458 protein-coding genes, 2 tRNA genes and 5 pseudogenes (2 of these 465 cut by a window edge) are annotated in these 445545 nt (G+C 63.5%); 212 read left to right on the top strand and 253 right to left on the bottom strand.

Translation table 11 applies throughout. The features are described 5' to 3' along the window. Positions 1-1236, top strand: partial view of an autotransporter outer membrane beta-barrel domain-containing protein gene (locus NLN62_RS40835; RefSeq protein ID WP_254112408.1) — the 3' portion only. 150 nt of this gene lie to the left of the window's left edge; 1236 of the gene's 1386 nt are visible here — the last part of the coding sequence; the start codon falls outside the window, past its left edge; the stop codon is at positions 1234-1236. A 9-nt stretch (positions 1237-1245) separates the two neighbouring features. Further along, complete coding sequence (locus NLN62_RS40840) at positions 1246-1560, top strand: hypothetical protein (RefSeq protein ID WP_254112409.1); 315 nt, start codon at positions 1246-1248, stop codon at positions 1558-1560. Here the strand turns inward: NLN62_RS40840 and NLN62_RS40845 are convergent. From NLN62_RS40845 to NLN62_RS40870, 6 genes are read right to left on the bottom strand one after another with little or no spacing between them, the layout of a single operon-like run. Continuing rightward, entirely contained in the window at positions 1557-2363 is an 807-nt protein-coding gene (locus NLN62_RS40845; protein WP_027523284.1) for an MBL fold metallo-hydrolase, read from the bottom strand. The genes NLN62_RS40840 and NLN62_RS40845 overlap by 4 nt on opposite strands. A 14-nt stretch (positions 2364-2377) precedes the next feature. Further along, a complete protein-coding gene (locus NLN62_RS40850; protein WP_027523285.1) occupies positions 2378-3154 on the bottom strand; it encodes a TatD family hydrolase in 777 nt (258 codons plus the stop codon). A 10-nt stretch (positions 3155-3164) separates the two neighbouring features. Further along, positions 3165-5162, bottom strand: a complete 1998-nt coding sequence (gene metG / locus NLN62_RS40855) for a methionine--tRNA ligase (protein ID WP_254112410.1) — start codon at positions 5160-5162, stop codon at positions 3165-3167. 41 nt (positions 5163-5203) lie between these two features. After that, positions 5204-6250, bottom strand: coding sequence for a DNA polymerase III subunit delta' (locus tag NLN62_RS40860; RefSeq protein ID WP_027523287.1), 1047 nt, complete (start codon positions 6248-6250; stop codon positions 5204-5206). After that, on the bottom strand, positions 6247-6933 hold the full coding sequence (gene tmk / locus NLN62_RS40865) for a dTMP kinase (RefSeq protein ID WP_254112411.1): 687 nt from the start codon (positions 6931-6933) through the stop codon (positions 6247-6249). Before tmk ends, NLN62_RS40860 begins: the two co-directional genes overlap by 4 nt. A 2-nt stretch (positions 6934-6935) precedes the next feature. Continuing rightward, positions 6936-8195 (bottom strand): D-alanyl-D-alanine carboxypeptidase family protein, encoded by a 1260-nt coding sequence (locus NLN62_RS40870; RefSeq protein WP_027523289.1) that lies wholly within the window; start codon positions 8193-8195, stop codon positions 6936-6938. 154 nt (positions 8196-8349) lie between these two features. Between NLN62_RS40870 and NLN62_RS40875 the strand changes: the two genes are divergently transcribed. Further along, positions 8350-9306: an alpha/beta fold hydrolase gene (locus tag NLN62_RS40875; protein ID WP_027523290.1), complete on the top strand. Its 957-nt coding sequence runs from the start codon at positions 8350-8352 to the stop codon at positions 9304-9306. On the opposite strand, the gene NLN62_RS40880 is transcribed toward NLN62_RS40875, so the two are convergent. Beyond that, on the bottom strand, positions 9300-10214 hold the full coding sequence (locus NLN62_RS40880; RefSeq protein ID WP_035662487.1) for a septal ring lytic transglycosylase RlpA family protein: 915 nt from the start codon (positions 10212-10214) through the stop codon (positions 9300-9302). The two genes, NLN62_RS40875 and NLN62_RS40880, sit on opposite strands and share 7 nt — an antisense overlap. Positions 10215-11078: 864 nt before the next feature. Between NLN62_RS40880 and NLN62_RS53090 the strand changes: the two genes are divergently transcribed. After that, a complete protein-coding gene (locus NLN62_RS53090) occupies positions 11079-11210 on the top strand; it encodes a hypothetical protein (RefSeq protein WP_256375276.1) in 132 nt (43 codons plus the stop codon). Positions 11211-11237: 27 nt separating this feature from the next. Here the strand turns inward: NLN62_RS53090 and NLN62_RS40885 are convergent, their stop codons facing one another. Beyond that, positions 11238-11504: a hypothetical protein gene (locus tag NLN62_RS40885; RefSeq protein ID WP_245288023.1), complete on the bottom strand. Its 267-nt coding sequence runs from the start codon at positions 11502-11504 to the stop codon at positions 11238-11240. Positions 11505-11662: 158 nt separating this feature from the next. Here NLN62_RS40885 and NLN62_RS40890 point away from each other — a divergent pair, with 158 nt between their 5' ends. Together NLN62_RS40890 and NLN62_RS40895 are read left to right on the top strand one after the other, a co-directional pair. Next, on the top strand, positions 11663-12241 hold the full coding sequence (locus NLN62_RS40890) for a TIGR00645 family protein (RefSeq protein ID WP_027523293.1): 579 nt from the start codon (positions 11663-11665) through the stop codon (positions 12239-12241). 16 nt (positions 12242-12257) lie between these two features. Then, positions 12258-12728: a GNAT family N-acetyltransferase gene (locus tag NLN62_RS40895; RefSeq protein ID WP_027523294.1), complete on the top strand. Its 471-nt coding sequence runs from the start codon at positions 12258-12260 to the stop codon at positions 12726-12728. Between the two features lie 34 nt (positions 12729-12762). Here the strand turns inward: NLN62_RS40895 and NLN62_RS40900 are convergent, their stop codons facing one another. Further along, positions 12763-13080, bottom strand: a complete 318-nt coding sequence (locus NLN62_RS40900) for a DUF1476 domain-containing protein (RefSeq protein WP_254112412.1) — start codon at positions 13078-13080, stop codon at positions 12763-12765. A gap of 235 nt (positions 13081-13315) precedes the next feature. On the opposite strand from NLN62_RS40900, the gene NLN62_RS40905 reads away from it, so the two are divergent. The 9 genes from NLN62_RS40905 (at position 13316) to NLN62_RS40945 (ending at position 20966) form a co-directional block, all read left to right on the top strand. After that, positions 13316-13540 carry a hypothetical protein gene (locus tag NLN62_RS40905; protein ID WP_027523296.1) on the top strand — a complete coding sequence of 75 codons (225 nt, stop codon included), beginning with the start codon at positions 13316-13318 and terminating at the stop codon, positions 13538-13540. Between the two features lie 286 nt (positions 13541-13826). After that, positions 13827-14105, top strand: coding sequence for a DUF3551 domain-containing protein (locus NLN62_RS40910; RefSeq protein WP_035662539.1), 279 nt, complete (start codon positions 13827-13829; stop codon positions 14103-14105). Between the two features lie 334 nt (positions 14106-14439). Then, the gene (locus NLN62_RS40915) at positions 14440-14607 is read left to right on the top strand and encodes a hypothetical protein (protein WP_198031764.1); all 168 of its coding nucleotides are present in this window, start codon (positions 14440-14442) and stop codon (positions 14605-14607) included. A 1010-nt stretch (positions 14608-15617) separates the two neighbouring features. Beyond that, on the top strand, positions 15618-15854 hold the full coding sequence (locus tag NLN62_RS40920; protein ID WP_254112413.1) for a hypothetical protein: 237 nt from the start codon (positions 15618-15620) through the stop codon (positions 15852-15854). Positions 15855-16199: 345 nt separating this feature from the next. Continuing rightward, positions 16200-16391 carry a hypothetical protein gene (locus NLN62_RS40925; protein ID WP_027523300.1) on the top strand — a complete coding sequence of 64 codons (192 nt, stop codon included), beginning with the start codon at positions 16200-16202 and terminating at the stop codon, positions 16389-16391. Between the two features lie 1596 nt (positions 16392-17987). Then, positions 17988-19526, top strand: a complete 1539-nt coding sequence (istA, locus tag NLN62_RS40930) for an IS21 family transposase (protein WP_254108352.1) — start codon at positions 17988-17990, stop codon at positions 19524-19526. Continuing rightward, positions 19516-20295, top strand: a complete 780-nt coding sequence (gene istB, locus NLN62_RS40935) for an IS21-like element helper ATPase IstB (protein WP_254108353.1) — start codon at positions 19516-19518, stop codon at positions 20293-20295. The genes istA and istB overlap by 11 nt, the downstream gene beginning before the upstream one ends. Then, the gene (locus tag NLN62_RS40940) at positions 20292-20513 is read left to right on the top strand and encodes a hypothetical protein (RefSeq protein WP_254108354.1); all 222 of its coding nucleotides are present in this window, start codon (positions 20292-20294) and stop codon (positions 20511-20513) included. Before istB ends, NLN62_RS40940 begins: the two co-directional genes overlap by 4 nt. Before the next feature lie 255 nt (positions 20514-20768). Next, the gene (locus NLN62_RS40945) at positions 20769-20966 is read left to right on the top strand and encodes a hypothetical protein (protein WP_254112414.1); all 198 of its coding nucleotides are present in this window, start codon (positions 20769-20771) and stop codon (positions 20964-20966) included. A gap of 115 nt (positions 20967-21081) precedes the next feature. Here NLN62_RS40945 and NLN62_RS40950 read toward each other — a convergent pair whose 3' ends face one another. Continuing rightward, positions 21082-21375, bottom strand: a complete 294-nt coding sequence (locus tag NLN62_RS40950) for a hypothetical protein (protein ID WP_254112415.1) — start codon at positions 21373-21375, stop codon at positions 21082-21084. Between the two features lie 421 nt (positions 21376-21796). Between NLN62_RS40950 and NLN62_RS40955 the strand changes: the two genes are divergently transcribed. From NLN62_RS40955 to NLN62_RS40965, 3 genes are all read left to right on the top strand, one after another. After that, positions 21797-22081: a hypothetical protein gene (locus tag NLN62_RS40955; RefSeq protein ID WP_051389763.1), complete on the top strand. Its 285-nt coding sequence runs from the start codon at positions 21797-21799 to the stop codon at positions 22079-22081. A gap of 407 nt (positions 22082-22488) precedes the next feature. After that, positions 22489-22971, top strand: coding sequence for a hypothetical protein (locus NLN62_RS40960; protein WP_254112416.1), 483 nt, complete (start codon positions 22489-22491; stop codon positions 22969-22971). Between the two features lie 962 nt (positions 22972-23933). Next, complete coding sequence (locus NLN62_RS40965; protein WP_051389764.1) at positions 23934-24521, top strand: hypothetical protein; 588 nt, start codon at positions 23934-23936, stop codon at positions 24519-24521. A gap of 197 nt (positions 24522-24718) precedes the next feature. Here the strand turns inward: NLN62_RS40965 and NLN62_RS40970 are convergent, their stop codons facing one another. Next, the gene (locus tag NLN62_RS40970) at positions 24719-24892 is read right to left on the bottom strand and encodes a hypothetical protein (RefSeq protein WP_254112417.1); all 174 of its coding nucleotides are present in this window, start codon (positions 24890-24892) and stop codon (positions 24719-24721) included. A gap of 304 nt (positions 24893-25196) precedes the next feature. Here NLN62_RS40970 and NLN62_RS40975 point away from each other — a divergent pair, with 304 nt between their 5' ends. Further along, a complete protein-coding gene (locus NLN62_RS40975) occupies positions 25197-25658 on the top strand; it encodes a hypothetical protein (protein ID WP_156944325.1) in 462 nt (153 codons plus the stop codon). A gap of 543 nt (positions 25659-26201) precedes the next feature. Then, a complete protein-coding gene (locus NLN62_RS53095) occupies positions 26202-26324 on the top strand; it encodes a hypothetical protein (protein WP_256375277.1) in 123 nt (40 codons plus the stop codon). Positions 26325-26341: 17 nt separating this feature from the next. On the opposite strand, the gene NLN62_RS40980 is transcribed toward NLN62_RS53095, so the two are convergent. From NLN62_RS40980 to NLN62_RS41025, 10 genes are all read right to left on the bottom strand, one after another. Beyond that, the gene (locus tag NLN62_RS40980) at positions 26342-27355 is read right to left on the bottom strand and encodes a formate dehydrogenase subunit gamma (RefSeq protein WP_254112418.1); all 1014 of its coding nucleotides are present in this window, start codon (positions 27353-27355) and stop codon (positions 26342-26344) included. A 43-nt stretch (positions 27356-27398) separates the two neighbouring features. Beyond that, positions 27399-27995: a formate dehydrogenase FDH3 subunit beta gene (gene fdh3B, locus NLN62_RS40985; protein WP_027523307.1), complete on the bottom strand. Its 597-nt coding sequence runs from the start codon at positions 27993-27995 to the stop codon at positions 27399-27401. Between the two features lie 12 nt (positions 27996-28007). Then, a complete protein-coding gene (locus NLN62_RS40990) occupies positions 28008-30950 on the bottom strand; it encodes a formate dehydrogenase subunit alpha (protein WP_254112419.1) in 2943 nt (980 codons plus the stop codon). A gap of 2 nt (positions 30951-30952) precedes the next feature. Further along, a complete protein-coding gene (locus NLN62_RS40995; protein ID WP_027523309.1) occupies positions 30953-31171 on the bottom strand; it encodes a twin-arginine translocation signal domain-containing protein in 219 nt (72 codons plus the stop codon). Between the two features lie 29 nt (positions 31172-31200). Further along, on the bottom strand, positions 31201-31980 hold the full coding sequence (locus tag NLN62_RS41000; protein WP_254112420.1) for a molecular chaperone TorD family protein: 780 nt from the start codon (positions 31978-31980) through the stop codon (positions 31201-31203). Between the two features lie 121 nt (positions 31981-32101). Next, the gene (locus NLN62_RS41005) at positions 32102-32728 is read right to left on the bottom strand and encodes a DUF3306 domain-containing protein (RefSeq protein WP_254113835.1); all 627 of its coding nucleotides are present in this window, start codon (positions 32726-32728) and stop codon (positions 32102-32104) included. Positions 32729-32757: 29 nt separating this feature from the next. Beyond that, the gene (locus NLN62_RS41010) at positions 32758-33273 is read right to left on the bottom strand and encodes a DUF3305 domain-containing protein (protein WP_254112421.1); all 516 of its coding nucleotides are present in this window, start codon (positions 33271-33273) and stop codon (positions 32758-32760) included. After that, positions 33270-34277, bottom strand: coding sequence for a DUF6352 family protein (locus NLN62_RS41015; RefSeq protein ID WP_254112422.1), 1008 nt, complete (start codon positions 34275-34277; stop codon positions 33270-33272). Before NLN62_RS41015 ends, NLN62_RS41010 begins: the two co-directional genes overlap by 4 nt. Further along, positions 34274-34813, bottom strand: a complete 540-nt coding sequence (locus tag NLN62_RS41020) for a DUF6505 family protein (protein ID WP_254113836.1) — start codon at positions 34811-34813, stop codon at positions 34274-34276. Before NLN62_RS41020 ends, NLN62_RS41015 begins: the two co-directional genes overlap by 4 nt. A gap of 8 nt (positions 34814-34821) precedes the next feature. Beyond that, positions 34822-35577, bottom strand: coding sequence for a biotin/lipoate--protein ligase family protein (locus tag NLN62_RS41025; RefSeq protein ID WP_254112423.1), 756 nt, complete (start codon positions 35575-35577; stop codon positions 34822-34824). A 149-nt stretch (positions 35578-35726) separates the two neighbouring features. Between NLN62_RS41025 and NLN62_RS41030 the strand changes: the two genes are divergently transcribed. Then, positions 35727-37697 (top strand): 4Fe-4S binding protein, encoded by a 1971-nt coding sequence (locus tag NLN62_RS41030; RefSeq protein ID WP_254112424.1) that lies wholly within the window; start codon positions 35727-35729, stop codon positions 37695-37697. A 300-nt stretch (positions 37698-37997) separates the two neighbouring features. On the opposite strand, the gene NLN62_RS41035 is transcribed toward NLN62_RS41030, so the two are convergent. Both NLN62_RS41035 and NLN62_RS41040 read right to left on the bottom strand, forming a co-directional pair. Then, on the bottom strand, positions 37998-39278 hold the full coding sequence (locus tag NLN62_RS41035; RefSeq protein ID WP_254112425.1) for a c-type cytochrome: 1281 nt from the start codon (positions 39276-39278) through the stop codon (positions 37998-38000). 568 nt (positions 39279-39846) lie between these two features. After that, positions 39847-40041, bottom strand: a complete 195-nt coding sequence (locus NLN62_RS41040) for a hypothetical protein (protein ID WP_254112426.1) — start codon at positions 40039-40041, stop codon at positions 39847-39849. Positions 40042-40654: 613 nt separating this feature from the next. Here NLN62_RS41040 and NLN62_RS41045 point away from each other — a divergent pair. The 5 genes and pseudogenes from NLN62_RS41045 (at position 40655) to NLN62_RS53745 (ending at position 44555) form a co-directional block, all read left to right on the top strand. Continuing rightward, entirely contained in the window at positions 40655-40972 is a 318-nt protein-coding gene (locus NLN62_RS41045) for a hypothetical protein (protein ID WP_254112427.1), read from the top strand. Positions 40973-41274: 302 nt separating this feature from the next. Continuing rightward, positions 41275-41757 (top strand): hypothetical protein, encoded by a 483-nt coding sequence (locus NLN62_RS41050; protein ID WP_254112428.1) that lies wholly within the window; start codon positions 41275-41277, stop codon positions 41755-41757. A 528-nt stretch (positions 41758-42285) separates the two neighbouring features. Beyond that, positions 42286-42453 (top strand): annotated as a pseudogene (locus NLN62_RS41055) (DNA ligase); the annotation flags it as partial. Between the two features lie 1471 nt (positions 42454-43924). Then, a complete protein-coding gene (locus NLN62_RS41060) occupies positions 43925-44125 on the top strand; it encodes a recombinase family protein (RefSeq protein WP_245288026.1) in 201 nt (66 codons plus the stop codon). Between the two features lie 361 nt (positions 44126-44486). Beyond that, entirely contained in the window at positions 44487-44555 is a 69-nt protein-coding gene (locus tag NLN62_RS53745; protein WP_371260490.1) for a hypothetical protein, read from the top strand. 221 nt (positions 44556-44776) lie between these two features. Here NLN62_RS53745 and NLN62_RS41065 read toward each other — a convergent pair whose 3' ends face one another. Next, positions 44777-45019: a hypothetical protein gene (locus NLN62_RS41065; RefSeq protein ID WP_156944328.1), complete on the bottom strand. Its 243-nt coding sequence runs from the start codon at positions 45017-45019 to the stop codon at positions 44777-44779. Positions 45020-45282: 263 nt separating this feature from the next. On the opposite strand from NLN62_RS41065, the gene NLN62_RS41070 reads away from it, so the two are divergent. From NLN62_RS41070 to NLN62_RS41080, 3 genes are all read left to right on the top strand, one after another. After that, entirely contained in the window at positions 45283-45492 is a 210-nt protein-coding gene (locus NLN62_RS41070) for a hypothetical protein (protein ID WP_254112429.1), read from the top strand. 104 nt (positions 45493-45596) lie between these two features. Then, the gene (locus NLN62_RS41075) at positions 45597-45824 is read left to right on the top strand and encodes a hypothetical protein (protein ID WP_027523325.1); all 228 of its coding nucleotides are present in this window, start codon (positions 45597-45599) and stop codon (positions 45822-45824) included. 342 nt (positions 45825-46166) lie between these two features. Next, positions 46167-46352, top strand: coding sequence for a hypothetical protein (locus tag NLN62_RS41080; protein WP_254112430.1), 186 nt, complete (start codon positions 46167-46169; stop codon positions 46350-46352). A 70-nt stretch (positions 46353-46422) separates the two neighbouring features. On the opposite strand, the gene NLN62_RS41085 is transcribed toward NLN62_RS41080, so the two are convergent. From NLN62_RS41085 to NLN62_RS41125, 9 genes are all read right to left on the bottom strand, one after another. Further along, positions 46423-46512, bottom strand: a tRNA-Ser gene (locus NLN62_RS41085). A 316-nt stretch (positions 46513-46828) separates the two neighbouring features. Then, on the bottom strand, positions 46829-47155 hold the full coding sequence (locus NLN62_RS41090; RefSeq protein ID WP_254113837.1) for a hypothetical protein: 327 nt from the start codon (positions 47153-47155) through the stop codon (positions 46829-46831). A 242-nt stretch (positions 47156-47397) separates the two neighbouring features. Continuing rightward, the gene (ilvD, locus tag NLN62_RS41095; RefSeq protein WP_027523356.1) at positions 47398-49248 is read right to left on the bottom strand and encodes a dihydroxy-acid dehydratase; all 1851 of its coding nucleotides are present in this window, start codon (positions 49246-49248) and stop codon (positions 47398-47400) included. Positions 49249-49409: 161 nt separating this feature from the next. Then, positions 49410-50270 (bottom strand): ABC transporter permease, encoded by an 861-nt coding sequence (locus tag NLN62_RS41100; RefSeq protein WP_254112431.1) that lies wholly within the window; start codon positions 50268-50270, stop codon positions 49410-49412. After that, positions 50267-51196 carry an ABC transporter permease gene (locus NLN62_RS41105; RefSeq protein WP_254112432.1) on the bottom strand — a complete coding sequence of 310 codons (930 nt, stop codon included), beginning with the start codon at positions 51194-51196 and terminating at the stop codon, positions 50267-50269. The genes NLN62_RS41100 and NLN62_RS41105 overlap by 4 nt, the downstream gene beginning before the upstream one ends. Then, positions 51196-52188: an ABC transporter ATP-binding protein gene (locus NLN62_RS41110; RefSeq protein ID WP_254112433.1), complete on the bottom strand. Its 993-nt coding sequence runs from the start codon at positions 52186-52188 to the stop codon at positions 51196-51198. The genes NLN62_RS41105 and NLN62_RS41110 overlap by 1 nt, the downstream gene beginning before the upstream one ends. After that, positions 52185-53168 carry an ABC transporter ATP-binding protein gene (locus NLN62_RS41115; protein ID WP_254112434.1) on the bottom strand — a complete coding sequence of 328 codons (984 nt, stop codon included), beginning with the start codon at positions 53166-53168 and terminating at the stop codon, positions 52185-52187. Before NLN62_RS41115 ends, NLN62_RS41110 begins: the two co-directional genes overlap by 4 nt. A gap of 3 nt (positions 53169-53171) precedes the next feature. Next, on the bottom strand, positions 53172-54809 hold the full coding sequence (locus NLN62_RS41120; RefSeq protein ID WP_254112435.1) for an ABC transporter substrate-binding protein: 1638 nt from the start codon (positions 54807-54809) through the stop codon (positions 53172-53174). Positions 54810-54839: 30 nt separating this feature from the next. Beyond that, a complete protein-coding gene (locus tag NLN62_RS41125; protein ID WP_254112436.1) occupies positions 54840-55661 on the bottom strand; it encodes a sugar phosphate isomerase/epimerase in 822 nt (273 codons plus the stop codon). Positions 55662-56484: 823 nt separating this feature from the next. Between NLN62_RS41125 and NLN62_RS41130 the strand changes: the two genes are divergently transcribed. Then, on the top strand, positions 56485-56772 hold the full coding sequence (locus NLN62_RS41130) for a hypothetical protein (protein ID WP_245288029.1): 288 nt from the start codon (positions 56485-56487) through the stop codon (positions 56770-56772). Positions 56773-56952: 180 nt separating this feature from the next. Here the strand turns inward: NLN62_RS41130 and NLN62_RS41135 are convergent, their stop codons facing one another. Both NLN62_RS41135 and NLN62_RS41140 read right to left on the bottom strand, forming a co-directional pair. After that, entirely contained in the window at positions 56953-57177 is a 225-nt protein-coding gene (locus tag NLN62_RS41135; RefSeq protein ID WP_027523363.1) for a hypothetical protein, read from the bottom strand. Positions 57178-57339: 162 nt separating this feature from the next. Next, complete coding sequence (locus NLN62_RS41140) at positions 57340-57708, bottom strand: nuclear transport factor 2 family protein (RefSeq protein WP_051389767.1); 369 nt, start codon at positions 57706-57708, stop codon at positions 57340-57342. A 758-nt stretch (positions 57709-58466) separates the two neighbouring features. On the opposite strand from NLN62_RS41140, the gene NLN62_RS41145 reads away from it, so the two are divergent. Then, positions 58467-58850: a universal stress protein gene (locus tag NLN62_RS41145; protein WP_027523364.1), complete on the top strand. Its 384-nt coding sequence runs from the start codon at positions 58467-58469 to the stop codon at positions 58848-58850. A 707-nt stretch (positions 58851-59557) separates the two neighbouring features. On the opposite strand, the gene NLN62_RS41150 is transcribed toward NLN62_RS41145, so the two are convergent. The 5 genes from NLN62_RS41150 to pncA form a co-directional block, all read right to left on the bottom strand. Next, the gene (locus NLN62_RS41150) at positions 59558-59944 is read right to left on the bottom strand and encodes a GrlR family regulatory protein (RefSeq protein ID WP_254112437.1); all 387 of its coding nucleotides are present in this window, start codon (positions 59942-59944) and stop codon (positions 59558-59560) included. 30 nt (positions 59945-59974) lie between these two features. Beyond that, positions 59975-62008, bottom strand: a complete 2034-nt coding sequence (locus tag NLN62_RS41155) for an NAD(+) synthase (protein ID WP_254112438.1) — start codon at positions 62006-62008, stop codon at positions 59975-59977. Positions 62009-62241: 233 nt separating this feature from the next. Beyond that, positions 62242-62949, bottom strand: a complete 708-nt coding sequence (locus tag NLN62_RS41160; RefSeq protein WP_027523367.1) for a cytochrome c — start codon at positions 62947-62949, stop codon at positions 62242-62244. An 84-nt stretch (positions 62950-63033) separates the two neighbouring features. Continuing rightward, positions 63034-64158 carry an alpha/beta fold hydrolase gene (locus NLN62_RS41165; protein WP_027523368.1) on the bottom strand — a complete coding sequence of 375 codons (1125 nt, stop codon included), beginning with the start codon at positions 64156-64158 and terminating at the stop codon, positions 63034-63036. A 2-nt stretch (positions 64159-64160) separates the two neighbouring features. Beyond that, positions 64161-64787 (bottom strand): bifunctional nicotinamidase/pyrazinamidase, encoded by a 627-nt coding sequence (pncA, locus tag NLN62_RS41170; RefSeq protein WP_254112439.1) that lies wholly within the window; start codon positions 64785-64787, stop codon positions 64161-64163. 213 nt (positions 64788-65000) lie between these two features. On the opposite strand from pncA, the gene glk reads away from it, so the two are divergent. Continuing rightward, positions 65001-65978: a glucokinase gene (gene glk, locus NLN62_RS41175; RefSeq protein ID WP_254113838.1), complete on the top strand. Its 978-nt coding sequence runs from the start codon at positions 65001-65003 to the stop codon at positions 65976-65978. Positions 65979-66077: 99 nt separating this feature from the next. Continuing rightward, entirely contained in the window at positions 66078-66317 is a 240-nt protein-coding gene (locus tag NLN62_RS41180; protein ID WP_254112440.1) for a hypothetical protein, read from the top strand. 11 nt (positions 66318-66328) lie between these two features. Here NLN62_RS41180 and NLN62_RS41185 read toward each other — a convergent pair whose 3' ends face one another. Then, positions 66329-66541 carry a hypothetical protein gene (locus NLN62_RS41185; RefSeq protein WP_027523372.1) on the bottom strand — a complete coding sequence of 71 codons (213 nt, stop codon included), beginning with the start codon at positions 66539-66541 and terminating at the stop codon, positions 66329-66331. Between the two features lie 232 nt (positions 66542-66773). On the opposite strand from NLN62_RS41185, the gene NLN62_RS41190 reads away from it, so the two are divergent. Beyond that, positions 66774-66977, top strand: a complete 204-nt coding sequence (locus NLN62_RS41190) for a hypothetical protein (RefSeq protein WP_027523373.1) — start codon at positions 66774-66776, stop codon at positions 66975-66977. Positions 66978-67133: 156 nt separating this feature from the next. Continuing rightward, the gene (locus tag NLN62_RS41195; RefSeq protein WP_198031769.1) at positions 67134-67289 is read left to right on the top strand and encodes a hypothetical protein; all 156 of its coding nucleotides are present in this window, start codon (positions 67134-67136) and stop codon (positions 67287-67289) included. A 109-nt stretch (positions 67290-67398) separates the two neighbouring features. Here the strand turns inward: NLN62_RS41195 and NLN62_RS41200 are convergent, their stop codons facing one another. From NLN62_RS41200 to NLN62_RS41215, 4 genes are all read right to left on the bottom strand, one after another. Then, positions 67399-68130, bottom strand: coding sequence for an adenylate/guanylate cyclase domain-containing protein (locus NLN62_RS41200; RefSeq protein ID WP_254112441.1), 732 nt, complete (start codon positions 68128-68130; stop codon positions 67399-67401). A gap of 84 nt (positions 68131-68214) precedes the next feature. Further along, on the bottom strand, positions 68215-68475 hold the full coding sequence (locus NLN62_RS41205; RefSeq protein ID WP_027523375.1) for a PilZ domain-containing protein: 261 nt from the start codon (positions 68473-68475) through the stop codon (positions 68215-68217). Positions 68476-68767: 292 nt separating this feature from the next. Next, entirely contained in the window at positions 68768-69169 is a 402-nt protein-coding gene (locus NLN62_RS41210; RefSeq protein ID WP_254112442.1) for a response regulator, read from the bottom strand. A 101-nt stretch (positions 69170-69270) separates the two neighbouring features. Then, entirely contained in the window at positions 69271-70047 is a 777-nt protein-coding gene (locus NLN62_RS41215; protein ID WP_035662515.1) for a Spy/CpxP family protein refolding chaperone, read from the bottom strand. 464 nt (positions 70048-70511) lie between these two features. On the opposite strand from NLN62_RS41215, the gene NLN62_RS41220 reads away from it, so the two are divergent. From NLN62_RS41220 to NLN62_RS41245, 6 genes are all read left to right on the top strand, one after another. Then, the gene (locus NLN62_RS41220; protein WP_254112443.1) at positions 70512-71852 is read left to right on the top strand and encodes an ABC transporter substrate-binding protein; all 1341 of its coding nucleotides are present in this window, start codon (positions 70512-70514) and stop codon (positions 71850-71852) included. Between the two features lie 163 nt (positions 71853-72015). Next, positions 72016-72954 carry a carbohydrate ABC transporter permease gene (locus NLN62_RS41225; RefSeq protein WP_027523379.1) on the top strand — a complete coding sequence of 313 codons (939 nt, stop codon included), beginning with the start codon at positions 72016-72018 and terminating at the stop codon, positions 72952-72954. Then, a complete protein-coding gene (locus NLN62_RS41230) occupies positions 72954-73865 on the top strand; it encodes a carbohydrate ABC transporter permease (protein WP_254112444.1) in 912 nt (303 codons plus the stop codon). The genes NLN62_RS41225 and NLN62_RS41230 overlap by 1 nt, the downstream gene beginning before the upstream one ends. A 20-nt stretch (positions 73866-73885) precedes the next feature. Continuing rightward, positions 73886-74986 carry an ABC transporter ATP-binding protein gene (locus tag NLN62_RS41235; RefSeq protein WP_027523381.1) on the top strand — a complete coding sequence of 367 codons (1101 nt, stop codon included), beginning with the start codon at positions 73886-73888 and terminating at the stop codon, positions 74984-74986. A 36-nt stretch (positions 74987-75022) separates the two neighbouring features. Further along, the gene (locus tag NLN62_RS41240) at positions 75023-76012 is read left to right on the top strand and encodes a hydroxyacid dehydrogenase (protein WP_254112445.1); all 990 of its coding nucleotides are present in this window, start codon (positions 75023-75025) and stop codon (positions 76010-76012) included. 173 nt (positions 76013-76185) lie between these two features. Further along, a complete protein-coding gene (locus tag NLN62_RS41245) occupies positions 76186-76608 on the top strand; it encodes a hypothetical protein (protein WP_027523383.1) in 423 nt (140 codons plus the stop codon). Between the two features lie 3 nt (positions 76609-76611). On the opposite strand, the gene NLN62_RS41250 is transcribed toward NLN62_RS41245, so the two are convergent. After that, positions 76612-77121, bottom strand: coding sequence for a DUF1993 family protein (locus NLN62_RS41250; RefSeq protein WP_256576057.1), 510 nt, complete (start codon positions 77119-77121; stop codon positions 76612-76614). Positions 77122-77212: 91 nt separating this feature from the next. On the opposite strand from NLN62_RS41250, the gene NLN62_RS41255 reads away from it, so the two are divergent. Both NLN62_RS41255 and NLN62_RS41260 read left to right on the top strand, forming a co-directional pair. Beyond that, positions 77213-77998, top strand: a complete 786-nt coding sequence (locus NLN62_RS41255; protein WP_027523385.1) for a transporter substrate-binding domain-containing protein — start codon at positions 77213-77215, stop codon at positions 77996-77998. Positions 77999-78347: 349 nt separating this feature from the next. Then, positions 78348-79235 carry a DUF2147 domain-containing protein gene (locus tag NLN62_RS41260; protein WP_254112446.1) on the top strand — a complete coding sequence of 296 codons (888 nt, stop codon included), beginning with the start codon at positions 78348-78350 and terminating at the stop codon, positions 79233-79235. 11 nt (positions 79236-79246) lie between these two features. Here the strand turns inward: NLN62_RS41260 and NLN62_RS41265 are convergent, their stop codons facing one another. Beyond that, a complete protein-coding gene (locus NLN62_RS41265; RefSeq protein ID WP_254112447.1) occupies positions 79247-80059 on the bottom strand; it encodes a class I SAM-dependent methyltransferase in 813 nt (270 codons plus the stop codon). Between the two features lie 358 nt (positions 80060-80417). On the opposite strand from NLN62_RS41265, the gene NLN62_RS41270 reads away from it, so the two are divergent. The 4 genes from NLN62_RS41270 to NLN62_RS41285 all read left to right on the top strand — a co-directional run bounded on the left by NLN62_RS41270 (position 80418) and on the right by NLN62_RS41285 (position 82670). Continuing rightward, complete coding sequence (locus NLN62_RS41270) at positions 80418-81578, top strand: TAXI family TRAP transporter solute-binding subunit (RefSeq protein ID WP_245288030.1); 1161 nt, start codon at positions 80418-80420, stop codon at positions 81576-81578. A 23-nt stretch (positions 81579-81601) separates the two neighbouring features. Then, a complete protein-coding gene (locus NLN62_RS41275; protein ID WP_254112448.1) occupies positions 81602-82198 on the top strand; it encodes a hypothetical protein in 597 nt (198 codons plus the stop codon). 64 nt (positions 82199-82262) lie between these two features. Next, a complete protein-coding gene (locus tag NLN62_RS41280; protein ID WP_254112449.1) occupies positions 82263-82421 on the top strand; it encodes a hypothetical protein in 159 nt (52 codons plus the stop codon). 63 nt (positions 82422-82484) lie between these two features. Continuing rightward, positions 82485-82670, top strand: a complete 186-nt coding sequence (locus tag NLN62_RS41285) for a hypothetical protein (protein ID WP_254112450.1) — start codon at positions 82485-82487, stop codon at positions 82668-82670. A gap of 88 nt (positions 82671-82758) precedes the next feature. Here the strand turns inward: NLN62_RS41285 and NLN62_RS41290 are convergent, their stop codons facing one another. Together NLN62_RS41290 and NLN62_RS41295 are read right to left on the bottom strand one after the other, a co-directional pair. Beyond that, positions 82759-83163: a cupin domain-containing protein gene (locus tag NLN62_RS41290; protein WP_027523391.1), complete on the bottom strand. Its 405-nt coding sequence runs from the start codon at positions 83161-83163 to the stop codon at positions 82759-82761. A 23-nt stretch (positions 83164-83186) separates the two neighbouring features. Then, a complete protein-coding gene (locus tag NLN62_RS41295; RefSeq protein ID WP_254112451.1) occupies positions 83187-83885 on the bottom strand; it encodes a ribonuclease activity regulator RraA in 699 nt (232 codons plus the stop codon). 235 nt (positions 83886-84120) lie between these two features. Here NLN62_RS41295 and pxpB point away from each other — a divergent pair, with 235 nt between their 5' ends. The 3 genes from pxpB to NLN62_RS41310 all read left to right on the top strand — a co-directional run bounded on the left by pxpB (position 84121) and on the right by NLN62_RS41310 (position 86822). Beyond that, complete coding sequence (gene pxpB / locus NLN62_RS41300) at positions 84121-84864, top strand: 5-oxoprolinase subunit PxpB (RefSeq protein ID WP_254112452.1); 744 nt, start codon at positions 84121-84123, stop codon at positions 84862-84864. Continuing rightward, on the top strand, positions 84861-85898 hold the full coding sequence (locus NLN62_RS41305) for a biotin-dependent carboxyltransferase family protein (RefSeq protein ID WP_254112453.1): 1038 nt from the start codon (positions 84861-84863) through the stop codon (positions 85896-85898). The genes pxpB and NLN62_RS41305 overlap by 4 nt, the downstream gene beginning before the upstream one ends. A gap of 153 nt (positions 85899-86051) precedes the next feature. After that, positions 86052-86822, top strand: a complete 771-nt coding sequence (locus NLN62_RS41310) for a LamB/YcsF family protein (protein WP_254112454.1) — start codon at positions 86052-86054, stop codon at positions 86820-86822. Positions 86823-86926: 104 nt separating this feature from the next. Here NLN62_RS41310 and NLN62_RS41315 read toward each other — a convergent pair whose 3' ends face one another. From NLN62_RS41315 to NLN62_RS41340, 6 genes are all read right to left on the bottom strand, one after another. Then, positions 86927-87079, bottom strand: coding sequence for a hypothetical protein (locus NLN62_RS41315; protein WP_167561251.1), 153 nt, complete (start codon positions 87077-87079; stop codon positions 86927-86929). A 187-nt stretch (positions 87080-87266) separates the two neighbouring features. Beyond that, on the bottom strand, positions 87267-88883 hold the full coding sequence (locus tag NLN62_RS41320; protein ID WP_254112455.1) for a sulfite reductase subunit alpha: 1617 nt from the start codon (positions 88881-88883) through the stop codon (positions 87267-87269). Continuing rightward, complete coding sequence (locus NLN62_RS41325; protein ID WP_027523397.1) at positions 88880-90682, bottom strand: NirA family protein; 1803 nt, start codon at positions 90680-90682, stop codon at positions 88880-88882. Before NLN62_RS41325 ends, NLN62_RS41320 begins: the two co-directional genes overlap by 4 nt. A 13-nt stretch (positions 90683-90695) precedes the next feature. Beyond that, entirely contained in the window at positions 90696-91526 is an 831-nt protein-coding gene (locus tag NLN62_RS41330) for a formate/nitrite transporter family protein (RefSeq protein WP_035662567.1), read from the bottom strand. 347 nt (positions 91527-91873) lie between these two features. Continuing rightward, positions 91874-93043: a CmpA/NrtA family ABC transporter substrate-binding protein gene (locus tag NLN62_RS41335; RefSeq protein WP_254112456.1), complete on the bottom strand. Its 1170-nt coding sequence runs from the start codon at positions 93041-93043 to the stop codon at positions 91874-91876. Next, positions 93040-93630 carry an ANTAR domain-containing response regulator gene (locus tag NLN62_RS41340; protein WP_027523399.1) on the bottom strand — a complete coding sequence of 197 codons (591 nt, stop codon included), beginning with the start codon at positions 93628-93630 and terminating at the stop codon, positions 93040-93042. Before NLN62_RS41340 ends, NLN62_RS41335 begins: the two co-directional genes overlap by 4 nt. Before the next feature lie 112 nt (positions 93631-93742). Between NLN62_RS41340 and rimO the strand changes: the two genes are divergently transcribed. Further along, on the top strand, positions 93743-95068 hold the full coding sequence (rimO, locus tag NLN62_RS41345) for a 30S ribosomal protein S12 methylthiotransferase RimO (protein WP_027523400.1): 1326 nt from the start codon (positions 93743-93745) through the stop codon (positions 95066-95068). A gap of 21 nt (positions 95069-95089) precedes the next feature. Here the strand turns inward: rimO and NLN62_RS41350 are convergent, their stop codons facing one another. Continuing rightward, a complete protein-coding gene (locus NLN62_RS41350) occupies positions 95090-96352 on the bottom strand; it encodes a methyl-accepting chemotaxis protein (RefSeq protein ID WP_254112457.1) in 1263 nt (420 codons plus the stop codon). 84 nt (positions 96353-96436) lie between these two features. After that, positions 96437-97387 carry a hypothetical protein gene (locus tag NLN62_RS41355; RefSeq protein ID WP_254112458.1) on the bottom strand — a complete coding sequence of 317 codons (951 nt, stop codon included), beginning with the start codon at positions 97385-97387 and terminating at the stop codon, positions 96437-96439. Positions 97388-97513: 126 nt separating this feature from the next. Here NLN62_RS41355 and NLN62_RS41360 point away from each other — a divergent pair, with 126 nt between their 5' ends. Together NLN62_RS41360 and NLN62_RS41365 are read left to right on the top strand one after the other, a co-directional pair. Further along, a complete protein-coding gene (locus NLN62_RS41360; RefSeq protein WP_051389768.1) occupies positions 97514-98575 on the top strand; it encodes a lipopolysaccharide assembly protein LapB in 1062 nt (353 codons plus the stop codon). Positions 98576-98958: 383 nt separating this feature from the next. Next, entirely contained in the window at positions 98959-100155 is a 1197-nt protein-coding gene (locus NLN62_RS41365; protein WP_254112459.1) for an acetylornithine transaminase, read from the top strand. A 60-nt stretch (positions 100156-100215) separates the two neighbouring features. On the opposite strand, the gene NLN62_RS41370 is transcribed toward NLN62_RS41365, so the two are convergent. The 3 genes from NLN62_RS41370 to pcsA form a co-directional block, all read right to left on the bottom strand. After that, a complete protein-coding gene (locus NLN62_RS41370) occupies positions 100216-101190 on the bottom strand; it encodes a quinone oxidoreductase (RefSeq protein ID WP_027523406.1) in 975 nt (324 codons plus the stop codon). Between the two features lie 89 nt (positions 101191-101279). Then, complete coding sequence (locus NLN62_RS41375; RefSeq protein ID WP_254112460.1) at positions 101280-102005, bottom strand: TerC family protein; 726 nt, start codon at positions 102003-102005, stop codon at positions 101280-101282. Then, entirely contained in the window at positions 102002-102727 is a 726-nt protein-coding gene (gene pcsA / locus NLN62_RS41380) for a phosphatidylcholine synthase (RefSeq protein ID WP_371933081.1), read from the bottom strand. Before pcsA ends, NLN62_RS41375 begins: the two co-directional genes overlap by 4 nt. A gap of 132 nt (positions 102728-102859) precedes the next feature. Here pcsA and NLN62_RS41385 point away from each other — a divergent pair, with 132 nt between their 5' ends. Continuing rightward, entirely contained in the window at positions 102860-104044 is a 1185-nt protein-coding gene (locus NLN62_RS41385; RefSeq protein WP_254112461.1) for a UbiH/UbiF family hydroxylase, read from the top strand. Positions 104045-104093: 49 nt separating this feature from the next. On the opposite strand, the gene NLN62_RS41390 is transcribed toward NLN62_RS41385, so the two are convergent. Continuing rightward, positions 104094-105047, bottom strand: coding sequence for an AEC family transporter (locus NLN62_RS41390; protein WP_027523410.1), 954 nt, complete (start codon positions 105045-105047; stop codon positions 104094-104096). A gap of 106 nt (positions 105048-105153) precedes the next feature. Between NLN62_RS41390 and hspQ the strand changes: the two genes are divergently transcribed. After that, positions 105154-105486 carry a heat shock protein HspQ gene (gene hspQ, locus NLN62_RS41395; protein WP_027523411.1) on the top strand — a complete coding sequence of 111 codons (333 nt, stop codon included), beginning with the start codon at positions 105154-105156 and terminating at the stop codon, positions 105484-105486. Between the two features lie 80 nt (positions 105487-105566). Here hspQ and NLN62_RS41400 read toward each other — a convergent pair whose 3' ends face one another. Continuing rightward, positions 105567-106400 carry an invasion associated locus B family protein gene (locus NLN62_RS41400; RefSeq protein WP_254112462.1) on the bottom strand — a complete coding sequence of 278 codons (834 nt, stop codon included), beginning with the start codon at positions 106398-106400 and terminating at the stop codon, positions 105567-105569. Between the two features lie 265 nt (positions 106401-106665). Between NLN62_RS41400 and NLN62_RS41405 the strand changes: the two genes are divergently transcribed. The 3 genes from NLN62_RS41405 (at position 106666) to NLN62_RS41415 (ending at position 111329) form a co-directional block, all read left to right on the top strand. Next, complete coding sequence (locus NLN62_RS41405; RefSeq protein ID WP_035662575.1) at positions 106666-108501, top strand: extracellular solute-binding protein; 1836 nt, start codon at positions 106666-106668, stop codon at positions 108499-108501. Between the two features lie 16 nt (positions 108502-108517). After that, positions 108518-110020, top strand: a complete 1503-nt coding sequence (locus NLN62_RS41410; protein WP_254112464.1) for a class I adenylate-forming enzyme family protein — start codon at positions 108518-108520, stop codon at positions 110018-110020. Positions 110021-110105: 85 nt separating this feature from the next. After that, entirely contained in the window at positions 110106-111329 is a 1224-nt protein-coding gene (locus NLN62_RS41415; protein WP_254112465.1) for a GGDEF domain-containing protein, read from the top strand. 155 nt (positions 111330-111484) lie between these two features. On the opposite strand, the gene mfd is transcribed toward NLN62_RS41415, so the two are convergent. Beyond that, on the bottom strand, positions 111485-115003 hold the full coding sequence (gene mfd, locus NLN62_RS41420; protein ID WP_254112466.1) for a transcription-repair coupling factor: 3519 nt from the start codon (positions 115001-115003) through the stop codon (positions 111485-111487). Next, a complete protein-coding gene (locus NLN62_RS41425) occupies positions 115000-115290 on the bottom strand; it encodes a succinate dehydrogenase assembly factor 2 (protein ID WP_027523417.1) in 291 nt (96 codons plus the stop codon). The genes mfd and NLN62_RS41425 overlap by 4 nt, the downstream gene beginning before the upstream one ends. 203 nt (positions 115291-115493) lie before the next feature. On the opposite strand from NLN62_RS41425, the gene recG reads away from it, so the two are divergent. Further along, positions 115494-117602: an ATP-dependent DNA helicase RecG gene (gene recG, locus NLN62_RS41430; RefSeq protein WP_254112467.1), complete on the top strand. Its 2109-nt coding sequence runs from the start codon at positions 115494-115496 to the stop codon at positions 117600-117602. Between the two features lie 288 nt (positions 117603-117890). Next, positions 117891-118238 carry a hypothetical protein gene (locus NLN62_RS41435; RefSeq protein ID WP_027523420.1) on the top strand — a complete coding sequence of 116 codons (348 nt, stop codon included), beginning with the start codon at positions 117891-117893 and terminating at the stop codon, positions 118236-118238. Between the two features lie 471 nt (positions 118239-118709). On the opposite strand, the gene NLN62_RS41440 is transcribed toward NLN62_RS41435, so the two are convergent. From NLN62_RS41440 to glmS, 3 genes are all read right to left on the bottom strand, one after another. After that, positions 118710-119564: an NAD(P)-dependent oxidoreductase gene (locus NLN62_RS41440; RefSeq protein WP_027523421.1), complete on the bottom strand. Its 855-nt coding sequence runs from the start codon at positions 119562-119564 to the stop codon at positions 118710-118712. 113 nt (positions 119565-119677) lie between these two features. After that, positions 119678-120457 (bottom strand): DUF502 domain-containing protein, encoded by a 780-nt coding sequence (locus tag NLN62_RS41445; protein ID WP_027523422.1) that lies wholly within the window; start codon positions 120455-120457, stop codon positions 119678-119680. Positions 120458-120557: 100 nt separating this feature from the next. Continuing rightward, complete coding sequence (gene glmS, locus NLN62_RS41450; RefSeq protein ID WP_254112468.1) at positions 120558-122384, bottom strand: glutamine--fructose-6-phosphate transaminase (isomerizing); 1827 nt, start codon at positions 122382-122384, stop codon at positions 120558-120560. A gap of 219 nt (positions 122385-122603) precedes the next feature. Between glmS and NLN62_RS41455 the strand changes: the two genes are divergently transcribed. Further along, the gene (locus NLN62_RS41455; RefSeq protein ID WP_027527968.1) at positions 122604-122822 is read left to right on the top strand and encodes a hypothetical protein; all 219 of its coding nucleotides are present in this window, start codon (positions 122604-122606) and stop codon (positions 122820-122822) included. 6 nt (positions 122823-122828) lie between these two features. Here the strand turns inward: NLN62_RS41455 and glmU are convergent, their stop codons facing one another. After that, complete coding sequence (glmU, locus tag NLN62_RS41460) at positions 122829-124184, bottom strand: bifunctional UDP-N-acetylglucosamine diphosphorylase/glucosamine-1-phosphate N-acetyltransferase GlmU (RefSeq protein WP_027527967.1); 1356 nt, start codon at positions 124182-124184, stop codon at positions 122829-122831. Between the two features lie 184 nt (positions 124185-124368). On the opposite strand from glmU, the gene NLN62_RS41465 reads away from it, so the two are divergent. Next, positions 124369-125781 (top strand): hypothetical protein, encoded by a 1413-nt coding sequence (locus NLN62_RS41465; RefSeq protein ID WP_254112469.1) that lies wholly within the window; start codon positions 124369-124371, stop codon positions 125779-125781. A 97-nt stretch (positions 125782-125878) separates the two neighbouring features. Next, positions 125879-126259 (top strand): hypothetical protein, encoded by a 381-nt coding sequence (locus tag NLN62_RS41470; RefSeq protein WP_254112470.1) that lies wholly within the window; start codon positions 125879-125881, stop codon positions 126257-126259. On the opposite strand, the gene NLN62_RS41475 is transcribed toward NLN62_RS41470, so the two are convergent. Continuing rightward, entirely contained in the window at positions 126219-127778 is a 1560-nt protein-coding gene (locus NLN62_RS41475; RefSeq protein ID WP_027527964.1) for a beta-1,6-glucan synthase, read from the bottom strand. The genes NLN62_RS41470 and NLN62_RS41475 overlap by 41 nt on opposite strands. Before the next feature lie 333 nt (positions 127779-128111). On the opposite strand from NLN62_RS41475, the gene NLN62_RS41480 reads away from it, so the two are divergent. The 5 genes from NLN62_RS41480 to NLN62_RS41500 all read left to right on the top strand — a co-directional run bounded on the left by NLN62_RS41480 (position 128112) and on the right by NLN62_RS41500 (position 133778). Beyond that, on the top strand, positions 128112-128690 hold the full coding sequence (locus tag NLN62_RS41480; protein ID WP_027527963.1) for a hypothetical protein: 579 nt from the start codon (positions 128112-128114) through the stop codon (positions 128688-128690). A gap of 230 nt (positions 128691-128920) precedes the next feature. Continuing rightward, entirely contained in the window at positions 128921-131584 is a 2664-nt protein-coding gene (locus tag NLN62_RS41485; protein WP_254112471.1) for a glycosyltransferase, read from the top strand. Between the two features lie 331 nt (positions 131585-131915). Beyond that, positions 131916-131991: transfer RNA gene (locus tag NLN62_RS41490), tRNA-Lys, on the top strand. Positions 131992-133071: 1080 nt separating this feature from the next. Beyond that, on the top strand, positions 133072-133344 hold the full coding sequence (locus tag NLN62_RS41495; protein WP_254112472.1) for a hypothetical protein: 273 nt from the start codon (positions 133072-133074) through the stop codon (positions 133342-133344). Positions 133345-133502: 158 nt separating this feature from the next. Next, positions 133503-133778: a ribbon-helix-helix domain-containing protein gene (locus tag NLN62_RS41500; RefSeq protein WP_254112473.1), complete on the top strand. Its 276-nt coding sequence runs from the start codon at positions 133503-133505 to the stop codon at positions 133776-133778. 156 nt (positions 133779-133934) lie between these two features. Here NLN62_RS41500 and NLN62_RS41505 read toward each other — a convergent pair whose 3' ends face one another. The 3 genes from NLN62_RS41505 to NLN62_RS53750 all read right to left on the bottom strand — a co-directional run bounded on the left by NLN62_RS41505 (position 133935) and on the right by NLN62_RS53750 (position 136587). After that, positions 133935-134243 (bottom strand): hypothetical protein, encoded by a 309-nt coding sequence (locus NLN62_RS41505; RefSeq protein ID WP_254112474.1) that lies wholly within the window; start codon positions 134241-134243, stop codon positions 133935-133937. Positions 134244-135170: 927 nt separating this feature from the next. Then, positions 135171-135356, bottom strand: a complete 186-nt coding sequence (locus NLN62_RS41510) for a hypothetical protein (protein ID WP_156944912.1) — start codon at positions 135354-135356, stop codon at positions 135171-135173. Positions 135357-136317: 961 nt separating this feature from the next. Then, positions 136318-136587: a cold-shock protein gene (locus tag NLN62_RS53750; protein WP_371933146.1), complete on the bottom strand. Its 270-nt coding sequence runs from the start codon at positions 136585-136587 to the stop codon at positions 136318-136320. Positions 136588-136611: 24 nt separating this feature from the next. Here NLN62_RS53750 and NLN62_RS41515 point away from each other — a divergent pair, with 24 nt between their 5' ends. Continuing rightward, on the top strand, positions 136612-136827 hold the full coding sequence (locus tag NLN62_RS41515; RefSeq protein WP_371933151.1) for a hypothetical protein: 216 nt from the start codon (positions 136612-136614) through the stop codon (positions 136825-136827). 2148 nt (positions 136828-138975) lie between these two features. On the opposite strand, the gene NLN62_RS41520 is transcribed toward NLN62_RS41515, so the two are convergent. The 4 genes from NLN62_RS41520 to NLN62_RS41535 form a co-directional block, all read right to left on the bottom strand. After that, positions 138976-139221: a hypothetical protein gene (locus tag NLN62_RS41520; protein WP_254112475.1), complete on the bottom strand. Its 246-nt coding sequence runs from the start codon at positions 139219-139221 to the stop codon at positions 138976-138978. 91 nt (positions 139222-139312) lie between these two features. Next, entirely contained in the window at positions 139313-139537 is a 225-nt protein-coding gene (locus NLN62_RS41525; RefSeq protein WP_254112476.1) for a hypothetical protein, read from the bottom strand. A 710-nt stretch (positions 139538-140247) separates the two neighbouring features. Further along, positions 140248-140643 (bottom strand): hypothetical protein, encoded by a 396-nt coding sequence (locus NLN62_RS41530; RefSeq protein ID WP_254112477.1) that lies wholly within the window; start codon positions 140641-140643, stop codon positions 140248-140250. Between the two features lie 19 nt (positions 140644-140662). Further along, positions 140663-140884, bottom strand: coding sequence for a hypothetical protein (locus NLN62_RS41535; RefSeq protein ID WP_027526951.1), 222 nt, complete (start codon positions 140882-140884; stop codon positions 140663-140665). A 642-nt stretch (positions 140885-141526) separates the two neighbouring features. Between NLN62_RS41535 and NLN62_RS41540 the strand changes: the two genes are divergently transcribed. The 3 genes from NLN62_RS41540 to NLN62_RS41550 all read left to right on the top strand — a co-directional run bounded on the left by NLN62_RS41540 (position 141527) and on the right by NLN62_RS41550 (position 143167). Continuing rightward, on the top strand, positions 141527-141772 hold the full coding sequence (locus NLN62_RS41540) for a hypothetical protein (protein ID WP_254112478.1): 246 nt from the start codon (positions 141527-141529) through the stop codon (positions 141770-141772). 489 nt (positions 141773-142261) lie between these two features. Further along, a complete protein-coding gene (locus NLN62_RS41545; RefSeq protein ID WP_084801728.1) occupies positions 142262-142531 on the top strand; it encodes a DUF3551 domain-containing protein in 270 nt (89 codons plus the stop codon). 207 nt (positions 142532-142738) lie between these two features. Beyond that, the gene (locus NLN62_RS41550) at positions 142739-143167 is read left to right on the top strand and encodes a GFA family protein (protein WP_027526949.1); all 429 of its coding nucleotides are present in this window, start codon (positions 142739-142741) and stop codon (positions 143165-143167) included. A 531-nt stretch (positions 143168-143698) separates the two neighbouring features. Here the strand turns inward: NLN62_RS41550 and NLN62_RS41555 are convergent. Together NLN62_RS41555 and NLN62_RS41560 are read right to left on the bottom strand one after the other, a co-directional pair. Next, a complete protein-coding gene (locus NLN62_RS41555) occupies positions 143699-144787 on the bottom strand; it encodes an AI-2E family transporter (protein WP_035664441.1) in 1089 nt (362 codons plus the stop codon). Positions 144788-144952: 165 nt separating this feature from the next. Continuing rightward, on the bottom strand, positions 144953-145336 hold the full coding sequence (locus NLN62_RS41560; protein ID WP_254112479.1) for a hypothetical protein: 384 nt from the start codon (positions 145334-145336) through the stop codon (positions 144953-144955). Positions 145337-145514: 178 nt separating this feature from the next. On the opposite strand from NLN62_RS41560, the gene NLN62_RS41565 reads away from it, so the two are divergent. From NLN62_RS41565 to NLN62_RS41585, 5 genes are all read left to right on the top strand, one after another. Further along, positions 145515-145739, top strand: a complete 225-nt coding sequence (locus NLN62_RS41565) for a hypothetical protein (protein ID WP_254112480.1) — start codon at positions 145515-145517, stop codon at positions 145737-145739. Positions 145740-145998: 259 nt separating this feature from the next. Further along, positions 145999-146757, top strand: a complete 759-nt coding sequence (locus NLN62_RS41570) for an outer membrane protein (protein WP_051390096.1) — start codon at positions 145999-146001, stop codon at positions 146755-146757. 112 nt (positions 146758-146869) lie between these two features. Continuing rightward, positions 146870-147043: a hypothetical protein gene (locus NLN62_RS41575; protein ID WP_371260550.1), complete on the top strand. Its 174-nt coding sequence runs from the start codon at positions 146870-146872 to the stop codon at positions 147041-147043. A 96-nt stretch (positions 147044-147139) separates the two neighbouring features. Further along, positions 147140-147289, top strand: a complete 150-nt coding sequence (locus NLN62_RS41580) for a hypothetical protein (RefSeq protein WP_254112481.1) — start codon at positions 147140-147142, stop codon at positions 147287-147289. Positions 147290-147380: 91 nt separating this feature from the next. Beyond that, positions 147381-147683: a hypothetical protein gene (locus NLN62_RS41585; protein ID WP_027526944.1), complete on the top strand. Its 303-nt coding sequence runs from the start codon at positions 147381-147383 to the stop codon at positions 147681-147683. Here the strand turns inward: NLN62_RS41585 and NLN62_RS41590 are convergent. Together NLN62_RS41590 and NLN62_RS41595 are read right to left on the bottom strand one after the other, a co-directional pair. Next, positions 147680-147928: a hypothetical protein gene (locus NLN62_RS41590; protein WP_254113841.1), complete on the bottom strand. Its 249-nt coding sequence runs from the start codon at positions 147926-147928 to the stop codon at positions 147680-147682. The two genes, NLN62_RS41585 and NLN62_RS41590, sit on opposite strands and share 4 nt — an antisense overlap. 506 nt (positions 147929-148434) lie before the next feature. Further along, positions 148435-148596, bottom strand: a complete 162-nt coding sequence (locus NLN62_RS41595) for a hypothetical protein (RefSeq protein WP_156944730.1) — start codon at positions 148594-148596, stop codon at positions 148435-148437. Positions 148597-148790: 194 nt separating this feature from the next. On the opposite strand from NLN62_RS41595, the gene NLN62_RS41600 reads away from it, so the two are divergent. The 5 genes from NLN62_RS41600 (at position 148791) to NLN62_RS41620 (ending at position 153125) form a co-directional block, all read left to right on the top strand. After that, the gene (locus tag NLN62_RS41600; protein ID WP_254112482.1) at positions 148791-149378 is read left to right on the top strand and encodes a formyltransferase family protein; all 588 of its coding nucleotides are present in this window, start codon (positions 148791-148793) and stop codon (positions 149376-149378) included. A 187-nt stretch (positions 149379-149565) separates the two neighbouring features. Next, complete coding sequence (locus NLN62_RS41605; protein WP_027526940.1) at positions 149566-149916, top strand: hypothetical protein; 351 nt, start codon at positions 149566-149568, stop codon at positions 149914-149916. Then, the gene (locus NLN62_RS41610) at positions 149861-150406 is read left to right on the top strand and encodes a hypothetical protein (RefSeq protein ID WP_027526939.1); all 546 of its coding nucleotides are present in this window, start codon (positions 149861-149863) and stop codon (positions 150404-150406) included. The genes NLN62_RS41605 and NLN62_RS41610 overlap by 56 nt, the downstream gene beginning before the upstream one ends. A gap of 220 nt (positions 150407-150626) precedes the next feature. Beyond that, the gene (locus NLN62_RS41615; RefSeq protein ID WP_254112483.1) at positions 150627-151538 is read left to right on the top strand and encodes a DMT family transporter; all 912 of its coding nucleotides are present in this window, start codon (positions 150627-150629) and stop codon (positions 151536-151538) included. Between the two features lie 156 nt (positions 151539-151694). Then, positions 151695-153125 carry a caspase family protein gene (locus tag NLN62_RS41620; protein WP_027526938.1) on the top strand — a complete coding sequence of 477 codons (1431 nt, stop codon included), beginning with the start codon at positions 151695-151697 and terminating at the stop codon, positions 153123-153125. Between the two features lie 57 nt (positions 153126-153182). Here NLN62_RS41620 and NLN62_RS41625 read toward each other — a convergent pair whose 3' ends face one another. Continuing rightward, entirely contained in the window at positions 153183-154142 is a 960-nt protein-coding gene (locus NLN62_RS41625) for a LysR family transcriptional regulator (RefSeq protein WP_256576059.1), read from the bottom strand. A gap of 125 nt (positions 154143-154267) precedes the next feature. On the opposite strand from NLN62_RS41625, the gene solA reads away from it, so the two are divergent. From solA to NLN62_RS41650, 5 genes are all read left to right on the top strand, one after another. Further along, the gene (solA, locus tag NLN62_RS41630) at positions 154268-155437 is read left to right on the top strand and encodes an N-methyl-L-tryptophan oxidase (RefSeq protein WP_254112485.1); all 1170 of its coding nucleotides are present in this window, start codon (positions 154268-154270) and stop codon (positions 155435-155437) included. Positions 155438-155507: 70 nt separating this feature from the next. Continuing rightward, complete coding sequence (locus tag NLN62_RS41635; RefSeq protein WP_254112486.1) at positions 155508-156320, top strand: transporter substrate-binding domain-containing protein; 813 nt, start codon at positions 155508-155510, stop codon at positions 156318-156320. 98 nt (positions 156321-156418) lie between these two features. Next, positions 156419-157162 (top strand): amino acid ABC transporter permease, encoded by a 744-nt coding sequence (locus NLN62_RS41640; RefSeq protein ID WP_254112487.1) that lies wholly within the window; start codon positions 156419-156421, stop codon positions 157160-157162. Between the two features lie 62 nt (positions 157163-157224). Further along, complete coding sequence (locus NLN62_RS41645; protein WP_371933147.1) at positions 157225-158001, top strand: amino acid ABC transporter permease; 777 nt, start codon at positions 157225-157227, stop codon at positions 157999-158001. Between the two features lie 11 nt (positions 158002-158012). Next, on the top strand, positions 158013-158765 hold the full coding sequence (locus tag NLN62_RS41650; RefSeq protein ID WP_254112489.1) for an amino acid ABC transporter ATP-binding protein: 753 nt from the start codon (positions 158013-158015) through the stop codon (positions 158763-158765). A 47-nt stretch (positions 158766-158812) separates the two neighbouring features. Here NLN62_RS41650 and NLN62_RS41655 read toward each other — a convergent pair whose 3' ends face one another. Together NLN62_RS41655 and cysK are read right to left on the bottom strand one after the other, a co-directional pair. Beyond that, complete coding sequence (locus NLN62_RS41655) at positions 158813-159052, bottom strand: BrnA antitoxin family protein (RefSeq protein WP_027526931.1); 240 nt, start codon at positions 159050-159052, stop codon at positions 158813-158815. Between the two features lie 3 nt (positions 159053-159055). Then, positions 159056-160033, bottom strand: coding sequence for a cysteine synthase A (gene cysK / locus NLN62_RS41660; RefSeq protein WP_254112490.1), 978 nt, complete (start codon positions 160031-160033; stop codon positions 159056-159058). Positions 160034-160253: 220 nt separating this feature from the next. Here cysK and NLN62_RS41665 point away from each other — a divergent pair, with 220 nt between their 5' ends. Further along, complete coding sequence (locus tag NLN62_RS41665) at positions 160254-160469, top strand: hypothetical protein (protein WP_254112491.1); 216 nt, start codon at positions 160254-160256, stop codon at positions 160467-160469. Positions 160470-160574: 105 nt separating this feature from the next. Here NLN62_RS41665 and tgt read toward each other — a convergent pair whose 3' ends face one another. Further along, positions 160575-161708 carry a tRNA guanosine(34) transglycosylase Tgt gene (tgt, locus tag NLN62_RS41670; RefSeq protein ID WP_254112492.1) on the bottom strand — a complete coding sequence of 378 codons (1134 nt, stop codon included), beginning with the start codon at positions 161706-161708 and terminating at the stop codon, positions 160575-160577. Positions 161709-161980: 272 nt separating this feature from the next. Between tgt and NLN62_RS41675 the strand changes: the two genes are divergently transcribed. The 3 genes from NLN62_RS41675 to NLN62_RS41685 all read left to right on the top strand — a co-directional run bounded on the left by NLN62_RS41675 (position 161981) and on the right by NLN62_RS41685 (position 164837). Beyond that, the gene (locus tag NLN62_RS41675) at positions 161981-163096 is read left to right on the top strand and encodes a patatin-like phospholipase family protein (protein ID WP_254112493.1); all 1116 of its coding nucleotides are present in this window, start codon (positions 161981-161983) and stop codon (positions 163094-163096) included. Between the two features lie 141 nt (positions 163097-163237). Next, positions 163238-163978 (top strand): TetR/AcrR family transcriptional regulator, encoded by a 741-nt coding sequence (locus NLN62_RS41680; RefSeq protein WP_027526926.1) that lies wholly within the window; start codon positions 163238-163240, stop codon positions 163976-163978. Between the two features lie 241 nt (positions 163979-164219). Beyond that, positions 164220-164837, top strand: coding sequence for a PepSY domain-containing protein (locus tag NLN62_RS41685; protein ID WP_254112494.1), 618 nt, complete (start codon positions 164220-164222; stop codon positions 164835-164837). Positions 164838-164855: 18 nt separating this feature from the next. On the opposite strand, the gene NLN62_RS41690 is transcribed toward NLN62_RS41685, so the two are convergent. Next, the gene (locus NLN62_RS41690; RefSeq protein WP_198031898.1) at positions 164856-165008 is read right to left on the bottom strand and encodes a hypothetical protein; all 153 of its coding nucleotides are present in this window, start codon (positions 165006-165008) and stop codon (positions 164856-164858) included. 108 nt (positions 165009-165116) lie between these two features. On the opposite strand from NLN62_RS41690, the gene NLN62_RS41695 reads away from it, so the two are divergent. Then, entirely contained in the window at positions 165117-166154 is a 1038-nt protein-coding gene (locus tag NLN62_RS41695; RefSeq protein WP_027526924.1) for an aspartate-semialdehyde dehydrogenase, read from the top strand. Between the two features lie 130 nt (positions 166155-166284). Here the strand turns inward: NLN62_RS41695 and queA are convergent, their stop codons facing one another. The 5 genes from queA to coaD form a co-directional block, all read right to left on the bottom strand. Continuing rightward, on the bottom strand, positions 166285-167358 hold the full coding sequence (gene queA, locus NLN62_RS41700) for a tRNA preQ1(34) S-adenosylmethionine ribosyltransferase-isomerase QueA (protein ID WP_254112495.1): 1074 nt from the start codon (positions 167356-167358) through the stop codon (positions 166285-166287). Between the two features lie 123 nt (positions 167359-167481). Next, entirely contained in the window at positions 167482-167946 is a 465-nt protein-coding gene (locus NLN62_RS41705) for a peptidylprolyl isomerase (RefSeq protein WP_027526922.1), read from the bottom strand. Next, positions 167943-168350, bottom strand: coding sequence for a hypothetical protein (locus NLN62_RS41710; RefSeq protein ID WP_027526921.1), 408 nt, complete (start codon positions 168348-168350; stop codon positions 167943-167945). Before NLN62_RS41710 ends, NLN62_RS41705 begins: the two co-directional genes overlap by 4 nt. 8 nt (positions 168351-168358) lie before the next feature. Then, a complete protein-coding gene (locus NLN62_RS41715; RefSeq protein ID WP_254112496.1) occupies positions 168359-168934 on the bottom strand; it encodes a peptidylprolyl isomerase in 576 nt (191 codons plus the stop codon). 36 nt (positions 168935-168970) lie between these two features. Then, a complete protein-coding gene (gene coaD / locus NLN62_RS41720; protein WP_027526919.1) occupies positions 168971-169468 on the bottom strand; it encodes a pantetheine-phosphate adenylyltransferase in 498 nt (165 codons plus the stop codon). A 249-nt stretch (positions 169469-169717) separates the two neighbouring features. Between coaD and NLN62_RS41725 the strand changes: the two genes are divergently transcribed. Together NLN62_RS41725 and NLN62_RS41730 are read left to right on the top strand one after the other, a co-directional pair. Then, positions 169718-169975 carry a hypothetical protein gene (locus tag NLN62_RS41725; RefSeq protein WP_027526918.1) on the top strand — a complete coding sequence of 86 codons (258 nt, stop codon included), beginning with the start codon at positions 169718-169720 and terminating at the stop codon, positions 169973-169975. A gap of 192 nt (positions 169976-170167) precedes the next feature. Beyond that, positions 170168-172021, top strand: coding sequence for a potassium transporter Kup (locus NLN62_RS41730; protein ID WP_027526917.1), 1854 nt, complete (start codon positions 170168-170170; stop codon positions 172019-172021). Positions 172022-172039: 18 nt separating this feature from the next. Here NLN62_RS41730 and NLN62_RS41735 read toward each other — a convergent pair whose 3' ends face one another. The 4 genes from NLN62_RS41735 to NLN62_RS41750 form a co-directional block, all read right to left on the bottom strand. Then, the gene (locus NLN62_RS41735) at positions 172040-172822 is read right to left on the bottom strand and encodes a hypothetical protein (RefSeq protein WP_254112497.1); all 783 of its coding nucleotides are present in this window, start codon (positions 172820-172822) and stop codon (positions 172040-172042) included. A 127-nt stretch (positions 172823-172949) separates the two neighbouring features. After that, the gene (gene gyrA, locus NLN62_RS41740) at positions 172950-175688 is read right to left on the bottom strand and encodes a DNA gyrase subunit A (protein WP_254112498.1); all 2739 of its coding nucleotides are present in this window, start codon (positions 175686-175688) and stop codon (positions 172950-172952) included. Between the two features lie 168 nt (positions 175689-175856). Beyond that, positions 175857-176255, bottom strand: a complete 399-nt coding sequence (locus NLN62_RS41745; protein ID WP_027526914.1) for a DUF2306 domain-containing protein — start codon at positions 176253-176255, stop codon at positions 175857-175859. A gap of 218 nt (positions 176256-176473) precedes the next feature. Next, positions 176474-176965: a single-stranded DNA-binding protein gene (locus NLN62_RS41750; RefSeq protein ID WP_254112499.1), complete on the bottom strand. Its 492-nt coding sequence runs from the start codon at positions 176963-176965 to the stop codon at positions 176474-176476. Positions 176966-177412: 447 nt separating this feature from the next. On the opposite strand from NLN62_RS41750, the gene NLN62_RS41755 reads away from it, so the two are divergent. The 6 genes from NLN62_RS41755 (at position 177413) to NLN62_RS41780 (ending at position 184444) form a co-directional block, all read left to right on the top strand. Further along, positions 177413-178183, top strand: a complete 771-nt coding sequence (locus NLN62_RS41755) for an outer membrane protein (RefSeq protein WP_027526912.1) — start codon at positions 177413-177415, stop codon at positions 178181-178183. A gap of 240 nt (positions 178184-178423) precedes the next feature. Next, a complete protein-coding gene (locus NLN62_RS41760) occupies positions 178424-179095 on the top strand; it encodes an outer membrane protein (protein WP_254112500.1) in 672 nt (223 codons plus the stop codon). Between the two features lie 264 nt (positions 179096-179359). Then, entirely contained in the window at positions 179360-182335 is a 2976-nt protein-coding gene (uvrA, locus tag NLN62_RS41765) for an excinuclease ABC subunit UvrA (RefSeq protein ID WP_254112501.1), read from the top strand. 9 nt (positions 182336-182344) lie between these two features. Then, positions 182345-182776, top strand: coding sequence for a hypothetical protein (locus NLN62_RS41770; protein ID WP_035664444.1), 432 nt, complete (start codon positions 182345-182347; stop codon positions 182774-182776). Between the two features lie 75 nt (positions 182777-182851). Further along, positions 182852-183508, top strand: coding sequence for an HAD-IA family hydrolase (locus tag NLN62_RS41775; protein ID WP_254112502.1), 657 nt, complete (start codon positions 182852-182854; stop codon positions 183506-183508). Positions 183509-183517: 9 nt separating this feature from the next. Then, positions 183518-184444, top strand: coding sequence for a nucleoside hydrolase (locus NLN62_RS41780; RefSeq protein WP_027526908.1), 927 nt, complete (start codon positions 183518-183520; stop codon positions 184442-184444). Positions 184445-184576: 132 nt separating this feature from the next. Here the strand turns inward: NLN62_RS41780 and NLN62_RS41785 are convergent, their stop codons facing one another. The 6 genes from NLN62_RS41785 to NLN62_RS41810 all read right to left on the bottom strand — a co-directional run bounded on the left by NLN62_RS41785 (position 184577) and on the right by NLN62_RS41810 (position 190210). Next, positions 184577-185530 carry a cytochrome D1 domain-containing protein gene (locus NLN62_RS41785; protein WP_254112503.1) on the bottom strand — a complete coding sequence of 318 codons (954 nt, stop codon included), beginning with the start codon at positions 185528-185530 and terminating at the stop codon, positions 184577-184579. A 2-nt stretch (positions 185531-185532) separates the two neighbouring features. Next, positions 185533-186084, bottom strand: a complete 552-nt coding sequence (locus tag NLN62_RS41790; protein WP_254112504.1) for an SRPBCC family protein — start codon at positions 186082-186084, stop codon at positions 185533-185535. Positions 186085-186227: 143 nt separating this feature from the next. Next, on the bottom strand, positions 186228-187016 hold the full coding sequence (locus tag NLN62_RS41795) for an AAA family ATPase (RefSeq protein WP_254112505.1): 789 nt from the start codon (positions 187014-187016) through the stop codon (positions 186228-186230). A gap of 113 nt (positions 187017-187129) precedes the next feature. Continuing rightward, positions 187130-187990: a PCC domain-containing protein gene (locus tag NLN62_RS41800; RefSeq protein WP_254112506.1), complete on the bottom strand. Its 861-nt coding sequence runs from the start codon at positions 187988-187990 to the stop codon at positions 187130-187132. Positions 187991-187999: 9 nt separating this feature from the next. Next, positions 188000-189604 (bottom strand): acyl-CoA synthetase, encoded by a 1605-nt coding sequence (locus NLN62_RS41805; protein ID WP_254112507.1) that lies wholly within the window; start codon positions 189602-189604, stop codon positions 188000-188002. 105 nt (positions 189605-189709) lie between these two features. Further along, positions 189710-190210, bottom strand: a complete 501-nt coding sequence (locus NLN62_RS41810) for a hypothetical protein (RefSeq protein WP_254112508.1) — start codon at positions 190208-190210, stop codon at positions 189710-189712. A gap of 92 nt (positions 190211-190302) precedes the next feature. Here NLN62_RS41810 and NLN62_RS41815 point away from each other — a divergent pair, with 92 nt between their 5' ends. From NLN62_RS41815 to NLN62_RS41825, 3 genes are all read left to right on the top strand, one after another. After that, positions 190303-190656, top strand: coding sequence for a hypothetical protein (locus tag NLN62_RS41815; protein ID WP_254113842.1), 354 nt, complete (start codon positions 190303-190305; stop codon positions 190654-190656). Between the two features lie 92 nt (positions 190657-190748). Beyond that, entirely contained in the window at positions 190749-191264 is a 516-nt protein-coding gene (locus NLN62_RS41820; protein WP_254112509.1) for a DUF3828 domain-containing protein, read from the top strand. 11 nt (positions 191265-191275) lie between these two features. Continuing rightward, a complete protein-coding gene (locus NLN62_RS41825; protein ID WP_254112510.1) occupies positions 191276-191551 on the top strand; it encodes a GNAT family N-acetyltransferase in 276 nt (91 codons plus the stop codon). A 48-nt stretch (positions 191552-191599) separates the two neighbouring features. On the opposite strand, the gene NLN62_RS41830 is transcribed toward NLN62_RS41825, so the two are convergent. Then, entirely contained in the window at positions 191600-191998 is a 399-nt protein-coding gene (locus NLN62_RS41830; RefSeq protein ID WP_254112511.1) for an SPW repeat protein, read from the bottom strand. Between the two features lie 325 nt (positions 191999-192323). Further along, complete coding sequence (locus NLN62_RS41835; RefSeq protein WP_027555008.1) at positions 192324-192746, bottom strand: hypothetical protein; 423 nt, start codon at positions 192744-192746, stop codon at positions 192324-192326. 182 nt (positions 192747-192928) lie between these two features. Between NLN62_RS41835 and NLN62_RS41840 the strand changes: the two genes are divergently transcribed. Then, positions 192929-193138, top strand: a complete 210-nt coding sequence (locus NLN62_RS41840) for a hypothetical protein (RefSeq protein WP_254112512.1) — start codon at positions 192929-192931, stop codon at positions 193136-193138. Positions 193139-193393: 255 nt separating this feature from the next. On the opposite strand, the gene NLN62_RS41845 is transcribed toward NLN62_RS41840, so the two are convergent. Further along, positions 193394-194341 carry a tetratricopeptide repeat protein gene (locus tag NLN62_RS41845; RefSeq protein ID WP_254112513.1) on the bottom strand — a complete coding sequence of 316 codons (948 nt, stop codon included), beginning with the start codon at positions 194339-194341 and terminating at the stop codon, positions 193394-193396. Positions 194342-194447: 106 nt separating this feature from the next. On the opposite strand from NLN62_RS41845, the gene NLN62_RS41850 reads away from it, so the two are divergent. Continuing rightward, entirely contained in the window at positions 194448-194723 is a 276-nt protein-coding gene (locus NLN62_RS41850) for a GNAT family N-acetyltransferase (protein ID WP_254112514.1), read from the top strand. A 77-nt stretch (positions 194724-194800) separates the two neighbouring features. Here NLN62_RS41850 and NLN62_RS41855 read toward each other — a convergent pair whose 3' ends face one another. Continuing rightward, positions 194801-195241: a DUF3597 domain-containing protein gene (locus NLN62_RS41855; RefSeq protein WP_027527350.1), complete on the bottom strand. Its 441-nt coding sequence runs from the start codon at positions 195239-195241 to the stop codon at positions 194801-194803. A gap of 338 nt (positions 195242-195579) precedes the next feature. On the opposite strand from NLN62_RS41855, the gene NLN62_RS41860 reads away from it, so the two are divergent. Together NLN62_RS41860 and NLN62_RS41865 are read left to right on the top strand one after the other, a co-directional pair. Continuing rightward, positions 195580-196482, top strand: coding sequence for a DUF2189 domain-containing protein (locus NLN62_RS41860; protein ID WP_027527351.1), 903 nt, complete (start codon positions 195580-195582; stop codon positions 196480-196482). A 181-nt stretch (positions 196483-196663) separates the two neighbouring features. Continuing rightward, positions 196664-197488 (top strand): lytic murein transglycosylase, encoded by an 825-nt coding sequence (locus tag NLN62_RS41865; RefSeq protein ID WP_254112515.1) that lies wholly within the window; start codon positions 196664-196666, stop codon positions 197486-197488. A gap of 60 nt (positions 197489-197548) precedes the next feature. Here the strand turns inward: NLN62_RS41865 and NLN62_RS41870 are convergent, their stop codons facing one another. Beyond that, positions 197549-197809 carry a hypothetical protein gene (locus tag NLN62_RS41870; protein ID WP_027527353.1) on the bottom strand — a complete coding sequence of 87 codons (261 nt, stop codon included), beginning with the start codon at positions 197807-197809 and terminating at the stop codon, positions 197549-197551. A 734-nt stretch (positions 197810-198543) separates the two neighbouring features. Here NLN62_RS41870 and NLN62_RS41875 point away from each other — a divergent pair. The 3 genes from NLN62_RS41875 to NLN62_RS41885 all read left to right on the top strand — a co-directional run bounded on the left by NLN62_RS41875 (position 198544) and on the right by NLN62_RS41885 (position 201349). Next, entirely contained in the window at positions 198544-198696 is a 153-nt protein-coding gene (locus NLN62_RS41875) for a DUF1127 domain-containing protein (RefSeq protein ID WP_084801802.1), read from the top strand. 123 nt (positions 198697-198819) lie between these two features. Further along, positions 198820-200247: a methylenetetrahydrofolate--tRNA-(uracil(54)-C(5))-methyltransferase (FADH(2)-oxidizing) TrmFO gene (gene trmFO / locus NLN62_RS41880; RefSeq protein WP_027527354.1), complete on the top strand. Its 1428-nt coding sequence runs from the start codon at positions 198820-198822 to the stop codon at positions 200245-200247. Positions 200248-200254: 7 nt separating this feature from the next. Continuing rightward, positions 200255-201349 carry a serine/threonine protein kinase gene (locus NLN62_RS41885; RefSeq protein WP_254112516.1) on the top strand — a complete coding sequence of 365 codons (1095 nt, stop codon included), beginning with the start codon at positions 200255-200257 and terminating at the stop codon, positions 201347-201349. Positions 201350-201356: 7 nt separating this feature from the next. Here NLN62_RS41885 and NLN62_RS41890 read toward each other — a convergent pair whose 3' ends face one another. From NLN62_RS41890 to yajC, 6 genes are read right to left on the bottom strand one after another with little or no spacing between them, the layout of a single operon-like run. Next, a complete protein-coding gene (locus tag NLN62_RS41890) occupies positions 201357-202622 on the bottom strand; it encodes a threonine ammonia-lyase (RefSeq protein ID WP_254112517.1) in 1266 nt (421 codons plus the stop codon). A 45-nt stretch (positions 202623-202667) separates the two neighbouring features. Beyond that, positions 202668-203525, bottom strand: a complete 858-nt coding sequence (locus NLN62_RS41895; RefSeq protein WP_254112518.1) for a phytoene/squalene synthase family protein — start codon at positions 203523-203525, stop codon at positions 202668-202670. Then, entirely contained in the window at positions 203522-203905 is a 384-nt protein-coding gene (locus tag NLN62_RS41900) for an Mth938-like domain-containing protein (RefSeq protein WP_027527358.1), read from the bottom strand. The genes NLN62_RS41895 and NLN62_RS41900 overlap by 4 nt, the downstream gene beginning before the upstream one ends. 60 nt (positions 203906-203965) lie before the next feature. After that, positions 203966-204985 carry a protein translocase subunit SecF gene (secF, locus tag NLN62_RS41905; protein WP_027527359.1) on the bottom strand — a complete coding sequence of 340 codons (1020 nt, stop codon included), beginning with the start codon at positions 204983-204985 and terminating at the stop codon, positions 203966-203968. Positions 204986-204995: 10 nt separating this feature from the next. Beyond that, positions 204996-206594: a protein translocase subunit SecD gene (gene secD / locus NLN62_RS41910; RefSeq protein WP_027527360.1), complete on the bottom strand. Its 1599-nt coding sequence runs from the start codon at positions 206592-206594 to the stop codon at positions 204996-204998. A gap of 46 nt (positions 206595-206640) precedes the next feature. Further along, the gene (gene yajC, locus NLN62_RS41915) at positions 206641-206994 is read right to left on the bottom strand and encodes a preprotein translocase subunit YajC (RefSeq protein ID WP_027527361.1); all 354 of its coding nucleotides are present in this window, start codon (positions 206992-206994) and stop codon (positions 206641-206643) included. A 182-nt stretch (positions 206995-207176) separates the two neighbouring features. On the opposite strand from yajC, the gene NLN62_RS41920 reads away from it, so the two are divergent. Continuing rightward, positions 207177-208148, top strand: coding sequence for an ATP-binding protein (locus NLN62_RS41920; RefSeq protein WP_027527362.1), 972 nt, complete (start codon positions 207177-207179; stop codon positions 208146-208148). Between the two features lie 203 nt (positions 208149-208351). Here the strand turns inward: NLN62_RS41920 and NLN62_RS41925 are convergent, their stop codons facing one another. Then, positions 208352-209755 carry a LysM peptidoglycan-binding domain-containing M23 family metallopeptidase gene (locus NLN62_RS41925; RefSeq protein WP_254112519.1) on the bottom strand — a complete coding sequence of 468 codons (1404 nt, stop codon included), beginning with the start codon at positions 209753-209755 and terminating at the stop codon, positions 208352-208354. Positions 209756-209864: 109 nt separating this feature from the next. Continuing rightward, complete coding sequence (locus NLN62_RS41930) at positions 209865-210515, bottom strand: protein-L-isoaspartate(D-aspartate) O-methyltransferase (RefSeq protein ID WP_027527364.1); 651 nt, start codon at positions 210513-210515, stop codon at positions 209865-209867. 251 nt (positions 210516-210766) lie between these two features. On the opposite strand from NLN62_RS41930, the gene NLN62_RS41935 reads away from it, so the two are divergent. After that, a complete protein-coding gene (locus tag NLN62_RS41935; protein WP_027527365.1) occupies positions 210767-211126 on the top strand; it encodes a response regulator in 360 nt (119 codons plus the stop codon). A gap of 174 nt (positions 211127-211300) precedes the next feature. Here the strand turns inward: NLN62_RS41935 and surE are convergent, their stop codons facing one another. From surE to NLN62_RS41995, 12 genes are all read right to left on the bottom strand, one after another. After that, positions 211301-212068, bottom strand: a complete 768-nt coding sequence (surE, locus tag NLN62_RS41940) for a 5'/3'-nucleotidase SurE (RefSeq protein ID WP_027527366.1) — start codon at positions 212066-212068, stop codon at positions 211301-211303. A gap of 127 nt (positions 212069-212195) precedes the next feature. Further along, positions 212196-212573 (bottom strand): hypothetical protein, encoded by a 378-nt coding sequence (locus tag NLN62_RS41945; RefSeq protein WP_027527367.1) that lies wholly within the window; start codon positions 212571-212573, stop codon positions 212196-212198. A gap of 102 nt (positions 212574-212675) precedes the next feature. After that, entirely contained in the window at positions 212676-214007 is a 1332-nt protein-coding gene (gene serS, locus NLN62_RS41950; protein WP_254112520.1) for a serine--tRNA ligase, read from the bottom strand. 194 nt (positions 214008-214201) lie between these two features. Continuing rightward, entirely contained in the window at positions 214202-215008 is an 807-nt protein-coding gene (tatC, locus tag NLN62_RS41955; protein WP_027527369.1) for a twin-arginine translocase subunit TatC, read from the bottom strand. Then, a complete protein-coding gene (gene tatB, locus NLN62_RS41960) occupies positions 215005-215565 on the bottom strand; it encodes a Sec-independent protein translocase protein TatB (RefSeq protein ID WP_027527370.1) in 561 nt (186 codons plus the stop codon). The genes tatC and tatB overlap by 4 nt, the downstream gene beginning before the upstream one ends. Before the next feature lie 83 nt (positions 215566-215648). Continuing rightward, positions 215649-215882, bottom strand: coding sequence for a twin-arginine translocase TatA/TatE family subunit (locus NLN62_RS41965; RefSeq protein WP_027527371.1), 234 nt, complete (start codon positions 215880-215882; stop codon positions 215649-215651). Between the two features lie 165 nt (positions 215883-216047). Beyond that, on the bottom strand, positions 216048-216791 hold the full coding sequence (gene scpB, locus NLN62_RS41970; RefSeq protein ID WP_027527372.1) for an SMC-Scp complex subunit ScpB: 744 nt from the start codon (positions 216789-216791) through the stop codon (positions 216048-216050). A 20-nt stretch (positions 216792-216811) separates the two neighbouring features. Then, positions 216812-217651: a ScpA family protein gene (locus NLN62_RS41975; RefSeq protein WP_027527373.1), complete on the bottom strand. Its 840-nt coding sequence runs from the start codon at positions 217649-217651 to the stop codon at positions 216812-216814. Next, positions 217648-218676 carry a beta-N-acetylhexosaminidase gene (nagZ, locus tag NLN62_RS41980; protein ID WP_254112521.1) on the bottom strand — a complete coding sequence of 343 codons (1029 nt, stop codon included), beginning with the start codon at positions 218674-218676 and terminating at the stop codon, positions 217648-217650. The genes NLN62_RS41975 and nagZ overlap by 4 nt, the downstream gene beginning before the upstream one ends. 52 nt (positions 218677-218728) lie before the next feature. Further along, the gene (locus NLN62_RS41985; protein ID WP_254113843.1) at positions 218729-220219 is read right to left on the bottom strand and encodes an SPOR domain-containing protein; all 1491 of its coding nucleotides are present in this window, start codon (positions 220217-220219) and stop codon (positions 218729-218731) included. 149 nt (positions 220220-220368) lie between these two features. Further along, entirely contained in the window at positions 220369-222159 is a 1791-nt protein-coding gene (gene argS / locus NLN62_RS41990; protein WP_254112522.1) for an arginine--tRNA ligase, read from the bottom strand. A 9-nt stretch (positions 222160-222168) separates the two neighbouring features. Beyond that, entirely contained in the window at positions 222169-223377 is a 1209-nt protein-coding gene (locus tag NLN62_RS41995; RefSeq protein ID WP_254112523.1) for a deoxyguanosinetriphosphate triphosphohydrolase, read from the bottom strand. Between the two features lie 109 nt (positions 223378-223486). On the opposite strand from NLN62_RS41995, the gene erpA reads away from it, so the two are divergent. Then, positions 223487-223816, top strand: a complete 330-nt coding sequence (gene erpA, locus NLN62_RS42000) for an iron-sulfur cluster insertion protein ErpA (RefSeq protein WP_254112524.1) — start codon at positions 223487-223489, stop codon at positions 223814-223816. Between the two features lie 663 nt (positions 223817-224479). Continuing rightward, a complete protein-coding gene (locus tag NLN62_RS42005; RefSeq protein ID WP_027527379.1) occupies positions 224480-225262 on the top strand; it encodes an alpha/beta fold hydrolase in 783 nt (260 codons plus the stop codon). Positions 225263-225695: 433 nt separating this feature from the next. Here the strand turns inward: NLN62_RS42005 and NLN62_RS42010 are convergent, their stop codons facing one another. The 3 genes from NLN62_RS42010 to NLN62_RS42020 form a co-directional block, all read right to left on the bottom strand. Further along, entirely contained in the window at positions 225696-226709 is a 1014-nt protein-coding gene (locus NLN62_RS42010; RefSeq protein WP_254107295.1) for an IS110 family transposase, read from the bottom strand. A 191-nt stretch (positions 226710-226900) separates the two neighbouring features. Further along, entirely contained in the window at positions 226901-227758 is an 858-nt protein-coding gene (locus tag NLN62_RS42015; RefSeq protein WP_254110468.1) for an IS3 family transposase, read from the bottom strand. After that, a complete protein-coding gene (locus NLN62_RS42020; protein WP_256576061.1) occupies positions 227755-228156 on the bottom strand; it encodes a helix-turn-helix domain-containing protein in 402 nt (133 codons plus the stop codon). Before NLN62_RS42020 ends, NLN62_RS42015 begins: the two co-directional genes overlap by 4 nt. A 551-nt stretch (positions 228157-228707) precedes the next feature. Between NLN62_RS42020 and NLN62_RS42025 the strand changes: the two genes are divergently transcribed. Further along, complete coding sequence (locus NLN62_RS42025; RefSeq protein WP_254112526.1) at positions 228708-229349, top strand: hypothetical protein; 642 nt, start codon at positions 228708-228710, stop codon at positions 229347-229349. Positions 229350-229384: 35 nt separating this feature from the next. Then, entirely contained in the window at positions 229385-230287 is a 903-nt protein-coding gene (locus tag NLN62_RS42030; RefSeq protein WP_254112527.1) for a hypothetical protein, read from the top strand. Between the two features lie 141 nt (positions 230288-230428). Here NLN62_RS42030 and NLN62_RS42035 read toward each other — a convergent pair whose 3' ends face one another. The 3 genes from NLN62_RS42035 to NLN62_RS42045 all read right to left on the bottom strand — a co-directional run bounded on the left by NLN62_RS42035 (position 230429) and on the right by NLN62_RS42045 (position 231703). Beyond that, on the bottom strand, positions 230429-230806 hold the full coding sequence (locus NLN62_RS42035) for a Rid family hydrolase (RefSeq protein ID WP_254112528.1): 378 nt from the start codon (positions 230804-230806) through the stop codon (positions 230429-230431). 48 nt (positions 230807-230854) lie between these two features. Next, positions 230855-231070 carry a carboxymuconolactone decarboxylase family protein gene (locus NLN62_RS42040; protein ID WP_254112529.1) on the bottom strand — a complete coding sequence of 72 codons (216 nt, stop codon included), beginning with the start codon at positions 231068-231070 and terminating at the stop codon, positions 230855-230857. 273 nt (positions 231071-231343) lie between these two features. Further along, complete coding sequence (locus NLN62_RS42045; protein ID WP_254112530.1) at positions 231344-231703, bottom strand: hypothetical protein; 360 nt, start codon at positions 231701-231703, stop codon at positions 231344-231346. A 238-nt stretch (positions 231704-231941) separates the two neighbouring features. Here NLN62_RS42045 and NLN62_RS42050 point away from each other — a divergent pair, with 238 nt between their 5' ends. After that, positions 231942-232181 carry a hypothetical protein gene (locus tag NLN62_RS42050; protein ID WP_027522679.1) on the top strand — a complete coding sequence of 80 codons (240 nt, stop codon included), beginning with the start codon at positions 231942-231944 and terminating at the stop codon, positions 232179-232181. Between the two features lie 210 nt (positions 232182-232391). Here the strand turns inward: NLN62_RS42050 and NLN62_RS42055 are convergent, their stop codons facing one another. Further along, positions 232392-234710, bottom strand: a complete 2319-nt coding sequence (locus NLN62_RS42055; RefSeq protein WP_254112531.1) for an ATP-binding protein — start codon at positions 234708-234710, stop codon at positions 232392-232394. Between the two features lie 147 nt (positions 234711-234857). On the opposite strand from NLN62_RS42055, the gene xth reads away from it, so the two are divergent. Continuing rightward, positions 234858-235655: an exodeoxyribonuclease III gene (gene xth / locus NLN62_RS42060; protein ID WP_035662109.1), complete on the top strand. Its 798-nt coding sequence runs from the start codon at positions 234858-234860 to the stop codon at positions 235653-235655. 9 nt (positions 235656-235664) lie between these two features. Here the strand turns inward: xth and NLN62_RS42065 are convergent, their stop codons facing one another. Then, a complete protein-coding gene (locus NLN62_RS42065) occupies positions 235665-236492 on the bottom strand; it encodes a tetratricopeptide repeat protein (protein ID WP_027522676.1) in 828 nt (275 codons plus the stop codon). Continuing rightward, positions 236479-238203 carry a dihydroxy-acid dehydratase gene (gene ilvD, locus NLN62_RS42070; protein ID WP_254112532.1) on the bottom strand — a complete coding sequence of 575 codons (1725 nt, stop codon included), beginning with the start codon at positions 238201-238203 and terminating at the stop codon, positions 236479-236481. The genes NLN62_RS42065 and ilvD (NLN62_RS42070) overlap by 14 nt, the downstream gene beginning before the upstream one ends. Positions 238204-238667: 464 nt before the next feature. Between ilvD (NLN62_RS42070) and NLN62_RS42075 the strand changes: the two genes are divergently transcribed. From NLN62_RS42075 to NLN62_RS42095, 5 genes are all read left to right on the top strand, one after another. Further along, on the top strand, positions 238668-239501 hold the full coding sequence (locus NLN62_RS42075) for a DUF418 domain-containing protein (protein WP_254112533.1): 834 nt from the start codon (positions 238668-238670) through the stop codon (positions 239499-239501). Continuing rightward, on the top strand, positions 239498-239818 hold the full coding sequence (locus tag NLN62_RS42080; RefSeq protein ID WP_254112534.1) for a DUF418 domain-containing protein: 321 nt from the start codon (positions 239498-239500) through the stop codon (positions 239816-239818). Before NLN62_RS42075 ends, NLN62_RS42080 begins: the two co-directional genes overlap by 4 nt. Positions 239819-240108: 290 nt before the next feature. Then, a complete protein-coding gene (locus NLN62_RS42085; RefSeq protein WP_254112535.1) occupies positions 240109-240351 on the top strand; it encodes a hypothetical protein in 243 nt (80 codons plus the stop codon). A 22-nt stretch (positions 240352-240373) separates the two neighbouring features. Further along, positions 240374-240718, top strand: coding sequence for a YciI family protein (locus NLN62_RS42090; RefSeq protein WP_027522672.1), 345 nt, complete (start codon positions 240374-240376; stop codon positions 240716-240718). After that, positions 240715-241953, top strand: coding sequence for an RNA polymerase sigma factor (locus NLN62_RS42095; protein ID WP_254112536.1), 1239 nt, complete (start codon positions 240715-240717; stop codon positions 241951-241953). The genes NLN62_RS42090 and NLN62_RS42095 overlap by 4 nt, the downstream gene beginning before the upstream one ends. Before the next feature lie 50 nt (positions 241954-242003). Here NLN62_RS42095 and NLN62_RS42100 read toward each other — a convergent pair whose 3' ends face one another. The 4 genes from NLN62_RS42100 to NLN62_RS42115 all read right to left on the bottom strand — a co-directional run bounded on the left by NLN62_RS42100 (position 242004) and on the right by NLN62_RS42115 (position 244754). Then, positions 242004-242216, bottom strand: a complete 213-nt coding sequence (locus NLN62_RS42100; protein ID WP_027522670.1) for a hypothetical protein — start codon at positions 242214-242216, stop codon at positions 242004-242006. A gap of 146 nt (positions 242217-242362) precedes the next feature. Next, the gene (locus NLN62_RS42105) at positions 242363-242539 is read right to left on the bottom strand and encodes a hypothetical protein (protein WP_198031739.1); all 177 of its coding nucleotides are present in this window, start codon (positions 242537-242539) and stop codon (positions 242363-242365) included. 196 nt (positions 242540-242735) lie between these two features. Beyond that, positions 242736-242927 (bottom strand): hypothetical protein, encoded by a 192-nt coding sequence (locus NLN62_RS42110; RefSeq protein ID WP_027522669.1) that lies wholly within the window; start codon positions 242925-242927, stop codon positions 242736-242738. Positions 242928-243017: 90 nt separating this feature from the next. Next, positions 243018-244754, bottom strand: coding sequence for an adenylate/guanylate cyclase domain-containing protein (locus NLN62_RS42115; RefSeq protein WP_254112537.1), 1737 nt, complete (start codon positions 244752-244754; stop codon positions 243018-243020). Positions 244755-245105: 351 nt separating this feature from the next. Here NLN62_RS42115 and NLN62_RS42120 point away from each other — a divergent pair, with 351 nt between their 5' ends. Further along, on the top strand, positions 245106-247304 hold the full coding sequence (locus NLN62_RS42120; protein ID WP_254112538.1) for a lytic transglycosylase domain-containing protein: 2199 nt from the start codon (positions 245106-245108) through the stop codon (positions 247302-247304). Positions 247305-247497: 193 nt separating this feature from the next. On the opposite strand, the gene NLN62_RS42125 is transcribed toward NLN62_RS42120, so the two are convergent. From NLN62_RS42125 to NLN62_RS42135, 3 genes are read right to left on the bottom strand one after another with little or no spacing between them, the layout of a single operon-like run. After that, a complete protein-coding gene (locus NLN62_RS42125) occupies positions 247498-247875 on the bottom strand; it encodes a hypothetical protein (protein WP_254112539.1) in 378 nt (125 codons plus the stop codon). Next, complete coding sequence (locus NLN62_RS42130; RefSeq protein ID WP_035662105.1) at positions 247872-248066, bottom strand: hypothetical protein; 195 nt, start codon at positions 248064-248066, stop codon at positions 247872-247874. The genes NLN62_RS42125 and NLN62_RS42130 overlap by 4 nt, the downstream gene beginning before the upstream one ends. Beyond that, positions 248063-248458: a hypothetical protein gene (locus tag NLN62_RS42135; protein WP_027522665.1), complete on the bottom strand. Its 396-nt coding sequence runs from the start codon at positions 248456-248458 to the stop codon at positions 248063-248065. Before NLN62_RS42135 ends, NLN62_RS42130 begins: the two co-directional genes overlap by 4 nt. 898 nt (positions 248459-249356) lie before the next feature. On the opposite strand from NLN62_RS42135, the gene NLN62_RS42140 reads away from it, so the two are divergent. The 3 genes from NLN62_RS42140 to NLN62_RS42150 all read left to right on the top strand — a co-directional run bounded on the left by NLN62_RS42140 (position 249357) and on the right by NLN62_RS42150 (position 252761). Further along, positions 249357-251624, top strand: coding sequence for a PAS domain S-box protein (locus NLN62_RS42140; RefSeq protein ID WP_254112540.1), 2268 nt, complete (start codon positions 249357-249359; stop codon positions 251622-251624). Then, entirely contained in the window at positions 251621-252292 is a 672-nt protein-coding gene (locus NLN62_RS42145) for a response regulator transcription factor (protein ID WP_027522663.1), read from the top strand. The genes NLN62_RS42140 and NLN62_RS42145 overlap by 4 nt, the downstream gene beginning before the upstream one ends. Before the next feature lie 82 nt (positions 252293-252374). Next, the gene (locus NLN62_RS42150) at positions 252375-252761 is read left to right on the top strand and encodes a response regulator transcription factor (RefSeq protein WP_027522662.1); all 387 of its coding nucleotides are present in this window, start codon (positions 252375-252377) and stop codon (positions 252759-252761) included. Between the two features lie 22 nt (positions 252762-252783). Here the strand turns inward: NLN62_RS42150 and NLN62_RS42155 are convergent, their stop codons facing one another. From NLN62_RS42155 to NLN62_RS42205, 11 genes are all read right to left on the bottom strand, one after another. Then, a complete protein-coding gene (locus tag NLN62_RS42155; RefSeq protein ID WP_254112541.1) occupies positions 252784-253755 on the bottom strand; it encodes a tripartite tricarboxylate transporter substrate binding protein BugD in 972 nt (323 codons plus the stop codon). A gap of 89 nt (positions 253756-253844) precedes the next feature. Then, a complete protein-coding gene (locus tag NLN62_RS42160; protein ID WP_027522660.1) occupies positions 253845-255086 on the bottom strand; it encodes a threonine synthase in 1242 nt (413 codons plus the stop codon). Positions 255087-255284: 198 nt separating this feature from the next. Next, positions 255285-256706: a dihydrolipoyl dehydrogenase gene (gene lpdA / locus NLN62_RS42165; protein ID WP_027522659.1), complete on the bottom strand. Its 1422-nt coding sequence runs from the start codon at positions 256704-256706 to the stop codon at positions 255285-255287. A gap of 142 nt (positions 256707-256848) precedes the next feature. Further along, positions 256849-258201, bottom strand: coding sequence for a pyruvate dehydrogenase complex dihydrolipoamide acetyltransferase (locus NLN62_RS42170; protein ID WP_027522658.1), 1353 nt, complete (start codon positions 258199-258201; stop codon positions 256849-256851). 66 nt (positions 258202-258267) lie between these two features. After that, entirely contained in the window at positions 258268-258468 is a 201-nt protein-coding gene (locus NLN62_RS42175; protein ID WP_254112543.1) for a hypothetical protein, read from the bottom strand. A 2-nt stretch (positions 258469-258470) separates the two neighbouring features. Next, positions 258471-258776, bottom strand: coding sequence for a DUF5076 domain-containing protein (locus tag NLN62_RS42180; protein WP_027522656.1), 306 nt, complete (start codon positions 258774-258776; stop codon positions 258471-258473). A gap of 3 nt (positions 258777-258779) precedes the next feature. After that, positions 258780-260165, bottom strand: coding sequence for a pyruvate dehydrogenase complex E1 component subunit beta (locus tag NLN62_RS42185; protein WP_027522655.1), 1386 nt, complete (start codon positions 260163-260165; stop codon positions 258780-258782). Positions 260166-260194: 29 nt separating this feature from the next. After that, the gene (gene pdhA / locus NLN62_RS42190) at positions 260195-261217 is read right to left on the bottom strand and encodes a pyruvate dehydrogenase (acetyl-transferring) E1 component subunit alpha (protein ID WP_027522654.1); all 1023 of its coding nucleotides are present in this window, start codon (positions 261215-261217) and stop codon (positions 260195-260197) included. Positions 261218-261386: 169 nt separating this feature from the next. Further along, entirely contained in the window at positions 261387-262784 is a 1398-nt protein-coding gene (locus NLN62_RS42195) for a glycerophosphodiester phosphodiesterase family protein (protein WP_027522653.1), read from the bottom strand. Positions 262785-262914: 130 nt separating this feature from the next. Then, the gene (gene adh / locus NLN62_RS42200) at positions 262915-264432 is read right to left on the bottom strand and encodes an aldehyde dehydrogenase (RefSeq protein ID WP_027522652.1); all 1518 of its coding nucleotides are present in this window, start codon (positions 264430-264432) and stop codon (positions 262915-262917) included. 291 nt (positions 264433-264723) lie between these two features. Beyond that, positions 264724-265683: a GAF domain-containing protein gene (locus tag NLN62_RS42205; protein ID WP_027522651.1), complete on the bottom strand. Its 960-nt coding sequence runs from the start codon at positions 265681-265683 to the stop codon at positions 264724-264726. A gap of 290 nt (positions 265684-265973) precedes the next feature. On the opposite strand from NLN62_RS42205, the gene NLN62_RS42210 reads away from it, so the two are divergent. Next, a complete protein-coding gene (locus NLN62_RS42210; RefSeq protein ID WP_254112545.1) occupies positions 265974-266987 on the top strand; it encodes an ABC transporter substrate-binding protein in 1014 nt (337 codons plus the stop codon). Here NLN62_RS42210 and NLN62_RS42215 read toward each other — a convergent pair. The 5 genes from NLN62_RS42215 to eno all read right to left on the bottom strand — a co-directional run bounded on the left by NLN62_RS42215 (position 266984) and on the right by eno (position 271820). Then, a complete protein-coding gene (locus tag NLN62_RS42215) occupies positions 266984-267301 on the bottom strand; it encodes a septum formation initiator family protein (protein ID WP_027522649.1) in 318 nt (105 codons plus the stop codon). The genes NLN62_RS42210 and NLN62_RS42215 overlap by 4 nt on opposite strands. Before the next feature lie 226 nt (positions 267302-267527). Continuing rightward, positions 267528-268079 (bottom strand): NADPH-dependent FMN reductase, encoded by a 552-nt coding sequence (locus NLN62_RS42220; protein ID WP_254112551.1) that lies wholly within the window; start codon positions 268077-268079, stop codon positions 267528-267530. A 182-nt stretch (positions 268080-268261) separates the two neighbouring features. Next, positions 268262-269257 (bottom strand): MBL fold metallo-hydrolase, encoded by a 996-nt coding sequence (locus NLN62_RS42225; protein WP_027522647.1) that lies wholly within the window; start codon positions 269255-269257, stop codon positions 268262-268264. A gap of 111 nt (positions 269258-269368) precedes the next feature. Further along, positions 269369-270508, bottom strand: coding sequence for a zinc-binding dehydrogenase (locus NLN62_RS42230; protein WP_254112553.1), 1140 nt, complete (start codon positions 270506-270508; stop codon positions 269369-269371). Between the two features lie 28 nt (positions 270509-270536). Then, the gene (gene eno, locus NLN62_RS42235; RefSeq protein WP_027522645.1) at positions 270537-271820 is read right to left on the bottom strand and encodes a phosphopyruvate hydratase; all 1284 of its coding nucleotides are present in this window, start codon (positions 271818-271820) and stop codon (positions 270537-270539) included. Positions 271821-271994: 174 nt separating this feature from the next. Between eno and NLN62_RS42240 the strand changes: the two genes are divergently transcribed. Then, positions 271995-272972, top strand: coding sequence for a lyase (locus NLN62_RS42240; RefSeq protein ID WP_027522644.1), 978 nt, complete (start codon positions 271995-271997; stop codon positions 272970-272972). Between the two features lie 126 nt (positions 272973-273098). Then, complete coding sequence (queF, locus tag NLN62_RS42245; protein ID WP_156944247.1) at positions 273099-273560, top strand: preQ(1) synthase; 462 nt, start codon at positions 273099-273101, stop codon at positions 273558-273560. Between the two features lie 8 nt (positions 273561-273568). Here the strand turns inward: queF and NLN62_RS42250 are convergent, their stop codons facing one another. From NLN62_RS42250 to tpiA, 7 genes are all read right to left on the bottom strand, one after another. Continuing rightward, positions 273569-273736 carry an RNA polymerase sigma factor region1.1 domain-containing protein gene (locus NLN62_RS42250; protein ID WP_035662099.1) on the bottom strand — a complete coding sequence of 56 codons (168 nt, stop codon included), beginning with the start codon at positions 273734-273736 and terminating at the stop codon, positions 273569-273571. A 58-nt stretch (positions 273737-273794) separates the two neighbouring features. Continuing rightward, positions 273795-275000: an MFS transporter gene (locus NLN62_RS42255; protein WP_027522642.1), complete on the bottom strand. Its 1206-nt coding sequence runs from the start codon at positions 274998-275000 to the stop codon at positions 273795-273797. After that, positions 275000-275863 (bottom strand): 3-deoxy-8-phosphooctulonate synthase, encoded by an 864-nt coding sequence (kdsA, locus tag NLN62_RS42260; protein WP_254112554.1) that lies wholly within the window; start codon positions 275861-275863, stop codon positions 275000-275002. Before kdsA ends, NLN62_RS42255 begins: the two co-directional genes overlap by 1 nt. 114 nt (positions 275864-275977) lie before the next feature. Then, positions 275978-276304 carry an NIPSNAP family protein gene (locus NLN62_RS42265; RefSeq protein ID WP_254112556.1) on the bottom strand — a complete coding sequence of 109 codons (327 nt, stop codon included), beginning with the start codon at positions 276302-276304 and terminating at the stop codon, positions 275978-275980. An 81-nt stretch (positions 276305-276385) separates the two neighbouring features. Beyond that, positions 276386-278017: a CTP synthase gene (locus NLN62_RS42270; protein ID WP_027522639.1), complete on the bottom strand. Its 1632-nt coding sequence runs from the start codon at positions 278015-278017 to the stop codon at positions 276386-276388. 166 nt (positions 278018-278183) lie between these two features. Next, positions 278184-278573, bottom strand: a complete 390-nt coding sequence (gene secG, locus NLN62_RS42275) for a preprotein translocase subunit SecG (RefSeq protein ID WP_027522638.1) — start codon at positions 278571-278573, stop codon at positions 278184-278186. 156 nt (positions 278574-278729) lie between these two features. Then, entirely contained in the window at positions 278730-279485 is a 756-nt protein-coding gene (tpiA, locus tag NLN62_RS42280; protein WP_027522637.1) for a triose-phosphate isomerase, read from the bottom strand. 211 nt (positions 279486-279696) lie between these two features. Here tpiA and NLN62_RS42285 point away from each other — a divergent pair, with 211 nt between their 5' ends. From NLN62_RS42285 to moaC, 4 genes are read left to right on the top strand one after another with little or no spacing between them, the layout of a single operon-like run. Beyond that, complete coding sequence (locus NLN62_RS42285) at positions 279697-281595, top strand: peptidylprolyl isomerase (RefSeq protein ID WP_254112558.1); 1899 nt, start codon at positions 279697-279699, stop codon at positions 281593-281595. 17 nt (positions 281596-281612) lie between these two features. Continuing rightward, positions 281613-282626, top strand: coding sequence for an anthranilate phosphoribosyltransferase (gene trpD, locus NLN62_RS42290; RefSeq protein WP_254112560.1), 1014 nt, complete (start codon positions 281613-281615; stop codon positions 282624-282626). A gap of 8 nt (positions 282627-282634) precedes the next feature. Continuing rightward, entirely contained in the window at positions 282635-283453 is an 819-nt protein-coding gene (gene trpC / locus NLN62_RS42295; protein WP_254112562.1) for an indole-3-glycerol phosphate synthase TrpC, read from the top strand. A 1-nt stretch (position 283454) separates the two neighbouring features. After that, a complete protein-coding gene (moaC, locus tag NLN62_RS42300) occupies positions 283455-283964 on the top strand; it encodes a cyclic pyranopterin monophosphate synthase MoaC (RefSeq protein ID WP_027522633.1) in 510 nt (169 codons plus the stop codon). A gap of 118 nt (positions 283965-284082) precedes the next feature. Here the strand turns inward: moaC and NLN62_RS42305 are convergent, their stop codons facing one another. Beyond that, positions 284083-284745 (bottom strand): CGNR zinc finger domain-containing protein, encoded by a 663-nt coding sequence (locus tag NLN62_RS42305; protein WP_254112564.1) that lies wholly within the window; start codon positions 284743-284745, stop codon positions 284083-284085. 27 nt (positions 284746-284772) lie between these two features. Between NLN62_RS42305 and NLN62_RS42310 the strand changes: the two genes are divergently transcribed. Then, the gene (locus tag NLN62_RS42310) at positions 284773-286029 is read left to right on the top strand and encodes an MFS transporter (protein WP_254112566.1); all 1257 of its coding nucleotides are present in this window, start codon (positions 284773-284775) and stop codon (positions 286027-286029) included. On the opposite strand, the gene NLN62_RS42315 is transcribed toward NLN62_RS42310, so the two are convergent. Then, positions 286010-286174 (bottom strand): Flp family type IVb pilin, encoded by a 165-nt coding sequence (locus NLN62_RS42315; protein ID WP_027522630.1) that lies wholly within the window; start codon positions 286172-286174, stop codon positions 286010-286012. The genes NLN62_RS42310 and NLN62_RS42315 overlap by 20 nt on opposite strands. Before the next feature lie 321 nt (positions 286175-286495). Here NLN62_RS42315 and NLN62_RS42320 point away from each other — a divergent pair, with 321 nt between their 5' ends. Next, positions 286496-289216 (top strand): EAL domain-containing protein, encoded by a 2721-nt coding sequence (locus NLN62_RS42320; RefSeq protein ID WP_051389707.1) that lies wholly within the window; start codon positions 286496-286498, stop codon positions 289214-289216. A gap of 135 nt (positions 289217-289351) precedes the next feature. On the opposite strand, the gene NLN62_RS42325 is transcribed toward NLN62_RS42320, so the two are convergent. Further along, the gene (locus tag NLN62_RS42325) at positions 289352-290692 is read right to left on the bottom strand and encodes a S41 family peptidase (protein WP_254112568.1); all 1341 of its coding nucleotides are present in this window, start codon (positions 290690-290692) and stop codon (positions 289352-289354) included. 294 nt (positions 290693-290986) lie between these two features. Here NLN62_RS42325 and NLN62_RS42330 point away from each other — a divergent pair, with 294 nt between their 5' ends. The 3 genes from NLN62_RS42330 to NLN62_RS42340 all read left to right on the top strand — a co-directional run bounded on the left by NLN62_RS42330 (position 290987) and on the right by NLN62_RS42340 (position 293131). Continuing rightward, on the top strand, positions 290987-292120 hold the full coding sequence (locus tag NLN62_RS42330; protein ID WP_027522627.1) for an alpha-hydroxy acid oxidase: 1134 nt from the start codon (positions 290987-290989) through the stop codon (positions 292118-292120). Between the two features lie 9 nt (positions 292121-292129). After that, on the top strand, positions 292130-292759 hold the full coding sequence (locus NLN62_RS42335) for an HAD family phosphatase (protein ID WP_027522626.1): 630 nt from the start codon (positions 292130-292132) through the stop codon (positions 292757-292759). A 174-nt stretch (positions 292760-292933) separates the two neighbouring features. Further along, positions 292934-293131 carry a hypothetical protein gene (locus tag NLN62_RS42340; protein ID WP_027522625.1) on the top strand — a complete coding sequence of 66 codons (198 nt, stop codon included), beginning with the start codon at positions 292934-292936 and terminating at the stop codon, positions 293129-293131. A 101-nt stretch (positions 293132-293232) separates the two neighbouring features. Here NLN62_RS42340 and NLN62_RS42345 read toward each other — a convergent pair whose 3' ends face one another. Beyond that, entirely contained in the window at positions 293233-293409 is a 177-nt protein-coding gene (locus tag NLN62_RS42345) for a hypothetical protein (protein WP_198031738.1), read from the bottom strand. A 226-nt stretch (positions 293410-293635) separates the two neighbouring features. On the opposite strand from NLN62_RS42345, the gene glp reads away from it, so the two are divergent. The 4 genes from glp to NLN62_RS42365 all read left to right on the top strand — a co-directional run bounded on the left by glp (position 293636) and on the right by NLN62_RS42365 (position 296747). Continuing rightward, on the top strand, positions 293636-294847 hold the full coding sequence (glp, locus tag NLN62_RS42350; RefSeq protein WP_254112570.1) for a gephyrin-like molybdotransferase Glp: 1212 nt from the start codon (positions 293636-293638) through the stop codon (positions 294845-294847). 175 nt (positions 294848-295022) lie between these two features. Beyond that, positions 295023-295721 carry a transcriptional repressor LexA gene (gene lexA, locus NLN62_RS42355; protein ID WP_027522623.1) on the top strand — a complete coding sequence of 233 codons (699 nt, stop codon included), beginning with the start codon at positions 295023-295025 and terminating at the stop codon, positions 295719-295721. Positions 295722-295888: 167 nt separating this feature from the next. Then, on the top strand, positions 295889-296095 hold the full coding sequence (locus NLN62_RS42360) for a hypothetical protein (RefSeq protein WP_027522622.1): 207 nt from the start codon (positions 295889-295891) through the stop codon (positions 296093-296095). A 214-nt stretch (positions 296096-296309) separates the two neighbouring features. Then, entirely contained in the window at positions 296310-296747 is a 438-nt protein-coding gene (locus NLN62_RS42365; protein WP_027522621.1) for a hypothetical protein, read from the top strand. Between the two features lie 8 nt (positions 296748-296755). On the opposite strand, the gene NLN62_RS42370 is transcribed toward NLN62_RS42365, so the two are convergent. Further along, positions 296756-299035, bottom strand: a complete 2280-nt coding sequence (locus NLN62_RS42370) for a ComEC/Rec2 family competence protein (protein WP_254112572.1) — start codon at positions 299033-299035, stop codon at positions 296756-296758. A gap of 93 nt (positions 299036-299128) precedes the next feature. Beyond that, complete coding sequence (locus tag NLN62_RS42375; RefSeq protein WP_027550707.1) at positions 299129-299362, bottom strand: DUF2171 domain-containing protein; 234 nt, start codon at positions 299360-299362, stop codon at positions 299129-299131. Positions 299363-299719: 357 nt separating this feature from the next. Here NLN62_RS42375 and NLN62_RS42380 point away from each other — a divergent pair, with 357 nt between their 5' ends. Next, positions 299720-301045 (top strand): MFS transporter, encoded by a 1326-nt coding sequence (locus NLN62_RS42380; protein WP_027522618.1) that lies wholly within the window; start codon positions 299720-299722, stop codon positions 301043-301045. A gap of 140 nt (positions 301046-301185) precedes the next feature. Here the strand turns inward: NLN62_RS42380 and NLN62_RS42385 are convergent, their stop codons facing one another. Then, on the bottom strand, positions 301186-301548 hold the full coding sequence (locus NLN62_RS42385; RefSeq protein WP_035662166.1) for an SPW repeat protein: 363 nt from the start codon (positions 301546-301548) through the stop codon (positions 301186-301188). 240 nt (positions 301549-301788) lie between these two features. On the opposite strand from NLN62_RS42385, the gene NLN62_RS42390 reads away from it, so the two are divergent. From NLN62_RS42390 to NLN62_RS42405, 4 genes are all read left to right on the top strand, one after another. Continuing rightward, positions 301789-301971, top strand: a complete 183-nt coding sequence (locus NLN62_RS42390; RefSeq protein WP_027522616.1) for a hypothetical protein — start codon at positions 301789-301791, stop codon at positions 301969-301971. A gap of 171 nt (positions 301972-302142) precedes the next feature. Next, positions 302143-303573, top strand: a complete 1431-nt coding sequence (gene glnA, locus NLN62_RS42395; protein ID WP_027522615.1) for a type I glutamate--ammonia ligase — start codon at positions 302143-302145, stop codon at positions 303571-303573. Positions 303574-303903: 330 nt separating this feature from the next. Beyond that, positions 303904-304389, top strand: coding sequence for an adenosine-specific kinase (locus NLN62_RS42400; RefSeq protein ID WP_254112573.1), 486 nt, complete (start codon positions 303904-303906; stop codon positions 304387-304389). 170 nt (positions 304390-304559) lie between these two features. Then, positions 304560-305039 carry a LysR substrate-binding domain-containing protein gene (locus NLN62_RS42405; RefSeq protein WP_256576098.1) on the top strand — a complete coding sequence of 160 codons (480 nt, stop codon included), beginning with the start codon at positions 304560-304562 and terminating at the stop codon, positions 305037-305039. A 50-nt stretch (positions 305040-305089) separates the two neighbouring features. Here the strand turns inward: NLN62_RS42405 and NLN62_RS42410 are convergent, their stop codons facing one another. Then, on the bottom strand, positions 305090-305950 hold the full coding sequence (locus NLN62_RS42410; protein WP_027522613.1) for a TerC family protein: 861 nt from the start codon (positions 305948-305950) through the stop codon (positions 305090-305092). Between the two features lie 15 nt (positions 305951-305965). Next, positions 305966-306388, bottom strand: a complete 423-nt coding sequence (gene ndk / locus NLN62_RS42415) for a nucleoside-diphosphate kinase (protein ID WP_027522612.1) — start codon at positions 306386-306388, stop codon at positions 305966-305968. A 294-nt stretch (positions 306389-306682) separates the two neighbouring features. Here ndk and NLN62_RS42420 point away from each other — a divergent pair, with 294 nt between their 5' ends. From NLN62_RS42420 to NLN62_RS42430, 3 genes are all read left to right on the top strand, one after another. Next, a complete protein-coding gene (locus NLN62_RS42420) occupies positions 306683-306934 on the top strand; it encodes a hypothetical protein (protein ID WP_027522611.1) in 252 nt (83 codons plus the stop codon). Positions 306935-307248: 314 nt separating this feature from the next. Next, positions 307249-307431 carry a hypothetical protein gene (locus NLN62_RS42425; protein WP_027522610.1) on the top strand — a complete coding sequence of 61 codons (183 nt, stop codon included), beginning with the start codon at positions 307249-307251 and terminating at the stop codon, positions 307429-307431. Between the two features lie 47 nt (positions 307432-307478). Then, positions 307479-309341: an ABC-F family ATP-binding cassette domain-containing protein gene (locus NLN62_RS42430; RefSeq protein ID WP_254112575.1), complete on the top strand. Its 1863-nt coding sequence runs from the start codon at positions 307479-307481 to the stop codon at positions 309339-309341. 158 nt (positions 309342-309499) lie between these two features. Here the strand turns inward: NLN62_RS42430 and NLN62_RS42435 are convergent, their stop codons facing one another. Together NLN62_RS42435 and NLN62_RS42440 are read right to left on the bottom strand one after the other, a co-directional pair. Further along, positions 309500-310873: an epoxide hydrolase family protein gene (locus NLN62_RS42435; protein ID WP_254112577.1), complete on the bottom strand. Its 1374-nt coding sequence runs from the start codon at positions 310871-310873 to the stop codon at positions 309500-309502. Then, positions 310870-311520 (bottom strand): isochorismatase family cysteine hydrolase, encoded by a 651-nt coding sequence (locus tag NLN62_RS42440; protein WP_027522607.1) that lies wholly within the window; start codon positions 311518-311520, stop codon positions 310870-310872. Before NLN62_RS42440 ends, NLN62_RS42435 begins: the two co-directional genes overlap by 4 nt. A 178-nt stretch (positions 311521-311698) precedes the next feature. Here NLN62_RS42440 and NLN62_RS42445 point away from each other — a divergent pair, with 178 nt between their 5' ends. Beyond that, complete coding sequence (locus NLN62_RS42445; RefSeq protein WP_254112579.1) at positions 311699-312196, top strand: helix-turn-helix domain-containing protein; 498 nt, start codon at positions 311699-311701, stop codon at positions 312194-312196. Between the two features lie 183 nt (positions 312197-312379). Here the strand turns inward: NLN62_RS42445 and NLN62_RS42450 are convergent, their stop codons facing one another. The 5 genes from NLN62_RS42450 to NLN62_RS42470 form a co-directional block, all read right to left on the bottom strand. Beyond that, positions 312380-312895 (bottom strand): hypothetical protein, encoded by a 516-nt coding sequence (locus NLN62_RS42450; RefSeq protein WP_254112581.1) that lies wholly within the window; start codon positions 312893-312895, stop codon positions 312380-312382. A gap of 29 nt (positions 312896-312924) precedes the next feature. Continuing rightward, positions 312925-314133, bottom strand: a complete 1209-nt coding sequence (locus NLN62_RS42455; protein ID WP_254112583.1) for a tetratricopeptide repeat protein — start codon at positions 314131-314133, stop codon at positions 312925-312927. A gap of 157 nt (positions 314134-314290) precedes the next feature. After that, on the bottom strand, positions 314291-315538 hold the full coding sequence (locus tag NLN62_RS42460; RefSeq protein WP_254113846.1) for a serine hydrolase: 1248 nt from the start codon (positions 315536-315538) through the stop codon (positions 314291-314293). A 157-nt stretch (positions 315539-315695) separates the two neighbouring features. Further along, the gene (locus tag NLN62_RS42465; protein ID WP_027522604.1) at positions 315696-316049 is read right to left on the bottom strand and encodes a hypothetical protein; all 354 of its coding nucleotides are present in this window, start codon (positions 316047-316049) and stop codon (positions 315696-315698) included. A 76-nt stretch (positions 316050-316125) separates the two neighbouring features. Beyond that, positions 316126-316482, bottom strand: coding sequence for a hypothetical protein (locus NLN62_RS42470; RefSeq protein WP_051389704.1), 357 nt, complete (start codon positions 316480-316482; stop codon positions 316126-316128). 440 nt (positions 316483-316922) lie between these two features. Here NLN62_RS42470 and NLN62_RS42475 point away from each other — a divergent pair, with 440 nt between their 5' ends. The 3 genes from NLN62_RS42475 (at position 316923) to NLN62_RS42485 (ending at position 319945) form a co-directional block, all read left to right on the top strand. Next, complete coding sequence (locus NLN62_RS42475) at positions 316923-318236, top strand: histidine kinase (RefSeq protein ID WP_198031737.1); 1314 nt, start codon at positions 316923-316925, stop codon at positions 318234-318236. Then, a complete protein-coding gene (locus tag NLN62_RS42480) occupies positions 318233-318916 on the top strand; it encodes a response regulator transcription factor (protein WP_027522603.1) in 684 nt (227 codons plus the stop codon). The genes NLN62_RS42475 and NLN62_RS42480 overlap by 4 nt, the downstream gene beginning before the upstream one ends. Positions 318917-319186: 270 nt before the next feature. After that, a complete protein-coding gene (locus tag NLN62_RS42485; RefSeq protein ID WP_027522602.1) occupies positions 319187-319945 on the top strand; it encodes a sulfite exporter TauE/SafE family protein in 759 nt (252 codons plus the stop codon). A 439-nt stretch (positions 319946-320384) separates the two neighbouring features. Here NLN62_RS42485 and NLN62_RS42490 read toward each other — a convergent pair whose 3' ends face one another. Beyond that, positions 320385-321392 (bottom strand): ABC transporter substrate-binding protein, encoded by a 1008-nt coding sequence (locus NLN62_RS42490; protein ID WP_254112585.1) that lies wholly within the window; start codon positions 321390-321392, stop codon positions 320385-320387. A gap of 209 nt (positions 321393-321601) precedes the next feature. Between NLN62_RS42490 and NLN62_RS42495 the strand changes: the two are divergent. Beyond that, positions 321602-321712, top strand: a pseudogene (locus tag NLN62_RS42495) (transposase); the annotation flags it as partial. 76 nt (positions 321713-321788) lie between these two features. Here NLN62_RS42495 and ampH read toward each other — a convergent pair. After that, positions 321789-322946, bottom strand: coding sequence for a D-alanyl-D-alanine-carboxypeptidase/endopeptidase AmpH (gene ampH / locus NLN62_RS42500; RefSeq protein WP_254112587.1), 1158 nt, complete (start codon positions 322944-322946; stop codon positions 321789-321791). Between the two features lie 150 nt (positions 322947-323096). Then, positions 323097-323573 (bottom strand): MarR family winged helix-turn-helix transcriptional regulator, encoded by a 477-nt coding sequence (locus NLN62_RS42505; protein ID WP_254112589.1) that lies wholly within the window; start codon positions 323571-323573, stop codon positions 323097-323099. A 97-nt stretch (positions 323574-323670) separates the two neighbouring features. Between NLN62_RS42505 and NLN62_RS42510 the strand changes: the two genes are divergently transcribed. Then, positions 323671-324039: an antibiotic biosynthesis monooxygenase gene (locus NLN62_RS42510; protein ID WP_254112591.1), complete on the top strand. Its 369-nt coding sequence runs from the start codon at positions 323671-323673 to the stop codon at positions 324037-324039. 229 nt (positions 324040-324268) lie between these two features. After that, positions 324269-324919 (top strand): glutathione S-transferase family protein, encoded by a 651-nt coding sequence (locus NLN62_RS42515; RefSeq protein ID WP_254112593.1) that lies wholly within the window; start codon positions 324269-324271, stop codon positions 324917-324919. 9 nt (positions 324920-324928) lie between these two features. On the opposite strand, the gene NLN62_RS42520 is transcribed toward NLN62_RS42515, so the two are convergent. From NLN62_RS42520 to NLN62_RS42530, 3 genes are all read right to left on the bottom strand, one after another. Further along, positions 324929-325423: a hypothetical protein gene (locus NLN62_RS42520; protein WP_198031742.1), complete on the bottom strand. Its 495-nt coding sequence runs from the start codon at positions 325421-325423 to the stop codon at positions 324929-324931. 169 nt (positions 325424-325592) lie between these two features. Next, positions 325593-326045 (bottom strand): DNA polymerase III subunit chi, encoded by a 453-nt coding sequence (locus NLN62_RS42525; protein ID WP_027522595.1) that lies wholly within the window; start codon positions 326043-326045, stop codon positions 325593-325595. Beyond that, entirely contained in the window at positions 326042-327544 is a 1503-nt protein-coding gene (locus NLN62_RS42530; protein WP_254112595.1) for a leucyl aminopeptidase, read from the bottom strand. Before NLN62_RS42530 ends, NLN62_RS42525 begins: the two co-directional genes overlap by 4 nt. A gap of 338 nt (positions 327545-327882) precedes the next feature. On the opposite strand from NLN62_RS42530, the gene lptF reads away from it, so the two are divergent. The 7 genes from lptF (at position 327883) to NLN62_RS42565 (ending at position 336658) form a co-directional block, all read left to right on the top strand. Further along, entirely contained in the window at positions 327883-329052 is a 1170-nt protein-coding gene (gene lptF, locus NLN62_RS42535) for an LPS export ABC transporter permease LptF (RefSeq protein WP_027522593.1), read from the top strand. Then, a complete protein-coding gene (gene lptG / locus NLN62_RS42540) occupies positions 329049-330146 on the top strand; it encodes an LPS export ABC transporter permease LptG (RefSeq protein ID WP_027522592.1) in 1098 nt (365 codons plus the stop codon). The genes lptF and lptG overlap by 4 nt, the downstream gene beginning before the upstream one ends. After that, on the top strand, positions 330146-332632 hold the full coding sequence (locus NLN62_RS42545) for an LPS-assembly protein LptD (RefSeq protein WP_027522591.1): 2487 nt from the start codon (positions 330146-330148) through the stop codon (positions 332630-332632). The genes lptG and NLN62_RS42545 overlap by 1 nt, the downstream gene beginning before the upstream one ends. A 56-nt stretch (positions 332633-332688) precedes the next feature. After that, a complete protein-coding gene (locus tag NLN62_RS42550) occupies positions 332689-333621 on the top strand; it encodes a SurA N-terminal domain-containing protein (protein ID WP_254112596.1) in 933 nt (310 codons plus the stop codon). Then, positions 333621-334622: a 4-hydroxythreonine-4-phosphate dehydrogenase PdxA gene (pdxA, locus tag NLN62_RS42555; protein ID WP_254112598.1), complete on the top strand. Its 1002-nt coding sequence runs from the start codon at positions 333621-333623 to the stop codon at positions 334620-334622. Before NLN62_RS42550 ends, pdxA begins: the two co-directional genes overlap by 1 nt. Further along, a complete protein-coding gene (gene rsmA, locus NLN62_RS42560) occupies positions 334619-335473 on the top strand; it encodes a 16S rRNA (adenine(1518)-N(6)/adenine(1519)-N(6))-dimethyltransferase RsmA (protein ID WP_254112600.1) in 855 nt (284 codons plus the stop codon). The genes pdxA and rsmA overlap by 4 nt, the downstream gene beginning before the upstream one ends. Before the next feature lie 126 nt (positions 335474-335599). Then, on the top strand, positions 335600-336658 hold the full coding sequence (locus NLN62_RS42565; protein WP_254112602.1) for an alcohol dehydrogenase: 1059 nt from the start codon (positions 335600-335602) through the stop codon (positions 336656-336658). A gap of 32 nt (positions 336659-336690) precedes the next feature. On the opposite strand, the gene NLN62_RS42570 is transcribed toward NLN62_RS42565, so the two are convergent. The 3 genes from NLN62_RS42570 to NLN62_RS42580 all read right to left on the bottom strand — a co-directional run bounded on the left by NLN62_RS42570 (position 336691) and on the right by NLN62_RS42580 (position 338257). Next, complete coding sequence (locus NLN62_RS42570; RefSeq protein WP_254112604.1) at positions 336691-337458, bottom strand: hypothetical protein; 768 nt, start codon at positions 337456-337458, stop codon at positions 336691-336693. Between the two features lie 141 nt (positions 337459-337599). Beyond that, positions 337600-337875, bottom strand: coding sequence for a hypothetical protein (locus NLN62_RS42575; RefSeq protein ID WP_254112606.1), 276 nt, complete (start codon positions 337873-337875; stop codon positions 337600-337602). A 118-nt stretch (positions 337876-337993) separates the two neighbouring features. Beyond that, complete coding sequence (locus NLN62_RS42580; RefSeq protein WP_027522585.1) at positions 337994-338257, bottom strand: GlsB/YeaQ/YmgE family stress response membrane protein; 264 nt, start codon at positions 338255-338257, stop codon at positions 337994-337996. Between the two features lie 154 nt (positions 338258-338411). Between NLN62_RS42580 and NLN62_RS42585 the strand changes: the two genes are divergently transcribed. Beyond that, positions 338412-339317 carry a transglutaminase family protein gene (locus NLN62_RS42585; RefSeq protein WP_027522584.1) on the top strand — a complete coding sequence of 302 codons (906 nt, stop codon included), beginning with the start codon at positions 338412-338414 and terminating at the stop codon, positions 339315-339317. A gap of 16 nt (positions 339318-339333) precedes the next feature. On the opposite strand, the gene NLN62_RS42590 is transcribed toward NLN62_RS42585, so the two are convergent. Further along, positions 339334-340581: a sensor histidine kinase gene (locus NLN62_RS42590; RefSeq protein ID WP_254112608.1), complete on the bottom strand. Its 1248-nt coding sequence runs from the start codon at positions 340579-340581 to the stop codon at positions 339334-339336. Positions 340582-340745: 164 nt separating this feature from the next. Next, positions 340746-341264, bottom strand: a complete 519-nt coding sequence (locus NLN62_RS42595) for a hypothetical protein (protein ID WP_027522582.1) — start codon at positions 341262-341264, stop codon at positions 340746-340748. 376 nt (positions 341265-341640) lie between these two features. On the opposite strand from NLN62_RS42595, the gene NLN62_RS42600 reads away from it, so the two are divergent. Beyond that, on the top strand, positions 341641-342984 hold the full coding sequence (locus NLN62_RS42600; protein WP_254112609.1) for a hypothetical protein: 1344 nt from the start codon (positions 341641-341643) through the stop codon (positions 342982-342984). Here NLN62_RS42600 and gmk read toward each other — a convergent pair. The 7 genes from gmk to fabD form a co-directional block, all read right to left on the bottom strand. Continuing rightward, the gene (gmk, locus tag NLN62_RS42605) at positions 342917-343576 is read right to left on the bottom strand and encodes a guanylate kinase (protein ID WP_254112611.1); all 660 of its coding nucleotides are present in this window, start codon (positions 343574-343576) and stop codon (positions 342917-342919) included. The two genes, NLN62_RS42600 and gmk, sit on opposite strands and share 68 nt — an antisense overlap. A 3-nt stretch (positions 343577-343579) precedes the next feature. Continuing rightward, a complete protein-coding gene (locus NLN62_RS42610; protein WP_254112613.1) occupies positions 343580-344467 on the bottom strand; it encodes a YicC/YloC family endoribonuclease in 888 nt (295 codons plus the stop codon). Between the two features lie 132 nt (positions 344468-344599). Then, the gene (gene mltG, locus NLN62_RS42615; protein WP_027522578.1) at positions 344600-345868 is read right to left on the bottom strand and encodes an endolytic transglycosylase MltG; all 1269 of its coding nucleotides are present in this window, start codon (positions 345866-345868) and stop codon (positions 344600-344602) included. A 113-nt stretch (positions 345869-345981) separates the two neighbouring features. Next, positions 345982-347247, bottom strand: a complete 1266-nt coding sequence (gene fabF, locus NLN62_RS42620; protein WP_254112620.1) for a beta-ketoacyl-ACP synthase II — start codon at positions 347245-347247, stop codon at positions 345982-345984. Between the two features lie 105 nt (positions 347248-347352). After that, positions 347353-347592 (bottom strand): acyl carrier protein, encoded by a 240-nt coding sequence (locus NLN62_RS42625; RefSeq protein WP_027522576.1) that lies wholly within the window; start codon positions 347590-347592, stop codon positions 347353-347355. A 310-nt stretch (positions 347593-347902) separates the two neighbouring features. Continuing rightward, entirely contained in the window at positions 347903-348640 is a 738-nt protein-coding gene (gene fabG / locus NLN62_RS42630; RefSeq protein WP_027522575.1) for a 3-oxoacyl-[acyl-carrier-protein] reductase, read from the bottom strand. 10 nt (positions 348641-348650) lie between these two features. Beyond that, positions 348651-349610 (bottom strand): ACP S-malonyltransferase, encoded by a 960-nt coding sequence (fabD, locus tag NLN62_RS42635; protein ID WP_254112622.1) that lies wholly within the window; start codon positions 349608-349610, stop codon positions 348651-348653. Positions 349611-349930: 320 nt separating this feature from the next. Between fabD and NLN62_RS42640 the strand changes: the two genes are divergently transcribed. Next, on the top strand, positions 349931-351184 hold the full coding sequence (locus NLN62_RS42640; protein WP_254112624.1) for a GGDEF domain-containing protein: 1254 nt from the start codon (positions 349931-349933) through the stop codon (positions 351182-351184). On the opposite strand, the gene NLN62_RS42645 is transcribed toward NLN62_RS42640, so the two are convergent. Continuing rightward, positions 351181-352206, bottom strand: coding sequence for a fatty acid desaturase family protein (locus tag NLN62_RS42645; protein ID WP_254112626.1), 1026 nt, complete (start codon positions 352204-352206; stop codon positions 351181-351183). The genes NLN62_RS42640 and NLN62_RS42645 overlap by 4 nt on opposite strands. Positions 352207-352209: 3 nt before the next feature. Beyond that, positions 352210-352914, bottom strand: a complete 705-nt coding sequence (locus NLN62_RS42650; RefSeq protein ID WP_254112628.1) for a TetR/AcrR family transcriptional regulator C-terminal domain-containing protein — start codon at positions 352912-352914, stop codon at positions 352210-352212. A gap of 495 nt (positions 352915-353409) precedes the next feature. Between NLN62_RS42650 and rpsF the strand changes: the two genes are divergently transcribed. The 4 genes from rpsF (at position 353410) to rplI (ending at position 355872) form a co-directional block, all read left to right on the top strand. Further along, positions 353410-353877, top strand: coding sequence for a 30S ribosomal protein S6 (gene rpsF, locus NLN62_RS42655; protein ID WP_027522571.1), 468 nt, complete (start codon positions 353410-353412; stop codon positions 353875-353877). A 5-nt stretch (positions 353878-353882) separates the two neighbouring features. Then, positions 353883-354122: a 30S ribosomal protein S18 gene (rpsR, locus tag NLN62_RS42660; RefSeq protein ID WP_007592020.1), complete on the top strand. Its 240-nt coding sequence runs from the start codon at positions 353883-353885 to the stop codon at positions 354120-354122. A 129-nt stretch (positions 354123-354251) separates the two neighbouring features. Continuing rightward, complete coding sequence (locus NLN62_RS42665) at positions 354252-355226, top strand: DUF2232 domain-containing protein (protein ID WP_027522570.1); 975 nt, start codon at positions 354252-354254, stop codon at positions 355224-355226. A 46-nt stretch (positions 355227-355272) separates the two neighbouring features. Then, on the top strand, positions 355273-355872 hold the full coding sequence (rplI, locus tag NLN62_RS42670) for a 50S ribosomal protein L9 (RefSeq protein ID WP_027522569.1): 600 nt from the start codon (positions 355273-355275) through the stop codon (positions 355870-355872). Positions 355873-355913: 41 nt separating this feature from the next. Here rplI and NLN62_RS42675 read toward each other — a convergent pair whose 3' ends face one another. From NLN62_RS42675 to NLN62_RS42685, 3 genes are all read right to left on the bottom strand, one after another. Beyond that, positions 355914-356762: an amidohydrolase family protein gene (locus tag NLN62_RS42675; protein WP_051389699.1), complete on the bottom strand. Its 849-nt coding sequence runs from the start codon at positions 356760-356762 to the stop codon at positions 355914-355916. Beyond that, positions 356759-357367 carry a TetR/AcrR family transcriptional regulator gene (locus tag NLN62_RS42680; protein ID WP_027522568.1) on the bottom strand — a complete coding sequence of 203 codons (609 nt, stop codon included), beginning with the start codon at positions 357365-357367 and terminating at the stop codon, positions 356759-356761. Before NLN62_RS42680 ends, NLN62_RS42675 begins: the two co-directional genes overlap by 4 nt. A 106-nt stretch (positions 357368-357473) precedes the next feature. After that, on the bottom strand, positions 357474-358529 hold the full coding sequence (locus tag NLN62_RS42685) for a hypothetical protein (RefSeq protein ID WP_027522567.1): 1056 nt from the start codon (positions 358527-358529) through the stop codon (positions 357474-357476). Positions 358530-358816: 287 nt separating this feature from the next. Here NLN62_RS42685 and NLN62_RS42690 point away from each other — a divergent pair, with 287 nt between their 5' ends. Then, positions 358817-360067 (top strand): cyclopropane-fatty-acyl-phospholipid synthase family protein, encoded by a 1251-nt coding sequence (locus NLN62_RS42690; RefSeq protein ID WP_027522566.1) that lies wholly within the window; start codon positions 358817-358819, stop codon positions 360065-360067. 15 nt (positions 360068-360082) lie between these two features. Here the strand turns inward: NLN62_RS42690 and NLN62_RS42695 are convergent, their stop codons facing one another. Beyond that, entirely contained in the window at positions 360083-360280 is a 198-nt protein-coding gene (locus tag NLN62_RS42695; protein ID WP_254112630.1) for a transcriptional regulator, read from the bottom strand. A 548-nt stretch (positions 360281-360828) separates the two neighbouring features. Between NLN62_RS42695 and NLN62_RS42700 the strand changes: the two genes are divergently transcribed. Then, positions 360829-362334, top strand: a complete 1506-nt coding sequence (locus tag NLN62_RS42700) for a replicative DNA helicase (RefSeq protein WP_027522563.1) — start codon at positions 360829-360831, stop codon at positions 362332-362334. Positions 362335-362500: 166 nt separating this feature from the next. Continuing rightward, positions 362501-363790 (top strand): alanine racemase, encoded by a 1290-nt coding sequence (gene alr / locus NLN62_RS42705; protein WP_254113847.1) that lies wholly within the window; start codon positions 362501-362503, stop codon positions 363788-363790. A gap of 173 nt (positions 363791-363963) precedes the next feature. Here the strand turns inward: alr and NLN62_RS42710 are convergent, their stop codons facing one another. Beyond that, complete coding sequence (locus NLN62_RS42710; protein WP_254112632.1) at positions 363964-364182, bottom strand: cysteine rich repeat-containing protein; 219 nt, start codon at positions 364180-364182, stop codon at positions 363964-363966. 38 nt (positions 364183-364220) lie between these two features. Here NLN62_RS42710 and NLN62_RS42715 point away from each other — a divergent pair, with 38 nt between their 5' ends. Both NLN62_RS42715 and NLN62_RS42720 read left to right on the top strand, forming a co-directional pair. Next, entirely contained in the window at positions 364221-364991 is a 771-nt protein-coding gene (locus NLN62_RS42715; protein WP_254112638.1) for an exodeoxyribonuclease III, read from the top strand. A 180-nt stretch (positions 364992-365171) separates the two neighbouring features. Beyond that, the gene (locus NLN62_RS42720) at positions 365172-365684 is read left to right on the top strand and encodes a hypothetical protein (RefSeq protein WP_254112640.1); all 513 of its coding nucleotides are present in this window, start codon (positions 365172-365174) and stop codon (positions 365682-365684) included. A gap of 69 nt (positions 365685-365753) precedes the next feature. On the opposite strand, the gene NLN62_RS42725 is transcribed toward NLN62_RS42720, so the two are convergent. Then, on the bottom strand, positions 365754-366122 hold the full coding sequence (locus NLN62_RS42725; protein ID WP_254112642.1) for a GFA family protein: 369 nt from the start codon (positions 366120-366122) through the stop codon (positions 365754-365756). Between the two features lie 293 nt (positions 366123-366415). Here NLN62_RS42725 and NLN62_RS42730 point away from each other — a divergent pair, with 293 nt between their 5' ends. The 6 genes from NLN62_RS42730 to NLN62_RS42755 all read left to right on the top strand — a co-directional run bounded on the left by NLN62_RS42730 (position 366416) and on the right by NLN62_RS42755 (position 373285). Continuing rightward, entirely contained in the window at positions 366416-367144 is a 729-nt protein-coding gene (locus tag NLN62_RS42730; protein ID WP_027522557.1) for a sulfite exporter TauE/SafE family protein, read from the top strand. Between the two features lie 18 nt (positions 367145-367162). Further along, positions 367163-368608: a DNA repair protein RadA gene (gene radA, locus NLN62_RS42735; RefSeq protein ID WP_254112650.1), complete on the top strand. Its 1446-nt coding sequence runs from the start codon at positions 367163-367165 to the stop codon at positions 368606-368608. A gap of 167 nt (positions 368609-368775) precedes the next feature. After that, entirely contained in the window at positions 368776-369405 is a 630-nt protein-coding gene (locus tag NLN62_RS42740; protein ID WP_027522555.1) for a CvpA family protein, read from the top strand. A gap of 31 nt (positions 369406-369436) precedes the next feature. After that, positions 369437-370948 (top strand): amidophosphoribosyltransferase, encoded by a 1512-nt coding sequence (gene purF / locus NLN62_RS42745; RefSeq protein WP_254113848.1) that lies wholly within the window; start codon positions 369437-369439, stop codon positions 370946-370948. Positions 370949-371107: 159 nt separating this feature from the next. Next, entirely contained in the window at positions 371108-371848 is a 741-nt protein-coding gene (locus tag NLN62_RS42750) for an SDR family NAD(P)-dependent oxidoreductase (RefSeq protein ID WP_254112652.1), read from the top strand. A gap of 210 nt (positions 371849-372058) precedes the next feature. After that, positions 372059-373285, top strand: coding sequence for an ABC transporter substrate-binding protein (locus NLN62_RS42755; protein ID WP_254112654.1), 1227 nt, complete (start codon positions 372059-372061; stop codon positions 373283-373285). 163 nt (positions 373286-373448) lie between these two features. On the opposite strand, the gene der is transcribed toward NLN62_RS42755, so the two are convergent. From der to NLN62_RS42790, 7 genes are all read right to left on the bottom strand, one after another. After that, a complete protein-coding gene (gene der / locus NLN62_RS42760) occupies positions 373449-374831 on the bottom strand; it encodes a ribosome biogenesis GTPase Der (RefSeq protein ID WP_254112656.1) in 1383 nt (460 codons plus the stop codon). Between the two features lie 50 nt (positions 374832-374881). Beyond that, positions 374882-375433, bottom strand: a complete 552-nt coding sequence (locus NLN62_RS42765; RefSeq protein ID WP_254112658.1) for a hypothetical protein — start codon at positions 375431-375433, stop codon at positions 374882-374884. 30 nt (positions 375434-375463) lie between these two features. Further along, on the bottom strand, positions 375464-376117 hold the full coding sequence (locus tag NLN62_RS42770) for a tetratricopeptide repeat protein (protein WP_027522549.1): 654 nt from the start codon (positions 376115-376117) through the stop codon (positions 375464-375466). 167 nt (positions 376118-376284) lie between these two features. After that, positions 376285-377880, bottom strand: coding sequence for a class I adenylate-forming enzyme family protein (locus tag NLN62_RS42775; protein ID WP_027522548.1), 1596 nt, complete (start codon positions 377878-377880; stop codon positions 376285-376287). Positions 377881-377952: 72 nt separating this feature from the next. Continuing rightward, a complete protein-coding gene (locus NLN62_RS42780) occupies positions 377953-378537 on the bottom strand; it encodes an NnrU family protein (protein WP_027522547.1) in 585 nt (194 codons plus the stop codon). Positions 378538-378614: 77 nt separating this feature from the next. Then, positions 378615-379202: a hypothetical protein gene (locus tag NLN62_RS42785; protein WP_027522546.1), complete on the bottom strand. Its 588-nt coding sequence runs from the start codon at positions 379200-379202 to the stop codon at positions 378615-378617. Between the two features lie 204 nt (positions 379203-379406). Further along, a complete protein-coding gene (locus NLN62_RS42790) occupies positions 379407-381026 on the bottom strand; it encodes a peptide chain release factor 3 (protein ID WP_254112660.1) in 1620 nt (539 codons plus the stop codon). Positions 381027-381200: 174 nt separating this feature from the next. Between NLN62_RS42790 and sugE the strand changes: the two genes are divergently transcribed. Next, on the top strand, positions 381201-381515 hold the full coding sequence (sugE, locus tag NLN62_RS42795) for a quaternary ammonium compound efflux SMR transporter SugE (RefSeq protein ID WP_027522544.1): 315 nt from the start codon (positions 381201-381203) through the stop codon (positions 381513-381515). Here sugE and NLN62_RS42800 read toward each other — a convergent pair. From NLN62_RS42800 to NLN62_RS42835, 8 genes are all read right to left on the bottom strand, one after another. Beyond that, on the bottom strand, positions 381508-382512 hold the full coding sequence (locus tag NLN62_RS42800) for an inorganic phosphate transporter (RefSeq protein WP_027522543.1): 1005 nt from the start codon (positions 382510-382512) through the stop codon (positions 381508-381510). The genes sugE and NLN62_RS42800 overlap by 8 nt on opposite strands. A 99-nt stretch (positions 382513-382611) precedes the next feature. After that, the gene (locus NLN62_RS42805; RefSeq protein ID WP_027522542.1) at positions 382612-383256 is read right to left on the bottom strand and encodes a DUF47 domain-containing protein; all 645 of its coding nucleotides are present in this window, start codon (positions 383254-383256) and stop codon (positions 382612-382614) included. Between the two features lie 155 nt (positions 383257-383411). Next, entirely contained in the window at positions 383412-384380 is a 969-nt protein-coding gene (locus tag NLN62_RS42810) for a branched-chain amino acid ABC transporter permease (protein ID WP_027522541.1), read from the bottom strand. Position 384381: 1 nt separating this feature from the next. Further along, positions 384382-385251, bottom strand: a complete 870-nt coding sequence (locus NLN62_RS42815; protein WP_027522540.1) for a branched-chain amino acid ABC transporter permease — start codon at positions 385249-385251, stop codon at positions 384382-384384. 73 nt (positions 385252-385324) lie between these two features. After that, positions 385325-386548 carry an ABC transporter substrate-binding protein gene (locus tag NLN62_RS42820; protein ID WP_027522539.1) on the bottom strand — a complete coding sequence of 408 codons (1224 nt, stop codon included), beginning with the start codon at positions 386546-386548 and terminating at the stop codon, positions 385325-385327. Between the two features lie 35 nt (positions 386549-386583). After that, on the bottom strand, positions 386584-387333 hold the full coding sequence (locus NLN62_RS42825; RefSeq protein WP_027522538.1) for an ABC transporter ATP-binding protein: 750 nt from the start codon (positions 387331-387333) through the stop codon (positions 386584-386586). Next, positions 387326-388081, bottom strand: a complete 756-nt coding sequence (locus NLN62_RS42830; RefSeq protein WP_008551999.1) for an ABC transporter ATP-binding protein — start codon at positions 388079-388081, stop codon at positions 387326-387328. Before NLN62_RS42830 ends, NLN62_RS42825 begins: the two co-directional genes overlap by 8 nt. 497 nt (positions 388082-388578) lie before the next feature. Beyond that, complete coding sequence (locus tag NLN62_RS42835; RefSeq protein WP_254112661.1) at positions 388579-388938, bottom strand: ArsC family reductase; 360 nt, start codon at positions 388936-388938, stop codon at positions 388579-388581. Positions 388939-389041: 103 nt separating this feature from the next. On the opposite strand from NLN62_RS42835, the gene NLN62_RS42840 reads away from it, so the two are divergent. From NLN62_RS42840 to NLN62_RS42850, 3 genes are all read left to right on the top strand, one after another. Continuing rightward, complete coding sequence (locus NLN62_RS42840; RefSeq protein ID WP_027522536.1) at positions 389042-389413, top strand: tRNA-binding protein; 372 nt, start codon at positions 389042-389044, stop codon at positions 389411-389413. 199 nt (positions 389414-389612) lie between these two features. Then, positions 389613-390245, top strand: a complete 633-nt coding sequence (locus NLN62_RS42845) for a TetR/AcrR family transcriptional regulator (RefSeq protein WP_027522535.1) — start codon at positions 389613-389615, stop codon at positions 390243-390245. 3 nt (positions 390246-390248) lie between these two features. Then, the gene (locus NLN62_RS42850) at positions 390249-391031 is read left to right on the top strand and encodes a sulfite exporter TauE/SafE family protein (protein ID WP_027522534.1); all 783 of its coding nucleotides are present in this window, start codon (positions 390249-390251) and stop codon (positions 391029-391031) included. Between the two features lie 129 nt (positions 391032-391160). Here NLN62_RS42850 and NLN62_RS42855 read toward each other — a convergent pair whose 3' ends face one another. Continuing rightward, a complete protein-coding gene (locus tag NLN62_RS42855) occupies positions 391161-391865 on the bottom strand; it encodes a glutathione S-transferase family protein (protein WP_254112663.1) in 705 nt (234 codons plus the stop codon). 72 nt (positions 391866-391937) lie between these two features. Between NLN62_RS42855 and NLN62_RS42860 the strand changes: the two genes are divergently transcribed. Further along, positions 391938-392291, top strand: a complete 354-nt coding sequence (locus tag NLN62_RS42860) for a hypothetical protein (RefSeq protein WP_254112665.1) — start codon at positions 391938-391940, stop codon at positions 392289-392291. 226 nt (positions 392292-392517) lie between these two features. On the opposite strand, the gene NLN62_RS42865 is transcribed toward NLN62_RS42860, so the two are convergent. Next, positions 392518-393177, bottom strand: coding sequence for a DUF429 domain-containing protein (locus NLN62_RS42865; RefSeq protein ID WP_254113849.1), 660 nt, complete (start codon positions 393175-393177; stop codon positions 392518-392520). 1229 nt (positions 393178-394406) lie between these two features. Here NLN62_RS42865 and NLN62_RS42870 point away from each other — a divergent pair. Further along, a complete protein-coding gene (locus tag NLN62_RS42870) occupies positions 394407-395732 on the top strand; it encodes a TROVE domain-containing protein (protein ID WP_254112667.1) in 1326 nt (441 codons plus the stop codon). A gap of 52 nt (positions 395733-395784) precedes the next feature. Here the strand turns inward: NLN62_RS42870 and NLN62_RS42875 are convergent, their stop codons facing one another. The 4 genes from NLN62_RS42875 to NLN62_RS42890 are packed head-to-tail and all read right to left on the bottom strand — an operon-like array spanning position 395785 to position 397693. Then, the gene (locus NLN62_RS42875; protein WP_254112668.1) at positions 395785-396123 is read right to left on the bottom strand and encodes a hypothetical protein; all 339 of its coding nucleotides are present in this window, start codon (positions 396121-396123) and stop codon (positions 395785-395787) included. Further along, a complete protein-coding gene (locus NLN62_RS42880) occupies positions 396026-396766 on the bottom strand; it encodes a DUF899 domain-containing protein (protein ID WP_254112670.1) in 741 nt (246 codons plus the stop codon). The genes NLN62_RS42875 and NLN62_RS42880 overlap by 98 nt, the downstream gene beginning before the upstream one ends. A gap of 34 nt (positions 396767-396800) precedes the next feature. Beyond that, the gene (locus NLN62_RS42885; protein ID WP_027522528.1) at positions 396801-397334 is read right to left on the bottom strand and encodes an SRPBCC family protein; all 534 of its coding nucleotides are present in this window, start codon (positions 397332-397334) and stop codon (positions 396801-396803) included. Between the two features lie 11 nt (positions 397335-397345). Then, positions 397346-397693 (bottom strand): helix-turn-helix transcriptional regulator, encoded by a 348-nt coding sequence (locus NLN62_RS42890; RefSeq protein WP_198031735.1) that lies wholly within the window; start codon positions 397691-397693, stop codon positions 397346-397348. 152 nt (positions 397694-397845) lie between these two features. On the opposite strand from NLN62_RS42890, the gene NLN62_RS42895 reads away from it, so the two are divergent. Next, positions 397846-399186 (top strand): RtcB family protein, encoded by a 1341-nt coding sequence (locus NLN62_RS42895; RefSeq protein WP_027522526.1) that lies wholly within the window; start codon positions 397846-397848, stop codon positions 399184-399186. A gap of 75 nt (positions 399187-399261) precedes the next feature. Here NLN62_RS42895 and NLN62_RS42900 read toward each other — a convergent pair whose 3' ends face one another. Continuing rightward, positions 399262-400449, bottom strand: coding sequence for a serine hydrolase (locus tag NLN62_RS42900; RefSeq protein ID WP_027522525.1), 1188 nt, complete (start codon positions 400447-400449; stop codon positions 399262-399264). Between the two features lie 245 nt (positions 400450-400694). Here NLN62_RS42900 and NLN62_RS42905 point away from each other — a divergent pair, with 245 nt between their 5' ends. Then, a complete protein-coding gene (locus NLN62_RS42905; RefSeq protein ID WP_254112672.1) occupies positions 400695-401234 on the top strand; it encodes a hypothetical protein in 540 nt (179 codons plus the stop codon). 33 nt (positions 401235-401267) lie between these two features. Here NLN62_RS42905 and NLN62_RS42910 read toward each other — a convergent pair whose 3' ends face one another. From NLN62_RS42910 to NLN62_RS42930, 5 genes are all read right to left on the bottom strand, one after another. Continuing rightward, complete coding sequence (locus NLN62_RS42910; protein WP_254112674.1) at positions 401268-401960, bottom strand: GNAT family N-acetyltransferase; 693 nt, start codon at positions 401958-401960, stop codon at positions 401268-401270. 5 nt (positions 401961-401965) lie between these two features. Continuing rightward, positions 401966-402307 carry a Lin0512 family protein gene (locus NLN62_RS42915; protein ID WP_254112676.1) on the bottom strand — a complete coding sequence of 114 codons (342 nt, stop codon included), beginning with the start codon at positions 402305-402307 and terminating at the stop codon, positions 401966-401968. A gap of 76 nt (positions 402308-402383) precedes the next feature. Next, positions 402384-402719, bottom strand: a complete 336-nt coding sequence (locus tag NLN62_RS42920; RefSeq protein WP_254112678.1) for a hypothetical protein — start codon at positions 402717-402719, stop codon at positions 402384-402386. An 11-nt stretch (positions 402720-402730) separates the two neighbouring features. After that, positions 402731-404398 carry an acetolactate synthase large subunit gene (locus tag NLN62_RS42925; RefSeq protein WP_254112680.1) on the bottom strand — a complete coding sequence of 556 codons (1668 nt, stop codon included), beginning with the start codon at positions 404396-404398 and terminating at the stop codon, positions 402731-402733. Between the two features lie 100 nt (positions 404399-404498). Further along, positions 404499-405662, bottom strand: coding sequence for an MFS transporter (locus tag NLN62_RS42930; protein ID WP_254112682.1), 1164 nt, complete (start codon positions 405660-405662; stop codon positions 404499-404501). Between the two features lie 148 nt (positions 405663-405810). Here NLN62_RS42930 and NLN62_RS42935 point away from each other — a divergent pair, with 148 nt between their 5' ends. Further along, positions 405811-406164, top strand: a complete 354-nt coding sequence (locus NLN62_RS42935; protein WP_027522518.1) for an MmcQ/YjbR family DNA-binding protein — start codon at positions 405811-405813, stop codon at positions 406162-406164. Positions 406165-406304: 140 nt separating this feature from the next. On the opposite strand, the gene NLN62_RS42940 is transcribed toward NLN62_RS42935, so the two are convergent. After that, entirely contained in the window at positions 406305-407198 is an 894-nt protein-coding gene (locus NLN62_RS42940; RefSeq protein ID WP_254112684.1) for a LysR family transcriptional regulator, read from the bottom strand. A 102-nt stretch (positions 407199-407300) separates the two neighbouring features. Here NLN62_RS42940 and NLN62_RS42945 point away from each other — a divergent pair, with 102 nt between their 5' ends. Together NLN62_RS42945 and NLN62_RS42950 are read left to right on the top strand one after the other, a co-directional pair. Beyond that, complete coding sequence (locus NLN62_RS42945) at positions 407301-408041, top strand: SDR family oxidoreductase (RefSeq protein WP_254112686.1); 741 nt, start codon at positions 407301-407303, stop codon at positions 408039-408041. A gap of 36 nt (positions 408042-408077) precedes the next feature. After that, complete coding sequence (locus NLN62_RS42950) at positions 408078-408320, top strand: 4-oxalocrotonate tautomerase family protein (protein WP_254112688.1); 243 nt, start codon at positions 408078-408080, stop codon at positions 408318-408320. On the opposite strand, the gene NLN62_RS42955 is transcribed toward NLN62_RS42950, so the two are convergent. Together NLN62_RS42955 and NLN62_RS42960 are read right to left on the bottom strand one after the other, a co-directional pair. Continuing rightward, positions 408301-408948 (bottom strand): O-methyltransferase, encoded by a 648-nt coding sequence (locus NLN62_RS42955; protein ID WP_254112689.1) that lies wholly within the window; start codon positions 408946-408948, stop codon positions 408301-408303. The two genes, NLN62_RS42950 and NLN62_RS42955, sit on opposite strands and share 20 nt — an antisense overlap. Positions 408949-408960: 12 nt before the next feature. Next, the gene (locus tag NLN62_RS42960) at positions 408961-409593 is read right to left on the bottom strand and encodes a PadR family transcriptional regulator (protein ID WP_027522513.1); all 633 of its coding nucleotides are present in this window, start codon (positions 409591-409593) and stop codon (positions 408961-408963) included. Between the two features lie 208 nt (positions 409594-409801). On the opposite strand from NLN62_RS42960, the gene NLN62_RS42965 reads away from it, so the two are divergent. After that, positions 409802-410482: a VOC family protein gene (locus tag NLN62_RS42965; protein WP_254112691.1), complete on the top strand. Its 681-nt coding sequence runs from the start codon at positions 409802-409804 to the stop codon at positions 410480-410482. Positions 410483-410510: 28 nt separating this feature from the next. Here the strand turns inward: NLN62_RS42965 and NLN62_RS42970 are convergent, their stop codons facing one another. Both NLN62_RS42970 and NLN62_RS42975 read right to left on the bottom strand, forming a co-directional pair. After that, positions 410511-411149, bottom strand: coding sequence for a hypothetical protein (locus NLN62_RS42970; RefSeq protein WP_051389697.1), 639 nt, complete (start codon positions 411147-411149; stop codon positions 410511-410513). A 24-nt stretch (positions 411150-411173) separates the two neighbouring features. Next, entirely contained in the window at positions 411174-413630 is a 2457-nt protein-coding gene (locus tag NLN62_RS42975; RefSeq protein ID WP_254112693.1) for a DEAD/DEAH box helicase, read from the bottom strand. Between the two features lie 203 nt (positions 413631-413833). Between NLN62_RS42975 and NLN62_RS42980 the strand changes: the two genes are divergently transcribed. Both NLN62_RS42980 and NLN62_RS42985 read left to right on the top strand, forming a co-directional pair. Then, positions 413834-414706 (top strand): bifunctional helix-turn-helix transcriptional regulator/GNAT family N-acetyltransferase, encoded by an 873-nt coding sequence (locus NLN62_RS42980; RefSeq protein WP_027522510.1) that lies wholly within the window; start codon positions 413834-413836, stop codon positions 414704-414706. Positions 414707-414763: 57 nt separating this feature from the next. Then, a complete protein-coding gene (locus NLN62_RS42985) occupies positions 414764-415150 on the top strand; it encodes an ester cyclase (protein WP_254112695.1) in 387 nt (128 codons plus the stop codon). Between the two features lie 22 nt (positions 415151-415172). On the opposite strand, the gene NLN62_RS42990 is transcribed toward NLN62_RS42985, so the two are convergent. Continuing rightward, positions 415173-416393 carry an MFS transporter gene (locus tag NLN62_RS42990; protein WP_027522509.1) on the bottom strand — a complete coding sequence of 407 codons (1221 nt, stop codon included), beginning with the start codon at positions 416391-416393 and terminating at the stop codon, positions 415173-415175. A 245-nt stretch (positions 416394-416638) separates the two neighbouring features. Here NLN62_RS42990 and NLN62_RS42995 point away from each other — a divergent pair, with 245 nt between their 5' ends. Both NLN62_RS42995 and NLN62_RS43000 read left to right on the top strand, forming a co-directional pair. After that, positions 416639-417046, top strand: coding sequence for a GFA family protein (locus NLN62_RS42995; RefSeq protein ID WP_254112697.1), 408 nt, complete (start codon positions 416639-416641; stop codon positions 417044-417046). 91 nt (positions 417047-417137) lie between these two features. After that, positions 417138-417536 carry an MAPEG family protein gene (locus tag NLN62_RS43000; protein ID WP_245287996.1) on the top strand — a complete coding sequence of 133 codons (399 nt, stop codon included), beginning with the start codon at positions 417138-417140 and terminating at the stop codon, positions 417534-417536. Positions 417537-417570: 34 nt separating this feature from the next. Here NLN62_RS43000 and NLN62_RS43005 read toward each other — a convergent pair whose 3' ends face one another. Then, complete coding sequence (locus tag NLN62_RS43005; RefSeq protein WP_254112699.1) at positions 417571-418083, bottom strand: hypothetical protein; 513 nt, start codon at positions 418081-418083, stop codon at positions 417571-417573. A 91-nt stretch (positions 418084-418174) separates the two neighbouring features. On the opposite strand from NLN62_RS43005, the pseudogene NLN62_RS43010 reads away from it, so the two are divergent. Beyond that, positions 418175-419148, top strand: a pseudogene (locus NLN62_RS43010) (LysR family transcriptional regulator). Between the two features lie 9 nt (positions 419149-419157). Here NLN62_RS43010 and NLN62_RS43015 read toward each other — a convergent pair. The 4 genes from NLN62_RS43015 to NLN62_RS43030 form a co-directional block, all read right to left on the bottom strand. Next, positions 419158-419913, bottom strand: coding sequence for an SDR family oxidoreductase (locus NLN62_RS43015; RefSeq protein ID WP_027522505.1), 756 nt, complete (start codon positions 419911-419913; stop codon positions 419158-419160). A 315-nt stretch (positions 419914-420228) separates the two neighbouring features. Then, entirely contained in the window at positions 420229-420732 is a 504-nt protein-coding gene (locus NLN62_RS43020; protein WP_254112701.1) for a zinc-binding dehydrogenase, read from the bottom strand. A 56-nt stretch (positions 420733-420788) separates the two neighbouring features. Beyond that, positions 420789-421211, bottom strand: a complete 423-nt coding sequence (locus tag NLN62_RS43025) for an alcohol dehydrogenase catalytic domain-containing protein (protein WP_254112703.1) — start codon at positions 421209-421211, stop codon at positions 420789-420791. Positions 421212-421277: 66 nt separating this feature from the next. Further along, the gene (locus NLN62_RS43030; RefSeq protein WP_254112705.1) at positions 421278-422132 is read right to left on the bottom strand and encodes an alpha/beta fold hydrolase; all 855 of its coding nucleotides are present in this window, start codon (positions 422130-422132) and stop codon (positions 421278-421280) included. 355 nt (positions 422133-422487) lie between these two features. Between NLN62_RS43030 and NLN62_RS43035 the strand changes: the two genes are divergently transcribed. From NLN62_RS43035 to NLN62_RS43065, 7 genes are all read left to right on the top strand, one after another. Further along, entirely contained in the window at positions 422488-423108 is a 621-nt protein-coding gene (locus NLN62_RS43035; RefSeq protein ID WP_027522502.1) for an ABATE domain-containing protein, read from the top strand. A 193-nt stretch (positions 423109-423301) separates the two neighbouring features. Continuing rightward, positions 423302-424054, top strand: a complete 753-nt coding sequence (gene glnH, locus NLN62_RS43040; protein ID WP_027522501.1) for a glutamine ABC transporter substrate-binding protein GlnH — start codon at positions 423302-423304, stop codon at positions 424052-424054. Positions 424055-424113: 59 nt separating this feature from the next. Beyond that, positions 424114-424770, top strand: a complete 657-nt coding sequence (gene glnP, locus NLN62_RS43045; RefSeq protein ID WP_027522500.1) for a glutamine ABC transporter permease GlnP — start codon at positions 424114-424116, stop codon at positions 424768-424770. Beyond that, on the top strand, positions 424767-425495 hold the full coding sequence (gene glnQ / locus NLN62_RS43050) for a glutamine ABC transporter ATP-binding protein GlnQ (RefSeq protein ID WP_027522499.1): 729 nt from the start codon (positions 424767-424769) through the stop codon (positions 425493-425495). Before glnP ends, glnQ begins: the two co-directional genes overlap by 4 nt. Continuing rightward, positions 425485-426543 (top strand): C45 family peptidase, encoded by a 1059-nt coding sequence (locus NLN62_RS43055; protein WP_027522498.1) that lies wholly within the window; start codon positions 425485-425487, stop codon positions 426541-426543. The genes glnQ and NLN62_RS43055 overlap by 11 nt, the downstream gene beginning before the upstream one ends. A 14-nt stretch (positions 426544-426557) precedes the next feature. Continuing rightward, complete coding sequence (locus NLN62_RS43060) at positions 426558-427475, top strand: MurR/RpiR family transcriptional regulator (protein ID WP_027522497.1); 918 nt, start codon at positions 426558-426560, stop codon at positions 427473-427475. An 81-nt stretch (positions 427476-427556) separates the two neighbouring features. Then, positions 427557-428054 carry a peptide deformylase gene (locus NLN62_RS43065; protein ID WP_027522496.1) on the top strand — a complete coding sequence of 166 codons (498 nt, stop codon included), beginning with the start codon at positions 427557-427559 and terminating at the stop codon, positions 428052-428054. 48 nt (positions 428055-428102) lie between these two features. On the opposite strand, the gene NLN62_RS43070 is transcribed toward NLN62_RS43065, so the two are convergent. Beyond that, positions 428103-428318 (bottom strand): type II toxin-antitoxin system Phd/YefM family antitoxin, encoded by a 216-nt coding sequence (locus tag NLN62_RS43070; RefSeq protein ID WP_254112707.1) that lies wholly within the window; start codon positions 428316-428318, stop codon positions 428103-428105. A 131-nt stretch (positions 428319-428449) separates the two neighbouring features. Here NLN62_RS43070 and NLN62_RS43075 point away from each other — a divergent pair. Further along, positions 428450-428521: pseudogene (locus NLN62_RS43075) on the top strand (peptide deformylase); the annotation flags it as partial. Between the two features lie 38 nt (positions 428522-428559). Here the strand turns inward: NLN62_RS43075 and NLN62_RS43080 are convergent. Continuing rightward, on the bottom strand, positions 428560-429753 hold the full coding sequence (locus tag NLN62_RS43080) for a hypothetical protein (RefSeq protein ID WP_254112709.1): 1194 nt from the start codon (positions 429751-429753) through the stop codon (positions 428560-428562). 124 nt (positions 429754-429877) lie between these two features. Further along, a complete protein-coding gene (locus tag NLN62_RS43085) occupies positions 429878-430612 on the bottom strand; it encodes a class I SAM-dependent methyltransferase (RefSeq protein ID WP_027522493.1) in 735 nt (244 codons plus the stop codon). Positions 430613-431227: 615 nt separating this feature from the next. Between NLN62_RS43085 and NLN62_RS43090 the strand changes: the two genes are divergently transcribed. Then, entirely contained in the window at positions 431228-432085 is an 858-nt protein-coding gene (locus NLN62_RS43090) for a L,D-transpeptidase (RefSeq protein WP_254112711.1), read from the top strand. A gap of 206 nt (positions 432086-432291) precedes the next feature. Here NLN62_RS43090 and NLN62_RS43095 read toward each other — a convergent pair whose 3' ends face one another. The 3 genes from NLN62_RS43095 to NLN62_RS43105 all read right to left on the bottom strand — a co-directional run bounded on the left by NLN62_RS43095 (position 432292) and on the right by NLN62_RS43105 (position 438761). Further along, on the bottom strand, positions 432292-432978 hold the full coding sequence (locus tag NLN62_RS43095; RefSeq protein WP_254112713.1) for a hypothetical protein: 687 nt from the start codon (positions 432976-432978) through the stop codon (positions 432292-432294). Between the two features lie 2051 nt (positions 432979-435029). Further along, the gene (locus NLN62_RS43100; RefSeq protein ID WP_254112715.1) at positions 435030-436811 is read right to left on the bottom strand and encodes an alpha/beta hydrolase; all 1782 of its coding nucleotides are present in this window, start codon (positions 436809-436811) and stop codon (positions 435030-435032) included. An 885-nt stretch (positions 436812-437696) separates the two neighbouring features. After that, on the bottom strand, positions 437697-438761 hold the full coding sequence (locus NLN62_RS43105) for an IS110 family transposase (RefSeq protein ID WP_254108005.1): 1065 nt from the start codon (positions 438759-438761) through the stop codon (positions 437697-437699). Positions 438762-439048: 287 nt separating this feature from the next. Here NLN62_RS43105 and NLN62_RS43110 point away from each other — a divergent pair, with 287 nt between their 5' ends. Beyond that, positions 439049-439543 (top strand): S41 family peptidase, encoded by a 495-nt coding sequence (locus NLN62_RS43110; protein ID WP_371933082.1) that lies wholly within the window; start codon positions 439049-439051, stop codon positions 439541-439543. A gap of 118 nt (positions 439544-439661) precedes the next feature. Here the strand turns inward: NLN62_RS43110 and NLN62_RS43115 are convergent. Then, positions 439662-441007, bottom strand: a pseudogene (locus NLN62_RS43115) (transposase). A gap of 396 nt (positions 441008-441403) precedes the next feature. On the opposite strand from NLN62_RS43115, the gene NLN62_RS43120 reads away from it, so the two are divergent. Both NLN62_RS43120 and NLN62_RS43125 read left to right on the top strand, forming a co-directional pair. Next, positions 441404-442243 carry a universal stress protein gene (locus tag NLN62_RS43120; protein ID WP_254112717.1) on the top strand — a complete coding sequence of 280 codons (840 nt, stop codon included), beginning with the start codon at positions 441404-441406 and terminating at the stop codon, positions 442241-442243. Between the two features lie 294 nt (positions 442244-442537). Then, positions 442538-442870 carry a hypothetical protein gene (locus NLN62_RS43125; protein WP_027522488.1) on the top strand — a complete coding sequence of 111 codons (333 nt, stop codon included), beginning with the start codon at positions 442538-442540 and terminating at the stop codon, positions 442868-442870. A 371-nt stretch (positions 442871-443241) separates the two neighbouring features. On the opposite strand, the gene NLN62_RS43130 is transcribed toward NLN62_RS43125, so the two are convergent. Together NLN62_RS43130 and NLN62_RS43135 are read right to left on the bottom strand one after the other, a co-directional pair. After that, positions 443242-444087 carry a c-type cytochrome gene (locus NLN62_RS43130; protein WP_254112719.1) on the bottom strand — a complete coding sequence of 282 codons (846 nt, stop codon included), beginning with the start codon at positions 444085-444087 and terminating at the stop codon, positions 443242-443244. A gap of 1177 nt (positions 444088-445264) precedes the next feature. Continuing rightward, positions 445265-445545, bottom strand: partial view of a DUF1330 domain-containing protein gene (locus NLN62_RS43135; RefSeq protein ID WP_254112721.1) — the final stretch only. Its footprint extends 433 nt past the window's final position; 281 of the gene's 714 nt are visible here — the last part of the coding sequence; its start codon lies off the right edge, out of view; its stop codon occupies positions 445265-445267.

The following is a 445545-nucleotide window of genomic DNA, read 5'->3' on the forward strand; positions in this document are numbered from 1 at the left end:
GCCGGCAGCGCTGCCATCGCCTCTCCGGCCACGCCCAACAGCGGCGCGGTCACCGGCGGCATGACCTCACCTCCCGTGGGCAGCAATCCAACCAGTCAGCCGAGCGTCGCTGCTGCAGCCATGTCGCCACCTTCGGGTATGAGTGCCGGCATCGGTCCGGCATCGCCACCGGGCCCATTGGCGCTGTCCCAGGCCGAGACCGCGCAAGCGACTTTCCTCGCGATGACGCAGTTCACGCAGACGCTGCTCGATCCCGCTATCGACGGTCGCGGCGCGGAAGCCTCGCCGGCGCTCGCTGACGAAGCGCTGGCGGCCTACGCCGCGATCCCGTCAGATCGAACGCGCGGTGGTGTCGGGCGCGAGGTCTATGAGGCCCTCTACGGCAAGATGCCCCTCACCGGCTCCTCGTACGCGCCGCATTGGAACGTCTGGGCTTCGGGAATCGGCGGCTCGCAAGTGGCAGGCAGCAGCGCCGCGCCGGGCCCGAGCTCATCGAGCCGGATTTTTGCAACCGTGGTCGGGGCCGATTACTCGCTGTCGCCGCAAACGCGGTTTGGCTTTGCCATGGCCGGCGGCGGCACCAATTTCGCCGGCAGCGCCGGCAGTGGTCGCTCCGATCTGTTTCAGGCCGGAACCTTCGTCAGGCATACGGTCGGGCAGGCCTATGTCGCCACGGCGGTTGCCTATGGCTGGCAAGCCATCACCAGCGATCATCCCGGCGTCGACCAGCTCAACGCGGCCTTCAACGCCAATGCTTATTCCGGCCGCATCGAGAGCGGCTATCGCTTCGCGATTCCCTGGCTCGGCGTGACCGCTTACGCTGCCGGACAGGTCATGGCCTTCAGCCTGCCGGCAAACGCATCCCAACCGGCCTTTGCTACGAACGCGTTTGCGGCGGCCTTCGGCAGCGATCGTGTCACCGACAGCCGCAGCGAACTGGGCTTGCGCACCAACGCGTCCTTCGCGCTTCAGGGCGGTGCGCTGAATTTGCGGACGCACCTCGCCTGGGCGCATGATTTCAGCGCCGCAAGCACGGTTGCACCGGCTTTCCAGGCGCTGCCCGGCCTCGGTTACTTCGCCAGCGGCGCGGCGCTGGCTCCGAACTCAGCGCTCGCGGGCGGGGCGATTGAATTGAAATGGCTGAACGGCTGGGCCGCAGCCGCAAGCTTCGACGGCGAATTCGCGAGCCAGGTGCGGTCCTATACCGGCAAGGCCGTCATGCGCTACGCCTGGTAGGACGACACCGTGAAGAAAATCGCTGTCCTTGCAATCGTTATACTTCTTTCCACTAGTATCGTTCTTATGGCCAAGCCACCAATGCCAGGAGAATGGCAGTTGCTGAGGAAGGGCGACCCTCTGGACGTGGTGAAGTCGAGAGTGCCCGATCTACAGCATTACGATGAGACCATGTTCACCTCGCAACGCGAGGTCGACCACTTTGGAATCGTGTTTTCATGGACAATGTACGTTCATTTTGACCGGACAGGGAAACTGGTGAGCATGAACGGTCGGAGCAGGAACGATTGGAGCGGCCTGCTCGATTCTCATTTCGAACTCTAAGGCGACGGCACGATCTCCAGCCGCATGCCGTCATAAGCCGGCACCACGCCCGCCGGCAGCGACTGCCTCACCACCTCGTAATCGACGTCAGCAGTCATGTTGGTGATGACAGCGCGCTTCGGCTTGAAGCGCTCGATCCAGGACAGCGCGTCATTGATGCTGAAATGGCTGACGTGGCCGGTGTAGCGCAGGCCATCGACGATCCAGAGATCGAGATTTTCCAGCGCACCCCAGCTCTCGCGCGGAATGTCGTTGAGGTCGGGCGTGTAGGCGGCATCGCCAATACGATAGCCGAGCGCGGGGATCTGGCCGTGTTGCACCAGGAAGGCCGTCATCTTCACCGCGCCGCCCTTCCCCAGGATGGTCTGGGTCTCGCCCGCCTCGATGGAATGCCGCGTCAGGATCGGCGGATAGTCGCTGCCCTCCGGCGAGATGAAGCAATAGGAGAACCGCGCCATGATGTCTTTGGCGGTCGACTGGTTGAAATAGGTCGGAATGCGCTTGCGCATGTGCAGCACGACCGAGCGCAGATCGTCCATGCCGTGGGTCTGGTCGGCATGCTCGTGGGTCAGGAACACGGCGTCGATGTGGTCGACATTGGCGTCGATCAGCTGCTCGCGCAGGTCGGGCGAGGTGTCGATCACGATCCGCGTGGTGCCGTGCTCGCCGGCCTGCTCGACCAGCAGCGAACAGCGGCGGCGGCGGTTCTTTGGATTGTTGGGATCGCAGGCGCCCCAGCCGAGCGCCGGGCGCGGCACGCCGGCGGAGGAGCCGCAGCCCAGAATCGTCAGCGTCAGTGTCATGCGGCGTCCCTGGTTCAGGCCTTCACCCTGGAGAACAGGCGGAAGAAGTTTTCGGTGGTCTGGCGCGAGATCTCCTCAAGCGATACGCCGCACGTCTCGGCGAGCACCTTTGCCACCTCCACCACATAAGCCGGCTCGTTGCGCTTGCCGCGGAATTTGCCCGGCGCGAGATAGGGCGAATCCGTTTCCACGAGGATGCGGTCCGCCGGAAGCTCGGCCGCGAGCGCGCGCAATGCTTCCGACTTCTTGAAGGTCAGAATGCCTGTGAAGCCGATGTAGAGACCAAGCGAAATCGCCTTCAGAGCAAGCTCGCGTCCGCCCGTGTAACAATGCAGCACGGCGGCAAATGATCCTTTCGCGACTTCTTCCTCCAGGATGCGCCCGCAATCCTCGTCCGCCTCGCGGGTGTGGATCACGAGCGGCAGGCCGGTTGCGCGCGCCGCCGCGATATGGGCGCGAAAGCCCCTCGCCTGCGCCTCCGGCGAGCCGTTGTCGTAGAAGTAATCGAGCCCGGCTTCCCCAAGCGCAACCACCTTGGGATGCTTCGTCAGCGCGATCAGCTCGTCGGCGGAGACGCCGTCCTCCTCATCCGCATTGTGCGGATGGGTGCCGACCGAGCAATAGACGTTGTCGTAGCGCTCGGCGATGGCGATGAGCTGGTCGAGCTTGCGCACCCGCGTCGAGATCGTGACCATACGGCCAACGCCTGCGGCCGCGGCACGCGACACGATCCCGTCGAGATCGTCCGAGAAATCCGGAAAATCCAGATGGCAGTGACTGTCGACCAACATCGTCCGGGCCTTACGCCGCCGGCTCGACGTAGCGCGGGAACGCCGGCGTCGGCGCGGGCAGCGTCGAGCCGGGCGCGATCCGCTTCTCGCCGCCGAGCATCGCAAAGTTGCGCTCGCCTTCGGGGATGCCGAGGCTGTCGAGCAGCTTGCCTGATGCCGTCGGCATCGCGGGCTGGGTCAGGATCGCGATCTGGCGCACGACTTCGGCGGTCACGTACAGGACCGTTTTCTGCCGCGCCGGATCGGTCTTCGCCAGCGCCCAGGGCGCCTCGCCCGCGAAGTAGCGGTTGGCTTCGGCCACCACGGCCCACACCGCGTTGAGCCATTGATGGATCTGCTGCGTCGCCATCGCTTCACGCGCAAGCGCGATCATGCCATCTGCCTGCGCCAACATCGCCTTGTCGTTGTCGCTGAACTCGCCGGGCTCCGGCAGCACCCCACCGAGCTGCTTGGCGATCATCGACAGCGAACGCTGCGCGAGATTGCCGAGATCGTTGGCAAGATCGGCATTGATGCGCGCGACGATGGCCTCGTGGTTGTAGTTGCCGTCCTGGCCGTATGGCACCTCGCGCAGGAAGAAATAGCGCATCTGGTCGACGCCATACTGATCCGCGAGATTGAAGGGATCGACGACATTGCCGACCGACTTCGACATCTTCTCGCCCCTGTTGAACAGGAAGCCGTGCGCATAGACCCGCTTCGGCAAGGGAATGCCCGCCGACATCAGGAACGCCGGCCAGTAGACCGCGTGGAAGCGGATGATGTCCTTGCCGATGATGTGGACGTCCGCCGGCCAGCGGCCCCAGTTGGCGTCGCTCTCGTCGGGGAATCCGACGCCGGTGATGTAATTGGTCAGCGCATCGACCCAGACATACATCACATGCTCTTCGTCACCGGGCACTTTCACGCCCCAGTCGAAGGTGGTGCGCGAGATCGAAAGATCGCGCAGGCCGCTTCTGACGAAGCTCACCACCTCGTTCTTGCGCGCATCCGGGCCGATGAACTCGGGCTTCTCCTCATAGAGCTTCAGGAGCTTGTCCTGGTAGGCAGACAGCCGGAAGAAATAGCTCTTCTCCTCCACCCATTCGACCGGCGTGCCCTGCGGACCAAGCCGCACACCGTCATCGTTCAGGCGCGTCTCGTCCTCGGCGTAATACGCCTCGTCGCGCACCGAGTACCAGCCGGCATAGGTGTCGGCATAGATGTCGCCGTTATCAGCCATCCGCCGCCAGATCTCTTTGCTGGAGCGGTGATGCTGCTCTTCGGTGGTGCGGATGAAGCGATCGAACGAAACGTCGAGCCGCTCATCCATCTCCCTGAAGCGGTTGGCGTTGCGGGTCGCGAGCGCCGACGGCGTCAGCCCCTCGTTCTGCGCGGTCTGGACCATCTTCAGCCCGTGCTCGTCGGTGCCGGTCAGGAAGAACACGTCCTTGCCGTCGAGTCGCGCAAAGCGCGCGAGCACGTCCGCCGAGATCGCCTCGTAGGCGTGGCCGATATGGGGCTGGCCGTTGGGATAGGCGATCGCGGTCGTGATGTAAAAGGCGTTTTCGCGCGACGGCGCCGCCACCGGCTCTGCGGTCTGCGGAGCGACTTCTTTCTTAGCAGGCGCGCGCGGCGCTTTCGGCTTCGCAGCCTTGGGAGGAGCCGCGACGGGGGCCGGCCTCGCGGGTGGCGCAGCCACCACTGTTGGCTTCACGACCTTCGCCGCTTTCCCGGCGGCCTTCTTGGCAACGACCTGCTTCTTAGCGCTCGTCTTGCCGGCCTTCTTCGCCGTCTTGGTCACGCGCGCTTTGGCCTTGGATTTGGACTTCTTCGCAGTCTTGGCAGCAACCTTCCTGGTCTTCTTGGCAGCTTTGGGCGTACGCGACCTGGCCGACCGCTTCGCGGCCTTCTTGGCTGTTTTCTTGGTCGATTTCTTGGCCGTTTTCTTGGCCGTTTTCTTGGCGGTCTTTTTCGCAGCCTTCTTGCCGCTCTTGCGTTTGACGGTTTTCTTAGCTCGCGTTGCCACCACGAATTCCTTTGCGGCTCTAAAAAAATGGAAACCAGCGCCTAGCGCGTTGCGTCCGCGAGCCAGCCGAACACCGAAAAAACCAGCGGCTTGCGCTCCAGATTGTAGGTTTCGGTGTCGCGCGCGGCGCGGACGATCTTTTCCCATACCTCCGCAAGCCGTGCAAGGCGCGGCAGGTTCTGGTTGGCGCTCGCCTCATCCGCATGCAGCCGCTCGGCGATCCAGCGGTCGATGCCGTCGATGAAGGCCGCGAGAGCCACGCGATCGCTGGTGCCGAGCGAATCGCCGAGCGTGTGCAGCTCCTTTGGATCGACCTGCGGCAGACGCGCGAGCAGCGCCGCGGTACGCTGCTGAAGCTTCAGCGCATCGCCGCCGAGCAGCGTCAGCGCCCGCGCGACACTGCCCTCGGAAGCCTCTGCAGCCTCTCGCAGAGCCGGATCGCTCACGTCGAGCTCGGCGGCCACAGCCGCAGCACCGATCACGTCGTCGGTCGCAAGCGAGCGCAGGCGCAGCTTGCGGCAGCGCGACTGGATCGTCGCCAGCACCCGCGCCGGCGCGTGGCTGACCAGCAGGAACAGCGATTGCTGTGGCGGCTCCTCTAGGATCTTCAACAGCGCGTTCGCCGCGTTCGGATTGAGCTCATCGACGGTGTCAACGATGCAGACGCGCCAGCCTTCGGCAGCCGCCGTCGAGCCGAAGAATGCGATCGTCTCGCGCGTCTCGTCGACCGTGATGACCGTCCTCATCACGCCGCGGTCGTTCGCCGTGCGCTCCAGCGTCAACAGCCCGCCATGCGAGCCGGCGGCGACCTGACGCGCCACGGGATCGTTCGGATCGATCGACAGATCCTCGGCTCGCTGCACGGCGGGCGCGAGCGGATGGCCATGCGCGAGGACGAAGCGCGCCATCCGGTACGCCAGCGTCGCCTTGCCGACGCCTTGCGGTCCGCCAATCAGCCAGGCATGCGGAATGCGCCCGCTGCGATAGGCGGTGAGCAGTGCCGCTTCGGCTTCACGATGGCCGAACAGGCGGCTGGTCTCGCGCGGATGCGGAATCGCGGTCTCGCGCTCGGTCTGGCGAGGGCTCATGCGGACGCTGCCTTCGTCGGAGCGCTGAACACGCGATCGCGCAACGCCGCCCAGATTCGCGCGGCGACCGTGTCCGCATCGCCACTGGCGTCGATCAGCACGCAGCGTCCGGGATCGCCGGCTGCGATCTTGCGATAGGCCTCGCGCAGATCCTGATGGAATTTGAGGCTCTCGCCCTCGAAGCGATCCGGTGTGCCGCTGCCACGCCGCGCGGCCGCGCGCTGCAGACCAATCTCGACCGGCAGATCGAGGATGATCGTGACGTCCGGCTTGAGATCACCGATCGTAACCCGCTGCATCGCGTTGATGACGCCTTCAGGCACGCTGCCGAGGCTGCCCTGATAGGCCCGCGTCGAGTCGGCGAAGCGGTCGCACAGGACCCACGTGCCCTGGTTGAGTGCCGGCTCGATCACGGTGCGGACATGGTCGTCGCGGGCGGCCGCGAACAACAGTGTCTCGGCATCCGGCCCGAGCAGCTTGCCCATCCCGGACAGCACGAGATGGCGCATGATCTCGGCGCCGGGCGAGCCGCCGGGCTCGCGAGTGACGATGGTCTTCAGCTTGGTGGCGTCGAGCCGGTCGGCGAGCCGCTTGATCTGGGTCGACTTGCCCGAGCCCTCACCGCCTTCAAAGGTGATGAATCGCCCGCGCCCGGACGGCGACTTCACTGCAATCTCGTTCATGGTCAGAGCTTCTCGGCGCCCGCGCGGAACATGCCGATCACGAGCTCGCTCGCGCCGTCGATCGCGCGCCGCATGGTTGAGCCGGTGCCGATCGCCTCCGCCGCATAGACCGGTGTCTCCACAGCGATTTGGCCGCTGCGCCAGACCCGCACCACGCCGACCGGCTGCCCCTCCCGGACCGGCGCGCGCACCGGACCGCTGTAGACGATGCGCGCGATCAGCTTGTCGCCGCCGTTCTTGTGCACCATCACCTTGACCGGATCCTTGGCGACAAGTTTCACCGAGCGGCTCTCGCCGCCGAACACCTTTGCATAGCCCACCGGCTGGTCGGCCGCGATCAGCGTCCGGGTCTCGAAGTTGCGAAAACCCCATTCCAGCATCTTCTTGGCTTCGGTGGCGCGATCCTCGGAGTCTTCAAGGCCGTTGACGACGACGATCAGCCGCGTGCCGTTCTGCACGGCCGAGCCGACCATCCCGTAGCCGCCCTCCTTGGTGAAGCCGGTCTTCAGCCCGTCGGCACCTTCCATGGCGTTGAGCAGCGGATTGCGGTTGGGCTGGCGGATCTTGTTCCAGGTGAACTCCTTCTCGCCGAACAGCTTGTAGAACTCCGGATAGTCCAGGATGACGTGGCGCGCGAGAATGCCGAGCTCGCGCACCGTCATCTTGTTGCCGGGGTCGGGCAACCCGTTCGAATTGGCGAAGGTCGATTTGGTCAGGCCGAGCTCGCGGGCGCGCTTGGTCATGAAATCGGTGGCGAAAAGGCGCTCGTTGCCCGCCATGCCTTCGGCGAGCGCGATGCAGGCGTCGTTACCGCTCTGGATGATCGCGCCATGCAGGAGATCGTCGACCGATACCTTGCTGTTGATCGCGGCGAACATGGTGGAACTGCCGGAGGGCGCACCGCCCTTCCGCCAGGCATTCTCGCTGATCCGGTATTCATCGGTCAGCTTGATGTCGCCCTTCTTCACTGCATTGAAGACGACCTCCGCGGTCATCAGCTTCATCATGCTGGAGGGGGCGCGCAGCTCGTCGGCATTCTTCTCGAACAGCACGCTGCCGCTGGACGCCTCGATCAGGATCGCGGTGGGCGCGTCGCCATCAAAGCCGGCTTCTTCCTTCTTGGCGCCCTGCACGCTCTGATTGGCGGCATAGAGCATGCCGCCCCAGCCGAGGCTCAGCGCCACGCCGGCGGCAACGAGCCCGCGCGCGAGCCACCCGGCGGCGAACCGGGATGGGCGGGTCGGAGGAAAGTGAAATGCCATGGCGAAGCCCTGAGAGCGGCGTTCTAACAGTTGGCCCCCGCGCAAACAACACGGGGAACCGGATCATCACCCGAAGATTGCACAGGTGGGCCGGGGTCCCTATCGTGGCGCCTCACGATTTCCGACCAAACCTCTGAAACAAGGCGGAAAAGCGATGTCCTCCTCCCGCGTGATCTCAGCCAACGGGATCGATCTTTTCGTCCGTGAGCAGGGCCAGGGGCCGCTCGTGATCCTCTGCCATGGTTGGCCGGAACTCTCCTACTCCTGGCGTCACCAGATCCCGGCGGTGGCGGCGGCCGGCTTTCGCGTCGTCGCTCCGGACATGCGGGGCTATGGCCGGACCACGGCACCATCGAATGTCACCGCCTACTCCATCTTCGACACGGTCGGTGACGTCGTTGCCCTGGTGCAGGCGCTTGGCGAGACCAAGGCCATGGTCATCGGCCACGACTGGGGCGCGCCGGTGGCTTGGCACGCGGCGCTGTTCCGGCCGGACATATTCACGGCGGTGGCGGGCTTGAGCGTTCCGCCGCCGTTCCGCGGCCGCGGCAAGCCGCTCGACCTGTTGCGTGAGAACGGCATCACCAATTTCTACTGGCAGTACTTTCAGACGCCCGGCGTCGCGGAGGCGGAGCTCGAGCGCGATGTCGCCCACACCATGCGCATCGTGCTGGGTGGGCGCGGGCTTTCCGATCCGACGGCGGCGATGTTCGTTCAAGACGACAAGGGCTTTCTCGGCCACGCGAGCGGCTCGGAGCCGCTGCCGAGCTGGCTGACCGAGGCAGACCTCGCCTATTTCACCGAGACCTATCGCAAGTCCGGCTTCCGCGGCGGCCTCAACTGGTACCGCAACATCGATCGCAATTGGGAGCTGACGGCGCCCTGGCAGGACGCGCAGATCCATCAGCCTTCGCTGTTCATCGCGGGCTCCAAGGATGCGGTGATCACCGGGCTGATCGGCGCCAAGCGCGTCAATGAGCTCGAGCGCGTGCTGCCTAATCTGAGGCGCAAGCTGATCATCGAGGGCGCCGGCCACTGGGTGCAGCAGGAGCGGCCCGACGAGGTCAATACGGCCCTGGTGACGTTCCTGAAGGAAAGTGCGACTCAGTAGAGCCCGCGGCCGCTCAGGATATTGCGCGCCTCTGACGCGCCGTCGTCGGAGACATAGGCGGCCGATGGCGCCGTGTCCGACGTATCGCGGCCGTCCTGGTCATAGGACACCGCGCGCGCATTCTGGAGCGCCCGGCCGCGATTGCGGCTCGAAGCCGACATTTCCGAGGTCGCGTTGATCGAAGCGACGTCGGCCGAAGTATTGCCGAGGCTGTATGGCCGCCCTTCCGGAAGCGGAACCTCGCCTCGGATCGCGCCATGGCTGGAAGCCGACAGCTCCGGAACGAATGGCCTAGCCGAGGCGACGCGGACCATCGAGGGGGTCGGCGCCGGAATGCCGGTGCGCAAGGTGGCCATCAGCTGGCGGTCGTCGGACCCCTCAAGGGGCGCCCGGCCGACATATTCGACGCGCACCTTGGCGACACCATTGCCTTTGAATTCAAGTAGTTCAGCCGCCTTGTTCGAGACGTCGATGAGGCGGTTGCCGTGATATGGCCCACGGTCGTTGACCCGGACGATAAGCGATTTGCCGTTGGAAAGGTTGGTCACCCGCGCATAGCACGGCATCGGCAAGGTCGGGTGCGCCGCGGTGAGCGAGCCCATGTCGAAGATTTCGCCATTGGCGGTCAGGCGGCCGTGGAAGTCGTCGCCGTACCAGGAAGCCAGGCCCTCGGCGCGGTAGTTGGCGTCCTCCTCCGGCACATACGTCTTGCCGGCCACCACATAGGGCTTGCCGACGCGGTAGGTGCCGCCGCCCTTGGGCACGGGATCGCCCCAGGCCACCACGCGCGGGCTGGAGGACACGCCGTATTTCGGATCGACGTGGCTGGCGAATTTGCCCGATGAGGCACAGTTGGCAAGCGCGAGGCAGGTCGCGGCAGCCGCAACACCACGCGCGGCCCGCACCATCGAATCTGACCGTCGGATCCCCATTCGCCCCAATACCATCTCGCCGGACGCGTGCCCACAAGGAGGCCTTCTGCCGGTCTTTGCCCGAAGCGGCCCACCACCGGTTCGGAAGTGGTGACGATAACGCAACGCGATCACGGCGGAAATGGGGAGCGCGCGACTCTCGCGCCGAGATGGTAAACCAGAGGTTGGCGTTCTCTCCGTTGATCTACGGAGCATCGGCGCGGAAGCGCCCTATTCCCGTCCCAGTCCTGGACAAACTGTTGCGCCAAATCCTCACTGCTTCCCGATTGCAACTGCGCACATTGGAATCCTTTTGACTGTGCAAGGCGGTACGCGTTTTGTCGCGTGTGCGAGGGGCGCAACGGAAGTTTGCGATGATTGAGACGGTTTCAGCACTGATGGGTCTGGTAAGCGCGGGGATTTTTCTGGCCCATGCGTTCGAAGGATACCGCACGAGGGCATAGTGCCTCGCGCGGAAGCATCACCTCTTTCAATTTGAGCGCGTTCGGAAACTTTTAATCAATCCGGTCGAGCATCGAGCAAGAGAGCGGCAGGTGTCCTATGCGCAATCATGATCTGGTGTCGGACGGCTTTCTGGCGTTGACGGCGGGCGGCTTGGTTCTGCTCTGCTCGAGTCTGATGGCCTTGGCGTTTGCCTGACTGTGCCTGAGGCCTGGCGTTCGCCTGAGGCGCGCCAACCTTTCCCCTTAATCATCTGCCGCGATGTTGCGGCGCAATACGCTGCCAGTCGGCACGTCCAGTATTTCCGGACTGTCTGCTTCCCTTTTAGTTGATTGAATTTCCGTCCCTCGCGCCTCGACTCAACTTTGATGAGGCCATCACCAACGAGGGTGACGAGACATGCTTGCCGAGAAATTCTTCCTGGTTCTGGAAACGCTGATCCGGACGAGCCGCACTTATCCGGACGGAAGTCCGCGTGTCGTCAGCAGTTCCCCGCACGTGCCGGTCAAGCTGCCGAGCGAGAGCAAATAGCCAGCGACCCACCCGGTCTGCGCGCGCTCAGCGCAAGCCCAGCACCGAGCGGCGATAACCGCTGCTCTTGGCTTCGTTGAGGCAGACGAAGCTGCCATCGAACCCCTGCCCGTAGAGCTTCTGGCCCTTGGCGTAGTAGCGCCCCTTCCTGAAATCCAGCCACACCACCTTGTCCGTCGGACAATAGCGCTGCGCCTGGTCCGCGTAGCGAAATGGCGTCAGCGGCAGCGCGGCCGCTTCGGTGATCACGGCTCCGCAGAGCACGATGGTCGCAACAGCCGCAATCGTCCGCACGATGTCTCCAATGATCTCAGCTGAAAATCAGCGCCGCCCGGAGGTCAGGATAGCATCATGCCGCAGGCCGCGCATGATCCCAACGTCGCGTCTTCCGCAGGCCATCATGTCGAGCTACATCTGGCCTCCGTGCAACTGAAGCGGGGAATTGCCTGAAAATGTCGAGCGAGCCTGAAACGACGAGCCAGCCCCGCCTTCCGGCCTCGCCACGCCTGCGCGCGCTGCCGATGGTCATCTTCGGCTCGCGCTGGCTGCAGCTGCCGCTCTATCTCGGGCTGATCGTCGCGCAATGCGTCTACATCGCGCTGTTCGTCAAGGAGCTCTGGCATCTGTCCTGGCACGCGCTCGACCTGACCGAGCAGCAGATCATGATGAGCGTGCTGGCGCTGATCGACGTGGTCATGATCTCGAACCTCCTGGTGATGGTGATCGTCGGCGGCTACGAGACCTTCGTCTCGCGGCTCGACCTCCAGGGCCATCCGGACGAGCCGGAGTGGCTCGGCCACGTCAATGCGAGCGTGCTGAAGATCAAGCTCGCGATGGCCATCATCGGCATCTCCTCGATCGCGCTGCTGCGCACCTTCATCGAGGCCGGCAATCTCGGCTCCGGCCGCGCCAGCTTTACCGAGCAGGGCGTGATGTGGCAGGTCCTGATCCACATCACCTTCGTGGCGTCGGCGATCGGGATTGCCTTCGTCGATCGCCTGAGCGACACGGCCGCGCGCAACCACGAATGACGCCGGATCCATCCGCGTGACGGACACCGATTTCTCATTCAGGGCCGCCCGCCGCGAAGATGCGGAAACTGTTTTCAATCTCACCAAGGCGTCGATCAGCGGCCTTTCCGGAGAATCCTATTCCCGCGACCAGCTCACGAACTGGATGGGCGACCGCACGGTGGCGTTCTACGAAGAGCTCATCGCCAGGGGACGAATGACCGTGGGCCTGCGCGATAGCAAGGTGATCGGCTTTGTCGATGCGGAGCCAGGCGAAGTCACCCGCTTGTTCATCCTGCCCGAAGCGGCGGGCACGGGACTTGGGCGGAGACTGCTGGAGATCGGGATAGCCGAGGCGAAGGTCGGCCACGAGGGGCCGATCAGGCTCGAGGCGACCATCAACGCCGAAGGCTTCTACCGCAAGCACGGCTTCAGGAGCATCAAGCGGGGCTACTTCTCCCACGGACTCGGCGGCGAGCCGATCGAGATCGTCCACATGGAGCTGTGACCTTCGAAAGACATCTGCACGATCGGGACGCGCCCTATTCGGGGCCCTTCAGCTGCTGCACGGCCTGATGCAGGAATTCCTGGAGCTTCTGGGCAACCTGCTCGGGCGTGATTCCCTTGCCGGCGAGGTCGCCGGAGACCTTTCCCAGGACATCATCGACCGTCCTGTTATCGAGATTGGCGGTCACGAGCTCCGTCGAGTAGCGGGTTGCGGCATCGCCGCTCAGCCCGAGCTGCTCGGCGGCCCACATGCCGAGCAGCTTGTTGGATCGGGCCGTGGCCCTGAACATGAGCTCCTCGTCGTGAACGAATTTGGCCTCAAAGCCCTGCTCGCGCTTGTCGAACGTGGTCATGGTCAGGCTCCCTCCCGTTACGATCGTCACCGTGCTCGCTTTGCCACCTGCTTCGAATTTCCCTGGTCGATTCGCCGGCCGAACGGTGGAACCACCGGCGCCGGTCGTCGGGGATCAGGTCATGAGCGGGATTATAGCACAGGCGCGGTGACCAGCCTGAGGCCAGCCCCGACTGATTTACTACTCATTAAGGAGAATCGCGGTTGGCTTGTCCCCAACCACCGGGAGACAGCGCATGAACAGGGAGCTGCGGGAATTCCGCCGTTTGGAGCGTGTGTGTCTGGAGCAGGCGGAGCTCTCCACCCTCGACCTCGCGCGGATCGGCCTGTTGAAGGTCGCCGCGGATTGCCGCGTCGCAGCTGAAGCAATTGAAGCCAAATCGCCGGCACGTCCGACCGCCGGCTTCATCGCGGCGCTGAAGCAAACCCTCAGTCCCGTGCGCTCGTTCCGCCGGCACTGAACAAAACCCCCTCGCCTGAAGGTCAGCCCATGCAAAAACACCCCCGGCATGTGACTGCCGGGGGTGTGTTTTTTAAATAATGGATAGGTAAAGCAATGCGCGATCTGTAGCAGGCGATCGGCATTGCGGATGTGAAGCAGTTCACAAATGGCGAGAAAAAATGCGCCTGGGTGGACCGACGGGCCTTTCGGCCTAATCCTCAACACGCTTGATCGCGTTGAAGCGGCGCGTGCAACGATTCGAGGTCTTGCCCGCCGCCGAAGGCCCTACGACAGGAGATATGATCATGCGCACGACGCTAGCCATCTTGGCGCTGCTGGCCGCGGCAACGGCCGCTCACGCAGGCTCCGCCCTTCCCGCCTCCTACGACTACCCCTGGTGCGTCTTTGGCGAGGAGCTCGGCTGGTCCGGCGACTGCTCGTATGAAACGAGGGCGCAGTGCCTGGCGTCCGCCTCGGGGCGCTGGAACACCTATTGCGATCTGAATCCGCGCGCCCGGTTCAGGCAGCAGCAGACCGGACAGCCGCCGGGCGTGCCGCAGCCCCGGGGGTACCGCAGGCAGTGAAGCTTCCGCCCGGCGCACACCGATCAGATCATCTGCGTCGAAAAACAGCCGCGGGCCGGCACGGGACACGGCCGAACAAAAGTCTCGAAAACAACCCCATGCAAAGTAGCCGGGGCATCGCCGGCAAGGATTGCCTCAGCGACGCCCGCGATTGACACGTCGGGCAAATCACCAACATCGGGCCTGGCCGCACGCGTCACCAGCTTGTCCTGGCGCAATTCCTGGCGCGATCGTGAGGATCGCCTGGCCGATATTCCTCACGCTGCCGTCATAAATCCGCAATCTTGCGGCGATCTGCCCCTTCCACAACGCTGGGACAACACTGGGGTAAGTGATGAGCCAACGCACACAACCAGGAACGGCGCCACGTGATCGCATTTTGGAAGCGGCTCGAAGGGAACTCACTGAATTCGAGCGACGAGAGATCGAATTTCGCAAGAAGGATCGCGAAGAACGCGCCGCCGAGCTACGGCTCCCCTTGAAGGAAATCAAAGTCCACTGACCTTGAAGACTGAGTGCGAGGATCACCTCGCGGTTGGAAGCTGAAAGACGCTTGAATAGCTCAGGCGGCTTGTTGGCGCCGGCAGCGAATAGGGAAACGCGACAGCATGCACAATGTCTTCCTCGGCATCACCTTCGTTGGAGTCGTCGTGGTCGTCTTTACCGCTCTCGTCGCCCTTGAAAGGATGATCGGGTAGTTTCTGCCGCATTGTGGCAAAGGGGGCGTTGGCCGAAGGCTCCCCTCAGCGCGAGGCTTTCTCTCGCGCAGCATTCAGATCAGCCTTTATTCCTGCGACCGCCGCTCCATTGGCGGGCTCTCGATTTGGGGGCGGCTCGTTGAGGTCGCGGGCCCATGGCGCACCCGATGACGCGCCCGATCGGGCCGCCGGCCTCGCTTGGTCGGAATTCACGCAAGCAGAGACAAGTACACCAACAAGGGTCAGCGAACCTGCCCATCTCATCAGCCGGATGCGCATGCCCATTCAACCGGTTGCCCCAAGAATCGATCCTCGAATCGATCCGCGGTTTCACAATCACTGATCTGGGAATTCTCAGGCTCCGCGACTGCGATCGTGATTTCGGGCGTCCGGCACGTCCGTCGCTCCGTTGCTACTTTTACGACGCCTTGTGGCCGCTCCAAGGTTGAGGGACACTGTTCTCATTTCAGGCAGTCATTTGGGGGCAGGTCATGCCCAAGATTCTGGAAGACCTATTGTGGTGCGCGGCCCTGGCGACGTGGCTCATGCTTCTCTGCGGCTTCGCCGTCGCGGCGTTGCGGCCTCTCGCCAAGACCATTCGCCGGCAACTCGAGATGAGGCTGAGGTCGAAAGAGAAGCGGAGCTGAGCAGCGACGCTTCGGCCAAACCCGCTGTCGTCGGTTCGCTGCGGGCGCAGTCAAGATGTGACGCGCATCAAGAACGTGGCAGGCCTGCGTTGCCGCCCTGCCCGCCCCCGGAACTATTTACAGATGCTGGACATTTCAGCTTACGGGCAGGCTCTTGGAGCTTTGGAATGGGTATGCTCGACCCTGGTCGCTTTCTGATCTCGTGTCCTCAATGCGAGGCCTGGCCGATGTCGGCCAGTCTCAAGCACGCAAGCTGGTCGAGCCGACCGCATGAGGTGAAGTTCGTCTGTCCGAAGTGCCGCCGTCAGGAAACCGCCATCATCTCGGCTTCCGGCGAGTTGACGCCGATCAAGCCGCCCGCCGCGCCGGCCCTGGCAGCGCAGCCGAAAGGCCGTGTCGTTTGATTGTGGTGTGAGTTACGACAAGCGAGACAGGCGCGATGATCGAGGCCACCTCGGGTACGGCCTAAAATGGTGTCGGGAGCGGGAGTTCTTGACGCCGTCACGAACGAATTAAAGCCTCTCGATTCACCTATGTGCTCGCCGGAACCAGGCCTCCAGGGAAAACTAGGAAATCCGGGGGCTGAGCTTTTTCATTTCATAATTTCTTTGAAGCCCGGGAAGGCTGCTGATCGTGACAGCGGCCTTGCTTCTGGAACGCACAGATGGAGTTAGGACGAGGCGGCAATTGGCGCCGCAGCTTCGCTCCGTTTCCAAATCGGGGGCTAACCTCGTTTGTTAGAGCGTTGAATGATGCCAGAAACCGCGCAGTTGCCAACATTCGATAATACGGTGCACGCATCCGCTGATAAGGCCCAAGAGAACCCGCAGGATCGTGTGTTCGGATTTTTGCTATTGACCACCTTGCTGACGACGACGGGCGTTTGGGTCTACTTTCTCGCACGCATCTTCTGGGCTGCTGCCGTATGGATCATGAGCTAATTTCGGCCCTGCGCCTTCTGATGACAGCCGCCGGCTAATCCGGTCCTACTCTTCCTGGTGCGGGAGTGGGATAGGCTTGTAATTCTGGCGACCCAGGAACGTGTCCTGACCGGCGGATTCTTCAAGGATCCTGAGCGACTTGGTCACGACCTTTCCGATATGCAGCCTATGATTGGCAATCTCGACTGCCAGGTTTTCGCAGCGATATATGACCCGGTCCTTTTTCATCGTCCGACCTCAGAAATTAGGACACTGCCGAAAAACGGCCCCGGCACCACCTACAATGCCGGGGCCGTCAGAGTTTGCTTGACGGTATTGTGGGCCAAGCGGAGCGAGCCTAGATCGGTGCGGTATTTTGTTATGTCCAATTTTGTACTGAGGAACCGATTTGAAATTTGCCGACTTTTCCCGATTTGATTTGCGTTGACGGACCCCGGTCGCCTTTTCCAGCCGGGCAGACATTTGAGTTCCCGATCTGTTGTCGTACCGGGGCTTATTTCAACATGGAATTAGATCAGCGCTTTCGAACCGAGGCCGCTTGTGCCGATAACAAAGAATGGCCCCAGCGGTTGGCGGCAAAGTGAGGCCTGCGGTCGGCTCCAGTCTGTTTACCGAGGGGAACTCAAGTGACCGGAACACGGTCAAGACCATGCGAAATTGCCGCGTATTCCCGACTCGGGTAATCCAGCGATGGAGCGCGAGCTCTGATCGCCGGCCACGGCAACTGCCGCACGGTATGCGCGATGGGACTACTCCTAAAGAAGTAACGTGGCACCTCCGGTTGGAGATGCTGTCGTTGACTGTCGAAAACCGCGCAAGAATGACGACGAGGTCGACGGCGGTAGAGCGAAGGCGTCCGCACGCGCGCTCACCAATCGCGCCGAAGCGGGCGGACGCCTTTGCGGCGACGACCAGCGTCTGAGTTGAGGAATAAAAGACGCGGGGCACGTCTCCGGGCGCCCTGAGGCTCCTTTCGACGTACCCCGCTTTGCGCCTGCCTTATGGTAGATCTGCGGGTAATCAGCGCCGCAGAAACAAAGCCGGCGTAACACCGATCTCAACTGGCAAGTGGGGCTCGATGTCACGCCCCACGGACGGTGCGCGGCCTGCACTATCGCACTGTCAGCGCATTCCGTCGACCTTTTCCACCAACCTCCGGCGGCGCTCCGAAAGGACCGCCGCGGATGCTCACGGGCCGCTTCTTTCTGTGCGGCCGCTGCCGTTCGCAGGTAACGATCTGCCGCAACTGCGACCGGGGACAACGCTATTGCGGCCATGACTGCGCCCGTGCTGCCCGCCGCGAGAGCCTGCGCGAGGCGGGACGGCGTTATCAGCGCAGCCGCCGCGGACGCCTGGCGCATGCGACCCGCGCCCGACGATACCGGGCGCGGCACAATAACGTGACGCATCACTCTCCACCCGCATGGCCTGTCGGTTCACTACTGCGCCGGCCTGCGGACGATGTCGTTGTTGCACCTACTGACGTCGGCGAGCGAGCGACGACATCGATCATGCCCATGCCGAGCTGTCGGTTCTGCGGCTGTCGGTTGTCGCTGTTCCTTCGTACCGGCTTCGTGCGTCGCCGGGGGCCTCGTCATGCTCACCCCTATGGAGGCCGAGACCCGACCGATGACCGTTACCCCTGAATTGGAAGCGCAGATCCTGCGTCTGTATCACGTCGAGAAATGGCGCTGCGGCACCATTGCGAAGCAGTTGCACGTTCATCACACGACCGTGCATCGCGTCCTGACCCAGGCCGGACTGCCCAGGAATAGGCCGATATTGCGCCCCACGAAGATCGAGCCCTATCTGCCGATCGTCCTGAAGACGCTGGAGCAGTTCCCCGCACTCACGGCCAGCCGCCTGTATGCGATGATGCGTGAGCGCGGCTACCGCGGGTCGCCCAGCTACTTCCGGCACCTGATCGCTCTGCACCGTCCACGCAAGCCAGCCGAGGCGTTCCTGCGGCTGCGCACGTTGCCGTCTGAACAAGGGCAGGTGGATTGGGGGCACTTCGGTCACATCGAGATCGGTCGCGCCCGCCGTCCGCTGATGGCGTTCGTCATGGTGCTGTCGTACTCGCGCGACATCTACCTGCGCTTCTTCCTCGATGCGCGCATGGAAAACTTCCTGCGCGGCCACATCGGCGCGTTCAACACATGGTGTGGGCTGCCCCGGGTCCTGCTCTACGACAATCTTAAGAGCGCGGTGCTCGAGCGCCAGGGCGATGCGATCCGATTCCATCCCACGCTGCTTGCCTTCGCCGGCCATTATCGGTTCGAGCCGCGTCCTGTCGCGGTTGCCCGGGGCAACGAAAAAGGCCGTGTCGAGCGCGCTATACGGCATATCCGGGAGGCATTCTTCATCGCCCGCAAGTTCACCGATCTCGACGAGCTGAATGCCCAGGCCGAACAATGGTGCCGATCCGAAGCGGCGGACCGACCATGTCCGGAGGATCGCGAGATGACAGTACGCCAGGCGTTCGCAAAGGAGCAACCACTGCTTCTGCCGCTGCCCGCCAACCCGTATCCCGTTGAGGAGCAGGTCGCCGTGAAGGTCGGCAAAACGCCCTATGTGCGGTTCGACCTGAACGACTACACGGTTCCCCATACCCATGTTCGGCGCATGCTGAGCGTGCGGGCCGATCTCAGCCAGGTCCGGATCTTCGACGGCGCGCAAATGATCGCCAGTCACCGTCGCAGCTATGATCGTGGCCAAGAGATCGAAGACCGACGACACCTGAAGGATCTCGCCGAGATCAAGCGTGAGGCGCGCCAGCATCGCGGCCTCAACAGCCTCACCCGAACCGTGCCGGTCTGTCAGACCCTGATGATCAGGGCCGCCGAACGTGGCGCCAACATCGGTGCGCTCACGACCGCGCTGCTGCGGCTGCTCGATCGCTACGGCGCAACGGAATTGCAGGCCGCCGTCGAGGACGCTTTGCGTGCGGGCTCCGTCCATGCGGCGACGGTCCGCGCCGCACTCGAACGTCGGCGCCTTGAGCGTGGTGAACCGCCGCCCGTCGAAACCAGCCTGCCCGAACATGTGCGGCGCAAGGATACAACGGTCCGGCCGCACCGCCTCGACAGCTACGACCAACTGACCCCTTCTGGAGATAACGACGATGAGCACTGATGATGCCCTGCTGAACCGCGCCAAGGCGCTGCGCCTCAACGGCCTGGTCGAACACTGGGACGAAATCGCCGGCGCCCCATGGCTGGCCCCCATGCTGCAATGGGAGGAGGAGGAACGTGCCCGGCGCTCGCTGCAGCGACGCCTGCGCGACGCCAGGATCGGTCACTTCAAACCGATGGCCGATTACGACTGGCTCTGGCCCAGGCGCCTCGACCGCGCCGCAGTGGAGCAATTGATGTCGCTGTCCTTCATGAACGACGCAACCAACATCGTCTTCGTCGGACCAAACGGCGTCGGCAAATCGACCCTCGCGCAGAATATCGCCTACCAGGCGCTCATCGCCGGTCACTCGGTCTTGTTCCGATCGGCCAGCGAAATGCTCGGCGAGCTTGCCGCCCTCGACAGCGATACCGCTTTGCGCCGAAGGCTCCATCACTACGCCGCCGCCGACGTTCTGGCGATCGACGAGGTGGGATATCTATCCTACTCGAACCGTCACGCAGACCTGCTGTTCGAACTCGTCAGCCGGCGCTATCAGGCCCGCTCCACAATCGTGACCACCAACAAGCCCTTCGCCGCATGGACGGAGGTCTTCCCAAATGCCGCATGCGTCGTCAGCCTCGTCGACCGCCTCGTGCACCGATCCGAGGTGATCTCCATCGACGGCGAATCCTACCGCCTCAAGGAAGCTCTGGAACGCGCCGAGGCCCAGAGCACACAGCATCGAAGCCGGCCCGCCAGTACCAACGAGAAGGAGCACGTTGCATGACCAGAAACCACCATCAACCATCCGGCCTCAACTTCGGGATCAGCTTCCTCATCAATCCCGAATGGACCCCGGAGCAGGCGCTCGCTGTCCACGAGCTCCTCAAGGATCTATCCGACAGCATCTGGTCGCACTACTGCCTCAAGATCCAGGAACTCATCCAGGAGCAACAAGCGCCGGCCGATCACCGCGACGACGAAGAGCAACCACACTCCTTCTGAAACACACACCACTGCGACACTCGGCGGCGGCCTTTGCGGGCCGCCTTTTTAGTTCCCTCACCATCCTACCGCCCATTCTTGTCGTCATTTTTGTGCGGATTTAGAAAGTCACCAACAAGATGCCAGCATCCAGCCGCCGTTGCGAGGACTACATCGGAACACGTCCGCATTTACCGCAGGTTGCAAGAATCCCGGACGGGATGTATTTTTGTCGCGTTATCGAACCATGAATATTTATCAATTCGGATTTATAGCATGGTTGCTCAAACGACCTTTGTGGTTGGCACTCGCGTCAAGATAAGCCAGCTCGGTGCCCTTCAGTGCCCCGATCTGGCTAACAAGACCGGCACGGTCGTCGAAGTCAGTCTTCGTACCACCGGCATCACCGTACTGTTTGATGGCGGGGCAAGACCAACTTGCCTCCACCAGGACTACTTGTCTCCTCTGGCGTGACAGGCATGCGCGGCCTTCGCCGAGGGCGCATCATGTGCGATCGGCGGCGGCTGGCCACGAAACATTGTTGGTGCTCAGCCGTAATTTTGTGTTTTTCCCGCGGTCGTCCGCAGGGTCATAACGGCCGTGGCAACAACAGGATCAGCAGCAGCGCCAAGGTAAAATCCAAAGCGAGTGCGAAGCTGATGCGATCGGCCAACATGGAGACGATGTTTCTGAGCGACGTGATTGGCTGCTGCCCCAACCGACTGTCATCCCTGGCATGTGAAAGGTTTGGCCGCGGAGGCCCGAGATATGGCGCATATGCCAAATATTCGGCGTATCGTCTGCGTGAGACGACTTCGCGGGTGCCGTAGCCTACGGCAAAACCCAATCCGACGGCCGCGAACAGAATTGCCAAACCGAGCATAGAATTACTACTCCCGCTGCCCTCACTTCGGTCGTCGTTAACCCGGTTTGGTCGAATTCGATCCTCAGCGGAGCCGGTTCCCCGCCAGCCTTTCCCCACGACCCGCAGTAGCCCGCGGCCATTGCGAGCCTCCCAAAAATCGATAATTTGCGAGGTACTTCGGAAGCCGCCTTGATCGCGGCATGCCTCGCCCAGTCCGACGTCATCCTTTTACCCACGCTGACGGTCGGCCTGTGAAGATCAGCCTCGGCCAGATGTCCGCGATCAGCGTGGGCGGCGGGACCGTACCCATTAAGAGCATTGATCTCCCTCAAAAGAACCGCCGTCCGGATTCCACAGCCGGTCTATTTATCGAGTCGCTGACGTTGGCGGACTGAGACCGCGCGCTCTCGCTACCGTCTCTTGGAGGGGAGCCGTGCGGATGACCCGCTTCTTCTTCCACGCCCACGGTGGCATTTCCGTCTTCGATGACGTCGGGCTGGAGCTTCCGGACGTCGCCGCCGCGCAATTGGTAGCGATCGAAGTGTGCAGGAATATTCTCAACGAAGGACCGGAGGGACCATTTTGGCAGGACCTCAACTGGCGCGTCGAGGTTACCGACGGGCCCGGGATCTGCGGGCAGACTTTCCTTGTCGTTCAGTTTTCAGTTACGCGCACAGCGATCACCCCTGACGCGGCGGCCGGCAGCAGTTTGGGATCAATGTGAGAATCGTAGCCGTCCGGCTAGTGAGCGCGAACTTTAGCCGTGCCGTGGCTCGAGGCACACGCGCGGTGAGCTATTCCTTCGAAACGCCAGAAAGTGACGGAGTCAGTCGCTCCGCAGCGATCGCACGTCAATCGCTCCTCGCCGAGCATGTAGCGTCCGCGATTCGTGGGAGTGGCATTTTTGCAAGATGGACAAACCAACAAGAAATTGCGCATGCGCCAGCGCATCACCAGACTATCCAACACCTTCGAACGCCCCTTCGTGAGTTCAGGTATCTCGCAGAGGTGGAGATTAGCGGACCTTTGCACGTCTGAATGTTCGATTGCGAACACAGGAACCGCGATTGCCATAGGCATAGTAGCCTCCTGTCCGGCAGGTGTTAGGCTGGGCACAACTGCGAGAGAGCCATGAGTGATGACGCGAAGGATGCCGGCCTTATGGCGCTGATCAGCGGCATTCTCGGCGGCAAGCGCGCGGAGCAACCAGCTTCCGAGCCGCATCGGCTCGCTGAGGCCTCCCCGTTAGCGCCGACGAGCGCGCCCGCAACCGCACCTCCGGCGCCCGAGATGCCGCCAACGCTCCAAGAAGAGCCTCTGGCCGCGTCCGCGCCGCCAAACAAGCCCATCGTTCCCACGCCCGCCGGCAACCATGATGAAAAACGCGCGCGATTGCCGGCCGTGGCGATCGCCGACCTCGTCCTTGGGGAGCTTCGCAAAGTCGATGGCTTTCCGAAATCCGGGGTCTCGATCACCGTCTACGGATATCGGCCCTGGAACGCTATGATCAAGTTCGCACCGTTCTCGACCACTTCCGAGAACGCCGCACGCCTGCGACATGCTCTACCCGACATCGTCTTCAAGCTTCGGCAATACGTCGATCTCGAGGGATAACAGTGCCACCTTCTCTGATCGCACGGTCACCGCCTGCGGTGACCACCCGGTGACCGGGCAGAGCGACATCGCACGCCAGCCGGCCCTTGTACTCAACGCCACATCCGTTCCACGGCCATCTCGCCCATTCCTACGCAATTGCCAACGCTGGTCTTGCGGATCGCGATACGCTTGCCATGCCGCCCCGTGTTAACCCTGTCTCTGATCTTCTCCCCTACCTGTGTCGGCTGGTTCGTTTCTGCCGCTAAGCCGCCTCATTGGATCTTTGCAATCGTCTCGGATTTTCGGGAGCTCATTTCCGGCGGGCTTTGAGCGAGGCTTCCTCCTCGGACAGCGTGAAATCAGATGAGAGTGGCTCTCATCCTTGTTGGCCTCAGCACCCTCGCGGCGATGGAGTTCGAGACCCCGCCGCGCACGACAAAGCCTGTGAGCGAACCACCCGCTCAGGCGGCCGTTGGCTCGTCCGATACGCTGACGACGACGGACCGTCTCGTAATCCCGCACATGCTTGAAGCGCCACCGCAGCCGATCTCCTCGAGCGAAGTGATGCCTCCGCCGGATCAAATCTCAATTGTTGCGCAAGAGCCTTCGAAGATCGTCAGGCAACGGAGCGCACGCGGAAGAAAATCCGCGGTTGTGCCGCCCAGAGCTCGGCCCGAGCAGCGAATTTCCAAGGCAACTGTGAAACTCAATCGCGCCAGGCCGGTCGCGGAGGTCAAACCCTGTCCGTCAGGTGTCTTCGACAGCCTGCTCCAGGCATTGAACCTACCATCGCGATGCCAGACCTAGCCCCACGATTCCTCTGTAATGAGGCGGCCGACGGCAAGGCGCGATGCCTCGCGCATGCGGCAGAGCAAACACACCGCCCCGGCGAAATCCGCCCCCCTCGCCCAGACGAGCGCGGGTACGTTGTCACCACTCGGGGATGGCTGTCCGCGGAATCCATCACAGCTGCACTTGGCGTGGCGATTGGCCTGGCCTTCGTCGCAAGTTTCATCCTGTTCCGCGACGCGCATTTGAACCGGAAATTGATCGACAAGACGGCCGCAAAGGCATTGGTCGAGCGCATTATCGTCGCCGAGTCCAATGGTGACTCGAATGCCAGGAACAAGCGGTCGAGTGCTACCGGTGCTGCCCAGTTTCTCGATGACACGTGGCTCGAAGCAGTTCGAAGGCACCGGCGCGATCTGATCCAGGGGCGCAGCGACAAGGACGTGCTGGACCTGCGGCGAGATCCCGAGCTTGCGCGAGAGATCACCACGCGACTGGTCGAGGAATATGCCGCGATCCTCAACAAGCGCGGTCTGCCGATCACACCCGGTTCTCTCTATCTCGTTCATTTCGCGGGACCGGCGGGTGCCGTAGCGCTATTGTCCGCCGCGGAAAATGCCGATGCGGCTTCCCTTATGGCCGCCGCTGACGCGACGGGTCGGACCACACGCGACAAGCTGGTCAACGCCAATCCGTTCCTCAAGGCGCTGACGGTTGCCGACATCAAGGGGTGGGCAGATCGCAGGATGGCGGTAGGCACTTCGCCAGGACGCTTGTGAGAGCTAAAGAGGCCTCGCAACAGCAGCAAAGAAGATTTTCCACGCAATCGATATCGTCGCGCGCGGACCAGCCCGGTGAGAGACGTGCCTCGCCAACCCCAGGACGGACAATGTCCATCCGGCGGCGGTTTCAATGCGCGTATGGTAGCGACCGGACCAAAGCCTCATCGACAGCCAAGGGCCGGCGGCCAGCGCCTCTAGTCCGTCTTGGCCTCATGCGCTCGGATCAGCGCGAGATTTTTCAGAACGCGCTCGGCCAATGACTCCTGTTCGGAATCGCGCTCGCGATGCGAACGTTGGCCTGTCTCATAGTTCGCGAGGTCCTTGCGGTCGTTATCTACCGCCCAACGAAGCCGACCGATGGATTTCATCGAATTTGCCCGCCAAAATGTGCCCAAATCGGCGGCCCAGCACACTGCCCCCGCCGAAACGTGTGCCGGGCCTAGCCAGTCTTCGCTGGTCGAACGCTGACCGGCTAGTGTCGATATTGGGGCAAAAATGTGATTTTGGAAATTGCTCGGCTGCAACACTCGATAGAATTCAGAAGCGCCGCGCCAGCAAGCTTGAGACGGCGCCGGCAAGCTGGGCCCATTCCATTGCAAGGAGCCCCTCGTCTTATTCTGGGCTGATTCCGACGCGACGCTTGGATCTGAGCAACGCTCGGGACCAACCGGCATGATCAGGGTTATTGCCGTTTGCACAGTATGCGTGGTTGGCGTGGTTTCCCCGCTCGGCCCCAGCCGCGCGCCAGCACCCGATACCGACGTTGGCATGGCGTCGGATTTTCCGGCGGTCAGCGGCAACAAAAGCGATCGACTTCCGATCCGCGCCGAAGCAATCGCGCCCAAGGCCGCCGTTGAGGCGGATAAGCCGGCAGTACCGACACCCCAGATCGCTGTTGCTGCGCCGGCGGTCGAGCCCAAGACGGATCAAACGCAGCCCAGGTTCATTTCCCGTCACTGGCACGACCCGACTGCTTCGAAATACACGATCCAAAAACGCAGTGCCGCTGATGCGAAGAGGTCACAGACACCTTCGGTCGAAAAGCCAAAGCAAGCGACTGAAGTGAAAAACTGCAGCTCAGACGGATTGGCCCCTCTTCTGAGGCAGCTCAATCTGCAGCCGCCCTGCGACTGACGAGCTCCAGCGCAGGGCGCATCGCAGTACGATCAAGCGAAATCCAGCCTGCGTCGTTCTTTCGTTGTCAGTGCGATGCGCAGGATCGAAATGATTGTCCGCGTCTGCATCCGGGCTGGCTGGAGGCGAGCGCATCGCGCTGTTGACGCGAGCGCACATCCTGACCACCACGTCGGTCCGCCGCCTCCGCGGGCCACCCGCCTGTGCGTCCGAAGTGGGTGGCCCGCTTCCGAGGGCTGGATTTGAGCAGGGAGGCTCACGCCAGCTTGCTCGCCTCGCGATTAGACGGCCAGTCCACCAGGCCCGCAATTGAGAAACAGGATTACCCCCGCTCAGTCGACAATCACTTCGACATAAAATCATCGAAGTCAAAGAAATGGACCGACAGCGAGCGACGTTTTGTCCGTACAAGACGCCTGGTTCGGCGCCACCTTGCCATAATGGAATGGGCACCTCGGATTCGATCCGGAGCCCGGCCGGTCGTTTGTTCGTGACCGGACATCCTATATGATGATCGGTGAGCCAGCTTGTTGGAGGATCGCGATGAGGGCTTTCATCCTTGCCTGTGTTGCGACGATCGTAATCGCTGCGATTGGAGTTGCCGTGCTCGACAGCGTACAGCAACCCGTCGCAGAAGCCTTTGCGACGACGGGCGTGCGTCTGTAGGCAATGCGCCGCCAGCCCTATCCGGCTGCGGATGCAGCACGACGCGTTTGCGGCTGAGAATCGTTCGGGCCGCTCCGTGCCGACTGCTGCTCGAGCCACAGGCTGTGGTGCTCGCGCGCCCAATTGATATCCACCTCGCCCGATCCCATCGCCTCGAAGGCCCCTTCCATCCCGATCGTGCCGATGTAAATGTGAGCGATCATCGCGGCGATAAACAGCACGGCCACGACGGAGTGAACGATCTGGGCAATCTGCATGCCCTCGATTCCCGTCAGGTAGAAGGGAAACATGAGCTGATACCCGGTCGCGGCGACGAGGCCACCGCCGATCACAACGATCCAGTAGATCCCCTTTTGGCCGGCGTTGAAGCGACGTGCCGGCGGATGATCGTGTCCGAACAGCCCGCCTCCGCGCTTGATCCACTCCAGATCCACCTTGTTCGGGATATTGCCGCCGATCCACATCAGAAAGATCAGCACGACGCCGATCGTGAAGGGGAAGCTCAAATAATTGTGAGCGAATTTCGCCCATAGCGACCATTCCGAGAAAGCGTCAAATCCAATCAGCGGAAGCAGCAGCGGCCGCCCGAACGTGATGTTCAGTCCCGAGATCGCCAGGATGACGAAGCAGGTCGCGGTCATCCAGTGCACGAAACGCTCAAATGTGTTGAATCGCACGATGGTACGGCCCGATCGTCCGCTTTCGAGGCGAACCATGCCGCGCGTCAAATAGTAGATCACGAGAACGGCCAACATGCCGAGGATGGCAACGCCGCCGATCCAGCGCAGCGCGACGTTGCGGAATTCACGCCACTCGCGGCCAGCCGGTTGCATCAGCACGCTGGAGCGCTGGTCGGGAATGCTGACGCGCCCCTGGATCCGGTCCATCTCCTGGAGCAACTGGCGTTCGTTGACCGAACTCGCCGTCGGATTGACCTGCTGCGCCGCCGACGGCGCCGGAACTGCCATGATCAACAGAAGCAACGCCCACGCGCCGATGGCTGGACGAATGAACCTTGCAAATGAGGACATGAGCTCCTCCTCGGCATTTGTACCGCGTCGCCCGCGGCCTGCATCAGGACTCGATCGTCTCGCGATAGGCAGTCTTCCAACCCCACGCGCCTGAGCCGTAACCGCGCTTCAGCACCCGCTCCTTATAGATCTGGGCGATGATCTCGCCGTCGCCGGCGAGCAGCGACTTGGTCGAGCACATCTCGGCGCACAGCGGCAGCTTGCCTTCGGCGAGACGGTTCGCACCGTATTTCTCGTATTCCTCCTTGCTGCCATCAGCCTCGGGGCCGCCGGCGCAATAGGTGCATTTGTCCATCTTGCCGCGCGAGCCGAAATTGCCGATCTTCGGATATTGCGGCGCGCCAAACGGACAGGCGTAGAAGCAGTAGCCGCAGCCGATGCAGAGATCCTTGGAGTGCAGAACCACGCCGTCGGCGGTGGTGTAGAAACAGTTCACCGGACACACTGCCGCACAAGGCGCATCCGTGCAGTGCATACAGGCCATCGAGACCGACCGTTCGCCCGGCTTGCCGTCGGCGATGGTAACGACCCGACGCCGGTTGATGCCCCACGGCACCTCGTGCTCGTTCTTGCAGGCCGTCACGCAGGCGTTGCACTCGATGCAACGGTCGGCGTCGCAGAGAAATTTCATACGTGCCATCGTCGTTGCTCCCTAAGCCGCCGCGATCTGGCAGAGTGTGACCTTGGGCTCCTGCATGCCCGTCGCGGGGTCGTATCCGTAGGTGGTAATCGTGTTGGCGCTTTCGCCGAGCACGATCGGGTCGGTGCCCTTCGGGTAGTTGCCGCGAAGATCCTTGCCCGCAAACCAGCCACCGAAGTGGAAGGGCATCCAGGCAACGCCCTTTCCGACACGCTCGGTGACGAGCGCTTTCATCCTCGCTCTGGAATTGTTCTCGGCGCCTGTGACCCAGACCCAGCCGCCGTCCTTGATGCCGCGATCGGCGGCATCGCCAGGATTGATCTCGATGAACATGTCCTGCTGCAATTCGGCCAGCCAGGGGTTGGTGCGGGTCTCCTCACCGCCGCCCTCATATTCGACCAGACGGCCTGACGACAGGATGAGCGGGAACTGTTTTGCGATTCCCTTCTCCACCGCCGCCTTCTGCACGGAGAACCCGATATTGGGCATGCGAAACTGCTTGGCGTCGGGCAGCGTCGGATATTTGGCGACGAGGTCGACGCGCGGCGTGTAGATCGGCTCGCGGTGAACAGGAATCGGATCGGGCAGACCGAAGGCATTCATGCGCGCCTTGCCGTTGCCATAGGGAACACAGCCATGTGCCAGCGCAACGCGCTGGATGCCGCCCGACAGATCGAGCGCCCAGGACACCGTGTCCGGATTGGCCGGATTGATCTTGTTGATCACGGCCATTTCCGCTTCGGTGAGGTCTGTGTCCCAGCCGAGCTTCTTCAGGCTCGCCAGGGTGAATTCCGGATATCCGTCCTGGATACCTGATCCCAGCGAGTACGAGCCGTCCGCGAGCAGGCTGACTTTCCGCGTCGTGCCGTCCGGCAACTTCTCCTCGCGCTCGATGCCGAACCGCGGCCGGAACGTGCCGCCGCCGTCCATCACGTGCAGATTGGTATTGTAGAGCAGCGGCGTACCGGGATGCTTGACCTCCGGTGACCCCCAGCACGGCCAGGGCAGGCCGTAATAATCGCCGCCGACCTCGGGATCGTCCTTGGGCGCCCGCATGGTCAGCATGTCGAACTTCGCCTGGTTCTTCATGTGCGCCTTGAGGCGCTCGGGCGATTGGCCGCAATAGCCGGTCGACCAGCTGCCGCGGTTCATCTCGCGCAGGACATCCTCTGCTTCAGGAAGATTGTTCTCGACCTTGATTTTCTTGAACATCTGGTCGGCGAAGCCGAGCTTCTTCGCCATCCGGTAGATGACCTCGAGATCATCCTTCGATTCGAAGATCGGCTTCACGATCTGCTCGCCCCACTGCAGCGAGCGGTTGGAGGCGACTCGCGACCCCTTGCACTCGAATTGCGTGGCAACCGGCAGAATGTAGATGCCATCCCTGCGTCCCGCTTCGACTGCGAGCGAGGCCCAGGTCGTCGGATGCGGATCGGCGATGACGAGCAGTTCGAGCGCCTTCAGGCCCTTGAGGGATTCAGGAATACGCGTGATGCTGTTGGAGGCGTGTCCCTGCACGAACACCGCCTTCACGTTATCCTTCTGCGCGACCTGATCCTTCGGCAGCGTCACCGCCTCGAACCAGCGGGTCAGCGGGATACCGGGGGTTTCCATGATCTGTTTGGAGTCGAAACGCGACTTCAGGAAGTCGTAGTCGACTTCCCAAACCCGCGACCAGTGCTTCCAGGCGCCCTCGGCGAGGCCGTAGTAGAACGGTAGCGTGACGATATCGAGCCCGACATCGGTTGCGCCCTGCACGTTGTCATGGCCACGGAAGATGTTGGCGCCGGCGCCGGCCTTGCCGACATTGCCGGTCATCAAGAGCGCGATGCAACTCGCCCGTACGTTCGCGGTGCCGACGGTCTTCTGGGTCTGGCCCATGGCCCAGATCAGCGTCGCCGGCTTCTCGGTGGCGAACATCTTGGCGACGCGCTTGAGCTGCTCGCCGGGAATACCGGTGACACGCTCGACCTCATCCGGAGGCCACTTCTCAACTTCCTTCTTGAGGTCGTCGAAACCGTAGACGCGCTGCCGGATGAATTCCTTCTCCTCCCAGCCGTTCTGGAGGATATGCCACATCATGCCGTAGAGCACGGGGATGTCAGTGCCTGGCCGCATCCGAACATATTCCGTCGCATGTGCGGCCGTGCGCGTCAGGCGCGGGTCGATGACGACAAAGTTGGCCTTTTGCAGCTCCTTGCCTTCGAGAAGATGTTGCAAGGAGACCGGATGCGCCTCGGCCGGATTGCCGCCCAAGATGACCTGTGTCTTCGCATTGCGGATATCATTGTAGCTGTTGGTCATCGCGCCGTAACCCCAGGTGTTGGCGACGCCGGTGACGGTCGTTGAATGGCAGATGCGGGCCTGGTGATCGGTGTTGTTGGTGCCCCAGAACGCACCTAACTTGCGGAACAGGTAGGCGCCCTCGTTGGTCATCTTGGCCGAGCCAAGCCAATAGACGGAATCGGGACCCGACTTCTCGCGTACAGTTTGAAGCTTGTCCCCGATCTCGTTGATCGCGGTATCCCAGGACACGCGGGTCCACTGCCCGTCGACCAGCTTCATCGGATAGCGTAGCCGCCGCTCGCTATGCACGAGTTCGCGCACGGAAGCGCCCTTGGCGCAGTGCGAGCCGCGATTGATCGGGGAATCCCAGCTCGGCTCCTGGCCGATCCACACCCCATTCAAGACCTCCGCCGTGACCGTGCACCCGACCGAGCAATGCGTGCAGATGCTCTTGCGAACGGTTGCGCCTGTGGTGAGCGGACCAGCCATCGCCGCTTCCGCCTTGCGCACGCTGCCGACCGGCATGGTCCCGAGCGCGGCGAGCGCGCCGCCGGCAAGACCGGATTTGCGCAAGAAACTGCGGCGGTCGAGACCGCCGGCCTGACCTGCAAGGGACTCCGCGACGGAGCCGTGACGCTGGGAATGCTGGTGTGTTCGCTTGATCAGCACGGTCAGCCTCCCTTAGCCGGATAACGATTGACGCGGTAAAAGGCCTTGACGTGATCCGATTCCTTGTAGCGCGCCTTGCGCTTCTCATCGTTGGTCTCACTGTCGGCCTCGGCGGACCCGACCAGCGGTGTCGCGAGCGTCGCGCCGGCACCGACCGTGCCGATGCCGACCTTGCGCAGGAAGTCGCGGCGACCGGCTGTGGTTTTCCTGTCTCCACTCATCGCATCTCTCCTGGACCAGCGCGTGCTGGTCAGTTGGCGAACGTGAACGCTTCCGTCTCGATCTCAATAAAGGCGCGACCGAGCGCGCCGACCGCACGATAGAAGGTGGCGTTCTCAGCGCTCTCGATGTCGGCGAACAGCCGCTCCATCCAGGGCGCGATGTGTTTCTCGAAGAAGGCGCGCTGCACGTCGGACGATGCGGCAAAGCGTCTTGAAGCAAAGCCGGCCATGATCTCGCACAGGATCGAGGCGTGGTCTTCCGGCTCCGAATTGCCCGCGACGCGCGCGATCCCGAGCGCTGCGAGATCGGAGCGCAGGCGTGAGAGCGCCCGCTCGTTGAGAAAGCCGGTCAGGTAGTAGGAGGCATATGGCAAAAGTTCGCCGCGGCCGAGACCGACGAACAGGTCGAAATATTCGCGTTCGACCTTCGCTGCGACAGCACCGACAGCGGCTTCTGCCAGCGCAGCATGCGCCCGCCCGAGCGGCGTAGCGTCGCCCGTCAATGCCGCCAATTGATCAAGCAGCTTTTTTGACGGCGCTGCCGATAGAAGCGAAGCCAGCAGCAGATATTCCTGCGCACGCGCCGCGTCGACGGGATCAATCGGGTCTTCGGACACAGGCGGCTCGCTGTAAAGATCGGGCCGCAATTCGTTGCGCGATACGCCGGTTGCAGCTTCGACAGCCATCACCCGTTGTGCGGGCACCTTGTTCCAGTTTGAAACGGAGGGCTGGCTAATGCCGATTTTGCGCGCAAGCTGGGCAACGCCGCCGGCGGCGTCAATGGCGCGATCGAGGCCATCATCACGCACGTGGACCTCCATCCAAGTCCCAGGTGCTTGATTTCGCTTTTGTTGCAAAGCGCTAGGCGTATTGTAGTTCCAATGCCGCGGAGGCTCCATAGCCTGAGGCTATTTTCTTTCGTTGGAGCCACTAGCGCGGCAGCGCGCCGCCATGCGTGCGGCGCGGAATGGGCTCGCGTTCGCTCTCAGTGCTATCAGCCACCGCCGGTTGCGTTGCAGCAGGAACGGAGGCGATTTCAGTCGTCGCGGATTCCGCGGCGATGACCTCGACCCTTGAAGTTGCGGCCTGGCGCAATTCTCGCGAAGAATCCGTGGCTTCAACCGTAGTCTCAAGCTGAGCCTCGGCCGACTTGCAAAAGCCTCCGACGATCCGGTCAACCAGCGCAGACAGCTCTCCCTCAGAACAATCCAGCGGGCCAAAACCCGGCATCGCTGAGGGATCGTTGAAGTCCCAGGCGTTCTCCGCGAGCCCGACGAAGTCGCGAATGGCTGGATCGGCGCTCCAGGCGCGACGAAGCGCCGCACGGGTCAGCTCCTGCGGAATCCCTTTGCGCAGGAATGCCTTGATGTCTGTCGCGGACGTGATCGAGTCGATCAAAGGCAGGCTCGACAGGTCAACTTCCGCCTCGTCGTCCTTGACGACGGGCTTTGGTGCAGAATGCACGTCGTCGTGCATTGCCGCGGCAGGCGGCGTGGCGTTCGCCTTTGCCTCCTGCTTGCGACGGGACCAGCGCGCCAGGAATTTATCCTCACCCAGCTTGTCCTCACTCACTCGACTTGCCTCGCTCATTCCTGGCCGCCTTCATGCCGGCGGCGGGCCAGCGCCTCCGGATCCGCCTGACGCCGCTTGCGCTTGAAGAACTCACGTTCGACGTGGTGCTCGGCAACAAAACTTTCAATCGCCAAGCGCAGCACCTCCGGCATCGGCACCGCCTCGACGAGGTTGGCACCGGCCTCGGTGAACGCCTCGCCCTCCGCAGGATCGGCGGTGACGGCCGCCACCGAATAGGGCCAGGCGCCTAACGCGGGCGACAGCACGGTCCAGATGCTCGGAGTGCCCGAGGCGAGATTGTCGCGATAGCGCGCAGTCTCGGACGGATAGAGATCAACCGTCGCGCTGCCCGCATAGAACAGGGTTTTGCCGTCCTCTTCGCGGAGCACTGTCCAGGGCTTCGTCTCGGGCTCATCCGGCAGCACGGCGACGCAGCGCCAGACGAAGTCGGCCCATGGCGAGTCCGCCTTGCGCCGTTCCACCACGATGCCGACGGGAAGGCGCAGGAGTGGCAGCGTAGCGGGGCTCACGTCACCATCTCCAGGCGTCTGATCGGCAGCCCCGTGAGCAGATTTTGCGGCTTCATCCGAAGCTTCTGGTCCGGCGTCATCGACAGGATGAGATGGACCGGCTCGCCCTGCACATCCTCCGTGACCGCGCTGCTGTCCGCAAACGTCAGGCAAAACAGCGCGAGCACGCGTCCGGCGCTGGGTTCGTCGAGCTGCTCGCCATGCCAGAGACGGTCGCCGAGACCCGTGGCGTCAGTGTCGAGCCCGACATACCAGCTGAGCTGCGCATCCTGCAGCTCGCGCAACGGCTCGATGGCGACGTCGACCGCTAGCAGATGGGAAATCCAGCGCGCCATCGCCTGCGCCAGCGCATGCGGGCCGCGGCCACCCGAGGTGAGATCGAACGCCATGTCGAAATGGTCGCTGCGCTGCCAATACGCGTCGGCATTCTCCTCGTTCAGCACGTCAAGCTGGGCGTCGGTTGCAGCCCCCAGCATCGACATCAGCGAGAGCACTGGTGTCGGACTCTGCCCACCGACCACCTCTTCGTCGCCGAGCAGCAAGGCCTGCTCATGCGGCAGGACGCGCTGCTGGCGGAAGAACAGTTCGGCGGCACGCGGTATGAACGGATCATCGCAGCCGTCCAGCGCGTTGCGCAGGATCACGTGCACGAGCTGATTGACGAACAGCGGCGGCAGATCGCTCGTCCGCGATCGGATGGTTGCAAGGTAGGCAGCCTCGAGCGTCGGATGCCGCAGCAGGAGATCGCGAAAGGCGAGCACGAACCGCCAGTTTTCGCGTGCGTCCTGATCGGCGATCGCAGCGATCTCGTCATTGCCTACCGGCTGGCGCGGACCAGCGAGCAGCTCGCGGTGCAGCCTTCTTTCGACCGGGCATGCATCGTCCGGCGGCATCAGCTCGGGACGGGCGAAATAGGCCTTGAGGAATTCATCCGTGACGCAGAGCCCGCCGCTCGCGTCGCGATCGAGCAGATGGTGGCCGCACGCGATCCAGAAATCCTTCATCGGCGCCGCGGCTCCTGGCCCAGATCGGCAAGGTGGAGATCGCTGCCTGGCTCGAGGTCGTCCTCCACCTCCATGAATGAGAATGCCTTGCCATGCCCCTGCCCTTCGCGCAGTTGCAGCCTGCGGAAGGCCTCGCGGACCTCGCCATCGCTCACCGAGCGGTGGACGGCGATGAGCGAGCTGACCGGATAGGCGCAGAGCGATTGCGCGAACGCGACTTCCTCCTCCGCAGCAGCTTTCGCAGTTGCAATGTCCGGCGCCCCGAAGCGTTCGACGAGTTGCCCGGCAAGCAGTTCGATCAACGCCCGGCAATCGTCCTGCGTCGCCGGGACGATCTGCACCAACGTCGACCATCCCCAGGATTGCACGCCGAGGAAGCCGCTGCGGAAGGCCGCGCGCGCCTTGCCGGCGAGCTTCGCCGGATCCTGGTCGAAGAAGCGGAAGGCGCCGGAGACGGCCCATTCGCCTGCTTCGGCCGCAACATCGAACACGAAGGTGTCGGAGGGATCGAGCGCGATGGTGCGCAAGAGTTTCACGGCCTTTGTCACGGCCTTGGCCCTCCGAGTTTCGGATCGAGCCAGGATGGCGCGGCGAGCGCGCTGACGAGTTCCCTCCGTTCAATCGTGTCAGTGCCGATGCGGCGTGTGAGGAGATCGCCGCGATCATCAGTCCGCAGGACGGTAGGCCGCTCGCGGCGCACTCGGCTGAGGTAGTCGCGCACGACACTGTCAAAGCCATCGACCTGCCAGCCGTCGATCGCCCGCATCAAGTGCCGCGCGAAGCTTTCCGTCACCTGCACGGCGCCCGCCTCGCCAAACCCCTCCTCGTCGAGCGCAGACGCCAGCGGGCGAACACCAACCCCCGGGTCGGTCATGGCGACCGTCCGGATCATGGCGCCAAACACGAGCCAGGCCGGCGGCTCGTCCTCGCGCGCGGACGACGGCCATCCCAACCGCCCACCACCGACCAAGCCGCCGTCAATCCGGAACGCGTCCGGCCAGTCGATCGCAATCGTCTTGTTCGGCGGTGCATAGGCGCGAAGCGCGTCCGTGAGCGCGACCATGCCGGCGTAGAAGGCGCGTCGCGCGGTGCTCAAGGGTTCGCCTGGCTCGAGCACCACGGCGAATTCGGCGAGATCGAACCGTCCGACATAGACCAGCGTGCCAGCGCCGCTCTTGGGTGCAATGCGGCAAGCGTGGGCAAAGGCGTCTCCGCTCTCGCGCAACCGGACGAGGGCGAATGGCGGCGGCAGATGAATCGGTTCCGCCAGGGAAACGTGGGTGGTAGGGGTCGACGGCAAGGCCGTCCTCCACTTTCCTTTTCTTCCCGATAGTGGAAATCTATACGAGGCAAGGGATCGGCGCGAGTCCGCTCCCTTGCCGCACTGACGGAGGGATTCACCTGGAGCAGCCAGCGAAGACCGTCCTCATCTGCTCGTGCGAAGACACGATGCGCCTCGACACGGCTGCGATCCGGCGTGGCTGCCCCAGCTGTGAGATCAGAAGCTTTCGTCATCTGTGCGGCACGGAGCTCGATCATTTCCGCAACGCCGCAACGGCCGAGGGTTCGCTGACGGTTGCCTGCACGCAGCAGGCGGCGCAGTTCACCGATGAGGCCGGCGAACGCCCTGACGGGATCACTTTCGTCAACATCCGCGAGACGGCGGGCTGGTCGCGCGACGGTGCGAACGCGGGTGCGAAGATGGCCGCGCTGCTTGCGGCGGCTGCGATTCCGAGACCGGACTATCTGCTCGTCACGCTGTCGAGCGACGGCATCATCCTGATCTACGGACGCGACGAGGCCGCAATCGAGGCCGGACGGCTGCTCGCGGACCATCTCGATGTCACGGTCATGCTCAAGGGGCCAACAGATATCGCCCCGCCTGCGGCGACGGACTTCCCGATCGTGAAGGGAACAATCCGCAACGCCAGGGGACATTTTGGCGCCTTCGAGCTCACGATCGACGACTACGCGCGGCCCCGACCGTCTTCGCGCGACCGCTTCGTGTTCGAAGCCGCGCGCAACGGGGCGACTTCGCGCTGCAATCTCGTGCTCGACCTCTCCGGCGAGATGCCGCTGTTTCCCGCGCACGATCTGCGCGACGGCTACCTGCGCGCTGATCCCAAGGACCCCGCCGCTGTGCTGCGCGCGGTACTTGCTGCGCGCGATCTCATCGGCAGTTTTGACAAACCCAGATATGTCGACTTCACGCCTGCCCTTTGCGCGCATTCGCGCTCGAAGCTGATCGGTTGCCATCGCTGCCTCGATCTGTGCCCGACCGGCGCGATCACGCCCGCCGGCGATCATGTCGCTGTCAACGCGGAAGTCTGCGCAGGCTGCGGGCAATGCGCTGCAGCCTGTCCGACGGGAGCTGCGTCCTACGCGCTGCCGCCCGCGGACACCCAGTTGCAGATCATGCGTGCCATGCTGCTCGCCTATCACGAGGCCGGCGGCGCGCAGCCGGTGCTGCTGCTGCATGACAGCCCACACGGCACGCCGCTGATCGACGCGCTCGCCCGTCACGGCGACGGGCTGCCGGCCAACGTGCTTCCCCTCGCCGTCAACGAGCTGACGCAGGTCGGGCTGGAAGCGGTCATCGGCGCGTTCGCCTACGGCGCGTCTGCCGTGCGCTTTCTGCTGCGCGCAAAACCGCGGCACGAGGTGACAGGGCTGTTGCAGACGATCGCCATGGCCGAGGCGATTCTGGCCGGGCTCGGATTCGAAGGGCAGCGCGCGGCCACCATCGAAACCGACGATCCTGACGTGCTCGGTGCGCAATTGAGCGCGATCGACATGCTTCCGGCGGTCGGGACGCCCGCAACCTTCAAGACTGTCGGAAAGCGGCGCGATCTCCTGCGATTTGGCCTCAGCGAATTGCACCGCCTGGCACCAAAGCCGATCGATGTGATCGCTTTGCCGCAAGGCGCACCGATTGGCGCGATCAGCGTCAATACGGATGGTTGCACGCTGTGCCTGTCCTGTGTTTCGGTCTGCCCGACCGGCGCTCTTCGCGACGATCCCGAGCGTCCTGCGCTCAAGTTCGTCGAAGATGCTTGCGTGCAATGCGGACTGTGCCAGAGCACCTGCCCTGAGAAGGTGATCATGCTCAAGCCGCAGATCGATTTCCGCGCGGCGCGCGCGTCTGCGGTCGTGATCAAGGAAGAAGAGCCAGCGCTGTGCATCCGCTGCGGCACGCCATTCGGCGTGAAAAGCACGATCGAGCGGATCGCGGCAAAGCTCGAGGGCCGGCATTGGATGTATCCCGCCGGCGACAAGAGGCTCGAGGCCTTGCGGATGTGCGCCGATTGTCGCGTCATTGTTATGAGCGAACAGCAATTCGATCCATTCCGGGGCGTTCCGGAACGCGCGCCGCCTCGGACGACGGATGACTATCTGCGCCAGCGCGAAAGCAAGGACTAGCCGCGTGCCTCGCTTCATGATGGTTCTGTTGACGTGCCTCATCGCCACGGTCCTTGCCGCTGGCGCGGCTGAGGCCGCCGCCTCACCAAGGCAGAAAAGGTAGCGCTCAAGCAGGCGGTCGTCGCCTGCAGGGCGGAGGCGAAGGGCAAGAAGATCAAGTGGCTGTCACGCCGCAAGTACGTCAACCGGTTGTCGTGGCGGCTCTGAAGGAACATCCAAGCATCGACGTCGCTCGCATGCTGAGGGAGCGCCCGAAGCTAACGAATATTCCCGTGGAGCAATGGCCGGGGTATTAGCGCCCTACTTCGACGTCGCACGCGCCAGAAAGTCCGCGAGTGCGCGGCGGTCTTCGGCCGAGCTGATGCGCTGTTCTGGCATCTTCGTGCCGGGCGTATAGGCGTTCGGCCCGATCTCGAACAGTTTTGACACGGTCTCTGGCGTCCAGACGATGTCCATCCTCTTGAGCGCGTCGGAGAAGCGGTAGCCCGGCAGCGAGGCGATCTTCCGGCCGTAGAGTCCGGCAAGCGTCGGGCCGGCGCGCTGCACCTCCGTCTCCGACAGCGTGTGGCAGGCGACGCAGGCCCGGAAGATTTCGGCGCCGTGATCGCCGGCATAGGTGGCGAGCGGGTCGGCTGGCGTGCCCGAGAGGTTGGAGCCGATGGCATCGCCGGTCCGTACATTCCATCGCCTGATCCTGCCATCGGCGCCGCCGGTCAGAAGCGTCGCGCCATCGGGCAGGAACGCAACCGACCAGACCGGCATGCCGGGCCCGGCGAGCGTGCGCAGCACGCTGCGCGCCTTGCGATCGACGATCGCCACGGTGCCGCCAATCCGGGCTGCGGCAATCAAGGTACCGTCAAGCGAGATCGCCAGGGCCACGATCGGCGTGGTGCCAGCAGCAACGTCACCGCTTTCCTTGCCATCTGAGGTCATCATGCGCAGCCTGCCGTCTGCTGCGCCCGTGACGATTTCGCCGTCCGGTGCGATCGCAACTGCGTTCAATGGCGCCGGCAAGGTCGCAATCTCGGATGTCCCATCCGCCAAATGCCAGACCCGCGCCGTAAGGTCGTAGCCGACACTCACGAGCGATTGTCCGCCTGGCGTAAAGGTAACGCCGTTGATGTTTTGCGAATGCCCCTCCAACACGCGCGACGTGCCATCCGACAGCGTCCAAAGCCGCACGGTATGGTCCCACGAGGCTGATGCGAGCTTCGATGCATCGGGCGAAACGGCGAGCCCGACAATGGGTCCCGTATGACCTTCGAAAACCCGGTCGGGCTGCGGCCGGCCTGGCGTCCAAATAGCAATCTGGCCGTCCGCACCAGCCGTTGCCACTCTTCCCTCTCCAAGGAAGGCAACCGCGTTCACCGCACCCGAATGGAAACGAAGGACCTGCTCGGCGGACTCGGTTGCGAGGGACCATCGGATCGCTGCAGTGTCGAAGCTACCCGACAAAACGGTCTTGCCATCGGCCGAGACGGCGATCGCCCGGACAGGCCCGCCGTGTCCCGCCAACTGGGCCTGCGCTGGTTGCAGCGCCGGGAGCAGCGATGCTGTCAGAAGCACGGTCGCGAGACGCAAGGTCCAATCCCTAGGTCGTCGGAGACGATCACAGCGAAACACCCGGCAGGCTTGGCTCCAGGAGAAACAACCACCCCTTTTGATCCAGCTCAACGAATGAAGCTCGTGTCCGGTTCCAGGGTGCGACAAGCGGCGCCTTGAATGGCGACCTGCGTGATCGCAGGCTTGCCAAAGGCCCCTCACCGATCGAGGCCGAACATGCAACTGCACCCGAAAGCATATCGGCAACTCATCTCGCGATTGTGGCACTTTCGCGCTTTGCTGCCCCGAAATCGCGATCCCGCCAACCAGGCCGCGTCGCCAGTGCTCATCTACATCGTCGCCGTGCTAGTGCTACTATTGGCTGTCCTTGAGATCGACCTCCACCGTGCGGCGCTTCAATCCTTGGGACTGCCCGGGGATCCTGTTGGGATCGACCCGATTTTCATGAGTCCATGAGACAACGATTGAGACGTTGCTGCTCTCGCGGGCGGACCAGCCGCCTCACTCACCGAGCTTTTCGATGGCATACGAGCCGCCCGACGCCTGCTCGAACCCCAGTTGGTTCGAGACGATGGCAGCATTCTCACTACCGCTGTGATTCCCTTGGAAACACCAGTGATCGATCTTCGAAATCTTCAACTGGTAGTTTGCTTTGTTGCGGCACCTTTTGCATCTCTGCTACCGATGTGTGACTCACCGACGGTGGATGTGCTCGCGGAATGCTCGTTGCGGCCAAGAAGAGCGCGAGGGCGGTCAGGCCTGAGATCATCAGGAACTTCATGCAAATCTCCGTTGAGACTGTCTCAGTCCTGCCTAGTGCAAGGCTCGGGGCCGCCGTGTGAAGTCCTTCACATCTCTCTTCTTCTTGATACCGCTGGAGTTGTTGCCCCAAGCTCCGGTCATCTGGTGCGCTGGCCCTGCCCTGCCGGCGTAGTCCGAAGCTCAGCCGCGCAGATTTGTAGCTCGTCACCGTAGCTAGTCACGCGGGTCTCGGGGGATTGTCGAAAATCGAAGACAGTTCAATATCTTGCTATTTCGGTTTGGAGGAGCGGTGAACAACATACTTGGCGGAAGGGGTGTCCTGTCAACCGGGCTGATATCGTTCGTCTTTTCTGCAAGCTTTGCACGCAATCTACGGTGCTAGCAACGGTGCGCACAGCGGCCTTACGACCGTAGTTTTTGGCTAGCCCTACAGTGCTCCTTCTCCTCCGGCGGCGGGCGATGCACCGCCGCGTGAAAAACGCGGGGTACGCGTGACCACTAGCTAGGTCGAGTTTGGCCGCAAATGCAAGACACGCTGACCTATAAGCCTCAGCAACGTCAAATTCCCGCCACTGTGCCAGCACTTCGCCGGGTTCATAGAATTGTCGCACACCTCAGCGCAGGGGGGGACAATGATCGAGGACAACAGCAATCGCCACAGTGGAGCTAATGGCTCCAAGCTTTCAAAAAACGTCCAATTGCACGTCATTCGCCTAACGCTTAATCAGCTTGACCAACAGTTAACAAGCATGCGGGAGAGCGACGGCGAGAGCGTTGTCGAGGATATCATAGACAAGAGCCGCACCAGCACGTTCATTAGAACGGTGGTAGAGCGCGAGCTAAAGCGACGGGACGAAGGAGATCAATTGTTTGCTCGCGTTGAGGGGGTGGTTAAAGCGCTTCGTACCGCAGACGAGGCAGCCTTGTCGTCGCCTCCAAAGGTAGGATAACGACCCTGATCCGGATGCTCGGAATAATCGTCCCGCCCATAGATATATCGGCTGCCCCCCGAAATGCCGGGCTGGCTGATGATTGCCGCAACGAAAAAAATGTCGCTCAGTTTCATGAAACACCACCTCAAAAGGTAGCAGCAAGAACATCCATCTTGCGACCGCCAGCCGCTTCGATCAGGAGACTACCGCAAACTTCGCCATGTAGTGCGCGAGATCACCAAAGCTGATCAAGCATGCTGCCACTGTGGCCGACATCAGCCACGCTATCGCGAAAGGCGTTGACCATGAGGGAGATCGTCATGGGTCTCAACAATACCGAGCGGCAGGCGCGATGGCGCACCAAACGGAAGGAGGAAATCGAACGACTGCGCAACGTCGTCGCCGAACAGTCCAAACAATTGGCCGAGGCGCGAAGAGAAATCGAGATTGCCGCCCTTCAGCAAGAGAACGCGACATTGAAGATTGCGCTTGTTGATGAGCGCAAACAGCATGCAGCAACCAAGGCCATGGCGGCCAAGCCCGCGCCGCCGCCAATTGATCCCGACGAGGTGGCCCGCCTCAAGGAGAGGAACCGCAAGCTGTGGCTCGCGCTACGGGAAGTGAATAAATGGTACGAGGGGGAAAGTTGCCGGAAGGGCATCATGACGTTCGCGACTTACGGCAAGCTCATGAAATGCTTGCATCCTGACAGCCAGCCGAGCGACGCGGAGAGAAGTGAGGCATGCGCGCTGCTCGGTCAATGGAAGCAGGACGGTGATAGAGCCCGACGCCGAGCCCACTAGCGGCCCGCGTCAATCCTGCGCCACTAACCTGCGGTCGTCGCCTCTCACCGAAATGCGAAAGCCGTACAATTCATCGAGCCAGACTTGCTCGACGGCCCCGGCTTTTCCCTCGGTCAGGACAACGCCAAATGACGCTCCGCGCGGACTGATGAAGTCTTCCCGAGAAAGTCAGTGACTGTTCCCTACATGCGCGTTGCCTAGCGCTCTCAAAGGGCGCCAACCCGCGCTGTTTGGGGAGACCGATATCCTGGCCAGCCGCTGTGATCGCGGCGGCGCTCGACGTTCATATCCGGTCATGGCTCTGCTCAAGGAGATCGAGAAGGCGCAGAAGCTGCTCTAGGCTAGGCGCCACGACAGGAGGCGGGACGCACCAAGGCCGACCTCCCGTTGCAACCCCGCTGGCGCAACAGCCGGGCCTCCAGTGCAGCGACCACGCGTCAGCGTGGTTTAAGCCCCCCTGACCCGCAGCAAATAGGCTGCATTGTTGCCTTTTTGGGAGCTAGATCGTGCTGTGAGGATGGCGCGTGCGTGGAGGCCGCGCGCAAGCTCCGCCAGAAGCAATTCGTGCTGGACGGCGAAGCGGTCGTGCTCGGCGTCGATGCTAGTCAGACTTCAACGCGCTTCACTCGCGCAAGCACGATCATGAGCTCGCAGTTCTGCGCCTTCGATATTCTTGCCGAAGGCGGTGACGATCTGCATCTGCCATGACTGTTGAAGCCGCGCTTGAAAACTTCTCCCGCGCATGGATTTTTCAATTGGCGACTCGACCAAATTCAACATGCACCCCCTCCACAATGGATTCCAGCCGCGCTGTGAAAAAATGAAAACTGGCAACCGGAGAACCTTCGGAGGTTGCGACCGAAGTCCCGGCGGACAGGCCGGGCCACTCGGCAATTTCGAGAGCTATTCGGTCTCACGCGGTCTGGCTGTCTGCACGCGGGTCTTTTTCACCACAGTGTTTTGCGTAGAGGGTCTTGAGTCCGGCTGGGGACTTGCCGCAACGGCGTAGAATTGAAATCAGGCTCCGCAAGTCAACCGTCAAGGAGGTCGAGGCCAGCGCCGCCGCGAGCAGCACTGGGGCTGCTTATCAGAGTCAGATGCCGCTAGCTCGCCGTTCTGCCGTCGCAGTTCCATCAACCAAGCCGCAGCAGTTTCCGTTGCCGCTGGTCCCGCGTTGACGAAACACGCAAACCCCTAAAAGTCACCGGCCCCGACGATATTGCACGTCGGGGCCCTTCAAGACCATCAGGTCGGTTACATCCGCCGTACCTTCCGATCCTTGATGTCGTCGATTACCACATGCCATCTAGTGTACGATGTGGCGTTGATGCGCCGTGACGCCGATCACATTCCGCTCGAAAGCGGCTCGCGGCCGAGGCGCAGCGCAACGGCATGACTTGGCGACCGAGCATGTTCGTCCCCGTTCTGCTCGGGGCCGGCTGGCAGATTGTGGTGAGCGGCGGCACCACGCACGTCCCGTGACTACAACCCGCGACCGCCTCGGCGTGCTTCAACGGCACGTGGTTCGCGCCCGGCGGTGGCGGGTTTCTCCTTTCACCCGCCACCGCCCCCTTTTTGACGTTTCGAGCACCGGGAATATCCAACCCGACGCCGCTCGAAGGGAGCCTCGCTGCTGACGTTGGATGTAAACGCAGCACGCGCGGCGACCTTTTACCCGTGAGGTGAATCCACAATGGACGCTTACATTCCTTGCGCCGACCGACTACCCACGACAGCAGCCTCGATCCCATCAACCGCTGACAGCGTTGCCGCGACGTCGTCATTGTCCTTGTCCTGGGCGTAGGGGCTCGACCCATAGCGCGTGGCGCTGAAACCCATCACCAACAGTCGGCTCCGGCCTCGACTTGCCGCAGTGCCGTGCATCACAGTTGAGGCGAGGCCGATATGTTGTCATCCGGCAGTTAGCGCACCGTAGCAGTTTACTGTTCGCGGTAAGCGCGGCGGGACAGGTGGCCTCCTCAGCGCCTGTCCCGCTGTCCCAACCCTCTTCGTCCGCGCGACCGTTGCCGGCCCCCATTGGCGATAGCTCGGCGTAGTCGCCCCACTTCGCGGGCCATACCGACCCCCCTGCCAACCGCGACCGGCGCCCGTTGAATTCACGGGCTTTTCGCGAGCATCAAAATGAAGCTCCACGTTGGAGCAGGCCATGAAGCATGTCGGCATTTATCTGCGTGTCAGCACTGACGGACAGACCACGGAGAACCAGCGCCGCGAGCTGGAGGCGGTCGCTGAGCGCTCGGGCTGGGTGATCGTCGGCCTCTACGAGGACGCCGACGTCAGCGGCTCGAACGGCCGCAACAAGCGTCCTGGCTTCGATCGGCTGCTGAAGGATGTCACCGCCCGCTAGATCAACATGATCGCGGCCTGGAGCGTTGATCGCCTCGGCCGCAGCTTGCAGGATCTGGTCGGCTTCCTGGGCGACCTCCAGGCCGCGAAGTAAGTGCGACCTGTACCTGCACCAGCAGGCGCCCGACACCACGACGCCCCCGGGGCGCACGATGTTCCAGATGTGCGGCGTGTTTGCCGAAGTCGAGAAGGCCATGTCGTCGAGCGCGTCAACGCCGGCCTCGCACGCGCCAAGGCAAACGGCGTGAAGCTAGGCCGTGACAGCCGCAAGGACGGCCACAGAAGCGCTGATGAGAAGCGCTGGGGGATGAAGGGTCGAGCTGGAAAGACGCATCAGGCGGCTGCGCAGCGAAGGCAAGGGCATTCCCACGATCGCCCGCACGATCGGCGTCGGCACCAGCACAGTGCAGCGCGCCCTGGAGGCGTCATGACTGACCGCCGGATCGATTCAAGAACTTCCGGCGCTGAAGGCGCGCTCATAAATCGAACCCACAGCCGTTTCTGAGTGGTACAGCGGTTGCGGCTTTATGGTGGCTACGAACGCCACGAAGCACAGCGCTAAGAGCGCGAAGGTCATGAGACTGAAAGTGTGGTTCAGGGCCACCTTCGCTCCATTAGTTCTAGGGCTGCATCATGCATGATCACGACTTGCCTAAACTACGGCTAGCCGGCTGATAAAGCCGGAGTTCTGCTGACCACCGAGCAGATTGAAGGCGGTGGCGTTAGCGCCGACAGCCACAGCAATCTGCACGGCAATGTTTTCCTGTATGAAGATATTGCCGAAATTGACGATATTGCCGAGTTTGCCGAAGAGCCCGTCGAGCCCGTCGTGACAACAACACCCTCCACTCACGGCGTCGAGTTCGGTATCGATCAGTTCACGCATTTCACTCATGAATTCCCTCCTCGGGGGGTGCATGTGAACAACATCTGGCTCAAACCAAGCCGGCGCCTCACCGTGTTTGTACCGGAGGCTGGTTTTTCCATCTGTGAGATAAATCACGTGGCGCCCTACAGCGGCTCTCGGACGTCAAGCTGATCCCGGATCATTCGAAGACGCGCCTGTGGGCGACTTGGCCGACCAGGGTGCTCGCGCCTAACGCGGATTGATCCAGTCCCTCTCGCGCCGCCGGCAGTGGGGGTGCCGGAGGGCGCGCCATGAGCCGACACTCCGACGGATTTAAATGCCGCCCACGCCACCGCGGACTCGTGGAACTGCCCGACGGTCTCGTTCACGGTCGCGCCAACGGCGTCGAGTTCTGCAGGCCGCCCACAGCGCGCGACCAGCGCAAGCTGGCGCCGCCGCGGGAAACCACCATCATCGTTCCGAAGCCGCTGCGGCGAAGGCGGCATGTGGACCTTGGCTGACGCGCGATCGAATGCACGAAAGTGGTGCATGTTTCCGCATGCATTTTTGACCTCCGTCTGACGCCGAGAAATGCTCGATCGCCGTTCACCGGGAAAGCATGCCAATGACCAACATAACCCCTCTGCGGGACTACCTGCAGCACGAACCGCCGCTACGGGTCGACGAGATCGAGGTCGAATACGTCGGCGGCAACGTCTTAGTCACCTTCAACCCATCCAGTAAGCCGGTGCGCATCTCGATGTCGACCGGCGTCTGCACGAAGATGATGACCACGGCGACCGAGGCGATGAACGCGAACCTCTCCGCCGTGTTGAGCGATATCCGCGGCTGACGCCACCGCGCACTGACTTCGAGAGTTGATCTTCACAGTGGTGCCAACCCATCGCTCTGCCTCGGGGACGCCCAGGAATAGGTCGGCCTTCCACAAGCCGCTGATCGAGGTGGGAAGGCTGGTTGATCGCCTCCGGAATGCTCTCGCTAGCTCGCTGAGGTGTCGTTTGATTTTCGGTGGCTGGTCCTGCACTCCAGAGAGCACACGACTGTCGTCGGTGAACTCCTGGTGCACAGTATCAATCAGCTGCTGCCGGCCAGATTTCTCAATTCCGAAGAGGAGCGAGCGGGGATCACCTGAGATCTTGCACAGCTTTAGCGCGTCGGAGACCCTTTCGAGCACATGCGGATTTCCGGCGTTGAGCGCCTCATGCACAGCGTACTCGAAGCAGATGCCGCAATCACCGTCGCCCTGCCTCCTGGCTCGGGCCAGCATGAACAGCTTCAGATTCTGATAGTCGCCGACTTCCATGGCGACTTCGCGCGCCGGCCAGCGCTGGGCCGCCAATCGCTCATCGCGTCACCGTAGGACGGCGCATATGGGATCGAGTATGGGTAGACCATGACAATCTAAAATTCATTAATGATTTCAATGATGCTGGCGGAAGGGGTGGGATTCGAACCCACGGTACCCTTGCGGGCACGCCGGTTTTCAAGACCGGTGCCTTAAACCACTCGGCCACCCTTCCCTGACAGGAATTTCAGTCGCTTAACGCAGGCGCTCCGCAAAGGCAACGCGAACTTGGCCCAAGCCGGGCGGCAAGTGCCCTCGCCCATCGGAACCGCCTGTAAGGTCGCTGTCAGCTTGGCGCCTTAGCTTGCGAAGCTTGCAACGGCCCTCATCACGTGGCCGGACACACTCAAATCCCGACATCGGCGCCGCCGCCCAGGGCGTCGCCGGTTACGAGGCCCGGTTGGACTGGTCTCCAACTCCGGGCCTCGTTCGCTTCAAACGAAAGCGCGGCGCCAGGGCGCCGCGCTTTTTTGTCCGCAACTGATTCTGGTTCAGTAGCCGCCGCAGGATGCGCAGGGCGAGGCGACCGGGGCGTAATAAGAGTAGCCGGGCGAGACCATCTCGACGCGCTGGCGCGTCGCATATTGCGGCGGGATGCGCTCGTACTGCACGCCGGGCGGGGTGACCATCACGGTCTGCGGCACCATCACGGTGCGGTATTGCGCGGGGGTGCGATGGGCAACGACGGCGCCGGGCGAGATCATCACGGTCTCATCGACGGCGCGATATTGCGGCGCCACGTATTGCTGCTGGTAGCAGGTCGTGCACGGCGGCGGGGTGTAGCAACTGTAGCAGCCGGCGGACGCGGCGCCCGTCATGGCGATGACGGCGGTTGCGCTGGCGAAAACGACGGCAATGGTACGAGACATGGTGGTAGTGCCCCAACAAGCGAAATGATTTGGATCGATAAATCGGCGTGCAGCAGTATACGCCGCGAAATCCGCATTGATGAAAGTTCGTCGGGGCATCCTTAACGCGACCAGCCAATTCTGGCTGGCCGCTAACGCTTCATTGACCAATCACGATCCGACCCGCGGATCGCAGCGCGCGATAGCGCCGCTCAGTTCGAGCGGCGCTTGACCTCGCGCACCGCGCCGCGCGCGGCGCTGGTGGTCAGTGCGGCATACGCTTGCAGCGCGGTCGAGACGTTGCGCTTGCGGTTCTGCGGCTGCCAGGCCGCATCGTCCCGCGCCTCCTCCGCTGCACGACGCTTGGCGAGCTCCTCGTCGGAGACGTCGAGCTGGATGCTGCGGTTGGGAATGTCGATCGCGATGCGGTCGCCGTCGCGCACGAGCCCGATGTTGCCGCCTTCGGCGGCCTCCGGCGACAGATGCCCGATCGAGAGCCCTGAGGACCCGCCGGAGAAACGGCCGTCGGTGACGAGCGCGCAGGCTTTGCCGAGGCCGACCGACTTCAGATAGCTGGTCGGATAGAGCATCTCCTGCATGCCGGGGCCGCCGCGCGGGCCTTCGTAGCGCACGACCACGACTTCGCCGGCAACGACCTTGCCGCCCAGAATGCCCTCGACTGCGGCGTCCTGGCTCTCGAACACGCGTGCGGGGCCAGAGAATTTCAGGATCGAAGCGTCGACGCCCGCGGTCTTCACGATGCAGCCGTCCTGCGCGAGGTTGCCGTAGAGCACGGCAAGGCCGCCGTCCTTGCTGAAGGCGTGCTCGAGATTTCGCACAACACCCTTCTCGCGGTCGAGATCGAGCTCGTCGTAGCGGCGCTCCTGGCTGAAGGCGACCTGGGTCGGGATGCCGCCGGGCGAGGCGCGATAGAAGGTGCGCACCGCCTCGCTCTTCGATCGCTTGACGTCCCAGCGCTCCAAGGCGTCGGCCATGGTCGGTGCGTGCACGGTCGAGACCTTTGTGTCGATCAGGCCGGCGCGATCGAGCTCGCCCAGGATGCCCATGATGCCGCCGGCGCGATGGACGTCCTCGACATGCACGTCGGCGACGGAAGGAGCGACCTTGCAGAGCACGGGCACGCGTCGCGACAGGCGGTCGATGTCGTGCATGGTGAACTCGACCTGCCCCTCATGGGCAGCCGCAAGCAGATGCAGCACGGTGTTGGTCGAGCCGCCCATCGCGATATCCAGCGTCATCGCGTTCTCGAACGCCTTGAAATTCGCGACGTTGCGCGGCAGCACGCTCGCGTCGTCCTGCTCATAATAGCGGCGCACGAGATCGACGATGGTGTGGCCGGCCTCGACGAACAGCCGCTTGCGGTCGGCATGGGTTGCGACCACCGAGCCGTTGCCGGGCAGCGCGAGGCCCAGCGCCTCGGTGAGGCAGTTCATCGAATTTGCCGTGAACATGCCCGAGCAGGAGCCGCAGGTCGGACACGCCGAGCGCTCGATCACCTTGACGTCGTCATCGCTGACCTTGGAATCGGCGGCGGCGACCATCGCATCGATCAGATCGACCGCATGGGTCTTGCCGTGCAGCTTGACCTTGCCGGCCTCCATCGGGCCGCCCGAGACGAACACCGCGGGGATGTTGAGCCGCAGCGCCGCCATCAGCATGCCAGGCGTGATCTTGTCGCAATTGGAGATGCAGACGAGGCCGTCGGCGCAATGGGCGTTGGCCATGTATTCGACGCTGTCGGCGATCAATTCGCGCGACGGCAGGCTGTAGAGCATGCCGTCATGGCCCATGGCGATGCCGTCGTCGACCGCGATGGTGTTGAATTCCTTGGCGACGCCGCCGGCCTGCTCAATCTCGCGGGCGACGAGCTGGCCGAGGTCCTTCAGGTGGACGTGGCCGGGCACGAACTGGGTGAAGGAGTTGACGACCGCGATGATCGGCTTGCCGAAATCCGCATCCTTCATGCCCGTCGCGCGCCAGAGGCCGCGCGCGCCCGCCATGTTGCGGCCGTGGGTGGTGGTGCGGGAGCGATAGGCTGGCATGGCGGTTTCCGTCCTGGTTGGGTGGGGCCAGGCGGGAAATTTTGAAGCCGCCTCAGGCCTTTCCGGCCGGATAGCGCACGGGGTCGGCTCGCGCAACGGGAACTTGGGCCGGACAGGGCTCCCCTGCCCCAGGCGCGGCCTCCTCGTAGCCCGCCTTGCCCCTATTGAAGGGTCGGATCGAGCCGGTCACGCAGCCAGTCCCCGATCACTGAGACCGCCAGCGTCGTCACGACGATGGTCGTGGCCGGCGCCAGCATGATCCAGGGCGCCCGGGTCAGGTACTCCCGCCCATAACCGACCATGTTGCCGAGGCTGGTCATCGGCGGCTGCACGCCAAGGCCGAGAAAGGACAGGCCCGATTCCATCAGGATCACCTCGGGGAAGACCAGCGTCGTCGAGACGATCAGGGTCGAGGCGATGTTGGGGAGAATGTGCCGCAGGTAAATCCGCGCCGGCGTCGCCCCTAACTGCCGGACGGCGGCCGCATAACCTTGCGCATTGGCCGAGATGGCAAGGCCCCGCGCGATGCGGGCATAGCGCTCCCAGCCGAACAGTCCCATCAAGCCGATCAGCAGCGGCAGCGAATTGCCGAAGAAGGCGAGCGCCGCGAGCGCCATGATCAGGAAGGGCATGCTGGCCTGGAAGTCGGTCAGCATCAGCACGAGTTGCTCGACCACGCCGCGGAAATGCGCTGCGAGGAAGCCGAGCGTGGTACCGACGACGGCCGAGATCGCGGTCGCACCGAACGCAATCAACAGCGAGATGCGGATCGATACGAGCAGACGCGAGAGCACGTCGCGCCCGAGCTCGTCGGTGCCGAGCCAGTGCGCGACATTGCCGGGTGCCGACAGGCGGTTGCGCAGGTCGAGCTGGGTGAAGCCGTAAGGCGCGATCTTCTCGGCGAAGGCTGCGATCAGCAGCACCACGACGATCCAGGTGATCGCGAGCGCGACCGAGACCGGAATGGCCGGCAGGCTGATGCGACGGCGGATGGCGGTGTCCTTGAGCGTCGCATCGGTCATGCAGGGGCTCCCTTCGCGCGCAAGCGCGGATCGAGGAAGCCGTAGAGGAAATCGACGATCAGGTTCGACGTGACCATCGTCATCGCGACGAGCAGCAGGATGCATTGCACGACGGCGAGGTCGCGGTTGGCAACCGCAACAACGAGCAGCCGCCCTACTCCCGGCCAGGCAAACACGCTCTCGACCACGACCGCGCCGGCGATCAGCGTTCCCACCATGAAGCCCAGAATGGTCACGGTCGGGATCGCCGCATTCGGCAACGCATGCGCGGTCACGACCTTGCGCCAAGGCACGCCCTTGGCGGAGGCGGTGCGGATATAGGGCTGGCCCAGCACCTCCAGCATCGCGCTGCGGGTGAAGCGCGCCAATACGGCCGCGCCGCCAAGGCCGAGGGTTGCGATCGGCAGGATCGCGTGGCGCCAGCTGTCCTGCCCGCCCGAAGGCAGCCACCCGAGCTGCACGGCGAAAACGAGCACGAGCAGCAGCGCCAGCACGAAGCTCGGCACCGTGAAGCCCGCAACCGCCGTGATCATCACTGCGCGGTCGATCGCCGAGCCGCGATTGAGCGCTGCGTAGATGCCGGCGGGAATACCGAGCGCCACCTTGAAGGCGAAGGCCGGCAGCGTCAGCGCGAGAGTTGCAGGGATCCGCTCCAGCACGAGCTGGATCGCGGGCCTTCCATCGCGCATCGAGCGGCCGAGCTCGCCCTTGGCGATGGCGCCGAAATAGTCGACGTACTGTATCCAGATGGGGTCATCGAGGCCCCAGGCCTTGCGGAAGGCAGCAAGGACCTCCGGCGGCGCTTCGGGCCCCAGGATCATCAACGAGGGATCGCCGGAGAGGCGCAAGACCACAAAGGCGAAGGTGACGACCAAAATGATCGTGAGCAGCGCGCGTCCGATCCGGATTGCAAAATAGCGGCCCATCACGCCGCATCCTGGCTCTGGGCCTGCGACCCGCTCACGAGATGGCAGGCGACCTGCCGGTCGCTCGCAATGGAAGACAGCGCCGGCAGCTCGGTCGCGCATCGCGAAATCGCGCGCGGACAGCGCGGATGGAAGGCGCAGCCGGAGGGGCGCGCGGCTGGGTTCGGCGGATCGCCCGAGAGCACGATGCGGCCCGCGCTGCGGCGGCCGGGCGCCGGCGAGGCCGAGACCAGCGCCTGCGTATAGGGATGCTCCGGACGTGCGAAGAGATCGTCGGCGCAGCCGGTTTCGACGATGCGGCCGAGATACATCACGGCAACGACATTGCTGATCTGCCTGACGACGCGCAGGTCGTGGCTGATGAACAGCATGGTCAGCGCAAGCTCGGCCTGGAGATCGGCGAGCAGGTTCACCACCTGCGCCTGGATCGAAACATCGAGCGCGCTGACCGGCTCGTCGCAGACCAGGAAATCAGGTTTTGTCGCCAGCGCTCGCGCCAGCACGATGCGCTGGCGCTGCCCACCCGACAATGCGCCCGGATAGCGCCGGCCGTGCTGTGGGTTGAGCTCGACGGACCTCAGCAGCTCCTGCACGCGCGCCTCGCGCTCGGCCCCAGTGCCGAGACCATGAACATCCAGCGGCTCGCGGATCTGGTCGGCGACGGGCAAGCGGCGGTCGAGCGCCCCCAGTGGATCCTGAAAGATCATCTGCATGCGCGCACGCTGCACGCGCCATTCTGGCGTCCCCGGCGCAGCCATCGACTTGCCGCCGAACCGCACCTCGCCGGCGTCAGGCGGCTCGAGCCCGAGCACGATGCGGCCCGTCGTCGACTTGCCGGAGCCGGACTCGCCGACGAGGCCAAGCGTCTCGCCCTTGCGGATGGAGAATGATACGCCGTCGAGCGCGTGTACCGCCAAGCTCCGACCGAACATGCCTGAACGCATGGTATAGGTGCGCGAAATCGCAGCGACCTCGACGAGCGGCGCGCTCATTCCGCGGCGATCCCGAGCGGCGCTCGGCGCGAGGCTTCGGCGCGGACGCAGGCGACAGTGCGCGCATCGCCGAGCGGCGCAAGGCTGGGCGCACTGATGCCGCACTGCTCGACTGCCAAGGCACAGCGCGGCGCAAACCCGCAGCCCGCCGGCATTTTCGACGGGGCGGGAACGGTCCCCGGAATGGCCGCCAGCCTGCGGCGCGGACCGTCCAGCGGCGGCAGCGCGCCGATCAGACCTTGCGCATAGGGGTGCCAGGGATCGTCGAACAGCGCCACCGCGGGCGCCTGCTCGACGATGCGGCCCGCATACATCACCGCGACACGGTCGCAATTCTCTGCGACGAGGCCGAGGTCGTGGCTGATCAGCACCATCGCCATGCCGAGTTCGCGGCGCACCGACGACAATAGCTCCAGGATCTGCGCCTGGATCGTCGCATCGAGCGCGGTGGTCGGCTCGTCCGCGATCAGCAGATCGGGGTTTCCGGCCAAAGCCATCGCGATCATGATGCGCTGGACCTGGCCGCCGGAGAATTCGTGCGGATAGGCCGAGAGCCGCCGCGCCGCGTCGGGAATGCCGACGAGGTCGAGCAGCCTTCGCGCTTCCGCTTTCAGCGCGTCGCCCGAGAGATCGCGATGCAGCGCCAGAGCTTCGCAAAGCTGCCTGCGGATGGTCAGTACCGGATTGAGCGCACTCGCCGGATCCTGGAAGATCATGGCGACGCGCCCGCCTCGCACCTGATCGAGCGTCGCGGCGGGCGCGCCGAGGATCTCACGCCCATCCAGCCGCACCGATCCCGAGACCCTCGCGTGACGCGGCAACAGGCCGAGCGCGGCCAGCCAGGTCACCGACTTGCCCGATCCGGACTCGCCGACGAGGCCGACGGCCTCGCCCTTGCGCACAGAGAGGTCGACGCCGTGCAGCACCGGCACGCCGTTGAAGACGACGCTTAAGGCCTCGATGCTGACCAGCGGCGACACGGCTTACGCCTCGAAATTGCCGGCGCGGAAGTCCATCGCGAAGGCGGGCGATGCCTTCCACTTGATCGACTTCGGCTTGGCGGTGAAGGTCGCATTCTGATGCAGGACCGTGTAGGCCGGATCCTCGCGCTCGGCGATCTCCAGCATGCGGCGGAATGCCTTCTTGCGCGCCTCCCGATCCGTCGAGGTCTCCAGGAACTCCGAGAGCTTGTTCAACTCCGCATTGGTCCATTCGCCGATCTGCTGCTGCTGGCCATTCGGTCCGTGCTGCGCCACCAGCGACGAGACGGGGTCGTTGAAGGCGGCCGAGTTCGACCAGTCGCGCACCGCGCGGGTCGGGGCGCGCTCCATGATCTGCGACCAGTTTTCCTTGGTCTCGATCTGAACGTTGAGGCCGACCGACTTCCACATCTCGACCAGGATCTGCGCGGTCGCAACCTGGTTGGTGTAGTAGTTGTTGAGCAGGCGATACGGAATGGGATCGCCCTTGTAGTTGGCCTGTTTCAGCAAGTCCTGGGCGAGCTTCGGATCGTAGGCCGGCACGCTCCAGTCGGCGATGAACATGTCGCCATAGAACTCCCACTGAAGGCCCTTCGGCACGCGGGTGCGGCCGGCCCACAGGCTGTCGACGATCGCCTGGCGATCGATGGCGTGGGTGAAGGCGCGCCGCACCAGCGGATTGGCGAGCTGGGAGTGGTTCTTGTCGAACACGGTCAGGCGGTGATTGAGGATGGTGCCGCCCTGCACTTCGAACGCCGTGTTCTTCTCGATGCCGGCGATCTGGTCCGGCGGGATGTCGCAGGCGAATTGGTATTCGCCCGAGAGCAGACCGTTGATGCGGCTCGCAACCTCGGGCACTTCGAGGAAGCGGATGCGCTTGAGCGGCGGACGGCCGCCCCAATATTCGTCATGCGCCTCCAGCGTCAGCGAGACATCCGGCTTGAGCTCGACGACCTTGTAGGGGCCCGTCGTGACCGGCTTTCGTGCCCAGTCGAGATAGCTCGCGGCTTCGTCCCAGGCGCGGCGATTCATGATGTCGGAGCCGTAGCGCGACAGCCGGCCCTCGATGGTGACGTCGGGAGTCGCGTTGTAGAAACGCACGGTGTACTTGTCGACAGCGTTGACGCGCACGAGGTCCGGCCAGATGCGGCGAGCAACCGCCGGCACGTCCGGCGGCAATTCCTTGCCGGGCCGCGGCGTCGGGATCTTTTCGAACGCCTGGATTGTGGAACGGCTCTTGGCCTCGGTCTCGCCGAACATGCGCTCGCGGCTGAAGGTGAAGACGACGTCTTCGGCCGTGAGCTCGTCGCCATTGTGGAATTTCACACCCTGGCGCAGCTTCACCTCGACCGTCTGGTCGTCGATGCGCCGCCACTCGGTCGCAAGCCCCGGCACGGCTTCGAGATTGCCGCGGAAATTCTTGGAGATCAGGCCTTCCCAGATCGAGGAGAAGAACACGCGTTCGCCGACATTCGACTGCTCGCGCAGCACGTCGAGCACGTTCGAGTTCGTGACCTTCTGCACCGCGATCGCGACCGAGGGACGATTATCGCCTTGCGCGATCGAGAACCGCGGCAGGAGCAGCGTGCCGGCGGCAGCCGTGCCGGACTTCAGGATGGTGCGACGGGTGAGCTTGCTCATGACGATGACCCCTGCCCTTGTTTGTGTTGGCTATTCAGCGAGACCGAGCGACTTGAGATGAGCCGCTCCCGCATGGACGCGATCGTGATTGCGCAGTTCGAGGATCAGCCGCGGATTGGAATTGAGGCGCCCCAGCGCACTGAACACAGCGGCCCAGCGGATATTGCCTTCCCCCGGCGCCCAATGGCGGTCGGCAAAACCGTCGGTGTCCTGGAGATGCACATGCGCCAGCATGTCGCCGGCCGCATCGACGTAGTAATCGACCGGCGGCGCGCCGGTGGAGATATGGGCGTAGTTGGCATGGCCGGTGTCGAGCGAGACGCGCACCTTCGGGCTCTCGAGCGCTTTCGCAAGGCGCACGCGGTCGCGGGGATCCTTGTCCTCGATGTTCTCGATGACGATCTCGCAGCCGCTTTGCTCGGCCCGCGCGATCACTTCGGCAAGCGTCGACCGCACCCGCTCGACCAGATTGCCGCGGCTCTCGGGGTAGAGGTCGAGATGGTTGTGATCCCAGGTTGTGAAGGGCGAATGGATGACCATCTGCGTCGCACCGAGGAACTCGGCCGCGTCCAGACCTTGAAGCAGCCGTTTTGTGACGGCCTGGCGGATCATCGGATCGTGGCTGTCGATCGTGAAGCCCCAGAACGGGCCGTGGATGCCGAGCCGGCCGGTGTGACCTGCGAGCATCTGCTTGATCTCGCTCGCCGTGGTGCGCCAGTCGCTGTCGAGGAGGTCCGCTCGGAAAAAATCCTGGATCTCGAGATCACGCTGGCGTTCGAGGAGCCAGTCGCGGTGCGCGGGGATCGATTTGATGGACAGAGCAGCGCCCAGCACAGGCAGCACAGCGGTCATGTCTTGAACTCCCTTGGCCATCGCGTGATGACATGGGCAGCGCTAACGCAGTTCAGTGACAGGCCGGTGAAAGGCAGGTTCCCGACGTTCAGGGAGATGTGGACATCGCGTCGGCCTCAGCACACGCTCGCGTCGCACTGAGACGGCAGTTCACGTCCGTAGTGACGCGGATAGCAACGTCCGAGAATTTCGCGTATCTCGGCGCGCGGCCGACGGCCAACGCGCATCACACTTTCCTGGCCGCGTCACATGGGCGGGGGCGCCATGGGGCGGGGGATGAAGTCACGAGGTCCGGACTCCTAGGCACTCCGGACCTCGTGGCAGCTCGTCCCTTGCATAGCGCATTTCAGCCGCCACTTCGCGCGCATCGAGCCTGGAAGCAATTCGCGCCACGCCGTCGATGACCCGCCCTGTAGAACGTCGTCCGTGTCCAATGTCGCCGGCATCAGATAACAATTTCGAAACCAGCTCGAAGGGCCCGTGATCGACTAAGCAGTTCGCCCAACGCGGCTTGTTGCGGTGATCGAGCCATTCCTGCGCAGCTTTTAAGTGACCTACATAACATACTGGCCGCCCTGTCATCCCGTAGTCTGTTGCTGCGGGTCCTTGATGCGACACCTCCAGCCCTCCAGCCAGAGCCTCGCGCCATCCACCTGCACAGCCCCCGTCGAGCGCATCGGCGGGGGCTTCTCTCGCATAGCCTGCCAAACAACAGTGACTTTCCCTTGCGCTCACCCTCCGGCTGCGGGAACCTACGCCCGACTGCTTGGTTGGAACTAAGCTCCGGTAAAGCCGCCGAGTTTCTCCTCAGGAGTCAGTCAGGATGCTGCCGGGGAAATCGAGAAAAATGCGGAACTGGATGATGCTTGCGCTGGAATCAAACCGCGTGATCGGGTTGCGTCTGGCGAAGCTGATGCGAGGTGGCAAGGGCGCTCAGCGTGAAGCCGAGCGCATGGTCAGTGAAAAAATACAGGCGGCCGCTAAAGCCGGCGCAAGCTTCATGGCTGGCGCCTCGAGCGATGAGATTGTGCGTCAATATCGAAAGCGGGTGGCGGCAAACGCCAAGCGTCTGACCCGGCAGCCAAGACGACGCAAACAAAAATCCCCCTGATCCCGCCAATGCGGTGTGAGCCATTCGCGGGAACCGTAATGGCTGAAATAAGTGGTGTAGGCCTGATGCGTCCGCCTTTGGCCGCTAATGCGCGCTGGCTTGCCCGGTTCTGGCAGCGGACCGGCCGGAAGAACGCACCAGCGGGGCGCGTTGCATACCGCGTGCGGCTGGGCCGGGCTCTCAATCGGGGTTGTCCAGCTTGTCTATCTCAGCCCTCGCCAGCGCCGTGGCTTTCTCGATGGCCTGCTCTCGCGTGAGGGTGTTGCCGCTCAACCGGCGTGAGACAAGGTTGTCCCAATAGAACCTGACCGATTTCCGTCCGTCCGCGAACCATACCTCAAGACTTCCGCAGTCATCGTCTACGCCACGGTGAGGGATGATGCGGATGGGGTCGCCTTCGGCCATGGGTGAATTGCTACCATTCCGGCAGCATGGGGACAACGGCCGTGACCCTGGCCAGGTGATTTCGGTTTCGACGATGCCAATATCTCGCGGTGCTCGAGCAAGGCGGCGACGAAGAATGGCGACGCCATTGTCGCCGACCGTCAGCGGCAAGGTCGAGCTTCTTCAGTTGGGTGAGATTCTAGCGGCGCGATCGATCAATGGGCCGCAACTCGTGTAGATGATCTTGTTGGAGCGATCGAAGCGAAAGTAAAAGCGGACCGGCTTGCCTTCATAGCTCTGGTAATCGATCTGAACCCCGTGGCCGGTCAGGACCACATCGTCAAGGTTAAAGGAGCGCCTGCTTTCGAGCTTCGGTGCCCAATAGGCCGCGATCGAACTTCGTCCCGTCAAGGTCACCCCCTCGCACCCGCATTCCATGACCGCGCGCTCGTCATATAGATCGAGCAGAGCGTTCATGTCTCCCCGTCGGCAGGCATCGAGCCAGTCCACGACGGCGGCAAGAGGATCGAATTCGTCCCGTGAAATCGACATGAGGTCCCATACAAAACTGTCGCCGCTCCCGATCGCGACGTAGGCGCACCTGGATAAGGAAAACGGCCCGGAGGAACTGGGGGGCTCCGGGCCGAGTGTTTCCTCAACTAAAGACCCCTCGTGCGGCGAGGAGGCTAGGCTTCCAAGGAAACACCACGGTCAACCGCAGAACGCGCGCCGCTGCAAATATCTTTCTGGTAAGGCAGATTAACTCGGCGCAAGCTTCATCCGTTTTGAGGACCGGTCTCGCGCCGCTGTTGGGACTCAGCATACGTGAGCCCAGAAGGATCGGCTTTGAGGGCGAGCGCATAAACCTTCGTATAGGTCCGTTACCCGTTTAGATGACCGACGTTTACCGAGTTTCAATTGAGCCGCGACCGCGAGCGTCTTATCTACAGGGTATGCGGTAGCGCTCCCGCTATCGCTGCCCTCCTTGGGCGTTTCCTCCCTAGACTTGGGCCGCTTGTGGCAACGCAGGCGGCCGTTCTTTTTCTGTGACCCCCTCTCGGGTTCTTTGGAGAGCGTGAGAACTGGGGTACGCGCGACCACTCCCTTCGAGGATATCTGCTCCGAGAAAATCCGTTGTTGCAGTTATAGAAAAGGCGGTGCGTCTCGCCTCGAAGTGACGCGGTGAGCCACGCGCCGACATATGGTCGCGGCAAGATGGGCCGATTGATGTATCGCAAGACTATATCCGAAACGCGGGCCCAACTTACCTTCGGAAGGCAGCTATACGTTCAGACAATCGGGAGTGAAGCATGTACCGGCATATTCTCATTCCGACAGATGGGTCGGTGCTGGCGGAGCATGGGGTGGCGCATGGGTTGGCGTTGGCGAAGTTCGTTGGAGCCAGGGTATCCGCAATCAACGTTGTGGAACCGCTTTTTGCAGTGACAGGCGACTTTGCGAGCGTGTTGGATCACGTGGCAAATGCAGCCAAGGAGGCCGGTGTTCCCTGCGAGACAATTCAGGTGGAGAACGGGCAGCCGCATCAAGCCATCATCGCAACAGCCCAGGACAAAGGCTGCGATCTCATTGTTATGTCATCGCATGGGCTCAGCGGACTTTCCATGCTTCTAATGGGCAGTGTGACAAACAAGGTGCTGACCAACGCGAAAACGCCCGTGCTGGTTTGTCAGTGAATGTTGCAGCGCGGCTGGCTCGAGCTGCACGAGGCGGCACCTATAGCTCTTGAAGGCAGGAGCGCCGCCAACTGAAGCGACCACTTGCTTTATTTCTTAGCTGGCAGCTTCGCCGGGACTTGCGGCGTTGAGCTGACAATCTTCACGCTTCCATCGGATTCGTGACTTTTAATCGTCTCCAGAACTAGAAAGAACTTTTCCGCAAGCATTGCGGTCCTCCCTGGCAGTCGATTTGGGGAGCAAGAATATCACGACGGCGGAACCCGATTCTTAAAGTTTGACAATTTGGTGCATCGCGAAAAATGCGACCTCGATCATTTTGGAGCACCCTGCTTTGGCTACCTGAGGATGGGATTTAGGAGCAAATCCGGCCGTGACCCAGCGAACGTTACACACAATCGAATGGAACGCTTATCCGCTTCAAATCCCACCAGCGAAGGAGCGCTTGCTGTTGATCGTGTCAGCAGCCGGCCAGCCACCAAGTCTCAAGCTCATAGGCAAAAGTGAGGTTGCGATCGGATACTGGACCGGCGACGCCTTTCGGGTGATGTCCGGCTTTTTGCGACCACGGCTGACCGATTGGCAGCCGGCGGTTACCCATTGGGCGAGACTTGCACCATGTTTGCCCACAGGGATCGATCTTGTTCGCGACAGACGATTCGAGCCTGACGTTCGGGATTGAGCAATCACGACGTCGCCGCGATGCTCTACATCGCTTCTTTCAGCGTCAACCGCGCCGTGAAGGTCACGCTGGTCTTGCCGACCAGCGCCATGCCTTCGATCTCGGCGCAGCCGGCGGAATAGCCGCCGGAGAAACCGCAGGTGACCTCCCTGCCGGCGAACGCTAGCGACTTGCCGACCACCTCGGTGTGCTGATTGACCGTCATCTCGCCGCGCCACTTGCCGTTCCGGAACGTGTAGTGGCCGGTGTAGTAGAAATAGCTGTCGCCGCCCATGATGCGGCCGTCGCAGAGCACGGCGACGCCCTTGGCCTGGCCGCGCTTGCCATCGCGCATCGCGATCTCGAAGATATAGAGGCCGTTGACGACCCCGCTGTGATCGTCGGCCGTTTCCGGCCTAGGCGCGGCCGCCATCAGACTATCCCCTTATTTCGTCCGTCTTCATCATTTCGGCACGTTCCGCTCGAGATCCTCGAGCCACGCCGCCGCACTGGAGTCCGACGGCGCACGCCAGTCGCCGCGTGGCGACAGCGAGCCGCCGGCCGAGACCTTCGGACCGTTGGGCATTGCCGAGCGCTTGAACTGGCTGAAGGCGAAGAACCGCCGCAGGAACACTTCGAGCCAGTGGCGGATGTCGGCGAGCGCATAGGCCCTGCGCCGGTCGTTCGGGAACGCCGGCGGCCACTCGCCCCCGGCAACATCCTTCCACGCATGCAGCGACAGGAAGGCGATCTTCGACGGACGGAACCCGAAGCGTAGCGTGTAGAACAGGTTGAAGTCCTGCAGCTCGTACGGCCCGATCGCGGCTTCCGTACTCTGCGGCTTCTCGCCGGGCTTGACGGGCACGAGCTCAGGCGAGATTTCGGCGGCGAGGATCGATCCCAGGATTCGGTTGACATCATCGCTGAACTGCTTCGAGGCGATCACCCAGCGGATCAAATGCTGGATCAGCGTTTTTGGCACGCCGGCATTGACGTTGTAATGCGCCATCTGGTCGCCGACGCCATAGGTGCACCAGCCGAGCGCGAGTTCCGACAGGTCGCCGGTGCCTATGACGATGCCGCCATGATGATTGGCAAGCCGGAACAGGTAATCGGTGCGCAAGCCCGCCTGCACGTTCTCGAAGGTGATGTCGTAGACCTTCTCGCCCTTGCCGAAGGGATGACCAATGTCCTTCAGCATCTGCGTCGCCGCGGTGCGGATGTCGAGCTCCTGCCATCTCGTCTGCAACGCCTTCATCAGCGCGAGCGCGTTGGTCTTGCTCTCGCTGCCGGTGGCAAAGCCCGGCATGGTGTAGGCGAGGATGTTTTCGCGAGGCAGACCGAGCAGGTCGATCGCCTTGGCCGCGACGATCAGGGCGTGGGTGGAATCAAGCCCGCCCGACACGCCGATCACGACGCGTTTTGTTCCCGTCGCACGCATCCGCTGCACGAGGCCGGCGACCTGGATGTTGTAGGCCTCGTAGCAGTCCTGCTCGAGCAGATGCTCGTCGCTCGGCACGAAGGGAAAGCGCTCGACCTCGCGCAGGAAGCCGATATCGGCAACCGGCGGCTTCAAGGCAAAGGTGATCCTGCGGAAGCTTGCCTCGCGCTGACGACGGTTGTCGTCGAACGTTCCCATCAGCGAACGCTCCTGCCGCAGCAGGTCGAGATCGACGTCGGCGGTCGTGATCTGCCCGCCCTGCCGGAACCGCTCGCCCTCGGCCAGCAGCACGCCGTTCTCGTAGATCGAGGTCTGCCCGTCCCAGGCCAGATCGGTCGTCGACTCGCCCGCGCCCGCGGCGGCATAGACATAAGCGGCAAGGCAGCGCGCGGAGGTCGATTGGCACAATAGCGCGCGCGAGCGTGCCCGGCCGATCGTGATGGGGCTGCCGGAGAGGTTGATGAGAACGCTCGCACCAGCAAGCGCCAGCTCAGAGGCGGGCGTCACCGGGATCCACATGTCCTCGCAGATCTCGACGGCGATCGTCAGGCCCGTGACATCCTCGGCCGCGAACAGCAGGTCGATGCCGAACGGCGCGCGCACGCCGCCGACCGCGATCTCCTCACCCACGATCCCGGCGCCGGAGGCAAAGTGGCGGCCTTCGTAGAACTCGCGATAGGTCGGCAGGTAAGTCTTGGGAACGATGCCCAGAATGCTGCCGCGATGGATGACGACCGCGCAATTGTAAACGCGCGCGCCGTGGCGCAGCGGCGCGCCGACGATCAGCACGGTCATCAGGGCCGACGACGCCTCGGCGATCGCCCCAAGGCCGCGCGCGACCGCATCGAGCAGCGGGTCCTGCATGACGAGGTCTTCGATCGCATAGCCGGACAAACACAGTTCAGGGAACACGGCGACCGCCACCGACTGCTTGTGACAGGCGCCCGCGGCCGCCACGATCGCTGTCGCATTGGCGGCGGGATCGGCCACGTGCGAGGTGGTGACGCAGGCGGCCACGCGCGCAAATCCGTGGGCGTAGATCGAGTGAAAGCTCATGGTGCGCGGGACCTTCCGTTCAGTTGCGACCATTCTTAGCCGATTGACGTGCATCAATGCACGTAATTCCCGATCATGCATAACGGCTCTGCTAAACATCCTCCCTACTCCACTTCCGGCCGCCGCCCCCTTTGGATGCTGCGGCCGTTCTTTTGCGGAATGGTGTGGATGCGCCTAAAGCGCGATGAGATGATCTTTTCGGAAAACCGCTTCACACTTTTCCGGATCACGCTCTACCGGGAGCGTTCGGCCCGCAGCGTCTCGAACAACGCGACGAGGGCCTCGACCTGATGGCTGGCAAGCCGCGGGTTTGGCATCGACTGGTTCGGTCCTAGGTAACGATGACCGGAGGTGAGGAGCTGCCTGAGGTCGTCGCTGGAGAATGATGGCCGGCTTGCGATGTCCGGGAAGCTGGGCGCCGGGATGCGCGACTCCGGCTGCTCGTTCGGCCTGTCGGAGACCACATGGCAGTTGCCGCAAATCGAACGTGCAAGCCAGCGCGCCTCGGCGAGCTGGTCGACAAAGAGCTGATCCGTGAAAGGCGAGTTCGCCGGCACCTGAAGGGTGATGAAGCCATATCCCTCGGCGCGGTGGCAGGCATTGCAGCCATTGGTCAGATCGCCGTAGGCCTTGGTGAAAGCCGCGGCGTCCTTGGCACCAACGGCACTCCGCAAGGCCTGTACTGCCGCGACGGCCTGGTCAGCGCGGCCCGTCGGTTGCGCCACACGCCCGAGGCCGGCTTCGATCTGGTTGAGCTCATAGGTCGCAAGCGGCCAGTTGCCGAGGCGGCCGGCGGACCACAATTTGATGTGCTGGAACTGAAGGGCGGCCATCAGCTCGGACGCTGCCTTATCGCCGCGCATGTTGTCGGCCTGAGCGAGCGCCTGCGAGAGCGCGGCGGTCGCCAGCGCCAGAGCGGCCAGAAGTGGGCTGAGCCTCATGGAGCCTCCACGTCACACTCTAGGCTCCCCCTCAGTCCAACGGCTTTGACCGGGATCAAGACCGCCGCCGTCAGGTGATGCCTATCAGGCCCTGCGCGCCAGAACACCGCCGCCGAGATCGGAGCGCAGCCATTCGGAGATGCGCGGCCAGGCATGGACATGGGTCCGCGCTCCCATGAACAGCCCGAGATGATCCGACGGCTCCGATGCTGCCGCGATGAAGACCGGGGGCGTCCCCACGAGATCAGCGGTCGCCAGCGCTTGCGTCGCCGGCACGACCTCGTCGTCGAGCCCGGCGAGCAGGAAAATGGGCGCTCTCACATCCTTCAAATCGATTTGTCTGCCGAGCGCGACGAAGCCTCCCGCCGCGATGCGGTTCTCGCGGAAGATCCAGTTGACGATCTGGAGGTAGTAGCTGCCCGGCAGGTTGAGGGTCTCCTCGTTCCAACGATTGAAGCGCTCCAGGAGCTCAGCCCCGCCCTCCTCGGCCAAACTCCTCTGCAACGCCACCGCGATATCTTCCGCACTCAGTGACCTCGACCAGAAGCGCAGCATCTCCTCGCCGCTGACATTGCCGCCGCCGCGCGCCACGAGCTGGTCGTAGACCAGTTCCGGCGCATTGCGCGCGAGCCGGGACAATGCGGACTCGATCGCGAGATCAACGGGGGCGCCGACCAGCACCAGGCGGCGCACCTTGTCCGGGAAGCGCGCGGCGTAGAGCAGCGACAGCCAACCGCCCTGACAGAGGCCGATGAGGTCGACCGGTGCGCCTATCTCATCGATCGCGACATTGAGGTCGCCGAGATAGCTGTCGATCGAGAGATAGCGCATCTCTGATGATGCCGAGCGCCAGTCCGTGAGATAGACCCGATCGACCCCGCCCTCTTGCAGAGACTGCACGACGCTGTGACCGGGCGCGAAATCGGCGATCAGCGCACGGTGCAGAGCATAGGGCGCGCAGACCAGCGCCGGCGGGCCGGTGCGCTTCTTCGTACAGTCGCGCAGGCGCATGGTCGCGAGCTCCAGTGCGACCTTGTTGGGCGTGGACCAGGGCAGTTCCGTCTCGCGCGGTTCGGGCGAGCTGCGCTCCAGCCACCAGAACGCGGCGTCCATGGCGACCTTGGCCGCTGCAAACGGCCACAGCAGCGGATCATCCGGGCCCGGCCCGGATGCTGTCGGCGGCGGCGGTTTATTCGTTCCTTGCGCCATCTTTAGAAGAACGCCTCGATGCTGACGACGGGAATGCCGAGCGCCCTGAAGCTGTTATGGGTGGCGGCAACCGAGCCGTCGAGATCGATGCCGCGGCAGGCATCCTCGATCACCGCGACCTCGAGACCTGCCTTGCGGGTATCCTCCGCCGAAAAGCGGACGCAAAAATCCAGCGCCAGGCCTGCGACGAACGCCGTCTTCAGCTCGCGCTCGCGCAAATAGCCGAGCAGCCCGGTCGGAGTCCTGTGGTCGTTCTCGAACAGTGCCGAATAGGAATCGATGCCGCGGCGAAAGCCCTTGCGCACCACCAGGCTCGGCCGGCGGACGTCGAGATCCCGATGGAATTCGGCGCCGGCGGTGCCCTGCACGCAATGCGTCGGCCACAGCACCTGCGGACCGTAGTCGAGATCAATGGCCTCGAACGGCCGCTTGTTGGGGTGATTGGAGGCGAAGGAGACGTGATCGGTGGGGTGCCAGTCCTGTGTCAGCACCACATTGGCGAATTTTTGGGCGACGCGATTGATGGCGGGCACCACCTTCTCCCCGCCAGGCACGGCCAGCGCCCCGCCGGTACAAAAGTCGTTCTGGACGTCGATCACGAGCAGGACGTCCCGGTCGGATATCTTCATCGCTGGTCTCCACCCGGTCTGGCCTCAATGTCGATCTTCCGGCGCCACTGCGCAACCGCCTACCGCGGGCGGACTGCCGCCGGCGCAACGGTTCGCCCGTATCGACGTTGACGACAGCATCAAGCCGCGGTGGTATGCGAACCTGACCGCGAAGCAATGGAGACAAAGGTTCCCGCGATCACCAATGGCGATGGACGCGGCGGCCACGAGGACATGACCAGTCGGACGACAAGAGGTTGCGCATTGCTCGCCGACATCGGCGGCACCAATTCGCGGTTCGCGCTGATGGAGGAGGACGGCCGGATCGGGCCGGTCGCCTATGCGCGGGTCGCCGACTTCCCCACCGTTCGCGACGCCATGGCCGACTTCCTCGCCCGCCAGGCCAATGGCGCGCAGGTGAGCACCGCCGTGCTCGCGGTCGCGGGACCCGTCGTGAACAACCGCTGTGTCATGACCAACAGTCCCTGGATCATCGATGGGAAGGAGCTCCGCGCCGGCTTTGGCCTCGACGCTGTTCACGTGCTCAACGATTTCGAGGTGCTGGCCTGGGCGCTGCCGGCCTTGCAACCTGCCGACCTCTTCCGGCTCGATGCCCAGAGTGGCGCGGCTGGCGAGCCGCTGCTGGTGCTCGGACCCGGCACGGGCTTTGGCGTCTCCTGCCTCGTCGAGCGTCACGGCGCCCGGGTGGCCGTGATCACGGAAGCGGGTCATGCGACCCTGCCGGCGGAGACGGAGCGCGAGGAGCGCGTCATCGCCGCGATGCGACGGCGCTTGGGCCACGTCGAGATCGAGTTGGGCGCGCTGTCCGGTGCGGGGCTGCAAAACCTCTACGAGGCGGTCGCCGAGGTCGATGGTGCGAAGGCCCCACAACGCGACGCGGCGGCCATCACCGCGGCCGCCCTCGACGGCAGTTGCGACCTCAGCCGCACCGTGCTCGAAATGTTTTGCGCCATCCTCGGCTCCGTCGCCGGCAATCTGGCAGTGACCTTCGGTGCCCGCGGCGGCGTCTATATCGCAGGCGGCATCGTCCCGCGCTTCCCGAAATTCCTGGCCGCATCCGCCTTCCGCGAGCGCTTTGAGGCCAAGGGACGTTTCCGGGATTACCTGCATCCCATTCCGACCAGCATCATCGTCAAGCCGGACGCGAGCTTCGCGGGTCTGAAGGCTTTTTGCGATCACAGCACGGCGTGAGCCTCGTCCCACGATTGCGATGTCGAGCGTGAAACGCCTCGCAGCTAGCCTTCCCGGCCGTGTTAGGATCACCGGGTTTGAGGGCTGGGGGAGATCTTTGTGAATCACCTGATCCGAATCATTGCGATTTCGTTTGTCTTGATGCCTCCTGTTTTTGCGCAAAAACTGGTCGATCCAGCCACGGTTGCACCGGAGTACCGCGACGCAGCGGAGCATCGCCGCACCGAGCAGTTGAGGCAGCGCGCCTGCGGCCTCAAGGCACAGCAGGCCAAGATCCTGCTGCGTGATCGCGCCGCCTTCGTGCTGAAGTGCATGGATGCGGCGGACGCGAGCAAATAGTCAGTCGTCTGCTAGCGGCGCTTGCCAAGCTCGCCGCGCTTGCGGCCGAGCGAGCCTGCCAGCGTCACGAGTGCGATCAGAACGGCCGTCAGACATGCCCATCCGCGCAACTGCGCGAGCGACCAGCCAAGCTCGGCCTGGGCGAGGTAGTCCAGCATGATGGCGACATAGCCGGCCACCCAGACGGCGACAATGATCGAGATGAGATCGAATTCGTCTTGCATTCTCGTATTCCAATGCCCTGCCGCTTAGCTATAGGGCCCCGCGGGCGAGAGCTCTGTGACCTCCTTCACAGCGGATGCGCGATCCGCCATTGATTCCGCGCAAGCCACGCGGGCGCCATCCACAGCTGATTGCATCGTTTCATATCGCCGAACACGAGTCCCGCTTGCCCCATTCCGTCGCTTGAGAAACAATTCGCCCGTGGTGCGTATGTGTACGGTACGGGGGCGTGGCATGCGTAAGCAGGATCTAGGTTTTGACTACCATCGCTATCACCGGTTGCTGACCGAGGCGGTGGACGAAGATAGTCGATTGGCGCTCATCGATCTCCTGATCGAGGAAAAGGCCAGGGATCGGCTGGCCGCGCAGCGAGCCTCCGATCGGGCCGCGATGACGGCCCAGACCATCGCCAAGGTGCTGGGAACGGGCCGCAACTGATCCCGGGGGACAGCAGCCCTGCCGGCCCGCCGCCGCTGCGGAGTCGGGCATCGATTGCGATTCGGTTAAGGATGCCTGGCAATCCTGTATCAAACTTTGTGCGCTAGAGATTTCCCCTGCCTGATGCAATTCAGGGTCAAAACAGGGGGAAATGACATGAGCATGCTTTCACTCGCCTCGGCTCCGGCCGGCATCGAAATCCGTTCGATCGACAATTCCTTCAAGACCATCCTGCTGTTCTGCTGCGCCGGTCTCCTCGCCTCGTTCAGCCTGATGGCACGCGGCATCGACCTCAGCGCTGGCTTGATGTGAACGAGGACGCTTGATTAGAGACGTTCTTTAGACCAGTTTCATCGAAATTCATCTTTGGAATGGCCGCCCCTAGAGGCGGCCATTTTCTTGTTTGTGCGGAGGCGAGCCGTCAGCCTGCGAACAGCATGACCGGCTGTTGAAAGCCTTTCAGTGAGTGCTCGGAGCCATCTCCCGCGACCAGGTGGCCGGCACGCTCCCGCACTGTCGACGTCACCAGGATCTTACCCGAGCGTGCCGCGGCCTGCGCCCTTGCGGCGCGGTTCACCACGGTTCCGACCGCAGTCAAGTCGCGATGGGTACGACCGAATTCGCCGAAATTGGTTTCCCCGCTGTCAATGCCGATCCCGATGCCGACGTCCAATCCGCTGCTCCCGATCGAGCGCACCAGCTCGTCGCGCCTGCGGCCGAATCGCTCCTGGATCTCCCGCGCGGCAAGCAGCGCCTGCACGGCGTGGTCCGTCTGCTTGACCGGGAAATTGAAGATCGCGAACACGGCATCGCCGATCGTCTTGTTCAGGAGGCCGTCGTAGTGCCAGATGGCTGCGGCGCAGTCATCGTAGAAGGCGTCGAGCAGCGCGGTCAGCTCGGCCGGCTCCAGAGTCTGCGTCAGCGCCGTATAGCCGCGCAAATCTGCAAACATCACCGTGGCATCGATGGAGACGGAGCGCGCCTTCATCACCCGCGAGAAGGCCATCTCGCAGATGGTGCAGGTGTTCGGGTTCATCCGGCTCGGTCTGATGCCGAACAGGCGAAACGGCGCCGATAACGGCCCGCGCAGCGGAATCGGCATATGCAGGTTCTGCCAGCATCCCAGGCAGATCGTCGCAGGCTCCGGTGTCATCGCGAACTCGGGTCCGTCTCGTCCATTCCGCGCCAGCCGAGGCTAGCATCTTTGCATGCGCCGGGCGTCAATTTCTCTCCACCGTCAGGGTTGTTCACCCCCTCCGTCGACAAAGGCGAGCCCGATCCGGTTTTTCTGGATCCAGATCACCCGGCAATCGTGGACCGAGGAGTCCTTGGCGATGACGAGGCGAAAACGCTGGGGAACGAAGGCGGGGTTGTCGACGTCGATAGCCGCGCCGGCAGGAGAGATGTTACGCACGACGCAGCTCATTACCGAGCCGCCCGCCGAGACATAGGCCAGCTCTTCGATGTCGATACGCGGATACTTTCGTTTGTCGTCCATGCGCCGTCTGCCTCGATCCAAGCCTAGCCGGATTGCCTAAACAAATTGCACGATCCTCGGGTTACGCCTGCGTGATTTCATTGTGCAGTGCGATGGGCTGGCGGCTTGCGTGAAGGCAATCACGCGCCCTCGTCGCGGGTTCCCGACAAGGCCGCACCTCGGCCACAGGTCGGGCGTGAATCGGTCTGCTTTTCTTCAAGTTCCCGTGACGAATTGAGCAGGCCGCGCCGCTGCGGCAGGATAGCCGGGCGCAGTGCCTTTCACCTACCCCAGGGCAAGGTTGCCCGGCTATTCACCCAAGCGGACGTGAGGCGGATCCGCTTTTCGGGGCGGCCGGCGAGCCGGGAAAAAGAGAGTCGATCATCGCCTTGAGCTGGTCGATCGAAATCGGCTTGCGCAGGATCGGCCTGCGCCGGAGCAGGGACGGCAGCAACTCCGGTCCGTAACCCGTGGCGAACACAAACGGCTTGCCGCGGCGCTCGATCAGGTCCGCGACGGGATCGACGTAAAGCCCCATGAGATTGATGTCGAGAATGGCCAGATCGTATTGCGCCGTCATCGCGAAGGCGCTCGCGTCCTGAACATTGTCGGCCTCAGCGACAACACGGTGGCCAAGCTCCTCCACCATGTCGGCCATCATCATCCGGATCAACGCTTCGTCTTCGACCAGGAAAACGGAGAGTGCGCCCGTCATATCAACCCCGCAGCGATCGTTTGCAGCTAATCATAACTGCATCGCTGCGGGGATTCACGAGTTCGTGGCAATCGAGCGCCACAAATCTATTCAAACGCCGATCAATCCAGGCCGCGCTCGTGGCTGAGACGGACCATCTCCTGGATGAAGACTTCCTTCTGCTTGTCATCCAGGCTCGAGTACAGCGGCTCGGCGGCATCGGCGACGTTGCGCTGGTCGGCAGCGCGGTCGATCAGGAACTGCGCCTCGTTGCGCATCTGCTCGATGATGTCGTCCGGCGGATCGCGCTTGGCGCGGGCAATCCGCAGGTTGAGCCGCTCCGCGCCATTATGCCCGAGGTAATGCATGGCGCTGGAGAAACCGTACCAGTGCTTCTCCTGGTCGGGTGTGAGGTTCAGCTCGGTCTTGATGCGCTCAATATAGGAATCGCTGTTGGCGACGATCTGCTCTCCGGTGAGTTGCGGCGCGCCGTTCTGGGTAAGAACGGTGACGTCCTTTGTCCCGTCCTTTGGTGCGTCCTTGCTGGCCTTGGCGGTCTTGCTGGCCTTGCTGCTCTTGGCGTCCTTGGTGCCCTTTGCATCGGCGCCCTTGTCGGCCCCCTGCTGCTTGGCGTCCTTGCTCGCATCCTTAGCCGGCGCCTGGTTGTTGCCGACCCCGAGCACGCCGGTGAAGACACCGACCACGCCGCCAATCGCGCCGCCCAGCACGCCACCGACCGGGCCTGCGGCCTTGTTGCCGGCGGCCGCGCCCTCCTGAACACCTTTGACCAGGCCCTGCGCATGGGCGACGCAACCGGCGCCCAACAGCAATGCAACGACTGACCCGAGCGCGAACCATCGTCGCAGGCGAAGCCGCGCAGGCGGCGTCGGGTTGATCATTCTTGTCTCCATGTCGATCTGATTGGCTGCTCGGAGGGTGGAATCGCGCAAAAAGTCTGCCGGCTGGAACTCTAGCGTTTTCACGTCGCGCCGGTCCAGATCGAGGAGCGATCCTCCACATCCGAAAAGTCTGTCCTGCGAACTGGTTAGTTCAGGTTTATTCGGAACTGCGGCGTAATTGCGCTCGAACGATCCTCGCCCATTCCGACCACAGTGTGCGTCGCAAAAGGACCTATCCAGGTTCAACGCCGTGACACGCGCGTAACGCGGAGCTGCTGCTCCTTGGACTCAACGTTAGTTCAAGAAACGCGTGCGTGGGATTCCTCGACAGGCGCGATCAATTCTGATCTGATCGCGCTACCAATTCTCCGCGGCTCGCGTGACTAGCCACGCGAGGCGACGGCAAGAAAAACAAAAAAACAACAAAACAACAAAACAACAAAAGACCAAAGCGAGGAAACGAGATGTCACGCAAGAAGCTCACGCGGCGACAGTTTGTGGCCGCAACTGCCATGTCCTCCGCAGCCCTGATCACCGCGCCCTATGTGCGCGGCGCCTACGCCGCCGGCAAGCTCTCGATCGGCTTCTGGGACCATTGGGTGCCGGGCGCCAACGACAGCTCCAGGGCTCTCGTCAATGAGTGGGCAGCGAAGGAAAAGGTCGAAGTCTCGATCGACTACATCACCAGCAACAACAAGAAGATCGAGCTGACCGTTGCCGCCGAAGCGCAGGCCAAATCCGGTCACGACATTCTTCAGATGTACACCTGGTGGCCGCATGCTTATGCCGAGCAGCTGGAACCGGTGAATGACGTCGTCGAGGCGGCGATCAAGCAGAACGGCGAGGTCAACGGCACCGTAAAATATCTCGGCCAGGCCGCCGGCAACTGGCTCGCGGTACCCGCAACTCCGGGAAGCCAGATCAAGGGGCCCTGCTCGCGCATCGATCTGATGAAGAAGCACGCGGGCATCGACGTTCAGGAGCTGTATCCGGTTGGCAGCCCGCCGAAGGCCGACAGCTGGAATATGGATACCTTCCTCAAGGCGGCGGAAGCCTGCCAGAAGGCGGGCTTCGCGTTCGGCATCGGTCTTGGCGAGACCACCGACAGCGTCGATACGGCGGGCGCCATCTTCCAGTCGTTCGGCGCCGAGCTCGTCAACTCCAAGGGCGACCTCACGGTGAAGACCGATCAGGTCCGCCAGGCGCTCGAATACTACAAGAAGCTGATCGCCTTCCTGCCGCCGGACGCACCGTCCTGGGACGACGCCTCGAACAACAAGTGGCTGATCTCGGGGCGCGGCGCCCTCATCATGAATCCGCCGAGCGCCTGGGCGGTTGCCAAGCGCGACGCGCCGCAAGTCGCCGAGCAATGCTGGACGCATGGCTTCCCCGCCGGTCCAAAGGGCCGCTTTGCGCCGTTCCTGCCCTATTTCTGGGGCCTCTGGAGCTTCTCCAAGAACAAGGAAGCGGCCAAGAGCCTCCTCGCCTATCTGTCGCAGCCGTCATCGATCGAGAAATTCGTTGCGGCGAGCGGCGGCTACGACCTGCCGGCCTACGCCAACATGACGACCCTGAAGACCTGGGCCGAGGAAGGGCCGCCGAAGGGCACGCTCTATCATTATCCCAATCCCTACAATCATCAGACGCTGTCGATTGCGGCCTCTCCTGCGCCGCCGAAGATCGCCCAGCAGATTTATGCGCAGGCGACGCTGACCAAGATGGCGCTGCGGTTTGCGCAGGGAGAGAAGCTGGAAAACACGCTCGCCTGGGCCGAGGGCGAGTGCGAAGGCTTCATGCGAAGTTGAGCCGGGGTGTGCCACGGCGGTTCGCGCCTCGCGCGCGAGCCGCCAGGGCAACCCGCCGTTCGATGGACGTGATCAGATGAAACCGACACCAGCGTGCCGGCTTCACCGTTGGACATTCTGCAAGGAAGCTTGACCCAAGGAAGCTTGACTCAGGGAAACTGACATGGCCGATGTCATCGTTGAGCACGGTCGCGTTGCCGGCAGCGCGAGTGCACGCAAGCGGGCGAGCCTGCACAATGCGTTGAGGCGGAAATCGACCGTGGCGTTCTTCCTGACGCTGCCGCTCATCCTCCTGATCGCGCTGCTGGTGCTCTACCCTGCCCTGTTCTCGATCCATCTCGCGACGCTGAACAAGTCGATGCAGAAGTTCGTCGGCTTCGGCAACTTCACCTTCCTGTTCAAGCGCGAAACCTTCTGGATGGTGGTGAAGCAGTCCTGCATCTTCGCGATCACCGCCGTCGTCTTCAAGGCGCTGATCGGCTTCATCGTCGCGCATTTCGTCCACAACATACCGGCCAAGGGCCAGCGCAAATGGCGCGGCATGCTGCTGGTGCCCTGGGTCATTCCGCCGGCGATGAGCACGCTCGCCTGGCTGTGGCTGTTCGATCCCTCCTACAGCGCGTTTAATTACACGCTCTCCCTGTTCGGCATCGGTCCCGTTAACTGGCTCGGCGATGCCGCGTGGGCGCGCTTCTCCGTCATCCTCGTCAACGTGTGGTACGGCGCGCCGTTCTTCATGATCATGTACCTGGCGGCGCTGAAATCGGTCCCGGAGCAGCTCTACGAGGCCGCTGCGATCGACGGCGCCAACTGGTGGCAGCGGATCTGGTACGTGACGCTACCGATGATGCGCAACATCATCGCGATCACGACGCTGTTCTCGCTGATCGTCACCTTCGCCAATTTCGACATCGTCCGCATCCTGACCTCGGGTGGGCCGCTCGATCGGACCCAGATCTTTGCCACCTACGCGTTCCGCGTCGGCATCGAGAGCAGCGACATCCCGCTCGGCGCCAGCGTCTCGCTGTTCATGGTCCCCATCCTCGCCGTCGCGGCCATCTTCATCCTGCGCGACGTCTCTAAACGCGGGAACGAATCCTGATGAGCACGCTCGCGATCGACAAGGCCGGTCCCCGGCGCAAGGTCAAGTATGGCAGCATGAGCCGGGACCGCGCCTGGGCGCTGCGCTGGTCCTACTTCTTCCTGGTGCTGTTTGCGATCTTCTTCCTGACGCCGCCGCTCTACATGGTGATCACCTCGCTCAAGAGCAGCGCGGAGATCTCGGCGGCGACAAATCCCTGGTGGGTGTTTCATCCGACGCTGTCGAACTACCTCGAGCTCCTGACGTCGAACCAGTTTCTCCGGTTCTTCTGGAATTCATCCATCGTCTCACTGGTGGTCGTGATCCTGACCATGCTGATCAGCGTGCCCGCGGCGTTCGCACTGGCGCGGATGAGGTTTTGGGGCTCGGCGACGCTCGCCACCGGGGTGTTCCTGACCTACCTGATCCCGGACAGCCTGCTGTTCATTCCGCTGTTCAAGATGTTCGCGCTGATCCAGGATCTGACCGGCATCACGTTGCTCAATCGATGGTATGTGCTGCTGTTCGTCTATCCGACGCTGACGGTGCCGTTCTGCACCTGGATCATGATCGGCTATTTCGCTTCGATCCCGAAGGAGCTCGATGAAGCCGCGATCATCGACGGGGCGTCCTGGCTCCAGACCCTGACGCGGATCTTCATTCCGGTGGCGCTGCCCGGCCTGATCGCCGCGACGATCTTCGCCTTCACCGTCTCCTGGGCCCAGTTCCTCTATCCCCTGGTATTCACGACCTCCATTGACCAGCTCGTGCTGCCGGTCGGCATCACCACGACGCTGATCAAGGGCGATGTCTTCAACTGGGGGCAAATCATGACCGGCGCGCTGCTCGGCGCTGCGCCGCCGCTGATCATCTACGCCTTCCTGATGGACTACTACATTGCCGGCCTGACGGCCGGTGCGACAAAGGGTTGATATCGAGAGGTTGACGATTTATGGCTGATGTTTCCTTGCGCAAGGTGGTCAAGCGTTACGACGACGTCGAGGCGGTGCGCGGCATCGATCTCGACATCGCCGACCACGAGTTCATCGTGCTAGTGGGCCCGTCCGGCTGCGGCAAGTCGACCACACTGCGCATGATCGCAGGGCTCGAGGACATCAGCGACGGCGACATCATGATCGGCGGCGACGTCGTCAACGACGTGCCGCCGAAGGATCGCGACATCGCGATGGTGTTCCAGAACTACGCGCTCTATCCGCACATGACGGTGGCGGAGAACATGTCGTTCGGGTTGCGCCTGAAGCACTACCCGAAGGCCGAGATCAAGTCGCGCGTGACGGAGGCCGCCCGCCTCCTGGACATCACGGACCTGATCGACCGCAAGCCGAAGCAGCTCTCCGGCGGCCAGCGCCAGCGCGTTGCGATGGGGCGCGCCATCGTCCGCAATCCAAAGGTGTTCCTGTTCGACGAGCCGCTCTCCAACCTCGATGCCAAGCTGCGCGTGCAGATGCGCATCGAGATCAAGAAGGTGCACCAGAAGGTGCGCACCACCACCGTCTACGTCACCCACGACCAGGTCGAGGCTATGACGCTGGCCGACCGCGTCGTGGTCATGAACAAGGGCCGCATCGAGCAGATCGGCACGCCGAACGAACTCTACCACAAGCCGGCGACGCGCTTCGTCGCGGGCTTCATCGGCTCGCCCGCGATGAACTTCGTGCCGTGCCGGCTGGAGGATGTCGGCGGCAAGCTCAACATCCGCCTGACCGACCGCATCTCCTTTCCGCTGCCGCCGGAGCGTGCCGCGCACTACAACGCGTTGCCGCGCAACGACCAGCTGCAGCTCGGCATCCGGCCCGAGCACATCGCGGAGTCGCATGCGCATCTCGATCCCGGCGTCGAGACCTTCGACACCATGCTCGACGTCACCGAGCCGATGGGCATGGAGACGCTGGTCTACTTCAACCTCAACGGCACGCCGGTCTGCGGCCGCGTCAATCCCAATGCCGGCGCCAAGGACGGGGCACCCATGCGTTTGGCGATGGACCTCAACAACATGCACCTGCTAAACGAGGCGACCGGCCTCGTGCTGTGACGGCCGGTCAAGAAAACCTCGAGCAGGCAGGGGACGATGGCGACCAACAAGAAGAAGATTTTTGTCACGCAAACTTTGTCGCGGGGCGCACGCGCCCTTCTCAACCAGCGGGACGACATTGAACTCGTCGAGTTCTCCAACCTGATTTCGGCTTCGGACTTCCAGGCGATGCTGACTGCGCATGCGCCGGTCCATGGCGTTGCGCTGGGCCCGACCCGGTTCGGCGAGCCCGAACTCGAGGTATCCAAAGACATGATGGTTGTGACGCGGATCGGCGTTGGCTACGACTCGGTCGACGTGCCTGCCCTCTCCCGCCGCAAGGTGCCGCTGATGATCGCAGGCAGCGCCAATTCGCCCTCGGTCGCGGAAGCCGCGCTGTTCATGATGCTGACGCTGGCCAAGCGCGCCCAGGAGCTGCACGCCTGCGTCAGGGACAACAAATGGGCCGACCGGCTCGGCATCCTGCCCTTCGACCTCTACGGCAAGACCGTCGTGATCGTAGGCTTTGGCCGCATCGGCAGCCGCACCGCCAAGCGCTGCCTCGCTATGGAGATGAACGTCCTGGTCTATGACCCCTACAAGCCGGCGGCCGACATCAAGGCTGCCGGTTGCGAGCCGGTCACCGATCTCGACGCGGCGCTGCCCCGCGCCGACTTCGTCAGCATCCACTGCCCGAAGACGCCCGAAACCGTCGGCATGTTCAACGCGGCACGGATCGGCCTGATGAAGCGGACGGCCTATCTCATCAACACCGCGCGCGGCGGTCTCGTCGAAGAGAAGGCACTCTATGGTGCGCTCACCTCGGGTCGGCTCGCCGGCGCCGGCCTCGACGTGTTCGAGCAGGAGCCGCCGCCGGCCGGACACTCGCTGTTCGAGCTTCCGAACGTGATCATGGCGCCGCATGTGGCAGGCGTCACCGTCGAGGCGGTCGATCGCATGAGCGAGCAGACCGCGCGCAACATTTTGAGCGTGCTCGACGGCGATCCGATCCGCCAGAACGTGATCAATCAGGACGTTCTCGCCTGACCACCGCGGTTTTCGGAGAGGCGGACATTCGTCCGCCTCTCCAAGGTCAACCAGGTGTCCCATTTCGGCACAATCGGGCCCAAACCTAGCCTTAATCAACGGCAACCTAGGGTGACAGGTCGCGACCGGTCGTGGGACAGAATTGCCGGCGCGTCCTCTTGGAGGATGGACCCTTGTCAGACATCGACCCGACCGACCACGCGCTGGCGACGATCGCCAGCATTCTCGAACACCCCGAGGCCCCGCCCGAGACTGAGAAGTTCGCGAGCGTCGACGAGGATCTGGTCGTCGACGAGCAGCCGCTCGTGCCGCAGCACCCGGCCGACGCCGACGGCTACAGCAAGCTCGGCCCCGGGCCGATGGCGGCGCTGCGGTTCAAATGGACCGTGCAGCGCGGCGATGAGGGTCTCTACTACGTCCACGAGACCATTGGCGAGTATTCCACGCCCGTGGTCAGCGGACCGATGTCGGGCGAAGCCGCGGTGCAGTTCGTCGACGAGCGCGAGAGCGAAGCGCATCGCCGTTTCGAGGTCCTGCGCGACGAGATCGCCAACCGCAGCTCGGTCTCCGACATCGTACGGAAAGGTGAGGTGTAAGCCTCACCTTCTTCCCAGAAAATCCCTCTTCACGAGATCGACGCCGGCGTGCCGCAGGATGTCGTAGGCCGTCGAGACGTGGAAGAAGAATTGCGGGATCGTGAAGGTCAGCAGCAGCGAGCGTCCGGTGAAGGGCAGCTCGACGCCGCTTTTCAGGCGGAAGGCGACGTCCTTCTCGCCTGCGGCCTCGATCTCGGTGCGCGGCAGGCTCTCGACGAAATCGACCGCGGCCGCGATGCGCCGCTGTAGCTCCGCAAGATCAGGCTTCGCGTCGGCAAACGTGATCGGCTCGCGCCCGGCAAGCAGCGCGGATCCGACCACGGCATGGCGGACCGCCTCGCCCACCTGCTGCGCCAGATCATACATGTTCGGATAGAGCCGCATGCCGAGCAGGATCGCCGGATCGATCTTGCGCACTTCGGCGTAAGACGCGGCCTTGTCGAGCAGCCCGGACAGGTTGCGCAGGAACGGCACGAACATGCCGACGGAAACCTCATGGAGGGAAAGCGTCACTTCAAAATTTCCTTCTCGCAGTTTGCGGACATCTGGTCTAAATCCGCAGGTTCTGGAGCAACATGACAGCTGATGCGAGGGTGGGAAAGAGATGATCGTGCGACGACTGGCGGCCCTGGCCGCGGCGGTGGTGGTGAGCTTTGCGGCCCATGCGCAGGAGACGACGTCCCCTTCCCGCCTCGATGAGATCATCAAGCGCGGCACCTTGCGCATCGGCATGACCGGCGACTACCGGCCATTCACCTCTCTCGACAAGACAACGCAGAAATTCAGCGGCTTCGACGTCGATATGGCCGAGGCGCTAGGCAAGGCGCTCGGCGTCAAGGTCGAGTACGTCCAGACCGCCTGGCCAAAGCTGATGAAGGATTTTGAGACCGATCAGTTCGACATCGCGATGGGCGGCGTCTCAATCACCCTCGACCGCCAGAAGAAGGGCCTGTTCTCCACGCCGATCATGCGCGAGGGCAAGACCCCGATCTCGCGCTGCGCTGACGTCGCCAAGTACCAGACGCTCGCCGACATCGACAAGAAAGGCACGCGCGTCATCGTCAATCCCGGCGGCACCAATGAGCGCTTTGCGCGGGCGCACATCAAGGACGCCGACATCACCGTCTTCCCGGACAACACCGCGATCTTCGACGAGATCGCCAAGGGCAATGCGGACCTGATGATGACCGACGCCTCCGAGACGCGCTATCAGCAGAAGCAGCATCAGGGCGTGCTCTGCGCGGTGCATCCGGACAAGCCGTTCGATTTCTCGGAGAAAGCCTACTGGCTCCAGCGCGACGTTGCGCTGAAGGCCTTCGTCGACCAGTGGCTGCACGTCTCCATGGAGGACGGCAGCTACCAGAAAATTTATGGCGCCTGGTTCGATTAGCGCGCGCTTCTTAAGCCCGGACCTAAAGCGCGATGAGATTGGGATGAGTCGTCATCGCGCTTTAGATTATTGTTTGAGCATGATCTCCGCGCAAACGCGCTTCGCGTTCGTCGCGAGGGAATACCGCTTCGCACTTTGCGCTCGCGCCCTTCGGGTCCGGATCATGCTCCTGTCGCAATAGTCCGCATTTTGGCTGCCCGTCGGTCAAACCTTGGACCGAGTTGGCGCGCATTGAACCAAGATCGAAGGGAGCACGACTCATAGCTTGAAAGTGATCTGGATCACGTTTCGTCTCGGGGCCGGGGCGTAGGCGTGGATACGGGGACGACCACCTGCTCGGGAGATTGCAATGAAAAAGCTATTGGCGATGGCCGCATTTCTTTTGGCGAGCACGGCCGCGCAAGCGCAATACACCTTCGAGTATGGCGGCCGCACCATCCGCATCGACCCTGACCGCGGCACGGTGCAGATCCCCGGGGTCTACGACAACACCGGCCAGGGCAAGTCGAAGAAGGCCAAGAACGACACGAAGAACGCGACCAAGACCGACACCCAGCCGCCGCAGCAGGCCAAGGTCGATCCGCAGCCGCCAGCCAATCCCGCGCCCGCGCCGGCTCCCGTGACGCCACCTCCGGCAGTCGAGCAGACGCCCGCCGCAGCCGCGCCGCCTCCGGCGCCACCTGCCCCGCCCGCACCGCCGCCGACCACGACCGCCAACAACGCGCCGGCCGCAACCGCCGTCGCGCCTCCGCCGGCTCCGCCGCCCGCCCCGGCTCAGCAGGACGCTACTCCCGCGGTGACACCGCCGCCGGCTCCGCCAGCCGCCGTCGCGGTTGCTCCGTCTGCACCCCCAGCTCCGCCCCCGCCGCCGACGCCCGCTCCGCCTCCCGTTCAGGCGGCGGCTCCGGCGGCAGCGCCCGCGCCCACGCGTGACCTCAATTCGCCGCTCGGCGTCTGGCTCACCGAGGAGAAGGAAGGCAAGGTCCGTATCGAGCAGTGCGGCAACAATCTCTGCGGCTACTCGGTCGATGCCAAGTCGGACCAGAACGGCGAGCAGATCCTGATCAACATGAAGCCGGCCCAGGGCCAGAAATGGACCGGCCGGATCGTCGATCCCAACACCGGCTCGACCTACGATTCCACCATCGCCATGCGCGGCACCGACCGCCTGCGTGTGCAGGGCTGCGCCTTCGGCGGCATGTTCTGCGGCGGCCAGACCTGGACGCGCGTGAACTAGTTCACGCCCGTCTAGGGCCTCGCCTCGATCACATGCGCCTGGATTTTTGCGGAAATCTCGCCCTCGCCATGCCGTGCGGCAATTTTCCTTGCCGCGTGGGCAGTAGCAGCCTCCAGCGCGTCGGGGCGTCTCGCCTCGATCTCGTTGCGGAGCGGCGTGCCCTGACAGTAGCTCATCGCGACATGCTGCGCCGAGATGGCCCGGCTTTCATCGGACCGTGTTTGAACTGCCACCTCTGAAAATCCTGCATCCTGCAAATCGCGGCGGATCAGGGCGGTATCGTGATAGCCGTGCGGCGTGCGTGCGAGGAAGCGCGGTGGATCGTCCGGGAACAACTCGGCCAGCGCGTCGGTGACATCTTTAGCAAAGATATTGTCCTCGATCCTGTCCCAGACATTGAAGATGAAAATCCCGCGCGGCCTCAGCACGCGGCGCGCCTCCTCGTAGGCCTTGACGCGATCCGGGAAGAACATCGCGCCGAACTGGCAACATACGACGTCGAACGAGCCGTCGAGGAATGGGAGGACCTGCGCGTCGGCCTGGCGCCAGCTCACGCGCGCATCGGCGCCCTGCCGAAGCCTTGCATGGTCGAGCATCGGTTGATTGAGATCGGTCACCACGTAGGTCGCATCCCGCGGCAGGACGGCTGCGACGGCGCGTGTGACCACTCCGCTTCCCGCCGCCGTTTCCAGCACGGCCATTGGTCCGCGCGCGGCGACGCGGCGCGCCATGTCGTCGGCATAGCTCTGGAATATCAGCGGGACCATATAGCGGTCGTAATTTTCCGGCACCGAGCCGGCAAACACCTTGTCGGATTCAGGCATCCTTTCGTCCTCCGCGACGTGCCTTTCGGGTCGCAAGCAGCAGGCCACGAAGGCGGCACCTTGTCACGTTGCGCCGCACGGGCGCGGCATCATGTCCACGGGCATGTGGACGGCGGAAAGACACTAGGCATGGCGACGCTTGCCCACGCAGGCAATCGAGTCGCGGCTCATCAATGGTGGCAGGCATCCCAGGGAACGTCGCTCCGTTCGATGCGTTGGAAAGCTCAGTCAAACCCCATTCCAGCCTGTCGTGCGACGGATGGGCCGAGTGAGATTTGCCGGCTGGACAAGAGCGCGCCAAAGCGGGCGCTGCGAACAGGTTTGAACAATGAGGGTCTGCGGAGCTGTGCGGGCCGGTTTGTTCACCGCATTCATTGCAGCGGCCTGGCTCGGCGGACAGGTCCAGACGTCCCTCGCGCAAGCCCGGCCATCCGTTTCCCCCAGCGACGCGGCGAAGACGTCTCCGCGGAAAGAAAGTGCACCTCGGAAGGAAGCTGCAAGATCTGACCCGCACACGACAGGATTTGTAACCGGTGCGGCACAGAGCACCGAGTTCGCCATAGCTCAGGACATTGCGACGACGCTGGCCAGCGGGCAGGAGACCGGCCCTCACGGCGAAGTCGCATTGCGGGTGCTGCCAATAGTGGGAAATGGTGGCAGTCGCAACCTCATCGACATACTCAGCCTGGCGGGGGCCGACATGGCGATCGCTCCCGTCCTGCTGGCCAATCGCCTCCGAGCGTCAGGAACAGTCGGAGATACCGGCAACAAGCTTGTCTACATCACCCCGTTGTTTGTCGAAGAGTTCCATCTCCTCGCGCGATCCGAGATCAATAGCGTTTCGGATCTTGTGGGAAAGCGGGTCAATCTCGGCGAAGAAGGCAGTGCTGGCGCTGTCCTTGGCCGCGAGTTGCTCAATCATCTGGAGGTGAAGGTCAGCGAATCTAACCTTGCTCTGGACGCAGCACTGGAGGGAATGCGGAAGGGGCAGATCTCCGCCACCTTGCTGGTGTCGGGCAAGCCAGTCAGCTTCCTGGCCCGCTACGCCCAAGGCGACGGCCTTCACTTCCTGTCCATCCCCTACTCGAAGGCGATGCTGGAGCATGATTATCTGCCATCGACGCTCAGCCACGAAGATTACCCAGAGATCATCGACGTCCCCGACAGCGTCGACACCATCGCGATCAAATGCGCGCTTTTCGCTTACAACTGGCCACCGCGCAGCGAGCGGTTTCCGCTCCTGGAACTGTTCGTGCAGACTCTGTTCTCGCGATTTCCTGAATTTCTGGGCGACGGTCATCACCCCAAGTGGCGAGAGGTGAACCTAGCCGCGCTGCTTCCTGGTTGGAGGCAATTTCAACCTGCGGAGCGCTGGCTCCAGCAGCAATCCGGCGGAGAAGCCGCGCTTCGCAAGGCGTTCGGTCGTTTCCTCGAGCAACAGCCGATCAGCAATCCGCCGAACCGCGAACAATTATTCCAGGACTTTATGCGGTGGCGAGAACGCCAGCAGGGCCGATGACCCAAGCACACTGGGAGGTCTTGATGCGCAATTCAGTGGTGACCGCAACCTTGGTCGCGTTGCTTGCGTTTGCCGCTGACGTGAAGGGGGCGGCCGCGCAACTCTTTCCATTCGAGCAGCCGGCCCCTCATACGCTCGCTCCAACCACGGTGCCATCAACCGACAACGCCAGGAAAGCCAACACCGGGAAAGCCAAGGAGGTAACTCGCGCAGACCGCAAACCACATACTCGCCCGGAAACACACAGAAGGCTCTACGTCGTTCCCTTACAGCCAAATCAGCGGAGGATCGCCGAAAAGAAGGGATACAAGCGCGTCAGCGACCTCGTGAACTTCCCGAAGTTCTTTCCCGGCCTGGGCATCCTCTTTGTCAAACCCGAGACTCTGCCGCTTGGGCCTTTCCTATGCTTTGATCGCAGGGATCGCCTGGTGGCGAGCCTGTATATGGTGCCCATCCAGGATATCGACGATCACAAGTCGTTGGAGGCGCCGGGCTTCGCCGGAGCGGTTGACCACGTCAACATCTACTTCAATCCAGGTCATCCTGGAGTGGACGTGCCGCACTACCACGTCGTGATCTGGCACGTGAGCAAGAAGGAGGAAGCGCGCGTCGCGAAATGACGCATGTCACCGTGAGAGCGATATCCTTCCCAGCAGCTTGCGTTTGCTCATGGAACGTTTGCTCATGGAAAAAGTGCTCGCCTATGCGATTTCGGGTTTCATCGTGTGCTTCGGCGTCTGGATCCTTTTTGCCGCCCTAAGCTCCAGTGCACCCGCGCTGTGGTCGTGCGCTGCCCTCTTGCCCATCGCAATCGGGCTCTGGAGCGCTTTCGGGCACATCTAGAAATCGTTCGCCGGAACCGGGACACCGCTGCCGCCTTGATCTCGGGTGGCGAGATTTTTTCTGATGGACCTTACCGCGACCGAACGCGATTTCCTGAGACGGCTGGCTTCCGAAGCCTGGATAAGCTCGCCGCTGTTCGACCACGAAATCGTCGCCAGACTTGTCGAATTCGGACTCGTTGAGACCGAGCCACTGGTTTCAGGCGAGGTCGAATACCGGATCACCGACGCGGGCCGCGATGTCCTGTGAATTCGTCGTGCTGCCTGAAGTGCTGCGACGCGGTCGCGACGCATCGCCACGAGGCGATGCGTCCTGTCCGGGACATGAGAGCGAGTTGCTAGCCGACCGGCGCCGAATATTCCGCGTCCGTGACCGGCTCCATCCAGGTCGAGTAGACGCCGTCGAGCGCTTCCTGCATGGCGATGTGGGTCATGCCGTTGGTGGGCGACGCACCGTGCCAATGCAATTCCCCCGGCGGAATCCAGACTGTATCGCCCGGACGGATCTCGCGGATCGGGCCACCCTTGGCCTGGACGCGGCCGACGCCGGAGATGACGTAGAGCGTCTGCCCGAGCGGGTGGTGATGCCAGTTGGTGCGCGCGCCCGGCTCGAATGACACGCGAGAGCAGTTCAGCCGCGCCGGCGCGGGTGCCATGATGACGGGGTCCTGCAACACCGTGCCGGTGAAGTTCTCCTTGGGCGCGCGGCGGGTCGGCCGCGTGCCTGCGACGTGGATCTCCATGGGGTACCTCGCTTCGTTTCTCGTTACTTCTTGCTCGCGGCGTAGCGCGCCTTGGTCTCGGCGTTCATGGGATAGAGACCCGGAAGCACGGCGCCGTTGTTCACCTCGTTGACGATCCAGGCTTCCATCCGCTCCTGCTCGACGCCCTCATTGAGCACGTGCTCGAGCATCGCTTGCGGGATCAGAACGCAGCCGTCCTGGTCGGCGACGACGATGTCGTTGGGAAATACCGCAACGCCGCCGCAGCCGACCGGCTCGCCCCAGCCGACGAAGGTCAGGCCCGCGACCGACGGCGGCGCGGCATAGCCGTCGCACCACACCGGGAGATTGGTGCCGAGCACCCCCTCGACGTCACGCACGACGCCGTCGGTGACGAGTGCGGTGACGCCGCGCTTGACCATGCGCGCGCAAAGGATGTCGCCGAAAATGCCGGCATCGGTGATACCCATGGCGTCGACCACGGCGATACAGCCCTCAGGCATCGCCTCGATCGCGGTGCGGGTCGAGATCGGCGAAGACCAGGATTCCGGTGTCGCCAGATCCTCGCGCGCTGGCACGAAGCGCAGCGTGAACGCTGGGCCGACCAGCCGCGGCAATCCCGGGCGCAGCGGACGCGCGCCGCGCATCCAGACATTGCGCAGGCCCTTCTTCAGGAGGACCGTGGTGATGGTGGCGGTGGTGATGCCGGCGAGGGTCTTGCGGGCTTCGGGGGATAGCGACATGGACGACAACGAGCTCCGGATGGGCGGGAAAGAAGCTGCGCATCTTGCGAGGCGCGGGCCTGCCGTCAAGGGCCAAGGCGAAGCAGCGCAGGGCTGTTATGCGATGCGATAACAAGGCTTTATCAGACACCCTTGCATTAATTTATTGGACTTGCGGGCGCATTTACGCGAAGCAAAGGGAAGCGGGAACCAAGGGAGTCTCCTGCGACCTCCAAGAGGCCGATTTCGACAGCTCATGGCCGCGACCCTTGCTCCGACTCTTGCCCCGCCCCGCCTTTTGCCCAGTGGCGACAGTGCCGTCACGGTCGAGTTCAGCCGAACCATCGACGATGCCGCCAACCAGCGCGTGCTGGCGCTCGATCGGGCGCTCACCGAATCCGGCATCGAGGGCGTCATCGAGGCGGTGCCGACCTATCGCTCGCTGCTGGTGCACTACGATCCGGGCCGGATCGGCTTCGATGCGCTGGGCGACAAGCTGCTCGCGCTGGCAAGCCAGCCGCAACCGCCCACGGCAAAGGCGCGCCGATGGCGCATTCCCGTCGCCTATGGCGGCGAGCACGGCATCGATCTCGAGGATGTCGCGAAGACGCTGAACACCACGCCCGACGACATCGTCGCCCGCCATGTCGCCGGCGACTATCGCGTCGCCATGATCGGCTTCACCCCAGGCTGGTCCTATCTCAGCGGCCTGGAGAAATCGCTGCACATGTCGCGGCGACAGAATCCGCGGCTCTTGACCCCCGCCGGAACGATCGCGATCGGCGGCGTGCAGACCGGCGTGCAGTGCCTCGCAGGTCCCAGCGGCTGGCACCTCTTGGGGCGCACCCCCGTGCGGACCTATCAGCTCCACCGGAATCCCACCTTCCTCACCGAACCCGGTGATCGCGTGACGTTTTTTGCCGTCGACCACGAAACCTTTGCGGAGCAGGACCGCGCCGCCGAAGCAGGTAAGATCATTGCGGAGCTGACGGAGTCATGAGCCGGCTCATTGTCGCCAGCATCGGGCCGGCCAGCTCCGTCCAGGACGGCGGACGGCCGGGCGCGCAGCGCTATGGCCTCACGCCGAGCGGCGCGATGGACCGGCTGGCGCTGGCAACCGCCAACTGCCTCGTCGGCAACGAGCTGTTTGCGGCCGTTGTCGAGATCGGCCCGTTCGGTGCATCCTTCACCGCGCGCGACGGCGCGGTGCGGGTCGCAATCGCGGGCGCGCCGCGCAATGCCGATATCGCCGGCAAGCCGGTGGCGAACGAGACCTCGGTGACGCTCAGGGATGGCGAGACGCTGACGCTCGGCTTCGCCCGCGGCGGTGCGTTCAGCTATCTCGCCATCGAAGGGGCTATCCGGGGCGAGCCGGTGTTCGGCAGCCTTGCGGTGAACGCCCGTGCCGGGCTCGGCAGCCCCTACTCGCGCCCGCTCCAGGCCGGCGACGAGTTCAGCGTCGCGGCCGCAACCGGCGGGCCTGAGCAGAGGATCGAATTGCCGAAGCCGCCGAGCGGTCCGATCCGCGTCGTGCTGGGGCCGCAGGACGACGAGTTCGATGACGCCAACAAGACGCTGTTCCTGTCGAGCGACTGGAAGATCTCGGCCACCTCGGACCGTATGGGCTATCGCCTCGAAGGCCCCGTGATCAAACATCTCCACGGCCACAACATCGTTTCCGACGGCACGGTCAACGGCAGCATCCAGGTGCCCGGCAATGGCGCGCCGATCGTCCTGATGATGGACCGCGGCACCAGCGGCGGCTATCCGAAGATCGCAACCGTCATCTCCGCCGATCTCGGCCGCCTCGCCCAGACCTCGGCCGGTACGGCGTTCCGCTTCACGGCGATCAGCATGGCGGAAGCGCAGGATGAGGCCCGGAAATTCGCGCAGCTCCTGCGCGGCCTGCCCGACCGCTTGCGCGCGGCCGACACCGTGGAGCTCAACATCGAGGCGCTGCATGATGCTAACGTCGCGGGCCACGCGGTGAACGCCGTCGATGCCGCGACTTGGCAAACTCCGGCAGAGCCGTAGACACTCTATCCCCTCATCCTGAGGAGCCCGCGGGACGCGGGCGTCTCGAAGGATGAAGGCCGTGATCGGGCTCATTGTTCGAGACGCGCGTTCCGCGCTCCTCACCATGAGGGTCATCAGGACTAGTCGGAAGAACCAGAGGCGGAGAGCACCATGACGACGATCGATCTCAACTGCGACCTCGGTGAAGGATTTGGCGCCTGGGAGATGGGCAACGATGCCGCGATGCTCGAGCTTGCGACCTCGGTCAACGTTGCCTGCGGCTTCCATGCCGGCGACCCCGACATCATGCGGCGCACGGTTGAATTGGCGAAGGCGCGCGGCGTCTCGGTCGGCGCGCATCCCGGGTATCGCGACCTGCACGGCTTTGGCCGGCATCCGATCGTCGGCCTGAAATCCTCCGAAATCCAAAACCTCGTCGCCTACCAGATCGGCGCGCTCCAGGCGATCGCGACCGCGGCCGGCCACAAGGTCACGCATGTGAAGGCGCATGGCGCGCTCTCCAACGTCGCCTGCGAGGACGACATGACCGCAAGGGCGATCGCGGCCGGCATCAAGGCCGTCGACCCCTCGCTGATCTTTGTGGTGCTCGCCAATTCAAAACTGGTGAAGGCCGGCGAGGACGCCAACCTGCCGATGGTGCATGAGGTGTTCGCCGACCGCGCCTATGAGGACGACGGCAATCTGGTGTCACGCAAGAAGCCCGGCGCGGTGCTGCACGATGCCAAAGGAATCGCGGATCGTGTCGTGCGCATGGTGCAGGACGGCGCCGTGGTCTCGGTCACCGGCAAGGTCATCAAGATGCGGATGGATACGGTGTGCATCCACGGCGACACGCAAGGCGCGGTGGATATCGCGCGCAATCTGCGTCAGGCGCTGAAGGATGCGGGGATTGCGGTGGCGCCGTTCAAGCGCGCCGCGTGAGGAATGGTTGTAGGGTGGGTTAGCGAAGCGTAACCCACCTCTTTTGCTTTCCGCGAAGAGAGAAGTGGTGGGTTACGCCTTCGGCTAACCCACCTTACGAATTCTCAGAACGGGTGCACCGACAGCGTGCCGAAGACGATGGCCGCGATGACCGCAAACGCACTGTAGAGCGCAACATGGTGCATGCTCGCCCCGGTCCGCCGCGAGAGCGAGCGCGCGTAGAAGTGCAGCCTCGCTTCCGCCGATAGTTCGCGCATGGTCGATCTCCAACGCCCCATTTGGGGAGATATGAAGGATCAATTGCGGCGACGGACAAGATGGTGGCGGAAATAGCGACGGCGGTTCTCTTCAGAACCGCCATTGCAGAGGGAAATTCTCTTCATCCCCGGGTTCCGAGAATCTTATTCGCTCAACCTTTAAGCCAATGGAACCGGTTCCCGTGCGCTAATACACGTCCGCCTGGAACCTGCCCTTCTTTTTGAGATCGGCCACGAAGCTCACGGCCTCGTCCGTGGAACGTGCGCCGAATTGCGCAACGATGTCGACCAGCGCACGCTCGACGTCCTTGGCCATGCGCTTGGCATCACCACAGATGTAGAGATGCGCACCTTCGGCCAGCCACGTCCACACCTCGCGGCCGAGTTCGCGCATGCGATCCTGCACGTAAAACTTCTTCTCGCCATCACGCGACCAGGCGAGCGAGAGGCGGGTCAGCAGGCCCGAGGTCTTCAGCGCGTTGAGCTCGTCGCGGTAGAAGAAATCGCAGTCGCTGCGCTGATGGCCGAAGAACAGCCAGTTCTTGCCGGGCGCGCCGGTCGCCTTGCGGTCGAGCAGGAAGGCGCGGAACGGCGCAACGCCGGTGCCGGGACCGACCATGATGATCGGCGTCTTCGGATCCTGCGGCAGCGCAAAGCCGTGCGCTTTCTGCACATAGACCTTCAGCTTCTCGCCCTCGATGATACGCTCGCCAAGGAAGGTCGAGGCGACGCCGAGGCGCTTGCGCTTGCCGATGACGTAGCGCACGGAATCAACCGTCAGCGACAACTTTCCGGGCGTCGCATTGTGCGAGGACGAGATCGAGTAGAGCCGCGGCTGCAAGGGCTCGAGCGCCTCGACGAAGGCTTCGGGATGCGGACGGCAGCCGGAGAACTTTTGCAGTGCCGCCATGACGTCAAGCGTTGCGGCATCGCCATCGGGATCCTCGCCCTGCGCCAGCGCCCGCGCCTTCTCGCGCTGCGCACCGCCGGTGATGAAGGAAAGCAGCTCGAACAGCTTGTCCGGCGCAGGCGACAGCGAGACGTCCTCGACCAGCGCCTCGCGCAGCGTCTTGCCGTTGACCTGGGTGGTATGGGAGGCGCCGAGCAGCGCGATGATCTGGTCGACGAGGCCGAGATCGTTGCGCGCGAACACGCCGAAGGAATCGCCGACGACGTAGTCGAGCTTGCTCTCGGAAAGATCGAACTCGATGTGATAGGTCTCCTTCTCGGAGCCCTGCTTGTTGAGAAGGCGCCGCGACAGGAACACGGCTTCAGCCGGATTTTCACGGACGCGGCCGGGCTCACCCTTCACCTCTGATACGGCCGGTGCGGCGGCTGCCGGTGCGGCCGCGCCCTCGGCGGGCTTCACTGCCGGCGCCTTGTCGAGCTCCTCGAAGAGCTGCTTCAGCATCCGCGCCGTCTCCTTGCCGCCGGGAGCGCAGAGGTTGAGGCGGGCTTCGCTTTTCTTGGCGATGGCGTCGGAATAGTCGGCGCAGCTGTAGCCGCACTGGCCACAGTCCTGCTGCGCCATCGCCGCCATCATGCGGCGACGGAGCGGACGCCCTTCCGCAAGCTTCATGCGATCGCCGATCGGCATCGCCGGATCGTGCCAGGGCGCCTCGCCGTCATCGCCATCGCCCTGCGGCGCGAGCACCGCACCGTTTTCGGCGGGCGACAGCGGCGTCGAGCCGTCGAGGCCGAACATGCCCACGAGAAATCCATTCAGCCACAGCCGCTGCCCTTCGCTGAAGGGCGCGTTCGGCGGGATGATCTCGAGTTTCGGTGGGACAGGCATCTGGGTCATGCTGTTGCTTCCGCTCCGGCAAGTTTGCGCAGGGCTTCGCCGTCATGGCGACGTGAGAAGGTGAGGAACGTTTCTTCCGGCGAGGCGCGGTTGGCAAGATAGGCCTTCAAGAGACCCTCGACGAGCCTGGGCGCGTCCTCGGCCTTCACGTCGTGATAGACCTCCTGCCCGATATCGGCATCGGGGCCGAAGCCGCCACCGGTGAAGAGGTGATAGCCTTCGACCGTGTCCTCCTCCGTCGCGCCCGGCACCTTGGCCGCGATCAGGCCGATGTCGGAGATGTAGTGTTGCGCGCAGGAGTGATGGCAGCCGGTCAGGTGGATGTTGAGCGGCGTGTCCAGCGTCACACGCTCATCGCACCAGTCACCGATCGCGGTCGCGTGGCGCTTGGTGTCGGAGGCCGCGAACTTGCAGCCGGCATTGCCGGTGCAGGCGATCAGGCCGGCGCGGACTTGCGAGACCTGCGTGGCGAGGCCGAGCTTCTCGACGGCCGCGGTCACCAGTGCCACGTTCTCGTCGCGCACGCCCGAGATCAAGAAGTTCTGCCAGACGGTCAGGCGGATGTCGCCGTCACCGAGATCCTGCGCGATCTTCGCGATACCGCGCATCTGCTCGCAAGTGAGCTTGCCGACCGGCAGCGCGACGCCGACCCAGTTGAGTCCGGCCTGCTTCTGCTTGTGCACGCCGATATGGGCCATGCGGTCGAAGCTTGGACGCGGTGCAATCGCATCAGCCGGCACGCGCGCGAAGGGCTTCTTCAGCCGTTCCTCGACGAGCTTGAGAAACTGATCGTGCCCCATGTTGTCGAGCACGTATTTCAGCCGCGCCTTGGTGCGGTTGGTGCGGTCGCCATGTTCGATGAAGACGCGCACGATGGCGTCAGCAACGGCGGTGGCGTCCTCGGGACGAACGACGATGTCAGAATATTTTGCGAAATCCCTGTGGCCGGTGATGCCACCGATGCCGAGCCGGAACCAGACGCCCGCGTCGACGCCAAAGCCGCCCTTCACCTCGACCGCGGAGAACGCGATGTCGTTGGTCTCCTCCAGCACCGCGACGCGCCCCGCGCCGTCGAAAGCGACGTTGAATTTGCGCGGCAGGCCGTAGAGCGAGCGGTCGTTGAGGATGTGGTAGTGCCATTCGCGCGCGAAAGGACGCGTGTCGAGCAACTCTTGCGGATCGATGCCGGCGGTCGGCGTGCCCGTGACGTTGCGGATGTTGTCCGCGCCCGAGCCACGCGAGCAGAGGCCGATGTCTTGGATGCTTTCGATGAGCGCGACGGCGTTCTTCGGCTCGATCTCGCGGATCTGGAAATTGGCGCGCGTGGTCACATGGGTGTAGCCGCCGCCGTAAGCTTCAGCCAGATCGGCAAGGCCCGACATCTGCCAGTGCTTCAGGATGCCGTTCGGAATGCGCAGCCGCGCCATGTAGGATGTCTGCGCCGGCGCGACCCAGAAGATGCCGTAATAGCGCCAGCGGAAATTGTCCGCCGGCGTCGGATTTGCGTTGTTGCGCGCCTGATCCTTCAGCCGCTCGTAGCCGTCGAAAGGGTGCAGCTCGCGCTTGAACTTCTCCTGGTCGGCGAGCTTCTTGCCTGCCGCAGTGAGCTTGTCCTGCGCCTTAATGGCGGCGGCATCGGGCCCCGTCGGCTCCGAGGGCGCTGCGTCCGCGGTGGCAGGCGCGCCACCAGCGACAAAGGCGCGGCCCACACGTCCGACCTGGAGGCCGGACATGAAGCCTTCGAGATAGCGCTTCTGCTCGTCGGAGAAGTCGGCCGTGGGTGCTGTGTCGAGTTTCATGGAGTGACTGGACCTACTCTGCTGGCTGAACCGCGACCTGCGCCACTTCGGCTGCCGGCTTCGCGGGCTTGTACGTTGCGTAGAGCGCCAGTCCCGTGAACAGGAAGCCGCCCAGAATGTTGCCCAGCGTGACCGGGATCTGATTCCACACCCACCACTGGTAGACGCTGACCTTCGCGCCCATCAGCATGCCGGTCGGCATGACGAACATGTTGACCACCGCGTGCTCAAAGCCCTGCGCGAAGAAGGTCGTGATCGGCAGCCACGCGGCGACGATCTTGCCGACCGTCGAGGTCGAGGTCATCGCCATCACGACGCCCATGCAGACCAGCCAGTTACAGAGGATCGCCTTGACGAAGACGCTGATCATGCCGGCGGTGCCGAGCGCTTCGTTGGCGACGGTCTTGGCTTCGGCGATCGCAATGATGCGCGCGGCGACGCCGGTCGGCGCGGCCGTGCCCATGTTGGTCAGCGCGATCGCGAGCAGCCCGCCGAACAGGATGCTGCCGAGGAGATTGCCGAGGAATACCCACGACCAGTTGGAGATCACCGCGCCCCAGCTCGACTTGCCTTCGAGCGGCGCGAGCGGCAGCAGCGCGAAGCTGCCGGTGACGAGTTCGAGCCCGAGCAGCACGATCATCACGAAGCCGACAGGGAAGATGATAGCGCCGACCAGCGGCTGGCCGGTGGTGACGGCGGCGCCGAACGCGAGGCTGGTGGCGGCGCCGAGAAGCGCGCCGGAAATCGCACCGCGGATCAGGAGGTCGCGCGGGCCGAGCGCCAGCTTCTTCAGGCTGGCATCGACCATCGAGGCCACAACGTCGGAGGGTTTTGCGTAATCCATATCGAAGCTCCAGCGCCGCGCGCGGCGGCCACAACGGGTTGAAACGACGTTGATCGCTGGGAGCACGATTTCAGGCACACGCGGCCTGGCCGGAACCCGGGGCGATCCGATCAGCCTCGTTGCTGCGGAAATCCATCATGGACTTGAGGCCGCCAGCTTCCACGCCGGTCGGCTTGCTCTCCCCTATTCAAGGAGTGTGCCAACGCAGCATAGTTCTAGGATTTGTGTGAAATCAGTGGGTTAGCATTATGTGCAACGCATGAAATGGATCAGTATTCATGCCGCATCGGGCAGCAACGGCCCAAAGTTTAGTCTTCGAATCGAGTTGCCCATTATGTAGGCAGCGCCTAACGGGTGCGGTGCGCAACCTCGAAGGAGGCAAGATAACCGGCCAGATCCTGGGGATCGAAAGCCGCTCCGTCGAAGGCGCCAAACGGCTCGCCGGCAACGTCCTTGCCGCCCCCGCTTTGCCCCACCGCGGCGTCATAGAGGTCGGGCCGGAACACACCCATGGCGGTCCGCAGCGCCGCCTCGCTGAGTGCGGTCTGCCCCCAGCGCACCATTTGCGCATAGAGCCAGGCAGCCTGGACAGGCTCCGGCCGCCCTGCCCCTTCGCGGCCGACCAGGAGATAGCGGCCGCTCTCACGCAGCGTGCCGTCGGGCGAGATCTTCAGGCGGCCACCCAGGGTGCGCTGAATCACTTCGGCATCGACGCCGATCCGCTCCGGCTGCGCCAGGATGCGCGCGGTCTCGTCGCGGTTGTCGGGATGCTCGATGAAAGCTGCGGCCTTCTCCGCGGCACGCACCAGCGCGGCCACGACGTCCGGATTCTTCTCCGCCCAGGCCTGGCGCATGGCCAACACCTTCTCCGCGGCACGGACCAGGATGTCGGAGACGAAATGCAGGATATGGCCGACGCCGAGATCGACCGCGACCGAATTCCAGGGCGCGCCGACGCAGAACGCATCAACATGGCCGTTGGCGAGGCTGTCGACCATGTAGGGTGGCGGCAGCACCACGAGGCGCACGTCCTCGTCGGGATCGACGCCGGCCGCCGCCATCCAGAGCCGGAGCTGGTAGTTGTGCGTCGAGAACGGGAAGGTCATGCCGAAGGTCAGCGGTTCAGCTCCCGCCTTGCGCCGTTTCGCCACCACGCGCGAGAGTGCTTTGGCGGTCGCCATCGGATCGAAGCGGTCGCCATCGATCTCCTCCATCAGTGCAGCGTGGAGCGGCGGCGAGACCGTGATGGCGTTGCCGTTGATGCCGAGGTTGAATGGTGCCGCGATCGGGACCTTGACGTGGCCGAGCCCGAGTGAAGACGCGATCGCGACGGGCGCGAGCAGATGCGCAGCATCGAACAGGCCGATATTGAGCTTGTCGCGGACGTTCGACCAGGAGACCTCGCGTACCAGCTCGACCTCGAGCCCTTCGGCCGCGGTAAACCCCTTGTCGACGGCAACGATCAGCGCGGCGGCATCGACCAGCGGGATGAACCCGATGCGGAGTGGTCCGGTCATTTCAGCATCTCCGACGCGGTGATGATCGACTGGGCAATCTCGCCGATCTTCTTCTTCTCGCGCATCGCGGTGGAGCGCATCAGCACGTAGGCCTCGTCTTCGGTCAGGCCCTTCACCCGCATCAAGATGCCCTTGGCACGCTCGATGATCTTGCGGTCCTCGAGCTGCGATTTGGTGCGCTCCAGCTCCTCCTGGAGTTTCGCGAAGGCGTTGAAGCGGGACACGCAGAGGTCGAGGATCGGCTTGATGCGCTCTTTCTTCAGCCCGTCGACGATGTAGGCGGATACCCCCGCCTCCACGGAGGCCTGGATCGAGGCCGAATCACTCTGGTCGACGAACATCGCGATCGGCCGGCGCACGGCGCGGCTCACCTGGAACATCTGTTCCAGGACGTCGCGGCTGGGGTTTTCCAGATCGATCAGGATGATATCAGGGTCGACGGCATAGATGCGCGCCAGGAGGCTCTGCATTTCGCTGATATGCACGACCTGGGTGAAGCCCGCCTCCCGCAACCCCTCCTCGAGGATCGCGGCCCGGATCGGGCTTTCGTCGACAATCACAATTTTAGGCGACTGTTCGGCGCTCATCGCTCAACTCACCCCCGGCGACGCATCCATAGCACGCCGGCGCCCCATGCAAAGGGTTGTAATTGTGGGCAATTGGGACTAGCTGCAAGCGGTCAATCAGGCAGATTTAGGTATGGATCAGACGGCTGCGCCCAAGGTCAGCTTCGTTTCGCTCGGATGTCCTAAGGCATTGGTGGATTCCGAGCGCATTATCACGCGGCTGCGCGCCGAGGGCTACGAGCTTGCCCGCAAGCATGACGGGGCGGATATCGTCATCGTTAACACCTGTGGCTTCCTCGACAGCGCCAAGCAGGAATCGCTCTCGGCGATCGGTGAGGCCATGGCCGAGAACGGCAAGGTGATCGTGACCGGCTGCATGGGTGCCGAGCCTGAGCAGATCGAGCAGGCCTATCCCGGCGTGCTCTCGATCACTGGCCCGCAACAATACGAGTCGGTGCTGGACGCCGTACACCGGGCGCTGCCGCCGGCGCACAATCCGCATCTCGACCTGGTGCCGCCGCAGGGCATCAAGCTGACGCCGCGCCACTACGCCTATTTGAAGATCTCCGAGGGCTGCAACAACCGCTGCACCTTCTGCATCATCCCGAAGCTGCGCGGCGATTTGGTGTCGCGCCCCGCCAACGATGTGCTGCGCGAGGCCGAGCGGCTGGTCAGCGCCGGCGTCAAGGAGCTGCTCGTCATCTCGCAGGACACCTCGGCCTATGGCGTCGACGTCAAATATGCCGAGAGCCCGTGGAAGGAACGCCAGGTCCGCGCCAGATTCCTCGATCTCGCGCGCGAGCTCGGCGAGCTAGGGGCCTGGGTCCGGCTGCAATATGTCTACCCCTACCCGCATGTCGACGAGGTCATCGCGCTGATGACCGAGGGCAAGGTGCTGCCCTATCTCGACATTCCCTTCCAGCACGCGAGCCCCGAAGTCCTCAAAGCGATGAAGCGACCGGCGGCGCAGGACAAGACGCTGGCGCGGATCAAGCGCTGGCGCGAGGAATGTCCCGATCTCGCTTTGCGCTCGACCTTCATCGTCGGCTTCCCCGGCGAGACCGATGCGGACTTCGCCTATCTGCTCGACTGGCTTGATGAAGCCGAGATCGATCGCGTCGGCTGCTTCAAATACGAGCCGGTCGCGGGCGCCACCTCCAACGCTCTGCCCGGCGCCGTGCCGGATGAGGTGAAGCAGGAGCGCTACAACGCGTTGATGGCGCGCCAGCAGAAGATCTCCGCGCGCAGGCTCAAGCGCAAGGTCGGCACCCGGCAGCAGGTCATTATCGACGAGGTCGGCCTGACCGTTGCCAAGGGCCGCTCCAAGTCGGATGCGCCGGAGATCGACGGCGCGGTGTATCTCTCGAGCCGCCGCCCGTTGCGGGTCGGCGAGATCGTCACCGCCAAGATCGAGCGCGCCGGTGCCTACGATCTGCACGGCAGCGTCGCCGGATTCTGATCTTCACCTGAGCGCGACGCGTTACGCGGCGCGCACGTCCTTCAGGAAACCGGCCACCTTGTCGCGCAACGCAACTGCATGCCGTGACAATTCACCGGCAGCGCCGAGCATGTCATTGGCAGCAGTGCCCGTGGCATCGATCGTGCGCGTGACGGCATTGATGTTTGCGGCGACCCCGCTGGTGCCTGCCGCCGCCTGGCTCACGGACCGCGCGATCTCCTGCGTTGCCTGACCCTGCTGCTCGACGGCGATAGCAATCGATTTGCCGATATCGCTGATCTGTCCGATCGTCCCGCCAATTCCCTGGATGGCTGCAACAGTATCGTCCGTTGCACGTTGCATGGCGCTGATATGGGCGCTGATCTCTTCGGTGGCTTTGGCAGTCTGGCTGGACAGGCTCTTGACCTCGGAAGCGACGACGGCGAAACCGCGACCGGCATCACCGGCTCGCGCCGCCTCGATCGTGGCGTTCAAGGCCAGAAGATTGGTCTGGCTTGCGATCGCATTGATCATCTCGGTGACCGCCCCGATCTTGGCTGCCGCCTCCGACAGGCTCTTCACGAGATCATTGGTACGTGCGGAGGCCTCCACCGCTTCGGCAGCAATGCTCGACGAGGTCGTGACCTGACGGTTGATCTCGGCAACCGAGCTCGACAGTTCTTCGGTCGCACCGGCCACCGACTGAACATTGGTCGACGCCTCGGCCGATGCGGCCGCGACGGTCGAAACGCGTTGCGCAGCGCTCTCGGCAGTCGAGCTCAACGAGCCCGCAGTCACCTCTACGTCCTTGGCAGCCGACGACACGGCATTGGCAATGGAGCCGATGGTTTCCTCGAATTCGCCGGCAAGTTTGGCGATGGCGCGCTTCTTCTCTTCCCGCGCTGCAATCAGCTCCGATAAGTCACGCCGATAGCTGATGACGACGGGCTGGCCATCGATCTCCGCGGGAACGAGTGTGACCTGCACCGGAACCATCTGCCCATCCGCTCGGCGCGTGAGCCATTCGAAGCGGGCGTGGCCGTCCTTCATCGCCCGCGCGAGCGTCTCCTTGACGCACTCCGACGAGCGGCGGCCATCCGCCTGGAATTCGGGAGCCATATCGGCCGGCGACCGGGACAACAGATCGGCCTTGCTGCGATAGCCGCCAAATCTGACCGCGGCCTCGTTGCAGGCGATGATCTTGGGTCCCGCCAGGACCATGATCGCATCAACCGAACGTTCGAAAACTGCTTGCCAGATCTGGCCGTCGCGATCCTGGCTCGTCTGCCGCCCGAAGAATCTCATCCGCTCCCCCCATTCGAAGCGGACAGTGAATAGCAAGAGAATATTAACCAAAGACTTAATGGTCGCGAGCCGTTCGGGCCGAGGTCAGTCGGCAGCAAGCCAGGTCGGCACCCAGCGCTCCGGCCGCGGCGCACGGGCGAGATCGGATTTCGCCTCGGACAGCTCCGCCGGGACGTCGTCGATCGTCGGGCGCTCGTCATAGTCGAAGCGCGGCATGACGCGGCCGTCGGCGTAGAGGCCAAAATCCATCGAATACCAAAGCCCGAGCTCCGGCTGCGCGCGGCGCATGTCGTCGCGCAACTCACGCAGCAACGGTTCGATCGCCTTCTCCTCCTTGAACGACTGCGGACCGGCACGCATGACGCGCGCCTGATATTGCGCGCCGACGATCGCGACTTCGAACCGTGTCTTGTCCCAGGGATTTTTTCCTTTCGGCAGATGCGCAGCGAGGCGCCAGCCGAGCTCGGCCATCATGGGATGGTTCGCCCAATAGGTCTCGCGCTCCCTGCTCCATCTGTCGACGAAGCCGCGAAAGTCAGGCAGCTCCGATAACGCCTCTTCCAGTGGCGTCAGCCCGACATCGGAAAATCGCCTTGCCAGCCACTGCGCAAGCTCGACGGTCTCGCATTCCACCTCTTCGTGAGGCGCCAGATCATGCCAGGTACGCTGGAACTCCTGGCGAGCGAGCTTGGCGATCAGCCGTGGCAGCGACGGCGCGAGAATGTCGTATTCGCCTTCCGATCCAAGTCCGACGATGGGCGGATCGGCTCTGTCCAGGCCCTCGCCATACCAGGCGCCGACGGCCGAGCCGTCCGGTAGCCGCATGAACAGAGCGAACTTGTCGCGCAAGGGGCTGCTGTCGAAGACCGGAGCGGTATCGGCGAACTGCCCGCGCAGATCGAAGCAGCCGACGCTGCCCCACGGGCGCCCCTCGAGCCAGCCTGCAAAATCCAGCAGCAGGGCTGGCACCTCGGTGCCGGGTGGAAAGGCCCGGCGGATGCTGTCGACATCGATGCAATAGGAGGGATCGGACAAGGGGGCGCGCCTGACGGAATGAAGATGTCTACTTGGTCGCGCAGGTCGCCGGCCCGGTTCGAACCAAACGGCGCCTGATTGGTACAAACACGCGGGCGTGAAAATGGTTCGGCGCGGACGCGATCGATGAAACCTGACTTTTGGGCTGATCTCAGGGCTTTTGCGGCCGTTCTCGCGCTGCTGGTGCCCTCGCTCGCCGCTACCACCTCGACGGAGGCGCAGACGCCCTCACCGTCCGAGCTGCGCGAACAGTGCTTCACAAAGGAAATGATCCGCTTCGACGAGCGCATCGAAGGCTGCACGGCCGTCCTGCAAGCCAATCCACCCCCGCAGGACACGTCAAAAGCCTATCTCAGCCGCGCCACCGCCTATCTCCTTTCGGGCGACAATGAACGTGCGATCGCGGATTTCAGCGAGGTGATCAAGCGCGACCCATCGGATGAAGTGGCCCTCCTCAACCGCGGCCACGCCTATCGGCGCAACGGCGATCCGGAACGAGCTATTGCCGATCTCAATCGCGCCGGCGAGCTCAAGGCGGACGACTTTGCCGTCTGGTTCTATCGCGGCGTTGCCTATGCCGACCTGGGCGACCACGACCATGCACTCGCCGACTACGATCGTGCGATCGGGCTCAAATCCGATGAAGCGTCGTTCTACAGCTTTCGCGGCAACTCCTATATGGCCAAGCGAGACTATGACCACGCGTTCGCTGACTACAATCAGGCCATCAAGCTCGATCCGGCGTCGGGAGACGCCTACTTCAGTCGCGCCAATGTCTATTTCGATCGGCGCGACTACGCCCGCGCGCTGGAGGACTACGATCGCGCGATCGACGTCGACCCGACCGTTCCCAACGGGTTCAGAGCGCGCTGCATGCTGCGTGCGATCGTCGGGCAATTGCAGGCGGCGCTTGCCGATTGCGACCAGGCGCTGCGGACGAGCCCGGATGATGCCTTCGCACTCGACAACCGAGCGTTCTGCCACCTGAAGCTCGGCGATCTCGATGCAGCCATCAGTGGCTTTGATGCCGCGCTGAAGATCAATCCGAACCTCGCGATTGCGTTCTACGGACGCAGCATCGCCAAGCGCAAGAAGGGCGACGTCGTCGGCGCCAACAGCGATGCGGCTTCCGGGAAATCGATCTGGTTCGGAGTCGCCGACGAGTTCGTGCGCTGGGGCATCAAGTAGTCCGCTACCGCAACTCGCGCTCCTGCGCGGCGAGCTGATCGACAAGTCGATCGCCGATGCCGATTGGGGCAATGACGACGCGGAGGAGTCGCCGCGATTCAGCTAGAGCCGGCGCAGCATTGGGCCGTCGTTGCTCGCGAACCGGCTTGACAAGCCCTGCCCTTCGGCTGTATGGCCGCGCCCCATGATCTCTTCTCGGACCCATCGCCGCGCAGCTTTCCGTCGTCGCACCCGTGACGATGATGGGTTGCGCCATGTCCGACGACGCCGCTGAACATTTGAAATCAGCAGAGTTTTCGTGAAGGCCGCACCCGCAAAGTGCGGCCTTCGCTTTTTCGCGCGTCTTTTTCCCGAAGATTGTCCCTGCCCAAGAGGAGTCTGACATGACCAACGCTACCCATCCGTATGATGCGCTGATGGACATCACCGCGCGGCCGAAGGCCGTGTTCGTCCGCGGCGCGGGCTCCTACCTCTGGGACGACAGCCGCAAGCGCTATCTCGATTTCGTGCAGGGATGGGCGGTCAACTGCCTCGGCCATTCGCCGCCGGCGGTCGCCCACGCGCTTGCGGCTCAGGCCAAGCGGCTGCTGACGCCGAGCCCGGCCTTCTACAACGAGCCGAGCCTCAAGCTTGCGCAGGCGCTCGTCGAGAACAGTTGCTTCGACCAGGTGTTCTTCGCCAATTCCGGCGCGGAGGCCAATGAGGGCGCCATCAAGCTCGCGCGCAAATATGGCAGCGTGCACAAGGGCGGCGCGTTCGAGATCATCACCTTCGCGGGCGGCTTCCACGGCCGCACGCTCGCCACCATGTCAGCGTCGGGCAAGAAGGCCTTTGAGCCACTGTTCGAGCCGAAAGTCTCAGGCTTCAAGAAGGCGACACTTAACGATATCGCCTCCGTCGAAGCGCTCATCACCGCGAACACGGTGGCCGTGATGGTCGAGCCGATCCAGGGCGAGGCCGGCGTGTGGCCGGCGACCGACAAGTTCCTGCAGGACCTGCGCGCGTTCACCAAGGCCCATGGCCTGTTGCTGATCTTCGACGAGATCCAGACCGGCATGGGCCGGACTGGAAAGCTCTTCCATTACGAGCATGCCGGGATTGCGCCGGACATCATGACGCTCGGCAAGGGCATCGGCGGCGGCGTGCCGCTCGCCGCGCTGCTCGCGACCGAGCACGCCTCATGCTTCGAGCATGGCGATCAGGGTGGCACGTTCAACGGCAACCCCGTGATGTGCGCAGCTGGGCTCGCCGTGCTCGACGAGATCGGCAAACCGGGATTTTTGAAGGCCGTCGCCGACACCGGCCTGTTGCTCGAGAGCGAGCTGCAGAAGGTCTCGGCGCGGCATGGCCTCGGCGAAGTGCGCGGCCGCGGCCTGCTCCTGGCGCTCGACCTGAAACTGCCGATCGCATCTGCGATCGTCGCGCAGGCATTCGAAGAGGGCGTCCTCCTCAATGCGCCGCAGGTCGACACACTGCGCTTCATGCCGGCGCTCAACGTAACGCGCGAGGAGATCGCCGAGATGATCGATTGCCTGGATGCGATTTTGACCAAGGCCGGCGCAGCGCGAAGGGTGGCGTGAGAGCCACAAACTTGTCATTCCGGGGCGATGCGAAGCATCGAACCCGGAATGACGACGCCCCTACGGCTTCAAGATCGACGCGCCCGTGGTGGCACGGCTCTCCAGATCGATATGCGCTTTCGCCGCATCCTTCAGCGCATAGGCGTGGTTGATCGGCACGTGCAGCTTGCCGCTGATCACGGCGGCGAACAGCGTGTCGGCGCCTTCCAGCAATTCCGAGCGCTTGCCGATATAGTCGTTGAGCTTGGGCCGTGTCGCAAACAGCGAGCCGTGATTGTTGAGCTCGGCGATCGCAAACGGCGGCACGGGGCCTGAGGCATTGCCGAAGGAGACGAACATGCCGCGCGGCTTCAGGCAGGACAGCGAGCCGGGGAAAGTCGCCTTGCCGACGCCGTCATAGACGACATCGCAGCCCTCGTTACGGCTGATCTGCTTCACGCGCGCGACGAAATCCTCCTCGTTGTAGAGGATGACGTGGTCGCAGCCATTGGCCTCGGCAAGCTCCGCCTTCTGACGCGAGCCGACGGTGCCGATGACATGCGCCCCGAGCGACCTCGCCCATTGGCAGGCGAGCAGGCCGATGCCGCCGGCAGCGGCATGGATCAGCACGCGATGATGCGGCTCGACCTTGAAGGTCTTGTGCAGGAGATACCAGACGGTGAGCCCCTTCAGCATCAGCACCGCGCCCTGCTCGTAGGTGATGTGGTCGGGCAGCTTGACCAGCTTCTCCCAGGGGATATTGCGCTCGCCGGTGTAGGCGCCGAGATTGTGGTAGTAGGCGACGCGGTCGCCGGGGTGGAAATTCGTCACGCCGGGCCCGACGGAGACCACCTCGCCCGCCGCCTCGTTGCCGGCGATGAAGGGAAGTCCCGGGGCCTTGTAGAGCCCGGTGCGGAAATAGACGTCGATGAAGTTCAACCCAACCGCGTGCTGGCGGATACGCACCTCGCCCGGTCCCGGCGCCGGCACGTCGACGCTCTCATAGACCAGGGCTTCGGGACCCCCGACCTGGTGCACGCGGACGGCTTTGGTCATCACCGACCTCCTCGTTCTTGTTGGTGCAAGCGAAAGCCATCACGCCTGCGTTGTCAACTCGACGCAAGAAGCGGACCGGACAAACCCGCCTATTTGCTGGCCTTCTTGCGATTGCGCTTGGCCAGCACGTTGAAGAATTCGACCGCCGCCGAGAACGCAATGGCGAAGTAGATGTAGCCGCGCGGAATGTGAAACTTGAATCCGTCCGCCACCAGCGCGACGCCGATCAGCACCAAAAATGCCAGCGCCAGCATCTTGGTGGTGGGATGCTCGGCAACGAACCGCGCAACCGGTCCGGACGAAATGTACATCACGAGGCAGGCGATCACGACGGCGGCGATCATGATCTCCAGGTCCTGCGCCATGCCGATGGCAGTAATGATGGAATCCAGCGAGAACACGATGTCGATGACGACGATCTGGGCGATCACCCAGAGGAAGGCGCGGCGGCCGGAATTGTCCTCGCCCTCCTCGTCATCCGCATCGACCTCGGCATGGATCTCGTGGGTCGCTTTCGCGATCAGGAACAGGCCGCCGCCGATCAGGATGAGGTCGCGCCAGGAGAAATCGTACCCTTTGAGCAAGAACACCGGTTGGGTCAGGCCGATCAGCCAGACCAGGACGCTGAGCAGAATAATGCGGAACACCAGGGCCAGCGCGAGCCCGATCTGGCGGGCGCGGTGCGCCTGCTTGTCGGGGATGCGCGAGACGATCACCGACAGGAAGATGACGTTGTCGATGCCGAGCACGATCTCGAGCGAAGTCAGGGTGAGAAGCGCGGCCCAGGCTTCCGGGCTGGTGATGAGATGCATCATGCGAAGGATCTTGCCATCCTGATCACGGCGTCGCTGCCGACAATCCAGAGCGCGATCGCGCACAGCGCGACCTTCGTGGCGGCACCGACCTGGAAATCCATCTCCAGCGCGTAGAGACCGAGCGCGGCCCAGATCACGATCAGCGACATGGTGAGCCAGCGCAGCCGCACCACGCGTACCGGATGCAGCACGTGGAAGGGAACGAAGGTCAGGACGACCAGCGCTGCCACCAGCAGCGTCAACCATAGCGGCGACCAGTGCAGCAGGAACAGATAGAATGCCGCGGCGTTCCACAGTGCCGGAAAGCCGCGGAAGTGATTGTCCTCGGCCTTCATGCGCAGGTCGGCGAAATACAGCGCGCTGGTGACGATGATGGCGACGCCGAGCAACGGCGCCGCGACCGGCAGCAACAGGCCGCTCGCCACAATCGCATAGGCCGGCACGAACACGTAGGTGACGAAATCGACCACGAGGTCGAGCACGTCGCCCGACCAGTTCGGCTGCACGTCCTTGACGTTCAGCCTGCGCGCGATGGGCCCGTCGATCGCGTCGATGATGAGGGCGACGCCGAGCCATTGAAACATCGCCGCCCAATGCTCGCGCACGGCCTCCAGCATCGCCAGCAGCGCTACAGCGCCGCCGAACGCCGTGAAGATATGCACGGAGAAGGCCGCGGCGCGGGCGGCCGGCGTGGGGTTGAGAGAATCCTGCGGGGTGTCCATGGCTGGCGCAGTGCTATCAGAATGAGAACGATTTGCACATAAGCCGCGGCGACATCCGGCCGCGCAATTCGCGACAAATTCGCGCGAAACAAGCGGCTTGAATTTGCCGCCGGGCATGTCAAATGTCCGGTCATGACAGATCTAGCAGCACCTTTTGACGTGGCCGTGATCGGCGGTGGACCGGCGGGCGTCGCCGCGGCCATCGCGCTGGCGGAGACCGGCGCACGCACGGCGCTGGTGGCGCGGCGCGCGCCCTATTCCGACAACCGCACCACGGCGCTGCTCGGCGGCTCCGTTGAATTCCTGGACGGGCTCGGGGTCTGGTCGCGCTGCAGCGACAAGGCCGCGCCGCTCGAGGCGATGCGGCTCGTCGACGATACCGGCCGCCTGATCCGCGCGCCGGAGGTGCGGTTCTCCTGCCATGAGATCGGGCTCGACGCGTTCGGCTACAACATCGACAACCGCTCGCTGATGCTGGCGCTGGAGGCGCGTGCCACCGAGCTGGCCAATCTCGTTCGCTTCGATGACGAGGCCGACAGCGTCCTCACCGAGGCCGAGGATGTCGCGATCCACACCGCCGCGGGGCAATATCTGACGGCGCACATCGTGGTCGGCGCCGACGGCCGGCATTCGCTGTGCCGCGAGGCCGCCGGCATCGACGTGACGCGGCGCGATCTCAGGCAGACCGCGCTGACCTTCAACGTCAGCCATTCCCGGCCGCATCGGGGCGTCTCGACCGAGTTCCATACCCCGCACGGCCCCTGCGTGTTCGTACCGCTGCCGGGTGATCGTTGCAGCATCGTCTGGGTCGCCTCGCCTGCGGAAGCCGAGCGGCTCAGGGCGCTGAGCGACGAAGAGCTCTCGGCGGCGATCGAGAAGCAATCGCATTTCATCTTTGGCCAGATGCGCGTGGAACCGGGCCGCAACCTGTTTCCGCTGGCGATCGAGCGGCCGAAATCCTTCGCCTGCGACCGCATCGCCCTCGTCGGCGAAGCCGCCCATGTGGTTCCCCCGATTGGCGCGCAGGGCCTCAATCTGGGCCTGCGGGATGCCGCCGATATCGCCAGGCTCGCTGGAGAGGGGATCGCGGCCGGCCGCGATCCCGGTGCGGATGAGGTGCTCAAGCGCTACGACTGGGCGCGCCGTCCGGACATCTTGAGCCGTACCTTCATGATCGATATGGCGAACCGTTCACTGCTGAACGATTTCCTGCCGCTGCAGCCGGTCCGCGCTGTCGGCATGCACCTGCTCGGCGCCATCGGCCCGTTGCGGCGCCTCGCGATGCGAGAGGGGCTCGCACCGACGTGGCGACGGTAACTTGGCGACGGTAATTTGGCGCCGGTAGTTTGGCGGCACCAGCCGTGGTTCACGGAAACGCCAGCCGTCCGGTCTGGATAAACCACATCACGCTGGTCAGCGTGACCACCGACGCAAACGTCCCGAGCAGCACCGCAACCGAGGCGGACTCGATCCAGGCGTCATTCTGGCGCGCGATGACGAACACGTTCAGCGCCGGCGGCAGCGAGGCCATCAGCACCGCAGTCGCGGCCCATGGCTGCGCGAACGGGCCGAACGCCAGCATCAGCGTGAATGATGCGAGAGGATGGATCAGCAGCTTAACCGCGATCACACCCGGCACCTCCCAGGGCACGCGATCGAAGGGCCGCAGCGCCACGGTGACGCCGAGCACGAACAGCGCGGTCGGCGCGGCGGCATTTTGCAGGAAGGTGATGGTGCGATCGAGCGCGACCGGCAGCTCGATATGGAGTGCCGCGACGGCCGCGCCAAAGCAGGCCGACATGATCAGCGGGTTGAGCAGGATCTGCTTCAGCACGACGCCGAAGGCGTGCAGGATCGAGGGATGATCGCGGTCGGAGAGCTCGATCAGGAGCGGTACGATCGTGAACAGGAAGATGCTGTCGCAGCAGAAGATGAGCGCGGTGGGCGCCGCAGCCTTCGGTCCGAGCACCGCGAGCGCAAGCCCCGGGCCCATATAGCCGATATTGCCGTAGCCGCCGGAGAGCCCCGCAAGCGTCGCCTCACGCAGCGATAAGCGGCCGAGAACCTTCCCGACCACCAGCGCGATGCTGAACGCTGCAACCGTCGACAGCGTGGTCGCAACCAGAAACGGCGGGTTGTTCAGCTCGGAGAACGGCGTCTTCGACATGATTGCAAAAAGCAGCGCCGGCAACGACACGTAGAGCAGGAAGAAGTTCATCCAGGCGAGGCCCGATTCCGGCAGGGACTTGGCCTTGCCACAGGCGAAACCGACGAAGATCAGACCGAAATAAGGTAGAGCTAGATTGAGGATATCGACCATTTATGAAGTGATTTCTAAGGTAATCGAGGCTATCCGCCCGCCCTCCGCGGGTTAATTCCAGGCAAGGGCACTAGCATCGGCCACAATCCTGGTCTATCGACGAAGCATGATTAAAGCCCGGACCGCCAAATTCCAGATCGGACAGGTCGTGCGCCACCGGATCTTCTCGTTCCGGGGCGTGATCTTCGACATCGATCCGGAATTCAACAACACCGAGGAATGGTGGCTGTCGATCCCCGAGGAGGTCCGGCCTCACAAGGATCAGCCGTTCTACCATCTGCTCGCGGAAAACGCGGAGTCCGAATACGTCGCCTACGTTTCCGAGCAGAACCTGTTGCCCGACGATTCCGGCGAGCCGATCCGGCATTCGCAGGTCGCCGAGATCTTCGTGAAGGACAAGTCGGGCGGTTATCGCCCGCGCAATCCGTCGCTCAACTGATCCCTTACGAATTCGGCCAACCAAGCCAATAAAAAAGGCGCTCGATCGAGCGCCTTTTTCGTGTTCTTGCGTCGGCCCGATTACTTCTGCGCCGAAGGTGCCGGCGTCGCCTGACCGCTCTGCTCGAGCTTCTTGCGTTGCTCGTCGGCCTTCTTCTGAAGCTCTTCCTGGAGCTTCTTCTGGTTCTCTTCGAACACCTTCGGATCGGTCGGCGGACCGTCATAGGCCTTGGCGAACTCGCCGGCCAGCGGCAGCGGGAGCGTCAGCGGCGCGCCATTGGCGTTGATCGCCTGAACCACCAGGTTCTGGCCCTTCTTCAGGTTGCTGATGAGGTCGGGCGTCGCTTCATAGTCAGACATGCAGCCGTTGGCGAAGCAGATCACGTACGGGCTCTGCAGCGGCGGATTGTTGTCGACGATGATGCGGGTGCCGTGCACGAGCTGCATGCCGAGCGGCAGCGTGACGCGAAGGATCTTCTTCGGCTCGCCTTCCGGCTCGATGATCACCGCGGCGATCACGGGCTGGCCGGACTCGATGCGGCCGTCCTTGCCGGTGAAGCAGACCTGCTTGGCGTTGGCGTCCTGGCCTTTCAGGCAGAACTTGGTCCAGGGCGCGTAGATCAGCTGGACCTGCTGCTGTTGCTGGTCGGCAGGCGGCGCGCCGGCCGGCGGAGCGCCGGCCGGCGGAGCGCCGGCGGCGGGTGCCTGGCCCTGGGCCTGCGGTGCCGGTGCGGCGGGCGCAGGCGCCTTGGGAGCTGCCTTCGGCGCTGCTTTCGGAGCAGCCTTCGGCGCCGCCGGAGCAGGCGTTGCGGTCTGAGCCTGGGCGGCGAACGGAACTGCCAGTGCCGAGGCCGTCAACAGGGCGAGAAGGCGCCCGCGCGGCCGGACCGACGCGGCCAAAATACGGAAATTCATTGCGGAAAACCCTTTCTGAACGGGAAGTGCCCGAACCGCTCCTAAGCACCGATACCGAGCCGCCTTGCGCGGCTGTCTCCCCATCAATAGAGGCGGAAACGTGACAAGTTCGGCGCTCCTGCGCGATTGCCCGCCTTCTTAACGTGGCGGACGAAAAGATCAATGCCGACAAGCATGTTTGAAGTGGGCAGAGAGGCTTAAGACGAAGGCCTATGCTAGGGTTTGGGCGTGACCGGTCCCCGAATCATGCTGCGCGCCGTTGTTCATGTCTGAGAGCGCGCGCTTAGCCGCCGCGGCCTGCGTGGCGCTTACTTTTGCGTTTGCGGGCTTGACGTCCGTTCCGGCAAAAGCGGCCGAAAGCTACGCCATTGCCATGCATGGCAAGCCGGCGCTACCGCCCGATTTCACGCATATGCCCTACGCCAACCCCGATGCGCCCAAGGGCGGCCGGCTGATCTGGTCGGCGCTTGGCACCTTCGACAGCCTCAATCCTTTCATCGTCCGGGGCATCGCGGTCCAGCAGGTCCGCAGCTACGTCGTCGAAAGCCTGCTGGCGCGCGGCAATGACGAGGCCTTCACGTTGTACGGCTTGCTCGCCAAGACGGTCGAAACCGACAACGACCGGACTTATGTGACATTCCACCTCGATCCGCGCGCGCGGTTCTCAGACGGAACACAGGTCGCGGCCGACGACGTGCTGTTCTCCTGGCAACTCCTGCGCGACCATGGCCGGCCCAACCACCGGCAATATTACGCCAAGGTCGCCAAGGCGGAGGCGCTGGATCCCCTCACCGTCCGCTTCGATCTTGCCGGGGCCAATGACCGGGAACTGCCGCTGATCCTCGGGCTGATGCCGATCCTGCCCAGGCACGCCGTGGATGTTGCGACCTTCGAGGAGACGACGATGTCCGGTCCAGTCGGCTCGGGCCCCTATCGCGTCACGGCCGTGAAGCCCGGCACCAGCGTGACGCTGACCCGCAACCCCGATTATTGGGGCCGCGACCTACCGGTCAATCGCGGCCTCTACAATTTCGACGAGATCAGGCTCGATTATTATCGCGAGGCTAATGGCCAGTTCGAAGCCTTCAAGCGCGGCCTCTATGACTTTCGCGTCGAGACCGAACCGCTGCGCTGGCACGACGCTTACGACTTTCCCGCCGTCAGAAGCGGCGAAGTGATCCGCGACACCATCAAGCCGGGTGTGCCGCAGCCCTCGGAATTCCTGGTGTTCAACACCCGCCGCCCGATGTTTGCAGATATCCGCGTGCGCCAGGCGCTGACGCTGCTGTTCGACTTCGAGCTGGTCAACCGCAGCTACTTCTTCGGGCTCTATTCGCGCGTGGCCGGCTACTTCGCGGGCTCGGATCTGTCGGCCTATGGCCGCCCCGCCGACGCGCGCGAACAGGAACTTCTGAAACCATTCGCGGCGCAGATCCGGCCAGACGTCATGGACGGCAGCTATCGCCTGCCGGTGACCGATGGCTCCGGGCGTGACCGCGCGACGCTGCGCGCGGCGCTGAAGCTGTTGTCGGAGGCGGGCTACGATCTCGACGGCACGGTGCTGCGTAACCGCGCAACGAAAGCCCCCTTCACCTTCGAGATCCTGGTGACGACGCGCGACCAGGAGCGCATTGCGCTCGCCTTTGCTCGTGACCTCAAGCGCGCCGGCATCGAGCCAACCGTGCGTGCGGTCGATCCGGTGCAGTTCGACCAGCGCCGGCTCGGCTACGAGTTCGACATGATCCAGAACCGCTGGGACCAGTCACTCTCGCCGGGCAACGAACAGTCGTTCTACTGGGGCAGCGCCGCCGCCGACAATCCTGGCACCCGCAACTACATGGGCGCGAAGGACCCGGCGGTCGACGCGATGATCGCAGCCCTGCTGGAGGCCCGTGATCACGCCGATTTCGTCACCGCCGTCCGGGCGCTCGACCGCGCCCTGATCGCCGGCTTCTACACGATCCCCCTGTTTAACGTATCGGAGCAATGGATCGCGCGCTGGAATCGGATAGAACGGCCATCGGCTACCGCGCTGTCCGGTTATCTGCCGGAGACCTGGTGGCAGAAGGCGGACGCCCCGAGCAAGCAACAAGGCCACTAGCAAGCGACGTGATGCCGTGAACCAGCCAGCCGTATCGCCGACGCTCGACACGCTGTTCCAACGGACGCTGGCCCGTCAGCCGCATGGGCCTGCGCTGTTCGATCCCCTCAACAAGATTCGCATCACCGGGCATCTGCCCAGGCGCTTGACCTATGCCGAAGCCGATCGGGCGATCGAGGCGCTGTCGGCCCATTTCGTCGAGTCCGGCCTGCCCGCCAACTCCGTCATCGCCGTGCAGCTGCCGAGCACCGTCGAGTTCGTGCTCACGGTGCTCGCGGCCCAGCGCGCCGGCCTCGTCGTCGCCGTGCTGCCGCTCTTGTGGCGGCACGCGGAGCTGACCGCGGCGCTGAACCGCACCGCGGCGCGTGCGATCGTCACCATGAGCAAGGTCGACGGCGTCATCTACGCCGATCTCGCCATGCATGCCGCGGCGGAAGCCTTCTCCATCCGTCATGTCTGCGGTTTCGGCACCGACCTGCCCGAAGGCATGGTCTCGCTCGACGACGTTCTTTCGCGCGCGCCCGGCACGACGCGCAGCGTCATCCAGGACGGCCGCAAGGCGGCGATGATCTCCTTCGACGTCACTGCGGAAGGCTTTCGTCCGGTGCCGCGACCGCATTTCAGCATCATCGCGGGCGGGCTCGCGATGTCGCTCGAAGCCGACATTCCGCAGGGCGCGACCATCATGTCGGCGTTCACGCCGATGTCGTTTGCCGGCCTCGCCTCCTCGCTTGCGATCTGGCTGCTGTCGGGCGGAACGCTGGCGCTGCATCATCCCTTCGACAGCGAGGTGCTGGAGCAGCAAGTCAACGAGCAGGGCTGCGAGGTGCTGATCGCACCCGCCCCGCTCGCCTTCCGGCTCGGCGAGGCCGATCTCGCGGCGCGAATGCCGAGTTTGCGCAACGTCGTCGGCCTGTGGCGCGCACCGGAGCAGGTCGCGGCTAGCGATGCCTGGATCGCGCCGCATGCGCCACTGACGGACGTCTATTTGTTCGGCGAGGCCGGCCTGTTCGGGGCCCGGCGCGGCGAGGACGGCATGCCCGTGGCGGTGATGCCGGGGCCGCATGGCGCGCCGCGGGAGCAGTCCGGCTCCTCGGTCGCCGGCGAGATCCTGCTGACGCCGAAGGGCACGCTTGGCCTGCGCGGGCCGATGGTGCCGATCGCGGCCTATGCCCCGCCGCAACCGGTGGGCGAGACGCTAATCGCGCAGCCGCCGCGCGACTATGTCGACACCGGCTACGCCGCGCGGCTCGATCGTCCGAGCGGCGCGATCTGCATCACAGCGCCCCCCTCCGGTATCATGGCCGTCGGCGGCTACCGGTTCCTGTCCAACGACTTGCAGGAATGGGCACGCCGGCTCGGCCAGGGCGCCCTGCTCACGGCACTGCCCGACCGGCTCTCCGGGCACCGTCTGGCCGGGCGCGCCCAGGACAATGCAAGGGCCCGCGAAGCACTCAGCGAACTCGGGCTTAACCCCCTGATGGTTGAGGCGTTTCGCGACCGCACCGGGCCCAGTTGAAGCGCCTTTCATCGCTTCCGTTGACCGGGCATTAAGGCGGCCGAACTAGATTGCGCGGCATTCGCGTGCGTAATCAGAGCTTGAGATGTCCCAGGCGGGCCCGATCGTCTTTGTCTCCAATGCCCAACGGCCGGCCTTCATTTCGGCGCTCGACGAGGCCCGGCTTTTTCCCGTCATCGACAGCGATTGGGCGAGCGCTGCACGCGCAGTCGAAGAGGTCCAGCCCGCCGCTGTCGTCGCGGCGCTTGCCGGCGGACATGAGCCGCACCTTGCCACGGTCGCAAAGGCGATCGCGGCCCAGACGCTCTATCTGCCACTGATCATCGTCGATCCCCAGGCCTCCCTGCCGCATAACGCACTGCCGTTCACGCTGCGCGGCAACAATTCCGACCGCCTCATTGCGCGGCTGCGCGCCGCGATGCGCGTCCGGACGCTGCACGCGACCGTGTTGCGCCGCCTGCCCGAGGCAAAGGTCTCGCTGCCCGACTCCGACCCTGCGCGCGATGCCACCGTCCTGCTGATCGGCCGCGGCTCCGCCTATCCGGCGCTGTCGGTCGCGCTCGGCGAGCGCATGGGCGTGATCGGAGCTCTCAGCATCGAAGCCGCAGCAAAGCATCTCAACACCCGCGACATCGACGGGGTCGTGCTCGCCGAAGGCTTTACTGCGCGTGTCGCGGATGCCTTCCTCACGGTGCTTGCGGAAGACACCCGCTTCCGCAACATGCCCGTGATCGTCACTGCGCATCAGCTCACCCAGACTTACGACCTGCCGAACCTCGAGCTCATCCCCGGCGAGCCCGCACAGATCGCAGCCAACGCATTGCCGCTGATCCGTCAGCACGCGATGGAGGCACAGTTCAGCCGTACGCTGCGCTCGATCGACGCCGGCGGCTGGCTCGATCCGCGCAGCGGCCTGCTAACGCCGGAAACCTTTGCCCGCGATTTCTCCAAAGCGGTCGAGCAGACGCTGGCCCGCGGCGGCGGTCTGTCGGTGGCGCGCTTTGCTTTCGATGCCCGCAATCCACGCGCGCAGTTGGATGCCGCTCGGATCCTGAGCCGGTTGATGCGGCAGATGGATTTTGGCGTCGCGCAGAAGGATGGCTCTGTTATCGTGGTGTTTGCGGAGACCGATTTCCGTACCGCCCACATGATCGCCCGCCGCCTCTCCGCCGTGATGCGCCATACCTCCAACGGCAAGCGCGAGCCGCGCAGCGAGCCCGTGGTCAGCGTGGATTCGCTATCACCGTCGGATAACGCGAGATCCCTGCTCGCACGGCTCTGCGCGGACCCGTCCCGCGCGGCGTCGTAACCATTCTCTCGATGCCGTAGGGTGGGCAAAGCGACTTGTCCGCCGTAGCTCGAAGAGCGAAGGCGGAAGCGTGCCCACCTCTTCTGTCGCACTCATCGTGAGATCGCGGGCACGGCGCTACGCGCCTTTCCCACCCTACAACATCACATCAACAGCTACGCCGCCTTCTTGCTCGCGGCGAGCTGCGCGAGCTGACGCATGATTTCCGTGGTGCCGACGAGACGCTCCTCCGGAGTCTCCCAGTCCTGGAAGAATACCACCTTCATATCGGGTCGCACCTTCGCAGCCTCGCCGTGGCTGCGGATGAACGACACCAGGCGGTCGGGATAGGCAAAGGAGTTGTCGCGGAAGACGATGACCGCGCCCTTCGGGCCGGCATCGACCTTCTCGACATTGGCGCGCCGGCAATAGGCCTTGATCGCCGCGATCTTGAAGAGATAGCGCACCTCGTCGGGCAACACGCCAAAACGGTCGCGCATCTCGGCGGCAAAGTTCTCGATCTCCTCCTCGGTGTCGAGATCGGCAAGCCGCCGGTAGAGCGACAGCCGCACCGAGAGGTCGCCGACGTAGTCTTCCGGAATGAGCACGGGCATGCCGATCGTGATCGACGGCGACCAGCGGTCGGCCGCGGGCTCGGAGACGCCGGCCTTGAGGTTGACGATCGCCTCCTCCAGCATCGATTGATAGAGCTCGAAGCCGACCTCCTTGATGTGGCCCGACTGCTCCTCGCCGAGCAGATTGCCGGCGCCGCGGATGTCGAGATCATGCGAGGCGAGCTGGAAGCCTGCGCCGAGCGTCTCCAGCGATTGCAGCACGGTAAGCCGGCGCTCGGCCTGCGCGGTGATCTTCTGCTGTGCCGGCAGCGTGAACAGCGCATAGGCGCGCAGCTTCGACCGGCCGACGCGGCCGCGAAGCTGATAGAGCTGGGCAAGACCGAACATGTCGGCGCGATGCACGATCAGCGTGTTGGCGTTGGGAATGTCGAGGCCGGACTCGACGATCGTGGTCGAGAGCAGGATGTCGAACCTGCCGTCGTAGAACGCCGTCATGATGTCCTCGATCACGGCGGGCGGCATCTGCCCGTGCGCGACCGCGACCTTCATCTCCGGCACGTTCTTGTCCAGGAAGTCCTTGACCTCGGCGAGATCGTCGATGCGGGGCACCACATAAAACGCCTGACCGCCGCGATAGCGCTCGCGCAGCAGCGCCTCGCGGATCATCAGGGGATCATGCGGGGCGACGAAGGTGCGGACCGCGAGGCGGTCGACCGGCGGCGAGGCGATGATCGAGAGCTCGCGCACGCCGGTGAGCGCGAGCTGGAGCGTGCGCGGGATCGGCGTCGCCGACAGCGTCAGCACGTGCACCTCGGAGCGGAGTGCTTTCAGGCGCTCCTTGTGGCTGACGCCAAAGTGCTGCTCCTCGTCGACGATCAGGAGGCCAAGGTCGCGGAACTTGATCGCCTTGCCGAGCAGCGCGTGGGTGCCGACCACGATGTCGACCGAGCCGTCGGTAATGCCCTTTTTGACCTGGTTGAGCTGCTTGGTCGGGATCAGGCGCGAGGCCTGCGACACCTCCACGGGGAAGCCGCGGAAGCGTTCGGTGAAGGTCTTGTGGTGCTGGCGGGCGAGCAGCGTGGTCGGCACCACCACGGCAACCTGCTTGCCTTCGAGCGCGACGGCAAAGGCGGCGCGTAGCGCCACCTCGGTCTTGCCGAAGCCGACGTCGCCGCAGATCAGGCGGTCCATCGGACGGCCTTTTTCGAGATCCTTCAGCGTGGACTCGATGGCCCCGAGCTGGTCCTCGGTCTCGTCATAGGGGAAGCGCGCGCAGAATTCGTCGTAGAGGCCGGGCTGCACCGGCAGCTTTGGCGCCTCGTGGAGCTGGCGTTCCGCAGCGATCTTGATCAATTCCCCTGCGATCTCGCGGATGCGGTTCTTCAGCTTGGCCTTGCGGGTCTGCCAGCCGCTTCCGCCGAGGCGGTCGAGCTCGACCGTCGTCTGGTCGGAGCCGTAGCGCGAAAGCAGCTCGATGTTCTCGACCGGCAGGAACAGCTTTGTCTCGGCGGCATAATGCAGCTCAAGACAGTCATGCGGCGCGCCACCGACCTCCAGCGTCTGCAAGCCAACGAAGCGGCCGATGCCGTGATCGACGTGGACGACGATGTCGCCGGCCGCAAGGCTCGTCACCTCCGAGATGAAATTGTCGAGCTTGCGGCTCGCCTTGCGCGGCCGCACCAGGCGGTCGCCGAGGATGTCCTGCTCGCTGATGAGCGCGATCTCGTCGGTCTCGAAGCCGCTCTCCAGGCCCAGCACCGCAAGCATGGTCTCGTTGCGCGGCGTCGCCTGAACGGTGCGCCAGCTATTGACGCTGGTCGTATGCGTCAGCTTGTGGTCCCGCAGCATCGAGGTCATGCGGTCGCGCGAGCCTTCGGTCCAGAGCGCGACGACGACTTTCTTGCGTTGGGCTTGCAAGGCCATCACATGCGCGACCACCGCTTCGAAGACGTTGACGGTGGCATCGTTGCGCTCGGGCGCAAAGTCGCGGCCCTTGCGCGCGCCGGCATCGACGACGCTGGTGCCATCGGCGGGCACCGCGAACTGCGTCAGCCGCACCATCGGGACGGCGCCTTCCCGCTTCGCCCACTCCTCTTCGGTCAGATACAGCCGATCCGGCGGCAGCGGCTTGTAGACGGCACCACCGGTTGGATGCTCCAGCGCATCGCGGCGCGCCTCGTAGTAATCGAGGATCTGCTTGAAGCGTTCGCGAATCGCGTCCTCGGCTTGCGGCTCGATCGCGACCGCCGCGCCTTGCAGATAGTCGAACAGCGTGTCCATCCGCTCCTGGAACAGCGGCAGCCAGTGCTCCATGCCGGGATGGCGACGGCCCTCGCTGACGGCCTCATAGAGCGCATCGTCCCGCTCCGGGGCGCCGAACTCGGCGACATAGCCCATGCGGAAGCGGCGGATGGTCTCGGTGACGAGCTGGAATTCCGAGATCGGCACCAGGTCGAGCGAACGCATGTCCAAGAGCGTGCGCTGCGTCTCCGCGTCGAACGTGCGGATCGATTCCAGGCTGTCGCCGAAGAAATCGAAGCGGACGGGCTGGTCGAGCCCGGCCGGGAACAGATCGAGGATGCCGCCGCGCACGGCATATTCGCCTGGCTCGCGCACGGTCGAAGAGCGGTTGTAGCCGTTGTGCTCGAGCCAGGCGACGATGGTGTCCATCGGCACGACGTTTCCGGGCGCGAGCGAGAGCGCCTGGGCCGCGACCAGGTCGCGCGCGGGCACGCGCTGCACGACGGCGTTGACGGTGGTCAACACGATCAGCGGCTTGTCGCTGCCGGTGAGCGAGGCAAGGCGCGCGAGCGTGGTCAGACGCTGGGCCAGGATGCCACCATGCGGCGAAACGCGGTCATAGGGCTGGCAGTCCCAGGCCGGGAACTGGAGCACCGGCAGATCCGGCGCGAAGAATTGCAGCGCGCGCTCGAGCTGCTGCATGCGCGGACCATCGCGGCAGATCACCGTGAGGCTGACGGCGGGCTTCTTCGGCCGCGCGGCGATCGCGCGGGCAAGATCGGAGACAACGAGCCCCTCGGCGCCTTCGGCGACATTGGCAAGCGTCAGCACGCGGCCGGGCGCCAGCAACTCGGCTGGCGATTTCAACGCCTGTTTCATGCGTTGCCATCCGCGATTGGAAACGCCTTGATGCGGGCAAACAACGAGCCGGCTACATCGGCGGACAGCACCTTGTCGCCGGTGATGGCGGCATAGAGGTCGGGATCGTTGACCTCGAGCAGGCGCTCGAGCTCGGACAGCTCGCCCTCGGACAGATTGCCGATCTCGGCGTCCGCAAAGCGGCCGAGGATCAGGTCCATCTCGCGCGTGCCGCGGTGCCAGCAGCGGAACAGAAGCCGCTTGCGCCGGTCATCCAGGCCGCCGCTCGATCGTGTCGTTCCCGTCATTTTCGTAAGATCCAGTCCAACGCCGAAAGCCCGGACGTGCCGGGCGGGGGTGATATAGCGACTGAGGCGTCCGATGTCAGCCCTTTCTTGTCGCGGCGCGCGGTTTCAAACCATCATGGACCGGGCGCTCGCCGACGAAAAAAGCCGTGGATGCCCGGCATAAAGCCGGGCATGACGGGCACGAACGATCCTAGATTCGCCTCATGCGCCCCAGCCTGCTCAATCCGCTGTTTGCTCCCGTGACCAGCCTGCCCGGCGTCGGGCCGAAGCAGGACAAGCTGTTGCGCTACCTGCTCAGCCGCGATGAGACGCCGCGGCTGGTCGATCTCCTGCTGCACCTGCCGAGCAACGTGATCGACCGCCGGGCGCGGCCGAAGATCAGCGATGCCGTTCCCGGCACCGTGGTAACGCTGGAGGTGACGATCGATCGCCACCGCCCGCCGCCCCCGCGCAATGCGCGCGCGCCCTATCTCGTCTACGCCAGCGACGACACCGGTGACGTCGTGCTGACGTTCTTTCGAGCAAAGCCCGGCTATGTCGAAAAGCTGCTCCCGGTCGGCGAGAAGCGCTACGTCTCCGGCACGCTCCAGATGTACGACGGCATTCCGCAGATCGTGCATCCCGACCGCGTGCTGGACGAGGAGGCCATCGCAAAGCTCTCCGGCATCGATCCCGTTTATCCGCTCACCGAAGGTCTGGCGCTTGGCTCACTGCGGCGCGCGATCGCGCAGGCGCTGCAAAAGCTGCCGGCCTTGCCGGAATGGATCAGCCCCGAGGTCATCCGCCGCTGCCACTTCCCGCCCATCGCGGAAGCGCTCACGCGTGTGCACCAGCCGGTCGAGCTGACGGACGTGCTGCCGGACCAGCCGTTCTGGTCGCGCCTTGCCTTCGACGAGCTGCTCGCCGGCCAGCTCGCGCTGGCGCTGATCCGTGCGCAGCTGCGCAGGCCGGCCGGCGTGCGCAACGCCGGCGACGGCCATTTGCGCAACAACATCATCGACGCCCTTCCCTACGCGCTGACGCCGTCGCAGCGCAACGCGGCGGCCGCGATCGCCGATGATTTGAAGCAGCCCGTGCGCATGCTGCGCCTGCTTCAGGGCGACGTCGGCTCCGGCAAGACAGTGGTGGCGCTGCTGGCTGCCGCCGCCGTCGCGGAAGTCGGCAAGCAGGCCGCGCTGATGGCGCCGACCGAAATTCTGGCGCGCCAGCACATCAAGACCATCGCCCCGCTTGCCGAGCGCGCCGGCCTGCGGGTTGCGATCCTCACCGGGCGGGAGAAAGGCAAGGAGCGGCGCGACATCCTTGCGCGGCTTGCCGATGGCGAGATCGATCTTCTGGTCGGAACCCACGCGCTGATCCAGGACGACGTGATCTTCAGGGGTCTCGCTCTTGCGGTGGTCGACGAGCAGCATCGCTTCGGCGTGCGCGAGCGGTTGGCACTGACCTCGAAAGGCGAAGCGGTCGATGTCCTGGTGCTGAGTGCCACGCCCATCCCTCGCACGTTGGTCCTGACCTATTTCGGCGACATGGACGTCAGCGAGCTGCGGGAAAAGCCGGCGGGCCGGCAGCCGATCGACACCCGTGCGGTGCCGATGAGCCGGCTTTCCGAGGTCATGGACGGCGTCGCCCGCGCGCTGCAATCCGGCAAGCTGGTCTACTGGATCTGTCCGCTGGTCGAGGAATCCGAGGCCGAGGGCACCGAGCATCTGACCAATGCGACGAAGCGCTTCGAGAGCCTGCAAAAGCGTTTTGGCGATCGCGTCGGCCTGGTTCACGGCCAGATGAAGGGCACGGAGAAGGACCGCGTGATGGCGCAGTTCGCCGCTCACGAGATCGGACTTCTGGTCGCCACCACGGTCGTCGAGGTCGGCGTCGATGTGCCGGCCGCCACCATCATGGTGATCGAGAACGCGGAGCGCTTTGGCCTGGCGCAACTGCACCAGTTGCGCGGCCGCATCGGACGCGGCTCGGAAGCCTCCACCTGCCTCCTGCTCTATAGCGAGCCGCTCGGCGAGATGTCGAAAGCGCGGCTCAAGGTGATCCGCGAGACCACTGACGGCTTTCGGATCGCCGAGGAGGATTTGAAGCTGCGCGGCGAAGGCGACGTGCTGGGTGTGCGCCAGAGCGGCCTCCCCGGCTACCGGATCGCGCGCTCCGAGGTCCACAGCCAGCTCATCACGCAAGCGCGCGACGAGGCGCTGCGCATCATGAAGGACGATCCGAAGCTGCAAGGTGACCGCGGTGAAGCGCTGCGTTGTCTGCTTTATCTCTACGAGCGCGACGAAGCGATCCCGCTGATCGGTGCGGGCTGACGCTACGGGGCCCGTCATTGCCAGGCTTGACGCGGCAATCCATCACCGAAGCGACTTCTCTTTGCGAGATGCATCTTTGATAGACGCGCAGGTCAAGCTCGCGCATGGCGAGTTGAAAATCTCAGCGCAGGCAGCGTTTCGCGACATTCGGCCTCACTTTCAATTCGTGAACTACTGGCGGCCGGTAAGGACAAACTTCAAGACGGTGATCGTTCACCCGGAGGTATCATGGGGCGGCGTTGCAGAAGATCATTCGAGTGCGGCCTCGCACGAAGCGCTGTCAGCGCGATGATCGCGATGGTGATGTTGCCGGCGTCGGCGCGCGATCTCGACGGACGCTACAAGGACTCCGCGCTTCATGAGTGGTTTGAGAGTTTGGCGAGCGGAAGGGGTCTGTGCTGTTCGTACGCCGACGGCCTCGCCGTCGAAGACGTTGACTGGGAAACAAAGGACGGCCACTACCGCGTACGGCTGCCGGAAAACGCCGGCTCGAAGGTTATGATCTGGGTCGATGTGCCGAACGATGCCATCATCACCGCACCGAACAAGATCGGTCGCACCGTGGTCTGGCCGGTCTACAACGATTTCTATCCGGATGTATCGATCCGGTGCTTTATGCCAGGGACCATGACTTGATTGACTGGCTGATCTGGTCGTTGATGTCTGCCTGGCAATACCGCGGGCGCTGCGAAGCAAGGACAACGCAACGGGCGCCGCCAAATGAAAGGGTGCGGTTTAGCTGCTTCGTTGCGAACTGGTTCACATTCAAGGATGGACCGCTTGTGCTATCGTTGGGCATCGCAGGAGCCATCCCTGTATCACTGCGGGAGGTTAGATCATGCAACTCATCTCCGCCGAATGGCAGCCCACTTCGACAGCTCCATCAGACCGAGATCTCGAAATCTGCGCGCTGGACTTTGACGGCATCGTCCATGCGCTTCCTTTTCCCTGTCACAAGGATGGGTCCAATTGGGTTGACGGTCGGGGCAAAGCGCACGCCGACATTCAGCCGACCCACTGGCGCGGTTGGACTGACTGACGCCGGCCCATGAGCCAGCGCAAGTCCTCGCGCGGCATACCGGGTGCAATCGGACCAGTGGGCTCGCACTAGACGGCCTTGACGGTCCTCGCCGCGAACGCTTTCAGCAGCGCGGCATCTGCCCCCTCGCCCTTGGCATCCTCGGCGAGATGCTCGAACCAGCGCGCAAAACCCTCGTAGATCTGGCTGGCTGGATGGTCCGGCCCGAGGAACCCAGCGATCTCCCGCATCTCAGCGACCCAGCGATAAGCCTTCGGGATCATGTCCGGCAGTGCGGTGGACAGCCGCGCCAAGATCGCGGGCTGGCTGAGCGCGAGCTCGTCGCGGAGCGCATCGGCTGCGCCGGCCTTGGTGGCCGCGAGCACCATGGCCGAGCCGATGCCGGCGAGACCCTTGACGATGCCAGCATAGGACATCTTCAGCGCGGAGGCTGCGCCGACCGGGCCTTCGACGATCCGCAGGTCGAGCCCGAGCTGTTTTAACACCGCGAGGTCCCTTGCGTGCTCGCCGGACACGTAGAACGCCGGCCCCTTGCTGCCGGGCTGCGGCGGGAAGCCGATGATGCCGGCATCGACGAACGGTGCCTGCGCCGAGCCGATGATCTCCTCGATTCCCAGCACGGTATCGACGTTGACGGCGTTGCAGTCGACGACCAGCGGCTTCTTCTCCCGCCTCACGATCACTGCGGCCAGCCGCTCGGCGAGCGCCAAGGCCTCGCCCGGCGGCACGATCGACAGGATGATGTCGCAGCCCGCGATATCGGCATCCTCCGCGGCGATCATGCCCGCCTCCGCGGCGCGCTTTGCGGTTTGCTCGCTACGCCCCTTCAGCGAGGTCAGCACGCGCGCGCCGTTCTCGCTCAGGCAGCGGGCAACCGCGCTGCCCATGGCGCCGGGTGCGAGGATCGCGATGGTTGGGGACATGGCTCACTCCAGTTCGAATGCGAAGGCGATCTGCGCTTCGTCACCTCGAATGATAGCAGAGTGAGGGAACCGCAAAGCGAATGCCGGCCATCCCGCGGGGGAATGACTGACGCTCACTCCACCTTGACGGGCTCGGGGCGCACGGCGGCGGCATTGGCAATGCGGGCGGCGTTCGCCACGCCCGCAAGGGCTGCGACCTTCTTCGGATCGGGGCTCGATCCCGGCTGCACCACGCCCGCCGACATGATCAGCGTCGCGGCGTCTTCCGCGCTCAGCTCAACCTCGATGATCTTGCTCTTGGGCACATAGAAGAAGAAGCCGGTGGTCGGGTTGGGCGAGCACGGCAGGAACACCGAGACATGCTCCTCCTGTCCCGGCAGGCTGCGGGCGATGTCCTCGCTCGGCGATTGCGAGATCAGCACGATCGACCACATGCCCGGCGAGGGAAACTCGACGAGACCCACTTTCCGGAAGCTCGACCCCTTGCCCGAGAACAGCGTCTCGAACACCTGTTTCAGGCCGCGGTAGATGGCGCGCACGGCCGGGATGCGGCCGAGGAAAGTCTCGCCGACATCGACCAGGGTCCGGCCGATCAAATTGGCCGCGAGGAAGCCGACCAGCGTCAGCGTGAAAAATGCGACAATCAGTCCCCAGCCGGGAACGCCGTACGGCAGATAGGTTTCCGGCCGATAGGCCAGCGGCACGAACGGTCGCACCACGCCATCGACCCAGGTGACGAACCACCAGACCAGATAGAGGGTGATCGCGATCGGTCCCGTAACGACGAGCCCGGTGAGGAAATAGTTGCGGAATCGGCCCATCAGGCCGGTATGCGGCTCCGGCGGCAGGTCTTCGGCAGGCACAGGCGGGGACGCGTCGTCGCGGGCGGTCATTCGGGTTCCAAGTCGGTCGCAGCACTCTAGCTAGGGTCTTCTAGCAGATTTTTGAAGGTGCAAGGCGACCGCGCCTGCTCTCCTTCTGCGCTCACCCTGCCTATTCGACGGTCACCGATTTCGCGAGGTTGCGCGGCTGATCGACGTCGGTGCCCATCACCACCGCCGTGTGGTAGGCCAAGAGCTGCACGGGAACGGCATAGACCATCGGCGTGAAGGCAGCCGCCATGTCGGGCATGACGATGGTGACGAGCGAATCGACCGTCGCCTCCGCAGCGCCCTTGGCATCCGTCATCAGGATGATGTTGCCGCCGCGGGCGGCGACTTCCTGCATGTTGGAGACGGTCTTCTCGAACACGCGATCGTAGGGCGCAATCACCACGACCGGCATGGTCTCGTCGATCAGCGCGATCGGTCCGTGCTTGAGCTCGCCGGCGGCGTAGCCCTCGGCATGGATGTAGGAGATCTCCTTCAGCTTCAGGGCGCCTTCGAGCGCGAGCGGGAAGCTGGTGCCCCGGCCGAGATAGAGCACGTCGCGCGACTTGGCGATCCTGTGTGCAAGCTTCTCGATCTGCACTTCGGTCGTGAGCGCGTCCGCCATCAGGCGCGGGATCTCGACCAGGCCGTGCACGAGCTTGGTCTCGTCATCCTCGGACAATTCGCCGCGCGCCTTGCCGGCCGCGACCGCGAGCGAGGCAAGCACCATGAGCTGGCAGGTGAAGGCTTTTGTGGACGCGACGCCGATCTCGGGACCGGCGAGCGTCTGGAGCACCGTCTCGCTCTCGCGCGCGATCGTCGAGGTCGGCACGTTGACGACGGCGAGCGTGTGCACGCCTTCGGCCTTGGCGTAGCGGAGCGCCGCGAGCGTATCGGCGGTCTCGCCCGACTGCGAAATGAAGATCGCCAGATCGCCCTTGCGCAAGGGAGACTCGCGGTAGCGGAACTCGGAGGCGACGTCGACCTCGACCGGCAGGCGCGCGATGCGCTCGAACCAGTATTTTGCGACATAGCCGGCGTAGCTCGCCGTGCCGCAGGCCGTGATCGTGACGCGCTGGATGTCGCGGAAGTCGAACGGCAGCTTCACCGGCAGCGACACGCGCTCGGATGCCATGTCGACATAGCGGGCCAGCGTGTGGCCGACGACCTCGGGCTGCTCGTGGATTTCCTTCGCCATGAAGTGGCGGTAGTTGGCTTTGTCGACCAGCGAGCTTGAGGCCGCATGCTTGATCTTGTCGCGCTGGACGGCGCGGCCGTCCTTGTCGAAGATGGCAACGCTGTTGCGGGTCAGCACGACCCAGTCGCCGTCCTCGAGATAGCTGATCGTGTCAGTGAACGGACCGAGCGCGATCGCGTCCGAGCCGAGGAACATCTCGCCGTCGCCGTAGCCGATCGCGAGCGGCGGACCGTTGCGGGCGCCGATCATCAGGTCGCCCTCGCCCGCGAAGATGAAGCCGAGCGCGAACGCGCCGCGCAGCCGGCTCAAGGCGAGCTTTACCGCCTCGACCGGCTTGTTACCCCGCGTGAGCAGATCGTCGACCAGATGCAGAACGATCTCGGTGTCGGTCTCGGTGCGGAACACCGTCCCCTTCGCTTCGAGCTCCTCGCGCAACTCGCGGAAATTCTCGATGATGCCGTTATGGACCACCGCGAGGCGCTCAGTGGCGTGCGGATGGGCATTGTGCTCGGTCGGCTTGCCGTGGGTAGCCCAACGGGTGTGGCCGATGCCGCTTGTCCCCTTCAGCGGCTTGTCACGCAGCCGCGCCTCGAGGTTCTTCAGCTTGCCTTCGGCGCGGCGGCGCTCCAGGTGATCGCCTTCGAGCGTGGCAACACCCGCGGAGTCGTAGCCGCGATATTCGAGCCGCTTGAGCGAATCCACCAATTGCTCTGCAACCGGTTCGCGCCCGAGAATGCCGACAATCCCGCACATGCGGATCAATATCCCCCAAATCGTCGAAAAATGGCCAAAACGACGCGATCGGTTTTTATCGAAACTCGGAAGGAACCAGAAACTCAATAATTATTGCGGATTGCGACAGCACCAAATGGCGGTAGCCCTAATGTGCGGCGAATTGGCTGGCCTTTAACCCTGCACATTAACTTGCTGTCAACAAGTTTGGCCAACGATTCCCGCGCAGGAGATACGGTCATGAGAGGCTCATCCGACCGCAAGGGTCTGTCGTCCAATTACTTGCGCGCGAGCGAGACCGCCGGCACGCATCTGGCGCACTGGCCGCCGCCGCAACGCGGCAAGGAAAGCAAGCCCGTCTTCGTCAAGCACCAGGCTGGCGAACCCGTGAAGCGCGCCAAGCCGCGCGGCTGGCGCCTGACCCGCGCAATCTTCTCGGAATTCGCCGAGGACGAATAGCGAAGCTCAGCTTTCAGGTTTCTTCGCGCCGGTCTTCATCTCGCGATAGCGCGCGGCGCCGCCTTCGCGAATGGTCTGCTGATTGCGTTCCAGCGCCATCGCATCGTCAGGCACGTCCTTGGTAATGACAGAGCCCGAGCCGATATAGGCGCCGTTGCCGATTTTGACGGGGGCGACCAGCGAGGAGTTGGTGCCGACGAAGGCGCCCTTCCCGATCAGCGTCTTGTGCTTCTTGAAGCCGTCGTAGTTGCAGGTGATGGTGCCGGCGCCGATGTTGGAATTGGCGCCGACGGTCGCGTCCCCGATGTAGGAGAGATGGTTGACCTTGACGCCGGCTTCCAGCGTTGCGGCCTTCGTCTCCACGAAATTGCCGATGCGGGCGCCGTCGCCGAGCGAGGTGCCGGGCCGCAGGCGCGCATAGGGACCGATGGAGACGTTCTTGCCGAGCGACGTCTCGACGATGTGCGAGAAGGAGTGGATCACCGCGCCATCGGCGATCGACACGCCGGGACCGATCACCACGAAGGGCTCGATCGTCACGTCCTTGCCGAACGTCGTGTCGGCGGCGAGATAGACGGTTTCCGGCGCAATCAGCGTGACGCCGGCGTCCATCGCCGCTCGTCGCAGTCGCGCCTGCATTACGCTCTCCGCTTCCGCAAGCTGCGCCTTGGTGTTGATGCCGCGCACCTCGTCCTCGCCGGTCTCGATCACCACGGCCTCCCATCCCTTGTCGCTGATAATGCCGACCGCATCCGTCAGATAATATTCGCCCTTGGAGTTGGCACTGCCGATCTTGTCGAGGATCGCCAGCGCGCGGCGCCCGTCGAGCGCCATCACGCCGGCATTGCACAGAGTGATCTTGCGCTCTTCAGCGCTCGCATCCGCCTGCTCGCGGATCGCAACCAGGCGGTCGCCTTCGACGATGAACCGGCCGTAGCCCGTCGGATCGGCGGCACGAAAGCCGAGCGCGGCAAGCGCCGCGCCGCTCGCGAGCGGCGCGCGCAGCCGCTCGAACGTTTCGGCCGAGATCAGCGGCGTGTCGCCGAATGCGATCAACAGATCGTCTGCACCGCGCGCGATCGCCTCGCGCGCCGCCAGCACCGCATGCGCGGTGCCGAGCCGCTCGGCCTGCACGAAGGTGAGCGCGTCCGGCCGGATGCGCCGCGCTTCGTCCGCAACGGCGGCATGGTCGGGCCCGATCACCACCGCAAGCGACGTGTCGGTTCCCTTCGGCGCTGCCGCGAGCACATGGGCGAGCAGCGACTGCCCCGCCACCGGATGCAGCACTTTTGGCAGGCTCGATCGCATGCGCGTGCCTTCGCCGGCGGCGAGTACGATCGTGAGGCTGGAGCGGGCGGTCATCGAGATCCCCAGTGATTCCAGTGTCGGCCGAATCGCTTCCGATCGGCGCGAACTGCATTACGCGTCGTCATAGAGGCGTTTTGCTACCCCCGCAAATGCCCGGAATTCAAGTGCATCCCGCTTTTCCTGTTAATGTTCCCTGATTGATTCGGGGAAGCTCGACAGGGCTGGGCACTTAACAATCATGGCAAAGGATTCCGACCCACTGGCCGGCGTCTTCGAGACCAGGGAATCCGGTGGTCTTCTCGCCGGACTCCTGGCTGAGGAGAACGAGTTCGATCGCCGCATGATGTGGCGCCTCGGCTCGTGGGGCGTCGGGGCCGTCGGCGCCGTGGTGATCGCAGTGATGGCCAATCAGGCGCAGCTCGGCTGGCGGCGCGACCAGGTCGCAGCCGCCGATTTCACGCGCCAGGCCGATCGGCTCCAGATGCTGACAAGGGAGAGCCAGAGCGAAGCCCGCAGGCTGGCGTCCGCGATCGAGACGCTCAACACCGATCGCGACCGGCTCTATTCGCGCGTCACGGTTTTGGAGCAAGGGTTCGATTCCGTCACCGGCGCAATCGCAAAGCAGAATGCAGCGCCTCAGACGCCAGCAGCGAAGGCGCAGGAGACTCAAGCGGCCACCGCGCAGCCGACCCCCTCGCCGTCACTCGCCGCGCCAAACGTCGCGCCGGTCGCCTCGACGCCTGCATCAAGCGAAAAGCCGCGGGCGGACGCCGCCAAAGAGCCGGCCAAGGAACAGAGCAAGGATCAGGTCAAGGAACAGGCGAAGCAGCAGGCTGCTCCGACGCCGCAGACCGCGGCTTCGGCCTCGCTCGTTCCGCAATCCGCAACACCGCCTGCCGGGCTGCCGACCATGCCGCTGGTTGCGTCCAAATCGCTGATGGCGCCGCCCGATCCCGCCGCATCCAAGCTGGTCCAGCCGGAAACGGCAGACAAATCGGAGAAGGCTGACAAGCCCGACAAGGCCGACAGAACGGACAAGGCCGACAAGCCAAAGGCCGACGCAGCATCGCCGACCGAGGTCGCGACGGCGGCACCGAGCACCGAGCCCGAGGCCGCCGAGAGCGAGCCGCCGGCGCCCGCGATAGCGGTGCAGCAGACCCGGTTTGCCGTGGATCTCGGCAGCGCCAACTCGATCGGTGGCCTGCGCGCGCTGTGGCAGGGCCTGATCAAGTCCAACCCGGAGATCGCCAACCTCCGGCCGATCATCATGATCAAGGAGAGCAAGACCGGCGCCGGCATGCAGCTCCGCCTCGGCGCCGGTCCTCTGGTGAATGCGGCCGCCGCTGCCAGGATCTGCGCCGGGCTCACCGAGAACGAACGGGCCTGCGAGACCACCGTGTTCGATGGACAGCGGCTGTCGATGCGCGGTCAGGACGCAGCGCCCCAGCAGGCCTCTCCCCAGGGCGAGACGCCGCCGGCAACCGCCAAGCCGGAGAAGCCGGAGAAGCCGCAGCACCGGCGGAGCTACTCTTCCAAGCGCACCAAGCGCGAGGAACCGCCGCCACCCCCGCCGCCGGCGCCCGCGCCGCCCAAGCAGGAGACGACGGCCGCCTCGACCATCTCCTCGTTCTTCAGTCGAAACAAAAACTGAAGTAAGCTCAGCCCGTTACTGTGAGACTCTGAGGCAAATTCACAAGGCCTTCGCCTTGCCCGTTGCCCGCATCCGCCTTCCCGACCATATTGGCCCCATGAAGAAGAAACCGTTCCGCCTCACGCCCTACCAGGTGCAGTTCCTGCTCGTGGTCGGCTTCGTCACCGTCGGCTACGCCCTCTACCTGCGCTATCTCGCCGTCGAGTTCTCGCAAGTCTCGCTCGCCTGCGACGCCGGCCTGCAGACCGTGATCTGCAAGGCGCGCGCGACCGCGACCGTGCTGTTCAAGAATTCGGTGTTCGGCATCGTCGCGCTCGTGATCGCGACGCTGAACCTGATGCGGCCATCGATCGTGCTGCTGACGCTGGGCGTGATCGCCGCGGGCCTCGGCATCGTGCTCTACAACGTCGTGTTGTCGGGGATCGCGATCGGGCTGCTTATTCTGGGCTTTGCGCGGCCCGCGCCCGCCACAGCGTGAGCGCGAACAGCAGGTACATTGCGCAGGTCCACAATGACTGCCAGTTGTCGCGACCCTCGTTGATCAGCACGTAGGCCGCCGACAGCGCCAAGAGGCCGGCAAAGACCGACTCCGCGATCGGACGGATGCCGGTCTGCGGGCGGTTCAGCATCAGAAGCGCAAACGGCACCACCGCCATGGTCAGTGAGGCGAACGGAAAATCGCGGTAGCGCGGATCGAACACGAAACCGAGCGCGGTCTCGGCTGCAATCACGGCGGTCACCGCAAGCGTTAGCCCAAGCGCCGCAGTGAGTTTTGACCATTTGCGCTCCTCGCGGGGACCGAGGATATCGAGGAAGGTCGGCAGTCCCCGTCCCGACACCAGCGCCTGCGCGCAGAAGATCGGCGACAGCACGCCGGCAGCAAGCAGCGTACCCCATTGCAGCCAGCCGCCCCAGCCGTAGCTCTCGTAGTACATCTTGTCGAAAGCGATGCCGAACAGCATGCCGGCTGATGTCGCCGAGATGCCGACGCCGAGCCATGCCGAGAAGCGCGGCGTCCAGGGCCGGCGGCGCAGCGTCAGGCCTGCGACTGCGAACACCAGCACGCTGACGGCCATGCCGCCGCCCATGTACCATTTCCAATACGGGAAATTGCTGATCGGCTCGCCCGGCGGGTATTTGAGCTGGCGGCGGACGGAATCGATGAAGCCCCAATAGCCACCGACGGTGCCTTCGAGCTGGCGCTTCCAGGGCTGGTCATAGGCCTCGATCAGGTTGACGCGAAAGCCCTGCGCCTTGGCGAGGGTCAGGATTTCCGACACCACGCGCGCCTGGTTGGTGCGCGAGGGCAGCGCGCCTTCGCGCATCCGCCCTTCGCTCGGCCAGCCGGTCTCGCCGATCAGGATCTCCTTGCCGGGAAATGCGACTGCCATGCGCTGACGGATCTGCTCGACATGGCCGGCAGCGAACTTGGCACGGACCGGAAAATCCTCCCAATAGGGCAGGATGTGGATCGTCACGAAGTCGACGGCGTCGTAGACCTCGCGATTCTTCAGCCAATACTCCCAGACGTCGGCATAGGTCACGGGAACGGCAACCTGCGCCTTCACCGAGCGGATGATGGCCACGAGATCGGCCGTGGTCATCTCGCCGCGCAGCAGCACCTCGTTGCCGACCACGAGCGAGGTGATGGTGTCGGGGAATTCCTTGCTCAGGCGGACCGCGGTCGCGACCTGGGAGAAGTTCTTGGAGCGGTTGCTGCCGAGCCAGATGCCCTGGATCACCTTCAGCCCGCCGACCTTGGTGGCGATCGCCGGCACCTGATCGAGCCCGTTCTCGATCGAATAGGTGCGAACGCAGTCGGTGATCTCCTTGAGCTGCCGCAGGTCCTGCTCGAGCTGGTCGGCCCCGATGTGGGTCGAGGGGTCGAGCGGCGTCTGGTCGCCGCGGAACGGCGCGTAGGAGACGCATTGCAGCTTGGAGCTCGGATCGATGGGCGCGCGCGCCAGCGTGATCGGCGTGGCCAGCCACCACCACACGGCAGCAATCGCACCCAACGATAAGAGCAAGAGCGCCAGTGGCGTACGAAGAGTAATCGGTTCCGTCCTCCGCGAAGGGTCCGTCGATTACCTGCTTGCAGGCCGTCTGCCAAGGGGGCAATACCGACAAGCGGCAATTGCACCTGCCATCCCGCCCCTTTTGCCTGCGGCTCTTCGACCGCCGCACAGCATGGTGACTTTGCTGGACAAAATTCGAAATACCAGTCATGGGATTCAACGGGACTTTTCCGCCGCATTGGAGACCCATTTGGACGGCATCACACCGCGCGTCCGTGGAGTTCTCGCGCGGGCGTCAGAGAGATCGGGGAATTTATGCGGCGACGGGTGCTTGAGTTAACGAATGCGGTCCTGCGGCATGTTGCCGTCCCCTCCCTTGTCGTTCTGCTCGGCCTTTCAAGCGCGCTCGCCCAGAGCGGCGCTCCCCAGGACCAAGGCAAGGCGGCCGCAACAACGCCAGCCGATGCCGCCAAGGACGCCAACCAGAACCAGCGCCGCACCGACGAGTTCGCCGAGGCGGCGCAGGCCATCAACGGCCCGGCCGGAAACCCCGAATGCGTCTGGCTCGGCCGCCGCGTGGTGCGGCTGATGTGGCGGGATGACCTCGATACCGCCTTCCGCCATCTCGATCTCTACGACCGCTTCGGCTGCCCGGGCGGCCACATCCAGGCGGCATTCCGCTGCCTGACCCGCTTTGGCGGCCAGATCGATCCGAAGGTCGCCGAGACCCTGGACAGCCGCGTGCACGCCTGCTGGATCAATCCGGCGGCGCAGCCTCAGCAGGCCGCTGCCGCGGCGTCCCAGCCGCCGGCGCCGACGACCGGCACTTCGCCGCAGCCGGCCGCAAGCCCTGCGCCAGCCGCGAGCCCCTCACCCGCCGCTCCCCCAAAATAGCCGCGATCACTTCACCCGCCGTTCAGGAACGATCGGCGATACCGGCGATTGGCACTGCTCGTGCTTTTCAGATCGTCGGTGCCCTCAAAAGGCCATGCCGCTAAACGACACGGCGTCATGACAGTTGTGAAAAGGCGTGGCAGAGGTATGTTCCGTTTGCCGCGGACTCGGTCGGATCTCGGGGTCGGATCCGCTTCCCTGCCATCTCAGCCCCGTTTGGTTTAGCCGCGATGCGCGTTGTCGCCGCCGTTCTGTTGCTCGTGTCCGTGCTCCACGCGGGCGTCTGGGGAGTCTTGCGCGACAGGGAGCCCGCGCCCGATTTCAAGGGCCTGCTGCCCAGCCTATCGTACACGCCGTTCGAACCGGGACACGTCGTCGATCCCACCGTCGACTCGGAGAAGATCCGAGCCGATATGAAAAAGCTCTCCACCCTCACGCGCGCCATCAGGTCCTACTCCGCGACGGAGGGTAACGAACTGGTGCCGCCGATCGCCGCCGAGTTCGGCCTCAAGGTCACGGTCGGCGCGTGGATCGACAAGGACGAGGATCGCAACGAGCGCGAGATCAAGGCCGCCATCGACCTCGCCCGCAAGAACAGCAACGTGATCGGCATCGTGGTCGGCAACGAGGTGGTCTTCCGCGGCGAGCAGAAGGTCGAGGACCTCATCGACAAGATCAAGAAGGTCAAGAGCGCGGTTCGTGTTCCCGTCACGACGGGCGAGATCTGGAACATCTGGCGCGACAATCCGGACCTCGCCTCCAGCGTCGATTTCATCGCCGCCCACGTGCTGCCCTATTGGGAAAACTTCCGCTCGGACCAGGCGGTCGACCAGGCCGTCGATCGCTACAACCTGTTGCGCAACCTGTTCCCCGGCAAGCGCATCGTGATCGCCGAGTTCGGCTGGCCGAGCGCGGGCTACAATTTGCGCAATGCCGACCCGGGTGCGTTCCAGCAGGCGCTGACGCTGCGTAACTTCGTCAGCCGCGCCGAAGCCATGGGCATGGATTACAACATCGTCGAGGCGATCGATCAGCCCTGGAAATTCTTCGAAGGCGGCGTCGGTCCCTACTGGGGCATCCTCAACGCCAGCCGCGAGCCGAAATTCGCCTGGACCGGCCCGGTTGAGAATCCCGACTACTGGAAGCTGATGACGATCGCGCTCCTGGTTGGCATTCTCCTGTCGCTGCCGATCATGCGCCTGTCGCAGCCGACCGCGCCGCAGGCATTCCTGCTCTCGGTCACCGCCAACGGCGTCGGCGCCTGGGCCGCCATCGTGTTCGCCTATTGGAACGGACACTACTTCCTGTTCGGCTCGGCCTTCGCGCTGACGCTCGGCATGATCCTGCTTGTTCCCCTTGTCCTCATCGCGATGGCGCGCATCGAGGAGATCGCAGCGGTCGCCTTCGGCCGGCCGCCGCAGCGGCTGCTTGCCAAGGACAAGCCGATCGCCGACGTGCCCGAGAACTACTGCCCGAAGGTGTCGATCCACATCCCCGCTTATTTCGAGCCGGTCGACATGCTCAAGCAGACGCTCGATGCGCTGTCGCGGCTGAACTATCCGAACTACGAATGCGTGGTCATCATCAACAACACGCCCGACCCCGCCTTCTGGCAGCCGATCCAGGATCACTGCCGTGCGCTCGGCGAGCGCTTCAAGTTCATCAACGCCGAGAAAGTGCAAGGCTTCAAGGCCGGCGCACTCCGTATCGCCATGGACCGCACCGCGGCGGACGCCGAGATCATCGGCATCCTCGATGCCGACTATGTCGTCGATCCCGACTGGCTGAAGGATCTGGTGCCGGCGTTCTCCGATCCGCGCGTCGGCCTCGTGCAGGCGCCGCAGGATCACCGCGACGAAGACCTGTCGATCATGCACTACATCATGAACGGCGAGTATGCCGGCTTCTTCGACATCGGCATGGTCCAGCGCAACGAGTTCAACGCCGTCATCGTGCACGGCACGATGTGCCTGATCCGCCGCGCCGCGATGGACATGGCCGGCGGCTGGTCGAGCGACACGATCTGCGAGGACAGTGACCTCGGCCTTGCGATCCAGGAGCTCGGCTGGACCACGCACTACACCCGCCACCGTTACGGCCAGGGCCTGCTGCCCGACACCTATGAGGCCTTCAAGAAACAGCGACACCGCTGGGCCTATGGCGGCTTGCAGATCGTGAAGAAGCATTGGCGGCGCTTCCTGCCCGGCGCGAGCCGGCTGACGCAAGACCAGAAGCGTGAATATGGGCTGGGCTGGCTGAACTGGCTGGGTGCGGAAAGCCTCGGCGTCGTCGTCGCCCTCCTCAACCTCGTCTGGGTGCCGATCGTCGCCTTCGCCGACATCGCGATCCCCGACAGGATCCTGACGCTGCCGATCATCGCCGCCTTCGTGGTCTCGCTCGCGCACTTCCTATCGATGTACCGCCTGCGCGTCGCGATCAAGCCCGGCCAGATGCTGGGCGCCATGATCGCGGCGATGAGCGTGCAGTGGACGGTGTCGCGCGCGGTCGCGCAAGGGTTGATCACCGAGCACATCGCCTTCGCCCGCACCTCCAAGGGAGGCCTGTCGCGGATGTCGATCGAGTTCCAGGCGTTCTGGGAAGCCGTGATCGGTGCACTGCTGCTGATCGGCGCCGGCGTCCTGATCGCCTCCAACAGCTACCGGCAGATCACAGAGATCTATATCTTCGCCGGCGTCCTGGTGCTGCAAAGCCTGCCGTTCCTGGCGGCGGTCGCGATCGCCATCCTGGAGCTCAGCCGCATCAACTCGTTCCAGTTCTGGCGCGACGGCGCCGTGCGCGCCGCCGAACTGATCGGGCTGCGCCCGGTTGCGCTGCCGAGCCCCGCCGGTTCCTCGCAGCCGGTCGCAAGCGAGGTCCGCCGCGAGGCGAACTGACGCGAGCCCGACGGCGGCCGGAGCACTAGGGTCGACGGCCCCGGGATTGGACGTCACCTGCTCTTCGAAGTGGATGACGTTCGTCGGCAGGTTGAAACTTTCGGGCTAAACCACGGAATGGGCGCGGAAATCCCCGCCCTTGCCGCGATCTACGGCAACCTCGCCCGCTATTGACCTCAGCGGCCGCTCCCCCTACACAGCGCGGGCCGAAAGCATGATCCGGAAACAGCCTGCCGGTTTTCCCCGCGACGCGTTACGTTGTGGCAAGACATGCTTCTCGAATGTCCGAAGGCGATGGCGATCGATCAGCGAAGCCATCAAGCGGCCATGGGAGCGCGTAGCTCAGCCGGTAGAGCACGTGACTTTTAATCACGGGGTCCTGGGTTCGAGCCCCAGCGCGCTCACCAAGCAAAATCAAAGACTTAAGACGAAAAACCAAACGATCGAAAAAACCTCGTGTGGGCACTGTGTTGGCAAATGACTTGCCGGACTGCGTGTCCAGGATCGCGGCGCGATAGTTGTTCGCCATGATCAGCAGCCCTGCCCGCTCCTCCGGCATGCTGCTGCCATCCGCCAACTCCAGGCAGATGCGCTCCATGCGCGCGAGCTCGTCGATGACGTGCTGATGCCGGCCCCATGGCCGCGGATCAATTCCGGCCGGCGCCACGCCGTCAAGAGTCCAGCGGTGCATTGTTGGTGCTCGGCCGCGCCGCTAGCGAACCCATAGGGCCAAGAGGGCACACGCGAAGCCTGCCACTAGGACGCCCGCAGCCGTTGCCGTGACCAGGTCAATTGACCAGCGGTGTCGTTTTCCACCGATCAAGTCGAAGTGCCTTGAGTGGCGGTCGTCCCTGAATGTCTGAAGGTGCATGACACGCACTCCCTTGTGAGCGCGTTGGACGATCATTTATACCGCGGCGACCCCACTTTGCCGGGAGCTCCGTAGGGCCGCCTGCTCTCCCGGAGCCAAGGCTGGAGGGGCGTTAGCCCTGGGAGGCAAAGCAATTCTACGCCTTCTAGCAGGGCCCAAACATTAACACTTGAGAATCCTAATTCGCCAAAACCAGTACCCAAAGATCAGTGGTAAGCGCGGGGCCATCCTCCAGGGAGCATCGTCCCAAGCCCGAATCGCGCTAGGGCTGGCTCATGAAGCTCACCACCGAACGCACCTGCTTTCGCTTTCCGGTTGCGGTTCGATTAGGCGATATTTTTTGCATAGAGGGTCAATTATGTTTCGCATGATCGCATTGGCGGTTCTGTTGCTGAGCTCGATCGGATCTCAAGCATTGGCGCAAGACTGCGCACAATATCCGCCGGGGAAGATGCGGTTCGAATGCGCCACCCAGAGCAATCCCGCCGTTGCCGCCAAGCGCCAGCGTTGTGAGGATGAAGGTCGAAAGATGGGCCTCAACAATCAACGGAGCGGAAGCGCGGGCGGGCTACGTCCATATGTGGCGGCGTGCATGCAGCGATAATCCGCGCGACGAGTGACCGACCGAGGCTGGGGGCGGCCTTTCGACGATCCGATAGAGATTGGTGGCCGCGAGCTCGTCACCTTGCGCGATGCTGGCGAGTGCATCGCCGCGCTGCCGCCCAAGGTGCATGACGCACCAGAATGGCAAGCCGCCATGGAGGCGCTGATCCTGGTGGCCGAGCAAGGCGGCCCGACCATGTTCGCCCGGATCGGGATCATGCGGGCCTTGAACAGCCGGAAGCCGCCGCCAGATTCCGGGCCACGACGCAAGAAGGCCAAAGCGTAGGGTAATAGCGAGCGGCTCCCGTCACCGCCGGTTCACGCTCGCGGGCTTCTCTCGCAGCGGGGGCGAAGTGTTGCCTACCGAACAGACGGCACCGAACGACTCGCCCACACTGAAGTCATCCAGGCGAGATTCGTCTTCTGATTGAGCGCGAGGAATCCATGAAATCCCCCGTCGTGAAACGATCCATCGTTGTCGCCAGCCATAAGACCAGCGTCAGCCTGGAAGAGGCCTTCTGGAATGGCATGAAGGAGATTTCCGGCCTGCGCAACATGACGCTGTCGGAGTTGGTCGGCGAGATCGACAGCAACCGCCCGCACGGCAATCTGTCGTCCGCGATACGCCTCTTCGTCCTCGACTACTTTAAGAACCGCGCCACGGCGGCCCAGCCTCAGCAGAAAGTGCCAGCACTGCAGCCATCCCTCGATAGGGCGTGAGCTCTGAAGCGGGACCGAAGCCTCGACGTTTCACCTAGATGGCGCCTTTCGATGGTCCGATCATGGTTGGCAGACGCACAAATGAACGTACAAGCCGGATATCCTTCCCGAAAGGATAGGCCCGCCAGCGTGAACCGGCGGGCGCGGGAGTGCTCCTCAAAGTTCAACCTCGGTCGCCAAATTCGAACGCACGAGGGTGGTCAAGCCCGCTTTCAATCTTTTCGCTTGCCAGGTTTGAAACGCTGGATCGGCATTTAGTTTCTCAACTGTCGCGCCGTAAGCTGAGAACGTCTCGAAGTTTACTGAGAAAACGAAATTTCCGAATTCACCGACGGCGACGGACCAGAACCTTGGTTTGCCACCGTGCTTGCGCCAAAGCCCGGCGCTCTCCTTAGCCAGTTCGAGTATTCCCGCGAAGTCGGCACCTGGATTTGGTTTGACTACATATTGAACAACTACTGCCATGCTAACCTCCCATTGAAATTACAAAGGTCGCGCGTGCGAGGTTTTGCTACTTTTTCCCGAACGAATTGACGTAGATCAAGTAGAGCTTGCGCGATGTGCCCGTCAGGCCCTCTAACGAAAGGCCTGTGGATGGCATGGCACCTGCGGTGACCACCCGGTGACCGGCGCCCAAGCTGCGTCGCATTCGAGGTATGAGCGCGGGACCGAAGCCGGGAATTTTTTACGTCCCCGACTGATCTCTTTCCCGCGCCCAAGCCAATCGCTGCTCCCCGTGGGGTTGGCTTCGCGCAAACCGGGGCGCCGGGGAAAGCCTGGCGCCCCACCACATGTCGTCCGGCTTTACCGCCTACCGCCTCAGCCGGCGGGCGTGCGCGGCCAGCCGCTGGCGGTTGCGGGCTCTATGCGATCGGCGCCTGCGCTTCATGACACCCCCACCAGATCACCGTGCCAGCGCTTGTAGTAGCTGGCTCTGAGCTCCTTCAGCATCTTGGCCAGCTGCCAGACGGCAAAGGTAGCCAACTCCAAATCGCCGACGAGATGCGAGCACTTGAGCAGAATCGCGCGTGAGCGCGCGGATAGCCACGAGATATCGGGAGCACGGGAAGCGCTGCTCGATCTTACGGGCAACTACCGATCCGCGATCGCCGATCTCGAACAACCGTCCATCAACCACGGGACCCGGCGCTAGCGGCCCCATAGGGCCACGAGGGCACATGCGAAGCCTACAGCTAGGATGCCTGCAGCCGTTGCCGTGACTAGGTCAATTGACCAGGGGTGTCTTTTCCCACCGATCAGGTCGAAGTGTCTGGAGTGGTGGTCGTCCCTGAATGTCTGAAGGTGCATGACACGCACTCCCTTGTGCGCGCGTTTGACGATTACTCAATTGGCGACAGCCCAGACAGTTCCTTGAGATGCGCTTTTCCACACCTACGACTCGCTGTAGCTCGCCGCCCTGCCCGCGCCCAACAGATCGATATTTTGCCAGCTCACCCGCGCGCCGCTTTGATCGCCGCATGCGTAGAGAGAACCGCACACCGCCCGGTCAAGATCACCTTTGGCGACATGCGCGAGATGGGTGCGCGCGGCGTCCTGGTCTATTGCGCCGACTACCATTGCAGCCATTCCATCGCGCTCTTGGCCGATCGCTGGGCTGATGAGATGCGGCTATCGGACATCGAGAGAGCGGCACCTATGTGCGGCTGATCAAAGCTGGCGCGCACGAATAGAGACGGCCCCAGCACAACCCTGAATGCCGGGGCCGTTGGAGGTTGCTTGGCGTATTTGGGTGAAACCAAGCCAAGTGAGCTTAAAGTAGTCCGCTATTTTGTTATGTCCGATCTTGCACAGAGGAACAGATTCAAATTTGCCGACTTTTCCCGAATGGATTTGCACTTGTTAATGGCGGCGTTGGCAGAGCTCGGTAGCCTTCTTTCGCCGGGCAGATGTTTGAATTTCCGATCTATTGTTCCACCCGGGGCTGGTCGCAGCTTAAGGATTGGCTGCGGGCATTAGATCAGCGCTTTCGATACTTAGGCCGCCTTCGGGCGGCCTCTTTTTGATAAGCAAAGCTGACCCCAGCCGGTTGGCGGCCTTGGGGGAGTGGTCTGGCAACCGGCGTGGACCTGCGGCTTATCCGGCAACACTTCATTGACGCTGCGCGCCACGTGGCGACAACCCGCCTCATTTGGCTGCCTCTGTCTTGCTTGTTCACCGTCTCAACCGACGGGCATGCATCGCCAGCCGCTACGCCGCCCTTCGTTCCGTTGCGGAGCTGCGCCTAGTTTTCCCAGAAGCGCTTTCCGCACCCACATTCAAACATGTGAGTGAGGCTTCCGGTCTCAGAGTCCACCACTGTTCGTACAAGCTTCATTTTCTTGCCACAGATACGGCAGGTTCTGTTTGAGTTGTCCTCGACAACGCAAATCTTCTCAGCGCGAAATACTTCCATGAGTCCCGCCCCCGTCCGAGGTAACCGCAATTGGAACTTACAGCCCATTGCGGCAGTAAAATCGGGAAGAACTGGGTACGAAGTGGCGACAAATTTGCGACAGTACACGGAGCAAATTAAGACGCGTCAGCAAGTCTTGACGACCCTTTGGCTCACCAGCGACCGCCGCCCCTTCATCAACCCGGAACCGCCGCGACATCTTGCCCTACCGCCCCGCCCGCACGTCGTAGCTGATCCGCGCCGTCGACCAAGTCGGTGTAGCCAGCTTTTTTTTTCAACCGCACTGACATGCACAAAGACGTCTGGGTCGCCATCGTCAGGAGCAATGAAGCCGTAGCCTTCCGTCGGCGTTTTGGTTCCCGCTATGCTGGAATTAGGAGCCTTGCACGCAATCATGAGTTTTATAGCTGGAGCAGGTTCGTGGAATGGGTGATCGTCATGAAGCGACACCGCTTCAAGCAGGAAAAGCTGCTCGGCGAACGACTGGCGAAAGCAGCACGCCTGGCGCGAGAGAAAGCAGACCAATTGCCGCCGGGGGCCGAGCGCGACGCCCTCCTTGAGAAGGCTCGGCAAGCTGACGCCACCGCGCACATTGATGGGTGGTTGAATTCAACGGGTCTGAAGCCGCCGACCTAGTCGAGAGTCCCATTCGGCAAAAAAAACGGCCCCGACCACTGGGAATCATCATCGAGGCCGTGAGCATTACCGTCCACCGGACGTGCCCCGGTAATCTCCGATACTGTCGGGTTCGGCACAGGCGCATTCACCTATTCAAATGATGCTGATCGGTTCCCCGTCTCGCCATCCCTCCACCGATGAAGCATCTAAACGGCCCAGCATTTGGCTGGTGGCGGTCGACACTAACCATATTTGCAACCATTTATTGATTAAGCAAATTATGACACTCATAGTTGCGGCTTTCAGCATGGAATTAATCGATGGTGGTCCGCTTACCCATCGTCGCGGTCATCTCGGCCGATGGGGAAAGGTCATACTGGGTTGCAGCGGTCGAACCTGAAAAGGCGATCGACGCGGTTGTACGAGTCATCGGCAATGGACATGTCATCAGGCTCTTGCGGCACAGCCTGCGCGTAAAACCAGATGCGCTCCGACCAGGAGAAGTCCGGCAGCTCAGGTTGTGACCGGGACCGTACTCATCAAGAGCATTCATCCCGCTCAAAAGAGCCTCCGTCCGGGGTTTCACAGTTCATCGAATCGCTCACGTTGGCGGACTGAGACCGCGCGCAGGATCTGCGGGCAGACTTTCCGTTCAGTTTTCAGTCACGCATACAGCGATCACCTCTACCGCGGCAGCCGGTAAAAGCCTGGGATCGAGGTGAGAACCGTAGCCATCCGGCTATGGAAAGGAACAAGCCAGGCGCCGAGCGGCCGTGTCCGTTCACACTGGCGAGACACCATCAAAATGCGAAACACCGACGTTTTCGCAAATTGAGACGAACGCCCTCTTCGTCTCAGCGTCCTCAAAGTAAAACCGGGTCCCTCTGACGTCGCGCTCAATCCACCAGTCTATTTTGTTCGCCCTTGAAATGCGCGATGCCTCTCCGCGCAACTGGTCCAATTGCCTTCCATGGGCCCGAACGATCACAAAATTTGTCATTCTCTAATCCAACAATTGCACTGTTTTAACTAGCCTTGAACGCAAGAGTTATTCCGACTGCTCATCCTGCTCATCGCGCACGCGCGGTGAGCTATCCCTTCGAAACGCCAGAAAGTCACAGAGTCACTCGCTCCACAGCGATCGCACGTCAATCGCTGCTCGCCGAGCATGTAGCGCCCGCGGATCGCGGAAGCAGCATTCTTGCAAGACGGACAAACCAATAAAAAATTGCGCATACGCCAGCGCATCACCAGATCACCCAACACCTTCGAACGCCCCTTCGTGAATCAGGTATCTCGCAGAGGTGGAGATTAGCGCACCTTTGCACGTCTGAATGTTCGGTTGCGAACACATCTTCCAATTCACTTCGCAGACCCGAATTGCACTGGAATGCCCCAAAGATTCACATATGCAAATGCGGACAATCATCCGCAAAGGAGGCAAGGGTTGGCTGGATTATGATCGTGAGCGAAAGGGTCCAGCGCAAATTGGAACCAGTTTGGCGGCCAACCTAACGATGGAGCAAGCCGAACACGCGAAGCGGATACTGACTCGTTCACGGGGTGACAAAGTCTGATTTGAGCAGAGCATTCTAGTTGGGGCATTGTGTGATCGTACTTGGCAGCGAAGCCGGCAGCAGCATCACTGTACGGTTTTTTTAGTTCCCCCTTACAGCTCTTCCGAGCTACCCATTTATTACGGCCGGAGACGCCGAGCCCCGGACTGCCAGAATACGAGCCAACGAAAACGTTGGCCCGCCGGCCGAACGCAATCACGGTCGCCCCTCTCGTTGTAGATCGAAGCATGCGCTCTCCTTTCGGAGTGGCTGCGATCAGCCCTCGGTAGCGGCTTTCGTACTCTCGTGCCAGACTTTCCACTTTTTCCCTGCGAGCCCGCGGAACCGAGCACGTGTTGCGCGATTGCATTTGGCGGACGAGGGTCGATCCCATCCCTCTTGATCCTTGATGCACTCAAGAATGGAGGAATCATGCGCACGTCGGATGTCGTGGAGTGGCGCGATGAGGCAGGACTGGCAACGAAGCTGGAAAACGAGGCATCGGCCTGGCGCAAACGGCGCCTCGCGCGACCGAAGTTTTCGATGAGTGGCGTCCAGGTCGTTCGGCTTCCGAGACGTCGGCTATCGCGTTCGGCCGTCGGGGCCGTGGTCAGCCGTTCTTGAGGGTCGATCTCACCTCCCGTACGGACCAAGATTCGCCTGCGCGTATGACCCGGGCCACGCCGCCGGCGCCGATGAGTGCATGAGAACCGACGTCGCCCTTCGTCGCGACGACGTCAAGCTCGGTTTCCGGCTTCCGGTCGAGCGTGACGTCGAGATCGCCAGGGAATATCTGCCAGCGCGAGCCATCGTCGAGTTTGACGATGTGACTCTCGGAATGCGTCCTAATCTTCATGGCATCTCGATCGACCGTGCGACACCGGGCATAGTACGATTTCAAGGCATCCGCGCGTCCATGCGAGCCAGCAGCCGGACGGAGCGAATGCTCACTTTCGACCGGACGGCGCTTGAGCATTCGCCTTGTTCGGATCCGACTTGTTCGCCTCGTGATGGCCGATCACGCAGCCGGCCGCTGCGCCGAGCTTGCCATGGCCCGCCACGTGGCCGGCAACGCCGCCGACGATAGCTCCCTTGATGCACCCCCTTGCCTCGGCGGCGGCCGAGGAGATCAGAGCAACGGCGGCACAGGCAACGGCAAGTATGGACTTCATGAAAAACTCCCAACGTCGATCCAACGATTCAATCGCCATACCTACCGTCAGTTCCTCGCGTTCGCGCAGTGGAGATCGAAAGGAACGAGCATCAGGCGCGCTCCGTTACCCCTGCATCTATGTTTCTAAGATGTGGAGGATAACGATGGAGACGGAAAGGCGCGTGTACGGACAGCGCCGGCTCGCGCTGATACAATTACTGGCTGCCAGCACGCATCCCGGATACGCGACGCCGCCGTTCGGGCGACGCATCCAAATTGCCTGTCGAGCGGCTACAAGCGTGAACCCCCAGTCGACATGCGGCATCTGGCCGGGTTCATGGTGGCTCCAAATCCCTCCGCGACGGTAGATCCAACACGACTTCACGCCATGACTCGTGGTCGCGGATCACACTCTCGGCGGTATGCAGGATCTTCTCCTTCCGGATCGTCTCTTTCCGGACGCCGATCGCTCCCACGTTTTCGATCAATGATCGAAGTTGCAGGACGAGCCCAAGAGCGTCTTGCCGTCCGCTCCCGCTCCACTTCCAGAAGCCACCTACGTTCGTCCTCAGGCGCAAGGATCGTCTTCACTTAGTCGTTCGTACCGGTAAATGGGGTGGAGGCCAGACAAGCGTGGAGCCGCTCTCTAGATCGGGCATCGCCCCTGCGCAGACCAGCCCAAAACAGCTCCACAAATCAGCAGATTCACCGGCTTGATCTCTGGGGCGGTCACAACAGTTTCGGCGGAAACTTGTTGGCAAGCGACAGGACGGCCATTTCGTCGGTTTCGAGCGCGATCTTCTGCGCGAGCATCACGTCACCGGCTGCTAGAGCACGCGCGGGAACGAAACACCATCCCATCTTCGCCTGTCCTTGTTCATCGATCTCCAGAACATTCCTCATCGTGCCTTGGCGAATTCGATATCGTCGGCCCGTGTGAGAGCCGGTAACATCGAAATGACCTTGGGCATCGAATTGCACACGCTGCTCAGGAGATAACCATTCTCGCAAAAGACGACGCGCACGCGCTTCCGGAGGATTTTGCGCGATAAAGTTCGAATAGAGCGCACGAAGGGCGCGCAAGCGCGGGTTACTGCCAAGACTACTGCGTCTGAACAAAAACATTTGCCATGCAGCGAATGGGCTAGCCGCCAACAAGGCGCGGATAGAACAGCGTCTCATCAGCAGTCGGATCAAATGTCCGTACGATGTTGAGATCGCCGGTCGCTGTTCGGGTGGCGGCTGTAAAACCCTGGCCGATCAGCTTGCCAAAGCGTCGCTCGGCCTTGGCCAACCCCTCCCGGTCAGTTTGGTCGAAAAAGTATCTGCTGTCGCCTGTGTGGTCCATCACGATCTGGATACCCATGGAGTATAGCTCCGCAATTCCTACCCCCGACGTGTAGAACCTAGCGACGCCGCCTAGTGTTCCGAGTTCTCGGAAATTTCGTTGTCCTTCTGTTGTGCTCCGCCCATCTGGCGGCGAACGTCCAGCCTAGTCTCAACTTTTTGAAGGTGAGTGGGTATGCCCACTCAACGAAGTCCTGATCCACCGCGACCTGACGCCGGCGCAGCGCGCCGAGCTGGTCGCGAAGTGGAAGGCGGCTCATGAAGCGTTCATGGTTCAGCAAAAGCCGCCGGCGCCCATTCACAGCGAAGTTGCGGCCGCCGGCCATGCCGAGGCACGTCCTTGTCGCTGGCTGGCTGGACGCTGGCCTCAATTGGTGCTCGTCGCTCTGGGCTCTGGTGATCGACGGCCTAAGCTTTGGCGAACCAAGCCGCCGAAGCAAACAATCCGTGGTTCGATGCAAAGCTCGCAAGGTGCAAAGACGAGGCCCGAGCAACGGCCTCCGTATGGCCAAGGGGGGCCGGCCTCAAGGGGTCCGTGCAAGCGTGCATGCAACGTCGATAATGGGGGGCGGCCGCAGTGGCAGTGGGACCGAAGCCCGATTAATGAATGAGCAACGCTGTTGGCATAAAATGAAATCAACTCGCTGCTGGAGACTCGACAATGACCGAGTACGTCATCAGGGAAGTTGGTTCTCGTCAGTGGCTCGTGTTTGCCGATCGACGATGCATCGCTTTTTGTGCCAATGAGAATGAGGCGGTGAAAGCGATGAACGGACACAGTGCGCGCACTCGCCTTGCACGTGATGAGATAGCCCCTCAGCCGCTCCAGGAAGCTATCAGTCCTCAGTCGGGAGCGGCTTTCCAAACCCACGGGACGCAGGAGCTCGCTGCCGTTCCGGACGGCTAGGAATCGGTAATCTGCGAGGTGCCTGACGTCGGCGCTTTGACGATGGGATGCGCGCTGTCTGCCGGACTGCACACCGCCCGGTCACCGCCCGATCAGGATCATATTCGGCGGGGACGGGCGGAGCATATCACCGCGCGGCCGAAGCGGCAGCACGACGCCCGAATGGCAAGCGGCTATGGAAGCGCTAGTCCGAGTGGCTGAGCGCGGTGGGCCCGACAATGTTCGCGCGTATCGGCATCACGCGTGCCTTGAACCGTGGCCAGCTACCCCCAAATCTCCACCCGAGACGCAAGCCGGCAAAGACGTACAGGCTCGTCAGATGAATAGAATGATCGGCCGCAGGACCATCTACGCCGTGCTGGTGATCGTGGTGCTGTTGATCATCTGGCAGATTCTTGCATCGCTTTGACTGGCCAACCGGTTCATGCTGGCAGGACTCTTCGCGCCCTAACCTCATGTACCACGACAGGAAATATGATCATGCGCACGATGCTAGTCATATTCGCCTTGCTCGCAGCCAGGACCGCTGCAGTCGCAGGCTCCGCTTCCCCGGTTTCATATGATTATCCCTGGTGCGTCTATGGTGGGGAGCTCGGCTATTCCGGCGACTGCTCTTATGAGACGAGAGAGCAATGCCTGGCGTCCGCGTCCGGCCGGTCGAACGTGATATGTAAAGTAAACCGGCGCCTTCTATTCCAGCAGCAGCAGGCCGTCCCGCAGCAGGATGTGCAACAGCCTCGGGCGCCCCGCAGACATTGAAAAAGGATGCCTCCACTCAGGGTATCGTCGAACCGTGGGCCCGCCAGCGCGAACCGGCGGCTCTAGGCCGCTGACGATCTTTCGGTGCGTCGGATGAGCCGTCGAGCCCTCACGGCCAGCGTTCGCTTCAGATCGTCTCGGCGTTCTCGCGCGGCCAGACTTGACGCTCCGCCTCACACACAGGTCAACAAGGTAGAGGAGACCCCGATGACCACTGCCCGATGCAGTTGCGGCGCCGTGACGCTGTCGCTTCCAGGACCATCCAGACTCGTCGTTGCCTGCCATTGCATCGATTGCCAGCGGCGAACCGGCGCGCCGTTCGGGGTCGGTGCGTTCTATCCCGCCGAGACCATCGCCGTCTCAGGAGAGCCGAAGGAGTTCACTCGTGCTGCTGCTAGCGGCGGGAAGGTGCATAGCTATTTTTGCACGCTCTGCGGCTCGACGGTTTATTGGAAGTCCAGCAATCTTCCTGCGTTCATTGGCGTTGCCGTCGGCGCGATCGCGGACGCAACTAATCCGGCTCCGGTCAGGTCGGTGTTCGAGCAGTCGAAGCATGCCTGGGTTGAAATCGGTGGCGCTGGCGTTGAGCACTTCCAGCAAAGCAGCGCACCCAAGAAACCGGGCGCATCTGACTGATATAGGCCGTATCGACGAGGCATCCGTTTAGCGCGAAGCGGAAAACGAATGCTCGTTGAAGATGAGATTGGCTGATCGCCAGCAGAAGCACGTTGCTGCAACGCACCCCTGGCTCACCTTCTCCGCGATACCATTTTTTCCCGATGACTGAACGCGAGCCGCCATGTTAGGTTGCGCGCACATCATTCCTCCTAGGTCTGATGTGGCGGGCGGTGGCCTTCGGATTGCCGCTCGCTCGTTACTATAGCCGTTTGCGGCCCCGCCTCCGGACCTTTGTTTTCAAGTCCGCAGGGCGATGTTTTTTTGATGCATTTCCCTCCGTTCTTCCCACAGACTCGGAGGCGGGTCCTTTTTCACGTCCGTCCCGTTGCCCCACCCGCATCGGCTCCCATGCCGCGTGGAAGACTACCGACAACAGTGCCGGGTGTAGACCATCAGCTTTGACGTTTGCATCTGGTCGGGCGCGCGGGCCTTGAAGGCCGCCAGCTGGGCGGGGAAAATGTGTCGGCGGCCGCTTCTTCGAGAGCAAGATTAGCCGTCCTTCTTCCCCTCACCGGCATCGGCTCGATCCGTCCTGATCCACGCCATCGTCAACTCCCACGCCACCGACAGCACGATCGGCCCGATGAAGAGGCCGACGATGCCGTGGGCGAGCGTGCCGCCGATCACGCCGACGAAGATCACGATGGTCGGCGTGTTGAGCCCGCGCCCCATCACCAGCGGCTTCAACATGGTGTCGATGAAGCCGACGAGGACGAGGAACACGGTCAGCAGCAGCGCCGTGGTGACGTCCTTTGCGGTCCAGATCCAGATGATCACGGGTAGGAGGACGAGGAAGGCGCCGATCTGCACGATCGACAGCAGCAGCACGATGAACGCGAGCAGGCCGGCGCTCGGCACGCTTGCGAGCTTGAAGCCGACACCGGCGAGCAACGCCTGAACGATCGCAACGCCGATCACCCCTTGCGACACGGCGCGAATGGTCGCGCCCGCGAGCTCCAGGAAATGCTCGCTCTGCTCGGGCACGATGCGAAACAAAAAGCCACGACCGGCGGCGACGAGCCGCGGCCCGTGGGGAAACAGGAAGCCGGCGACGAAGACCGAGACGAGAAACTGCAGCGTCCCGACGCTGGCATCGCCGGCGAGCGACAGCAGCGGTCCGGCCAGCGGCTGGAGATACGGCGCCACCTCGCGCAGCACGGCGCGGATGTTGTTGTAGGCCTGCTCCCAGAGCTCGTAGAGCTGCGGGCCGATGATCGGCCAGGACTTGATCTGCTCCGGCGCCGACTGAAGTGCAAGGTCGCCGGTGCCGAGCTGGCGTGCGAGCTCCCTCGCCCCCTCGACCGCACTCAACCCCAGCCAGGTCGCAGGGCCAATGACGATGCCGAGCGTCATCAAGGTGAGGATGACCGCGGCCGTCCTGGGACGGCCGCCAAGCAGCTTGGCGAGCCAGCTGAAGGCCGGATAGAACGCGACCGCCAGCACGGCGCTCCAGGTCAGGATCGGCACGAAGGGCCGGATGATGAAGAAGGTCCAGATGATCAGGAGCGCGAGCAGGCCGAGCCGGATCAGAAGCTGGACAATGTCCTCTCCCGTCAGGAACTGGCGGAGGGTTTTCACAGGCGCAGCTTCCCTTGCAATATCAACGCGACTTCCGGCGCCATCGACCGCCGCGATTGGCGCGCGGGGCAGGCCTCGCCTTATTGCCAGCCACAGATCGGGCGTCAAGACGACCCGGCTGCACGGCGCCGCTTGGCAAATTTTGGTCGGGCACGGCCCGGCCGATCACTGCGACTGGCTGTGACCTCGGCTGAGCCAGCCCGGCAATGCCGCTTGTCTGAGCCCGGGGCTGGAGACTGGCCGTTGTTCATCGGAGGCGGTGGCGTCACGCTGATGGCGTTCGTCTTCCGGACCCGTGCCCCAGAGATGAACACGGTCGCGACCGACGATGGCCTCGAACAGCAACACACCGGCGCCCTTGATGCATTCGAGCAGAATGATCATCCAGATCAGCGGCACCATCAGCATGCTCAGGGTCAGCTGGCTGATCGGCGTGTCGAGGACCGCGGAGCTTGGCCCAAAGGCGTGGAAGACGGCCAGTATGATAAGCAGCGTCATCGCTGCCTTTGTCGCCTTCCTGACCCGCTCCAGAACCGAATATTGCGCCATGGATTTCCCCACCGAACATGGGACGCGGGCGCGCCGGAAATGGTTCAACCGCCGAACAGCAAGTCCGCAAGGCGGATTTGCCTAACCGCCGTTAACCGGATTTGCGCCGATCGATTTACCCGGGTGCAAGCGCTCAAAACCTACACTGGACCGGTCACATCAAACACGTCGCGGCGCCATGGCCAATACCATCTGGACGATCGAAGAATTCTCCTGCCCGAGTTGCAGCATGATCTACACTGCGACGAGGGAGAAGCACGAGGCCAGGCACGCCGGCAGTTTCAAGTGCAGCGTCTGCAACGCGGTGGTCCATACCTGGTCCGGCAACCACCATTTCTTCGGCTGGGAGGCCGTCAAGGCGAAACCGCCGGTGTTCGGCCGTAGGTGGGCCGGGGTGCGCTGATAGGTGCGAATTGCCCCATCGCCACTATTCGCACGACAAGCCGCACTGCGCTTCACACTGATGACCTGACGCGCCAGTCCGTTCGGCGACGTAGCTAGCAGTATGCTGATACCACTGATGTGGCCAGGCGGTTACAGCCGCTGAGCGGCCTGCTGGATACGGTGCAACCGGTACCGAGAGGACCTTTCCCACGCGCCGGCGTGACTCCGCTCCCTCGCGCCGGACCGGCGCCGAGGTCAATTTGAAGGACGAAACTTCCATGAAAATCAAAACACTTTCCGGCCTCATCGCGCTTGCCATCTCGACGGCCACATCGGCGATGGCGGCGGACGTGTCGTTGCCCTACAAGGCGGCGCCTGCAGTCCCGACGTTCTCCTGGACCGGATGCTATCTCGGCGGCAATGGCGGCGGCGGTCGCGGTATGAACGAGCAACAGCCTGTTGCCGGCTTCACGTTCAATGCCAACCACGACAGCGGATGGCTGGCCGGCGTGCAGGGCGGCTGCGACTATCAGGTCGGCTCCGTCGTGGTCGGCATCGAAGGCCAGTTCGACTGGGCCGACATGAAGGACACGACGGCATCAATCCCGCCCGGCGGCCCTGTTGGCTTCCTGCTGACGACCAAGCTCGATCGCATGGCCACTGCCACCGCCCGCATCGGCTACGCATTCGATCGCGTGCTGTTCTATGCCAAGGGCGGTGCCGCCTTCGCCCATTTCAACCACACCATGACCCAGACGGATTTCGCGGCGACCTCGGTCGATTTCATCGGTTCGAGGAACGTGGCGGGATTCGTGGTTGGCGGCGGCATTGAGTATGCGCTGCTGCAGAACGTCTCCTTGAAGGCGGAGTATAATTATTTCGACTTCGGCAGAAACGGCTACACGCTGAACTGCATCAACAATTCCGGTTGCGCGAATCTCCCGATGTTCCCGGTCGAGCTCCGCCAGAACATGCAAACCTTCATGCTCGGCGTGAACTGGCGCTTCAACACCGGCCCCGTCGTCGCCAAGTACTGAAGTACTAGCGCCGGGCCCGGAGCTGCCGGGCCCGGCATATCCTCAAGTCTTCCCTGCGACTTGAAGGGGAACCTTGCACGGTCGAGCGGCTTGTCAGGTTGCAATGAGCACCATGGCAAACCTACTCGCGCGCAAGCAGGAGCTCTTAGAGCGGCTCAAGGGCGACCCCGGCCCGCATGAGCGCGATCAAATCGAACGCCTCATCGAGCAGGTCGACACCGCGCTCAATCTGCTTGAAGACAGCGGCCAAGACGACAGCGACCATGACCGCAGCGACGGGCCCTGAAGGTCCCCTGCCCCGTCCTGTTCTCGCGGAACGAAATCCCCAGGCGGCCCGTTGAGACGGCGGGCCGGTATCAGAAGCTTTGCAAAGGGCCAGTGGATGTCGAATGATCCCGACCGACGCAAGCGCCACAGCGAATTCTCGATGGACGACTTCTTCCTGTTCGTCCTCTCTAGCAGCTTCTGCCTGCTGGTCGTCGCAATCAGTCTCTTGATCCGGATGCCGCCCGGGATGCTGCCCGGCTTGTAACGGTTGCGCCAATTCGTGCGACGCCGTTTGCAGTCCGTTCACCCCTGAGCGGTTAGATCGGGTGCCGTTTGCCCCTCCGCCATAGGCCGCCATGCCGGATCTCAACGCCGTCCTCGCCAAGCTCAACGACCGTCTGCTCAGGCTCGAGGGCGAGCTGTTCGTGCTGCGCTCGCTGGCGCGGGCGACGCTGACGGCTGGCGACGATCACGCAGTGCGGATGCGCAAGCTGGTCGAAGCGGCGAAGGTCGCGCTCGACGATGAGGCGCTGCGGCCACTGGACAAGCCGACACGGAAATACGTCGAGGCTGCGAGCGCGATGGTCGACGAACTCCTGGTCGAGCCAACCAAGGCGCGGCCGCTGTTCACGGTGATCGACGGCGGCAAGGCGGACTAGAAGGGCAGACTGGGCCGGTCCGCGCGTTCGGCCTCGGCCGGATTGCACGATCTCAGCCGGCTCAGTCCGGCCTCGATGATCGCGATCTCCTCGTCGACCTGACCGATGGGCAGACTGAAATCGTAGCCGGAACGGCTCTTTAGATCGATCGCCAGCCGGTGGCGGTGCATCATCAGTGCGTCGAGGCCACGGCGATTCTTCTGCCTGACATAGGCATCGACGATCTGCTCAATCGCACTCGGCATCCGGTGATTCCAGGAAGGAACAGGCCGCGCCGGATTTGCATACCGGCGGGCCAACTCTTGTGTCACGGTACGCAATACAAATCCGCGACAGATTCGTCGATACGCCAGGCCGGTTGAGAACCTGTTACTGCCCTGCTCGTCCGGGCTCTTTTTGCGCGAGGTCGCGCTCAGGACGATCGGCGCAGTGCGCGACATCGCGATGAGGCGGTCATGAAAAGGCCGCTGGCAATATCACCAGCGGCCGGCCGGGTTCGAAAATGGATGCGGGATGAAACGTCTGCCAGCCCCGGGGAAGACGATCCTAAGAGCAGGCTGGCCGCTCGTTCTGCCCGAAACCGAACACAGGAACCCGGAATCCACGGATCATTCCATGCGTTTCGCATCCGGCAACTCCGGGAAGGCCGAGAGCCTCAGCGCGTGGAAGCGCGCGCAGCCTGCGACGCAATGACCGAGATGCCAAGATGTGACGACCGGACGCGAGCGCGACCGAAGCGCGCCGACGACGGTCACTTTTCCTGAGCGTGCATCAGGAACGAACCAACCAGGCCGATCAGGCCGCAGGCCAGCAGCACATATTGCAGCACGGCCAGCGCTCGGCTCGGCGCCTCGGTTGCGCTGGTGATTTCATAGATGAGCGCGGCCGACGTAATTCCGCTCATCAGCATCAATCTCGGCCATTTCGACACGGCGATCCCCCGTTCGTGTTGCACGCCCGTTGGACGCAGCGAACGGACGGCCGGTTCGACAGGCCTTGCGTCCCGCGCATTGTTGATAACCGGAGCAAAGGGCTCGCGGGGGGTGACAGGGTCTTATGGCGTGTTATCCGAGGTGACCCAGCTCTCGAGACGGAACCAAGCCCCCCATGCGCATCACCTTGATCGGCTCCCGCCATTTCGGCGTGGTCACCCTGAACATGCTCCGGGAGCACAGCGTGGACATCGCGCGGGTCGTGGTCGCCGATGGCGAGGACCGCCTCGCCACGACCGCCCGCTCGGCCGGCATCGAGGTGGTGGTCCAGGCCAATCCAAAGCTGGTGGCAGCCTCCGAGATCGCTGCGAATACCGACCTGATCATCACCGCGCACAGCCACGCCCGCGTCTCCAGGGAGGCACTCGCCGCCTCGAGGCTTGGCGGCATCGGCTACCACCCGTCGCTGCTGCCGCGTCACCGCGGCAAGGCCGCCGTGGAGTGGACCATCAAGGAGGGTGACCGGATCGCCGGCGGCACGATCTACCACCTCGCCGACCGCATGGATGCCGGCGCGATCGCGGCCCAGGACTGGTGCTTCGTCAAGAAGGGTGAGACCGCGCGCGATCTTTGGGAGCGGGCGCTGGCCCCGCTCGGCCTGAAGTTGCTTGCGGAAGTCATCGACTACATCAAGGTCCACAAGACCCTGCCGGCAAAGCCGCAGGACGAGCAGTTCGCGACGGCTGCGCCCAGCCTGTCGTAGGCGCCTGCCGCAGATTCATCCTTAACGTCGCGAATCGAGCCGATTCCGCCCCCAAAACGGGCTGAGAATGGGCAAATAAACCATTGTTTCCACAGGAACAATTTTCACTTTGGCGATGCAGCAAATTTCTGTCACATTTCCCCCGAATAAGCGTCAGCATCTCAGACATAGGCAGGGACAGAAATTCATGCGTTTTGATCGCATTGCGTTGATTTTTACCGCCGCGATTGCCACCGGTTCGCTCGCGGCGCCCGCGTTCGCCCAAAATCCCTATGACGGCAACTGGCAGGTCACCATCGTGACCAAGAGCGGCTCCTGCGAGCCGTCCGCAAGCTCCATGCTGACGGTTTCCGACGGCCGGATCACGGCGCCCGGTGCTAACGTTTCCGGCACCATCGGCCGCGAGGGTCTTGTGAAAGTTTCGATCAATGGTGCATATGCCAACGGTCAACTCAGCGGCAACGCCGGATCGGGAAAGTGGAATGGAGCATCAGCAGGCATACCGTGCAGCGGGCGGTGGGAAGCATCGCGCCAATAAGCCAACCGAGGCTCGGGTCATGAACCGGCGGCTGCTCGTTGCGGCCGCCGTTTTGTTTGCGGCCTCAGTCGCAAATTCGCAAAGCAAGGCGCAGTCCGGCCCGTTCTCGGCCCTCGCCGGCAGCTGGAGTGGCGGCGGCACCGTCATGCTCGACGACGGTTCGACCGAACGCATCCGTTGCCGCGCCAAATACGCCCCCGCAGGTCCCGCTATGGAAATGTCGCTGACCTGCGCCAGCGACGCCTACAAGTTCAACCTCTCCGCCAGTGTCCGCGCGGAAGGCAATGCCATCACGGGCAGCTGGAGCGAGGCCAGCCGCAACATCAGCGGCGTGATTTCGGGCCGCGGCGGCGGCGCGAACTTCGAGGTCGTCGCCCAGACCGCCGGCTTCAACGCCAGCATCGGGCTGCACACGAGCGGCACCAAGCAGACGGTCACGATGCGGGCCGACAGCCAGTTCCGTGGCGCCAACATCGCGCTGTCGCGCTAGCTTCGATCTGTTTCCGACAAGCGATCCGGCCACCCCGCCGGATCGTTTTTTTATGCCCTGGGCGCGACCTTCGTTTCCGCATCGCTCCGCAATGACATCTGGGCAGGCACCCCTGCCGCGCAGCCGTGCATCGCTGCATCCACAGATTTGGCCGTTGCAAACCCGCGCCTGGTCACCGATACCGGCCTGCCCTCTCACATCCCCTCTCCCTTCCGCGCCGATGAGCATCACCCCGTCCAAACCGATGGCTGCGCTGTGGATGGCCGGCTGGCTGTCACTGACGCTGGTCATGGCGGTCGCCGGACGCGAGGCCGCGCGCCAGATGAATGTCTTCCAACTCATGGAAGTGCGCTCGCTGATCGGTTTCGTCCTGCTCTATCCGATCATCTATCGCGCCGGCGGCTTTGCGACGCTCAAGACCGTTCGCCTGCCCCAGCACATCGTGCGCAACCTGATCCACTACGTCTCGCAGCTCGGCTGGTTCTTCGCGCTGACGCTGATCCCGATCGGCCAGGTGGTGGCGATCGAGTTCACAATGCCGATCTGGACCGCGATCCTGGCTGCAAGCTTCCTCTCCGAGCGCATGACGCCGTGGAAGATTGCCGCGATCATGCTTGGCCTCGTCGGAGTGATCATCATCGTCCGGCCCGCCACGGGCGAGATCAATCGCGGCCAGCTGATCGCACTCGGCGCCGCCATGGGTTTTGGCGTGTCGATGGTGCTGGTGAAGTCGCTGGCGCGCACCGAGAGCGCGTTATCGATCCTGTTCTGGATGATCGTCGTGCAGGCGGTCGCGGGCTTCTTTCCGGCGCTCTATGTCTGGGCGTGGCCGCCGACTTATCTCTGGGGTTGGGTGATCGTGGTCGCCATCTGCGGCACATTCGCGCATTACTGCCTCGCCAGCGCGATGCGCTACGCAGACGCCACCATCGTCGTGCCGATGGATTTCCTGCGGGTTCCACTGACGGCGACCGCTGGCTCGCTGCTGTATTCGGAACGGCTCGACGCATGGACGGTTTTTGGCGCCATGCTGATCCTGCTCGGCAATCTCCTGAACTTAAAGTCGACTGCACCGGTTCCCGCCCCGCGCGCGGTGAACCAATCCGGCGTCGCCTGCGACCAAGCAAAGTAGCAAAGCGTGATCTGGATCACGCTGAAGGGGCAGCCTCTCGGGGCACACTCGGCTATCGGCAAGGGTTAGGCGCTGTGGGTGCTGACGCGCGGCGTTTTCGTGTAAGTTGCGCCCATCTCGTTGCTGCTTCGAATTCGATTCTGTTGGGGATTTCAGATGCGCTACTTCACCATCCTCCTTTCCCTGATCTGCATGGCGTTGTCGGTCAGCGCCGCGAAGGCCGACCGTCGAGTCGCCTTCGTGGTCGGCAACGGCGCCTACAAGAACGTCGCGCAATTGCCGAATCCGCCGATCGACGCCAAGGCGATGGCGGCGACGCTGCGCAACGTCGGCTTCGAGGTGATCGAAGGGTCCAACCTCAGCCGTGACCAGATGACGGAGAAGCTGCTGGACTTCGGCCGCAAGGCGCAGGGCTCTGACGTCGCGGTGTTCTACTACGCCGGCCACGGCATCGCCGTCGGCGGCACCAACTACCTGCTGCCGGTCGATGCCGACATCAAATCGGAAATGGATGTCAAGTTAGGGGCCGCCATCAATATCGACCTGACGCTCGACCAGACCATGGGCGATGCCAAGGTCAAGCTGGTATTCCTCGATGCCTGCCGCGACAATCCGTTCGCTGCCAAGATCAAGTCCAACTCGGCGACCCGCAGCGTCAACGTCCAGACCGGCCTCGCCGAAATGAAGTCGGGCGAAGGCACGCTGATCGCGTTCGCGACCGGCCCCGGACAAACGGCGCTCGACGGCCAGGAAGGCAACAACAGCCCGTTTACCCGCGCGCTGATCGACAACATCACCAAGCCCGGGGTCGAGATCCAGCAGGCGATGACGTCGGTGCGCGCCCAGGTCAACGAGGAGACCCACAAGGGTCAGCTTCCCTGGGGCCACACCAACCTGATCGGCGCCGTCTATCTCAATCCGTCGCAGCAGGGCCAGCAGGTGGCCAACGCGGCGCCGACCGCGACTGGCGCAGCCCCGGCCGCCGCGAGCGGCAATACGGACGCGGCCAATGTCGAGCTCGAGTACTGGCGCTCGGTGAAGGAATCCAACAAGCCGGAAGAGCTCAACGCCTATCTCTCGGCCTATCCGAACGGCCAGTTCAAGGCGCTGGCGCTGGCGCGGATCGCGGCAATCAAGAGCGGTCCGTCGACGACGACGCGTACCCTCAATGCCGGCGTTGACCCCGCGACCTTCACTGATGAAGCCACGCAGCTCACCGAGGACCAAATCGGGCTCGACAAGGGCTCGCGCCGCGACGTGCAGCACCGCCTCACCGGGCTCGGTTTCGACACCAAGCTCACGGGCGTGTTCACCGACGAGACCCGCTCCGTGATCAAGCGCTGGCAGGCCGCCCGCGGCTATCCGGTGTCGGGCTATCTCAACAAGCTCCAGCACAAGGCCCTGCTGTCCGAGATCGTCGCGACAGCAGCGCCGACCGCCAGTAGCCAGCAGCCTCCTCGTCGCGCCCCCAGCAACACTGCCAGCGCGCCTGCGCCCGTCCAGCGCAGCGGCAGCGGCGATGCCGCCGGCGCAGCCTTCATCGGCGGTGTCATGGGCGGCGTGGTGGGCGGCATGTTGCGGCGGTAAGACGCAAGGCCAGATATCGAACGGAAAAGCCCGGCTCACCGCCGGGCTCTTTCGTGGCTAGTAGTCCTGGGTGAACCAGGGCACGAGAGCCCGGATGCGCGGCATCGCCTGCGTCGTAATGCTCGTTCGCGCCATCTCCGCGATGCGCGGCGCCAGGGACGAGAGATCGCCGTGGCGGGTGACCAGCAGCAGCTCACGAAAAAATCCAGGGCCCGGCAAGGGCAGAGCGCTGACTTGAGCTGCGTGAGCGAGCCCCTGCAGCAGGCACAGCGGCGTGGTGATCGCCACACCCATGCCGGTCGCAACCATCGCGACCAGACTGTCCGAGGTGTCGAACTCGAAGGCCCGTGGCGGGCGAATGCCGAGGCGGCTCAGATGGCGCTCGACCTGCGCACCGACATAGGAGCGTTCGCTATGCCGGACCAGACGATGCCGGGCGAGGATCTCGCGCAAATCCAGATCGGCAAATCCGGATTCCAGTCCGCGTGGGACCACCAGCAGATACGGCTCGCGGTAGAACGGAAAGCGCTCGACATCATAGAGGTCGTCCATGGCGTCGCATGTGATCGCCGCGTCGATCATGCGACGCACGAGCGCCTCCGCGTGAGAATGAGCAAGACCCGACCATGCAGACAGGCTCAGCGCAATCGACCCCGACATCAGCTCCTTGACGAGGTGCGCGCCGACGGTGCCGGCATAGGAGTCGACAAGGCCGAGCCGGAGATCAACACGCTCGGATTGTTCGGCCGCGGCCCTGAGCGTGCTGAGAAGCACGTCGAGGTCGCGGTTCAGATCGAGGACGCGGTCGGCAAGGATGCGCCCCGCCCGGGTCGGCGTCAGCGGCCTGCGGGTCCGGTTGAAGAAGGCGACACCGACGGCGGCTTCCGCACGCCGGACCGCCTGCGACACGGCCGACTGCGTCATCCCGAATTGGCGGGACGCTTCCAGCATGCTGCCGGAGTCCGCGACAGCGGCGACGATCTGGAGGCTTCGAAGGTCTGGAACGGGTGGGTGCATCGACACAACTTAAGCAAAAGTCATATGAAGATGCAAATTTCCTTCATTACATGAATTATCCTTGTAGAAGAGCCGCATCTGAAAGCAGAATTCAGGCGGTCCTAACAATTAAGCAGTCCCGATCGATGAGCGAGAAAGCGGATATTCTGGTGATCGGCCTCGGTGCCATGGGCAGCGCGGCGCTCTATCAACTGGCCAAGCGAGGCGTGAAGGCGGTCGGCCTCGATCGATTCGCCCCGCCCCACACGATGGGATCCAGCCACGGCGAAACGCGCATCACCCGGCAGGCGGTCGGCGAAGGCCGCGATTACGTGCCCCTGGTGCTGGATACCCACCGAATCTGGCGTGAGCTCGAAGCCGAGATGTCCGCCGAACTATTGAACCCATGCGGCCTCGTCGTCATGGCGCCCGGTGTCGGCGAGACGTCGCACCACGGCAAACCCGATTTCGTCGCACGCTCGATTGGAGCTGCGCGTGACTTCGGGATCGCGCATGAAGTGATCGACGGGCGAGAAGTGGCTCACCGCTTTCCGCAATTCCTGAACCTCGAGGGCAACGAGAAGGCCTATTACGAGCCCGGCGGGGGATATGTTTTTCCGGAGCGCTGCATCAAGGCGCAGTTGACGCGCGCCGAGCAACTCGGCGCAACGATACGCACCGGCGTCGAGGTTCTCTCGATCGTGCAGGGAGGCGCCTCCGTTCGGGTGGAAACGTCCTCAGGCGCCTTCGAGGCGGACCAGGTAGTGGTGTCGGCCGGCGGCTGGAATGTGCACCTGCTCGGCGCGCCGTTCGACCGCGTGCTCACCGTGAAGCGTCAGGTGCTGCATTGGTACGAGCTAGACGACACCAGCGCGTATCGCGCCAACGCCCCCGTCTTCATCTGGATGCATGGCGCGACCGACGTCGATTACCTCTACGGTTTCCCGCCTTTGCCCGGCGACCATCGCCTCAAGGTCGCGACCGAACAGTACGAGACCAGCACGACGGCCGACACCATCGACCGCACCGTCGATCCCAGGGAGTCGGCTGAGATGTACCGGAGGCACGTCGAGGGACGGCTCGCGGGCGCCACGCCGCGCGTCGCACTGGCAGCCGCCTGCTTCTACACGGTGACGCCCGATCGCGGCTTCATCATCGACCGACATCCCGACCAGGACAGGGTCTTCGTCATCTCGGCCTGCTCGGGTCATGGCTTCAAGCACTCGGCAGGGATCGGCAACGTCGCAGCCGCGATGGTGACCGACGGTCGAAGCGCGATCGACCTCAGCCCGTTCTCCGTCTCCCGATTTTCGTGAGATCTGGCACGAACTTTGTACCGCGAAAAACCGACGCGTGTCGTGATTGCAATTCTGGAGGTGTCATCCGATGAAGAAGCTGGTCCGTTCCACGATGGCAAGTGCCACGCTGCTGCTGATGCTCGGCAGCGCTCAGGCAGCTGACGGCGTCGATGCCATCAAGCAGCGCGGCACGTTGAATGTCGGCGTCAAGGCCGACTACAAGCCCTTCGGCTTCCGCGATCCCACCGGCAATGTAGTCGGCATCGAGCCGGATCTTGCCGCGGACATTGCCAAGCGCCTCGGCGTCAAGCTCGAGCTCGTTCCGGTCGCAGCCTCGAACAGGATCGAGTTTCTTCAGCAGGGAAAGGTTGACCTGCTGATCGCAACCATGTCGGACAGGCCGGAACGCCGCCGCGTCGTTCAAGCCATCGAACCACTGTATTATTCGGACTATGTGAACATCCTTCTCAACAAGAAGGCCGGCATCAAGGACTGGGCCGATCTCAAGGGAAAACCCGTCTGCGCCACGTCGGGAGCCTGGTACAACAAGGACGTCGCCAAATCCTACGGCCCCGAAATTGTTGCGTTTGACGGCTCGGAGAAGCCCTTGTTCGCCATGAAGCAGGGCAACTGCATCGGCTATGTCTACGATCAGACTTTCCTGCAAGGCAAACTCCTCGAGGACGAGTGGAAGACGGACTACGATCTCCCGCTCAAAGGCGTTCTGCCATCGCCATGGATGATCGCCGTCGCGCTCGAGAACACCAGTCTTCAGAAGATGCTCGAAGATGCGACAAAGGACTGGATGAAGACCGGCTTCATCGTGGCGACGGAAAAGAAGTGGGGCATTACACCGACCGAGTATTCGCTCTCGATGCACGAGCAATTCAAGGACAAATGAACGCATGAGACGGAGCGCCAGAACGGTCCTGCGCTCCGAACAGGTCGAACCAATGCACTGATACGAGGCATCGCCTCAACATCTCGGTGTCGCGCAACATGCAGGCAATCGGCGACTGGTTTCAGCGGCTCTACGAGACGACGGGGCTGAATTTCTCCGTGTTCTACGACGCCTATGATTGGGGCCGCTACTTCAGCGGCCTCAAGATGACGCTGCTTCTGAGTGTCACGACCATCCTGCTGAGCCTCATCATCGGTGCGTTTGGCGCCCTGATGCAGGGCAGTCCATCGATGTTGCTGCGGTTGCCCGTCAATGCTTTCGTCGTGGTGTTCCGCAACACGCCCCCGCTGGTCCAGCTCTTCTTTTTCTATTTCGGCCTCGGCACCATGCTTCCGGCCGTCGAGGCGGCGGGCATGCGCGTGCCGCTGCTCAGCAACGTGCAGTGGGCGATCATTTCGCTGTCGCTGTTCGCGGGCGCCTTCAACGTGGAAATCTTCCGCTCGGGCATCGAGGCGGTGCCGAGAACGACGCTGGAAGCCGCAGAGGCGCTCGGATACACGCGCCTCAAGGCCTACATCCATATCGTCCTTCCGCTGGCCATTCGTGTCTGCCTTCCGGCCCTGAACAACAACCTCGTCAACCTGCTCAAGACGACCACCCTCGCCTACGCGATCGCCGTTCCCGAGACGCTGTATGCGGTCAAGCAGATCTGGTCGGAATCGCAGAATGTGTTCGAGATGATGGTCGTCCTGCTGGCGACCTACGGCATCCTTGTCGGGATCCTCGTCTGGCTGATGCATCGCTGGGAGCAAGCGATGCACATCCCCGGATATGCGCGATGACGACCGCCGAGACCGGGCACAGGCTTGCCGTCCTTCGGCCGTATCGTCCCGCACCGGCCCAGATGTCCGTCCGGATCGGCCCGCTGCCCGCAGCGATCCTCTGTTTCTGCGTCATCATGGCCGCATCGACGGCGTGGGCGCAGACCGGACCGGCGATGCTGTCGCCGCTGCAAGTCATCGTGAAGTGGTCGCCGCTGCTGCTGCGCGGGTTCGCCTTCAACATCCTGATCTCCCTGCTGTCCATGCTGCTCGGCACCATCGCCGGGCTTGGCCTGGGTCTCGCCTTGTTGTCGGAGTCCCGGCTGCTCGCCGCCGTCAGTTGGCTCGTCACGCAATTCTTCCGCAACGCGCCCTGGCTGGTGCTGCTGTTCTTCGTGATGTTCCTGGTGCCCTTCCAGGTCACAATGTTCAAGACAACCATCCCTTTGCCGGACTGGATCAAGGCGACAGTCGGCTTCGCCCTGCCGGTCATGGCGAATGTCGCCGAGGTCGTGCGCGGCGCCGTCCGCTCCATTCCGTCGACGCAATGGGAGGCGGCGGAATCGCTCTCCTTCACGCGGCGCCAGACCATGTGGCTGATCATGCTGCCGCAATGCATCAAGCGGATGCTGCCGCCGTGGATGAACATCTATGCCATCGTCGCGATGTCGACGGTGCTGGCATCGATCGTCGGTGTTTCGGAAATGCTCACCCTGACGGCGCAGGTGCATGCCGCCGAAGGCGGCAGGCCGGAGCTGTTCGCACCGCTCTACGGTTTCGCGCTGCTGTGCTTCTTTCTCTACTGTTATCCGATCAACGTCTGGACCGCTCGTCTCGAGCGCCGGTTCCGCGTACGCTGAGGAAGCAGAGCATGGCCACGAGCTGGACTCCGGATCAGCCCATCGTTCAATGCGTCGACGTCAGGAAGTCGTTCGGCGCCCTCGAGGTCCTGAAAGGCATCAGCCTTTCGGTCAGGAAGGGCGAGGTGATCTGCATCATCGGCCCGTCCGGATCGGGGAAATCCACGCTGATCCGCTGCATCAATGCGCTCCAGCCGATCACGTCCGGCAGCATTCAGATCGAGGGCATCGAGGTGTCCGATCCCAGGCTCGACAAGCTGGCGCTGCGCCGCAAGGTCGGGATGGTGTTTCAGCAGTACAACCTCTTCCCGCACAAGACCGCGCTTCAGAACGTGATGATGGCGCCGATCCATGTGCTCGGCCAGAAGCTCGCCGAGGTCGAAGCGCGCGCCCGCGCGCTGCTCGCCAAGGTGCGGCTCGCGGGCAAGGAGGACACCTATCCCGGCGAACTCTCTGGCGGACAGCAGCAGCGCGTGGCCATCGCCCGTTCGCTGGCGATGCGGCCGGACATCATGTTGTTCGACGAAGTGACCGCGGCCCTCGATCCGGAAACGGTCAAGGAGGTCCTGGTGACCATCAGGGAGCTCGCCGAGGATGGGATGACATGCATCCTCGTCACCCACGAAATGAACTTCGCCCGCGAGGTCGCCGATCACGTCTACTTCACCGATCGCGGTGTGATCGTCGAGCACGGGCCGCCGGAAACATTGTTTACGGCGGCCAAGGACGAGCGAACGCAGCGGTTCCTGTCGCAGGTTCTCTGAGTTCGACAGTGGGCCGGCTTTCGGCGCCCCGATCCGGCAGCTGGCGCCTACTTCCCCGCCGCCTTGCGCAGCGCCTCGTTGATGCGGTCCTGCCAGCCGGGGCCGCCTTGCTGAAAAAACTCCAGCACGTCCTGATCGATCCGCAGCGTGACCTGCTCCTTGATGCCAGGCGCCACGTTCTTCTTCGGCGGGGCCTCGGCGACCTTGGCGGTCACCTTCTTGAACGCGGCTTCGGCCTCCGTCCTGGCATCGCCCAGGGTGCGCGGCCGCCTCGGTTGATCCGCCATGTGCTAGATTCCCTCAAACAGAGCCGTGGAAAGATACCGCTCGGAGAAAGACGGCACTATGGCCAGGATGGTCTTTCCCGCAGCTTCCGGCCGCTTGCCGATCCGGAGCGCGGCAGCGATCGCTGCGCCCGAGGAGATGCCGCCGGGGATGCCCTCATGCCGCGCCAGTGCACGCGAGGTTTCTATCGCGGTCCTCGAGTTGACCTTCACGATCTCGTCGATCACCGAGCGATCGAGAATGTCGGGAATGAAGCCCGCGCCGATGCCCTGGATCTTGTGGGGGGTGTGCTGACCGCCTGAAAGCACCGGGCTCTCCTCCGGCTCGACCGCCACGATCCGCAAGGACGGCTTGCGGGGCTTGAGCACCTGGCCGACGCCCGTGATGGTCCCGCCGGTCCCGACGCCGGCGACGAAGAAATCGACATTACCGCCGGTGTCATTCCAGATCTCCTCCGCGGTCGTGCGGCGGTGCACCTCGGGATTGGCGAGGTTCTTGAACTGTTGCGGCATCACCGAGTTCGGCGTCGTCTTCAACAGTTCCTCGGCGGTTGCGATCGCGCCCTTCATGCCCTGTGCCGCCGGCGTCAGTACGATTTCGGCGCCGAGGAAGGCCAGCATCTTGCGCCGCTCGATCGACATGGATTCCGGCATCACCAGCTTCAGACGATAGCCGCGCGAGGCGGCAACGAAGGCGAGCGCGATACCGGTATTGCCGGAGGTCGGCTCGATCAGCACTGTATCCGGCTTGATGATGCCGGCCTTTTCCATTGCGATGATCATGGCCGCGCCGATGCGGTCCTTCACGCTGGCGGCCGGATTGAAATATTCCAGCTTAGCGAGAATGGTCGCGTTCACCCCTTGCAGGCCCGGCAACCGGCGCAGCCGCACGGTCGGCGTGTCGCCGAAAGCATCGACGATCGAGTCATAAACCCGGCCGCGGCCGGCTGAGTGCACTGCACCCGTGGTGGACGATGCGTCCATGATGAACTCCCTATGACAACAATGTTCGCTTTGTCAGCGATCTTGTTCAGTTAGAGACAGCGTGCGACGACACGCAAGCAACAATGAGATGCACTGCAATTCGCTGCACCGCAAAATCGCTCGAAGATTAAATATCAGAAAACCAACGCATTTGTGTTGCGACCTCGTCAACGAACTCTGCTTATGTTAGACTAACGTCCAACAGCAGGGAGGTCTCATGATGTCAGCAGTTGCTGAAGTCCTGTCGACCGTTGCGCGTAATCGCGATCCACGTTGCAGCGACTTGCCCACCTGTCCCGTCTGCGCCGACTCCATGGTCGCCGCCGAAGCCTCCGCCTATGTCTCGGACCAATTGATCAGCTATCTCTGGACCTGCGACACCTGTGGCTATGGCTTCGTGACCAAGCATTCGGTCAAACCGTACACTTGCAATTGAGTTCTTTTGTTTGAGCATGATCTCCGCGACAACGCCTTGCGTTTGTCGCGGGGGAGACCGCTCCACACTTTCCGCCAACGTGGCCCTTCGGGTCCGGACCATGCTCTAGCGTGGGGCGATGTCGCCCCTTGCCCAATCTTCGCGCGTACGCTGATAGAATTCTTCGAACTTGCCGTGTGCGATCGCGTCCCTGATGCCCTGCATCAGCGACTGATAGTAGGCGATATTGATATCTGACAGCAGCATGGCGCCGAGCGTCTCGCCGGACTTGACGAGATGGTGAAGATAGGCGCGCGCGTAGTTGCGCGCCGACGGCCATGCGCTCTCCTCATCGAGTGGCCGCGGATCGTCGGCGTGGCGCGCGTTGCGCAGGTTCACCTGGCCGAAGCGCGTGAAGGCGACGCCGTGGCGGCCATTGCGCGTCGGCATCACGCAATCGAACATGTCGATGCCGCGCTTCACGGCTTCGAGAAGGTCATCTGGCGTGCCGACGCCCATCAGATAACGCGGCCGTTCCGACGGCAACGCCGGCGCTGTCTCGTCGATCATCGCCAGCATCACATCCTGCGGCTCACCGACCGCGAGCCCGCCGATCGCGTAGCCGTGAAAGCCGATCTCGACCAGCCCCTGCGCGTTCGCATGCCGCAGCGACGGAATGTCGCCGCCCTGCACGATGCCGAACAGCATGTAGCCTTCGGGCGCGCTTTCGAAGGCGCGCTTGCTCCGCTCCGCCCAGCGCAACGACAAGCGCATCGCGCGCTCGATGTCGTCACGCTCGGCCGGCAGCCGCACGCATTCATCCATCTGCATGGCGATGTCGGAGCCGAGATAGCGCTGCACCTCGATCGAACGCTCGGGCGACAATTCGACCTTGGCGCCGTCGATATGCGAGCGGAAGGTGACCGCCTTCTCACTGACCTTGCGCAAATCCGACAGCGACATGACCTGGAAGCCGCCGGAATCCGTCAGCATCGGGCCGTTCCAGCCGGTGAACTTCTGCAAGCCGCCGAGTACCGCGATGCGTTCCGCGCCCGGACGCAGCATCAAATGGTAGGTGTTGCCGAGCACGATGTCGGCGCCGGCCTCGCGCACCTCGCGCCAATGCATGCCCTTCATGGCGCCCGCGGTGCCGACCGGCATGAAGGCGGGCGTGCGCACGACGCCATGGGGCGTGGTCAGGCGGCCGGTGCGCGCAGTGCCATCGGTTGCGAGCAGTTCGAAATGATTGGGAAGACTCATGGCGCTGCTTATTACGTGCCGGCGGGAGCCAATCAACCGCCCAATGCGCAGGGCCATGCCCCAGGTCCGACACAATGGAGCCCTGCGACGGCCCCAGCCTTCCACTTGTTAAATAAAACGATACCGTATAGTTTTAGCATCAAGGGCTGGATGGGAATGCCGCGGGCGATGACGCCGGCGGCGCGTGCGTGTGTGGTGACTGACGGCGAATGCCTCCCCCTTCATTTTTGACCGGATCGATCCCGTTCAACGGCGGGACCGGCAGAGCGGGCATGCGCCTGCTCCGCCGGGCCTCGCTGCTCTGCGGCCTGGCGCTGGCCGGGTGCACGACCCTGCCGCGGACGCCCTATACGGCGGCCGATGCAAGCAGCTCGCGCGTGCTCGATATTGACGGCCTGCGCCGCTACACCGACGAGCCCATCGGCAAATTCCGCGCCGGCAAGGACGACACCGCAGCGACCACGACCTATCTGGCGCTGTCCGGCGGCGGCGCCGACGGCGCCTATGGCGTCGGCGTGCTGAACGGCTGGAGCGCGGCGGGCACGCGCCCCGCCTTCTCGGTCGTCTCGGGCGTCAGCACCGGCGGGCTCATTGCGCCGTTCGCGTTCCTTGGACCGCAATACGACGACACGCTCAGGGAGCTCTACACCAGCGGTATTGCGGAGAGCCTGCTGAGCGATCCCAGCATCATGCGCGTGCTGTTCGGATCCGGCCTGTTCGGCAACACGCGGCTGCGCGAGCTCGTCGCCCGCTATGTCGGGCCGGAGATTTTGGCCCAGGTCGCGCGCGAGCATGCCAAGGGCCGCAAGCTGCTCGTCGTGACCACCGACCTCGACACGCAGCGCACCGCCGTCTGGGACATGGGAAAAATCGCCGCACTCGGCACGCCCGAGGCGCTCAAGCTGTTTCGCGACGTGATGGCGGCCTCCGCCAGCATTCCACTGGTGTTTCCGCCGATCCTGATCGAGGCCGAAGGCCAGGGCCGACGCTTTCAGGAGATGCATGTCGACGGCGGCGTCACCGCGCCGGTCCTGACGCTGCCGGAAGACCTGCTGTTCCACGGGCGTCTGCCCGGCAACAGCCGGGTGAACATCTACATCCTAGTCAACAAGAAGATCGAGCGCACCTTCGAGCTCGTGCCCAACGGCACGATCGAGGTCGCCTCGCGCAGTCTGTCCTCGATCACCCAGTCGCAGACGCGCTCGGTGATCTTCTCGACCTACGATTTCGCGCGCCGCAATCACCTCGGCTTTCACCTGTCCTATATCGAGCGCGATTATCCGTCGCCGCCCTCGCAAGGGTTCGACACAGCCTATATGCGCGCGCTCTATCAGTATGGGTACGAGAAGGCGGCTGCCGGCCGCGCCTGGAGCTCGACGCTTCCCTAAGGCCGCGGAAGCCCCGGCGGAACGGCGCGTTGCCGAGACGGTTGATGATGCGGCCGATTCGGCCAGATTCGCGGTGACGCCCCTCTTGCTGCGCGTTATAGAGCGATGACGACGATCACGACCGCGCAGGAATCATTGGGCATGGGATTGACTGCGATCAAGACGAGAGCGGCGAAACGGGAAGTCCCGAAATCGCGCGGCGGCCGGCCGACCAAGAGCGCCGCCATCGAGCGCGACCAGCGGCTGATCGAGGTCGCGACGCGCCTGTTCCTCGATCGCGGCTATGACGCGACCTCGCTCGATGCCGTGGCCGAAGCGGCCCGGGTCAGCAAGCCCACAGTGTACGCGCGCTATGGTGACAAGCGCGGTTTGTTTGCCGAGGTCCTGAGGCGCGAGATCGCGCGCTGGCTGGCGCCGCTTGCCGAGGCTGCGGAAGTGCAGCTTACGCGCCCCTCGGACATTTCGGTCGAGCAGCGCCTGGTCGAGGTCGGGCGCGAGATGCTGATGTTCACCTGCGGTCCCGACGCCGTCGCCTTCAGCCGCATGATGACGTCACAAGCCATCAACTTTCCCGACATCGCCAAGCTGGGGAAAGAGGAAGGCTGGATGAAGGCCGTCTCCACGACGGCGCGGTTCTTCGATCATCTGGTCGCGCAAGGAGCGATGGACCTCGAGGATACCGGCATCGCGGCCGAGGTCTTTCTCGACGTGGTCGTCGGCCATACCCACCGGATGGCGACGTTCGGCACGCCGCTTGAGATGAAGACGGCCGAAAAGCGCATGCGCTCGGCAATCCGGCTGTTTTTGGCCGGTGCGCTCGGCCCCCCGGGCCGCGTCCAGGCCGCGTCCAAAGGCGCGGTTCGGCGCCGCCCGTCCCGCTGACAGATTCGTGACCGGTTATCCCCGCCGTGCGGCCAATTGCGCCTTGCTCGAAATAAAACGATACGGTATGGTTTAGTTATAAGCAAGGTTCGGGCTGATGCCTTCCTAGCCCCTGGCAGGCCCGCACCGTTCTTAAGACTTTGATCGCTGCAATATCCTACGCTGTTGCAACGCTCCGCGGCCGGCCAGTTGCCCCCGGTCGGCCGCGCCCTTTCCTGCACCTCCGCACGGGGTGAAGACGATGACGGCACCGATGCGCGCTCCGAAACGCTGGAAATCACTGCTCGTGCTCGCCCTGTTGGCGGTCCTGCTCCCTGCCCCGGTCTATGCGACCACGGCATCGATCGACGCGCGGGCCTCGCTTCGGAGCGAGGCCGACGACGGCGCCGTCCTGGATCAGCGGGCGGTCGAGCGCGAGCTCGCGCGGTTCCGCGGCTCCGCGATCTCGCTGAGGCAGGCGATGGCGATCGCCGAGGCACAGCATGCAGGCTCGACGACGGCCGACGTCAGTTTCGACGGCGCCGCCGCCTCGCCGGTCTACCGCGTGAAGACGCTGCATAATGACCGCGTCTGGCAACACGCGATCGACGCCACAACCGGCAAGATCGTCGGCGGCGCCGCCGCCTCACCGCTCGACGAGTTCGACGCCGATGACCGCAGCAACCTCGCCACCCTCAAGACCATCCAGCACCGGCTGGCCGACGCCGTGCGCGTGGCCGAGCACGCGGCCTCGGGCAAGGCGATCAGCGGCGGCATGGTCCGCGAGGGCGGCCGGCTGAATTTTGCGATCGTCGTCATGAGCGGCAACGACCTCAAGGAGGTCATCCTCGAGCCGCCCGGCGCCGCGAGCCGGCGGTAATACCAGGCGCCCGCTCCGTTACAGCCGGATCTGCCTGAAAAGCCGTTGACGGCGGCAAAACTCTCCCGCATAAGTCGCCGCCATGATGACCGCGACGAAACGCACGACGAAAACCACCACGGCCTTCGGGGCCCGGGGAGGCGTGCGCGCGTAGTCGTCGACTTTACGCATCAGCTCAACCGAAGCCCCGCCCTCGTGGTCCGGGGCTTTTTTTATGCCTGCAAAGCATGATCCGGAAAAGTGGACTCCGGTTTTCCGACAAGATCATGCTCAACTGAAATGGAGGAGAATGTGAGTAACGATCCCGTCGTCGCGATTGTCGGCGTCACCGGTGCGGTGGGCGCCGAATTCATCGCCACCATGGACAAGCGTGGTTTCCGCGTCGGCAAGCTGAAGGCGCTGGCCAGCGCCCGCTCCGCCGGCAAGACGGTGTCGTTCCGCGGCCAGCCGGTCGTGATCGAGGAGCTGGGCGAGCGCTCCTTCGACGGCGTCGACATCGCGCTGTTCTCCGCCGGCGGCAGCATCTCGAAGAAGTACGCGCCGATCGCGGTGAAGTCCGGCGCCGTTGTCGTCGACAACTCCTCCGCCTTCCGCATGGATCCGAACGTGCCGCTGGTGATCCCCGAGATCAACGCGAACCGCATCCGCGACCACAAGGGCATTATCGCCAACCCGAACTGCGCCGCGATCACCGCGCTCGTGCCGCTGTGGCCGATCCACCAGAAGAACCGTATCAAGCGGCTGATCATTTCGACCTATCAGGCCGCCAGCGGCGCTGGTGCTGCTGCGATGGAAGAACTCGTCGAATCCACCCGCGCCAATCTCAACGGGCAGGTCTATACGCCCAGGGTGATGCCGCACCCCTACGCCTTCAATCTCTTCAACCACAACACGGCTGTCGATCCCGAGACCGGCTACAACGACGAGGAGACCAAGGTCATCAAGGAGACCCGCAAGATCTTCGAGGACGAGAAGATCGCCATCGGCGTCACCTGCGTCCGCGTGCCGGTGCTGCGCGCCCATTGCGAGGCCATCACCTTCGAATGCGAGAAGCCGATCACCGAGGACCAGGTCCGCGCGATCATGGCCCAGGCGCCCGGCGTTAAGGTCGTGGACGACCGCGCCAAGAACTACTTCCCGATGCCGATCGACGCCTCGGGCCAGGACGACGTCCTCGTCGGCCGCATCCGCAAGGACCTCAGCGATCCCTCGGGCCATTCGATCTCGATGTTCGTGGCGGCGGATCAGTTGCTAAAGGGCGCGGCGCTCAACGCCGTGCAGATCGCCGAGCTGTTGCCGCAGCGCGTGATGGCGTAGCTTGTCGATTACTCTCGTGCCCCGGACGCAGCGCAGCACAAAGTGATGCGCTGCTGAGCCGGGGCCTAGCTGGGTCCCGGCTCAGCGGTGCATCGCTCGCGCGCTGCACCGCGTCCGGGACACGAGAACCTTACTGGTCTGCCCGAAACAACAGGCACGCATCGCCATACGAATAGAACCGATACCCCTCCGTGATCGCATGCGCATAGGCCTGCTTCATCGTCTCGAGCCCCGAGAATGCCGACACCAGCATGAACAGGGTCGAGCGCGGCAGATGGAAATTGGTCAGCAAGATATCGACCGCGCGGAAGCGATAGCCGGGGGTGATGAAGATCGCCGTGTCGGCCGCGAAGGGCTGGATCGTGCCATCCTCATCGGCTGCGCTCTCCAGTAACCGCAGCGACGTCGTGCCGACCGCGACGATGCGGCCGCCGTTCTTCCGCGCCGTGTTCAGCGCATCCGCCGTCTCGGGAGAGATCGTCCCCCATTCCGCGTGCATCTTGTGGCCTTCGGTGTCGTCGACCTTCACCGGCAGGAACGTCCCCGCCCCGACATGCAGCGTGACACGGTTGAGGCCGACACCGCGCGCGCTCAACGCCTGCTCCAGTGCCGGCGTGAAATGCAGGCCGGCTGTCGGCGCTGCGACGGCGCCCTCATTGGCCGCGAACATGGTCTGGTAGTCGGCCAAGTCCTGCTCGTCCGGCGTGCGCTTCGAGGCGATGTAGGGCGGCAGCGGCGGGCTGCCGAGATCTGATATCGCCTGATCCAGCGTCGGCCCGTGGAACGAGAACGACAGCGTCACCTCGCCCTCGGTGCCCTTGGCTTCGACCTCGGCATCGAGATGGCCAAGCAGGCAGACCTTGCCTTCGTTGCCGAAGCGGATGCGGTCACCAGCGACGAGCTTCTTGGCCGGCTTTACCAGCGCCTGCCAACGCGAACCGTCGAGCCGCTTGATCAAGGTCGCCTCGATCTTCGGCTCGGTCTCGCGGCCGATGCGGCGTCCCCTAAGCTGCGCCGCGATCACCTTGGTGTCGTTGACGACGAGCTGGTCGCCCGGCTTCAGCCATTGCGGCAGGTCGGAGATGAGCTGATCGCGCAGCGCGCCGCGCTCCACGACCAGCATCTTCGCGGAGTCGCGCGGATGCACCGGGCGCAGTGCGATGCGCTCGGCGGGCAAATCGAAATCAAAGAGATCGGTGCGCATAATCTTGAAGCCACCATCGTCATTCCGGACGCCGCGCCACAAGCGCGGCGATCCGGAATCTCGAGATTGTGGCGCGACATTCCGGGTTCGCGCTAGCGCGCGCCCCGGAATGACGATTTCTGGCTACTCCTTGTCCGCCGCCATGCGCGCCTTGACGATCTTGTCGGGATTCATCACGGGCTCGCCGCGCTTGATCTTGTCGACGTTCTCCATGCCCGCGGTGACCTTGCCCCACACGGTGTACTGGTTGTCGAGGAAGTGGGCGTCGTCGAAGCAGATGAAGAACTGGCTGTCGCCGGAATCGGGGTTGGCGGCACGGGCCATCGAGGCGGTGCCGCGCACATGCGGCTCCTTGTTGAACTCGGCCTTCAGCTTCTTGCCGGAGCCGCCGGTGCCGGTGCCGTGCGGGCAGCCGGTCTGCGCCATGAAGCCGTCGATCACGCGATGGAACACGATGCCGTCGTAGAAGCCTTCGCGCACCAGCTCCTTGATGCGCGCGACGTGGCCGGGCGCGAGGTCGGGCCGCATCTCGATGGTGACGGGGCCCTGCGTGGTTTCGAGGATCAGGGTGTTTTCGGTGACGCTCATGTTCTTCTCTCTTGGGTTGGGGGTGAAGTCTTCCGGCCGTGGAACTGGACCGCGAATGGACGCCCCGCAGCGGCGCCGGCCATCGTTTCGGTAAATGGCATCGGCGTGCAGCGTTGCAATGCCTCCATCACCGCGATCCGGTACTGCAACCGGTCATCGTCGGACGCCTCGGCGGACTCGTAGGTAATCCGCGGATGGCCCAAAATGTCTCCGGCGCGGTTAAAGCTCACGACGACGGTAATGTCGATGGGGCGAGCCTTTGCTGGCGGCGGCGGTTTCCAGCAGCGGCCCAGCCGCACAATGACATCGCGGATGGTATTGACCTTGTCGTCCTGCGCAGGCGCGCTCGTGCCAAGCAGGAGCACCGCGGCAGCTACGAGGAGCTTTTCGCCGCGGCGCGCCATCGTCTCTCCTATTTGATGTCGGCGGCGACCTGCACCTTCACCATCTTGTCGGGATCGGTGACGGTGCCGCTTCCGGAGCCAGGCGGGGCCTTCTTCAGCTTGTCGACGACGTCCATGCCCTGCACGACCTCGCCGATCACGGTGTACTGGCCGTCGAGGCTGCCGCCGTCCGCGAACATGATGAAGAACTGCGAATTGGCGCTGTCGACGCTATCGCCGCGGCGGGCCATGCCGACGATGCCGCGGGCGAAATGCACCTTGGAGAATTCCTGCTTCAGGTTCGGATATTTCGAGCCGCCGGTGCCGTTGCCGTTCTGGCCGTCGCCGGTCTGCGCCATGAAGCCGTCCATCACGCGATGGAACGGCACGTTGTTGTAGAAGCCCTCGCGCGCGAGCTGCTTCAGCCGCTCGGCGTGCTGGGGCGCAAGATCCGTGCGCAGCTTGATGACGACGCGGCCTTTGGTGGTGTCGATGACGAGCGCGTTGGCCTTGTCGAGGCCCGCCGGCAGGGTCTGGGCGACCGCAGGGGCAATGCCGATCAACCCGGCAAAGATCGTGGCAAGGATTGCGAGACGACGGATCATGAAAACTCCGGATCAGATGAGATGAAACGCGCGCCGTTAGCTGGCGAATTTTGCCTTGAGCAGGCTTGCGACGAGCGGCGGTACGAACGCCGAGACATCCCCGCCCATGCCGGCGATCTGGCGCACCAGTGTGGCGGTGATCGGGCGGACCATGGGTGAGGCCGGCAGGAAGACGGTGTGCACCTCCGGCGCCATGGCCTCGTTCATGCCGGCGAGCTGCATCTCGTAGTCGAGGTCGGTGCTATCGCGAAGACCCCTGATCATGATGGTCGCACCGTGCTTGCGCGCCGCGGTCACGGTCAGGTCGTCGAAGGTCGTGGCTTCGAAGGCGCAGCCGGCCTGGGCGGCGATCGGCCCGCAGACATCGTGCAGCATCTGAAGCCGCTCCTCGGTCGAGAACAGCGGCTTCTTGCCGGGGTGCACGCCGAGCGCCACGACCAGCCGGTCGCACAGGGTAACGGCATGCCGGACCACGTCCAGATGGCCGTTGGTGATGGGGTCGAAGGAACCCGGATAAAAGGCGATACGCGGCATGGCCTCCTCCTACCGCGCCACGCCCTGCCCGGCAAGCCGGTCAGGTTCCCTGCCCGCTTTTCCTGCGAAAGCCTGTCGGAATCCCCTGAACTGTTTCGTCCTGGGGGCAGCGACGAAACAAAACGGATGGCGAACGAAACCATTTTCGCCATCCGCGAAGACGTCCGGAAACTGGCCATGGTTACTAATCCGCCCAACGAAATGACGGGCCGCAAACAGGCGCAGCGGCCGCATCACAGGGGACCGTCGATGATCAAGGCTCTTTCAGCGATCGCTGTTGCTGCGTGCGTTGCCGCGGCTCTTACCGTGCTGCCCGGTTTCGCTCCGACCGTCGAAGCCAGCGTGCCGCAGCCCCTCGCCAAGGGTGACCGGCTGGACATCCGCGTCGTTGGCAAGGATTGCTCGCAGCAAGCCTGGCCGAACTTCGAAGCCTCCTGCCTGCGCCGCGCCGACACCAAGGCCAACGTCCGAGAGGTGCGCCTTGTGACCGCCGACCGGACGCCGTAGGCCAACGCTGCCTAATCCGGCGTCATCCGGCGTCACACAAACCCCATGGAAATTTGCGACGTCTCGTCGCAGACTGAGCTGACGATCGCGCCCCCCGGATAGCCCGGCGGGCGCGTCGCCATGAGGGGGTTGCCATTGTCCAGTACGCCTGCTGTTGCTACCGGCCACCATCCCGATCCGCTGCCGCTTGCCATGACCATGGGTGCCCTCGGGGTCGTCTATGGTGATATCGGGACCAGCCCCCTTTATGCCCTGAAGGAAGCCGCCAAGGCGGCCGCCCATGGTGGGACGGTGACACAGGACGCCGTGCTCGGCGTTGCGTCCCTCATCCTGTGGGCGCTGCTCCTGATCATCTCGCTGAAATACGCGCTGCTGATCCTGCGCGCCGACAACCGCGGCGAAGGCGGCATCGTGGCCCTGCTGGCACTGCTGCATGCTCGTCAGGCGCAACCAGGCACCTGGCGCGCGCATCTCCTGGTGGTCGGCCTCGTCGGCGCCGCCCTGCTCTATGGCGATGGCGCGATCACGCCGGCGATCTCGGTCCTGAGCGCCATCGAAGGCCTGAAAGTGGATGCGCCCTCGCTCGCGCCGGTCGTGGTGCCCATCACCATCGTCATCCTGATCGGTCTCTTCATGATGCAGAAGCAGGGCACCGGCTTCATCGGCCGGATCTTTGGCCCCGTCATGCTGGCCTGGTTCGGCGTGCTCGCCGCGCTCGGCATCCACGGCATCGTCAAGGCGCCAGCGGTGCTGGCTGCGCTGAGCCCGCTCTATGCCTTCGAATTCCTGATCCACCAGGATTTCCACGTTTCCTTCGCGATCCTCGGCGCGGCCTTCCTGGCGGTGACCGGCGGCGAGGCGATGTATGCCGACATGGGGCATTTCGGGCGCTTGCCGATCCGGCTCGCCTGGTTCGCCATCTGCCTGCCGGCCCTGGTGCTCAACTATTTCGGCCAGGCCGCGCTCCTGATCACCGACCCCACGATGATCGAGAATCCGTTCTTCCAGCTCTGCCCGGATGCGCTGCATTACCCGCTGGTCGCCTTCTCGGCGGTTGCGACCGTGATCGCCTCGCAGGCGATCATCTCGGGCGTGTTCTCGCTGACCCAGCAATCGATCCAGCTCGGCTTCCTGCCGCGGATGCAGATCCGCCATACCACGAGCCATGCGATTGGCCAGATCTACGTGCCGCTGGTGAACTGGCTGCTCGCCGCCGCAACGCTCGGCGCGGTGCTCTCCTTCGGCACCTCGGATGCGCTCGCCGGAGCCTATGGCATCGCGGTGTCGCTCCTGATGGCGATCACCACGCTGCTCGCCGCGCTGGTCGCAATCCAGTGGGGCTATTCGCCCTGGCTCGTGGTCGCGGTCAACGGCTTCTTCTTCGCGATCGATGTGATCTTCTTCGCAGCCAATTCGATCAAGCTGTTCGAGGGCGGATGGTTTCCGCTGCTGCTCGCCGGCCTCGTCGCCTTCCTGATGCTAACCTGGCGCAGCGGCGTAAAACTCGTCGAGCACGCCCGCGCGCGGCTACGCCAGCCCGAGGAGGATCTGATCGAGACCGCGGTCAACAAGTGCCGCGCCCGCCTGCCCGGCACCGCCGTCTATCTCGCTTCGGCGCCGAGAGGCGTGCCGCTCGCGCTGACGCAATTCGTCAAGCACAATCGCGTCCTGCACGAACGCGTGCTGCTCGTGACCGTCCTGATCGAGGAAATCCCCCACGTGCCCGACGAGGAGCGCACCGAGGTGATCGAGATCATCCCGGCGATCACCCGCGTGGTCCTGCATTACGGCTTCATGCAGAACCCGACCATCTATGAGGGGCTGAAGCTCGCCTGCCGGCAGGGCAAATTGCCGGGCATCGACCTCTCCGACATCACCTACTATGTCGGCCGCGAGACCATCATCCCGCGCGAGGACGTCCCGGGCATGTGGGTCTGGCGGGAGTCGCTGTTCGCCTTCCTGCAACGCAACGCCGAACGTTCCGCGGCATTCTTCGGCGTGCCGACTGGACAGGTGGTGGAGTTCGGCACGGAGCTGGAGATCTAGCGAGCCGGACCGGCGCAACTACCTCTGCGTTGCCGGCACCCGCCGGACCGTCCAGCCGTCGTTGAAACGCACCAAGACTGCGTCGCACTTATCGTCCGGACATTTCTGCTCGGTGTCGGCTGGAAATACGCGCAGCGCGACGTGATCCTCGTCGATCCAGCGCTGATGGCGCCATTCGAACAGCGCGTCCTGCGCGTGCTTCCATTGCAGCGCAGGCGCGTCGCCTGCAGTCGAGCCGACGGCGAGGTCATACTCGCCGCCGTGCGCATAATCGTTGTCGATAACGAGAAAATTCGTGCCGTCATCCGAAAGGAATGGCACGCCAGGGAGAAGCAGCTTGGCCCCCGTGCGTGCGCTGACGAGCTCGACGCCGCTACCCTCGTAATACTTAGCCGCGATGGAATAGACGTGGGCTACCGGATGGTAGCCGGCAAACCAGTACTGAACGCAATGCTGCACGTCGTCGGTCTCACAGGCCTTTGTATCGGTCCGATAGATTTTTGACGTGCCGTTCTCGAGCTGCAGCGTCAGCAAATCGCCCTTCCGGCTCGCGCGCTTTCCGTACTCGCGCAGGCAGACGGGCTCCCGGGCGTCAAGCTTCTGATCGTCGATGTCGGCGCGGCACGTGTCGGCGACGGCGTTGGCAGCCGGCTGCGCAGCCGCCTGCCCGGCCAATGCGGCGCCAAGCAAACCAACGACAAAAAGAATGCAGATGACGCGCACGTTCCCGGCGAGTCCGTAAGTTGCTAGCGGATGACGGATCGATCCCCGGACACTACTCAAAGTGACGAGCGGCGGCAACTCTGCCGCCTTCTGCGCTGAGTTCGTAGCCCAGATGGAGCGAAGCGCAATCCGGGTTCTTCGTGATGTCAGGTGCTGTCCCGGATTTCGCTTCGCTCCATCCGGGCTACGCTCCTACGCACCGTAACTAGTGTCCGTTCCCGTTCTCGCCATTGCCGTTCTCCGCCTCTTCCGTGATGTGTTCGACCGAGACGACGTGCTCGTCCTCGGCGGTGTCGAACACGATCACGCCCTGCGTCGAACGCCCGGCGATGCGGATGCCTTCGACCGGGCAGCGGATCAGCTGGCCCTTGTCGGTCACCAGCATGATCTGGTCGGCCTCTTCCACCGGGAAAGACGCCACCAGATTGCCGTTGCGGTTGTTGACGCTCATGGCGACGATGCCTTTGCCGCCGCGGCCCGTGGTGCGGTACTCGTAGGACGAGGTCCGCTTGCCATAGCCGTTGACGGAGACGGTCAGCACCACCTGCTCGGCCGCCGACATCTCGACATAGCGATCCTGCGAGAGCTCGCTCGCGCCTGACGTCTCCTCGGTTTCGGCCTCTGCGACCTCATCCGTCGCACCTTCGCCCGCGACCGCGCGGCGCATCTTCAAGTACGCCGAGCGTTCGTCCGAGGTCGTCTCGACGTGGCGCAGGATCGCCAGCGAGATCACCTTGTCGGCCCCCGCCAGCGCAATGCCGCGGACGCCCATCGAGGTGCGCCCGGTGAACACGCGCACGTCGGTGACGGGAAAGCGGATGCACTGGCCGCCGGCGGCGGTCAGCAGCACGTCGTCGCGCTCGGTGCAGATCTGCACGTCGACGATTGATTCATTGTCGTCGAGCTTCATCGCAATGATGCCGGAGCGGCGGACGTCGACGAAGTCGGACAGCTTGTTGCGCCGGACATTGCCGCCGGTGGTGGCGAACATCACATCTAGCTGGCCCCAGGTGGATTCATCCTCGGGCAGCGGCATGATCGTGGTGATGCGCTCGCCCTGCTCGAGCGGCAGGATGTTGATCAGCGCCTTGCCGCGCGCGTTCGGCGCCGCCATCGGCAGACGCCAGACCTTCTCCTTGTAGACCTGGCCGCGCGACGAGAAGAACAGCACCGGCGTGTGCGTGGAGGCCACGAACAGGCGCGAGACAAAATCCTCGTCGCGGGTCTGCATCCCGGCGCGTCCCTTGCCGCCGCGGCGCTGGGCCCGATAGGCCGACAGCGGCACGCGCTTGACGTAACCGGCATGGGAAACCGTGACGACCATGTCCTCGCGCTGGATCAGGTCCTCGTCCTCGACCTCGCCTTCCTGCTCCATGATCACGGTCCGGCGCGGGGTGGCGAACTCCGCCTTCACCTCGGCGAGCTCGGTCTTGACGATGTCGAGGATACGCGCGCGCGAACGCAGGATGTCGAGGTAGTCGCCGATCTCGCCGGCGAGCTTGGACAGCTCGTCGCCGATCTCATCGCGGCCGAGCGCCGTGAGGCGCGCGAGGCGCAATTCCAGGATGGCCCTGGCCTGCTCCAGCGACAGACGGACGGTGCCGTCCGCATTGATGCGGTGGCGGGGATCATCGATCAGCGTGATGATGTCCTCGACGTCACGCGCCGGCCAGTCGCGCGTCATCAGGGTCTCGCGCGCAGCGGCCGGCGTCGGCGAAGTCCGGATCACGCGAATGATCTCGTCGATATTGGCGACCGCAATCGCAAGACCGACCTGCTCATGGGCGCGCTCGCGCGCCTTGCGCAGCTTGTACTTGGTGCGGCGGGTGACGACCTGCTCGCGGAAGCCGACGAAGATCGTCAGCATATCCTTCAGGTTCATCGTCTGCGGACGGCCGGAGTCGAGCGCGACGGCGTTGACGCCGAAGCTCGTCTGCAACGGCGTGAACTTGTAGAGCTGGTTCAGCACCACGTCGGGCACGGCGTCGCGCTTGAGCTCGACGACGACGCGGTAGCCGTCGCGGTCGGACTCGTCGCGCAGATCGGAGATGCCCTCGATCTTCTTCTCTTTGTAGAGCTCGGCGATGCGCTCGACCATCGTCGCCTTGTTCACCTGATACGGAATCTCGGTGATGACGATCGCCTCACGTTCTTTCCGGATCGTCTCGAACTCGACCTTGCCGCGCATCACGATCGAGCCGCGTCCGAGATGGTAGGCGCTGCGGATGCCCTGGCGCCCCAGGATGATGCCGCCGGTCGGGAAATCCGGACCTGGGATAATGTGGTTCAGTTCGTCGATGGTGAGCAAAGGATTGTCGATCAACGCCAGGCAAGCGTCGATCACCTCGCCCAGATTGTGCGGCGGGATGTTGGTGGCCATACCGACGGCGATGCCGCCGGCGCCGTTGACCAGCAGGTTCGGGAACCGCGCCGGCAGGACCACCGGCTCCTTGGTCGAGCCGTCATAATTGTCCTGAAAGTCGACCGTCTCGCTCTCGATGTCCTCGAGCAGTTTGAGCGCGATCTTGGTCAGGCGCGACTCGGTGTAGCGCATCGCCGCCGGCGGATCGCCGTCGACCGAACCGAAATTGCCCTGCCCGTCCACGAGCAGTTCGCGCATCGAGAAGGGCTGCGCCATACGCACCAGCGCGTCATAGATCGCCTGGTCGCCATGCGGGTGGTATTGGCCCATGACGTCGCCGACGATGCCGGCGGACTTCTTGTGCTTCTTGTCGGGGGTATAGCCCTCCTCGTTCATCGAGAAGAGGATGCGCCGGTGCACCGGCTTCAAGCCATCGCGCGCATCGGGCAGCGCGCGCGCCACGATCACGCTCATGGCGTAATCGAGGTAGGACTTCTTCATCTCGTCGAGGATCGAGATCGGGCGAATATCCGAAGGATGCTCCGGCTTGTCGCCGGGCTTGTCGTTGTCGTCGTCAGCCAAGGGGGAATCCGGTGAGTTCTTGTCCGGGAATCATATAGCGCATCGAGGGTCTGATAACCACCCTGGCAAGGCTCCCGGGAAGCGCTTTTTCCGCTTATTTTTCCAACGACTTACGGCTCCCGCGAAGCCTCCTTTGGAGCGACGGAGCAGGCCGAATGGAACCCTGCCTTAAGAGCCGAAAATCACGTGATGCATGATGCGTCCCGGCAGCAGCGTGAACAACCCTGCGACCACCAGCGCGCCGATGAACATGAAGATCATGATCCGCCGGTGATCGGCGACGCGATGGGTATGCGCCCGCCACACCGCGAGCGGCAGCATCACGAGCGTGAAGATCGAGAGCAGATGAATCGGGCTGAACGGCCCGACCAGCCGGATCCGGTGGATCCAGAACGATGACGCGGCCACGATGGCCATGAGTGCCACCCAGATCCAGCCAACGGTCCGGTGCGGCAGCGTGCCCTTGGGAGCCGCGAACTGGACGACGCCGAGCACGAAGGCAGTCATCGCTGCAAAGGCGTGGAGCGGGATGGCTGGAGCGGCGTCAAGCAGCGGCGCGAGCATCATGGCTGAGGCATCCCGGTGATGGCGCCTCGAGAAGCCGGCGCGGAACGATGTAAATAGCATTAACATGAAGTGAATGCCATTCACATCGCTGGGCTGGGAAATCCTTAATGCGCAACATTAGGCAGGCCTGCAAAAACAAGCCCGATCAGCAAATTGGTAAGAAATGCTGCCCCTTCTCACGAAGGCGGCGAACCATTCCGTTAGAAGGGGGTGTCCACTTAGAACGGAATGTCGTCGTCCATGTCGCTGTTGCGGCCGCCGCCCGCGGCGACTGCGCGGCGCGGTGCGCTGCTCACCGGGCTGCTGGAGCCGAAATCGCCGCCCGGCTCCTCGCCGAAGCTGCCGCCTCCCCCGCCACCACGGCCGTCGAGCATCGTGAGGTTGGAGCTGAAGCCCTGCAACACGACTTCGGTCGAGTATTTCTCGGCGCCGCTCTGGTCGGTCCATTTGCGGGTCTGCAGTGCGCCTTCGACGTAAACCTTCGCGCCCTTCTTCAGGTACTGCTCGGCGACCTTTGCGAGTCCCTCGTTGAAGATCACGACGCGATGCCACTCGGTCTTTTCCTTGCGCTCGCCGGTCGCCTTGTCCCGCCAGGTCTCCGACGTTGCGACGCTCAGATTGGCGATCGGCCGCCCGTCCTGGGTACGGCGGATTTCAGGATCCTTGCCGAGGTTGCCGACCAGAATGACCTTGTTGATGCTTCCCGCCATCGCCGCTCTCCACTCCAAACTGCGAAATTGTTCGAAAAAGCCGGAGCCGTGCCAAAACCGCTCGCTGCCGCCTGCTGTGCGACCCTATACGCTGGCGGACGTCGCCGAGCCCGCGGTCCCGCAGGTTATCCCCACATATAGCACCCGGGCCAGCAACGTTCCAGCTTTGTTCTTGCGCAAGCAGTGGCGGTATAAACCAGCAAGTTAAGATTGCACATCTAACAAGTTAATGGAACCGCATGGAACTTTTTCGGGTTCCCGCGGACGGAAATACCGCTTAACATTCATTAAGTTAGGAACCGCTCAGTTCGCTCGCGACTGTTGCTTTTGGGAGACGGACTCTACCGGTGGATCAGGCTAGGTTTGACGCGACATCGATTCATTGGGCGTCGCGCCTTGATTGACCGCTTCGGGGACCAGAGAAGCGGCACAGCCGGAGGGACAGAAATGAAGAAGATTTTGGTTGGGGCCATTGGTGCAGTTGCGTTGAGCCTGTCGGCTCCGGCGAGCGCGGCGGATCTCGCTGCGCGTCCGTACGTAAAGGCTCCGCCCCCGGCAATCGCCGCGGTCTACGACTGGAGTGGCTTCTACATCGGCATCAACGGCGGCGGCGGCTCGGCCCACAAATGCTGGGACTTCGTGGACAGCACCGGCCTTGTGACCGGTGTTCCCGGCAGTCTCGTGGGTGAAGGGTGCCACAATGCGACCGGCGGCACGGTTGGTGGTCAGATCGGGTATCGCTGGCAGACTGGCCAGTGGGTGTTCGGCTTCGAAGGTCAGGGCAACTGGGCCAACTTCAACGGCGATAACACCAGCGCCGTCTTCCTGGCCGACCGCAACCGTTCGCGAATCGACTCCTTCGGCCTGATCACCGGCCAGATCGGCTATGCCTGGAACAACGTGCTGTTCTACGTGAAGGGCGGCGGTGCGGTTGTCGGCGACAAGTATGACATCTTCGACATACCGACCGGCGTGCTGGTGGCTTCGGCTCGCGAAACCCGTTGGGGCGGCACGGTTGGCGCTGGCCTGGAAGTCGGCTTTGCGCCGAACTGGTCGGTGGGCGTCGAGTACGACCACATCTTCCTCGGCAATCGCACCCTCGGCTTCACGACGCCTGGTGGCATCGCGGCCGGGAGCGACCGGATCAGCCAGAACGTCGATATGGGCCTCGTCCGCCTGAACTATCGCTGGGGCGGGCCGATGATCGCGAAGTACTGATCCTTCGCCAAACCTCTTCCTGTCGAAAAGGCCGGCCTCGCGCCGGCCTTTTTTGCTGTCCGGGTACAGCCGGTATGAACAGGTCAGCCATCCTTACACGTTTTCCGCGTGGTGTGGCATCTCGGGCACACAACTTGCGGCTTTACTGGTGTAAGCACGACATCAGTTGGACCAGAACGTCCGATGTCCTTCCGCGCACGGAAGGCAAAAACAGAAACTGGGACTGGGACTAAGTTGAAAATGAAGAAGGTTTTGTTGGCTTCGGCCAGTTTGTTCGCACTCAGCGCGTTCGCTCCGGTCATGGCTGCCGATCTGGCGGCCCGCCCCTACACCAAGGCTCCAGTGGCCCCCGCCGCGGTCTATAACTGGACCGGCTTCTACCTCGGTGGCTTCGGTGGCTACGCTTGGGAAAACACCTCCACTGACCCGAAGATGAAGGGCGGCTTCGCCGGTGGTACGGTCGGCTACAACTGGCAGGCCAGCAACATCGTGCTCGGTCTCGAAGCCGATGGCGGCTGGGCTGACGTGAGCGCGACAGCCGGCACGCCTGGCGTGGCCGCGATCACCAGCCGGATCAATGCGCTCGGAACCGTGCGCGGTCGCGTCGGCGTGGCGTTCGACCAGGTCCTGCTCTACGGCACCGGCGGCTTCGCCTGGATCAACAACAAGCTGACCGCGGACGTGCTTGGCGTGCTCGCCTCGGACAGCCAGTTCCACACGGGCTGGACGCTCGGCGCGGGTGTCGAAGCTTTCTTTGCTCCGCAGTGGTCGGTGAGGGGCGAGTACCTCTATCGTAGCCTCGGCAGCGAGAACTACTTCGCCGGCACCGTCTCGTCCGGCACGCTGAACCTCCACACCGTGCAGGTCGGCGTGAACTATCACTTCGGCGGCCCGGTCGTCGCGAAGTACTGATCTTCGAGATTGATTCTCGACGGAAAGGCCGGCTTGCGCCGGCCTATTTGCTTGGGCCAGAGGCGGCAGCTCTGCGGGCTACTGCCATGTCCTGCCAGCACGCCAACAATCCGTTGACGATTCGCAACTCGCACTGGAAATCCGCTCTCGTTCTTCCTACGTTCGCAGCCTACCCAACGGCGTCCATCCCCGGTTCTCGGGCGAGGCGCGCCTGAACGCCGGCGCGGCCCGCGCGGCGTGGGAATCTCCTTGGGGACCACTGGGATGGACGAAGTGATCAAGGCGAAGCGCCAACAACAGAACGCGGGCTCGAGTCTCCGCGCAATTACGATCCGTGGCGCGCGCGAGCACAACCTCAAGAACATCGACGTCGAGATTCCCCGCGACAAGCTCGTGGTGTTCACCGGCCTCTCCGGCTCCGGAAAATCCTCGCTCGCCTTCGACACCATCTATGCCGAAGGCCAGCGTCGCTACGTCGAGTCGCTCTCGGCCTATGCCCGCCAGTTCCTGGAGATGATGCAGAAGCCGGACGTCGACCAGATCGACGGTCTGTCGCCCGCCATCTCGATCGAGCAGAAGACCACCTCGAAGAACCCGCGCTCGACCGTCGGCACCGTCACCGAGATCTACGACTACATGCGCCTGCTGTGGGCGCGCGTCGGCGTGCCCTATTCGCCCGCCACCGGCCTGCCAATCGAGAGCCAGACGGTCTCGCAGATGGTCGACCGCGTGCTGGCGCTGCCCGAGGGTACCCGCCTGTACCTGCTCGCGCCGGTCGTGCGCGGCCGCAAGGGCGAGTACAGGAAAGAGCTGGCCGAATGGCTCAAGAAGGGCTTTCAGCGCGTCAAGATCGACGGCACTTTCTATGAGCTCGCGGAGGCGCCGAGCCTCGACAAGAAATTCCCGCACGACATCGACGTCGTGGTCGACCGCATCGTGGTGCGCGCCGATATCGGCCAGCGCCTTGCCGAAAGCTTCGAGACTGCGCTGAAGCTCGCCGAGGGCCTTGCCGTCGTCGAGTTCGCAGATAGCCCGGCGGCTGCACCCGTCGAAGAGAAAAAGAAGACCGCCAAGATTCACGACAAGAGCGGGCCAGAGCGCATCCTGTTCTCGGAAAAGTTCGCCTGCCCGGTCTCCGGCTTCACCATCCCCGAGATCGAGCCGCGGCTGTTCTCGTTCAACAATCCCTACGGCGCGTGTCCCGCCTGCGGCGGTCTCGGCGTCGAGCAGCATGTCGACGAGGACCTCGTCATCCCCGACAAGGAGATGACTCTGCGCAAGGGCGCGATCGCGCCCTGGGCCAAATCGTCATCGCCCTATTACGTGCAGACGCTGACCGCGCTCGGCAAGCACTACAAATTCACGCTCGACACAAAGTGGAAGGATCTCGCAAAGAAAACGAAAGACGCGATCCTCTACGGCTCCGGCGAGGACGAGATCAAGTTCTCCTACGAGGACGGCGTTCGCTCCTACGACACCAAGAAACCGTTCGAGGGCGTCATCACCAACATCAATCGCCGCTATCGCGAGACCGAGAGCGAGTGGGCGCGCGAAGAGCTGGCGAAGTACTTCCACGACGTCCCCTGCGAGGCCTGCAAGGGCTTTCGGCTGAAGCCTGAGGCGCTCTGCGTCAAGGTTGGCGGCAAGCACATCGGAGAGATCTCGGAACTGTCGGTCAAGCGCGCCGGCGAATGGTTCGAGGGCGTGCCCGACGCGCTGAACAAGCAGCAGAACGAAATCGCGGGACGCATCCTGAAGGAGATCCGCGAGCGCCTCACCTTCCTGCTCGACGTCGGCCTCAACTATCTCACGCTCTCCCGCTCCTCAGGCACGCTGTCCGGCGGCGAGAGCCAGCGCATCCGCCTCGCCTCGCAGATCGGCTCGGGACTGACCGGCGTGCTCTACGTGCTGGACGAGCCCTCGATCGGCCTGCACCAGCGCGACAATGCGCGCCTGCTCGATACGCTGAAGCGCCTGCGCGATCTCGGCAATACCGTGGTCGTGGTCGAGCATGACGAGGACGCCATTCGCCTCGCCGACTACGTCCTCGACATCGGCCCCGGCGCCGGCATGCATGGCGGCCACATCGTCGCCGAAGGCACGCCCGCCGAGATCATGCGCAACCCGAAATCGCTGACCGGCAAGTACCTCACCGGCGAGCTCGAGGTCGAGGTGCCGGAGCGCCGCCCGCCGAACCATCGCCGCACCATCAAGGTGGTGAACGCGCGCGGCAATAATTTGAAGAACGTCACGGCGGAGATCCCGCTCGGCCTGTTCACCTGCGTCACCGGCGTCTCCGGCGGCGGCAAGTCGACGCTGCTGATCGACACGCTCTATCGCGCCATCGCCCGCAAGCTAAACAATGCGAGCGAAGGGGCCGCGCCCCACGACCGCATCGAGGGCCTCGAGCACATCGACAAGATCATCGACATCGACCAGTCGCCGATCGGCCGCACCCCGCGCTCGAACCCGGCGACCTATACCGGCGCCTTCACGCCGATCCGCGAATGGTTCGCCGGCCTTCCCGAAGCGAAAGCGCGCGGCTACGAGCCCGGCCGCTTCTCCTTCAACGTCAAGGGCGGCCGCTGCGAGGCCTGCCAGGGCGACGGCGTCATCAAGATCGAGATGCACTTCCTGCCCGACGTCTACGTCACCTGCGACGTCTGCAAGGGCAAGCGCTACAACCGCGAGACGCTGGAGGTCCTGTTCAAGGGCAAGAGCATCGCCGACGTGCTCGACATGACCGTCGAGGAAGCCGCCGAGTTCTTCAAGGCGGTGCCACGCGTCCGCGAAACCTTCAACACGCTGCACCGCGTCGGCCTCGATTACATCCATGTCGGCCAGCAGGCCACCACGCTCTCCGGCGGCGAAGCCCAGCGCGTCAAGCTGGCAAAAGAGCTGTCCAAGCGCGCGACCGGGCGCACGCTCTACATCCTGGACGAGCCCACGACGGGTCTGCACTTCCATGACGTCAAGAAGCTGCTGGAGGTGCTGCACGAGCTGGTCGCGCAAGGCAACACGGTCGTGGTCATCGAGCACAATCTCGAGGTCATCAAGACCGCAGACTGGGTCATCGACCTCGGCCCTGAAGGCGGCGACGGCGGCGGCGAAATCGTCGCCTGGGGCCCGCCGGAAGACATCGTCAAGGCGCCGCGCAGCTATACGGGCAAATTTCTGGAGCCGGTGCTGAAGAAGGCGGGCAAGCCGAAGCGCAGGAGCACGAGCGAAGCGGCGGAGTAGGCTTGAGCCATGTTGGCTGGCATCAGCATCGAACGTACGGGCTCGAAGGATACCGGCATCTGTGATTGCTGTGGTCGTACCAGTCGCACCGTTTGGGGACTCGCGTCCAACGAAACGCAAGGCCTAGCCGCGTACTACGTGCACTGGACTCTTGGTCACATTTCAGATCAAGGCGCCAACATCGATCTCATCGTTGGGAATTGGGGAAAAGGCACCACCGCAGCGGACCGTTGTGCGGTCGCTCTGGCCTATCGCCTATTGGATACTGGTCCAGCTATGATGGTCATCGATGCTGGACCACGATCCTTCTCCCGCAGCCCTCTCATCGGCAAGGTGTTCGCGCGCGACGAAGTGGTAGGTACCCCCTTTGCCCAACAGATATTCAGCATCGCCGATGCAGTACTTGCGCAAGACGACCGTATTGCCGAACTACTTGGATGATAAAAGATTGAGGCACCGGGTCGCAAAACGTAGGGCGAAGTTGACAGGGCTAGCCGACTGACCGCTCTACCAGACATGCCCTACTCCCTCGCCATCTTCGATCTCGACGGCACGCTGGCCGACAGTTTTCCGTGGTTTCTGCGCACCATCAACGACGTTGCCGATAGCTTCGGCTTTCACCGCGTGGCAGATGAGGATGTCGAGGGGCTGCGGCATGCCTCGACGCGCGAGATTTTGAGGCGGCTCGAGGTGCCCTTGTGGAAGCTGCCGGCGATCGCACGGCATGCGCGGCGGTTGAAGGCGGAGGCAGCGGCGGAAATTTCCCTGTTCGCCGGCGTCGAGGCCATGCTGCAGACGCTGGCCGCAAGAGGCGTGCAGCTCGCGCTGGTGACCTCGGACAGCGAAGCCAATGCGCGCGAGAAGTTAGGTGCGGCAGCTAACCTGTTCGCGCATTTCGACTGCGCCGCTTCGGTGTTCGGCAAGCCCGCGAAATTCCGCCGGGTCATCCGCCGCGCCGACGTCGAGCCGGCACAGGTCATTGCCATCGGCGATGAGGTGCGTGACATCGAGGCGGCCCGTAGCGTTGGCATTGCGTGCGGCGCCGTCTGCTGGGGCTACGCCGCGCCGGCGGCGTTGCGAGCGCTGGCGCCCGATCACACGTTCGAACAGATGGACGAAATAGCGGATGCGTTGTGCCGGGCTCGCTCTCCTGATCCCGCCAACGCAACTTAGGAGGCGCTGATGGCAATCACGGAAGCTGCCCGCTTAATGCTTTTGGCGCCGCCCGTCGGCAGGGTGCGCGTCGTGCTCGACACCGATACCTACAACGAGATCGACGATCAGTTCGCGCTCGTCCAGATGCTGCTCTCGAAGGAGCGCTTCGACGTGGAGGCGATCTACGCCGCCCCGTTCTTCAACAAGCGCGCAGACAGCCCTAGCCACGGCATGGAGCTGAGCTATCAGGAAATCCTGCGCCTGCTGGAGCGTCTGAACGTTTCGCCTGACGGTCTGGTTCATCGCGGCGTCACCGACTATGTCGGCGCCCAGAAGCAAGCCCGCGAAGCGCCCGCTGTCGACGACATGATCGCGCGAGCGCGGGCCGGATCGCCTGACAAGCCGCTCTACATCGTTGCCATCAGCGCCATCAGCAACGTTGCCTCAGCGCTTCTCAAGGCGCCCGATATCAGGGATCGCGTCGTGGTGGTGTGGCTTGGCGGCCATGCGCTGGAATGGCCGCACACGATCGAGTTCAATCTCAAGCAGGATGTCGGTGGCGCCCAGGTGCTGTTCGACAGCGGCGTGCCCCTGGTGCTCGTGCCGTGCAAGGGGGTGACCTCGCATCTTCACTCGACCGTGCCGGAGATCGAGCGCCATGTCGAACCTCACGGCAGCATCGGCGCGTTCCTGGCGATGCGGTTCAAGGAGTATTCGTCCGATCATCTCGGCTGGTCGAAAGAGATCTGGGACATGGCGCCGGTCGGCTGGCTCCTGAACCCGGATTGGGCGCCGAGCGTGATCATCCCGGCGCCTGTCGTGACGGAGCAGATGACCTGGAGCATCGATCGCAGGCGACATGCTATCAGGTATGTGACCTTCGTGGACCGAAATCCGATTCTGCGGGACTTCTTTTTGAAGTTGAAGGCGTTCGCCGAAGCGAAGACTTCGTAGGGTGGGTTAGCCCTGCGGCTGCGCGAAGCGCAGTCCGCCAGGCGTAACCCACCACTTCTCTCGACGCGCGGTGAGTAAAGAGGTGGGGTTACGCTTCGCTAACCCACCCTACGCACCGCCACGCACTGCCCCTTACTCCGTCCGCCTGAGAAACGCCCCGAACGCGCGCGGGCCATCGCCAACCTTGACCTCATCAGTCACTTTCAGCTCGATCGCATCGATGACGCTCACCGAGTTGCTCTCCCAGTTCGCGACGATGATGCGCTTGCCGTCGGCGGTGGCGGCGATGCCTTCCGGATAGTCGCCGACAGTGATGCGCTTGACCGGCTTCAGCGTCGCAAGGTCGAACACGCTGACGGTGCCGCCATATTGGTCGGTAGCAAAACCGCGGCCCTGCGCCAGGGCCACCGCGTACGGCCGCATGCCCACCGGCACGCGGCCGATCTCGCGCGCCTCTGCAATATCGATCACGGAGACATCGTTCGATCCGACATTGGCGGTGAAGGCGCGCCTGCCCTCTGCATCGATGGTGATGCCGAACGGGCGCGTGCCGACCTTGATGGTGGCCCGCCGCTCGCGTGTCGCGGTGTCCACGACCGAGACGCTGTCGGCGTCGCGATCGGCCGATAGCAACAGTCGACCGTCAGGTGTCATTGCCAGCCCGGAGGGCGAGGCACCGACCACAATGCTTGCGACCACGCTTTGTGTCCGCGGATCGATCACCCGCACGGCCGCCGCGTACCAGTCGGCGACATAGACGGTCCCCCCATCCGGCGCCACGGCGACGCCGAGCGGACCGCCGCCGACGTCAATCCGGCCGACGACCTTCCGGGCAGCAGCGTCGACCACCGTGAGCGCCTTGGCGTCGGGACTCGTCACATAGGCAAAGCGCCCATCCGCCGTGACGGCAACGCCCGCCGGCTTGCCGCCGATCGCAATCGTTGCGACCGGCCGCAGCTTTGCGAGATCCACGACCGTCAGATTGTCGCTGAGCTGGTTGGTGACGAACGCCTCCTCGGCAGAGGCTTCCTCGACCGGGACCAGGCCGATGCTGGCGGCCAGCGCCGCCAGGACCATCACGCGCACGCTCAGCTTCCGCTCTCGATCTTCTTCTTCAGTGCCTCGAGGCCGCCCTTGTAGAGCCCGCTCACCGCCTTCACCGCCGCCTCGTCGCTGAGCTCCGGTGGCGGGTCATTGTTGGGAAAGCCGCGATAGAATGCGCCGGCCCATTCCAGCTTCGTCTTGCCTTCCGGAGCCGGCGACACCGACAACGTCGAGGAATAGTTGGTGACCGGCAGCACCTTCACGTCGACGGTCGTGATCCGGTACGAATAGCTCATCATGTCGGGCTCGTATTTGTAGAGCTCCTCGTCGATGGTGGCGCCGGTCCCAAGCGTCAGTCGCCGCGTGGCGCCGATCTCGTTGCCCTTCTCGCCCTCGGTCTTGCTGACGCCCGCGAGCCAGCTCATGTCCTGGAAATTGCCGATCACCGCCCAGACCTTGGCCTGCGGCGCGTTGATCTCGATGGATTCCCGCACCTTCTGCCGGGTCGGCCCGTGCGCCCAGGCGGCCGTCAAGGCCGTCGTCCCCACCGCCAGCGCCGCAAACACGGCCAGCGCCGTCCTCTTCGTCACCCTCATGTCGTATCCTCAAATGTGTTGTTGGTCTCTGCACGACTGCCGCGCGCTGCGGACATGGTAACGTAGTTTTGGACGGGATCGAGGCCCTTGGTGGCGATTTCGATGGTCTAACGGCGTCGCGTTCTCCCCATGTCCCGTGCCCGCTACTCGTCCTGGAGTGCCGCGTCGACGAATCCGGCCGGATCGTCGCAAAACTCGCGCAGCACCTTGAAATGTTCGGTCTCCCACAAGGTCGCCGGCTCCAGTCCACCTTTGGTCAGTCGCAACAAGGTCGCATTGGGATAAGCCATCAACATCGGCGCGTGCGTAGCCATGATGACCTGGCAGATGCGGGAGTCCTCCATGCGCCGCAGCAGCTTCAAAAATTCGATCTGCCGTGCCGGCGAGAGCGCGGATTCCGGCTCGTCGAAGATGAAGATACCCTGGCGCTGACAGCGCTCCTCGAAGAAGCGCAGGAAGCCTTCACCGTGCGAATGGGACAGGAAATCAGGTGGCGGACCACCCGGCAGTCCCATTTTCATGTCTTCGAGCGCCAGCTTATCGAGCCACCTCGCCAACGAAAAAAAGCTCTCGGCACGGAAGAACCAGCCATTAGTGATCTTGGGCAGCCAGCTCGCGCGCAGCGCCTTCGACAGTTGGCCGCCCATCTTCTCCAGCGCGTCGGAATGGTCGACAGGCCTGTAGCCTTTGCCACCGCCGGCATCGTCGAAGCCAGCAAGGGTCGCGATCCCCTCGAGGATGGTGGACTTCCCGGTGCCGTTCTCGCCGGCGATGATGGTAATCGGGGCTTGAAAACTAAGCTCGAAGTCGTCGGCGAAGATGGGAAGGCAAAACGGATAGGTTTCCCGATTGGATATCTTCGACGGCTCAAGCCAGACTCGTTTCAAATACGGCGCGGGCAAATTGATCGTGCGATTGCCTCTCCTGCCCATATTCCGGTCCCCAGCCAGTTGTTGCTGCCAAATCGGCCATCGCTAGGAACATAACAAGAACAATCGCCGCATGGAAGTGGTATCTGTGGCCAGCTACAAACTCCGATTGCTCCCTAATTCAGCACCTCCAGCACCAGCTCCATCGTCATCAGCACGGGATTGTCGCCGCGGATCAGCCGGCCCTCGGCGAGGCCGCCGGCGTAGTCGACGAGGGCGACGTCGAGCGCGGCCTGCAGTGCGCCGGAGCCGCCGGGGGCGATCGTGCCGGCCGTTATCGCCAGTTCGGTGGCAAAGGGCTCGGTCACGCCGCCATGGGTGAAGCGCGCGCCTATGGTCGAGCCGACGCCGCCGTGGATCCTCGCACGCGCGATGCCGTGCTCGCGGCAAAAGCCTTCGAGCGCCCCCGCAAAGTCCTGGTTCGGCCGCAGCCGCAGCGCGAAGGCGCGGCTTGTGGCCTGTGCGCCGCTAGGCTCAGCGGCCACCGGTCCGAACAGCTTGAAGTTGGTTTCGCCGTCAGGCTCCGCCGTGAACATCGCTCCGTCGATGCCGAACGCCGCAACCTCGAACGGCTCCGCGACGACAGTCTCCTCGGGAAGCATGTGGCCGCCGCTGGCGCGACCGTCCGCCTCGGTCCAGAGCCCGTGGCAATGAAAGAACGGCGCACCGTCGCGCCTGCCGAGCGTCAGGCTGCCCAGCTTCACCCGCGTCACGCCCTGGGGTCGAAAGGTGTCACTGTAGAACGCGGCGTTCTCGCCCGTCTTCGACAGCGCCGGCATCACGTAAGCGAACGGGCCGAGCGCGCCGGGACCGAAGTTGAGCACGCCGCCGGCAAAGCCCTCCGCCGCGAAGCCGCGGCGTGCGGCTTCAAGCAACGGCATGCCGGCCTCGAGCCTGAACGCGAAGGCCCGTCCCCTCGCCTCCACCCATTGGATACGCTCGGCGACCGGTGCGCCCGGCTGCTTGATGCTCCGCATGATCAGCGCTCAGCCCGCCTGCTTGTTGTCGAGATCGAGCAGGCCGCGTGCCTCGAGCTCGTCGCGCACCATCCGCTTGGGGATCTTGCCATAGCCCGACTTCGGCAGGGCCTCCCAGAAGAAGAAGCGCTTCGGCATCTTGTAGCGCGGCACCTTGGGGCCAAGGAACGCCGCCATCTCGGCCTCGCTCACGGGTTTTGCACCTTCGCGCGCAACGCAGACGGCAACGCCGACTTCGCCCCAGGTCGGATCGGGCACGCCGAGCACGGCGACCTCGCCGACCGCGGGATGGGTCAAAATCTTCTCCTCGATCTCGCGCGGATAGATGTTGGAGCCGCCGGAGATGTACATGTCGGAGGCACGTCCTGTGATGTACACGAACCCCTCCTCGTCCATGTGGCCGAGATCGCCGGTCCGGAACCAGCCGTTGCGAAACGCCTTCGCGTTGGCCTCGGGGTTATCGTAGTAGCCGGCGAACACTGCAGGCCCGATGACGCAGATCTCCCCGCTCTGGTTCGACTTCAGCTCATGGCCCTCGTCGTCCTGGATCGATACCTGCATGCCCGTGCGCTCGAAACCGCAGGTGCCGATCTTGGCATGCGGACCGTCCTCGACATCGTGCAGCGCCGCCGGCAGCACGGTGATGTTGCCGGTGACCTCGCCGAGGCCAAAATACTGCACGATGACCTTGCCAAGCTTGTTCAGCGCGGTCTTCTGATCCTCGCGATACATCGGCGCGCCGGCATAGATCACCTGGCGCAACGAGGAATGGTCGAACTTGTCGACCGCGGGATGCTCGACCATCATCTTCAGGATCGTCGGCACGGTGAAGAGATTGCTGACACGATGCGTCTCGATCAGACGGAACGCCTCGCCGATGTCGAACTTCTCCGTCGGCAGCAGCACGGTACGCGCGCCGCGCGCAGTCTGCATCAGCTGATGCACGCCGGCGCCATGCGACAGCGGCGCGACCACGAGCGATGCATCCGCCTCGGTGGTGCCCGGCGTCAGATCGGCAAGGTGATTGGTAACCACAAAGCCCATCTGTCCATGCGTGAGCACGGCCGCCTTGGAGCGGCCGGTGGTGCCGGAGGTGAAGAAGAACCAGCAGGGATCGTCATGCTCGACGGCGACGTTCTCGATCGTCGCGCCTGCATGCTTGTTGATCGCCTCCGCAACGGTGGTCTCACCGAACGCGCCGTCACCGATGCGCCACGTGAACTCCAGCGCGCCGCTGGTCACGGCCGCGGCATGCTCGGAAAAATCGCCGTGGCACAAAAATCCCTTGGCGCCGGAGGCCTGCGCGAGATAGGCGACCTCGTCCGGCATCAGGCGGAAGTTCGTGGGCACCCAGATCGCGCCAAGCCGGAATGCGGCGAACATCGAGAAGAACATCTCGTCGCCATTCTTGGAATGGACGAGGATGCGGTCACCTTTGGTGATGCCGCGCACGGCAAGCGCAGCGGCGAGCGCGGACACCTGCGCGTCGATCTCGCGCCAGGTCCAGGATCTGTCGCCCCACACGAAACCCGGCCGCGCCCCGTGCCGCCGCGCATTCTGGGTCAGCATGTAAGCGAGGTTCATGACGCGGCGCGACATCCGCAATGGTTGCATGGGGCTTCCTCTTCGCTGGTGGACGGCGCGCAGCCGGACCGCTCTTCGCGGCCCATTTATCGCCATCATCAGCAGCGCCGCAAGGCCGCCCGCCGCAGAGCCCCATTACGGCATCTTGAACGCGAAAGGCGTCATGGAGATCGCCTTCTCCTTGAAGCAGGACGGTGAGCCGTGCCCGCCGCAATAGCCGCCGTGCAATTCGAAGCGCATGGTGCGCGCCGCGCCCCGCTTCATCGGCATCGGCTTGATCTCGTAGTTCCGGACATAGCCGTCGAACACGCGGCGCAGATCGCCGTTCGAAAGCGTCACCAGGATGTCCATGACGCAGCCGCCGCTGCTGCAATAGGCGGCCTCGCTGCCAGCGCATTTGGTGTCGCGGAAATCGACGATGTAATCGTCGCGGCCATCGCCGGTGAGATCGATCTCGCGCACCGTATCGGGCGCAAAGCTCACCGCGCCGCCGCCCTGGCTTTGGCATTCCTGATGAGCGTAGTGCAGCGCCTTCTGCACCTCGCTGGGGTAATCGGCCGGATTGAACGGTTTTGCATCCTCGGCGCGGGCAAGGCCGCCGGCGAAGAGAACGCAGATCAGGATCAAGGGTCTCATTCGCTTTGGTCGTCGCGGTCGCTTCGATCGTTCAGGGAATCTTAAACATGATCGGCAACCTTGACCTGTCTCCGCGTACAGAGTTCCTGACCATGTCCAAAGCGCCCGCTTTTCTCCTGTTGTCGCTGGCGCTCGCCGGATGTGCAGCGGCCCCGCAAGCGCGGCTCGCCACCGATCCCGCTTTCGCCCCGGCGCGCTACGCCTGGGACGGTGCAGGTGAGGATCCCAATCAGCCGCGACCGGCGCACACGCCACGCACCGCCGCCCGAACCAGCCAGGACAAATCGGTCGCGGCGACCCAGCCTGCCTCGAAGGAGTGGTCACAGGCTCAGGACAGAATCGAGGCCGACCAGGAGTCGCAGGTCAAGCGATCGATCGTCATCTGCAAGGGCTGCCTGCGGCCGCAACCTGCGGAGGATTCGCGTCTCGCCAAGGCCGCCGATTGAACCAAACCGCCGCCACAAGATCCTACTGAGATACACCGCCGGCCGGACATTCCGGTCTATAAGCGCGGGTAGAACCGATCTCAGGACATCCCATGCTCACGCGCCGCACCTTCGTCGCAGCCTCTCTTCTCGCCACCGTCAACGCGGCCGCCGCGCACGCCCCGCCAGCCAGCGATCCCGTCGCGATCCTGACCGCGATCTACACCCGCGCCGCCAAGGGCAAAGGCGATGGCGGCGGCGCCTTCATCATCGAGACCAAGGCGGCCAAGGCGAAATATCTCTCGAAATCGCTGGTCGCGCTGTGGGCCAGGGCCGATGCGCACACGCCGAAGGGCGACGTCGGACCGGTCGATTTCGATCCCGTAACCAACTCGCAGGAACCGGACGTCAAATCCTTCAAGCTCGATACCGAAAAGCTCGAGTCCGACAAGGCCACGATCGCGGTGACCATCGCCGGTCACCGCAACGACCGCAAACCCGCCGACCAGGTCGTGCGTTATGAGTTCGTGCGCGAGGCCAACAGCTGGAAGATCGACGACATCACGGGCTCATCCGACGGGCAACCCTGGTCGATCCGCAAGATGCTGACGGACTCGCTGAAGAGCTGACGGGAGGAGACATGAGCGGCGTCATCGACAACAAGGCCCATCACCGCTTCGAGCTCGAAGTGGATGGCCATCTCGCCACCGAGCACTACCGGCTCGACGGCAACGTCATCACTTTCGAGCATACGGAGGTGCCGAAAGAGCTCGGCGGCAAGGGCGTCGGCTCAAAGCTGGTGCAAGGCGCGCTCGACCAGGTCCGCGCCGCAGGATTGAGCCTGCTCCCGCAATGTCCGTTCGTGAAGGCCTGGATCGACAAGCATCCAGACTACGCGGATCTGGTAGCGAGATGAGGAGCGCAGGCCCGTCGATTGCGTGACGGGCCTGCGCATCTCTATGACCTATTGCCCATGCCTCAGCATGTCCTGGTCACTCTGGTCCCAGTCCTGCCATAGCTGAAGCGCGCCGAGCAGCACCACCACCGCGCCGAGGCTGGTGTGGTAGACGCGCAGAAAGCCTTCGCCGGAATAGCCGAGGACATAGGGCGAGACGATCAGCCAAAGCCCGACCAGGATCGTCGCCACCTCCTGCCAGCGCTGCAACGCAACATATTCGAGCTGGCTGAGGCCAAACACGACCAGGCCAACTGCGACCGTGTTCAGGATCACCGCCTGGTGTCCGACGATCGTTTCATGATCCTGGACGGGAAACCACGGCGACGCAACGATCAGCGCGCCGAGCACCATCCCGCACCAGTCTTCCCATGTTCGATGAGTATTCAGAAAACCAAAGTCCGACATCGTAACCTCCTACACAAGAGGCATACGTCGGCGGCTGGCAATCACGACACTCCGAATGTTCAGCGACCCTGCCGGCCGCATTCGGGCGTATGTCCTGGAGAACACGTGGGAACCGGCTGCGCGGTTGCAAGGGCGACACCGTGGTTTTTTGCCAGCGAAGCGGTGCGACGCAAACAACAACCTGCGGGGTTGATCCAACCAAGGCGCGTGCTCATCAGGGCGCGCACAAGGTCCGCTGTGCCCCTGATAGCGGCGCAAGAGCGGACCTCACTAGTGGTCCGAGTTGGGCCTCGCTCCAATCAAGCGGCGATACTTGTCAGGCTCCTTAGCGGCCGTAGGGGAAGCAGCGGTTGCGATCGAGTGTGAGACCGAAATGCGCTCCCAGTGCAGCGATGGCCGCGTCCTGCTGAGGATAAGGATCGGCATTGGATGCGGCAACGATGATGATCCGGAACCCGCCGCGATCCTTGCCACCCGGTGGCAGCATCGCTGTAGTTAGTGCATTGCCCTCCCTGTCGCGCAGCGTGAGGAAAAGCGGCATCTCTCGCTGTACATGGGCCTCGAGGCCGATGTCGCGCTCGATCGCGTTGGGCCGCTCGGGACGCCAGGACTGGACTGCCTTCTCCCGCTCGCGGCGGAAATATTTCTCAACTGTGTGGCCCATCAGGCGCGACTCATGCATCGCCTCACCTTCCGTCTCGATACGGAACCAGGTCTTTCCCTTCGGCGCGTCGCAAACATACTGCATTTCGCCCGTCCTGCGATCGCGGCAATTCTAGGGCGGCGGGCCTGCAAAGCCAATATGAGACTAGCTCCCATGTATAGCGCTGCACGATCAGAGGGGCTAAGAGTTCTTGATTGGACGTTGAAGTTCTAGTGAGCCCAAACAATACTAGGTCGACCGGAATAATCCTGTTCAGGAGCGTCCCGATGCATGACGTAAGGGAAAAGCAACGCGAAGCCCGCCGGAAGATCATTCGCCAATGGGCGAAGCTTCCGAAGGATAAACGGCAGTCTATGGAGGGGATTTCTGAATTCGCCAGGACCGCCGCTCAGCAGAACGAGAACGCATTCGTCCGCAGTCATCGCGATCCGTATCAGAAGATCATGGGATGGCTATTGCCGCGTGCTCATCTCTGAACGACTGAGTCCTCTGCACATCCTTCGAAGGCGACACCGGGTTCTTCAGCTTGACCCGATGTGGCGAACGGCCCGCGCGACTTAGGGAGCAAACCACGCACCTTGTCGCAAACCACATTGAGCGGGATTTTGTGAATCCGATCAGGCGACGCCCGATTTCCGTTTAGGGTCCACGAGCAGCAATGCTCCGACTGATCGCAAGATTTCCGCTTGACCATCAGACAGCTGACGTCTGCGCCTTCATGAATACACGCCCTACAGCGCACCCAGCCTCTGCAGCGCCTCGCGTGCGGTCGGCAGGCCTGGTTTCAACTCCAGCGCCTTGCGGAAGTCGGCGATCGCGCCCTGCTTGTCGCCGAGCTGCATCCTGGCTTGGCCGCGGTTGTTCCAGGAAAACGCATCCGAGGGATCATATTGTAGCGCCTTGTCGTAGTTGGCAAGGCCGCCTCTGATGTCACCCTGAAAGAGGCGGATCATGCCGCGATTGCGCCAGCCGCGCGCGTCGGTCGGCGCCAGGCGGATCGCCTCGCCATAGTCAGCGGCGGCGCGATCGAGCTGCTCGCTATCGCGATAGACGTTGCCGCGGTCGATGTAGGCCAGCAGATCGGGCGCAAGCTTGATGCGCGCCGTGTAGTCGGCCAGCGCATGCGCCATGTCGCGCTTGCGATAGTAGGCCAGGCCGCGGTTGCCGTAAGCCATGGCATAGTTGGTATTGAGCTTGATGGCGGTGTCGTAGTCGTCGATCGCACCATCGAGGTCGCCCTTGTTGTAGCGGGACTCGCCGCGATTGTTGTAGGCAATCGCCAACGTCGGATCGAGCTTGATCGCCTGGTCGTAGTCGGCGATAGCGCGATCGAAATCGTGCTTGAAGGCATAGACGCGCCCGCGATTGTTGAAGGCGCAGGCGGAGGTCGGATCGATCTTGACGGCCTCGTCGAGATCGCTGAGCGCGGCATCGAGCTCGCGCTTATCGGTCAGGCCATGGCCGCGATTGCAATAGGCGGCGGCGAGCTTGCGGCCGGTCTCGCTCTTTCCGTCGATCACCGCCGAGCAGGCCTTGACGCGATCGTCCAGCGCGCTCGTGGTCCCGATGCAGACGTCCCAGGCCTGCGACGCCGCCTCGCCGTCCGCGGCCGATGCCGGCGCAGTCCAGGCAAGCGTCAGCACAGCCAGCGAAGCCAAAAGACCGACCGAGACACGCATGCGACGGATATCTCCCCTGCAACGGTGTCCGTTGGTCGCGCCTTGGCAGAGACGGGTTCATACGCCTAGATCAGGCCTTGCAAGGACGGGGGGGGAAGGGACTGGCATGTCGGCATCGGTACGCGACAACGAGGACAAAAGCCGCTTCGAGCTCGATGTCGGCCAGGAGGTCGCCTTCGCCAATTACCGGCTGACGACCTCGGCGGTGATCATCACCCACACCGAGACGCCGCGCGCGCTGCGCGGCCGCGGCATCGCATCCGAACTGGTGAAGGGCGCACTGGAATTGATCCGGCGAGATGGTAGGAAGGTCGTCGCCCGCTGCGGCTTTGTCGTCGACTATCTCGACAAGCACCCGGAATATGCGGATCTCGTTGCGTAAGGCCGGACACTAAGAGGCCAGACACCAAAAAGGCCCGCGATCTCGCGGGCCTTTTTCAACGTCGACGGCGCTTGCCGTCAGTGCTTGATCTCCGGCGGCAGCTTGCCGCCATTGGCGGCGAGCTTGGACATCACCTGCTTGTGCAGCCAGACGTTCATGGTGGCGGAATCGTTGGTATCGCCGGTGTAGCCGAGCTCCTTGGCGAGCTCCTTGCGCGCAGCAAGGCTGGAGTCGATGTCGAGCGCCTTCATGAGGTCGACGATCGAGGTGCGCCATTCCAGCTTCTCGCCCTTGTGCGCGGCGACCGCCTTGTCGACGATCGCGGCCACGTCCACGGTCTGCGCGGGTGCGGCGGATGGCGCAGCGGAAGGTGCGGCCGACGGCGCCGAGGCTGAAGGAGCGGAGGCCGAAGGCGCGGAGCCTGCCGGCGCTCCGCCGGAGGTCGCTCCGCCGGCCGGCGCAGCCGCGGCAGGATGGCTGCCGAAGATCGCGCTGGCGATTTTACTGAAGATGCTCATGTCTGCTCCCCGAAAAGGATCGGTTGGAAGGGCCTGAGGTACCAACACTATAGACCAAGTTTCTGTGTCGCGTCCGCTGCTCGAGCGAAGCATGTCACAGCATCAGCTTATCTGCGGCGAAATGACGACCGAATGACATATTCGTGGTTGCACTGCGACATCGAATTTCACCCAGGCGTGAGGGACAGCTCCTGCGAATGGGAGTACGCTTTCATTTCAGTTCGCGATCCCCGCCGGTCTTCGCGTCTGGTCTGGAATCGCGATTGTCTGGGAAATAGCGGCCGCTTGCGCCGTTTGTCGGCGCAGCATTCGGCTGCGCGGCAAGGGAGCAAGCGATCATGGCCACACTCTACCACGGCAATGTCCCCAGTATGGCCCAGCCTGCTGATGCGGCTGGACCGGTCATCCGAACCATCCAACTGTCCGATCTGCATGACGCGCTCAAGCGCGGCTGGGAGGATTTCAAGGAGGTGCCGAGCCACGCCGTCGTGCTCTGCATCATTTATCCGGTGCTCGGCCTCGTGCTCGCACGCGTTGCAATGGGCTATTCGGTGATACCGCTGTTGTTTCCGCTGGCCGCGGGCTTCGCGCTGATCGGCCCGTTCGCGGCGCTCGGCCTCTATGAACTCAGCAGCCGGCGCGAACGCGGCGAGGACGCCAGCGCCTGGGACGCCATGGACGTGCTGCGCTCGCCCTCCTTCGGGGCCATGCTCGGGCTCGGCACGCTCCTGCTCGCGCTGTTCGTGACCTGGGTTGCGACCGCGCAGGCGATCTACGTGGCGGCATTCGGCTATGAGGGCGTCACCGGTATTTCCGATTTCCTCACGCGCGTGCTGACGACGCCGCAGGGCTGGTGGCTGATCGTAGTCGGCTGCGGCGTCGGCTTCCTGTTCGCGCTCGCCGCGCTCTGCATCAGCGTCATCTCGTTCCCGTTGATGCTCGACCGGCACGCCACCGCGGGCGAAGCCATGGTGACCTCGCTGCGCGCCGTGGCGAAGAACCCGGCGCCGATGGCGGCCTGGGGCGTGATCGTCGCAGCGCTGCTGGCGCTCGGAACCATCCCGGCGTTCCTCGGCCTCGCGGTCGTCATCCCCCTGCTCGGCCACGCCACCTGGCATCTCTATCGCAAGGTGATCGTGTCCGATCCCAATGCACGGCATGACGCGCCGCCGCCGCGCCCGCGCAAGCCGGCTGCTGATTTTCCCGCCAACCTGTTCCCCTGGCGGAATCGATCGGAGTGAAACGGAAATCACGTTGCTGCGAGTCCGCCGGTTGATCGCTTGCGGACTCGCCCGATATCATTCCTTTAACCCTGCTCGTGCCTGAGTAGACGCCACCGGCCCATGGGCCTTGTTTTAGCCGCGGTTGGAACCGACATTCCGCACCGCCGGTCATGCCACATCATTGGATCGATCCGTTCGAATGACCCCGACGATTTCTCGTCTCGCCCTCGCAGCCTTCGCCCTCACCGCCTCGATTGCCTCAGCCGGGCCCGCGCTCGCCGCATCTGCCTGCGGTTCGGGCAATTTCGATGCCTGGGTTGCCGACTTCAAGACCGAAGCTGCCGCCAAGGGCATCTCGCAGCAGGCGATCACGGCCGGCCTTGCCGGCGTCACGCTCGATCAAACCGTACTGTCGCGCGACCGTTCGCAAAAAGTCTTCAGCCAGAGTTTTGAGGAGTTCTCAGGCCGCATGGTGCCGCCGCGCATGCAGCGTGGCTCCAACATGATGAAGCAGTACGGCTCGGTGCTGTCGCGGATCGAGCAGACCTATGGCGTGCCCGGCGAGGTGCTGGTCGCCATCTGGGGACTGGAGACCGATTTCGGCGTAAACACCGGCAAGTTTCCGACGCTGCGCTCGCTCGCGACGCTTGCCTATGACTGCCGGCGCGCCGAGCAGTTTCGCGGCGAGCTGATGGATGCGCTGCGCATCGTTCAGCGTGGTGATCTTGCGCCGAACGAGATGAAGGGCGCCTGGGCCGGCGAGCTCGGCCAGACCCAGTTCATGCCGTCATCCTGGATGAAATATGCCGTCGACTTCGACGGCAATGGCCGGCGCGACCTCCTGCACAGCGCGCCCGACGTGCTCGCCTCGACCGCCAATTATCTTGCGAACTACGGCTGGCAGCGCGGCAAGGATTTTGAGCCCGGCGGCCCCAACTTCGCGGTGCTCCAGCAATGGAACAAGAGCGAGGTCTACGCCAAGACGGTCGCCTCTTTCGCGACCCAGCTCGCGCGCGCTCCCTAGGAAGTTTCAAAAGAATAGGGGCCGATCGCGTCGCGACCGGCCCTCCTTGGTTTCCTGGCGTTACTTGCCCGCGGTGGCGTGCATCGCCTTGTTGAGGTGCGCGCCGCACACACCCATCTTGCCGTTCAACAGCGCGTCCTGAGCCGCAGCGATCTCCTTCTGCGCGGTGAACTTGCTGTCACCGTCGGACATGTTCTCGATCGCGGTCTCGGTCTGCTCGAGATTGGTCGCGCTGCATCCGCCCATCTTCTTCGCGGCCTGCGCGGGAGCGACGGCGAATGCGACGGCGGCAATTGCGATGACCCCTAGTAACGTCTTCATTGTTACCTTCCTTCTCTTATTGTGCGCAGCCCGACGTCATTGCCGGAATCTGCGGGCGAGATTGTTCGTCGACCGCCGCAAGTTTCGAGAATGAATTCCCCGCGAGAACCGCGTGAAGTTGCGCGGCGTGCAGAGCCTCATGCGAAAATTCTGATTTTCATTACAGTTTTGTAATTTGGCTCTTGCACGCTCGGCGTGTGTGCATCGCAGCGAAGACAATGGGAGACGCGGTCGGGGTCGCGCAGACCGAGATTGGGCCTCTGACCAGGGCAAGCAGGAATCGATGCCAACTCCGAATCGAAGCGATTGGGCACTCCCGACTCACAACCATCCGACACCAGGTCTTCCCGGCCAACGGCTTCAGATGACAAAACAGTGAACAAGAAATCAGTTCTATGAATCATAATGCATGCGAATCGCGCATACGAGATGGCGGTGCGAATTCCGCCTGGCGGCTTGCGGCGGGCTTGGCGCGACATATTTTTGTAACGGATGGAACCAACAGAAAATGCTATAAATCCGTGATTTCACGGGATGTTATTACGCTCGCAGGTCCGCCGGGGACTAGCTCTTGGGCGGGACTGCCAACCCGTTAATCGATCCTTACTATTGCTATGCGCTCTTCGCTTAGCTGCATCGCAACATCGGAACTTCCGCAGTGCAACAGTCCCATCTATATTCATTTCAACGATGACGCCCAGGTCAAGGGCTGAATCGAACTACAGGAGACTACCATGCTGCTCTCGCTCATCCGTATGATCCACGCGTTCCGGGACTATCAGCGCAATGTTGCTGAACTCTCGCAGCTCAGCGATCGCGAGCTGGCCGACATCGGCCTCGACCGTTCGGACATTCCGCGCGTTGCCGCCGGCGCCTACAAGGGCTGATTGGCCCTTCACGGACCGGACGAACCGATAGCGCCCGCCTCGTGCGGGCGTTGTCGTTTCTGGGGTGAGAAACGCCATCACGGCGATTCCACTCGGCGCTGAAAAGCGCTACCTGTCGCGCCCATGACAGGACCCAATTCCAAGACCGTACACATCATCGGCGCGGGCCTTGCCGGCTCCGAAGCCGCCTGGCAGGTCGCCAGATCAGGCGTATCCGTGGTGCTGCACGAGATGCGGCCGAGGCGCATGACCGAGGCCCACCGCACCGATGGGCTCGCCGAGCTCGTCTGCTCGAACTCGTTCCGCTCCGACGATGCCGCCAACAACGCCGTCGGCCTCCTGCACGCCGAAATGCGCCGCCTCGGCTCGCTGATCATGCGCGCGGCGGATGCCAACCAGGTGCCCGCGGGCGGCGCACTGGCCGTCGACCGCGAGGGCTTTTCCGCCGCCGTCACCAAGGCGCTGAACGAACATCCCCTGATCGAGATCGCCCGCGACGAGGTCGCCGGCCTGCCGCCGGCCGACTGGGACAACGTGATCGTCGCGACCGGCCCCCTCACCTCTGCGCCGCTGGCGGACGCGATCCGCGAGCTGACGGATGAAAACGCGCTTGCCTTCTTCGATGCGATCGCGCCGATCGTGCATCGCGACTCTATCGACATGTCGGTCGCCTGGTTCCAGTCGCGCTATGACAAGGTCGGCCCCGGCGGCAATGGCGCCGACTACATCAACTGCCCGATGACGAAGCAGCAGTATGACGGCTTCGTCGCCGCGCTGATTGCAGGCGAGAAGACCGAGTTCAAGGAGTGGGAGACCAACACGCCCTATTTCGATGGCTGCCTGCCGATCGAGGTGATGGCCGAGCGCGGGCCCGAGACCTTGCGTCATGGCCCGATGAAGCCGGTCGGGCTGACCAATCCGAACGATCCGACGACCAAGCCTTACGCGATCGTGCAGCTCCGCCAGGACAACAAGCTCGGCACGCTCTACAACATCGTCGGCTTCCAGACGAAATTGAAGTACGGCGAGCAGCAGCGCATCTTCCGTAGCATTCCGGGCCTTGAGAACGCGGAATTCGCGCGCCTTGGCGGCCTGCATCGCAACACCTTCCTCAATTCGCCAAAGCTGCTCGACGGCCAGCTCCGTCTGCGCGCGCAGCCGCGGCTGCGCTTTGCCGGCCAGATGACGGGCTGCGAGGGCTATGTTGAATCTGCCAGCGTCGGCCTGATCGCCGGCCTCTATGCGGCAGCGGATGCGCGTGGCGAGCAGCTCGCAAGCCCGCCGGCGACGACCGCGCTGGGATCGCTGCTCGGGCACATCATCGGCGGCCATATCGAGACCATCGAGCCGGGCACGCGCTCGTTCCAGCCGATGAACATCAATTTCGGCCTGTTTCCGCCGCTCGCGACCGTGCCGACCAAAAAGCCCGATGGCACGCGGCTGCGCGGCAACGAGAAGACGGTCGCCAAGAAACAGGCGCTGAGCGCCCGCGCGCTCGCCGATCTCGATCGCTGGATCGCCGATCACCAAAACATCGCCGCAGCGGCGTGAGCCTGTCATGAGCCTACCCAAAGAAGACGCCGCTGATCTCGCGGCGCGCTGGACCGAGGGCGTGCTCCTGAAGCGCGACGTGTTCTCGACTGTCGAGCGCGGCCGATTCAGGAGTGAGCGCGGAGAGGTCGATGCGGTGCTGCGCCGGCTCGACGAGGTGCCGTGGTGGTCGTTCGTGCTGGCGCGCCATCTGTTCGCGCGCGAGAAGCACGCGCTGGCGCTGGCAAAGGGCCTGAACGTCGGTCCTGAGCTGCTCTGGGCCGGCCGCCGCGCGCTGGTCCGCGGCTTCGTCGACGGCGTCGCGCTGCACCTGGCCAAGCCGCACGGCAATGTCGCCTATTTCCGTTCCGCCAAGGACACGCTGCGCCGGCTGCGCCGCGCCGGCATCTGCCACAACGACCTTGCGAAGGAGCAGAACTGGCTGGTCGGCCGCGACGGCCGCGCCTATGTGACCGACTTCCAGCTCGCCGCCTGCTTTGCGCGTCGCGGCCGGCTGTATCGCATTCTCGCCTACGAGGACCTCAGGCATCTTTTGAAGCACAAGCGCTCCTATGCGCCCGAGGCGCTGACGCCCAGGGAGCGCAAGATCCTCGCGAAGAAATCCTTTGCCGCGAGCCTTTGGCTCGCCACCGGCAAGAAGGTCTATCGCGCGATCACCCGCGGACTGTTCAATTTCACCGACCGGGAGGGCGGTGGCCGCAGGCTCGTCAACGACGCGCCAGTGCTCATCGACCTCATTCGCAAGAATCCGGCCGTGCGTGACACCGCCATTGTCGCTTTCGCCGACCGCCGTTCCGGCGTCGGGCTCTACGCCTTCGTCGAGGCCGACCAGTCGGCGCTCGAAGGCCAGCTGCGCAACGAGCTCACGGCTGCGAAGGGACCAAAGCCGCCCGAGCACATCCAGGTCGTGCACGCCCTGCCGCGCGACGCCAGCGGCAAGCCGCGCACCGAGATCCTCCAGCTCGTGGCGATGAACCAGCTCGATCTGATCGAGCCGATGATGACGAGCGACCAGGACCGCGCGTTCCTCAAGGACATCCTGGAGCAGCGCAAGAATTTGCGCGACCGCTTCAATTTCGAGGCGGATTTGCCGTCGAGCTAGCTGCACCTCACGTGCAGCGCGCGCTCAGGCCGGAGGCACCGAGCTTGGCCATGACCTCGTCGAGATGCGCGGCGTCGCGCGTTTCGATGACGAGCTGAAGCAGCGTCGCCTTGGCCGGCAGATCGGAGAACGTCCGCTGGTGCGAGACCTCGATGATGTTGGCGCCGGCTTCCGCGAGCAGCGCCGCCACCGCGGCGAGCTGGCCCGGCCTGTCGGGGATGTCGAGCGACAATTGCGTCAGCCGTCCTTCGCGCGCGAGCTCGCGGGTCAGGACCGAGGCGATCAGCCGCGTGTCGATATTGCCGCCGCTCAGGACAAGGCCGACCTTCCGGCCGGCAAAGCGCGAGGGGTCGCTCATGATCGCCGCGAGCCCGGCGGCGCCCGCGCCTTCCACCACGGTCTTCTCGATCGAGATCAGGGTCGCAACGGCGCGTTCGAGCTCGGCCTCGTTCACCAGCGCGATGTCGTCGACGAGGCGGCGGACGATCTCGGTCGTGATCTTGCCCGGCGACTTCACCGCGATGCCTTCGGCGAGCGTGTCGCCGCGCGCGGGCAAATTGCCGTCATGGATGGCGTTGTACATCGAGGGATAGAGCCAGGCCTCGACCCCGAGAATTCGTAAGGACGGCTTGAGCGCCTTGGCCGCAATGGCGATGCCGCTGATCAGGCCGCCGCCGCCGATCGGAACGACCAGCGTATCCAGCTCCGGCACCGCCTTGAGCATCTCGAGCCCGACCGTGCCCTGCCCGGCGATGACGAGCGGATCGTCATAGGGATGGACGAAGATCATGCCGCGCGCTTCGCCACGCGTGCGCGCGAACGTGGCAGCCTCTTCGAGGGTCGCGCCGGTGACGATCACCTCGGCGCCGTGATGCCTGGTGTTCTCGATCTTCACCATCGGCGTGCCGACCGGCATCACGATGGTCGCGGGAATGCCGAGGCGCTTGGCGTGATAGGCAACGCCCTGCGCGTGGTTGCCGGCCGACATCGCGATGACGCCGCGTTGCCGCTCTTCCGCTGAGAGCGCGGTCAGGCGGTTGAGGGCGCCGCGCTCCTTGAACGAGGAGGTGAACTGGAGATTTTCGAACTTGAGCCAGAGATCGCAGCCGCAGATCGCGCTGAGCGTGCGACTGTAGTTGCAGGGCGTCTGAACGACGGCGCCGCGGACCACGTCCGCAGCCGCTTGTAGATCGGCGACCGTCACTGGAAGGTCGCTCAGGTCGACCGCTGAATCCGGCGTGCGTTGCGAGGTGGTGTCGAGTGCTTCGGCCATAGGCCAATATAGGGCATTTGGCCTGTTACCGCGATACAGGAGCCGCTATTTGGTAAATTGCCGCGAGCGCGACGCGCGCCAGAGCGTCCACAGGGTTCCTAGCCGCGATGGCGGCTGTGACAGGAAGGGGTTGCGATCCGCGCGGGACAGGCGCGCCAGATCGCGGCGCGCCACTGCGAGCGGCAGGAACGCCGGCCTTGCCTGCAGCGGTATCTCCGCCAGCAGCGAGGTCGCCGTCGCGATATGCTTTCGCGCCTCGCTCGTGAGCTCATCCAAAGCCGCGCGCAGCGTCGGCGTCTCCTTGGCGGCAAACACCTCCTCGATGGCGCTGCCATGGCCTTCCAGGAGCTGCTGCGGCACGAACAGCTGGCGATGCGCGGCATCGCGCCGCAGGCTGGCGATCACCTGCACCATGCCCTGCGCGAGGCCGGCATGGCGGGCCAGGTGATCGATGGCCTCCGACGGCCGCGCGCAGATCCGGGCCGCAAGCGACAACAGCGCCGAGCACGTCTCGGTCAGATACCCCTCCAGCGCCGCCATGGTCGGCATCGGGTCGTTGTACAGATCGAACTGGTGCTCCTCGACGAGCCGCGACAAGGGTTCGACCGGAAGATCGTAGTCGCGGATCGCGATCAGGAGCTCGGCGGCGACTGGGTTGCCCTCGGCGCTGCCATGGACATGGCCGGCCAGCATGTCGGTCCACCATTGCAGGCGAATTTCGCCCGGCAGCGGCTGGGTCACCTGATCGCGGACGCGGACGATCTCGGCGTTGAAGGCATAGAGCGCGAGCAGAGCGCGGCGCTCGTTGGCGGGCACGAACAGGGTCGCGGCGTAGCGCGCGAAATCGTGGCTGCGCACGAGATCGGCGCAGAAGGCAGCGTCGGCAGTCGGTGCGCCACTCATGGCACGGCGATCAGGGCCGCCGCGACACGCCGTCGCTCGCCGATCATGATGTTGTAGGTACGCACGGCGGGGCCGGTCTGCATCGTGTCCAGCACCACCCTCACCGCCTTCAGCGCCTGCCGCAGCTCCGGCGGCGGCAGCCACACGCCGGTTCCTGTGCCGACCAGGAGCGTGTCGATGCTGTTGGCCGCGGCAAAGACCCGCTCCAGCGAGTAGCGGTCGATCTTGGCGGGGTCGGTCACGTCCCAGGCCCAGATCGCGTCGGGCAGGCACAGCAGCGAGCCGCGATGCGACATGCCGGCAAAGGCGAAGCCGCCCTTGCCATAGGCATCGATCGGCGCCGAGCGCGGGAAATGAGGAGCGTTGGGATCGCCGGCCATGGGATTCGTCCGAATGAGCCTACTGCCCTCGCAAACTCTTGCGAGGGCATGCGGTTCGGATCATGCCTTGTTTTTCTTCGCCGGCGTAGCCGTATCGGGCGCATCTTCGCGATGCTCGCCGACGCCGAGATAGATCAGGATCGGGGCCGCGATGAAGATCGAGGTGTAGGTGCCGACCAGCACGACGCCGAACATCATCACCGCGGTGAAGCTGTGGATGGCGTGGCCGCCGAACAGCAGCAGCGCCAGCAAGGCCAGCGTCACCGTGACGTGGGTGATAATCGAGCGCGACAGCGTCGAATTGATGGACTCGTTGAGGAGCTGCGGCATCGGCATCTTCTTGTAACGCCGCAGCATTTCGCGGATGCGGTCGTAGATGACGACGGTGTCGTTCAGCGAGTAGCCAAGAATCGTCAGAAGCGCGGCGATGCTGGTCAGGTCGAAATCGACCTGGCTGATCGACATGAAGCCGATGGTCAGCACGATGTCGTGCACGTTGGCGATCATGGCGCCCAGCGCGAACTGCCATTCGAAGCGGAACCAGAGGTAGATCAGGATCGCGACGATCGCGAGCATCAGGCCGAGCATGCCATAGGCCAGCAATTCGCCGGCGACGCGCGGACCGAGCACTTCGGTGCGCTGAATGTCGACGCTGTCGCCGAGCGCGCCACGAACCTTCTGCAAGGCTTCCTGCTGTGCGGCGTCACCGCCCGGCTGCTCCGCGACGCGGATCAGGACGTTCTCGGGGCCGCCGAACTGCTGCAACTGCACTTCGCCCAGACCGAGGGCGTCGAGCGAGGTGCGCATCGCAGCAATGTCGGCGGTGCCGGACTTCGCCTTGACCTCGAGCAGCGTGCCACCCTTGAAGTCGATACCGAGGTTCAGGCCGTGGGTAAAGAACAGCGTGATGGCGACGATCGACAGCGCTGCCGAGATCGGAAAACTGATGCGGCGGAAGCGCGTGAAGTCGAAATGCGTATTGTCGGGGACGATGCGCAGCGACGGCAGCAGGCCGAGCGCGGCAACCACGGTGAGGACGGCAATGAGGACGCCAAGCCCGATGAGAACGAAGTGAGTCACAATCAGGCTCCTAGATCGGCACGCTCTGCGGCCGCTTCCACCGCACCCACCAGGCAACGATCAGCCGGGTCAGCGTGAAGGCGGTGAACACCGTGGTGATGATGCCGATGCCGAGCGTCACGGCGAAGCCGCGCACCGGACCGGTGCCGATATAGAACAGCACGGCAGCAGCAATGAAGGTCGTGATGTTGGAATCGAGGATGGTCGCGAGCGCCCGCTTGAACCCGGCGTCGATCGCCGAGATCGCATTGCGGCCGCCGCGCAGCTCCTCACGGATGCGCTCATAGATCAGCACGTTGGAGTCGACCGCGATACCGACGGTGAGCACGATGCCGGCGATGCCGGGCAGCGTCAGCGTGGCGTTGAGCAGCGACAACAGGCCGAAGATCATCGCGACGTTGATCGCCACCGCGATGTTGGCGAACAGGCCGAACAGCCGGTAGGTCAGCAGCATGAACACGATGACCATGATCGAGCCGACATACGCCGCAAGCTCGCCCTTCTCGATCGAGTCCTGGCCGAGGCCCGGACCAACGGTGCGCTCCTCGATGACGGTCAAGGGCGCCGGCAGCGCGCCGGCGCGCAAGAGGATCGCGAGATCGTTCGCCGATTGCACCGTGAAGCTGCCGGAGATCTGGCCCTGGCCGCCGGTGATCGGCTCGCGGATGACGGGCGCCGAGATCACCTTGTTGTCGAGCACGATCGCGAAGGGTAGCCCGACATTCTCCTGTGTGGCCTGCGAGAACTTGCGCGCGCCCGACGTATTGAACTTGAAGTTGACGACCGGCTCGCCGGTGCGTTGGTCGAAGCCCGGTTGGGCGTCTGTAAGATCACCACCCGCGACAAGCACCTGCTTCTTGACGACATACGGGGTATTCGGCGGCGACGCGCTCATCAGGAGTTCGGATTCGGCCGGCAGGCTGCCCCGCTGCGCCTGGTCGGGCGGCACAGAGGTATCCACCATGCGGAATTCCATCTTCGCGGTCTGGCCGAGAATAATCTTCAGCCGGGTCGGGTCCTGCAGGCCCGGCACCTGAACCAGGATTCGGTCGGTTCCCTGCCGCTGAATCACCGGTTCGACCGTGCCAAGTTCGTTGACGCGCTTCTCGACGATCTGAATCGACTGTTCGATGGTCTGCCGGATGCGTTCGGTGATGGCCGCCTGAGGCACGGTCAAACGAATCAGGCCGCCCCCAGCGTCGGAGACTTCCAGGCTGCGCTGGCCATTGGAGCCGAGCAAACCGCCCAAGGGCTGCGACAATTCGCGAATCTTCTCGAGCGCGGCGGATAGGTCGGTATCCTTCACTCGGACCTCGACGGCATCGCCTTTGGTCACAAGCCCGGTGTACCCGATCTTGTTGTCACGCAGCACGCGGCGGACGTCGTCGCGGATCTGGTCGAGCTTCTGCCTCTTGACGTAGTTGGAGTCCACTTCGAGCAGCAGATACGAGCCGCCCTGAAGGTCGAGGCCGAGCACGAGCCGGCGCTGCGCCCAGGCGGGCCAGGTCTTGACCTGCGCTTCGGGGAAGAAGTTCGGGACCGCGCAGAGGCACACGATCAGCGCCAGCAGGATGATCCCCAGCGCCTTCCACCGCGTGAAATACAACATCGAGTGAACCTGTCAGATCAGGAGAATACGAGGCTCAAGCGAGCGATCAGCTCGCCGAGTCGTCCTTGGCGCTTTCCTTGGCCGGCTCGCCCTTGGCGCGCACGCCGGAAATCATCTGGCGCATCTGCCGCACCCGCACGCCGTCGGAAATTTCGAACTCGATCTGGTCGTCATCGACGACCTTGGTGACCTTGCCGACGAGGCCGCCCGAGGTCACGACCGTGTCGCCGCGGCGAATGTTCTTCACGAGGTCGGCATGGTCGCGCACCTTCTTCTGCTGCGGGCGCAGAATCAGGAAGTACATGATCACGAAGATCAGGGCGAACGGCAGCAGCGACATCAACATGCTGTTGGTGTCGCCGGCGCCCGCGGCCTGGGCATACGCAGGGGTAATGAACATTCGGACGATCCTCGTGAACGGGGAGAGGGCCGGCATGGCCCCCTCAGGCCAGCCGGGCCGGTCAAATTTCGCGCGGACTATAGCGGCCGCGGTCCCAATTGCAACGCTGCCAGACTGACGATTTGGCCACCTTGCCGGCGGCGCTCAGGCCCGATAAGGCTGCATTCTCAGGAACTTCGGACATGCCCAAAAAACCAAGCAAAACCGCCCGCGGTAAGGCCACCAAGACACCTACCCGAAAGTCCGCCCGCCTCGCGGCAAAACGCCCCACGGCGAACGGCGCCGACCTCGCGCAGGAGCGCATCGTACGTGCGCTGGAGACCATTGCCGCGCACCTTTCGACCCAGGCGCCCGGGACTAACGCGCCCACCTCGTTCGAGCGTGCCGACGCCTTCGTCTGGCATCCGGACGGCCGCCTCTCGGCGGTACCGCGGGTCAGCCGTGTCGACCTCTTCCTGCTCAAGGGCATCGACCGGATGCGGGACATCCTGATCGAGAACACCGAGCGCTTCGCAAACGCCCTACCTGCCAACAACGCCCTGCTCTGGGGCGCGCGCGGCATGGGCAAGTCGTCGCTGGTGAAGGCGGCACATGCCAGCATCAACGCGCACCGGAAAGCCGCCGAAAAATTGAAGCTGATCGAGATTCATCGCGAGGACATCGAGACGCTGCCTGCGCTGATGGAGCAATTGCGCAGCTCATCCTTCCGCTTCATCGTGTTCTGCGACGATCTCTCCTTCGATGGCAATGACGCGTCCTACAAATCGCTCAAAGCCGTGCTCGAAGGCGGCATCGAGGGCCGGCCCGACAACGTCATCCTCTACGCCACTTCTAACCGCCGTCACCTGCTCGCGCGCGACATGATCGAGAACGAGCGCTCCACCGCGATCAACCCCGGTGAAGCAGTCGAAGAGAAGGTCTCGCTGTCGGACCGGTTCGGCCTGTGGCTCGGCTTCCACCGCTGCAGCCAGGACGAATATCTCGCGATGGTGCGCGGCTATTGCGGCCATTTCGGCATCAAGGTCGACGGCGAGGCGCTGGAGCGCGAGGCCCTGGAATGGTCGACCACGCGCGGCTCACGCTCCGGCCGCGTCGCCTGGCAGTTCGTGCAGGAACTGGCGGGACGGCTGGGTGTGAAGCTGACGCCGAATTAGGTCGGAAGGCTCTTGCCAACCCACCGGTGTCATTCCCCGCGAAAGCGGGGAATCCAGTACGCCGCGGCTTCTCCGTATCCCGTCGCTGTCTCTGGAATACTGGATCGCCCGCCCCAGTGCGCAATTGCGCACAAGGCGGGCGATGACAGTTTCATTGCGCAGGTCGCGCGCCCTGCTCCCAGAGCCTAAACTGAATTAACGCCTCACGCCCCGTTCAGGAATTGAAGCGGGTCAACCGGGTTTGAACCCTTACGGATCTCGAAGTGAAGTTGCGGCGATGCCACTTCACCGGATTGACCCGACTTGGCAATGACCTGGCCGCGCTTGATGGTATCGCCGCGTTTCACCAACAGCTCACTCGCATGGGCATATGCGGTGACGTAGCCGTTGGAGTGGCGAACCAGGACCAGATTGCCGTAGCCTTTCAGCTCGTTGCCGGAATAGGCAACGACGCCGTCTTCAGCCGCCTTGACCGGCGTACCTTCGGGCACCGCGAGATTGATGCCGTCATTGCTCTTGCCGTTGGTCTTGGCGCCGTAGCTCGTGATCACCTTGCCGCGGACCGGCCAGCGGAAGGTCGGCAGCGCGCCGGTGGCGTCCGCGGCCTTCGCCGGCGTTTCGGCGGACTTCTCTTCGACATTGGCGGTGGCTTGCGCCAGCCGTGCGCTCTGCACCGGCGGCGCGGCGGAAGCGACCCTGGTGGCGGGCACGGTTGCGACCGCGGCAGGCTGCTGGGCAACGGCGACGGGCGCGGCGGCCACCGCCACCGGGGCAGCAGGCGCGGCGACGGCCGCAGTCTTGCCGCCCGGCACGGTCAGCTTGGTGCCGAGCTTGAGCTTGGCGGAGGAATCGAGACCATTGGCGCGCGCGAGCTCAGCCACCGGAATGTGGTTCTTGCGTGCAATGCTGGCGAGCGTGTCACCACGATTGACGAAGTGGGTACTGGACGGAGCGCTGACGGCCGCCACCGGCTTTGCTGCGGGCGCCGCGACTGGCGCTGCGGCAACCGGAGCCAATGCCGGCGCAGGCGCTGCGGCGGTTGCTGCCGGGTGCGGAATGACGAGCTGCTGACCGGGCGAGAGCGTGCGCGGCCCCTTGTAGCCGTTGGCGGCAAGGATCGCCTGCGGGGTGACGTGATAGCGCTTGGCAAGTACGTCGAGCGTGTCGCTGGTACCGACGATGATCTTGGTTCCGCCGGAGGGACGGGCCGCGGCAACCGAGCGCGGCGGCACGGTGCCGGTGGCTTCAAGATGCGGCTGTGACGGCGGCGCATAGGACCCCATGCCACGCCCGCCTCCGGCTACACCCCCGCCTCCTGCGACGGGAGAGGATTGCGGCGCGGCGATCGCCGGCGGCGGCAACGGCTGGGACTGATAATAGCCGGGCTGTGTCTGCGGCCGTGAATATTGCGGCAGCTCTCGCTGCGGCGGCGGCGCCTGCTGCACCGACCCCGTGGAGTCCTGGGACGCGAAGGGGTTGGAGAAGTTGGATTGCGAAAGCCGCGACGACATATCGGCGCTGCATCCGGCGAAACCGAACGAGATCAGCGCCAGCACCGCGACCTGCGGCACGCGGCGCGAGTAAAGCAACTCGGCAAGAGCGGACATGGTTACTCACTCGTACGCAACTGAACTGGTTTTTTAAGTAAACACGTGCCGAGTAAATAACCGCTTAACCCTCCCAATAAGGTGTTGGCAGCACAGCCGATCCGGAATTCTAGAGCTCGCGCGCTACGCCAGGCAGCGCTGGCACGAAACGAACATCGACGAGTTCCCTGCGCTCGGTCCCCGTCTCGGTGCGGGTCAGGCGGATCAGGGTCTGCACCCCCTGATGGGGGCCGACAGGTGCGATCAGGACGCCCCCGACCTCCAGCCGGGCGATCAGATTGTCCGGGATCTCTTCCATCGCGGCGGTGACGATGATGCGGTCAAAGGGACCGATATTGGCGGGCAGATCGAGACCGTCACCCAGCATCACTTCCACATTGTGGCAGTCGAGCTTTTCGAGCCGGGCGCGCGCCGTATCGGCGAGTTTTCGATAGCGCTCGACCGTCAGGACATGCCCGGCAAGCCGCGACAGCACTGCGGCCTGGTAACCGGAGCCCGTGCCGATCTCCAGCACGCGATGCCGCTTCTGCAACTGAAGCTGCTCGGTCATGTAGGCGACGACGAAGGGCTGGCTGATAGTCTGCCCGCAGGCGATCGGCAAGGCGCTGTCGCGGTAGGCATCCTCCCGGTCAGCCGCCTCGACGAACAGATCGCGTGGCACCTCTTCCATGGTGCGCAGCACCGCCTGGTCACTGATGCCGCGACGTCGCAGCGTGAGCTGAAACATCATTTTTTCCGGCGGATGCTGATTGGTGGTCATGCTAATTTTTCGTCGCGTTTTGATCTCGGCCGGGTCTAACCTGCCATGCAGCTGAGACCTTCGTCGCAGCCGCAGGATTCTTGTTCCGGCGCAGGAACCCATGATAAACTTCTGTCACGGCATCTGACCACATAAACTGCTTTACGCGGAATTGGTCATGCCGGCATTTCCAGATTGGGGTTTGTCCAAACGCTCGTTGCGTCGCATGGTTTTATCTGCGAACGTTTGATGGGAAGGGCAAGGACTCACGGATGACTGCGGGCGGTTCTGTTTTCCTCGTCGAAGACGAGGTCATGATCAGGATGATGGTCGCAGACATGCTCGAAGAGCTTGGCTACAAGGTCGCGGCCGAGGCCGGCGACATTGCCGAAGCGATGCGGCTTGCACAGTCGACCGAATTCGATTTCGCCATCCTCGACGTCAACGTCAACGGCAAGGTGATCTCGCCGGTCGCCGACGTCATCAAGGCCAAGGGCCGGCCCTTCATCTTCGCCACCGGCTACGGCTCATCCGGCCTGCCCGAGCAGTATCGCGACCGGCCGGCGCTGCAAAAGCCGTTTCAGCTCGACGCACTTGGCAAGACCATCGAGTCCGCGCTGCGCGGCGGCTAGCGCCGCTCGCATCTGCTGCAATGATGGAATTGTGCCGGTGATTTGCCCGACGCGTCAACCAATTTCGTAAAACACGAATCCGCCACCAGGCAGCCCCCGGCTACTTTGCATGGGGTTGTTTTCGACCTTTTTTGCAGGAGGGGCGCGAAGAGGACGCGACAGTGGACGCGGTCCCTATTTCAGCGTCTCGCCAAGAGCCTGCGAGAAGGCCTCATCCGTGCGGTCGAGCTTCAGTGGCGTCACCGAGATGTAACGCTCGCGTAGCGCGGCCAGATCGGTGCCATCCTCCGGCAGGTCCATCATCGCGGCACGCTCGAAGCCGATCCAGAAATAGGGATTGCCGCGGCCGTCGCGGCGCTCGTCGATCCTGAGGAAGCCGAGGTTGCGCTTGCCCTGCCGCGTCACGCGGATACCGAGAACCTCTTCCGGCGCGCAGGACGGAAAATTGACGTTGATCACGGTGTTCCTGGGCACGCCGGCCTTGAGCACCTTGCGCAGGATGTCGGGACCGAACTTGCGCGCGGTATCCCACGGCGGCCGCTCGCGCGTCTCGACGCTAAACTCCTGTGAAAGCGCGAACGACGGCAGGCCCAGAATGGTACCTTCCAGCGCGCCCGCGATGGTGCCGGAATAGACGACGTCCTCGGCGACGTTGCGGCCCTTGTTGACGCCAGAGAGCACGACGTCGGGCAGCGTCGCGCCCAGGATGTGACGCGCGCCCATGATGACGCAGTCGGTCGGCGTGCCCCTCACCGCGAAGTGCCGCGGGCCGACCTCGCGCAGGCGCAAGGGATCGTTCAGCGACAGCGAATGCGAGACGCCGGACTGGTCGAGCTCGGGCGCCACCACCCAGACATCGTCGGACAGGGCGCACGCGATCTCCTCCACGACCTTGAGGCCGGGCGCGTGGATACCGTCGTCATTGGTGCAGAGAATGCGCATGCGTCAGATCGATTCCTCAGGTGCTGTGAGGAGGTCTTATCCGGCTATGACCGATCAGGCAAACCGCCGAAATGCGGGAGGTTCCGGGCGGTTTGGAACTACCAACGGCTGTCGGCGGGCCTCTCGCCTAGCGGCGGATGCGCCATTGCGGCAGGAAGCGCGCCAGCCGGCCCTCCGCTCGCAAGGCGAGCACGACCGGCGGGGCAGGTTTCGGCGGTGGCGCGACGGGGACCGGCGCAGGCGGCAGCTCGGTGGCCGCGCGCACCGGCGTACACTCTGGTGGCGGCGCCTGCGGATAGCGCGTGCGTGCGAGCGTCAGTGCCTTGTCAAAATCCTCGAGATTGAGCCCGGGCTTGGCGCGCCGGCTCTGCACGAAATCGTCGTCCCAGAGCCGCGCGATCTCGATGTCGAGCACGCCGCGCAACCGCTGATCGACGGCCTGGATGCCGAAACCGGTCACCGCCCATTGTCTGCCGATCCAGAAGATGTCGCGGTGCAGGGCCATGGACGATCGTTGGAGCTATCGGAGGGGCGTCAGGATAGCCGCCCATCCGATCTTCGCAACCCCAAGCGGTCGCCGCAAGATTGCGACGGCCGGATGACGGCCCTACTCGCGCGCGACCATCTTCAGCCCGCCCATGTAGGGCTGCAGCACGTCCGGCACGGCGATCGAGCCGTCCTCCTGCTGATAGGTCTCCATCACGGCGATCAGCGCGCGGCCGACCGCGGTGCCGGAGCCGTTGAGCGTATGGACGAAGCGCGGCTTGCCGTCCGGCCCGCGCGAGCGCGCATCCATGCGCCGCGCCTGGAAATCGCCACACACCGAGCAGCTCGAGATCTCGCGGAACATGCCGCCCTCGCCCTGGCCTGGCATCCAGACCTCGATGTCGTAGGTTTTTTGCGACGAGAAGCCCATGTCACCTGCACATAGCGTCATCACGCGGTAATGCAGGCCGAGCTTCTGCAAGACCTGCTCGGCGCAGGAGAGCATCCGCTCCAGCTCGTCCTTGCTCACTTCCGGCGTCGTGATCGAGACCAGCTCAACCTTGGTGAACTGGTGCTGGCGGATCATGCCGCGGGTATCGCGTCCCGCCGCGCCCGCTTCGGCGCGAAAGCACGGCGTCAGCGCGGTGAGCCGCATCGGCAGCTGCTTCTCGTCGAGGATGGATTCGCGCGCGAGATTGGTGAGCGAGACCTCGGCGGTCGGGATGAGGCCAAGACGCTCAGTCCGCAACCGCCCGTCGTCTGGCGCGGCGAGCAGCTCGCCCTTGATCGCCCAGAACTGATCATCCTCGAATTTCGGCAATTGCCCGGTGCCGAACATGACTTCGTTGCGCACCAGCAGCGGCGGGGTGATCTCGGTGTAGCCGTGCTCGTTGGTGTGCAGGTCGATCATGAACTGGCCGATCGCGCGTTCGAGCCGCGCGAGCCCCTTCTTCAACACGACGAAGCGCGCGCCGGAGAGCTTTGCCGCAGCCTCGAAGTCCATGTAGCCGAGCGCGGTGCCGAGATCGTCGTGCAGTTTCGGCGCGAAACTGTAGTTGCGCTTGTTGCCGTACACGTGATGCTGCACGTTGCCATGCTCGTCGACGCCATCAGGCACCTCCGCAAGCGGCAGATTGGGGATCGCCGACAGCTCTTTCGCCAGTTCCTCATCGGCGGCCTTGGCGGCCGCTTCGAGCTCCGGCATCGTGGTCTTGAGCTCGGCTACCTCGGCCATCAGCTTGGCCGCGCGCGCCTCGTCCTTGGCCTTCTTGGCCTCGCCGATCTCCTTGGATGCCGCGTTGCGCCGGGCCTGGGCCTGCTCGGAAGCCAGGATCGCGGCCCGTCGCTTTTCGTCGATCGCCAGCAGCGACGAGGACATCGGCTTCAGCCCACGCCGGGCGAGGCCGGCGTCGAAAGCTTGCGGATTGTCGCGGATCGTCTTGATGTCGTGCATGGCTGTGGTCCTGGGGCAGCGCGTCCACATACAACGGCGAACGTTGTAGGTCAGCGCGCTTCCCCTAGCACAGCTGTCATCGCCCGCGAAAGCGGGCGATCCAGTATTCCAAAGACAGCGCGAGGATACGGAGGGGCCGCGGCGTACTGGATTCCCCGCTTTCGCGGGGAATGACAGCCAAAGGATGCGGTGCCTTATTCCGCTGGGTTGGCGCTCGACGAGGCGCCGCTGGAAGCCTGCGAAGCCGCCGCCTTCTTCTCCACCATCGATACCGCGATGATCGAGCCCTCATAGAGCGCCAGCAAGGGAATCGCGAGCGAGCACTGGCTCAGCACGTCCGGCGGGGTCAGGACGGCCGCGATGATGAAGGCGATGACGATGAAATAGCGGCGCTTCTCGCGCAGCATCTTCGAGGTGATGATGCCGATGCGGCCGAGCAGCGTCAGGATCACCGGGAGCTGGAAGGCGATGCCAAAGGCGAAGATCAGCGACATCATCAGCGACAGATATTCGCCGACCTTGGGCAGGAGCTGAATCTGCGCGGTCTCGTCGCTGCCGGTCTGCTGCATGCCGAGCGAGAAGCGGATCAGCATCGGCAAGACGACGAAATAGACCAGCATCGCGCCCAGCACGAAGAAGAACGGGGTCGCGACCAGATATGGCAGGAAAGCCTGCTTCTCGTGCTTGTAGAGGCCGGGCGCCACGAACTTGTAGATCTGCGTGGCGACGATCGGGAACGAGATGAAGCCGGCACCGAACAGCGCGAGCTTGAGCTGGGTGATGAAATATTCCAGCAGCGCCGTGTAGATGAACTTCGAATTCTCGGGCCCGGCGACCCACACGAACGGCCAGACCAGCACGTTGTAGATCTGCTTGGCGAAGAAGAAACAAAAGATGAACGCGATGCCAAAGCCGAGCAACGCCTTGATCAGCCGCGAGCGCAGCTCGATCAGATGGTCCATCAACGGCGCCTTGCTGGCCTCGATGTCGGCGTCGGTCATGACGCTTTGGCGTCCTTGATCGCTTCGGGTAGCGCCGTGTCTTGGACTACAGTGTCCTGGGTCACAGGAGCCGGCTCAACCTCGCGGGTGATCGCGAGCGGTTCATTTGCCGCCGCATGTGCCTCCGCTTCCACAAAGGTCGCGGGCGTCGGGGCTTCCGGTGTCGTGGGCATCACCGGCGCTTCGCCTGAAGTCGCCGGCGCTTCGCTTGAAGTCGCCGGCGGCTCGATCGCGGGCGTGGCCGCGGTCTCCGCAGGCTTGTCGATGTCCTCGATACGCAGCGCCTCGTTGACGTCCTTCGTGAGCGAGGTCATCAAATTGTTGCTGGTGAAGCCGGAGGCAGCTTCCTTGACCTCGTCAAAGCTCTTCTTGAGGTCGGCCATTTCGGCCTCGCGCATGGCTTCCTGAAATTGGCCCTGGAATTCGGCGGCCATCTTGCGGGCCTTGCCCATCCATTGGCCGACCATGCGCAAGACACCGGGGAGCTCCTTCGGGCCGATGGCAACCAGCGCAACGACCGCGATGAGGACCAGTTCACTCCACCCGATGTCGAACATGAAGTCTTCCGTTCAGGCAAGCCGCGATTAGCCCAATCCTCGATGCACGGGATCGGGACCGCCCACGTCTGCCGATCTTTGGCTCAGACGGCCTTGCTGCCGACGTCGGACCGTGCCGCAGTCGGCGCGGCATTGTGCTCGATGGACTTGGCGGGGTCGGGCTTGTCGGCAACCTTGTCGTCGTCCTGCATGCCCTTCTTGAACGCCTTGATGCCCTGCGCCACGTCGCCCATCAGATCCGAAATCTTGCCGCGGCCGAACAGCAGCAGGACCACTGCGATCACCAAGATCCAGTGCCAAATGCTAAGCGAACCCATCCTGCAACCCTCCAAACGCGCATGGCCGGGGACCCGGCCGATCTTCACCGAAACCTAGGCTTCGCAGGTGTCAAAAACAAGGACCAAGGCAGCGCCAATTCGCTGTTGGCACTACGCAATCTTGCTAGTCTTAACTGGTCGGGCAGACCGTAGAACGACGGGCCGTCAGCCCTCGTCGCTGCCCTCGCCGCCGCCTTGCGGCGTCTCCGGTTCCGGCTCGGGCGCGGGCGCCAGCGCAAGGTCCAGATCGTCGCCGGGCTCGAGCGGATCCTCGTCCTCACGCAGCGCCGGGTCGTCCGACGGCGTCGGCACGCTGAAACCGGTCGGCAGACGCGAATCCAGAAGACCGGTACCCTTCAACTCCTCGAGGCCCGGCAGGTCACCGAGTTGTTCCAGGGTGAACTGCGACAGGAAATCCTCGGTGGTTCCGAAGGTCAGCGGACGGCCCGGCGTCTTGCGGCGGCCGCGCGGCTTGATCCAGCCGGTCTCGAGCAGCACGTCGAGCGTGCCCTTCGAGGTCACGACGCCGCGGATCTCCTCGATCTCGGCGCGGGTCACCGGCTGGTGATAAGCGATGATTGCCAGCACCTCGATCGCCGCACGCGACAGGCGGCGGGTCTCGGTGCTTTCGCGCGTCATCAGCCAGGCAAGATCGCCGGCGGTGCGGAAGGTCCATTTGTTGGCAACGCGCACGAGGTTCACGCCACGCGTCGCATATTCGGCCTGCAACTGCGCAAGCGCAGCCTTCACGTCGACGCCATCAGGCATGCGCTTGGCAAGGGTCGCGGTATCCAGCGGCTCGCTGGACGCAAACAGCAGCGCTTCGAGAAGCCGCAACTCTTCGGGACGTGCCTGGGGCTCGTTGTCCATCGGCTCGACCTCTTCTACCCGAACTTCCGCCAAGGCCATGGCAGCTTCTCCTTCCTCAACTAACCGACCGGTGCTTCAGGCGCGGGAGGCGCACCTGTTACCGGTTGATGCCGCCCCTTTCGGAAATAGAGCGGCGCGAACGCCTCTTTCTGGTTCAGTTCCAGCTGGCCTTCCCGCACCAGTTCGAGCGCGGCGGCAAAGCTCGAGGCGAACACCGTCGCACGCTGCGACGGATCGGCGACATAGCGGATGAGAAAGTCGTCGAGACGACCCCAATCGTCCGATTCGGTAAGGCCCCCGACCAGCCGCTCCAGCGAGGCGCGGGCTTCGGCGAGTGACCACACCGTGCGCTTGGCGAGATGCACGCTCGCCAGCACACGCGACTGGCGCTGCGTGGCGTAGGCCGTGAGCAGGTCGTAGAGGGTCGCAGTGTATTTCGGATGCTTGACCTCGGCGATCTGTTCAGGCTCGCCGCGCGGGAAGATGTCGCGCAACAATTGCTGCCTGTTCATCAGCCGGTTCGCCGCTTCGCGGATGGCCTCGAGCCGGCGCAGGCGATTGGCGAGCGCGGTGGCCATCTCCTCCGCGCTCGGACCTTCCGCAGTCGGCGGTTCCGGCAGCAAGAGGCGCGATTTCAGGAAGGCAAGCCAGGCCGCCATAACGAGATAGTCGGCCGCAAGCTCGAGCCGGATCTTTCGCGCAGCTTCGATGAAGTGGAGATACTGATCGGCGAGCGCCAAGATCGAGATCTTGGCGAGGTCGACCTTCTGCTGTCGCGCCAGTGCGAGCAGCAGATCGAGCGGACCCTCATAGCCCTCGACATCGACGACCAGCGCCGGTTCACCCTCGGCGAGCTCGGCGGGCCGCCCGGTTTCAAACGATAGGATTTCTGCGGTCATGCGGATGCCGTGTTCGCCTGTGCGATCAATGCGTCGAGTTCGGCCCGCGTCGCCGCCCGGTCGAACGGCTGCGGCGCCTTACGCGCGGCCAGCGCCCTGTTCGCGCGCTCCACCGCCTTGCCCGACAATTCGGGCGTTTGGCCGGCGACCTCGTGCATTTCCTCGATATTCCCGTTGCAATGCAGGACCATGTCGCAGCCGGCTGCAAAAATCGAACGCGTGCGCTCGGTAATGGTGCCCGCCAATGCGTTCATCGACACGTCATCACTCATTAACAAACCCTGGAACCCGATCACGCCACGAATCACCTGCTGGACCATTGTCGCAGATGTCGTCGCCGGATGGGCGGGGTCGAAAGCGCTAAACACAACATGTGCAGTCATTGCCATCGGCAGGTCAGCCAATGGCTTGAACGCGGCAAAATCCGTGCGCTCCAGCTCATCCCTTGGCGTGTCTACCGTCGGCAGCCGGAAATGCGTGTCGGCCGTCGCGCGGCCATGGCCGGGGATGTGCTTGAGGACCGGCAGCACGCCGCCCTGCTCAAGCCCGTCCGTGACGGCGCGGGCGATCGCCGCAACCTTGGCTGGTTCGGTTCCATAGGCCCGGTTGCCGATCACGGCGTCGGCGCCCGCGACCGGCACGTCGGCGAGCGGCAGGCAGTCCACGGTGACGCCAAGATCGGCCAGATCAGCCGCGATCAGCCGGGCACTGAGGCGCGCAGCCGTCAGCCCAAGCGCCGAATCAATATCGTAAAGCTTTCCGAACACAGCGCCGGACGGATAGACCGGCCAGTGCGGCGGGCCGAGCCGCTGCACCCGCCCACCCTCCTGATCGATCAGGACGGGGGCATCCGGAGAGCCTGCGACGCCGCGCAATTCCTGAACAAGCGAAGCGACTTGAGCCGGGGTCCCGATATTCCTCTTAAAGAGGATGAATCCCCACGGACGTTCGGTACGGATAAAATCCCGCTCTGCGGCGGTCAATTCCGTTCCGGAAACGCCGGTAATGAAGGCCCGCGTGCTCATAGTCGCCGATTAACCCTACCCCGCTAGGGGGTCAAGGAAACGGCCGATAATACTACGGGATAAAGCACTGGCCGCCGGCCGCCTTCAGCTCCGTGCAGAACTGAGCGGCTTCCTGGCGGGTACGGTACGGACCGACCATGGCGCGATACTTCACCTTGTTGTCGGCCAAATCCACCCGCTTGATCACCGGCGAACGCGATCCGAGCGCCGACGGGAACTTGCCCTGGAGCACGCGGAAGGAATCCCGCGCCGCGGATTCGGTGTCCTGGGACGATATCGAGACCATGTAGCTGCCACCGCCCTCAGCCGGAGCGGGGGCGATCTGCGTCGGATTGGTCGCGGCTATCCGGGTCGGCGGCGCGGACGGGTCCGGCGCCCCAGCCTGCGGCGCCAGCGACATCGGCTGGTTGGCGCTGGCATTGGCCGAGGTCGGCGGATTGCGTGGCGCTGCCGTCGCGGCGGCTGCTTTCGGAGCCGCGGCCTGCTTGGCTGCGGCCGCAGCCGGCGCGGGCGTGCTGTCGGTTTGGTCACCCTTCACCGCAAGCGTCCTTACCCGGCGCGGCTCGCTGTTGGGCATCGTGCCGTTATTGGGCGCGGCGCTTGGGGGCGGCACGGCCGACGGTGAGACGCTCGCGACCGGCGGCGGATTGGCGTTCGGATTGAGCGGCGGGAAAACGACGCGCGGGCCGCCGGACTTGGCGTTGACATCGATCGGCGCTTCCTCGCGCGGCACGATCTTTTCGCTGCCGTCACCGGTGACCATGCGATCAGGCACCTTGGCGGAGCCATCGGCGGGCGCCGGCACGACCTTGGTCGGCGTGTTGTCTGCCTTGATGATCGGCGGTTCACCGCTGCGGGGCGATCCCAGGTAGGTCTTGTAGGCGAAGGCGCCCCCGGTTCCGACCACGGCCAGGGCAAGGATGGCCGCAACGGTCATCAGCCCGCCGCGCTTCTTCTGCGGAGCCTCGTCCTCGAGCTCATCCTCGGGATAGTCGCTTTGATAGGCGTAAGGATCGTCCGGATAGGACGGATCGCGCTGGAAATCCTGCCCCGCTTCGAGCTGGCCATAGAGCGCGTCGTCATAGCGCGACGGATCGATCGGATCGTCGTGCTCGGGATAGGCCTGGGGCTCCTGGTAATCCGGCTCCGGTGCGGATTGCTGTGCCGGGAAGCGCTGCAACGGATGCTCTGAGTTCATGGCCGGCGCGTAGCGCGGCTGCTCGGCCACAGGCGGCTGCGGCTGGACGTTGGCACGCCGCATCCAGGACGGCGGTCCGGGCGGCGGTGGCGGCTCCTCGTATTGATGATCTTCGTAGCTCTCTGGAGCGTAGCTTTGCGCGTGCGCAGGCGGCTGGTACGGCTCGGGCGCCGGTGGAGTTGGCGGCCTCGCGGCGGGCCGGCCCTGCGTCGCGAACGGATCAGTCTGCCCGATCAGGCGCGCGAGTTCGGCCAAGGGATCGTTGTCTGCCCTGCCATACTGATCGCCACCGCGATCATAGTCATCGGAAGGATACGGTCTGTCCTGATATCGTCGATCGGCCATCGTGATGATGCGTCCCCTTCGGGAAAGCCGCCAGTCCTCGACCCGAACAGCGGCCTTCACCCACAAGGCATTCAACCAAGTCGCATTACGTACGCGAGCCGGCTTCTGCCGGTTAGCCCCACAAATTCCCTGAAGTAGTTCGCCCCAAACTACCGCATCTCGTCCGGGGCATGGACGCCGAGAATGGCGAGGCCCGATGCCAGGACCGAGACGACGCCCTGGACCATTGCCAGCCGCGCCTTTGTAAGCTGTGCATCATTATTGATAATGAAGCGTAAATAGGGCAGATCGCGCCCCTTCGTCCAAAGCGCGTGAAATTCGCTGGCTAAATCATAGAGATAAAAGGCAATTCGGTGCGGTTCGTGGGCCGCGGCGGCCGCTTCGACGGTCCGCGGATAAATTGCGAGCTGGCGCAATAAATCGAGTTCCACCGGGTCCGAGAGGCGCTCCATCGCGGAATCCAGCAACCAGGCGATCCGCGATTCGGTCGTCTCCGGCAGATCCGGAAATACCTCCGCCCTTGCGTTGCGGAAGATCGAGTGGCCGCGGGCGTGGCCGTACTGGACGTAAAACACCGGGTTGTCGCGCGACTGCTCGATCACCTTGGCGAGGTCGAAATCGAGCACCGCATCGTTCTTGCGGTAGAGCATCATGAAGCGGACGGCGTCCCGGCCGACTTCATCCACCACCTCACGCAAGGTGACGAAGTCACCGGCGCGCTTGGACATTTTGACCGGCTCGCCGTTGCGCAAGAGCTTCACGAGCTGGACGATCTTGACGTCGAGCGCAGCCTTGGTGGCCGTGACGGCCTTCACGGCGGCCTGCATGCGCTTGATGTAGCCGCCATGGTCGGCGCCCCACACGTCGATCATGTCGGCAAAGCCGCGATCGAACTTGTTCTTGTGATAGGCGATGTCGGACGCGAAATAGGTGTAGGAGCCGTCCGACTTGATCAGCGGACGGTCGACGTCGTCGCCGTAAGCCGTGGCCTTGAACAGAAGCTGCTCGCGGTCTTCCCAGTCCTCGACCGGCGCGCCCTTCGGCGGCGGCAGGCGGCCCTCGTAGATGTCGCCCTTGGCGCGCAGGAAATCGATGGTCTCGGCGACCTTGTTGTTGCCGCTCTCGATCAGCGAGCGCTCGGAGAAGAACACGTCGTGGCGGATGTTGAGGGCCGCGAGATCGCCCTTGATCTCGTCCATCATCATCGCGATCGATTTTGACCGCACGGCCGGGAGCCATTCGGCTTCACTCACGGTGCGCAGCTTGTCGCCGTGCTCCTTCGCCAGCGCCTCGCCGACCGGCTTGAGATAGTCGCCGGGATAGAGCCCCTCCGGGATCGGACCGATGTCCTCGCCGAGCGCCTCGCGATACCTCAGGAACGCCGAACGTGCGAGCACGTCGACCTGGGCGCCGGCGTCGTTGATGTAATATTCGCGGGTGACGTCGTGGCCGGCGAAATCCAGCAGGCTCGCCAGCGCATCGCCAAACACGGCGCCGCGGCAATGGCCGACATGCATCGGCCCGGTCGGGTTCGCCGAGACGTATTCGACATTGACCTTCCCGCGCCCACTCAGGCTACCGTAGCTGGCCCCCTCGCGCAGCAAGGTGCGCAGCGCTTCCGCCCAGGCGGACGGCTTGAGCGTCAGGTTGATGAAGCCGGGCCCGGCCACATCGACCTTGGCGATCAGCGCATCCGCACGCAGACGCTCCGCGATTTGCTCGGCGAGATCGCGCGGCTTCGCCTTGGCCTCTTTCGCCAGCACCATCGCGGCGTTGGTCGCCATGTCGCCATGGGACGGATCGCGCGGCGGCTCGACCACCACGCGCGAGAAATCGACGCCCTCCGGCCAGATGGCCTGCGCAGCGAGCGTGCGGCAGGCGGCGTGCACGCGCGCGAGCACGTCGGCAAAAAGGTGCAGCGATGAGGGTGTGTCGGCCATGGCCGCCGCCTAACGCAAATCCGGGGTCGAGTCAAAGAGCCGCTGGTGCTCGGTCAGGGCGAAACGGTCGGTCATTCCGGCAATGAAATTGCCGATCCGGCGCGCCCTGCCCGCCTCGTCCTCACCCTCCGCCCCGGCCAGCCATTCCGCCGGCAGCTCGCCCGGCGAGGCCTGGTACTTCGCGAACAGGTCGAACAGGATCTGTTCCGCCTCCCCCATCACCCGCATCACCCGCTTGTGACGGTACATGTGCTGATAGAGGAAGGTCTTGATCGCCGCCTCCTCGCCCGCCATCGCCGGCGGGAAGGCGATCATCGCCCGGCTCTGCTGGCGCACGTCCTGGGCTGATTGCGGCTGGATCGCCGCAAGATTCGCCTTTGCCTCGGCGAAGACGGCGCCGATCAGATGCGAAATCAGCTCGCGGACCAGCTCGGCGCCTCGCCTGACATCCTCAAGATTTGGATAGTGCGCACCGATCTCGGCGATGATCTCGGCCATCAGCGGGATCGTCTTGAGGTCGTCGACCCCAAACAGGCCTGCGCGCAGGCCGTCATCGATATCGTGGGCGTCGTAGGCGATGTCGTCGGCGATCGCCGCGACCTGCGCCTCCAGCGAGGCAAAGCTCCAGAGCTCCAGATCGTACGTCTTGACGTAGTCGGCGATGCCGACGGGAACGCCGTGCTCGCGGTAGCGTCCGACCGGCGCACCGCCGCGATCGGTCAGCGGGCCGTTATGCTTGACGATGCCCTCGAGCGACTCCCAGGTCAGGTTGAGGCCGTCGAATTCGGGATAGCGGTGCTCGACCGCCGTGATGACGCGCAGGGTCTGCGCGTTGTGGTCGAAGCCTCCGGAGTTCTTCAGGCAGGCATCGAGCGCCCGCTCGCCGGCGTGCCCGAAGGGCGGATGGCCGAGATCATGCGCGAGCGCCAGGGTCTCCGTGAGGTCCTCGTCGAGCCCCAGCTGCCGGGCCAGCGCACGGGCGATCTGTGCGACCTCGAGAGAATGGGTCAAGCGGGTGCGGTAGTGATCGCCCTCGTGGAACACGAATACCTGGGTCTTGTACTTCAGGCGGCGGAAGGCGGTGGAATGGATCACCCGGTCGCAATCCCGGCGGAACGGGCTGCGGGTGCGGCTCGGCGGCTCGGCGACCAGCCGGCCGCGGCTGCGATCGGGATCGCAGGCATAGGGCGCGCGGGGGGCAGCCATTCCGACGGACACGGTGAATTTAGTCCCTATCCATTTGATTCTGCGGACCCTTGCACTTAACTATGACGGACGCGGGATACCAAATGAATTGGGTATGACGCGGGACTATTGGAGTAGGACGATGACGACTACCGTGACCATCAGCGACCGGGCCGCGCGCCGGATTGGGGAGATCCTCAAGGGCGAAGGCACCGGCGCCATGCTGCGGATCTCGGTCGAGGGCGGCGGCTGCTCCGGCTTCCAGTACAAGTTCGACATCGAGCGTGACCGCACCGACGACGACCTCGTCATCGAGCGCGACAACGCAGTCGTCCTGGTGGACTCGGCGTCGCAGCCGTTCCTGGCGGGCTCCGAGGTCGACTTCGTCGACGACCTGATCGGCGCCTCCTTCCGCGTCAACAATCCCAACGCCACCGCGTCCTGCGGCTGCGGCACCAGCTTCTCGATCTAGTCCTTCTTCAAGAAACCATCCGAGCCCTCATCCTGACGGCTTGCGAGGTTTTCTCGTCATTCCGGGGCGCAACGAAGTCGCAAGCTATGATGCGCAATTGCGCATCTGAGAATCCATCGGGCCGCAGAGATGGCCGCGCAATGGATTTCGAGCTCCCGCTGACGCGCGCCCCCATTGCGCACTTGCGCAATGTGGAATGACGAAGGGAGAGAGCGAAACCCCGCACTCAGTCCCTCATCCTGAGGAGGCCGCTAAAGCGGCCGTCTCGAAGGATGGCCACACCTGAGAGCCGGGCTTCATGGTTCGCACGGCGATGCGCAGCATCGTCCGGAGACGCGCTTCGCGCTCCTCACTATGAGGTCCCAGTAAGGCTAGCCGAACTCAAAATCTGAAAAACAACCCCATGCAAAGTAGCCGGAGAGCCGGCACGATACATTTCGGGTTTAGCGAAACTATTTGACACGTCGGGCAAACCAGGGGCAACATGTGATCGTCGCGAGAGCCCCAAGGACGGGGGCTCGGCGGGTCCGACACAGTCTGACGCCGAAGCGGCCCCTGCCGCAGTCCAATCATTCGAGAAGGTTCGAATCTCGCCAGCGGCGCCACTTAGATTAAGGACTCGCCAGAGACACCTGGACATGTCGGTGAATACGGAGATGGTCCATGAAACTCGCGCATGACGGCATCCAGCTCTCGTTCGACATCGCCGGGGCGGGACCGCTTCAATTCCTGTTCGTCCATGGCCTGGGCGGGGATCGCACGCACTTTGCGCCGCAGATGGAGTATTTCGCCCGTCAAGGTCGGGCGTTGAATGCCGAGCTGCGGGGGCATGGTGAGAGCGACAAGCCGCAACAGGCGTATTCGATCGAAGGCTTCGCCGATGATCTCGTCTGGCTGTGCAACCGACAGCAGATCACAAAGCCGGTCATCGTGGGTCAAAGCATGGGTGGCAACATGGCGCTCGAAATCGCCGCCCGCTATCCGGACTTTCCTGCAGGCCTGGTGCTGCTCGATTCAGGGGTGCTCTTCCCTGCCTCAGCAGGGACGGTGTTCGCCGGGTATCTGGAGGGCTTAAGGGGCGCGGATTTTGCGGACGAGGTGCGGAAAATTGTGGCGGACTCCTGTCTGCCGACCGACAGATGCCGCGCCCATGTTGAACAGACCTTTCTGGCGACGCCACAGCACGTGCTGGTGTCCACGTTTACAAGTCTGTTCCCCTGGGATGTGCATCGGGCGCGTGAGTGCGCCCAGGCGTGCCGGGTCCCGGTGCTCTACATCGAAGCGGCCCATCGGCTCGCGGATCTGGATCATTTTGCGGCGCTGTGCCCGCAACTGGTCACGGCCAAGGCCGTCGGCTCCGGGCATTTCCTGTCGCTGGAAGTGCCGGAGCAGATCAACCCGATGATCGACCGGTTTATCTCGCTCTACGTGCGAAGACCCGAGTAAGTTTCAAATTACGGTGACACCCATTAGCCGGTCGGTCGTCAAGGGCGCAGCGCATTTTTTTTGGCAGCGCTAGCTGCCAATTTCTTCATTCGTCGCTTTCAGCTGCGGTGCTCGAACCGCACCCGTTTCTTCGATTGATGGCTGCGTCCGTATCGCGGATCGCGCCAGACACCCATCGGGATCAAGCATCGGGCCCAAAATGAGGCCTGCGCCCTGGCGGCATGGCCGCCCCAGAAGAACGTTGGTACCGCCCCGTATCCAAAAGAGTTTCACAGAACCGTGGCTGCCGGCGAGCCGGCGCCAATCTCCGGATGGCTTACGGTTCGGGCGATCCGCTGTCACCGCGGCTGGTGACGGCGATCCGGCGTCCAATTCAGTGCTGCTGGTTGTCGCCCCAGTCACCGTACGTGGCTCGCCGGATCGTCGTCGTCCGTCAGGCAAAGCAGCGCGTTACCTCGAACGGCTTGCCCTCCTTCAGGATATGATAGCTGGCGCGCGCCAGCTTGTGTGCCAACGCCTTGGTGGCGACGACGTTGTTGGTCCTGGCCTTCTTGCGTTCATGGAAGCGTTTGGCTTCGGGGCAAAAGCGCCTGGCAAAGTTCGCCGCCTCGACGAATGCCCAGGCAAGATACTTGTTGCCGTTCTTGACGTTGCCTTCGCCTTTCTTCTTCCGGTTGCTGGTATGCACGCTGTCGACGCAGCGAGCGTAGGACGCGAAGTTGCCGACGTCGGCGAACCGGTCGATCGGACCTGCTTCCAGAAGAATGACGGTGGCAAGCGTCTGGCCGATCCCTGGCACGCTGGTCAATAAGCGGTATTGCGGCCGGGGCCTGACGCGTTCTTGCAGGCGCTTCTCCAGAACATCGATCTGTGACTGCAATGTCGCGATCACCGCGACGTTCGCCTTGATTGCCAAGCTTACGTCCGCCGCCAGTGGCAAGCTGTCGATCGTATCGTCGGTCAGCCGTTTGATCTGATTGCTGGTCATCCGCCCACCGAACTGCCTGGCCATGATGTTTTCGACCGCGAGGATATGTGTCGTGCACGATTGCACCAGCTGCATGCGCTTGCGTGCCAGATCGCGCAGCGCGCGGTGTCCCCTCGGTAGAATCGTTCCCGTCGGCAGGATGCCCAGTCGCAAGAGATGGGCCAGATGCTGCGCATCGGTCTCGTCGCCGCTGTGCTTGAGGCCTTCGTATTGCTTGATCGCAGCGGTGTTGGCGAGATACACGTGCATCCCTGCGTCTTGCAAGCCATCGACCAGCCAATACCAGTTGTAGGTCGATTCGACGACGACGCCGGCCAACTGGTCTTGCCATCGGGCCAGAAAGCCGACGATCTTCGTGATGTCGTTTGCCAAGCGCTTCTGCGCCACGACCCGGTCGGCATCGTCGATAACAGCGACAACGCTGTTGTTGGAATGCAGATCAATCCCGCCGTACATCATCTTCGCCTCCTCGTGGCCTAAAGTGAATCGATGATTGCGAACTCACTTTAGCTCCACCGCCTTCTTGCTAGCGAAGGCCGGCTAGATGATCTTCAGTGCATTCGATCTCGGAAGCCTCAGTTAAATGCACTGGACTGCACCCCTTAAGTGAGACACGATAATTCCTGTGACAGTGCGGTTGCCACGATGCGTTATCGTGCCTTGTTTTGCGCGAACGCGGTTTCGAACTCAAGAGGCGATTGGTATCCGAGCGCCGAGTGCAGGCGCTCCTTGTTGTAGACGTCCGCAATGAAGCTATCGATCCGGCGGCGAGCGTCTCTGATGTCGGAGAATGCCTTGCCGTTGACCTCTTCGGCCTTGAGCGTCTTCATGAAGCTTTCAGCCTTGGCGTTGTCGAAGGGATTGCCCGGCCTGCTCATGCTGATGGTGATGTCGCGATCCGCCAATCTTTGGCGATAGGCGATGGATGCGTATTGCACGCCGCGATCGGAGTGGTGGATCAGGCTGCCGGGCGTCGGCTTTCGGGCCTGGAGGGCGTTCTCGAGCGCCGAGATGGCAAGCGAGGCATCGAGCGTATTCTCAAAAGCCCAGCCGACGGCCTTGCGAGAGAACGCGTCGAGAATGACGGCGAGATAGGCGAAGGCCTTGGCGAGATGGACATAGGTGATGTCCGCGACCCAGATTTGATCTGGGGCGGACGGCACCAGGCCGCGCACCAGATTGGGGACGACGAGAACGTCCCTTGGTCGCTCCGCAGGCGGCTTCAGGAACGGCGCCTTGCGCTGCGCAAGAAGATTGTCTTCGCGCATAAGCCTCAGGACTTTCTTAGCATTTACGACCATGCCTTGGCGCCGGAGCGTGGCTGTCACGCGTCGATAGCCGTAGAAGGGATGCTTGAGGCAAATGCGCTGGATCTGGTCGCGCAGCTCGCACTCGACCGTCTCGCGACTGCGTCTGTTGAGATGCCGGTAATAGGTCGCGCGCGGCAGGCCCGCCAAACGGCAGAGGCGTTGCACGTCGGCGTGGGCATCGGTTGCCTCCGATGTCATGGCTTGGATGACTTCGATGATGCGGATGCGGGTTTGCCTTGCGCTGCCGGCCGCTCCAATGCGCGCAAGGCTTCCCGAAAAAAATCGATGTCCATCTGCTGGCGGCCCACCAGCCGTTCGAGCTCGGCGATGCGGGCATTCGCACGCGTGAGCGCAGAACGCTTGTCGTCATACGTCGCCAGAGGTTTGAGCTTCCGGGGGCCGGGCTTGGGTCCGGGCTTGCGATTCAGCCCCTCCGGCCCATGCGCCTTCCACGCCTTGATCCAGTCGTGGAGAATTTTGCGAGAAATCCCGAGTTCACGGGCTACGGGCAGAACGCCGTCGCCTCTCTCAACCCGCTTGATCGCCTTCAATTTGTAGGCCGTCGGAAACTGACGGTTCTTTCCTCGTCCTGCCACAGGTCATCCTCAAAATGCCTGTCACAGGAATTATCGTGTCTCACTTAAGGGGTGCAGTCCAGCACTGTCAGCGTAATCCCATCTCCCATCCGATCCGTGGGTGCGCGAACGGTGATGGCCGCTGCAGCACGAGCTGACGAAATTGCGAGTATCCTACGAGATTGTCCTCCTGGTCTTGGTGAACCGTTGAGGACGGTTGCTGACGATAAACATCGTCAAGAATAACGTGCCGGCCGAAGCCTCACTTTCGCTTCCTTCTGTTGCTGGCTTTGCGTGACTTCGTTCCCGGCGATGGTAGTGGCTTCCGCCCCAATCGAAAGATCCTGAGTTGCTCCAGATCTTGCTGGATGGGTTTTCCCCGGCGAAGCGATTGCCGCATGTTCGATTTCCTCGCCCTAATCATCGAGGACTACGAGCGCGCCTGACGGGCCGGCTGAACCAACATCGGCTCGGCGGCGACCAAGGAGTTCAATCAAAGGACCAAGCATCATATGGCTATCGAGGCTTCAGGCGTATTGGATTATCAGAAACAACAGGTACGCCATTAAGCGATGCGCAAGCTTTCTGCTGCAATCTTACTTGTCGGCCCTTACGCTGGTGGCGCGATAGGCGCAGACCTGCCGAGAGCGCCGCAGTCGGCGGCGGTCGCTTCAGTCTACAAACGGACCGGCGTCTACATCAGCGGCAATGTCGCCAACAGCATTAGCCCTGCTCCGACAACACTCCACTGCAATGCAGACGGCTGTCGGCGGGGCCCGATCGGCGACAAGTGGCAACTGACTCCGGCAGTAACTCCCGGGATCGAGACGGATGTTCAAGGCATGCGTTATTTTGACGAGGCAAAGGTCATTTGGAAGACCAAGGTGCCGTCCGAGGGCCAAGCTGACACGGTTGAGGGCGAACTGCTCCGCGCGGTTGAAAAACTACGTCGCGAGGGCCGCGACAACGGCAATATCAACTGGGACGCCGGTTTTGAAATTCTTCTCGGCTACCTAAAATTACATCTCCTCGACGCCGGCGTTTATCCGGCTGACATCTTAGTAGCCACCAAAGGCATCCTCGATCAACTCTCCGATCCGGAGTATCCTGTTGTCGAAGACGGGCCTTACGACGAGCTCGCAGACCGCGTCGTTGAATGGTACCGGCACTACGGCAGTCAGCCTCATGTTCGCAATCCAAATCTCCACCGGTAGTGGGATCCGATTCTGCCGCGGTAGTAAATTATCCAATGCGCATTATCGATCGTCTGTTCTCTTGCCTCGTTCTATTCCTTGGAATCGCAGCCGTCCCGGTGCTTCCCGCGCTCGCTGCCGAAACCTGCCCGTTCATCAGCGACCAGGAGCTCGCCGGCGCGATGCCGGCGCTCAAATGGTCGCTGATTTCAAAACAGGACGGCCGCGGCTGCATCTACCAGGGCGGACGCGGCGACACGATGATGCTGACCGTGTTCCGCAATCCCGACAAGGACCGCGCCAAGGAATTGTACGCGACCTTCGTCAAGACGCTTGGCGAGCGCATGCCGCTTAGTGCCGTGTCCGGGATCGGCGACGAAGGCCAGGGCGGAACGACCGCCGCCGGCGCGCAGCGCCAGGAGACCTCGGTCGTCGCCTTGTCCGGCGATTACATTCTGCAGATCAGCGTCTATCCGACCGGCCGGCGTGCCGACGAGGCGCTGCTCGGACCGCTCACCCAAGTCGCGCGCGTTGCCATCGGTAAGGTGAGCAAGACCAGCGAGCGGTTCGGCGATTGCGAATGGCTCACTGAAGCGGATGCCGACGGCTTTCTCGACAAGAGCACGCTGATGGTCCAGCGGACCGGCGCGGGCAGCTGCATGATGTTCGATCGCGAGGCGAACACCATGATCGTCGCGGTGATCGCGATGTCGCGCGACACCGTCATCAACATGATGAAACGCACGGACCCGTGCAAACACGTGGCGATACCAGAGCTCGGCAGTGAAGCGTTCGGCGAGCATTCCTGCACCAAGGGCAACGGCAACGCCGTCAACATCTATGTCTGGAAGAACGGCAGGCAGGCTTCGATCCTGTTCGCGCCGGTCAAGCCGCATCCGGAGTCCGGCTCGGTCGAGCGCCTGAAGGCGGTCGCCGCGCGAGTCTATGGAAAACTGTAACGGCGCCGCATGAGCGCTACGATCTGGTAAGGCATTTCGATCGGCGCGCCTTCAAGTTTCTTCGTCACGCTACTCCTCAGCCGTCTCCAACCAACTCGTCGAACGGATCGCCGAACTACAGTTTCATCGTAACCACCGTTGTCAGTCGCAGATGATCGCCGTTGCCTCGATCTCGACCCGAGCGGAAGCCGGCGTGAGACCAGCGACTTGAACGAGCGTGCTTGCCGGGCGAATTTGATCGAAGGCTTTAGAATGGGCGCGGACAATATGTTGAGTGTCAGCCATGTCGATAACGTACACCACTGTACGAACAACATGCTGCATCCCGGCACCGGTCTTGGCTAGTGCGTTGGCTATTGTCGCTAGCGCGGCTTTCGCTTGCATATAGGCATCGCCGCCTAGTTCCGGCGGACGCGCCGTTGTACCAGATACAAAGACTTGATTTCCAACGCGGACGGCTCGTGAGTAGCCATACGCGTCTTCAAAGGCGTAACCGGACGATGTGTTCTGCCTTGGCAAACGAGTTCTCCTGCACTGTCCGGTGGCTGCCGCGAGGCGAGACGCACATCAGCCCGCATCATGCACGTAGCGCATGCCGATGGCGAGCCGATTCCAAAGATTGATCATGCCAATGAGCATGGTGAGATCGACGATCTCTTTATCGGTAAATTGCTTTCGTAGTTCCTCGTAGAGTCGCGCGGCTACGCCGACGCGAATGACCGTCGCTGTCGTGCTTAGCGATGAGCCGTTGCATCGGAACGATGGTCGCAGGCCGTTCAGCACTTCGAGGTGCTTGCGCTCATCGGCGCCATGAATTCGCGCGCTGTCGCAGTACCGGTGATTGGATGGAGCGACGGGTGGCGACCTCATAGCGCCGCGGCGAAGCAATAGTGCCCGTCTTCATCGGCCGTGGCGCGCGATTTTCGGTATTGCATACCCTCGCCGCCTATTGGCGCGCAGGCATGGGCGCGTTGGATCGTCGATGCCTGAATGAGGTCGAGGGGCTCGACAATCCGACCGCCAAGAATATGACGGCCGCCGTACGCTGGCCCGCGATCAAAGAGCATCCGCTGCAAGGGCCGCCCGGTGGATTCGGACGAAGTCCTGGATGTGCTCCGGAACCGGCATGGCCTCGATGTCGCATCGCGTCTGGATCTCTTCCGCGAGCTCCCGCGAGACGTCCTTCGACCAGTGAGCATTCGGGTCGAAGGCAATGATGCGGATAGGATCGTTGAAATGACCGTCGACGAGACTGACGATGATGGTTTCGAGATCGGTTCGTTCGACCTCAAGTTTCCTCCGCGCGCGGCCGGGCGGTCCCGCTACGCTGTCGACGATCAGATAGACGATTGTGTCAGTCGCACTCCGATGAGCCGCACGTCGGTCGGTCATCGGCATCAAGCCATTTCCAGCCATACGCGTCTCCAATGCAGATAGAGCCGGTACTCTGTCCGGGCAGGACCAGCCTGAATTGATCCTGCGCAACGAAGCGTAGTCCGAACGACTACGGATACGCATCAGGACCAAAGTACGATCAGGACCAAAGTATGATGACGCGTCGATAGCCCTCAGTAAGATCGCCCCCGCCATTGAAGGGCCGGAGCGGCAATCGTGCACGCTAGCCGGCCCGGCGAAACCGGAAGGGATGCGATGCATGTTCGTGACCGTCGTTGCAGTTCTCTGCCATCTTGGTGGCCCCGCCGCGGGCAGTTGCGTCGAGGAGATCGTGACCGACAGCAGCATGACGCCCGACATCACGTTTCAGGAATGCATGAAAGGGGCGCAGGCGCCGCTTGCGAAGTGGATGGGGGAACATCCGCTTTATCACTCGAATTGGCGAATCGAACGCTACAAATGCGTACCGGGTCACTATGAGATCAAGGGCCAGGCATAGAGTGACGTGACCCGGCGATCTCATAGACAAGAGACGAAGCGGATCAGCCGACTCTTGCCTCAGCCTGCGCGCTGGACGCGGAGTGTGAAGTTAGAGGAAACGGAGTAGGCGCGCATCGCCGTCGGATCGAAGCGCTTGCGGCGTCGTGGTCGAGTTACAGGCAAGACTGCCGTGCTCCGAAACCATGACACCACGGCGAATGCACAGACCTTAGGCGTCGGCAGCGCTCGTCTTCCCGATCCATTCGGCCAGCCCCTGCTCCGGCTGCAGCGATGCGTCATTCGAGGCCATTTGATCCAGCGCACGCAGCAGCGCCGCGACCAGCGCAGGCTTGCGCAGCGGCTTTGCCAAAAAGTCCGACATCCCCGCCTCACGGCAGATCTTGACGTCTTCCGGGAAGGCGTTGGCGGTCAGCGCAATGACCGGCAGCAGCGCGAAGCGACCACCCGGCGCGCGGATCGCCCTCGTCGCGGCAAGGCCGTCCATCTCGGGCATACGCACGTCCATCAGCACGACGTCATACTCACCGTCCGCGGCGGCCTCGACCGCCTCGACGCCATCGGTCACGACGCGCAAGTCAACGTCGAATTCGCCGAGCATCTTGCTCACGACCATGCGGTTGACGGCGTCATCCTCCGCCACCAACACCTTCAGGGGCCGATCGAGTGCCGCGATGCGGGCCTTGAGCTCGTCGGCCTCGTTGCGATCAGCCTCTTGGTCGGACACCAGCGCCTGGCTCCAGGGCAGTACCAGCGTAAAGCGGAAGGTGGATCCCTCACCCGGCGCCGAATTGACGCCGATCGTGCCGCCCATCTGCTCGATGATGCGCCGGGAGATCGCGAGCCCAAGTCCCGTGCCGCCGAAGCGCCGGCTGATCGAAGCGTCGGCCTGCGCGAAATCGGCGAAGAGCTGACCGACCTTCTCGGGCGCGATGCCGATGCCGCAGTCGGTTACGGTCCACTCGACGGTTGCGAGCAGGTCGCGCCGAGCCTGGCAGGTGGCTGATATCGTCACCTCGCCGGCATCGGTGAACTTCACCGCGTTGGAAGCGAGATTGAGCAGCACCTGCCTGATCCGCGCGACGTCGCCGCGCAGCGCCGGCGGCAGGTTCGGATCGAGCACGACTTTCACCGTCAGGCCCTTGGCCTTGGCACTGGCGCGCACGATTGTCGCAACCGTCTCGACCAGCGCCTGCGGCGAGAAATCGATTGCCTCGAACTCGAAGCGGCCGGCCTCCAGCTTGGAGAGGTCGAGGATGTCGTTGAGGATCCGCTGGAGATTGTCGCCGGACTCGCGGATCGTGGTGACGGCCTCGCGCTGCTCCGGATCGAGCGAGGTCTCGAGCAGCATGCTCGCAAGCCCAAGCACACCGTTCATGGGCGTGCGTATCTCGTGGCTCATCACGGCGAGGAAATTCGATTTCGCCCGGTTTTCGGCCTCGGCCTTTTCCGCGCGCCAGCGCTCGGTGACGTCGCGGCCGAAGCCGCGATAGCCGAGGAACTGGCCGTCGCGATCGTATGACGGCTTTGCCGTCAGCGACCACAGCCGCGCCTCGCCGCCGGCAACGACCTTGATGCTGATCTCGTGCAGCGGCTCGCTCTGCTCCATCAGGCCGATGATGTTGTAGGCGGTGCTCATGTCCTCAGGACAGAGCATGTCGAGCACGTCGGCGAAATGCGCGCCTTGCAGCAGCGGCAACGGCATCTGCGCGACCGCAGCGAAGCGCTCGGGCACGTGCACGAGATGCCCTTCCGCATCGGTCTGCCACAGCCAGTCGCTGGCGTTCTCCTGAAACTCCTTCAGCAAAAGCGAGATGATCTCGGTCTGCCGTTCGAGCGCGAGCTGCGCCTTGAGATTGCCGAGGAACAGATTGCCCTGCGAGACGATGTTGCGCGCCATGAAGAACGCGAACAGCAGCAGGAACACCGCGGTCACCAGATACGGCCCGCTGCCGCATAACAGCAGCGCTCCGGCGCAGGCGAGCGTGATGGTGGCGAGATAGACGAGGCCCGCGCGCGGGAAGGTCGAGAGCGTGAAGGCGCCGCCCGCGATCATCCCGACCATCAGGCAGGCCAGGATCAGCTGGCTGGTCGGCCCGACCTTGCTGAACAGCGCAAGCGGCAGCGTGCCCCATATCAACGCGAGGAAAAAAGCCTGCCGCATGATCTGCCGCGTGGCGCGCGGTGAGGCCTCCTGCGGCGGATGAACGCGAGAGCGCCGCCACGCGCGCAACGCCAGTTCGGCGGCGGCCGTGATCGTTGTTCCCCAGACGACGAGGAACACGTTCCAGCCCCTGCCCCAGAACAGGATCAGCACGATCGCGACCGTGAGCATGTTCACGGCCATGGTCACCGGAATCAGCTGCGTGACCGCATCGACCTGCTTGGCCCGGATCCGACGCATCTCGCGCTCGCTGAGATCGGCCGTCAGGCCGTCCTCGATCTCGAAGCCGCCGAGCCAATAGAGGAACGCGCCGATCAGGCCGTTGCGCGGCTCATTGGTATCTGGGGAGTTGCCGGGCCATCCCATCCGTCAGGACCTTTTCCGGCATGAATGGCAGAGCTCCCGCTTAAGCCGGGTTAATTTCTTGGGAGATTTTGTGCTTCCCGGCCGGCCGTCCTTGACGGCAGTGTTTGCAGTTTGTTCTAACGGTGCCCCAGCCTGGAGTACCCCTGCATGACGATCCGCATCGCCACCTGGAACGTGAACTCGGTCCGGCAGCGGATCGAGCATCTGATGACCTGGCTGAAGGAGTGCTCGCCCGACATCGTCTGCCTCCAGGAGATCAAATGCGTCGACGAGGCATTCCCGCGACTGGAGATCGAGGCGCTCGGCTACAACGTCGTCACCCACGGGCAGAAGACGTTCAACGGCGTGGCGCTGCTTTCGAAACTCAAGTTCGACGAGACCAAGTCGGGGCTTGCCGGCGACGATGAGGACGCGCACGCCCGCTTTCTCGAGGGCGTGGTAACGCTGAAGCAGGGTGTCATGCGGATCGCCTGCCTCTATCTGCCCAATGGCAATCCGGTCGGGACCGAGAAATATCCCTATAAGCTCAAGTGGATGTCGCGGCTTCTTGAGTATTCGAAGGAGCGTCTCAAGGCCGAGGAGCCATTGATCCTCGCCGGCGACTTCAACGTGATCCCCGCCGCTCGCGACGTCCACAATCCCGCGGCCTGGACCGAAGATGCCCTGTTCAAGGCCGAGACGCGCGAGAGCTTCCAGTCCCTGCTCGGCCTCGGGCTCACTGATGCGCTGCGGGCGGTGACCGACGAGCCCGGGCTGTACACCTTCTGGGACTACCAGGCCGGCGCCTGGCAGAAGAACCAGGGCTTGCGGATCGACCATCTCCTGATGTCGCCGCAGGCGAGTGACAGGCTCGCCAATGTCGGGATCGACAGTTATGTGCGCGGCTGGGAGAAGCCGTCGGACCACGTGCCGGTGTGGGCGGATCTGGATCTCGAGGCGGCGTAAGGCTGCCGATTATTCCCGGCGGCCCTGCACCCACTGCTCAAGCATTTGCAGGCACATCGCCCGGTCGTCATCGGAGGCCTTGGCGATGGCGCGGTTGTAGCTTTCCTTGATCCAGGTCTCGTCTGGACCCGCGCTGTCACGCGCCAGCGTCAGCCACATCAGGCCGCGCGCGGCCTGCCGCGGCAGGCGATCGCCGTTGAACAGCATCTGCCCGAGCAGCGCCTGTGCCTCGTGCTGGCCCTTCTGTGCGGCGAGGCCCAGCCAGCGCGCGCCTTGCGTGAAGGCATCGCGCGAGGCGTCCGGCGACTTCAGATAGAGCCGGGCGAGATCGTACTGCGCATCGGCGTTGCCGAAATAGGCTGCCGCATAGGAAAACAGCTCGCGCGCCCGCTCCGGATCCGCCTTCACCTTCGAGTTCGGGATGCCGTTGAGATAATAGCGGCCGAGCGCAACGAAGGCGTTCGCCACCATCGGCGCCTGGGGCAGCGACGGACTGTCGGTCGCATGCGCGTTCACGAGCCGGTTGAAATAGTCGAAGGCGCGCAAATCATCCTGCGCAACGCCCTCGCCATTGGCGTACATCCGCCCGAGCTTCCACTGCGCGATGGGGTGACCACCCTCGGCGGCGTATTGCAGCGCGGTAAAGGAAGCATCGGGATTGGTTGCAGCCGGCGGCAAACCCTTGCGCAGCGCTGCGGCGCTACCCGGCGCCGGCGAGACCACCGGAATGGCTGCATCCTGCGGATTGACCGGCGCACCGTCGAAGGCAAGCGCCGGCGCGGCCAGCGCGGAAGCCCCCAACACAAACGCAACTATGGTACGCCTAGATGTCCGCATAGCACTGTTTCTCGTGCGCGCCGCCCGGATGGGTCACTGCCCCACCGATCGCTGGTCCTACCTGCTGAGCATATTTCCACAGCGCACCCGACGTATGGTTAGTCGCGCGGGAACGCCATTTGGTCTTGCGTTGAGCCAGCTCATCGTCGCTCAATTTTACGTTAAGAGTGCCGGCGACTGCGTCGATCTCGATGATGTCGCCGTCCTCGAGCAGCCCGATCGGTCCGCCGATCGCCGCCTCAGGCCCGACATGGCCGATGCAGAACCCGCGGGTGGCGCCCGAGAACCGGCCGTCGGTGATGAGCGCGATCTTGCCGCCCATGCCCTGCCCGGTCAGCGCCGCCGTGGTCTGGAGCATTTCCCGCATGCCGGGGCCACCCTTCGGGCCCTCGTAGCGGATCACGATGACTTCGCCTTCTTTGTAGGTGCGCTTCTGGACCACGTCGAAAGCGTCCTCCTCCCGGTCGAAGCAGCGCGCCGGACCGGTAAACCTGAGGTTGGACATTCCCGCGACTTTCACGATCGCACCTTCTGGCGCCAAATTGCCCTTCAGACCAACCACTCCGCCCGTGACGGTGATCGGCTTGTCCGCCGGGTGCACCACGTCCTGGTGCGGATTCCATTTCACGCTCTTGAGATTTTCGGCGATCGTCCGGCCCGTCACAGTGAGGCAATCACCGTGCAGGAAGCCGTTGTCGAGCAGCGTCTTCATCAGAAGCGGGATGCCACCAACTTCAAACATGTCTTTGGCGACATAACGGCCGCCGGGCTTCAAATCCGCGACATAAGGTGTTTTTTTGAAGATTTCGGCGACGTCGAATAAGTCAAACTTAATGCCGGCCTCGTGCGCGATCGCCGGCAGGTGCAGCGCAGCATTGGTCGAGCCGCCAGAAGCCGCGACCACAGCGGCGGCATTCTCCAGGGATTTCAGCGTGACGATGTCGCGCGGCCGGATGTTGTCAGCGATCAGGTCCATCACCTTCTCGCCCGCGGTCGTGCAGAAGGCGTCGCGGATCTCATAGGGCGCAGGAGCGCCGGCCGAGTACGGCAGCGCAAGCCCAATGGCTTCCGAGACTGTCGCCATGGTGTTGGCGGTAAACTGTGCGCCGCAGGCGCCCGCCGAGGGGCATGCCACGCGCTCGATCTCGTCGAGGTCCTCGTCCGACATGGCGCCGACCGAGTGCTTGCCGACGGCCTCGAACATGTCCTGAACGGTAACCTGCTGCCCGCGGAAGTTGCCGGGCAGGATCGAGCCGCCATAGATGAAGATCGAGGGCACGTTGAGACGGACCATCGCCATCATCATGCCCGGCAGCGATTTGTCGCAGCCGGCAAGGCCGACGAGGGCGTCATAGGCGTGGCCGCGCACTGTCAGCTCGACGGAGTCGGCGATGCATTCGCGCGACGGCAGCGAGGAGCGCATGCCGTCATGACCCATGGCGATACCGTCGGTGACGGTGATGGTGCAGAATTCACGTGGGGTGCCGCCGGCCGACGCTACGCCCTTCTTCACCGCCTGCGCCTGGCGCATCAGGGCGATGTTGCAGGGAGCGGCTTCGTTCCAGCAGGAGGCGACGCCGACGAAGGGCTGGTGGATCTGCTCGGTGGTCAGACCCATGGCGTAAAAATACGAGCGATGGGGCGCGCGTGCAGGGCCTTCCGTCACGTGACGGCTCGGCAGTCTCTGCTTGATGTTCGTCTTGGCGTCCATCGCAAACCAGTTTCCTCGGACAACCCTTGTCAGACCCGGAAAACGACACCCAAGATTTGAATGAACCCTGGGATTTTTCCTTCGCCGTCGCGAGCGCCGCAGCCCCTGAAAAACTTATGGAGATTTTATTCATGGAGGGGTGTGGCCAAAAAGCGGCGCTGATGAGAACGGGCTGCAATGATGGTTTAATCCGGAAGGAGTGTTGCGCAGACAGCACAATCGTGGCTCATGGGACACGACTGAAGCTACCCTGATACCGTCCTCGGATATCATCTCACGACCTCAGATGTTGCATGGACCTCGCATGCATCCAACCTCGCTGCGCCACCACGAATATTCCTCTGGCTGAGTCGCAACTCATGACGGATGATTAGAGCAGGACGAGCCTTCTCGTTCTCGCGGCGCGTTTCGCCATTGCCGCTGGCCTCATCAACGTCGCCGTGGAATCCGCAACCGACCTCACAATGGCGAACGCGCCGACGGATCCCTCGCATCGACTGGGCGCGATCGACGCGTTGCGCGGGCTGGCACTGTTCGGCGTGCTGGCGATCAACCTCGAGACCGAGTTTCGCGTCTCGATATTCCGGCAGCTTCTCCCCTCAAGCCCGGACCCAACGCTGAACGGCGTCATCGACGCGGCGCTCGCGCTGTTCATCGACCTGAAGGCGTTCGCACTGTTCTCGTTCTTGTTCGGCGTGGGCCTCGCCATCCAGTTCGACCGGCTCGGCACCTCTGCGCGACGGGCGCGCCTCCTCGTCCGGCGGCTGCTCGCGCTGCTGCTGTTCGGCGTGATCCACCTGGTGCTGATCTGGAACGGCGACATCCTCATCGAATACGCACTGGCAGGCCTCGTCGTGCTGCCGTTCCTGTTCGCGCCGCGTTGGATGGTCGTGGTCGCGGCGGCGGTCTTCCTGATCTTCTATGTGCTGCAACCGACGCTGCCGACCCTCATCAGCTTTCCCAATCGGTACGTGCTGGTGGCGCTCGTGAACGCAGCGAACCAGACTTACGCGAACGGGAGCTTTGCGGAGGTGCTGGCGCTGCGCGTGCAGGAACTCCCGGCCTTTCTGCCGCTGCATCTTTATGTGTTTCCGCGCACGGTCGGCCTCTTCCTGACGGGCATTCTCTGTTGGCGAAGCGGGCTGTTCACTGAGGTGGCCGGACGACGCCGAAACCTGCTGGCGCGATCGCGGGCTTCGCGGCCGTCGCAGGCGGCCTGGTGTTGGCGCGGCACACGCACCCGTCTGCGGCTTTGGCCAGCCAGATGGTTTTGGCGTCGGGATACGCCGCCCTGGTGATCGCTGCCGAACAGACATCAACCGGCGCAAAGCTGCTCCGCTTCGCCGAGCCGGTTGGACGCATGGCCTTCACCAACTACATCGTTCAGTCGGTCGTGCTCGGCCTGATCTTCTACGGCTACGGCCTCGGGCTGTTCGGCAGGCTCGGCTCAGCGGCCGGCCTGCTTCCCGTCGTGACGATCTACGCCGCACAGGTGGTGGTCAGCCGGCTCTGGCTTACGCATTTTGCCTACGGTCCGATCGAATGGCTGTGGCGAGCAATGATGTATGGCCGGGCGCCGGCGTTCGGGAAGCAAGACTTGCAGTTCACCGGATAATTTCTAGACCGTCGCGCGCATGTGCGAGGCGACGTCCGGGGTCACCCTGGGTGTCGTGACGCCCGTCATCGGGCTGCGCTTCGCGGCGTCTCCCTCGGTTCATCTGGACCACGGCGCCGAAATCGCCGGGCAAATGGCCTCCGCTCATATCCGGGCTGCGATTTTTTTGTCCCGCGTGTCGATATCTGTCGCGGCAGCACGTCTCTCTTTCAGGCGAGCCACGGGGGCTCGCTCAGTGAAGAATGGAGCGGGCCATGACTTGCTGTCGAACCGGTAAGGCACTCATTCAGTTGCTGTATTTCGTCGCGCGGGCATGGATTGCGTTGACGACGCCATGCGTCGCTCAGAGCCAGGACGGCCTTGCGTCGGGGATCACAACGTTCGCGCGTTGCATCGATTGTGGAATCCGTGACGACGACGCACCGGCGGACGCCAACCTCACCTCCCCCGAAAAAATCTTTTGCTCGATGTCGATCCGTCTGACGGCCGGGCGTCTCCAACCCGATGTCGCGCGACGCGGCATGCCGATGTAACCTTGCGCGAGAGGAGCGAGAGATGAAGTATGCGCTGTTAATCTATGAGGACGAAGCCTTCTACGGTCCCGACAAATCCGGATCGAAGATCGAGGAGATCGTGGGCAAGCACATGGCGTTTGCCCAGGAGCTCGGCGCGAGGCGATTGGGAGGAGCTGGCCTGAAGAGCACGCCTTCGGCCACAACCATCCGCACTAGCGCAGGGAAGAAGACCGTACACGACGGACCGTTTGCAGAAGCCAGGGAGCAGCTCGGCGGCTTCTACCTGATCGAGGCGGCCGATTTGGACGAAGCGATCGCGATCGCCAAGAAGGTGCCGGTGCTCCAGGACGGCGCGATCGAAATCCGGCCGCTACTTCAGCCGTGAACGGATCAGCCATCGAACGCGTCTTTCGGGCGGCGAGCGGGCGTATCACGGCCGCGCTCGTCGCACGGTTCCGCGATCTGTCGCTGGCCGAGGACGCCTTCTCCGAAAGCTGCGTACGCGCCCTCAGCGCCTGGCAAGAAACCGGCGTGCCGGACGACCCCGCGGCGTGGCTTTATCGGGTCGCCTCGCGGGTGGCGGTGGACATGCTTCGCCGGCAACGGACGCGCCGGCAGTTCGTCCCGGATCCGCCGCCACCCGATCCGACCGCGGAGGAAGTCATGATCGACGATCGCCACGTCATCCCGGACGAGCGACTACGGCTGATCTTCATTTGCTGCCACCCTGCCGTCGCTCCGGACGCGCGAGCGGCCTTGACGCTCCGTCTCATTTGCGGGCTGACCGTGAGCGAAATTTCGCGCGCGTTCCTGATCGACGAGGCAACGCTCGCTCAACGCCTGGTGCGGGCGAAGCGCAAGATCGCCGATGCCGCCGTTCCATTCGAATTGCCGGCGCCGGAATACTGGTCCGAGCGGCTGGAAGCGATGTTGTCGACGCTCGAAGTCGCCTACTCCAAAGCCCATGAGGACGCGGCCGGACTGACGCGACACGCGGGCTTTGCGGCCGAGATGCTGCACCTGTCGACCATGCTGGTCGATCTAATGCCCGACGAAGGTGAGGCGCACGCACTGGCAGCGCTGCTCCACTATGCCGAGGCCCGTCGTCCGGCGCGGACCGATGCGCGTGGAATGATGGTCCCGCTATCCTTGCAGGACCCTGCGCTGTGGCGCCGCGAATTGATCGCCGCCGCCGATGCGTTCCTGGTGCAGGCGGCTCGCCTTGCGCCTGAAAGCGCGCGCACGCTCCAGGCAAAGCTACAGGCGTGTTGGTGCACACGCGCGAACCTGTCCGAGCCGGCACCGTGGGGCTGCGTACGGGACGTCTATGATCAGCTTCTCAGGGTTCGAGATGATGCCATCGTTCGCCTGAATCGGGTCGTTGCCGTCGCCGAGCTCGATGGAGCAGATGTCGCGCTCGCAGAGCTCGACACGCTGGACGACAAGGGTCTCGCGCAATTCGGCCCTTACCACGCAGTGCGCGCCGACCTGTTGGCGCGAACTGGACGAGCAGACGAGGCCCGTGCCGAGTACCAGGTGGTCCTTGCGCTCGATCCCCCACCGGCGGAGCGGCAATGGCTCATCCAGCGATTAGGCGAGTTGTCCGCCAAGCTTCAATGATCTCGCATGCGGAGCCCGTGCTGCCCGATCGGTGAGGACGCGACGCCCCCTCAGCGCGCGCCCTTTAGGGTGCACGAGGTGGTGCAGGTCACCGTCGTGCCGTGGTCGCAGGATTTGCAGGCGGCGACACATTGATTCATGTCGCGTGCATTGTAGGAGCTGTAGTTGCGCAGCGGGCAAGCGGCGGTCGAACCGGTGATGTCCTGCTCCGGCTCGCAGGCCGCCGTCATGAGTGAAAGCAAAATGATTACAACAACCCGCATGGGATGACCTGCAAAGCGACAGTTCCTGGAGCCGCTGCACGGCAACAGCCTCCAGCATTCCCATCTGTGGGGAATCGCGGCACGCGATCTGCCCTCACATCCCAAGAGGATGCGCGCCAAGTGTTAAGAACGGCTTTCGGCCCGCGTCACGCCGCGGCTTTGGGCGCAATCGCCCGCCGCGCCTCGGCCGCCAGCTCGTAATAGTGATCCGCGAGCTTGAGATAGAATTCGCGCTTTGCGCTGTCGGTCGCCAGCTTGGCGATCAGCTCGCACTCGGCGGTGAGCGTCTCAAACCGTTCCAGCCTGTCCTGAAGTTCCGTCATCGGCGTGTCCCCGTAAAACGCCTTCGAAGAACGATCAGGGTAAGCTCGCGAAATAAGTCACCGCCAACATCGTTATCTGACCAAATCAATTTTTTACCCGGCGCGGTCTCGCCGGGGCAGCGCTTTGGGTTTTCTGCATCTTTGGGATGTTGACGCGCTGCACCGGCACGAATGGTTGCGGCCGAAGGACGTGACCTTACGCGCGGATACCCTTCATCGAGGGCTGGATCGTCAAACGGTAGGCCACGAAGGCGAGACCGTCGAACTTCTCCACGACCTCGTCGCAGGCGGGGCAGCGGTACTCCCCGGTCGTTGGCGGCTCCGTCGCGAGCTCAAGCCGCCGAAAGCCCGCTTTGCAATGCGGACAGATCACATCGCCCTTCTTCATGCATCACCCCCGTAAAATTAGGGGCGCACTCATAGCACACCTTGAGGCGGAACTGGACCGGCTCAACTCATTCGAAGCAACGCGTTTGGATCATTTATGCTCCATCCGCCAGGCGCCGTCCCAATCGGCGGCGGGTGGATCGGCCTGGAGCCGGTCGACGCGGGTGAGCAGTGTGCGCGACGGACCATCGCCGGGAACGCTCTCCAGCGCCGCGTTGAAGGCGTTCCGGGCCTCGTCCCAGCGGCCAACGCGGTATGCCGCAAGCCCTTCGGCATAGTGCGCCCGCAGGCTCATCTGCTCCCGTGGGAGCGCGCCGGCCTTGCCCATCACCTCGAACACGGGCTGCGGCAGGCTCTGGCCCACGACCGCAAGGCGGTCGATCTCGCGCAACTCGAGGCTCGCGCCGAGTGCAGCGGCCGTCGTCTGCGAAATCAGGATGCGGGTGCCATAAAATTTGTTCGCCGCCTCCAGCCGCGAGGCGAGGTTCACCGCATCGCCCATCACGGTAAAACTCATCATCAGCTCCGAGCCGATGCTGCCGGTCAGGACCTCGCCAGTGGCGATCCCGATCCTGAGGTCGCAAGGAGCGGGCATGGCGCGGATGCCGAGGAGATCGGGGAGCTGTTTCTGAAGCGCCGGCACCTGGTCGGCCATGTCGAGCGCGGCATGGCAGGCGAGCTGCGCCTGCTCGGCCTCCTCGATGAAGGGCGGGCCCCAATAGGACATGATGGCGTCGCCGATATATTTGTCGATGACCCCTCGGTTGGCCCGAATGGGTTCCGACATGACCGTGAAATAGTGATTCATGACCTTGACGAGACCGCGCGGCGTCATGCCCTCGCTCATCGAGGTGAAGCCGCTCATGTCGCAGAACATGATGGTCATCACCCGCCGCTGGCCGTCGACGGCGACCTCCGGCCGGTCGATCAGTCCCTGCACCACCTTCGGATCGATGTAGCGGCCAAAGGTCTCGCGGATGCGCTCGTTGCGGCGCAGCTGCTCGATCATGCGGTTGAAGGCGGCGGCGAGCTCGCCGATCTCGTCCTGCGTCGAGACGCTGATCGTATGATCGAAGCGGCCCGCCTCGACCTCGCGCGTGCCGGCGAGCAACAGCCGCACCGGACGCGTGATGCCGCTCGAGACCAGCAGCGCAAAGGCAAGCCCGACGATCGCCGCAAGCGCAGTCACGACGCCCGAGATCACGATCGCCTGCCGCTGGTGACGGATCACTTGCGAGGTGCTGACAAACACCTGCGCCAGCATGTCGGCGCGGATCGCATCAATCCGCTGCGTGAAGAGATCGCGCAGCGCATCGACATGGGCCATGGTATCGCGCGCCGCCGCGAAATCCTTGGCATCGAGCTGCTTCAAGAGCTTTGCGTCAGCCTCGGAAAGCTCGCGGCGTAGCTCGTTGACGGCACTCTCGATCCTGGCGTCGATGCGGCCGAGCGCCGCGTTGTCCGACGGCGTGCTCTCATCCTCGATGATCGCATTGATCAGCTTTCGCGCGGTGTCCGCCTCCTGGACGACCTGCGTGTCCGACTCCCGATACTCGCGCAAGCGGGTTGCAAACCCCTCCTCATCCGGCGGCGTCTGCATCTTGGCGATCACCATGCGCCGCAATGCCAGTGCCCGCTCCAGCGAGCGGACATTGGCGCGCGCCAGATCGCCATAGGCAGGAATGTACCGGCCCGTCAGCTCGTCGAGCAGGTGCCCGACCCGACTCGACATCACCATCGACAGGATCGAGGTGACCACCATCAGCACGATCAGCCCGAGGGCGATGCCGACGATCTTGCGCCTGATCGACTGGTTGAAAATCGGCATGGCGAGCTTGGGCACTTTGGCTTGAGGAACCTTTTGACCTCCATACACCGGAACCGTTACCTGAAACACGCGCAATCTGGCCTGAAAGACTGCTTCGCAGGTTTTTCACGACAGCTGCCGGCGCAGGGCCCGTCAAAGGTTAACGCGCATTTACGGTTTCACGGAGCGCCCGGTGTCCTACGGAGCGTGAGTTGCAAAAGCCTTCCGGTTCGATTTCGGCGGCATTTTTGCCGCAATGTTGCCTGAGCGTGACATCGATCAAACGAGGCCGTGCTATCGTTTGAGTCGCTCAAGCCCGCATCACGTCGCGGATCTTGGTTTGTACTGATGGTTTCGCAGGGGGACCATGGAATGAACCAGTGCCTACGCTCGCTTGCGTGTTTCCTCACCATGGCTGCACTCGCGCTCTTCTCGACGGAGGCGGCGGCGAAAAGCCATAACAAGCAATCCAGTCCGAAGAAGACGCATGAGGCGAAGGCCGGCAAGCAGCGCAGCGCTGCGGCCGGCAAGCATCGGCACAGCAAGCATGCCGAGGCGAAACGGAAATCGAAGACGCAGGACGAGGAACCGTCAGAGAAGCCCTCGAGGCCGCCGCTGACCGGCGACATCGCCGCGCTGAAGGACGCGATCGATCTGGCGCGCAAGGCCAAGACCGATGACGCCACCGCGGCCAGGAACCGGATCGCCGATCCCGCCGGACAAAAGCTCGCCGAGTGGTTCATCCTGCGGCACTCAGAGACGACCGCCGACTTCAACCGCTACGTCGCGTTCATTGCCGCCAATCCCAACTGGCCGAGCATCGCCTCGTTCCGCCGCCGCGCCGAGGCGCGGCTCTGGCAGGAGAAGAGCGATCCGGCCACCGTGCACAAGTTCACCGGTGACCGGCCGCAGAGCCCCAAGGGAAAGTTCGCGCTCGCGCGCGTGCTGCTGGCCGAGGGCAATCGCGACGCAGCCACAAGGCTCGTGCGTGACGCCTGGCGCGCGGAGGAACTGTCCGAGCGCACAGAGAGCGACGTCTACGAAGTCTTCGGCGAGCTTTTGACCGCGAATGATCATCGCGCCCGCATGGACAAGCGGCTCGGCGCCAGGGAATACGGCGCGGCACGGCGCGCCGCAAAGCGTCTCGGCAGCGATGAGCTTGCGATCGTGAAGGCCTGCGCCGCGGTCAGCGGCAAGGAGAACAAGGCCAAGGACTATCTGGAGGACGTGCCGGCCGATGCGCGCCGCGATCTCGGCTACACGCTGTGCCGCGCGCAATGGCTCCTCCTGAAGGACCGTATCGACGATGCGGCGCAGGTCATCCTTGCTGCCTCTCCCGACACCATGGCGCTCCAGGACACCGACGCCTGGTGGCGCGAGCGCCGGCTCTTGGCGCGCAAGCTGCTCGACCAGGGCAAGTTCAGGATGGCCTACGACGTGGTGCGCACGGCCGCCGTTCCGGCGATGGAGGTCTACCGCGTCGACTATCACTTCATGTGCGGCTGGATTGCGCTGCGCTATCTCGACGATCCCAAGATGGCGCTGATGCATTTTGCCGCGATTGACGAAGGCTCCGTCAATCCGATCGCGCTGTCGCGGGGGCACTACTGGCGCGGCCGTGCAGCGGAAGCCCTGGGAGCAGCCTCCGACGCGCTTCGGAGCTACCAGGCTGCGGCCCGCTATTCGACCGCCTATTACGGCCAGCTCGCACGCGCAAGGCTCGGTCTCGAGCGCATCGATCTGCGCGCACCCTCGCCCGTGCTCGCCTCCGACGCGGCACAGCCCTCGGATGAGCGCGTGCGTGCAGCCGACATGCTCTACGAGGTCGGCGAGCGCGACGTCGCGTTCTCCTTCGTCGCCGATTTTGCCGGAGAGAGCACCGACGTTGCCGCGCTCGAAGCGCTCGGCGAGCTCACGGGCCGGCGCAACGACGCTCACGCAATGCTGGAGATCGGCAAGCTGGCGCTCGCCCGCGGGCTCGCGCTCGACCACTACGCCTTCCCGACGATCGGCATTCCCCCGCACAAGCAGGTCGCGCCCGAGATCGAGACGAGCGTGATCTATTCGGTGGCGCGGACCGAGAGCGCCTTCGACCAGCGCGACAAGTCGGCTGCCAACGCGGTCGGGCTGATGCAGGTCACACCGGAGGCCGGGCGCGACACCGCAAAACGGTTCGGCGTCACCTACGACTGGGATCGCATGGTCTCCGATCCCGTCTACAACACCCAGATGGGTGCGGCCGAGCTCAGCGCGCTGCTGTCGGAATATCGCGGCAACCAGATCATGACCTTCGCCGGATACAATGCCGGCCGCGGCCGGGTCAGGGACTGGGTGCAGGCCCACGGCGATCCCCGCGACCCCAAGATCGATCCGGTCGACTGGGTCGAGCGAATTCCGCTATCGGAGACGCGCAACTACGTCCAGCGTGTGATGGAGAACGTGCTGGTCTACCGCGCGCGGTTCGAGGACGCGGGCGCGGTGGCGGCGAAGTCCGACGGGCGCGTGGTGACGCAAGAGGTCCGCGCAAGGCCTGCAACGGCAACGCCTGCGAGCTTCACGGGCGCGGATTGACAGACGGATTGACTCTCGAAGTGCCCCTTGGAGCCGTGGGTGGGTTAGCGAAGCGTAGCCCACCACGATGTGGAGGGGGCGTGGTCGGTACGCCATCTGCTAACCCACCCTCGCTGGTCGACGCCTCCGGGGCTGGACGAGGCGCCTCTCAGGTCTGGTGACTGCGGCCCTACGCGGGCTCGATTGCGTGGGCTCAATCGCGCGGCTCGCTATCACCTCCTTCCGTCGCCATCAGGTCGTGAACTCCCAAAAATGCGTCGGTCAATGCTCGCGAGAACGTCCACATCTGTATCGTGGAGCTCCAGCACGATACCGCACCCAAGACCGAGAGGACTTCGATGGCGCGGCTGGCGACGGTCGCGATGTTCTCGGTGGCCCGCGTCCCGGTAAGGCCGGGCATCGACCACTCCATCATCAGCGTCGCGAGCTCGTTTCGGCGGTAGCAATCATGGTCACAGTAACGGCGTTGCGTCCGCGCGTGCCGGATATAGCCGGGTTGGAGCGGCTGCGAGCAGGTGCTGCACGCAGCCTCGCGCGACGGCGGCTCGTGATTGACCACCACGAACTTCATGACGCCGCCCTCGCGCGCTCCTGCCGCTCCGCCCCGGCCTCACGGAACAGCGCGTAGCATTCATAGTCGCAATAGGGCAGACGCGTCCCGATCTCGCGCAGATAGCTTCCGCCGATGCGCTCCAGGCACTGCAAGCACCAGGTTTGCCGGAACGGAGTCCTGTCGTTCACCAAGACGAAGGCGAACCTCATGTGGCACCTCCCAATGCGAAGCAGTAGACGGTATCCAGCGGAGAAAGCGCGGGAGGCGGCGCGCAAAGATGGTTGCGGCCATCCGGGTTGTCCCTGTGCCGCTCCACCTTCTGGGCAGGGACCGGGATGTATTTGCCGTCTTCCCTGCGGCGCGCATAAAGCTTGCCGTCTTCGTACCTGATCTCGGTCGGGTAGCAGTCCGCGCTGTTGCAGCAGCTGAGCGCCGGGTTATCCGGCATGTGCCAGGTCGAATAGAACTTTTCGTGCAGAGCCTGATCCTGAGGAGGATGCTGGCGATGGGCAGCACCTTGCCCAACCTCCTGCGCCTGGACCGCCGCTGTGAGGCCAAGGAGGAGAACGCCCGATAAGAGGAGCTTGCACGACGGGTTCACACGCAGCCTCCGGGATCACAATTGCTGAACGGCCAACCTCTCCGGCTGCCTCACGCCACCCGAGCTCGAAACAGCCAGCGGCGGTCGCGTTCGCTGCGCGCACGGAAACGATCGAGACACTTCTTGGAGCAGACCGCCGTTCGCCAGGAATAGTATCGGATCAAGCCAAACTGCCTGCTGCAAACGGCACAGCTCTGGTCTGAAGGACGGCGCTCTAACTGTTCGGACTTGTCGCACATCGTTCTCTCCCTCGTTCCGTTATCCGTTCTCTTTCTTCGAATTTCACGTGCGCTGGATCGCGGAAATCGCCGTTTCGCCGTCGCAGCCCGCACACGGATGAAGCGCGGCGCAGGTGTCGCAATGGGTCACCAGATCCTGCGGAACGTACGCGCAACGGTCGCAGAGCTTCACTCTCATGCCGACATCCCGGGTAACGCAGCGGCTTGGTCTTTCGTCCTGCGTCTGTCGGTGAGACCGCTCGAACCGTACGCTTGAGATCCGGTTCGTTCGCGATCGCCGCCAGCAGCAGCACTATCGACCTTTCCCGATCGGTCATGAGGCTAGTCCGTCAGCCACAACGTTCTCAATTGTACGGAGGTAAATGACCGACATGACTAGGGATGGGCGAGCTATACCTAGGTTTGTCCCGTAGTCGCCCGGGGGTTTGCGCTGGCGTTCTTCGCAACGAGACGGCGCACCCTGCGCCGGCTGCACGGCCCCCGCGAGTCGCGGGCCCGCATAGCCGCAGCTAGTTCGCGAGCAGCATCGCGAGCCGCAAGTCCGAAGGCGACACGCCGTCCCGTCGCCATCGACCCGACTTTGGTCGGGGGGAATTGCCGATGTTGTTGCAACGTGGTCTACTTGCATTCACCGCAGAGATGAGCCGAGACTGTCTGCGATGAAGCCTGGCCAGACAGCACAAATCTGGAAGTCAGCTGCGCAATTCGTCTTCGGTTGCGTTGTGCTGGCGCTGGTGACCGCGGCCTGTTTCTTCCTCCAGATCGGGCTCCCCGCGACCGCGTTCTGCTATCTCGTGGTGATCCTGCTGTTCGCACTCATGGACAGCTTCCTGGCCTCCGGTCTCCTCACTCTCCTCGCCGTTGCAGCGCTCGACTTTTTCTCTGCCCCGCCCCTCTTTGATTTCCGCATCTCCGATCCGCAGGATCGCCTGGTGATCGCTCCGTTCCTTTTCGCGTGCCTGATCGGGTCGGGATTGATCCAGCAGGCCCGCAGCGAACGGCGGGCTGGCCGCTTCAAGCCGAGCCCTAAATCCAGCGATGCCGATTTGCGCGACGCTATGAAGCAATGGCAGCAGGTCTTCGAGCACAACCCGGTCATGTATTTCATGGTCGATCCCGCCGGAACCGTGGTGAACGTGAACACGTTCGGCGCCGCGCAACTGGGCTATACGGCAGCAGAGCTGATCGGCCAATCGGTGCTGGGTGTGTTCTTCGAGGAAGACCGCGACTTCGTCCGCCGGTGCGTCGCGCTCTGCCTTGGGACCGTCGGTCAGTCACACACCTGGGAGATCCGGAAGGTGCGCAAGGACGGCTCGGTTCTGTGGGTCCGCGAGAACGCCAAGGCCATGCTTCAGAGCGATGGCAAGCAGATCGTGCTGGTCGCGTGCGAGAACATCACCGAGCGCAAGGAAGCGGAGAATGCGCTACGACAGAGCGAGGCTTATCTCGCCCAGGCGCAGGAATTGAGCCACACCGGCAGCTTCGGCTGGAAGTCCACAACCGGCGACATCACCTGGTCGAAGGAGACGTATCGCATCTTCCAATGCGACGAAGCCGAGAAGCCCACTATCCCATTCATGCTCGAGCGCATCCATCCGGACGACAGGCTCGCGGTGCGGCGAACCACGGGACGCGCGATGCGCGAGGGGTACGACTACGATCACGAATACCGCCTCGTGATGCCCGACGGCGCCGTGAAATATGTTCGCGCGGTGGCCCGCGCCACGCGAGACGCCGGCGGCAACGTCGAGTTCGTTGGCTCGGTGAGCGACATCACCCCGGCCAAGGAGGCAGAACGGCGACTGCGCGAAAGCGAACAGCGCTTCCGCGACTACGCCGAAACTGCGTCCGACTGGTTCTGGGAGACCGGGCCCGACCATCGCGTCACCCGCGTCTCCGAACATCCTGAAACGGCCGGCATGGCCCCTTTCTGGGCGCTCGGGCTCACACGTTGGGACATTGCTCCCGATGCAGCACTCCAACCGGAGAAGTGGCAACAGCATCGGGCGGCACTTGACGCGCATGCTCCGTTTCGCGACCTTGTGTACCGGAGCAAGGACCGGAACGGACAGCCGACCTATGTTCGCACCAGCGGCAAGCCGTTCCTCGACGCCAACGGCAATTTCCTCGGCTATCGTGGCGTCTGCACCGATGTGACCGCCGCCATCCGGGCCGAACAGGCCGAACTGGCGCTGCGCAAGGCGCAGACCGAACTCGCCCATGTGACGCGCGTAACGACGCTCGGCGAGCTGACCGCCTCGATTGCTCACGAACTCAATCAGCCCCTCGCCGCCGTGATGGCCAACGCCGACGCGTGCATCGGCTGGCTGCAGCGCAGTCCCCCGGATCTGAAAGGGGCACGTCGCTCGGTGGAGTGGATCGTCGAGGATTGCAACCGTGCCGGCGAGGTGATCCGTCACGTCCGGGCACTTGCCAAGAGAACTGACATCGAGATGGTCCCGCTCGACGTCAACGGGGTCGTTCGCGAGGCCGTCGCGCTCGTCCAGCGCGAGATGGCCACCCACGCCGTATCGGTGCGAATGGAATTGAGATCAGTGCTGCCCAATATCATCGGCGACCGAATCCAGTTACAGCAGGTGCTGATCAACCTGATCATGAATGGGATCGAAGCCATGGAAGGCGTCGTGGACCGCCCGCGTGAGCTGGTGATCTGCTCCGGTCCGGATGAAAACGGATCAGTGCTGGTGAGCGTGACGGACCGTGGGGTCGGCATTTCCGCCGATGCGATTGATCGCTTGTTCACACCGTTCTTCACCACCAAATCCGGCGGCCTGGGCATGGGACTCTCGATCTGCCGTTCCATCGTCGAGGCCCACGGCGGACGACTTTCGGCCTCGCCCAACCCGGGGTGCGGCGCGACGTTTCAGATCACCCTGCCCTTGCATCGGGAGGAAGCGCCGTCGTGACCGAGCGCCACAAGCCCTCCTTGCCGCAGACGGGCAATGACGAGCCGATCGTCCTGGTCGTCGACGATGACCCATCAGTGCGTCGGGCGCTTATCAATCTCTTTGAATCGGTCGGCCTCAGGGTTGCTGCATTCGGGTCGGCGTCTGAGATACTGCAAAGCAAGCCGCCGGAGGTCCCCAGCTGTCTGGTGCTCGACATCCGCCTTCCGGGACTGAGCGGCCTCGACCTGCAGGCCGATCTCGCCAAGGCAAACATCCACACGCCCATCATCTTCATCACCGGCCATGGCGACATTCCCATGACCGTCCGGGCCATGAAGAGTGGCGCGGTCGACTTCCTGACCAAGCCGGTGCGCGACCAGGACATGCTGGACGCGGTCCAGGCCGCGATCGAGCGCGATCGCAAGCGCCGCGAGATCGAGAAAACGGTGTCGAACGTCAGGTCCCGCTTCGAGTCGCTCACCCCGCGGGAACGGGACGTGCTGTCCCTGGTCGCGTCTGGCATGATGAACAAGCACGTGGCCGCTGAGCTGGGATTGGCCGAAATCACCGTCAAGATCTATCGTGGCCAGATCATGCGGAAGATGGGTGCCAAGTCGCTGGCCGAGCTGGTGAAAATGAACGAGGCCCTCGGAACACAGCACGCCAAGCGGGACGAACAAACCTAAGTATGAGTTCCAAATCTCGCTTGATGGGCCCACCCTTGCTTCCGGCCGGCGTGCGGCGGCAAGCAGCTTGGGAGCGGACGTTTTGTCAGCGCCTTCAGTGATTTCGGTGCTCGACGATGATCCCTATGTGCGGGCCGCGATCGACAATCTTCTGGCGTCGCGCGGATACGTCGTCCACACCTTCGCCTCGGCCGAAGAGTTCCTGGGCTCGACCGATCTGAACGGCGCCAGTTGCGTGATCGCGGACGTGCAGATGCCGGTCATGTCCGGGATCGATCTGTTGACGCGGATGCGTACCCAGGGCTCGGCCACGCCGTTCATATTCATTACGGCCTTTCCGGATGAGAGCGTGCGTGCACGCGCGTTGAGGGCCGGTGCACTCTGCTTCCTTGGCAAGCCGTTCGTCGCCTCGGAGTTGATGCAATGCCTGGAGATGGCGCTGGGAGGACGGGCGGACGCCACGGCGTGATGCCCTGCGCGTGAGCCCCGCTTCAATCCACCTTGATGTCGGCCGCCTTGATGATCGGCCACCACTTGGCGATCTCGGCCTTCTGCCGCGCGCCGAGCGCTTCGGGGGTGAGCAGGTCCTTCGGCGGCATTTCGAGGCCGAGATTTTCCATCTGCTTCTTCACGGCGGCATCGCCGAGCGCTTCCACCACCGCGACGTTGAGCCTCGATACGATCTCCCGCGGCGTGCCCTTGGGCACCCATAAGCCCGACCACAGCGTCATCTGAAAGCCCTTCAGTCCGGCCTCATCGGCGGACGGGATTTCGGGCGCGGACGCCAGGCGCTTGTCGTCGCTGATCGCGTAGGCACGGATGGTGCCGGCGCGGACCTGGTTGATGGAGTTCGAGGTCTGGTCGACGATGATGTCGATCTGGCCGGCAATGAGGTCGTTCAGCGCCGGCCCCGTGCCGCGATAGGGTACATATTGCAGCTTGATGCCGGAAACACTCTCGAAATAGACGCCGGCGATGTGGCTGCCGGAGCCCGCACCGGCCGTGCCCGCGGTCGCCGGCGCCGGACGCGACTTCAGCCAGGCGAGCAGCTCCTTCAGCGATGTCGCCGGCACGGCGTTCTTGCTGACGACGATCATGGGGTTGCTCGGAAGCAGCACCACCGGCTCGAGATCGGCGACGAGATCGTAAGGGAGCCTGTAGACCGCACCGTTGGCCACGTGCGTGCCAAGATGGCCGAAGGAGATGGTGTAGCCGTCGGGAGCCGAATGCACGGCGCGCCCCACCCCGACCGAACCGCCGGCACCGGTGACGTTCTCGACCACCACTGCCTGGCCGAGGCTCGCCCGCATGCGCTCGGCGAGCACGCGCGCCATCGCGTCCGAAGGTCCGCCGGCCGCGAACGGCACGATGATGGTGATGGGACGCGAGGGGTAGGTGTCGGCGCGCGCGGCGCCGGCAAGAGCGAGGATGGTGATCAGCGCGGCCCAGATCGTCTTTCGCATCTGCGTCTCCCCCGGCGACATTCCTGATCACCTCCCCCCGTTGCGGGAGAGGGAGAACTACGAGCTCGCGAGCGGCCTTCTCGCCCGGGCTAGAACTGCGAGAAGTCGATCGGCTTGTGGCGGTCGAGCGTGCGGGTGACCGGCGGCAGCGGATACTTCAGGCCGGTCGCGCAGTTGAACAGCATCACGCGATCATTCTTGGTGACGCGGCCGTCGGCGAGGCTCTGTTTGTAGGCGGCGTAAGTCGCGGCGCCCTCGGGACACAAGAGCAGCCCCTCCTCGCGCGCGACCTCGCTCAGCGCCGATGAGATCTTGTCGTCGTCGACCGCGATGGCAAAGCCCTTGCTCTCGCGCACGGCGCGCAGGATCAGGAAGTCGCCGATCGCCTGCGGCACGCGAATTCCTGAAGCGATGGTGTGGGCGTCCTCCCAGCGCGCCGCATGGTCGGTGCCCTCCTTATAGGCGCGCACCATCGGCGCACAGCCGGACGCCTGCACCGCAACCATGCGCGGGCGCTTCGATCCGATGAAGCCGATCTTCTCGAGCTCGTCGAAGGCCTTCCACATGCCGATCAGGCCGGTGCCGCCGCCGGTCGGATAGAAGATCACGTCGGGCACATCCCAGCCGAGCTGCTCGGCAAGCTCCAGCCCCATCGTCTTCTTGCCCTCGATCCGGTACGGCTCCTTCAGCGTCGAGGTGTCGAACCAGCCGACCTTCGCCTTGCCCTCGCCGACGATCTTGCCGCAATCGTCGATATAGCCGTTGACGCGGTAGACGGTCGCGCCCTGCAATTCGATTTCGCTGACGTTCACCTCCGGCGTATCGGCCGGGCAGAAGATCGTGGTCCTGATGCCGCAGGAGGTCGCATAGGCCGCGAGCGCTGCGCCGGCGTTGCCGTTGGTCGGCATCGCCATGTGCTTGATGCCAAGCGCCTTGCCCATCGACACCGCCATGACGAGGCCCCGCGCCTTGAACGAGCCAGTCGGCAGGCGGCCTTCATCTTTCACGATGATCTCGCCGCCGCCCAGCTTTTGCGACAGCTTCGGCAGCCGGATCAGCGGCGTCGTGATCTCCCCGAGCGAGACGATGTCCTTGCACTTGCGCACCGGCAACAGCTCGCGGTAGCGCCACATGTCGGCGGGGCGCTGGCTCAGTGCATCCTTGGTCAGCGCCTCCTTCACCCCAGTGAGGTCGTAGCGCACCAGCAGCGGCTTGCCGGCCTTCGAGAGGTTGTGAACCTGGTCGGCCGGATAGTGATCTCCCTCCATCGCGCATTCCAGATGCGTGACGAAGGTCGGGCGCTCGATGGTGAGGTTGTCGTTATCGTGCACGGGTTTGGCCCTCTTGTTGTTTTGGTCTCTTCGATATCAGACCCGTCACCCTGAGGTGCGAGCCATGCGGTGCAATGCGCCGCATGGAGAGCCTCGAAGGGCGACGGCCCAACTGCAACATCTCGGCCGTTCATCCTTCGAGGCTCGCTGCGCGAGCACCTCAGGATGACGGGTCTGATGGCTGCCGGCGCGCGCCGGTCAGATATTCAGCACCCTTCCATACGCGTCCAGCACGGCTTCCTTCATCATTTCCGACAGCGTCGGATGCGGGAAGACCGTGTGCATCAGCTCTTCCTCGGTCGTCTCGAGGTTCATCGCGACGACGTAGCCCTGGATCAGTTCGGTGACCTCCGCGCCGATCATGTGCGCGCCGAGAAGCTGCCCGGTCTTCTTGTCGAAGATCACCTTGACGAGGCCCTGGTCCTCGCCGAGTGCGATCGCCTTGCCGTTGCCGACGAAGGGGAAGCGGCCGACGCGGATTTCGCGGCCATTCTCCTTGGCCTTGGCTTCGGTGAGGCCGACGGAAGCGACCTGCGGATGGCAATAGGTGCAGCCGGGGATCATGTTCTTGTCCATGGCGTGCGGATGCAGGCCCTTGATCGCCTCGACGCAGATCACGCCCTCATGCTCGGCCTTGTGAGCCAACATTGGGGGACCGGCAACGTCGCCGATGGCGTAGATGCCGGGAACGTTGGTCTTGCCGTAGCCGTCGATGACGATGCAGCCGCGGTCGGTTTTGACGCCGAGCTTTTCGAGGCCGAGATTTTCGATATTGCCGACGACACCGACGGCGGAGATCACGCGGTCGAACTCGGTGGTGACAGGCTTGCCCTTGCCGTCATCGATGGTGGCGACGACGCTGTCGGCTTTCTTGTCGAGCTTCGTGACCTTGGTCGAGGACATGATCTTGATGCCCATCTTCTCGAAACGCTTTCGCGCGAGGCCTGCGATCTCCGCGTCCTCGACGGGCAGGATCTGCGGCAGCACCTCGACCACGGTGACGTCGGACCCCATGGTGTGGAAGAAGGACGCGAACTCGATGCCGATCGCGCCGGAGCCGACGACGAGGAGCGATTTCGGAATCCGGTCGGGGATCATGGCCTCAAAGTAGGTCCAGACCAGCTTCGGATCGGGCTCGAGACCGGGCAGCACGCGCGGCCGCGCGCCGGTCGCGACGATGATGTGCTTGGCCTGATAGGTTCCTTCGCCCAGCGAGCCCTTCGGTCCTTCGACGTCGGACTTCTTCACCGTGATCTTGCCGGGCGCATCGATCGAGGCGGCGCCCCAGATCACGCTGACCTTGTTCTTCTTCATCAGGAAGCCGACGCCGTCGTTCAGCCGCTTCGAGACGCCGCGCGATCGCTGCACCACCGCCTTCGGATCGAACGAGATCTTCTCCGCCGACAGGCCGTAATCCTTGGCGTGCTGCATGTAGTGGTAGATCTCCGCCGAGCGCAGCAGCGCTTTCGTCGGGATGCAGCCCCAGTTCAGGCAGATGCCCCCGAGATAGGATTTTTCGATGATCGCGGTCTTGAAGCCGAGCTGCGCGGCGCGGATCGCGGTGACGTAGCCGCCGGGACCGGAGCCAATGATGATGATGTCGAAGGATGTGTCGGCCATGCTTTTGCGCTCGTTCCCGTTCAACCGGTCTCAATGTTCGAGACCGTCATTGCGAGGAGCTCTTGCGACGAAGCAATCCAGTCTGCCGGTCACGTCCTGGAATGCTTCGCTTCGCTCGCAATGACGACGCGAATTCGCTTCGTCAGACCATCATCATGACGGGGTTTTCGATCAGCTGCTTGAACGCACCGATCAGCTCGGCGCCGAGCGCGCCGTCGATGGCGCGGTGATCGCAGGACAGCGTCACGCTCATCATCTGCGCGATCTCGATCTTGCCGCCGCGAACCACCGGCCGTTCCTCGCTGGTGCCGACCGCAAGGATCGTCGCATGCGGCGGGTTGATCACGGCGGTGAAGTCCTTGATGCCGAACATGCCGAGGTTCGACACCGCGGTGGTGCCGCCCTGATACTCCTCGGGCTTCAATTTGCGCGAGCGCGCACGCGTTGCAAAATCCTTCATCTCGTTGGAGATTGTCGAGAGCGTCTTAGTCTCGGCCTTGCGGATGATCGGCGTGATCAGGCCGCCGGGCATTGCCACGGCAACGCCGACGTCGGAATGGTGGTGCTTGACCATGCCGGACTCGGTCCAGCTCACATTGCAGTTCGGGATCTTCTGGAGCGCGACCGCCATCGCCTTGATGACGAAGTCGTTGACCGAGATCTTGTAGAGCGGCTTCTTCTCCTTGTCCTTGGGAGCAGCCGCATTGATCTCCTCGCGCGCGACCAGCAGCTTGCCAATGTCGCAATCGATGGTGAGATAGAAGTGCGGGACGTTCTGGATCGACGCGGTGAGGCGCTGCGCGATGGTGCGGCGCATGCCGTCATGCGGGACGATGTCGTAGGAGCCCGGCTCAAACAGCGCCAAAATCTGCTTGTCGGACATGGTCGGCGCAATCGACGGCGCGGCTGACGGAGCAGCAGCCGGGGCTTTCAGGCCCTTGCCCGACTTGGCCTGCTCGACGTCGCGCGCGACGACGCGGCCATGCGGGCCAGTGCCCGTCACAAGTGAAATCTCGATGCCGGCGTCCTTGGCGAGACGGCGCGCCAGCGGCGAGGAGAACACGCGGCCACCCTGGCCGTTGCCCTTCGCGGCCGGAGCGGCGGCCTGTGGCGCGGGAGCAGCAGCAGGAGCCGGTGCCGCCTTCGCAGCGGGTGCGGGCGCCGGAGCCGGTGCAGCGGCCGGAGCTTCTGCAGCTTTCGGCGGCGCAGCCGACGCGGCGGGCTTGGCAGCGCCCGCGGCCTTGACGTCCTCGCCCTCGCCGGCGAGCACTGCGATCACATCGTTCACCGGCACATCCTGCGTGCCCTCGGGCACGAGAATCTTGGCGATCGTGCCTTCGTCGATCGCCTCGACCTCCATGGTGGCCTTGTCGGTCTCGATCTCGGCGATGACGTCGCCAGATTTGACCTTGTCGCCCTCTTTCTTCAGCCACTTGGCGAGGTTGCCCTTCTCCATCGTTGGCGAAAGAGCGGGCATCAGGATGTTGATGGGCATGCTGACCTCACGAAGAACTTCTCAAAACGTCGTCTCCCGACCCACCGGAAGACGAACAGACAAGGATTAGTTGCCGATGTCGCCCTGCCACGGGCGCTCATTGGCGGGATTGGAACGCCACGACTTCATCATGGCGATGGAGCGGTCGTCGGCAAGATCGATCCAGGGGATGCCGAACTTGTCGAGAATGTCTTTGGAGCCGGGGAAGGCCTCGGCCTCACCGATCGCCTCCCGCATGAGATCGTAGTGATAGGATTCGACCGCCACGCTCAGTGCCCCTTCTGCCCGCGCGGCGTCGTGGTGCCCATGTCGGTCGGACGCTCGATCTCGGCCTCGAACATGTCGAGGATTCGGCCCAGCGCCTCCTCCTCGCTCATCTCGCTCTCGCGCGCATAGGCGCGCGCGGCATGACGAGCGAGATCGACCAGCAGGAGGCCCCACATGTCGGGCTCCTCGAAGGCCCGCTGGAACGCCATCGACAGCCCGCCGTCGAGCACGAACACGCGCAAAATCTCGATCGCGTCTTCGCGTCCAATCACGTCAGGTGGAAGTGGCTGTTCCTTGGGCGCTGCCATGGTCTACCTGTAGCAGACGGCTTTGGCGGCCTCGACCACTTCGGCTGCCGAGGGCAGCGCGAGCTTCTCCAGGTTCGCGGCATAGGGCATCGGCACGTCCTTGCCCGAAACGCGCGTCACCGGCGCGTCCAGGTAGTCGAAGGCATGCTCCATGATGCGCGCGGCGATCTCGGCGCCGACACCGCTCTGGGCCCAGCCCTCCTCCACCGTGACGGCACGGCCGGTCTTCTTCACGGAGTTGACGATGGTCTCGGTGTCCATCGGCCGCAACGTGCGCAGGTCGATCACCTCGGCCTCGATGCCGTCCTTGGCGAGTTCGTCCGCCGCCTTCAGCGCATAGGTCATGCCGTTCGACCACGAGATGATCGTGACGTGGCTGCCCGAGCGCACGATGCGCGCCTTGCCGAGCGGGATCACATAGTCGTCGAGCTTCGGCACTTCGCCGGTGTGGCCGTAGAGAACTTCGTTCTCGAGGAAGATCACCGGATTGGGATCGCGGATCGCGGCCTTGAGCAGGCCCTTGGCATCCGCGGCCGAATACGGCGCGACGACCTTCAGACCCGGAATGTGCGAATACCAGGAGGAGTAATCCTGGCTGTGCTGGGCGGCGACGCGGGCAGCGGCGCCGTTGGGGCCGCGGAACACGATCGAGCAGCCCATCTGGCCGCCGGACATATAGAGCGTCTTGGCGGCGGAGTTGATGATCTGGTCCATCGCCTGCATCGCGAAGTTGAAGGTCATGAACTCGACGACCGGCTTCAGGCCGGCCATCGCGGCGCCGACGCCGATGCCGGCAAAGCCATGCTCGGTGATCGGCGTGTCGATGACGCGCCTGGCGCCGAATTCCTGCAACAGGCCCTGCGTGACCTTGTAGGCGCCCTGATATTCGGCGACCTCTTCACCCATCACGAAGACGTCGGCATCGCGCCGCATTTCCTCGGCCATCGCATCGCGCAACGCTTCGCGGACGGTCTGCTTCACCATCTCGGTGCCGGCGGGCACCTCCGGATCAGGCTCGGCGACGGCGGCCGGAGCCGAGGGTGCAGCTTTCGGCGCAGGCGCCTCGCTCTTGGCTTGCGCAGGCGGCGCGGCTTCTGCAGCCGGCTTCGCAGGCGCCGGAGCTTTCGCAAGATCAGCGGCGCTCTCGCCGTCGGCGAGAATCGTCGCGATCGGCGTGTTCACGGCGACGTCGGCGGTGCCTTCGGGGATCAGGATCTTGCCGAGCGTGCCCTCATCGGTCGCCTCGACCTCCATGGTCGCCTTGTCGGTCTCGATCTCGGCGATCACGTCGCCCGACTTGATCGTCTCGCCCTCTTTTTTCAGCCATTTGGCGAGGTTGCCCTTTTCCATCGTGGGCGACAGCGCGGGCATCAGCACTTGAATTGGCATATCAACTCCAAAAGAAAGCTTGCGCGCTTTTAGCGGTAAACGTCGGTCCAGAGCTCGGACACATCCGGCTCGGGATCATGCTGGGCAAAGTCGGCGGAGGCATTCACGATGTCGCGGACCTCGGCGTCAATCGCCTTGAGATCCTGCTCGCTCACTTTGGCGGCCAGGAGGCGGTTGCGCACCTGCTCGATCGGATCCTGGTCGTGGCGAACCTTCTCGACCTCCTCGCGCGTGCGGTATTTTGCAGGGTCCGACATCGAGTGGCCGCGGTAGCGGTAGGTCTGCATCTCCAGGATGACCGGGCCCTTACCGGCGCGGCACCAGGCGACTGCCTCATCGGCCGCAGCCTTCACCGCACGGACGTCCATGCCGTCGACCTGGTGACCGGGGATGTTGAAGGACAGGCCGCGCTTGGAGAAATCCTGCTGCGCCGAGGCGCGCGACACCGCTGTGCCCATGGCGTAGCGGTTGTTCTCGATGACGAAGATCACTGGCAGCTTCCAGAGCTCCGCCATGTTGAAGCTCTCATAGACTTGGCCCTGGTTCGCCGCTCCATCGCCGAAATAGGTGACGGCGACGTTGTCGTTGCCGCGATAATGGTTGGCGAAAGCAAGGCCCGCACCGAGCGAGACCTGGGCGCCAACGATGCCGTGGCCGCCGTAAAACTTCTTCTCCACGCTAAACATGTGCATGGAGCCGCCCTTGCCCTTGGAATAGCCGCCGCGGCGCCCGGTGAGCTCGGCCATGACGCCGTTAGCCTCCATGCCGGTGGCGAGCATATGACCGTGGTCGCGATAGCCGGTGATGACCTGGTCGCCGTCCTTCAGCGCCATCTGCATGCCGACCACCACGGCCTCCTGGCCGATATAGAGGTGGCAGAAGCCGCCGATCGCACCCATGCCGTAGAGCTGGCCGGCCTTCTCCTCGAATCGCCGGATCAGGAGCATGTCGCGGAGCGCCTTGAGCTCCTGCTCTCTGGTGAATTCCGGGGGCGAGCCGCCGTTGGTCTTGTCCTGGGGAGCGCTAGCGGCGGCTTTCTTGGGTGCGGCCATAGGAATTCCGGGTCAGAGAAAACTAAGCCCTCTCTAACCTAACTCAATCGCGCGCGAAAGCACTGTGGCTGCATGGCGCGCTTTTCGTTATGCCGCAGTGCAACGTGGCCGAAATATTGCAAAACCTTTGGCGCCGATCAGGCAACATTAGCTCTCCGCCAAGCCGGCCTCACCAGCCGAGTTCTCGAAGATAGGCGGCGCGGGCGCCAACTCCGGTATGCGTGAAGTCGGTAAAGACCCCATCGACGCCGAGACGGAAGAATTTGAGATATTCAAGGCTTGGATCGCCGTGATAGTCGCCAGCCAGGTACTTCTTCTCGTTTCGGAAAGTGAAGACGTGCACGAACAGGCCGATCTTGTGCGCGTCGGCAACGAGGCTGGTCGCTTCCTGCGTCGAAGCGTCCGGCGTCGATCCCTTGTAGGGAGAGCCATCGGCGTTGCTGTCCTTCCACGGCGAAATCTTGAGCGGAACGATATAGGGCTTCCACGGACCAATGCCGTCGGCATAGGTCTTGATCTCCGCAAGGCCCTCGGAGGTTAGCATCGCATCGTACAAGCGCGCGTCACCCGAAAGCGTCCAGTCGAACGGACGCGAATTGGTGATGTTGTCATTGAGGACCTTGCCGTTCCTGAAGTCGACACCGTTGCCATCGATGAGCTGGACCTGCCGCGTCTCAAGGCCATGGCTGCGCATGTATTTCAGGCTGCCAGGCTCGAAGCTCTGAACAAGGATCGGGGCATCCCTCGCGTTGAGGCCGTTGTCCTTGATGATCTTGATCAGGGCATCCTCGAGCGGGTGGCTGCCGGGCGCGCCACAGCCATTGGCGATCGCCTGGGCATTGTTCCAGGTCGGATTCTTGGTCTCCGGATAGACCGCGATGGGACGCCCCGTCTCCTTGCTCTTGGCCTTGGCAATGTCGATGATGTCCTGGAAACTGATGATCGGGAACTTGCCGTTGAAGACCTTCGGCCTTTCGTTGGCCGCATCATAGGTGGTGCCGGCGATCCAGTTCTTCAGCTCGGCCATGGTGAAGTCGGTGATCGACCAATCGTTGGTATGGTCTTCGCCGTCCACGATCAGCGATTTCAGCACCGATTTGGGGTCGGCCGGATCGGTGAGATCAGTGAGGTATTCACCAGGCCCGCTGGCGGGAGATTGGGCCCATTTCACTTTGACGAGGACACCGGGTACCGTGCGCTTGCGGGCGGCAACCGCCGGATTGGTCTTCGCCACCTCGGCAACGTTGGTATTGTCGTTCAGCCAAGGGTTGTGACGTGCGACCAGGACACAATCCTTGGTCAGGTGCAGGTCCTCTTCGAGCGCGTCGGTTCCGAGGGCTGCGGCGAGATCATACGATGCCTCGGTCTCTTCAGGCACCAGCCCCGGCAGGCCGCGATGCCCGAGGATCAGTGGCGGCTTTCCGTCGAGGGTCGAAAAGGGCTTGGCGCCGGCGGGCGCCGGGCTTGTCTGCGCGAAGGCCGTCGATGCCGGGAGCAATGCCAAAGCCGCCACGCCGAACAGCATCGCTCCAACACCCGACTTCCGTTGTGACCGACTGTCCTTCATGGCCAAGCCTCCGTTTCTTGCGTCGCATCGCTTCGAATGCGACAGGGGCCGAGCTGAATAGCTCGGCCCCTCGTCTTGTCCCAATTCTTTGACGGACGGATGACGAAGGCGGCGCCGCCCTCTCCGCCGATCAGAAGAAGCCGAGCTTCTTCGGGCTGTAGCTGACCAGGAGGTTCTTGGTCTGCTGATAGTGATCGAGCATCATCTTGTGGGTCTCGCGGCCGACACCCGACTGCTTGTAGCCGCCGAACGCCGCGTGTGCGGGATAGGCGTGGTAGCAGTTGGTCCAGACCCGGCCGGCCTGGATGGCGCGGCCGAAGCGGTAGCAGCGATTGGCATCGCGGCTCCAGACACCGGCCCCTAAACCGTAGAGCGTGTCGTTGGCGATCGCGAGCGCCTCGTCGTCGGTCTTGAAGGTCGTCACCGACACGACCGGCCCAAAGATCTCCTCCTGGAAGATCCGCATCTTGTTGTGGCCCTGGAACACGGTCGGCTGGACGTAATAGCCGCCCGAGAGATCGCCGCCGAGGCTCGCGCGACCACCGCCGGCGAGGACCTTCGCCCCTTCCTTCTTGCCGATGTCGATATAGGAAAGAATTTTCTCCAGCTGCTCGCCCGAGGCCTGGGCGCCGATCATGGTGTCGGCAGCACGCGGATCGCCCTGCTTGATGGCCGCGACGCGCTTCAGCGCTCGTTCCATGAAGCGGTCATAGATGTCCGCATGGACCAGCGCACGGCTCGGACAGGTGCAGACTTCGCCCTGGTTGAGCGCGAACATCACGAAGCCCTCGATCGCCTTGTCGAAGAAGTCGTCGTCTTCGGCGGTGACGTCCTTGAAGAAGATGTTGGGCGATTTGCCGCCGAGCTCGAGCGTGACGGGAATGAGGTTCTGGGCGGCATATTGCATAATCAGCCGGCCTGTCGTGGTCTCGCCGGTGAAGGCGATCTTAGCGATGCGCGGGCTGGACGCGAGCGGCTTGCCGGCCTCGAGGCCAAAGCCGTTGACGATGTTGAGCACGCCGGGCGGCAAGAGGTCGCCGACAATCTCGGCCCAGACCATGATCGAGGCCGGCGTCTGCTCAGCGGGCTTGAGTACCACGCAATTGCCGGCGGCGAGCGCAGGCGCGAGCTTCCAGCACGCCATCAGCAGCGGGAAGTTCCAGGGGATGATCTGGCCGACCACGCCGAGCGGCTCATGGAAATGATAGGCGATCGTGTCGTGATCGATCTCGCCGATCGAGCCCTCCTGTGCGCGCACGACGCCGGCGAAATAGCGGAAGTGATCGATCGCGAGCGGCAAGTCGGCGGCGCGGGTCTCGCGGATCGGCTTGCCGTTGTCCCAGGTCTCGGCGATCGCGAGCCGCTCGAGGTTTTCTTCCATGCGGTCGGCGATCCGGTTCAGGATTGCGGCGCGCTCGGCAACGCTGGTGCTGCCCCAAGCGGCCTTGGCGGCATGCGCCGCGTCGAGCGCGGCCTCGACGTCCTGGTGATCAGAGCGCGCGATCTTGCAGACGACCTGACCGTTCACGGGCGAGGCGTTGTCAAAATATTTGCCGGAGATCGGCGCGACGAATTTGCCGCCGATGAAATTGTCATACTTCGCGGCGAACGGCACTTGTGCGACGTTGAGGAATTCAACCTTGTTCATGTTCACTCCCGATGTTGCTGTTTGCGTGATCGTCGTGTGTTCACGACTTGCGCAGACGATGAAGCGGGAGTCGTTTTCTGTCAGCCCGGATGAAAGCGATGACGGAAGCGACCTGTCGCAGTTCTGCGACAGGTGAAGCAGCCCTCACGCATTCAGACATCATCCTGAGAAGCGCGCTCTTGAGCCACATCGTCATTGCGAGCGCAGCGAAGCACTCCAGTGTCTCTCCGCGGAAAGATTCTGGATTGCTTCGCTGCGCTCGCAATGACGATTGAGGAAACGAGCAAACGCTCAGTGCTTCAGCTCGAAGCGCTTGAGCTTTCGGTGGAGCGTGGCGCGGCTGACGCCGAGCGCCTTGGCGGCGGCGGAAACATTGCCGCCCGCGCGCAACAGCGCCCGCTGCAAGACCGCGCGCTGGCCACCGGCGAGGTGGTCGCGCGCGGCATCGCCACCGAGAAGATCGGCTGCGGGCACCGGCTGCAACGGGCGGCCGGGCGCGATCCCGAGTCCGACCCGGGCGGATCTCGTCGCGCCTATCACGAGATCGTCCGCATCGACCGCGACGAGACCGCCGCCATGGCCGTCGGCTGACGGCGTCAGCACGATGCGGGCATGGGCGAAGGCGTTGCGGAACAGATCAGCCTCGATACGCTTTGCCGCCTCGCCCGCGGCGAGCGCGATCAGATTGGCGAAGGCGTCGGTGCGGTCGGCGCGGCAGGAGGAGACGTCGAGCACGCCAGCCAGCATCCCGTCATGATCGTAGATCGGGACAGCGGTGCAGCTCAGAAGCGTGTTGCGGGTGAAGAAATGCTGGTCGCGGTCGATGGTCAGCGGCCGCTGCTCGACGAGGCACGTTCCGATGCCGTTGGTGCCCTCATGCTCCTCGCTCCAGAGCGCGCCGGTCCACAGGCCCCAGGATTGGAACGTGGAGTCGTCGGCCGGCGTGCCGCGACGATCGACCGGGGTGCCCTCGCCGTCGGCAAGCAGCACGCAGCAGCCGGCAGCGCCAACTGCCTGGTAGAGACGGTCCATCGCGCCCTGGGCAGCATTGAGCAGTGGCGCGATCCGCTCGCGCGCATGGTATAGCTCGGCCTCGGTGAGGCGGATCGGCGGCCGTCGGCCGCCGGGATCGAGATGGTGCAATCGGGAGGAACGGCACCACGAGGCCACGAGCGCGGAGCGTGCCGCCTGGCCTGACGCAATGGCGGCCTCCACACGGGCCGCGTGATGCGGGTGCATTTGCCCATTCATCACTGTTTCCTCCCGATGGCAGTCTAGATGCTGCCGGCGTAGCCCGATTGATCTGCGTCAATCCTGAAAATGCCGCGCGCAAGAAGGCATGAACCCGCACCGCCGTTGCCGTCAAGACGGAAGTGCCGCATCCACTTACGACCTTCGACATAGGCGCAAAAAACCGAATAACACCGCACCGTAGCAAAAGTTGGAACGCGCGTTTCACGCGGCGATCGAAAAACAGAATAGAGCGCAAACAGCGCGTCACCTATGCTGGAAGCATCAAGAGACTTTCAGCAGGAGCCGTCGTGACCAGCCCGTTCTCACTCTCAAGACGTTCCCTGCTCGGCGCGCTAGCAGGCGGACTCGTTGCGGGCAGCGCGAAAGCGCAAGGCAAGCCGGCAGAGATCGATCTCAGCGGCGTCACGCTGCGCGTCGCCTATTACAAGGGCGGCTGGCCCGCCCTGCTCCGGGCTGCCGGCGAAGACAAGACGCCCTACAAGATCGACTGGAAGGAGCTCAACAACGGCGTGCTGCATATCGAGGCGCTGAACAGCGATGCGCTCGATCTCGGCTCGGGCAGCGAAATTCCTGCCATGTTCGCCGCACGCAAGAACGCCAGCGTGCGCTTCATCGCAGTCACCCACGAAGACCTCAACACCCAGGTCACCGTCGCGGCCAGGGACGCGCCGATCCATTCGATTGCCGATCTCAAAGGCAAGAAGGTCGGCTACGTCCGCGCCACGACCGCGCACTATTTCCTCGCCAAGCAGCTCGAGGAAGCGGGCCTCTCCTTCAACGACATCGAGGCCATCAACCTGACGCCATCGGACGGCTACTCGGCCTTCTCCTCCGGCAAGCTCGATGCCTGGGCGATCTACGGCTACAACGGCCAGCTCGCGATCTCCAAACAGGGCGCGCGCCTGCTCAAGACCGGCGTCGGCTATCTCTCCGGAAATTTTCCGATCTATGCCAATCCGAAGGCGATCGACGATCCGTTGCGGCATGCGGCGCTCGCCGACTTCCTGCTGCGGATCCAGCGCGCCTATGCCTTCGCCAACAAGAATTTCCAGGTCTATGCGACGGCGCAGGTCGCGGAAACGCATCTGCCGATCGAGGACATCCTCGATCAGTTCGCCCATCGCAGCGCCGATTTCTCACTCGTGGGCGTCACGCCGGATGTACCGGAGACCCACCAGAAAGTGGCCGACACTTTCCTCAAGCTCGGCGTGCTCGACGCGCAGACCGACGTCGCAAAATTCTGGGACACGAGTTTCAGCGACGTCCTCGCCAAGGGCGCGGCGCAGCTGGCGACACTCTAGTTCGAATTGTTCATCCGCACGAGATCGTGCGGATTGACGAACTGGAGCTGGAAGCGCGCGCGCTCGTCCAGCATGTCGGGGTCGATCTTTTCCGAGCGCAGCAGCGACACCCGCTGCTCGCCCTCGGCGCGCTCGCGCTTCAGCCGCGCAAGCTCGCTGGTCAGAGCGATGATCTCCTGGTCGAGCTCCTGGCGGGCGTTGAGGCCGTATTTGCCGGTATAGGCGTTGATGCCGAAATAGCCGACGATCGCGGCCGCCATGGTGTAGAGGGCAAGGCCGGTCAGAATCGATTTCAGGCGCGCACGGGTGACCATGTCCGGCAAGATGGGACAGGTTGGTTAAGGGAACGCTAATTTGGGAGCGCCCTGCCCGACTACCAGACCCTCATGGTGAGGAGGCCGCGTAGCGGCCGTCTCCGGACGATGCTACGCATCGCCGGGAGAACCATGAAGGCCCGGGTCTTCCCCGCGGCCATCCTTCGAGACGGCGCTTCGCGCCTCCTCAGGATGAGGATCTATAACGCGGCCGCAGGCGTCTCACTCAGCCCTGATGCTTGCCGACGTGCGCGGCGAAGGCGTCGATGTACTGCTGGAGCACGGTCTTCAGCGAGTCCTTGGTCAGGTTGCCTGCGGCGTCAAAGGCGTCGCCGACTGCGTTCAGATAGGTCTCGGGCTGCTGCATGATTGCCCCCGCAATGCCCGGCAGGATGTTCTGGAGCGTTTTCGCGGCACTCACTCCACCCTGCGGACCCGGCGAGTTGGAGACGATGCCGACCGGCTTGCCGTTGAACGAGCTCTTGCCATAGGGCCGCGAGGCAACGTCGATGGCGTTCTTCAGGGCGCCCGGGATTGCGCGGTTGTATTCAGGCGTCACGAACAGGACGCCGTTCGACTTCTGGAGCTTTTCGCGGAAAGCCAGCCAGTCGGCGGGCGGGGCGCCCTCGAGGTCCTGGTTGAAGAACGAGATACCCGCCGGCGTGATGACCTCGAGCTTGAGGGACGCCGGCGCGAGCTTTGCGAGCGCGTTGGCGATCTTGAGCGAAAAGCTTTCCTTGCGCAGGCTGCCGGCGATCGTGACGATGTTGTAGGCCATGGTTGTCCTTGAACCTCTAAGCGGGAAACAGGCCGGCGCACTTAATCCACCTCCGCGGGAGGATGCAAGTGCATGAACCGTTTCGATTTGGAAACGCAGCGTTTCGCAAAAGCGACCAGTCGCCCAAAACAATCGGGCCGCCAGGCGGCGGCCCGATCAACTGACTCTAAGAACCGAACCGATCAGATCGTCGGATTCCAGGCCGACGGGATCAGACGATATTTGGCACCATCCTTCTCGACGTGGCCGACCGACGGGAAGGTGAAGTGGAAGCCGACCACCGTCGCCTTCTCTGCTGCCGCCATGTCGTAGAACTTGTGGCGGGTCTCTTGCGCCATCGCGGCATCGGTGTCGAACACGACATGCCAATCCGGATTGCGCAGGAAGAATTCCGGGATGTTGGTGACGTCGGACTGGATCAGGACCTTTGCGTTGCCCGAGGCAACCGCGAACGATGTGTGACCCGGGGTATGGCCGGGCGTCGCGATCGAGGTGATGCCCGGCGCGACCTCCTTGCCCCACTCATACTTGGTCACCTTGGACTCGATGCCGGCAAAGGTCTTCTTCACGTTGGCGAAGTAGTTCTTCATCATGTCGCTGGAAGCTTTGCCGGCGTTCTCCTCGCTCGCCCAGAACTCCCAATCCTTGGCCGGCACCATGATCTCGGCGTTCGGGAACGCGATCGAGCCGTCCGCCGCGCGTATGCCGTTGGTGTGGTCGGGGTGCAGATGCGAGAGCAGGACGATGTCGATGCTCTTGGGATCGACGCCGGCCGCCGCGAGGTTTTGCAGCGTGCGGCCGACCGCGCCCTTGCTCGGCTCGAGATTGGCGACGCCGTTGCCGGTGTCGATCAGCACGAGCTTGGAGCCGGTGTTGATGAGCTGCGGGTTGAACGGCACCGTCACCATGCCCTTCGGCATGTAGGCCGCATCGCCTGCGGCCAGTGCCTCGTCCTTCGGCACGTTGGTGACGAACTTGTCCGGCATCGGGAAGGTTCGCGCCCCGTCGTTGATCGAGGTGCACTCGAAGGAACCGACCTTATAGCGATAGAAGCCCGGCGCCTGCGCGCCGGTTTGCGGCACTGCGGCATCGGCAGACGTCGTGCCCAGGCGCGAAAGGCTGGCCGCACCGAGGGCGGCGGCGCCGGCAAGCAGGTGACGGCGGTTGAGTTCGGTCATGGGAATGTCCCCTTCTGAGCGTTGCGGTTTTTCCCGCTTTCAATTGCGGCGCGAATGTTCTCCCCCGCCGCTCAGAAGGCAAGACCTTCTTTGGTCACGACCGTTCCAGCGTCACGCAAATTTATTTGGGTTGATGAGGAATTTTTCGCCGGTCGCCCGTTTGGCGTACACCGCAATGTTGGCCGGATCGAGCACTTCAGGAAGCGACACGACCTTGGTGTAGTGGCTGGCGAACGTCGTCTTCAATTCGCTCGCGACACGTTGGCGCAAGCGTCCGATTTCCGCGGGACCGATCTTCATCAGGAACGGGGTCAACAGCCAGCCGCCGACGCCCCAGGCCATGCCGAAGCCGGGCGGCAGCTCGATCGGCCGCGTGTCGAGCATGCCATAGACATAGACCTGCTTGTGCACGCTGGAGCCGTAGCGGCTGTACTCCTTGGCGGTCTTGTTGATCGCGACTTCCATGCACCTCAGGATGTTGCCGGCGAGCCTGCCGCCACTGATGGCATCGAAGGCGATGGTGGCGCCGGTCTCGACCAGCGCATTGGTGAGATCGTCAAGGAAGCTCGGCGCGGTGGAATCGACGACGTACTTGGCGCCGATCTTGTGCAGGATGTCGGCCTGCTCCTTGCTGCGCACGATGTTGACCAGCGGGATGCCGTCCTTGATGCAGATCTTGTTCAGCATCTGTCCGAGATTGGAGGCGGCCGCGGTGTGCACCAGCGCCTTGTGGCCTTCGCGCCGCATGGTCTCGGTCATGCCGAGCGCGGTGAGCGGATTGACGAACCAGGACGCGCCCTCCGCCGCGGTCGTGCCCTCAGGCAGCGGCTGGCAGTCCCTCGCCTTCAAGGTCCGGTACTGCGCGTACATCGCGCCGCCGATCATCGAGACCGTCTTGCCCATCAACGCCTTCGCGGCGTCCGACGAGCCGGTCCTGATGACGACGCCGGCGCCTTCGTTGCCGACCGGCAGGGACTGGTCGAGCCGCGCCCCCATCGCCTGCATCGCGGCGTCAGGCACTTTGGCGGTGATGACGGGAGCATCCTTCGTCCCCGACGCCTTCGCCGTGCTCATGTCGGCAGCGCCGACCAGCAAACCGAGATCCGACGGGTTGATCGGCGTCGCCTCGACGCGAACGACGACCTCGTCCTCGGCAGGCTCGGGGGTCGGCACGTCGACCAGCGAGATTTCGAGTTCGCCGCTCTTCTTGATCAGCGAACGCAACTGGAGTCCGTTTCCGCCGTCGCTCATGTCGACCTCCCCTTTTTCTGTTAGGTGCTTACGCCAGCGCCTTCAGCGCCGCCTTGCCGGGATAGACGGCCTGCTTGCCGAGCTGCTGCTCGATGCGCAGCAGCTGGTTGTATTTGGCGGTGCGATCCGAGCGCGCAAGGGAGCCGGTTTTGATCTGGCCGCAATTGGTGGCGACGGCGAGATCGGCGATGGTGGAATCCTCGGTCTCGCCGGAGCGATGCGACATCACGGAGGTGTAGCCGGCCTTGTGCGCCATCTCGACGGCGGCGAGCGTCTCGGTCAGCGTGCCGATCTGGTTGACCTTGATCAGGATCGAGTTGGCGCGGCCCGCCTTGATGCCTTCGGACAGGCGCTTGACGTTGGTGACGAAGAGATCGTCGCCGACGAGCTGGCACTTCTTGCCGATGAGATCGGTGAGCTCCTTCCAGCCGTCCATGTCGTCCTCCGACATGCCGTCCTCGATCGTCACGATCGGATAGCGCGACACGAGGTCGGCGAGATATTTGGCCTGCTCGGAGATCGAGCGGGTCTTGCCCTCGCCTTCATAGACGTATTTGCCGCCCTTGAAGAACTCGGTCGAGGCGCAGTCGAGCCCGAGCACGACGTCGGAGCCTGCCTTGAAGCCAGCCTTGCCGATCGCGTTCATGACGAATTCGAGCGCGGCGTCCGCCGACGGCAGGTTCGGCGCAAAGCCGCCCTCGTCGCCGACATTGGTGTTGTGACCGGCCTTCTTCAATTCGGACTTCAGCGTGTGGAAGACTTCCGCGCCGTAGCGCAGACCTTCGGCGAAGCTGGTGGCGCCGACCGGCAGGATCATGAACTCCTGGAAGTCGATCGGATTGTCGGCGTGCACGCCGCCATTGATGATGTTCATCATCGGCACCGGCAGGACCCGCGCCGAAGTGCCGCCGACGTAACGATAGAGCGGCATGTCGAGCGATTGCGCGGCCGCCTTGGCGCAGGCGAGCGAAACGCCGAGGATGGCGTTGGCGCCGAGACGGCTCTTGTTCGGCGTGCCGTCGAGATCGATCATGACCTGGTCGATCTGGACCTGGTGCTCGACGTCCATGCCGCTGAGCGCCTCATAGATCTCGCCGTTGACGGCGCCGACGGCCTTCGAGACGCCCTTGCCGAGATAGCGAGCCTTGTCGCCATCGCGCAGTTCCACCGCCTCATGGGCGCCTGTCGAGGCGCCCGAGGGCACTGCGGCGCGGCCGAGCGAGCCGTCTTCCAGCACGACGTCGACCTCGACGGTGGGATTGCCACGGCTATCGAGAATTTCGCGGCCGATGATGTCGACAATGGCGGTCATGATGCGCTTCCATTCGTTAGAACTGGACGTTTCGCCGCGCGTCTTACACGGAGCGCAAGCAAATGTGAACGCTTGGGCTGCGGGGTACGACTGACGGCTGCGGAGCCTCGGACTAAGCTCGACGCCACCTGATCTGCGCGTCCAACCTCAATCTGAGACAGTCGGGGTAACGCCATGAATCGTCGCCAGTTTCTTGCTTCCAGCGCCGCCCTCCTTGCCGCCCGCCCAAGTTTTGCGCAGGAGGGCCCGTTCCGGGCGAAATATTTTCCGATCAGCCCCGGTATCGGCCTGCACGACCTCACACCCGCCCCCGACGGCACGATGTGGTTCACGGCGCAAGGCAAGGGCATGCTGGGCAAGCTCGATCCGAAGGACGGCTCGTTCAAGACCGTCAGCCTCGGCCAGGGCGCTGCCCCGCACGGCGTGACGATCGGCCCCGATGGCGCGCCCTGGATCACCGAGGGCGGCCAGAACGCGATCGCGCGGGTCGATCCCGGCGATCTCAAGGTCACGCTGTTCCGCCTGCCCGAAAAGTTCGCCCAGGCCAATCTCAACACCGGCGTGTTCGACAAGGATGGTACCTACTGGTTCACCGGGCAGTCCGGCTATTACGGCCGGCTCGTGCCGAAATCCGGCGAGATGACGGTGTTCAAGGCGCCGAAGGGCATCGGGCCCTATGGCATCACTGTGACGCCCAAAGGCGACATCTGGTACGCCTCGCTCGCCGGCAGCTACATCGCCAGGATCGATCTTGCGACCGGTAGCGCCAGTGTCGTGCAGCCGCCGACACCGAATGCCGGTTCGCGGCGCGTCTGGTCGGATTCAAAGAGCCGGATCTGGGTCAGCGAGTGGAACAGCGGGCACGTGTCGGTGCACGATCCCGCCGACGGCTCGTGGAAAACCTGGAAGCTGCCGGGCGAGCATCCCCGCGCCTACGCGGTTTTCGTCGACGACAAGGACAAGGTCTGGCTCACCGATTTTTCCGCCAACGCCATCGTGCGCTTTGATCCAGTGACCGAGAAGTTCAACGTCTTCGCCAGCGACAAATCGAACGCCAATGTCCGTCAGCTCGACGGAAGGCCGGGCGAGCTGTGGGGCTGCGAGTCCGGCAACGACCGGATCGTCATGATCCAGACCGTCGCCACTGGTTGACGGCGACGACAATTGCGTCCATCTCGGCATCCACTAGAGCGCGATCCGATCGCGCTCTAGCTTTTTGATTGAGCATGATCCCTTCGGAAAACCGGTGTCCACTTTTCCGGATCATGCTGCAAAAGGATGCAAATGATGGCGAAAAAACCCCTCCAGCTCGGCCGTGCGGTCGAATGGCCGCACACACCAGAAGAAGCCCAGCTCGACCGTGTGCCCAACCCGCAGAAGGGCACAGACTATCTGGTGCGCTTCACCGTGCCGGAATTCACATCGATCTGCCCGGTCACGGGACAGCCGGATTTCGCCCATCTCATGATCGACTACGCACCGGGCCAGTGGCTGCTGGAGTCGAAATCGCTAAAGCTCTACGTCGCGAGCTTCCGCAATCACGGCGCCTTCCACGAGGACTGCACCGTGATGATCGGCAAGCGCATCGCATCCGAGATCAAGCCGAAATGGATAAGGATCGGTGGCTACTGGTATCCGCGCGGCGGCATCCCGATCGACGTGTTCTGGCAGACCGGCCGCGTGCCGAAGGGATTGTGGGTGCCGGAGCAGGGTGTGGCGCCCTATCGCGGGCGGGGCTAAAGGTGGCCCTATTCCTCCGCAATCCAAATGCCTTGTTCGCTCAAAGCCGTCAGTAGAGCTTCAACGTCTTCCGGTTCCATCTTGGATGGGATCAATTCGTTCAGTTGATCAAAGGTAATGTGACCCGTCTTCTCCGCCAGGATGGCGGCTTTCCGTACCACTTCGGACCAGTCCAATCAGACCTCCTCGGAATACTCCCCTACTATATGGGAAGATTAGATGTCCGCGTCGGTCTCAGCGCGCATCCGCCGGAGCGCGCTGCTTGAGGAGCTTCGCGCAGACCAGCCCCAGCACCACCATGATCCCGGCGCTTGCGAACAGGGTCGGCCCCTTGCCCCCATGCGCGAGGCCAAAGCCATAGGCGATCGGGCCGACGGTCTGGCCCATGAAGAAGAAGAACGAGTGCAGCGACAGCGCGGTGGCGCGTGCCTCGACCGATAGCTCGCTGGCAAACACCTGTAGGCAGCCATGGGCCATGTAGAAGCCCCAGCCCATCACGACGAGGTTGAGCGTCTGGACTTCCCAGCGCGGACCGAACGCGACGGCGACGAGTTGCGAGGCCACTAGCACGGTGCCCGCGATCATCATGCCCTTGACGCCAAGTCGTGGCAGAAGGCGCGACACCGTCATGGTGTAAAACAGCCCGCCGACCGCAAAGCCCGCGATGACGATGCCGGCAATTGAGAGCGAGGTCTCGCCGAGGTCGAACAGGAACGAGGCGACGTAAGGGAAGAGGCCGAGCACGCAGCAGCCTTCGACGAACACGGCCGAGTAGCACACCGGTGCGTTCGGATTGGTGAAGATGGTGCGATAGCCCGTCTTCAGCGCCGAGAGGCTCGTCCTCGGCGGGTGCTTGATCCTGGCGCCACTGAATCCGGCCGCAACCGCGACCGAAGCGATGATCACCAGCACACCGAGTACGGCTAGCACGCCGCGCCAACCGAGGAAGTCGCCGATCAGGCCGGACGCAGATGCACCGAGGAGATTGCCGGTCATGGCGCCGGCGAGCGTGCGGCCGATCGCGATCTGCCGCTTCTCTGGACCGACGAGATCGCTGGTCAGGCTGAGCGCAATCGGAAACACGCCGCCGGAGCCGATACCGGCCAGGATACGGGTGGCAAACAGCAGCGAGAACGAGGTCGAGAGCGCACCGAGGATGCTGGCGACGCCGAGCACCGCGAGGCAGCCGATCATCAGCCGCGTCTTGCCGAAGAGATCGGCGGCGGCGCCGATCAGCGGCTGGATGATCGCGAAAGTGAAGGCGAAGACCGCGGCAAAGCCCGCGGCGGTCGCGATGCTGACCTGAAAATCCTCGGCGATGTGCGGCAGCAGCGGATCGAGCGCCCGGGCCGAGAGCGCCGCCGCAAAGCTCGCACCTGAGATGACGTAGAGCGCTGGCGGCAAGCCGTGATCGTGCGGCCGCGCCTCCCCTTGCGGCATCAGCGCGCGCCGGCCTGCGACGGATTTTTCGCCACCGCGTCGAACGCCATCAGCGTCCGGATGAGGCCTTCGAACTCGCGCAAAGGCACCATGTTCGGTCCGTCGGACGGCGCATGGTCGGGATCGGGATGCGTCTCGATGAAGACACCGGCGACGCCGACCGCGACTGCCGCACGCGCCAGTACCGGCACGAATTCGCGCTCGCCGCCGGAAGAAGCACCTTTCCCGCCCGGCTGCTGCACGGAATGCGTGGCATCAAAGATCACAGGCGCGCCGGTGGTACGCGCCAGGATCGGCAGCGCTCGCATGTCTGATACGAGCGTATTGTAGCCGAAGGAGGCGCCGCGCTCGGTGACGAGCACGTTGGAATTATTGGCGCTCGTGATCTTGGTCACGACATTCGCCATGTCCCAGGGCGCCAGAAACTGCCCCTTCTTGACGTTGACGACCTTGCCGGTTGCTGCGGCAGCCAGCAGGAGATCAGTCTGCCGGCACAGGAAGGCCGGGATCTGCAGGACGTCGACGGCCTGCGCGACCTCGGCGCATTGCGCCGCATCGTGCACGTCGGTGAGCACTGGCAAGCCCAGCGACGAGCGGATCTCGGCGAAGATCGGCAGCGATTGCGCCAAGCCCAGTCCCCGCGCGGCCGACGCGCTGGTGCGGTTGGCCTTGTCGAAGGACGTCTTGTAGACGAGGCCGACTTTCAGACGGGTGGCGATCTCCTTCAAAGCGGAGGCCACCTCCAGTGCATGCGCCCTGCTCTCGAGCTGGCACGGGCCGGCAATGACCGCGATCGGCAGGTCATTGCCGAACCTGACCGTCCCCAGCTCAACCACCGCTGCTGCCGACTTGCCTGCGCTCAAGGCCAAGATCCCTCGTTTCGGCGCGACCATAGCGGCGATGAGGGGCGGATCAACCCTATTCGGCCCTACCCCTCGAATATCAGGGTTGCGAAGGCGCCCCGGCGAGGCCGGCCGTCACTTCACCGCGGAGAATGCCGTCGGCGCCAGAATCTGGCTGACGATGTTGGCGACGATCTGGCCATCCGCCTCCGTCTTGGCGCGCGCCTCGAGCCACTCCGGATCGGTCATGAAGGCGGTCCATTTCGTCTCGCGCTCGGCAAGCGAGTGCCAGGCTAGAAAATAGGTCAGCTCCTGGTTGGATTCGCCGATCAGCGTGGTGAAGAACCCGGCCTGCTTGATGCCGTGCTTCTCCCAGATTTTCAGTGTGATCGTGTCAAAGCGCTTGATCAGTGCCGGCAGCCGACCCGGCACGCAACGATACTGGCGCATTTCGTAGATCATTGGAGCTCACTCCCTGCATTGTTGTTCTTGCGGCAGGGAGTTGTCGCAACAATTTGCGCGCGCGTCAAAGGCCAGAGGTGCTTACACCAGCCGGCTCTGCACCACCGCCGCCTGAATGAAGGATGCGAACAGCGGATGCGGCTCGAAGGGGCGCGACTTCAGCTCGGGGTGGAACTGCACGCCGATGAACCACGGATGATCCTCGTACTCGACGATCTCCGGCAGCACGCCGTCGGGCGAGAGGCCTGAGAACTTCAGGCCGTGCTGCTCGAGGCGGTCCTTGTAGGCGGTGTTGACCTCGTAGCGGTGGCGATGGCGCTCGGAAATCTCGGTCGCGCCGCCATACACTTGCGAGACGCGGCTGCCGCGCTTGAGCGCCGCGGGGTACGCCCCTAATCGCATCGTGCCGCCGAGGTCGCCGGCCTGCGAGCGCTTCTCGAGCTCATTGCCGCGCAGCCATTCAGTCATCAGACCGACGAGCGGCTCTTTGGTCGGGCCGAACTCGGTGGAGTTGGCATCCTCGATGCCGACGAGGTTTCGCGCGGCTTCGATCACCGCCATCTGCATGCCGAAGCAGATGCCGAAATACGGCACGTCGCGCTCGCGCGCGAACTGCGCCGCCTTGATCTTGCCCTCGGCGCCGCGCTGGCCGAAGCCACCGGGCACCAGGATGCCGTTGACGTGCTCGAGGAACGGCGCGGGATCTTCCTTCTCGAAGATCTCGCTCTCGATCCAGTCGAGATTGACCTTCACCTTGTTGGCGATGCCGCCATGCGAGAGCGCCTCGATCAGCGACTTATACGCATCCTTCATGCCGGTGTACTTCCCGACGATGGCGATGGTGACATTGCCCTCGGGATTGCGGACGCGCTCGTTGATCTGCTGCCAGCTCCGCAGCTCTGGCGGAATCCGCGAGCCGATGCCGAAGGCGGCGAGCACCTCGTCGTCGAGGCCCGCGGCATGATAAGCCTCGGGCACGGCGTAGATGTTGTCGACGTCGCGCGCTTCGATCACGGCGCTTTCGCGCACGTTGCAGAACAGGCCGAGCTTGCGCCGCTCTTCCTTCGGAATCTCGCGGTCGGTGCGGCACAGCAGGATGTCGGGCTGGATGCCGATCGAGCGCAGCTCCTTAACCGAATGCTGCGTCGGCTTTGTCTTGAGCTCGCCCGCGCTCGGGATGTAGGGCAGCAGCGTGAGGTGGATATACACCGCATGGTCGCGCGGCAGCTCGTTCCCAAGCTGGCGGATCGCCTCGAAGAAGGGCAGGCCTTCGATGTCACCGACGGTGCCGCCGATCTCGACCAGCACGAAGTCGTAATCGTCATTGCCTGACAGCACGAACTCCTTGATGGCGTTCGTGACATGCGGCACGACCTGGATTGTCGCGCCGAGATAATCGCCGCGCCGCTCCTTGGAGATGATGTCCTGATAGATGCGGCCCGTGGTGATGTTGTCGGCCTTGGTCGCCGGCCGCCCCGTGAAGCGCTCATAGTGACCGAGATCGAGATCGGTCTCCGCGCCGTCATCGGTCACGAACACTTCGCCGTGCTGATACGGCGACATCGTTCCGGGATCGAGATTGAGATAGGGGTCGAGCTTGCGGAGGCGGACCTTGTAGCCCCGGGCTTGCAACAGAGCACCCAGTGCTGCTGAAGCCAGACCCTTGCCGAGCGAAGAAACCACGCCGCCGGTGATGAATATGTACCGCGCCATGGGACTTAACCTTTAATCCCCCGAACTCGATTCGCCAAAGCGATTCGCGTCCCGCCCCAAACAATTTGCGGGCCTGTGGGTGAGCCAAAACTGAGTGTGTTGCCAGAACCTTGATGGGGATTCTTGATGCAGGACGCTAGGCACCGTCCTGCATGGCCCCTCTGCTTTATTGCGAACGTGGCGCCTGCGGACCGCTGGGCGCCTGATTCTGCTGCTGCTCGTCCGCCTTCTTCAGCGTATCCAGGACACCGCCCGAGGTCGGCGGCGCCACCGGAGCCGCGCCACCGGCGGGCTGAGACTGCGACGCCGGCTGGCCAATGATCGAAGACGGCTTACGGTCATACCCCGCATACCAGGACAGGAAGAGGCTGGTCAGGAAGAAACCGGCCGCCAGGATCGCGGTCGTGCGCGACAAGAGATTTGCGGTGCCGCGGCTCGACATGAAGCCTGCGCCTCCACCCATGCCGAGGCCGCCGCCTTCCGACTTCTGCAGCAGCACGGCGCCGATCATCACGGCGACGATCATGAGATGGATAACGATCACAACGGTCTGCATGGTACCCTTCCGTCACAAGCCGACAGCGCCGGTGCCGGCAGCCATCGCGCTTTGCGGGTTTTCCTGAAGTTGCGCGGTGTTACACGATCAGGACTGGCATTGCCACCCCCGATCGGTCCGGACTCCGCTTTGAGCCGCCTGCGCTTTGCCGGTTAGCTAAGGGCAGCCTTTGGCAATCGCAAGGAAATCGGCCGCCTTGAGGCTGGCACCACCAACCAGCGCGCCGTTGACGTTCTTGACCGCCATCAGTTCGGCCGCATTCGACGGCTTGACCGACCCGCCATAGAGGATGCGCATCTTCGCCCCCTCGTCTCTGAAGCGGGAGATCAACAGTTCCCGGATAAAGCCATGAATCTGCTCGACATCCTTGGCTGTGGGGGTCAGGCCCGTGCCGATCGCCCAGACCGGTTCATAGGCCACGACCAGATTGTCGGCCTTTGAGCCGTCCGGCAGCGACAGGCTGAGCTGGCCGCGCAGGATATCCAGGGTCTGGCCGGCATCGCGCTGGCCTTGCGTTTCGCCGACGCAGACGATCGCGATCACCCCTGCCCGCCAGGCGGCCTCGGCCTTCTGCCGCACCAAATCATCGCTCTCGCCGTGGTCGGCGCGGCGCTCGGAATGGCCGACGATTATGGCGGAAGCGCCCGCATCCACCAGCATTTCCGCCGCGATATCCCCGGTATGGGCGCCAGAGGCCTTGGGGTGGCAATCCTGGGCACCGACGGCGACCTTGTTGCCGGCCGCCTTGGCCGCAAAGGCCGCGATCAGCGTCGCCGGCGGACACACCAGGAGATCGGCCTTGGCGGCGACCTCTGCCGCACCGGTGAGCATGGCGTCGAATTCGGCAGCGGAGGCCTTCAGGCCATTCATCTTCCAGTTTCCGGCGATCAGCGGTCGGATGGCGTCTGTCATGTCCAAATTCCAGCGAAATGAGGTTCGGGATGCGCTAGCAGACCGGGCGCCTCAGTTCCAGAGACCCGGTCCTGTTAACACAGCTTAAGGGAGCGGCAGGTTGCGGGGGGAAAGCCGCCACTTTATGATGCCATATCAATTCGGTGATGCGCTTTTGCGGAATCTGCTTTAAGGCGCGCCCGGTTCCCTCCTGCCAAACAAGTTGGACGCAATGCTTCGAGGAATGCGCAAGGCCTCATCAAACTGGCTCGGCAAAACGATTATGGCCGTCGTGATGGGCGTATTGATCATCAGTTTCGGCATTTGGGGCATCGCCGACATCTTCCGCGGCTTCGGGCAGTCCACGGTGGCCAAAGTCGGCCACACCGAGATTTCGCTGAACGAATTCCGCCAGATCTATACCGACCGCATGCAGCAGATCGGCCGCCAGTTCGGCCGCCCGCTGACGCCTGAGCAGGCGCGCGCCTTCGGCCTTGACCGCCAGGTGCTCCAGCAGGCGATCGCGGAAGCCGCCCTCGATGAAGAGGCCCGCCGGCTCGGGCTCGGCGTGTCGGACGACGAGATCCGCCGCATGATCATGAACGACCCGAACTTCAAGGGCGCCGCGGGCAATTTCGATGCGCAGCGCTTCCAGGCCATGATCCGCAATTTCGGCTACACCGAGCAGCGCTACACCGCTGAGCAGCGCAAGGTGTCGGTGCGCCGGCAGATCACCGGCACGATCGGCGCGGGCCTCGAGCCTTCCAAGACCATGATCGACGCGCTGAGCCGCTATCAGAATGAGCAGCGCTCGATCGAATTCGTCAAGCTCGACGCGGCTCAGGCCGGCACGATCGATCCGCCCTCGCCCGAGGCGCTCGCCGCCTATTTCGAGGACCACAAGGTCCAGTTTCGCGCGCCCGAATACCGCAAGATCTCCTTCGTCGTGATCTCGCCCGAGGAGATCGGCAAATGGACTGACGTCTCCGACGACGACGCCAAGAAGGTGTTCGAGCAGCGCAAGGACCGGCTCGGCACGCCGGAGAAGCGCCAGGTGCACCAGCTCGTGTTCCCGACGGTCGAGGAGGCGCAAGCTGCGCGCACCCGGCTCGCAAGCGGCACGTCGTTCGAGGACATCGCCAAGGAGCGCGGGCTCAGCGCGGCGGATGGCGATCTCGGCCTCGTGACGAAATCCGCGATCCTCGATCCGGCCGTGGCGGACGCCGCCTTCGCGCTGCCCGCAGGCGAGATCAGCCAGCCCGTCCAGGGTCGCTTTGGCGTGGCGCTGGTCAAGGTCGACAAGATCGAGCCGGGCGCGGAGGCCAACTACGCCAACCTCGCCGGCGACATCAAACGGGAGATCGCGGCTGAGCGCGCGCGCGCCAAGGTTGCCGAATTGCGCGACAAGATGGAAGACGAGCGCGGCGGCGGCTCCAGCGTCATCGACGCCGCGCAAAAGCTCGGCCTTGCTGCCGTGACCATCGAGGCCGTCGACCGCTCCGGCCGCACGCCCAGCGGCCAGCCGGTTGCCAACATCCCGCAAGGGCTCGACGTGGTATCGCAAGCCTTCAACAGCGACGTCGGCGTCGACAACGATCCGATCTCCTTCCGCGGCGGCTATGTCTGGTACGACGTGCTCGGCATCACGCCGTCGCGCGAACGCAGCCTCGACGAGGTCCGCGACCAGGTCGAGGCGCGCTGGCGTCAGGACCAGATCACGACCAAGCTGCGGACCAAGGCCACCGAGATCGTGCAGAAGCTCGAACAGGGCGGCAAGCTCGCGGACGAAGCCGCCGCCATCAACGCCAAGGTCGAGACCGCCGCCGGCTTCAAGCGCGAGGACACGCCCGCCGGCGTGCCATCGAGCCTGGTCACGGCTGCATTCCGCACCGCCAAGGATGGCGTCGGCCAGACCCCGGGTGCGGCCGGCGAGGTCATCATCTTCCGTGTGACCGACATCGTCGATCCGCCGGTCGATCTCGCTTCCGAAGGAATCGCCAAGCTGAAGGAGAGCCTCGACCGCGCGCTCACCGAGGAGCAGGTCGCGTCCTACGTCAACAAGCTTGAAACCGACATCGGAACCACCATTAATCAGGCCGCCTTCGCGCAGGTGACGGGCGCGAACCAGTAAGCAGTTGAAAGCACGCGATGGACGACCTGAAATCGATTATTGGAAAAGTGGCGACCGGCGCCAGCCTGTCGCGTGACGAAGCGGCCTCCGCCTTCGATGCCATGATGTCCGGCGAGGCCACGCCCTCGCAGATGGGCGGGCTTCTGATGGCGCTGCGCGTACGCGGCGAAACCGTGGACGAGATCACCGGCGCGGTCTCGGCGATGCGCTCCAAGATGCTGCGCGTCAGCGCGCCGGCGGATGCCGTCGACATCGTCGGCACCGGCGGCGACGGCTCGGGCTCGGTCAACGTCTCGACCTGCGCCTCCTTCATCGTCTCGGGCGCCGGCGTGCCCGTCGCAAAGCACGGCAACCGCGCGCTGTCGTCGCGCTCGGGCGCAGCCGACGTGCTGGCCTCGCTCGGCGTGAAGATCGATCTCAAGCCCGAGGACGTCGGCCGCTGCGTGCGCGAATGCGGCATCGGCTTCATGTTCGCACCCGCGCATCATCCCGCGATGAAGAACGTCGGCCCGACCCGCGTCGAGCTCGCCACCCGCACCATCTTCAACCTGCTGGGACCGCTGTCCAATCCGGCCGGCGTGAAGCGGCAGATGGTCGGCGTGTTCTCCCGGCAATGGGTGCAGCCGCTGGCGCAGGTGCTGAAGAATCTCGGCTCCGACTCGGTCTGGGTGGTGCACGGCTCCGACGGGCTCGACGAGATCACCCTCACCGGCCCAACCTTCGTCAGCTCGCTGCACAATGGCGAGATCAAGAGCTTTGAGATCACCCCCGAGGACGCAGGCCTTCCTCGCTGCGAAGCGATCGGCTTGAAGGGCGGCGATGCCGACGCCAACGCGATCGCGCTGCAAAGCGTGCTCGACGGCAAGCCGAGCCCCTATCGCGATGTTGCGCTGGTCAACGCGGCCGCCGCGCTGGTGGTGGCCGGCCGCGCCAAGGACATCAAGGAAGGTGTGGCGCTCGGCACCAAGTCGATCGACAGCGGTGCGGCGTCGGCGCGGCTAAAGCACCTGATCGCGGTCTCCAATAGCTGAGCCCTCGCATGTCGAACATCCTGACCAAGATCGAGGCGTATAAGCGTGAGGAGATCGCGGCAGCCAAGCGCGCGCAGCCGCTAGCTGCCTTGGAAGCCAAGGCCAAGGTCGCAGCTGCGCCGCGCGGTTTTCTGCGTGCGATCCGCAACAAGCTCGCCAATGGCGACTATGCGTTGATCGCCGAGGTCAAGAAGGCATCCCCCTCCAAGGGACTGATCCGTCCCGATTTCGACCCGCCGCTGCTCGCGAGGGCCTACGAGGCCGGCGGCGCTGCTTGCCTGTCGGTGCTGACGGATACGCCCTCCTTCCAGGGTCATATCGACTTCATGGTCGCAGCGCGCGCGGCGACGTCGCTGCCGGTGCTGCGCAAGGATTTTCTGTTCGACACCTATCAGGTGGTCGAGGCCCGCGCCTATGGCGCCGATTGCATCCTCATCATCATGGCGGCGCTCGACGATGCGGTCGCAAAAGATATCGAGGACGCCGCGCTGTCCCTCGGCATGGACGTCCTGATCGAGATCCATGACACGAGCGAGCTCGACCGCGCGCTAAAACTGCGCTCGCCGATGATCGGGGTCAACAATCGCAACTTGCGCACCTTCGAGACCACGCTTGCGACCAGCGAGGCGCTTGCGCCGCTGATCCCCGAGGGGCGGCTGATGGTCGGCGAAAGCGGCATCTTCACCCCGGCGGACCTCGCCCGCCTCGAGCGCGTGGGCATGTCGACCTTCCTCGTCGGCGAAAGCCTGATGCGGCAGGCCGACGTGACGGCCGCCACCCGTGCGCTGCTGTCGCGCGAGGCCCCGCGCGCCACGGGCACGCGCTGAGATGGCGCGTTCACCGTCCAGGGCCAAAGCAAAGGCAAAACCCGCCCTCACCCATATCGGCACCTCCGGCGAGGCACGGATGGTGGACGTGTCGGAGAAGCCCGCGACCGAGCGGCTCGCGGTCGCGGAGGGGCACGTCGTGATGACCAGGGCGACGCTCGACCTGATCCGCTCCGGCAACGCCAAGAAGGGCGACGTGCTCGGCACCGCCCGCATCGCCGGCATCATGGCGGCCAAGCGTACCTCGGAGCTGATCCCGCTCTGCCATCCCCTCGCGCTCTCGAAGGTCACCGTCGACATCGAGCCCGACGACAAGCTGCCGGGTTGTCTCGTCCGTGCCGCCGTAAAGGTCACAGGTCCAACCGGCGTCGAGATGGAGGCGTTGACCGCCGTCTCGGTCGCCTGCCTCACGATCTACGACATGATCAAGGCGGTGGAACGCGGCGTGCGCATCGAGGGCATCCACCTCGTCGAGAAGAAGGGCGGCAAGTCCGGCCACTACCGCGCCTAGAGCATGATCCTGACCCGAAGGGCCGCGTTAGCGCAAAGTTTGCGGCGGTTTTTCCTCGCGACAAACGCGGAACGCGTTTGCGCGGAGATCATGCTCAATCAATAAAGCACGCCCTGAACTATTTCGCCTCGCGCTGGCGCTCACGGTAGGCCCGCGTCTTCATCCGATTGCCGCACAGCGTCGCCATGCACCAGCGCCGGGTGGACGGTTTGGACCGGTCGTAGAATACCCGGCGGCATTCCTCCGAGGCGCACATCTTCAGCCGGTCCAGCGTACCCGCAAGCGTGCCATCGTGAACCTCGATGGCGATGGCCGACAGACCAGCAAGGGCATCCCGACGCACAGCTGCAAGCATTGCGCCGCGGCCCGCACGCGCCTCCACCCGCAACGGAAACGGTTCGAGCGCGCCGTCGAGCGCGCCAAGGACATCCCTGTTCCTGCGCCGCTCGGCCGGCTCGCATTGCAAATAGGCGCGCAGCGCCCCGCGCAGTCGCAGTGCGGTATGGAACATCGCTGGCGTGATCTTCGCACCGCCCTCGCCCATGCCGTGCTCCGCCAACCAATCCCCGAGCGCCTTCGGGCCGGAAAGCGCATCGCTTTGCGGATGCTGCACGCCGAAATGCGTGAAATGGCGAAAATCGAGCGAATTGGCGAATTCGTAGAGATTCGCCAGCTCGTCGGGAACCCCGAATTTGCGGGACTGCTTGGACATTGACACCAGTAAATCATTTTTACTGGTTTGCTGCAACTGACACTCGTATAAATCGTTTACTGGTGTCACAGATCGCGTCAGACCATGGAGGCCGAGATGACAACGGACACAACGACAATCACCCGTCCCCACCTGTTCTACGGCTGGTTCGTCGTCGCCGCGGCCTTCGCGGTGACGTTCGTTGGATTCGGTTCCGCCTACACGTTCAGTGCGTTCCTGGAACCGCTCCAGCGCGACTTCGGCGCCTCGCGCGGCGCGGTTTCGCTGGTGTTCTCGATCGCGGGCTTTCTGTATTTTGCGCTCGGGGTCGTCAGCGGCCCGCTCGCTGACCGCTTTGGCGCTCGTCCCCTGGCCGTGACTGGCATGATCGTGGTCGCCGCGGGCCTTGCGGCCGCAAGCGCAGCGCGCTCTCTCACCGGGGTCTATCTCGCCTACGGACTCGGAATAGGCCTCGGCGTCGGCTGCGCCTACGTCCCGGCGATCGGAGCGGTGCAGCGCTGGTTCGTCAAACGCCGCGGCTTTGCTTCCGGACTGGCCGTCAGCGGCATCGGGCTCGGTACGCTGGCGATGCCGCCGATCGCTTCGCTGCTGATCGCGACATTCGGCTGGCGCGGGGCCTATCTGGTGCTGGCCGCACTCGCCGTCGTACTGGGCGGCGGGATTTCATTGCTGCTCGACAACGATCCACAAGACCGCGGCCTCGGCCCGGACGGCGACCCGCCTGAGGCAGCATGCGCTAACGGAAGCGGTGGCGTCGCGGTGCTGGAGGCCGTGCGCTCGGCGCGGTTCGCCGGCCTCTATCTTTCGTGCCTGGTCTGCTCGTTCGGCGCTTTTGTCCCTTTCGTGCATCTCGTGCCCTACGCACGCGATCACGGCGTTTCGACTTCGTCCGCCGTGCTGCTGCTTGGCACGATCGGCGTCGGCAGCACCGCGGGCCGCTTCCTGCTCGGCGGGCTTGCCGACCGGATCGGCCGCGATCTCTCGCTGATCATGGTGCTGCTCGGCATGGCGCTCGCCATGGCCATCTGGGCGATTTCGGCAAGCGCTTTCGCGCTTGCAACCTTCGCCTTCGTCTATGGCGTGTTCTATGGCGGCTGGGTCGCGGTGCTGCCCGCCGTGGTGATGGACCATTTCGGCGGGCGCAACGTCAGCGGCATCATCGGCATTCTCTATACCAGCGTCGCGTTCGGCACGCTGATCGGGCCGAGCGCCGCGGGCTTCGTCTACGACGCCACGCACAGCTACACGCTGCCGATCCTGATCAGCGCGGCCACGAACGTCGTCGCGGCGCTGATCGTGGCTGCGCCGGCGTTGTGGAGCGGAATGCGGACGATCAGCGCAGCGAGGCGCTGATTGATCCGAACTTGCTGCTCAGCTTGCTGCCGAGCCCGTTGACGACGGTGATGATGGCAAGCGCGATGCCGGCGGCGATCAGGCCGTATTCGATCGCGGTGGCGCCAGACTCGTCGGCAATGAACTTCTGCAGCATCGTCTTCATGATCCTGTTATCCTGTCCTCTCCGTTGGGATGACGGGACAACTCGCAAGCCGCGTGCCAGAGTGCGCGTGAGCATCGCCAGCATGTTAGGTGGTTAAGTTTCGGTTGATGCGGGCGCAACCGGCAAGAATTGACCGCTCAGATACACCGCACCGGCAATATCTGCTGGCCTTGCTCATCGCGCGCGCCCCAGGACTCTCGCGTCGATTCACCCTTCGTTAACCGCGCTTCCTAACGTCGCCTCCACATCGTTCCCGTAAACCGACGGATGTTTCCAGGCTCAAGAACTGATCCTGGCGTGTGCACGGCAGCGTTTCAGATCATGACGGGATTCGGCAGTCGCCTCCTCGACCAAACGGCAATGATCCGCAGCGGACCGATCCGCTGGCTGGTGGTGGGCGGCATGCTGCTGATTGCGGCGATCGCGATCGGCGCAACGCTGATGGCGCAGAACTTCCGCGAGCGGGCGCTGCGCAACAGTGCGCGCGAGCTGGATAACACGGCGCTGCTCCTCGCTCATCATTTCGACCAGCAGCTCCAGGATTTCGAGGTCATCCAGAAAGACCTGATCACGAACGTGCGCGCCAGCGGGATTGCGAGCGTCGAAGACTACCGCCGGCGCCTGTCCACCCAGGACGTCCATCGGACGCTTCGCTCCAAGATGGAGGCGCTGTCCTATGTCGGCGGCGTCAACATTTTCGACGCCGACGGCGAGCTGATCAACTCCTCGCTCGTCTGGCCTCCGCCGAAGGTCAATGTCGCCGACCGCGCCTATTTTAGGTCCTTCAAGTTCGACCCGCGCTCGCCGGACATGCTGGTCCAACCCGTGCACAGCCGTGTCTCCGGCATGTGGACGATCCTGATCCTCCGCAAGGTCACGGACCCGAACGGCGAGTTCCTGGGCTTGGTCGGGCGCGGCATCGAGCCCGCCAGTTTCGAGAAATTCTTCGCGTCCGTCGCGCTCGGCGAAGGCGCGACGATCTCGATGCTTCACCGCGACGGCACGCTGCTCGCCCGCTATCCCCATGTCGACGAAGCCATGGGCCAGAACTTCAAGACCGGCCCCGAGGCGCAGCAGAAGATGTTCGATCTCGATCACTTCACCGGCCGCTTCACGAGCACGGTCGACGGTGATGACCGCCTGATCTCATCACACGCCCTGCCCCACTTCCCGATCGTAATGGTCGCGACCAACACGAGAGCGGCCGCGCTCGCAGCCTGGCACGAGCAGATCGGATTCCTGATCTCGATCGCCATCGCTTCGGCGCTCGCCATCGCCGGGCTCCTGATTGCCGTGGTTCGCAAACTGTCCGCACAGCACCGTCTTTCGCGGGAACGGCTGACGCTGGAGAAGCAACGACTCGACCGCGCCGTCAACAACATGACCCAGGGGCTTCTGTTGTTCGACGACTCGCGACGGCTGGTGGTCTGTAACCAGCGCTATCTGGAAATGTATGGATTGTCGGCCGATGTCGTGAAGCCCGGCTGCAGTTTCCACGACATCATCGCGCACCGCAAGGCGACCGGCTCGTTCGCCGGCGACGTCAACCGATATGCCGCGCGCGTGCTGCGCGACATCCACCTGCGCAACTCCATGGTCATCGACACCTCGGACGGCCGCTCGATCCAGATCGTCAACGAGCCGCTCGCGGACGGCGGGTGGGTCGCGACGCATGAGGACATCACCGAGCGCCGCCGCACCGAGGAGCGCATCACGCATCTTGCGCACTACGATGCGCTGACCGATCTGCCCAACCGCGCCATGTTCCACGAGCATCTGCGGGAAGCGTTGGGCGCGATCGCCGACGGCGAACAGATCGCGGTGCACTACATCGACATCGACGAATTCAAGGGCGTCAACGACGCGCTCGGCCATCTCGTCGGCGACGAACTGCTGAAATCGATCGCAGCGCATCTGAACCGCTGCGCCGGCGAGACCGAATTCGTCGCCCGCCTCGGTGGCGACGAATTCGCGATCGTGCAGAGCACCGTGACCTCGCCTGACCACGTCACCGACCTCGTGGCGCGGGTGTTCGCCGCCATCCGCGAGCCGTTCGACTGCATGGGCCACCATCTCACAACGGACGCCTCGATCGGCATTGCGCTGGCGCCGGACCATGGCACCGAGCTCGATCAGATCCTGAAGAATGCAGATCTGGCGATGTACGCTGCGAAGGCCGCCGGACGTCGCACCTATCGCTTCTTCGAGCCGGAGATGGATGCCAAAGTCCGCGAGCGGCGGCAGCTCGAGACCGATCTCCGGCATGCTCTCGCCCATGGCGGGCTCGAAGTGTTCTACCAGCCCTGCCTCAGCCTGAAGGACGACACCATCACGGGCTGCGAGGCTCTGGTGCGCTGGCGGCACCCCGAGCGCGGCATGGTCTCGCCCGCCGAATTCATCCCGATCGCGGAGGACACTGGCCTCATCAACGAGATCGGCGAGTGGGTGCTCGCGACGGCCTGCCGGGATGCTGCGATCTGGCCGGATGACATCCGCCTTGCGGTCAACGTCTCGCCCGTACAGTTCAAGAGCGGCACGCTGGCGCTGAAGATCATGGCGGCGCTCGCCGCCTCCAACCTGCCGGCAAGCCGGCTCGAGCTCGAGATCACCGAGGCCGTTCTGATCCGCGACGACGACACCGCGCTTGCCATCCTGCATCAGCTCCGCGCCATCGGCGTACGCATCGCACTCGATGATTTCGGCACCGGCTACTCGTCGCTGAGCTACCTGCACCGGTTCCCGTTCGACAAGATCAAGATCGACCGCTGCTTCGTCGAGGACATTGCAGGACCCGACGGCTCCTCCAGCATCGTGCAGGCCGTGGTCGGCCTCGCCGCTGCGCGGCGCATGACCACGACCGCGGAGGGCGTGGAGACCGAGGAGCAGCAGCGGCTGCTCCGCTCACTCGGCTGTAGCGAAATGCAGGGTTATCTGTTCAGCGCGGCGAAGCCGGCCGACAAGGTGCAGGAGCTGTTCACGCTCCACCGCAGCCGGCTTGCCCAGAGGACCGGCCACGAAAGCCGCCGCCGCGAAGCGGGCTAGGCGAGGCCTTCGCGTCGTAGTTCGTAGAGTGGACGAAGCAAAGCGTGCCAACCTCGTGTCTAGTCCGCGGATGCAGAAGCGGTGAGCACGTCGCTTACGCTCCTTTGCCCACCCTACCGCATCCCGGCCTACATCCTAGTTCGGCACCGCCGCCTTCGGCGTCGGTCGCGCTGCCGTGGCGGCGTTCGCGGTCACGCCGTGCAGGAAGTCGAAAGCGGCGTGCAGCGCCTTGTCGTCCTTCTCCTCCGGCGGCACGTAGGATTGCGAGCCGGTCTGCTCGCTGCCGTCGGCTGCAGAGAGATGGCCGCGCATCTGGGATTCGGCCATCGTGTCGACACGGCCCTTCAGCTCCGGCGGGACGTCCTGGAGGATCTCGATGTCGGGCGCGATGCCCTGCGCCTGGATCGAGCGGCCCGACGGCGTGTAGTAGCGCGCGGTGGTCAGCGCCAACGCGCCGCTGCCGGTGCCGAGCGGGATGATCGTCTGCACCGAGCCCTTGCCGAACGAGCGCGTGCCGATCAGCGTGGCACGTTTGTGGTCATGCAGCGCGCCGGCCACGATCTCGGACGCGGAAGCCGAGCCGCCGTTGATCAGCACCACCAGCGGCTTGCCCTTGGTGAGGTCGCCGCCATGCGCGCTGAAGCGCTGGGTCTCTTCCGGGTTCCGACCGCGGGTCGACACCACCTCGCCACGGGCGAGGAAGGCGCTCGACACCGAGACTGCCTGGTCGAGCAGCCCGCCCGGATTGTTGCGGAGATCGACGACATAGCCTGCGAGCTTCTCCTGCGGGATCTCCTTGGAGATCGACGCGATGGCCTTGCGCAAGCCGTCTGTGGTCTGTTCGTTGAACGAGGTGACGCGGATATAGCCGATATCGCCGCCCTCGGTGTGGAACCGGACCGGGCGCACATGGATGATCTCGCGTGTGATCGCGACGTCGAGCGGCGCGTCTGCGCCCTTGCGCACGATAGTGAGCTTGGTCTTGGTATCGACCGGGCCCTTCATCTTGTTGACGGCCTGCTCGAGCGTCATGCCCATCACCGCCTCGCCGTCGATCTTGCTGATGAGGTCGCCGGACAGGAGGCCGGCCTTGGAGGCCGGCGTGTCGTCGATGGGCGCCACGACCTTGACGAGGCCCTCCTCCATGGTGACCTCGATGCCAAGCCCGCCGAACTCGCCGGAGGTGGTCTCCTGCATCTCGGTCCAGGCCTTGTCGTTCATGTAGCGCGAATGCGGATCGAGCGAGGTGACCATGCCGTTGATGGCGCCCTCGATCAGCTTGGCGTTGTCGGGCTTCTCGACGTAACTCGCCTTGACCCGCTCGAAGACCTCGCCGAACAGGTTCAGTTGCGAATAGGCATCGTCCGCGCCCGCCGCCGCTCTTGCCACCCATTGCCCGCCTTGCGGAGAGGTCGCCAGCAGAGTCAAACACGCGCCGGTCAGCGCGCCGAGGGGGAACAGCAGGGTTTTCCGCATGGATTAAATGGCCTTTTTGCTGGCGGTTGGGAGGCGCCATGCAAATGGCGATCCAGCCCGTGTCTCACAATACCATTCTGGTTTCTTCAAGGCCGGTCCGCCACGTCGGCGGGCATCCGGCAGAAATCCCTTCGTTCCAGCCTAAACTTTTGGCAACGTTCGCCGGCCGGTTTGCGCCAAACGGGAATCGGCCCCGTCCGGCCACGCGTTCAAGCTATGCGATTTTGGGATGGTTTTGGCGGGCCGAACCGGATAGGCGATGGATTAAGGCTTCAAATTCTCGGGAGGATAACAATGAACGAAGCGCCCCGCATCCGGCCCCAACGAAACGTCGAACTCGGCGCCAGCGACGAGCCGTTCCAGAACCTGCACGAATTCATCCGCAAGGCGCGCTCCAACCTCAACCAGAACGCCTGGGACTATATCGTCGGTGCTGCTGAGACCGAGACCACGATGCGCCGCAACCGTATGGCGCTGGACGAGATCGCCTTCCGCCCGCGCGTGCTGCGCGACATGCGCAACGTCGATGGTTCCGTCGTGCAGTTCGGCCGCAAGATGCGCCTGCCGGTGGTGCTGGCGCCGGTCGGCGCGCTCGAGATCTTCGATCCGCACGGCGCGGCCTCCGTTGCTCGCGGCGCCGGCGCCTTCGGCGCGGCGCATATGCTGAGCTCGGTGTCGGACCCGGGCCTCGAGAAGACCGCGGAAGCGGCCCCCGATGCGCTACGCTTCTATCAGCTCTATGTCCGCGGCGATGACGCTTTCGTCGAGGATGTCGTCGCCCGCGCCGTGAAAAGCACATACGCCGCGTTCTGCCTGACGGTCGACACCGCCCATTACAGCCGTCGCGAACGCGACATCGCCAAGCGCTATGTTCGCGAGAGCCGGCTGCGCGCCACCGGCGGCGACTACCAGAAGGGCCTTGAGTGGCGAACCGTGAAGCTGATCAAGGACAAATTCAAGATCCCGCTCATCATCAAGGGCATTGCGACGGCCGAGGACGCGCTGATCGCGCTCGATCACGGCGTCGAGTGGATCTACGTCTCCAACCACGGCGGCCGCCAGCTCGATCACGGCCGCGGCGCCATGCACGTGCTGCCGGAGATCGTTGATGCCGTGAAGGGACGCGCGAAGATCATGGTCGACGGCGGCTTCTGCCGCGGCACCGATATCGTCAAGGCGATCGCCATGGGCGCGGACCTCGTCGGCATCGGGCGCCTGCAGTGCTGGGCGCTGGCCGCGGCCGGAGAAGCCGGGATCACGCGGATGCTGGAGCTTCTGGAAGACGAAGTGCTGCGCTGTCTCGGGCTATTAGGGGCCGCCTCGTTTGCCGAGGTGAACGCATCCTGCCTGCATCCGGCGACGGCCACCAACGCACCAAGCGTATTCAGCGCGTTTCCGCTGCTAGATATCGAGCCTTATCGCTACTGAAAGGATGCAATGACCTCCCTCCTCTCTCCCGGCAGCGCGGATGCGCTTCTGTTCGATCTCGGTCGCGTGGTGCTCGACATCGATTTCTCCAAGGCGATCACCTGCTGGGCGGGACATGCCGGCTGCGAGCCGCAATCGATCGTGGCGCGCTATGTGCGGGACAGCGAAGCCTATCGGCTGCACGAGATGGGCAAGATCAGCGACGAGGCCTATTTCGACTCGCTGCGGCGCTCGCTGGGGATCGAAATTTCCGACGCGCAGTTCCTGGAGGGGTGGAATGCGATCTTCGCTGGCGAGATGCCCGACATAGCAAACCTGTTGCCGCGCGCCGCGCAGCACGTGCCGCTCTACGCCTTCTCCAACACCAACCGGCCACACGTGGAATATTTCTCGAAGGAGTATGCCGACGTGCTCGGCCATTTCCGCGACCTTTATCTGTCCTCCAGCATCGGCCTGCGCAAACCCGATGCGGAAGCCTTCGACCATGTCGTCGCCGCGATCGGCCTGCCGGCGCAGCGAATCGTATTCTTCGACGACCTCGCGGAAAACGTCGAAGGCGCGCGGGCACGAGGGCTGACCGCGGTCCACGTGACGTCGCCTCGCGACGTCGGCGAGGCCCTGAGGGCGCTCGGTATCTGAGAGCATGGCCGCATTGCTGCGTTAGCAAAGGGTCTGGTTCCCGCCTTCTCCAGGAACTTTCTTAGGCAACTGTGGAACCAACTCGCTCTGTGTATTTTTGCACAGAGTTCCCGGAACGGATCAGGGCGTCGGGAGTCATATGCCCGTTGGGATCTCTACAACGGACGCGTGATCGTGTTGGGCAAAGCCTATTTCACCAAACAAGCCTCGATCCTTCTCCAATTCGCGAAGTCAACATCGGACAAGGAACTCTCCGCCAAGCTGGTCAGCAAGGCGGCCGATCTGAAAGCGCAGGGCGACCCGCTGCCCGAGATGGATCACAGCCTGAGAGCGCCCGACGTCGATCCGGACAATGAAACGGGAGCCACCTGATGCTAGCCGTGAGCCTGGTCGTCGCCGTGGCATGTTTGGCCACCGTCATCCCCGTCTTTCTCGTCATCGAGACGATCGCGCGGCGGCCGCGCTAGGCGCATTCAACCGCGCTTGGGTTGGGGCCGATCGAGACGCTGCCGTTGCGCGCGCATGCGGCTCGTCTTCTCCTTGAGTGCCTCGATCTCCTCGTCGAGCTTTGCGCTCCTGGATTTCGGCGGCTCATCGCCGCGCAGCTTCTCGAGCGCCTTCTCGACCGACAGCTTTGAAGTCTCTGCCATCAAGGCCTCCCAGACGTCTATTGACGCGCCTGCATGCGGTCGCGCGCAGCAATTCTGAGCCGGAAGCAGGACGACGCGATATTGTCCCAAAGGGCATCCCGCCGTCCTGCTGCTGGAGCGACATTTCATCTCCACCTTCGTGATCGCCCCTTTTGCCTCGACGCCCGCACTCGGCTAGAACGCAACGCGACCTGTCCTTACGATTTGCTCTGCAGGAGTTTTGCCCGTGGCCCTGATGCCGGTGTCCGATGCCCTCGCCGCGGTGCTTGCGGGCGTCGTGCCCGTGGCTGAGGAGATAGTCGCGCTGGATGCGGCCTGGCATCGCGTGCTGGCGCGCGACGTCGCGGCCAGGCGCACGCAGCCGCCGCAGGCGATGTCGGCGATGGACGGCTATGCGGTGCGCGCCACCGACGCGACGAAGGTGGGTGCAGAGCTCACCGTGATCGGCGAGGTCGCGGCCGGCCGGCCGTTTGCGGGAACGGTCGGCGCGAGCCAGGCGGTGCGGATCTTCACCGGCGGCGTGGTGCCCGATGGCGCGGACGCGGTGGTGATCCAGGAGGACACCGTCGCTGACGGCAAGCGCGTCACGATCAAGGAGGCCGCGATCGTCGGACGGCACATCCGCCCCGCCGGCGTCGATTTCCGCGAGGGCGACGTGCTGCTCCGACAGGGAGCCCGGCTGACCGAACGCGACCTCTCACTCGCCGCCGGCATGAACCATCCTGAGCTTGCCGTCCGCCGCCGGCCCAGGGTCGCGATTCTCGCGACCGGCGACGAACTGGTGATGCCGGGCTCGACGCCCGGCGCGGGCCAGATCGTTTTTTCCAACGGCTACGCCTTGCACGCGCTGGCGCGGGCCGAGGGCGCCGAAACGTTCGATCTCGGCATTGCAGCCGATACCGTTGCGGCGACCACCGCCGGTATCCGCCGGGCCCGCGAGAGCGGCGCCGACATCCTGATCACGACCGGCGGGGCCTCGGTCGGCGACCACGATCTGGTCAGGCCTGCGCTTCAGGCCGAAGGCTTCGAAATGGCGTTCTGGAAAATCGCGATGCGGCCGGGCAAGCCCATGATGCACGGCCATCTAGGCGCGATGCGGGTGATCGGCCTGCCCGGCAATCCGGTGTCGTCCTATGTCTGCGGCTTCCTGTTCATGGTGCCGTTGATTCGCGCGCTTGCGGGCCGCTCGCGCGTTCATCACCGCCGCGAGCGCGCCGTGCTCGGGCGTGACGTCGGGCCCAACGATGTCCGCGAGGACTATCTGCGTGCCAGGCTCGAGGAGCGCGAGGACGGCACGCTCGTGGCCGTTCCGGTCAACCACCAGGACTCCTCGCTGCTTGCGAATCTCGCTATGGCACAGGCACTTCTCGTGCGCGCGCCATTCGCGCCAAAGGCCGAAGCAGGCACGCCTTGCGAGGTGTTGCGGCTGCCCTTGTGAGTGCGATCTGATTCGCGCGTGACGCGAACTTCGCCGCGTTCACACAAAATTAAGTGGTTGCGGAACACATATCGAACATATAGTGTCCGTTCATGATTTGTTTCGAGCATCTAGCGGCTTCTGCTGAATCTGACGTCTCGGAATCGAACGACATCAACCGGGGGACTTGGTCGAGATGTTAACGCGCAAACAATACGAGCTTCTGCGGTTCATCAGTGAGCGCCTCAAGGAAAGCGGCGTGCCGCCCTCCTTCGACGAAATGAAGGACGCGCTCGATCTGCGCTCGAAGTCGGGCATCCATCGCCTGATCACCGCGCTGGAAGAGCGCGGCTTCATCCGTCGCCTGCCCAACCGCGCGCGCGCCATCGAGGTCATCAAGCTGCCCGAGCTTCAGGCTGCAGGCGCCGGCCGCCGCGGCTTCACGCCGAGCGTCATCGAAGGCAATCTCGGCAAGGTGCGGGGCCCAAGCGCTACTGTCGACGAGGGCGAGCGTCCGGTCGCCGTGCCCGTGATGGGACGGATCGCGGCCGGCACGCCGATCGAGGCGTTGCAGACCCGCAGCCACACCATCAGCGTACCGCCGGACCTGCTCGGCTCGGGCGAGCACTATGCGCTCGAAGTGCGCGGCGATTCGATGGTCGACGCCGGCATCCTGGATGGCGACATGGCGCTGATCCAGCGCAACGAGACCGCGGATACCGGCGACATCGTGGTGGCGCTGATCGACGACGAGGAAGCGACGCTCAAGCGCTTCCGCCGCCGCGGTGCGTCGATCGCGTTGGAGCCCGCGAACACCGCCTATGAGGTGCGCATCCTGCCGCCGAACCGGGTGAAGATTCAGGGCAAGCTGATCGGGCTGTACCGGAAGTACTGATTGCCCGGCAGATTGCCGGCCATCGCGCAGCGACGCGGGCGGACGGATTGTCCGCTCCGGCGGAATGGTGTTTCCGCTTCCACCGCGATTATCCTCACACCTGCGCAGAGCTAATCCTCAAGCACCGCAAGCGCGAATGCGCGGTGCACGATAAAGAGGAAAAAACCGTGCGACAGATGATTTTGGGCGTGTTCTCGGCGGCCTTGCTCGCGGGCTCGGCCTCCGCGAGCGATGCAGCGCAACACCACTGTGCCATCCGCAAGACGGAGCACGCGGTAACCAGCGCGCCATTCCGCAATTCCAACAATGCGATCGCACCCGCGCCGCAGGTGAGCTGGCCCTATTCAGGGTACTCCGCTCCTGCCGGCCGCTGATGGAAGCTCGCGTGAGTGAATGGTGTGAACCAAGATAGACTAACAGCGAGAGGCTTTGTTCCTGGTTTGCCGGGAAAGATAATGTGATCGGGCGACGCGCACACGGGCCGCAGATTTGCCCACAAACGCGATACACTCGAAGGCTTCCAACTCTGATAGAGGCCTGCGCCTCCGGGGGGGCGCGGACCTGCTATCTCGCATGAGGAGCACTCCGATGTGTGACTACAGCCTACATGCCGTTGCGACCCGCCCCGCTCAAGTCGGCGAGACGATCGTCACGACAACCTTCCGCGGCACCTCGACGCGTGGATTTGCGTCGGAGCGTGATCTCTCGGTTGCCGTCTGCCTCCTGCCGGGCACCGAGCTCGCCTTCGCCGACAACGTCCGCTACGACAATCGCTGGATCTGGACACGCACCGTCAATTCCCGCGTCGGCAAGTTCGGCAAGGTCGATCCGCACATTCCCGATCGTCATCATGATGCGATCGAATTCCCCGACGGCAACTACGTGCTGGTGACGCAGCTCGTCGAGGGACAGCGTGCCACCGTTCTGCAATTGCCGGTGACGCAGCCGCTCGGCGAGAAGACAGAGCAGCCCGCCGTCGAGCAGCACACGACCACGACGCCTACGACACGCCTGCCGATCGGCTGACGCGTCTTTCAATCCTCGGCCTGCAGGTCGGCCTCCGACGGCGTAGCGTCCTTGCTGCGTGGAGTAGCCGGCCGCGGTGCGAGGCTGAGCTCGAAATCGCTATCGCCGGCCTCAGCCGGCGACCAGGGGCGGTTTGCGCCCCTTGCTTTCACCGTTTGCAGCGTGAAACCGTCGCCCTCGCGCGATAGGGTGAGCGCGCCTTGCGTCTTCAGACGCTCGCGATCCACGACCATTGCCGCGCAATCGGTTGCTGCCGGCTTCGCCGTCACCACCAGCGCGGCGCGGCTGCAATCATCCGCCAGCGCGTCGACACGCAGCGAGAGCGCGACCAGACGACCATCAGCGAGCGGCGTCACGCAGCCGGCCTCGTCGCATGAGACGCCGTCGGCGAGCGAGGTAGCGGTTGCGCTGCGCGGATCGGCATCGGCTGCAAGCCACTCCTTGAGGAGAAAATTGTCCTTGCCGGTTCGGATCAGGTGCAGTTGGCGGTCCCTGCCGCGCACCGCGACGCTGTGGCCGTCGCCCGCGATCAGGATGTCGGGCTGGCGCACGTGCAGCGTCGAACCAATCGAGAGCGCGAGCACGATGGCGCCCGTCCAGCGCAGCGGCGTGCGCAACAGGCCCATCACGATGAGGCCGATGCTGGCGGCAATCAGCGGACCGGTGCCGAACGCGGCGATGCGGCCGACCGCGCCCGGCAACGCCGCGACCCAGCGCGTCACAACGACCATCCAGTCGATGCCGATCCCCATCAGCCACCAGAACACGCCATCGAGCCCGAACGGCGCTGCGATCAACCCCAAAAGTCCGGCGGGCATCACCAGCGCCGAGACCACCGGCATCGCCGCGAGATTGGCGAGCACCCCGTAAGGCGTGACGCGGTGGAAATGGAAGGCGGCATAAGGTGTCGTCGCAAGCCCCGCGATCAGCGAGGCCATCAGCAGCATGACGAGCTCGCGGCCGCCCCACAGCGCGATGCGCGCTGTAGCGGAGTGATCGGGCGAGGCAAACAGGTTCGGCATACCGATCTGCACCAGCGCGACGAGGCCGAGGGTCGCAGCAAACGACATCTGGAAGCTCGGATGCACGAGAGCCTCCGGCGCGACCGCGAGCACGATCAACGCCGCGACTGCCAGCGTGCGGAAGGTGATGGCACGCCGATCGACCATCACCGCGATCAGCACCACCGCCGTCATGAAGAACGAGCGCTGCGTCGCAACCTCCGCGCCGGACAGCAGCAGGTAAAATGCTGCGGCCACCAGCGCGGCCGCAGCCGACCATTTCTTGATCGGATAGCCCACCGCAAATCCCGGGATCAGCGCCAGCAGCGCGCGCACCGCAAAGAACACTACGCCGGCGACGACCGCCATGTGATAGCCGGAGATCGACAGCACGTGCCCGAGGCCCGAGATGAACATGGCATCGTTCACGGGCTCGGTAATCGCGTCGCGCCGCCCGGTGAGGAGCGCGGTGGCGATCGCGCGGTTGTCGCCGTCGAGCGTGGCGCGGATGCGCGCGTCGATCGCGTCGCGCAGGCCTTGCATGATCGCAGCATAGCGCAGCCGCAGGCCTCCGGTCTCCGGTGGCTCAGCGACCGTGATCGCCCCCATCGCAAAGCCTGACGCGCCGATGCCCTGAAAAAACATGTCGCGAGCGAAATCGTAGCTGCCGGGCCGCAAGGGCGCGAGCGGCGGCATCAGGCGCGCCTTGAGTTGCACGAAGCTGCCGACCTCCGGTGCCGTGCCCTTGCGCACCGACAGCCGCACACGCTCGAGCTGGATGTCGCCGCGCGGCGCCTCCATCGCACTCACCCGCAGCACGAAGCGGTCGGTGCGCTCGCGGATATCGCGCGTCTCTACGAAGCCGGACAGCGCCACCGAATAGAGCGGCTTCGCCAGCACGGTGTGCGCGATGCGCGCGGTCTTCCAGGTCGCCGTGGCAAAACCTGCGGCGATCGCTGCGATCATGATGGCGGGTGCGAACAACCGGCTCCGCCGCAACAGCACGCTAGCCACCATGAGCACCAGCGCCGTGATCACGGCGACCGAGAGCACGGGTTCGTGGTCGGCGGCAAAATAGAGAGCAATTCCGGTACCGAAGGCCACGGGCACCCACGGCAGCAGCCGCCCCGCGCCGGCTTCCGCCCTGGCCCATCCACGCAACGTCTCGGCCAGCGACGACCACGCGCCAAAGCCCGCCGGCACAAGGCCGCCGGCCGAAGCCGCACGGCCTACAGGCCATGTCCCGGCGATCCCTTGCGAGCGGTGTGGCCGGGAAGGCTCCGCCATTCCTGCACCTTACAATACGCGACGGGTGCGGAGGCTACCGGAAGGTGTTGGGACGCGAATAGCGGAACGGAAAGGGAACCAGCTCGAGGACCGCTACTTTTCCTCTTCCATCGTCACGGCAACCGCCGCCTTGGCGGAGAGCCGGACCTTGTTGCCCTCGACATCGGCAACGAGGCCCTTGTCGATGAAGTGATGATGGCCCTTGTGGCTGCCCTCACCGCTGTCCTTCCTGGTCAGCTTGATGCGGTTGCCTTCGACACGGTCGACGGTACCGATATGAACGCCGTCGGCGCCGATCACTTCCATATGTTCTGCGATGTTTTGCATGCCAGGATCCTTCTCTGGTCCCCTCACAACGCCTGGAACCCCTTTTCTGTTCGTTGCCCTTGCGACCTCCTTCGCAAACGCGCCGTGTCAGGTCGATTGCGCCGAAAGTCTCATAAGTTGCCAGCCCCTGGTGGGACTACACTATGTGTTCCCCGCCTCCCCGACAGACGGGCAAGGCAGTGGTGGCTCGCGGTTCTAAGGCCGCTGGAGCTCTCCTCAGGTGACGGAAAACGCGCCTGAGGTCAGACGTTGCAGACGCAACTCTTTGAACTGGCGCCTGCAACGCCGCGCATCACGCTCTTCCCGCGAGAAGATGACCGCTGAAACAAGCGAGGAGACGTTATGAAACGATAGGAGTTGCACATGCAGGTACCGAGTGATTTTCGCCGCGTGATCATTGCTGCATCGGTGGGAAACGTCATCGAATGGTATGACTTCTATATCTTTGGCAGCCTGGCCGCGGTTCTGTCGGTCAAGTTCTTCGAGCAATCCCACCCGGTTGCAGCCCTGCTCAGCACGATCGCGCTTTTCACCGCAGGATTTCTGATCCGTCCGCTGGGGGCGTTCCTGTTCGGATGGATGGGTGACCGGGTCGGCCGCAAATATACGTTTCTCATTACGCTCAGCGGAATGGGACTAGGCACAGGCGCGATCGGATTGATCCCGACCTACCAGTCGATCGGCCTGACAGCCGCGTTCGTTCTGTTCGGTCTGCGCATGATTCAGGGCCTGTGCCTTGGCGGCGAATATGGCGGTGCCATTACCTACGTTGCCGAGCATGTGCCGGACGACAAGCGCGGCTACTACACCGGCTGGCTGCAGACCTCTCCGACGCTCGGCATCGTGGTATCGCTGGCCGTGATCATCCTCACGCGGACCTATGCCGGCACTGAGGCCTTCGACGCTTGGGCGTGGCGCGTTCCGTTCCTGCTGTCCTTCCTGCTGGTGGCGATCGCGATCTATATCCGACTCCAGCTCCAGGAGACGCCGATCTTCCAGGAGATCAGGGCCCGCGGCCAGATGACGACGAATCCGTGGAAAGAGGCCTTCCTCAGTTCGAACATCAAATATATTGGGATCGCCACTGTGGTCCTGATCGGACAGGGCGTGGTCTGGTACAGCGGTCAGTTCTGGGCGCTGTACTTCCTGCAGCAGGTCTCCAAGGTGGACGCGCTGACCTCCGCCTACATCGTGGGAGCCGCCCTGCTCATTGCAACGCCGAGCCTGATCTTCTTTGGCTGGCTGTCGGATCAGATCGGCCGCAAGCCAGTGATCCTCGGGGGCATGCTGCTCGCCGCGGTCACGTATTATCCGCTGTATCTGTGGTTGGGAACGGTGACGCAGCCCGGAAACATCAACTACGCAACCGCGACCTTCATCATCTTCATCCTCGTTTGCTACGTCGGGATGGTCTACGGGCCGGTCGGCGCGTTTCTGGCGGAATACTTCCCCGCCCGGATCAGGTACACGTCGGTCTCCGTGCCGTACCACATCGGTAACGGCTGGGGTGGCGGATTGGTGCCGTTCATCACGTCAGCAGCTTTCGCCGCGACCGGCAGCATCGGCTACGCACTACTCTACCCGATCGTGGTCCCCGCGATCTGCTTCGTGCTCGCGGTTTTCCTGATGCCCGAGACGCGAAAGATCAGCATCTGGCAACCGACCGAGCCGAGAGCCGCCTAGCGATGGAAGGATGCTGGTGCAGGACCGCAAGCGCCCTGCACCAGGCCCAACGGGTCTGCTTTTCGCACGAGCGAGGCCAATCTCCGCCTCCCCGACCGCCAGCGGATAGCGGCCGGCAAGAGGCTCGGCTGACTGCTCTGTCAGCCGACTAGGTGATGCCAGCGATCGTGCCACCAGGAGCTGAAATCACGATCGGTTATCAGCTCCCAACCGCCGAACAAGATCACCAAGATGCCCGAGACTACGCTACTCACCATGGCTGATACTGGTTCGTAGCCAATGGTCCAAGGCGCCAGCACCAGAGCCAGACCCAGCAGCATTTCTCCCCACTCTTCCAGATAGGACGGGATGACAAATGCCTCTATGGCAAACAGCATGACGCCGAGTCCGAGCGCGATGGTCATCCAGACGGCCGCCCCCGATAAGCCCAGGACGAAGGACGACAGGACCAGCCACACGCCGACCAACAGGCTGGCAGCATCCTGCCAATGTTGGATGCGCATGATGCTCACCTCCCTTCCCCCACTATGTGGGGATTCATTGATGAAAATGCATCCGTCCAACCTGCGATGTGTTGCCGCTCATGCGATCCGATGCGCTTCCAATCAACCTGGCCGGCACCGGAAAGAGCCCTTGCGAGTGCGCCGCACCAGGATGCACACTTGCTGCGCTTGACAGGTGTCGACTACTGCTCTCGGCACCACTTGGTTCGCGTGCTGCCGGGACAAGAGGGAGATGACGCCATGCGAGAAATCGAAATCCACGACTATGCGCGGCAGTTGCTGGAAGCACATGGCCCCAAGGCGATTGCGGAGGCCGCCCAGAATGCCATCGATCTCGAGTCAAAGGGCGAGTTCGAACTGGCCAAGACCTGGCGGCATATCGAAGACGCGATGAAGCTTATGCGCGGACCGCACCAAAGCTGAAGCAGCCGGCGCGCCTGGCCGCCTGACTCCGAGTGCCGCCAAACCGGATTGAGGCTGGAGCGGCGGCAACACAGAATATGGACCACAATTCGTCGCAAGCCGTTCGGCTGCGGCTGAACGGCAACGCGACGCGACGCGACGCGCAAGACGCATGATGCTGGGAGCGAAGCCATGGTTCGAAATTGTGCAACAGCCGAAGACCTCGTGAAGGCAATCAAGGACGAGAACGTCCAGATGATCGACCTGCGGTTCACCGACTTGCCGGGGGTGTGGCAACATTTTTCCGTCCCACCGAGCGCAGTAAATGTCGATGCTTTCAACGAAGGCATTGGATTCGACGGCTCGTCGATCCGCGGCTTCCAGGAGATCCAGGAAAGCGACATGCTGGTCGTCGCCGATCCGACGACGGCCTTCGTCGACCCCTACAGTCCGGCGAAGACGCTGGTCCTGATTTGCAACATCAGGGATCCCGTGACCGGCCAATCCTACAGCCGCGACGCCCGCTATATCGCCCAAAAGGCCGAAACTTATCTGAAGGGCACCGGACGCGCCGATACCAGCTACTTCGGGCCGGAAGCTGAGTTCTTCGTCTTCGACGACGTGCGCTACGGACAGGGCATCAACCACGCCTTCCACGACATCGATTCCAGCGAAGGCAGCTGGAATACGGGCAAGGAGGAAGAGCCGAATCTGGGTCACAAGCCGCGCCCGAAGGAAGGATACTTTCCCGTTCCTCCGACCGACAGCATGCAGGCGCTGCGCACCGAAATGGTGCTGACGATGGAAGAGCTGGGCATCCAGATCGAAGCCCATCACCATGAAGTGGCAACCGGCGGCCAAAACGAGATCGACATGCGCTTCACCACGCTGACCCGCATGGCCGACAATTTGATGATCTACAAATACGTGGTGAAGAACACCGCGCATAAGCACGGCAAGACTGCGACGTTCATGCCGAAACCGCTCTTCGAGGACAACGCTTCGGGCATGCACGTTCACCAGTCGCTGTGGAAGGGTGAGACCAATCTGTTCTACGACAAGGGCGACTATGCCGAATTGAGCCAGTTCGCCCGCCACTACATCGGCGGGCTTTTGACGCACGCCTGGGCGTTGTGCGGGCTTTGCGCTCCCACAACGAACTCCTATCGGCGTCTGGTGCCGGGCTATGAGGCTCCAATCAACCTCGTCTACTCCCAGCGCAACCGCTCGGCGTGCTGTCGGATTCCGATGTATTCGCCGAACCCGCGTGCCAAGCGCGTCGAGTTTCGTTCGCCCGACCCATCCTGCAATCCCTACCTGGCGTTTGCCGCGATGCTGATGGCCGGCCTCGACGGTATCGACAACCGGATCGACCCCGGCAGCCCCATCGACAAGAACCTCTACGACCTCCCACCTGCCGAAGCGAAAGAGGTGAAGTCGACACCGGGATCGCTGGACCAGGCCCTCGACGCGCTCGAGCACGATCACGCGTTCCTGCTACGCGGCGGCGTCTTCACCGCCGACGTGATCGAAACCTGGCTCGACTACAAGCGAAAGAAGGAGATCGACCCGATCCGGCTGCGACCGCATCCTTACGAGTTCCATCTGTACTACGACATCTAGGGGCTACGCCCGTTTTGTTACTACGAGATCTGCAGCCATGCGCATGCCAAGAAAGCGGAGCCCAACAGCGGATTTGCCGAAGCCGAAAATGCGCCACGCCGGGGCACCTGCGACCGGCAACAAGCGGCTGGCCGATCAGACCCGCAAGATTCTCGGCAAGCACTACGCGAGCAAATATCGGGTGCGGTAACTGCGATCACTAGCCTGGCCTTGAGCCTGACCGTGGGTGGCAGCGCGGCAACGAGCGAAATCGGCCGCCCGTGCGGCTTGCAATCACTTTCCGGCGGCCTAACATGGATTGCGTAGCTCTTCTCATAGGAGCCTGCAGCCATGGAACTCACCGTGGTGCCCATCGCCAAGCCGGACACGGCCAACTTCATCTTCGGTCAATCTCATTTCATCAAAACCGTGGAAGATCTCCACGAGGCGCTGGTGGGCGCGGTTCCGGGCATCCGCTTCGGGCTCGCCTTCTGCGAGGCCTCTGGTAAACGGCTGGTTCGCTGGTCGGGTAATGACGACGCCGCGCTCGCTCTCGCGCGTGACAACGCATCGGCCATCGGCGCCGGCCACACCTTCCTGATCTTCCTGGGCGACGGGTTCTTTCCCGTCAACGTCCTGGCTGCCGTACGCGCCGTGCCGGAGGTCTGCCGCATCTACTGCGCGACGGCCAACCCCACGCAAGTGATCGTCGCGCAAACGGAGCTTGGCCGCGGCGTGCTCGGCGTCGTTGATGGCGCCTCGCCGATGGGCGTTGAAACCGACGCCGACATTGCGTGCCGGAAAGACCTGCTGCGAAAAATTGGGTACAAGCTGTAGCGGCTGGATGAAGCCGAAGTCGACCGACTGACGCCGCCACGCATCGAACCCGAGGAAATTCGCGGCCAATCACTTGGCCCTCCTCCTCGCACGAATTCGGCTACGGCAGCGCACTCGATGCAACTTGACGAACGCGAGGTGGTTGGCGGCCAGCGGAAGAGCCGGCGCGCCTGGGCCGCGACTTTGACGTCGTCATTCGCCGGACGAGGGCCGGCTGGCCATCCTATCTCAAGCCGCGCCGTTTCATGGCCGATCAAGCATATCTCGTCACTGCGCCGTCGTTGCTGGAGGCCAACCCCATCGAAAAGGTCGAAGACCTGACCAGCCATGTCTTCCTGCACAGCGAGACGCGAGCCAACGATTGGCACGAATGGCTCAGCTTCGCTGGGGTTGAGTGGATCCATCCAGCCGACGAAATGCGATTTGATCACCTCGACTTCGCCCTGCGCGCGGCAGCGGATGGATTGGGAATAGCTGTTGGGCCCGCCAGCCTGGTCGCCCATGACATCGCGTCGAACCGGTTATGTCATGTGCTGCCAAGGCTGAGCCGGCCGCTCGATCCCTACCTTATAGCGCTGAACGACGAGTCGAGCCGGGCAGCTCAGGCCTTCGAGGAGTGGCTCTCAAGCGAAACCGCCGAGAAATTCTAGAAACGTGACGATTGGGTGTCGCTGACGCATTCCACTGCTTGGTGGCGCAACTACTCGGCTGACACCTTGGCGTGGCGCTCGGAGGCTTCGAGTGCGGCAACATGCAGGCTGCGCCGGCGCCAGATATAGCCGACGACCAGCACAACGATGACGCCGAGCAGGGCGCAGAGATATTCGGCGCCCGCGCCGCCATGGGTAAATTGCGGCGGGATGCGCAAGCCCGCGAGCAGCGCATCCAGTGAAATGCCGAACGGACCGTCGGACAGCGCATGCAGCTTCGGCTCGACGCCCGGATCGGTCGCGATCACCTCGCCGGCGATCCAGCCGAGCAACGCCGCGCCGGCCCAGACCAGGATCGGCAGTTTTGACAACAGCGCCATGATCAGCGCAGCGCCGGCGACAATCAGCGGCACGCTGATGGCAAGGCCGAGCACCAGGAGCGGCACGCTGCCATTGGCGGCGGCCGCGACCGCGATCACGTTGTCCAGACTCATGATGATGTCGGCGACAACGACGATCTGCACCGCCTGCCACAGATGCGAGGCCGAGGCGACGTCGTCCTCGTCCTCGTTTTCCGGCACCAGGAGCTTGGCGGCGATCACGATCAGCGCGAGACCGCCGACCAGCTTGAGGTATGGCAGCGCCATCAGGCTCGCGACGATGCCGGTGAAGACAATGCGCAGCAGTACCGCCGCCCCCGCACCGAGCACCATGCCCCACAGCCGATGCCGCGGCTTCAGCCCGCGGCATGCGAGCGCGATCACCAGCGCGTTGTCGCCGGAGAGCAGGATGTTGATCCAGATGATCTTGCCGACCGCGACCCAGAAGGCCGGTTCGGCCATTTCATTGCGGAACTGGGTGAAGAACGACCCGAGCGTGGCGGGGTCGAAGATCTGCCAGAGCCAGTTCACAATGCGTCCTTCCGATCAGCCGACGATCTCGTTGCCCGAGAAGAACTGTGCGATCTCGATCACGGCCGTCTCGGGGGCGTCGGAGCCATGCACCGAGTTCTCGCCGATCGACTTGGCGTAGAGCTTGCGGATGGTGCCGTCGGCCGCCTTCGACGGGTCGGTCGCGCCCATCGCCTCGCGGTACTTGGCGATCGCGCCCTCACCTTCCAGCACCTGCACGACCACCGGGCCGGAAGTCATGAACTCGACGAGCTCGCCGAAGAACGGACGGGCCTTGTGCACGGCATAGAAGGTCTCGGCCTGGCCCTTGGTCATGCGGATACGCTTCTGGGCGACGATGCGCAGGCCCGCCTTCTCGATCACGGCGTTGACCGCGCCGGTCAGGTTACGCTCGGTCGCGTCGGGCTTGATGATCGAGAAGGTGCGTTCAATCGCCATGGTTCTATCCTTGAGAAGGGGGGTGATTTGGAGTTGCCGGGCTTATATCGGCGCTATCGGCGAACGGCAAGCGACCGGCGATAAGGGCTTCACGGGCGGCTCGCCGCGGGGCCGGACTCCTGAATTACGATAATTTCACCGAGATGAACCCAATCTGCACGGCACGTTCAGGCCCCGGTTCAGGATCACGGGCCTAAGGTCGACGCCATCGAGACGCGTTCTACCCTTCATGAGGCGTTTCGGCGGCCATTCCATCGACGCGCAGGCCCGCGCCGGCAGTTTTGAGGAGATACCATGTTGAGGAAACTTTCGCTTGCTGCAGTCGCCGCGGTCGCGCTGGGTGCCGCGCTGGCTCCGACCTCCGCCTCCGCCCATTGGCATGGCGGCTGGGGTGGCTGGCATGGCGGCTGGCACGGCTACGGCTGGGGCGCACCGCGCTTCTATGCCGGCGGCCCCGTCTCCTACGGCTATGGCGGCTGCTATGTGCGCCAGCTGGTCCCGACCCCCTGGGGACCCCGCTGGCGGCTGGTGAACCGCTGCTACTGAGCCCGTCAGCACCTTCCGAGAGAACTACCCAAGAGAACTTCCCAAGAGAACTTCCCAAGAGAACTTCCCAAGAGAACTTCCCAAGAGAACTTCCCAAGAGAACTACCCAAGAGAACGACCAGAAGAAGCCCCGGCGTCCCCCGCCGCCGGGGCTTTGCCTTGGATGATTTGCCTCGGCTGATCTGCCTTGGGCCCACATCACCCCCGTTCATACAATTGTTACGAGAATGGAAGGCGGTCCCCATTGGGGCCGAAACTATTTCGCGGTCAGTGACTTGGTAGGGTGTCCTTGCTTTTCACGATGGAACCCCGTGATGCCTCGCCAATCCGCCAATGACAGCGAACAGATGGACCGGCGGACCAGCCGATCGATCTGCGACGCCATCGGCGAACGGCTCCAGCAGAGCCTTCGGCCCGAGCCGCGGCTTCCGACATATCTCGAGCACCTCGTGAACGAGCTGCGCAAGCGGGATCGCGACGGCGATCCGCAGAACTAGGCATAAAACGGGGTTGCGTTTGCCTCGCGCTGCGGTGACAAGGCCGCATGCTCACCATCACCGACCTTTCGGTCCGCCTCGCCGGACGCCTCCTGATCGACCAGAGCTCCGTGCAGATCACGCCCGGCTCACGTGTCGGCCTCGTAGGACGCAACGGCACCGGCAAATCGACGCTGTTCAAGGTGATCCGCCGCGAGCTCGCCGCCGAGCATGGCTCGGTCACGCTGCCGCCGCGCTGGCACATTGGCAGCCTCGCACAGGAGGCGCCTGACGGCCCGGAAAGCCTGATCGAGGTCGTGCTCAAGGCCGACCTCGAGCGCGACGCGCTGCTGCGCGAGGCAGAGACCGCGCACGACGCGCACCGCATCGCGGAGATCCAGACCCGGCTGGTCGACATCGATGCGCATTCGGCCCCTGCCCGCGCGGCCGCGATTCTCTCAGGCCTCGGCTTCTCGGCCGCAAACCAGCTTCGCGCCTGCTCGGAGTTCTCCGGTGGCTGGCGGATGCGCGTGGCCCTCGCCGCGACGCTGTTTGCAGCGCCCGACCTGCTGCTGCTCGACGAGCCCACCAACTATCTCGACCTCGAAGGCACGCTGTGGCTGGAGGATCACCTCGCCCACTATCCGCGCACCGTGATCGTGATCAGCCACGACCGCGATCTGCTGGAGAGCTCGGTCGACCAGATCCTGCACCTGGATCGCGGCAAGCTGACGCTCTATCGCGGCAGCTATTCGTCCTTCGAGGAGCAGCGCGCCGCGCGCGAACTGCTCGATGCCAAGCAGGTCAAGCGCCAGGAGGCCGAGCGCGCACGCCTGCAAGCCTTCGTCGACCGCTTCAAGGCCAAGGCTTCGAAAGCGCGCCAGGCCCAATCGCGCGTCAAAATGCTGGAGCGTCTGAAGCCGATCACGGCGCTGGTGACGCAGGACGTGCACGAGATCAGTTTCCCGCCGCCGGAGAAGACGCTGTCGCCGCCGATCATCGCCGTCGACAACGTCTCGGTCGGCTATGATCCGACGATACCCGTGCTGAACCGCGTCACCTTGCGCATCGACAATGACGATCGCATCGCGCTCTTGGGCGCCAACGGCAACGGCAAGTCGACGCTGGTGAAACTGCTCGCAGGCAAGCTCGCGCCCTTCTCCGGCAGGGTCACGCGGGCCGACAAATTGTCGATCGCCTACTTTGCGCAGCACCAGCTCGACGAGTTGAACGAGGATGCCTCCGCCTACGACCACGTCCGCAAGCTGATGGGCGATGCACCCGAGGCCAAGGTGCGAGCGCGCGCCGGCGCGATCGGCTTTTCCGGCAAGGCGGCCGACACCAAGGCCGGAAAACTGTCCGGCGGCGAGAAGGCGCGCCTGCTGCTCGGCCTTGCGACCTTCTTCGGCCCCAACATGATCATCCTGGACGAGCCGACCAACCATCTCGACATCGACAGCCGCGCCGCGCTCGCGGAAGCCATCAACGACTTTCCCGGCGCCGTCATCATAGTCTCGCACGACCGCTACCTGATCGAGGCCTGCGCCGAGCGGCTCTGGCTGGTCGCCGACCGCACGGTGACGAACTACGACGGCGACCTCGACGACTACCGGCGCGTGGTGTTGTCAGCAGCAAGCGCGGACAACAGCCCGCGCGAGCGCAGCGCGCCAGCCGAGAAGCCGCAGCGCGCACGATCGGACAATCGCGGCCCGCTGAAGAAGCGCATCGCCGAGGCCGAGGCCGAGATCGCCCGCGTCAGCGAGATCATCGCCAAGATCGACACAGCGCTCGCCCTTCCCGACATCTTCACCCGCGATCCCAAGCAGGCCGCGCAGCTTTCGAAAGCACGCGCCAACGCCGCCGACGCCCTCGCGCGCGCCGAGGAGCAATGGCTCGAGGCCAGCGCGCAGTATGATGAGGCGACGGGGTAGCGGCTCTCCGCGGGTGCGCGCCAAACGAGGCCCTCATCAAAATCTGAAAAACAACCCCATGCAAAGTAGAGGCATCATGTTACCTCGACCACATTGGACGGCGACCTGATTGGGGTCCGCTCCTGAACATCGGTGCGCATGGCGCGCGCCGCCGAATCTCAAGTCGTCTTGCGCAGAGGTCGAAACGCGTCGCGGACCTCCCTGCTGAAAATCTCGGGCTGCTCCCACGCTGCAAAGTGACCGCCGGCCTCGGCCTGATGGAAGTAAATCAGCTTAGGATAGGCCTTCCCGGCCCAGCTCCGGGGCGCCACGAAACTTTCGCCAGGAAATGCTGTCACGGCGGCCGGGATCGAGACGTGGGCAGGCAAATAGAGGTTTGTCTTGTTTTCCCAGTAGAGCCGCGCCGAGGAAATCGCGGTGTTGGTCACCCAGTACAGCGTGATGTTGTCGAGCACGTCGTCGCGGGTCAGCGCGCCCGCGGAATGCCCGTTGACGGCGCGCCCGAGCACCGCCGATTGCATCGCCGAGGCCGGCTGCGCAAAGCCGTCGCCGTGGTCGAGCAGCCAGGCCGCAAGGCCAGCCGGCGAATCCGTCAAGGCTGCCAGCGTTTGCGGACGCGTCCCCATGATCTGCGCATAGGCACGCCGCTTTGCGAATTGAATCTTGAGCTGGTCGAATGCGCGTTTCTCATCCGGAGCAAGATTGTCCGGAGCGGGATTGCCCGATGCGACCGCCTTGAATATCTCGGGCGGTACGACGCCGGGCAGGTTAACATGGATGCCGAGCAGTTCCGGCGCGCCCAGCTTTGCCATTTCATTGGAGACCGGCGAACCCCAGTCGCCACCCTGCGCGACGAACCTCTTGTAGCCGAGCCGCTTCATCAGCGCGACCCAGGCGCGGGCGATGCGCTGCGGATCCCAGCCCGTCGTGGTTGGCTTACCCGAGAACCCGTAGCCGGGCATCGAAGGAATCACCAGATGGAAGGCGTCTTCCGCGTTGCCGCCGTGCGCAGTCGGATTGGTCAGCGGATCGATGATCTTCATCTGCTCGATGACGGAGCCAGGCCAGCCATGCGTCACGATCATCGGCAACGCATTTTCATGTTTAGAGCGGACGTGAATGAAGTGGATGTCGAGCCCGTCGATCTCGGTGATGAACTGCGGCAGGGCATTGAGCCGCGCCTCGACTTTCCGCCAGTCGTAATCGGTTTGCCAGTAGCGGACGAGGTCCTGCAGCATAGCGAGCGGCACGCCCTGGGAGTCGTCGGCAACCGTCTCTTTCTCAGGCCACCGGGTCGCCCCAAGGCGACGGCGTAGGTCGACGAGATCGGCTTCGGGAATATCGACGTGGAACGGACGGATCTCGTCGTTCGTTGCGGCCGGCGCCGGACGTATCGCAAACAGGTTGACGACGCCTGCAGCGGCAAGTCCCGTGGCAGCCCCGACGAGCAGCTTGCGCCTCTCATGATCGATAGTCTCATGGTTTGGCTGCACTGCGGCGATTGCAATTGGGTTCTGTGATTGCGTGGTCATTTGGCGGGTTCCTCGGAATGAGCTGCGGTGGGCAACGCCGCGATGACTTCGGTGGTTGTCAGAATCGCGTGGGCGTAGGTCGGGCCGTTCAGCTCGTGAGCGGCATGCATCATTTCGTGGGTGAAAGCGGCGGTGGCGTCGCGCACCAGCGTGACGTGATAACCGAGCTCCATGGCGTAGCGGGAAGTGGACTCGATGCAGGTATTGGCGAGCAGCCCTACCACGATCACGTGGGTGATCCCCTTCTGCTTCAGCTGGAAATCCAGGTTGGTGTTGGCGAAGCCGCTTTGACCCCAATGTTCGCTGGCGACGATATCGCCTGGTTTTGGCGCGAAGTCAGGATGCCACTCGCCGCCCCATTCGCCACGCGCGAAGTGGTGTACCTGCATGACCTTCCGCTGCGTGGGGTTGGGATGGTCCCAGTGCTCATAGTCGCCCGGCTCCCACCGTCGGTGCGGGACGATGATGACCTGAACGCCTGCCGCACGTACGGCGCCGTCCAGCCGACGCATGTTGTCGAGCAGCCCGACCTCATCGGCGATCGGCTTGATGCGTGGATAGATCTTGCCGCCCTCGGACAGAAAATCATTGTATGGATCGACGAAAAGCAGACCGGTTCTCCCGCGTGGATAGATGGTCTCGGTCATTGTCGCCCCTCCAGCTTCATGTCGACCTTGCTCCCTTTTGTGCTTGCGGTGGTCATGGTTCGCTCCTGTGGTGACGAACCGGGCGCCAAAGGCGGCCCGTTGCAATTGAACCGACGCCGTCCCATGTTACTATGGAATTCATAGGCACAAGCGCGATGAAGCAAACGTGATGAAGACGATGAATGACAACACTGCTGACCAAACGCTCTGCCCCGTGGCGCGCGCCGAGACAGTCGTAGGCGATCGCTGGACCGTATTGATCCTACGCGAGCTGTTCATGCGGATGCACCGCTTCGAGGAGATTCAGGCGCAGACGGGTGCGACACCGCAAATGATCGCGGCGCGACTGAAGAAGCTGGAAGCGGACGGGCTGGTGAAGCGGCGTGTCTACAACAAGCGGCCGCTGCGTCACGAATATCAACTCACAAAGAAAGGCGAGGCCTTCTATCCCGTGATCCTGGCGCTACGCGCCTGGGGGGAGACCTGGTGCAAGTCGCCGAAGGAAGGCCGCGCAGTGAACTTTACGCATCTCACCTGCGGCAAGCCGGCGGGCCTTGGTCCAGCCTGCGAATCCTGCGGCAAACCGCTTCATCGCGAGGATCTGGACGCCGAGCGGGCTCCCGAATACCAACGAGAGCGCGAGGCGCGGTGGGAAGCTTTCAAGGCGAACCGCTAGATATTCAGCACCCGCGCGATGGCGTTGCGTCATTCCGCTCCCATGCTTTTCGGACTCACAAGAAGCATCACGTGAGGTTCGAAGGGCCATAGCGGGCCACCCATCGATTCAGTTTGACTGCTCGCGCTACCGTTGAATCGCCTCGTAGCGTGCATTCGCCTCCTCGAACAGGCGGCGCCGGCGCTAGCGTGCCAGCAGAGACAGCCCGACACCGACGACGATCAAGATCATCATGACGAGTGTCGGCCGCACAGGTGTTGGCGCGCCGGGCCGGAACGTCCGCAGCGTGGTGGCGACATACAACATCGGGACGAGCGCGGCAGCCGAGATGGTCAGGATTGCCCACGGTGCCCAGCGCGCACCCTCATGAAGCGCAAAACACAGCCACAGCAAGGTGACGCCAAGGGTAGCGAAGCCGCCCCCAATGACTTTCAGCATACCGAGAATGACGGCCTGAACTCCGGGATCGAGTTCGGCGAACGACTTTCCGGCCACGACGGCGTGATACGGCAAATATGCCTCGCGCCGCATATACCTCACGCCGAACAAAATCCCGCCGAGTGCAACAACAAGCACCGCCGCCAGCGCACAATTCAACATTTTCGAATACGAGCCCCGTTTATTTAAGTGGATGATGCTATACTGCACAACGGCGTGAACAAGACACGAGCTGACAAAACCGATGGTACTTGCAGACATCCTTGCTGCAAGCGCTCGCGCCACGCTCTTCAGAATCCGAGCACGCGGAGCTGTTGCTTGCTGATCTGGTCGGCCGGGTCGATCGATTGTGCCTTGCGGAAATCGGCAATCGCATCAGTGCGGCGGTGCTGCGCTTCATAGGTGAGGCCGCGGTTGTTGTAGGCCTCGACATAGGACGGATTGAGCTGGATCGCTTGCGTGTAATCGCCAATCGCGTGGTTGCGGTCGTTCTTTAAAACGTAGGCTTTGCCGCGGGAGTTGAAAGCGTTGAAGTCCTTGGGGTTGATCGCGATCGCCCGGTCATAGTCGGCGATCGCGTCATCGATCTTGCGCAGCCCCACATTGGCATTGCCGCGATTCCAGTACGCCACACCGTTCCTTGGATTGATGCTGATCGACTGGTTATAGCCGGCGATCGCACGGCTATATTCCTTCAAGCCTTCGTAGGCGACGCCGAGACAATTGTACCCGCCGGAATTGTTGGGCTCGCGCTTGATGACCTCGCTGCAATCCGGAACGGCCAAATCGTATTGGAAATTGTTGCTGTAGGCGACGCCACGCGAACTGTAGAGCCAAACCAGATTTGGATCGAGCCTGATGGCCTCGCCGTAGTCTGCGATTGCGGGCTCCCATCCGCCTTTTTTCGTGATCAACCTCTTTCTGAAGAGCGCTTGACCCCGTTGACCGAAACCAAAGGCGTATTTCGGATCGACGGTCACCGCCTTGGTGAGATCGGCGACTGCCTGGTCGAATTCGCCCTTTTCCATCCAGGCCATGCCGTGGCGGGCATAGGCCCACGCGTCCTTGGGATCGATCCCGATCGCCTCGGCGTGGTCAGCCAGGGCTGCGTCGTAGTCATGCAGACCGTGATAGGCGACGCCACGGTTGTTGTAGGCCCAGCCATATCCGGGATCGATCCTGATCGCCTCGGTGCAATCGGCGACGGCCGCGTCGTGGTCCTCTTTGCCCTCGTAGGCCTCACACCGGTGAGCAAAGGCCCAGGCGTCTTTTCGGTTGAGCTTGATGGCTTCGCCGTAGTCGGCAATCGCGCGGTCGAAATCCTTTCTGTTGAAAGAGCCGCGGCCTCTGTTCTTGAGTGCCTCGACGCGTGCTGCCACCGACTCGCTTGCATCGTCGATGATGCGGCTACATGCCGTGCCCCCGACCTCGGGCTTGTCGGCGCTGGCGGCGCACCCGTCCCGGTCGGCCTGCACCGGCATCGCAAGCAGGAGACTCATGCAAACGAGCAGTCCACCTGATCCACGCGCTGCCATGCTGGTACCCTCCGCCCGGCGATCCGGCGCGACGCGTCCGGACGTGGGGACTTTAGCCCCAAAGGCAGGCCATCTGCCATCGACAACCGATGTCCGCTATGGGCCCACAAGATGGGGACGCTTATCGCGCGGTGCGACCGAGCTGGTCCACCACGGCCAGCCACAATGCTATAGTCTCTGCTGACGCAGTCCTATCGACCGCTTCGGGACGCACAGCTGTATGCACCATCACCAGCTTGGTCCCAGGGTCTACAAAGATCATCTGGCCGCGGATGCCGAGCAACACGAACCGGCGTTCGGCGCCGGGCAGTAGCCAGACCTGATAGCCATAGCCGTAATACTTCGTGGCCACACCAGGCGCGAGATGGGCGTCGGTTGAACTCACCGTCGTCGCATCAATCAGCCATTGGTGTGGAATGACCTCGCGCCCATTCCACACGCCGCCATGCGCCAGTAGGCGTCCAAAACGGGCGTAGTCGCGCAACACGGCGTTAAAGCAGCAAAAGGTCACCTCCTGGCCGGTTCCGTCGATTGCCCACGAGGCATCGGCTTCGGTGCCGATCCGCTGCCATATCTTCTCACTGAGGTAATCTGCGACTGGAGTGCCGGTCACCGAGCGCAGGATGAGGCCGAGGATCTCGGTCTCGGAACTGGCATAGTGCCATCGCGTATCAGGCGGCGCGACGCGGGTATTGAACTGCGCGATGCTGACCACGGGGGCCTTGCCGGGCCGGCCGAACAGATCGCGCCCGAGGCGCGCAATATCGTCCTGCCCATCGTACCGCTCTTCGAAGTTGACACCGGAGGACATGTGCAACAGCGCACGGATCGGCGTCTTGCCGTACTCGGTACCTGCGAGTGCGGTGACATAGGTCGCGACGTCGTCGTCGATCGATTTGATGACACCGTCGGCTGCAGCGATGCCGATCAGCATCGCAGTAATGGTCTTCGCCATCGACTGGGAGAGAAAGCGATCGTGGTCCGATCGCGCGTATTGATAATGTTCGTATAAAATAGTGTCGTCTCTGGCGATGAGCAGTCCGGTCGTCGGCTGCCGTTCAAGATAATCCGCGATCGTGCGGCGCTCGCCGCCAAAGCTGTAGTAAATCTCGGGTTCGGTGGCGCGCTGAAACGACCAGGATGTGGCTGCACGTGCAACGATGCGCGCCGGTGTCAGTTCGTCAAAATGACTATAGGTCGCCACGAGATGCCGCATCTCTGCGCCGGTCGACAATGTGCCAAGGGGATATCCCTCATCAGCGCCGTAAGCGGCCGCATCATGACCGGTGTTCGACAAGACCGGTCCGGCAGCGGCACGCTTGGCGGCTTCTTGCGCACTTGCGATGCCGAAGGTCGCGAGCACAACCATCGCGATGATCGAACCCCGCCCTGTTGCCCTGTTCATCGCCGCCTCCGTGTTGCGCTGCACTAGCGCAGCTCTTCCATCAAGGCACGACTTCCGAGATGGGTCAAAATGCGATCTGCCGGAGAGGACGCTTTTTCGCGTCGGTCCGGCGCTGGACGCATCAGGTCATGCTGCCCGGTATGAAACAGCGGACACGGGGATGGCCGTCGATGTAGTACTTCCAGACCATCGTCCGTCCGGCGAGGTTGGGTTGCGTGAGGAGAGCGCCGTCCGGCACCAGAACCCATTCGCCATCGATGCGGACGCGATATCGCCCGTGATCGGACTCCCAATCCGGTTCGGAGACCACGTAGCCGTCGGAATCCTCGCAGCACTTCCCGAATTCGCTCTCCAGGCTTTCGAACCAGGGTTTCAGCGGGGAATTCGCGTAGCGGCCGTCATCTCGCGCGAGCGCCGCGGTCGTGAACAGCAGCAGCAGACAGATCGAAACCGTCGCCTGCCTCATCGCCAGCATGTCTTCGCCTCCGCGATCTGGTCTCGGCTCAATGGAAGACTTCGAGGCCATCGAGCGGCCTTGAAGCGGTGTGTGCTCAATCAGCGGCACAAAGCGCAGCGCCAGTCGCGCCTATTGGCAAGCCAGGCGGCGTCAAGCCAACGGTGATTGGTTCTCGAATACCAACCGTGGCCTGAACCATTTTCGGGGCTTTCGCGCGCGGAGTGAGGACCGCAATCTGATGAGGAGAAGCGGGCATGCCAGCTAACATTAGCTGCGCTGTAGCCGAACTCTCCTCAACATGGGCCGATCCCACCACCGCGACCTGGTGTCGGGAGATCGGGAAGCCCATGAGTTCAAAAGTCGGAAAATTCAGGCTGCACGCGCCGGCTTTGTTGCTCCATGTGCCTCCGATGGCGGCGACGGCAATGGTGATCACAAATAGATTTTTCATGATGACATCCCTCCTGGATCAGAGTTCGTCCCACCACGAATTTCACAGTCATCCTGCCTCAAATCATCAATGCATTATGGCGAGGAGAGACGGGTAAGCCGCCCCAAGCAAGGATGGGACCGGGCGCCTGCTCCTCAACGGTCGCTTCATCGGGACCGCACGCGCAGCATCTGACAGACCTTCAATCAGGGAAACGGCGGACTCCATGCGAGGCCCTGGGAAATTTGCCCGACGTGGAACCAAACAGTATCGAGCGGCGAGCAGATGCTGTAATCTGCGCAAAGCATTACGGGCCCCTCGCCATGCGGAAGATAAGGCTTCTTCGGCACCGGCCGGTCATCGATCTCAAATGGTCGCTGTTGAGGCAGGTAGCGGCCGTTGCGCTACTCTGTTTTCTTGGCGGAGCAGCGGTCTCCGTCTACCGAGCGGGACAGGAGACATTGAAGGCCAATCGCGCAGTAGGCGATACTGTCGGCAGGTTTCTGGAAATGCCGATTGCATTCCATCCCGACATGCGGAATTTCTTCGGAAGGCGCTTCGACCTGCAAGGACGCTTTCGTCAGCTGGATGGCTATCTCGACCAGGTGATGAGCCCCGGTCAGTGCGTGCGGCTCCATGAAGCCGGGAAGGATGTCATCTCCAGTTGTCTGGGCTTCCGCAGCCAGGTGGACGAGGCGCCGGCATGGTTTTCGGCTGCATATCAGCGGGCAGTCGGCAGTCGCATGACTTACGAGCGTCCCATCGGGTACCAAAGTCATGTATTTGGCTCGGTCGTCGTCAGCACGGACCCGTCAGCCGTGACGGCGCGCGCGTGGTCCGAGATCTCACGGATGCTCGGCCTCTCGGCAGCGACAATCGGCGCTCTTGGCACCCTGGTGTATTTTGTCGTCGAGCGCGCGCTGCGTCCGACGAGAGATGTCGTCAGCGGGCTCAACAGGTTGGCTGCGGGCGATCTGAAGTGCCGTCTTCCGCCCTTCCGACTTGCCGAGCTGCAAAGAATACGCGGCGTCTTCAACGATCTGGCGAACACCCTGGAAGTCGCGACTTCCGAGCGCGCCGAGCTTGCGCGACGTCTGGTGGAAGCCCGCGAGCAGGAAAGGCGTCACCTCGCACGGGTGCTTCATGACGAGCTGGCCCAGAGCCTCAGTGCCATGAGTGCGACGGCGGCTTCGATCAAGTTCACCGCCACGACTGATTGTCCATCTCTTGTCGCCGAAGCTCAGGCCCTGACGGAAACTGCCGGCAATATCATGAAGGGGCTTCGCAGGACCGTGCAAGAGTTGAGACTGCAGGAGATCGACGACGTCGGCCTGCTCACGAGCCTCGAGGGATTGATCGGCGATCATAATCGCCGCTGTTGCGGGAAGACCCGGTTCTTTCTCGAGACGCACGGCGACCTCGACGCGCTACCCCCGGCGATTACCGTTCACGTCTTTTATATCGTTCAGGAGGGTCTCACGAACGCGGCGAAGCATGCGCAGGCGGCCAACGTGCGTGCCGTGGTGCGCATCGACCTTGCCCAAGGCGGTGCGCCACGGTCAGGCAGCGGCTTGGTCGAGGCAACGGTTGAAGACGATGGAGCCGGACTAGCGCATGAGATCAGGAGAGAGACTGGCTTTGGGCTCGGGCTGATCGGGATTCGCGAGAGGACGCTCGCGCTGGGTGGGCAGATGAAAGTCGTGTCGAGGCCAGAGAAGGGCCTCATCCTCAGCGCCATCATTCCCGTTACGAATGCCCGGGGTGCAGCATCATGACGCCGCGAAGTATCAGCGTCCTGCTTGTCGATGACCACGCGGTCGTACGTGAGGGATACCGTCGGCTTCTCGAAAAGCATGAGGGCATTACGGTAGTCGCCGAGGCCGCCGATGCGGCGAGTGCCTATCAAGCCTATAAGAGCAAACAGCCCGATGTTGTGGTGATGGACGTTTCATTGCCAGGTCGCGGCGGTATCGATGCCATTCGCCAGATACGTCAGTGGGATCCGGCAGCGCGCCTGCTCGTTTTCACCATGCATTTGAGCGCGACATTCGCTCTCCAGGCCTTCAGGGCCGGTGCAAAGGGCTTTGTCACAAAGAGCAGCCCGCCCGAGCTGCTCGTTAGCGCGGTACGTGACGCCGCTGCCGGCCGTGTTGCCATCTGCCCCGAGATCAGTGAAGCCCTTGCGAGGAACAGCTTGCAGGACGATGCAAGTGCCGTCGATAGTTTGTCCCCACGTGAATTCGAGATCCTGCGCATGCTGCTCGCTGGCCGGTCGGCCGAGGAAATAGCCGCCGCATTCAATCTCAGTCCGAAGACGGTCTCGAACTACCACTACGCCATCAAATCGAAGCTCAGCGTTTCTTCCGATGTCGAGCTTGTGCTTTTTGGGCTGCGAAGCGGGTTGATAACGCAAGTTGACGAGCGCGAGCACGAGGACGGTCTCCGATCGGCCTAGCAGGCGATTGCATTCGGCCCCGGATGCGGCTCCCAAGTCCTTCAGACTCAAGAGATACGCCACACAAGATCCGCCGTGACTGCCGGTTAGCTGTGCCCTTGCGCATCGCACCCAGCGCGGCCCCCTCCCCGAAGACACTCCAGGTAAATTGCACCGATGGCAATGTTTCCATTGAACCGAGACAATCGTCGGAACAATATGGCGACATGAACTCGATTGCACGCTGCATTTGGCGAGCCGGGCCGGTGGCACGACGATCGTAGAGGCCATATGGATCTGACGGTCACCACAGTTCTCATCGCGTTTGCCGGCGTGTTCCTGATCTGCTTCATGAAGGGCGCGTTCGGCGGCGGGTTCTCCATCGTGGGCATTCCACTGTTGTCGCTCGTGATGGACCCGGTCACGGCCGGAGGCCTGCTCGCGCCGCTGTTCATCGCGATGGATCTGTTCGCGCTTCGCTACTGGAAACCCTCGACCTGGTCGAAGCCCGACCTCGTGCTTCTGCTGCCCGGGCTCGTGACAGGCGTCGGGCTCGGCTATCTGCTATTCCGGGTGCTGGACCATCGTGCCGTGGCGATTCTGATGGCGGTCGTCACTCTGGTCTTTGTCGGCCTATGGCTCTTGCGTGCGTCGAAGGTGACTGGTCAGCCGCGTTCGTCGCCGAAGGCGGTTGCTGCCGGTCTCGCCTCGGGCGTCACGACCATGGTCGCGCATTCCGGCGGTCCGCCGCTTGCGATGTATCTGCTGCCACTCGGGCTCAGCAAGGAAGTCTACGCCGGAACGACGAGCCTCTTCTTCACCGTTGGCAACGCGACCAAGGCGGTGCCGTGGCTGCTCCTGGTAAAGCCGAGCGGCAACGTCTGGATCGTGATGGCGGCGTGCCTGCTCGCCGTTCCCAGTGGTGTCTGGCTTGGCTGGCGCCTCCACGGCAAGCTGGACCAGCAACAAGTCTACCGGGCCTGCTACGGATTGCTGGCCGTCACGGCATTGAAGCTGCTGTGGGACGGAGTTTCCGGTTATCTCGGATGAATCGAGCGAGGACACTCAAGCTGGAAGCATCGACACGGCCGTCATAGAGGCCGCGCAGCTCCCCAGGGCGCGCGGCTTTGAACCCCATCCCGGCCCGCGACGTCAAAGACCTGTGTTTTTCGGGGAATGACCCATCGATCCCCTGGGGTGGGCAAATGAAGTTTCTGGCGACCGCGACATGGCTGATTTTGATCGGCATCTCAGTGAGTGCGTGCGCATTTGAGCATGAGCCCGACAACAAGCCGGCTTACGGCCAGGCGAACGGCAAAAAGTCCGATCGATAATCGTTGAAGTGTCGGCGGTTTCTGCCCGCCGATCACCTTCCCCCACTAGCGCGCGTACCATAAATCTTTGTCAATGTCCGGTTCGCCGCGACACCGACCGCCTTGTGCAACCGCAGCAAATGTCGCGATGGGCCAGAAGCGGAAATCCCAGCGGATTATTCGATCACCTCATCGGCGCTGGCGAGCAGTGTGGGCGGCACCGTCACGCCGATCTGCATAGCTGTCTTCGTGTTAATCGAAAGCTTAAAATTCGTGGGCTGGCGGAAGGGAATCTTGGCGGGGCTTATGCCCCCCAATATCTGCTCGACCTGTTCGGCTGCTTGCCGAAACGCATCGTGCAGATCGCGATAATAGGCCATGAAGCCACCGCTCAATGCGAGATCGCGAAATGGATACATGGCAGGAACCCGGACCTTGGCCGCAAGGTCGATCAGCACCTTGCGGTTTGACAGATGCTCGGGCTCGTCGGACACGAGCAACACGTCGGGCGCAGATCCACTCATCAAAGTGTATGCTGCCGAATAGGCTGCTTCGTTGAGAGCCGTCCCGAGGTCGACATGCGTCAAAGATAGGTTGAGTGATTGCGATGCGATTCTCACCGCTGCGGCTTGAGGCCGATTCCAAGCGGCCGAGGAGCACAGATACGCCAGCCGTGATGCTCCTGGCCTTGCCTCGAGCAGAAGCGACAGGCGCTTGCCATGCAGCTCCATGCCTCCGTCCATGGTGACACCGGTGACGTTTCCGCCGGGCTTTGCCAAACTGACGGCGACGCCTGTCGCGACGGGATCACCAATAAGTGTTACGATAGGGATCGTAAGCGTCGCAGCGCTAAGGGCAAGCGTCATCTCGGGCGCGGCAGTCAAGATTGCTTCTGGATGCTTGTTCACCGCCGTCTGCGCGATATTAAGATAAGAATCCATTTGCCCTCCGCCCGAGAACCGATCCACGCTAAGGTTCTTTCCCTCGACGAAGCCGCGTTTGGCCAGCTCCTCGATGAACGAGCGATAGTAAGGATTTTCCCTCAGCTCCTCCTCGGAACGACCGGGAGCAACGATAGCGATACGTCGTGGACTACGCGGCTGCTGGCCACGAGTAAACGCCGGCCATGCCGCGGCCCCGCCGCCAATAAGTGCGATAAATTCCCGTCGCAGCATTGCAGTCATATCCCACTGCTCGTCTGAACCTAAGCAATTGCGGGGAGCGATACAATCACCGACCAAGTCAGCTTTGGGTCATTTTCGACGAATTCATCGGGGCTTGTCGGCAGGTTGATGTCCGCTTCTGCTCGTAAGCGCCGAACCGGGGCCGAGCCAGAAGCGTTGCGTTTGGCCGGACACCCGTGATTCAAACTCCCAAACCGGGGGCTCGAAGCATGCGCTACGAACTCGCCGACTATGAATGGACTGCCATAACGCCGATTCTGCCGAACCAGCCGCGTGGCGTTCCTCGGGTGAACGACCGACGTGTCCTCAGTGGCATCGTTCAACTCGCGTCAATCAGGCTATGGCTGCGCCTTGATGAGACCGCATCCCAGCGCACAAACTCCCTTTCCCGCACGACTAACGCGGCGCGAGCTGCGTGATCAGTCCGTTGGCCGTGGCCACGGCTGCCGTGAAGGCGGGAATGTTGAATGCGTTCATGACGAAGAATACGCCCACCCCGCGTGTCGGCGCGATCGCGAGATAGGCGAAACTGCCCTGCAGGCCGCCCGTCTTTTGCAGGATCAGCGGCCGGTTGCCAGCGGGCATATTGATTACCCAGCCGAGCCCCATTGCATCCATCGGCCCCGCGTCGTCCAGGCCCGAGACGACAGAGAGGCCGTCGCGGTAGAGATAGGCGGCATGGTCCAGCAGGCGCAGGTCGTGATCTGTGGCCGCAAGCCGATCAAGGTGCCACTTCATCCAACGCGCCATATCGTTGGCGGTGGTGATCATTCCGCCGGCGCATTCGATGCTGATTGGCGTCTTCGCGATCGCCATCTGTGATCCGTCGAAATCGTGTCCGCGCATGAAGCGCAGTTCATCACCCGGACGCAGGTTGAACACGGTATCCTTCATGCCGGCCGGATCGAGAACCCGCTCCCTCAACAGGTCCGCATAGGGTTTTCCGCCTGACTTCGCGAGCGCGGCGCCAAGCAGGTCGAAACCGAAGTTTGAGTAGAGCGCAGCCGTGCCAGGTGGAAACAGTAGAGGCTCCGTCTTGAGAGCGGCGATCTGCGCGTCCCTGGTGTTGGTGCCGAACGGATCATCCGCCGGACCATCAGCGCGCGGCACTTCGCGCTGCAAGCCCGATGACTGCGTCACGAGGTCGATGATCCGGATCGGACGGCCATCCTTCTCGAGCAAGGTTACGTCATAGCCAAGCCTGTCCTGCAGGCGATCGGCGAAGTGCAGCTTGCCGTCGAGCACCATGCTGGCGAGCGTCTCGCCGCAAAACACCTTGCTCACGGAACCGATGCGAAACATCGTATCGCCATCGGGCGTCTTGCCGTCAAGGTCGGCCGTGCTGCCGAAGCCGGCAATGGCTGTCTCGCTGTCACGCACCGCAACGAGGATGAAGCCCGGGAGCTTGCCGGCCAGAAAGCTCAGCGTGCCGGCAAAATTGACCACCTCGTTGAGCAGTTTGTCCTCGGCGGCAGCCGGCGCACAGGAGACGATCTGCAACGCGAGCGCCGCCGGCAAGCCGCAAACGCCAATCCATTTGCGCAATCCGAGCATGTGTCCCCTGCTCCGCTCGCTGTTGAACCGGTCAGGCGGGTTTCAATGGTGGCGCAGGCGCGCATGTCGAGTGTACGGAGGGAAGCCGATGCCAGCAATAAGGAAGCTTGATCAGCATCAGTTTCAGAGCGCGACCATCTCGCGCCACCACTACATCCGATCTTCAGTTCCTTCATTGCTCTCGAGCTTCTTGCGTAGGGCCGTGACGAGGCGGTGGACCGTTTGCAGGTCCTTGACCGAAAGCCCTTCCGAGAGGTCGTTGATCCACGGGGCCTGCAACGCCATCGCGGCGTCGAACGTGCGCCTTCCCTTGTCAGTCAGGACCACGAGTTGTGCGCGCCGGTGGTGCGGGTTGGCCTCGAACGCCAAGAGCCCTTCCGCCTGAAGGTCGTTGACGATCCGCTGCACGTTTTGCCTGTTGGCACCGAGGTCGCGGGCGAGCCATGCGACCGGCTGCGCTCGCTCCGCGTGCACGATGGCGCCAAGGATCTGCCAGCGGGCACTCGTGAGCCCGAGCGCGGCGACCAGGCGGTCACCTGCGGTCAGGACCAGGCTATTCAGCCGGAACAGGTCAAGCATGAGGTTGCTCAGGGCATCGCCAGCAGGCGTTCGTCGGGATTTCAGCATTCGTCACCATAAATCTATATTGACATCATAATGCCCAATTGGCATTCTAAGTATAATGCCACATTGACATCATGTAACCAACCGAATGAAGGCTCTCATGTCGCACCTGCGCCCACTGGATCCCGCGTTTCCGATCGAACGTCAGCTCGGCATCGATACCAGCCCTGTCGTGCTCGTGAATCTGTTCACGCTCAACAAAGCCGATGAGGAAACATTCCTCCAGGTCTGGCAAGACGATGCTGCCTTCATGAAGCGGCAGCCGGGTTTCATCGCCACCCAGCTTCATCGCGCGATCGGCGAAAGCCCGACCTATCTGAACTACGCCGTCTGGGAATCGACCGCCCATTTCCGGTCTGCCTTCACGCACCCTGAGTTCCGATCGAAGATCTCCGCCTATCCCTCTTCCGCCATCGCTTCTCCGCACCTGTTCCAGAAGGTCGCTGTGCCCGGCATCTGCGTCGCGTAGCTCGCCCGGCAATTCCGTGATCCGACCTTCGTTGCGTCGATCATCTTGACGGCTCTCTGTTGAGCCCACGAACCCCTGGTCCAGAACGGCTGAGGAGTCGCACTGCGAATCTCCCGCTGGAAAAGCGACGTATGTTGTCGGGAGCTGCCCCACCCGTTCGTCCTCTGGGCACAAAGCGCAAGAACCGAAGACTTATCGTCGGCGTCATGCAATTTCACGGAGGCTTCCCATGATCCCCGTCATTACTGCCTTCGAAAAGTCGCCCGACCGCGGCAGAGGACAAGCACGTGACATGCGTGTTCGGTGGGCGCTCGAAGAAGTGGGCCAATCTTACGACGTTCGTCTCGTTTCGTTCAGCGAGATGAAGGAAGCGGCGCATCGTGCGCTTCATCCTTTCGGGCAGATTCCGACCTACGAAGAAGGCGGTCTTGCCCTGTTCGAGTCGGGGGCGATCGTGCTCCATATTGCGGAGCGCCATGGTGGACTGCTGCCAGACGATGCGCATGGCCGGGCGCGCGCGATCACATGGATATTTGCCGCGCTTAACACGCTGGAGCCGCCGATCGTCGATCGGGCAATCGCCATGCTCGTGGAGCGCGGCGAGACCTGGTACGAGCAGCGCCTGCCTGTCGTCGAGGATCGCATCCGGGTCCGGCTTGCCGAACTTTCCAGTCGCCTGGGAAATTCCGACTGGCTCGATGGTGCGTTCAGCGCCGGCGACCTTCTGATGGTGACCGTGCTGCGCCGGTTGAATGGATCGGACATTCTGCACGAATATCCGAACCTCTCCGCCTATGTGGCCCGCGGCGAAGCGCGTCCGGCCTTCAGGCGTGCTTTCGATGCTCAATTGGCGGTTTTCGCCGCCGCATCGACTAGCTGATGGGGCCGCTCAGGTCGCCGCCTTCTTCTTCGGCTTCGGCTTGGCCGCCTTCGGCATCGGTGCCGGCTCGGGGCCGCCCTCGATCGAGGTCAGGCGGCCTGCGGTGAAGGTGTAGATGCCGGCACGCGGTCCGCTCGCCCAGCTGATGACGGCGACGCGCCTGCCGCCGGCATCATTAGAGAGATTGACGTTGCTCGGCGCGCCGATGCCGCGCACCACGTCGCATTCGGTGTGACCGAGCGCGACCGTTCCGCCCGACGGCGCGGGTGCCGTGGTCGAGGCATTGGCGTCAGCCGGCGCACCCGCGGGCGCCATGCCCGGGCAGGCGCCGTCGGCACTGACCAGATCCTCCGCCGTCACCGGCTTGTCGGGAGTCAGCGGCGGCGATTCGATCGAGATGTTCTTGATGAAGAGCCGGGCCGGCTTGTTGAACCATTCGGCATCCTTCGACAGCAGATCCGAGCCGCCCGCGCAGCCCGCGATCAGCGGCGCAACCGTGCACAACGCCAGTAGAAGCGTCGAAGGAAGCTTTTGATGTCGCACGATAAACCCAAATCCCCGCGTTAAGGACCAGCCCTAAACGATTGTCCCAACATCACTTTGCGGCACGACCGTGACGAAGGCCAGCTTTCCCCCGAAAGGCGCAAATTATCATTAATTTGACAGCCAACACCTAATTGCGCCGCTGCCATCGGCCCCGCTCGTCAGCCTGCCAATAGGTGACATCAAATCCGCGCGCCTTGCAATCCGTCCAGGCGCTGCGCGCCAGCGCGAGCGCGTCCGGATCGTCGCCGTTGAACAGGAGCACCATGCGCTCATAAGTCTCCGAATCCTGAGGCAGCGCGGCGTTGTCGATCAGGAAGCGGACATTGGCGCCGTTGGGATTGCCCTCCTCGACCGCCAGTACGACCGGCTGCTCCGCGGCGTCGTTCACCCGCCATGTCGCGTGCGGCAGGAAGGAATCGTCGCGATAGGTCCAGAGATGCGCGTCGAGCGCATCGGCGCGTTCCTCCGACGTCGACTGCACCACGACGCGCCAGCCGCGCTCGAGCGATTTCTCGAGCAGCGGCGGCAAAACGTTCTCCACCGTCATGTTTTGCAGATGGTAGAACAGCACTTCGGTCATTTGCGCTCGTAGTGGTCGGCGACCAGACGGTCCAGCAGGCGCACGCCATAGCCGGAGCCCCAGCTCTGGTTGATGTCGGTCTTCGGGGCGCCCATGGCGGTGCCGGCAATGTCGAGATGCGCCCAGGGCGTGCCGTCGACGAAGCGCTGGAGGAACTGCGCCGCGGTGATCGAGCCGCCATGGCGGCCGCCGGTGTTCTTCATGTCGGCGAACTGGGAATCGATCAGCTTGTCGTATTCGGGCCCGAGCGGCATGCGCCAGACTTTTTCGCCGCTCTCGATGCCGGCCGTCAGGAGACGTTCGGCGAGTTCGTCATTGTTGGAGAACATGCCGGCATGCTCGGTGCCGAGCGCGACCATGATTGCGCCGGTGAGCGTTGCGAGATCCACCATGAATTTCGGCTTCACCCTCTTCGCGACATACCAGAGCACGTCGGCCAGCACGAGACGCCCTTCGGCGTCGGTGTTGATGATCTCGATGGTCTGGCCCGACATCGAGGTGACGATGTCGCCCGGACGCTGCGCGTTGCCATCGGGCATGTTCTCGACGAGGCCGATGGCGCCGACCGCGTTGACCTTTGCCTTGCGCGCCGCGAGCGCGTGCATCAGGCCGACGACGCAGGCGGCTCCCCCCATGTCGCCCTTCATGTCCTCCATGCTACCGGCCGGCTTGATCGAGATGCCGCCGGTGTCGAAGCAGACGCCCTTGCCGACGAAAGCGACGGGCGCCTCGCCTTTCTTGGCCCCGTCCCAGCGCATGATCACCGTACGGCTCGGCCGCGCCGAGCCCTGACCGACGCCGAGCAGCGCTCCCATGCCGAGCTTCTGCATCGCCTTGACGTCGAGCACCTCCACCTTGACGCCGAGCTTGCGGAGCTGGCTCGCGCGCCGCGCGAACTCCTCCGGGAAGAGCACGTTCGGCGGCTCGTTGACGAGATCGCGCGCGATGATCACGCCATCGACGACGTGGCCTGCCGGCGCGAAGGCCTTTTTCGCAGCAGCGAGGTCAGCGACAGCGAACGCGACGTCGGCGCGCAACGCACCGCCCTCCTCGCCGTCCTTCTTTTTCGTCTTGTAGCGATCGAATTTATAGGCGCGCAGCCGCAGGCCCGAGCCGATCGCGACCGTCTGCTCCGCGGTCATGGCCCCGTCAGGCAGTTCCGCCATGATGGTCATGGCGCTCGCGCCAGCCTTCAGCTTGCCGGCCGCCACGCCGCCGAACTTCAGAAAGTCGTTGAGCTTCAGCGCCGAAGTCTTGCCGGCCCCGATCACAATCAGCCGGCTCGCCTTCAGCCCCTCGGGAGCCAGGATGTCGAGCGCCGCGCCCGTCTTGCCCTTGAACTGGCCCGCCTCGGCGGCCCGCTTCACCAGGTCCACTGCCGATCCGAGCGCCTTGGCGGTCGCCGGGCCGAATCGCAAGCCGTCGTCACAGAACGCCACCAGCGTCCCGCGCGGGACGGCGGAAAACGGAACGAAGCCGACCTTGACGGCGTCGGACATGGATAACTCCTCCAAAAAACAAGACTTTTGCCGCTCCCCGAGCACCGCTACGGGCACCGGCTGAACGGCGATTCACTGCTCCGGGGCGTACTATGACCCGTCCGCACCTCGCATGCCAAGCGCTGCCCGTGGCCGGCAGGCCACAAGAAGGAAATATTAACCATATGATGAGGGTGCCACGGGGCAGCCATTTTGTTGACGGATCAAAGGGATGGTAGTGAGAGTGTGAACTGGTGAAAGACGTGGCAGAACGACCCTTGGGGATCCCTTCCGGGATGGGTCGGGACGTCCGGAGTTTGGGACCCAGAAGGGGCCTGGTGGGGATCGTGCGGTAGCGCATGGGGTCGATCGACAGGTATATTTTCCGCACGACGCTGGCGTCGTTTGCGCTGGTCCTGGTCAGCCTCACCGGCGTGATCTGGATTACGCAGGCGTTGCGCGGCATCGACCTGATGACGAGTCAGGGGCAGACCATCCTGACCTTCCTCGGCATCACCAGCCTCGTGATTCCCGCGCTGGTGCTGATCATCTCGCCGATCGCGCTGATGATCGCGATCTCGCACACGCTGAACAAGCTAGCGACCGATTCCGAGATCATCGTGATGAATGCCGCCGGCTTCTCGCCGTTCCGGCTATTCTATCCGTTCTTCTACGCCACCTGCGTGGTGGCGCTGCTGGTCGCCTTCATCGCCGCCTATCTCGCCCCCGACGGCATGCGGCGGATCAAGCAATGGGACGCCGAGATCACAGCGGACGTCCTCACCAACATCCTCCAGCCCGGCCGCTTCGCCCAGCTCGACCAGAACCTCACGATCCGGATTCGCGAGCGCCAGCCCGGCGGCATCATGGCCGGCATCTTCATCGACGACCGCCGCGATCCGAAGGAGCGCAACTCGATCGTCGCCGAGCGCGGCACGGTGGTGAAGAGCGGCGGCGAGACGATTCTGGTGCTGGAGGACGGCAACCTGCAGCGCTTCGAGGCCGGCAAGCGCGATCCTGCGCTCGTGACCTTCGCCCGCCACGGCTTCGACATGTCGAAATTCTCCAACCAGGGGCGCGACGTCACGCTCGGGATTCGCGAACGCTATCTCTGGGAGCTGTTCTCGCCGTCCGAGGACGATCCGGTCTACAAATCGGTGCCCGGCCAGTTCCGCTCCGAGCTGCATGACCGCATCATGGCGCCGCTCTATCCCTTCGCCTTTGCGGCGCTGACATTCGCCTTCCTCGGCGCGCCGCGCACCACGCGTCAGAGCCGCAATTTCTCGATCGGCAGCTCGATCCTCGCGGTGTTCGGCCTGCGCATGGCGGGCTTCGCCTGCTCGGTGATGGCGGTGAAGTCGCCGGCCGCCCCGATCGTGCAATATGCCATGCTGGCGGTCGCCATCGGCCTCGGCGTCTGGATGATTGTCGGCGGCGTGGTGGTGGAAGCGCCGCCTGCGCTGCTGGAAGCCATCAACAGATCCAATGCGCGCATTGCGCGGCTGTTCCGACGTCCGGTCGCCGCATGAGCATGCTCACCAACACCCTCGGGCGCTATTTCGCGGGCCGCTTCGTCGTCGCCGCCCTCGGCGTGTTCGCGAGCATTTTCCTGCTGCTGGTGCTGGTCGACTATATCGAGATGGTGCGCAAGACCTCTGGCCTGGCGTCCGCCTCCGCGATCATGGTGGCCGAAACCTCGCTGTTCCGCGTACCGCAGCTTTTGGAAAAGCTGACGCCGTTCTGCATGCTGATCGGCGCCATGACCTGCTACCTTGCCCTCTCCCGCCGGCTCGAGCTTGTCGTGGCACGCGCCGCCGGCATTTCCGCCTGGCAGTTCATCTCGCCCGCGCTCGGCAGCGCGCTGCTGATCGGCGTGATCGCGACGGTCGCCTACAATCCGATGTCGGCAAACCTGCGCGAGCTCTCCAAGCGCATGGAAGCGGAGCTGTTCGGCTCGGCGCCCGGTGGCGGCATCCAGGACGCCTCCGGCTTCTGGCTCAACCAGGTCACCAGCGAAGGCCAGATCATCATCAACGCCGCGCGCAGCGAGCAGCAGGGCATCCGGCTGACCGGCCTGACGCTGTTCCGGTTTGATACGGAATTTCACTTCAAGGAGCGCATCGAGGCGCGCGAGGCGACGCTGGAAGACGGCCGCTGGGTGTTCAGGACCGTGCGGCGCTTCTCGCTCGACGCCCCCCCTGTCGATCAGGACCGCCTGGAGATTCCCACGACGCTGACCGAAGCGCAGGTTCGCAACAGCTTTTCCACACCCGAGACTGTGTCCTTTTGGCAACTACCGAGCTACATCCGTTCGTCTGAAAGCTCGGGCTTCGCGACAGCCGGATATCGACTCCAGTACCATAAGCTTCTGGCACAGCCGTTTCTGCTTGCAGCGATGGTGATGCTGGCGGCTTCCGTATCGTTGCGCTTCTTCCGGATGGGCGGCGTACAGAAGATGGTTTTGAGTGGCGTGGGCGCAGGCTTTCTGCTCTACGTGCTGTCCAAAGTTACTGAGGATTTGAGCAAGGCTGAGTTGATGCATCCGATCGCTGCGGCGTGGCTGCCCGTTGTGGTGGGCGGCCTCACCGGCTTTTTGGCCTTGCTCTATCAGGAGGACGGATAGTGACTGCCGTCCGCCGAGGGCATGTGTCTGAATTGGCGCTGCGCACCGTGGTGCGCGCGAACGGACGCGGCTTGCCTGCCCGCAGCCTCCTGCTAGCCTTCCTGGCCGCGCTCGCGCTGGGTGGATTGCTCGACTTTGCCGCGACCGCGCCTGCGGCTGCACAGAGCTTCACCTACAATCCGCTGCCGCCGCGTCCGAAGCCGCCGAAGGCCGCCAACGACAACCAGATGCTCGTGCAGGCGACCGAGGTCGACTACGACTACAACAATTCGCGCGTCTCGGCGGTCGGCAACGTCCAGCTGTTCTACAACGGCACCAGCGTCGAGGCCGACAAGGTCATCTACGACCAGAAGACCAAGCGGCTCCATGCCGAAGGCAACATCCGCATGACGGATGCCGACGGCAAGATCACCTATGCCGAGATCATGGATCTGTCGGACGACTACCGCGACGGTTTCGTCGATTCGCTGCGCGTGGACACCGCCGACCAGACCCGCATGGCCGCGAGCCGCGCCGACCGCTCCAGCGGCAACTACACCGTATTCGAGAACGGCGTCTACACGGCCTGCGCGCCGTGCAAGGACGATCCGAAGAAGCCGCCGCTATGGCAGGTCAAGGGTGCCCGCATCATCCACGACCAGCAGGAGAAGATGCTGTACTTCGAGACGGCGCAGCTCGAATTCTTCGGCGTGCCGCTCGCCTACATGCCGTACTTCTCGACGCCCGACCCGACGGTGAAGCGCAAGACCGGCTTCCTGATGCCGGGCTTCACGTCGAACACGCCGTTCGGCTACGGCGTTGAAATTCCGTTCTACTGGGCGATCGCGCCCGATATGGACGCGACCTTCAGCCCGCGCATCACCTCCAGGCAGGGCGTGCTGTTCCAGGCCGAGTTCCGCCAGCGCCTGATGGACGGCGCCTACCAGATCCGCGTCTACGGCATCGACCAGCTCGATCCGGGCGCGCTCGCCGGGCAGCCCGGTGACCGCCAGTTCCGCGGCGCCATCGACACCAAGGGCCAGTTCGCGCTGAACGACAAATGGGTCTGGGGTTGGGACGGCGTCCTGATGTCCGACTACTATTTCTTCTCGGACTACCGGCTGTCGGCGTACCGCGATCCCTTCTCCTCGTTCCTGAGCCTGCCGACCGAAGCGATCTCCCAGCTCTATCTGACCGGGGTGGGCAACCGCAGCTTCTTCGACGCGCGCACGATGTATTTCCTGAGCTTCTCGGGCAATCAGCAGCAGGTGCCGGTCGTCTACCCCGTGATCGACTACTCGAACGTGATCAACTATCCGATCTTCGGTGGCGAGGTCTCCTACAAGACGAATTTCGTCAACCTGACGCGTAACGACGCGGTGTTCGATCCGATCACCACGACCGCCAACACCCTCGGCCTCTGCACCACCACCTCGGCCGATCCGCTCGCGCGCACGCCCTCGCAATGTCTGTTGCGCGGCTTCCCCGGCACCTACACGCGCATGACGGCTGAGGCGCAGTGGCGGAAGTCCTTCACCGATCCCTTCGGTGAAATCTGGACCCCGTTCGCCATCCTGCGCGCGGACGCGATCAACTCCTCGGTCTCGAACCAGCCGGGCGTGTCGAACTTCCTGCCTGTCGGCGACACCCAGGCGCTGCGCCTGATGCCGATGGTCGGCCTCGAGTACCGCTATCCCTTCATCAACGTGCAGCCGTGGGGCTCGACGATCGTCGAGCCGATCGCGCAGGTCATCATCCGTCCGAACGAGACCTATGCCGGCAAGTTTCCCAACGAGGACGCGCAGAGCATGGTGTTCGACGCGAGCAATCTGTTCAGCGTCGACAAGTTCTCGGGCTACGATCGCGTCGAGGGCGGCGGCCGCGCCAATGTCGGCGTGCAGGCCACCACCCAGTTCGACAGGGGCGGCGCCGTCAAGGTTCTGTTCGGGCAGTCCTACCAGCTGTTCGGCCTGAACTCCTTCGCGGTCAAGGATGAGATCAATACCGGCCTGGATTCCGGTCTCGACAAGCCGCGGTCCGACTATGTCGCGAGCGTCGGCTATTCGCCGAACCGGACCTACACCTTCAGCGTCCGCGGCCGCTTCGACGAGCAGACCTGGAACGTCCAGCGCTTCGAGGCTGAAGGCCGCGCCAATTTCGATCGCTGGTCGGTCAGCATGATCTACGGCAATTATGCGCCGCAGCCGGAACTCGGCTACCTGACCCGCCGCGAGGGCATCCTCACCAGCGGCTCGGTGAAGGTCGCGGCCAACTGGGTGGTCCAGGGCTCGGCGCGCTGGGACCTCGAAGCCAACAAGATCAATCAATACGTGGTCGGCGCAGGCTATGTCGACGATTGCTTCGTGCTGGCGGCGAACTATGTAACGTCCTATAGCTACTCGGCGGGCAGCAACCCGCCTGTTCTGAGCCACGCGTTCATGTTCCAGATCGGCCTGCGAACGCTGGCGAACTCCTCGGGAACCAGCAGCTCCGCCGGCTTGCAGTAAACAGATTTGACGCTGCGGGGCTTGTTCGGATCGCAAGCATGCGAGCGACGACATCCATGACGACCACTTTGCGAGTCCATCGCCTTCTCCTCACCGCACTCGGCACGGCCCTGCTCCTGATCGGCGGCGCCGCCCCGTCGCAGGCGCAGACCGTCGTCGTCATGGTCAATGGCGAGCCCATCACCGATTTCGACATCGAGCAGCGCAGCAAGCTCGACGTCCTGACGACCCAGAAGAACCCTGGCCGGCAGGAGGTCATCAACGAGCTGATCGACGAGAAGGTGAAGATCAAGGAGGGCAAGAAATACGGCGTCGAGCCTACCAGCTCGGACATCGACCAGTCCTTCTCCGGCATGGCGCAGCGCATGCGCATTACTCCGGACCAGCTCGCGAAGTCACTCGAGGTGAAGGGCGTGCGGCCGGAGACGTTGAAGAACCGCATGCGCGCCGAAATGGTCTGGACCAGCCTCGTCCGCGGCCGCTTCAAGGAACAGCTGCAGGTCGGCGAGCGCGACGTCGCAGCCGCCGTGCAGGCCCAGAATGGCGAAAAGCTGCAGGTCGAGGGCTTCGAATACAAGATGCAGCCGATCGTCCTCATCGTGCCGCGCGGCTCGTCGCAGGCCGCGACCGAGGCACGGCACAAGGAAGCCGAATTGTACCGCAGCCGGATCACGAGCTGCGATGAAGCCAATACGCTGTTCCGCTCGACGCCCAACGCGGCGATCCGCGAAAGCGTCACCAAGACCAGCGCTGATCTCCCCGAGGCGCTTCGCAAGGTGCTCGACGATACGCAGGTTGGCCATCTCACCCCGCCGGAGGTCACCAAGCAGGGCATCGAAATGGTCGTGCTGTGTGCGCGCAATTCGACCATGATCGACACGCCGAAGCGGCGCGAGGTCCGCGAGAAGATGTACGTCGAGAAGTACGAGAAGACCTCGAAGCGGTATCTGGCCGAAATCCGCAAAGCGGCGATGATCGAATATCGTTGATGGCAAGGCCCCTCGCACTGACCTTGGGCGAGCCTGCCGGCATTGGCCCCGACATCACGATCGCGGCCTGGCTGCGCCGCAACGAGCTGAAGCTGCCCGCGTTCTACCTGCTCGGCGATGACGCCCTGATCGCGCGGCGCGCCAAGGCGCTCGGCGCCGATATCAAGATCGCGCGTGTGCGTGCCGAGGAAGCGGTCGCCGCCTTCCCCGACGCCCTGCCGGTGGTCGCGACCGGCGAGGTCGCAACGGCCGAGCCGGGCCAGCCCGACGAGAGCAGCGCGCCCGCGGCGCTCGCCTCCATTCGCCAGGCCGTCGCCGACGTCCGCGAAGGCCGCGCCGGCGCCGTCGTCACCAATCCGATCGCCAAGAGCGTGCTCTACCGCGCGGGCTTCCGCCATCCCGGTCACACCGAATTTCTCGCCGAGCTCGCCGAACAGGACGGACGCGTGCCGCAACCGGTGATGATGCTGTGGTCGCCGCGCCTTGCGGTGGTGCCGGTGACCATTCACCTTTCGCTGCGCGATGCGCTGGCGCAGCTCTCGCGCGAGCTGATCGTCTCGACGGTGCGCATCGTCGCAGCCGAGCTGAAATCACGTTTCGGCATCAGCCGGCCGCGCATCGCGATCTCCGGCCTCAACCCGCATGCCGGCGAGAACGGCTCGCTCGGCCACGAGGAGCAGACCATCGTCGCGCCGGCGATCAAGATCTTGCGCAACGACGGCATCGAGGCCAGGGGCCCCTTGCCCGCCGACACCATGTTCCACGACGCCGCGCGACAAACCTATGACTGCGCGGTCTGCATGTATCACGACCAGGCGCTGATCCCGATCAAGACGCTGGCCTTCGACGACGCGGTCAACGTCACGCTCGGCCTTCCCTTCATCAGGACATCGCCGGATCACGGCACGGCATTCGACATCGCAGGCACGGGCAAGGCCAATCCCGCAAGCCTGATCGCGGCGCTGCAACTCGCAAGCCGCATGGCCGCGCAACCGGCATGAGCGCGATCGACGACCTCCCGCCGCTTCGCGAGGTCATTCGCCAGCATTCGCTATCGGCCCGCAAGTCGCTGGGCCAGAACTTCCTCCTCGACCTCAACCTGACAGCGCGCATCGCGCGTGCCGCCGCGCCGCTCGAGAATTTGACGATCGTCGAGATCGGTCCCGGCCCGGGCGGATTGACGCGCGCCCTGCTCGCGCTTGGTGCTGCGCGCGTCATCGCGATCGAGCATGACGAACGCGCGATCCCCGCCTTGCAGGATATTTCCGTGCGCTATCCCGGGCGCCTCGAGATCGTGCATGGCGATGCCATGACCTTCGATCCGAGACCCCTGCTCGGCGGCGCCAAGGCAAAGATCGTCGCCAACCTGCCCTACAACATCGCGACCCAGCTCCTGATCGGCTGGCTCGCCGGCGAGCCGTGGCCGCCGTGGTACGAGATGATGGTGCTGATGTTCCAGCGCGAGGTTGCCGAGCGGATCGTGGCGCGCGAGAACGAGGAGGCCTATGGCCGGCTCGGCGTGCTCGCCAACTGGCGGGCAGAGACCAAGATCCTGTTCGACATCTCGCCCTCCGCCTTCGTTCCGCCGCCGAAGGTCACCTCCTCCGTCGTGCGCCTCGTGCCGCGCGCGGCGCCTCTGCCCTGCGACCGCCGGCTGCTCGAACAGGTCGCGGCGGCCGCCTTCGGCCAGCGCCGCAAGATGCTGCGCCAGAGCCTGAAATCACTTCAGGCCGATCCGGCTCGCCTCGCCGCTGCCGCCGGCGTCGATGCGACGCGGCGCGCCGAGACCATTCCGGTCGCGGGCTTTGTTGCCATGGCGCGTGAATTGGCCGATATACGCAGCCAAGCCTGAAGCATGATCCGGACTCGGAGGGCCGCGCCGGCGCAAAGTGCGCAGCGGCTTTCCGAAGAGGTCATGCTCGAACAATAAGCTTAAGCGCTATGATCGCGCCTAAGCGGAAATTTCGGAGGAAGGAAAATGGCGTTGATGCGTCGGCAGTCCCTGGTCAAGTTCGATGCGCCGCTGTGCGAGACCATCATCGACACGCCCAAGCCACAAGGACGCGAGGTGCTGGTGCGCATCGAGCGCTGCGGCCTGTGCCATTCCGACCTGCACATCCAGGACGGCTACGCCGATCTCGGCGGCGGCAAGAAGCTCGACACCACGCGCGGCATGACGCTTCCCTTCACGCTCGGCCACGAGATCGCGGGTGTCGTGGAGGAAGTCGGCGGCGATGTGCCGGCTGGCCTCATCGGCGCGAAGAAGGCGGTCTTCCCCTGGATCGGCTGCGGCCAGTGCCGCGACTGCGCCAATGGCGATGAGAATCTCTGCGCCAAGCAGCGCTTCCTCGGCGTCTCCATCGACGGCGGCTTTGCCAGCCATGTGCTGGTGCCGGATGCAAAATACCTGCTCGACTACGATCCCCTGCCGGTCAATCAGGCCGCGACATTGATGTGCTCGGGCGTCACCGCCTACGGCGCGCTCAAGCGCCTCGTCGACCGTCCGCGCCAGCGCAACCTGCTGCTGATTGGTCTCGGCGGTGTCGGCATGATGGGCCTGTCGTTCGCGCAGGCCATGTTCAGGCAGCCGATTGCAGTCGCCGATCTCAGCCCGGCGGCGCGCGAGACCGCGCTGAAGAATGGCGCGGCGACCGCCTACGATCCGGCCGAGCCGGAGGTCGTCAGGCGCATCCTGAAAGAGACTGACGGCGGTTTCGACGAGGTCGTCGATTTCGCCGGCAACGAGAAGTCGATGGCGTTCGCCGTTTCCGTGCTCGCGCGCGGCGGCAAGGTCGTGGTCTCCGGCCTGATGGGCGGCCAGTTCACCCTGCCCATGGTGCAATGGGTGTACAAGCGCATGACCATCGAGGGATTCATGGTCGGCACGCTTGCCGAGGCCCACGAGTTGATGGCGCTCGCCAGCGCCGGCAAGATCAAGCCGACGCCGATGCAGGAAGAGCCGATGGGCGATGTCCAGAAGTGGATCGACTCTCTGCGCGCCGGAAAGGTCGTCGGCCGGATCGTGCTGAAGAACTGATCCGCCGGCGTCGAGGCCGCGCGCGTCCGAAGCTATTTCAAGCTGACGAACCGCGACGGTCCAGGCACCACAGTCTTTGCAAGGTCCGCGACGAGCGGCGCCGCGTCGGGTAACGCGAGATCGGCGCCACCAGCGGCGAGCAGGCGCATGATCTCCCAGTCCTGTCGCGCCAGCGCGTACCGCAGCGGCGCGATGCGCTCCGCGTAAAACTGCAAGAACAGCGGCCGCGCCACCGGCTCGTTGAGGTGGTGACCCGGCACCACTGCATTGACGTCGATCAGGCCTGCGGCAAGCGCCCTGCGCAGGAGCTCGAGCGCCTGGGAGCTCGGGGGATTGGCTCCCTCGTCCCGATAGCCTGCAGTGGCGATGCAATCGAGAAACGCCCAGGCTTGCGCGGGTTCGAGCGGCTGGGCCGCAGCAGCGCGTCTATCGACATCAGCGGTCCACTGAAAGAGCTCGCGCGCGAACGCATCATCCCGTTGCTGTTGTTCGGCTTTGCGCGTGGCCTGCTCCACGGCCCTGACGCGGGATTCGATCATCCCGGGCACGACACCGCAGAGAGCAGTCAATCCGATCAGCACAAGCCCAAGTCCCGCACGCGGCGGAGTCAGTGCCGTCACGCGCCAGCAGAGAACGAGCACGGCGGCTGTCGACACGGCAGCCACGGCCAGCCCCGCGAGGGTCAGACGGTCGAGCTCAGCCGCCCGCTCCAGCAGCAGGTTGTCGAGCCGGAAACGGATTATGTTGAAGGCACTCGCCAGAGCGACGAGGAGTTGCAAGATCGTAAGTAGCCACCGCATGCGGATTTGGTCGGCGGAAACGACCTGTCGGTTCAGTATTCGGGAAAACGCGCCCCGCGAGGCCGCCCATCAGGCGCCAAGACCGAAAACGAACTCAGATAGCGATGGACATGAACCGGATCACGCCCGCCGCGCTTTCGTTTATCCTTCCGATCCTTCGTAGTGCCCCGGCTGGTAGATCGCTCCGCTCGGGGCTCGTGGCTCCTGCGCCAGCCGCGTGAGGATGAAGTCGCGGTGCGCGACGTGCTGAACCTGAGACTGCCGAAACGTGTCGAGCAGTGCGAGCGCGTTCCTGACATCGTGGCCATCGCGGTCCAGTTCGGCGACAATCCGCTCCTGCTTTGCGATGTGATGCTCGCCCAAGGCGATCCGCTCCTCTGCGTCAGCAAGGTGCGCCAGCTCCATTGCCCGGTCCACGTCCGACCTCCGCTGAGTTTTCTCCCCTTATCCTCGCACGATAAGCCGGCCGGCAGTTGACGCAGATCAACCCGCGTGAACGCCGATCTTCGGCCCCTGTCGAACGCCGCGGCTGGGTTCAGCTCGTTCGCCCCTGGCGACCCATGAGGAGGCCATAGAGGACGAGCAGGATCACTGCGCCGACGATGGCGCCGATGAAGCCCGCGGATTCGCCCGCCCGGTACCAGCCCACCGACTGGCCCAGGAACGTCGCGACGAACGCGCCGACGACTCCCAGGATCGTGGTCAGGATGAAGCCCTTCGGCTCATTGCTCCCCGGCATGATGAATTTTGCGATCAGGCCGACGATAAAGCCGATGATGATAGTCCAGAGGATCCCCATCTCGCTGCTCCTGTCATGAGCCGGCACCTGCGGCAATCGGCATCCTGAGAGAGATCGCACGGCAGCGCCTTTGACATAGATCAACGTAGGCCGGCGTTCTCGGGGCGGCCCTGACTGCGCAGGACCGTCATCAGGTCGCGCGAGGGAGGTCGGCATGGCCATGCTGGGCGAGATCACGCACACCACCACCTACAAATATGCAAAGCCTGTTTCGTTCGGGACGCATCGGGCGATGTTCCTGCCGAGGCGCGGTGCGTCTGCGCGACTGCTCGGTTGGTCGGCGAAAACCGACCCATCTTCGAAGATCCACTGGATTACTGATTCCCGCTCCAACACCGTTACGGTGATGGAGTTCGCGGAGCCGAGCAGCGAGTTGACCTTCACCTTCCAGGTCCGCGGCGTGTTCTTCGGCATCAAGGGCATCGAGTCCTTTCCCCTGGCGTCGCGGGCGGACGAGATTCCCGTGCAGTATTCGCCGGACGAATGGACCGACCTCGCCGGCTATCTGCGCCCGCATGCCGAGGACCCCGACGGCACCCTCGCAGCATGGACGAAAAACTTCGTCGCCGGCGACCAGGACCAGACGATCGACGTGCTGCGCCGGATCCTGCGCACGTTCCGTGAAGGCTTCAGCTACCGATCCCGGGAGTCCGAGGGTACCCAGACGCCCAGCGAAACCTTGCGTACCAGGTCCGGGACCTGCCGCGACTATGCCTGGCTGATGATCGAGGCGCTGCGCCGTCTCGGCCTCGCCTCGCGCTTCGTCAGCGGCTACCTCTATGACCAGGCGCTGGATGGCGGCGCCGTGGGCATGACTGGCTCCGGCGCCACGCACGCCTGGCTCCAGGTGTTTCTCCCCGGCGCCGGATGGCTGGATTACGATCCGACCAACCAGATCAATGCAGGGTTCGATCTCATTCCGGTCGCGGTCGCCCGGCATCCCGGCCAGGCCATTCCACTGGAGGGATCATGGTTCGGGGATGCAGGCGACTACAAGGGCATGTCGATCAAGGTCGCGGTTCACAAGATCGGCGAGATCCGCGATCCCTCCGAGGGCTGAGCGGGCCGGGAACGGATCAGTCGTCGGACCGTGGTGCGCTTCTTGGAAAGATCAGCCGCACGTACGTCCCTGCCCCCGGCTCGCTGTCCAGCCTGATCCGGCCGCCAAGGCGTTCGGTGACGACGGCATGGACGACGTGCAGTCCAAGACCCGTCGCCCCATGATGACGCCGCGTGGTGAAAAACGGATCGAAAGCGGAGAGCTTGACGTCCGGGGGCATTCCACAGCCATCGTCGGACACGACGAGCTCGACCTGATCATCACCCGCAGATCTCAGATCGACACGGATCCGACCTCCCGCACCATCCGGCCATGCATGGGTCATGGCATTCATGACCAGATGGGTCAGAACCTGCCCGAAGGGACCGGGATAGCTGTCCATTTCGAGAGCTCGCGCGAGCCGCAGCTCGAGCGCGATACCGCGGCGACGGCATTCGCGATCAAGATGCGACAGCAATTGTTCCGAGAGCTCGGCAGCGTTGAAGCGACGCAGCGTGGACTGGCCGGGATCGAGCGCGCCCTGCTTGAAGGATTGGATCCGCTCCGCCGCGCGTGACAGGTTGGCGATGAGTTGAGCGGACGCATCGCCGGCGAGGCTGACGAACTCGTTGAGGCTCGAGCGTCGAACCTTGCCGCCTGAAACTTCCGAGGCGAAGGCCTCCGACTTGCGCTGGAGCGTCGAGGCGATCGTCAGGCTGTTGCCCACGGGACCGTTGACCTCGTGTGCAACGCCGGCAACCATCCGGCCGAGTGCCGCGAGCTTTTCAGCTTCCACCAGCGACTCCTGGGTTTCCCGCAAGCGACGCAGCGCGGTTTCGGCAGCATCTCTCGCCTCTCGCAGCTCCAGTTCAGCGCGCTTGCGTTCGGTGATCTCCTCGGCAGCCACGTTGACCGCAACGATCTTGCCGCCGGGCGCGCGCAACGGATGCCAATAGGTCACCCAGTAGCGCTCCTCGGCCTGATCGGCGCGCTGGCCGACAACCTCTATGCCGACAACCGGTTCTCCGGTTTCCATGATCGAGCGGACGATCTGTGCGACGGAATCCGCCAGGGCCGGAACGCAATCCCGCACGAAGCGGCCGAGATGGTTCTCGACAGAGATACCGCAGATCTCGGTGAGGCGCTGGTTGATTTGCAGATAGCGGCAATCCGGAGAGAGACAGGCAAGTCCAATCGGCGCGGTGTCGTAGATCGCTTTCAGGGCGGGCTGCTCCGGAAACAGCAACACCTCGGATGCGAGCGCTGATTTTGACGCCTGTGCCATGACCGCCTCGACATTGTTTTTGTAGGTTCGGGTCGCATCCTCTTTGGCTGAGCCGGCCCCCTCGCTGCTATCGTCCCAGGACGACACACAACGTCTTTCCGGCTTCGGCAAAGCCGCAGCATACTATCCAAATCCTGCAAAATTGAGATTGCGGCCGTTTAGCCTCAATGCGCGTGTCCATCCCTGCCCGTCAGCCTCGCCAACTCGCGCGCCGTCTCCAGGATCATGTCGATCCGCTGCTGCAAGCGCTGCTGCAAATCGGGGATGTTGACCTTGTCGGTGACACGGTAGGCATTACCGATCCGCTCCGCGTACCCCTGCTTGATCATCTCCTCGAGCCTGCGCAACACGGTTGCGCGCGGCAGCTTCAGCGCGGCCGCAACCGTGCTCGCTCGCACCGGCGAACACATCGCGGTTCGCAGGAACAGGTAGATGCCGATGGTGCGGAACGTGGCGCTGTCGTTCTGCCTGACGAAGTCTGCGCCGTAATCGTCGTTGAGGCTGCGGATCAGGCCGAGATAGAGGCGGCTGAGCAGCATGCGCTCCCTTGCCATCGCGATGCGGGCCGGCGGCTGGACGGTGTCGAGCAGAACGAACTCGTCGCCCGCGGCGGCCCAGGTGGACAGGTCGGCGGGAGTGTTCTTGGCGGGCGTGCTCTTGTCGGAATGATCCTGAAGGGCCATGGGCATGCTCCCTCAAACGACATCGACAGGACAAGTTTACCGCGCATGTGCGCCGTCCGCATCGGCGTTCTGTGCCCGCGCCAGCAGACTGCCGGAATCGTGATGTTGGGCGCGGCTGAACCTCATTATCCCCAGCGCCGACCCCAACAACCCGTGCCGCAGCGGCTCGGGAACCTTCCACCGCTCCGACGGATATTAGCGGATTTCGGGCTTGCGGCAGTCGCAGCCGAAAATCGTTCATTTTCGCGGCGGAACGAACGCTGCGCGGGCCCGATTTAAGCCTCATCCTCTCCGGATTTGCGGCTCATTGCCACCCAACTCTTTGACGAGAAAGGCGACAGTGACGTGTTGCGTAAGGCGTAGCCGGGAGACCAGGATGGGCAACCGAACCGCGAAATTCATATCCGCCCTGTTTGCAAGCGTACTCGCCGGCATACCCTTGAGTGCGGAATCGCAAAACGCGGCGAACGTCCCGGCCGCAGCAGACGCGCAGAATGCGTCGCAAGATTCGCCGAACGCTACCGATGATTGTCTTAGCGCTCCGAAGGGCACAACGCCCGAGGGGCAGCATTGGTATTACCGTGTCGAACGCGGTACCAAGCGGCAGTGCTGGTATCTGCGCGAAGAAGGCGCAAAAACGGCCCAGAGCGCGCAGGCGACGCAAAGCGCGCAGGCGACGCAAAGCGCGCAGGCGACGCAAAGCGCGCAGGCGACGCAAGGCGCGCCGGCGACCCAGGGCGCGCCGGCGACCCCGAGCGCGCGGGCGACCTCGCCCGCGCAGAAGGTCGACAAACCTGCGCCGCTCTCGGTGCAGAACGCGCACGCCGAACTCACGGCACAGAGCCCCACGCCCGACACGACCGCATCGATCCCAGCGCCGAGCGCACCTGGCACCCCGCCCGCGACGCTTCAGCGTCCGGTCGCGGTGGCCGATGCCGGCGCAGGTCAGCCGACCGTCGATGCGCGCTGGCCCGACCCGAACGTCTCGCCCGCCCCGCAAGCCGCGCCTGCGCCAAAACTCGCCGATGCGCGGCCCGCACCGAAACCTCAGGCTTCAGCGTCCGCCGGCACGATGACGCTCGCCGCGGCCGATGCCCCGGCCGAAAAGCCGACCGGCTCGCTCCAGACTCTGCTGCTTGTCATCGGCGGTGCGCTGGCGCTCGCCGGCATCACCGGCAGCGTCATCTATCGCTTCGCCGGCTCGCGCAGGCGCGTCCAGGCTGAAGGCGGACGCCGCCGCATCAACTGGGAGCACGCGCAGGACGACAAGAGCCACGCGCCGTGGATCGATGCGGCCGCAACTGCCGCCCCGCGCGCGCAGCGGCCGCGCCCGGTCGATTTCGGTGCTGCGCTGGCCACGGCGGCCAACGCCAACGGCAAGACCGCCAATGGCAAGACCAATGGCACCTCCACGCCGCACGTTGATCAGCGTCTCGAGGATGCAACGAGCGAGTTCGAAGAGCTGGTCCCTGTGGATCTGGACCGCAACGACCTGCACATCGCCTCGGCCGCGGAAACCGCCGAACCGCATGTCGCGGCTGTCGATGCAGCGGCGGATGACGGCGACGACCGCGATGCCGACGCAATCGATATCGATGCGATCACCGCGATCCTGGAACGGCTGGCGAAGGAAGGTCCGCGGCTGGCGCCGTCTAGCCCTGAAGCTGACCTTGCAGACCTCGTACAAAGCCAACGACGCCAATCCGCCGCTCGCGCTTGAGGCGCTCGGCCTTCAGGATCGACTGCACCTCGGCAAAGGCCTCATCGACGTCGTGGTTGATGACGATGTAGTCGTACTCGGCCCAGTGGCTCATCTCGTGGCTGGCGCGGCTCATCCGCTTGCGGATCACCTCGTCGGAATCCTGCGCGCGCGAGCGCAGGCGCTTCTCGAGATCGGCCGCCGAGGGCGGCAGGATGAAAACGCTGACGACGTCGGCGCGCGCCTTTTCACGCAATTGCTGCGTGCCCTGCCAGTCGATGTCGAAGAGCACGTCCTGCCCTGCCGACAGCGCGGCCTCGACCGGAGCGCGCGGCGTGCCGTAGCGGTTGTCGAACACGGTCGCCCATTCCAGCAGTTCGTTACCCTTCACCATCGCCTCGAAGCGCGGCTTGTCGACGAACAGATAGTCGCGGCCGTCGACCTCGCCGGGCCGCTTCGCGCGCGTAGTCGCGGAGACCGACATCTTCAGCCCGGGCATCCGCTCGATCAACAGGCGCGACAGCGTCGTCTTGCCCGCACCGGAGGGTGAGGACAGCACGAACATCAGTCCGCGCCGCTCGACACCATCAGTTCCGTGCCCGTCCGTCGTCATCGATTACTCCAGATTCTGGACCTGCTCGCGGAATTGCTCGACCACGTTCTTCATGGCGAGCCCGGTATTGGTCAGCTCGATGTCGTTGGACTTCGAGCAGCAGGTATTGACCTCGCGGTGAAACTCCTGCGCCAGGAAATCGAGCTTGCGCCCGATCGAGCCGCCCTTGCCGATCAACTCGCGCGCCTGCGCGACATGGGAGGCGATGCGGTCGAGCTCCTCGCGGATGTCGGCCCTGGTCGCGATCAGGATCGCTTCCTGCATCAGGCGATCGGAATCGAAGCGATCGGAGGTGTCGAGCAGCGTCGCGATCTGTTCGGCGAGTTTTGCCTTGATCGCCTCGGGCTTGCGCCCGGGCGCGGCTTCCGCCTTCTTCGCCAGCGCCTCGATCTCGTCCACGCGCTGGGTCAGGATCTGGCCAAGCGAGGTGCCCTCGCGCTTGCGCATGTCGACGAGCTCGGCGAGCGCCTTGTCAAAGGCTTCGGCCGCGGCGGTGCGCGCCGCCTTGTCCTCTTCCTCGTTGCCTTCGGGCTCGGCGACCTCGATCACGCCCTTGATGGCCAAAAGGCCGTCGATGCTCGGCGCCACCGCATCGACCTTACCGGCGATCTGCGAGGCAGCCTTCAGCACGGCTGAGAGCACGTCCTCGTTGATCCGCACGGTGGCCGCCGCGTTGGTGCGCTTGACGTTGAGATTGGCATAGACCGTACCGCGCGACAAAACCTCGCCGGCGCGTTTCTTGGCGTGGGCCTCGAGCTCGTCAAAGCCCTGCGGCAGCCGCACGCGCAGGTCAAAGCCCTTGGCGTTGACCGACTTCAATTCCCATTCGAACGTATACGGCCCGCTAGCGCCGTGGCTTCGGGCAAAGCCGGTCATGGACGACAGCGCCATCGGGTGAACTTCTCCAGACAGATGAGATTCGCAAGAGCCATCAAGGCACGCGAATCTTAAGACTATTTTGCCGCAAAGTGGAATCCGTAACCACCGCAGGTGAGCCTTGCGGCTTTAGCGCACGGATCTGCTCTAGCGCTGGATAACCTGCGGCGAGGGTTGCACGGCCCCCTGGCGGGCCGGGGCAGGATTGGCCGGGCGCGTCGCAGGCGGCTTCTTCTGCTGGGCCGGCGGCTTGGTGGTCGCGGTCGGAGCCGGGTCGGCGGGCGCGGCGGCGGCCGGCGCCTGGGCGTCATCGGCCGGCTCCACCGTGTCGTTCTGGATCTGCTTCTCCATCGCGCGCAGCTTTGCGACGTTCTTCTGGTGCGCGTCGTAGGTTTCGGTGAAGGCGTGGCCGCCGGTACCGTCGGCGACGAAATAGAGGTCGCGGGTGCGGGCCGGATTGGCGGCAGCCTCCAGCGAGGCGCGGCCGGGATTGGAGATCGGCCCCGGCGGCAGGCCGTCGATGACATAGGTGTTGTAGGGCGAGGGCTGGGTGATCTCGCTGCGCTTGATCGGGCGGCCCAGTGTGCCCTTGCCGCCGACCAGACCGTAGATGATGGTCGGATCGGACTGCAGCTTGATCTTCTGCTTCAAGCGATTGACGAACACGGCAGCGACACGGCTGCGCTCGTCGGGCTTGCCGGTCTCCTTCTCCACGATCGAGGCGAGCGTAACGAGTTGCTCAGGCGTCTTGATCGGAATGTCCTGGCTGCGGCGTTCCCAGATTTCAGCGAGCACGCGCTTGTGTGCCTGCTGCATGCGCTGGACCACCTGCTCGCGCGTGGTGCCACGCGGGAACTTGTAGGTCTCCGGCAGCAGCGTGCCCTCACGTGGCACTTCGCGCACGCTGCCGGTGAAGATATCGTTGTCCGACAGCCGCGCCACGATCTGCTCGGAGGTCAGGCCTTCGGGGATCGTCACCGCATGCTGCACCACCTTGCCTTCGACGATGGTGGCGATGACGTCGCGCAGCGAAGCGTTCTTCTGGAACGAATATTCGCCGGGCTTCAGGTCCGAGCTCGCTTTCAGCGCAGCTACGCTTGCGATGAAGATCCAGGGATTGACGTCGGTGACGCCTTCCCTGTTCAGGGTATCGGCGATGTCGCGCTTGCCCGCACGCGAGGGGATGTTGACGATCTTGTCTTCCTGGAGAGGCCCCGGCGCCTCGAGCACCTGCCGGCCGTAATAATAGACCGCACCGGCACCGAGCATTGCGATCAGGAGGATGGTGATAATGGCGTTGCCGATTACCACGAAGGGATTGCGCGCGCGGTCCGACCGCTTCGGCGGCGGCGGCACCTGTTCAGGCTCCAGCGCAGCACGCGGACTTCGGGGCGAAATGGGCGGCCTTTCACTCATCGAAAACCTGAATCCTGCCGGTTCAATCGCAGCCTGACAATCGTCTGCCCGGCTAATAGCACACGCCCGCAACTATGACTTAGGCAAAACGGTGAATTCGTCTCAAACGCAAGCTAATCGGCCAGACGCCTGACGATCACCGATGCGTTGGTACCGCCAAAACCGAAAGAATTCGACAACGCTACGTTGATCTCGCGCTTCTTCGCCGCCTGCGGCACGAGATCGATCGCGGTTTCGACCGACGGGTGATCGAGGTTGATGGTCGGCGGCGCGATGTTATCCCGAATCGCGAGCATGGCGAAAATCGCCTCGATCGCGCCCGCTGCGCCGAGGAGATGCCCGGTCGAGGATTTGGTCGAGGACATCGCGACCTTGGACGCCGCGTTGCCGAGCAACCGCTCCACCGCGCCGAGCTCGATCTCGTCGCCGAGTGGCGTCGAGGTGCCATGCGCGTTGATATAGTCGAGATCGGCCGGCGTCAGCCCGGCGCGCTTCAACGCGGCCGACATGCTGCGGAAGCCGCCATCTCCATCCGGAGATGGTGAGGTGATGTGATAGGCATCGCCTGACAGGCCGTAGCCGATCACCTCGGCATAGATCTTCGCGCCGCGGCGCCTCGCGTGCTCGAGCTCTTCGAGGATCACGACGCCAGCGCCCTCGCCCATCACGAAGCCGTCGCGATCCTTGTCATAGGGACGCGAGGCCTTCTCGGGCGTCTCGTTGAAACCGGTCGACAACGCGCGCGCCGCGTTGAAGCCGGCGATGCCGATGCGGCTGATCGGCGATTCCGCGCCGCCGGCGACCATCACGTCCGCATCGCCCAGCGCAATCAGACGGGCGGCATCACCGATCGCGTGCGCGCCTGTCGAACAGGCTGTGACCACGGAATGGTTCGGCCCCTTCAGCCCATGCTCGATCGAGACGTAGCCGGAGGTGAGATTGATCAATCGCCCCGGAATGAAGAAGGGCGAGACCCGGCGCGGCCCGCGCTCCTTTAGCAGGATTGCAGTCTCCGCAATGCCGTTGAGGCCGCCGATGCCGGAGCCGATCAGGGTGCCGGTCGCACACTTGTCCTCTTCGCTCTCGGGATGCCAGTTGGCATCGTTGAGCGCCTGCGTCGCCGCAGCCATGGCGAAGATGATGAAGTCGTCGACCTTGCGCTGGTCCTTCGGCTCCATCCACTGGTCGGGATTGAAAGTGCCGTTCGAGCCGTCGCCGCGCGGCACGACGCAGGCGATCTTGGTCTGCAGATCGGACACATCGAACGTCTCGATCTTGCGCGCCCCGCTCTCGCCGTTCAGGATACGCTGCCAGGTCGGCTCGACACCGCAGCCGAGTGGCGACACCATGCCGAGGCCCGTGACGACAACTCGTCTCATATCCCAAAACTCCGGTTCTCAAGGAATCGCGGCCGATAATAAGAAACCGGTGGACCGCTGGCACGATCCGTCCGGTTTCGTCGTTCGACCGCGGATTTTGGAGCCTTAGCTCTTCGCGTTCTTCTCGAGAAACTTGGTCGCGTCGCCGACGGTGAGAATCGTTTCCGCGGCGTCGTCCGGAATCTCGCAACCGAACTCTTCTTCGAACGCCATCACCAGCTCGACGGTGTCCAGACTGTCGGCGCCGAGGTCGTCAATGAAGCTCGCGCTGTCGATAACCTTCTCGGGCTCAACACCAAGGTGTTCGACCACGATCTTCTTAACCCGTTCGCCAATGTCACTCATTGCTTAACCTCGTGTTGTTCCCTGTAGACCCGACCCCCCGGGACGATACGAGCCGTCGTGGTCGTTTTACTGCCTTTGCGTACGAACTTGATTTGGCCCCATCCTAGCCGATGCAGGGCCCGGCGAACGACGGCCAAGGCTCCGCATCGCCAATATACAGGGTTTCAAAAACCTGCAATGGCGTTCTTTGCCCATCCGTTGAAGGTCCGGTTATCATACTTCAACTGCCTTGACTACAAGCCTCAATTCGCTTCGGAAACGGCCGTTTGCCGCATCCGGTCCGCCCGGCCCTCGGCCGGACGGATTACGTTCAGATCATGGCCATGCCGCCGTTGACGTGGATGGTCTGGCCGGTGACGTAGCCTGCTTCGTTGGAGCTGAGATAGACCGCAGCTGCAGCAATATCCTCCGGCGTGCCCAGCCGGGCGGCCGGAACCTTGGTCAGGATCGTCTCGCGCTGCTTGTCGTTGAGCGCATCCGTCATCGGCGTCTTGATGAAGCCGGGCGCGATGCAGTTCGCGGTCACGCCGCGCTTGGCGTATTCGGCGCCAAGCGTCTTGATCATGCCGATCAGGCCCGCCTTCGACGCGGTGTAGTTGCCCTGCCCCGGATTGCCGGTGACGCCGACCACCGAAGTGATCGCGATGATGCGGCCGAAGCGCTTGCGCATCATCAGCTTGGTCGCGGCGCGCGCGAGGCGGAAGGTCGCGGTCAGGTTGACGTTGATGACCTCTTCCCAGTCCTCGTCGCGGAGTTGCACGAAGAGATTGTCGCGCGTGATGCCGGCGTTGGCGACGAGGATGTCGACCTGTCCCATCGCGGCTTCCGCTGCGGGCACCAGCGCCTCGACCTCGTCGGCCTTGGAGAGATTGCACGGCAGCACGTGCACGCGCTCGCCGAGCTTGCCGGCAAGCTCGTCCAGCACCTCTTTCCGCGTCCCCGAAATCGCAACCGTGGCGCCCTGCGCATGCAGCGCCAGCGCGATCGCGCCGCCGATACCGCCGGTCGCGCCGGTAACGAGCGCCTTCCTGCCAGTCAGATCGAACATCGCTAGCTCCTCAACCCTGCTTCGCGGCAGCCAAGGCGTCCTTGGCCGCGGCAATATCGTTCGGCCCGCCGACGGCCACGCCCACCGCGCCGTCCGCAATGCGCTTGACGAGACCCGTCAGCACCTTGCCCGCGCCGATCTCGAAGAAACGCGTCACGCCCTGACCAGCCATATAGGAGACGGACTCGCGCCAGCGCACCGTGCCGGTGACCTGCTCGACCAGGCGGCGGCGGATCTCGTCGGGGTCGGTGATGGCGCTCGCCAGCACGTTGGAGACCAGGGGCGCTGCTGGTGCCTTGATCGTGACCTCTGACAGCGCCTCGGCCATGGCATCGGCGGCGGGTTGCATCAGCTTGCAATGGAACGGCGCGGACACCGGCAGCAGCATCGCGCGTTTGGCACCCTTGCCCTTGGCGATCTCGACCGCGCGATCGACCGCCGCCTTGTCGCCGGAGACCACCACCTGACCGCCGCCATTGTCGTTGGCGGCCTGGCAGACCTGCCCCTGCGCCGCCTCACGGGCGACCTCCATGGCCGCCTCGTAGTCGAGGCCGAGCAGCGCGGCCATCGCGCCGGCACCGACCGGGACGGCCTTTTGCATTGCGAGACCACGGGTGCGCAGCAACCGCGCGGTATCGGAAATCGTCAGGCTCCCGGCCGCGGCCAGCGCCGAATATTCGCCGAGCGAGTGCCCGGCGACGAAGGCGGCATCCCGCCCCACGGAAAAACCGGCCTCGGCCTCCAGCACGCGCAGGGTGGCGAGCGAGACCGCCATCAGCGCCGGCTGGGCGTTTTCGGTGAGCTGGAGGGTCTCCGCCGGGCCATCCCAGATGGTCGCCGTGAGCTTTTCCCCAAGCGCGGCATCGACTTCGTCGAACACGGCGCGGGCCGCAGGAAAGGCTTCGGCCAGAGCCTTGCCCATGCCGACCGCCTGGGACCCCTGCCCCGGAAATGTGAATGCTGCCGTCATCGGCGCTCCCTGGCTTGCTAGGATCGGGCGGCCATTCTACGCCGGGGCGCGGGCCGTTGTTCCCCATCATGCTCCAAAGGGGGCCGTAGACACTGACCGGGGCCGGAATGTCAAGCCGCGACCACGTCCGGGACGGGGGATCGCCGACGGATTATGCCCCACCGGTGGGCCCCCGATACAGCCCGCCTCAAGAGAGCCTCCCGGCCCGCCGCGCGTCGTGGGCTGACGGTGCAGTCACCAGGCAGTCAAACGTTTACGCTGTCTGGAACTCGCCGGTTCGCTTTAAGGCGCCTTAAATACCGGCTCTCGAAATTGCGGCCATGGCATCCCTAGTTACCCCCACTTCGACAGCTTCCACCGCTGCCGCGCAACCGCGGCTGTGGTGGCACGGCTGCGTCAACTGGTTGCTTGCCAGCCCGACCTCGCAGCCCGACGACATTCATAACGAGTTTCTTCAGCAAAGGACGAACAAGACGAAGACGCTCGCGGTGGCGGTGCTCGCATCCCTGCTGATCGCATCACTCGCCGCTGCCCTGACCGGCGCCACATGGGCCTATGCCTGGGTGCTGGCAGAACTGGTCCTGGGCAGCACCCGAATCTACCTGATGATGAAAGCCTCCGCGCGGGCAAAGGCCGACGGGCCGAGTGCAGCGAGCGGCACGCCAGTCTGGGTCGGCCTGCTATCCGTGATCCTGATTTCCGCGGGCTGCTACCAATGCGTCGCATCGGGACAGCTGCCGCTGGTCCTTTCCGCAGGCGTCGGCCTCGCCAACCTGATCGGTGGAATTGCCTCGCGCAACGCCGGAACGCCGCGTTATGGAATTCTCATGATCTGCATCCTGACGCTGCCTTTTGCGGTGGCCACGATGCTGTCGCCGATCCCCTTCCTGTTCATCGTCGGCCTGCAAACCCCGGTCTACACCGCGGGGATGATTTTCCTGCTGCTTGAAAATCACAAGATCCTCCTCAACCTGCATCAAACCGAGCGCAACAATCGCCAGATGGCGCACCACGACCTGCTCACCGGTCTTCCCAATCGCGCCCTGAACCGGAAGCTGTTTTCGGAGCTGCTCGACGGTCCATGGCCGGAAGCTGCATCACCATCAGCCGCGAAGCTCACCGTGTTTTGCGTCGATCTCGACAACTTCAAGGGCGTCAATGACCGGCTCGGACATGCGGCCGGCGACGCGGTCCTGGTCGCCGTCGCGGACCGCCTGCGCGCCAGCGTGCGCGAGGCCGATGTCGTGTGCCGCGTTGGCGGCGACGAATTCGTGATCCTGCTGCCCGACATCACGGACACCGAGGCCGCCGACATTGCCCGGCGGATCACCGCGCGGGTTGCTGAACCGTTTGAATTTGCGCCGGCGGCGCGCGTCGGCGCAAGCATCGGCCTTGCAACAGCGCCCCAGGACGGCATGACCGCCGACGAGCTGCTGAGCGCCGCCGATCGCGCGATGTACGAGGCCAAGCGCCGCGGCAAGGGCAGCTTTGTGATCCACACCCTCGGCGTCGAAGAGGTCACCGAGGTGGTGCCGCTCGTCCCCACGGTGAAAGCTCCGGCGCTGGCCGACTAGAACCCGCCGGCCTTCTGATCTGCGCCGACTTCGGCACCCGCGTGTGCGCGGCGAACGCTGCTGACCAATTGCCCGGGACGATCATCGCGGTTTGGCTTGGCGGTCGCGAGCCGCAGCACGGCGAGATAATTAGGCTGCACCTCCATGCGGCAGGCATGTCGGCTCTCGCTCAGCAGGCGATGCACCTTCGGCAAATTGTAGCAGGGCACGTAGAACAGCAGATGATGTTCGAGGTGGTAGTTCACGTAATACGGCGCGATGAACAGCCGCTCGATAAAATTGGCATGCGTGGTGCGGGTGTTGCGCAAGGGATCGTGACTGTCGGGAACGACCGCATGCTCGGCGATGTTGCGGATACGTGTGATGACCATCTGCCAGGTCAGAAGCGGCACCAGCCATAGCAACGGATAGGCCCACCACACGCCGGCGGCCGCGAGCACCGCAAACAGCAGCGCGTTCGTGACGCATTGCGGCCCGAGCTTCTCCCAGAAATGCGCGACGCGCTGCGACGACGGCCAATCCTTCGGACCGAGCGCATTGAGCAGTTGTGCCTTGCGCTGCTGGTAGCCAGTCTGCCCGGTGAGATCGCGGATGAACTTGCGGCGGTAGCTCAGCCTGGTGATCGGGAACGGCGCCGACAGCACGAGGTCGGGATCGTCCTCCTGCTGCGTGCGCGCGTGATGTTGCAGATGATAGCGACGGTAGCTGCGCGTCTCCGCGAAGATCGGATAGGCGCAGAACCACTGGCTCAGCGCCAGATTGGTCTTTTCATCCGGCGACAGGCAGCCATGCGCGCCGTCATGCATGAGGATCGCTAAGCCCAGCTGGCGCGAGCCGATGATCGCGACCGCGAGAATGTAGGTCAGCGGATTCGGCCACCACGCCACCAGTGCGATCGCAGCCGCGATCAGCGCCCAGGCGTGCGCGATCAGTGCTATGCCCTTCCACGTGACGCGCTCGCGCACGTCGACGAGCTGGTCCTCGGTCAGGAAATCGCGGGCACGCATGCGAAGCGCGGTCATGACCTAGCTCTCCTCATCCGATTGTGTTGATGCGTCGCGATCCCCGACGAGCCGCAGGCGCGCCGCATCGCCTGCCGATTTCGCCTGCTCGCCCAGCACGCGCAGCATCTCGGCGCACAGCTCATCCGGCGAGCGGCCCATCGCATAGCCTTCCACGATGACGCCGATTGCCACCGCCCAGAACCTGCGCGAGCTCTCGTCAGGCGCGCGCAGCGTCCGCCAGCCGTGGCGCTCGACCTGGGCAGCATAGGCGCGCGCGCCCTCGGCGTGCAGGCGCTCGATGGTACGCTCGACCAGCGGCGCGAGATCCTGCCGCCGCCGCGTCAGCGTCAGCGCTTCGGCGAAGAATGCCACCGAATCGGTCGCCGTGACCGTCTGCGCGAGCGCATATGTGTAGGCCTGTGGCGTGTGCGCCTTCAGCGCCGCCTGCTCGGTGGTGCGCGCCAGATACAGGAGATCGCGGCAGGCGCATTCGACGAACAGCGCCTCCTTGGTGCGGAAGTAATAGGTGATCTGGCTCGGAAACGCGTTCGCGGCGGTCGCGATGTCGGAAATCGATGTCCCGGACAGCCCCTGCTCCTTGAACAAGGGACTTGCCGCATCGAGGAGCAGCGAGCGCATCTTGCGCCCCGCCGAGCGGGTCGCCCGGGCAGCATGCTTTGGGTCGCCCCGAAGCGCTTCCACCGGACCCTTGACGGATTTGGCCATCAGCTCCTCCCGTCATTTATTTGTATGACATACAAACAAATAAATCAAGACCGAAAGGACGTGTGGCTTTGGCTTGCTCTGGAATCGAAAGGGGCCGCTCCTGAGAGCGGCCCCTTGCCGGTAAAAATGGTTTCGAGATGAAATTCAGCCCCGGCAGTCAGAAGCCTACAACTTTTCATAAATTCTGGGGATTCCGTACAAGCGCGGTGTTCCCGCACCGGAACCGCCACAACCGGTTCGCCGACGCGACGTCCTCAAAACCCCTCTGCCAACCTTGCCAAGCCGGCCAAAATCCGTATAAAGCGCGCCATCCGCAGACCCCGGCCGGGAGCTGAACGGACGGTCTCAGCAAATTCACTTGTTGATTTTGATGTGGCAGGGCCAGTCGGCCCGTCGTCCCGTGTTTCCGCCTTCTGAGCTTAACCCCAGAGTCCTTTCCGAAGGCCTCGAAGGGCTTGACGCCGGGTGAAGCGCCAACATGAGGAAAGGACTTCCATGCCTCTTTACGAGCATGTTTTTCTCGCGCGTCAGGACGCGAGCCCGCAGCAGGTTGAAGAGCTGACGACCCAGATGACCGGTATCGTCGAGGGTCTCGGCGGCAAGGTCACCAAGACCGAGAACTGGGGCGTGCGCTCCCTCACCTACCGCATGAACAAGAACCGCAAGGCGCACTTCGTGCTGCTCAACATCGACGCGCCGTCCGCGGCGATCGCCGAGATCGAGCGCCAGGAGCGCATCAGCGAAGACGTGATCCGCTATCTCAGCGTCCGCGTCGAGGAGCTGGAGGAAGGTCCCTCCGCAATGATGCGCAAGGCCGATCGCGATCGCGAGCGCGATGACCGCGGCGGTGGATTCCGCGGCGAGCGTGAAGGCGGCTTCCGTGGCGACCGCGAAGGCGGCTTCCGCGGTGACCGCGGCCCGCGCCGTCCGCGCGAAGAAGCTGAAACGACGGATGGGGAGTAAGAACAATGGCTGAAGCTGGTGCACGCCGTCCGTTTTTCCGTCGCCGCAAGAGCTGCCCGTTCACGGGCGCCAACGCGCCGAAGATCGACTACAAGGACTCCAAGCTCCTGATGCGTTACGTCTCCGAGCGCGGCAAGATCGTGCCGAGCCGCATCACGGCCGTGTCCGCCAAGAAGCAGCGTGAGCTCGCCCGCGCCATCAAGCGCGCGCGGTTCCTCGGCCTCTTGCCCTACGTGATCCGCTAAACGACGTTCCGACCGGCGGCCGCAGAGACCGCCGGTCGAATCATTCAAACTCATAAGGCTTCCGGGTCGTCCGGTTGCCGATGGTTGGGGCGAAATGCCTCTAACCGCTCGAAGGGAGCGGGACAGCTGATGATGGCACTTGTACTCATTGCCCTGATCGCCGGCGCTGCGTCGGCCCTGATGTTCGCCTCGATCATCTCGGGCGCGCTGATCTCGCTCGTCCTGTTCTACCTCTCGCCCCTGCCGCTGATGGTCGCCGCGATCGGCTGGGGACCGCTGTATGCGAGCTTTGGCGGCATCGCCGCCGCGATCGGCCTCGGCGCCATTTTCGGCCTGCCCTACTGCCTCGCCTTTGCCGTCACGGTCGCGCTGCCGGCCTGGTGGCTTGGCCATCTCGTGCTGCTCGGCCGCCATACCACCCCTGCCGTGATCGCCGCGGGCGGAGAGCCGCCGGCCGAACCTGAGATCGAATGGTATCCGGTCGGGCGAATCCTGCTCTGGATCGCGGGCTTTGCCGCGCTGATCACGATCGCGGCGCTGCTCACGCTCGGCAGCGATGCCGAGGGCATCACGACCTCGCTGCGCCGCGGCTTGATGCGCATCCTCCGCGCAGCCGATCCGCAAGTCTCCGGCGATACCGACCAGTTCATCGATGCGCTGGCGACCGTCGCACCGGCCGTTGCCACCATCGTCTCGATGATGACGCTCACCCTCAACCTCTGGCTCTCGGCCAAGGTGGCGGCGACGTCGGGACGGCTACGCCGTCCCTGGCCCGCGCTGATGACCGCCGAGCTGCCGTCGATGACGCTCGCCGTGCTGTGCATCGCCATCGCCTTCTGCTTCGCCGGCGGGCTGCTCGCGATCGCCGCGCAGATCATCACGGCGGCGCTGATGATAGCCTATGCGCTGACCGGCTTCGCCGTACTGCATACGCTCACGCTTGCACTGAAGAGCCGTGCGTTCTGGCTCGGCTCGACCTACGCCGTCGTCGTCGTGCTCGGATGGCCCGTGATCGCGATGATCGCGCTCGGGCTTGCCGATGCCGTCTTCGGTTTCCGCGAGCGCTTCCTGCGCAACCGGCCGCCGCCACTGCCAACCCCTTAAGTCCAACCCAAAACCCAACTCACAGCACTTCAAAAGGAGAACGATTATGGAAGTCATTTTGCTGGAACGCGTCGCCAAGCTCGGCCAGATGGGCGAAGTCGTGAAGGTTCGCGACGGCTATGCCCGCAATTTCCTGCTCAAGCGCGGCAAGGCGCTGCGCGCCACCAACGACAACCGCGCCAAGTATGACGGCATGAAGGCCGAGCTCGAGGCGCGCAACCTCAAGGCCAAGGGCGAGGCGTCCAAGGTCGCCGAGAAGATCGAGGGCAAGAACATCACCGTGATCCGTCAGGCCTCCGAAGCCGGCCAGCTGTTCGGCTCGGTCACGGTGCGCGACATCGTCGTCGCCTTCGAGGCCGACGGCATCTCGCTCGCCCGCCCGCAGGTGCAGCTCGACGCGCCGATCAAGACCATCGGCAAGCACACCATCACGATCGCCGTCCACCCGGAGGTCGAGATCGAAGTCACCGTGACGGTTGCGCGCAGCCAGGAAGAAGCCGAACGCATCAACCGCGGCGAGGACATCTCGACCCGCAACGAGGACCGCGACGCGGCCGCCGAGGCGATCGCCGCCGCCGGCGAGTTCTTCGATCCGGAAGCCCAGCACGACGACGTGCAGCCGGCGCCTGCCGCGACCGAAGAGTAACGCGCGCTCGCTAACCTGTTCGACGAACGGAAGCCCGGCCCTCAGGCCGGGCTTCTTTGCTTATGGCCGTCGTCTTCGCCGCCGCCGAGCTTGAATACCCGCTTCGCGTTTTCGCCGAGGAACAAATTCGCGACACTGTCGTCGAGATCAAGCTGGTCGAAGCCTTCAAGAGCCTTCGCCGGCGTTATCATGGGATAGTTGGTGCCGAACATCACCTTGGTACGGCCATGCGCGCGGATGTAGTCGATCAACACGGACGGATAGCGCTTGACCGTATAGGCCGACGTATCGATGAAGACGTTTTCGTGTTTGGTGGTGACCGCGATTGCCTCCTCGGTCCAGGGATAACCGATGTGGCCGGCGACGATGCTGAGCTCGGGGAAATCCAGCGCAACACGATCGAGATAGATCGGGCGCCCTACTTCCGATGACATCAGGGGGCCGGTATGTCCGATCTGCGTGCAGAACGGCACGTTCAATTCGCAGCACGCCGTATAGACCGGATAGAAACGACGATCGGTCGGCGGCAAATCCCAGAGCCAGGGAAGGACGCGAATTGCCTTGAAACCGAGTTCGCTGACACAGCGGCGGATTTCCCTGACGGCATCCATCGGCCTCGATATATCGACCGACCCGACGCCGACCAGGCGGTCGGGCGCTTGCGCCACGAATCCAGCCACCTCGTCGTTCGAGATCATGACATTTCGCGGGGCAACCCACGCCGAAATCAGCATCTTGTCGATTCCGCGCTCCTCCATCGCGCGGACCGTGGCCGCGACAGGAAGCTCGTGAGTTGGACTATCGCGTTTGGTCCAGCGTCGCAGCGACGCGAAGATGTCGTCCTGACTGTGACGCAGCGTCGGGTGCTGCCCCCATGCGTCGATGATCATGGCCCATCTGTTCCCGCGCTAGAGACGTTCGGCGTGACCACTGCGCGGATGGCGCATGCGATCAGCATGTCGGTCTGGTCTCTCGGATCGGAACGATCGCGGCCCGACAGCCAGGCGCGACAGAAAATCTGCGCCGGTCCGATGATCTGGCTGAAGAACAGCGCGGCCGTCATCGGCAGCAACTCGCCGCGCGCGACCAGCGGCGCGCGCCAGCGTTCGACGGCTTCCGCAAGACGCGAATTCTGCGCACGCTGCGCGTCGCGGACATCTTCGGTCCATTCGCTGCGGGAGATCTCGAACAGGTAACGCGCTTCTCGCCTGGAGTTCACCACCCAGTCCAGATGAGCGCGTATCAATCGCGCCACACCTTCCCGCGCGCCGCAGGACTCATCGACCGAATTCAGCACTGCTGCGTGATACCGGGCGAGAATTTCCAGAAACAGCGCGCCGGCGAGCTCCTTCTTCGAGGCGAAAAAATGAAAGAAGCTGCCATTGGAGGCACGCGCCCGCGCGCGGATCGCGGCCACCGTCGCGCCCTCGAAGCCCGCACGATCGAAGATCGCCAGCCCCGCGGCTAACAGATCGTCACGCACGCCAGCCGACATCGGCACCTCCTAGAGTAATACTCTAGAGCAGTACTCTAGCTGCGGTCAAGACGACGCGGAGGCCGCGATGAGCGGCCTCCGGTGCAATGACGAGATGGAAGTCTCGTTAGCGGGAGATCGGCGGGGCCGGCGAGCCGGACGGCTCGGCCGGAGCCGGCGGGGCGGCCGCGGCCGCAGGCGGCGCCGCGTCCTGCGGCTTGGCCGCCGCCGGCGCAGAGGCGCCGCTGCCGTTTGAAGAGGCATCGGCGGGCTTGCCCGCGGTGTCTGCTGGCTTCTGCACGGGCGCATCTGCCGGCTTGGCAGCAGCCGACGGGGCCGGCGTCACGTCCGGCACCGGATCGGGCCGCAGCGCTGGGGTCTGGCTGGTCGAAGGCTCGACCTTGGCGCTCTCGGGCTTGTCGGCCGGCTTCTCCGCCGGCTTGTCCTTCGCGCTGTCGGGCTTGGCCTCGGTATCGACCTTGGCGCTGTCGTTCTTCGTATCGTTTTTGGGTTCGCTCTTCTCGACCGGCGGCTCGGCTGCGGCGGGCATGTCTTTGGGCGTTTCGCCCTTGGGGGTGTCAGCCTTCGGAGCTTCCTCGGGCTCGGGCTTGCCGCGCTTGCTCAGGCGCTGCTTGGACTTGCGGCCCTCGGGACCGCGCTCATTGGTCGCTTGCCCCTCGGGCTTGGCGCCTTCCTTTGCACCCTCTTCGCTCGGCCGCGCCATCCGCCTCGAACCGGCCCGGCCGGTCTCGGATGCCGGAGCGCCCTCACCTTCCGGCTTCGCCGCGTCCTGGCGCTGGCGCCGGCTGGAAGGCTCGGGCTGTTGCGTGGCGCTGGAATTGGCTTCTTTTTCCTTCTCCTTGGCGCCGTCCTTCTTGTCCTTGCCGTCCTTGGCCTGGTAGCGCGTGTCGGTCGCACCATTGGAGACGAGGTAGGAGGAGAGCACGCCCGCCATGTCCGAGCTCGTGGTGTAGTGCTGGCGCAGGAAGCTAGGCAGCGAGCCCGGCGGCACCGACTTGAGCAGCCCCCGCGGCGACTTGTGGCAGGCATTGCAGGTCTGGGCGAAGATCTGGGACGGACTCTTGCCGGCCTCGAGGTTCGTCGCCTGCGCAAACGCAGCCTCCGGAGCGCCAAGGCCGATCAGAAGCAACACCGTCGCGAGGCTGAGCGCTCGGCTCGACATCCCGTCATCTCCATTGAAAAACGCAAGAAGGCCAGCCCGCACGCGTGGGCGGCGCTGGCGGCGGGTCACCTTTTAGCCGATTGCGCTGCAATTGGAAGCACGCTCATGACGCAAGGATGTGATCGCGCGTTTTGCGAATATCGGCTTTGAACACAACGCAATAGCAGGTCCGGAACCAGCTGATTACATTCCCATGCAGATGCATAGGAACCAACGCAGTTCCGAAGCGTCGGTGTGATGGCGGGGGTTAGTCGCATCTTTTCGGGTTCGCTCGACAGGGTGGTTCTATGGACCGTTTGTTGCGTAGCTTCCTGACCAAGTTCATCCGGCGCGGATGGATGACGGTGACGACCGTAAGCGGCGCAAAATTCACATGCGGTGACGGCTCTGGCCAACGTGTGGCGGTCCGCTTCGCGACAACCGATGCGCAGCGAAAGATCCTGCTCAATCCCGAGCTCGGGCTCGGCGAGGCCTATATGGACGGCGAGTTCGTCGTCGAGCAAGGCTCGATCGCTGATGCCCTGGCGATCCTCCTGGATCAACCCGGAACATTGCCACAGTGGGCCAAACCCCAGTGGCACTTGCGCTACCTGACGCGACATTTGAAGCAGTTCAACCTGCGTGCCCGCGCGAAGACCAACGTCGCCCATCACTATGATCTGGACGGCCGGCTCTATGCGCTCTTCCTCGACGCCGACAGGCAATATAGCTGCGCCTATTTCGAGACGCCGGACACTTCGCTCGACGACGCCCAGCTCGCCAAGAAGCGGCATATCGCAGCGAAGCTCGCCATCAAACGTGGCCACCGGTTGCTCGATATCGGCTCCGGCTGGGGCGGGCTCGGCCTCTACCTCGCCGAGATCGCAGACGCCGACGTCACCGGCATCACGCTGTCGACCGAGCAGTTGCAGCTTGCCAATGCCCGTGCGGCCGAGAAGAACCTGACCCGGTCAGCCCGGTTCCTGCTCCAGGACTATCGCGACATCGACGGTCCGTTCGACCGTATCGTCTCGGTCGGCATGTTCGAGCATGTCGGCGTCAAGTTCTACGAGACCTATTTCCAGCGCTGCGCTGAGCTCCTCAGCGAGGACGGCGTCATGCTGCTGCATTCGATCGGCCGTTCGCAGGGGCCGGACTCCACCAATCCCTGGATCGCCAAATACATCTTCCCCGGCGGCTATATCCCGGCGCTGTCCGAGGTACTGCCCGCAATCGAGCGCGCAGGGCTGCTCGTCTGCGACATCGAGATCCTCCGCCTGCACTATGCCGAGACGCTGAAGGCCTGGCGCGAGCGCTTCATGGCGCGGCGCGAGGAAGCGGTGCAGCTCTATGACGAGCGATTTGCGCTGATGTGGGAATTTTATCTGGCCGCCTGCGAGATGACCTTCCGCAAGCAGGGCATGATGAACTTCCAGATCCAGCTCACCAAACGGCAGGGCGTGGTCCCCGTGACCCGCGACTATATCGGCCATGAGGAGGCGCGGCTGCGCGGCCTGGAGGGCAGCAGCAGGCCCAGGCTGAAGCTGGCGGGCGAATAATATTACAAATGAAGGCTAGTGACGCAGGCGCGGGGCTGAGTAGAGCAGCGAAGCCGGTAGCGCGAGCCGTGCACGGAACTGCGCCAGCGTCTCGGCCGGCACCATGGACCCCTCGCGTTCCGGCAGGGAGGCGTCCTCCATGGCAGCGATCAGCGCCGACAGCCAGATCCGGCTGCCCGCCTCGCTTTTCCATATCTGCAGCTCCTGCCGCATTTTCGCCTCGTCTCCTGACGGTCGCGGACCAGATCAATTCCCTACCCGGCGGCCCGTTCCGAGCCTCACACGAAAGATTCCGGGGTTCTGTGATCTGCTTCACAAAGCGGTGGTCGGAATTGTCCTAGACCGTCGCCATGAGCAAGAAGATCCAAACCTCCTTCGACGTGCAGGACGATCTCCGCACAGACTATGCCTTGATCGCCACCGGCGTTGCCGCCGCCCTGGTTGCGCTGGTCTACCTCCTGATCGTCTGAACAGTCGGCCGGCCAGTGCGCCGCATGATGCGCGCCCGCAAAATAGGTCTGCGCGCCGACATATAAGGTTCACATCATCCGGAATTTTCCGTGGCTCGGCCTGAGCGGGATCAAGGCGCCGAGGCGAATTCCGCAAAACATCAGTCAAGCATCGCGCATGCTGCGGCTGCTAACCATCCACCATTTTAAAGACCGGTTGATAGCGACCAGCTTTCGCTTCCGCTTTGCCTGCCGTCGGCGCTTTATCGCCGCCCCGCATCCCGCCGGAAAAGTTGCTAAGCACCTCCGACCATGGCCCTGACTGATTCGACCGTCCTGAAACTCGCGCCCGATGCCGGAACCCCCGCCTATCGGAGCGCACCGCACAACATCGAGGCGGAGCAGAGCCTTCTGGGCGCCATTTTGGTCAATAACGACGCCTTCTACCGCGTTTCTGACTTCCTCGAGCCAAAGCACTTCTTCGAACCGCTGCACCAGACGATCTTCGAGACCGGCGGCAGCCTGATCCGGATGGGCAAGATCGCCACCCCGGTGACGCTAAAGACGTTCCTGCCCGCCGATACCGACGTCGGCGGCATGACCATCGGGCAGTATCTGGCGCGGCTGGCGGCCGAAGCGACAACCATCATCAACGCCCAGGACTATGGCCGCACCATCTACGATCTTGCATTGCGGCGCGACCTCATCGGCATCGGCGAGGACATGGTCAACGTCGCCTATGACGCCCCGGTCGACTTTGCGCCGCGGGCGCAGATCGAGGACGCCGAGCGCCGCCTCTATGAGCTCGCCGAGTCGGGCCGCTATGACGGCGGCTTCCAGAAATTCTCGCAGGCGCTGACGGTCGCCGTCGATCTCGCGGCAAAAGCGTTCCAGCGCGACGGAAAGCTGTCGGGCATCTCGACGGGGCTACGCGACCTCGACACAAAGATGGGCGGCCTGCAGCACTCCGACCTCATCATCGTCGCGGGACGTCCCGGCATGGGCAAGACGTCGCTTGCGACCAATATCGCCTACAACGTCGCGCAAGCCTACGTTCCAGAACTCCAGGCCGACGGCACCACGAAGGCCGCCAATGGCGGCGTGATCGGCTTCTTCTCCTGCGAAATGTCGGCCGACCAGCTCGCCACGCGTATCGTGGCCGAGCGCACCGGCATCCCCTCCTCGCACATCCGCCGTGGCGGAATCTCGGAAGCCGATTTCGAGAAGATCCGCCAGGTTTCGATCGAGCTGCAGTCGCTGCCTTTCTATGTTGACGCAACCGGCGGTCTGTCGATCGCCCAGCTGATGGCGCGCGCGCGCCGGCTGAAGCGCCAGAAGGGTCTCGATCTCCTCGTGATCGACTACATCCAGCTGCTGTCCGGCTCGGGCAAGCGCGCCAGCGACAGCCGCGTCCAGGAAATCACGGAGATCACGACCAGCCTGAAGGCGCTGGCCAAGGAGCTCAACGTCCCCGTGATCGCGCTGTCGCAGCTCTCGCGTCAGGTCGAATCGCGCGACGACAAACGGCCGCAGCTCTCGGACCTGCGTGAATCCGGCTCGATCGAGCAGGACGCCGACGTCGTGCTGTTCGTGTTCCGCGAAGAATATTACCTCGCCATGAAGGAGCCGCGTCCCGGCACCGAGGAACACGCCAAATGGCAGGCCGACATGGAGCGCACGGTCGGCCGGGCCGAAGTCATCATCGGCAAGCAGCGCCATGGTCCGACCGGCACGGTCGAGCTGCACTTCGATGCCTCGGTCACCCGCTTCGGCGATCTCGCCCATGACGGCCAGTTGCCGGATCGCAGCGACTACTAAGGCATGATCCGGAAAAGTGTGCAGCGGTTTTCCCTCGCGACAAACGCGGAACGCGTTTGCGCGGAGATCACGCTCAAGCAAGGAGGCAGAGCGCGATGATCTCATCGCGCTCTGAGTTGCTCGGGTTGAACCGCGCACACCTCTTGCGTAAAACGATGCCATGACAATGGCGTCCGACCCGAACCTCATCCCGCAAACCGGCCTCCTCTCCGAGGAAGCCAACCAGGCCGCGGCGCTTGCCGCCTATGGCGGCGTGCTCACCGTCGACCTCGACGCGATCGTCGCCAACTGGCGCAAGCTCGAGAAGACCGCGGTGCCGGCCGAATGCGCCGCAGTGATCAAGGCCGACGCCTATGGCTGCGGCACCGAACCGGTGGCGCGCGCGCTTCACAAAGCCGGCTGCAAGACCTTCTTCGTCGCGACGATCGAGGAAGCGCGCATCGCCCGCGCGGCGGTGCCGACCGCGACGATCTACGTGCTCGGCGGCTTTTTCCAGAATACCGGCGAGCATTACGCCAGGATCGATTGCCGCCCCGTGATCGGGGATCTCAACGAGCTCGCCGAATGGGACGTGTTCTGCCGCCGCACGGGCTGGACTGGGGGCGCGGCCATCCATATCGACACCGGCATGAACCGGCTCGGGCTGACGCTCCAGGAGGCGCAGGCCATCATCCCGCGAATCAATGCGGGCGATCACGGCATCACGCTGGTGATGAGCCATCTGGTCTCCGCCGAGCAGCTCAACAGCTCGGTCAACGCCAGGCAGCTCGCAGCTTTCCGCTCCATCGCGAGCGAATTCGCGGGTGTGCCCGCCGCGCTCGCCAATTCCTCCGGCATCTTCCTTGGCGCCCCCTTCCAGTTCGACCTGGTGCGGCCGGGCGCGGCGCTCTACGGCGTCAACCCGACGCCGGAGGCCGACAATCCGATGCAGCCGGTGGTCGATCTCAAGGCCCGCATCGTACAGATTCGCACCATCGAGCGTGGCGAGAGCGTCGGCTATGGCGGCACCTGGACGGCACGGCGCCCCACGAAACTCGCGATCATCGCGGTCGGCTATGCCGACGGCTATTTCCGCGCCGCCAGCTCCAATGACGGCACCCGCGGCGCCGAGGTGATCGTCGCGGGCAAGCGCTGTCCGGTCGCGGGCCGCGTCTCCATGGATCTGATCGCGATCGACATCACCGATCTGCCGCCGAATTCGGTGCGGCGCGGCCACATGGTGACGCTGCTCGGTGAAGGCATCACCGTCGACGAGCTCGCGCATCATTTCGGCACCATCGGATACGAGGTGCTGACGAGCCTCGGCCACCGTTATGCCCGGGTCTACAAGGGCGGCAATGCGCAAGCGCCGGTCGAACAGCCACCTCTCGCGCAACCCGCCGCGACGTCCGCCGCCGAGCCACCCGCGCCGCCGCCACTGGAGCAGCCGGCAAGCCCGCCGCCGCTGCCGACCTAACCGACCCGACACGCTCTCGTGCCCCGGACGCAGCGCAGCGCTACTTCAGCGGTGCGCTGCAGAGCCGGGGCCCATCTATCCGCTTTGTACCGTGCCGCCTTCTGGGTCCCGGCTCTGCGTCGCACCGCTTTCGCGCTGCGCCTCGTCCGGGACACGAGGGTGATCGTGAACGCTTACTTCTTCCTGCTATCCAGCGCCTTCTTGCAGGTGTCGCTGAGCTGGTCGCGCTTGGCATTGAGGCACGCGACGATGCGGCCGCCGCCAGGCGCGATGCCGGCGCAGAATTTGTCATAATCCGCCTTGCAAGCGCCGCGCGGATCGGACGATTGTGCCAGCGCGGACCCGGAGAGCGCGACGGCGACTGCGATAGCGGCAAAATTCAACTTGGACATTGTTTCTCCGGTTTGGGGCGTGAGGAGCCTTGCTCTACATGAAGATTGCGACATTCAACATCAACAACATCAACCACCGCCTGCCCAACCTGTTGCGCTGGTTGCGCACGGCGAATCCCGATGTCGTCGCACTCCAGGAACTGAAGGCCATCGATGGCGAATTTCCGGCCGCTGCGATCGAGAAGGCCGGCTACGGCGCGGTCTGGCGCGGACAAAAGACCTGGAACGGCGTCGCCATTCTCGCGCGCAACGCCGAGCCCGTGTTGACCCGCGACCGCTTGCCAGGCAACGCCGACGACATCGAGGCGCGCTACATCGAGGCCGCCGTGCGCGGCATCATCGTCACCAGCATCTATTTGCCGAACGGCAACCCGCAGCCCGGACCGAAATTCGACTACAAGCTCGACTGGTTCGCGCGCCTGAAGCGCCACGCGAAGACCTTCCTCAAACAGGACCTGCCGGTCGTGCTCGCCGGCGACTACAACGTCGCCCCGACCGCGCTCGATATCTATCCTACGAAATCCTGGGACAAGGATGCCCTGATCCAGCCCAAGAGCCGCGCCGCATTCAAATCACTCGTCGCGCAAGGCTGGTGCGATGCGCTCCGCGCGCTGCATCCCGAGAAGCGCATCTACACCTTCTGGGACTACAAGCGTAACCGCTGGCCGCGCGATGCCGGTCTTCGCCTCGATCACCTCCTGCTCAGCCCTGCCCTCGCCCCGCGCCTGACCAAGGCCGGCGTTGACAAGACGATCCGCGGCGAAGACGGCGCGAGCGACCATGCGCCGGTGTGGGTGGTGCTGCGCTAGGCGCACGCTCTCAAGTCCACTGCCTACGGTAGATACAGCTACTCGTCGGCTTCGTCTCTTGAAGCAGACGTCGGCAGTGGCTTCGATGATTTCCGCCATGGGCCAGATTCGGACGTGCGCGGAATGACGGTTTGATGCCAAAGTAGCGCACCAGCAGCGAGTTCGGGGAGAGGGACCTGCGTGAAGCGTTTTGCTATTTGGGTCTTGGCAACACTCGCCCTTGTTGTGGCCATTCTCTCGGGCTTGTTTGTTTTTAGCCCGACAGCGCGTTTGGTCATGGTTATCGTCATCGCGGCGATTTTCAACTCCGGGCCGCCGCCAATCGCGAAGGGGGTCATTACCAAAGAAGACTGGCCCCACTTTGCAGCAGCCAGCAAAAAGTTGACTGAGGTCCTGCAGTCACAATTTCCAGTTGGGTCAACAGAGGGCGCACTGAAAGCGATTTTGGCGGGCCAGGGATTTCGACCCGCCGATCCCGTACCGTCCAATTGCGTTCCGCCTGGCCAGCAGGTGCCGATCGGGGAGGTCTACCACCAGTGCTTAACTCCGGAGCAGGAAGAGAGGAGGAAGAGAACGTTGGTTTATAAGTGGGGCGGCGGTGTTTGCATGGAATCCATTTCAGTCATGTGGTCAAGCGATGAACATGGCGATTTGACCCATGTCGAGGGGGGCTACTACGGCGCGTGCCTTTGAAAATTCCGGTCGGATATGACCTCAAGGCACGTCCAAATCCGCTTCGGGGTCAAACGGCGATATTCCCCGTCACCACAAATTCTTGCCGTCGATCACGTTCACCGGCACAGCATCGAGATCGAAATCGTCGAACAGGCGGGCATTGATGCCCACTCTCGGATTGTCGAAGTCGGGCTTTCCGCTCGACCAGTCCGGCGACTCCGAATAGGTGCCGCAGCCGCAGCTCGCGCAGTAGTGATGTTTGACGGTTCGACTTCCCCATTGATAGGTCGCGACGTTCTCCGGCGGAGAGAGCAAGCGGAACTGCGCCGGCGTGTAATAGGCCCACAACGCGCCGCGCTTGGCGCAGAGCGAGCAAGTGCAGCGCGTAACGCTGGCCGGCGGCTCGGTGACCTCGAACACCGTCTCACCGCAATGGCAGCTTCCTTCGACCGGCATGGCCCGCTCCCTGTCTCGAAAATGTCAGGAGATGGTCGTAGCCGAGGCCTGCTGCCAACATGCTGTCAGCATGTGCTGCGGCGCACCGCCTCGTTTGCAGGCAGCCGCCTCAGCGGGCGCCGCCATCGCGACACCGACGTGTGCCCGTCTCAAGCCGTTCGCAGACCGCAGGATGCCGGCAGCCCCGGCTACTTTGGATGGGGTTGTTTTCGAGGTTTTTTGTCGCGCAGGCGAAACGGTCCGATCTGCGGCAAGAATTGGCTACACTCCCCCGATTCCCGGAGCCCTCCTCTTTGGCATTCCTGTTCGTCCTCATCGTCGGCCTGATCGCCGGCACCATTTCCGGCATCGTCGGCACGGGTTCGTCGATCATGCTGATGCCGGTGCTGGTCTATGAATACGGGCCGAAGGAGGCGGTGCCGATCATGGCCGTGGCCGCCGTGATGGCGAACCTGTCGCGGATCCTCGCCTGGTGGCGCGAGGTCGACTGGAAGGCATGCGCAGCCTATTCCATCACCGGCATCCCGGCCGCAGCGCTCGGCGCGCGGACGCTGCTGGCGCTGCCCTCGCACGCGGTCGATCTTGCGATCGGCATCTTCCTGATCGCGATGGTGCCGGCGCGGCACTGGCTGGCGCGGCACGATCTGAAGGCCAATCTTTGGCATCTGGCGATCGGCGGCGCGGTCATCGGCTATATCACCGGCATCGTGGTCTCGACGGGCCCGCTCAGCGTGCCGCTGTTCCTGTTCTACGGCCTGACCAAGGGCGCCTTCCTCGCGACCGAGGCCGCCTCCTCGCTCGGCCTCTATCTGTCGAAATCCGTGACCTTCGAACGCTTCGGCGCGCTGACCGGCGACGTCGCAATCAAGGGCCTCATCGCAGGCTCCTCGCTCATGTTTGGCGCCTTCATCGCCAAGCGCTTCGTGCTGCAGATGAAGCCAGACGTGTTCCGCCTGGTGATGGACGCCATCATGGTCGCGGCGGGGCTCAGCATGCTATGGAACGCCACGCTCTCCCCCTGACACCGATTCACCAGTCCCATGGCCAAATCCACGCTCTCCTTCGTCTGCCAGAACTGCGGCGCGTCCTATAATCGCTGGCAAGGCAAGTGCGAGGCCTGCGGCGAGTGGAACACGCTGGCCGAGGAGGACGCGACCGGCAACGTGCCGGTGTCGATCCGCTCCAAACGCAAGGGGCGCACCTTCGCGCTGGAGAGCCTGGCGGGGAAAAGCCCTGACGCCCCTCGCCTGTCCTCAGGGATGACCGAGCTCGACCGCGTCACCGGCGGCGGCTTCGTCCGCGGCTCGGTGCTCCTGGTCGGCGGCGATCCCGGCATCGGCAAATCGACGCTGCTGACGCAGGCTACCAGCTTGCTGGCGCGCGCCGGCCACCGCATCGTCTACATCTCCGGCGAAGAGGCGATCGCGCAGGTGCGCTTGCGCGCCGAGCGGCTCGGGCTATCCGACGCGCCGGTGCAGCTCGCTGCGGAGACGTCGGTCGAGGACATCATCTCGACGCTGTCTGAAGGCTCGGTCCCCCGCCTGATCGTGATCGACTCGATCCAGACCATGTGGACCGACACGGTGGAGTCTGCGCCCGGCACGGTGACGCAGGTGCGCGCCTCGGCGCAGGCGCTGATCCGCTTCGCCAAGAAGACGGGAGCCGCCATCATCCTGGTCGGCCACGTCACCAAGGACGGCCAGATCGCCGGCCCCCGCGTGGTCGAACACATGGTCGACGCCGTGCTGTCCTTCGAGGGCGAAGGTTCCCAGCAATTCCGCATCCTGCGCGCCGTGAAGAACCGCTTCGGCCCCACCGACGAGATCGGCGTCTTCGAGATGACCGGACTCGGCCTGCGCGAAGTCACCAACCCGTCCGAGCTGTTCCTGTCCGAGCGCGACCTCGGCACCCCCGGCACTGCCGTGTTCGCAGGTATCGAGGGCACCCGCCCCGTGCTGGTCGAATTGCAGGCCCTGGTGGCGCCGACCTCGCTCGGCACCCCGCGCCGCGCCGTGGTCGGCTGGGACCCGAGCCGGCTCTCCATGGTGCTGGCGGTGCTGGAAGCCCATTGCGGGGTCAAGCTGTCCGGCCACGACGTCTATCTGAACGTTGCGGGCGGCCTTCGCATCCACGAGCCAGCCGCCGACCTTGCCGCGGCGGCGGCGCTGGTGTCGTCACTGGTTAACGCGCAGTTACCCACCGATGCCGTTTATTTCGGCGAGATTTCGCTCTCCGGCGTGGTGCGACCCGTGGCCCAGACCCCCGCGCGGCTCAAGGAGGCCGCAAAGCTCGGCTTCAGCCGCGCCGTGCTGCCCGAATCGGCCCGTGGCGAGGCCGGCGGCGACGCCGGGCTGTCGCTCAACGCCGTGAACAGCCTCACCACGCTGGTCGCCGAGATCGCCGCCCGCGGCTCGCGCCGGGGCGAATCCGCGTCCGCGCCCGAGAAAAATGCCACACCCGCCAGATTCCGCCGTGGAGAGGGCTAGCTGGAGGTGACGATCCCCGGCCCCGCCGCTATACAGCCGTCACAAAGCAGCATGGGATTGCGTGGTTCCGGACTTGCTGGGAACACCGTCTGCCCCTCACTTAGGGCGGCGGCCAAAACACCGATTCGCTGAGCACCTTTGAGAGTACGAGCGGACCAGACCAGCCGATGCCGATTACACTCCTCGATCTGATCCTGCTCGGTGTGATGCTGATCTCGGGCCTGCTTGCCATGGTCCGCGGCTTCATGCGCGAAATCCTGTCGATCGCGGCCTGGGGCGCAGCGGCGATCGTGACGCTTTATTCATTCTCGAAGCTGCTGCCGACCGCCAAGACCTATTTCAACAACGACACGGTCGCCAGCGTCGTGGTTGTGGCCGGTGTGTTCGTGGGCACGCTGATCGTGGTGTCCGTGATCACGGTCCGGATCTCCGACATGATCCTGGATTCCCGGATCGGCGCCCTGGACCGCACCCTGGGCTTCCTGTTCGGCCTTGCCCGCGGCCTCCTGATCGTCGTGGTCGCCTTCCTGTTCTTCACCTGGCTGGTCCCGGACAAGCAGCGCCCGGACTGGGTCACGGGAGCCAAATCCCGGGTGGTGCTCCAGGGAACCGGGGATTGGCTGATGTCGCTCTTGCCGGACGACCCCGAGAACACCATCTTGAAGAGATTCAAGAAAAACAAACCAGATGATGATCAAGCTGATACCGAGCAGCAGCCTGCGGGCGGCAGCGATGGCTACAGTAAACCGGCTCGTGACAGCCTTAAAAAGCTGATCGAGAAACCCGCGGCACGTTGAATTGAGCCCGAAGAGAGGCGCGATGGACGAGATGCAAAACCCCGACTGGAACGCCCAGCTTGATCTCGACCTCCCCCCGGCCGGGCTCGAGCTTCAGGACGATCTCGAGGGGGATACGCTACGCGAGGAATGCGGCGTGTTCGGCATCTACGGCCATCCCGACGCCGCCGCCATCACCGCCCTCGGCCTCCACGCCCTTCAGCACCGCGGCCAGGAAGCCGCCGGCATCGTCTCCTACGATGGCAACCGCTTCCACTCCGAACGCCGCCTCGGTCTCGTCGGCGACACCTTTTCTCGCCGCGAGGTGATCGACCGCCTGCCCGGCAGTGTCGCGGTCGGCCATGTCCGCTACTCCACGACCGGCGCCACGATCCTGCGCAACGTGCAGCCGTTGTTCGCCGAGCTGAATGCCGGCGGCCTTGCGGTCGCCCATAACGGCAACCTCACCAACGGCCTGACGCTGCGCCGCGAGCTCGTCAGGAACGGCGCGATGATGCAGTCGACCACCGACACCGAGGTGATCCTGCACCTGGTCGCACGATCCAAGCGTGCCCGCTTCATCGAACGCTATATCGACGCGCTGCGCGAGATCGAAGGCGCCTATGCGCTGGTGTCGCTCACCAACAAAAAGCTGGTCGGCGCGCGCGATCCGCGCGGCATCCGGCCGCTGGTGCTCGGCGAGCTCGACGGCTGCCCGATCCTGACGTCGGAGACCTGCGCGCTCGACATCATCGGCGCGCGCTTCGTGCGCGACATCGAGCCCGGCGAAGTCATCGTGTTCGACGAGAACGGCGAGGACGTCCACAAGCCGTTCCCGCCGATGGCCCCGCGGCCCTGCATCTTCGAATACATCTATTTCTCCCGTCCGGATTCCATCGTCCACGGCCGCTCGGTCTACGAAGTTCGCAAGGCCTTTGGCGCGCAGCTCGCCAGGGAGAGCCACGTGCCGGTCGACGTGGTGGTGCCGGTGCCGGATTCGGGCGTGCCCGCCGCAGTCGGCTACAGCCAGTTCTCCGGCGTGCCGTTCGAGCTCGGCATCATCCGCAACCATTATGTCGGCCGCACCTTCATTCAGCCGACACAGGCGATCCGCGAATCCGGCGTGCGCATGAAGCATTCGGCGAACCGCGCCGCGATCGAAGGCAAGCGCATCATCCTGATCGACGACTCCCTGGTGCGCGGCACCACCTCGAAGAAGATCGTGCGCATGATGCGCGATGCGGGCGCGACCGAGGTGCACTTCCGTCTCGCCTCGCCCCCGATCCTCTATCCCGATTACTACGGCATCGACCTGCCCGATCGCGGCGGCCTGCTCGCGGCGACGCACTCGCTCGAAGAGATGCGCGAGATCATCGGCGCGGACTCGCTCGCCTTCCTGTCGATCGACGGCATGTACCGCGCCATGGGCGAGCCCGGCCGCGACCCGGCCAATCCGAAGTTTTCGGATCACTGTTTTACCGGCGCCTATCCGACACATCTCACCGACCAGACCCAGACCGAGGCGCAGCCGCGGCAATTGTCGTTGCTGGCCGAGGCGAGCTGACGGCGTAGCTGTCATCCCGGGGCGGTCCGCAGGACCGACCCCAATGCGCAATTGCGCATTGGGCGATCTTGAGATTCCGGGTTCGATGCTTCGCATCGCCCCGGAAATGACGACCAAGCGGGGGCTTGTACCGGCCATCCACGCCTGTAAAACCCCGCCATGACAAAACCCCTAGCCAACCGCATCGCTCTCGTCACCGGCGCCTCGCGCGGCATCGGCTACGCCACCGCAATCGCGCTGGCGAAAGCCGGTGCGCACATCGTCGCGGTGGCGCGCACGCAGGGCGGGCTGGAAGAGCTCGACGACGAGATCCGGAAAGCAGGCGGCAGTGCCACGCTGGTGCCGCTCAACCTCACCGACTTCGATGGTATCGCGCGGCTCGGCGCCGCGCTGCACGAGCGCCACGGCAAGCTCGACATTCTCGTCGGCAATGCCGGCGTGCTCGGTCCCTCCTCACCGCTTGGCCATATCGAACTGAAGACCTTCACCGACGTGATGGCGATCAACGTCTCCGCGAACTTCCAGCTGATCCGCTGCATGGAGCCGCTGCTGAAACAATCCGACGCCGGCCGCGCGGTGTTCATCACCTCGGGCGCGGCCAACAAGGCGACCGCCTATGTCGGCCCCTACGCCGCCTCCAAGGCCGCGCTGGAGACGCTGGCACGCGCCTGGGCGCAGGAGACCGCGAGCACGAAGCTGCGCGTCAACCTGTTCAATCCCGGGCCGATCCGCACCCGCATGCGCGCGACCCTGATGCCGGGCGAGGATCCCTCGACGCTCGACACGCCCGAGCAGGCGGCGGAGTTCATCGTGCCGATGTGCGCACCCGACTGGACAGAAACCGGCAAATTCTACGACTACAAGTCGCGCACGCTGATGAGCTTCCGGCCGCCGGCCTGAAAGACGCGCCGCGGTGGCGCGACAGATTGATGAAATTTAAGTCAGCGCGGGACGATCGGATTAACCGATCGCCCGGACCGCTACGATTAGCGCATTGCCGCAAGCATCAGGACAGGCTATCGGGAACATCAAGATCGTGACCGATCGCGCCGATGGTCAAAAGCCCCACCGAAGAGGGCCGTCCCGGCATCAACAGTTGGAGGGAATACAATGAAAAACATGCGCGCGTGGCGCTATGCCGCGCTGTTGACCTGTGCCGGCCTCGGCTTCGCCACCTCGGCTTCCGCCCAAGACAAGACCATCAAGATCGGCGTGCTCAACGACATGTCGAGCCTCTATGCCGATATCGGCGGGCCGAACTCCGTCGCCGCCGTGAAGATGGCGGTCGAGGATTCCGGCATGAAAGCCAAGGGCTGGACGATCGAAGTCGTCTCGGGCGATCACCAGAACAAGCCCGACGTCGGCGTCAACATCGCAAGGCAGTGGATCGACAGCGACAAGGTCGACGTCATCTCCGACACGCCGAGCTCAGGCGTTGCGCTCGCGGTGAGCAACCTCGTCAAGGAAAAGAACTCGGTGCTGCTCAATTCGGGCGCGGCCACCGCCGACCTCACCGGCAAGGCCTGCACGCCGAACACGATCTCCTACACCTACGACACCTACATGCTCGCCAACGGCACCGGCAAGGCGCTGACCAAGGCCGGCGGCGACAGCTGGTTCTTCCTGACCGCCGACTACGCCTTCGGTCATGCGCTGGAGCGCGACACCTCGTCGGTCGTCATCGCCAATGGCGGCAAGGTGCTCGGCAGCGTCAAGCATCCGCTCAACTCCTCCGACTTCTCGTCGTTCCTGCTGCAGGCGCAGTCGTCGAAAGCCAAGATCATCGGCCTTGCCAATGCCGGCGGCGACACCACCAACGCGATCAAGCAGGCATCCGAATTCGGCATCGTGGCGGGTGGTCAGAAGCTCGCAGCGCTGCTGCTGTTCATCAACGACGTGCACTCGCTGGGCCTCAAGACCGCGCAGGGCCTGACCTTCACCGAGTCCTTCTACTGGGACCTCAACGACCAGACGCGCGAATGGTCGAAGCGCTTCCAGAAGGTCTCGCCGAAGGGCTCGATGCCGTCGATGACGGTCGCCGGTCTCTATGCCGGCATCCTGCATTATCTGAAGGCGATGGACGCGCTCGGCAGCAACCCGCATGACGGCGCCAAGGTCGTCGCCAAGATGAAGGAACTGCCGACGGATGATCCGCTGTTCGGCAAGGGCCCGCTGCGCGCCGACGGCCGCCGCCTCATCCCGGCCTATCTGTTCGAGGTGAAGAAGCCGGAAGAGTCGAAGGGCCCGTGGGACTATTACAAGCTGGTCGCCACCATCGCACCGGAAGACGCCGCCAAGCCGCTCGAAGCGAGCGAGTGTCCGCTGGTGAAGAAGTAAGCGATGCTGCCGGGTGGGCAAAGGCGCGAAAGCGCCGTGCCCACCGTCTTATCCATCCATCGCGACAGAAGTGGTGGGCACGCTTCCGCCGTCGCTCTTCGAGCTACGGCGGACGAGTCGCTTTGCCCGCCATGCGAAGTTATCGCCCCACTCGCCTCGCCACTCAGGACGGACGCTTGCGCTTATGCGCAAACGGATTGGCCTTCTCGCGCAAGGTGATGCGCACCGGCGTGCCCGGCAGCTCGAAGGCGTCGCGCATGGAGTTGGTGAGATAGCGCAAATAGGCCTGCGGAACGGCGTCGGCGCGCGAGCAGAACAGCACGAAGCTCGGCGGGCGCGCCTTGGTCTGGGTGATGTAGTTGAGCTTCAGCCTGCGGCCCGAGACCGCCGGCGGCGGGTTGGCCTGGATCGCCTGCTCGAACCAGCGGTTCAGCGCCGAGGTCGGCACGCGCCTGTTCCAGACCGCATAGGCGTCCTGGATCGCCTGCATCAGGCGGTCGATGCCTTCCCCCATCAGGCCGGAGACGGCGACGATCGGCACACCCTTGACCTGCGGCAGCCAGTGATCGGCATCGCGGCGCAGATTGGAGATCGCGCCGCCGCCCCTGCTCTCCATCAGGTCCCATTTGTTGACCGCCAGCACGACGGCGCGGCCCTCGCGCTCGATCAGGTCGGCGATGCGCAGATCCTGCTCCTCGAAGCGGTGCTGCGCATCCATCATCAGCACGACGACTTCGGCAAAGCGCACGGCACGCAAGGCATCGGCGACCGAGAGCTTCTCCAGCTTCTCCTCGATGCGCGAGCGGCGGCGCAGGCCCGCGGTATCGAACACGCGGAAATCGCGCCCTTTCCAGTTGATCTCGACCGCGATGGAGTCGCGCGTTGTGCCCGCCTCCGGGCTGGTCAAAAGGCGCTCCTCGCCGAGCAGATGGTTGATCAGCGTCGACTTGCCGGCGTTGGGGCGGCCGACGATCGCAACCCGGATCGGACGCTTGGCGGCCTCCTCCTCGGACAGCTCCTCCTCGTCCTCGACCTCATCCTCATCGGGCGGCTCCGGCATCAGCCTGCTCAGGGCATCGTAGAGCTCGCCCATGCCCTCGCCGTGCTCGGCGGAAACCTGGATGGGATCGCCGAGGCCCAGCGCAAAGGCTTCCATCGCGCCGGCATCGCCATGCTTGCCCTCGCTTTTGTTGGCAACCAGCAGCACCGGTTTGTTGGCGCGGCGCGCGAAATCGGCAAAGGCGCGATCGGTCGGCGTGAGGCCGACGCGCGCGTCGATGACGAAGAACAGTGCGTCGGCTTGCGCGATCGCGGTCTCGGTCTGCTCCTGCATCCGCGCGGTCAGCGAACCCTTGGCGCCTTCGTCGAGACCGGCCGTGTCGATGATGGTGAATGCGAGATCGCCGAGCTTGGCATCGCCCTCGCGGCGGTCGCGGGTCACACCGGGCAGGTCATCGACGAGCGCGAGCTTCTGTCCCACCAGGCGGTTGAACAGCGTCGATTTTCCGACATTGGGCCGGCCGATGATGGCGATCGTAAAAGACATTGGTCATTCGTGCGCTGCCGGGGCTGCGCCTGTCAATGCAGTGAAAAATATCAGCGCGTGAAGCTGCCGCTTGGCATCGGCGCGGGGAAAGCTCCCTGCGACTGCTGCTGCGTGGTCTGGGTCGATTGCGCCGGCTGGGTGGTTTGATCCTGATCGGGCGGCGGCGCGGTGGTGCGCTTGCGGACGATCTTCTGCTTCGGCGGCGGTGCAGCGGCGGGCGGCGCCGCTTCGGGCTGAGCCTCACCGTCGACTTCGCCAGCCGGCGCAGCGGCGGCGGCCGCCGGCTGCTTGGTCTTCTTCGACTTCGCGGCCTTCGCGGATTTCGGCGGCTCAGGCGGCGGTGCTGCGGCAGCCGCCGCGGCGTCCGCATTCTGCTGGTCTTGCTGCTGCTGTGAGCCCTTGTAGAGGTCCCTCGGCACGCCCTGCTCCAGGCCCGGCACGCCTTCGGGGAAGACCGGCTTGCGATCGCCCGGCAGTTTCTTCTTGGTGTCGAGCCAGTCCATGAGATCGCTCGGATCGAACCCGCCGCTCGAACAGCCGCCAAGGAGGCTTGAGAAGGCGATCAGAACAGCAGCTGCGATCAAACGTTGGGTACGGCGCATCTCAGGTCTCGTCCAACTGTTCTCGGGCCGTTAGCTTTTGGCGACCGGCGGCAGCAGAGCCTGCAAGGCCTCGGCGCGCGAGCGCAGGCCCTGCGGGGTTTCACCATCCTCGGCAATTGCATCCAGCCATTTACGTGCGGCAGCCGCGTCGCCATTGCGCCAGGCCGACAGGGCCAGCATTTCACGTGCGCTATGGCGGAAGGTGGAGCCGGCCGCGGCGGATGCCTCCAGCCGCTGCTGGATGTCGGCATAGGCCGCCGTGTCGATCAGAAGCCCTGCGGCGCGGAGTTTTGCGAGCGCCTGCTGCTCGGCGCCAGCGCTGCTGTCGGCCGCGATATCGTCATACATCTTCACGGCAGCCTTGGGGTCGCGTGCAGCGGCCTCAGCCGCGGCGCGCAGGCGCGCCAGCGTGCGATAGCCCCGGGGTGCCTTGGCCGCGAGCTCGGTGAAGGCCGCTTCGGCCTCGGCGTGCTTGTTCTGCTCGGACAGCTCTACAGCCTTCTCGAAGGCGGCGCCGGCCTCGGCGGCCTTCTTGGCCTCCAGGTACTGATAACCGCGCCAGCCGCCGACGGCGGCAACGATCAGAACCATCAAGGCGATGAAGTAGATCGAATACTTGTCCCACAGCTTCTTGAGCTGATCGCGACGTACTTCCTCGTCGACTTCGTCAAATAATTCAGACACTTATGCTAATCCCATGCCCGGCCGGGAGCGCGCGCCATAGCGTTCGCGTCAGGAATCCCGTCCCCGCGTCGCGGCTGCGATACGCTATCGATATGGCGGTGGCAAGGCAAAGCGAGCCCGATCAAGGCGTTAACCCTTCGCCCAGGCCCTTGCGGTTCCGGCCGGCCTCAGGAGGCGGCCAGCGTCTCCCGCAACTGCCGCTTGAGCACCTTGCCATTGGCGTTACGCGGCAGCGGCTCGGCGGTGAGGACAATCGTTTCCGGCACCTTGTAGTCGGACAGCCGCTCGGCGCACCAGGAACGCAGCGCCTCGCCCGCGACCGCCTCACGCGTGACGACCACCGCATGGACGCGCTCGCCGAGCACAGGACATGGTTTTGCAATGATCGCACTCTCGACCACCGCCGGATGGCCGGCCAGCACGGATTCCACCTCGGCGGAATAGATCTTCAGGCCGCCGCGGTTGATCATGTCCTTCTGGCGGTCGAACACGCGGACGAAGCCTTCGGCATCGACCGAGCCAAGGTCGCCGGAGTGCCAGAAGCCGCCGGTAAAGCTCTCGGCGGTCGCTTTCGGATTATTCCAGTAACCCTTGATCACGGACGCGCTTCCAATCCAGAGCTCGCCGATCTCGCCACGCGGCAGCTCGCGCCCCTCTGTGTCAACCGCGACGATCCGCGCGCCGGGACAGGGCAAGCCGACACTGTCGATGTGGCTCGCGGTAAGCTCGCCCGGCATGATCGTCGACGGTGATGTGGTCTCGGTCGCGCCGTAGCAGTTCATCAGCTTCAGGCCGGGAATTTTTTCGTCCAGCTTCTCGATGGTCGCGATCGGCATCGGCGCGCCGCCGAAACCGCCGATGCGCCAGCTCGAGAGATCATAGCTGTCGAAGCCCGGCTGGAGCAGACACAGATTGTACATTGCCGGCACCATCACCGTGTAGGTGACGCGCTCGCGCGCGGCGAGCTTGAGATAGTCGGCCGCCTTGAACTCCGGCATGATGATCAGCGCGCCTGCGCAGCGAACCATGGTGGTGATGTTGGCGACGATGCCGGTGACATGGCCGAGCGGAACCGCCGCGATCGAACGATCGGCCGCCGTGAGTTTCAGGCACGATACGAAGACCATCGAGGAATGGATGATGTTGCAATGGGCGAGCATTGCGCCCTTCGGCCTGCCCGTGGTGCCGGAGGTATAGAGGATCATCGCGGTATCCTCTTCACCGACATCAGCCGGCGCATCCGCAGGCGCGTGATCGCTGAGCTCGGAGAAGCGCGATAAACGCACGTCATCGTCGACCGCGATACGATGCACGACATCGGGGACATCGCGCGGCTCCGGGAGACGGTCGGCGAGCGCCGCCTCGTGGATCAGGACCTTGGCGCCGCAATCGCCGAGCACATAGGCGATCTCGGGCTTCTGCTGGCGCGTGCTCAGCAGCACGGTGACGAGGCCCTCATGCGCGGCCGCGAACAGGATCAACGGAAATTCGATGCGGTTGCCGAGCAGGAGCGCGACGCGATCACCGCGTTGCAGGCCCAGCCTGCGAAGTCCGGCGGCGATCCGCGCCGACTGCTCGACAGCCTGCCGCCAGGTCAGCCTGGCATTGCCGCAAATCAGCGCTTCACCGTCGGGATTGCGGCTCGCGGCTTCCGCGATCATCGCCCAGACGCTCGCCGGCCGCTCGCAGAATGCGCTTACCACGCGGTCGGCAAAGCGCGCCTCGAGCCGCATCGGGGGAAGCTGAATTTGCGACCAGTCCATCGGGAAGCTCCCGGCTTGTTATTCTTGTCACCTTCCCCGCACGGACAGCCGGTCTTGTCTTGCGCTGATCGGCTAACCTCCCATCACGGGAACGCCGATCACGACGGGATGGAAGGCGAAGGCCAGCGCCAGATAGGCGACGACACCGACGGCGACGGCGATCAGATCGTTGGTGACGCCGCCAACCGGAATCGGCGGGCCGCCAGCATCCTTGCGATGCTTCAGCGAAATCCGGTCATACACCGCCCAGCCCAGGAACGAGCCGAACAGGATGATGGAGCCGAGATCGCCATTGGCCAGAAGATGCGCCGCCGCCCACAGCTTGATGCCGGCCAGCATCGGATGCTTCAGTGTCGCGTAGATGCGCCCGCGGATGTAGGACGCCACCACCAGGATCACCGCCGGCAGCATCAGCGCGACGGTGATGTGCTTCATCGCCTTCGGCGGATACCAGACGTCGATCCAGCCGGTCGCGCGGTACTGGGAAAAGCCCCAGACGATCAGCGCAAGGCCCGCCAGCGAAAACAGCGCGTAGAGGATTTTGTAGGTGCCCTCGCCCAGCCGCGCGATCGCCTGCGCGCGTGCCTCGCGTTTCGTCGTAAATGTGTGGGCCGCGAAAAACAAAGCGAGCCCCAGGATCATCACCAGCAGACCCATGACATCCTCCCCTTAAATGGCGCCCCCGCTATCGGGTATCACTTCGAGCCCGTCGCCCGCAATGCGTCATTCGCCAGTCACTGCTGCGTCCCAGGTTTCTTCAGCTCGCGATTGTCGACGTAGCGGATCGCGATCGGCCGTCCGGCCAGCGCGCCGGCAAAGCCGTCGGTGAGTTTTAGCGGCAGGCAGGCATTCAGCGACGCGTTGATGGCATCGAGGTAGGTGGTTCGCGTGTCCGCCGGCGCCCCCGGCGTCGCAAAGGTCAGGCGCGGCGGGCCGATCAGGCTGCCCGATCTGTTGAGGCTGAAACGCACCGACATCTGCATGCCCTCGCGCGCACTATCGACTGAGGGAGGCGACCAGCACGAGCGCAGCTCGGCACGGAGGTCACTGAGCGTGTCGAGATCATGATCCGGCTTTTGGTACTTCGCGCTGTCGGCTTGCGATGGAACGGTCTCGACCGTGACCTGGAACGTCTCGCCGAACGGAAAGGGTATCTCGGTGATGCAGGGCCCCTGGAACGGTCCGCCGCACGGCTCGTAGGGGAAAGGCTCGTAGGGGAAAGGCTCGTAGAAGTACGGAATCGAATGGAAGTGTCGATACCGTGCATCGGCAGAGACCGATGTTACCGTCACCAAGAGCAGAATAAGGATGCAGCGCCACATGACCGCCAGACCGCAATGCCACATGCTTCAAACGTGACACCGGCCGTCGACGCGTCAAGCCCACCGGCGTTCACATGCGCGCGTTCAGCTCGTGCTCGTTGCCTGGCAACCCAGTATCCCAGAGACGGCCGTGCAGGAGCCGAGAAGCCCCGGCGTACTGGACGCCCGCTTTCGAGCGGGCATGTCAGTGAGATTGGGGCAGCTCTACCCCTTCTTCTTCACGTCCTTGACGTTGGCGAACTCGATGCCCTCGGCACGCTCCTTGGTGTAGCCGAGGTAGAACTCGTTCTTGGCCAGATACACGGGATCGCCGTCAACGTCGTCGGCGATGCTGGAGGTGTTCGCGGCGACAAACGTGTCGAGTTTCTTGCGGTCATCCGAGGAGACCCAACGCGCAAGCTGGAATTCGCTCACCTCGAACTCGACCGGCAACGAATATTCCGCCTCGAGCCGCGCCTTCAGGACGTCGAGCTGCAGCGCGCCGACGACGCCCACGAGCGCCGGCGCACCGTCGCGCGGGCGGAACACCTGCACCACGCCCTCTTCCGACATCTGCTGGAGCGCTTCCTTCAGCTTCTTCGCCTTCATGGCGTCCGTCAGCCGGACGCGACGGACGATTTCCGGCGCGAAACTCGGCACGCCGACGAAGGTGAAATCCTCGCCTTCCGTCAGCGTGTCGCCGATGCGCAACGTGCCGTGATTGGGGATGCCAACGACGTCGCCGGCGAAGGCTTCGTCCGCGACCGAGCGGTCCTGCGCGAAGAAGAATTGCGGGCTCGACAGCGGCATGCTCTTGCCGGTGCGCACGAGCTTGGCCTTCATGCCCCGGCTGAGCTTGCCCGAGCACAGCCGCGCAAAGGCGATACGGTCGCGGTGGTTCGGATCCATGTTCGCCTGGATCTTGAACACGAAGGCGCTCATGCGTGGGTCGGTTGCTTCGACCTTGCGCTGGTCGCTTTCCTGCGCGCGCGGCTCGGGTGCGAACTTGCCGAGGCCTTCCAGAAGGTCGCCGACGCCGAAATTGCGCAGCGCGCTGCCGAAATAAACCGGCGTCAGATGGCCCTCGCGAAACGCACCCAGTTCGAACGGCTTGGAAGCTTCGGTGACGAGCTCGAGCTCGTCCTTCACCGCCGATACATCGAGATTGGCATTGAGCTTGGCCAGTTCGGCGATCTCGATCTGCTGCGCCGCGCCGGTCTTGGCGCCACCGCCTTCGAGCAGGCGCACGCCGCCATTGACGACGTCATAGGTACCGAGGAAGTCGCGGCCGCGCCCGACCGGCCAGGTCATCGGCGTGGTGTCGAGCGCCAGCGTCTTCTCGATCTCATCCAGGAGCTCGAAAACGTCGCGGCTCTCGCGGTCCATCTTGTTGATGAAGGTGATGATCGGGATGTCGCGCAGGCGACAGACCTCGAACAGCTTGCGCGTCCGCGCCTCGATGCCCTTGGCGGCGTCGATCACCATCACGGCGGAGTCGACCGCCGTCAGCGTGCGATAGGTGTCTTCCGAAAAGTCCTCGTGGCCCGGCGTGTCCAGCAGGTTGAACACCAGGCCCTCGAACTCGAAGGTCATGACCGAGGTGACGACGGAAATGCCGCGCTCGCGCTCGATCTTCATCCAGTCCGAGCGCGTGTTGCGCCGCTCGCCCTTGGCTTTGACCTGGCCTGCAAGATTGATGGCGCCGCCGAACAGCAGGAGCTTTTCGGTCAGCGTGGTCTTGCCGGCGTCCGGGTGGGAGATGATCGCAAAGGTCCGCCGCCGCGCCACTTCGGCAGCAAGCGGGGAACGGGCCGGCGATTCTGCTGTGATGGCGATGTCGGACATGGCGGGAGCGTTTGGCAGGGAAAACGGGGCTAATCAAGGGTCATTTGGTGATTGCGGGGCGCCTCGGCCAGCCCCATATCCGCCCCGGGAAGGACATCCACCCCGGGAAGGACGACCTTCCTTTAATCAGCACATCAGTCGCGGGGACGGCCCTGCCTTGAACGGAGGGGCGTCATGGCTTGGACTATCCTGTTCGTCGCCGGTCTTTTGGAGGTCGGCTGGGCGATCGGCCTCAAATACACCGAGGGTTTCTCGCGGCTCGTTCCATCCGTGCTCACGCTCGCCGCCATGGCGGGCAGCGTCATCCTGCTCGGATTGGCGTTGAAGTGGCTGCCGATTGGAACCGCCTATGCGGTCTGGACCGGGATCGGCGCGGTCGGCACCGCCGTCCTGGGGATCATCCTGTTCGGCGAGCCGGCCACGGCACTTCGCCTCGCCAGCATTGGTCTGATCGTCGGCGGCATCGTCGGGCTGAAACTCGTTACTTGAAAAACTGCACCGCCCACCAAGAGAGGCCGGCGACGATCGCGGACGCCGGTATCGTGATCACCCAGGCATAGACGATCGAGCTCGCCACGTTCCAGCGCACCGCGGAGACGCGGCGGGCGGCGCCGACACCGACGATCGCGCCGGTGATGGTGTGAGTGGTCGAGACGGGAACGCCGAGGAAAGTCGCCATGAACAAGGTTGCGGCACCGCCGGTCTCGGCACAGAAACCCTGCATCGGCGTCAGCTTGGTGATGCGCAGGCCCATGGTGCGGACGATCCGCCATCCACCCATCAGGGTGCCCATCGCCATCGCCGCCTGGCACGACAGCACCACCCAGAACGGTACATAAAATTCCCCGCCGAGTTGGCCCTGCGAAAAGAGCAGCACGGCGATGATACCCATGGTCTTCTGGGCGTCGTTGCCGCCATGGCCGAGCGAATAGAGCGAGGCTGAGGCGAATTGCAGGATGCGGAAGGCGCGGTCGACGGCGAACGGCGTCGACCGCATCGAGGCCCAGGAGACGATCGCAACCAGCATCATCGCGAGCAGGAAGCCGACCAGCGGCGAGAGCACGATCGCCAACACGGTCTTCGACAATCCGCTCCAGACTGCGGCCGAAATCCCGGCCTTGGCCACGCCGCCGCCGACGAGTCCGCCGATCAACGCATGTGACGACGACGACGGAATGCCGAGCGCCCACGTCACGATGTTCCAGACGATAGCGCCGACAAGAGCCGCAAAGATCACCTGAGCGTCGACGATCGAGGGATCGATGATCCCCGTGCCGATGGTCTGGGCGACGTGCAGGCCGAACACCAGGAAGGCGACGAAATTGAAGAACGCGGCCCAGAACACCGCAAATTGCGGCCGCAGCACGCGGGTCGAGACGATGGTGGCGATCGAATTGGCGGCGTCGTGCAGGCCGTTCAGGAAGTCGAACAGCAGCGCGACCGCGATCAGTCCGACGAGGACGGGAAGACCCAACACAGCATCCACGGCGCAGCCCCTGCTTTAAAGTTTGCGCATGATCTCCGCGCAAACGCGTTCCGCGTTTGTCGCGAGGGAAAACCGCTGCACACTTTTCCGGATCATGCGCTAGACCTGTTCGATGACGATGCTGTTGATCTCGTTCGCGACGTCGTCGAAGCGGTCCGCGACTTTCTCGAGATGATCGTAGATCTCGACACCCACGATGAAATCCATCGCGTTGCCCTCGCGGTGCTTCAGGAACAGCTCCTTCAGGCCGATATCGTGGAGGTCGTCGACACGTCCCTCCAGCTTGGTCAGCTCTTCCGTGATCGCGGTCAGCATGGCGACGTTCTTGCCGATCTCTTGAAGCAGCGGCAGCGCGCGGCCCACCAGGTTGGCGCACTCGATCAGAAGCCCGCCGATCTCGCGCATCGGCGGCTCGAAGGCGCGGACCTCGAACAGCATCACCGCCTTGGCGGTCTGCTGCATCTGGTCGATGGCGTCGTCCATCGAGGTGATCAGGTTCTTGATGTCGCCGCGGTCGAACGGCGTGATGAAGGTGCGGCGCACCGCGGTCAGCACCTCGCGCGTGATGTTGTCGGCATCGTTCTCGAACTGGTTGACGCGCTGGCAATAGACCGGCGTCTCCTCGCCGCCGTTCAGCATGCCCTGGAGCGCGATCGAGCCCTGGATCACGGTCTGGGCGTGGCGGTCGAACAGATCGAAGAACCTTTCCTCCTTGGGGAGAAAGGCGCGAAACCAACGCATCATGGGAATAACTGCCGGGTTGAGATTGGCCGGTCCGGAGGGACTGTCACCCGACTGTCATAGACCATTTTGGGGCCGCGCGCGTGCCACGTCACGCCGCCCGAAGCAGTTCATCCACCACTTTCAAAAATCAGGGAAACTGTCTTTGGCTCAGAGACTTACAGGGATCTCCGGAAGTAATGCGCGATTTCGCCGACGACGCCGCGGCGGAAGGTGAGCACGCAGATCACGAAGATCGCGCCCTGAATCACCGTCACCCACTGGCCGTAGCTCGCCAGGTACTGCTGCATGGCGATGATCACGAAGGCGCCCGCCACGGGTCCGAAAATGGTGCCGAGACCGCCGACCAGCGTCATCAGCACGACCTCGCCGGACATCGACCAGTGCACGTCGGTGAGCGAGGCGTTCTGCGCCACGAACACCTTCAGTGAGCCGGCAAAGCCCGCCAGCGTGCCCGAGAGGATGAAGGCCAGCAGCTTGTACTGATCGGTGCGGTAGCCGAGCGATATCGCGCGCTGCTCGTTCTCGCGGATCGATTTCAAGACTTCGCCGAATGGCGAGTTGATGATGCGGTAGATCAGCAGGAAGCCAGCGAGGAAGCCGACCAGCACGACGTAGTAAAGCACCGTCGGCTTGGAGAGATCGAAGATCCCGAACAGATGGCCCTGCGGAATACCCTGAATGCCGTCTTCGCCATGCGTGAACGGCGCCTGCAAGTAGATGAAATAGAGCAGTTGCGACAGCGCCAGCGTGATCATCGAGAAGTAGATGCCCTGGCGACGGATCGAAATGTAGCCAGTCACGATCGAGAGCACGAAGGCCGCGGCAACGCCGGCGAGAATACCGAGTTCCGGCGGCAGCGCCCACACCTTCAGCGCATGGGCGCTGCAATAGCCGGCGGTGCCGAGGAACATCGCGTGGCCGAACGACAAGAGACCGCCATAGCCGATCAGCAGGTTGAAGGCGCAGGCGAGGAGCGCGAAGCACAGCGCCTGCATCACGAAGAACGGATAGATGCCGGTGAACGGCACGGCGGCCAAGGCCAGCGCCATGAACACGAACACGATCATCTCGTCGCGCATCGCGCGCGCCGTCACGGGCAGGGTATCGTCCGTCAAGGCTGTCATATCAGGCCGCCCTTCCCGTCAGTCCCGTCGGCTTCACGAGCAGCACCAGCACCATCAGCACGAACACGACGGTGTTGGAGGCCTCGGGGTAAAAATACTTGGTGAGGCCTTCGATCACCCCGAGCGCGAAGCCGGTGATGATCGAGCCCATGATTGATCCCATGCCGCCGATCACCACCACCGCGAACACCACGATGATGAGGTCGGCGCCCATCAGCGGCCGCACCTGGTTGATCGGCGCGGAAAGCACACCGGCGAGCGCGGCAAGGCCGACGCCGAGACCGTAAGTCAGCGTGATCATGCGCGGCACGTTGATGCCGAAGGCGCGCACCAGCGTCGGGTTTTCGGTCGCTGCGCGCAAGTACGCGCCGAGCTGGGTCTTCTCGATCAGGAACCAGGTCGCAAGGCACACCACCAGCGAGAAGACGACGACCCAGCCGCGGTAGATGGGCAGGAACATGAAGCCGAGATTCATGCCACCCTTGAGCTGGTCGGGAATGGCATAGGGCAGACCGGACGAGCCGAAGTAGTTCTGGAACACGCCCTGGATGATCAAGGCCATACCGAACGTCAACAGCAGGCCGTAGAGATGATCGAGCCCGGTCAGCCATTGCAGCATGGTCCGCTCCAGGATCATGCCGAAGATGCCGACCACGATTGGCGCGATGATCAACGCTGGCCAGTAACCGATACTGAGGTAATCGTTGTTGAGCAGGAAATACGCGACGAACGCGCCCATCATGTAGAGCGCGCCATGGGCGAAATTGATGATGTTGAGCATGCCGAAGATCACGGCGAGCCCGAGACTGAGCAGCGCGTAGAACGAGCCGTTGATCAGTCCCACCAGTAGCTGTGCATAGAGAGCCTGCATCGATCCCGCACCCAGTCCCTTCAGCGTTCCTCATGCGGTTCGCCGGCGCTCGCCGGCGAACCGTTGTTGCTTCTTACTTCTTCAACAGTGCGCACTTGCTTTCGGACAGCGGCGTGAAGGCCTGATCGCCCGGCACCGTGCCGACCAGCTTGTAGAAGTCCCACGGCGCCTTGGATTCGGAGGGCTTCTTCACCTCGAACAGATAGGCGTTGTGGATGGTGCGGCCGTTCGGCTGGATCTCGCCCTTGCCGAATAGATCATCCTCGGTCGGCATCGACTTCATCTTCTCGACGACCTTGACGCCGTCATGCGGATTGCCGCCGAGCGCTTCCAGCGCCTTGAAGTAATGACGCAGGCCCGAATAGACGCCGGCCTGCACCATGGTGGGCGGTGCGCCGTTCTTCATCTTGGCAGCGAAACGCTTCGAGAACGCGCGGGTCTGGTCGTTCATATCCCAGTAGAAGGTCTCGGTGAAGTTGAGGCCCTGCGCGGTCTCGAGACCGAGCGCCTTGACGTCGGTGAGGAACAGCAGCAGCGCCGCGAGCTTCTGGCTACCCTTGGCGATGCCGAACTCAGCCGCCTGCTTGATCGTGTTGGTGGTGTCACCGCCGGCGTTGGCAAGGCCGATGACCTTGGCCTTGGACGACTGCGCCTGGAGCAGGAAGGAGGAGAAGTCCGGCGTGTTGAGCGGATGCTTGACGCCACTGACGACCTTACCGCCATTGGCCAGCACCACCGCCGTGGTGTCGCGCTCGAGCGCCGCGCCGAAGGCGTAGTCCGCGGTCAGGAAGAACCAGGTGTCGCCGCCGGCCTTCACCAGCGCCTGGCCGGTGGTGTGGGCGAGCATGTAGGTGTCGTAGGTCCAGTGCACGGTATTCGGCGAGCACTGCGCGTTGGTGAGATCGGAGGTCGCAGCGCCCGAATTGATGTAGACGCCGTTCTTCTCCTTGACGACGTTGTTGACGGCAAGCGCCACGCCGGAATTCGGCACGTCGACGATCACATCGACCTTGTCGACGTCGAACCATTGCCGCGCGATCGCGGTGCCGATGTCGGGCTTGTTCTGGTGATCGCCGGAGATGATGTCGATCTTCCAGCCCTTGGCGGCAAGGCCGGAATCTTCGACTGCCATTTGCGCCGCCAGCGTCGAGCCGGGGCCACCGAGATCGGCGTAGAGACCGGACTGATCGGACAGCGCGCCGATCTTGACGGTCTTGTCCTGTGCGCAAGCCGCGCTCACCGCGGTGAGCGACAGCGCGGTGCCGAGCAGAAATGACGCAATCGACCTGGTCTTCATGCAACTTTCCTTTTTTGAGTTTCTCGTTGGCAGTTCTAGACGCCGAGATAGGCGTGGAGCTTGTCCATATTGGCGGCAAGCTCCGCATTGGAGAATCCGTCAATGATCTTGCCGTGCTCGACGACATAATAGCGGTCGGCGACGGTGGAAGCGAAGCGGAAGTTCTGCTCGACCAGCAGGATGGTAAAACCCTCCTTCTTCAGCCGCGCGATGGTGTGGCCGATCTGCTGGATGATGACCGGCGCAAGACCTTCGGTCGGCTCGTCCAGCATCAGGAAGCTGGCGCCGGTGCGCAGGATACGCGCAATCGCCAGCATCTGCTGCTCACCGCCGGAGAGTTTTGTTCCCTGGCTGCTCAGGCGTTCCTTCAGGTTCGGAAACAGCTCGAAGATCTGGTCGAGCGACAGCCCCCCGGCCCGCACGATCGGCGGCAACATCAGGTTTTCGCGCACGTCGAGGCTCGCGAAGATGCCGCGCTCCTCGGGGCAGAAGGCGATCCCCATGCGCGCGATCCTGTCGGAGGTCGCGCGGATGATCTCCTCGTTGTTGAACCGCACCGAGCCGGTGCGCTTGCCGATGACGCCCATGATCGACTTCAGGGTGGTCGTCTTGCCGGCACCGTTGCGCCCGAGCAACGTGACGACCTCGCCCGCATTCACGTCGAAATTGATCCCGTGCAAGATGTGGGACTCGCCGTACCAGGCCTCCAAGTTGCGCACCTGCAGGATGTTGCCGCCGGTCGTTGCAGCCTTCGCCCGCGCCTCGGCGATCGCAGTGTCAGGCATGACCGGCTCCCAGATAGGCTTCCTTGACGCGCTCGTCCTTGGTGAGCTCGCTGTAATGGCCTTGCGCAAGCACCTGCCCGCGCGTCAACACGGTGATGATGTCGGAAAGATTGGCCACGACGCTCAAATTATGCTCGACCATCAGGATGGTATATTTCGCGGAGATGCGCTTGATCAGCGCCGCGATCTTGTCGATGTCCTCGTGGCCCATACCGGCCATCGGCTCGTCCAGCAGCATCATCTCGGGGTCGAGCGCGAGCGTGGTTGCGATCTCGAGCGCGCGCTTGCGCCCGTAGGGCATCTCGACCGCGGGCGTGTTGGCAAACTCGCTGAGGCCGACGTCGTTCAACAGCTCGCGCGCGCGATCATTGAAGCGGTTGAGCACGGACTTGGAGCGCCAGAAGTCGAACGAGCTGCCGTGCTGGCGCTGAAGCGCAACACGGACGTTTTCCAGCGCAGTGAGATGCGGAAATACCGCCGAGATCTGGAACGAGCGCACCAATCCCATGCGCGCGACGTCGGCCGGCGCCATCGCGGTGATGTCCTGCCCCTTGTAGAGGATTTTTCCGGCAGACGGTTTGAGGAACTTGGTCAGGAGATTGAAGCACGTCGTCTTCCCGGCCCCGTTCGGACCGATCAACGCGTGAATACTCCCGCGGCGGACCTTGAGGGCGACATCGCGGACGGCGAAGAATCCCGCGAACTCCTTGGTCAGCCCTTCCGTTTCGAGAATGAACTCATCGGCCAAACAAATTTCCCCCCGCCCGCGCGACGCGCTGGCCGCGCGTGGCTTTGCTTATTGCTATCGGCTTTCCGGAAGCCTTGGAGCCCTTTCCGGAACGCCGCCTCCGGCGGCGGAATATGCCGGAGGTGACGGGGGTTAGGCAAGGCGGAAAGCTGAGCAGGCAGAGCCGTCGACTACGGGATAGATGCTCCCTTAGTCGAAGGCGTTGATGTCGCACCTGCCCGATGCCTCGCGCGCAAAGCATTGGTCATCAAGCCGTCGTTAACGGTCTTTCGCAGGCTCGGCCAGCCCTTCATGGAAGATTTTACCGCGCGGTGGATCATCCGCGGGTTTGTATTCGCCGGGACTATTGTTTTGGATTTCGAAAACGCCACTCCATCGGTCGTCAAGTCGATCAGACAACGTGATCTTCGCGACCGATGACAAAATCTCCCACGTCATCGCATCAGTGAAGACGACCAGCGAGGACGGCGGCTTCCGTTTCTTGTTAGCGTTTCTTGTTAGCGTTTCTTGGCGCCGACTTCCTTGGCATAGATGTCCGGCTTGAATCCGACCAGGAGCTTGCCGCCCATCTCGAGCAAGGGACGCTTGATCATCGAGGGTTGCGCCAGCATCAAAGCGAGTGCCTTCTTCTCGTTGAGGCCTTCCTTGTCGGCCTCGGGCAGCTTCTTGAAGGTGGTGCCGGCACGGTTGAGCAGCGCCTCCCAGCCGACCCTGTCGCTCCACGCCTTGAGCTTTTCCTTCTCGACGCCCGCGGCCTTGTAGTCGTGGAAATCATAGGCCACCCCGCTGGAATCCAGCCAGGCGCGCGCCTTCTTCATGGTGTCGCAGTTCTTGATGCCATAAATGGTGGTGGGCAAGGCCGCTCCTCATGCATGGGTCACGTGACGATGATCGGCGTTGTACGAAACTACGGCGCACCCCACAATATTCGCCACCCAAGTTCGCCACACGGATTTCACCATGCACGTCAATCACGATTCCACCGCCGCTGCGGCGCCCACCATCGACTTCGACACGTTTCTGAAGGTCGACATCCGCGTCGGCACTATCATCGACGCAAAACCGTTCCCCGAAGCGCGCAAGCCGGCATGGCGGTTGTGGATCGACTTCGGCCCCGTGATCGGCGTGCGCAAGAGTTCGGCGCAGATCACCGAAAACCATCCGCTGGAAACGCTGGTGGGACAGCAGGTCGCAGCCGTCGTCAATTTTCCTCCGCGCCAGATCGGGCCGGTTGTTTCCGAGGTGTTGACACTTGGCTTCCCCGACGCCGAGGGCAAGGTCGTGCTGATGCAGCCGAGCAAGCCGGTGCCGAACGGCGGCCGGCTGTTCTAGCCACCTCAGTCCACCAGCTAACGTGACGTCGGTCGACTTCTGGCATGCCAGCGATGGCCGGCCGATCACTTGACGCTCTGGTTCTTTCGCACTAAAACTAACTGACTGATCGTTTTTTATTATTGAGATCGTCAACGCTGTTATGCGCGAAATCTCACAAAACGATCATCTGGTCAGTTATTTAGCGGGGCTAGCCGCGATGCCGAAGATCAGCGAAAGACAGCGTGAAAGCCGGCGCCAGCAGATTCTCGAGGCCGCCCTCGCCTGCTTCTCCGAAGACGGCTTCCACCAGACCGGCATGGCCGACATCGTCAAGCGCTCCGGGCTCAGCCACGGCGCGGTCTACCTCTACTTCCAGAGCAAGGACGATCTCATCGAGGCGCTGGCCGACGACCGGCATCGCCGCGAGGCCGTGCTCAACTCGGTCGCGCAAGGGTCCGGCGATCCGCTGGAGCGACTCCACGCGCTGGTTCGCGTCTACGCGCAATGGCTCACCGATCCCGCCGGCGAGGCGCGCCGGCGCGTCGGAATCCACGGCTGGGCCGAGGCCCTGCGCAACCGCCGCGTCCGCACCAGCGTCGTCGAAGGCATCGACATGCCGCGCGCGCTGATCGTCGCGCTGGTCGAGCGTGCCCAGCACGATGGCCTCATCAAGCGCGATCTCGGCGCCGATGCGATCGCGCGTACGCTGATCGCGATCTTTCAGGGCTTTGTGCTGCAAAAATGCTGGGGCGAGGAGTTCGACAGCAAAGCCTGCATGGCGGCCGTCACCGGCGTGATCGACGGCTTCCGCATCACCAGACACGACGTCAAACGAAGGACCAGGGCCTGAATGATGTCCTGGATCCATGACCTGCTGGCAGGTGTCGGCGTTGGCCTCGTCGGAGGGGTGACATCGGGCTTCATGGGCACAAGCCCCGGCGGCGGTCTCGTGATCTTCTGCGTGCTGCTACTCGGCGCGGAGCAGCACGTCGCCCAGGGGACTTCGCTCATCGCCCAGGTCCCTCCGACGGGCCTCGCCGGCGTGCGCCGCTATTGGCAGAGTGGCAATCGCAGCCCGTTGCAATGGATCGCCTGGATCGGCATCGGATTTCTCGTCGGTGGTGCGAGCGGCGGCTATGCCGCGGCCGCGGTATCCGACTCGGTCCTGCAATGGACCTACGTCGTCTACCTCGTTGCGCTGATCGCAGCTCTGGTTCTGCGGCGCGACCGCAAGGACGCCAGTAGCGAGGTCGGCAATGCCGACAAATTGCCCGGGCTCCCTCTGTTTCTCATCGGCACGCTGGCCGGCTTTTCCTCCGGCTTCATGGGTATCGGCGGCGGCCTCGCGATCACGGTCGGCCTCGCCGCTGGCCTGCGCGTGCCGCAACATCGGGCGCAACTCGTCAGCCTCATCTTCTCGGTTATTCCGACCAACATTCCGGCCGCCTGGATCTACTGGAGCAAGGGGCTCATGGTCGGCTGGCCGGCCATCATCGGCATTCTTGCCGGCCTCTGGATCGGCACTGATCTCGGCGCACGCATGGCCAATGGCGTGAGCAAATCGGTGCTGCGCCGGATCATGGTCGGGCTCGTCTCGCTGATGGCGCTCTACATGACCTGGAAGGCGCTGAGCTAAAGCGCGATGAGATCAGGATGAACCGTCATCACGCTTTAGATTTTTGTTTGAGCATGATCTCCGCGCAAACGCGTTCCGCGTTTGTCGCGAGGGAAAACCACTTCACACTTTTCCGGATCACGCTTTAATTCACGGCCGCTTCGGAATGTTCAACCCGCGCTGTACGGCCGGGCGCGCAAGGCCCCGTTCGAGCCAGGCCGCGACCGACTTGAACTGGCTGAATTCGACGAGATCGCCAGCGCCGTAGAAGCCGACGAGATTGCGTACCCAGCCAAGCATGGAGATGTCGGCGATGGTGTAATCGTCATCCATGAACCACTGCCGGCCGACGAGATGCCTTTCCATGACACCGAGCAGGCGCCTGGACTCGCCCACGTAGCGCTCAAGCGGCCGCTTGTCCTCAAACTCCTTGCCGGCGAATTTGTGGAAGAAGCCGACCTGGCCGAACATCGGCCCGATGCCGCCCATCTGGAAGTGCACCCACTGGATGGTCTGGTAGCGGCGCGCCGCCTCCTGCGGCAGAAGCTTGCCGGTCTTCTCGGCGAGGTATTGCAGGATCGCGCCGGATTCGAACAGCGGCAACGGCTTGCCGCCGGGACCGTTGGGATCGAGAATCGCCGGGATCTTGCCGTTCGGATTGAGCGAGAGGAATTCCACCGTCTTCTGGTCGTCCTTGCCGAAATCGACGAGATGGACCTCGTAAGGCAGCCCGATCTCCTCCAACATGATCGAGACCTTGACGCCGTTCGGCGTCGGAAGGGAGTAGAGTTGAAGGAGTTCGGGATTCTTCGCGGGCCAGCGCTTGGTGATGGGGAAGGCTGAGAGATCGGACATCAGGACCTTGGATGCGTGTGTTGGAGCGCATCTAATCTAGGCGCGGCGCGGAACAACACAAGATCACAGGCCATGCCGCCTGCACGTTCCGGTCACGAGGATGAAGTCCAGCACGAGCCCGCCCGACGCGCCTATGGCGGCAGCGTCATCATCGCCGCGAGCGGAATCTCCGCCTCATGTTGCAGCCGATACTCCATGAACCATTACCCCGTCACCAGCAGCATCGCCGTAAAGGCGATCGCAAGCATTGCGGTCGCCAATTGGCTGACATCGTTCATTGCATTTGTCCCTCAGCATAACTTGATCTCTAAACGTCGGCTCGTTCGTCATGTTCCTTGGTCGCGCGAAAAGATTGCCACTCTTTCCCGCTCTGTTCCAAACCAGCGCGAGGGACCATTGAGCCACGCGGGCGTTGTCGAGGGATGAACATCGAGAAGAGCGCCTTGCTCGATCACGCCGAGCGTTGTCGCCGGGTTGCGAACGACCTTGCCCATAACGAAGCCGCGCGACGGCTACGGACGATGGCCGCGGAGTATGAAGATAGAGCTTTGAGGCTGGAGCACCAGGAAGATCAACTTCGGCAGCATCTCATGCAGCGCCGTGCCCGTGCCGGCCGCACCTGAGGCGGAAGCGATCGGGCACCTGATCGCTCTCAATAGTTGATCTCCATCCGCAAGCCGCGCGGATCTGGATCCTCGCCATCGAGGCAACTGGTGCTGTCGCGCGCGGCAATCGCGCAGGCACAAGCGTCGATCAGATCGTCACGCCCGATGCCGGTGCCGTGACGCAGCGTCAGCCATTTCCGGAGCTTGGCAAAACCCTGTTTCTCCAGCAGCCGAATGCGCTGTTCGCGGCCGGTCGCCGACGTCTTTCGTTCCAGCCTTCGCTCGCCCGCAAGACTCCAGAAAATCAACTCCGGATGCGCTTCGCCGATCGTCTTCTGGCGCTCCGGCGTCATGACATCGTCGAGTTCCCTGATCTTGTCCCTGATGTTCCAAAGCTGGCACGACACGCCCTTGTCGCCCCGCTGCCGATAATGCCGGTTCGCAGCTGCCATGTCCGGAAACGTCCAGAGATCGCGACGCGCGCCGAGGAAGACCGCAGCGCCGACCAGTTCGCGGGCGCGAAGATCGCAGACCCGATAGCCCGTCGTCTTCAATCCGATCGGCATGTCGATCATCGCCCGCCTGTGCGACATCGCGAGCAAGCGCGTGAGACCAGGCGCATAGTCGAACTCATGATCGCCGCGCTGATCGATCCAGGCAGCGACCCAGCCGAACCGAAAGCCGTCGAGGCCGAGATAGATTGGCATCCCCTCTTCCGTCTGCTGCATGTCTTCGAGCACGCTTGACATCCGCAAGTTGCGGGCGTATGTCCCGCGCCCTCGCGAACACTTCCGTTCGAGAAAAGACCATGAACCGAGTGATGAACCATCGCTACGAAAGATTTGCGCGACTGTCGAACGGTCTCGGACCGATCGATAGCGCATGCCCGGCTCATGGGAGCGATCTCGCTTGAGAGCGAGATCGAAAGTCCGCTTCTCACGGACCCTCCCGAGCCAGCCGCTCCGGAGGGTTTTTTGTTGCCCGCCGCGCGGCCCGTTCGAATACCCCGGCATGACGCCGGAACGGGAGACCCGGATCCCGGGGCCCGCGCTGGAGAAGCGCGTGCCCAAGCGCGCGGGGCCTGCCGGAGGGAACGAGGCGATGAGCCGGACACCGATGGCAGAGCGAACCTCGAAAGGGTTCGCAAACGGCGGCGCGTCGACAGCGCCGCGATAGAGTTTTCGTAAATCGGTTTGCCGCGATGTTCGCGGCTCAACCGACGCTGGTGGTGAAGATGTCGGATACTTCCTCCCCGGCAAAGCGGGTATGCCTCCCGCCTTTGACACACGCACCGGGATGCGGCCTCGGAAAAGGCTTGCACGCGGCCCGGCGCAGGGTCCCTCCGCAAGGACAATCCTGTGTTGTCGTCACTGAAAGCCGATATCGCCCGTTCCCCAGCGTACCCATCAAGGCCGATGCGAATGCTTCGGCTTGGCGGTGGTGAAGATGTCTGTTACTTCGGTAGAGCGCCGTCCTGGCTTGCCAACGTTTGGCTTGCCAGAGCGGAGGTCGCGGGTTCGTATCCCGCCGGCTGAAATGCCGTAGCTCAGTCCGCTCACAGAGCAGAACAGCATCGCCCGTTCCCCGCCACCCCCATCACGATCCGTGGTGAAGATAGCTGTTACTTCGACTGATAATCGAGAGGTCGCGGGTTCGAATCCCGCCCGGTGTACCATGCACCGGTAGCTCAGTGGCCAGAGCGCTACCCGGCTTGCAGGTAAGCTGCAAGCTGGGGTCTCAGCATCGCCTGTTCCCGGATCGTGTCATTCTCGTCACCACCGCCGGTGGTGAAGAGCGCTGTTACTTCGCGATCGCAACGGCGGTGCCTCGTCTCTTCCGAGATTGAGCCCGCTCTGTGAAGCCCGCAAGGGCAGTACAGCCTCGCTTGTTCCCCGGCACCGTTTTCATTCCATCATCAACTTAAGAGGAGGCCGTCATGGTCAGGCTCAACAATATCGTTCGCGCCTTCACGCGTGAGGGCGCGCGCGCCGTGCGCTTCACGCCCGAGATGGAGCTGAAGCGCACGCTGATGAACTGCCTTCTCTGGGAGGACCAGTTCTACGAGGATGGCGTTTCGATCGCCGATCGCATCAAGGCACTCGTGCCCAAGGTCGCCCCTGCCCGCGTTGCGCAGCTTGCGATCGAGGCGCGCGAAATCATGAAGCTGCGGCACGCACCGCTCCTCGTGGTCCGCGAGATGGCGCGTAGCGAGAAGCATCGTGCGCTGGTTGCCGATACGCTCGCACAGGTGATCCAGCGCCCCGACGAGATGACGGAGCTGCTCGCGATCTACTGGGCAGACGCGCTCGGCCCTCAGCAGCAGCGCAAGCGTCAGCCGGTGTCGGCGCAGGTCAAGAAGGGTCTTGCCCGCGCGCTGACCAAGTTCGACGCCTATCAGCTCGCGAAGTACGACCGCGACGGCGCGGTGCGGATCAGGGACGTGCTGTTCCTGGTGCACGCCAAGCCGAAGGACGCAGCGCAGGAGAAGGTGTGGAAGCAGCTCGTCGACGGCGAGCTCGCCTCCCCCGACACCTGGGAGGTCTCGCTCTCGGCCGGCAAGAGCAAGCGCGAGAGCTTCGAGCGGCTGATCGCCGAGAAGAAGCTCGGCGGCATGGCGCTGCTGCGCAATCTGCGCCTGATGCAGAACGCGCAGGTGCCGCGCGATGTGATCGCGGGCGCGATCGAGGCGATGCGGACGGATCGTATCCTGCCCTATCGCTTCATCACGGCCGCGCGCTACGCGCCGGATTTCGAGCCCGAACTCGAAGGTGCGATGCTGAAGTCGGTCAAGGACCATGTGCGGCTGCCTGGCCGCACGCGGCTCCTGATCGACGTGTCAGGCTCGATGTTCACGCCCCTCTCCGCGCAGTCGGAAATGACGCGCGCGGAGGCCGCGTGCGGTCTTGCGATCCTCGCCCGCGAGGTCTGCGACGAGGTCGAGATCTTCACCTTCAGCAATGAGGTGGTGAAGGTCCCTCCCCGCCGCGGCTTTGCGCTCAGGGATGCGATCATCAACTCGCAGGCCCATGGCGGGACCTATCTCGGCAAGGCGGTGTCCGAGATCGACCGCAAGGGTGACCGGCTGATCGTCTTCACCGACGAGCAGAGCCACGACCGGGTGCCGGACCCTGCGGCGCGCGGAACGCTGGTCAACATCGCCTCGTATCAGCATGGCGTCGGCCACGGCGGCTGGACCCGCGTCAACGGCTTCTCGGAGGCCGTGGTCGCGTGGATCGCGGCGTCGGAGACCACGCTGCACTGATACGTCACACCAACGAACCGGGCGTGGCCTCCCGCGCCCGGCTCACTCGGTTTTACGCCGGGCCTTCAGCCGCACGGGGCAGCCCGGCGCGGCTGCCGATCAGCTTCAGCCAGGGCGCCAGATGGAAGGCGCTCATCAGCAGGTACATCGGGACCATTCCACCGAACGGCGACGCTCGCGCTGTCGAACACAACGCATCCAGCGATCCGCCGCCCAGAACGGCCGTCAGCAGCGCCATGATCGCGAAGGTCGGCGCGGCCGCGAGGCGTAGCCAATTGGCGCCGCGGTCTTGCTCACGACTTTGCGCTCTGTTTCCGGAACGCCGCCTCTCCGGCGTCCGACACCTCGACCCATCTCTTGTCGGGCGCTGCGCCCGCCTCGTAATTGTCATGCCAGTTCCACCACTTGTAGGTCGGCGTCTGGGGATAGCCCTCGGGCGAGTCTTCCCACACCTCCTGCCGGCCGAGCGGTGTGATGTCGAGGTAGTTCCAGGTACTTCCCATCTGCTCATCGCCGCGGTTGTTGATGAAATAGGTGCGGAAGATTTTGCTGCCGTCGCGGAAAAACACGTTGGTGCCGTGCCACTCGTCGACGCCGAAGTCGGCGTCGAAGCCGTCCGTGATCGTGTACCAGGGTATCTCCCATCCCATCCGTGCCTTCAGGCGTGCGATGTCCGCCTGCGGCGCACGCGAGACGAAGACGAGCGTTGTGTCGCGCGCGTTCAGATGAGCGAGATGGGCGACCTGGTCGGCCACCATGGAGCAGCCACGGCAAGCGTGGTCGGGCCAGCCAAACACGCCCGGCTCGAAAAAAGCCCGGTAGACGATGAGCTGATGACGGCCCGCGAACAAGTCGAGCAAGCTCGCTTTGCCCTCGGGTCCGTCGAAAGCGTAACTCTTCTCCACCGCAAGCCACGGCATCCGCCGCCGCTCAGCGGCCAGTGCGTCACGGGCTCGGGTTGAAGCCTTCTCCTTGACCAGCAACCGCTGACGCGCAGCTTCCCACTCCTGCGCCGAAACGACATGAGTCTGCATAGCTAACCTCCTGTTTGTTGTTCGGTGCGTTCCGTCAGCCCGGCAGCCGCCGGTCGTAGTCCTGCTGAAGCTGAGCCCAGCCATCCCAGAACGGCGCCGGCTCCTCGCCAGAGATCCGCGCGACCAGAATGTCGAGATGCATGTGCCAGCCGGCGCCGACCTTGAGCATGGTCGAGCGGTCGGGCAGACGACGATGGATCACGGTGAGCACCACGCCCTTTCCCTTCGGCTCCAGTTCGAAGGTCACGTCGCCGCTGTTGCTCCAGGCAATCGAAAGCTTTCGTGGCGGATCGCACTCGGTGATCCGGCTCTGCATCCGATGCTCTTCGGGAAAGCCGACCGGGCGCTTGCTTGGGGGATCGTTGAGCTCATCGTTGCGCCAGATGAACTCGAAGGGCGCTCCGACCCTCGTCTCCATCACGCCCGCCGCCAGCCATTTGCGGCGGAGGTCGCTATCGGTGAGATAGGCCCAGACACGCTCGATCGGTCCGGGCAGCAGGCGCTGAAGCCTCAGCGTCGTCGGTTCGATCAGTTCGCCATAGGCATCGGGCTTGGTCTTTGCATCCATCGTTCTGCTCCTCACTTCTTTTTTGCCTTCGCCTCGTCTTCGGCGCGCAGCAACGCCTCCAACGAGTCGAGCCTGTCATTCCAGAAGCGTTCGTAACGTCGCAGCCAGGCATCGGCTTCGGCGAGCCGAGCGGCCTGCAGCCGACACAGATGGGTACGGCCGCGGATCGTGCGCGTGACGAGGCCTGCATTCTCCAGCACCCGAACGTGCTTCGAGGCGCCCGCGAAACTCATGCTGAACGGTGTCGCAAGCTCCCCGATCGTGAGCTCCCGTTCCGCCAGATGACCAAGCATTGCCCGCCGCGTTGGATCCGCGAGGGCATGAAAAACGGCGTCGAGATGCGCGAATTGTTCAACCATGTGGTTAAACATAGTCGACCGGTCTCGATTGTCAACCGATCGGTTTAATTATTTTTCACCGGAGTTCCGGCGGCTCCGAGCAGCTCGAGCTAGCCGGCAATGACCCGCGCGAGCCAGACGGCACGCGCGGAATGAAGTAGGAGAGCAAGACCATGCGACGACCCGATCCCTATCAGGAACGTGCCCGCGAACTGTGCCGCGCCGCCGGCGTCGATCCGGATTCGCGCGTCGGCGAAGGACGCGGCCAGCCTGCCTGGTGTCTCTATCGAGATGCCGCGCGCAAGGAACAACTGGCCCGTGAGACCAGTGCGGCCGCGAGCGAGATCGCCAACCTTCGCCCGCAGGAGGCGCGCTTCCAGAATGCGCCGCTGAAGATCTTCGGCGAGCATGATGAGGCGACCGTGGCGCAGATGCGCAACTGCATGGCGGTCGGCAATGTCGTATCCGGCGTGCTATGCGCCGACGGCCATCTCGGCTACGCCCAGCCGGTCGGCGGAGTCATCGCCTATGAGAAGCAGATCAGCATCTCCGGCGTCGGCTTCGACATCGGCTGCGGCAACATGGCCGCGCGTCTCGACACGCGCTTCGAGGACATCTCGGCGATCGTGCCCACGATCATCCGCGACGTGGCGAAGACGATCTCTTTCGGGATCGGCCGGGCCAACGCCGAGCGGGCCGAGCACGAGCTGTTCGACGATGGCGATGCGTGGCGCGAGAGCGATATGGAGGCCTATCGCCAGAAGGCTATAAGCCAACTCGGGACGGTCGGGTCCGGCAACCACTATGTCGACCTGATGCGCGACGAGGAAGGCTTTGTCTGGATCGGCGTCCATTTCGGCAGCCGCGGTCTCGGGCATACCTCGGCGACGCGCTACCTCAAGGCCGCCGGTGGCAAGGACGGCATGAACGTCCCGCCCGCCGTCGTCGACGAGGACTCCGAGCTCGGCCGCCGCTACATCGCGGCGATGCAGCTCGCCGGGCGTTACGCCTACGCGGGCCGCGAGTGGGTCGTGGAGCGCGTCCGCCAGATCATCGGCGGCAGCGTCACCGAGCGCATCCACAACCACCACAACTATGCCTGGCGCGAGACGCACGACGGCCGGGATTTGTGGGTGGTGCGCAAGGGCGCGACACCGGCTTTCCCTGGCCAAAAGGGATTCGTCGGGGGCTCCATGGGTGACGACGCCGTGATCCTCGAAGGCGTCGACAGTCCCGAGGCGAAGGCTTCGCTCTACTCGACCGTGCACGGCGCCGGCCGCCTGTTCGGACGCAAGGAGGCGAAGCGGCGCTTCACGCGCGTCGAGATGGACCGCTGGCTGAACGAGCGCGGCGTCACCCTCATCGGTGCCGACCTCGACGAAAGCCCGATGGCCTATCGGCGCCTGCCCGAGGTGCTCGCGCAGCACGCCGGCACCGTCAAGGTGCTGCACACGCTGCGGCCCTTCGCCGTAGCCATGGCCGGCGAAGGCGAGTTCGATCCCTGGAAGGACTGAAGCAAACAGTGAGTGGGAGGCGATGCCTCCCACTTTGTTTGCGCCGTTCACCTCCGGCGATCTTCGCGGAGCGCGTCAGCCTGCTCCCAATGCCTCGTAAGCGAGGCGCTTGAACTCAAAGAAGAACGGATTCCAGAAGCCCATCGCGCGCTGCGCCATCAGCACGCCGGCCGTATCGGCCGCCGGACATATCCACCAATGCGTGCCGGCAACGCCGCCCCACTGGAATTCGCCAGTCGAATTTGGGGGATCAAAAGGCGTCGGCGCGAAGGTGACGGCGCCGCCGAGCCCAAAGCCCTTGCCGGGAATGGCCCCGAGGGTCGCAAAACGGATGGTCTGGCCGCCGCCAAGCTGGTTCGTCATCATCTGCCGCAGCGTCTCGGGCTTCAAAAGCTCGCCCGATCCCGGGAGCAGCGCCCGCACCAGCGCGAGCATGTCCGGCAGAGTCGAGACTAGGCCGCCGCCGCCCGACAGCCGCGGGAACGGCCGGCGATAGGCTTGCGGAAAGGGCTGATCGTCGATCCGCCACAGGCCCGGCTTCATCGGATCGAGCACGTCGGCGCCACGATAATAGGCGACCAGCCTGCCCTGCGCGGCTTCCGGCACGGAAAAGCCGGTGTCGACCATGCCGAGCGGATCGAAGATGCGTGCCTTGAGGAAAGCATCGAGCGCCTCGCCGGATGCGACCTCCACGACGCGGCCGAGCACATCGGTTGCAACCGAATATTCCCAGCCCGTGCCGGGATGATAGGACAGCGGCAGATCGGCGAGCTTGTCGATCATGTCGGCGAGCGTCGTCAGCGGATTGAGCACCTTTGCTTCATTGTACCCCCTGAACAGCACGGTACCGGGATCGAAGATGCCGTAGCTGAGGCCGGAGGTGTGCGTGAGCAATTGGCGGATCGTAATCGGACCCTGCGCCGGCTCGACATCGGCAAGGCTCGTCGCGCCCTGCTTCAGCACCTTGCGATTGCCGAGCTGCGGCAGGAATTTCTCGATCGCGTCGTCAAGGCCGACACGACCTTCCTCGACCAGCAGCATGATCGCGCAGGTGACGACGATCTTGGTGTTGGAAAAAGCGCGGAAGATGTGATCGGGCCGGAGCGCCACGTTCGCCTCGCGATCGGCCAGCCCGACGCATTGCTGGTCGACGACCTCCCGCCCGCGCAGCACCGCCCAGGACACGCCGGCGACGATCTCCTGATCGACGTAGCGCTGCATCGCGGTCCGTGCGACGGAAAATTTCGGTGTCCTGGCGTCCATCTGCTGCTGTCTCCCTGAACTGGTTGACATCGATATAACGCCGAATCCCTGGCAGGAAAGCCTTTCCTTCGCGCCGATGCCGGCGCACGCCAGCGCCGACATTTTTGTTTCGCCGCGTGTTCATCCCGATGCGAGCAACACAACGAAAAGCTCTGCAACCTTCCAGGCAAGAGCGCGTTAAGGGCGCGACCTTTAGCCTCACACCCATGTTAGGCGTATCTCAATCCAATCACGGGTGACCGGCAATGACCTCGATCTCTGCAACCTCCACCAGTTCCTATTCTCCTCTCGACCTCCTCAAGAGCGAGCTCACCAAGGAAGTCTCCGCGGGCACGATCAGCTCGAGCGACGAGTCTGCACTCTCGTCCGCGCTCGACGACATCGACTCGGCGCTCAAGAGCGGCAGCTCCAGCTCGAGCTCCTCCACGCCTCCTTCCCCCGACGAGATGCAGTCGAAAATTGACGACCTCATCCAGAACGAGGTGTCGAGCGGCAAGCTCACCAGCGATCAGGCGGATGAGCTGAAAAATGTGTTCGCCAACACGTTCTCCAATGGTACCGGCGCTCCGCCACCGCCGCCGGATGCAAGCAGCGACTCATCGAGCACGAGCAGCACTGACTCCAGCTCCTCGTCCAGCTCGTCCTCCACCAGCACCGCTGACCTCATGAAGGAGCTGATCGCGCTGCTTCAGAATGCGACCAGCCAGTCGACCTCCTACAGCTCCAGCGGCAACGCGTCGTCCTCCTCCGCGTCGAGCTCTCTGCTCGTCGACTACAAGACCTGAGCCAAGGGGCTCGGTCGCTCGCGCCACCGGGCCTCACCCCTGCTTCTGCAGCACGGTGACATGCAGGCGGCAGCGGATGCTCATCCCCTGCCGCTGGTAGAGCGCGATCGCCGACGCGTTGTTGGAAAATACGTGCAGGAAGGGAGTTTCGCCCCGCGCCACGATCTGGCGCGCGATAGCTCCAAGCAGCGCCTGCGCATAACCGCGTCCGCGGTGATCGGGATGCACGCAGATTGCCGTCATCTCCGTGAAATTGCCGGGCTTCATCCGCTCGCCCGCCATCGCAACCAGTTCGCCACCGACGCGGATGCCGAGAAAGGTTCCGAGCTCGTGCGTCCGTTTGTTGAACGGACCGGGCTTGGTCAACTCGGTCAGCGCGACCATCGCCGGAACGTCATCGATCCCAAGCGTCACGATCTCGGCATCATGGAGCGGGCTTTCGACGGGCGTGCCGATCATCTGCTCGCCGGTCTCGGCCAGCAGCACCTTGTGTCCGGCCGGCGCGGCCACCGCGTCATGCGTGAACAGCACGACATATTCGGACGGCGACATCAACTCGCCCAGCTCCGCATAGCTTGCTGGCGACAGATCGACCATGTCGGCGAAGGGTCCGATCGCGGAGGGATAGCGCAACGCCCGCGCACCGCCTTGCGACAGATCCCGCTGTCGTGTCGTCAGTGCGCTCCAGATCGGCCGGTCGAGCAGCGCCAAATCGGAATCGGACACGGGCTCTATTCCTTATCGAGACTCACGATCACGGCCGCATTGGCGATGATGATGGCGTCGCTGCCCTGCTCGGCCGGAATTTCGAGGCCGCCCTTGACTGCATTGACGGTCACGGTGCCGTAAGGCAGCTCCTTGGCCACCGCGTCCTTGTCGACGGTTTCCGGATTCGGCACCGCAATCGTGACGTCGACGAACATGTCGTTGGCGGTCTTGCCGAGCATGCGAAAGAATCCGAGGCTCGAATGCCTGATCGCATCCGACACCGCGCGCCTGGCCGCCTTGGTCGCGTCCTTGCCATGGACGTCGACGCCCATGCCCATCTCGGTGATACAGCGTACGCGGGGCATTTCCAATCCTGTTGTTGGTGGGAATGTTGGGTTAAGCAGCCTGAGACGTCGAGCATGCCTATCGCGATACTCGACGTCAGTCCTTCGCAAAGTGGGGCAAGATTCTGCGAATGTCCTCGAGCTTGTCTTCCGCCAAGCCTTCCAGAAGATTTTCTTCAAGATACCCTTCTCGAATTAGCCGGGCAAACACCCGAGGAAGCTGCGAGTAGCGATAGTCGAACATCTCGTCGATCTCCCGCCCCTTCTGACGAAGATAGTCTTCGACGGCCCACATCTCAGCAGGTGTTGTTACAGCGTTCGCCTTCGCTTTGAATTCGGCCATGACCTTGGCCAGCGCCGCGTCCCGTGCCGTATCGTAAGCCTTCCGTGCTGCCTTCTCTTCGGAGGCTGACCATTTGAGATCGTGGTACATTGTAGGCTCTTTCAAGATTTCGCCGTCTTGTCGCGGGCCCTGAGCTCATCGACCAGCACCCGGACATTCTCTGAATAGTCGATCGGGATCGAGATCAGGTGCACGCCGCCCTCTTTGAAGGCGGCATCCAGCGTCGGCACGAAACTGTCGATCGTCTCGATGCGATGGCCCTTGGCGCCATAGGATTTCGCGTACAGGACGAAGTCGGGATTGCCGAAAGTAAGGCCAAAATCGGCAAAATGATCGACCGCCTGCTTCCACCGGATCATGCCATAGGCATTGTCCTGAAGGATGAGCACAACCAGATTGAGCTTGAGCCTGACGGCGGTCTCCATCTCCTGGCTGTTCATCATGAAGCCACCGTCTCCCGCGACCGCGAGCACGCGTCGCTCGGGACACAGCATCGCCGCCATCATCGCCGATGGCAGGCCTGCGCCCATCGTCGCCAGCGCATTGTCGAGCAGCAGCGTGTTGGCGACCCTGGTGCGGTAGTTGCGTGCGAACCAGATCTTGTACATGCCGTTGTCGAGCGCGACGATGCCGTTCTCCGGCATCACCTGCCGGATGTCGTGCACGATTCGTTGCGGCGTCGGCGGCCAGCGCGATTCAGTCGCGCGATCGGCGATATGCTCAAGAATCTGCTCGCGCAGCGGCAGCAGCGCGCCTGCATCCGGCAGCCGGCCTTCGAGGCGGTCGGCCAGCAATTCGAGGCTCGGCCCGACGTCGCCGACGACCTCCGCATCGGGGAAATAGACCTGCTCGACGCTCGCCGGCGTGTAGCTGACGTGGATCACCTTGGGGCCCGACGGCCCCATGATGAATGGTGGCTTCTCGATCGCGTCGTGGCCGATCGCGATGATCAGGTCGGCGGCGTCGATGGCCTCGTGGACATAGTCACGCTCGGACAGTGCCGCGGTGCCCATATAGAGATTGGTGCCGCCGGGGACGGTACCCTTGCCCATCTGTGTGGTGAAGAACGGGATCTGCGTCCGCCGCACGAAATTCGCGATGCCATGGGTCGACCGCGGCCGGCTGGTCGCCGCGCCCATCATGACCAGCGGGCGCTTCGCCGCCAGGATCATCTCGGCGGCACGATCGAGCGCGGCGCGATGGGCGACGGGAATCTCGATCGGATGCACCGGGACCACCGGCACGGACGCCACCTCCTCGCCCGCGACGTCCTCAGGCAGTTCGAGATGCACCGGTCCCGGCCGCTCCTCCATCGCAACACGGAAGGCGTCGCGGACCACGGTCGGGATGCTCGACGCACTGACGATCTGCCGCGCCAGCTTTGTCAGCGGCTTCATGCTGGCCACAACGTCAACGATCTGGAAGCGCGCCTGCCGGCTGCTCATGATCGCCTTCTGCCCGGTGATCATGATCATCGGCATCGCGCCGAGATGCGCATAGGCCGCGCCCGTCGACAGGTTGAGCGCGCCCGGGCCGAGCGTGGAGAGACAGACGCCGGGCTTGCCGGTCAGCCGTCCATGGGTTGCAGCCATGAAGGCCGCAGCCTGCTCGTGGCGGGTCAGGATCAATTCGATCTTGGAGTTGCGCAAGGACTCGACCAGGTCGAGATTTTCCTCTCCGGGGACGCCGAAGATGCGGTCGACGCCCTCATTCTCCAGGGCTGCGACAAAGAGATCCGATCCCTTCACTATCCGTGCCTGGCCGCTCATGTCGCCTCCCCTCAACGATGCTCCGGCATTCCGCCGGAGAACTTGAACGGCATGGTAGCCGCCCGTGATGACAACTCAACTCACGATGCGGCGCGCCGCGCTAGCGGCAGCGTCCGCTTGAGCGGTCGCCCGACGTCACGATCCCCGCCGATAGCGTGACGAGGCACAAGAGCGCTCCGAGCATGGCAAACGCCATCGGCAGGCTCGCGATCCGCGCGACGAACCCGACACCGGCAGGTCCGACCAGAACGCCGGCATAGCCAGCCGTGGTAATCGCAGCAACGGCAAGGCCCGTGGGCATCGCTTGTTGCGAGCCCGCACGGCGAAACAGCACCGGCACCAGGTTCGAGGCGCCGAGGCCGATGAGCACGAACCCCGCCATCGCAATGGCAGCAACTGGTGCGACCAGCAGCACGACGAAGCCTGCAATCGCCAGCAGGCTGCCGACGATCAACGTGGCGCGATCGCCGACCCGCGCCACCACGGCATCGCCGCCCAGCCGGCCCGCGGTCATCGCGATCGAGAACAGCATGTAACCGAGCCCGCCTTGCGTGTCCGGCACGAGGCCCGCGCCGACGATGAGCAGCGCGCCCCAATCGAGCATGGCGCCTTCGACGAGGAACGTGACGGCGGCCAGCGCCGCAAGCACCAACACGATGCCGTGTGGCAAGACGAACAGCGGTCCGTCCTGCGCCTGTGCACTCCGCAGCAACAGCGGCCAGGCCATGATCATCGCCGCCAGCATCAGAGCCGAGGCGATCAGAGTGCTCGCGAGCGGACCGAGGTGGACCGACAGCAGCAGTGTCATCAGGCTCGATCCGGCAAATCCGCCAATGCTGAACAACGCGTGGAAGCCCGACATCAGCGGACGCGTTGCAGCGCGCTCCACCTCAACCGCGTGAATATTCATGGCGACGTCGATCGAGCCGAGCGCGGCGCCGAACACGAACAGGGCGAGGCCCAGCGTGGCCGGCGTGCTCGCGACGACGAGCCACGGCAGGATTACCGCGAGGCCAAAGCCGCCGGCGAGAATGATCGGCTTGGTGCCGTAGCGCGCGCTCAAGGCGCCCGTCAGCAGCATCGCGGCAACCGAGCCGATGCCCAGACAGAGCAGGAGCAGGCCGAGGATGCCGTCGTCGACCGCGAGCCGTTCCTTGGCAAACGGCACCAGCGGTGCCCAGCATGCGATGCCGAAGCCCGCAACGAGGAAGGACAGCCGTGTCGCGAGCCGGGTGGCCGGCCGGTCGGCTGACAACGTGTGCATGGGAACTCCGCAAGGGCTGAGGATTCGAAGAGCTGCTGGTAATGCGTGCCTCGGGCAAAACTGTGAAGCAGCACGGAAGTTTCGGCTTGTCGGCCTTCGCTCACTCAGCCAAAGATCTTGCCGCACCTTTTTCGCTTGTTGCCCTGACATGACTCCCAAACGCTTCGAAGCCCACTGCCTGCGACTACCTGCCGCAACCAAGATTGTGCAATGGGAAGGCACGTCGGTGTTCAAGGTCGGCGGCAAGATGTTCGCGCTGGCGCGCGGCTTCGTCGAGCAGTCAGGCGGCTTCATGTTCAAGACGTCGAACATGGCTTACGCGATGCTGATCGAGCAGGGTCTTGCACGGCCTGCTCCGTATCTGGCGCGGGCCAAATGGGTGCAGCTCATCGACAACGACGCGCTGCCCGACCCCGAGCTCGCAGCCTATCTCGACCAGGCCCATGCGCTCATCGTCGCGAAGCTGACGCGCAAGCTGCGTAAGGAGTTGCGCCTGTCGTGACGATCGCGATTGGCCCAAAGTCGTAAAGGCGATTTGCTCGACGGCACAAACGATTCCTTTTTTGTCGAAAACAACCCCATGCAAAGTAGAAATATGGCCTGGATCGTCCGGGATGCCGCATGCCGATCTCCCGCTCCCGGTTACAGCCGCGCCTGCGCAAAAATGCCGGCGATCCAGTCGAGGAAGACACGCAGCCGCAGCGTGAGCTGGCGGTTCTGCGGATAGAGCGCGAAGAGCGGGGTCGGCGACGGCGGGAAGCCGGCCAGCACCTCGACGAGCGCGCCGCTGGCGAGATCCTCAGCGAAGCGATAGCGCGGCGCCTGCACGAGGCCGAAGCCGAGCCGCGCGAGATCGGCCATGGAATCGGAATTGTTCACCCGGACCCGGCTCGGCAGCACGATGTGCCGAAGCGTACCCACGACGGAAAATTCCAGCGGCAGCACGTCACCGGTGCGCGAGGAGACGAAGGCCACCATCTGGTGCCCGTCGAGCGCATCCGGCGTCGCCGGCACGCCGTGGGCGGCAAGATAGGCCGGGCTTGCCACCGTGATCTCGGCGATGGTGCCGAGACGGCGCTGGATCATCCCGCTGTCGTCGGGCTCCCCCGAGCGGATCACGCAATCGACGCCCTCGCGCACGAGATCGACCAGACGGTCGCCCTGCCCGATCTGCAACTCGAGCAGCGGATAGCGCGCCAGGAATGCCGGCAGATGGGGCAGGATGAAGGTGCGGGTGAGCAGCGGATGCGCGTCGATGCGCAACAGGCCCCGCGGCCGCGCATCGCGCATCGCCGTCTCGGCCTCCTCGACCTCCGCGAGAATGGCGACGCAGCGCCGGTAAAAATCCGCGCCGTCGAGCGTCGGGGTGACATGTCGCGTCGTGCGTTCGAGCAGACGCGCGCCAAGGCGCGCCTCGAGGCCGCGCAACACCTCGCTCGCGGTCGAACGGGGAATGCCGAGGTCGGCGGCCGCTGCAGTAAAGCTGCGCCTTTCTACGAGGCGGACGAACAGGCGCATAGCCTCGAAACGATCCATGGCCGATTGTTCACCATATCCGACAAGTGATGGCAAGCGGCGGGTAATTATCCGGCCAAAGCGATCAGATATCTCCCGTTCAGGGAAAGACAGGAGCGAACCATGACCAATCAAACTCAGCGTGTTGCCATCGTGACCGGCGGCTCCCGCGGCATCGGCGCCGCGATCGCCCGCCGCTTTGCGCGGGACGGCATCGCCGTTGCGATCAATTATGCGAGCGGCCGCGCCGCCGCGGACGAACTTGTCGCGGCCATCGAAGCCGCCGGCGGCCGCGCCATCGCCGTGCAGGCCGATCTGGCGGATCCCGCGACGCCGGCGCGCCTGTTCGAGGCGGCCGAGCGCGCCTTCGGCGGGGTCGACATCGTTGTCAACAATGCCGGCATCATGGAGCTCGCATCGCTCGCCGAGGTGACCGACGCCGCGTTTGCGCGGCAGATCTCGATCAATCTGGAGAGCGTGTTCCGCTCCATGCGCGAAGCGGCGCGCCGGCTGCGCGACGGCGGCCGCATCATCAACTTCTCCTCCAGCGTCGTCGGCCTCTACCAGCCTGGCTACGCCGTCTACGCCGCGACAAAGGCAGCGGTCGAGGCGATGACGCACATCCTTGCCAAGGAGCTCGGCAGCCGGCGCATCACCGTCAATGCGGTGGCGCCGGGACCGGTCGAGACGCGGCTGTTCCTCGAGGGCAAGACCGAGCAGCAGGTGCGCGCCATCGCCGGCATGAATCCATTCGGCCGGCTCGGCCAGCCCGACGACATCGCCGGCCTCGTCGCCTTCCTCGCCGGCGCCGACAGCGGCTGGGTCAACGGCCAGATCATCCGCGCCAATGGCGGCGTGATCTGACGCGCGGCCACGACGCGTTGCTGGGAGCTACCCGTCATGCCTTTCGTCAACATCAAGATCCCGCAGGCCGCGCTGTCACGGACGCAGAAAGCCGAGATCGTGCACCGCCTCACCACGCTGTTCGTCGACTATTTCGGCGAAGCGGCGCGGCCGCACACGATGGTGCTGATCGTGGAGGTGCCTGACGGCGGCTACGGCCGCGCCGACGAGGTGTTCGTGATCCCAGAGCCCTATCGTGCGAGCGATGGCGGCAGAGTGGTCACGCCACTTTCAGGCTGAGCTCCGTCCCGCCCTTGAGCGGCAGCGTCATCGAGACGAAGCCGTTTTTGGGATCGCGGATGAACTCGAGGAAATCGGGTTCGGCATTGTCGTTCATGACGTAGCCGCCGATGCGAAGCTGCGGCGCGACGATCTCGATCACCTGGCGCGCGAGCGAAGGACCCTCCTCGCCTGGCCAACCGTCGATCAGGATGAAGTCGACGGGGCCGCCGAGATCGCCCAGCGTCTTGCGCGCATCGCCCTCGCGGATCTCGGCGTAGGCGGATAGCCCCGCGTCGTCGAGATTGCGCCGGGCGGTTGCGACCTTGGCCGGCACGATCTCCGAGCCGATCACGGTGCCGCCGCCATTGTCGCGCATCGCAGCCGCAAAATACAGCGTCGACATACCGACGGAGGTTGCGAACTCGGCAACGCGCGTCGCGCGCATGCCTCTGCACAACAGGTAGATCAGCTCGCCCTGCTCGGGATGGATCGAAAAACCCTGCTCGGCATAGGCATGCGGATCGCGGCTGCTGAATCCGCCGCGCGGTCCGCCGCCCGGTGGACGGCGGCGCGCGGCCTGCATGCGTTCGATCACGGCGTTGACGCGCGCATCCTGGATCGGGCTGTGCGGTTGATCTTGCGACATGATCGTATTCCCTCAGCTCCGCAGAATTTCGGCCGCCGCACGGTCGAGAATCTTGGCGATGCGTCGCGCCTCATCGGCATCGCAGCCGTGCTTGGAACGCAGTGCTCGCTTGAGGCCATGGCGGGCGCGATGCAGCTCGTCGGAGGCATCCGCATCGAGATCGCTGACGCCGGCAAAGGCCTCGCGTACCTCGTCCATGCGGCGTCCGATCCGCGACAGCGCCTGAAGGATCGCATCCGCGGTGGCGCGATACTCGGCGAGATGGGCCTGGCCCTGCGCGGTGATGCTGTAGCGCTTGCGGCCGGCGTCCTGCTCGACGCTGGCGTGCCCAACCTCTTCGAGATAGGTCAGCGCCGGATAGATCACACCGGGGCTCGGGCTGTAAAAGCCATCCGAGCGCTCCTCGATGGTCTTGATCAGCTCGTAGCCGTGCGCCGGCTGATCGGCGAGCAGTGCGAGGATGACGAGCTGGAGGTCCTGCGACGAAAGCCGCCGTGCGCCCGGAAAGTCGGCGCCACCGCCGCGTCCGAAGAAGCCATGCCCGCCACGGCCGAAGCGACGCCCGCCATGCCGGCCCATGGCGAATGCGAAACGGAATTCCCGGTCTTCTCTCTCGTGTCGATTGTGGTGCTTGTCTCGAAACATATCTTAGGTCTCCATTGTTAGATATATCGTAAGATATGTTTTGCGATTTAAAGTGCAAGGCACAAGACCGTGATCGCCCCCAACCGGGACAATCCAGGTTCGTGGGAAGGCAAGGCGCTGCACAGGTCCAGGGGCCAGATCGCTGAAGCCGTCACATTTGGCGCGCAAGATGCGGGGCGCCGTTTTACGGACATCAAGGGAGGACCCCATGGCCACCGCGGAGAACAGCAAGGCTGCCGGCACCCCGAAACTGCGCAGTGTCGATTTCAAGCTCGAGATCGTCGTCGTCCCGGTATCCGACGTCGATCGCGCCAAGGCGTTTTACGCAAAACTCGGCTGGCGACTCGATGCCGACTTCGCCTCCGGCAACGACTGGCGCGTGATCCAGTTCACCCCGCCGGGCTCGAACGCCTCGGTCATCTTCGGCAGGAACGTCACGCCGGCGGAGCCCGGCTCCGCGCAGGGCCTATACCTGATCGTCTCCGACATCGAGGCCGCCCGCGATGCGCTCGTTGCCCACGGTATCGAGGTGAGCGAGGTCTTTCACGGCAGCGGCGATACGCATAGCGGCCCGGACGAGCCCTACATCTCAGGCTCGCGCCGCGTCAGCGGCCCGGATCCGGCGCGCGGCAGCTATCGCTCCTTCGCCTCGTTCCGCGATCCCGACGGCAATGGCTGGCTGCTCCAGGAGATCACGACTCGCCTGCCCGGCCGCGTCGAGGCCGACACGACGTTCAACTCGACAGAGCTCGCAAGCGCGCTGCGGCGCGCGGCCACAGCCCATGGCGAGCACGAGAAGCGGACCGGCGGCAAGCACGATGAGAACTGGCCGGACTGGTACGCCGACTACATCGTGAAGGAACAGACCGGCCAGCCGCTGCCGAATTGACCGAGACCGGCGCAGCCGCGCTCGGGACCTAAGGCTTTCGCTCTGTCGCTTGCCGTTCCGACCTCGTGCCGCCTTTGGGAATGCTCTCGTCAACGGTGGGCAGATCAAGAGCCGAACGCAGCCGCCCTTTGCCGCGCTCGTACAGCATTGCATGGTCTGCCGGCCCCAGAAGATCGGCGCGGGCGCTGAAATCGGGAATGATCCGGTTGAACGGGATCGCGCCGCAGCCCGGCACGGCACAATCGCGTTTGTCGTTCGGGCAGGCTTTGAAGTGACAGAGCCGGCCGAGATAGCGATCGCTGCCCGGCTCGATCAGGAAGATATCGAGCTGGTGGCTGACCACACTTGTACCGGCGCCTCGTTCGTAGGCTGCTCGCAGCGCCCCGGCTGCCGCCCGGCGAAGCGCATTGAGATGCTCCTGGGACTCGATCCAGAGTGCCAGATCGAGATCGCGGCACTCGTGCCAGACCTCGATGCCTTCGCGCCGAAACTCCGAAAACCGCGGCACTTCCTTCCAAAGCGCCTTCGCCACCGAGCCGATCACGGCTACGGCACACACATCGGGGAACGACATCCACGCATCGGTAACGACATCGGCGGCAATTCTGAATTCACGCTGATGAAGCAGCATGAATCGATTCTGTTCCGCGATAAGCGAACGCCTCATCGTTACACTTTCTCGAGTTCCGGATCAGCCGCGCAAGCGCTCGGCCAACGCGCTGAGCACGTCGGCCAGTTGCTTGGCGGTCTCCGGTGACGGAAGCGGAATCTTGAGATTCTGTCCGCCGGTGCTGGGGTCGCGCTCGATCCGGGGATAGTCAATCGAGCCGGCACCATTGGCTGCAGCCATGGCACCGAGGAATTGCGCGCCCATCTCAACCAGTGCTTGCCAGGGATTGGAAGAGAGGTCGCGCGAGGCCGCCGGGATTTCATCGCCGGTTTGCGCCTGCGACGCGCTGCCGGAGTCGCTGCCCACCGGCGCCTTGTCACGGACGTCATCGCCCCACCCTGCCCCCTCCGCCGCGGTTGCAGTCTCGCCGGCCCTCGTGCTTCCGGTAACATTCTCCACGTCCTTCATGAAGCGGTTGAGCCGCGAGCCGCCCAGCGAAACCTCGTTGTTGCCCCCATCCAGAATGCCTTCGGACAGCGAGCGCTTGAAGGCCAGGATTGAAAGCATGCCCTCCTCGATCGTACCCTTCGCTACGAAGTTGATGATCTGGACCGGCCGCGCCTGGCCGAGACGATGGATACGCGCAATACGCTGCTCGAGCACGGCCGGATTCCACGGCAGGTCCATATTCACCAGCGTCGAGGCGTGCTGCAGATTGAGACCCGTGCCGCCGGCATCGGTCGACAGAAACACACGGCAGGCCGGATCGTCCCGAAAACGCTGAACCAGCTGCGGCCGCTTCTCCGACGGCACGCCGCCATGGAAACTGACATAGCCGATGCCACGGGCTTCGAGGCGGCGGATGACGATGTCGTGGGTCCGTGTCCACTGCGAAAACACCACGGCCTTGGCGTCGGGCGTGGCGAAGAGCTGGTCGAGCAGCGCAGCCAGTTCGTCGGCTTTGACGCCGTGATCGGTCTCCTGATCCAACAGATAGGTGCTGTTACAGGACATCCGCATGTTTTGCAGAGCACAGGTCAGTCGCCGCTGGTCCTTGTCCGAGAGAAATTTGGTCTTGCGCCAGCGGTTCACGACCTGGGCGACCGTGTCCGCGTTCTCCTTATGCAGGTCCATTTGCGGCTCAGTCATCGGCACGAGCACGTTCTGATCGGTCCTGTCAGGCAATTGCCGCAGCACCTCGGACTTTCGCCGGCGGATCATGATTGGCGCCAAGGTCTCACCGATCCTGTCCAGAGCTCTATAACCTGTAACGCGGCCACCCTCATCCTTGACCTGATGCTCGTGCAGGAGCTTCCAGGTCGGACCCAGACGGTGCTGATCGACGAATTGGACGATTGAAATCAATTCTTCGAGCTTGTTCTCCAACGGAGTTCCCGTCAGCACGATCGCGTATGGGCTGTCGATGCGTTTCAGCGCCCGCGCTGCGATCGTGTTCCAGTTCTTGACGCGCTGAGCCTCATCGACGATGACGAGCTCGGGCGACCATGCAGCGATCAGATCGAGATCGGGCTGGAGCTTCTCGTAGTTCGTGATCTTGCAGAAGTCATCGACCGCGTAGTCCTGCTTCCGCTGCGCGCGACCTCCAACAATGACGCGCGCGCCACGCTTGTCTCGCCGCCCCGAGAACCGCACCAACTCGCTTTGCCACTGATACTTGAGCGACGTCGGGCAGATCACCAGGACTCTCGATACGCCGAAGTGGCGTGCGAGGATCTCCGTCGCGGCAATCGCCTGGATCGTCTTGCCGAGCCCCATGTCGTCGCCGATCAAAGCACGACCGGCCCGCACGGCAAACAGCGCACCTTCGGCCTGATACGGATATAGCGGTGCCTTCAGCAATCGCTGCAGCTTGGAGTCCGCTGCGCCGCACGGAAACAGCCGCCGGAGTTGCGCAGCGCGACGATCCGCGTCCCGTCGTCCGGCAACGAAGTCGAGCGCATCGTCATAGGCGCGCAGCTCATGACCGCTCTTCGACACCAGGCTGATGAATTCGTCGAGTTGGCTGAGGCGATCGTCCCGCAGCATCCCGTCGCGCTCCAGATCGAACAAAGTGGCGGACGCCTTCGTCACGTCGGGCGGGCAATCGGTCCCGGCACGAAAATGCAAGCCGCGCTTGCCCTGCTTGCGCAGATAGAGCTCGGAAAACGGCGGCCGGTAACCGCGTGCAAACGCCGCCTTGGCGCCACGCTTTTTCTCGAGCTGAACGAGGGTGAACTCGAGATGCTTGCAGGTCCCGAGCTCGTTGGTAGCGTAGTCCGGACAAGAACAGAAATTGCCGCCGGGCCCGGGGCCGCGGATCGCCACGCGATAGCTCGATTTCGAGGCCGGATTGGTGACCTTGAACTCCGAGAAGAACGGATCGGCGCCCATATTGTCGAGAAGGAAGGATTGCTCCCGACCGAACTGGCGGCGCAAACCTCGTTGCCATTCGACCGGCGACAGGTCGGTTGGCACGTGGGTGCGGGACAGCTTGGCTTGTTTGCGCGGCAAAGCGGTGCGGACTGTTGCGGATTTCATTCGCGGGCTTTCGGTCTGGCGGGAAACGCTTCGTTGCGACCGATCCTAGCTCGCGCGTCGCGGCGGCATAACCGGCTTCGGGCCGAAATCCACTGTCATGGGGATGAGCGAGTTCCGACAGCCGGGTCTGCGCGCCGTGGCTGCGTGGTGCATCGTCCCAATCTCGATTGACTTCAGAATATTCTCTGACTAAAGTCAGATATATGCTCGATCCAATTTCCCGCATCCGTCGCTTCAACCGTGCCGTCACCTCCGCAGTCGGCGCGCTCGATACCTCCTTTCTCGGCCGTGGCCGGCCCTTGGGGGCTGCGCGCGTGCTCAATGCGATCGGGCATGGGCGCGAGGACGTCGCCGAGATCCGCGACTATCTCGGCCTCGATTCCGGGCTGATGAGTCGCCTGCTCCGCAGTCTCGAGGACGAAGGGATGATCGAGACGAGCCCGCATGAGGAAGACGCGCGGCGCCGCGTCGTCCGGCTGACGCGCGCGGGCCGGCGCGAGTTCAATGCCTATGAGGCGCTGTCAAACGCGCAAGCCGAGGCCCTGCTCGCCCGCCATTCGCAAAAAGACGCGCTGCTGGCGGCAATGGACATGATTGGTTCTGCGCTCGGGCAGAGCCGCACCAAGCTGTCTGAAATGAGCCCGCGCAGCGACGAGGCACGCTATTGCCTCGGCGAGTATTACGCCGAGCTCGGACGCCGCTTCAAACAGGGCTTTGACGTCAAGCTGTCGCGCGATCCCGACGCCAAGGACATGGTGCGCCCGCGCGGCATCTTCATCGTGGCGATGTCGGACAGCTTGCCGATCGGCTGCGTCGGACTGAAGGGAACCGACCACGGCTATGCCGAGATCAAGCGGCTGTGGGTCTCTCCGGCCGCGCGCGGTCTGGGCCTCGGCCGGCGCCTGATGGAAGCGGCCGAGAGCGCCGCGCGCGAGCTCGGCATCAGCGTGCTGCGGCTCGACACCAACAGCGCGCTGCCGGAAGCGGGCCAGCTCTACCGCAGGACCGGCTGGAGCGAGATCCCGCGCTTCAACGACGACCCCTACCCGGATTTGTTCTTCGAAAAGCACCTCTGAGCGGACCGCCGAATCCAGCTCCTGCTGCGTTATCGTTGGAGCCGCAGGAGTATCGCCATGACCAAGGTCGACCTCGCCGACTTCTACCGCAGCTACATCGCCTGCCTGAACCGGCAGGATTGGCCGGCGCTCGGCCAGTTCGTCCACGACGACGTCTCCCACAACGCGAAGGCGCTTGGGCTCGCCGGCTACCGCGCGATGCTGGAGAAGGATTTTCGGGATATTCCCGATCTCGGCTTCAATATCGAGCTACTGATATCCGATCCGCCCCGCATCGCCTGTCGGCTGACATTCGATTGCACGCCGGCGGGGACTTTTCTTGGGCTCGGCGTCAACGGCAAGCGCGTGTCCTTCTGCGAGAACGTCTTCTACGAATTCAGAGACCAGAAGATTTGGCAGGTGTGGTCTGTGATCGACAAGGCGGCAATCGAGGCGCAGCTCTAGCGCCGCGCCTCGGCGGCCTCGCTCACGCCGTCGCCGGCGCGGGCTCTCCTTGCGGCTTGGCAAACGGGCGGAACGTCATCGCCATCAGGAACGCGCCGAGCCCCATCGCCCAGGAGCCGATATAGAGCCAGGCGTAGCTGGAGAACGCATCATAGATCAGGCCGCCGGCGAGCGGGCCGGTCGCCATGCCGAGGCTGCCGGCCATCGCCGTGCCGCCGATTACCGTCCCCATCATCCGCAGCGGAAAATTGTCGCGCGCCAGCGAGGCGTAGAGCGGCATGGTGCCGGCATAGATGAAGCCGAACACGGCGGCGACCGCGTAGAAGGTCGCGAGCTGGTGCGCGAAGACGTAAGCCAGCGCGCCGAACGCTTGCGCAAGCAGGCCCGAGACCAGCACGCGCTTGGCGCCGAAGCGATCCCCCATGAGACCGAACGCGATCCGCCCGCCCATGCCCGCAAACCCCTCGACGCTGTAGATCGTCACCGCCGAGATCAGCGGAATGCCGCAGCTCACGGCGTAGCTGACGGTGTGGATGATCGGGCCCGAGTGCGTCGCGCAGCAGAAGAAGTTCGTCGCGACCAGGATCAGGAATTGCGGCGAGCGCAGCGCCTCCGACAGCGACATCTCGGCCTGCGGCGCGCCGGCATCGGATGCTGCGGCCTGCGAGTTTGCCAGCGCAGGCGGACGGCGCACCAGAAGCGAGGCCGGGATCATGATGGCGCCGACCACCAGCGCTACGAGCTGCATCGAGGTGCGCCAGTCATGGCTGGAGACGAGCCAGGCCGCGAACGGTGCCATCGTCATGGGCGCCATGCCCATGCCGGCCGACACCAGCGAGACCGCAAGGCTGCGGTGGGTGTCGAACCAGCCGGTCACTGTCGCCATCATCGGCGCGAAGATCGCAGCGCAGGAGGCACCGACCAAGAGGCCGAAGATGAACTGGAACGCGATCAGCGAGGTCGCGTGGCTCGCGAGCGTCAGGCTCAGCGTAAGCACGACCGATCCCGTCAGTACCACCGGCAGCGGTCCGAACCGGTCGGTCAGCGTGCCCCAGGCCATGCTGGTGAAGGCCATCGCGAGAAAACCGATCGTCATCGCGCTGGAGATGCCCGTCACCGACCACCCGGTGTCCTTGGCGATCGGCTGCAGGAACACCGGCAACGAAAACATGCCGCCGATCGCGACACAGCCAAGCAGTCCGCCGGCGGCGACGATCACCCAGCGATAGTTGGAAGGGTTCATTTTGGGTCTCCCATACAGATGTCTCTGGATGAAGACGAACAGGCCTCGCGCGATCCGACAGGACCACCATCATACTAGCGAAATTTCTTGCGGGGCTGGAACCGCTTTACGCGGTCAACGCTTGCTGCTCCTGCTGCCGCCTGTTGCCATGCGCAACACCAGGACGCTGCCGCCTTGTGCGGCTCCGCGCTTGCCCCTACGTCACTGCAAACGTCTTGCGAAAGGCCGTGATGATGGAGGGACGCATGGGATTTTCGGGCGGCTGTTCGTGCCGCGCGGTTCGCTACAACATCGATGCGGAGCCCGTACGCGGCTTCCAATGCCAGTGCCGGGATTGCCAGATGGACTCCGGTGGCGGGCACAGCTCGGTGTTCGTGTTTCCGCGGAACGCACTGACGGTTTCAGGCGAGGTTCGCGAGATCGCGCGCACGAGTGACCGCGGCGCCACCAAGCGCAAGGGCTTTTGTCCCATTTGCGGGGTTGCGATCTACAACAAGCCGGACGAGAAGCCCGAGTTCATCGGCATCTATGTCGGCAGCCTCGACGACGCCACGACGTTCAGGCCGGCCGCAATCTTCTACGCGGCGCGCGGATATGCCTGGGATTTCCTCGACCCCGACGTGCCGAAGCTGCCGGAATGGCATGCGAGCTAGAGAGTTCGTAACTCGTAAGTCTGGTCGAGCTCACCTATCCTGCGCTGCTGAAATCCGGCCGCCCTTTTTGGAGGAGGACAAAAGGATGGGAATGAGCTTCGAGCTAGTGGTGCTGGCAGCTGCGAGCCTTTGGGGCTTCCTTCAGCTTGTCGCTGCCGCACAAGCCGCAAACGCGCAGTACGGCCTCAGATGGGCTGCGAGCCCGCGCGACCTTGAGATGCCGGCGCTCAAGCCCATCCCCGGGCGGATCGACCGCAATTTCCGCAACTACATGGAGACGTTTCCGTTCTTTGCAGCGGCAGTTCTCGCCGCTCAGGCGACTGGCGTTCACAACGAGCTGACCCATTGGGGATCGCTTGCCTATCTCGGCGGGCGCATCGCTTACACCGCGCTCTACATCTGCGGAATACCGCTGATCCGCTCGCTGTTCTGGAACATCGCCGCCTTTGGCATGCTCGCGGTTCTAGCCGCGCCCTTCGTGTCGCACTGAAGCGCGCGGCGATGGAGCATGCCTTCGATTTCTTCTATCCGGCCGCCACGGCGGACACTTGGCGGCCCCGACGATACACCATCAAATAGAACGCGGCCACGTGCGTGATCATCAGCAACGGCACATAGATGATCGGGATCGCGTAAACGGCCCCCAGCTCCCCTGCCAGCGGCGCAAGGCCGAGCTGATTGCCGTGATAGTAGTCGACGAGGATGTCGACTGCCCCGACGAGATTGAAGGTAACGACGAACAGCCAGAAGAGCGCACGCACCCGCACGGTGAGAAGCGCCAGCATGGCCAGCAATCCTGTCGCGAAGTCGGCATAGGCGGCAAAGGAGGCGAAGCCCGCGGGCAGATTCGGCCCGACTACACCGGGGACCAGGAAGGCGAGTCCGAAGAAGCGGAAGCTGTGCAAGGTGGCGATGGCGCGTTGCGCCTCGAGCGGGTCCATCGACTTGAGCCAGGGCCAGCCATACGCAGCGAAGAGAAGCAGCCACGGGACGTAGCCAAGAACCAGATGGATCTGGAAGATTGTGGCCGGCGACATCTGGCGTCCTCTCGGTGAAAGCTCCGGGTTCTCGCCGACCCAAATAGGACTGCTTCCGGCGCGCGACTATCCGGGATAATCTCAACAGGCTATGAAGCAGAACTTCACAGTCAGGCAGAGTGCGCTCGACGGCGTGGAGGCGGCACTTGCCGTTGCCCAGCACCGCAATTTTCGTCGCGCGGCCGCCGAGCTCGGCGTGACCCCGTCGGCGGTCAGCCAGGCCGTGCGCACACTCGAGGCGCGCATTGGCGCTGCGCTGTTCGCCCGCACGACGCGCAGTGTCGGACTGACCGAGGCCGGCGAACGATTCCTGTCGCGCGCAAAACCCGCCTTCGAGGAGCTCGTCGCAGCCGGCGAAGCCGCGCGCGATCTTGGGCAGCGACCGGCCGGGTTGCTCCGCCTCGCCGTTCCCCGCTCGGTCGTCCCGCTGATCCTCGAGCCTGTCATCGCCGGCTTCTGCGAGGCCTATCCCGAGATCGAGGTGGAGATCGCCGCAAGCGAGGAGATGGTCGATCTTGCCGCAGGCGGCTTCGATGCCGGCATCCGTCTCGGCCAGCTTATTGCGCCGGATATGATCGCCGTGCGACTGACGCAGCCGTTCCCGTTCATGGTCGTCGGCAGCCCAGACTATTTGCGCGGGCGGAAGCGGCCGCAGCGCATCGACGATCTTCGTCAGCACGCTTGCCTCCGCCTGCGACGCGCCAACGGATCGATCGCGCCCTGGCCTTTCGTCGACGGCAACAAGGCCGTCGAGGCCATCGTCTCGGGGCCGCTCATCGCTCACGACTATGCCACTCTGCTCGGTGCGGCGATCAGAGGCGTCGGACTTGCGCAGGTGCCCGCCCCGCTCGCCAGAGCGCCATTGCCGACGGCCGATTGCAAGCGATGCTCACTCCCTTCGCCGTCATGGGACCTGGGGTCTTTCTGTACTATCCGGGAAAACGTCAGGTCCTGCCAAAACTGCGCGCCTTCATCGAGCACGTCAAATACCGCGGCGCCGATACGCCGCGAGGCGCAACGAACGCCTCTGGAGCTCGCACGCCCAAGCGTGCAAGGAGCCCTTGACGGCAACACTCAGGCCTTCGTCCGCGCCTGCCGGAGCCATTCGTCGAGACTGATGCGGCCGAGGCGCGCTTCGCCCAACGGCACCAGAGAATGCTGCTCGACCAGGCCGCCAAAATATCGCGCCTCCGGATCGCGCACGACGGCACGCCCGTCACCTGTCGCCTTCAGGTAGCGGGCGACGATTTCGTCGAACGGCGCGCGGTCGGGCCCGGCGATCTCGACAATGCCGTTTCGCGGCGGTTCGAGCGCCACATCGGCAACGAACCTGGCGACATCCTCCGCCGCGATCGGCTGAAACAGGCCGGGTGAAACCCTGAGCGTATTTCCTTGCACACTCGATGCGGCGATTGCGCCGAGAAATTCCATGAACTGGGTCGCGCGAACGATGGTGTAGGCGATGCCGGACGCCTCGATCAGCTTCTCCTGGGCGACCTTCGCGCGGAAATAGCCGTTCTCGGGTGTCCGGTCGGTTCCAACGATGGAGAGCGCGACATGGTGCCGGACGCCGGCCGCGGCCTCCGCCGCGAGCACATTGCGGCCGGCGACCTCAAAGAACTCCAGCACGGCCTTGTCTTCGAACGAGGGCGAATTGGCAAGGTCGACCACGGTTTCCGCGCCGGTCATGGCCTCCTTGAGCCCCTCGCCGCTGATAATGTTGACGCCGCTCCTAAGCGATGCAGCGACGGCTTCGTGGCCACCCTGGCGCAGAATGGCGACCACTTTCGAGCCGATCAGGCCGGTGCCGCCGATGACGACGATCTTCATGGGACCTCCATTGTCGAGGTTTTGATGAGGTTTGTCAGGGCCTCAATGCGGTGCATTGTGCAGCGCGCATCAGACCATTTGATGTCGCATTTGCCGCGCAGCCCAGATGGGAATTTCGCGTCAAACGAATCTCGTTGCTGGATTACCGTTCAAAGCCGCGGATAAAATAGGTCCGAAATGAAGCTTTGTTCCCCTCGACAAAAAAGTTCGAAAACAACCCCATGCAAAGTAGCTGGGGGCTGGCTTGCCGATGCCCTGGCTGGCGCCGGTGATGAGAGCGACTGATCTCGACCTCTGAATCCTCCTCCGAACACGTCAGTGTCGGTCGTGGACCACGACCATTTTTCCGCGCGCCTCATTGGCCTCCATGACGCGGTGCGCCTCTCGGATCTCGTCGAAGCGGAAGACGCGGGCCGGCTTGGCGTCGAGCCGACCGTCGGCCGCGTCCTGCGCGATCTGCTGAAGCGGCACGTCCGACAGCGCGAAGCCCGGCGTGCCGAACACGAAACTGCCAAAGAAGGTGAGGTAGACGCCGCTCGCCATCTGCAGCAGCGGGTTGAAGTCGGGGATCGGATCGAGGCCGCCGAGCCAGCCGGCCAGGCACGAACGGCCGCCGCGGCGAAGCATGGCGAGTGAGTCCAGCACGACGCTGTTGCCGACGAGGTCCAGCACCGCATCGATCTCTTTTGCTTCGGCAATATGCTTCGAGAGGTCGGCGCGTTCGATTTCGCAGCGTTCGGCGCCGAGCTTCTCCAAAAGCGCGAAGCGTTCGCGGCTGCGGGTCGTCGCGATCACGCGAACCCCGGCATTGACCGCCATCTTGAGAGCGGCCTGGCCGAAGGACGACGTCGCGCCGCGAATGACGAGGAGCTGCCCTATCCTGATCTCCAGATTGCGGAACAGGCAGGTCCAGGCCGTGGCGTAGGTTTCGGGAAAGGCCGCCAGCTCAGCCCACGGCACAGGTCCGCCTCGATCAGCGCGACATTCGAGACCGGGACGCGGGTGCATTCGGCGTAACTGCCATTGATGGTGCGGCCGAGACCGCCCATCAGAGCTGCGACTTTCGCGCCGACCGGAAACTCTCCGCCGGGGCAGAACTTCACGAGGCCCACGCATTCGATGCCGCTCACTGGCGCGGCCTCCGCCCACTCGCCCCGACGCATGTGCAGCTCCGCGTGGTTGAGGCCGAACGCCTTGATCTCGATGACGGCATGACCGGCCTTGGGCTCCGGCTCCGGGATATCCCTGTAGACGAGGCTGTCGAGGCCGCCGAATTTCTCGAGGACAATGGCACGCATGTTGAGGTCTCCGTGGGTTGGACGCCGCGCCCGCTCGCACGGCGTGGCAGGCGCGATTTGTTGATGTCAGCGGGAAAGGAAGTCGCGGATCACAGCAGCGATCTCGGCGGCGTGTGTCTCCAGCGCGAAATGGCCGGTGTCGAAGAAACGCACCGTCGCATTCGGTATGTCGCGCCTGAACGCCTCCGCTCCCGCTGGCAGAAAGAACGGATCGTTCTTGCCCCACACCGCCAGGAGCGGCGGCTTGTGGGTCCGAAAATAATTTTGGAAGGCTGGGTACAACGCAACGTTGCTCTTGTAGTCGCCGAACAGATCGAGCTGCACCTCGTCGGCGCCGGGCCGCGAAAGATAATAGTTGTCGAGCGAATAGCCGTCCGGCGAAACCCTGGTCGCGTCGGGGACGCCGTGAGTGTATTGCCAGATCGTCGTCTCCGGCTTGAGGAATGCGCGCAACGCCTGCCGGTTTTTGTCCGATGCATCCTGCCAATAGGTGCGGATCGGATTCCAGCCGTCGCTCAAGCCTTCCTCGTAGGCGTTACCGTTCTGCGAGATGATCGCCGTGATCCGCTTCGGATGTTTTGCAGCGATCCGAAAGCCCGTGGGCGCACCGTAGTCGAAGACATAGATCGCAAAGCGCTCCAGACCGATCACCTCGGTGAAGCGGTCGATGACCTCGGCAATATGATCGAAGGTGGTGGCGAACATGCCGCGCGCCAGCTTGTCCGACTGTCCGAAGCCCGGCAGATCGGGGGCCACGATGTGAAAGCGATCGGCGAGCAACGGGATGAGATCGCGGAACATGTGGCCGGCGCTCGGGAAGCCGTGCAGCAGCAGCAGCGTCGGCGCATCCGCACGCCCGGCTTCACGATAGAAGATTCTCCAGCCGTCGACGTCGGCGGTGCGATAGTTGATGGCAACCATGAGCTTTCTCCTCCGTTGGGTAACTTTTTAAGATCTCGAAATCAGGTTACGTCCTGAATGCGCGGTCCATTTCGCCGCGGCGACCTCTACAGCATGAAACGCGGCCACGGAGCCGCCGAGTTTTGCCAAACCCCATCGCCAGGCCCATGATCCACGGGCGATCAGCATGCTGAAATCGTTCAAGGACATCACTCCTCTCGGATCAGAGCGGCCTGCGTCAGTAACCTCTTTATTAGCTATAAGACGGTTACTCTTGTTGGACGTAACTTGTCAACAACCAACAAAGCGGTTATCTACGGAACAACGTTCACTGTTGGGTGAAGGAATTGGGCAGCGCCCGGAACAGGAGCCTTCGATGAACCAACATCCTCCCGCGATCTTCGTCGGCGATGCGCCCGGTTTGGATTTCCTGAATTCAATCGCCACTCCGGTCGATACGCCCTTCGACTGGATCGATGATGGCGAGGGCCTGCTGAACTGGCTCGAGCAGGCGCAGCTCGTGCCTGCAGATGCGCTTGTCAGCATTCGCTCACAGGCGCTGCCCGGCGAACTGGACAAGGTTGCAGATCAGGCAAGGAGCCTGCGCGAGTGGTTCCGAGGTTTTGTGCGCAAGCACAAGGGCCGTCCCCTGACGGCAAAGACTCTCGCCGAACTCGAGCCGCTCAATCGCCTGCTGGAGCGGGATGATTCCTTCGACCGCATCGTGGCTGCGCCGAAGGGCGCACCGTCGCCTCTCCAGCGGCAGTCGATCCGCCGATGGCGCACGCCCGAAGCTCTTCTCGCTCCCATTGGAGAGGCACTGGCACAATTCGTCTGCGTGGAAGATTTTTCGAACGTGAAGGCCTGCGAAGGACCGGCCTGCACGCTGCTCTTCGCCGACCACACGCGCGGTCATCGGCGACGCTGGTGCAGCATGGCGATCTGCGGCAATCGCGCCAAACAGGCCGCGCACCGTCAGCGGATCAGGGCGCAGTAGGCCGCACGGAGACCGGCGCGCGCCGACTGGGGCTCCGCCTGAGGCATCCACACCTCGGAACCGCGATGGGATCAACTGCCCCCAAAATATGCAAATTATCAATGCATCGCCTAAAAAGATGCATTTTATATTTTCGTCATCTGTGCGACGATGTGGGGGTTTCGTGGCATCCCAGCAAAAGGGGACCCCTAAAATGAAGTTCGCGCTTGCCAGCCTGACCGCCGCCGCGGCCGTCGCGGCAACCCTAGCCCTCGGCCAGCCCGCTCGTGCCGGCGACCTGATCGTCGCAACAGACACGGCCTTCGTTCCGTTCGAGTTCAAGGAGGGCGACAAGTATGTCGGCTTCGACATCGACCTGTGGGCCGCCATCGCCAAGGATATCGGCGTGACCTACACGCTGCAGCCGATGGACTTCAACGGCATCATCCCGGCGCTGCAGACCAAGCAGGTCGACGTCGGGCTGGCCGGCATCACCATCAAGGACGAGCGCAAGAAGGTCATCGACTTTTCGGACGGCTATTACGACAGCGGCTTCCTGCTGATGGTGCCGGTCAACAGCACGATCAAGGGCCCGGAAGACCTTCCCGGCAAGACGCTCGCCGTGAAGACCGGCACGTCGGCGACCGACTACGCCAAGGAGCACTTCAAGGGGACGGAGCTCCGCCTCTTCCCCAACAGCGACAACGCCTATCTCGAAGTCGCGACCGGACGCGCGGACGCCGCCATGCACGACACCCCCAACGTCCTCTACTACATCAAGACCAACGGTCAGGGGAAAGTGAAGACCGTAGGCCCGCAGATGATGGCCCAGCAATATGGCATGGCCTTCCCGAAGGGCAGCGAGCTCATCGCCAAGGTCAACGCCTCGCTGGTCAAGCTGAAGGGCGACGGCACCTACACCGCCATCTACAAGAAGTGGTTCGGCGCCGAGCCGCCGAAGAGCTGATCCACGTTCCGTGGCGCGCGCCGGCCTAGCCGGCGCGCCTTCCCGAGAGGAAAGCTCTCATGGATTTCGAGTGGTCGGTTATCTGGCAGGCCCTGCCTGAGCTCTTGAAAGGTGCCCGCCTCACCGTGCTGATCGCGCTGGCCGGGCTCGCCGGTGGCCTAGTGATCGGCTTCGCGGCCGGCCTGGCGCGCGCCTACGGCAATGCCGTCCTCAACGCCATAGCCTTCGCCTATGTCGAGCTCATACGCGGCACGCCGATCATCGTGCAGGTGATGTTCATCTATTTCGCGTTGCCGATCCTCGCGAATGTCCGCATTTACCCGCTCGCGGCGGCAATCATGGCCATCATCGTCAACGCCGGAGCCTATATCGCCGAGATCGTGCGCGGCTCGTTTCTCTCCGTCCATAAAGGATTGCGGGAAGCCGGTCTGGCGCTCGGCCTGCCGCTCTGGAAGGTGCTTCTCTACATCATCGGCCCGCTCGCCTTCCGCCGCATGATTCCGGCGCTCGGCAACCAGTTCATCGTCAGCCTGAAGGATACGTCGCTCTTCATCGTCATCGGTGTCGGCGAACTCACGCGGCAAGGCCAGGAAATCATGGCGGCCAACTTTCGCGCCGTCGAAATCTGGTCCGCCGTGGCGATGTTCTACCTGATCATGACCGGCGCGCTCACGCTTATCCTCAGGATGACCGAAAAGAGGATGCGCATCCTGTGAGCATCGTGGAGTTCAAGAAAGTCACCAAGCGGTTCGGCCAGGTCACGATCCTCAACGAGGTCGACCTGTCGATAGAGCCTGGCGAGAAGGTCGTGCTGATCGGTCCCTCCGGTTCCGGCAAGTCGACGCTGCTCCGCTGCATCAACGCGCTGGAGGAGATCAATGGCGGTGATCTCGTCGTCGACGGCATCAGCGTCAAGGCCGGCGGCCGCATGGTCCGCTTGATCCGCCAGGAAGCCGGCATGGTCTTCCAGCAATTCAACCTGTTTCCGCAAATGACGGCGCTCGAGAACGTCGCCTTTGGCCCGCGCCGCGTGCGCGGCGAGTCACGGCAGAATGCGCAAAAGCTGGCGCTGGAAATGCTCGCCAAGGTCGGCCTCGCCGACCGGGCTCACCACTATCCGAGCGAGCTTTCCGGCGGCCAGCAGCAACGTGTCGCGATCGCCCGCGCGCTTGCCGTCAAGCCGAAGCTGATGCTGTTCGACGAGCCCACGTCCGCACTCGATCCAGAACTGAGGCATGAAGTGCTGCGCGTCATGCAGGCGCTGGCCGAGGAAGGCATGACCATGATCGTGGTCACCCACGAGATGGCCTTCGCCCGCAAGGTCGGCACCAGGCTGATCTTCATGGAAGGTGGCAAGATCGCAGTCGACGGCGAGCCACGGGAGCTGCTGGCCAATCCGCAAAATCCTCGCTTGAAAGAGTTTCTGCAACATGTCGTCTGACGCCGGCCGCCGGCTTTCCTTCATCGATGTCGCAGGTTCACCATTTGATGTCGGAGCAGCTCTCGGGCGCTTCGGCCGAGCGGCCCTGCAGGACCATTTCCGTACCTCTGCTGCGTGGCGCGAACTCAGCACGCACCGCGGCAATCCCTTGATCGGCGAGATGGCGTCCATCGTTCGGGAACGGTTTCCAAGATACTGGGCTGAGCTGCAGGGCCTCGCTGTCGGGCTGGCGCTGCCTTTCGACGACGTTTTCCTGTGGAACTGCCGCGGCGATATCTGGGCGATGGCGCCGGATGGCTGCACGACCGTGCAATTGCCCGGCTCTCCCCATGTGATCGGCCACAACGAGGATGGCGATCCCGACTTTGCCGGCCACTGCGCCCTCGCCCATCTTGCATCCGAAGGAGGCACACCGTTCACCGCCTTTGTGTACCCAGGCTCGCTGCCGGGACACACATTTGCGGCCACGTCGAAGGGAGTGGTCCAGACCGTCAACAACATCAGGCCGCTGGCCGGCGGCGCCGGCACGCCGCGCATGGTGCTCGCCCGTGCGATCCTCGACGCACCTGATATCGACGGGGCGCTCACCGTGCTCAAATCCACGCCGCGCGCCGGCGCATTTCACCTGACTCTGGCGCAGGCCGGGGACGAGCGGCTTCTCAGCGTCGAGTTCACCGCCCGGGCCCTGTCGGTCGATCGGGTCGAGGCGCCGCGTGTCCATTCGAATCATCTGATCCATGCCGACACCGGGCGCATGTCGCAGATCGTCACCGGTTCTTCCGGCGTGCGACAACGGCGCGGCGAGATGCTGCTCGACCAAACGCACCAGTCGGAGCCGCAAGGCCGCGCGCTCGGCATATTGTGGGACGCAGCCGACGCGGAATTGCCGATCTACCGCACAGACCCGGCCGATAGCGACGTCGAGAACACGCTCGCAAGCGCCGTCTTCCGTGTCGGGGCTGACAAGGTCGAGTGGTCTGTCTACGATGGATCGCACGAAGCAGTTCGCTTCGATATGCGGGATGGGCTGGTGCCCTTCGCGGCGTGAACAGGATCAGGGCGATGCCAGAGGAAGCCGTCGCGGAGCCGCCGCGCACCATCGAGGATCTCAGGGCACTCGCGCTCTCGATCGGCCGTGACGAGGCAGGCTTCTCGCTCGGCGCCAAAGCGCATGATGTATTCGCAAAGCTGGTGGAAGCGCCGGAACAGTCGGCGGTACGCTCGATCTCGGAGCTTGCCGATCAGTTCGGCATCAATCCGTCGACGCTGACCCGACTGGCGAAGCGTCTCGGCTTCGAAGGCTTCAGCGATTTCCAGGCGGTCTTCCGCAAGGCCATCGCGAACGAGCAGCAATATTTTTATAGTCGCCAGGCCGGCCGGCTCATGGCCACGCCGTCCGTCGGCAATGCCGAAGTCGAGGCGTTCGCGCAGCTGGCGCGGGAAACGGCAGCGAATGTCGACGGATTCCTCGGACAGCTGGACGGAGCCGCTCTGCAAGGGGCTGTGAGGCTCCTGGCAAGCGCCCGCCGCATTCGCGTTCATGGCGTTCGCCAATTCCATTCGCTGGCGAGCTTTCTCACCTACTGCCTGGGAATGGTGCGCTCGGACGTCGCGCTTCTCGACGCGCCGCGCCTCGGCGTCGCCGAGGCATTGTCACAGCTCGACCCGGGCGACGTCGTCATCGTCGCCAGCTGCGCGCCTTATACGCGCAGCGTCGCGGAGGTCGGCCGGGTCGCGGCTTCGAACGGCCAGACGGTCATCGCGATTACGGATTCCCGGTCGTCACCGCTCGTTCCTCCCGCCAAGCATGCCTTTTTCATCCCCCACGCGAGCAGCTTCTATTCGAACAGCATGGGCGCCTATGTCGTCTTCTGTGAAGCGCTGCTCAACCTTGTTGCGAGGGAATTGGGTGACAAGGCGCTGAACTCCCTGGCGGGTCGCGAGCGGCTGATCGCGGAGATGAACATAGAGGTCGGCTGACCCGTGCGGCGGCCTGCTTATGGCAGCAACGCCACCCGCGCCACGCTGCTTTGGAATCGTCACCGTCGAACACCAGAGATCATGACCATCCGCCCGATCGTCCGCTATCCCGACCGCCGGCTTGCGATCCCGGCACGGCCCGTGACCGTGTTCGACGACGCGTTGCGAGAACTTGCACAGGATCTGCTCGAGACGATGCGCGCCGCGCCCGGCATCGGCATCACGGCCCCGCATATCGGCATCCCCTTGCGCGTCGTGGTGCTCGAGCTGGACGCAAAGGACGGCGCGCGGACCTACGTCAATCCGCAGATCGAATGGGCCTCGCCCGAGATGATCCTGCACCGCGAAGGCAGCGTCTCGATGCCCGGCGTCAACGACGAGGTCCAGCGCCACGCGCGCGTGCGGATCAGCTATCAGGATGTCGACGGCAACATGCAGACCGAGGAGTCGGAGGCCTTGCGCGCCGTCTGCCACCAGCACGAGATCGATCAGCTGGATGGGATGTTCTGGATTCAGCGGCTGTCGCGGCTGAAGCGGGAGCGGCTGATCAAGCGGTTTGAGAAGATGTTGCGGGGTTGAACAATCGAGTGAAATGACCGGCAAACTGCCAACCTGTAGTCAGAGCCATCAAGCGCGCGGTGGCAGATCGTCCGCAACCATCGGCGCTGCCATCAGCAGACGCCCGAAGCTCGGAACTCGCGACAGCCGCAGCCACTCGTCATAGCCCAACAATACGGCCTGTCTCTTGCCGCGCCGCGTAATCGCCACGATGCCGCCTTGCGCCGCCTCGTCCACCAAGGCGGACAATCTGGTCTTTGCATCGCGCAGCTTGATCTCTCGCATCCTAGCACCTGATTTGATTGGAGCGACATAGACAGAAGCGTAACTCTTAGGTTGGGCAGACCGCAGCGATACCCATCAACTCCCCACCGCAATCACGATGGGTTTCGCTGCGCTCTACCCATCCTACGCGCTGGATTCAGCGGTTGTCGCGGCTGAAGCGGGAGAGGTTGGTGAAGAGGTTTGAGAAGATGTCGCGGGGGTGAAGACCTCAGCGGGCAGGCAGGGTTACGAACCTTGTCGGCTATCCGACATCTCGATCGTCTTGCTGGGGTCGCAATCCACCCCGCAAGCTAGCGACCAAATCCAGTAACAGAGTCTTCTCCGCAAGCAGATTAGGCATACTCTTCATAAAGAAGCTGTTTTCACTCCCATACCTCGAATAATCCTGCTCTTTGGACAGTATGATCCATTCAACGACTTCAAGGCCGGCGAGAGCGTATCCTATTTGATACCGCAATTTCGGAAGCCGACTGAAGCTGGTACTGCGGACTCGACTCCATCTCATTCCCTCCAGTTCATATATCTTCCCGTCGCCGTTCTCTTGAAGTGCATCTGAACTCGGATGAAAGCCTTCCTTCAGATGTTGGCGACGCATGGGCTGAGCGATTATTTTTGCAGCTGGCAGACGCGTCACTCGTGACCCGAAGCCGGAAGCAAACACTCCAGTCCCATTTACAAAGGTCGGCTTTCCATCTTTCGGAACTCCAAATCCGAGGCCAAAAGCCTTTGACAGGAGATAGTTGTTGCTGGCGTACACAATTACGAGATCTTTTATTCGCAGCGCGATCGCACTTGGCGTCGTCAAAAACCCTTCATTCAAGCATTCCCAAAGATCAAGAGACGAAGTCGTATCGGAGATCCGGAAGAAAAGCGCTAGCCGATCGAATGCACCGGTCCTCACATTTGGGAAAGAGAGATTGTCATATCCAAGTCGCGTTCTGTGCCCTTGAAGGGCAATCCCCATGTGAGCAGTGGATGACTTCACTTTATCTAGCCAGTCGAACACGGCATCAACCTGGCTCCACGTCAGTGTTTTTCCCTCAACAATAGCTTTGAGCGAATTGATGGTTGGGTTTTCGATTCGTCTTCCGAACTCAGTATTGCATTTGCGATGAGCGTCTAAACAAAGCTGCCTCCAAGTGGACTCCTTGCTTCCTACCACAAAAGACCTCGCGGACTTTCCCCCAACATCGCCGGCAAATCGATGGAGCCACTGAGGCAAAGGATGCTCTAGCGTAGAATCTCCGTCGGCAATTACGCCTCCGCACAAAACACAAGTTACTAACCGCGTGCTTTGTATATTCGGGCTGTCTTGCACATTCAGCCGACCACCTGCCCGAAACCGGCGCGGTATGAATGGAGCATCAACGCCGGCGGGCAAGGCCACTTCAACAAGCGGCTCGACACCAACTATTCCATCGCCACCAGCACTCATGAATCACGCCGCCGATGAATGCCGATTTCGCATCACATGATTTTCTGGCGGAGCGCGCAGGATAGGTGGAGCGAAGCGATACACGTCAATTCCTGACCGCAATCGCGATGGGTTTCGCTGCGCTCTACCCATCCTCCGCCCTGCCCTTGCGGCCCGCGACTCCGGTCGCGCAACCAAAGAAATACTTTGAGAACTCTACCTCGAGACCGTGGTCACGCAACATGCCTGCCACTTGGGCCGCAGTGCCGAAGTTGGTGCTGTAGGTGCCGATCATCGCAAAATCCTGCGCGCCGCGAAGGAAGATGCGCTCGATAAGCGGCAAAACCACCTTGAGATGGAGCAGGTACAGCGGCCGAAGCCACCATCCCTTGGGATCGGAAGCCTCTATCATGGAGAAGACGCCGCCGGGTTTGAGCACGCGTGCAATCAAGGCCGCCAGCCGGGCATGCTGCTCGGCATTGAATGTCTTCAGCCCGAAGGTGGAGATGACGAAGTCTGCGCTCTCCGACGGCAGATCGCTTGCCAGCACGTCGTCCTCGATGAATTCAATGCGGTGGGCACGGTGGGCGTGAAGCCGCTCCATGGCGCGACGGTGCATGCCGGAAGAAATATCCACGGCCGTGATCGCGCCGAGATCGTCGAAGCGCTTCAACAAATGCGGCCAGACCTCGCCGGTCCCCGCCATCAGATCATAGCCGCGGGCGCCGCCAGTCGTTGGCGCAGGCATTGCCGCCACGCATTGTTCGCGCCAGCGCTCAGTGAAGCCGAACGAGCAGATCAGGCTGAATGTAATGTAGCGATCAGAGCAACGATCAAACACGCCCTTGACGAAGCTCGGATCGTAGATGTCGCTGCCCATCTCGGCCGCCTGCACCCTACTCCCACTCAAACATATCGGACGACGTTTCGTCGTTGATTTGCATGCATAAATTTTGACGCCTGACGGACAAATGCCGACGGTATACCTGCCGCAATTTTTTGGTCTTGAATTCACAGAAAAAATTGCTCCTCGCGAAGCACTGGCAATTCCGCTACTATCGGAGTCTATCGACAGGATGGCGCGCCGCGCGCGTAATCAAGACTGACGCAGCTCGCACTGTCCGATGCCGTCAGAGATCAGGAACACACCTTCGGTCGCGGCGCCGTTCCCCCTGGTGCGCGCCGGCCATACAGTTCGCATCGCATTCAAAATGCCGCCCTCTCAGTCAGTTCGCTTCGTGACCCGAAGCCACCGTTAACGAAAGAGCGGAGCGTGTTCGCTCCGCCGGGCAATTCAGACCTTGACTCGTTCCGCGATGAGAAGCGCGTCGTCCACGTCGCTACCTAAATATCGAGTGGTACTCCCAATTTCTATGTTGCCGAACAAGAGCTCGGCATTAACCACCGCTGACGGTTCCAGCCTGAGCGAAATCGCTTCGAAGTTTCTTAAATTTTGCTGGGTACCTCTTCCAGGCATGGTGACCTGGGGGAGGACATGAGTAAGCGGGCCAAACGTGGAAAGGCAGAGACGCACGTACTACCAATGGTCGCGAGAGTTGCAATTGGCGCCGTGGCCGTCGCCGCGCTGGGGTACAGTTTGCTGTCTCGCCCGGCGAGCGTGCAACCGATACGGAAGCCGTCCGCGCCCCAGGCCATGGCATCGTCAACTCCAGTTTACGTGTCAACTCCAGTTCATGCATCAGCTCCGGCTCCGATTCTGGCCCCGGCGCCTCTGGCCGAACCGCCGAAAGCCGCTGATGGTCCCGGAGCATTTGTCCGGCAGGTGGTTGACTACGCCAGCCATCAGGCGCCGGGCACCGTGATCATCGATACCAAAAACACATTCCTTTATTTCGTTCTGAACGACGCGCAGGCGATGCGCTACGGCATCGGTGTCGGCCGCGAAGGTTTCACATGGTCCGGTGAGCAGACTGTGGCCCGTAAAGCAGAATGGCCGGATTGGCATCCGCCTGCGGAGATGGTCTCGCGTCAGCCTTATCTGCCGCGGTTTATGGCAGGTGGCCCCGGCAACCCGCTCGGCGCTCGGGCGATGTATCTAGGCGAGACCGAATATAGAATTCACGGCACCAACAAGCCCGATACGATCGGGAAGCGGGTTTCGTCCGGCTGTATCCGGCTGATCAATGAGGACGTCGTGGACCTTTATGAGCGGGTGAAAGTCGGAGCGAAAGTGATCGTGCTTCCGGCAACCGCTGTCCGTCGACCATCCCAGGGAGGAGCGCCGCCCGACGCCGCTTTCCGATCGCCGGACCCGGCATCGGCGTCGAACCGGCCCTCGGCAACTAACGCGCAGATGCTGTCATCTGGACCGAAGATCGCCGAGGTCCAGTAACTCAGTCCTCCGTCCCTCGGTCTGCAACTGAGGACAAGGAGGCAATTCAAGTCGTCGCTTTGGACATGCCAACCGGTTCTGAAGATGTCCGTTAATCGGGGTATACCCGAAGTGGCCGGGCCACGGTCAAAGAGACGCGACTAACCCTGAGCGGTCATTCGGCACGCGGCTCGTTCGATCATCCATCCGAACAGCATGTGAAGCGCTCAATCGGCCGGATCGCGCGCAATGGGCGTATCGACGAAGACGCGGTACTGCTGCGACTTGGGCTTCGCCTTGTCATCCTCGTTGACGTATTCGATCGAGCTCTTTCCGAGGAGCGTGCGCGGCAGGATCAACACGCGGATGAAGCGGCTCGGCCGATCGGCAGCCGCCTGGGCGAATACCGGGGCCGTGCCGGACTCATACCAGGCGCCGCCCGGGCCATACGAGGTAGAGCGGCCGTCGGTGTCGATGCGGATGCCGCCCTCGATCAGGCAGCGGATACCGGGTCCCTGGTGGCGGTGCAGGTAGGCGCAGCCGCCGGGCGGGAAGGCGACGCTGTCGCCGCGCATCAGCAGCTCGCCTGCCCGCAGGGTATCGAGCCGCGTCGCGAGCTTGAGTTGCGAGCGGATGCCGACAGCGAGCAGCGGGGCATCGCCGGCGCCCTCCGGTGCGAGCTCGAAGCGCCAGACGGTGACTCCGCCGACTCCCGGCGCGAGCATCGCGTTGGCCTCGCCGTGCCAAGCCTCGCCGTCGCTCACCGCGCTGCCGCCGATGGTCGCCACGCCGTGCACGACGAAGATCGTGCGCGGCACCGGCGGCAGCTCCACCGCCTCGGCCAAGTTGGACAGCGTATCCTCGTAGAGCCGCAGCACCGGGGCCATGACCGTCTCGATTGCATATTGAAGCATGACCGTACTCCGGCCAGCCGTGGAGGCAAGAAGCAAACGAGCCAATTCAGCCTGAGTTCTATGTGTGCGGCGCCTGGCGAAGGGCGCGGTAGGCCTCGTATCGATCATCCAAGAAACTCGGCGACGATCCCACGAGCAACACGATCCGGCAGATCATGGCACCGTCTGACGAATACCAGTCTGCGCCGATCTGGCAATTTGCAGCCGGACGCGTTTTCGGCGTGACCAGTTTTGGTGCCGAAATGGCGCGCACGAAGAGATTAGAACTCCTGACTTCCAACGCAGTGACGGCTGCGTCATGCCGCTAGAGGGGATGTCGCCTATTGGGCCCATCGCGACACTTCGGTGCGAAGAGGAATTAATCGCGACCGGGGCATTGCGGACGTCGATCAACGCGCCCTCGTGTGTAGAACGTAGTCTCCGCAGCTGCCGCAGAATTTGAACTTCAGCACTTGAAGCCGATGCAGGGGGCGACCACAAAGGGGCCCCTGGGGAGCAAATAGGGGCCCGTAAGATGCCCGAGGTGCCCACCGCCTGCTCATGGGATGCACCTGGGCGAGGCAGCAATGGGATGATGTGTTCTGGTATGAGCTGGAATAGCCCGATGACGCGTTGGGCTGGCTCTACGGCTCCCTCGAATGACCGCTACGGGTTGTCGTGGACCTAACGTTCAGTAAAACGTGTTACTAAACATAGCGCTGCGCGCTGGGGCGGTGCGCTGTTGCTATCAGACGAATTTCCTGGAAGCCGTGGTCGCCTTGAACGTTCGTTGCCGTGAGGAGAGCGAACTAGTCCGCCCGCACATAGATCAAGATCACTGTCGCTAATCTGTCCATTATCTAGAGGTTGGAGGAAATTCCGAGCGGCTCCTCATTTTTTCGCGCCGCTGCTTCGCAACGATCGAATCGCACCAAGCTTTGGTGATGTACTGCGGCGAGTGTCAGTACGCGCGCCAACATCAACAATTTTCATCGGTCTCGAAGAAAGCCACTTGACGCCCTTTCGAATTTAGTATTTTGTTTATTGAAACAAAAAAACTAAACACGTTCGTCGAAACGATGCTTGGGTAGACCGTCCGGACCCGTTTCCGGAGCGGCCCGTCTAAGAAACCCAGGAGGAGACAACAATGCCCCACTGCTCCGAGAGTTTTGGTTCTGGCAGAACCGTCCGATGCGCAGTTTGTGATGGCAAGTTTGGTCTCGTCCGGTACTACTCGTGGCAAACCCCCCTTTGTTCCAAGAAGTGCGTCGATCGCTTCAGAACTCGCCGGGCAAGTGACTGCAATTGGCTGGGCGGGCTCCAAATCGCCTTATGCCGGGCGCGAGGCTTCACAATGTTGTCCCGTGGCCATTAGCGAGGGTGTTTCCGTCGAGCTTCTCCAACAGTGCCGTAGCGACCTTGCTCCGTGTTCAGCTTGCGGGATGATGATCGTCGTACACAGGTCGCATCGGGGCACCAAATTCCAGACCTTGGCGAGGTCAGCCGAAAGCTGGTCGCGTTCTTTCGCGGCTGACGTGCCCGCCTGATGGGCGCCTATGGGTCGGATGCTTAGTAGGCTCACTGAGCGCTACGCGATATTGGACACGCTCTTTGGGGACCATACCGGCCGCATGGCGAACACCGGGGCAGCAATCTATCTTTTGAAATTGCTTCCGCTTCGGCAGCATAGCGGACTTCATCGGAATTTCCGCCGTCTAGCTCAGTCGCGAATGCCCCAAAGGCGACCTCGGCTGGCTGACCGGTTCGCCTCACGATGCACATCTCCTTTGCCGAAGCTCAGGCTCCCCATTGAGGGCAGAGGTTGTTTAGTCTAGTCGTCACCAGGCGAATGTCCGTGCCGGTTTGACCCGCGTCGGCCTTTCAGCGATGCGCCACTAGCGCCCGCCGCGGCGATCGACCAGAACAGCGTTTAGAAGCATTGCCGTCAGGCCGCCATCTCAAGCGTGCCCAGCATGGGCGATCGAATGGGTTCAGGTCATCGGGCCTAAGCCACCTTTGCGATTACAAACCTTCTGCTTGGCGTTCGAGCATTAATCGAGGTCCCTTCCCCGCTACGAGTATCTGACGCGGACGTAGGAACCCGGTGCGTTCTCGATAATCGGCAGCCCACCGCTGCCGGGTTCGCGAGCCGGAACGCGGCCTTCGTCAAATAACGTGACCCATTCCTCCCAAAGCGACCACCACGACCCTTGACGAGGCGCAGCATCGGCAAACCATTCGTCCGGAGTGGGCGGCAAATTGTCGTTCACCCAGTGGCCGTATTTGGTGCCTGGTGGGCTGATAACGCCAGCCATATGGCCCGCATCGGATAAAACGAACTTAACCGGCCCCGAGTACAAGCGTGTCGCCGCATAGGTCGATTTCCACGGTGCGATGTGGTCTTCGCGCGTAGCCAGAATAAAACTCGGAGTCCTTACTTTCGACAGATCTATCGGTGTATCCGCCAGCGTGATACCGTCGGGTTTTGCCAGTAGATTATCGTGATACATCTTACGCAAGTAGAATGAATGCATCGCCGCGGGCATGCGCGTCGAATCGGAGTTCCAAAACAAAAGGTCAACGGGCACTTGCTCTTTGCCGAGCAGATAATTGCTGACGACAAACGACCAGATCAGGTCATTGGCGCGCAACATATTGAACGTCGTCGCCATGTGATGCGCTTCCAGATATCCACGCTCGAGCATCCGTCTTTCGAGAGATGCCAATTGCTCTTCGTCTATGAAGACAGCCATATCTCCAACTTCGGTAAAATCGACAAGCGTCGCGAAATAGGTGGCGCTTGTAATCCGGTCCTCGCCCTTCGCGGCCAAATAGGCCAGCGTTGAGGCAAGCAATGTTCCGCCGAGGCAATAGCCAATCGCGTTGACGCTATGCTCTCCGGTCGCACGCTCGATAGCGTCGAGGGCCGCCAAGGGACCCTGGAGCATGTAGTTTTCAAAGCCTTTGTCAGCGAGCTTCTCGTCGGGATTTACCCAGGAGATGACGAGGACAGTATGTCCCTGATCGACGGCCCATTTTATGAAAGAGTTCTTCGGCTGCAGATCGAGAACATAGAACTTGTTGATCCATGGGGGCACGATGAGGAGTGGCCGCCTGCGAACTTCTTTTGTCGACGGAGCATATTGGATTAATTGCATGAGCTCGTTTTGGTAGACGATTTTTCCGTGAGTCGTTGCGATGTTTTCGCCGAGGCGGAAAGCCTTCATGTCGGTCATCGTAATCGCAAGACGGCCATTGCCACGCTCCAGATCGGAAAGAAGGTTCTCCAAACCACGCAGTAGGTTCTGTCCGCCTGATGCCAGCGTTGCGTTGAGGACCTCTGGATTGGTGGCGACGAAATTGGAAGGCGACAAGGCATCAATGAACTGGCGGGCATAGAAGTCGACCTTGCGAGCAGCGGCCTCGTCCATGCCTTTGACTTCGCGGATTGCAGAAAGAACCGACGCTGCCGCAATGAGATAACTGTCTTTCACAAAATTAAAGACAGCATTCTCGCTCCACTCCGGATGCTTGAACCGCTTATCTTTTGGGATATCGGCCTCGCGTGCACGCAGCATGAGCATGCGTTCCGCGGTTTTCTGCCAGATGCCTAGCATGTTGTGGAACAGGGCGATCTGGGCGCTGGCGACTACCACCGGATCGGACATCATCCTCGTCATCAGCTCGAAAAACTCAAAACCGAGCGGTGACCTTTCGCCCATGCCGAACCTGATCGCGTCCGGCTCATGAGACACGAAGTGCCGCATCAGTATTTGGCTTTGTTTTGAGATGTTATGCAGCTGCGCTGCAAGGGCAATCGGATCCCAGATGGGCTGCACCCGGTTGTCGGCCATAGGTCTCTCCATGCTGAAAGGCCGCACCAGCGCCGCTCAGTCACTTCGAAAAACAATAAATACGGTACCAGGGAAACACTAACTCGATACCAGATGTTCGGTTTCTAATAAGTAGAGGTAAACCTTTGGCGATGCTTTTGATCAGAAGGCACGGCGGAGGTAACCCGCCTGGATCGTCTCAAATGGGAGGCGAGCGGAGCTTCCGCCGCTATACGGCGGACGTCGCGTCAACTGGGGTCGCGTCGCAGGCATTTACGACAAGTTCGACGGCGAGTTCACGTCGCGCTCGCAGTCCTACTGCCAGCACAGGGCCCGTGCTTTATCAATGGTGAGACGTCTGTTATTGGGCCCGTATGGGACATGCCAACCGGACGGAAACTGTCCGCTTGTCGAGGTAAACGGGAAGTGGCTCGCCTGCGGTCAAAATGGCGTCTTGACCCCAATGTATGGTCCGGCCGCGCGTTGCAAGAGGTTTTCGTCGATCTGGTGGTAAGCGGTCTTGCATCAATGTATCCGGTCTCTAGTTGGAGCTGTTTTGCTCCGGACCATCATGGATATCAGCGCGCGTGCGTTCTCATTACCGGACAGGCCTCGAACGGGCCATTCGGGTCACCAGTGTTCGCATGCGCCGGGAAGACCGAACCTCCATCTCGTCTCATCCTCTCGCAGACCTCGCTGGAACTGTTGATCGGATTACGTCATCGCTTGCTCCTCATATCCCGCTGTTCCTTTGTTCGTGCCCGGCGGTCGTTCCTTCGTCCCGGCCTGCGCGCGCAGACGCGCCGCGCGCCAGGGGCCGTCAAGGCCGGCCGTCGTGCTGTCCTGACGTCTTGCTCTCCTGCTGCCAGGCTGCGCCTTGACGGCCCCTGGCGCGCGGCGCGAGGATCAAGCAGGTCGGGACCCCGTCTCCGCCGTCTTGACGCACGCGAAGGCGCGTCCCTTATTGAGGACCGCCCAGGCGATCCGGGCGAGCTTGTTGGCGAGCGCAATCGCCAGCACGTTGTGGTGCAATCGCTTCTTGGCGGCTTCGATCCAAGATTTGAGGCCATAGCGCTCCCAACACTTGACCTTGACCAGCACAACCCATGCGGCTTGCACAAACAGCGCGCGTAGGTAGCGATTGCCGCGCCTTGATATCTTGCCGAGGATCGTGCGGTCGCCGGTCGATATCTGCTTCGGCACCAGTCCAAGCCAGGCGCCGAAGTCGCGACCTTTCGAGAACACGTCGCCGGTGCCGATCGCGGCCACCATTGCGCTTGAGATAAGCGGGCCAATGCCGGGCACCGTCATCAGCCTCTCGCAGGCCTTATCTTGACGGGCCAGCGTTTCGATCTCGCCAGATAGCTCCTCGATACGCGCATCCAGCCGGCGCCAGTCGCCCGCCAGCCCCTCGATGATCCGCAACATGCGAGGCGAGAGCACATCGGTGCGTGTCGCCAAGATACCTGGCAACTCGAACCGCAGGGAATGCAGGCCTTGCCGCACGGCGATGCCCCGCTCCAGCAGGAACGCACGGATCTGATTGATGACGCCGGTACGCTGACCGACCAATCGATCGCGGACGCGGTGCAGTGCCTGAAGGTCGAGTTGATCGGCGGTCTTGGTCGCGACGAACTTCATGGTCGGGCGTTGGACAGCCTCGGCGATGGCTTCCGCATCTCGGAAGTCATTCTTCTGTCCCTTCGAATACGGGCGCACGTATTTCGCCGGCATCAGGCGGGCGTCGTGGCCAAGCCTTTGGAGCTTGCGACTGAGATGATGGGCGCCGACGCAGGCCTCCATGCCGATCACGCAAGGCGGTATATTGGCGAGCCGCGCTTCTACTTGGCCACGCGACCACTTTTGCCGCAGCACGATGGCGCCGCGCGCATCGTGGCCGACGACGTGGAACGAGTTCTTGCCGATATCGATGCCGATCACGGCGGTCGCGGTATTGGGTGTCTGAGACATGGCGTGCTCCTTGTCTTGAGCGCCCCTTGCCAGCTTCTCGTGCTGGCAGGGCCGGAGCACGGCCGGACCATTCCATTACCGGACGTTGGGCGCCCCAAGACGGGAACTGTGGAATCCTCCGTCAACGCGATGGGACGGTTCAATGAAAGCGGCTGCCCCTCGAACGGCATTTGCTGCGCGTCCTCGTGTCCTCGCCGGGCTGCGGCACAGCACAAGATGGCCTGGCGTCCCACCTCTTAGGCGCTACTCGGCCCGCGCCGACGACGCGCTGATCTGGGACCAGCGAGATGGCTGGGGCGGCGCGATTCCCGAGTATCTTGATTTGTTCAACACGCAAGCGCCGACAGGTCACTGATCGCAATAGCGCCAGCGAGCTCGAGAACGTGAAGTGGCGCAAGCCTGTCGCCATGCTGGTCAACGGTGGAACCCGCAGCGGCAAGGAGATCCTTGCCTATGGCTTCAAGAAATATGGGCTTGGCGAGGTCATCGGTAGCCGGACCGAGGGAGCTGTCCTCGCTGCGACGGCATTTCTCATTGACGGCGGCTTGCTGTTGCTCGCGGTCGGGCACGTGCAGGTCGACGGCGAGCGGCTGGAAGGCGATGGCGTCGCCCCCACGATCGAGGTCCAAGCTGACCCGGCCTCTATGGGTCTAGTGATCCTCAACTCAATCGTGCAATCGCAGTCCTATCCGTGGCCTGATCCTCGGGAGGCAACCCTGCCAGCTCTGCCCCTGATCCGCGAGGACCGGACGCCACAAGTGAAATGCTGCGTTTCTTGCTAGAGCATTTCGCTCCCACGGCAGCCAGGCAAGAGTTAGTCCGCTCATGGCCGATTCCGTTGAAAAAAGGCGGCAGTAGTCCTGATGTATTGGCGCCAGCGCCGATGGGGCCCAACGGCCGTTATGCGGGTTTGAGGGATTGCGTCGGGATCAGCTTGGCCATCTTGCGAAGGTTCTGGGCGGTGGCTGCGAGGGTGAACTCATCACGAGCACCGTTTGGACCTCGTAAACGTAGACGGTCGAGCTTGAGAATGCGCTTGAGGTGCGCGAACAGCATCTCGATCTTTTTGCGGAGCCGACGCGAGGTACCCACGACCTTGCGATCTGGCGGGCCATGTCGCGAGCGCCCTCATAGATTGAGCGCGGCACCCTCCGTGAGGGCTGCTTGGGGCAACACCGGGACTTCAGTGCGCACCGATCGCAATCGCGCTTGCTGGCCATGTAAAGCATCGTGGCGCCATCGTTCACCAGCGCTCCGGTCGTGGTGAGTACCTTGCCGCCAGGACAGCGATACACGTCACCTGCGTGGTCATAGGTGAAGTCCTCGCGCGAGAATATCCCGTCTGTGCGGACCGACTTGTCGAACACCGTGACGTGTGGCTCGATGCCGTGCTCGTAGACCAACCATCCGAGCATCTCGGCCGAGCCATAGCCGCTGTCGCCGAGGAGCCGGCTCGGATAGAGATCGAACCGGTCGAGCGAGCGCTCAATCATGCGCTTGGCGGCCAACACCTCCGCCTGTCGGATTGCCGTGGTTGCCTCGACATCGACGATGATCGCGTTCTCGACGTCGACCAGGTAATTCGTCGAGTAGGCGAAGAAGGCTTGGCCGCCGTGCGCTCCCGTCCAGCGCGCCGCTGGGTCGGAGGGCGACACGAACTTCGGCGTGACCTCGGTCGCTGCTCCGAAAGCGGCATCGTCGAGGACGGCCAGATACTCATCGATCGCTCGGCCGGCGGCCTCCGGTGGAAGACCCTTGTCGCCTTCGATCCCCTTCTGCCGATTGGCATCGGCCTTGATCAAGCTCGCATCGACCGCAAATCCTTCACCACCGACAAGTCGTTCCTCGATGCAGCGGCGCAAGAGGCTCTCGAACACTCGACGGAAGAGATCGCTCTCCCGGAAGCGACCATGCCTGTTCTTGGAAAAAGTCGAGTGATCCGGCACCGAACCGTCCAGGCCGAGCCGGCAGAACCACCGGTAGGCCAAATTGAGGTGGACCTCATCGCACAGGCGCCGCTCCGATCTGATGCCGCAGCAGTAACCGATCAGGAGCATCCGGATCATGAGCTCCGGATCGATCGAAGGCCGACCGATGCTACTGTAGAAAGGCGCCAGGCCCAGCCGGACCTCTTCGAGGTCGACAAACCTGTCGATCGACCGAAGCAGGTGGTCGGCGGGAATATGCTTCTCGAGCGAGAACTCATAGAACAACGCAGCCTGTTCGACTTGCCGATGCCCCATCATGATCTTCAGTCCTGCCAACTAAGCAGACTGAATCACCGGTATCTCTGAGTCGCAACAGCCGCCTTTTTCAACGGAATCGGCCCCTGTGAGACGTTCCGGGCCGGCCGAATGTTCAGCTTGCGCCCGCCAAGAGCTGCCATATGAGAATGGCCTGCCCGGTTCGCCATACAGGTCATTGCCAAGGTAAGCACGGGTCGGACGAACGATCGTGATCTACCACGCCTGATGTCGAACAACACGCCGGGCAGTGCTAACATGGAGGGCTAATCGCTCGGCATTTTGATTCCGATCTGCACCGCGATCGGAGGAATCTATCGGCCTCAGTCGCAAGCCGTTAGCCTTCAAAGGCGACTAGAGGTTGTAAGTCAATGTTCACCTGAAACACGGGGGTTGAGAATGAAGACGATCTTGGTCCCGATCCAAAACATTGCGCTCATGACGTCCGTACTCGAGGCCGCTGCACGTCTTGCGGAACGTACCGGCGCCTACATCGAAGGCTTTCCGCTCCGGTTCGGCATCCCTCAATATTTAGTCGCAGAATTGGCCACCGGCATCTCTTTGGATTCTTACCATGCGAAGAGCCAAGAAGAATTGGCCGAAATGCACCGTTTGTTCGAAGCGTTCATGCTGAAGCACGATATTCCTCCAGCCACTGCAGGCTCGAGCCGACCATGCTTCGGCTGGTTGGAAACCGCGCCTGAGGGTGAAGACTTCGTTGGAAGTTATGGGCGTGCTTTCGACGTCATTGTGATGCCACGGTCCGACGTTGATGCTGCCGGCCCTCACCGGCGCGCCATTGAGTCCGCACTGTTTGAGAGCGGCAGACCCCTCCTACTGGCGCCACTAGATGCGCCAGAAAGCATCGCGACAAACATTGTGATGCACTGGAACGGTAGTACCGAGCAGGCCCGGGTCAACGCTTTTGCTATGCCGCTTCTTCGTCTGGCAGAAAGGGTAACGGTGCTAACCGTGATTGGCGGACAAGAGGTACCAGGCCCATCTGCCGATCAGATAGTCCGGCAAATGCTGTACAACGACGTTGCGGCCAAGCTAGTGAGCGTTGAACTGGAAGACCGCGACACTGGTGAGGCGGTCCTTGATGCGGCCAGAGCACAAGGCTGCGATCTGCTGATAAAAGGCGCCTTTACCCGCAATAGACTGCGGCAAATGATATTCGGTGGCGCGACCAGCTATATCATGGAGCACGCGGATTTGCCCGTCCTAATGGCGCATTAGAACCGCGCTTATTATTCGCACGCTATGCGGCGCGACTGGGCGTAGAATTGCTTTCTACCTCAGCTTGCCCAACGCAGGAGTGCGGCTTCCTCGCCCTGTCAGCCGCGGCAATTCCTTAGGGCCTTTGGCTTTATCTCTGACCGATAAGAGATCCATCCCTGACTAGGTCCGGTTTGCGCCACGAGCTGCCCTCCACGAGGTCGCATGTTTGACACATCTCCTGGAAGGAGACCCTAGTCCAGTGATGGCCCGATATGCTTTGATGCAAGGAGCCGGAAACGCGCAGGTGGCCTCATGTACATGGTCATTCGAAAGTACACCAAGGTTCGTTCGGTCGCGGATGCTGCTCGCCGCGCGAAAAGTGGCATCGGTCAGATCCTAAGGGAATCGCACGGCTTCAGATCTTATTATGTATTGGACGGGGGCGAAGGCGTCGGCGTTGCTGTGATGATATTCGACGACCGAGAAAGCGCCATCGCGGCGAACGATAGAGTACTGGCATTTGTTCAAGCAAGCTTGCATGACCTTGATCTTGGAGACCCCGAAATTCTCGCCGGGGAAGTTCTGGTGGATATAGAGTCGGATGCGTCATCGTTCGTGAAGGCTCATCCAGCGCGTGAACTCTAGGTCGTCACACAGTCCATGGACGACACGACCGCCACCTCACGCCACGTCGCATCGCGAGAAACCACGGACCTCACCTCGCTTGGGCTCGCAACCGCTGCAGCAGCGGTTCGTACCGTCAACGGTCAGGAAAACCGTGGCTCGTTTTTGGAAGCATGGCTCGCAACGCTCCTCGGGCTACTACGTCCTTGACTGGAGAAGCGGATAGAAAGGACCGCGGAGTAAAGCAAAACGGAGCAATCGTCGCGGAATGCCCCGTCGCTGCCGACAAAGATCGCTTCGGAGATCGCCGGCTACCGCACGACGCTTGGCATTCCGTTGCTTCGACGGTTCAGTTTGGGCCCGACGGGACGCGACCTGCGGCAGTTCGAGCGTTACTCCTTCGCCGGCAGCGTGCGCAGATAGGCGACCACGGCATCAAGATCATCTGGGCTTATCGTGGCGTAGTAGTGGAAGCCCATCGGTGGCTTGAGACGGCTACCGTCGCGGCTGATGCCTTGGGTGATTGCGCGCTTGATTTCGGCGTCTGTCCATTCGCCGATACCCTTGCTTTTGCTCTGGGTGATGTCGCGTGAAACCGAGACGCCCCAGGGGCCGCGGAACTCGTAGCCACCCGCGCCGAGCTTGTCGGCGAACTCGCGCCCTCCCGGTCCCATCGGTGTATGGCACGCCATACAATGCGCGATGGTAGCAAGATAGAAACCCTTCACCACTTTGTCGTTCATCATCGATTCCGTGAACGCCTTTTCGCCCCCGGGCAGGACGGTCTCGATTTGCGCGGTCCTGTAGATCGGATCAGGCACTCTGTTGTTGATTGGTTTGATTGTACGTAAGTATGCGACGACCGCGTCGAGATCATGTTCGGTCATGATGTGGTAGAAGCCGGTCGGCATGATCATGGCGATATGCCGTCCCTTCGGCGTTTCGCCAGTGCGAATGAGCTTCTTGATGTCGGCGTCGCTCCAGTTTCCGATGCCGGTCTCTTTATCTTGCGTGATGTTCGAGGCAGTTACCTTGAACGGCGGCTCGTCAAAGGACGCGCCGCCGGAGAAAGCCTTTTCCAAGATGTCACCATCTGGGCCCTTTGGCGTGTGGCAATTGCCACAGGCTAGAAAACCGTTGACCAAATAATCGCCTCGCTTAACCAGATCGGACTGGGCACGGGCGACACCGAGCGTGGTGGCAATAGCGATGACCGAGGTCATAAAGAGCTTGAGCATACCAAACTTCTCCCAATTGTTTTTCGGCGACTAAATTCAGTTCTTACTATGCGTGCGCAACTTCTGCCCTCGGCCAACCCGCGCCAACTCTAAGGAGAAATCGCCGCATCGGCGCCCTGGGCATTGGGGCAACAGAAGCCAGCTCTAGGGTACCCTCGTAGGAGTTGGGCCTAGAGCCTCGGCGGCCAAAGCGGGCATGCCCCTCCACAGCCGAGACAAAACTCGCAGGCGAGAATGTCAATTTGATCAAACGAGGTAGACCTTCCTGAGTAGGTCAATCACAAGTATTGCTCGCTGTGCATTTGGCGCCAGTTGATCGATCCCTGACTCTCGGTTGATGCTGGGCGTGGGCAGCTACGCGGTTGATTGGGAAAAGAACCAGAGAGCGTGCGAAGTCCGAGTCGGGTCATGAGTGTCGTGTTCTGCAAAAGACGGCTGCCTACCAACTTCCGCTATGCCCCGTTAGCGACCTACTTGGTGTCGCGATGCAATATGTCGCGACGGGCCAATAGGCGACATACCGATGTTATTCAATCGCCTCTCGAGTCCCCCTCACGGTATTAGGTAAGGCCCAACCTGAAAACGTGTACTTTCAGCAGCTCGATAGGTCGCAGACTTCCAATACCCTCAATGATTTTTCCAAAACACAGCTAGAAAACTCACTACTGCCAACGCAGTCATCGATCGCTTTGTTAGTTTGATCTGTCATACAGTTTGAGTATTGGTGTCCGTTGTCTTCCCCGAATTTCTGCCGAAATTTAGCGAGGCAGGATTTGCTCGCTCTTCCAGTCTGCGCGATCCACTTGTTACGATCGATAGGCTCCGCCTGAGCAAGAAGCGTCGACCCAAGCAACACCGCGATGACCAAAGCATATCGCACGTTCTTATCTCCGCCGGTTAAATCGGACGATACATGAAAACGCTGGTACGGTACTCTATTGAGGCGCGCCCTAGACTGCTCCGAACCGCAGCGCACCCATACCCGCCTAGTTTCTCGCGCAGGTGGCCGGAGTCCGTTGTGGGTCAAAATGCGAAGAACTCCAGTGTGAGCAAATCGAGTCCGCTATACCCGCGTGTCCGGACCTCGACGAGGCGCGCGGCCACTTCGCAGAAGGGCCAGAAGCAGCCCTTCCGGCAAGCGTCGTGCGTCCTGTCTGTCGATCGCGCAGAGCGGGGTTCATACGGTCGGCTGCCAAATTCCTTTAACCTGAAAAGCCTCGTCAGGGCCGGGCCAAGGTGGCATTGTGACGCCGATGGCTTCGAGCGCCTCATCGCCGTCGTTTCTGAACTGAAATTGTGTGCCTGTCGGAACGGTGATCGACACTCCGGGGAATACGTCCACAATCTGCCCTTCACCTTCGCTGTTACCAGGGCGGCGCCACATGCGACCTCTTCCGCGTATGAAGTACCAAATCTCCTCGATCGTCTTGTGAGCAACGGCTTTCGATACATTGCGAG

The organism is Bradyrhizobium sp. CCGUVB23, assembly GCF_024199885.1.
GTDB lineage: Bacteria > Pseudomonadota > Alphaproteobacteria > Rhizobiales > Xanthobacteraceae > Bradyrhizobium.

Excerpts from the sequence above, each read along its gene's own strand:
- NLN62_RS40845 (WP_027523284.1), bottom strand. The coding sequence starts at position 2,363 with ATGACACTGACGCTGACGATTCTGGGCTGCGGCTCCTCCGCCGGCGTG.
- NLN62_RS40850 (WP_027523285.1), bottom strand. The coding sequence starts at position 3,154 with ATGTTGGTCGACAGTCACTGCCATCTGGATTTTCCGGATTTCTCGGAC.
- NLN62_RS40860 (WP_027523287.1), bottom strand. The coding sequence starts at position 6,250 with ATGAGCCCTCGCCAGACCGAGCGCGAGACCGCGATTCCGCATCCGCGC.
- tmk (WP_254112411.1), bottom strand. The coding sequence starts at position 6,933 with ATGAACGAGATTGCAGTGAAGTCGCCGTCCGGGCGCGGGCGATTCATC.
- NLN62_RS40870 (WP_027523289.1), bottom strand. The coding sequence starts at position 8,195 with ATGGCATTTCACTTTCCTCCGACCCGCCCATCCCGGTTCGCCGCCGGG.
- NLN62_RS40875 (WP_027523290.1), top strand. The coding sequence starts at position 8,350 with ATGTCCTCCTCCCGCGTGATCTCAGCCAACGGGATCGATCTTTTCGTC.
- NLN62_RS40880 (WP_035662487.1), bottom strand. The coding sequence starts at position 10,214 with ATGGTGCGGGCCGCGCGTGGTGTTGCGGCTGCCGCGACCTGCCTCGCG.
- NLN62_RS53090 (WP_256375276.1), top strand. The coding sequence starts at position 11,079 with ATGCTTGCCGAGAAATTCTTCCTGGTTCTGGAAACGCTGATCCGGACG.
- NLN62_RS40890 (WP_027523293.1), top strand. The coding sequence starts at position 11,663 with ATGTCGAGCGAGCCTGAAACGACGAGCCAGCCCCGCCTTCCGGCCTCG.
- NLN62_RS40900 (WP_254112412.1), bottom strand. The coding sequence starts at position 13,080 with ATGACCACGTTCGACAAGCGCGAGCAGGGCTTTGAGGCCAAATTCGTT.
- NLN62_RS40905 (WP_027523296.1), top strand. The coding sequence starts at position 13,316 with ATGAACAGGGAGCTGCGGGAATTCCGCCGTTTGGAGCGTGTGTGTCTG.
- NLN62_RS40910 (WP_035662539.1), top strand. The coding sequence starts at position 13,827 with ATGCGCACGACGCTAGCCATCTTGGCGCTGCTGGCCGCGGCAACGGCC.
- NLN62_RS40915 (WP_198031764.1), top strand. The coding sequence starts at position 14,440 with ATGAGCCAACGCACACAACCAGGAACGGCGCCACGTGATCGCATTTTG.
- NLN62_RS40920 (WP_254112413.1), top strand. The coding sequence starts at position 15,618 with ATGGGTATGCTCGACCCTGGTCGCTTTCTGATCTCGTGTCCTCAATGC.
- NLN62_RS40925 (WP_027523300.1), top strand. The coding sequence starts at position 16,200 with ATGATGCCAGAAACCGCGCAGTTGCCAACATTCGATAATACGGTGCAC.
- istA (WP_254108352.1), top strand. The coding sequence starts at position 17,988 with ATGCTCACCCCTATGGAGGCCGAGACCCGACCGATGACCGTTACCCCT.
- istB (WP_254108353.1), top strand. The coding sequence starts at position 19,516 with ATGAGCACTGATGATGCCCTGCTGAACCGCGCCAAGGCGCTGCGCCTC.
- NLN62_RS40940 (WP_254108354.1), top strand. The coding sequence starts at position 20,292 with ATGACCAGAAACCACCATCAACCATCCGGCCTCAACTTCGGGATCAGC.
- NLN62_RS40945 (WP_254112414.1), top strand. The coding sequence starts at position 20,769 with ATGGTTGCTCAAACGACCTTTGTGGTTGGCACTCGCGTCAAGATAAGC.
- NLN62_RS40950 (WP_254112415.1), bottom strand. The coding sequence starts at position 21,375 with ATGCTCGGTTTGGCAATTCTGTTCGCGGCCGTCGGATTGGGTTTTGCC.
- NLN62_RS40955 (WP_051389763.1), top strand. The coding sequence starts at position 21,797 with ATGACCCGCTTCTTCTTCCACGCCCACGGTGGCATTTCCGTCTTCGAT.
- NLN62_RS40960 (WP_254112416.1), top strand. The coding sequence starts at position 22,489 with ATGAGTGATGACGCGAAGGATGCCGGCCTTATGGCGCTGATCAGCGGC.
- NLN62_RS40970 (WP_254112417.1), bottom strand. The coding sequence starts at position 24,892 with ATGAAATCCATCGGTCGGCTTCGTTGGGCGGTAGATAACGACCGCAAG.
- NLN62_RS40975 (WP_156944325.1), top strand. The coding sequence starts at position 25,197 with ATGATCAGGGTTATTGCCGTTTGCACAGTATGCGTGGTTGGCGTGGTT.
- NLN62_RS53095 (WP_256375277.1), top strand. The coding sequence starts at position 26,202 with ATGAGGGCTTTCATCCTTGCCTGTGTTGCGACGATCGTAATCGCTGCG.
- NLN62_RS40980 (WP_254112418.1), bottom strand. The coding sequence starts at position 27,355 with ATGTCCTCATTTGCAAGGTTCATTCGTCCAGCCATCGGCGCGTGGGCG.
- fdh3B (WP_027523307.1), bottom strand. The coding sequence starts at position 27,995 with ATGGCACGTATGAAATTTCTCTGCGACGCCGACCGTTGCATCGAGTGC.
- NLN62_RS40995 (WP_027523309.1), bottom strand. The coding sequence starts at position 31,171 with ATGAGTGGAGACAGGAAAACCACAGCCGGTCGCCGCGACTTCCTGCGC.
- NLN62_RS41015 (WP_254112422.1), bottom strand. The coding sequence starts at position 34,277 with ATGAAGGATTTCTGGATCGCGTGCGGCCACCATCTGCTCGATCGCGAC.
- NLN62_RS41030 (WP_254112424.1), top strand. The coding sequence starts at position 35,727 with ATGCGCCTCGACACGGCTGCGATCCGGCGTGGCTGCCCCAGCTGTGAG.
- NLN62_RS41040 (WP_254112426.1), bottom strand. The coding sequence starts at position 40,041 with ATGAAGTTCCTGATGATCTCAGGCCTGACCGCCCTCGCGCTCTTCTTG.
- NLN62_RS41045 (WP_254112427.1), top strand. The coding sequence starts at position 40,655 with ATGATCGAGGACAACAGCAATCGCCACAGTGGAGCTAATGGCTCCAAG.
- NLN62_RS41050 (WP_254112428.1), top strand. The coding sequence starts at position 41,275 with ATGGGTCTCAACAATACCGAGCGGCAGGCGCGATGGCGCACCAAACGG.
- NLN62_RS41060 (WP_245288026.1), top strand. The coding sequence starts at position 43,925 with ATGAAGCATGTCGGCATTTATCTGCGTGTCAGCACTGACGGACAGACC.
- NLN62_RS41065 (WP_156944328.1), bottom strand. The coding sequence starts at position 45,019 with ATGAGTGAAATGCGTGAACTGATCGATACCGAACTCGACGCCGTGAGT.
- NLN62_RS41070 (WP_254112429.1), top strand. The coding sequence starts at position 45,283 with ATGAGCCGACACTCCGACGGATTTAAATGCCGCCCACGCCACCGCGGA.
- NLN62_RS41075 (WP_027523325.1), top strand. The coding sequence starts at position 45,597 with ATGACCAACATAACCCCTCTGCGGGACTACCTGCAGCACGAACCGCCG.
- NLN62_RS41080 (WP_254112430.1), top strand. The coding sequence starts at position 46,167 with ATGCGGATTTCCGGCGTTGAGCGCCTCATGCACAGCGTACTCGAAGCA.
- NLN62_RS41090 (WP_254113837.1), bottom strand. The coding sequence starts at position 47,155 with ATGACGGGCGCCGCGTCCGCCGGCTGCTACAGTTGCTACACCCCGCCG.
- ilvD (WP_027523356.1), bottom strand. The coding sequence starts at position 49,248 with ATGCCAGCCTATCGCTCCCGCACCACCACCCACGGCCGCAACATGGCG.
- NLN62_RS41100 (WP_254112431.1), bottom strand. The coding sequence starts at position 50,270 with ATGACCGATGCGACGCTCAAGGACACCGCCATCCGCCGTCGCATCAGC.
- NLN62_RS41105 (WP_254112432.1), bottom strand. The coding sequence starts at position 51,196 with ATGGGCCGCTATTTTGCAATCCGGATCGGACGCGCGCTGCTCACGATC.
- NLN62_RS41110 (WP_254112433.1), bottom strand. The coding sequence starts at position 52,188 with ATGAGCGCGCCGCTCGTCGAGGTCGCTGCGATTTCGCGCACCTATACC.
- NLN62_RS41120 (WP_254112435.1), bottom strand. The coding sequence starts at position 54,809 with ATGAGCAAGCTCACCCGTCGCACCATCCTGAAGTCCGGCACGGCTGCC.
- NLN62_RS41125 (WP_254112436.1), bottom strand. The coding sequence starts at position 55,661 with ATGACCGCTGTGCTGCCTGTGCTGGGCGCTGCTCTGTCCATCAAATCG.
- NLN62_RS41130 (WP_245288029.1), top strand. The coding sequence starts at position 56,485 with ATGCTGCCGGGGAAATCGAGAAAAATGCGGAACTGGATGATGCTTGCG.
- NLN62_RS41135 (WP_027523363.1), bottom strand. The coding sequence starts at position 57,177 with ATGGCCGAAGGCGACCCCATCCGCATCATCCCTCACCGTGGCGTAGAC.
- NLN62_RS41140 (WP_051389767.1), bottom strand. The coding sequence starts at position 57,708 with ATGTCGATTTCACGGGACGAATTCGATCCTCTTGCCGCCGTCGTGGAC.
- NLN62_RS41145 (WP_027523364.1), top strand. The coding sequence starts at position 58,467 with ATGTACCGGCATATTCTCATTCCGACAGATGGGTCGGTGCTGGCGGAG.
- NLN62_RS41150 (WP_254112437.1), bottom strand. The coding sequence starts at position 59,944 with ATGGCGGCCGCGCCTAGGCCGGAAACGGCCGACGATCACAGCGGGGTC.
- NLN62_RS41155 (WP_254112438.1), bottom strand. The coding sequence starts at position 62,008 with ATGAGCTTTCACTCGATCTACGCCCACGGATTTGCGCGCGTGGCCGCC.
- NLN62_RS41160 (WP_027523367.1), bottom strand. The coding sequence starts at position 62,949 with ATGAGGCTCAGCCCACTTCTGGCCGCTCTGGCGCTGGCGACCGCCGCG.
- NLN62_RS41165 (WP_027523368.1), bottom strand. The coding sequence starts at position 64,158 with ATGGCGCAAGGAACGAATAAACCGCCGCCGCCGACAGCATCCGGGCCG.
- pncA (WP_254112439.1), bottom strand. The coding sequence starts at position 64,787 with ATGAAGATATCCGACCGGGACGTCCTGCTCGTGATCGACGTCCAGAAC.
- glk (WP_254113838.1), top strand. The coding sequence starts at position 65,001 with ATGACCAGTCGGACGACAAGAGGTTGCGCATTGCTCGCCGACATCGGC.
- NLN62_RS41185 (WP_027523372.1), bottom strand. The coding sequence starts at position 66,541 with ATGCAAGACGAATTCGATCTCATCTCGATCATTGTCGCCGTCTGGGTG.
- NLN62_RS41190 (WP_027523373.1), top strand. The coding sequence starts at position 66,774 with ATGCGTAAGCAGGATCTAGGTTTTGACTACCATCGCTATCACCGGTTG.
- NLN62_RS41195 (WP_198031769.1), top strand. The coding sequence starts at position 67,134 with ATGAGCATGCTTTCACTCGCCTCGGCTCCGGCCGGCATCGAAATCCGT.
- NLN62_RS41200 (WP_254112441.1), bottom strand. The coding sequence starts at position 68,130 with ATGACACCGGAGCCTGCGACGATCTGCCTGGGATGCTGGCAGAACCTG.
- NLN62_RS41205 (WP_027523375.1), bottom strand. The coding sequence starts at position 68,475 with ATGGACGACAAACGAAAGTATCCGCGTATCGACATCGAAGAGCTGGCC.
- NLN62_RS41210 (WP_254112442.1), bottom strand. The coding sequence starts at position 69,169 with ATGACGGGCGCACTCTCCGTTTTCCTGGTCGAAGACGAAGCGTTGATC.
- NLN62_RS41215 (WP_035662515.1), bottom strand. The coding sequence starts at position 70,047 with ATGATCAACCCGACGCCGCCTGCGCGGCTTCGCCTGCGACGATGGTTC.
- NLN62_RS41220 (WP_254112443.1), top strand. The coding sequence starts at position 70,512 with ATGTCACGCAAGAAGCTCACGCGGCGACAGTTTGTGGCCGCAACTGCC.
- NLN62_RS41225 (WP_027523379.1), top strand. The coding sequence starts at position 72,016 with ATGGCCGATGTCATCGTTGAGCACGGTCGCGTTGCCGGCAGCGCGAGT.
- NLN62_RS41230 (WP_254112444.1), top strand. The coding sequence starts at position 72,954 with ATGAGCACGCTCGCGATCGACAAGGCCGGTCCCCGGCGCAAGGTCAAG.
- NLN62_RS41235 (WP_027523381.1), top strand. The coding sequence starts at position 73,886 with ATGGCTGATGTTTCCTTGCGCAAGGTGGTCAAGCGTTACGACGACGTC.
- NLN62_RS41240 (WP_254112445.1), top strand. The coding sequence starts at position 75,023 with ATGGCGACCAACAAGAAGAAGATTTTTGTCACGCAAACTTTGTCGCGG.
- NLN62_RS41255 (WP_027523385.1), top strand. The coding sequence starts at position 77,213 with ATGATCGTGCGACGACTGGCGGCCCTGGCCGCGGCGGTGGTGGTGAGC.
- NLN62_RS41260 (WP_254112446.1), top strand. The coding sequence starts at position 78,348 with ATGAAAAAGCTATTGGCGATGGCCGCATTTCTTTTGGCGAGCACGGCC.
- NLN62_RS41265 (WP_254112447.1), bottom strand. The coding sequence starts at position 80,059 with ATGCCTGAATCCGACAAGGTGTTTGCCGGCTCGGTGCCGGAAAATTAC.
- NLN62_RS41275 (WP_254112448.1), top strand. The coding sequence starts at position 81,602 with ATGCGCAATTCAGTGGTGACCGCAACCTTGGTCGCGTTGCTTGCGTTT.
- NLN62_RS41280 (WP_254112449.1), top strand. The coding sequence starts at position 82,263 with ATGGAAAAAGTGCTCGCCTATGCGATTTCGGGTTTCATCGTGTGCTTC.
- NLN62_RS41285 (WP_254112450.1), top strand. The coding sequence starts at position 82,485 with ATGGACCTTACCGCGACCGAACGCGATTTCCTGAGACGGCTGGCTTCC.
- NLN62_RS41290 (WP_027523391.1), bottom strand. The coding sequence starts at position 83,163 with ATGGAGATCCACGTCGCAGGCACGCGGCCGACCCGCCGCGCGCCCAAG.
- NLN62_RS41295 (WP_254112451.1), bottom strand. The coding sequence starts at position 83,885 with ATGTCGCTATCCCCCGAAGCCCGCAAGACCCTCGCCGGCATCACCACC.
- pxpB (WP_254112452.1), top strand. The coding sequence starts at position 84,121 with ATGGCCGCGACCCTTGCTCCGACTCTTGCCCCGCCCCGCCTTTTGCCC.
- NLN62_RS41305 (WP_254112453.1), top strand. The coding sequence starts at position 84,861 with ATGAGCCGGCTCATTGTCGCCAGCATCGGGCCGGCCAGCTCCGTCCAG.
- NLN62_RS41310 (WP_254112454.1), top strand. The coding sequence starts at position 86,052 with ATGACGACGATCGATCTCAACTGCGACCTCGGTGAAGGATTTGGCGCC.
- NLN62_RS41315 (WP_167561251.1), bottom strand. The coding sequence starts at position 87,079 with ATGCGCGAACTATCGGCGGAAGCGAGGCTGCACTTCTACGCGCGCTCG.
- NLN62_RS41320 (WP_254112455.1), bottom strand. The coding sequence starts at position 88,883 with ATGACCCAGATGCCTGTCCCACCGAAACTCGAGATCATCCCGCCGAAC.
- NLN62_RS41325 (WP_027523397.1), bottom strand. The coding sequence starts at position 90,682 with ATGAAACTCGACACAGCACCCACGGCCGACTTCTCCGACGAGCAGAAG.
- NLN62_RS41330 (WP_035662567.1), bottom strand. The coding sequence starts at position 91,526 with ATGGATTACGCAAAACCCTCCGACGTTGTGGCCTCGATGGTCGATGCC.
- NLN62_RS41335 (WP_254112456.1), bottom strand. The coding sequence starts at position 93,043 with ATGACCGGACCACTCCGCATCGGGTTCATCCCGCTGGTCGATGCCGCC.
- NLN62_RS41340 (WP_027523399.1), bottom strand. The coding sequence starts at position 93,630 with ATGAGCGCCGAACAGTCGCCTAAAATTGTGATTGTCGACGAAAGCCCG.
- rimO (WP_027523400.1), top strand. The coding sequence starts at position 93,743 with ATGGATCAGACGGCTGCGCCCAAGGTCAGCTTCGTTTCGCTCGGATGT.
- NLN62_RS41350 (WP_254112457.1), bottom strand. The coding sequence starts at position 96,352 with ATGAGATTCTTCGGGCGGCAGACGAGCCAGGATCGCGACGGCCAGATC.
- NLN62_RS41360 (WP_051389768.1), top strand. The coding sequence starts at position 97,514 with ATGAAACCTGACTTTTGGGCTGATCTCAGGGCTTTTGCGGCCGTTCTC.
- NLN62_RS41365 (WP_254112459.1), top strand. The coding sequence starts at position 98,959 with ATGACCAACGCTACCCATCCGTATGATGCGCTGATGGACATCACCGCG.
- NLN62_RS41370 (WP_027523406.1), bottom strand. The coding sequence starts at position 101,190 with ATGACCAAAGCCGTCCGCGTGCACCAGGTCGGGGGTCCCGAAGCCCTG.
- NLN62_RS41375 (WP_254112460.1), bottom strand. The coding sequence starts at position 102,005 with ATGATGCATCTCATCACCAGCCCGGAAGCCTGGGCCGCGCTTCTCACC.
- pcsA (WP_371933081.1), bottom strand. The coding sequence starts at position 102,727 with ATGGACACCCCGCAGGATTCTCTCAACCCCACGCCGGCCGCCCGCGCC.
- NLN62_RS41385 (WP_254112461.1), top strand. The coding sequence starts at position 102,860 with ATGACAGATCTAGCAGCACCTTTTGACGTGGCCGTGATCGGCGGTGGA.
- NLN62_RS41390 (WP_027523410.1), bottom strand. The coding sequence starts at position 105,047 with ATGGTCGATATCCTCAATCTAGCTCTACCTTATTTCGGTCTGATCTTC.
- hspQ (WP_027523411.1), top strand. The coding sequence starts at position 105,154 with ATGATTAAAGCCCGGACCGCCAAATTCCAGATCGGACAGGTCGTGCGC.
- NLN62_RS41400 (WP_254112462.1), bottom strand. The coding sequence starts at position 106,400 with ATGAATTTCCGTATTTTGGCCGCGTCGGTCCGGCCGCGCGGGCGCCTT.
- NLN62_RS41405 (WP_035662575.1), top strand. The coding sequence starts at position 106,666 with ATGTCTGAGAGCGCGCGCTTAGCCGCCGCGGCCTGCGTGGCGCTTACT.
- NLN62_RS41415 (WP_254112465.1), top strand. The coding sequence starts at position 110,106 with ATGTCCCAGGCGGGCCCGATCGTCTTTGTCTCCAATGCCCAACGGCCG.
- mfd (WP_254112466.1), bottom strand. The coding sequence starts at position 115,003 with ATGAAACAGGCGTTGAAATCGCCAGCCGAGTTGCTGGCGCCCGGCCGC.
- NLN62_RS41425 (WP_027523417.1), bottom strand. The coding sequence starts at position 115,290 with ATGACGGGAACGACACGATCGAGCGGCGGCCTGGATGACCGGCGCAAG.
- recG (WP_254112467.1), top strand. The coding sequence starts at position 115,494 with ATGCGCCCCAGCCTGCTCAATCCGCTGTTTGCTCCCGTGACCAGCCTG.
- NLN62_RS41435 (WP_027523420.1), top strand. The coding sequence starts at position 117,891 with ATGATCGCGATGGTGATGTTGCCGGCGTCGGCGCGCGATCTCGACGGA.
- NLN62_RS41440 (WP_027523421.1), bottom strand. The coding sequence starts at position 119,564 with ATGTCCCCAACCATCGCGATCCTCGCACCCGGCGCCATGGGCAGCGCG.
- NLN62_RS41445 (WP_027523422.1), bottom strand. The coding sequence starts at position 120,457 with ATGACCGCCCGCGACGACGCGTCCCCGCCTGTGCCTGCCGAAGACCTG.
- glmS (WP_254112468.1), bottom strand. The coding sequence starts at position 122,384 with ATGTGCGGGATTGTCGGCATTCTCGGGCGCGAACCGGTTGCAGAGCAA.
- NLN62_RS41455 (WP_027527968.1), top strand. The coding sequence starts at position 122,604 with ATGAGAGGCTCATCCGACCGCAAGGGTCTGTCGTCCAATTACTTGCGC.
- glmU (WP_027527967.1), bottom strand. The coding sequence starts at position 124,184 with ATGACCGCCCGCTCCAGCCTCACGATCGTACTCGCCGCCGGCGAAGGC.
- NLN62_RS41465 (WP_254112469.1), top strand. The coding sequence starts at position 124,369 with ATGGCAAAGGATTCCGACCCACTGGCCGGCGTCTTCGAGACCAGGGAA.
- NLN62_RS41470 (WP_254112470.1), top strand. The coding sequence starts at position 125,879 with ATGAAGAAGAAACCGTTCCGCCTCACGCCCTACCAGGTGCAGTTCCTG.
- NLN62_RS41480 (WP_027527963.1), top strand. The coding sequence starts at position 128,112 with ATGCGGCGACGGGTGCTTGAGTTAACGAATGCGGTCCTGCGGCATGTT.
- NLN62_RS41485 (WP_254112471.1), top strand. The coding sequence starts at position 128,921 with ATGCGCGTTGTCGCCGCCGTTCTGTTGCTCGTGTCCGTGCTCCACGCG.
- NLN62_RS41500 (WP_254112473.1), top strand. The coding sequence starts at position 133,503 with ATGAAATCCCCCGTCGTGAAACGATCCATCGTTGTCGCCAGCCATAAG.
- NLN62_RS41505 (WP_254112474.1), bottom strand. The coding sequence starts at position 134,243 with ATGGCAGTAGTTGTTCAATATGTAGTCAAACCAAATCCAGGTGCCGAC.
- NLN62_RS41510 (WP_156944912.1), bottom strand. The coding sequence starts at position 135,356 with ATGGTAGTCGGCGCAATAGACCAGGACGCCGCGCGCACCCATCTCGCG.
- NLN62_RS53750 (WP_371933146.1), bottom strand. The coding sequence starts at position 136,587 with ATGATTGCGTGCAAGGCTCCTAATTCCAGCATAGCGGGAACCAAAACG.
- NLN62_RS41520 (WP_254112475.1), bottom strand. The coding sequence starts at position 139,221 with ATGAAGATTAGGACGCATTCCGAGAGTCACATCGTCAAACTCGACGAT.
- NLN62_RS41525 (WP_254112476.1), bottom strand. The coding sequence starts at position 139,537 with ATGAAGTCCATACTTGCCGTTGCCTGTGCCGCCGTTGCTCTGATCTCC.
- NLN62_RS41530 (WP_254112477.1), bottom strand. The coding sequence starts at position 140,643 with ATGTTTTTGTTCAGACGCAGTAGTCTTGGCAGTAACCCGCGCTTGCGC.
- NLN62_RS41535 (WP_027526951.1), bottom strand. The coding sequence starts at position 140,884 with ATGGGTATCCAGATCGTGATGGACCACACAGGCGACAGCAGATACTTT.
- NLN62_RS41540 (WP_254112478.1), top strand. The coding sequence starts at position 141,527 with ATGACCGAGTACGTCATCAGGGAAGTTGGTTCTCGTCAGTGGCTCGTG.
- NLN62_RS41545 (WP_084801728.1), top strand. The coding sequence starts at position 142,262 with ATGCTAGTCATATTCGCCTTGCTCGCAGCCAGGACCGCTGCAGTCGCA.
- NLN62_RS41550 (WP_027526949.1), top strand. The coding sequence starts at position 142,739 with ATGACCACTGCCCGATGCAGTTGCGGCGCCGTGACGCTGTCGCTTCCA.
- NLN62_RS41560 (WP_254112479.1), bottom strand. The coding sequence starts at position 145,336 with ATGGCGCAATATTCGGTTCTGGAGCGGGTCAGGAAGGCGACAAAGGCA.
- NLN62_RS41565 (WP_254112480.1), top strand. The coding sequence starts at position 145,515 with ATGGCCAATACCATCTGGACGATCGAAGAATTCTCCTGCCCGAGTTGC.
- NLN62_RS41570 (WP_051390096.1), top strand. The coding sequence starts at position 145,999 with ATGAAAATCAAAACACTTTCCGGCCTCATCGCGCTTGCCATCTCGACG.
- NLN62_RS41575 (WP_371260550.1), top strand. The coding sequence starts at position 146,870 with ATGGCAAACCTACTCGCGCGCAAGCAGGAGCTCTTAGAGCGGCTCAAG.
- NLN62_RS41580 (WP_254112481.1), top strand. The coding sequence starts at position 147,140 with ATGTCGAATGATCCCGACCGACGCAAGCGCCACAGCGAATTCTCGATG.
- NLN62_RS41585 (WP_027526944.1), top strand. The coding sequence starts at position 147,381 with ATGCCGGATCTCAACGCCGTCCTCGCCAAGCTCAACGACCGTCTGCTC.
- NLN62_RS41590 (WP_254113841.1), bottom strand. The coding sequence starts at position 147,928 with ATGCCGAGTGCGATTGAGCAGATCGTCGATGCCTATGTCAGGCAGAAG.
- NLN62_RS41600 (WP_254112482.1), top strand. The coding sequence starts at position 148,791 with ATGCGCATCACCTTGATCGGCTCCCGCCATTTCGGCGTGGTCACCCTG.
- NLN62_RS41605 (WP_027526940.1), top strand. The coding sequence starts at position 149,566 with ATGCGTTTTGATCGCATTGCGTTGATTTTTACCGCCGCGATTGCCACC.
- NLN62_RS41610 (WP_027526939.1), top strand. The coding sequence starts at position 149,861 with ATGGAGCATCAGCAGGCATACCGTGCAGCGGGCGGTGGGAAGCATCGC.
- NLN62_RS41615 (WP_254112483.1), top strand. The coding sequence starts at position 150,627 with ATGAGCATCACCCCGTCCAAACCGATGGCTGCGCTGTGGATGGCCGGC.
- NLN62_RS41620 (WP_027526938.1), top strand. The coding sequence starts at position 151,695 with ATGCGCTACTTCACCATCCTCCTTTCCCTGATCTGCATGGCGTTGTCG.
- NLN62_RS41625 (WP_256576059.1), bottom strand. The coding sequence starts at position 154,142 with ATGCACCCACCCGTTCCAGACCTTCGAAGCCTCCAGATCGTCGCCGCT.
- solA (WP_254112485.1), top strand. The coding sequence starts at position 154,268 with ATGAGCGAGAAAGCGGATATTCTGGTGATCGGCCTCGGTGCCATGGGC.
- NLN62_RS41635 (WP_254112486.1), top strand. The coding sequence starts at position 155,508 with ATGAAGAAGCTGGTCCGTTCCACGATGGCAAGTGCCACGCTGCTGCTG.
- NLN62_RS41640 (WP_254112487.1), top strand. The coding sequence starts at position 156,419 with ATGCAGGCAATCGGCGACTGGTTTCAGCGGCTCTACGAGACGACGGGG.
- NLN62_RS41645 (WP_371933147.1), top strand. The coding sequence starts at position 157,225 with ATGTCCGTCCGGATCGGCCCGCTGCCCGCAGCGATCCTCTGTTTCTGC.
- NLN62_RS41650 (WP_254112489.1), top strand. The coding sequence starts at position 158,013 with ATGGCCACGAGCTGGACTCCGGATCAGCCCATCGTTCAATGCGTCGAC.
- NLN62_RS41655 (WP_027526931.1), bottom strand. The coding sequence starts at position 159,052 with ATGGCGGATCAACCGAGGCGGCCGCGCACCCTGGGCGATGCCAGGACG.
- cysK (WP_254112490.1), bottom strand. The coding sequence starts at position 160,033 with ATGGACGCATCGTCCACCACGGGTGCAGTGCACTCAGCCGGCCGCGGC.
- NLN62_RS41665 (WP_254112491.1), top strand. The coding sequence starts at position 160,254 with ATGTCAGCAGTTGCTGAAGTCCTGTCGACCGTTGCGCGTAATCGCGAT.
- tgt (WP_254112492.1), bottom strand. The coding sequence starts at position 161,708 with ATGAGTCTTCCCAATCATTTCGAACTGCTCGCAACCGATGGCACTGCG.
- NLN62_RS41675 (WP_254112493.1), top strand. The coding sequence starts at position 161,981 with ATGCGCCTGCTCCGCCGGGCCTCGCTGCTCTGCGGCCTGGCGCTGGCC.
- NLN62_RS41680 (WP_027526926.1), top strand. The coding sequence starts at position 163,238 with ATGGGATTGACTGCGATCAAGACGAGAGCGGCGAAACGGGAAGTCCCG.
- NLN62_RS41685 (WP_254112494.1), top strand. The coding sequence starts at position 164,220 with ATGACGGCACCGATGCGCGCTCCGAAACGCTGGAAATCACTGCTCGTG.
- NLN62_RS41690 (WP_198031898.1), bottom strand. The coding sequence starts at position 165,008 with ATGCGTAAAGTCGACGACTACGCGCGCACGCCTCCCCGGGCCCCGAAG.
- NLN62_RS41695 (WP_027526924.1), top strand. The coding sequence starts at position 165,117 with ATGGAGGAGAATGTGAGTAACGATCCCGTCGTCGCGATTGTCGGCGTC.
- queA (WP_254112495.1), bottom strand. The coding sequence starts at position 167,358 with ATGCGCACCGATCTCTTTGATTTCGATTTGCCCGCCGAGCGCATCGCA.
- NLN62_RS41705 (WP_027526922.1), bottom strand. The coding sequence starts at position 167,946 with ATGAGCGTCACCGAAAACACCCTGATCCTCGAAACCACGCAGGGCCCC.
- NLN62_RS41710 (WP_027526921.1), bottom strand. The coding sequence starts at position 168,350 with ATGGCGCGCCGCGGCGAAAAGCTCCTCGTAGCTGCCGCGGTGCTCCTG.
- NLN62_RS41715 (WP_254112496.1), bottom strand. The coding sequence starts at position 168,934 with ATGATCCGTCGTCTCGCAATCCTTGCCACGATCTTTGCCGGGTTGATC.
- coaD (WP_027526919.1), bottom strand. The coding sequence starts at position 169,468 with ATGCCGCGTATCGCCTTTTATCCGGGTTCCTTCGACCCCATCACCAAC.
- NLN62_RS41725 (WP_027526918.1), top strand. The coding sequence starts at position 169,718 with ATGATCAAGGCTCTTTCAGCGATCGCTGTTGCTGCGTGCGTTGCCGCG.
- NLN62_RS41730 (WP_027526917.1), top strand. The coding sequence starts at position 170,168 with ATGACCATGGGTGCCCTCGGGGTCGTCTATGGTGATATCGGGACCAGC.
- NLN62_RS41745 (WP_027526914.1), bottom strand. The coding sequence starts at position 176,255 with ATGATGCTCGCGCCGCTGCTTGACGCCGCTCCAGCCATCCCGCTCCAC.
- NLN62_RS41750 (WP_254112499.1), bottom strand. The coding sequence starts at position 176,965 with ATGGCGGGAAGCATCAACAAGGTCATTCTGGTCGGCAACCTCGGCAAG.
- NLN62_RS41755 (WP_027526912.1), top strand. The coding sequence starts at position 177,413 with ATGAAGAAGATTTTGGTTGGGGCCATTGGTGCAGTTGCGTTGAGCCTG.
- NLN62_RS41760 (WP_254112500.1), top strand. The coding sequence starts at position 178,424 with ATGAAGAAGGTTTTGTTGGCTTCGGCCAGTTTGTTCGCACTCAGCGCG.
- uvrA (WP_254112501.1), top strand. The coding sequence starts at position 179,360 with ATGGACGAAGTGATCAAGGCGAAGCGCCAACAACAGAACGCGGGCTCG.
- NLN62_RS41770 (WP_035664444.1), top strand. The coding sequence starts at position 182,345 with ATGTTGGCTGGCATCAGCATCGAACGTACGGGCTCGAAGGATACCGGC.
- NLN62_RS41775 (WP_254112502.1), top strand. The coding sequence starts at position 182,852 with ATGCCCTACTCCCTCGCCATCTTCGATCTCGACGGCACGCTGGCCGAC.
- NLN62_RS41780 (WP_027526908.1), top strand. The coding sequence starts at position 183,518 with ATGGCAATCACGGAAGCTGCCCGCTTAATGCTTTTGGCGCCGCCCGTC.
- NLN62_RS41790 (WP_254112504.1), bottom strand. The coding sequence starts at position 186,084 with ATGAGGGTGACGAAGAGGACGGCGCTGGCCGTGTTTGCGGCGCTGGCG.
- NLN62_RS41795 (WP_254112505.1), bottom strand. The coding sequence starts at position 187,016 with ATGGGCAGGAGAGGCAATCGCACGATCAATTTGCCCGCGCCGTATTTG.
- NLN62_RS41800 (WP_254112506.1), bottom strand. The coding sequence starts at position 187,990 with ATGCGGAGCATCAAGCAGCCGGGCGCACCGGTCGCCGAGCGTATCCAA.
- NLN62_RS41805 (WP_254112507.1), bottom strand. The coding sequence starts at position 189,604 with ATGCAACCATTGCGGATGTCGCGCCGCGTCATGAACCTCGCTTACATG.
- NLN62_RS41810 (WP_254112508.1), bottom strand. The coding sequence starts at position 190,210 with ATGAGACCCTTGATCCTGATCTGCGTTCTCTTCGCCGGCGGCCTTGCC.
- NLN62_RS41815 (WP_254113842.1), top strand. The coding sequence starts at position 190,303 with ATGTCCAAAGCGCCCGCTTTTCTCCTGTTGTCGCTGGCGCTCGCCGGA.
- NLN62_RS41820 (WP_254112509.1), top strand. The coding sequence starts at position 190,749 with ATGCTCACGCGCCGCACCTTCGTCGCAGCCTCTCTTCTCGCCACCGTC.
- NLN62_RS41825 (WP_254112510.1), top strand. The coding sequence starts at position 191,276 with ATGAGCGGCGTCATCGACAACAAGGCCCATCACCGCTTCGAGCTCGAA.
- NLN62_RS41830 (WP_254112511.1), bottom strand. The coding sequence starts at position 191,998 with ATGTCGGACTTTGGTTTTCTGAATACTCATCGAACATGGGAAGACTGG.
- NLN62_RS41835 (WP_027555008.1), bottom strand. The coding sequence starts at position 192,746 with ATGCAGTATGTTTGCGACGCGCCGAAGGGAAAGACCTGGTTCCGTATC.
- NLN62_RS41840 (WP_254112512.1), top strand. The coding sequence starts at position 192,929 with ATGCATGACGTAAGGGAAAAGCAACGCGAAGCCCGCCGGAAGATCATT.
- NLN62_RS41845 (WP_254112513.1), bottom strand. The coding sequence starts at position 194,341 with ATGCGTGTCTCGGTCGGTCTTTTGGCTTCGCTGGCTGTGCTGACGCTT.
- NLN62_RS41850 (WP_254112514.1), top strand. The coding sequence starts at position 194,448 with ATGTCGGCATCGGTACGCGACAACGAGGACAAAAGCCGCTTCGAGCTC.
- NLN62_RS41855 (WP_027527350.1), bottom strand. The coding sequence starts at position 195,241 with ATGAGCATCTTCAGTAAAATCGCCAGCGCGATCTTCGGCAGCCATCCT.
- NLN62_RS41860 (WP_027527351.1), top strand. The coding sequence starts at position 195,580 with ATGGCCACACTCTACCACGGCAATGTCCCCAGTATGGCCCAGCCTGCT.
- NLN62_RS41865 (WP_254112515.1), top strand. The coding sequence starts at position 196,664 with ATGACCCCGACGATTTCTCGTCTCGCCCTCGCAGCCTTCGCCCTCACC.
- NLN62_RS41870 (WP_027527353.1), bottom strand. The coding sequence starts at position 197,809 with ATGAAGACGTTACTAGGGGTCATCGCAATTGCCGCCGTCGCATTCGCC.
- NLN62_RS41875 (WP_084801802.1), top strand. The coding sequence starts at position 198,544 with ATGCTGCTCTCGCTCATCCGTATGATCCACGCGTTCCGGGACTATCAG.
- trmFO (WP_027527354.1), top strand. The coding sequence starts at position 198,820 with ATGACAGGACCCAATTCCAAGACCGTACACATCATCGGCGCGGGCCTT.
- NLN62_RS41885 (WP_254112516.1), top strand. The coding sequence starts at position 200,255 with ATGAGCCTACCCAAAGAAGACGCCGCTGATCTCGCGGCGCGCTGGACC.
- NLN62_RS41890 (WP_254112517.1), bottom strand. The coding sequence starts at position 202,622 with ATGGCCGAAGCACTCGACACCACCTCGCAACGCACGCCGGATTCAGCG.
- NLN62_RS41895 (WP_254112518.1), bottom strand. The coding sequence starts at position 203,525 with ATGAGTGGCGCACCGACTGCCGACGCTGCCTTCTGCGCCGATCTCGTG.
- NLN62_RS41900 (WP_027527358.1), bottom strand. The coding sequence starts at position 203,905 with ATGGCCGGCGATCCCAACGCTCCTCATTTCCCGCGCTCGGCGCCGATC.
- secD (WP_027527360.1), bottom strand. The coding sequence starts at position 206,594 with ATGTTGTATTTCACGCGGTGGAAGGCGCTGGGGATCATCCTGCTGGCG.
- yajC (WP_027527361.1), bottom strand. The coding sequence starts at position 206,994 with ATGTTCATTACCCCTGCGTATGCCCAGGCCGCGGGCGCCGGCGACACC.
- NLN62_RS41920 (WP_027527362.1), top strand. The coding sequence starts at position 207,177 with ATGCCCAAAAAACCAAGCAAAACCGCCCGCGGTAAGGCCACCAAGACA.
- NLN62_RS41925 (WP_254112519.1), bottom strand. The coding sequence starts at position 209,755 with ATGTCCGCTCTTGCCGAGTTGCTTTACTCGCGCCGCGTGCCGCAGGTC.
- NLN62_RS41930 (WP_027527364.1), bottom strand. The coding sequence starts at position 210,515 with ATGACCACCAATCAGCATCCGCCGGAAAAAATGATGTTTCAGCTCACG.
- NLN62_RS41935 (WP_027527365.1), top strand. The coding sequence starts at position 210,767 with ATGACTGCGGGCGGTTCTGTTTTCCTCGTCGAAGACGAGGTCATGATC.
- surE (WP_027527366.1), bottom strand. The coding sequence starts at position 212,068 with ATGCGCATTCTCTGCACCAATGACGACGGTATCCACGCGCCCGGCCTC.
- NLN62_RS41945 (WP_027527367.1), bottom strand. The coding sequence starts at position 212,573 with ATGGCCCTGCACCGCGACATCTTCTGGATCGGCAGACAATGGGCGGTG.
- serS (WP_254112520.1), bottom strand. The coding sequence starts at position 214,007 with ATGCACGACATCAAGACGATCCGCGACAATCCGCAAGCTTTCGACGCC.
- tatC (WP_027527369.1), bottom strand. The coding sequence starts at position 215,008 with ATGACCGACGCCGACATCGAGGCCAGCAAGGCGCCGTTGATGGACCAT.
- tatB (WP_027527370.1), bottom strand. The coding sequence starts at position 215,565 with ATGTTCGACATCGGGTGGAGTGAACTGGTCCTCATCGCGGTCGTTGCG.
- NLN62_RS41965 (WP_027527371.1), bottom strand. The coding sequence starts at position 215,882 with ATGGGTTCGCTTAGCATTTGGCACTGGATCTTGGTGATCGCAGTGGTC.
- scpB (WP_027527372.1), bottom strand. The coding sequence starts at position 216,791 with ATGGCCTTGGCGGAAGTTCGGGTAGAAGAGGTCGAGCCGATGGACAAC.
- NLN62_RS41975 (WP_027527373.1), bottom strand. The coding sequence starts at position 217,651 with ATGACCGCAGAAATCCTATCGTTTGAAACCGGGCGGCCCGCCGAGCTC.
- nagZ (WP_254112521.1), bottom strand. The coding sequence starts at position 218,676 with ATGAGCACGCGGGCCTTCATTACCGGCGTTTCCGGAACGGAATTGACC.
- NLN62_RS41985 (WP_254113843.1), bottom strand. The coding sequence starts at position 220,219 with ATGGCCGATCGACGATATCAGGACAGACCGTATCCTTCCGATGACTAT.
- argS (WP_254112522.1), bottom strand. The coding sequence starts at position 222,159 with ATGGCCGACACACCCTCATCGCTGCACCTTTTTGCCGACGTGCTCGCG.
- erpA (WP_254112524.1), top strand. The coding sequence starts at position 223,487 with ATGACGACTACCGTGACCATCAGCGACCGGGCCGCGCGCCGGATTGGG.
- NLN62_RS42005 (WP_027527379.1), top strand. The coding sequence starts at position 224,480 with ATGAAACTCGCGCATGACGGCATCCAGCTCTCGTTCGACATCGCCGGG.
- NLN62_RS42010 (WP_254107295.1), bottom strand. The coding sequence starts at position 226,709 with ATGATGTACGGCGGGATTGATCTGCATTCCAACAACAGCGTTGTCGCT.
- NLN62_RS42015 (WP_254110468.1), bottom strand. The coding sequence starts at position 227,758 with ATGACATCGGAGGCAACCGATGCCCACGCCGACGTGCAACGCCTCTGC.
- NLN62_RS42025 (WP_254112526.1), top strand. The coding sequence starts at position 228,708 with ATGCGCAAGCTTTCTGCTGCAATCTTACTTGTCGGCCCTTACGCTGGT.
- NLN62_RS42030 (WP_254112527.1), top strand. The coding sequence starts at position 229,385 with ATGCGCATTATCGATCGTCTGTTCTCTTGCCTCGTTCTATTCCTTGGA.
- NLN62_RS42045 (WP_254112530.1), bottom strand. The coding sequence starts at position 231,703 with ATGGCTGGAAATGGCTTGATGCCGATGACCGACCGACGTGCGGCTCAT.
- NLN62_RS42050 (WP_027522679.1), top strand. The coding sequence starts at position 231,942 with ATGTTCGTGACCGTCGTTGCAGTTCTCTGCCATCTTGGTGGCCCCGCC.
- NLN62_RS42055 (WP_254112531.1), bottom strand. The coding sequence starts at position 234,710 with ATGGGATGGCCCGGCAACTCCCCAGATACCAATGAGCCGCGCAACGGC.
- xth (WP_035662109.1), top strand. The coding sequence starts at position 234,858 with ATGACGATCCGCATCGCCACCTGGAACGTGAACTCGGTCCGGCAGCGG.
- NLN62_RS42065 (WP_027522676.1), bottom strand. The coding sequence starts at position 236,492 with ATGCGGACATCTAGGCGTACCATAGTTGCGTTTGTGTTGGGGGCTTCC.
- ilvD (WP_254112532.1), bottom strand. The coding sequence starts at position 238,203 with ATGGACGCCAAGACGAACATCAAGCAGAGACTGCCGAGCCGTCACGTG.
- NLN62_RS42075 (WP_254112533.1), top strand. The coding sequence starts at position 238,668 with ATGGCGAACGCGCCGACGGATCCCTCGCATCGACTGGGCGCGATCGAC.
- NLN62_RS42090 (WP_027522672.1), top strand. The coding sequence starts at position 240,374 with ATGAAGTATGCGCTGTTAATCTATGAGGACGAAGCCTTCTACGGTCCC.
- NLN62_RS42100 (WP_027522670.1), bottom strand. The coding sequence starts at position 242,216 with ATGCGGGTTGTTGTAATCATTTTGCTTTCACTCATGACGGCGGCCTGC.
- NLN62_RS42105 (WP_198031739.1), bottom strand. The coding sequence starts at position 242,539 with ATGACGGAACTTCAGGACAGGCTGGAACGGTTTGAGACGCTCACCGCC.
- NLN62_RS42110 (WP_027522669.1), bottom strand. The coding sequence starts at position 242,927 with ATGAAGAAGGGCGATGTGATCTGTCCGCATTGCAAAGCGGGCTTTCGG.
- NLN62_RS42115 (WP_254112537.1), bottom strand. The coding sequence starts at position 244,754 with ATGCCGATTTTCAACCAGTCGATCAGGCGCAAGATCGTCGGCATCGCC.
- NLN62_RS42120 (WP_254112538.1), top strand. The coding sequence starts at position 245,106 with ATGAACCAGTGCCTACGCTCGCTTGCGTGTTTCCTCACCATGGCTGCA.
- NLN62_RS42125 (WP_254112539.1), bottom strand. The coding sequence starts at position 247,875 with ATGAAGTTCGTGGTGGTCAATCACGAGCCGCCGTCGCGCGAGGCTGCG.
- NLN62_RS42130 (WP_035662105.1), bottom strand. The coding sequence starts at position 248,066 with ATGAGGTTCGCCTTCGTCTTGGTGAACGACAGGACTCCGTTCCGGCAA.
- NLN62_RS42140 (WP_254112540.1), top strand. The coding sequence starts at position 249,357 with ATGAAGCCTGGCCAGACAGCACAAATCTGGAAGTCAGCTGCGCAATTC.
- NLN62_RS42155 (WP_254112541.1), bottom strand. The coding sequence starts at position 253,755 with ATGCGAAAGACGATCTGGGCCGCGCTGATCACCATCCTCGCTCTTGCC.
- lpdA (WP_027522659.1), bottom strand. The coding sequence starts at position 256,706 with ATGGCCGACACATCCTTCGACATCATCATCATTGGCTCCGGTCCCGGC.
- NLN62_RS42170 (WP_027522658.1), bottom strand. The coding sequence starts at position 258,201 with ATGCCCATCAACATCCTGATGCCCGCTCTTTCGCCAACGATGGAGAAG.
- NLN62_RS42180 (WP_027522656.1), bottom strand. The coding sequence starts at position 258,776 with ATGGCAGCGCCCAAGGAACAGCCACTTCCACCTGACGTGATTGGACGC.
- NLN62_RS42185 (WP_027522655.1), bottom strand. The coding sequence starts at position 260,165 with ATGCCAATTCAAGTGCTGATGCCCGCGCTGTCGCCCACGATGGAAAAG.
- pdhA (WP_027522654.1), bottom strand. The coding sequence starts at position 261,217 with ATGGCCGCACCCAAGAAAGCCGCCGCTAGCGCTCCCCAGGACAAGACC.
- NLN62_RS42195 (WP_027522653.1), bottom strand. The coding sequence starts at position 262,784 with ATGAAGGACAGTCGGTCACAACGGAAGTCGGGTGTTGGAGCGATGCTG.
- adh (WP_027522652.1), bottom strand. The coding sequence starts at position 264,432 with ATGAACAAGGTTGAATTCCTCAACGTCGCACAAGTGCCGTTCGCCGCG.
- NLN62_RS42205 (WP_027522651.1), bottom strand. The coding sequence starts at position 265,683 with ATGAATGGGCAAATGCACCCGCATCACGCGGCCCGTGTGGAGGCCGCC.
- NLN62_RS42215 (WP_027522649.1), bottom strand. The coding sequence starts at position 267,301 with ATGGTCACCCGTGCGCGCCTGAAATCGATTCTGACCGGCCTTGCCCTC.
- NLN62_RS42220 (WP_254112551.1), bottom strand. The coding sequence starts at position 268,079 with ATGGCCTACAACATCGTCACGATCGCCGGCAGCCTGCGCAAGGAAAGC.
- NLN62_RS42225 (WP_027522647.1), bottom strand. The coding sequence starts at position 269,257 with ATGACCGAACTCAACCGCCGTCACCTGCTTGCCGGCGCCGCCGCCCTC.
- NLN62_RS42230 (WP_254112553.1), bottom strand. The coding sequence starts at position 270,508 with ATGAGCGACGGCGGAAACGGACTCCAGTTGCGTTCGCTGATCAAGAAG.
- eno (WP_027522645.1), bottom strand. The coding sequence starts at position 271,820 with ATGACCGCCATTGTCGACATCATCGGCCGCGAAATTCTCGATAGCCGT.
- NLN62_RS42240 (WP_027522644.1), top strand. The coding sequence starts at position 271,995 with ATGAATCGTCGCCAGTTTCTTGCTTCCAGCGCCGCCCTCCTTGCCGCC.
- queF (WP_156944247.1), top strand. The coding sequence starts at position 273,099 with ATGCAAATGATGGCGAAAAAACCCCTCCAGCTCGGCCGTGCGGTCGAA.
- NLN62_RS42255 (WP_027522642.1), bottom strand. The coding sequence starts at position 275,000 with ATGCCGCAAGGGGAGGCGCGGCCGCACGATCACGGCTTGCCGCCAGCG.
- NLN62_RS42265 (WP_254112556.1), bottom strand. The coding sequence starts at position 276,304 with ATGATCTACGAAATGCGCCAGTATCGTTGCGTGCCGGGTCGGCTGCCG.
- NLN62_RS42270 (WP_027522639.1), bottom strand. The coding sequence starts at position 278,017 with ATGGCGCGGTACATATTCATCACCGGCGGCGTGGTTTCTTCGCTCGGC.
- secG (WP_027522638.1), bottom strand. The coding sequence starts at position 278,573 with ATGCAGACCGTTGTGATCGTTATCCATCTCATGATCGTCGCCGTGATG.
- tpiA (WP_027522637.1), bottom strand. The coding sequence starts at position 279,485 with ATGACAGACGCCATCCGACCGCTGATCGCCGGAAACTGGAAGATGAAT.
- NLN62_RS42285 (WP_254112558.1), top strand. The coding sequence starts at position 279,697 with ATGCTTCGAGGAATGCGCAAGGCCTCATCAAACTGGCTCGGCAAAACG.
- trpD (WP_254112560.1), top strand. The coding sequence starts at position 281,613 with ATGGACGACCTGAAATCGATTATTGGAAAAGTGGCGACCGGCGCCAGC.
- trpC (WP_254112562.1), top strand. The coding sequence starts at position 282,635 with ATGTCGAACATCCTGACCAAGATCGAGGCGTATAAGCGTGAGGAGATC.
- moaC (WP_027522633.1), top strand. The coding sequence starts at position 283,455 with ATGGCGCGTTCACCGTCCAGGGCCAAAGCAAAGGCAAAACCCGCCCTC.
- NLN62_RS42310 (WP_254112566.1), top strand. The coding sequence starts at position 284,773 with ATGACAACGGACACAACGACAATCACCCGTCCCCACCTGTTCTACGGC.
- NLN62_RS42315 (WP_027522630.1), bottom strand. The coding sequence starts at position 286,174 with ATGAAGACGATGCTGCAGAAGTTCATTGCCGACGAGTCTGGCGCCACC.
- NLN62_RS42320 (WP_051389707.1), top strand. The coding sequence starts at position 286,496 with ATGACGGGATTCGGCAGTCGCCTCCTCGACCAAACGGCAATGATCCGC.
- NLN62_RS42325 (WP_254112568.1), bottom strand. The coding sequence starts at position 290,692 with ATGCGGAAAACCCTGCTGTTCCCCCTCGGCGCGCTGACCGGCGCGTGT.
- NLN62_RS42330 (WP_027522627.1), top strand. The coding sequence starts at position 290,987 with ATGAACGAAGCGCCCCGCATCCGGCCCCAACGAAACGTCGAACTCGGC.
- NLN62_RS42335 (WP_027522626.1), top strand. The coding sequence starts at position 292,130 with ATGACCTCCCTCCTCTCTCCCGGCAGCGCGGATGCGCTTCTGTTCGAT.
- NLN62_RS42345 (WP_198031738.1), bottom strand. The coding sequence starts at position 293,409 with ATGGCAGAGACTTCAAAGCTGTCGGTCGAGAAGGCGCTCGAGAAGCTG.
- lexA (WP_027522623.1), top strand. The coding sequence starts at position 295,023 with ATGTTAACGCGCAAACAATACGAGCTTCTGCGGTTCATCAGTGAGCGC.
- NLN62_RS42365 (WP_027522621.1), top strand. The coding sequence starts at position 296,310 with ATGTGTGACTACAGCCTACATGCCGTTGCGACCCGCCCCGCTCAAGTC.
- NLN62_RS42370 (WP_254112572.1), bottom strand. The coding sequence starts at position 299,035 with ATGGCGGAGCCTTCCCGGCCACACCGCTCGCAAGGGATCGCCGGGACA.
- NLN62_RS42375 (WP_027550707.1), bottom strand. The coding sequence starts at position 299,362 with ATGCAAAACATCGCAGAACATATGGAAGTGATCGGCGCCGACGGCGTT.
- NLN62_RS42385 (WP_035662166.1), bottom strand. The coding sequence starts at position 301,548 with ATGCGCATCCAACATTGGCAGGATGCTGCCAGCCTGTTGGTCGGCGTG.
- NLN62_RS42390 (WP_027522616.1), top strand. The coding sequence starts at position 301,789 with ATGCGAGAAATCGAAATCCACGACTATGCGCGGCAGTTGCTGGAAGCA.
- glnA (WP_027522615.1), top strand. The coding sequence starts at position 302,143 with ATGGTTCGAAATTGTGCAACAGCCGAAGACCTCGTGAAGGCAATCAAG.
- NLN62_RS42400 (WP_254112573.1), top strand. The coding sequence starts at position 303,904 with ATGGAACTCACCGTGGTGCCCATCGCCAAGCCGGACACGGCCAACTTC.
- ndk (WP_027522612.1), bottom strand. The coding sequence starts at position 306,388 with ATGGCGATTGAACGCACCTTCTCGATCATCAAGCCCGACGCGACCGAG.
- NLN62_RS42420 (WP_027522611.1), top strand. The coding sequence starts at position 306,683 with ATGTTGAGGAAACTTTCGCTTGCTGCAGTCGCCGCGGTCGCGCTGGGT.
- NLN62_RS42425 (WP_027522610.1), top strand. The coding sequence starts at position 307,249 with ATGCCTCGCCAATCCGCCAATGACAGCGAACAGATGGACCGGCGGACC.
- NLN62_RS42430 (WP_254112575.1), top strand. The coding sequence starts at position 307,479 with ATGCTCACCATCACCGACCTTTCGGTCCGCCTCGCCGGACGCCTCCTG.
- NLN62_RS42435 (WP_254112577.1), bottom strand. The coding sequence starts at position 310,873 with ATGACCACGCAATCACAGAACCCAATTGCAATCGCCGCAGTGCAGCCA.
- NLN62_RS42440 (WP_027522607.1), bottom strand. The coding sequence starts at position 311,520 with ATGACCGAGACCATCTATCCACGCGGGAGAACCGGTCTGCTTTTCGTC.
- NLN62_RS42445 (WP_254112579.1), top strand. The coding sequence starts at position 311,699 with ATGAATGACAACACTGCTGACCAAACGCTCTGCCCCGTGGCGCGCGCC.
- NLN62_RS42450 (WP_254112581.1), bottom strand. The coding sequence starts at position 312,895 with ATGTCTGCAAGTACCATCGGTTTTGTCAGCTCGTGTCTTGTTCACGCC.
- NLN62_RS42455 (WP_254112583.1), bottom strand. The coding sequence starts at position 314,133 with ATGAGTCTCCTGCTTGCGATGCCGGTGCAGGCCGACCGGGACGGGTGC.
- NLN62_RS42460 (WP_254113846.1), bottom strand. The coding sequence starts at position 315,538 with ATGGTTGTGCTCGCGACCTTCGGCATCGCAAGTGCGCAAGAAGCCGCC.
- NLN62_RS42465 (WP_027522604.1), bottom strand. The coding sequence starts at position 316,049 with ATGCTGGCGATGAGGCAGGCGACGGTTTCGATCTGTCTGCTGCTGCTG.
- NLN62_RS42470 (WP_051389704.1), bottom strand. The coding sequence starts at position 316,482 with ATGAAAAATCTATTTGTGATCACCATTGCCGTCGCCGCCATCGGAGGC.
- NLN62_RS42480 (WP_027522603.1), top strand. The coding sequence starts at position 318,233 with ATGACGCCGCGAAGTATCAGCGTCCTGCTTGTCGATGACCACGCGGTC.
- NLN62_RS42485 (WP_027522602.1), top strand. The coding sequence starts at position 319,187 with ATGGATCTGACGGTCACCACAGTTCTCATCGCGTTTGCCGGCGTGTTC.
- NLN62_RS42490 (WP_254112585.1), bottom strand. The coding sequence starts at position 321,392 with ATGACTGCAATGCTGCGACGGGAATTTATCGCACTTATTGGCGGCGGG.
- ampH (WP_254112587.1), bottom strand. The coding sequence starts at position 322,946 with ATGCTCGGATTGCGCAAATGGATTGGCGTTTGCGGCTTGCCGGCGGCG.
- NLN62_RS42505 (WP_254112589.1), bottom strand. The coding sequence starts at position 323,573 with ATGCTGAAATCCCGACGAACGCCTGCTGGCGATGCCCTGAGCAACCTC.
- NLN62_RS42510 (WP_254112591.1), top strand. The coding sequence starts at position 323,671 with ATGTCGCACCTGCGCCCACTGGATCCCGCGTTTCCGATCGAACGTCAG.
- NLN62_RS42515 (WP_254112593.1), top strand. The coding sequence starts at position 324,269 with ATGATCCCCGTCATTACTGCCTTCGAAAAGTCGCCCGACCGCGGCAGA.
- NLN62_RS42525 (WP_027522595.1), bottom strand. The coding sequence starts at position 326,045 with ATGACCGAAGTGCTGTTCTACCATCTGCAAAACATGACGGTGGAGAAC.
- NLN62_RS42530 (WP_254112595.1), bottom strand. The coding sequence starts at position 327,544 with ATGTCCGACGCCGTCAAGGTCGGCTTCGTTCCGTTTTCCGCCGTCCCG.
- lptF (WP_027522593.1), top strand. The coding sequence starts at position 327,883 with ATGGGGTCGATCGACAGGTATATTTTCCGCACGACGCTGGCGTCGTTT.
- lptG (WP_027522592.1), top strand. The coding sequence starts at position 329,049 with ATGAGCATGCTCACCAACACCCTCGGGCGCTATTTCGCGGGCCGCTTC.
- NLN62_RS42550 (WP_254112596.1), top strand. The coding sequence starts at position 332,689 with ATGACGACCACTTTGCGAGTCCATCGCCTTCTCCTCACCGCACTCGGC.
- pdxA (WP_254112598.1), top strand. The coding sequence starts at position 333,621 with ATGGCAAGGCCCCTCGCACTGACCTTGGGCGAGCCTGCCGGCATTGGC.
- rsmA (WP_254112600.1), top strand. The coding sequence starts at position 334,619 with ATGAGCGCGATCGACGACCTCCCGCCGCTTCGCGAGGTCATTCGCCAG.
- NLN62_RS42565 (WP_254112602.1), top strand. The coding sequence starts at position 335,600 with ATGGCGTTGATGCGTCGGCAGTCCCTGGTCAAGTTCGATGCGCCGCTG.
- NLN62_RS42570 (WP_254112604.1), bottom strand. The coding sequence starts at position 337,458 with ATGCGGTGGCTACTTACGATCTTGCAACTCCTCGTCGCTCTGGCGAGT.
- NLN62_RS42580 (WP_027522585.1), bottom strand. The coding sequence starts at position 338,257 with ATGGGGATCCTCTGGACTATCATCATCGGCTTTATCGTCGGCCTGATC.
- NLN62_RS42585 (WP_027522584.1), top strand. The coding sequence starts at position 338,412 with ATGGCCATGCTGGGCGAGATCACGCACACCACCACCTACAAATATGCA.
- NLN62_RS42590 (WP_254112608.1), bottom strand. The coding sequence starts at position 340,581 with ATGGCACAGGCGTCAAAATCAGCGCTCGCATCCGAGGTGTTGCTGTTT.
- NLN62_RS42595 (WP_027522582.1), bottom strand. The coding sequence starts at position 341,264 with ATGGCCCTTCAGGATCATTCCGACAAGAGCACGCCCGCCAAGAACACT.
- NLN62_RS42600 (WP_254112609.1), top strand. The coding sequence starts at position 341,641 with ATGGGCAACCGAACCGCGAAATTCATATCCGCCCTGTTTGCAAGCGTA.
- gmk (WP_254112611.1), bottom strand. The coding sequence starts at position 343,576 with ATGACGACGGACGGGCACGGAACTGATGGTGTCGAGCGGCGCGGACTG.
- NLN62_RS42610 (WP_254112613.1), bottom strand. The coding sequence starts at position 344,467 with ATGGCGCTGTCGTCCATGACCGGCTTTGCCCGAAGCCACGGCGCTAGC.
- mltG (WP_027522578.1), bottom strand. The coding sequence starts at position 345,868 with ATGAGTGAAAGGCCGCCCATTTCGCCCCGAAGTCCGCGTGCTGCGCTG.
- fabF (WP_254112620.1), bottom strand. The coding sequence starts at position 347,247 with ATGAGACGAGTTGTCGTCACGGGCCTCGGCATGGTGTCGCCACTCGGC.
- NLN62_RS42625 (WP_027522576.1), bottom strand. The coding sequence starts at position 347,592 with ATGAGTGACATTGGCGAACGGGTTAAGAAGATCGTGGTCGAACACCTT.
- fabG (WP_027522575.1), bottom strand. The coding sequence starts at position 348,640 with ATGTTCGATCTGACTGGCAGGAAGGCGCTCGTTACCGGCGCGACCGGC.
- fabD (WP_254112622.1), bottom strand. The coding sequence starts at position 349,610 with ATGACGGCAGCATTCACATTTCCGGGGCAGGGGTCCCAGGCGGTCGGC.
- NLN62_RS42640 (WP_254112624.1), top strand. The coding sequence starts at position 349,931 with ATGGCATCCCTAGTTACCCCCACTTCGACAGCTTCCACCGCTGCCGCG.
- NLN62_RS42645 (WP_254112626.1), bottom strand. The coding sequence starts at position 352,206 with ATGACCGCGCTTCGCATGCGTGCCCGCGATTTCCTGACCGAGGACCAG.
- NLN62_RS42650 (WP_254112628.1), bottom strand. The coding sequence starts at position 352,914 with ATGGCCAAATCCGTCAAGGGTCCGGTGGAAGCGCTTCGGGGCGACCCA.
- rpsF (WP_027522571.1), top strand. The coding sequence starts at position 353,410 with ATGCCTCTTTACGAGCATGTTTTTCTCGCGCGTCAGGACGCGAGCCCG.
- rpsR (WP_007592020.1), top strand. The coding sequence starts at position 353,883 with ATGGCTGAAGCTGGTGCACGCCGTCCGTTTTTCCGTCGCCGCAAGAGC.
- NLN62_RS42665 (WP_027522570.1), top strand. The coding sequence starts at position 354,252 with ATGATGGCACTTGTACTCATTGCCCTGATCGCCGGCGCTGCGTCGGCC.
- rplI (WP_027522569.1), top strand. The coding sequence starts at position 355,273 with ATGGAAGTCATTTTGCTGGAACGCGTCGCCAAGCTCGGCCAGATGGGC.
- NLN62_RS42675 (WP_051389699.1), bottom strand. The coding sequence starts at position 356,762 with ATGATCATCGACGCATGGGGGCAGCACCCGACGCTGCGTCACAGTCAG.
- NLN62_RS42680 (WP_027522568.1), bottom strand. The coding sequence starts at position 357,367 with ATGTCGGCTGGCGTGCGTGACGATCTGTTAGCCGCGGGGCTGGCGATC.
- NLN62_RS42685 (WP_027522567.1), bottom strand. The coding sequence starts at position 358,529 with ATGTCGAGCCGAGCGCTCAGCCTCGCGACGGTGTTGCTTCTGATCGGC.
- NLN62_RS42690 (WP_027522566.1), top strand. The coding sequence starts at position 358,817 with ATGGACCGTTTGTTGCGTAGCTTCCTGACCAAGTTCATCCGGCGCGGA.
- NLN62_RS42695 (WP_254112630.1), bottom strand. The coding sequence starts at position 360,280 with ATGCGGCAGGAGCTGCAGATATGGAAAAGCGAGGCGGGCAGCCGGATC.
- NLN62_RS42700 (WP_027522563.1), top strand. The coding sequence starts at position 360,829 with ATGGCCCTGACTGATTCGACCGTCCTGAAACTCGCGCCCGATGCCGGA.
- alr (WP_254113847.1), top strand. The coding sequence starts at position 362,501 with ATGGCGTCCGACCCGAACCTCATCCCGCAAACCGGCCTCCTCTCCGAG.
- NLN62_RS42710 (WP_254112632.1), bottom strand. The coding sequence starts at position 364,182 with ATGTCCAAGTTGAATTTTGCCGCTATCGCAGTCGCCGTCGCGCTCTCC.
- NLN62_RS42715 (WP_254112638.1), top strand. The coding sequence starts at position 364,221 with ATGAAGATTGCGACATTCAACATCAACAACATCAACCACCGCCTGCCC.
- NLN62_RS42725 (WP_254112642.1), bottom strand. The coding sequence starts at position 366,122 with ATGCCGGTCGAAGGAAGCTGCCATTGCGGTGAGACGGTGTTCGAGGTC.
- radA (WP_254112650.1), top strand. The coding sequence starts at position 367,163 with ATGGCCAAATCCACGCTCTCCTTCGTCTGCCAGAACTGCGGCGCGTCC.
- NLN62_RS42740 (WP_027522555.1), top strand. The coding sequence starts at position 368,776 with ATGCCGATTACACTCCTCGATCTGATCCTGCTCGGTGTGATGCTGATC.
- purF (WP_254113848.1), top strand. The coding sequence starts at position 369,437 with ATGCAAAACCCCGACTGGAACGCCCAGCTTGATCTCGACCTCCCCCCG.
- NLN62_RS42750 (WP_254112652.1), top strand. The coding sequence starts at position 371,108 with ATGACAAAACCCCTAGCCAACCGCATCGCTCTCGTCACCGGCGCCTCG.
- NLN62_RS42755 (WP_254112654.1), top strand. The coding sequence starts at position 372,059 with ATGAAAAACATGCGCGCGTGGCGCTATGCCGCGCTGTTGACCTGTGCC.
- der (WP_254112656.1), bottom strand. The coding sequence starts at position 374,831 with ATGTCTTTTACGATCGCCATCATCGGCCGGCCCAATGTCGGAAAATCG.
- NLN62_RS42765 (WP_254112658.1), bottom strand. The coding sequence starts at position 375,433 with ATGCGCCGTACCCAACGTTTGATCGCAGCTGCTGTTCTGATCGCCTTC.
- NLN62_RS42775 (WP_027522548.1), bottom strand. The coding sequence starts at position 377,880 with ATGGACTGGTCGCAAATTCAGCTTCCCCCGATGCGGCTCGAGGCGCGC.
- NLN62_RS42780 (WP_027522547.1), bottom strand. The coding sequence starts at position 378,537 with ATGGGTCTGCTGGTGATGATCCTGGGGCTCGCTTTGTTTTTCGCGGCC.
- NLN62_RS42785 (WP_027522546.1), bottom strand. The coding sequence starts at position 379,202 with ATGTGGCGCTGCATCCTTATTCTGCTCTTGGTGACGGTAACATCGGTC.
- NLN62_RS42790 (WP_254112660.1), bottom strand. The coding sequence starts at position 381,026 with ATGTCCGACATCGCCATCACAGCAGAATCGCCGGCCCGTTCCCCGCTT.
- sugE (WP_027522544.1), top strand. The coding sequence starts at position 381,201 with ATGGCTTGGACTATCCTGTTCGTCGCCGGTCTTTTGGAGGTCGGCTGG.
- NLN62_RS42805 (WP_027522542.1), bottom strand. The coding sequence starts at position 383,256 with ATGATGCGTTGGTTTCGCGCCTTTCTCCCCAAGGAGGAAAGGTTCTTC.
- NLN62_RS42810 (WP_027522541.1), bottom strand. The coding sequence starts at position 384,380 with ATGACAGCCTTGACGGACGATACCCTGCCCGTGACGGCGCGCGCGATG.
- NLN62_RS42815 (WP_027522540.1), bottom strand. The coding sequence starts at position 385,251 with ATGCAGGCTCTCTATGCACAGCTACTGGTGGGACTGATCAACGGCTCG.
- NLN62_RS42820 (WP_027522539.1), bottom strand. The coding sequence starts at position 386,548 with ATGAAGACCAGGTCGATTGCGTCATTTCTGCTCGGCACCGCGCTGTCG.
- NLN62_RS42825 (WP_027522538.1), bottom strand. The coding sequence starts at position 387,333 with ATGCCTGACACTGCGATCGCCGAGGCGCGGGCGAAGGCTGCAACGACC.
- NLN62_RS42840 (WP_027522536.1), top strand. The coding sequence starts at position 389,042 with ATGCACGTCAATCACGATTCCACCGCCGCTGCGGCGCCCACCATCGAC.
- NLN62_RS42845 (WP_027522535.1), top strand. The coding sequence starts at position 389,613 with ATGCCGAAGATCAGCGAAAGACAGCGTGAAAGCCGGCGCCAGCAGATT.
- NLN62_RS42850 (WP_027522534.1), top strand. The coding sequence starts at position 390,249 with ATGTCCTGGATCCATGACCTGCTGGCAGGTGTCGGCGTTGGCCTCGTC.
- NLN62_RS42855 (WP_254112663.1), bottom strand. The coding sequence starts at position 391,865 with ATGTCCGATCTCTCAGCCTTCCCCATCACCAAGCGCTGGCCCGCGAAG.
- NLN62_RS42860 (WP_254112665.1), top strand. The coding sequence starts at position 391,938 with ATGCCGCCTGCACGTTCCGGTCACGAGGATGAAGTCCAGCACGAGCCC.
- NLN62_RS42865 (WP_254113849.1), bottom strand. The coding sequence starts at position 393,177 with ATGCCAATCTATCTCGGCCTCGACGGCTTTCGGTTCGGCTGGGTCGCT.
- NLN62_RS42870 (WP_254112667.1), top strand. The coding sequence starts at position 394,407 with ATGGTCAGGCTCAACAATATCGTTCGCGCCTTCACGCGTGAGGGCGCG.
- NLN62_RS42875 (WP_254112668.1), bottom strand. The coding sequence starts at position 396,123 with ATGACAATTACGAGGCGGGCGCAGCGCCCGACAAGAGATGGGTCGAGG.
- NLN62_RS42880 (WP_254112670.1), bottom strand. The coding sequence starts at position 396,766 with ATGCAGACTCATGTCGTTTCGGCGCAGGAGTGGGAAGCTGCGCGTCAG.
- NLN62_RS42885 (WP_027522528.1), bottom strand. The coding sequence starts at position 397,334 with ATGGATGCAAAGACCAAGCCCGATGCCTATGGCGAACTGATCGAACCG.
- NLN62_RS42890 (WP_198031735.1), bottom strand. The coding sequence starts at position 397,693 with ATGGTTGAACAATTCGCGCATCTCGACGCCGTTTTTCATGCCCTCGCG.
- NLN62_RS42895 (WP_027522526.1), top strand. The coding sequence starts at position 397,846 with ATGCGACGACCCGATCCCTATCAGGAACGTGCCCGCGAACTGTGCCGC.
- NLN62_RS42900 (WP_027522525.1), bottom strand. The coding sequence starts at position 400,449 with ATGGACGCCAGGACACCGAAATTTTCCGTCGCACGGACCGCGATGCAG.
- NLN62_RS42905 (WP_254112672.1), top strand. The coding sequence starts at position 400,695 with ATGACCTCGATCTCTGCAACCTCCACCAGTTCCTATTCTCCTCTCGAC.
- NLN62_RS42915 (WP_254112676.1), bottom strand. The coding sequence starts at position 402,307 with ATGCCCCGCGTACGCTGTATCACCGAGATGGGCATGGGCGTCGACGTC.
- NLN62_RS42920 (WP_254112678.1), bottom strand. The coding sequence starts at position 402,719 with ATGTACCACGATCTCAAATGGTCAGCCTCCGAAGAGAAGGCAGCACGG.
- NLN62_RS42925 (WP_254112680.1), bottom strand. The coding sequence starts at position 404,398 with ATGAGCGGCCAGGCACGGATAGTGAAGGGATCGGATCTCTTTGTCGCA.
- NLN62_RS42930 (WP_254112682.1), bottom strand. The coding sequence starts at position 405,662 with ATGCACACGTTGTCAGCCGACCGGCCGGCCACCCGGCTCGCGACACGG.
- NLN62_RS42935 (WP_027522518.1), top strand. The coding sequence starts at position 405,811 with ATGACTCCCAAACGCTTCGAAGCCCACTGCCTGCGACTACCTGCCGCA.
- NLN62_RS42940 (WP_254112684.1), bottom strand. The coding sequence starts at position 407,198 with ATGGATCGTTTCGAGGCTATGCGCCTGTTCGTCCGCCTCGTAGAAAGG.
- NLN62_RS42945 (WP_254112686.1), top strand. The coding sequence starts at position 407,301 with ATGACCAATCAAACTCAGCGTGTTGCCATCGTGACCGGCGGCTCCCGC.
- NLN62_RS42950 (WP_254112688.1), top strand. The coding sequence starts at position 408,078 with ATGCCTTTCGTCAACATCAAGATCCCGCAGGCCGCGCTGTCACGGACG.
- NLN62_RS42955 (WP_254112689.1), bottom strand. The coding sequence starts at position 408,948 with ATGTCGCAAGATCAACCGCACAGCCCGATCCAGGATGCGCGCGTCAAC.
- NLN62_RS42960 (WP_027522513.1), bottom strand. The coding sequence starts at position 409,593 with ATGTTTCGAGACAAGCACCACAATCGACACGAGAGAGAAGACCGGGAA.
- NLN62_RS42965 (WP_254112691.1), top strand. The coding sequence starts at position 409,802 with ATGGCCACCGCGGAGAACAGCAAGGCTGCCGGCACCCCGAAACTGCGC.
- NLN62_RS42970 (WP_051389697.1), bottom strand. The coding sequence starts at position 411,149 with ATGAGGCGTTCGCTTATCGCGGAACAGAATCGATTCATGCTGCTTCAT.
- NLN62_RS42975 (WP_254112693.1), bottom strand. The coding sequence starts at position 413,630 with ATGAAATCCGCAACAGTCCGCACCGCTTTGCCGCGCAAACAAGCCAAG.
- NLN62_RS42980 (WP_027522510.1), top strand. The coding sequence starts at position 413,834 with ATGCTCGATCCAATTTCCCGCATCCGTCGCTTCAACCGTGCCGTCACC.
- NLN62_RS42985 (WP_254112695.1), top strand. The coding sequence starts at position 414,764 with ATGACCAAGGTCGACCTCGCCGACTTCTACCGCAGCTACATCGCCTGC.
- NLN62_RS42990 (WP_027522509.1), bottom strand. The coding sequence starts at position 416,393 with ATGAACCCTTCCAACTATCGCTGGGTGATCGTCGCCGCCGGCGGACTG.
- NLN62_RS42995 (WP_254112697.1), top strand. The coding sequence starts at position 416,639 with ATGGGATTTTCGGGCGGCTGTTCGTGCCGCGCGGTTCGCTACAACATC.
- NLN62_RS43000 (WP_245287996.1), top strand. The coding sequence starts at position 417,138 with ATGAGCTTCGAGCTAGTGGTGCTGGCAGCTGCGAGCCTTTGGGGCTTC.
- NLN62_RS43005 (WP_254112699.1), bottom strand. The coding sequence starts at position 418,083 with ATGTCGCCGGCCACAATCTTCCAGATCCATCTGGTTCTTGGCTACGTC.
- NLN62_RS43015 (WP_027522505.1), bottom strand. The coding sequence starts at position 419,913 with ATGAAGATCGTCGTCATCGGCGGCACCGGCCTGATCGGCTCGAAAGTG.
- NLN62_RS43020 (WP_254112701.1), bottom strand. The coding sequence starts at position 420,732 with ATGGCGGTCAATGCCGGGGTTCGCGTGATCGCGACGACCCGCAGCCGC.
- NLN62_RS43025 (WP_254112703.1), bottom strand. The coding sequence starts at position 421,211 with ATGCGTGCCATTGTCCTCGAGAAATTCGGCGGCCTCGACAGCCTCGTC.
- NLN62_RS43030 (WP_254112705.1), bottom strand. The coding sequence starts at position 422,132 with ATGGTTGCCATCAACTATCGCACCGCCGACGTCGACGGCTGGAGAATC.
- NLN62_RS43035 (WP_027522502.1), top strand. The coding sequence starts at position 422,488 with ATGAACCAACATCCTCCCGCGATCTTCGTCGGCGATGCGCCCGGTTTG.
- glnH (WP_027522501.1), top strand. The coding sequence starts at position 423,302 with ATGAAGTTCGCGCTTGCCAGCCTGACCGCCGCCGCGGCCGTCGCGGCA.
- glnP (WP_027522500.1), top strand. The coding sequence starts at position 424,114 with ATGGATTTCGAGTGGTCGGTTATCTGGCAGGCCCTGCCTGAGCTCTTG.
- NLN62_RS43055 (WP_027522498.1), top strand. The coding sequence starts at position 425,485 with ATGTCGTCTGACGCCGGCCGCCGGCTTTCCTTCATCGATGTCGCAGGT.
- NLN62_RS43060 (WP_027522497.1), top strand. The coding sequence starts at position 426,558 with ATGCCAGAGGAAGCCGTCGCGGAGCCGCCGCGCACCATCGAGGATCTC.
- NLN62_RS43065 (WP_027522496.1), top strand. The coding sequence starts at position 427,557 with ATGACCATCCGCCCGATCGTCCGCTATCCCGACCGCCGGCTTGCGATC.
- NLN62_RS43070 (WP_254112707.1), bottom strand. The coding sequence starts at position 428,318 with ATGCGAGAGATCAAGCTGCGCGATGCAAAGACCAGATTGTCCGCCTTG.
- NLN62_RS43080 (WP_254112709.1), bottom strand. The coding sequence starts at position 429,753 with ATGAGTGCTGGTGGCGATGGAATAGTTGGTGTCGAGCCGCTTGTTGAA.
- NLN62_RS43085 (WP_027522493.1), bottom strand. The coding sequence starts at position 430,612 with ATGGGCAGCGACATCTACGATCCGAGCTTCGTCAAGGGCGTGTTTGAT.
- NLN62_RS43090 (WP_254112711.1), top strand. The coding sequence starts at position 431,228 with ATGAGTAAGCGGGCCAAACGTGGAAAGGCAGAGACGCACGTACTACCA.
- NLN62_RS43095 (WP_254112713.1), bottom strand. The coding sequence starts at position 432,978 with ATGCTTCAATATGCAATCGAGACGGTCATGGCCCCGGTGCTGCGGCTC.
- NLN62_RS43100 (WP_254112715.1), bottom strand. The coding sequence starts at position 436,811 with ATGGCCGACAACCGGGTGCAGCCCATCTGGGATCCGATTGCCCTTGCA.
- NLN62_RS43105 (WP_254108005.1), bottom strand. The coding sequence starts at position 438,761 with ATGTCTCAGACACCCAATACCGCGACCGCCGTGATCGGCATCGATATC.
- NLN62_RS43110 (WP_371933082.1), top strand. The coding sequence starts at position 439,049 with ATGGCTGGGGCGGCGCGATTCCCGAGTATCTTGATTTGTTCAACACGC.
- NLN62_RS43120 (WP_254112717.1), top strand. The coding sequence starts at position 441,404 with ATGAAGACGATCTTGGTCCCGATCCAAAACATTGCGCTCATGACGTCC.
- NLN62_RS43125 (WP_027522488.1), top strand. The coding sequence starts at position 442,538 with ATGTACATGGTCATTCGAAAGTACACCAAGGTTCGTTCGGTCGCGGAT.
- NLN62_RS43130 (WP_254112719.1), bottom strand. The coding sequence starts at position 444,087 with ATGCTCAAGCTCTTTATGACCTCGGTCATCGCTATTGCCACCACGCTC.